The sequence below is a fragment of the Orrella dioscoreae genome (genome assembly GCF_900089455.2).
Taxonomy (GTDB): domain Bacteria; phylum Pseudomonadota; class Gammaproteobacteria; order Burkholderiales; family Burkholderiaceae_B; genus Orrella; species Orrella dioscoreae.
This window is the reverse complement of sequence record NZ_LT907988.1, coordinates 2,994,742-3,443,241: the sequence shown is the minus strand read 5'-3', so window position 1 is coordinate 3,443,241 and position 448,500 is coordinate 2,994,742. Positions and strand designations below refer to the sequence as shown.

The following is a 448,500-nucleotide window of genomic DNA, read 5'->3' as shown; positions in this document are numbered from 1 at the left end:
ACTTCAACCAGGCGCAAACCGAACTCGCCGGCCTGAACCAGACCGCCAGCCGCCAGGTCATGCCCTTGGTGCGCGAAGGCAAGATCCCGGGCACCATGGACATCGACCTGAAGGTCGAGGACAAGAGTCCCTGGACGGCCAGCTTCGGGCTGAACAACGACTACAGCGCCGACACCGAGCGCCTGCGCGCCACCGGCACGCTGGGCTACGACAACCTGTGGCAGCGCGGCCATGCCTTCTCGCTGACCTTCTTCACGGCGCCCCAGGACACCGACAACGCCAAGGTCTGGTCGGCGTCGTACACGCTGCCGCTCGCAGCGCGCTGGAGCCTGATGTTCTCGGGCTACCAGTCCGACAGCAACGTCGCCACCATCGGCGGGACCAACGTGCTGGGCAAGGGCCATTCCTTCGGCGCCACGGTCACCTACACGCTGCCCCCCCAGGGCGCCTGGCACAACGCGTTCTCCTTCGGCGTCGACTACAAGGACTTCGACGAAGCCCTGGAGTTCGGTGGCACCAGCGACACCGTGCCGCTCAAGTACGTGCCGTTCACCTTCGGCTACAACGGCTACCGCTACACCGAGGACGCGCAGAGCTCGGTCGGCCTCTCGGTCGTCACGGCCACGCGCAGCTTCTTCGACATCGGCAGCGGCAGCAACGAGTTCGACTACAAGCGTTACCGCGCCAACCCCAGCTTCGCGGTCTTCAAGGGCGATGCCACGCACCTGCACAGCCTGCCGCGTGACTGGCAGCTGTTTGGCCGCACGGGCTTCCAGATCGCCTCGGGTCCGCTGGTGTCCAACGAACAGTTCTCTGCCGGCGGCGCCAGCAGTATCCGCGGCTACCTGGCCGCCGAGCGCTCCGCCGACGACGGCCTGATGGCCTCGATCGAGTTGCGCACCCCGTCCTTCGCCCAGTGGCTCGGCCCCAAGGTCAATGAGTGGCGTGCCTACACCTTCGCGGAGTGGGCAACGCTGCGCCTGCGTGACCCGCTGCCCGAGCAGGACAGCAGTTTCGACCTCGCCAGCGTCGGCTTCGGCACTCGCCTGCAGATGCTCGACTGGCTGACCGGCAGCCTGGACTGGGGCTATCCCCTCAAGGAGGGGGCCAACACCAAACGCCACGACCCGCGTCTCTATTTCAACCTTCGCGCCAGTTTCTAAACCTGAACGGATTGACGGATTTTCGGAGTACGACAATCATGCAACGCCTTTTCATGCTACTGCTGACCGTCATGGTCAGCGCCCTGCCGGCAGTCGCCAATGCCTGGTGGCAAGCCGACTGGAAGTTCCGCAAGCAAATCTCCATCGACACCACGCCCGCCGGCGCGGCCATCAATGACGACATCGGCCGTGTGCCGCTGCTGGTGCGCCTGCACACCGGCAACTTCGTGTTCGACGGCGTGGCCGAGAACGGGTCGGACGTGCGCTTCGTCTCGTCCGACGACAAGACGGTCCTGAACCACCAGATCGAAAGCTTCGACCCCCTGCTGGGCATGGCCGTGATCTGGGTCGACGTGCCCGCCGTCAGCGGCGGCCAACGCCAGGACATCTGGATGTACTACGGCAACGAAAAAGCGCCGAGCACCGCCAATGGCCAGGTCACCTTCGATCCGAACTACACGCTGGTCTATCACTTCAACGGCGCCGCTGATGCGCCGCCCCGTGACAGCACCGGCTACAGCAACCATGCCCAGACCCCGCTCGCCGGCGTGGTCGATGGCGTGGTCGGCCGTGCCGCCCAGTTCGCCGGTGGCGCGCCGCTGATGCTGCCCGCCAGCCCCTCGTTGAACCTGCCCGCCGCCAGCGCCTTCACGTTCAGCGCCTGGGTCCGCGCCGACCAGCCCGCCGGCGATCAATTGGTGTACGCCCGTCGCGACACCGGCAACGCGCTGCTGATCGGCCTGTCCAACGGCGTGCCCTTCGTCGAGGTCAACGGCCAGCGTTCGGCGCCGGGCCAGCCCCTGTCGCCCGCCGCCTGGCAACACCTGGCCGTGACGGCCGACGGGTCGCAAATCGTCCTCTACGTGAATGGCCGTTCCGCCGCCACGCTGGCTGCCGCGCTGCCGCCGCTGAACACCGTCGCCGCCATCGGTGGCGACGTTCCCGGCCAGGCGGCGCCGGCCGCCCCGGCTGCCGATGCCGCCGCAGCCCCGGCCGACGCCGCCGCCGCGCCTGCCGCAGCGGTCGTGACCTACGCGCCGTTCATTGGCGCCATCGACGAAATCCGCCTGTCCAAGATCGCCCGCCCCGCCGCGCTGATCCTGGCCGACGCCACCGCCCAGGGCGCCGAATCGCGCCTGATCGCCTACGGCGCCGACGAAGAGGCCTCGGGCTTCGGTTTCGGCGCGCTGGGCTTCCTGCTGGCCGCCGTGCCCTTCGATGCCTGGATCGTGCTGGCGGTGCTGGCCATCATGATGATCCAGTCCTGGCACATCATGATCTCCAAGAGCCGCAACGCCGGCCGCCTGGAAAAGAGCAACGACGCCTTCCGCCTGGCCTTTTCGAAGGTGGGCAAGCGCCTGGAAATGCTGGCTGACGATCCGCGCGCCGCTGGCCAGCTGAAGGATTCCTCGCTCTGGCGCCTGTACGAAGTGGCCGTCAACGAACTGCGTGTCCGTCGTGAGCAAGGCGCCGATACGCGCATCATCTCCTCGGCCACCATCGAAGCCATCCGCGTCTCCATGGATGCCGTGCGCACCAAGGAACAACAGAAGCTGGGCGCGCGTCTGGGTTCGCTGTCGAACGCCATTGCCGGCGGCCCCTATATCGGTCTGCTGGGTACGGTGCTGGGCATCATGGTGGTGTTCCTGGCCACCGCCATGGCCGGTGACGTGAACATCAACGCCATCGCGCCCGGCATGGCCGCGGCGCTGCTGGCCACCGCCGCTGGCCTGTTCGTCGCCATCCCCGCCCTGTTTGGCTACAACCGCCTGGTTGGCCGCAACAAGGAAATCAACGCCGACATGCGCGTGTTCGTGGACGAGTTCGTTGCCCGCCTGGCTGAAGCCCATGGCGAGACCGACTACCAGGAAACCGTGCACAAGGCCGACACCGCCCGCGCGGTCGCTGGCCAGGCTTAAGGAGCGCATCCATGGCATCCGTATCGAACATGGATGACGACGACGCCACCGTCGATGGCATCAACGTCACCCCGCTGGTTGACGTGCTGATGGTGGTGCTGGTCATGTTCATCCTGACGGCGACGGCACAGATCTCCGGCATCCAGGTGAACCTGCCCAAGGCCAGTTCCAGCGTGTCTTTGTCGCAGCCCAAGACCAAGGCGATCTCCATCAACGAGGCCGGACAGGTGTTCCTGGATGCCTATCCGGTGACGCTGCCCGAACTGGAAGACCGCCTGCGCACCGAGAAAGCGCTCAACCCCGACTTCCCGGTCATCGTGCGTGGCGACGCCATCGTGCAGTACCAGAAAGTCGTCGAGGTGCTGGACTTGATGCGCCGCCTGGAACTGTCGCAAGTCGGTCTCGTGACTGGCAAGGCGAACTGAGTAGGCCTGGATCGAACCCGCTATGTCGTCGAATATTCCCGAACCGCCCAACAAGCACGATCCGTCGCGTTCGCCGCTGTCCGACCTGCTTGACGAGCAGCCCGCCAAGCCGTCGCCCAAGCGCTTCATCGCGCCGGCGGTGGGCGTGGTGCTGCTCGCCGTGGGGGGCTACTTCATCTGGCAGTGGGCCAACGATATGGCTGGCATCAAGCGCGAAGCGCCCAAGCTCCAGGCCATCATCCCGCTGCCGCCGCCCCCGCCGCCGCCGCCCGAGCCTGAAAAGCCGCCCGAGCCGGAGGAGCCCAAGGAAGAGAAGGTCGTCGAGCCCGAACCCGAGCCCACGCCCGTCGAAGAGCCCAAGCCCGCCGACGAGGCGCCGCCTTCCCCGGCCGATGACCTCGCCAATCCGATGCAGATCGACGGCGAGGCCCAGGCCGGCAGCGACGCCTTCAATATCGGTGCGGGCAGTGGCGGCGGCATGGCGGGTTCTGGTGGAGGCCGAGGCGGCAACGCCACGTACAGCCAGTACATGTCGTATGCGCTTGGCAAGATCCTGCGCGAAAACGATGAAACCAGGAACCTGGCTTTCCGCGTGCAAGTGCGGATCTGGCTGACGGCATCCGGACAGATTTCGCGCGTCGAGCTGGATCGTTCCAGCGGCAACGCCGAGGTCGACGCCAAGGTGGTCGCTGCCTTGCGTGCACACCCTGCCGTCGATGAGCGTCCGCCCGCGTCCCTGGCCATGCCGGTCCGTGCTTCCCTCAGTGGTCGCCGGCCCTCCTGACACCTGATCGCCGTAACCGACATCCTTACCGGAGTTCCTGTCATGCAATTTCAACCGACCCGAGTGGCTGCCGCGGTAGCCGTCGTCATGGCGCTCTCGACGGGCCAGGCTGCCGCGCAGTCGCCGGCTCCGTCGGACAACGCCACCATCAACCTGATCCGCCTGCTGGTTCAGCAAGGCGTGATCAAGCAGGACCAGGCCGACGCGCTGCTCAAGCAGGCCGAGGCCGATGCCGTCCGTGCCCGCAGCTCGGCTGCCCCCGCGGCTGCCGCTGGCGGTGCCGGCGCCGCCATCGCCCAGCCCGGCGACGTGCGCGTGCCCTACATCCCCGAGACCGTGCGGGCGGAAATCCGCGACGAGGTCAAGAACGACGTCATGGCCCAGGCCAAGGCCGAGAACTGGGCGCAGCCCAACACCTTCCCGGACTGGGTCTCGCGCATCACCATCGAGGGCGATGTGCGCGTGCGCAACGAGTCGCGCTTCTTTGACGACAACAACGTTCCCGGCGCGCTGAACTTCAACCGCTGGAACGACAACGGCCCTATGCTGATCGTGGCCGGCAACCAGAACTACTTCGAGGACCGCCGCTTCACGAACACGCGTGAAGACCGCCGCAACCTGTGGCGCATCCGCGCCCGCCTGGGCGTGAAGGCCCAGCTGTCGGACGCCTGGACGGCGGGCGTGCGCCTGGCCACCGGCAGCGACGACAATCCCGTGTCGACGTCCGATACGCTCGGCAACAGCATGGGCAAGAAGAATCTGTGGCTGGACCAGGCCTACCTGACGTATCGCGCCACCGACTGGATGACCGCCACGGCGGGCCGCGCGGGCAACCCCTTCGCGTCCACCGACCTGCTGTACTCCGGCGACCTGAACTTCGACGGGATCTCCGCTGCGTTCAAGAAGCCGCTGTCGGGCCGTCCGGTCACGCTGTTCGGCACGATCGGCGCCTTCGTGCTCGACTACGGGAACAATGCCAGCAGCGCCTGGAGCTATGAAGGCAAGAGCGAGAACAAATGGCTGCTCGGCGCCCAGGTCGGCGCGGACTGGAAGATCAACAGCGACAACTCGCTGCGCGGCAGCCTGGCCTACTACCAGTTCGAGAACATCTCGGGCAAGCGCTCGTCGCAGTGCTCGGTGCTGTCCAGCGCCGACGTCTGCGACACCGACTGGTCGCGCCCGTCGTTCATGCAGAAGGGCAACACGCTGTTCCTGCTGCGTGACATCGTCTACACCTCGGCCAACCCGGACGACTGGAACCAGTGGCAGTACGTCGGCCTGGCCTCCAGGTTCAACCTGCTGGACGTGAACATGCGCTGGGATACGCGCGTGTTCGACGGCATGGGCCTGCGCCTTGCGGGTAACTACGTGCGCAACCTGGCCTACAAGGACAGCAAGATCATCCGCCGTGCCGGTGGCGCGAACAACCTGGCCACGAACCAGGAATTCGCCAGCGACGACAGCGCGATCGGCGTGAAGAGCGGCCCCAACGCCTGGATGCTGCAGGCCACGCTGGGCAATGGCTTCGGCCTGCAAAGCAAGGGTGACTGGATGGCCTTCGTTGGCTACAAGTACATCCAGCCGGATGCCATGCCCGATGCCTACAACGATTCGACGTTCCATCTTGGCGGCACCAACGCACAGGGTTACTACGTCGGTGCGGGCTACGCGGTCGACAAGAACGTCTTCGCCCAGCTGCGCTGGACCAGCTCGAAGGAGATCTACGGCGCACCGCTGGCGATCGACATCCTGCAGCTCGAACTCAACGCACGGTTCTGATGATCATGACGACGCGACACTCCAATCCGGTGTCCGGGGCGCAAGCCCCGGCGCTGAAGCGCGCCACGCCCGCGTTGCGGCAGGTGGCGTGGGCGCTGAAGGCCACCACCGCCGCCATGGCTGTCATCCTGTCCGTCCAGCCCGCGCACGCGCAAAGCATGGAAGAGCGCCTGCGCACGCAACTGCGCAGCGCCACCCAGCAGCTGCAGCAGCTGCAAAGCCAGCAGGCTCAGGTGAATGCGGCCAAGGTCGCCGCCGAAACGCAGCGTGACGCGGCCCAGAAGGAAATCGAGCAACTGCGTGCGCAACTGGGCAAGGCCCAGGGCGCCGCCGAGCAGTTGGCCGGCCAGCAGGATGCGATGCGCGCCAGCGCGAATTCGCAGATCGCCGCGGCCAACACGCAGCTGGGCAAGTTCAAGGATGCCTACGACGAGCTGCTGACGCTGGCTCGTGCCAAGGAGGCCGAACGCGCCACGCTGAGCGCGAACCTGCAGCAGCGCGATGCGCAGTTGAAGACCTGCGAAATCAAGAACGACGAACTGTATGCCGCGGGCAAGGAAATCCTGGCGGCCTACGAATCGTTCAGCACCGGCGACATGCTGGCCATGCGCCAGCCGTTCTCGCAGAAGGCCCGCGTGGCCTTCGACGAGAAAGCGCAGGGCTATGGTGACAAGCTATATGACGGCAAGTACGATCCCAGGATGGTGCCGCAGCCCGAAGCAAAGTCTGCGCAGTAACGATGGCAGGCAGGGGCAGGGCGAGTGCCTTGCCCACCCTTTTTATTATGGAATTGTGAAATGACTGAATCCACGCTGATCCAATCCCTCAACGCTGCGCGCCTGCAAGAGATCCTGCAGGAAATGGGTTACCGCGTCACCCTGTCCGAACAGAACGGCCTGGTGCAACTGCTGAGCGCCACCCAGGGCATTGGCTTCGCTGTCCGTTTCGGCAACCCTGCCGCCCAGGCAGGCGACTTCGTCGACTACACCCTGAGCTGCGCGCTACGCGTGCAGGGCGAACTGCCCGCCGGCCTGGCCGACAGCTGGAACATCGGCAAGCGCTTTGCCCGCCTGACCCACCAGGGCGCGTTCCTGGTGCTGGAAAAGGACGTGATCCTGGCTGGCGGCGTCAGCGAGAACCACGTGCGCGCCACGACCGAGCTGTGGGATCGCCTGCTGCAGGAGTTCGTGCTGTTCCTGCGGCAGTACGCTGCGCAAGCCGCCCAAGGCGCTGAAGGCCAGCCCGTCGCCGAGCTTGCTGAAGAAGCCGCCGACAAGGCCTGAGCAGACTGAGGCTCTACCAGCCCGCGGCGCTTGCTGTCGTGGGTGCAGTGGGTGCCGCGCATGGGCATTGTCCTGCCGTGCGCGGCGCTTCCCAAGTAGTTTCCCGGAGTTGATGTGAACGTGTCCGATAAAACCATGCCGCGTGTGCTGCGCGTCGTCGGCGCCTTGGGCGTGGTGCTTGCCGCGGCCGCTTGCGGCGACAAGGGCAGCGCCCAGAACGATGCCCCCGCGAAGCCTGCCGCCAGCAGCAGTGCGCCGGCGCCGTCCAAGCCCGCTGCCCAGTCGACGGCTGCGCCGGCTGACGGCCCCGCCATTGCGACCTTGGGCGCGGTCAGCGTCCCCCGCAGTGAAATCGAAAACCTGCTGCGCACGCTGCCGGCTGCGCAACGCGAGCAGTTGAAGGCAGACCGCAGCGAGCTCGATCGCGTGATCCGCGCGCGTCTTGCCGAGAGGGCGCTGGTGGCGGAAGCCAACGCGCAAGGCTGGACCGAGCGCGAGGAAATCCGCCTTGCGGTACAGGCCGCCCAGGAGCAGGTCGTGATGCGTGCCTACCTGGATTCCGTCAGCCAGCCTGCCGACGACTACCCCTCGGAAGCCGAGCTGCAAGCCGCCTACGACCAGAACAAGGACCGCTTCACCCAGCCGGCCAGCTACCGTGTCAGCCAGATCTACCTGGCCGCTCCCTATGGTGACGCCGATGCCGTGGCGGCCGCCCGCAAGCAGGCCGCCGACCTGGTCAAGCGGGCGAACGCGCCCAAGGCCGATTTCGCCGCGCTTGCCAAGGAATTCTCGCAGGATGCCAATTCGGCAGCACGTGGCGGCGACAACGGTTTCGTGCCCTTGCCGCAACTGGTGCCCGAGCTGCGCGGTGTCGTGCAAGGCCTGAAGAAAGGCCAGGTCAGCGCCCCCGTGCAGATGCCCGGTGGCATTCACATCCTGAAGCTGGTGGACGTCCGCGACGCACGCACCCCGCCCCTGGTCGAGGTGCAAGTGCAATTGCGCAATGCATTGCGCGCGCAGCGCCAGGAACAGGCAGCGCGTGCTTATCTGGAGGGACTCGTCAATGCCGGTACAGTCAGTATCGATGGCAAGGCGGTCAACGAAGCGTTCGAGGCAGTCAAGTAATCCTGCCAGCGCGGGCCTGGCCGGCCCGCGCAATGTCCGCGACGACCTGAATGGCCGGGTGCGGAGGATGCTTGGCCGAGCGCGCACGCCGCGCTCCGTGGAGGCGGTCCCGGTCTTGCTGGACGCGATCAGGCAAAGCCTGCCGCGCCAGTCGGCGCTGGACATGCTGGTGCCGGAACTTCGTCTGTACCCGCCTGCCGCGGTGGCAAGCCAGGGCGCAAGCGTCTATCAGCGTGAACACGCGGCAACCTTGTATCGCCTGTTGCGCATGATCTGGCTGGCCGAGATGGTCTTCGGCGACAAGATGCTTGCCATGGATTGGCTCAGCGAGCCGAAGGCGCGCCTGTATGGTCATCCGCCAGCATTGCAAATGCGCGACGCTCGTGACACAGGGGCGGTGGAACGTTGGCTGCTGGATATCGAGGAAGGTAACGGGCCGTGATGACCCTTTGGCGCCTGAGTAATGGCCATACGCTGCAAAGCGGCAGTCAACCCGGCGGCCGCTGGGTGGCTGCCGGCGCGAATGCCATTCTGCTGGACAGCTCACCGCTGGCGGCCATTTGCGCGCGGCTTGCGCTGGTCGAGGCCGAGCATCCTCGCCGCTTGCCGCGAGGGTATGTCCTGCTTGAGGTGCGCGCGCCCCAAGGCGGCGTCTTGCGCGGTGCCGCGCCGCGGAATTGGCGATCGGATGTCTCGGTGTCGCGCGGTTTCGGCCAGGCGTGGCTGGAGGCCGGCGAGTCCCTGTTGCTCGAGGTGCCCAGCCTGTCCGGCGCGCCTCAGTATCTGCTCAATTGCTCCCATCCCGACGCCAGCCGCTGTCGCGTGGCGTCTCGGAGTGAAGCGCCTTTCGCGGAGCACCTGGACGCCGTGGACGGCATTTTTGGCGACAAGGATTGGCTGGCCAAGGTCCCCGTGGCCGACCGGGCTTAATCCTGAGTCCGCACAGTGGCACGAGGCCGCATCGCGCCATCCAGCGCATCCTTGCCAGGCGCCAGCTGCACCTTGCCAGAAAGATGGATCGCGCGTCCCAGGACGTGGCCGGCGACGGGCACCGTAAAGACCAGGAAAAGCACCGTCAACGCGCCGATGGCCAAGGTCAAGCCGTCCCCGCTCGCCAGGGCAGCGCCCGCCACCGTGAGACCGGCCCCGACGGTGCCGGCCTTGGTGGAGGCGTGCATCCGTTGCAAGGGATCCTTGAAGCGCAGCAGGCCCAGGGCGGCGGCGAAAAGAAACATCATGCCCACGATCTTCAGCGCCAGGGCGAGGATGAACAAGGCGAGGCTCATTCGCGGTCTCCTTTCTGGTGTTCGAGGAATGCCGCAAGCGCGCAGGTTCCCACGAAGCCGAACACCGCCACCCCGAGCCCGACATCCATGTATTCGCGACGGCCGGTGACGACGGCGGCCAGGGCCGCGGCAGTGACCGCAACCCCCGTCAGCATGTCCAGCGCGACATAGCGATCCGCATCGTCCGGTCCACGCAGCATCCGTACCAGGGTCATGCCCAGCGGCACGGCTACCAGCACCAGCAGCAGGCGAGCGATCTGGCTGACGGCCAGATCGATGTCTTGCAGGGTCTCGATCATCCTTCGATCTCCAGGAGAGGGTCCTCGAACGCGCGGCGGATGCCCTCGATCACCTGTTCGGGCGTCTCCGCATTCAGGCAGTGCATGTACAGGGTGGCGCGATCCTCGCTGACGTGCAGCGAGGTCGTGCCGGGCGTCAGCGACACCAGGTTGGCCAGCGTCGCGATGGCGAGATCGGATTGCAGGCGCAGTGGCATGGCGATGACGGCGGGCGCCAGCCGCGGCTGGCGCGCGAAGGCTGCCGCGGCGACGGACCAGGACGACAGCAGGAGCTCGCGCAGGAAGACGACGCACAGCACGAGGCAGGCGCGCAAGCGCCGCGGGAGGGATGGCGCCTGGGTCATGGCGTGGCTCCTTCGGCGGCAGGAAGCGCGCTCTGCGCGAAGCCCGCTGCATGGTATGCCTCGGGGGCCATCAGCGGGGTGGTTGCGGCCTGTGAGAACGCCAGCAGCGTCTCCGGCTGCAGCCCGATCCAGGCGGTGATCAGCGCCAGCGCGCCGATCCCGAGCATCATCGGCATGGGCACGCGGCGGACCCGGCTGCGCGGGACGGGTGGCGTCTTCCAGAACGCCTCGATCCAGATCTTGCTCATCGAGAACAGCGTCAGCAGGCCAACGAACAGGCCCGTCGCGGCCAGCCAGGCGGCATCGGCCCGGAACGAGGCATCGATGACCATGAACTTGGCCCAGAAGCCTGATAGCGGCGGAATGCCTGCCAGCGACAGCGCGGGGATGGCGAAGGCCAGCGCCAGCAAGGGCTGGCTACGCATCAGGCCACCGCTGCGGCGCAGGTCATAGGTGCCACTGGCCCGGTGCATGGCGCCCGCGATCAGGAACAGGTTGGCCTTCACGATGATGTGGTGCAGGATGTAGAAGATGGCGCCCGCGAAGGCGGCTGCCGTGCCCAGGGCCAGCCCCAGCAGGATGTAGCCGATCTGGCTGATGATGTGGAACGACAGGATCCGGCGCACGTCCCATTGCACCGCCGCGCCGAACACGCCGAACAGCATGGTGCCGGCCGCCATCAAGGCGATCAGCTCGCGCAGCGTCTCCCCGCCCATGAACAGCAGCGTGAATACCCGGAAGCACGCGTAGACCCCGACCTTGGTCAGCAGCCCGGCAAACAGGGCAAGCAGGCCGATCGGCAGGGTGTGGTAGGACGCCGGCAGCCAGAAGAACATGGGGAAATAGCCCGCCTTGATGCCGAACCCGACCAGGAAGAGCGCCGCACTGACCGCCAGCGCGGTGCTGGGTTCGGTATCGGGCAGGACCCGCGCGAGATCGGCCATGTTGAGCGTGCCGGCAAGGCCATACAGGATGGCGATGGCCAGCAGGAAGAGCAGGGTGCTCAACAGGTTCATGGCGGCGTACTTCAACGCACCGTCCAGCTGCGCCCGGCGCTTGTCGATGACGAGCAGGCCCATGGCGGTGATCAGCATGATCTCGAACCAGACGTACAGGTTGAAGATGTCGCCGGTCAGGAAGGCGCCGTTGACGGCCGCCAGCATGCCCTGCAGCAGCGGATAGACCCCGTTGTGGACGTGCCGCTGGCGGGTGGTGGACAGGCTGAAGATGCCGGTGGCCAATGCCAGGACGGCAGCCACGGCCACCATCGCCGCGCCCAGGCGATCAGCCACGAAGCTGATGCCGAAAGGCGGCGCCCAGCCGCCGAAGGTCATGGCCACCACGGCGCCGGCCCGCACCTCGCGCAGCAGCAGCCAGGCCGCCAGCAGCATCAGCGTCAGCGAGGCCAGGTGCGTCGCGCGCTGCGCGGATGGCGAGCGCCAGAGCACCATGCACAGCGCGGAGGCGGCGATGGGAATGAGCACCGGCCACAGGACGGCGTAGTGGATGAGTGCTGACATCACGGGCGAGCCTCCTTGCCGGCGGCAGGGGTCGGGGAGGCATCGGAAAAGGGGGAGCCCAGGGCTTCCGCCTGGTCCAGTTGCCGGTGGTCCAGCGTCCCCAATCGGCGATGGGTCTTGAGGGCCAGCGCCACGAGGAAGGCGACCAGCGAGAAACCGATCACGATGGCGGTCAGCACGAGCGCCTGGGGCAGGGGGTTGGCCGCGCCCGTTCCCAATGCGGTTTCGCCCGCCGACATGATGGGGGGCGGATTGTCGCCGATGCGCCCCGCGAGGAAGATGCAGAGGTTCACGGTCGCCGACACCAGCATGACGCCGTAGGCGATTCGCATGACGTGCCGGGAAAGCAATAGATAAAGGCCCAGCGCCATGATGGCGGAAATGGCCGCTGCGTAGATCAGGTTCATGCTGCCTCCTCGCTCGTCTCATAGAGACGGAATACCAGGCACAGCATGCCGCCCATCACGGCGCAATAGACCCCGATATCGAACAGCAGTGTCGTGCCGAGCTTGAACCCGTTGTCGAAGATCAGCCACTGATGCGTCAGGAATCCGTCGCCCGCGGCGATGCCGGCCAGGCCGCTGATGACCGCGCAGGCTACCCCGAAGCCGGCCAATGCGACGGGGTGGACGCGCAGCAGGTGCCTGGCATGGGCGACGCCGTTGGAAAGCGCCACGACGCCGATCGCCATGGCCGCCACCAGGCCGCCGACGAATCCGCCGCCAGGCTGGTTGTGGCCCCGCCACAGGATTGCCAGCGAGATCGCCAGCATGGCCCAGCAAAGCAGGCGGGCGGAGGTGGAAAAGATGACGGAGTTCATGGCGTTCCTCGCTTGCCGGCATCCGCGGGGTGGCGCAAGCCGGACGGGGCTGCGCGCGGCCTGCGTCGGCGCAGCAGCGCCCACGCGCCCAGCGTGGCGAAAGCCACGACGGCGATTTCCCCAAGGGTGTCGAGCGCGCGGTAGTCGACGATGATGACGTTGACCACGTTCTGGCCATGGGCGTCGGGATAGCTGGTCGCGGCGAAGAAGTCCGACAGCCGTGTGTCGAACGGCTCAGCCAGCATGCTTGCCAGCGTCACGAAGATCAGCAGGCCGAAGGCGATGGCCACCACGGCATCGACGCGGCGCTCGCCGGGATCGCGGGTGGCGCTGGCCGTCGCGGGCAGGCGTCTCAGCACCGCCATCATCACGACCAGGACGAGCGTTTCCACCGCGAACTGCGTCAGGGCGAGATCGGGCGCGCCATGCAGCAGGAAGAGCAGGGCCGAGCCATAGCCGACCACGCCGACCCCGATCAGGCCCGTGACCAGCGCGCGTGTCCGGACCGCAACGACCGCGCCGATCACGCCGAATGCCAGCAAGGCGGCCGGCAGCGGAAGAATGGTGCCGCCCAGCGCCAGCTCGGTGATGCCGCCGTTGCGGGCGATGGACCATGCGATGGTGATGATGAGCGCGATGCAGGTCAGTAGCGTATAGCGCCGCATGTCGCCATTCTGCAGCTGCCGGGTGCTCCAGCGCGCGAGTCCCAGCAGCGCGTCGACCACGGCCTGATAGCTGCGGTTGGCATCCAGCCGGTTCAACAGGCTGATGCGGTGCAGCGCGCGATGGAAGGGATCCCATTGCCAGGCCAGCAAGGCGCCCAGCGTGACGACCAGCCCGCTGAGCGCCAGCATCGGCGTGAGACCGTGCCACAGCGAGAACGAGACGTCGATGGGCTGGCCGGCAAGGACGCCCGCCGCGGGCGTGATGAGGTAATACGAGAAGAAGCCGGGAGCGATACCGGCTGCCACGCCCAGCAGGCCCAGGGTCAGGGGCCCGGCGAGCAGCCCGGGGGTTTCGCCGTGGGCGATGTGACTGATCTTGTGCTTGCTCAGGAAGAAGGGCCGCAGCGACACCACGCCCGCCGTGGCGACCATGATGGCGTTGACCAGCACCGCCACGCCCACGGGCAGCAGGCTCCACGAGCTTTCCAACTGCGCCTCGAACAGGAACTCCTTGGCGATGAAACCCACGAAAGGCGGCAGGCCCGCCATCGAGAGGCTGGCCAGCACGATGGCCGTCGCGGTGAAGGGCAGCAAGCGGGCGAGTCCGCCAAGGCGCCGCAACTCGGTGATGTGTGTGGCGTGGATGGCGGTGCCGGCACAGAAGAACAGCGCCGCCTTGTAGAAGGCGTGGGCAACGATGAAGCCGCTGACGGCCACCGCCGATTGCGGGCTGTCCAGGCCGATCAGCATGACCAGGATGCCCAGCGAGGCGACCGTGGACTGCGCCAGGACGGCCTTGTAGCCGCTGGCGCGGATGGCGCCGAGCGCGGCGACCAGCATCGTCGCCGACCCGATGATGACCAGCGTGGCACCGAACCAGGGAATGTCCCGGAACACGACCTCGAAGCGCGCCAGGAGATAGACGCCAAGCTTCACCATGGTCGCCGAGTGCAGATAGGCAGAGGCGGGCGTCGGCGCAGCCATCGCCTGGGGCAGCCAGAAATGGAAAGGGAACTGTGCCGACTTGGTGAAGGCGCCGATCATCAGCAGGATCGCGGCCGGCTTCATCCAGGGACTGGCCAGCAGCGTTTCCGGCTGGTCCATCAAGGCCGAGATCGAGAAGGTGCCGGCGGCCATGCCGATCAGCAGGATGCCGCCGAACAGCACCAGGCCGCCCGCGCCGGTGATCAGCAGCGATTGCAGCGCGGCTTTGCGGGCGTCGGCCTTGTGGGCCTCGAAACCGATCAGCAGGAAAGAGAGCAGGCTCGTGGCTTCCCAGAACACGAACATCGCGACGAGGTTGTCCGACAGCACCGTGCCCAGCATGGCCGCCATGAAGGCGAGGATGAGGAAGATGAAACGGGCGCGCTCGGAGGGCGCGGCATCCGAGAAGTATGCCGTCGCATAGGTGACGACCAGCGTGCCGATGCCGGTGATGAGCAAGGAGAAGAGGAGCGAGAAGCCGTCAAGGCGCAAGGCGAGCTGCACGCCCAGCGATGGCGCCCAGGACCAGGCATGATCGATCGTGCCGCCGCTGGCGATGAGGGGGGCCAGGGAGGCGAGGCCGGCGAAGAGTCCGAGCGGAAGCAGCGCTGGCAGATAGCGGGCCAGCGCGCCGCGAAGATGCGCGAGCCGCCAGCCCAGCAGCGCGGCGCACCCTGCTGCCAGCAGGAGGGAGGTCAGGGTCATGGGTCGATTCCAGGCGCGGCCAGACTGGCGCGATGCGCGGCACTGCGCACGCGCGGCGGCGCGGCGGGGGGCGAGAAGGGGGAAGCCGCCAGCAGGCCGCGAGGCGGGCATGGAGGGGACGGCGAAGAAAATGGAAAGCCCGTCAGCGCGGGCCAGAAGGCGTGCTGGGTCATCAGGAGATTGCATAAGCCCGCGTTGGCGGCCCGACCAACGCAATCACCTCTTGGCCTCATGGCGAGACCAAAACCCGCGACCATTCTAGCAAACGATGTCGCGGGAGATGCAATCTTTTTTAATGGAGTACGGCGCATCATCGCGTGCGTACTGCCGAGGATCGCCCGTACCAAGGGGCGCGATGACGCACAAAAAAAAGCGGGGAAGCGCCAAGGCTTCCCCGCTTTATTGCGTGCTGCGTGCCCTGACCGATCAGGCGATCGGCGAGAGCGGTGCAGCGATCGCTTTCAGGAGCGATTACTTCCAGATGGCCTGGCCGTTGGCGTCCTTGATTTCAGCAGCCCAGACCTTGCGGATCTGGTTGGTGACTTCGTCGGGCAGCGCGACGTAGTCCAGATCGGCAGCCGACTTGGCGCCGTTCTTGAAGGCCCAGTCGAAGAACTCGAGCACGGCCTTGCCTTGCTCGGGCTTGCCTTGGGTCTTCTGCATCAGGATGAACGTAGCGGCGGTGATGGGCCACGATTGAGCGCCCGGCTCGTTCGTCAGCACCACGCCCATGCCGGGAGCGCTGTTCCAGTCGGCGTTGGCGGCAGCAGCGGCGAAGGCGGCGGCATCCGGCTGGATGGTCTTGCCGTCCTTGTTCTGCAGTTGCGTCCAGGCCAGCTTGTTTTGCTTGGCGTAGGCGTATTCGACGTAGCCGATCGAGTTGGCCAGCTGACCCACGTAGGCGGCGACGCCTTCGTTGCCCTTGCCGCCTTGACCCACGGGCCACTTCACGGCCTTGCCTTCGCCAACCGAGCTCTTCCAGTCAGCCGAGACCTTCGACAGGTAGTTGGTCCACAGGAACGTGGTGCCCGAACCGTCCGAACGGTGGACGACGACGATGTCGGCGTCCGGCAGCTTCACGCCGCTGTTCAGGTCGGTGATGGCCTTGTCGTTCCACTTCTTGATCTTGCCCAGGTAGATGTTGGCCAGCACTTCGCCGGTCAGCTTCAGTTCGCCCGGCTTCACGCCCTGGACGTTGATGACGGGCACGGCGCCGCCGATCACGGCCGGGAACTGGACCAGGTTGTTGCTCGACAGCTTCTCAGCGTTCAGGGGATCGTCCGAAGCGCCGAAGTCGACGGTCTTCGCGATGATTTGTTGTTGACCACCACCCGAACCGATAGATTGGTAGTTGACGGCGTTGCCCGTGGCAGCCTTGTAGTCGGCAGCCCACTTGGCGTAGATGGGGTAGGGGAACGAAGCGCCAGCGCCGGTGATATTGGCGGCTTGCACGGAGAAGGAGGCTGCGACGCCGAACGCAGCGGCGATCGAGACCTGCTTGAACAATTTCAACATGAGATGATCCTCTCGTCTGGTGGGTAGACGAAGCGCAGATTACGCAGCTAATGTGACATGAATGTGACGGACATATAGGTAACAGGATATGCGCTCTCCTGGGAAGAAATTGCCTGCAGGATGCATCCGGTAATGGGGCGTAACGTTTCTGTCATGGGGTCTCACTACCATCTTGCGGGACAGTACCGGCGCCGCTTCGCGCCTTGTCTCCAAGGCTGTCCGCCTCCCTCCCGCTCCATGTTTTCCTTCCCCTGCGTGTCCTGGTGAGGCTGCTTCCGCGCTCATTCCGCCAGCGGGCTCGGCCTGCTCGCCGCTTGAACGGTGCCATGCCGCCAGTCCTGGCTTTCCTGTTGTCAGGGCTCGTGGCGACAGCAGCCTGGGCCGAGCCTGCCGGATCGGCGCATGCCGCCATTGCGGGGCATCCAGGAAAGCAAGCGGGTCGAGGCGCCACCGTGCCGCCAGGCATGCACCGCTATGTGCTGCCCCGGTTGCGCCTGCACGACGCGTTGCAGCAATACAGCCAGATCACTGGCCGTTCCGTGCTTTACGACGCACGGCAGGTGGCAGGCCTGTACTCAGCGCCGGTCCACGGTGTCCTGGATCCGGACGAGGCGTTGCGCAAGTTGATTTCCCTCAGTGGGCTATCTCCCCATTTCTCCGGGGCGGATGCGTTCATGTTGAAGGCGCGTCCCCAAGGAAGCGGCGAGCTATCGCCGCTGGTTGCGCAGGCCTTTCATGCGCAGGTTCAGTCTCGCGTGACGCAAGCGTTATGCGACGAGCCTGCCTTGCAGGACAGGACCTATCACCTGACCTTGCTGTTCACGGTGGGGCCGGATCGCCGGATCGAAGGCTTGCGTGTGCATGCGCAGGGGCGTCCGGCGCTGGAGGCGCCTGTCCACGCGCGTCTGGATGGCTTGCCCATCGGCATGACGGCGCCCACGGACCTGCCTCAACCGTTGACATTGCAGTTGAGTGGGCGGGACGCGCGCGTGCGCCAGGAGTGCGCGCCATGACGGAGAAAACCTTGACGAGACTTTCCGTCACGGAGCGTCTGGCGCGGCTGCGCGAGTGCATGGAACCCGCGGATGGCCGGGGGCGCGAGGATGCCGACTGCGGCGATCTGTCCTGGCTGGCGCGGCAAGTTGAATCCCTCCCGCCCCGCTTGCGCCATATTCTTTACTCGGTGTGCATGGAGCGCGCCGCCAGCCAGGTCCTGGCGCAACGCTGGGGAATTTCGACCCGGCTCGTCGCCAGGGAATTGCAGGCAGCGCATGAGTCCTGCGTACAGGGCCTGGCCGGGCCAGGCCTGCGGGCCGTCGCCAAAGGGGCCGAGGAGGCGGGCGCGGGCGCTGCCGTCCTGGCGGAAGCGCGTGCCTGGGTTCGTGTCCTTTCCATGGGGCAGCCCACGGATGAACGCCTGGACGCGTTCACGCAGTGGCATGCGCAAAGCCGTGGGCACGCGCAGCGCTGGCATCAGGCCACCCGGGAGTGGAAAATCCTGGGGCGGGCCCTGCATGCAGCGCCGGCTGATCCCGAGCCAGGGACGCCAGGCCTTCGTGCGCCGCTGCCGCGGCTGACCCGGCGGGGATTCCTGGGCGCGGCAATCGCTGGCGCAACGGCGCTCGGGGCGTTGGCCATCGCTCGGCCGCCGCTGGGCCTATGGCCGTCCTGGCAGGTGTTGCGGGCGGATTTCCGTACCGCCACGGGTGAGCGACGGCGCATAGGCCTGGGTGAGGGCGCCTATGTCGAATTGAATACCCAGACCAGCCTGTCCTTGCGTACCGACGCCAGCGGCGTGCTCATCGCGCTGTTTGCTGGCGAGATTGCCGTGGACAACGGCCGCGCCATCCCCTTGCGTATCCGCGCGGGCGGGGGACGGGTCGACGTGGGGCAGGGGGGCGTGGCGCTGCGCACCTTGGAAGGGAGGCGTGTCGTGGTTCGCGCGACCGAAGGCGCGGCGCGGGTTTTCCATTCGCAGCGCGAGGTGTCTTTGGTGGCGGGCCAGCAGGTCTCCTATGGCAGCAGCGGCATGGACGCTGTCCGGCGGGTCACCAGCGGCACGTCCGATGACGCATGGCGTCGTGGCATGGTGGTTTTCCAGGACACGCCGCTGGCGGAGGCCGTGGCCGAGATCAACCGTTACCGGCCAGGGCGGGTCGTGCTCATGGACAGCGCGCTGGGGCGCCAGCGCATCAGTGGCCGTTTCCGGGTCGACGCGCTGGACCGCGCCATCATCCTGATCGAGCAGTTGTACCGGGCCCGCGTGCGCCGGCTTGGTGACGTGGTCATCCTCAGTTGACGTGGCGCTTCCAAGGTTTCCCACGTGGCGAGAACCGTCTGGGGCATACCCTCGGCATCGCCAAGGTGTAATAGTTTGCTAGAGACGTGCATTGTCGGGCGCGCTCAAACGTCTAGTAGATAGGCAGGCAATTTGACCGATCGGGCGCCGCCCCTTTCAGCCTCGCTCCGGCCAGTCCGCAAAGGGCGCCGGCCATGCCATCCAGCCATGTGGCCCCAGCGCCATTTCCCCATCCGTCAGCAAACAGGCATCCAGCCGCGCGCGCAGCGCCGCTTCATCCATGTCGATGCCGATCAGCACCAGCTCCTGGCGCGCGTCGCCCACGCCGTCCATCCATTTCGACTGGATCAGCTTCAGGGTCTCGGGATCTTCCGGCCACTGGTCCCTGGCCATCGCCGCCCACCAGTAACCCGCCACGCCATGCCGGGCCACGGCGCCGGCTTGCGACCACGAGCCCGCCAGCGACGGATGCGTGGCCAGCCAGAAGAAACCCTTGGAACGCACCACGCCCGGCCATTCCGAATTCACCAAGGCCGCGAAGCGCTGCGGATGGAAAGGACGCCGTGCCTGGTAGACGAAACTGCCGATGCCGTATTCCTCGCTTTCGGGCACGTGCTCGCCGCGCAATTCCTTCAACCAGCCCGGCGCTTGCGAAGCCTCGGCGAAATCGAACAGGCCCGTCTGCAGCACGCGATCCAGCGGCACCTTGCCGAATTCGGCGAACACGATCCTGGCGCGTGGATTCAACTGGCGCAGGATGGCCACCAGCTTTTCACGGTCCGCGTCGCTGACCAGGTCGAGCTTGTTCAGCACGATGACGTCGCAAAACTCCACCTGCTCCACCAGCAGGTCCACCACCGTGCGGTCGTCTTCCTCGCCCAGCGATTCGCCGCGCGCGGCGAGGTTGTCGCGAGAGCCGTAGTCGCGCAGGAAGTTGAAGGCATCCACCACCGTCACCATCGTGTCCAGCTGCGCCACGTCGCCCAGGCAACGGCCATCCTCGCCTTCGAAGGTGAAGGTCTCCGCCACCGGCAGCGGTTCCGAGATGCCGGTGGATTCGATCACCAACTGGTCGAAGCGGCCCTCGCGCGCCAGGCGCTCGACCTCCAGCAGCAGGTCCTCGCGCAAGGTACAGCAGATACAGCCGTTGCTCATCTCCACCAGTTTTTCATCGGTGCGGGAGAGCTGCGCGCCACCGTCACGCACCAGCATCGCGTCGATGTTCACCTCCGACATATCGTTCACGATCACGGCCACGCGTCGGCCTTCCCGGTTGTTCAGGATGTGGTTCAGCAGGGTGGTCTTGCCCGCGCCGAGGAAGCCGGACAGGACCGTGACGGGGAGGCGGGAAGCGGAGAGAGGCATGGACGCACCTGCGGGAAGCCAGAAAATAGGATGTTATAACATAGCAAAATAATATGTCATGACGCGCCATGCCACGCATTTCCCCAGCGATTTTCCCATTGCAGTACGATTGCCCGCGGCGTGGAGGGGCCTCGCGTCGAGGCCATGCGCCGCCATGCGGACGGCGCTGAGGGGACGGCCGCGCGAGGACTCGCCAGGGGAGAGAAGCAGGATGCGTGATGAAAGCAAACTAACGGTCGCGCTCGATCGGCGACGCTGCGTGGGTCTTGTCGCGGGGCTTGCTGCGTGGGCGGCCTGCCCCGCGCTTGCCGCGGCGCCAGCTTTCGACCGGGTTGCCGCGCAGGGACGCTACCGTGCCTGGTTTTCCGCCTTCCAGGACGATCACCGCCTGGATGCGGGTTCCAGCGCGCGCAGCGTGGTGCCGGATTCGCGTGCCAGCGTCCTGCTTGCGACCCTGGCCACCGAGCCCCAGGCACGTCGCCTGTTCCTGGCATTGCTGCGCGATGCGGTCGTGGCCGGCGACGGAGGGCGTTTTCCCGAGCCAGACCCGGCATACGCCGCCACGCCCGTGCGCGCGTGGTATGTCCATGTCGATGGCGGGGGGCAACTGGAATCCTACTTCAACGATGCGGCGCGCTTCCGGCCCTACCATCTGCCGCCCACGGGTGTGCTCACGCGCGATGCCTATCCCTTTCTGCTCTTCGAGGACGCGCCGGGGCCGTTGCGCTTCGCGGGCGTGTCCAGGGAGTTCTGGGGAATCATCGATTATTTGGGGAATCTTCCTTATGCGTAAGCGTTTCGTCCGCCTTGCACTGCTGTGTGGGGCCGTGCTGCCTGGCGCCGGGACCGCGGCGTGTCCTTCGCCTGCCGCCGGTTTCGAGGCGGTCCCAGGCCTCGACGTGCATGGCGTGGCCGTGGAACTGTCAGGTGTGCGTGTCCTGCTCGGCCAGGATGGCAGCCGGGTGGATACCGCTGGCGCGCCCATCACGGTCAGGCCCGATGGCGATCTGCAGTTGGCCGGTTGGGCGGCGCGGGTCGACTGGCGCGCCTATGCGTCGCCGGACATCGACACCGCGCCCACGCTTGCGTACCGTGACGCGGACGGCACGCTGTGTCGCCTGGCGCGGTGGACTTGGGTGCGCGGCGAGCGGCTGCGCGATGGCGGCTGGGCGTTTTTTTACGACGCCGCCGGGCGTCCCTCCGGCTATGCCGCCTACGACGCCCGGTTTGGAAAGGGCAGGCAGGCACCGCTGCAACGGAGCGACGCCGCCTGCCTGCTGCGCGATGCGGCGGGACATGTGACGCGATTCGTGCCCGCCGTTTGCGGCGAGGCCGCGGATGGGGACGTGCGCTATGTGCGCGACGAGGCAGGCACCTTGCTGCGCGCCATCGATCACCGTCCCACGGGGCAAGCGCATACCGTGGTCGAGTTCGGTTCGGACGGCAAGCAGAAACGCCGGCTCACGCTGGCGTCGGTGCGCGGCGTGATGGTTTCCGGGCAGGGCAATCCCGCTTTCGTGATGCCCGGGCAGACCCGCGAGCGGGTGATGGTATGGCAGGAAGAAGGCGGCAATGCCGTGGAAACCGGCATTCCCCAGGAGCCTTGGCGGATCGTGCGCCTGGATGCGGGTTTTGCGCAGGATGATCCTGGCGCCCAGTCCTGGGATCCGGCATGGCAGACCGTCATCGTGAGCGGTGCCAGTGATGCCACGGGTCGCATCAAGCCCGATCCTGTCGCGTCGCGCCAGGTGTCGGATGCCTTGCGGGAACATCCAGGCCGGGTCTTCTGGTATGTGGATGGAAGCACGCGCTTCCTGTTGGTGCCCAGCCTTGCGCCGCAAGTCTGGGCGGCGTGCGTGGATGCGGAGAATGTGGCACCGGGCGCCTGCGCGCCAGCGGGACGGAGGTAAGGTACAATCCGCCCCGTTGCCGAAGGAAGCACTCCCTTTGGCAGCCCGTCGGGGCGTAGCGCAGCCTGGTAGCGCATCTGCTTTGGGAGCAGAGGGTCGTGAGTTCGAATCCCACCGCCCCGACCACAGGAATTCAAAGGCCTTGCAGAGGTTTCTCTGCAAGGTCTTTTGTTTTTGTCTTAGGGGCTGAGCCGAATCTCGCGCGTTTCGGGTATCTCGCCGCTCCACTTGGGGCGGCCCGCGCACGGCGGGGCATCACGCCCCACCGTCTATCCACTGCCGTATCGTCTTTGCCATGGCCCGCTTCCTGCCGCAGGCGATCCTGCCCTGGTCGAAATCGAAGTCCAGTCCATGGCTGGCCTTGACCTGCGCCAGCCATTGCGGCACATCCGCCAGCTTTGCCAGAGGAGGCAGCTTGCCGTCGTTCTGCAGCGTGTCGCCGCTGTTGACCGAGTAGCGCTGTTTGCCGGTATCGAGCAGCAGGCGCCAGTCGAAGTCAGGGTCGGGCTGCATGACCAGTTGCATGTATGGCGGTGAATACCAGCGGTCGTGGCCGCGCAGCGGCGCGTTGATGGTGATGTTCCAGGCTTCGTTTTCTCCGAAGGGAAGCTGCAACTGCCTTGCCAGCGCCGCCGATTCCGTTTGCGCGGCACGGCTGCGCTGGTGTTCGTCCAGCTTGGCAGCCAGGGCAAGAAAGCCGGTTTCCTCGGCAGCGCAGTTGGGCAGGACGGCCTGGACGAATTCGTTCAGGATGCCCAGCACCTCATCGCGCCGCGGCAGCTCTGGATGGCCGTTCATCAGATCGGCAAGCAGGGTTTCCCGAAGCGCGGGCGTCATCAGCACGATGTAGACCATGCCCCAGAAGCGTAAGTCGGTGAACGCATGGTAGGGGGCGTCGACGCTTGCAGAGTCTTGCCGGTAGGACGTGTGCTGCAGCACCTGCAGGATGTGCCCGGCCAAGGGCAGGAAGGGCTGGAATCCCTTGGGCTTGGCCCGCATGCCGGGCAGGTGGGAAAAATTGCCCAGGTGGGTCAGCAGTTTCCTGCGCGCTTGCAGGGTTTTCTGGTCTTTCTGCGCGCCGGGCAAGACGCCGCGAGCATCGAAACCCAGCAGGAATGCCAGCACATGGGGCTTGGCGCCCGCGTCGCCCTGTTGTGCGCGTGGCAACCACTGGCGGTAGGTGTCGAGCACGCGGGGCAAGGCAGCATCGCTCATCGCCGGCGGCACATGCGTACGGCGCAGGTAATGCAGGCAGAACCGTTCGTGCGCGGCGGCATCGAGCAAGCTTTCCGCCTTGCCTTCCAAGGGGGTGATGCGATGCCAGTTCGACGGCCAGAACGACCCGCCGCCGCGACCGGCCAGGTCGGCCTCCTCATCGGCGATGAATTGCTGCAGTATCGACAGGGCTTCTTGCTGGCTGGACATCGTTTCCTCTGGGTTCAGGTGATCACGGGGAGGCGTGGGATGGGGCAACTGCAGCAAGGCCGTCCTGCTTGGACCGCCAGACTGCCCAGCGGGCCAGAGGCACTATACCTTGCGGAAAAATGCCGTCTCGACGCCGGAGGCGGTAAGCTGGCAACGGGTCGCACCCACAAGGAGACACGATGTCAGTCCTGACGGATATCCTGCTTGCCCCGGTCAGTGAGGCGCCTCGAGTCCTGTCCGATTGGCCACGCGATAAGCGGTGGCCCGCTGTCGCAACACCAGGCTTGGACACGCTGGTGCTTGAAGACCTGGCCGTGGCGATGGGGCGGGAGCAACTGGCGCAAGCCATCCAGGAGCTGGACCCTTCGTGCTTCGATGACGAGGCGCAAGGCCCGTGGATCTATGTGTTGCCGGTCGCGCTGCGCGATGCACTCGCCACCCTTGCGCCGCAAGAGGTCGGCAAGTTGGCCAAGGCCTGGTCCGCGGGGGAAGAGGCTGGCGCAAGAGGCCTTACACCGCTGGTCGCCGAAGGCCTGCTGCATGCCTTGCAGGCGTTGGCGGTGCGTGCGCGTGGCGAGGGCCTGCCGATGCTGCTGTGGATGTCGCTGTAGCGCGCGTCACGCCGCCGCCGCGGCATCCAGCGGCGGCTCGGCGTGGACGACAAAATAGCGCTGTAACGGTTGCAGGCAATCCACCGTGTCGGACTGGTTCTGGATGGCGCGTGGCATCGAGTATCCCTTGATGTGGACGCTCGCGGCCCTGGCCGTCGCCTTGCTGGCCCACACTCATTTGAAAGAGGAGAGGGGAGCCTTGAGTGCCTTGTTCTGCGCGTCGATCGTGACGGTACGCAGGTGCCGGTTGCAGATGAACCAGACCTCATCGCGGTCATTCGACAGGATGAAGAAGGCGTCCGAGCTTTCGGACGCGTTGAAGACACCGAGTGCGCGGTATGCCGTGCCGGCGTTGAAGCCGTTGCGCAGGGGAAAAGGCAGCGGGCCACCTTCCAACTCCTGTACGCGTAGATAAAGGCCTGTCTCCAGCGTCAACATGGGTGTCCTGCTTCGTTTGCCGTTGAACGTTTCTGGATGATGCTACGCCAGGGATGTTAGCGATCTACGCCACAGGTGTGGCGGCTTGTAAATAGTTTGTCGGTTGCTGAAGACGAGAGCGCCCGCCCACTTCGTGAGCGCGGGCGGGCTGACGCAGGTCAGGCGCGGGAACGTTTTTCCGCAACCGCGCAGGCCTTGGCGAATTCCTTGTCTTCGGTCTGCTCGATCTGCGCGATGCGCGCCTCGAACTTCGTGACCAGCTCGCCAAGCAATTCTTCCTTCTGGCGGGTGCGCTCGTTGGCATTGCCCTTGGTGCCGGCCTTGCTGCCCACTTCGGCCCGCAGCGCCAGGCGCTGGCGGCGGAAAAGGTCGCGGTACTTGTCGCGCAGCTTGCGGCTGCGTTCAAGCTTGCTGCGCAATTGCGGTTTGGTCAGCGTCTTGATTCCTGCTGGCGTGGCGGCATCGAACACTTCCAGTTCGGTTGCGGTGAGAAGCTTCTTCGCCGTGGTTCTTGTATAGGCCATCGGGTTTTCTCCGTCAGAGCGGTCGTTGTGCTCCCCGCGAGGACAGCACGCCTACCTGGTTTGAACCTGTGTTCCTGGCATGAGAAACACAAGTGCCATCATAAGGACCCATGACGTAAGAGGGGGTCACGAAGCGTGACCCGCGCCAGCCTTGGCTCCGCTTGCGAGCCAGGCAAATGGCGCTGCTCAGGGCAGGCGCTGGAACATGACGCGGCGAGGATTGACGAACCGAGGGTGCATGCGATCCCGCCAGGGGGTGTCGATGGCGGCGCGCCAGATGGGGCTGCCCTGCGTGTCGCGGGTCTTCAGGTCGTAGCTGGCCAGGTAGCGTGGCGATCCGTCGGTGCGATAGCGGCAGGCATGCACCGTGCCGTCGAGCCCGGCCAGGGCTGGCAGGTGCTCTTCATCGAACCATCGGTTGAACTCCGCTTCCGTGTCGGCAGGGATGTCGGTCTGGGAGGTGTAGTGCCAGGGCTGGGCCCTGCCGTCGGCGGCATTGCCCAGTGTCGTCAGGGCTTGCAATGTGCGGTGCCTGATTGCGTGGCCCGGCGACACCTGGGCGATGGCGGCCCGCAATGCCGACAGCAAGGGTTCGGGCGCCTTGCTGTCGAGCGCGGTGTATATCCACGTCTCGTCGACGTCGACAGCCGTCAGGATATCCAGCACGACACCGGCCGCCTGTTGGCGGACGGTTCGCGCCTGGTCGCTGGACCAGCGCAAGCCGGGGATCTCGATGAGGAGCGTGCGGGGTGTCGTGTCGGTCTGCATGGATGCGCTCTTTCAGGATGCCAGCTTCCTGGCCGTCCCGGCGGATGAAAAAGCCCGTCTGCGGGGTCGTCCCCGCGGGCAATGGAAAGATTGCGAGATAGTAAGGTGAGCCGGGCGATGCAGGAGGAGCGGGAGAGAACCCAGGAGTAATGAAGAGATAAACGTCTTCAGGCCGGGATGGCGTGAAAGCGGATCCCCAAGGCTTTCAGGACTTTCAGCACCGTGGAAAAGTCGGGTTCGCGCTCTCCGGACAATGATTTGTAGAGGCTCTCTCGCGATAAGCCTGTTTCCCGCGCCACCTTGCTCATGCCCTGCGCACGTGCAACATCTCCCAACGCCTTGGCAATGAAGGCAGCATCGCCATCGCTTTCCTCGATGCAGGCATCCAGATACAGCGCCATTTCTCTTGGCGTGCGTAGATGTTCGGCGACGTCGTATGGGCGGGTGGATGTCTTGGGCATGTTGTGTTCCTTCGTTGACGCCAAATCGGGGATGTGAGCGAAATGGTCTTTCGTGGTCACAGGCTTGTTGCCAGCAGATAGGCCAGCGCGATATCTGCCTGCTGCGTCGATTTGTCCCCGCCCGCAAGCAGAACCACGAGGGTGTTGGTATCGCGCTCGGTGTAATAGACGCGATATCCAGGTCCGACATGGATGCGCAACTCTTTCACACCGTGCTGCAGTCCGCGATGGTCGCCTGGATTGCCAAGGGCCAGGCGCTGGACCCGCGCCTGGTTCAGCCGGCGTACGCCAGCTTTTCCGTGCCGTGCTGGCTGTTCCCGAGCGTGGCGCCGCCAAGCTCTATCACTTCCCCTTCGCTGACGGTGAACGCGGACACGGCCTGCTGCAGTTGCCGTGCCTGGGCCTCCAGCGATGCCGCGGCGGCGGCGGCCTGTTCGACCAGCGCGGCGTTGCGCTGGGTGTTGACGTCCATCTGCGAGACGGCGATGTTCACCTGCTCGATGCCGCTGGTCTGCTCGGCCGAGGCGGCGCTGATTTCGCCGACGACGCCGCTGACCTGGTGCACCGAGGCCAGCAGTTGCTGCATGGTCTGGCCGGCCTGCTCGACCTCCTGGGAGCCGGCTTGCACGCTGTCGTTGGAGGACTCGATCAGTGTCTTGATCTCCTTGGCGGCGATGGCGCTGCGCTGTGCCAGCGCGCGCACCTCGGTCGCCACCACGGCGAATCCGCGGCCCTGCTGGCCGGCGCGGGCGGCTTCCACGGCGGCATTCAAGGCCAGGATGTTGGTCTGGAACGCGATGCTGTCGATGACGCCGACGATGTCGGTGATGCGGCGCGCGCCGTCGGAAATCTGCTGCATCGAGGCGACGACCCGTTCCATCGTGTCGCCGCCGGCCCGCGCCACCTCGGAGGCCCGGCGGGCCAGCTGGTCGGCCTGCGCGGCGTTGTCGGCGTTCTGGCGCACGGTGGCCGCCTGTTGTTCCATGCTGGCGGCCGTCTCTTCCAGCGCGGCAGCCTGCTCTTCGGTGCGGCGCGACAGGTCGTTGTTGCCTGCGGTGATCTCGGCGGCGCCGACATGGATCTCGTCAACGCCATGGCGGATCTGGCCGACGGTGCGGGCCAGGCTGGCCTGCATGTCGCGCAGGGGCGGCATCAGCTGGCCGACGCAGTTGTCGCCGAAAGGCGTGATGCGTGCGGTGAGATCGCCCGCAGCGATGCGCTGGAAGTGGCCGCGCACGACCTCCAGGGGGCGGCGCACGTAATGCACGATGTAGCGGTCGGCCAGGAACAGCACGGCCAGGCAGATGGCGAGGATCGCGGCGATGGCCGTGATGGCGGCGCCGCGGCTGGCGCTGGACTCGTCGATGAGCGCGGACTCGTGGCGGTCGGCATAGTTTTCATAGGCCGCCATCGCTTCGCCGAAACCACGGCTCAGTCCCACCACGGCCTGCAGGTTGTGCTGGCGGTAGCCGCGCGCGTCGTTGTTGGCCAGGTACTGGCGCAAGGGCGCCAACCCTTGCGTCAACAAGGCGTCGAAAGCGCGGTCCAGCGGTTGCGCCACGCCGTCGGCGTCGTGCTGGGCAACGTAGTCGCGGTATCGGTCGAAATGCTGGCGGGCGAGTGCCAGCGCCTGCTCGACGGACGCGCCTTCGCTGGCGGCCTCGTTGGCGGCGCCTGCCTCGAGGTATTCCATCTGCCTGCCCAGGCGCAGGCGCGCGCGCATGATCTGGTCATTGGCCTTGGAGAGTTCGGTTATCTCGCGTACCAGCAGGTGGCTGGTATCGAGCGAAGTGCCTGCGGTCCGCAGGGCCTGGATGCTGAGCGCCGACAGGCCCGCGATCAGCAGGCTGATGAGAAGCAGGACGCCCAGCACGATCTTGCGGATGGTGATGTTGCGTAGCCAGGGGAAAGGAGGAAGCCGGTTGGTCATAGCTGCGTGCCCCGTTTGCTCGTCGCCGTTATGCGGGACGATGTCTATTGGATGGGTGGGACGGCGCCGGTGGTTCCATCGCCTTTCGTGGAGAGGTGGAACAGCGAGGCAGCCGCCCGGGCATTGTGCGGACCTGCCAGGTAAGAGTCATGTATCGAAAGGTACGCTTAACCAAACAATGGTATCAAGTTGTTAAAACCTCCCGAATCCGTGAAATAAATGCGTGATGTTTTGTGATGAGCGGAGATATGGGGCAGATCGGTACGGTTGTATGGGTCGGCCGACGTGGCTTTTTCCGTCCCCGGGCAGGGAAAAGGCGGGGTGAAAATCCCGCTTTTCCCTGCCCGATGCGGCGACTGCGAGGGCTCACACCACCTGCGTGACCAGGCGCTTTTCGCCGAACCAGGCGTGCAGGTTCTCGATGAACAGGTCCGCCATGGCCTGGCGGGTTTCGTGCGTGCCGCTGCCGATGTGCGGCAGCAGCACGACCTGGTCCAGCTCGCGCAGCGCGGCGGGCACCTCGGGTTCGTGCTCGAACACGTCCAGGCCGGCGCCGGCGATCGTGCCGGCCTGCAAGGCCTGGATCAGCGCCTGCTCGTCGACCACGGTGCCGCGGGCCACGTTGATCAGGTAGCCATCGGCCCCCAGCGCCTGCAGCACTTCCGCGTTGACGAGGTGCTTCGTGGCATTGCCGCCGGGGATCGCCAGCACCAGGTAGTCGCTGTCGCGCGCCAGGTCCGGCACGCTGGCGGCGTAGTCATAGCGTGCAGGCACGTCGTTGCGGGCGCGGCGGTTGTGATACGAGATCGTCATGCCGAAGGCTTCGGCGCGGCTGGCGATCTGCAGGCCGATGCCGCCCAGGCCGACGATGCCGCAGCGCTTGCCCTTCATGCTGTGGCCCAGCGCGAAATTGCCTTTCAGCGGCCAGTGGCCGCCGCGCACGTAGCGGTCGGCTTCGCAGATGCGGCGCGACACCGACAGCAGCAGGGCCAGCGCCGTGTCTGCCACGCAGGCGTCCAGCACGCCCGGCGTATTGCTGACCACCACGCCGCGTTCGCGCGCGGCGTCGATGTCGATGGGGTCGTAGCCCACGCCATAGCTGATGATGGCTTCCAGCGCGGGCAGCGATTCGATGAGGTCGCGGCGCGCGCCGAAGCGGCCGCTGGTGGCGATGCCGCGGATGCCCGCGCCGTGCTCGCGCAGGTAGGCGGGCACATCCTTGATTTCCCAGCCGCGATGGATCTGGTACTGGGGTTCGATCCTGGCCACGAGATCCGGGGCCAGGGGGCCGGCCATCCACAGGCCGGGAAGTGACTGCTGCGACATGCTTGCTCCAGGAAACGAGGCGGGCCGCCTGGTGGCGGCCCGCCGGGGGACTGCTTTGGGGGGTGTCTTGCCGGGTGTCGTTATTCGACCTTCAGGTTGCGGGCCTTGATGATGTCGCCGTAGCGCGCACGGTCTTCGCTGGCAATGCGCGAGAGATCCTGTGGCGTGGAGCCGTGGGCCACGGCGCCCTGCGCCTGCAGGGTTTCCCGCACGTCGGGGGCGTCGGCGGCTTCGCGCACCCAGGCGGCCAGCTTCTCGACGACTTCCTTGGGGGTGCCCGCCGGGGCCAGCACGGCGGTCCAGGACTGGGTCTGCGCGTTCTTCAGGCCCAGCTCGTCCAGCGTCGGCACGTCGGGCAGCGTGGGCGAGCGCTGCGCGCCGGTCACGGCCAGGGCGCGCAGCTTGCCGGATTTCACATGGGAGACGGTTTCCAGCACCGAGGCGAACAGCATGTCCACGTGGCCCGCCATCAGGTCGGTCATGGCCGGGCCGCCACCCTTGTAGGGCACGTGCATCAATTGCACGCCAGCGGCCTCCTGGAAGATCTCGCCGGCCAGGTGCGGCGCGCCGCCCGAGCCCGAGCTGGCGAAGGTCAGCGTGCTGGGCTCGGCCTTGGCCTGGGCGATGAGTTCGGCGACGGTCTTGGCCTTGACGTTGGGCGAGACCACCAGCACGAAGGGCAGGTCCGAGAACATCGAGACCGGCGCGTAGGCCTTCTCCGGGTCGCTCGTCAGCTTGTAGAGCCAGGGGTTGATGGCCAGCATGCCCGAGTTGGCGAACAGCAGCGTGTAGCCGTCGGGCTTGGCGCGCGCGACTGCGTCGGCCGCGATCTGGCCGGCGGCGCCGGGCCGGTTCTCGACGATGAAGGACTGGCCGGTGGTCTGGCTCAGCTTGGTGGCCAGCAACCGTGCCGAGATGTCAGTGCCGCCGCCGGGCGAGAAGGGCACGAGCACGGAGACGGGGCGGTTGGGGAAGTCCGAGGCGGCTTGGCCCGGCGCGGCGAATAAGGCACACATGGTCAGGGCCGCGCCCAGCAGGCGGCGGCGGAAGCAGGTTGAATGGCTTGTCTCCATCATTGTCTCTCTTATAAGGAAGGAACGCGCCGCCTGGGGCGGCTGTTGTCTCGGAGACCGGTGCTGCGCGCCGGTCCGCGGCCCGTCTCCATGGCGCGCGGGCCAGGGCGGGGGTGAAAAAAAGTATAGGGAGAGACGTTCCGGCATTCCGCATTGGAGCTATAAATAACATCAACCAATATAAAAATTGAATCGCCGGGCGCCATGGACCTGGCGATGAGGGGACAGGCGATGGAGTTGAGGCAACTGGCGTGTTTCGCGGTGGTGGCGGAGGAACTGCACTTCGGCCGCGCCGCGAAACGGCTGGGCATGACGCAGCCGCCGCTCAGCCGCCAGATCCAGTTGCTGGAGCAGCAACTGGGCACGCTGCTGCTGGAGCGCAACAGCCGGCAGGTCAGCCTGACCACGGCGGGCCGCAGCTTCCTGCGCGACGCGCGTTATCTGCTGGAATATTCCCAGCGCGCCGCGCGCAATGCCCGACGGGCGTCCTCCGGCGGGGCGGGCCGCATCACCCTGGGCTTCACCGCGGTGGCCAGCTACCGGTTGATGCCTGACCTGGTGGTGCGCTCGCGCCAACTGCTGCCCGACGTGGAAGTGCTGCTGCGCGAGATGGTGACGCCCGAGCTGGCCCGCCACCTGGTGGCGGGCGAACTGGATGCGGTGCTGACCCGCGCGTTGCCGCAGCAATCAGGCCTGAACAAATACCTCATGCAGCGCGAGCCTTTGCTGGTGGCGCTGGCCGACACGCATCCGATGGCGGTGTTGAACCAGATTCCGCTGCAAGGCCTGCACCGGCAGCCGTTCGTGCTGTATTCCCCGACCGAGGGCAAGTACTTCCATGACCGCGTGGTGGGGGCACTGGAACTGGCCGACGTGCAGCCGGCCTTCGTGCAGAGCGCGGGGCAGACGCATACCGTGCTGGCGCTGGTGCGTGCCGGGCTGGGCATGGCCATCGTCCCGGCCTCGGCGCGCGAGTTGCGGCTGGAGGGCGTGGTGTTCCGCCCCCTGGCCGACAAGGACCTGCATGCCGACATCTACCTGGCGTGGCGCAGCCGGCACGACAATCCGGCGCTCGACGCCTTCCTGGGCCGCGTGGCGGGGATCGAGTCCGCTGCGATCGACTGATTGTGCGGGCAGGCATGGCGATGGAGCGGTCGTTGTGCGAGAGGAAATCCCGCCTCTGCGGGTCTTTCCTGATAAGCGGAATCTTTCAATTGGCGGGCTATTTTTGATTACGTGAGCCGAAAGCCTGCGTGCTAATTTTTCCTTGCTTTTCAAAGACCAATCGATAAATCAAGGGAATCCAGCCATGCATGCAGCACGCAGTCCGCGCCATCCGGCGCACGTCGTTTCCTCGCGTTTTTCCACCTTGCGCCGCGCGGTGATCAAGGCTGTGCTGCCCGCGCTGTGCGCGGGCCTGCTGGCGGCGGGCCCTGCCATTGCCGCCCCCGTGTATCCGGCAGGCAAGCCGATCAGCCTGGTGGTGCCGTTCCCTGCCGGTGGGGGCACGGACTTCATCGGCCGCATGCTGGCGGAGGAACTGGGCAAGATCCTGGAGACCACGGTCGTGGTCGAGAACAAAGGCGGGGCCAACAGCAATATCGGCACCGCCTATGTCACGAATGCGCGGCCCGACGGCTACACGCTGCTGGTCTCGGGCGTGGGTATCGCCACCAACCCGGCGCTCTACAGCAAGCTGCCCTATCGGCTGGAGCAGTTGGAGCAGATCGCCATCCTGGCTTTCGGCTCGGATGTGCTGGTGACTTCGCCGACATTCGCGGCCAAGGATTTCGAGGCGTTCCAGGATATGGTACGCAAGTCGCCGGGCAAGTATTCGCACGCGTCGTCGGGCAATGGCACGTCCGGCCACCTGGGCATGGAGATGCTGAAGATGCGCGCCAAGCTGGACCTGATGCACGTGCCCTACAACGGCGGCGCGGCCGCCATCAACGATGTGCTGGCAGGCCGGGTGGATACCCTGTTCCTGAACCAGGATACGGTGCTGCCGCACGTGCGCGCCGGCAAGCTCAAGGCCCTGGCCATCGGGAGCGCCGAGCGCAATCCGGCCTTCCCCGACACGCCCACCGTGGCGGAAAGCGGTTATCCCGGTTTCTCGTCCGAATACTGGTTCGGCCTGAGCGCGCCGGCGGGCTTGCCGGAGGACGTGGCGCAGAGACTTTTCGACGCCACGCGCACGGCGATGCAGTCACCGCGTATCCAGGAGCGCCTGACCGCCGTGGGGCTAGTCATTCCCACGCTCACCGACAGGAAGCAATACAGCCAACTGGTGGAGAGCGAAGTGAAGAAATGGGGCGAGGTCGTGCGCGCCTCCGGCGCCCGGATCGATTGATTGCCTTGGCATGCACAAGGAAAGGCCGCCGCTTGAACTGACCCCCGAAAGTTGGACGAAATCCAATCTTCGGGGGTTTTTGCATGGCGAAGTACGACGAGCAGTTCAAGCTCAGGGTAGTCAGGCGGTATTTATCGGGCTCGGCGGGAGCCAAGACGGTCGGTGCTGAGCAGGGTCTTGGCCATGCGACGGTCAGACGCTGGGTGCAGAGCTACCGGGAGCATGGCCTGTCCGGGTTGCGCCGCAAGGGGGCAAGCTATGACGCAGCCTTCAAGCTGCAGGTGCTCAGGCGAATGCGGCAGGAGCACTGGTCGCAGGCCCAGACGGCGGCCGCGTTCAACATTCGCTGTGCGACTCACATTGGCAAGTGGGCACGCCAGTATGATGCGGGAGGACTGGGCGCATTGGCGCCCAAACGTAGAGGTCGACCTCCGATGCCCCACAAGCACCCGCCCGCGCCAATTCCCACGGACATGACTGCCGAGCAGATGCGCGAGGAGCTGGCCTATCTGCGCGCGGAGAATGATTATCTAAAAAAATTGAAGGCCTTGATCGAAGCGGAACGGACCGAAGCGCTGGTGAAAAAGCGCAAATTGTCCAAGGATTGAGGCCGACACATCCGCTGTCGCTATTGCTGCGGGCGGCCAAGCTCTCGCGCAGCACGTTCTACTACCATCTGAAGGCGCAGGGTGCGGTCGATCAGTACGCCGCGCTCAAGGCCAAGATCCGTGCTATCTACACACGTCACAAGGGCCGCTACGGCTACCGGCGCATCACGGCCGCGCTGCGCCAGGCCGGCCAGTGCGTGAACCACAAGACGGTGCAGAAGCTGATGCGGGCGTTGGGACTGAAGTCCTTGGTGCGGCCGAAGAGGTATCGCTCGTACCGAGGCGAGGTAGGCCGCGTGGCGCCGAACGTGCTGGCGCGCCAGTTCGAGGCCGACCGTCCGAACCAGAAGTGGGTCACCGACGTGACGGAGTTCAACGTGCGCGGCCAGAAGCTGTATCTGTCGCCGGTGATGGACCTGTACAACGGTGAGATCGTGGCCTACGAGACCAGCGAACGCCCGCTGTTCGGGCTGGTGGGCAACATGCTCAAGAAGGCGATGCGCCGCCTGTCGCCGGGCGACCAACCGCTGCTGCACTCGGACCAGGGCTGGCAGTACCAGCAGCCCAGCTACCGGCGCATGCTGGCCGATCGTGGCCTCACGCAAAGCATGTCGCGCAAGGGCAACTGCCTGGACAACGCCGCCATGGAGAGCTGGTTCGCCACGCTCAAGACCGAGTGCTTCTACCTGCGCCGCTACGACAGCATCGAGCAGCTTCAAAAGGCCATCGGCCAGTTCATCCACTACTACAACCACCAGCGTATCCGGCTCAAACTAAAAGGCCTGAGCCCGGTGCAATACCGAACTCAGGCCTTGGCCGCCTGATCTTTTAAACTGTCCAACTTCTGGGGGTCAGTTCAGCTTGCGGCCTTTCTTTTCCGGGGCTGCGCTCGTGCTCAGGCAGAGGCGTCGTCGACCGGCGTGAGGAAGTTCAGCCGCGTCAAGGTGTGGCGTGCGATATCCACGATGGCATCGATGTGCGCGCCGTGCGAGGCGGTCAGGTAGGAAATGTGGAAGCGCGCGGGGGCGATGGGCGGCTCGCAGGGCAGGGCCCGCAGTGCCCCCATGGACAGCATGTCCTGCAGCAGCGGCACCGGCAGCACGCCGATGGCGTGCCCTGATGCCACCAGGCGCGCAATGAGGGCCAGCGAGTTGGTCGTGCTGAGGCCCGTCATCTCGACGCCGCCGGAGGCCAGCCATTGCTCCACCACGGTGTGCAGCGTGGAGGGTGGGGAGTGCGTGGCGATGTGCTGCCCGCGCGCGTGCTCGGGCCGGAATGGGTCGGCCGTGATGCGCAGCGACGGCGCGGCTACCCAGTGGAACGGCATCCAGCCGATGAAGATGTCGGTGACTTCGTCGCTGGTGGAAGGATTGGTGAACAGCGCCATGTCCAGGTCGCCCGCGTTGAGCTTCTGGTTCAGCACCGCGCCGACATCCACCGTGATTTCCAGCGCCAGCGTGGGGTAGTGTTCCTTGATCTGCGCGATGACGGCGCTCAGGCTGACATTGGCCGAGCACTCATCGGCGCCCAGGCGCAGCTTGCCGCCAAGTTTGCGGTCCTTGCCGTAGTGTTCCAGTTGCCGGCTGCTGTGTAGCGCTGCTTCGGCGTGGCGCAAGGCCGACTGGCCGGTGTCGGTCAGCGTGGCGCGTTGCCGCGAGCGATCGAACAACTGCACGTCCAGCGTGCTTTCCAGTTCGCGGATGCGGGCCGAGACGGCGGGTTGGGTCACGTGCAGGTGGCGCGCGGCGGCGTGGATGCTGCCCAGTTTGGCGGCCCAGTAAAAGGCCTCGAGCTGGCTTAGGGTGATCCGCATGATAAGTAGGGTTTATCAAAGCAGGCCGAAATTTTGATTATTTGGCCAAATTCCCCCCATGATACCTTTTTGATCATCGGGCCTTGCCCCTTTTTCACAGTGGTGTCACGCAGCGATGTATCAGATCCATTCCCTGCCCGACCAGTTGCCGCCGGAAGACCTGGCGCTGCTGGCGCGTGCCGAGCCGGCGACGATCGGCCACTTCCAGACCACCGGTTTCATGCGCGCCGATATCCGCGCCCACAGCCAGGACGTGCGTGTCGCGGGCACGGCGGTGACCGTGCGCATGCCGGGCACCGACGGCGGCATCCTGCATTACGCAATGGGCTGCGTGCGGCCGGGTGACGTGCTGGTAATCGACCGTTGCGGCGAGGCGGTGACGGCTGCGCTCGGTGGCGCCATGGCCTATGCGGCGCTGCAGGCAGGCGTGGCGGCGATCATCGTGGACGGTCTGGTGACCGACCTGGGCGAGCTGCGTGCCTACGGCGTGCCGGTCTGGTCACGGGGCCCGTCGGTCGTCACGACGCGCGTGCTGGGCCAGGAAGGCGAGTTCTGCGGCACCATCGCTTGCGGCGGTATCGCGGTGCGCCCGGGCGATGCGGTGCTGGCCGACGAGAACGGCGTGCTGGTGCTGGGGCCAGGCGCGGTGCGCGCGGCAGCGCAGGCCGCCATCGATTTCCAACTGCATGAGAAGGAGACGCTGGCGCGGCTGCGTGCTGGCGAGAAATTTCCCGACATCGTCGGCTCCCGCGCCGTCATCGATCGCGCCATCGAGGCTGCCCGTGTGGCCAGCCAGGGAGGCCGGGCATGATCACCGACCTGGCACTGGCCGAGCTGGCCGACCGCCTGCGCCGGCGGGAACTCCAAGCCGAGGAAGCCGTGCGCGCCTATCTGTCGCGCATCGATGCGCTGGACGGCTGGCTGCACGCCTATGTGGCGGTCTATGCGGAGGAGGCGCTCGACGCCGCGCGCGCCGTGGACCTGCAGCGCGCGGCGGGCGTGGACCTGGGCCCGCTGCACGGCGTGCCGATTGCCTTGAAGGACATCATCGATATCGCAGGCAAGCCGACGTCCATCGGGTCGCCCATCCACGCGAACACCGTGGCCCACCGCTCGGCTGACCTGGTGGTGCGCCTGCGCCGCGCCGGCGCCATCATCCTGGGCAAGACGCACATGGTGCAGTTCGCCATGGGGGCCTGGGGACCGAACGAGCACATGGGCACGCCGCGCAATCCGTGGGACGACGCCGTGCACCGCATTCCGGGCGGCTCCAGCAGCGGCTCTGCCGTGGCGGTGGCCGGGCGGCTGGCGCCCGTTGCCATCGGCACCGATACCGGCGGCTCCGTGCGCGTGCCTGCCAGCTATTGCGGCATTACCGGGCTGAAGCCGACGGTGGGTCGGATCGATGCCACGGGCGTGGTCACGCTGAGCCAGACCCTGGACAGCGTGGGCATCTTCGCGCACAGCGCCGCGGATACGCGCATCGTGTTCGACGCCCTGGCGCCCGCGGCCTTGGGCGAGTGGGCCGAATCCATCGATGCGCCGCGCTTCAGCGCAAGCGGTTTGACGCTGGGGCGCCTGCCCGACGCGTACCTGGAGAACGTGCAGCCCGAGATGCTGTCGGCCTACGCGGACAGCCTGGCGCTGTTCCGGGAATTGGGCGCGCGCATCGTGACGGTGGCGCCGCCGGTTTCCCTGGATGCGTTCAAGGCCGTGACCGGCGACATCATGATGACCGAAGGCGTGGCGTCGTTCGAGCGCGAGATGACGGACCTGAGCCTGCCGGTGGACGGCTCCGTGCGGCCCCGCCTGCTGGCGGCGCTGGATGTGCCGGCGCGGCGCTATCTTGCCGCCTTGCGCGACCGCGACCGCCTGCAGGCCGAGATGGAGGCGCGCCTGCGCGGCATCGCGGGCCTTCTGACGCCCACCACGCTGACCACGGCGCTGCCGCTGACCGAGGTCGACCACGGCAATGCGCCGGTGCAATACACGCGCATCGGCAACCTGCTGCAGATGTGCGGGGTGTCTCTGCCGAATGGCCGCGACGCCGCCGGCCTGCCCACCGGCCTGCAGATCCTGTGCCCGGGCGGCGATGACCGGCTGGCCCTGTTCCTGGCCGAACTCTTCCAGCGCCACAGCGACCATCACAAGGGGCGTGCCGACCCGCGCCCACGTTAGCGCGGCTGACTGCATTCCGACATAGAACACACCCTCACAGGGGGAGACATGAAAAGACTGATCCTGGCGGCCTGCCTGGCCGCCACGGCGACGCTCGCCTGGGCGCAACTGCCCGCCACGCACCTGCGTGTCGTGGGCGGCGGCAGCCACAACTACACCTTCTCGGCCGTGGAGCAACCATTCTGGCGCGACACGCTGCCCGGAGCCTCCGGCGGCCGGGTCACGGCTGAACTGGTCGGCTTGTCCGAGAGCGGGCTGAAAGGGCCGGAGGTGGTGCGCCTGCTGCGCGCCGAGGCGCTCGACGTTGCGATGGGCGTCTTCGCCTTCGTGAGCGGCGACGACGCCGGCTTCGAGGGCGTGGACCTGCCCGGCATGGCGCCCGACATCGAGACCGCGCACAAGATGGTGCGGGCCTACCGGCCGGTACTGGCAGCGCGCATGCGCGAGCGGCACGGCGTGCGCCTGCTGGCGACGGTGCCCTACACCGCGCAGGTGTTCTTCTGCCGCGAACCCGTCACGCGGCTGGAAGACCTGAAGGGCCGCAAGGTTCGTACGCGTGGACGGAACATGTCCGATTTCGTCAGCGCACTGGGGGCTTCGCCCGTGACCATCGCGTTTGCCGAAGTGATTCCCGCGCTGCAGACCGGCGTGGTGGATTGCGCCGTGTCGGGCATCGGCTCGGGCAACGCGGCCAAATGGTACGACGTGGCCAAGCACCTCTATAACCTGCCCACCGATTGGTCCATCGGCTTCTACGCCATGAGCGAGGCGCGCTGGCGCGAGCTTGAGCCTGCCGTGCAGCAGTTCCTGCAGGCCCAGGCCCAGGTACTGGAAAACCGGTTGTGGGACGAGACCGCGCGCGAGAACGCCTATGCCCTGGCCTGCAACACCGGCCAGGGCGAATGTCGCATCCACACGCCGGCGGACATGCAGGCGCGTACACCCGAAGGGGCGGACCGCGAGGCGGTGCGCGCAGTGGCCGCCAAGGTCGCGGCCGCCTGGGGCGAGCGCTGCGGCCAGGAATGCAAGGCGGCCTGGAACGGCTCGGCGGGCAAGGCGCTTGGCGTCACGCTGCCCTGATCGCAAGGAGAACCCTCATGTCCACCTCTACACAACAGCCGGTACGGATGCTGGAGCGCGTCGCGCGCGGCGGCGCCTGGATCGGCGGGCTCGGCCTGCTGGCCGCTTCCTGGCTCATCGTCATCGACCTGCTGGCGCGCAAGGTGCTGGGCCTGTCGCTGGGCGGCGCCGACGAAATCGCGGGCTATGTGCTGGCGGTCTCCAGCGCCTGGGCCTTCCCCATCACGCTGCTGCGGCGTTCGCACATCCGCGTGGACGTGGTCTATACCCACATGGCGCCCAAGGCGCGCGTGGTGCTGGATTGCTTCGCCCTGATCTGCCTGGGCGTGTTCGTCGGCACCTTGACCTATCACGCCTGGCACGTGCTGGCCGAGTCGATTGCCTTCCGCTCGGTGTCCAACACGCCGCTGCAGATCCCGCAGTGGATTCCGCAGTCGCTGTGGTTCGCGGGCTATGCCTTTTTCCTGTTGACCGTGGTGGTGCTGGGCGCCTGCGCGCTGGCGCGTGTCACTGCGGGCCGCTGGCAGGCCGTGGGCGCGCTGATCGGCATCCATTCCGTCGAGGAGGAGATCGTGGCCGAGACGCAGTCCGCCGGCACGCCCATCGACACCTCCCCGGCCGCGCCAGGCGCAGCCGCGCGGCCGCAACGCTAGGAGCGCATGATGTTGACCTTGACCTTATCCATGCTGCTCGGCCTGCTGGCACTGAGCGTGACCGCCGCCGCCACGGTCGGCCTGCTGGGCCTGACGCTGGCCGAGTTCCATTCGCCCTTGTCGCTCGCCAACGCCATGGGCGAACTGGCCTGGGGCACCAGCGCGGAGTTCCTGCTGGTCGCCATTCCGCTATATGTGCTGATGGGCGAACTGCTGGTCAGCTCGGGGGTGGCGGGCCGTATGTATGGGGCGGTTTCCAAATGGGTGTCGTGGCTGCCGGGCGGTTTGCTGAACGCGAACATCGGCGCATCCGCCTTGTTCTCGGCCACCAGCGGCTCCAGCGTGGCAACCGCCGCCACCATCTCGACGCTGGCGCTGCCCGAGCAGAAGAAGGGCGGCTACCATGCGCCGCTGTTCCTGGGGTCGATTGCCGCCGGCGGCACCCTGGGCATCCTGCTCCCGCCGTCGATCAACATGATCGTCTATGCGTTGATCGCCAACGTGTCGGTGCCCAAGCTCTATCTGGCCGCAACCTTGCCGGGGCTGCTGCTCACGGGTCTCTTCATGGGGTTGATCGTGGGCATATGCCTGCGTCGGCCCAGCCTGGCGGGCCAGCGCCCCTCGGTGAGCTGGTCCGAACGCATCGGCGTGTTGCCGGACCTGTTGCCGCCGCTGGCCATTTTCGTGCTGGTCATCGGCGTGATCTATGGCGGCATCGCCACGGCCAGTGAGTCGGCTGCGCTGGGGGTGGTGGCGGCCATGCTGCTGTGCCTGTGGAACGGCGCCCTCAGCTGGGAAATGCTGGGCCGTGCCTTCGAAGCCACCCTGCGCACCACAGGCATGATCATCCTCATCACCCTGGCGGCGTTCTTCCTGAATTTCGTGCTGTCGTCCATCGGCTTGACGACCAGGCTGGTGTCGTCGGTCTCGGCCCTGGACTTGCCGCCCCTGGGAATGATGCTTGCCATCATCCTGTTCTACATCATCCTGGGGTGCTTCATGGATACGCTGGCGATGCTGGTGACCACGGCGCCCCTGACCGTGCCCATCGTGGTGTCGCTGGGCTATGACCCGGTGTGGTTCGGCGTCATGCTGATCGTGCTGTGCGAGATGGGGCAACTGACGCCGCCTTTCGGCATGAACCTCTTCGTCGTGCACAGCGTGCGCGGCGAGGGCAGGTTCATGGACGTGGTGGTGGGCGTCCTGCCGTTCCTGGCGGTGCTGCTGCTGATGATCGTCCTGTTGCTGGCCGTGCCGCAACTGGCGTTGTGGCTGCCAGGCTGGATGAGCAAGTGAATGGCGCGCCGGGCCGGCATGTCTTCCGGCCGGCGCGTCCCGCCTCACGCGGCGGCCCGGCGCCGCCTGGCGTTGTCCAGGTCGGCGATCGGCGACAGCAGGCCGCGGTCGAAGTCCTCGATGGGCAGACCTGCGCGCACGCGCGCCGGCCAGTCAGGGTGCGTCAAGGCGCCGCGTCCCAGCGTGACGGCATCGGCTTCCTTGCGCGCCAGCATCCCGGCGGCTGCGGCGGGGTCATGCAGCGAGCCATTGGCCAGCACGGGCAGCGCCCCCGCGTGCAGTTTGGCCAGGGCGGCCAGGCTGGCACCGTTGCCGAAAGCCGGTTGCCATGCCTCGAATTCCGTGGTGTGCAGGTAATCCAGCGGCAGCTTTCCCACTGCCTGGAACAGCAATGCCGCGCCGGCCTCGCCTTCGGGCCACTTGTGGGTGAAGTCGTTGACCTTGCCTTGCGAGAGGCGCAGGCCCACCGGGAAGGCGGCTCCCACGGCCGCGCGCACGGCGTGCACGACCTCCGTGGCCAGGCGCAGGCGCGCGGGCAACATGCCGCCGTAGGCGTCGTCACGGAGGTTGGTGTGCGCGGCCAGGAACTGATCCAGCAGGTAGCCATTGGCGCCGTGGATCTCCACGCCGTCGAAGCCGGCTTCCCTGGCCGCCATCGCGGCGTCGGCGAAGCCCCGTACCGCCTCGTCGATATCGGCCTGGCTCATGGCGCGCGGCAACGCATACGGGCCCTGCCCGCGATAGAAGCCCATCTGCGCACCGGCGGGTTGCACCGCGGAAGGCGCGAGGGTGCCGCTGCGCCACGGGTTGCCTTGCGACAGCGCTCCGGCATGCATGAGCTGGGCGACGATGCGCCCGCCTTGCGCATGCACGCCATGGATCACCGCTCGCCAGGATTCCCGTTGCGCGGCCGTGGCCATGCCCGGCTGGTGCAGATAGCCCTGGGCGTGCGCGGTATCGGTGTAGAGCCCTTCGGTGATGATGAGGCCGAAGCCGCCTTGCGCGAAGGCCGCGTAGTACGCGGCGATGGCGGGCGTGGCCAGCCCGTCGGCGGTGGCGCTCACGCGGGTCATGGGGGCCACCGCCAGCCTGTTGCGCAGGGTCAGGCCGCCCAGGTTCAGCGGCTGGAAAAGCGGGGCGATGCCGTCGGGCAGCGTGGTGTCGCGCTGCATCACGCGTCTCCCAGCGCGGCGATGGCTTCGATCTCGATCAGGGCGGCCGGGTCGTACAGGGCCTTGATCTCGGCGATGGTGTCGGCGGGGTAGGGGGGCGAGAAGAACTGGCGGCGCAAGGCCACGACATCCTGGAAGTGGTTCATGTCGGTGACGAAGATCGTCACCTTGATGACCTTGTCCAGGCTGCTGCCGCCAGCTTCCAGCGCGCGGCGCAGGTTGGCGAATGCCTGTTCGCCCTGGGCGCGGAAGCCGCCCGCCACGATGCGGCCATCTTCGCCGGCGCCGGCCTGGCCGGAGATGAACAACAGGTTTCCGAACTTGATGCCTTGCGACAGCAGGTAGGGTTCGTAGGGATCGGGATGGGTGATGACGCGTTCCAGCATGAGAATCTCCGTTGAGTCGAGGTGTCAGGAGGGGATGAAATGAAATCAGCTATCCGTTCCCGGTGTGACGTCATGATGTGCATTGACGGGCGCAACGACAAATGGTCAATAATCAGCTATAAGATGATTTTTTCTCATCTGATTGAGCTTGCATGCGACGCCTGCCGCCGTTGTCCGCGCTGCGCGCCTTCGAGGCGGCTGCGCGCCTGGGCAGTTTCAAGCGGGCCGCTGACGAACTGGCCGTGACTCCCACCGCCATCAGTCACCAGATCCGCGCGCTGGAGGCCCATACCGGACTCGTGCTGTTCGCGCGCCAGGTGCGCAAGGTTGCGCTGACCGAGGCCGGGCTGGCGCTTTATCCGGTGCTGCGCGATGGCTTCGATGCCTTCGAGGCGGCATTCGACCGCCTGTTGCAGGCACGCAGGCGCATCCGCGTGACGATCTCCGCCACCAACGCCTTCACCGCGAAATGGCTGGTGCCGCGCGTGGCCAGCTTCCATCAGCTGCATCCCGGCATCGACCTGCAACTGCATGCCTCGGATGCGCCGGTGGATATGGTCCACAGCGATGTCGACATCGCGATCCGCTATGGGCGTGGCCCGTATCCGGGCTTGCGGGCCGAGCCGATGTTTGCCGATCACTATGCGCCCGTGGTCAATCCCAGGTTGGGCATCACCTCGCCCGAGGCGCTGGCGCATGCGCCGCTCATCCATTTTTCCTGGCAGGCCAGCCTGTCTTTCAATCCCACCTGGGACAACTGGTTTGCGCAGGCGGGCTTGCCGCCGCCCGCCGAGCGGGGCCATCTTCACCTGTCGGACGAAGGGCATGCCATCCAGGCCGCCGTGGCCGGACAGGGCGTCGCTCTGCTGAGCCTGGCGCTGGTCGCGGGCGAACTGGCCGCGGGCCATCTCGTCCAGCCTTTCGGCCCGACCATCGCCGGGCATACCTATCACCTGGTGCTGCGCGCCGGGCCGGATGCATCCGTGCTGGCGGCGGCCGACTGGCTGCGCGCGCAGTTGGGGGCGGGCGGCGCACTGCCTTGTTGAGCCCTGGCTGGCAAAGGCGGGCGGATCTTCACGCGCATCAAATACCCTTAATCCGGTAGATTCCGCGTGCGAGGGCGCGGCTAGAATGACTCGCCGCAAGCCTGCCGCCGGCCCGGGTTTCTGCCGGGCCTTACCCTTATGCATCGAGCGCAATGACTGATCCCATTTCCATCGTCGTCGTCGAAGATGACACCGGCCTGCGCGAGGATTTCGAGCGGATGGCGCGCGCCCAGCCCAGCCTGCGCTGGCTGGGCGGCGCAGGTTCGCTGGCCGAGGCGCGCGCGCTGGTGGCCAGGGAGCGGCCGGCCGTGGCCGTGATCGACCTGGGCCTGCCCGATGGCGATGGTTCGGAACTGATCGCGGAATGGAGCCAGTCCGATCCGCCCGTCGCCGCGTTGGTCGCCACCATGTTCGGCGACGAAGCGCACGTGATCCGGGCCATCGAGGCCGGCGCGCGCGGCTATCTGTTGAAGGACAGCGTGCCCGAAGAGTTCGTGCGCGCCATCGGCCTGGTGCATGAGGGCGGCGCGCCCCTGTCCCCGCAGATCGCCAAGCACCTGCTGGCGCGCTTCGTGCCGGCGGCAGCGCCGGCCACCACGCCGCTGCGCGAGTCCGACACGCTGACCTCGCGCGAAACCCACATCCTCAGCCTGATCGCCCGTGGCTTCACCGTATCGGAGACGGCCGAGCAGCTCTTCATCTCCTCGCACACGGCGGCCACGCACATCAAGAACATCTACGGCAAGCTGGCCGTGCGCAACCGCATGGAGGCGGTCAACCAGGCGCGGCTGCGTGGCCTGATCCGCTGATGCGCACCCTGGCCATCGCGCTGGCCCTGCTGCTGGCGGAAATGGTTTTTCTCGTCTGGGATCCCGTGCTGCCGCCCGAGTCGGTGCCGGGGGTGCTGACGCTGACGCAGGGCGAGTTCGTGCGCAGCGACGCGGCCGAGCCGCCTCGTGATGGCTGGGAGCCCGTGCCCTTGCCGGACAGCTGGCGCAAGCGCCGGCCCGATGCAAGCGGGCTGGCGTGGTACCGCGTTGATTTCGTGCTGCCGGCCTTGCCGGCCGAGCCGCTGGCGCTGTATTTGCCGCGCCTGGCCGTGGCGGGCGAGATCAGCTTGAACGGGGCGCTGCTGAACGCGCGCCTGCGTGACGAACGGCCCGAGGGCAGGGAAGTGCAGTACCTGGATGCGCCCTTGTACTTCGTGCTGCCGTCCACGGCTTTCCTGGTTGGCCGCAACGAGCTGCTGGTGCGGATGCTGGGCGACCAGGACATGCGCAGCGGCCTGTCGGCGCCTCGCCTGGGGCCCGTGCCGGTCATGGCGGCGATGCTGGCGCCCCAGCGCCTGCTCAGCACGGCCATGCCCTATGCGCTGGTCATCCTGATGTTGTCCGCCATGGCGCTGGCCTGCGCCTATGCCTATCGGCGCAAGCAGTACGCCGGCATCCAGGTCACCTTGGCGCTGGGGGCGGTGTCGCTGGCGCTGGATCTGATTCCCGAGCTGCCCTTGTCGCGGGGCGACCGCTATGCGGTGCGCGCGGTGGTGTTTGCCGCCATGGTGTGGCTGCTGTGCTTGGCCGCCTATCGGCTGTCGGCCGTGCGCAAGCGCCATTTGCCGTGGGTCATCCACCTGGTGTCGCTGGCCGTCATGCTTGCTTCGGCCGCGACGATCGTGCTGGGGACGGCAAGCGACAAGGTCTGGCTGTATGCCACGCCGTTCTACCCCTTGATCGCGTATGTGCTGGCGTTGCTGTTGGAAACCGCCTGGTTGCAGCGATCGATGCGCTTGGGCCTGCTTGTGGGGGTGGCCGTCATCTGGACGGCAGCGGTCCTGCATTCCAATATGCTGCCTTTCGGCTGGCTGCCCTGGGACAGTTTCCGCTACAACACGGCGGCGGCCGTGCCGCTGTGCGCGATGCTGGTGCTCGTGCTGGCCGAGCGCTTCGTCCAGGACCGCGAAGAAGCCGTGCGCAATCACCGCGCGGCGGTGGGCACGGAGCGGGCCCGCATCCTGCAGGACATGCACGACGGCATGGGCGCGCAACTGATCACCGCCAAGCGCCTGGCCCTGCGAGAAGAGGTGGATCGCAAGGAGCTGGCGCTCGTCATCGACGAGTCCCTGCAGGACTTGCGGCTCATCATCGATTCGCTGGACGTGGCCGAAGGCGACGTGCTGCCCTTGCTGGGCAATCTGCGCTTTCGCCTGGCGCCGCGCCTTGCCGCGCTGGGCATCCACCTGGGCTGGCATGCCGAGGCCGTGCCGCCGCTGGCGGGCCTGAACGCGACAGGGGCACTGTCGATCCTGCGCATCGTGCAGGAGTCGATCAACAATGCGCTCAAGCATGCGCGGCCCACGCACCTGCATATCGAGATCGCCGCCGAAGGCAAGGGCCTGTGCATCCAGGTGAGGGACGATGGGCAGGGCTTCGAGGCCGGGCAGCCGAATGCCGGGCGCGGGCTGGCCGGGATGCGCATGCGCGCGCAACGCCTGGGCGCCTCGCTGTCCGTGGACAGCGAGGCGGGCAAGGGCACGAGGGTGACCTTGCGGGTGCCGCCCCAGCTTGACGGGGCCTAGACGATCCCGCCGTTGGCGAAGACGGTCTGGCCGCTGACCCACCAGCCATCCGTTGCGCACAGCGCCGCGATGGTGTTGGCGATGTCCTCTGGTTCGCCCAGGCGGCGGTGCGGCGTGCGCTGCGCGAAGCCCGCGATCTGCTCGGGTGTCTTGCCGTCGGTGAAAAGCGGCGTGTTCACCACGCCCGGCGCGATCGCGTTGACCGACACCATGCGGCCCGCCAGCTCCTTGGCCAGCACGCTGGCGTACAGGTCCTGCGCGCCCTTGCTGGCGGCATACGGGCCATACGTGGGCGTGCGCATCCGCGTGATGCTGGACGACAGCGCGATGATGCGGCCGTGATCGCGCACGCGCCGCGCCGCCTCGCGCAGCACGTTGAAGCTGCCTTTCACATTGACGGCCATCATCTCGTCGAAGTCCGTGTCGCTCATGTCGCCGAAAGGCGCCAGGCGCATGATCCCGGCATTGCTCACCACCACGTCCACGCCCCCGTGGGCCTTCTCCGTGGCGTCGAAGAGCCGGCGCACGGCGGCCGGGTCGCTCACGTCCGCCTGCACGACGATGGCCCGGCCGCCCGCGGCGCGGATGTCGGCGGCGACGCGCTCGGCGAGATCGCGGCTGCGGAGGTAGTTGACGGTGACGGCATAGCCGTCCTGGGCCAGGCGGCGGACCGTGGCCGCACCGATGCCGCGCGACGAGCCGGTGACAAGCGCGGCCTTGCCCGCGCCCGGCGCTTGTTTGCCTGCCTGCGCAGTGGCGGCCAGTGCCGGGGCGGCCGCGCCGGTGGCGACGGCGGCGGTGGCGACGGCGGCGGTGGTAAGGCTGGCGGCGGCCAGTAGTTGCCGACGGGCCGGCGAGGGAAGGGTGGGGTGAGGCATGCGAGCTCCTTGTCTTGTGTGAGCTGGCAGGATAAAAATGACACTCTCTTTTGGGAAGTAGGCACCGAAAAGTGCTATACATACCTGGAAGTCAGTATGAAAAGATAAGGGTGAACGCATGTCCATCGACCTCGCCAGGCACCACGACATCCAGCGCAAGCTGTCCCAGGCAGATAAACCCGATCCGCGCGTGGAAGCCCTGGTCACGGGGGTGATCGCCCGCGTGGCCGACAAGTGGACCATGATCATCCTGGATGTACTGGCCACGCAGGGGGAACTGCGCTTCACGCAGCTTGCCCGCCAGGTGGACGGTATCAGCCAGAAAATGCTGACGCAGACCTTGCGCGAGATGGAGCGCGAAGGCCTGGTGCTGCGCACGGTGCATCCGGTCGTGCCGCCCCACGTGGAATACCGGCTGACTGACCTGGGCCTGAGCCTGGGCGCGGCGTTCTGCGGGGTGTGGGTGTGGGCCGAGAAGAACCTCGAGACCATCGAGGCGGCGCGCGAGCGCTTCGATGCGCGGCAGCCCGCCAAAGCCTGATCCGGTGGCGGCAAAAAAAACCGCCCGGAAAACCGGGCGGCATCAAGGGGTGTTTCCTGTTGCCTGATCAAGGCGAGAACACCCGCGCTGGCAACCAGGTTGCCAGTTCCGGAATGACGACGACCAGGCCCAGGACGAAGAGCAGCGCGCCCACGAAGGGCCAGCTGGCCCGCACCGTATCCATGAACGTGGTCTTGGCAATGCTTGTCGTGATGAAGAGCAGGATGGCCACTGGTGGCGTCAGGCCCGCGATCTGCGTGATCATGATCATCAGGATGCCCAGCTGCATCGGTTCGAGCGCGAAGGCTTCGCCGATGTAGACGATGGTGGGCACCAGCACCACGACCACCGCCAGGCCGTCCAGCAGCATGGTCAGCAGCAGCATCAACGCCAGCAGGATGAGCAGCATCAGCATCGGGCTCGTGGTGAGGCCGCGCAGGTTGTCCAGCATCAGGTCGTTGAAGTTCAGGTAGCTCAGCATCCAGCCGAGCGCACCCGCCATGCCGATGACGCCCGCCACCATTGCCGTGGTGACCGCGGCATCCACCAGGATCGCGAACATGTCCTTGAGCTTCAGCGCGCGATACCAGAACACGCTGACTGCCAGGCTGTAGACGCAGGCCACCACGCCTGCCTCGGTCGCGGTGAAGATGCCGCCCAGGATGCCCCCCAGGATCACGAAGGGCGCGAGCAGCGCAGGCCACACCTCCACGGTCGAGCGCAGCACCTCCTTCAACGAGGCGCGCGGCAGCACGGCGCGCAGTTCGGGGTAGGCGGGCAGGTAGGACATGCCGTAGATCACCCCCATCAGGCTGACGGCGATCAGGATGCCCGGCAGGATGCCGGCCAGGAACAGCCCGCCGATCGACACGCCGGTCATCGAGCCGTAGATGATCATCGTCATGCTGGGCGGGATGATGGGGCCGATGGTGGCGGAGGCGGCCACGATGGAGGCGGCCATGCCGGGCTGATAGCCCTGCTTCTTCATGGCGGGGATCATGATCGATCCCACGGCCGCCGCTTCCGCCGTGGACGAGCCCGAGACGTTGGCCATGGCCGTGCAGGAAAGCACCGCGGTGTGGCCCAGGCTGCCGCGGATGTGGCCGACGATCTTCTGCGAGAAGCTGATCAGGCCTTCGCTGAGGCCGCCGCGCGCCATGATGGCGCCCGCCAGGATGAAGTAGGGCAGGGCCAGCAGGCTGAAGGAGTCCAGCATCGAAAAGGTTTTCTGCGGCATCAGCGCCGGCACCAGGCCGTCCAGCAGGCTGACGCCGGCCAGGCTGACGCTGGCGATGGCCAGGATGATGGGCACGCCCAGCATGACCAGCACGAGCAGGCCGCCAAAGATGAGTATCAAGGTCACTGTTGCTGCTCCTCGATGTGCTGGGCAGGCGTGGTGGTGTCCGCCGGGCCGTCACGCGACACCAGCTTGATGCAGGCGCACAGGACCAGGTAGGCCCCGCCCGCCAGCATGCCGCTGTACACCCAGGCCATGCTCAGCCCCAAACCGGCGCTTTGCTGGTAGCGCGCCACGCTCATCAGCTTCCAGGTCAGGAAGACGAAGGCGAGGCCCAGCACCAGCCACATCACGTCCACCACCTTGGCCAGCGCGGCGCGCGCGCGGTTCGGGAAGAGATTGGTGATGGCGTCCACGCACAGGTGCGAGCCGCGCTGGTAGGCCACGGGGATGGCGAAGAAGACCAGCCAGATGAAGCTGAACTTCTGCAGCTCCTCGCTCCAGCTGAGCGAGTTGTTCAGCAGGAAGCGGTTGAACACCTGCATGGCGCCCACGACGACCATGACGGCGAAGAGCGCGGCCAGCAGCAGGTGCACCGCAAAATGTATATGTCGCATGACGGACTCCGGCTTGCAGTGACGCTTACTTGGCCTGGCCGTTGGCCTGGTTGCCGGCGTCGCGGATCAGCGTGAGCAGGTCCTCGGCCTTGCGGTCGGCGGCGAACTTGTCCTGGATCTTCACGGCGTTCTGCTGGAACGAGGTCGTGTCGATCTCGTGGACCTGCATGCCGCGGGCGCGCAGTTGATCCAGCGCCTGGGCCTCACGCACGGGCGCCAGCGAGCGGTTGATGTCGGAGGCGAGCTTCACGCCTTGGGCCAGCACGTCGCGTTCCTTGTCCGTGAGCTGCTTCCACTCGTTCAGCGAGCAGGCGAAGATGGCCGGCCCCAGGAAGTGGCGCGTCAGCGCGACGTGCTTGGTGACCTCGTAGTACTTGCCGGTCAGCACCACGGCGGGGCCGTGTTCGAAGCCGTCCAGCACGCCGGTCTGCATGGCCGAGTAGACCTCGCCGAAGGACATCGGCGTGGCGTTCGCGCCCATGGCGTTCAGCGCCTCGATATACACCGGGCTCTGGATGGTGCGGATCTTCAGGCCCTTCAGGTCTTCAGGCTTGGTGACCGGCTTGTTGGCGGTGATGACGTTGCGAAAGCCCCAGTTGGTGAGCCAGCCCACCGTCTTCAGGCCCGACTTCTCCAGCTCGGCCGACAGCTGTTTGCCCACATCGCCGTCCAGCGAACGATTCATGTGCTCGTAGTCCTTCCACAGGAAGGGCAGGTCGACCACGCCCAGGCGGGGCGAGAACGTGTTCAGGATGGCAGTGCCCCCCAGGGCGCAGGTGGCGCCGCCGCCCAATTGCATGCCTTCATAGACCGAGCGCTCGTCGCCCAGGGCATTGTTCGGGAAGATCCGCACGTTCAGCGTGTCGGAATTTTCATTGACGTAGTTGCGGAAGATCCAGGCCGCGATCTGCAGCTCGGAATCCAGCGTGGCCTGCTGGGCGTGCGAGACCTTGATCTCGCGCTTCTTCTGCTGCGCGTGCGCGGGCAGGGTGGACAGGGCCAGGGCCGACAGGGCGGCGGCCAGGGCGAGGCGTTTGAAGGGGGCGCTGCGAGGCATGGCAAGTCTCCTTATTGGCGGGCCGGGCCGGGGATCCTTGCGGTCGTCTTCCCTGGCAACCCTGTTTTTTGGATGCATCGATTAAAACGTTTTAGTAAAACGTTGTAGTGACGAAATCTAGCATGCGTATAAACCGCGAAACAACCAATAATAACTAGGGGAAAACGCTAGAATTGTTCGTCCTTCAGGTGCGTGATACATTCGTCGAGATATAACGATTTACTAGAACGATTCATATGATCCAGCTTCATCATGCCGGTCAGGTGCCGGCGGGGCCGCAAAGGAGACCGGCATGGCCACGATCCAGGACGTAGCCAGGCTCGCCAAGGTATCGATCAGTTCCGTGTCCAACGTCTTGAATGGTCGGACGGAACGCCTGCGCCCCGATACCGCCGAGCGGATCCAGCAGGCCATCCAGTTGCTCGGCTACCGTCCCAACCAGGCCGCCCGCCAATTGAAGACCGGCAAGATGCCCGTCATCGGCCTGCTGGTCCCGTCCACGGCCAACCCTTTCTATGGACAGATCGCCGCGGCGCTCGAGTCCTATGCGCAGACCCGCCACGGCTATCGCGTCATGCTGTGCAACACGCATCGCGACCGTGCGCTGGAAGCCCGCATGCTGGAAGACCTGAGCGGCTTCGGGGTGGCCGCGGCCATCCTGCTGTCGTCCTTCGATGACGAGCGCCATGTCGAGGATGCCGTCGCGCGCGGGCTGGCCGTCATCAGCTATGACCGCGCGCCGGGTACCGCGGGCAACCGGGGCATCGACCATGTCTATGCCGACAATGTCGAGGCCGGACGCCTGGCCGCGCAGCATCTCATCGATCACGGCCACCGCCGCTTGGCCTTCGTGATGCCGGCGGGCCGCACCAACAGCCGCGACCGCAAGATCCAGGGCTTCCTGCGCGCAGCGGGCCAGGCCGCCGAGCCGGTGTCCGCGCAGGTCTATGAAGGCCGCGCCATCACGGCCTATGGGGATTCCGAGCTGGCCGACATCGGTTATGAACTCGGCCAGCGGCTGGCCGCCGAAACCGCCGCGCCCACGGGCGTGGTCACGGTCAACGACACGCTTGCCATGGGCCTCATGGCCGGCCTGCGCGCCGCCGGCAAGCGCGTGCCGGAAGACGTCTCGGTGGTGGGCATGGACAACATGGTGCTGGCGGCCTTCACGTCGCCGCCGCTCACGTCCATCGCCATGCCGGTCGAGCCCATGGCGCAGGCCATGGTCGATCGCGCCGTGCTGCGCATCACCGAGCCTGACGCGCCGGCCGAGCAACTTCGTTTCGATCCCGCGCTGGTGCCGCGGGAATCCGTCAGTCCGCCGCCCGCGGCGCAGCCTTCCGGGAGCAGGGCATGATCCGAGTATTCCTGAACCACAGCCCGCGCATGCGGGAAAACTATTACGGCGAGCAGGCCCTGTCCGGCCTGCGCGCGCTTGCCGACGTGCGGCTCAACGCGCAGGACGCGCCGCTCTCGCCGCGCGAGATGATCGACGCGGCGCAGGGCTGCCAGGTCATCATCGGCGCGCGCGTGCCGGCAGTGCCAGCCGAAGTCTTCGCCAGCCTGCCCGAGCTCGTGGCGTTCTGCCGCGTGGCCGTGGATGTCAGCAATATCGACCTGGCCGCCGCCAGCCAGCACGGCGTGCTGGTCACGCGCGCCTCGCCGGGCTTCGGCCCTTCCGTGGCCGAATGGATCGTCGGCGCCATGATCGACCTGGACCGCGGCATCTCGGATGGCGTGGGCGACTATCGCGCGGGCCGTGCGCCGCGGCCGCGCATGGGACGGCAACTGGCCGGCGCCACGCTGGGCATCGTGGGCTACGGCACCATCGGCCGCTATCTGGCGCGCCTGGGTCTGGCGCTGGGCATGGACGTGGTCGTGCACGATCCCTTCCAGGCCGATGTGGCGCCGTGCCGCCGCGCCGACACGTTGGCGGCCCTGTTGGCGCAATCGGACCACGTGGTCTGTCTGGCCGCGTCGGTGCCGCAGACCGCCAATCTGTTCAATGACGCCGCCTTCGCGGCCATGAAGCCGGAGGCCTGCTTCATCAATGCGTCGCGCGGCGAGCTGGTGGATGACGCGGCGCTGTTGCGCGCGCTGGATGCCGGCCGCCTGGCGGGCTGCGCGCTGGACGTGGGCAGGGCGCCGGACCAGATGCCCAGCCCGACGCTGGCTGCGCACCCGAAGGTCATCGCCTCGCCCCATGTCGGCGGTCTCACGCCGCAAGCCGTGGCGCACCAGGCGCTGGACACGGTCGCGCAGGTGGGGGCGATGCTGCGCGGCGAAGCGCCGGCGGGCGCCCTGAACCTCGACCACGCCACGCGTTTCCGTGAGCGTTTCATGGCGGCGGGCGCGAACCATGCCTGAGGTCCTGGCGCTTCCATCCGGCGCCTGCGACACGCATCTGCATGTCTATGCCCCCGACCGCTACCCCATGCCCGCGCCCGCTGTCGCGCCGGAGGGTGCGCGCTGGGAGGATTACCTGGCGCTGCGCGCCCGCCTGGGCCTGTCGCGCGCGGTCATCGTGCAGCCCGTGGGCTATGGCTTGGACAATCGCTGCACGCTGGATGCCTTGCGGCAGGGCGGCGACGCGGCGCGCGCCATCCTGACCTTCGCCACCGATACCGCCGAGGAACAACTGGCGCAGTGGGATCGTGCCGGCGTGCGCGGCGTGCGCTTCATGATGATCCCTGGCGCGCAATCCTTGCTGGGCTGGCACGACCTGCCGGTGATGGCCGCGCGTATCGCGCCGTGGCGCTGGATCATCAACCTGCAGCTTGATGGCCGTGAATTGCCGGCCTACGAGCCTCTGCTTTCCGCCTTGCCCACGCCGCTGGTCATCGATCACACGGGCAAGTTCCTGGCGCCCGTGGGGCTGGATCACCCCGGCTGGCACAGCCTGTGCCGCCTGCTGGACGCGGGCAATACCTGGGTGAAGCTGTCTGCGCCGTATGAGACTTCCCGCATCGGTGCGCCGGGCTATGACGACGTGGGCCGCCTGGCGGCGGAACTGGCGCGCCGCTATCCCGAGCGCTGCCTCTGGGCCAGCAACTGGCCGCATCCGGGGCAGGCGCGGCGTCCCGACGAGGCGAATCTGCTGGCATTGCTCGGCGTATGGGCGGGGAATGCCCAGGTCCTGCAGCGCATCCTGGTCGACAATCCGGCGGGCTTGTACCGCTACGGGTGACACCGCTCGCCAAGTGTGACGCCCCGCAAGGCTGCGTAACGGACTTTTTCCTGTCATGAAAGGGGTCGCACGCGCCCGATAAGGTTCCCGGCACCATCAACCGGCAAGCAGGGGAATCATGGCGCAGCGACCCAATTTCAACCTGGCCTGGGCGGCCTTCTCGCGAGTCGCCGGCTCGGTCGCCCACGTGGGCCAGGTCATCGGCGGCAAGGTGAAGCGCAATATCGATGGGGGCATCTTCACCAATGCCTGCGCCATCCGCATGAGCTACGTGCTGAACCAGACGGGTTTCCCCATCACGGCCAATGCCGGAGCGGTGTCCTCGGGTGACGGCGGGGCCCGCTATCTGTACCGCGTCAAGGATCTGGTGCCTCACCTCGACGCGCTGTTCGGCAAGCCCGAGCACACCTGCGAGAAGCCGACGGCGGCGAACTTCGCGGGAAAGAAGGGCATCCTGGTCTTTGACGTGTCCATCTGGAGCGATGCCTCCGGCCACGCCACGCTGTGGAACGGCACCATGTGCTCGGACTCGTGCTATTTTGCCGAGTCGACGCGAGCGAGCCTGTGGGAGTTGAAATGAATCGTCGATGGATCATGGCCAGCGTACTGGCCTGGCCGCTGGTGGCCTGCGGGGCGCCCGCCACGCGGGAAGCGCCCCAACAATCCGAGGCGCAGCGCCTGGAAAAATTCGCGGTCAGCCAATGCCTGCAGCGCGCCTTCCCCGATACGTCCTTCGGCGCCGATGCGCGCCGTGCGTCCGGCGCCTATGTCGAACTGGGCTCGGCTGACGCCGACGTCTATGGCGAGATCGCGGCCCTGGTCGGCACGCATCTTGCCAAGCCCTATCAAAGCAAGAGCGGCGAGCCGCTGCACGTCATGCAGTGCCTCGACCTGCTGCAGTCGCCGGCCCTGGCGACGCTGGTCAAACCCTACCGCTAAGCCGTGCGGGGCGCTTCCCGTTACGGTTTTGCTGGCGGATCCGCTTTATGCTGCCTGCATGGATACTCGCACCGACACCGCCACTCCCTTGACCTTGCGCTGGGAGGGGCTGGCCTCCCCCAGCCTGGAACACCTGCACGTGCAGACCCTGGCTGGCGGCACGATCTTCGATGCCGTTGTCGTGATGCAGGCCGACTCGGGCCAGCGCGGCGCCTTGCGGTATCGCCTGCATGTCGACGCGGCCTGGCGCACGCGCCGTCTGTTCATCCAGGAGGTGGGCAGCGCCTGTTCCATCCAGCTGCAGTCCGATGGACACGGGCGCTGGACCGCTGAAGGGGGCGCGCCCTTGCCTGAACTGGCGGGCGCCATCGATGTCGACCTGAGCGTGTCGCCCGCCACCAATACATTGCCCATCCGTCGCCTGGACCTGGCAGAGGGCGCGTCGGCCGAGATCCATGTCGTCCACGTCGGCTGGCCCGGCCTGGCACTGTCGAAGGCGCCGCAGCGTTATACGCGGCTGGCCGGCGGACGGCATCGCTTCGAATCGCTGGACGCCGACTTCCGGCGCGACATCTCGGTGGATGCCGACGGCTTCGTGCTGGACTATCCCGATCTGTTCCGCCGCGCCTGACACGCGCAGCGCCGTCCCCCTACCTGGAGACCCCGCCATGGCCACGCGCACGCCCCCGGCCCGACTTGCCCTGCCAACCGTCCTGGCCGAGCTGCCTGACTGGAGGCAGGTGCCTGGCCGCGACGCCATCGCGCGCCATTTCCGCTTCAAGGATTTCAACGCGGCCTTTGGCTTCATGACACGCGTGGCGATGCAGGCCGAGGCACTGGCTCATCACCCGGAGTGGCGCAATGTGTATGCCGACGTCGAGGTGGTGCTGGCCACGCACGAGATCCAGGGCCTGAGCCAGCGCGACGTGAACCTGGCCCGATGGATGGATGCGGCTTTCCTGCAGATGCGCAACCCTGGCTGATCGGGGGCACGCGTTTCTGGGGGCGCTGCCAGGCCGGGACCGCGGAGGGGTCAGTACACGTCGCGCAGATAGCGCTTGTCGCGCGCCAGTCCCGTCACAAACTCGCCGGCGGCTTCGTCGGACATTGCGCCCTGCCGGGCGACGATCTCGCGCAGCGCGGTGTCCACGTCCCTGGCCATGCGGGACGCATCGCCGCAGACATAGAAGTGCGCGCCATCCTGCAGCCAGGACCAGAGCTGCGCGCCTTGCTCGCGCATGCGGTCCTGGACATAGGTCTTCCGGGCCTGGTCGCGCGAGAAGGCGAGGTCCAGGCGGCTCAGCAGCCCGTCCTGGCGCATGGTGTCCAGTTCGTCCCGGTAATAGAAGCCGCTGTCCGCGTGCTGTTCGCCGAAGAACAGCCAGTTGCGCCCGCGCGCGCCGGTGGCGCGGCGGTCATGCAGGAAGCCGCGGAAAGGCGCGATGCCGGTGCCCGGGCCAACCATGATGATGGGCACGTCGCCTTGCGCCGGCGGATGGAAATGGGCCGACTTCTGCACGAAGACCGGCACGTGGCCGTCCCCGGCGCGATCGGCCAGGAAGGTCGAGGCCACGCCTTTCCGTGCGCGCCGGCCATTGTGATAACGCACGGCCGACACGGTCAGGTGGATTTCCCCGGCATGCGCGCGGGGACTGGAAGCGATGGAGTACAGGCGCGGCTGCATGCGCTTGAGCAGGCCCACAAGTTCCTGGGCGGTCAAGGTCATGGGGGACTCATGCAGCACGTCGGCCAGCTGGCGGCCCCACAGCCAGTGCTTCAGCTCGGCCTTGCGCGGCGCCTCCAGCAGCGCCGCCAACGCGGTGTTGCCGGTGCGCGCGGCGATGCTTGCCAGCGCCTCGGGCGTCGGGCGCGTGATGTCGAAATGGCAGGCCAGCGCCTCGCCCAGCGCCAGTTCGCCCAGCCCGCCGACAGTGACGGGCGCATCCGCGGGCAAGTGCACCAGGTGCAGGATTTCCTCGACCAGTTCAGGACAGTTGCGGGCCCAGACACCCAGGGCGTCGCCCGCTTCGTAGTCCAGGCCGCCCGCTTCCTGCGAGAGTGCGACGCAGCGCGTGTCCTTCGCCGCGCCGGGCCCGCTCAGGCGCGTGTTGCCCAGCAGGCGCGCAGGCGCGGGACTTGCCTTGGTGGCGGCGGTGCCGGACGTCGGCGCGCGCGGGGTGGCGGCATGACGCTCGGCATCGTCCGCCTTGATGCAGGCGATCTGCTGCGTGAGCCAGTTGTCGGCCTGGGGCTGGAAGTCGACGTCGCACTCCACGCGTGGCGCCAGGCGGATGGCGCCCAGCTCGGCCAGGCGCGCATCCAGCCGTCGGCCGTGTCCGCAGAAGCTGTCGTAGTTGCGGTCGCCGAAGGCCAGCACGCCGACGCGCAGGCCGTCCAGGCGCGGCGCGTCATCCGCCTGCAAGGCCTGCCACAGCGCCTGGCCGTTGTCGGGCGGATCACCGTCGCCGAAGGTGCTGGTCAGGCATAGCGCGTACTGGACCTTGGCGAAGTGGGCCACCGGGAAGTCCGCCATGCAGGCGACACGGATATCGAACCCGGCCTCCATGAGCAGGGTGGCGTAGTGTTCGGTCAGCGATTCGATGTTGCCGGTCTGCGAGGCCCACAGCAGTGCCACTTTCGGGCGGCTGCCCACGATGCGCAAAGGTGCCGGGGCCGGGGCGGCGGTGTCGTTGGCCGGCAGGGCGACACGGCTGTAGAGGCCGGCCAGCATGCCGTCCAGCCACACTCGTGCCGAGGGATTGAGCGGCGCCTGGGGCGGCACGACGGGCACGCCTTGCGGGTCGCCGGACAGGGTCTCCGCCGCCCGCAGGCCTGCCAGCAGGCCGCTCACATACAGACGCTCCTGCTCGTCGAGTGGCGGCGGCGCCGCGGGGCCCAGGCCCAGGGCAGCAGAAAGGGCATCCAGCGCAAGCACGGGCGCGCCTGCCGTCGCCGTGGGGGCCGGCAGGGGGGCGGCCCTGCCTGCGTCGTCGGGCACGGCTTGCGGCGCGGCCACGGGGGCCAGCGCCACCGCGCAGAACTTCAATTCGGGCTGCAAGGAGACGGGGTCCACGGCCGTGCTGGTGACGGCGTTCACGGACAGCGCGTCGCCCTGGACATCGTTCCAGTGCATCGGCGCGAAACAGCTGCCCGGCTGCACGCGATCGCTGATGACGGCGGGCAGCACGGCGCGGCCACGCCGCGAACGTATCTCCACCGGGGTCTGGGGCGCGATGCCCAGCGCCGCGGCATCCTGCGGATGGATTTCCACGAAGGGCTTGGGGTTCAGCTTGTTCAGCATGGCCACCTTGCCCGTCTTGGTCATGGTGTGCCATTGGTGCTGCAGCCTGCCGGTGTTCAGCACCAGCGGGTAGTCGGCGTCGGGCAGCTCGGCGGGCGGCGCGTAGGGCCGCGCGTGGAAGCGCGCCCGGCCGTTGGCGGTGGGGAAGCGCAGCGTCCGTTGGCCGTCGGCGTGGCGCACGTAGCGGATCGGATGGCGCAGCCGCGCCTCGCCCGGCGCACAGGGCCACTGGATCGGCGCTTCGCGCAGTGCCGCGTGGCTGGCCCCGCGCAGGTCATAGCCGGTGCGCGGGTTGGCGTGGCGGGTGATTTCCGCGAAGACGTCGGCGGCGGTGTCGTAGCGGAACGCATCGCCATAGCCCAACCCGGTGGCCACGGCGGCAATGATGCGCCAGTCGGGCCAGGCTTCGCCAGGCGGGTCGACGGCGCGCGGCGTCAGCGTCAGGTTGCGCTCGGAGTTGATGAGCACGCCGTCGGCCTCGGCCCACAGCGCGCCGGGCAGCAGGATGTCGGCGTGCCGGTTGGTTTCCGTGTCGAGAAAGGCATCCTGCGTGATGACCAGCTCGGCCGCGCGCAGGCCGGCCGCCACCGTGTCGCGGTCGGGCACGCTGGCGGCCGGATTGGTACAGATGACCCAGCAGGCCTTGATCTCGCCTTGCGCCATGCGTGCGAAGAGATCCACGGTGCCATTGCCTGCGTCCGTGCGCAGCGTGCCGGGCGCCAGCCCCCACGACGCTTCCACTTCCTCGCGGTCGCGCGGATCCAGCGCGCTGCGCTGGCCGGGCAGGCCGGGGCCCATGTAGCCCATCTCGCGCCCGCCCATGGCATTGGGTTGCCCGGTCAGCGAGAACGGGCCGCTGCCTGGCCGGCAGATCTTGCCGGTGGCCAGGTGCAGGTTGCACAGCGCGTTGGTGTGCCAGGTGCCGTGCGTGCTCTGGTTCAGGCCCATGGTCCAGCAGCTCATCCACTCGCCGGCCTCGCCGATCCAGTCGGCGGCCTGGCGGATGTCCTGCTCGGACAGGCCGGTGATGCCAGCGACATGCGCGGGCGCATAGCCGGCCAGGAAGGCGGGCATGTCGTCCCAGCCGTCGGTGTGCGCGGCGATGAAGGCCGGGTCCACGCGGCCTTCGGCGTGCAGAAGGTGCAGCAGGCCGTTGAGCAGCGCCAGGTCCGTGCCTGGCCGGGGCGCCAGGTGCAGGCCGGCCTTCTCGGCCGTGGCGGTGCGGCGCGGGTCGACGACGATGAGACGCGCACCGGCCTTCACCCTGTCCATCATGCGCAGGTACAGGATGGGATGGCAGTCGGCCATGTTCGCGCCGATCACGAAGAACAGGTCGCTGCGGTCGAAGTCCTCGTATGAGCCAGGCGGCCCGTCGGCGCCCAGCGAGAGCTTGTAGCCGCTGGCCGCGCTGGCCATGCACAGCCGCGAATTCGATTCGATGTGTGCGGTGCGCAGGTATCCCTTGGCCAGCTTGTTGGCCAGGTATTGCGCCTCCAGCGACATCTGGCCCGACACATACAGGGCGATCGCGTCCGGGCCATGCGCATCGCGGATGCCGCCCAGCCTGCGCGCCGTCTCGGCGATGGCGTCCTGCATGGGCGTGGGCACGGGGTCCTGGCCGCGCGCGCGGCGCACGTAGGCCTGGCGCAGCCGTCCGGCATCGCTGATCGGCACGTGCGCCGACAGGCCCTTGGTGCACAGCCGGCCCATGTTGCTGGGATGTTCCGGATCGCCTGACACCTTGGCGACCCGACCGTCCTCGACGTGCAGGATCATGCCGCAGCCCACGCCGCAATACGGACAGGCAGTCTTGACTTGGCCGGCAGGCATCGCGGGCTCCTTATCGCGCGAGGCCGCCGGCGGCCAGCGCGCGGTCGCGCAGCGCGGCTTCATTTGCCTTGTGTTCGGCCGAGAAACGCACGGCCAGCGCGCACAGCGAAGACACCGCCACGAAGGCGCCGAGCCACAGCAGCGTGCCTTGCATGTCGCCCACTTCCTTCATCAGGAAGCCCGCCGCCACCGCGCCGACGTTGCCGCCCGCGCCCACGATGCCGGCCACGCCGCCCAGGGCCTTGCGGTCCACGAAGGGCACCAGCGCATAGGTGGCGCCGCAGGCCATGTGGGTGAAGAGGCCGAAGACCAGCATGGCAAGGATCGCCATGACGGCGCCGGACGCCTGCGAGAACCACAGCAGTCCCAGGCCTTCGCCGATGATGAGCAGGCACAGGAGGCTGGCGCGCACATCCAGGCCCCAGCGGGCGGCGGCCTTGTCCGAGAGCCAGCCGCCCAGCGCGCGGGCGAAGAGGGCAAGCAGGCCGAAGGTGCCGGCGGCCAGGCCTGCGTCGCGCAGCGAGAAGTCGAAATGCATGACGTAGTAGATGGCGGCGATGTTGTGCATGAAGACTTCCACGCCGAAGCAGGCCGCGTAGGTCAGGAACAGCATCCACACCCGGTAGTTGCCACAGGCCTGGCGGAAGCTGGCCCAGCCTCCCTTGCGCGGCGGCAGCCTGGCGGCGTCGCGGCGCAGCGTCGCGTAGTCGCCCTGCGGGCAGTCCTGGGTGTAGCGCCAGTACAGCCAGGCCATGGCCAGCAGCGCGGCGCCGGGCACCAGCATGGCGCCGCGCCACGCCTGGGCCGTGTCCACGCCCAGGAAAAGGATGGCGGAGAAGAGCAGCGGCACCAGGGCCTGGGCGGCGCCGGCGCCCGCATTGCCCCAGCCGGCGGTCGTGGCGTTGGCCGTGCCCACCACGTTGGGCGCGAACATGACCGAGGTGTGGTACTGCGTGATGACGAAGCTGGCGCCGATGGCGCCGATGCCCAGGCGGCAGAGCAGGAAGGTCAGGTAATCGTCCGCGAAGGCCAGCGCGAAGACGGGCAGCGCGCCCAGCGTCATGAGCCCCGTGTAGATGCGGCGCGGGCCGTAGCGGTCGCACAGGGGGCCGACCAGCATGCGCACCAGGATGGTCACCGCCACCGCGGCGATGTTGATGTTGGCCACCTGTTCGGGCGTCAGCGAGAACGCCTGCACGATCACCGGCATCAGCGGCGCGCACGCGAACCAGGCGAAGAAGCAGACGAAAAAGGCCAGCCAGGTCAGGTGGAAGGCGCGCATCGGCGCGCTGCGCAGGCTGAACAGGGTGATACGGGTGGCTTTGTCTTCCAGCATGTTTGCTCGGCTCCAACGACAACGGCGTCCTGTCCCTGCCGCCATGAGGACGGAAGGAAGAGGACGCCGTTGCCCAATTCGGCCCTCGCGGGCCTGTCTGATCGTTGCGCGTGGCCCATGAGGCAGGCCGCGCAGGATCAATCAAGCAAGAGGCGTGCCAGCGCTGCCGTCTCCGCGCCCTGGCAGGGCGCAGACGCTCAGGCGGCGTTGGGGGCTGGTGCGGTGCGGCACGAGGCTGGTGCGCGCTTGCACCGCGGCAGTGCGCGGTCTCAGGCGTGGGGAGCTGGGGGGCGGTGATGCAGGCGCGACTGCTGGTAGAAAGCGAGGAACTCGTCGAGCGGCATGGCCTTGGCATAGTGCCAGCCCTGGGCCAGGGCCACGCCATGTTCGCGCAGGTAGTCGGCCTGCGCCTGGGTTTCCACGCCCTCGGCCACGATCAGCAGGTCCAGGGTCCGGGCCATGTCGATGATGTGGGACACCACGGCCCTCGAGGCAGACTCCTTGCCGATGGTGTCCACGAAGGACTTGTCGATCTTCAGCGCGTCCAGTTGCAGCCCTTGCAGGAATTGCAGGCTGGAATAACCGGTGCCGAAGTCGTCCAGTGCCGCGCAGTGGCCCATGGCGCGCGCCTTGGCAACGGTGGCCCGCGCCGAGGCGATGTCCATGAAGCCGCGCTCGGTCGCTTCCAGCCAGACCTGCTGGTTCTGTATGCCCGAGTGCTCCAGCGCTTTCGACAGCACCGGCAGCACGCGGCCGGTGCGCACGTCCTCGGCGCTCAGATTGATGGCAACGTGCATGGCGCGGTCTTGCGCAAGCATGCCGCCCAGGTCGCGCACCACCGTGTCGATGACCTGGTCCGTGATGGGCAGGATGAGGCCGCTTTCCTCGGCCAGGGGAATGAACATGTCCGGGTGAACCATCGTGCCATCGGGCCGGCGCCAGCGCACCAGCGCCTCGGCGCCCACGCAGGCGCCGTTGCACAGGTCGACCATCGGCTGGTAATGCACCACGAACTCGCGTTTCTTGACGGCGATCTGCAGTTCGGCCAGCGGCGACAGCCGCTCGCGCGACAGGCGGAAGACGAGTGCGACGATGAACAGGCTGATGAAGGCGCCGATCGGAATCAGCATGCTCTGTTCGCGGCGCAGGTTCTCCTGCATGGCGCTGCGGGGCTGGATCGCCAGCGCGGTCCAGCCACCGTGGCTGGCCCAGGCATAGAGGTGCGTGGGGGTGACGCCGCTGGCGCGGCCGCGCAGCATGTCGCGCACCGTGGCCGGGGCAGGGCCGTTCAGGTCAGCGATGGGCGTGCCGTCGTTGCGGGTGATCGCGAGCTGGATGACATCGTCGATGATCAGGTCCGTGAAGCGGGCCGTGTTCACCAGGGCGTTATGCGCGCCGACCTGGATGGCCATCATGGGATCGCCACGGGTGACCGAGGGACGCAGGGAGATCGTGACCTCGATGCCGTCGGGCGTCACGTAATCGACCCGAGCGCGCGAGATGTCTTTTTCCGTCACGCCCCAGGACGTGCAGCGCAGCAGGTTGTCGTTGAAATAGCCGATTTCCTCGATCGGCCGGACGTTCATGGTCAGGCGGCGCATGGCATCGATGTGCGCGCGCGAGCAGGGCAGCAGGCCCAGGCCTTCCATCTGGCGCAGGGCGCTGACGGCCTGGTCAAACGAGAGCTTGGCCCGCCGGATCGTCCGGTCGGCCAGTTCCGTCAGGTGCTTCTGTTCCGCACCGACTGCCTGCGTCCACGAGAACTGGGCCATGAGCGCAATGGGAAGAATGGCGCCGATGATGGCCATCACGATCCCATAGGCTATGACTCGAGTGCGGTTCATCCATTTATCCTGGCATGAGCGGGTATGTCTTCCCCCGATGGGCATGCCGGCTCGCTAGCAGGCAAAGATAACTGATGGAATTGCGGTTCGTCGGGAAAAGAAAGGCCGCGTTTCTGCCTTAAATAGGCGTCCGGCGCGGAAAAAATTGCGGTCCTTGGCGTTTTCGCACCGATCCTTGCGACGGTGAAAATCATGCTGCACTGCGGAACTTTCCCTGTGCGGGAAGCTCTTTCCCTGGTTGGCCAGCTGGATATCCCCATGCGCACTTCCTGTTTCGACACCCCTGAACGTTATGGCCGCGTCAGCCGCGTGCTGCATGGCGCAATGGCGCTGCTGCTGACCGTCCAGTTGCTGGGCGCGTTGCTGCACGTTTTCGCGCGCGGCGTTTCCCTGGAGCGCCTGCTCTGGTCCAACCACGGCAGCCTGGGCTTCCTGCTGCTGCTCCTGGCCGTGTTGCGGGGCACATGGGGCCTGGTCAATATCGGCCGCCGCCCGCTGCACACGGGTGTCCTGGGCCGGCTGGCAGGTGTCAGCCATCTGCTGATGCATGCGCTGATGATCCTCGTGCCCTTCCTGGCAGTGCTGCGGGCCTATGGCCGAGGCCGCGGCTTTTCCCCTTTCGGCATGCCGCTCTTCGAAGCGAGCGGGCAGGAGATTCCGGCGCTCATCACGCCGGCCAGCACGTTCCACGGCCTGCTGGCCTGGGTGCTGCTTGCGCTTATCGTGGGGCACGTCGCTGCGGCGGTCTATCACCGAGTGGTGCTGAAGGACGGCGTCTTTTCCCGCATGTGGGGCAGGGCGTACTAGGAATGTAAGCAGCGTGGCAGGACCGTTGCGCCTGGTTGCGCAATGCATCCTGACTGTAAGCTGAATGAAGTTGACAGGCCGGGCCGGGATTGATTTAATCGCGGCTCGCTCTCTCGGGGAGTAGCCGGAGCCCGCAGTTTGGCTCCTGCAGTGTCGTCAGCACGGAAGCCGGGTGGCCACTATGCGCCGCCGCGGAATCCCGGCACTGTGGTCCGCGTCACAAGCGCGGCTGGCGAGACCGGCATGGGTTTTTTCCTCTTCCCATCCCGTTACAAAGGGTCTCGCCATGGTATCTGTCGGTACGCCAATGTTGTGGACGCTGTTCACGGTTTTCGTGATCGTTGCGTTGCTTCTCGATTTCTTCGCCCTCAATCGTCAGGGCGCCCAAAAAGTTTCCATACGCGCTGCCGCCATCTGGTCATTGATCTGGGTGGCTGCCAGCTTCGTGTTCGTCGGCCTCGTCTGGTGGGGCCTGGGCGGCATGGGGCCTGATGCGGCCGAACGCGCGATCGCCAATGACAAGGCGCTGGAGTTCATCACCGGCTACCTGGTTGAAAAGGCGCTGGCGGTCGACAACATCTTCGTCTTCCTGCTGCTGTTCACGTATTTCGCGGTGCCGCCCGAATTCCAGAAGCGCGTGCTCATGATCGGCATCCTTGCGGCGCTGGTGTTGCGCGGCGTGCTGATCCTGGTTGGCGCCTGGCTCATCAGCGAGTTCCATTGGATCCTGTACGTCTTCGGCGCCTTCCTGGTGTTCACCGGCATCAAGATGTGGTGGGCGGCGGGCCAGGAGCCCGACCTGGACAACAATCCCGCGCTGAAGTGGGTGCGCCGCAAGCTGACGATCGCGCCCGACTACGACGGCGAACGCTTCTTCACCAAGATCGACGGCAAGAAGGTCGCCACGCCCATGCTGGTCGTGGTGCTGCTGATCGGTATCGTGGACGTGGTCTTCGCGGTCGATTCGATCCCGGCGATCTTCGCCATCACGACCGACCCCTTCATCGTGCTGACGTCCAACGTCTTCGCGATCCTGGGCCTGCGCGCCATGTACTTCCTGCTGGCCGGCATGCACGAGCGTTTCCACCTGCTGCCTTATGGCCTGGCGCTGGTGCTGGTGCTGATCGGCACGAAGATGCTGCTCATCGACATCTACAAGATCCCGGTGATGTGGTCGCTGCTGGGCACGGCGACGATCCTTGCCGCGACGATGATCCTGTCGCTGGTCATTCCGCCCAAGCCGGGCGAGCCCACGGGCGGCGCCTATCCCTTCGGTGGCAAGGACAAGGACGGCGCAAAGAAAGCCTCCTGATCAGGATTGCCTGAATGAAGAACGCGCCCCTCGGGGCGCGTTTTTTTTGCTCAGGGAATGAGGGCCGCGCAGGCATCCGCGCGGGTGCCTGCCTTCCGGACCTACGCTGCGGCGGGTTCGGTTCCATGCAGCAGATGGTCGATCAGCTCCCGCACCGGCCGGATGGCCTTGCCGAAAGGCAGCTTGGTGGCGCCGCGGAAGAACAGGCCCTTGTCGACCTCCCCGCGCAGCGCCGCGGCCAGCTTCAGGTCGATGCAGAACTGCCCGAATTTCGCCAGGCCGTCGCGCAGGCCGCACTGGCTCAGGCAGTCCAGGCGCTGGCTGCAGCGGCGCGGGTCGGCCTTGGTGCGTGACTGCAGCGTGGTTTCCTGGCGCAGGTAACGCACCAGCCACGGCGTGCCGACCGCGCGCGCGGGCAAGCCGGCCACGCTGACGAATTCCTTGAGCGCGTCGGTGTCCGCGTCGATCAGCACGCGCTTGAAGTTCTCATGCGCGTCGCCTTCCTCGGTGACGGCAAATGCCGTGCCCACCTGGATGCCGTCGGCGCCGTTCGCCAGCCAATGACGCACGTCGGCATGCGAGCCCACGCCGCCTGCCAGCACCAGCTTGGGGGCGTCGCGCCCCAGGCCCAGTTCGTCGAACAGGGCGCGGCATTCTTCCAGCACGCGGGCGAAGCCGAAGCGCTCATGGCGCACGTCATCCAGCCTGGAGGCGCCCAGATGGCCGCCTGCGTACGCGGGGTGCTCGATCACCACGGCGCTGGCCATGCGGCCCTTTTTCATCCACTTCTTCAGCACCACGGCTACGCCGCGCGATTCGGACAGGATGGGGATGAGCGCCGTGCGGGGGTGGTCGGCCGTCATCTCGGGCAGGTCGACCGGCAGGCCGGCGCCCATCACGATGGCGTCGGCGCCGCTTTCGCAGGCCTGGCGCACGAGCGAGGCGTGGTCACGCACGGCCTTCATGACATTCACGGCGATCAGGCCGCGTCCTTCGGCATGCGCGCGCGCGGCCTGGATCTCGCGGTCCAGCGCGATGCGGTTGGCCTGGTCGAGCCGCTCACGGTCGTGGCAGTCCTCGGTCTGTTCGAGCAGGTCGGGGTGATGGTGGCGCAAGTCCACGCTGGCAATGGTGCCGACGGCATTTTCGCGTGCGACGGCGCCCGCCAGGCGGTGAGCCGAGACGCCGACGCCCATACCGCCTTGCACGATGGGCAGAAGGCTGTGTCCGGCGATCTCGAGAGGGGAATACTGCATGGGTTAAATGGCCTAGTGGTAGCAGATACCGCACAGGCTAGGGCAGGGCGGCGTCAGGTGCCTTGCGCCAGATCAAGACGGGGCGGCCGGGGGGCTTTCATACTGCATCGCATGGATACCCTGGCCAGCCCCCCTCCTTCCCCGACTCCCGCGCCCCTGTTCTCGCCCGAGCTGCTGCGACGGCTGGACAAGAACGGCCCGCGCTATACCTCCTATCCCACCGCGGACCGCTACGGCAAGGAGTTTGGCGACATGCAGTACCGCCAGGCCCTGTCCGCGCGGGCCGCCGAGTCGGCTGCCGGGCTCGCCCGGCCATTGTCGCTGTACGTGCACGTGCCGTTCTGCCAGTCCGTCTGCTACTACTGCGCCTGTAACAAGGTGGTGACGCGGCACCACGAGCGCGCCGAGCCTTACCTGGACGCGCTGGAGCGCGAGATCGCCATGCACGTGCGGCTGATGGGCGGCGGCGCTGCCTCGCAACTGCACTTCGGCGGGGGCACGCCCACCTTCCTCGACGACGACGAGCTTGCGCGGCTGATGCGCGCCCTGCGCACGGCATTTCCCTTGACGCCCGATGCCGAGGTCTCGATCGAAGTGGATCCGCGCACGGCCACGCCGGCGCGGCTGGCGCGCCTGGCCGAAATGGGCTTCAACCGACTGAGCCTGGGCGTGCAGGATTTCGACGCCGACGTGCAGCGCGCCGTGCACCGCATCCAGTCCTTCGAAAGCGTGCAGCGCCTGACGGAAAGCGCCCGCGCGCTGGGCTTCCAGTCCGTCAACATGGATCTCATCTACGGCCTGCCCAAGCAGAGCCGCGAATCCTTCGCGCACACCATTGCGCAGGTCGCCTCGCTGCGGCCGGACCGCATCGCGCTGTATGGCTATGCGCACCTGCCGCAGCGTTTCAAGCCGCAACGCCGCATCCTGGACGCCGACCTGCCCGATGGCGAAACCCGCATCGGCCTGCTGGGTTCGGCGATCGAAGGTTTCCTTGCCGCCGGCTACACCTATATCGGCATGGACCATTTCGCGCTGCCCGAGGATTCCCTGGCCATCGCCAAGCGCGAGGGCCGCATGCAGCGCAATTTCCAGGGCTACAGCACACACCCGGACTGCGACATCATCGCGCTGGGCGTCTCGGCCATCGGCCGCGTGGGCGACACCTACAGCCAGAACGCCAAGACGCTGGAGGAGTACTACGCCAGGCTGGACCGCGGCCGTTTCCCGGTGGTGCAGGGCATGGTCCTGGGCGTGGACGACCTGCTGCGTCGCGAGGTCATCATGCAGATCATGTGCCAGGGCCGCATCGACATTCCCGCCTTCGAGCGCGAGCATGGCCTGCGTTTCTGGCAGTATTTCGCCACCGAACGCGAGGCCTTGCAGGGCCTGTCCGAGATGGGACTGGTCAGCGCCGGCGAGCAGGTCCTTCAGGTCAGTCCGCAGGGCTGGTTCTTCGTGCGTGCCGTGGCGATGGTGTTCGACCGCTACCTGCAGGCGGGTCGTGCCTCGGGCGCGACCTACTCGCGCATCGTCTGATGCCTTGATCGTGATGCGCGGGCGCCATGCCCGCGCCGATCAAAGCGCCGAGTTCGCCAGCACCCGGTTGCGTCCGGCCCGCTTGGCGCCATACAGCGCCGTGTCGGCTGCGCTCAGCAGCCGTTGATAGTCGGGGTGGCCGTCGTGCGTGGCCACGCCGATGCTCAATGTCACCGACAGCGTCTGGCCATCCCGCAGCGCGATGCGTTCAAGCTCGGCGCGGCGGCGCAGCTTCTCGCCGATGGCAATGGCCTGGGCTTCATTGGCGTCGACCAGCACGATCAGGAATTCCTCGCCCCCCAGGCGGAACAGATAGTCGCCGCTGCGCACGCTTTGCGTCAGGAAAAGCGCCAGGTGCTGCAGCACCGCGTCGCCCCCATCGTGGCCATACTGGTCGTTGATGCCCTTGAAGTGGTCGATGTCGATGGACAGCACGGACAGGTGCGAGGCTTTCTGCCGCACATAGTTGATCTCGCGCGCCATCACCACCTGCAGGTACTTGCGATTGAGCAGGCGCGTCAGCGTGTCCCGGCCTGACTCCAGGTGGGCCGCCTGGGCGAACAGGCTCTCCAGCAGGAAGCGGATGGCCGCGCATTGCTCGCGCACGGTCTTGAGCACGGGGATGGCAGCTTGGGCGGGCGTGTCGGCCAGGCCTGCGACGGCCTCGTCGACCTGCGTGATCTGCGCCAGGATGTTCTCGACGTCCTTGGAGCCTTCGAACGCATGGGCGGCCTTGTGCAGGAACCACATGCCGAACTCGGACTTGCCCAGCCGCGGCAGCGACGGACCGGCGCCGTTCACGGCGATTTCATAGACGAAAGTGTTTTCCCAGTCCAGCAGGGCGGCGCGCTGCTTTTCCTTCTCGGACACGATGTCCTGCGACACCACGAACAGGCGGTACGACTCTTCCGCGCGGGTGTTGCGCTCGTGGAAGGTGTCGTAGGCATGGCACATGATCTCGGTGGCCTGGCCGATGGTGTCCACGGCACAGGCCAGGGCCTGCGCGCGCTCGGCGACGGGCGCATCGCCCAGCAGCGCGTGCAGGTCCATCATCAGCGCGCGCGCGCCTTGCATGACCAGGTGGGACGGAATGCCGATGCGCGCATGGACCTCGCCAATGTGCCGCTGGAAGGCCACGGCCTCGTCGTAGCGCGCGTTGAAGGCGATGTCGAACACGGTGTCGAGCCAACGCTGCAGCGCGGCGTGCAGACGTGTCTGGACGAGCTGGTGCGACAGGAAGCGTGAAGCCGATGGCGATTCCAGCATCGCTTCGTAGAAGCGCGTGGCAAGCGTGGTTCTGTGCTCGGCCACCAGGTCACGCAGGCGGGCGTGGGTGCCGGGCTCATGGCGCGCTTGCGCGCGCCGCCAGGTGGTGGCGAGGAGTTCGGTGGGCGCACTCTGGTAAGGCATGGACGGCAGGTGTGTTCCAGTGGCCGCGATATCCGCCACGTGGGCGGGGCGCGAAAAAGCCGCTAGCTTACCGCCTTGCCGGGCGCCACGCGTCCGCGCGGCACCGGGCCGTGTGTGACCTCAGTGGATGGCGGGCGGGGTTGCCGTCGCCGCGGGCTGGCTGCCTTCGGGCGACGCGGCGGCGGCACTGGGCGCTGCCTCGGCAGGCCGGTTGGGCGGGGTGATTTCCATCACCAGTTCCACGCGGCGATTGGCGGCGCGGCCGGCGGTGGTGTCGTTGGGCGACAACGGCCGCGTGTCGGCGAAGCCCACGGCGCGCAGGCGCGCGGGCGGCACGCCGTCACGGACCAGTTCACGCAGGACGCTGGTGGCGCGGCTGGAGGAAAGCTCCCAGTTGGACGGGAACTGGCGCGTCTGGATGGGCACGTTGTCGCTGTGCCCTTCCACCGACAGGGGATAGTCGTTGCGCTTCACGACCTCGGCCAGCTTGCGGATCAGGTCGGGGCCGGAGGCGCTGAGGGTAGCCTGGCCCGAGCCGAAGAGCAGCTCGTTGCTGATGCGGAAACTGACGGACTGTTCGTTGATGACGACGTCGATGGCGTTGCCCAGGTCGCCCAGGCCGAGCTCCTCGGCCGACGGCGCGCGCAGCGCCGGGACGCTGGCCGTGACGGGGCCGGGCGGCTCGGTCGATGCCGTGCCGGCGTGGACGGCATCGGAAGTTTCCGGCGCGGGCATGTCCGCGTGCGCCACGTCTTGCGGCGATTGCGGCGCCGCGGCGGTTTCCGCCAGCGCCGGCAGCACGGGCAGCAGGGCGGGATCCAGCGCGGCGGGTGTCCAGGCGGCATGGGCGGCCAGGGCGCCGCGGATGCCGGTGGCGCTTTCCTTGCCGTCATCGGGGGTCAGCGATCCCACCAGCGCCACGGCCGCGACGGGTGCCGGCGTGGACGTGGTCTTCAGCGCGTCGACGCGCGACAGCGCGAAGAGGGCCAGGACCAGCGCCAGCAACAGCGTGATCAGGTCCTGGTAGATCAGTTGCCAGCCTTCCGTGTCGTTGTCCGGCGAGTCGGGAATGTGCCAGCGCGACTGGCGGTCGCGGGCGCGGCGGCGTTTGCGCGTGTCGCGCTGCTGGGCCGCGTGGGCGGCCTTGTGCCGCTCGACGAGGTCGGCCAGGGTCAGTGCGGGGGGGCTCATCGGCGGGTGAGGGCGGCGGCCAGCGCGTCATGCGCGGCTTGGGCCGCCTTGGCGGCGACGATGCTGTTGGGTTTGCCGTCGGGATTGGGCCGCGGCGTGAGCAACGGGGCGCTGGCGCCACGCGCGGGGGCCGGGGCGGCAGCGGCAGGCGCAGGGGCCTGCGCGGGCGCCGGCGCGCGCGTGGCCGTGGCGGGCCGGGCCGGCGCCTTGGCGGCTGCCTGGCCGGCGGAAGCCCGGGAGGACGCACGCGCGGCGGGGGCGGTCCTGGCAATCGGACCGGCGTCGGGGCCGGTGACGGTGTCGCCACCGTCGTAGATCTCGTCCTCGACGTGCGCCATGAACGAATGCAGGGTTTCGCGGACCATGGCCGGGCCCCGCTTCTCGCACATCATGGCGATGCCCTGCATGACCATGTTCATGACGACCAGGCGCTGCTCGGTGCGGCGCTCCAGCTTCACGGCGATGGGCTTGCAGATCAGGTTGGCCAGCAACAGGCCGTAGAAGGTCGCCATGAGGGCGATGGCCATCTGCTGGCCGATGGCGTCGACGCTGCCCGCGCCCAGCAGCGTCATGAGGTTGATCAGGCCGACCAGGGTGCCCAGCATCCCGAAGGCGGGCGCGAAGCCTGCCATCACGCGGAACATCTGGGCCTCGGCGTGCTCGCGGGCGCGCAGGCGGGCGATGCGCCACTGCATCAGCTCGATGATCTGGTCTTCGGGCGTGTTGTCGATGAGCAACTGCACGCCGGTGCGCAGGAAGGGGTTCGACACCTTCTTCAGCTCGCGTTCGGCGGTGTGGATGTCTTCGTTCATCCACAGTTGCGACATGGCGACCAGTTCATCGATGTCGCGTTGCGTGTCGGCGCGGTCGCCGCGCAGCACCGTGCGCAACAGCACCGGCAGGCGGCGGACTTCACGCCAGGGATAGCCGATCAGCACGGCGGCGGCGGTGCCGCCCAGGACGATGGCCAGGCCGTGCAGGTTGAGGTAGGCCAGCGCGTTCAGCGACGACGTGGCGACCACGACCGCCAGCATGATGACGCCGACGACCAGGCCGATAAGGGTGGAGGAATTCATGGCAGGGACCCGCAGAAAGATCGCGAACAGGCGGCCGTGCCGCGGCCGGAGCGATTCGATGCGAGGATTCTAGTGACAGGATGCGCCGGGCAATTGGCCGGACAGCGGGGGGAAATCCGCGCTCACCCTTGGCTTTGCGCGGCGTCGTGTTGCAGATTTGCGACGTTTCTCAGATCAGGACGCGCCGGATCCGGTTCGACAGCCATTCGGCGAAGAACACCGTGAGCAGGATGGCGGCGAAGATCACCGTGACCTGGGGCCAGGCCAGCGTGTCCACCGAGGCGGCCAGCGGCAGCCCGATGCCGCCCGCGCCGACGATGCCCAGCACGGTCGATTCGCGGATGTTGATGTCCCAGCGATAGACGGTGGTGCCGACCAGGCTGGGCAGGATCTGCGGGACGATGGCGTAGCTGACCACCTGGGCGGTGGTGGCGCCCGTGGCCGTGACGGCCTCGACCTGGCGCGTGTCGATTTCCTCGATGGCTTCATAGAGCAGCTTGCCGATGAAGCCGATGGAGCGCAGCGCAATGGCGATGATGCCGGCCAGCACGCCGGGGCCCACCACGGTGACCAGCAGCAGCGCCCAGATGAGCGAGTTGATGGAGCGCGAAGCCACGATGATGCCGAGCGCGAGCGGACGCAGCAGCCAGGGGACGGGAGACGTGTTGCGTGCCGCCAGGAATGCCACCGGCACGGCGATGACGGTGCCCAGCGCCGTGCCCAGCGTGGCGATGTTCAGCGTGTCCCAGAGCGGCTGCAGTATGGCGGAGGCGTAGTGCCAGCGGGGCGGCCACATGCGGGAGATCATGTCCCAGCCCGCGGCGGGCGCGTCGGCGGCAAAGGCCCAGATGGTGTTGTCGCTGACGAGCTTCCAGGCGGCGGCGAAGAGCAGGGCGCCGACCAGCCAGCCCAGCCAGATATAGCGTTCGGCGCTGGGGGGGCGGCGGCGCCAGGTTTGGGTGGCATCGCTCACATGAACCTCCTGCGCACGAAACCGGAGAGATATTCGCAGGCCATCACGATGGCGATGATGAGCAGCAGGATGGCCGCCGCGGTTTCGAATTCATAGCGGTCGAAGGAGGTGTTCAGCGTGGCGCCGATGCCGCCCGCGCCCACGATGCCGATGATGGCCGATTCGCGGAAATTGATGTCCAGGCGGTACAGCGACAGGCCGATGAGCCGCGGCATGACCTGCGGCTGCACGGCGTAGACGATCCAGGCCGGCCACGAGGCGCCGGTGGCGCGCACGGCCTCGAGCTGCGCCGGGTCGGTGGCCTCGATTTCCTCGGCCAGCAGCTTGCCGAGGAAGCCCATCGAGGCGATCACCAGCGTCACCATGCCGGCCAGCGGGCCGAAGCCGAACATCTTGACCAGCAGGATCGCGATGATGAGTTCGGGGAAGGCGCGGGAAATCGCGATGAAGCCGCGGCACACCGCATAGACGACGGGCGTGCTGAGATTGCGCGCGCCACCCAGGCCGATGGGGATGCTGAGCACCACGCCCAGGGCGGTGGCGGTCAGGGTCATGGCCAGGCTTTCCAGCAGGCCTTCGCTGATTTCACGCCAGCGTGTCACCCAGTCGGGCGAGGCGAAGGCGGCGACGAAGCGCCAGCCGCGCACCAGCCCCTCGGCCACGCGCGACCAGTTGACGTCGATGGAGGAGAGCGCGGCTGCCAGGTAGGCCAGCGTGCCCAGCAGGATCAGCCAGCGCCAGCGCGGCGAGGCGATGAGGCTGGGGCGGCGCCAGGTGGTGGGCAGGTCGGCCGAGGCGATGGCAGCGGGCCGGGCAGTGCCGGCGCCAGAAGGATCCGAAAGGCTCATGCGCGTGCCGTCGCCAGGGTCAGCGTGTCGGGCACGGCGGGCGTCTCGGGCTCGACCTTGTCCGCCTGGCCGGTGTCGCCGTGGCCGGCGGCGCCCCAGTCTTCCTCGCCATAGATGGCGGTGAGCGCGGTGGTGTCCAGGCCCTGGGGGGCGCCGTCATAGACGATGGCGCCCTTGCGCAGGCCGACGATGCGATCGGCGAACTGGCTGGCCAGCGCGACGTCGTGGATATTGACGATGGCCGACAGGCCGCGCTCGCGGCACAGTTCGCACAGCAGGCGCATGATCTGGCGTGCGGTTTTCGGGTCCAGGCTGGCGGTGGGTTCGTCCACCAGCAGCAGCACCGGGGCCTGCATCAGGGCGCGGGCAATGCCCACGCGCTGGCGCTGGCCGCCGGAAAGGGCGTCGGCGCGTTTGTTCTCGAAGCCGGCCAGTCCGACGCGGGCCAGGAAGCCATAGGCCTGCTGGATGTCCTGCGCGGGATAGCGGCGTGTCCAGCTGCGCCAGAAGCTGGTGTAGCCCAGCCGGCCGGACAGCACGTTTTCCATGACCGTCAGGCGCTCGACCAGCGCGTACTCCTGGAAGATCATGCCCAGCTGGCGGCGGGCCAGGCGCAAGCCGTGGCGCCCGAGGGCGCCAAGGTCCTGGCCATTGAGCAGGATCTGTCCGCCCGAGGGCTGCACGAGCCGGTTCACGCAACGGATCAGCGTGCTCTTGCCCGCTCCCGAAGGGCCGATCAGGGCCATCACCTGGCCCTGCGGCACGTCGAGGTCGACGTGATCCAGCGCCAGGTCGCCGGTCGGATAGCGCTTGACCAGCTGGCGCAGCGCCAGCAGCGGGCCGCTGGCGCCGGGACCGGGCCTGAAATGGTTGCTTGCCGGTGTCGACATTACTTGCAGGCGTACGACACGTTCATGGCCTTGTCGATGTCACGCACCACCGCCCAGTGCTGCTTGTAGGTGATGGGCATGAAGGCTTCCTGCGCCGGTTCGGCCTTGCCGAATTCCTTCAGCAGTTCCGAGCCTTCCCAGTTGAACGTGAAGAACGCTTCCTTGACCTTGGCGGCCAGCTCGGGCTTCAGGTTGTAGACGTAGCCGTAGCCGGTGGTGGGGAAGGATTCCGACTTGTAGATGCTGCGGATCTTCTTGGCGTCGACCGCGTTGCGGGCGAACATGCGCTTCATGACCGAGTTGGCCACGGCGGCGCCGTCGTAGTCCTTGTTGGCCACGCCGATCACCGAGTTGTCATGCTTGCCCGAGAACGCCGGCTTGTAGTCCTTGTCGGCCTGCATGCCATAGGCGCTGGCCAGCAGGGCCGAGGGCGCCTTGTAGCCGGAGTTCGAGGTCTGCGAGGTGAAGGCGATGGTCTTGCCCTTCAGCTCTTCGATCTTCTGGACGCTGCTGTCGGCGGGCACGATGATTTCCATCTCGTAGCCGTAGGCGCCCTGCTTGTCGGCCATCATCGTGAACGGCACGAAACCCGCGCAGTTCACGGCCAGCGGGTTGCTGCCGGTGTTGAAGCCGGCGACGTGCAGGCGGCCGGCGCGCATGGCTTCCAGCTGGGCGGCGTTGGACTGCACCGGGAAGAACTGGACCTTCCTGCCGGTGACCTTTTCCATGTGCTTCAGGAAGCCGTCCCACACGCCACGATAGACCTCCGGGTCTTCCACGGGGGTGTAGGCGAACACCAGGGTCGAGGGGTCGACAAACTGCTTGGGATCGGTCGGGGCGTCCGCGACCATGTCACCGTCGGCGTCGCAATAGCGGGCATCCAGCTCGCCACGGGGGCATTCAGCGGATTTGGCGGGCGCGGCGCCGGCAAGTGCGCAGGACAGGCCCATCAGGGAAAGACCAAGCAGTTTTTTCATGTCGCGTACCGGAAACGAGGTGGGTGAAGCCCCTCATTTTGTGGTCGTGTCATGACAGTCACATGACGATCTCGTCACATGACAGGGGGGCGACCGTTACCTGTCCGCTTGTTGTTGGCCTGGTGTCCCTGGTTGTCTTCTTCCTGCGTCTGGCCAGGCCCCAGGATGCCGCGCAACCGCCGGGCCAGGTCATCCTGTCCGTACGGTTTTTCCAGCAGGGCGACCCCGGAGGCCAGGGCATTGCCGCCGGGCAGGGCGTTGGCCGTGAAGCCGGAGGTGAAGAGCACCTTCAGATCGGGCAGCATCGCCTGTGCCTGCTCGGCCAGTTCGGCGCTGGTCAATCGTCCGGGCATGAGCACGTCCGAGAACAGCAACTGGGGGCGGGCACCCTGTTGCAGCAGGGTCAGCGCCTCGTCGGGATTCTCCGCTTCCAGGGCTGCATACCCCAGGTAGCGGACCAGGGCCAGGACGGTCTCGCGCACGGAGGCGTCGTCCTCGACCACCAGGATGAGCGGGCGTTCGGTCGACGTGTCCTGCCTTGCCGGGTGATGGATGGCCAGGTCCATCGTGTGTTTGTTGACCGCGGGATTGCGCATCGGCGCCACCACGGCCTCTGGCGTGCAGGGCAGGTACAGGCGCACGCGCGTGCCTTGGCCGGGCACGCTGTCGAGCTCCACGGCGCCACCGCTCTGGCCGACGAAGCCGTGCACCATGCTCAGGCCCAGGCCTGTGCCGGGGCCGCCAGGACGCGTCGTGAAGAACGGGTCGAAGACTTGCCGCACGATCTCGGGCGCCATGCCGGCGCCGGTGTCCGACACTTCGATCACGGCATAGTGGCCGGATGGCAGTGTTGCGGGCCGTGGCGGGCTGTCGGCGCCGTCGGCGAGGGGCGTCGCGGTAACGCGGATGGCACCCGAGTCGCCCAGCGCCTGGCGGGCGTTGTCCAGCAGTTGCACCAGCATGCGCTCAAGCTGGACGCCATCGACCTGCACGGCGGACAACTGCGGGGAGACGGAGATGTCCAGGGTGGCATGTTCGCCAGCCGCGTGGCGCAGCGTTTGCTGGCTGGCCGAGAACAGGGCATTCAGGTCGGTGGCGGCGGGGCGCAGCGCCTGGCGCTGGCCGAAGGCAAGCAGCCTGGCGGCCAATTGCGCGCCGCGTTCGACGGCACTCAGCGCGGCGCTCACGCGCTTTTCCGTCTTCTCGTTGCCCTTGGCTTCGAGCCGCAACAGATGCAGATTGCCGCTGATGGTCTGCAGCACGTTGTTGAAATCGTGCGCGACGCCGCCCGTCAATTTGCCGATGGCTTCCAGCTTCTCGGCTTGCTGCCCAACATGGCGCGACGGCGCGTCTGCGCTGAGGTCCCCGGCCTGGCCTGACGGCGTGTCGGCATCGTTGCCGTGGTCGGGGAGGTCGGTCTCGGATACGAACTGGTATCTGGACATAGGAACCCCTGGTCTGGCTGGCGGCTGCCGGGCTGCCGCCAACCGCAATCTTTTGTTTGGCGGCACCGATGCCGCGTGAAGCAATTAACCCATGCCGCCCGGAAGGCGGCAAGGTGGCGGCAGGTAAAAGAAGGCAAGCGCTGTGTCAGCGTGCTCCACGCCCGGGTCAGGGCACCAGCGCCAGGCCGATCCGGAACTGCGAGTCGTTGCGCTGGTTGTAGCCGAGCAAGGTCTCGCCATAGCCATTGAAGTACTGGGCGTACAGGTAGCCGTTCATGCGCAGGAAGGTGCGCTGCAAGGGCCAGGCGGCGTCGAACTGCTTGGTGCTGTGGCCCGCGCTGCCCTGGCGGTAGAGTGCCGAGAGGACGAGGCCATTGTCCTGGGCCCAGCGGACCTTCCAGTCCACGATGCCGGCATAGTCGCGGAAGTCCTTGTTGTCCTCGGAGACGCCGAAGTAGCCGATCTTGACCTTGGGGTGGAAGCTGAGCGTGCTGCCCGAGCCGTAGCGGTAGTTGAAGGAGGGTTCGACGAAGGCGTCGTTATAGGACCGCGAATCGTCACCATCCTTACCGTTGGAAGCATGTTCCACACCGGCAGTCATGCCCAGCGACCAGCGCGCGCTGTCGCTTTCCCACACCTTGTCCGACCGCCAGAAGAGGCTGGGGTTGTAGGTGGTGTCGACGAAGGGCCGGGAGTCGCCCTCCAGGTCCCACAGCGCGGTCTGCGTGTAACCCAGATAGAGATTCTCGGCGAAGGTCGGATTGGCGGGGTCGTCGGGCGTGAACAGCCGGTATTTCAGGCTGATCTGGAAGCGGGCATCGGTCTCGTTGCGTCCGCCGACGATGAAATAGGTGGGCTCGTGGGCCGAAATCGCGTTGCGGAAATTGTCGAAGGCGGCATTGCCCGACGTGCCGGCCGGCATGCCGTGGGCCACCTGCGTGGGGGCGGGCCCCACCGCTTGTACCGGCCTGCCGGTGTCCGCCAGCGCCGTCTCGGGTAACGGTTGGCCGGTGCCGGCACGCCCGCCTGGCACCCCGGCATCGGTAATGGGGACATCCGCGGGACGGGCGGCAATGGAAGCGCCCGTGATCGTGCTGGTATCCAGCGCCATCATCACCGGTTCGCCTTCGACCGACACGGCCTGCAGGCCGCTCACGCCCGGCGGCACCACGGCCTTCCATTGCGCGCTGGCGAAATTGTTGACCGGCACCGTGAACTGGGCCGTGCCGCCGTCCAGATATGCCAGCGTGCGCTGGATGTCGCCTTGCGGCCCCCGCCATTGCAGCACCAGCCGCGACGCAGCCGTCCAATTCGCTTCATTCGGGGTGTTGTTGACGTAGACGCCCCGCACGCTGATGGTTTCACCCGGGCCCGCCTGGGCGCGAGCCAGCTTGTAGCTCACTTCGGCGTTCGCGGCGCCGCCAGCCAATGCCCCGGCAAGGAGCAGGGCCAGGGCGGTCGGGCGCGGGCAAGCGCGGGTCGGGCAGGGGGCGGTCGCGGGCATCGTGTCGTTCTCGTTGGCAAAAATGGCGTGCCCGCGACTCTATCACCGCCGTTCCCGGGGTTGGCAACCGAGTGTAAACAGGCGTCCGCTTCCCATGCGCTGACGCAAGTCGCGCTAGAATTCGGCTTCCCCGCGCCGGCCGTGGGTTCCTGCCAACACCCGGCGGCCCGGAACCCGGCCTGCCGCGGGTATGTCCATCACGTTGGCGCCGCTTCCGCCCTTAGCTCAGTTGGATAGAGCACTCGCCTTCTAAGCGAGCGGCCACAGGTTCGAATCCTGTAGGGCGGGCCACCTTTCTTCCCCTTACTTTTTCTTCCCCTTACTTCGCCACGCCGCAGACGATGCGCGCGCCGCCGCCGCCCAGTTTTTCCGGATGGTCGCTGTGGTTGTCGCCCCCTGCGTGCACCATCAACGCATGTCCCGAGATGTCCGAGGCTTTCAGCCTGGGCGCCAACACGGGGTAGTGCGCCTCGCCCTGGGCATCGACGTACAAGGCGGGGAGGTCGCCCTTGTGGCCGCTGGCATCGTAGGGGCCCTTGTGGGCGCCGGTCTTGTCCGGATCCCAGTGGCCGCCCGCGGCGCCCGCGGGCGTGGGCTTGCCGTCGACATCGCCGACCTCGCATGACGGGTTCGCGTGCACGTGGAAGCCGTGGATGCCGGGCGGCAGTCCCTTGAGCGACGGTGTGAGCAGCGCGCCGTACTCCGTCTGTTCGATCTTCACGGTGCCGGCGGTTTGCTCGACGCCCTTGGGACCGACAAACGACATGTCCACCGTGCCCTGCGCCATGGCCGTGCCCACGCTTGCGCCCAGCAACAGGCCGCCCAACAGGAATCGCTTCATAACCACCTCCAGGTTTCATGCCGGCGGAAAAGCCGCCGCGCGCGGGTGCGGTGTGCGCGCCCGTTTCCTGTTGTTGTACCGTGCCGGCGTCGCGGCGCGTTGTTTCCGATGCTGCCGTTTTGTATGCAATCCCACCCCGGCGGACGGCCCAGGTTCAGCCAAGGCGCCGGCGCAGCGCCTCGAAGAAAAGCGTCGATTGCAGCCTTTCGGATTGCACCTGCGCCGCAACCGTGGCGGCCAGGTCCCTGGCCACCGGCCGCAGCGCCTGGCCCGTGCTGGCGGCCAGCACCTGGGCTTGGCAGGCTCGCTCCAGGAAATACAGGTCGTCATAGGCATAGTCGACGCGTTCGCCGCACACCACGACGCCGTGATTGCCCAGGAAGGCCACATCGGCGCCGTCCATGGTGCGCGCGATGCGTTCGCCTTCACCGGTATCCAGCGCCAGTCCGTTGTAGTGTTCATCCACGGCGATCCTGCCGTGAAAACGCATGGCGTTCTGCGACAGCGTGGTGTCCAGCGCGCGGTCCGTCACCAGCGTCAGGGCCGTGGCATAGGGCATGTGCGTGTGCAGCACACAGGTCTTTCCCGCAATGCGATGGATGGCGGCATGGATGAACATGGCGGTGGGTTCGACCTCGTGGCGTCCCGCCAGCACCTGCCCCTCGGCATCGACGAGCACGATGTCCGTGGCATGGATTTCTTCCCACATCAGGCCGCGGGGGTTCAGCAGGAAGAGGCCGTCCTCATCCGGCAGCGCCACGCTGAAGTGATTGCACACGCCTTCGCCCAGGCCGTGGTGCGCCGCCGCGCGCAAGGCCAGCGCCAGGTCTTCGCGCAGGGCGGCAACGCCGGCCGAGTCGTAAAGGGAGGCGCCGCGATGCGTCGCAATGCCTGCGTTCGTCTGGGGGCGGTCCGACAGTAGGGAATGCATGCAAGGCTCCTTGGTGGGTGAGGGCACTGCGTGTCAGGAATTGCGTGTGCCGAGCATCGCCGTTTACAGATAGGGCGAGGCCAGCCAGATGACCTTGTTGCGCAGCCGGCGCGCGAAGGACTGGGCGCGCAGTGTGGCCAGTGTTTCCCGGCTTGCGGTGGCAATCAGCGCATCGATGCGCTGCTCGATCCACGCGGCCGTCGCGGCGTCGTAGAGTTCCATGTCCAGCTCGAAATTCAGCCGCAGGCTGCGCGGATCCAGGTTCGAGGAGCCAATGTACGACCAGGTGCCGTCGACTGTCATGAGTTTCGAGTGATCGAAGGCGCCGGCCGCCACCCAGACCCGGCAACCCGTGCGCACGACCTGGTCCAGCTGGGCATACATGGCGTAATTGACCAGCCGCAGGTTGTTCTTGCCTGGAATGACGATATCCACCTGTACGCCGCGGCGCGCGGCCGTGGCCAGCGCGGCGATGAGCGGCAGGTCGGGCAGGAAGTAGGGCGACTGGATGCGGATGTTGCGTTGCGCCACCGCCAGCGCTCCCAGCAGCATGTCGTGCGTGCTGGCGATGGTGCGGTCGGGGCCGGACTGCACGCAGCGCGCCGGCACGGTGCCGGCGATGCGCGGCGTGGGGCGCCACAGCTCCCCCTCCAGGCGCTCGCGGGTCGTGAAAGCCCAGTCATGCGCAAAGCTGGCAAGCAGTTGGGCCACCACGGGGCCTTCCACCTGGAAGTGGGTGTCGCGGGAGGTTTCGCGGCCGGGGCGGGTCGTGAAGCTGGCCCGGATGTTCATGCCGCCGGTGAACCCGACCTGGCCGTCCACCACCAGGATCTTCCGGTGGCTGCGCAGGTTCGTGTACGCCACGCGCAGGCCCAGGCCGCTGCTCAGGAACAGCGCCGTGCGCACCTTGCCGCGCGAGAGCATGCCGGTGATGGGAGGCTGGGAATACTTGGCGCCCACCGCGTCCACCAGCACCCGCACCTTGACGCCGCGCTCGCGGGCCGCGATCAACGCCTGCGCCATGGCGCGTCCGGCATCGTCGCGGTCGAAGATGTAGGTCTGCAGCGCAATGCTCTCCTGCGCGGACTCGATGGCCCGGATCATCGCCGGATAGGCTTCGTCTCCGCCCGCCAGCGGCTGGACGCGGTTGCCGTCCACGAGCGGAAAGGCGCTGACCCGGTCGCCCAGCACCTTCATCGATGCGAACTGCGGTCCGGCGGCAAGGGAAATGTCGAGGCGGTCGGGCTGGCGCGCGCCGTCGGGCTCGGGGGTCTCCCCGAGTTCGGGCGTGCCGCGGTGCTGGCGGATCCGATTGATGCCCGCCACGAAATACAGCAGGGCGCCCAGCAGGGGCGAAAACAGCACGACGCCGACCCAGCCGATGGCCGCCCGCACGTCATGCTTGGTCATGGCGGCATGGATGACGGCGGCCGTGCTGGCAGCCACGCTGATCAGGAACACGAGGTGCGGCCAGTATTCGGCCAGCAGGAGTTGCAGGCGAGCCATTCGTCTTGGAGCCTCCGGCCTAGGGGGAGCAAGGCGCTTTGAAGGCATTGTCCCCGAATTCCGCCTGGCTTGGCGCAAGCGGGCGCGTGGGGATGTGACGGGATGCTTGGGGGAGGGCGGTGGCAGGTGGCGCCCGGCGGGCGGCACCCCAAAGCGAAACGGGCACTTGAATGAATTCAAGTGCCCGTTCGGGAATTCTTGGGGTGGCTGATGGGGCTCGAACCCACGACAACTGGAATCACAATCCAGGGCTCTACCAACTGAGCTACAGCCACCACGGTACAGCGAAGAAGCGAGACTATAGCACGATTTTTTGATTTGTGTGTCTATTTCATGACCCTTCATGCAGCGTCCGCGAAGGCAGCCAAAGCGGTGGCGGCTGCTTCAATGGAAGTCACTGCAAACACCTTGATATGAAGGAGGTCGGCCTCGGCTTGCAATTGGGTCAGCCGACGAGCAAGGTTCTGCGCAGTCTTGCCGCTGCGGGGCAATTGCGCGGCGTCGGGCTCGACAACGATCAGCGCGCCTCGCCTGCCGGATTGACTCATCACTGTCATCAGTTCCCACATGCGCAGGCGGGCGCTGGATGAACCTTGCGAAATCAATCCTTTTCGAAAAACAGTGATCTGGACGGCGGCGAATTCAGAGAGGAATGCGTAGCGGATGGGATGGCCGCCAGTCACGGGTGTGGCGGATTGGAAGAAATGTCTCGCCAGCCTCGGGTGACGCTGGCTTACCGCGTGTTCCAGCGCTTTTCCGACATGGAGGAGTGTGGCGTGGTCGTAGGTGGCGTCGGGCTGCGCGTCGGAGTCTTCTCCGCTTGGAGTGGTGGGGGTTGCCAACGAACAAAACAAGGCGGCTGCTTGCTTCGCGGCGATTTTCCCCGATTCGGCTCGGGTGCTGCGTATGGGATCAAGGAAAAATCCCTCCATGCATGGGTCTGCCTGGGCGAGGCCACAGCGCTGGGCCAGCGCCAGGGCGTTCTGGGTGGCTGATTTCACGAGCGATAGTGCAGCATCGCCTTGCTCTCCGTACAGGAATTGCAAGACGCCTGGGCGCAACATCATATGACTTTGCAGGCCGTCGGCTGCTTGCACGATCACGGCGATGGAAAGGCGTTCACCACTGCCCAGCAGTGGCTCCCAACGCAGGACACGCCAGTCGGCGGTGGTCGACGGCAAGATTGGTACTTGGTTCATAGTGCAAGATTGGTTTGTCCGCCCGAAATGCGATTCTCGATGCGTTGGGCTATCTCGGGATGGCGCGATTGCAACCACTGACGTAGCGCGGCTGGCTTGCCGAGTTTGATGGGTAGGGCGGTCAGTGCATCCTGCACCATCCTGGGCCAATCTGCCGAGAACGTCATCGTCGCACGTACAGCACCTCGCTTGATCTGCATCTGCGCAGCTGGCGCCAAGGTAGCGTTGACGAGTTGTGCCAACTTATTGACGTCGGTGTAGTCCTCGTCATGGCAGTCAAAGGCCTGTTGGTGATCCGCCGGCGCGCAATCGTCCCCGTCGATCAAGAGATTCTGGATGCCACGATCGCGATTGTTGATCCATTCGTCCCAGGCCAGCATGGCGGGGAACTGGCGGCGCGACGTGATCCATGCGGCAACCGTTGCAAACGCGGCTTGCTTGGCAGCGGGGGGGATCTTCTCGATGTTGAAGCGCCTGGAAAGATCGGGCATGCCCGTGGGCAGGCTGGTGAGCCACCAAAGGCCCGTAGCGGGATCGTTTGCGAGCCCGGGCTTGGGAGCCTTCAATCCAGCAGCGCTAGCGAACAAGGCACCAAACAATTCTGGCGCCAGACGATCGGCCGAGGCATGACGAGCCAGGACGCGCTGATCTGCCTTGCCAAAACGCGCCAGCGCGACGCGCGGTGCGCCGCTGGGCGAAGCGTCGTCGATGAAAAGCTGGATGGTTCCAATGTCGAGGGTAAGTGTCGTAGTCACGCCGGCTTTCTTCAGGCTTACGGGAGGGCGCTGATTAGAACAAGAAATCCGGATCAATGGGAGCGCAGCGCTGCTGAGGCGAATGGCGTCGTACGGTAAACATTGCATCCAATTGCCACCCAGGACGCCGCGGGACGCGCAGGCAGGGGGAACGACTACGCCTTGATACGTCCTGACAAGGCTTGGGCGGCCGGTTGGGCCACAGTGATGCAAGGTGCCGCGCGCGCCCCAAGATAACGATGCATCAAGGAGACCATCATGTTTTCACTGTTCCTGCCTACGCCTGTGATGGCCCCGGAAAACGAGGGCCGTGCCTTGCCCGGCTATGGGCCGAGCGACTCCACGGATTCCGCCAGCGACCTGCCGCGCGAGCAGGCGAACACCGATAGCGATGCGCAAGGCTCGGGCGAGCGCAAGTCCGTGAACCGCCGTGATCGCGACGGCGACGCCAGCGACATCGATGTCGATGCGGTGGTCGACGAAGAGCAGGCGGGCGTTTCGCACCGCCAGCCGTCCCCCACGCGTAACGGGACCGTGGACCGCTGAGCCCGGCAGCGTCCCATGCCGCAGCCCGCGTCCCTGGACCAGCTCGGCGACGACTGCGGCCTGCGCTATGTCGAGGACACGCAACCTGGCTACAGCCGGGTGCGCGTGAATGGCAAGACCTTCCATTACCTGGACACGCGCGGCAAGCGCATCCAGGATCCGCGCACCATCGCGCGCATCAATGCCCTGGCCATCCCGCCGGCCTATGAGGATGTGTGGATATGCCCGGCCGCGAGCGGCCACATCCAGGCCACGGGCCGCGATGCGCGGGGCCGCAAGCAGTACCGCTATCACCCCACCTGGACCGAGGTGCGGGGCGCCAACAAATACGACCAGTTGCTGGCCTTCGGCAACGCACTGCCGGCCTTGCGCCGACAGGTGTCGCGCGACCTGCGCGCGCCGGGCTTGACGCAGGACAAGGTCCTGGCGGCGGTGGTCAGCCTGCTGGAGCTCACCTTGATCCGCGTGGGATCGAAGCGCTATGCGGTCGACAACAAGTCCTATGGCCTGACCACGCTGACGCGCCGCCACACGGAGGTCCTGGGCAGCCAGATCCGCTTGCGCTTCCGTGGCAAGAGCGGCATCTCGCATGACGTGAAGGTGAAGGACGCGCGCATTGCGCGGCTGGTGAAGCGCTGCCTGGAGTTGCCGGGCCAGCAGCTCTTCCATTTCCTGGATGACGAAGGCGAGCCTCATGCCGTCGATTCCGGCATGGTCAATGCCTATCTGAAGCGGGTCATGGGCGAGGACTTCACCGCCAAGCATTGCCGCACCTGGGCTGGCTCGGTGATGGCCTGCGCGGCCCTGCAGCGCACGCCCTGGGAGGATGCCCGCCAGGCCGGCAAGCGCATCGTCGAGGTCGTGAAGCAGGTATCCGGCCGCCTGGGCAACACGCCCACGGTCTGCCGTGCCTGCTACATTCATCCCGGCTTGCTCGATGCCTATGAGGCCGGGAATCTGCCGGCCTTCGCGCCTGCGCCTGGCAGCCCCCGCGCGCTGTCCGCCGACGAGCGCCGTCTGCTGGCGGTACTGGCGAAAATCTGACCCTATTTTCTCGATTCATACCAAAACTGCATGAACGACATGCGGTTTTTCCGTTTTTTCCGTAGAGGCCAGGCCCCTAGAATTGCGTTTTACGCATGAAGCGTCAGCCCTGGGTGGTCTGGCAGGGCGTCCGGCAGGGGCGTGGCCATTCCATCCGAATTCTCGGAGACACGGATGGATTTCAAGATTCAGGACAAGACGGCACTGGTGCTGGGCGGCGGTGGCGGCCTGGGCGGCGCGATCGCGGCCTCGCTGGCTGGTGAAGGCGCCAAGGTTGCCGTGGCCGATATCAGCCTGGAAGCCGCGCAAGCCACGGTCGACACGCTGAAGAAGGCCGGCCACGACGCCATCGCCTTGCAGTGGGACCTGGCGCAGCTGGACGTGATCGAAGCCCGCATCGCCGAGATCGAATCGAAGCTGGGCCCGGTCGACATCCTGGTCAACAACACCGGCGGTCCTCCTCCCACCACCGCCCACAGCCAGGACGCCGCGCTGTGGAGCAAGCATTTCGACAGCATGGTGCTGTCGGTCATCAAGATCACCGACCGCGTCCTGCCCGGCATGCGTGAGCGCAAGTGGGGCCGCGTCATCACCAGCACCTCGTCCGGCGTCGTGTCGCCCATCCCCAACCTGGGCATCTCGAACGCCCTGCGCCTGACGCTGGTGGGCTGGTCCAAGACCCTGTCGCGCGAAGTGGGCCGCGATGGCATCACGGTCAACATCGTGCTGCCCGGCCGCATCGCCACCGACCGCATCACCTTCCTGGATGAAGCCCGCGCGAAGCGCGAAGGCCGCCCGGTGGCCGACGTCAGCGCCGAAAGCCAGGCGTCGATCGCCGTGGGCCGCTATGGCAAGCCCAGCGAATACGGCGACGTGGTGGCCTTCCTGGCCAGCGAGCAAGCCGCCTACCTGACCGGTTCGACGCTGCGCATCGACGGCGGTCTCATCACCAGCATCTGATCGACCTGATTCCCGAAGGATTACGGAAATGCCTCTTCTTACCGCTGACGCCAAGGGCGTCTTCCCCATCGCGCCCACGCCGTTCCTGGCCGATGGCTCGGTCGACAACGCCTCCATCGACAGCATGATGGACTTCTACGCCACGTGCTCCACCGGCCTGACGGTGCTGGGCCAGCTGGGCGAAGCCCCCAAGCTGGATCACGCCGAGTCGCTGTCGATTGCCGAACGCGTCATCAAGCGCGCGGGCAATCTGCCCGTCATCGTGGGCGTGTCGGCACCGGGCTTTGCCTCGATGCGCGCGCTGACCCGCGACGTCATGGACCTGGGCGCCGCCGGCGTCATGATCGCGCCGCCCAACACGCTGCGCACCGATGACCAGATCGTCAACTACTACCGTCAGGCGGTGGAGGCCATCGGCGCCGACGTGCCGTTCGTGCTGCAGGACTATCCGCTGACCTTCTCGGTGCAGATGACGCCGGGCGTGATCCGCCGCATCGTCAACGACCTGCCCAGCTGCGTCATGCTCAAGCACGAAGACTGGCCCGGCCTGGAGAAGATCTCCACGCTGCGCAAGTTCGAGCAGGAAGGCATGCGCCGCATCTCCATCCTGTGCGGCAACAACGGCCTGTTCCTGGACTACGAGATGCAGCGCGGCGCCGATGGCGCGAACACCGGCTACTGCTTCCCCGACATGCTGGCCGACGTGGTCAACCTGTCGCAGGCAGGCAAGTGGGACGAGGCGCATGACCTCTTCGACGCCCACCTGCCGCTGCTGCGCTACGAGCAGCAGCCGGGCGCCGGCCTGGCAGTGCGCAAGTACATCATGATGCGTCGCGGTATCATCGCGTGCGATGCGCAACGTCGTCCGGCAGCTCCGCTGAGCGAGAAGGCGCGCGCCGAAGTCGACAACCTGCTGCGGCGTCTGGCCAAGCGTGACCCGAGGGCCGCCGCCGCCATTCGCTGAAAAGGCACTGGCACGGCCCCATGAATCCCCGCACGCTGAATCCTTCCATGTCGTCGCTCGTGGCCTTCGAGGCCTCGGCGCGGCATGGCAGCTTCACGCGCGCGGCGGAGGAACTCAGCCTGTCCCAAAGCGCGGTCAGCCGCCAGGTGCAGGCGCTGGAAGACCTGCTGGGCGTGGCGCTCTTCGAGCGCGTGGGGCGCCACATCGAGCTCACCGAGGTGGGCCGGGTGTATGCCACCGAGCTGTCCGCGTCGCTGGCCCGCATCCGCGATGCCACCGTCAAGGCCATCGCGCATCGCAGCGGCGGCGGCTCCATCCACTTGGCGGTGTTGCCCGCCTTCGGCACCAAGTGGCTGCTGCCACGGCTGCCCGACTTCTATGCCAAGTATCCCGAGATCCTCATCCACCTGCATTCGCGCGTGGGCACGGTCGACCTGTCCGGCAACAACCTGGACGCGGCCATCTGCGTGGGCGACGGGCGCTGGCACGGGCTGAATGCCGACAAGCTGTTGACCGAGGAGCTGGTGCCGGTGGTGGGCGCGCGCAACGTGGTCAAGCACTGCTTCCGCTCGGCCGATGACTTGCGTTCCGTGCAGTTGCTGCAGGTGGCGGCCCGTCCCAACCTGTGGCTGGACTGGTTCAAGGAGCAGGGCCTGTCGGTGGATCGCCTGCGATTGGGGCCGCAATTCGAGCTGACCTCGCACCTGATCCAGGCCGTGTCGTCCGGCATCGGCGTCGGCTTGCTGCCGCGTTTCCTGGTCGAGGACGAGCTGGCCACCGGCACCCTGCGCATTCCTTTCGATGCGCCGTCGCCCGACGGTACCGGCTATTACCTGCTGATTCCCCCCCACAAGGCCAACAACCGGCCGATGAAGGTGTTCCGCGACTGGCTGCTGGCCCAGCTGGAAAGCGGCACGCACGGCTGATTCCGGCGCGCCCAAGCCCTGGCGGATACCCGGGCGGAGACAAGGGGGGATTAGCCCAGCTAATGGCTGGCCCCCGTAAATCTGATTTGCGCGCGCTTGCTGCACCGCAGTAGGCTACCCCAAGCCGAGGACGGAAATGGTCGCGCGGCGCCAGTACAGGCGCAGGCGGCGAAGGACTGCCCGGCGGATCACAACAGATCAAGGGGAATGACGATGCAAGACCATCACGACGTGCCTTCGCGGGCGCGCCGGCTGCGCCGCTGCGCGGCCGCCAGCCTGGCAGCCGCGGCCGCCTTCACCTTCGCCGGCGCCGCGCACGCGGCCTATCCCGAGCGGGCCATCACCGTCGTCGTGCCGTTCCCGGCCGGCGGCATCAACGACACCATCGCGCGTCCCGTGCTGCAGCGCCTGGCGGAAAGCCTGGGCCAGTCCGTGGTCATCGAGAACCGTCCGGGCGCCAGCGGCACCATCGGCAGCGGCCTGGTGGCGCGCGCCAAGCCGGACGGCTACACCTTGCTGCTGGGCGCGGCCAGCACGCTGGCCGTCGTGCCGCAACTGAATACCAACACCGGCTATGACCCCTTGGGCGACTTCGTGCCGGTGGGCGGCCTGGCCTCGGTCGCGAGCGTGCTGGTCACAGGCAAGCGCGAGGCCTATGGCGCCTTGCCCGCCGTGCACGAGGCCGCGCGCAAGCAGCCCGGCACGCTTACATATGGGTCGGCGGGGGCGGGCACGTCGCAGCACATGCAGATGGCGCAATACAACCTGGCCCAGGGCCTGGAGATGCTGCACGTGCCGTATCGCGGCGGCGCGCCGGCCATGACCGACCTCATCGGCGGGCAGATCGACCTCCTGATGGAGCCCGTGGCCACCGCCTTGCCGCACATCCGTGGCGGCAAGGTCGTGCCGCTGGCGATTTCGCTGCCCGACCGCTCGCCGCTGCTGCCCGACGTGCCGACCTTCGCGCAGGCCGGCGTGCCGGACTACCAGGTCAGCACCTGGTTCTCTTTGATGGCGCCCGCGGGCATGGATGCGGCGGACGTGAAGCTGCTGAGCGACAAGCTGGTGGAGGTGCTGGCCGACCCGGGCATCGTGAAGGCGCTGGGCGAGCGTGGCGTGCAGACCATGCCCCTGCCATCGGCCGACATGAAGGCCTACCTGGTCAAGGAGCATACGTTGTGGGGCAAGGTCATCAAGGATGCCGGCATTCCCCCGCAGTAGAATCCCCGCAGACCTTTCATTGCCGGGAACACGATGCGCAGACGACTGCCGCCCCTGGCCACGCTGCGTCCTTTCGAGGCGACCGCGCGGCTGGGGTCCTTCACGCTGGCCGCCCAGGAACTCTCGCTGACCCAGGGCGCGGTCAGCCAGCAGGTGCGCAACCTGGAGGACTTCCTGGGCCTGAAGCTCTTCGAACGCCAGGCGCGCCGGCTGGACCTGACCGACGAGGGGCGCCAGCTCTTCGCGTCCGTGCAGCGGGCGCTGGATGACCTGGAGCGCACGGTTGGGCGGCTCGTGGTGCGCGGCGAGCGCGTCGTGCTGAACGTCACCGCCATGCCCACGCTGGCGACCGTCTGGCTGATGCCGCGGCTGGCGGCCTTCGCGGCCCTGCATCCCGACATCGAGTTGCGCCTGGCCACGTCCATCGAGCCCGCCGACCTGCATGGCGGCAATGTCGATGTCGCCATCCGCGTCGGCAAGCTGCCTGGCCGGGCTTATCCGCGTGAACACGCGAACATCGATCTCGTCATGACCGAGCGCTGGGACGGCGTCATTGCCGACAGCCTCTTTCCCGATGCCATCGTGCCGGTCGCGTCGCGCGCGCTGCTGGCCGAAGGCGCGCCCATCGAGGGGCCGTCGGACCTGCAGGCCTATCCGCTGATCCACACCGTCAGCCGCCAGCGCGCCTGGCCGGACTGGTTCCGCGCGCAAGGCGTGCGCTTCCATCCGCGCCTGGCGGACCCGGAGTGCGGCCACTTCTTCATTTCGCTGCAGGCGGCGCGTGAAGGGCGCGGCATTGCGATGGTGCCCGAGCTGATCTTCCACCACGCGCGCGCGCAGTCGGAAGACCTGGTGGCGGCGTGGCTGCCGGCCGCGCGCAGCGCGGGCGAGTATTACGTGTTGACCCACGAAACGCAGGAGACTTCGCGTGCCGTGCAGGCTTTCCGCCAGTGGCTGGTGGAAGAAGGCGCGCGCACGCGAACACTGTACGGCATGGCCGACGCGCCGGTGGCGTGACGCCAGCCCGGGTGTCTGGCATTACCGCAGCTAATGCCAGATGCCAGAAAGAATTCTTTGTCAGCGGCGCAGGCCTTCCGTAGGCTGTCGTCCTTTATTCCTTGTGCAGTCCGGAGTCCATCATGAGCCAGCAAGCATCTCCCATCCGTATCGGTATCGCCGGTTTCGGCGCCATCGGCAAGGCCATCGCCCGCCGCCTGGATGACGGCATTCCGGGCCTGAAACTCACCGCCCTGGGCGTGCGCGACGCCGACAAGGCGCGTGCGGCCTATACGTTCAAGGAGCCCGTGGCCTATGTGCCGGCTGATACGCTGGTCGAGCACTGCGACGTGGTGGTCGAGTGCGCGCCTGCCGCGTTGCTGCCCGAGATCGCCACGCCGGTGCTGAAGGCGGGCAAGCGCCTGCTGGTGCTGAGCTCGGGGGCGCTGCTGCAGCATAACGGGCTGATCGACGTGGCGCGTGCCCACGGCGGGCAGATCATCGTTGCCACCGGCGCGCTGCTGGGCCTGGATGCGGTGACCGCCGCGGCCGAAGGCACGATCAAGGAAATCCGCATGGTCAGCCGCAAGCCGCCCATCGGCTTCGCGGGCGCGCCCTATGTCGTGCGCAACAACATCGACCTGCACGCCATCAAGGAACCCACGCTGATCTACAGCGGCACCGCGCGCGAGGCGGCGACGGGTTTCCCGGCCAACCTCAACGTGGCCGTGTCGCTGTCCCTGGCCGGCATCGGTCCCGACCAGACCCGCCTGGAAATCTGGGCCGATCCCACCATCAGCCGCAATATCCATCGCATCGAGGTGGATGCCGAGGAGGCGCGCCTGTCGATGGAGATCCAGAACGTGCCCAGCGAGAATCCCAAGACCGGCCGCATCACCGCGCTGAGCGCGGTTGCCGCCTTGCGCAAGCTGGCCGCGCCGCTGCGCGTCGGTACCTGATCCCTGATTGCCCGCCTGCCGCCCGCCACCCCTCGTGGGTGTCGGGCGCTTTTCTTTTTACGGAGCCGTGCATGCCTCTCTGCCTGATTGCCCAACCCATCCATGACGCCGGCGTCACTGCGCTGCGCGATGCCGGACTGACCGTCAAGCTGGCCAGCGCGCCAGACCTGGACACGCTGGCCGCCGAGATTCCCGATGCCGATGCGGTGTTGATCCGTGATTCCCTGCCGGACTGGGTCATCGATCGCGCGCCCAGGCTCAAGGTCATCGCCAACCACGGCACCGGCACGGATGCGGTGGCCGTGGACCACGCCACGCAACGCGGCATTCCCGTCGTCTACACGCCGACCGCCAATGTGCAGGCGGTGGCCGAGCACGCCTTGATGCTGATGATGGGCGTGGCGCGCCAGGCGCAGGCCGCGGATGCCGCGGCGCGCAAGGGCGAATGGGGCTTCAAGTACACGCGGCCCGTCTATGGCCTGGCAGGCAAGCGCCTGGCCGTGCTGGGCTTCGGCCACACGGGCCGCTGGCTGGCGCGCATGGCGCACGGCGGTTTCGGCATGGATGTGCAGGTGTGGTCGCCCAGCGCGGATCCGGCCGAGATAGTGTCGGCCGGCGCGTCTGCCGCGCCGTCGCTGGAAGCTGCCCTGCGCGGCGCCGACTTCGTGTCGCTGCACCGTCCCCTGCGGGCCGATACGCGCCACACGCTGGATGCGCGCGCGCTGGCCTGGCTGCCGGCGCATGCCATCGTGGTGAACACCTCGCGCGGCGGCCTGATCGACGAGGATGCGCTGGTCGACGCCCTGCGTGGCGGCCGGCTGGCAGGCGCGGGACTGGATGTATTCGCGGCTGAGCCGTTGATGCAGGGCCATCCGCTGGCCCAACTGGACAATGTGCTGCTGACGCCGCACATGGCAGGCTCGACCCAGGAGGCGCTGGAAGAGACGGCCAGGCAGTGCGCGGATGGCATCGTGGACGTGCTGGCGGGCCGCCGGCCCCGGTACTTGAAGAACACAGATGTCAAGTCCGCGCTGTTTTCGTCGTAGCCGGCCAACTGTCCAGCTCCCGCCTGTCGGCGCGGCGTACGGCTGCTGGACGGCTGCGTTTCAATCCGTCTTGGCCGGGGCGGGGGCAGGCGGCATGCGACGCCGCGCGGTGGCTGCGCAGCCGGCGGATGCGGCAACGATGGCGCCGATGGCCAGCCACTGCGGCACGGCCAGGTGTTCGCCCAGCACGATGACGCCCGCCACGGCGCCCATGGCGGGTTCCAGGCTGAGCAGCACGCCGAAGGTCTTCTTCGTCAGGCCCTTGAGCGCCACCATTTCCAGCGAATAGGGCAGGGCGCTCGACAGCACGCCCACCACCAGGCCGGCCAGGATCAGCGAGGGATCGAAAAGCGCCGCGCCGGCATGGGCGACGCCGATGGGCAGCGTGATGAGTGCCGCCACCGTCATGCCCAGCGCCGTGGCCTGGCCGCCATGCAGGCTGCCCGCGCGCTGGCCGAAGATGATGTACAGCGCCCAGAAAACGCCCGCGGCAGCGGCATAGGCCAGGCCGGTCGGGTCCAGTTGGTGGGCGGAAACGCCCGAGGGCATGAGCAGCAGCAGGCCTGCCGCGGCCAGCGCGATCCAGATGAAATCGAGCACGCGGCGTGACAGCACCAGCGCCAGCGTGAGGGGGCCGGTGAATTCGATGGCGATGGCCACGCCCAGCGGCAGCGTACGCAGCGCCATGTAGAAGCACAGGTTCAGGCAGGCCAGCGTGGTGCCGTACAGCACCACCGTGCGCGCCTGGCTGCGTGTCAGCGGAAAACGCCAGGGCCGCCAGATGGCCAGCAGGATGAGCGCGCCGACGGTAATGCGATACGCCGTCGTGCCCTGGGCGCCCACGGCGGGAAAGAGTGTTTTCGCGAACGAGGTCCCCAGGCAAAGCGACGCCATGGCGCCGATGAGGGCAAGCGTGGGCAGCGGCGAAGGAGAGGAGGACGGATGCATGAAAGGGTCGTCTGCGTAGTGAGTCGTCCAGGCGGCGGGCAACGGCGAGGGACGGGCGCCATCCTAACACCGCCGATTTTTTCCACATGTCCGCACTCCGCTAAGCGCTTTTTTGCGGAGGAGGCGCATAAGCCGGCGTGGCACGACGCCGTGGCTTCTATCATTCGGAACGATTCTGCCCGCAAGGCCGGATCGGCAACCCGACTGACTTCCTCCGCGCCCGCCGGGGCGCCGGCTTACCTTGCCTATGTCTTCCCTGATTTCCCCCGCGCGCGCCATGGGCGCGACACACCGGACCTTGCGCGTGTTGTGGTGCGGCGTCGTGCTGGCCCTGGTATCGGCCTGCGTGGCCGGCCTCGGCATGTTGCTGCGCGCGGCGGAGGCGGCCGATGCCGTGCTGCGCGTGTATGCCTTGTGCCTGTTCGGCCTGGGCGTCTGCTGCGCGGCCAGCCTGGCCTGGGTGCGTCATCTGCTGCGCATGCGCATGCACGACGCCTTGGGCCTGGCGCGCGCCGCCCACGAGCTGCGCTCCCCGCTTGCGGCGCTGTCCGTGCAGTTGCAGGCCGGCCTGCGCGGCGATGCGCCTGGCGCGCACGTGCTGCGCGACATGCAGCGCACGGTATCCAGAACGTTGTACCTGGCGGACCAACTGCTGATGCCGCCCGAGGCATTGCCCGTCCCTGGCGGCGAGGCCGCATGCCGTCTGGATGAAAGCCTGCGTGAGCTGGTGCTGGCATTGGCGCCCCTGGCGCTGGACAAGGATCTGCGCCTGCGGTGCAGGCTGGCGCCCGCCGCCCTGCGCACGCCGGCATGGCGCGCCTGGGAGGTGTTCGGCAACCTGCTCGCCAACGCCATCCGGCACGCCCGGCCGGGCACCGTGCTGGGCGTGGCCCTGCGGAAGCGGGCGGGATACGCCGAGGTGCTCATCTGGAACGCGGGGGAGGGGCTTGCGCCCCACGCGTTGCCACGGCTATGGCTGCCGTTTCAGGCGGGACCGGGCGGCACGGGCACCGGCCTGGGCCTGGCCGTGTGCCGGGAGGGCGTGGCGGCCATGGGCGGGTCGCTGTGGCTGCGCAACCGCAAGCGCAATGGCCGCGTGCTTGGCGTGGTGGCCCATGTGCGCCTGCCGCTGGCCTGAGGCGGCTTGCCTGGCCGCGGCCTTGATCTGTTGCAGGTGCAGCAGCATCAGCAGGCTCAGGGTGGTTTCGGCCCGCCGGTGCAGCAAGGCGGGCGTGAGGCCGCGCGCGAGCGTATTCGCCCCTTGCGGTGAACGGGGGGCGGTGGGGACGAGGGAGGTGGGCTGGGGCATGAGCAGGACGCGAAGCGTTGCATGGGCGGGGCGGCGGTCCACAAAGGTAGCCTTTCCCTGGCAGGTCTCCCAGAGGCAGCTTTCACGGTCCTGATGTCTCCCTGGCGTTACGCTGATGCAGGGGGAGAGGGCCGACCCCGGCGGCGGGCAGGGAAGGGCGGTGGTAGGATAGGCCGATGGCGCAATTTCTTTCCGTTCATCCGCAGAATCCTCAGGTCCGTTTGCTCAAGCAGGCTGCGCAATGCCTGCAGTCAGGCGGCCTGGTCGCCCTGCCCACCGATTCCAGCTATGCCGTCGCGGCTCGCCTGGACGACAAACAGGCGGCGGACGCCTTGCGCCGCCTGCGCGGGCTGGACGAACGTCATCACCTGACCCTGCTGTGCCGGGACCTGGCCGAGATCGGCCATTTCGCCCGCGTCGACAATGCCCAGTACCGCCTGCTGAAGGCCGCGACGCCCGGACCCTGGACATTCATCCTGGAAGCCACGCGCGAAGTGCCGCGCCGCGTCTCCCATCCTTCGCGCAAGACCATCGGCATCCGCGTGCCGGGTCATCCCGTCTGCCTGGGCCTGCTGGAGCAGGCTGGCGCGCCGCTCATCTCGACCACCTTGATTCCCGATGGCGAGACAGACCCCTTGAACGACGCCGAGCTCATCCGCGCCCGCTACGAGCATCAATTGGGCGCCGTGATCGATGCCGGGCCTTGCCGCCTGTCGCCGACCACCGTCATCGACCTGACGGGCGATACGCCCCAAGTGCTGCGCGTCGGGGCGGGCGATCCGTCTGAACTGGGCCTGGTGACCTGAGCCGTCTTGCCAGCGCGCTCCCTTTTGTCCGCAGGATGACGCTTTCTTGACAGCCGACCCCGTTACAATCGCGCGATGAACGATCTGATCCAGACTATCGCCCTCTACGCCTTGCCGGTGGTGTTCGCCATCACGCTGCACGAGGCGGCGCACGGCTATGTCGCGCGCGCCTTCGGCGATCCCACCGCCGCGCAGGCCGGACGCATCACGCTCAACCCCATCCGGCATATCGATCCCGTGGGCACCATCCTGGTGCCGCTGGGCATCCTGCTGATGTCCAAGCTTTTCGGCGGGCCCGCCATGCTGTTCGGCTGGGCCAAGCCGGTGCCGGTGGATTGGGGGCGCCTGCGCCGTCCCAAGCGCGACATGCTGTGGGTCGCCGCCGCGGGGCCTGCCGCCAACCTGTTCATGGCGATCCTGTGGGCGATCAGCCTGCGGCTCATCCATGAAGGAGGCGGGCAGGGCGGTTTCTGGTTTGACATGGCGCTGGTCGGCATACAGATCAACCTGGTGTTGATGGCGCTCAATCTCCTGCCCTTGCCGCCGCTGGATGGCGGGCGCATCGTGTTCAGCCTGCTGCCCAGCCGCCTGGCCTGGCAGTATCAGCGGATCGAGCCTTACGGCCTCATGATCGTGATCGTGCTGCTGGCCACCGGCGTGTTGTGGACATTGATGCAACCGGTCATGGCGCTGGGCCGGGCCGTGGTCAGTTGGTTTCTTTGAGCAACCGGGCCCGTATCCGCTAAAATTCCCGGTTTATTCAATTCATTATCCTGGGCGCGCTGCGTCCGGTTGCGCGGCTGACGCACACCTGCCCCGTGCGGCGGCCACTCTGGAGTCCTGTCATGGCAACATCCGACATTGCATCGCAATCTCCCGCCTTCAGTGGCAGCATGGTGGCGCTCGTCACCCCCATGCAGCCCGACGGCAGCCTTGACTACGAGACCTATCGGAAACTGATCGACTGGCACGTGGCCGAGGGCACCGATGCCCTGGTCGTGGTGGGCACCAGCGGCGAATCGCCGACGGTGGACATGGATGAACACGCCGAGCTCATCCGCGTGGCCGTCGAGCACGCGGCGGGCCGCTTGCCCGTCATCGCGGGCGTGGGGGCCAACTCGACGGCCGAGGCCATCGAACTCTCGCGCTACGCGCAGCGCGTGGGCGCGCAAGCCGGCCTGTCCGTCGTGCCTTACTACAACCGTCCCAGCCAGGAAGGCATGTACCGCCACTTCAAGGCCGTGGCCGAAGCGGTGGATCTGCCCTCGCTGCTCTATAACGTGCCCGGCCGCACCGTGGCCGACATGTCCAACGAGACCGTCCTGCGCCTGGCGCAGGTGCCGAACATCATCGGCATCAAGGATGCGACGGGCGACATCGGCCGTGGCGCGCTGCTGCTGCGCGACGCGCCCGAGCACTTCCTGGTCGTGAGCGGCGATGACGCCACCGCCGCCGCCCTGATCCTGCTGGGCGCGCGCGGCAACATCTCGGTCACCGCCAACGTGGCGCCGCGCCTCATGCACGAGCTGTGCGCCGCCGCGCTGGCGGGCGACGTTGCACGGGTGCGCGAACTTAATGGACGGCTTGCGCTTCTAAACAAGGTGCTCTTCGTCGAAGGAAACCCGGTGCCCGTGAAGTGGGCGCTGGCTCAAATGGGGCGCATCTCCCTGGGCTACCGGCTGCCGCTGGTCGAACTGGGTGAGTCGCACCATGCGCTGGTCCGCAATGCCTTGCAGGAAGCGGGCCTGCTCTGAAAAACATCATGAGGATGTGTATGAACAAACGTCATGCAGGCGCGGCCGCGCTGGTCGCCTTGCTGCTGTCTGGCTGCAGCAATGTCAACGAAATGCTGGGCCGTGAAGAGTCCGTCAACTACAAGGGCGCGGTGCGTGGCGAACGCCTCAGCATTCCGCCGGACCTGACCCAGGCCGCCAGCGATCCGCGCTACAGCGCGCCCGCTTCCGGCACGACGACCTTCAGCGAGTTCCAGCAGCAGGGCGAGCAGGCCAGCCAGCAGGCTGCCTCGGCCAACCGCCAGTCGACCGTGCTGCCCGAGCAGAGCGGCATGCGCGTCGAGCGTGACGGCAATCTGCGCTGGCTGTCGGTCGATCGCACGCCCGAAGACATCTATCCCCGCATCGTCGAGTTCTGGGGCCAGCAGGGCTTTGTCGTCACCGTCAGCGACCCCAAGGCCGGCCTGATCCAGACCGAATGGACCGAGAACCGCGCCAAGGTGCCGGAAGGCTGGATCCGCAGCGCCCTGGGTTCCATCATCGACCAGGCTTGGGACAGCGGCGAGCGTGAGCGTTTCCGCACGCGCATCGAGCGCGTGAACGGCCGCACCGAGGTCTATGTCTCGCACGAGCAGATGCTGGAAAAGCGCATCGGCGGCTATGACAGCTCCCAGGTGGCCTGGGAGCACGGCAAGGAAGACCCGGGCCTGAACGCCGCCATGCTGGCGCGCATGCTCGTCTTCCTCGGCACCGACGTCGAGCGTGCCCGCACACTGGTCGCGCAGGCCGAGAGCCAGCCGCAGCGCCCGCAAGTCGAGCAGAGCGAAGCCACGGGCGACGCCACGCTGCGCGTGGTCGAGCCTTTCGATCGCGCCTGGCGGCGTGTCGGGATTGCGCTGGACTCGGCCGGCTTCACGGTGGATGACCGCAACCGCAGCACCGGCGAGTACTACGTGCGTTACCTGGATACGGACACCGGCCAGAAGCGCGAAGACCCGAACTTCTTCAGCCGCCTGTTCGGCACGGGCTCCAGCGCCCAGGCCGCGCAATACCGCCTGCAACTGCGCGAGGAGGGCGGCACGACGTTCGTGACGGTGCTCGACGCCAAGGGTGAGCGCGACGCGTCCCCCACGGCACGCCGCCTGCTGGGCGTGCTGGCGGATCGCCTCTGATCCGTGTCAGTCCAAAAAGCGGCGGCCTCGGTCGCCGTTTTTTTTTGCCTGGATCAGAAGCTTTCCCAGTCGTCGTTGGCCTGGGAGGGGACGGGCGAGGCCGGGCGCGGCGTGGCCCGCGCAGGTTCGGCATCCTGGGCAGGAGCCCGTTTGCGCAAGGCGGCGGGGCGATGCGGCGTGGGGGTGATCACGGTCTTGTCCACCGGGCGGGCAACGACCGGGGCGGCCTTGATCGTTGCGGGCGTGGGAGCAGCAGGCTTGGCGGGGGCCGGCGCGGGCGCCGCGGCGGGTGGCGGGGCTGGCGGCGTCTGCGTGGGCGCAGTGTTCGTCATGGGCGCCTTGACCGTTTCCTTGCCCAACTGGAACACACTGACGAGATTCACCAGCTTGGCGGCCTGTTCGTCCAGGCTGCCCGCCGCCGCGGCGGCTTCCTCCACCAGCGCCGCGTTTTCCTGGGTCACGCGATCCAGCTGGTTCACGGCATCGCTCACCTGCGAGATGCCCTGGCCCTGCTCCTGCGCGGCGGCCCCGATCTCGCTGATGAGGTCGGCCACGCGGCGCACCTCGGCCACGATGTCGTTCATGGCCGATCCGGCGTCGCTCACCAGGCGGCTGCCTGCCTCGACCTTGCCGGCGCTCTGGCTGATCAACTGCTTGATCTCCTTGGCGGCTTCGGCGCTGCGTTGCGCCAGCGCGCGCACTTCACCCGCCACCACGGCAAAGCCGCGGCCCTGCTCGCCGGCGCGGGCGGCTTCCACCGCCGCATTGAGCGCCAGGATATTGGTCTGGAAAGCGATCGAGTCGATGACACCGATGATGTCGCCGATGCGTTGCGAGCTGGCGTTGATATCGTCCATGGTGCTGACGACATTGCCGACCACATCCCCGCCGCGGGCGGCGGCGTTGCGCGCGGAAATGGCGAGCTCGGACGCGGTGCGCACGGCGTCCAGGTTCTGCTGGGTGGTGGCGTTCATCTCCTCCATCGACGCCGCGGTTTCCTCCAGGCTGGATGCCTGTTCCTCCGTGCGTTGGCTCAGGTCCGTATTGCCCGACGAAATCTGCCCCGCACCCGTGGCGATCGCCTCGCTGGCCTGGCGGACCTGCCTGACGATCCCGGCGAGGTTCGCCCGCATGCTGTCCATGTTGGCCAGCACGCTGGTCTGGTCTCCGTCTCGCAGCATCACCCGCAGGCCCAGATTGCCCTTGGCGACCTCCTGGGCGACCTGGGCTGCATAGGCGGGCTCGCCGCCCAGCTGGCGCATGACCGAGCGCACCAGGCCCAGCCCGAGGATGCTGCTGACCAGTGCGCCGAGCAGCATGAGACCCGTCAGCAGCCAGAAAGTGTGTTCGACGGAGGCAGCGGATGCGTCGGTGTCCAGGCGTGCCAGTTCTTCCTGGCGCTTGGCGGCGTCCAGCAGCACCGTGCGCACCGCGATATGCAGGCCGGCGGCGGTGTTGTGCATTTCATCCATGACTGCCGGATCGCCGCGGTCCGCCATGGCTTGCACGGTGTTGACGGAAGCCTTGTAGCGGCTCCAGGCATCGGCGAGCTTGGTGCTCGCGTCGCGCAGGGCAGGATCGGATTCCCCCTGGAGCATGCGGGCGGTGTCCAGCACGGCCTGCTCGGACTGCGCGTTGAAGCGCAGTTCGGCGTCGCGTTCCTTGCGATCCGGCGTCAGGATGTATTTGTACAGGCGGCGATAGTGCGTGGCGCCCTCGCGCGCGGCATCCACCACGACACGCAGCGGCTGGACCGTGTCGGTATACATGGCGCGCTGGTGCTGGCTGACGGACCACAGTTCCTGCATGGCGATGGCGCCAAGGGCAAGCAAGGTGGCGATGAAGAAGAGGACGAGCCCGGTGAGTTTCTTCTTGAGGGAAAGATTCTGGAGCGAAAGCATGGCGTGAGCCTGGACAAACCTGAACTGCGGCGGAAATGGTTTTCAGGTCTGCCTAATGAATCACGAAATGATGCGACGCAATATGTGAATCTCCGGGATAAAACTTGAATTTGTAGCTGTCTGGAAGCTGAATGATTCCCGCATGGCGCGATAGCACCCGCCATGAAAAAGCCTGGGCAGGCTTCGCATCGGAAGTCCTGCCCAGGCCTTGGTCTCCATCGCCGGGCGGGGGTTCACCCGGCGGGGAAAGGCGTGCGACGCGATTACTGCGTCGTCGTGCCGGTGCCACCGGTGCCGCCGGGAGCGGGCGGGGTGGGCGCAGCGGGATCGGTGGGAGCCGGCGTAGCGGGGGCGGGGGTCGACGGGGTCGATTCCGGCGCCGGCGTCGGTGCGGGAGCCGTGGGGGCGGGGGCGCTAGGCGAAGCCGGGGCTGCCGGTTCGTTCTTGTCACCGCAACCAACCAGGGCAAGCGCCAGGGTCGAAGCTACGAGCACGCTCTTGATCATTGTGGACTCCATCATTGTGGTTAATGCTTACTTGTGGCCCCGCCTTGAAAGCGGGGAGACAAGTTCAGGCTACCGGAGTCCCACTGTGACATGGGTGTGGAAATTAAAGCGTCGGTAGCCCAGGCGAAACATTGTTTGCGAAAGTGTGTCCGCAATGACGGGGTGTATCGGGGTTAACCCTGAATGATCGGATCCTGGGCAAGGCGTGCCCAGGGAGGCGAAGACAGGCGCTCCCCGACCGTTGCGTTTTACCTCTCGAAATGCAGCCAGCCTGCGTCCAGCCAGTCATCCAGGCAATCGCGCGCCGCCGGGCTCAGGCGTTTGGCGACGGCGGCCGAGACGTCGAGTTCGCGTGCATCGGCCAGGGCCCGCAGGCCGGCTTCCGCGGCGACCGGCGCGCACTCGCCGTTGATGAAGAGCTGCCTGCCCCGATACAGCATGCGCGAGCGGCGATCCAGGCGCAGCCGTCCGCTTGCCGGCCATGCTTCCGCCAGCATCGGCAGGTCGTCCGGCGCGTCGTCAAAGACGGCACGGGCGTTGGGCTCGCTCAGCCAGCAGCCGAGGAAACGCGTGGCCAGGCTGGCATCGAGCTTGACGGCGTTCGCGGCGCTGACGGCCGCCTCGACCAGGGCTTCGGGCAGGGCTGCCGGCTTACCGGTCGCGGCCTGTCCCGGGTCGCGGTAGCGCGCGGACAGGTCGGGGCCAGGCAGCGGCGGCTCGCCATAAGGGCCGGTGGGCATGCCGCTGCGCGCGGCCAACTGCTCGGCCGCGGCTTCCAGCATGCCGCGCGCAAGCGTTGCGCGATCCGCCGAACGGAAGCCGATGGAGAGCGTCATGCAATCGTCGCCCACGGCGATGCCGTCGTGGGCGGCCTGCGGCGGCAGGTACAGCATGTCGCCGGCCTCCAGCACGAATTCCTCTTCGGGGTGGAAGTTCTGCAGGATATTCAGGGGCAGGTCGGGGACCAGCGTCAGGTCCTTCTGCTGGCTGATGCGCCAGCGCCGCTTGCCGCGTGCCTGCAGCAGGAAGACGTCGTAGCTGTCGAAATGCGGGCCCACGCCGCCGCCATCGCTGGCCACGCTGACCATGATGTCGTCCAGGCGGGCATCCGGGATGAAGCGGAATTGCGCCATCAACGCCGCAGCCCAGTCCAGGTGCTGCTCCAGGCTCTGCACCAGCAGCGTCCAGCCAGGTTCGGCGGGCTTGGGCAGGCGGGCGAAGGGGCCGGGCTCCATCTGCCAGGCATCGTCCTCGCGCCAGATGAGGCGGGATTCGGCATCGTCGCTGCGCGACAGCTTGCGCACGTCGTTGGTGCTCAGCGGGCAACGGAAGCCAGGAATGGCCTGGCGGATCAGCAGCGGCTTGCGCTGCCAGATCTTGCGCATGAACGCGTCGGGCGTCAGGCCGCCCAGCAGGGCGAGGGGGAGGGTCGGATTCATGGCAGGGCGTGCTTCAGGCGATAAAGGGCGTCCAGCGCGTCGCGCGGGGTGAGGCTGTCGGGATCGATCTGCTCGAGCGATTCGCGCAGGGCGCGCAGCGCGTCGAGTTCGGCGGGGTCCACGTCCGCCGCGGCAGAGGGGGCAGGCTCGCCGCCGAACAGGCCGAGCTGCGGCGAGGGCGCGCCCTGCGATTCCAGGCGTTCCAGTTCGCGGCTGGCCTGGCGGATGACGGCGGCGGGCACGCCGGCCCGCTGCGCCACCTCGATGCCGTAGCTGCGGCTTGCCGGGCCTTCGCGGACCTCGTGCAGGAACACGATGCCGGAGGGCGACTGCGCCGCGGCCAGGTGCACGTTGGCGGCTTGCGGCAGCTCGGACGGCAGGCGGGTCAATTCGAAATAATGCGTGGCGAAGAGCGTAAGCGCGCGGTTGTGCGTGAGCAGGCGGTGGGCGATCGCCCAGGCCAGCGACAGGCCGTCATAGGTCGACGTGCCGCGCCCGATCTCGTCCATCAGCACCAGGCTGTGCGCGGTGCTGGCCGACAGGATGGCGGCCGCCTCGGTCATCTCCATCATGAAGGTCGAGCGCCCGCCCGCCAGGTCGTCCGCGGCGCCGATACGCGTGAAGATGCGGTCGATGCGGCCGATGCGCGCCCGCGCGGCCGGCACGAAGCTGCCCGTGCGCGCCAGCAGCACGATGAGCGCGACCTGGCGCATGTAGGTCGATTTACCGCCCATGTTGGGGCCGGTGATGAGCTGCATGGCGCGGGTGGCGTCCAGCCGGCAGCCGTTGGGCGTGAAGCGCTCGATGCTGCGCTCCACCACGGGGTGGCGGCCCGCGTCGATGTCGATCTCGGCCTGTTCGCCGAGGTCCGGCGCCACCCAGTCGTGGCGGCGCGCGTGGTCGGCCAGGGCGCCCAGCGTATCCAGCTCGGCCAGCGCCTGCGCGCAGGCGGTCAGCGCGGGGACATGGGGCGCCAACTGGTCCAGCACCTGCTCATACAGCCATTTCTCGCGCGCCAGCGAACGGTCCTGCGCGGACAGCACCTTGTCTTCCCAGGACTTCAGTTCCGGGGTGATGTAGCGCTCGACGTTCTTCAGCGTCTGGCGGCGGCGGTAATCGTCGGGCACCTTGTCGGTCTGGCCGCGCGACACCTCGATGTAGAAGCCGTGGACGCGGTTGAACTCCACGCGCAGGTTGGCGATGCCGGTGCGCTCGCGCTCACGGGTCTCCAGTTGCAGCAGGAAATCGCCCCCCTCGGTGGACAGCATGCGCAGTTCGTCGAGGTCGGCGTCGAAGCCCGTCGCGATGACCCCGCCGTCGCGCACGGCGACCGCAGGCTCCTCGGCAATGGCGCGCGCCAACAGCGCACCCAGCGCCGCGTCGCAGTCCAGCGACTGCGCCAGCTCCGCCAGGCGCGGCGCGGGAGCCTCGCCATCGAGCAGCGCGCGCACGCCGGGCAGGGCGCCCAGCGCGTCGCGCAAGGCGGCCAGTTCGCGCGGACGGACCGAGCGCAATGCCACGCGGGCCGCGATGCGCTCGATGTCCGGCAGCTTGTGCAGCGCGGTCCGCAGGGATTCCAGCAAGGGAGCGGGCGCATACGGGTTGCCGGCCAGGTGTTCGGGCGTGCGCGCCGACAGCAGCGCGGTGATGGCGTGCTGGCGTGCCAGCACCGGCGCGTTGTCGCGCAGCGGATGGTGTAGCCAGCGGCGCAGCAGGCGGCTGCCCATGGGCGTGCGGCAGTTGTCCAGGATGGAGAAGAGCGTTGGGGATTCCTCGCCCGACAGCGTGCGCGTCAGCTCCAGGTTGCGCCGCGTGAAGGGATCCAGCAGCACATACTGGCTGGCCCGGTCGGCCTGCAGCGACTGGACGTGCGCCAGCGCCTGCGACTGCGTGCGCGAGGCATAGCGCAGCAGGGCGCCGGCGGCGCAGATGGCGGCGGGCATGTCCTCGACGTCGAAGCCCGCCAGCGTATCGGTGCGGAAATGGGCCAGCAGCTGTTCGCGGGCGCTGTCGGTGGTGTAGTGCCAATCGGGCACGCGCGCCGTGGCGCCATCGAAGGCGGAGAGCGCCGGTGCGTGCTCGGGCAACACCACTTCGGCGGGCGCGACACGCGCCAGTTCGGACTCCAACTGGTCCGCGCTGCACTCGGTCAGGCGGAAGTGGCCGCTGGCCAGGTTCAGCCAGGCAATGCCCAGCAAGCCGTGGCGGGTCGCCTTGATGGGCACGTGCACGGCGGCCAGCGCGCGGTCGGCCTTGGCGGGCAGCAGGGCTTCGTCGGTCAGCGTGCCCGGCGTGACGATGCGCACGATGCGCCGTTCCACCGGTCCCTTGCTGGTGGCGGGGTCGCCGATCTGTTCGCAGATGGCGACGGATTCGCCCAGCGCCACCAGGCGCGCCAGGTATTGTTCAATGGCATGCACCGGCACGCCGGCCATGGGAATAGGCACGCCATTGCTGGTGCCGCGCTTGGTCAGCGTGACGTTCAGGAGGCGCGCGGCGCGTTCGGCGTCCTCATAGAACATCTCGTAGAAATCGCCCATGCGATAAAGCAGCAGCAGCGAGCCGGCTTCGGCCTTCAGCTTCTGGTATTGCTGCATCATCGGCGTGAGGCCGGAGGTGTCGGTGGTTTTGCTCATCGAATCCAATGGGTTGCCATGCTTGCGGGGGCGGACTCACCCGCGATCAAGGCGTCATTCTAAACAGCGGGCTCCGGTTACGCTCAGGGGCGTCGCCCCTTGCCCCAGGGGGCATCACGCGTACGCAGCATCGCGTTTCGACATCGCGGCTGGACATCGCTTATCTGGCGTGGAACCCGGGTGCTGCACGCACCGCGGTGCGCATGCATGGCTGGCCGGACAGCGTGCCGTTGCTGGTGCTGCACGGCGCCGCCGACACCTGCAACCATCCAGCCAGTTCACGCGGCAGGGAAGGCCGCTTCAGCGGTCGTTATGAAAGGCAGGGGCTGGAGGGCGTGGGGCACTTTCCGCAGCGGGAGGCGCCGGCGCGGGTGGCCGAGACGACCCTGGCATTTTGCCGCAAGGGCTGGCAGGGCCGTTGCGGGCAGCTCTGGTGCCAGAGCCAGGTCAGGCCTGGCGCTATTCGCGCGGCCCGCGTTTCGTCACCGAAAGCAGCAAGGCGAGGATGATGCCCGCCACGATGCCGACGACGATGTTGTTCAGGATGACGCCCAGGGCAGCACCCAGGGCGGTGCCGATGACGAGATGCATGGTGTTCATGGCGGCAAGGATACCTCGCGGGACAAGAAGCGAATCGGAATCGGGTCATCTTTAGATACAATTGATGCTCTTTTCCTGCAATGCCCTCTTTCCAGATGCACAATAAAAATCTTCGATATCGACCGGATATAGACGGCTTGCGGGCCATCGCCGTCTCCGTCGTCGTGTTGTTCCACGCCTTCCCTGCATTGCTGCCAGGGGGATTCATAGGCGTCGACATCTTCTTTGTCATTTCAGGCTATCTGATTTCCTCCATTCTCTATAAAAGCATGGAGGCGGGAACGTTCAGTCTGGCTGATTTCTACGCGAGGCGCATCAAGCGGATTTTTCCTGCGTTGCTGCTGGTTCTTGTCAGCAGCTTGGTCGCGGGCTGGTTCCTTCTGTTCCCCGATGAGTACAAGGAACTTGGCAAGCACGTTGCTGGGGGAGCCGCGTTTGTTTCGAATCTCGTGCTCTGGAATGAGGCAGGCTATTTCGATGTAACCGCTGAAAAGAAACCCCTTCTGCATCTTTGGTCCCTCGGCATAGAAGAGCAGTTCTACTTCTTTTGGCCTTTGGCGCTTTGGTTGGCATGGAAGCTTCGATTGAATTTCCTGCTCCTGGCCGTAGCTGCAATGGCGGTTTCTTTTTTCCTCAATATCCAGAATATTGGTACGGATCCGGTTTCCGTCTTCTACCTGCCGCAGATGCGGATGTGGGAGTTGCTGATCGGTGCGTCAATCGCATACCTGCAGTGGAGGGGACGCAGGTTGTCCATGCCGGCACTGGCCATGGCAGCCAGCAACCTGCTTTCAGTTGCAGGCGCAGCATTGATTGCCTACGGGCTCTATACGATTACCAAGGAGACGCCGTTCCCAGGCACTGCTGCTGTCGCGCCAGCGATGGGCGCGGCGTTGCTGATTGCCTGTGGGCCCAATGCGTATCTCAACCGGTGGATACTGTCATCGCGTCTGTTCGTCTGGATTGGCTTGATCAGCTACCCTTTGTATCTTTGGCATTGGCCATTGCTTTCGTTCGCTCACATCATTATTGGCGAGGCGCTTCCACTGAGGGTGGCGCAGTTAGCGGTAGGCGTTTCCGTGGTTTTGGCCATTCTGACGTATTTTCTGGTCGAGAAGCCGTTGCGCCATGCGGAGTCCCGTTGGATCGTGCCGGGGCTGGCAGGCGTGATGCTTCTGTTGGGTATTGCTGGCTACGATATATTCAAGAAGGATGGCCTGACTGAACGAGCGCTGATCAAGGAAAGCGCGCTCCGAAACAGTCAGTTCGTGGGGCCGCTTTGGAAATACACCAAGAATGACACCTGCCTGAAGCGTTATCCCTTTCCTGATGCTTCGGACTATGGCTGGTGGTTCTGCGTGGCCAGCAAGGATGCACCGCCCACTCTGTTGTTGTTGGGCAGCAGTTTCGCCAATCACCACTATGCCGGTTTTCTTACGGTGAAGCCCTTTTCCGTTGAAAGCATCCTGTCGATTGGCGCCTGTCCAGTGGACGTGAGATACATCACGGATCCGGAAGCCCCCAAGACGTACAGTCCTTGCTCTGGCGATCGTGCACACAAGCAGCGGCTTCTGATCGATGGTGTCATTGAAGCATCCGCCGGTACGCTGAGGCTCGTCGTGATTGACGGCCTTAGTCAGGCACAGAACTCCGCGACGATCCAGGCGGTTCAGGAGCGTCTGGATTTTCTGGTGGGGCACGGCGCAAAGGTCGTTATCTTCAAGCCTCATCTCACGCGGGATGGAGACCTGAAAGGTTGCTTTGCACGGCCGCTGAAGACGCCGCAACAAAGCTGCGAGTTGCCTTTGGGCGCGCGCAAGGAGTTGGATGCCAAGTTCCAGCCGCTTGTTGATGCGCTGGCCGCCAGTCACCCCGATATTCCCTTCTTCGACCAGAACGACATGCTTTGTGATGGGGACAGGTGTTCGTTGATCGTGGATGGCATGCCGGCCTTCCGGGACGAATACAGCCACTATTCAGAGTACGCCAGTGAGGTACTCGTCAAGCGCTTTGCCGAGTGGGCTGCGGAGCGAGGTCTGCCCTTGCAGTAAGCATGTTGCCGCGGTTCCACGCCCTCGCTGTCTTGCAGTCGAGGGCGTTTTTCTATGCCGAATTGGTAATACCAAACTATTGTTTTATTGGCCACTTAGACTAATTTCTTAAGGATAAACCCTAGCTGCTCTGCGGATTTTGCGCTCCCTATAATCACCCCTTCTTCGAAACAAGGTCGAATTGGACAGACCAATTTGGAGAGAGACACCCACCGCGTCCTGTCGGACATGGCGCACAGAGGGCGGTTTTCGCACGGGGAGCGAGGCCGCCCAGTCATGATCCGGGACAGGCCGCGGCGGCATTCCAATCCGCAGGAGACATAGGCCCATGCAAGCCTGGCAACAACTCTACGACCCCGCTGGCAACATCTGGCTATCCAGCCTCATCGCTTCGCTTCCCATCCTGTTCTTCTTCCTGGCGCTGACCACGCTGCGCATGAAGGGCTACGTGGCTGGCACCATCACCGTGCTGATCGCACTGGCTGTCGCGCTGTTCTTCTACGGCATGCCTGCCGACCGCGCACTGGCTTCTGCCGTCTACGGTTTCTTCTATGGCCTGTGGCCGATCGCCTGGATCATCATCGGCGCGGTCTTCCTTTATAAGGTGTCGGTCCGCACCGGACAGTTCGATGTGATCCGCTCCTCGATCCTGTCGGTCACCGAAGACCAGCGGCTGCAGATGCTGATGGTCGGCTTCTCCTTTGGCGCGTTCCTGGAGGGCGCGGCGGGCTTCGGCGCGCCGGTGGCCATCACGGCCGCGCTGCTGGTCGGCCTGGGCTTCCGCCCGCTCTATGCCGCCGGCCTGTGCCTGATCGTGAACACCGCGCCCGTGGCCTTCGGCGCCATGGGCATTCCCATCATCGTGGCCGGGCAGGTCACGGGCCTGGATCCCTTCGCCATCGGCCAGATGGCGGGGCGCCAGCTGCCTTTCCTCACCCTCATCGTGCTGTTCTGGATCATGGCGATCATGGACGGCTGGCGTGGCGTGAAGGAAACCTGGCCCGCCGTGCTGGTGGCCGGTGGCTCGTTCGCCATCGTCCAGTACCTGACCTCCAACTTCCTCGGCCCGGAACTGCCGGACATCACGTCCTCGCTGGCGTCGCTGCTCAGCCTGACGCTGTTCCTGCGCGTCTGGAAGCCCGTGCGCATCTTCCGCTTCGAGAACGAGGACGGCGGTGGCGAGCGGGGTGCCGCGGCGGCACCCAGCAACCCGGCGTCCGCGGAGGCCGCCGCTGCCGCCGCCGCGCCGCGCAAGCATTACTCCGCCGGCCAGATCACGCGCGCCTGGATGCCCTTCCTCTTCCTGACCGCCATGGTCACGGTCTGGAGCATCCCGCCGTTCAAGGCGCTGTTCGCCAAGGGCGGCGCGCTGGCCAACTGGGTGCTGAGCCTGCCCGTGCCCGGCCTGCACCACCTGGTGGACAAGATGCCGCCCATCGTGGCCCAGGCCACGCCCTACGACGCCATCTACAAGTTCGACTGGCTGTCGGCCACCGGCACGGCCATCCTGTTCGCGGCGATCATCTCTATCGCCTTCCTGAAGATGAAGCCGCGTGCCGCGGTCGAGACCTTCGGCGCCACGCTGAAGGAACTGGCCCTGCCGATCTATTCCATCGGCATGGTGCTGGCCTTCGCCTTCATCGCCAACTACTCGGGCCTGTCGGCCACGTTGGCGCTGGCCCTGTCGCACACGGGCCATGCCTTCACGTTCTTCTCGCCCTTCCTGGGGTGGCTGGGCGTGTTCCTGACCGGTTCGGACACCTCGTCCAATGCGCTGTTCGCGGCGTTGCAGGCGACCACCGCGCAACAGATCGGCGTGCCCGAGGTGTTGCTGGTGGCTGCCAACACCACGGGCGGCGTGACCGGCAAGATGATCTCGCCGCAATCGATCGCCATTGCGTGCGCGGCCGTCGGCCTGGTGGGCCGAGAGTCGGACCTGTTCCGCTTCACGGTCAAGCACAGTCTCATTTTCACGGTTATCGTCGGCATCATCACCACCTTGCAGGCTTACGTCCTGCCGTGGATGATTCCGTGATCGCAGCCCCTGCCTGACCCTTGCCGACGTCATTGCCGCCATTGCCCATGCGCCTCGTAGACCAGATCGCCGACCAGCTCCAGACCCTGATCCGTGAACAGGGCCTGAAGCCTGGCGAGCGCCTGACGGCCGAGCGCAAGCTGGCCGAGGAGCTGGGCGTGTCGCGGCCCTCCCTGCGCGAGGCGATCCAGAAGCTCGCCAGCAAGGGCTTGCTGGTCAGTCGGCGTGGCGGCGGCACCTATCTGCAGGCGCCACCGGCGGCGCCGACGGCCGCCTGGTCCGAGAACAGCCTGGTGACTCCCCTGGCCACGCTGTTCGTCGACGATCCCGAATACCGTTATGACGTCCTCGAGGCGCGCCATGCCATCGAGGGCGCCTGTGCGTGGCATGCCGCCCTGCGAGCCACGGACGAGGACAAGGTGCGCGTGCGCGATGCCTTCGACGCCACGCTGCAGTTCAACGAAAGCGAGAACCCGGATCTGGCCGCGCAGGCCGACGCCCGTTTCCACCTGGCGGTGGCCGAGGCCTCGCACAACCTGGTGCTCATGCAGACCATGCGCGGGCTCTTCGACCTGCTGCAGTCCACCGTGACGCGCAACCGCAAGGAGATCTACACGGTGCCGCACAACTTCGCCCTGTTGACGGGGCAGCATCGCGCGCTGATGCAGGCGGTGCTGGACGGCGACGCCGATGCCGCCCGCGACGCCGTGACCTCGCACCTGGACTTCGTGCGCACCACCGTCCGCACGCTGGACGAGGACGACGCCCGGCGCGCACGCGCCATGCGCCTGTTCACGCCCTCATGATTCCGACAGTCCTGTTTTCCCCGCCCGTAAAACAACGAGACGAGACGCCATGATCATTTCCGCTTCCACCGACTACCGGGCCGCCGCCCAGCGCAGGATTCCGCCTTTCCTGTTCCACTACGCCGATGGCGGCGCCTATGCCGAGCGCACCTTGCGGCGCAACGTCGAGGACCTGGCCGACGTGGCGCTGCGCCAGCGCGTGCTGAAGAACGTGTCGGCGCTCAGCCTGGAAACCCAGTTGTTCGGCGAGACCCTGTCCATGCCGGTGGCGCTGGCGCCGGTGGGCCTGTGCGGCATGTATGCGCGCCGCGGCGAGGTACAGGCCGCGCGCGCGGCCGACCGCAAGGGCATCCCCTTCACGCTGTCGACGGTGTCGCTGTGCCCCATCGAGGAAGTCGCGCCCGTCATGCAGCGGCCCATGTGGTTCCAGCTTTACGTGCTGAAGGATCGCGGCTTCATGAAGAACGCGCTGGAGCGCGCGCAGGCGGCGGGCTGCAAGACGCTGGTGTTCACGGTGGACATGCCCACGCCGGGTGCGCGCTACCGCGACCTGCATTCGGGCATGAGCGGCCCCAACGGCCCGATGCGCCGCTACCTGCAGGCCATGGTGCATCCGCGCTGGGCCTGGGACGTGGGCGTGAACGGCCGCCCGCATGACCTCGGCAACGTCTCGGCCTACCTGGGCAAGCCCACCGGCCTGGCCGACTACATCGCGTGGCTGGCCAACAATTTCGACCCCTCCATTTCCTGGAAGGACCTGGAGTGGATCCGCGATTTCTGGAAGGGCCCCATGATCATCAAGGGCATCCTCGATCCCGAGGACGCGCGCGACGCCGTGCGTTTCGGCGCGGACGGCATCGTCGTGTCCAACCACGGCGGACGCCAGCTGGACGGCGTGCTGTCTTCGGCGCGCGCCTTGCCGGCCATCGCCGACGCGGTCAAGGGCGACCTCACCATCCTGGCGGATGGCGGCGTGCGCAGCGGCCTGGACGTCGTGCGCATGATCGCGCTGGGCGCGGATACCGTGCTGCTGGGCCGCGCCTTCATCTATGCGCTGGCGGTAGCGGGCGAGGCCGGCGTCACGCACCTGCTCGACCTGATCGAGAAGGAAATCCGCGTGGCCATGACGCTGACGGGCGTGAAGTCCATCTCCGAGATCACGCGCGACTCGCTGGTGCAGGCATGACCGCCGTTGCGGGGACGCAGGCGCAGGCACGGAGCCGGACTGACAGCCCGGCCTTGCTGGCGCGGCTGCGCGAGGTGGTCGGCGCCACCCATGTGCTGACCCAGGACGCCGACACGCGCCGCTTCCGCAAGGGGCATCGCACCGGCGAAGGCGGCGTGCTCGCCGTGGTGCGGCCCGGCACGCTGCTGGAGCAGTGGCAGGCCATGCAGGCGGCGGTCGAGGCCGGCTGCATCGTCATCATGCAGGCGGCCAACACGGGGCTGACCGGCGGCTCCACGCCAGATGGCAACGACTACGACCGCGACATCGTGCTGATCAGCACGCTGCGCCTGCAAGGTGTGCAGGTCATCAACGACGGCGCGCAGGTGGTCTGCCTGCCGGGCGCCACGCTCGACCGGCTGGAGCAGACGCTGGCGCCCCTGGGCCGCGAGCCGCATTCCGTCATCGGCTCCTCGTGCATCGGCGCCTCGGTGCTGGGTGGCGTCTGCAACAACTCGGGCGGGGCGCTGGTGCGCCGCGGCCCGGCCTATACCGAGATGGCGTTGTACGCCGCGGTCGATGACAGCGGCACGCTGCGCCTGGTGAACCACCTGGGCATCGCGCTGGGCGACTCGCCCGAGGAAATCCTGACGCGCCTGCAGGCGGGCCAGTATGGCCCGGCTGACGTGGACAACAGCGGCGAGCGCGCGGCATCCGATCCCCGCTACGGCGAGCACGTGCGCGACGTGGACGCCGCGACCCCCGCGCGTTTCAACGCGGATCCGTCACGGCTCTTCGAGGCGTCGGGATCGGCGGGCAAGGTGGGTGTGTTCGCGGTGCGGCTGGACACCTTCCCGCGCGAAGCCAGCGACGTCTTCTACATCGGCAGCAACGATCCGGACGACCTGACGGCGGTGCGCCGCCACCTGCTCACCTCCCTGCCCAGCCTGCCCATCGCGGGCGAGTACATCCATCGCGTGGCCTTCGACATCGGCGCGCGTTATGGCAAGGACACCTTCCTGCTCATCGACAAGCTGGGCACGGCCAAGGTGCCGGCGGCCTTCGCGTTGAAGAGCCGCATCGACGGGTTCTTTGAAAAACTGGGCCTGCGCAACGTCACGGATCACGTCATCCAGGCGGTCATGGCGCTGTTGCCCAGCCACCTGCCGCCGCGCATGCGTGACTATCGCAACCGCTATGCGCATCACCTGCTGTTGCGGGTGGCGAAAGATTCCACCGATGCCACGCGGGCCTTCCTGGACGCGCACTTCCAGGGCAGGGAGGGGGGCTATTTCCACTGCGAGCCGGACGAAGGCCGCAAGGCCTTCCTGCATCGCTTCGCCGTGGCGGGCGCGGCCATCCGCTATCGCGACACGCACCGCGGCTCGGTCGAGGATATCGTCGCGCTGGATATCGCCTTGCGGCGCAATGACCGCGAATGGGTCGAGACCCTGCCGCGCGACATGGACGAGGTGATGGTCCACAAGCTGTACTACGGCCACTTCTTCTGCCACGTGTTCCACCAGGACTACATCGTGAAGAAGGGCGTGGATCCGCTGGCGATGGAGCATCGCATGTGGACGCTGCTGGATGCGCGCCAGGCCGAGTATCCGGCCGAGCACAATGTCGGGCACCTGTACGAGGCCAAGCCCGCGCTGTCCTCGCACTATCGCAAGCTGGATCCCTGCAATGTGTTCAATCCCGGCATCGGCCACACTTCCAAGCTGTTCGGCTGGGGCGCCTGCTGCGACCAGGGCAAGCCGGGCTTCCCGGCGGCCTACGGCTACGACGCCAGCCAGGATGCCGGCTGAGGCACGCGGCGGACCGCGGTCCGCCATGCAAGGACAGGCTCAATAGCCGACGGTAAAGCGCTTGCGCGAGTGCGCGGGCGCCTCCAGTTCGTTGATCAACGCGATCGCGAAATCGGCGAAGCTGATCCAGCTGCGGCCGGCGGCATCGCTCAGCAGCGTGTCCTGGCCCAGGCGGAAGGCGCCGGTGCGTTCGCCTTCCACGAATTCCGCCGACGGCGACAGGAAGGTCCAGTCCAGCCCGGGCTCCTTGCGCAGGGCGTCCAGGAACGCCGCGCCAGCCGTGGCTTCGGCCTTGTACTCGGCGGGAAAGTCGGGCAGGTCCAGCACGCGCTTGCCGGGCGCGACTTCCAGGCTGCCCGCGCCGCCTACGACCAACAGGCGCGGAACGCCCGCTTCCTTCACCGGTCCGATGACAGCTTGCGGCGGTACCGTCGAGAAGTGCGTCGCACTCAGGACGGCGTCATGGCCTGCCAGCGCGCGGGCCAGGGCCTGCGCATCCAGCACGTCCAGCGACACCGCCTTCACCCCGGCGCGGCCTTGCAGCGCGGAGGCGTTGCGGGCAATGGCGGTGACGGTGTGGCCGCGGCGCAGGGCCTCTTCCAGCAGTTGGCTGCCGGCACGGCCGGTGGCGCCCAGGATTGCGATATTGCTCATGGCATTCTCCGTAGTCGGTTCAAGGCTGGCATCGCCAGCGGTGAAACAAGCTTAGTTCCGGAAAACCGCGCAAAATAGCCGGCAATTGACATTTATTTGTTCCGATATCAAAAACAATAGGGCGCCCCATGGATCGTCTTACCGCCATGCAAGTCTTTGTCGCCGTGGTCGATGGCGGCAGCCAATCCGCCGCCGCCGACAGGCTGGGACTGTCCCGTCCGGTGGTGTCGCGCCACCTGGCCGACCTGGAGGGCTGGGTGGGTGCCAGGCTGCTGCACCGCACGACCCGCAAGCTGAGCCTGACCGCCGCGGGCGCGGAGGCCTTGCCGCGCTGCCGCCAGGTGCTGGCCCTGGGCGGAGAGATCCGGGCTGCCGGCGCCAGCCGGGAGGACGCGCCGCGCGGGCTGCTGCGCATCACCGCCAGCAATTCCCTGGGCTACGCCCGCCTGTCCCGGGCGGTCGCCCTGTATCAGCGCCAGCATCCGGCGGTCTCGGTCGAGTTGCTGCTGGTGGACCGCAAGGTCGACCTGGTGCAGGAGCGCATCGACCTGGCCTTGCGCATCAGCCGCGAGATCGATCCGAACCTGATCGCCCGCAAGCTGGCGGTCTGCGAGTCCGTGGTGTGCGCGGCGCCGGCCTACCTGCGGGAGCATGGCACGCCCGTCCAGCCGCAGGACCTCGCTGGGCACAACTGCCTGACCCACGCGTATTACGGCAGCAGCGTCTGGGAGTTCCTGCGCGAGGGTGAGCCCTTGCAGGTGGCGGTGCGTGGCAATTTCAGCGCCAACGATGCGCTGTCCGTGTGCGCCTCGGCGGTGGCGGGGGCAGGTGTGGCGATGTTGCCCGCCTATCTGGCCCAGGCGCGGCTGGACGATGGCGCGCTGGTGGCGCTGCTGCCGGCGCACCGGCCAGTGGACACCTATTTCCATGCGGTCTATGCATCGCGCCGGCACATGCCCGCCACCCTGCGTTCCATGCTGGATTTCCTGGCGATACATTTCGCCCAGGGCATGGTGGCCACGCCCGCGGCATGACGTATCGTGGCAAAGGAGCGGTCACCGGCCCGTGCCTATAATGATCCAGCCCCAAAGCAACCCGAGGCGGACACACTGGATATGCATGCGTTTACGAGACGTCCCGAGGTCATACTGAGCCCGGCGCCCGCGCCCTTCCAATCCTATCGGGATCCGCAGCAGGCGGTGGAAAGGCTGGTCGAGTTGTATGGCCGCAGCGCCGCTTTCCTGCGGCAGGCCTTCCAGGATTACGTGCAGGGCAAGGCGCCGGCCGAAGGGCGCGTCAGGGCCTGCTATCCGGCCATCCGGTTCGAGGTCCAGACCTACGACCCCATCGACAGCCGCCTGTCCTACGGCCATGTGGACGATCCCGGACGGTTCCAAACCACCGTCACGCAGCCCACGCTGTTCTTCGAATACCTGAAGGAACAGATCGGCCAGCTCATCCACCATCATGGCGTGCCGGTCGAGATCGGCGAGTCCGATACGCCGATGCCGCTGCACTTTGCCTTCTCCGAAGGGACGTTCGTGGAGGGGGTGCGCATCGAGACGCTGTCGCGGCCCTTGCGCGACGTGTTCGACGTGCCGGACCTGACCGTGACGGACGATGCCATCGTCAACGGGACCTGGCGCGGGCGTGAAGACGAGCCCCGGCCGCTGGCGCCCTTCACCGCGCCGCGTGTGGATTATTCGCTGCACCGCCTGCAGCACTACACCGCCACGGCGCCGGCGCATTTCCAGAACTTCGTCCTCTTCACCAACTACCAGTTCTATGTCGATGAGTTCTGCGCTCGCGCCCGCGCCCAGATGGCGACGGGCGAGGGCCCGTACGAGGCGCTGATCGAGCCCGGCAATCTCGTCACGCGCCGCGGCGACAGCCAGCCCTCGCAAGGCCAGCCGCTGGCGCGCCTGCCGCAGATGCCGGCCTACCACCTGGTGCGCCCCGGCCATTCGGGCATCACCGTCATCAACATCGGCGTGGGGCCCTCCAACGCCAAGACCATCACCGATCACGTGGCCGTGCTGCGCCCGCACGCCTGGCTGATGCTGGGGCATTGCGCGGGGCTACGCACCTCCCAGCGCCTGGGCGACTATGTGCTGGCACATGGCTATGTGCGGGAAGACCACGTGCTGGACGCCGACCTTCCCACCTGGGTGCCGCTGCCGCCGCTGGCGGAAGTGCAGGTTGCGCTGGAACAGGCGGTCGAAGAGGTGGCGGGGCTGTCGGGCTGGGACCTGAAGCGAATCATGCGCACCGGCACGGTTGCCACCATCGACAACCGCAACTGGGAACTGCGCGATCACCTCGAGCCCGTGCAGCGTTTCTCGCAGTCACGCGCCATTGCCCTGGACATGGAGTCGGCCACCATCGCGGCTAACGGTTTCCGCTTCCGGGTGCCTTACGGTACCTTGCTGTGCGTGTCCGACAAGCCGCTGCATGGAGAGCTGAAACTGCCCGGCATGGCGACGGCGTTCTACCAGCGCCAGGTGTCGCAGCATCTGGAAATCGGCATGCGGGCCCTGGAGCTGCTGCGCGAGATGCCGCCCGAGCGCCTGCACTCGCGCAAGCTGCGCAGTTTCATGGAGACCGCCTTCCAATAGGAACGGGTCTTGACTGCGCAAGGATTGGGCACACTGTCACACGTGTGCCCTTTTTTTGCGCTGTCTAAGCAAGGCGTTGAAACTTAACGAAAAATGACAACTGCTCTGAACATGTCCAAAGGGTTGTCCACATTTTTCAGGGATAACCCTAGCATTTCCCGCAAGGGAGGGTTTCATCCGAGGATAATCCCGTCCATTGGGACGACGGCTGGGGAAAAGTGCCGGAACCAGGGAGAAAGGCGGTCAAAAAGCGGCGATGAGCCGTTTTTGACCGCAGGTTTCAAATACTTGTCGCATAAGGGGATTTCCGGGCTGCCCAAAGGCTGTCCATAGGCTTTTCCACAGTCGCTGTGGACAAGCCTGTCGGCGACGACGTGGACATCAAGCGGACAACTTCCGCACCCATTCCAGGTAGCGGTTCAGCCAGCCTTGGACGAAATCGCGCGTACCGGCATTGGTGAAGGCATGCTGGTCATCGATGAGGTCTTCCTTGAATTGCAGGAAGGCTTCCGGCGTGGTCAACGTAGGGGAGCCCTGGCCTGCCAGGATATTGCGCAGGTGCTGTTGGGCCATGGCCGTGCCGGTGGCGCCGGGCGAAGTGCCGATCACCGCCGAGGGCCTGCCAGCCCAGGAGCTCTTGCCGTAAGGACGAGAGCCCCAGTCGATGGCGTTCTTCAACACGCCCGGAATGGAGCGGTTGTATTCGGGCGTGACGAACAGCACGCCGTGGGCGGCGTTGACCAGCGCCTTGAAGTCGGCCACGGGCTCAGGCAAAGGTTGCTCGTCATCCTGGTTGTAGAGGGGAAGGGCGCCGATGTCCGCGTACTGGAAGGAGACGTCCTTGGGCGCGAGTCGTTCGATCGCGCGGGCGAGCTTCTTGTTGGACGAGTCGGCGCGCAGGCTGCCGACCAGGACGGCGATGCTATGGTTGCTCATGCGTTTCTTCCTCTTGCTGGGTGAAGGGGGAGCGCGCCGCCACGCCAGGCACGCGGCGACGGTCAACCGAGTGTAGAGCGTGGCACGGCCTTCAGGGATGACAAAACCATTCATGTCTGGCCGCGTGACCGTGGCCGCCTGTTTGCGCTCGCGCAAAAACGGCAACTGACTTGCAGCTGAAAAAGAAAACGAAAACTGTTTACAATTACGCCCGATCAAGGCGCCCCGGTTTCGAAACCACAAGGCGCGACCATCCGGCTGCGGGGAGGGGAGCGTGCACTGCGTGGACGCCGGGCGTGATGCCTATCGCCGACAGCCGCCACGGCCATTCCGTCACGACAGGAGAAAGTCCCATGCGCAATACCGTCCTCGCCGCCGCCCTGGCTGCCATGCTGGCCGCGACGCCAGCCATGTCGGCCCCCGCACCCAAAGCGGTCGTCACCACCTATGCGGACATTGCGCTGGCCACCTATGAAGACGCCTTGTCCACCGCGCAGACGCTGGACAAGGCCATCGACGCCCTGATCGCCAAGCCCAGCGAAACCACGCTGACCGAGGCGCGCCGCGCCTGGCTGGCCGCGCGCGTGCCCTACCAGCAAAGCGAAGCCTTCCGTTTCGGCAACCCGGTGGTCGATGACTGGGAAGGCAAGGTCAATGCCTGGCCGCTGGACGAAGGCATGATCGACTACGTCGATGCCTCGTATGGCAAGGAGTCCGACGCCAACGCCTATTACGTCGTGAACGTCATCGCGAACCCGAAGATCTCGGTGGGCGGCAAGCAGATCGACGCCAGCCGCATCACCCCTGAACTGCTGCGCGAGACCCTGCATGAAGCCGATGGCAATGAGGCCAACGTGGCGACGGGTTACCACGCCATCGAATTCCTGCTGTGGGGCCAGGACCTGAACGGCACGGGCCCGGCGCCCAAGGACCGCAAGGGCACGCCGCAGGAGCGTCACGCGGGCAATCGTCCCTACACCGATTTCGATGCCAAGCAGTGCACCGGCGGCAACTGCGAGCGCCGCGCCGAGTTCCTGAAGGCCGTGAGTTCGCTGCTGCTGTCCGACCTGAAGGACATCGTGGCCGCATGGCAGAAGAACGGCGAGGCCCGCAAGGGCGTCGAGCCGGATCCCAAGGCGGGCCTGGTGGCCATGCTGACCGGCCTGGGCAGCCTGTCCTATGGCGAGCTGGCCGGCGAGCGCATGAAGCTCGGCCTGATGCTGAACGACCCCGAGGAAGAGCACGACTGCTTCTCGGACAACACGCACAACTCGCACTTCTACAACCAGATCGGCATGATCAACGTGTACGAAGGCCGCTACAAGCGTGTCGATGGCAAGGAAGTGAAGGGCGCAAGCCTGTCCGAACTGGTGAAGGCGGCCGATCCGGCGCTGGACAAGGAAATGCGCGGCAAGCTGGAAGCCACGCGCCGCGCCATGCAGGCCATGAAGACCCGCGCCGAGACGGTCGAGACCTATGACCAGATGATTGCCCAGGGCAATGCCGAGGGCAATGCCACGGTGCAGGCCGCCATCGACGCGCTGGTCGAGCAGACCCGCAGCATCGAGCGCGTCATCGCCAAGCTGGACCTGGGCGACATCGAGCTGGAGGGCTCCGACAGCCTGGACAACCCGTCTGCCGTGTTCGAGTAAATGCCGCAATCCAGCCGTTTTCGCTCGCCCGCGTCCGCGCGGGTGGCAGGCCTGCTGCTTGCGGGCCTGCTGTGGACCGGGACGAGCGCCGGCGCCGAGCGCGCCGATCTCAGCAAGGCGGACCGTGCGCGCGTGCGCACGGTCACCGCACCCGCCAAGGACTTCTCGGCGCCCGAGCGCTTCGAGGTCATGCAGGCGGGGGCGGGCACCATCAACAACAAGCTGCTCAATCCGGACATCTTTTCCCATCCGGCGGGCAACCTGGATTTCGAAGGGCGCCAGGCCTTCCTGATCGGCAATGGCCTGTTCCGCAAGGACTGGGTGTCCTCGCCGTCGTCGACGCAGGCGTCGGACGGCCTGGGGCCGCTGTTCAATGCGCGGTCCTGTCAGGCCTGTCATGTGAAGGACGGCCGCGGCACCGCGCCGGCCTTCTCCACGCCTGAACGCAGCGACACCGTCGGCCTGCTGCTGCGCCTGTCCATTCCCAGCTCGACGACCACGCGCACCGGTCCCGGCGTGAATGAACTGGCCTCGCTGCCCGACCCGGTCTATGGCCATCAGCTGCAGACCCTGGCCGTGCCCGGCCTGCCGGCCGAGGGTAGCATCGCCATCCGCTACACCCCCATCGAGGTGGCGCTGAACGGCGGCGAAAGCGTGACGCTGATGCGCCCGGCATACAGCGTGACCGACCTGGCGTATGGGCCGCTGCATCCGCAGACGGGCCTGTCGCCGCGCATGGCGCCGCCCATGATCGGGCTGGGCCTGCTGGGCGCCATCCACGAAGACGACATCCTGGCGAACGTGGCCGCGAATCGCGGCGACGGCGTGTCGGGACGGGCCAATTGGGTGAAGGACCTGAAGACGGGCCGGCAGGTGCTGGGCCGCTTCAACTGGAAGGCCGGCCAGCCCACCGTCATGCAGCAAAGCGCGGTGGCGTTCTCCCACGACATGGGGCTGTCCACGCCGCTGGTGCCTGATCATTATGGCGATTGCACCCAGGCCCAGGCGGATTGCCGCGCCATGCCGCACGGCGCCCAAGCCCATCTGGGCGAGCACGAGGTGCCGGGCGAACTGCTGGATTTCGTCGATATCTATTCCAGCAACCTGGGCGTGCCCCAGCGCCGCGATGCCGATGATGCGCGCGTGCTGGCCGGCAAGAAGCTGTTCTATGAAAGCAATTGCGTGGCCTGCCACGTGCCCAAGTACGTCACGCGCCGCGACGCGGAGCGCCCGGAGCACCGTTTCCAGCTGATCTGGCCCTATACCGACCTGCTGCTGCACGACATGGGCGAAGGCCTGGCGGATCACCAGGGGGAAGGCGCGGCGGATGGCCGCGAGTGGCGCACGCCACCGCTATGGGGCATAGGCTTGACGCGCATGGTGAACCCGGCGGCAGGCTGGCTGCACGATGGCCGCGCGCGCACGCTGCTGGAGGCCGTGCTGTGGCACGGCGGCGAAGCGCAGGCGGCGCGTGATCGCGTGGTGAAGATGACGCCGGACGAACGCGCGGACCTGATCCGGTTCCTGGAGTCGCTGTAGTCATGGTTTCCGTGGATGTGTTGTCGTGAAGGAAGGAGTGAGCATGCGGCGTAGTCTTTCCCTGGTCTTGCTGGTGATGAGTCTCTCCGGTGCCGGCGCGGCGTCGGCGGCCCAGCAGGATGCGGTCCCCGCGGACTTGGGGCAGCGGCTCGTCACGACGTATGCCGCACCCGCCACGCAACGCCTGGATGCCGATGCCCGCGCGCTGGCGCAGGCCTTGGATGCCCTGTGCAAGCAGCCGGCGGCGAAGGCGGCAGAGTCGGTACAGGCGCGCTTCCGGTCCGTCGTGCTGGCCTGGTCGGGTGTCGAGTTCCTGCGCTTCGGCCCCCTGGTCGAAGGCAATCGCTACGAGCGCATCGCGTTCTGGCCCGACCCGCGCGGCGTCATGTCGCGCCAGGTGCAGGGCTTGCTGGCGGACCCGGCCGTGACGGCGCTGGATGCGCAGGCGCTGTCCGCGCGCAGCGTGGCGCAGCAGGGCCTGCCCGCGCTGGAGTTCCTGCTGTATCGCGATGGCGGCGTGCTGGAAGCCGCTAGGCAGGGCAGGGCCGAAGCGCCTGACTGCGCCTATGCGCAGGCCGCCGCGGGCGCGCTGGCGCTGCAGACCGGCGCCCTGGCGCAAGCCTGGTCGGCGCAGGGCGAGTACGCCAGGCAGTTTTCCCGGCCGGCGGCCGACAATCCGCTGTATCGCACGCCGAGGGAAGTGGCGGCCGAGGCCATCAAGGCCTTGTCCACGGGCCTGCAGTTCGCACGCGACGTGAAGCTGGTGCCGGTGCTGGCGGAGCCCTACCAGGACAGCCGTGCGCGTCGCGCGCCCTATTGGCGCAGCGGCCTGACGGCGCCCGCCCTGGCGGCCTCGGTGGCAAGCATGCTGCGCTTCCACGACGCCGCGGGCTGGGCGTTGCCTGCCGAGGAGGCATGGCGGGTCGAGGGGCTGAGGCGCGAGCTGGTGCAACTGCGGGACGTGCTGGGCAGCCTGAAGGCGCCGGTGCGCGATCTCCTGCAGGACCCGGAAGGACGCCGGCAACTGACCCTGGCCACGCTGCTGCTGAAGAACGCCAAGGACCTGCTGGACCAGGACCTCGCGCCGCAACTGGGGGTGACCATCGGTTTCAACGCGCTCGATGGCGATTGACCGCAGGCAGCTCCTGAAGGCTGGCGCCATGCTGGGTCTGCCGGGCCAGGTCCGGGCCCGCCCCGAAAGCGCCGTGGCTCACCATTACGTGACCTCGCGCCGGCGCGACGGCCAATACGAGGCCGTGCTGCTGGATGCAATGGGCCGCGACGCGCACGCCGTGGCGCTTCCCGAGCGCGGCCATAGTTTCGCCATCGACGCGGCGCGTGGGCGCGCCGTGATCTTCGGGCGGCAGCCGGGTTTCTATGCGCTGGCCTTCGACCTGCGCGGGCGCCAGGCGCCCCGGTCCTTGCCCTTGCCCGAAGGGCGGCACTTCTTCGGCCATGGCGTGTTCTCGCCCGACGGCAGCCGCCTGTTTTCCACCGAGAACGACTACGAAGGCGGGCGCAGCGTCGTGGGCGTCTATGACGCGAGTCCTGGCGGGCAGTGGCGCCGCCTGGGCGAATTCGATGGCGGCGGCATCGGCGCCCACGAGATCATCCTGATGCCCGACGGCCGCACGCTGTGCCTGGCCAATGGCGGCATCCTGACGCATCCCGACTACGGCAAGCTGGAACTCAATCTGGCCGACATGCGGCCCTCGCTGGCCTATCTGGACACGGCCCACGGGGAGATCGTCGGGAAGGCCGAGCTCGAGCCGGCCTTGCACCAGCTCTCCCTGCGGCACCTGGCGCTGGCGGGCGATGGCGCGGTGTGGTTCGGCTGCCAATACGTCGGTCCCGCGGCCGAGCGGCCGGCGCTGGTCGGGCGGCACCGGCGCGGCAGGGCGCCCGAGCTGTTCGAGGGGGATCCGCAAGGCTTGCGCGGCATGGAGAACTATGTGGGCACCGTGGCCGCGGATGCCAGCGGGACGATCATGGCCACGTCCAGCCCTGTCGGCGGCAGGGTGCTGTATTGGGACGCCGCCACCGGGCGGCAACTGGGCGAGACGCTGCTGCCCGACGGCTGCGGCGCGGCCCAGGACGGCATCGGCGGTTTCCTGCTCAGCAGCGGCCACGGCGATCTGTTGCGCACGGGGCCGGGCCGCGACCGCAAGCCGGTGCTGGCGCCCTCCCGCAGCCTGGCCTGGGACAACCATCTGCGGCACTTGAGCCTGGACAAGGCCTGAGCGGCGTTCCGCCTCGGATACGCTTGGACAAGGGTTTTGCGCCCGGCTTCTGATACATTCGCCCGGTCATCCGCCGGGCCGCCGCCCGGTACATCGTATTCGTAGCAAGGAGTGGACTCGTGGATGAGTTGCTGAAAGACGTGAATGCCTGGACCCCGTTGGCGATTGCGTGGGGATCGAACCTGCTGGCCGCGACCATCATTCTCATCGTCGGGTGGTGGGTGTCCGCCGCCGTCGGACGCGCCGTGGGCAAGGCGGCATCGAGGTCGCCCCGCATCGACCCCACCATCGTGCCGATGGTCCGGTCGGTGGCTGTCTGGGCGATCCGCATCTTCACCCTGATCGCCGTGCTGGCGCGCTTCGGCGTGCAGACGGCCAGCCTGATCGCGGTGCTGGGCGCCGCCGGCCTGGCCATCGGCCTGGCCTTGCAGGGCACGCTGCAGAACATCTCGGCCGGCATCATGCTGCTGGCGCTGCGCCCCTTGCGCGCGGGTGAGTACATTGCCATCGGCAGTAGTCAGGAAGGCACGGTGCAAGAGGTCGGATTGTTCCTGACTCGCCTGACCCAGGCCGACGGCATCAACATCTCCCTGCCGAACAGCACTGTGTGGAACGCCACCATCATCAACTACAGTCGCCATGTGCGCCGCCGCCTGGATGTGGCGTCTGTGGTGCGCTATGGCGACGACATCGATTTGGCAATCAATACGTTGAAGGCGTTGGTGGCGAAGCATCCGCTGGTCTTGCAGGATCCTGCGCCCGCCGTGCTGGTAACCGAGTACCGGGACAATGGCGTCGTGGTCGTGGCCCGTGTCTGGGCCGAGGCATCCAAGCATTGGGAACTGACCTGCTCGTTGCGCTATGAGGTGCGCAAGGCCCTGGAGTCAGCGGGCATGCGGGCGCCGGTGCCTGTGCGTGGTGTGGAGGATGAGGAGGTGTCGTCTGGCGCCGCGAAGGCTCCGGCGCAGTCCGGCGACCTCACGTCCTGAGTGGAAAAACACGGCGGGGCAAAAGCCCCGCTCGCTGGCTTATCAGCGTCGGCGAGCGGTGTCGATCATCGCGGTGCAGACGCCGCGCAGCATGTCGACTTCGTCCTGCGTCAGCGCGCTGCGTCCCAGCAGGTGGCGCATGCGCGGCATGAGTTTCTTCGGGTGTTGCGGATCCAGGAAGCGCACGGCCACCAGGGCCTCTTCCCAATGCGTCAGCAGGGCCTGCACCTTGTCGCTGGCCGCGGGGCGGCTGCCCGAAGGCAGGGCGTCGGCCGCGGCGGGGCGCCAGGTGGCGTCCCCGGGCGAGAGCAGGGCATAGCGCATTTCCCAGACGGCCAATTGCAAGGCCTGCGCCACGTTCAGCGAGCTGTACTCCGGGTTGGCCGGAATGTGGCAGATGCGATGGCACAGCGCGATGTGGGCGTTGGTGAGGCCGCTTTTCTCGGTGCCCATCACCACGGCGACACGGCCATGGGGCGTGTCGGCCAGGTGCTGGCGCGCCTGGCCGGCCGCCTGGCGGATGTCGCAGACGGGGGGGCCGAGTTCCCGCGGGCGGGCCGTCATGGCGAAGGCCAGCGTCACTGGCGCCAGCGCCTCTTCCAGCGTCTCGACCACCTGCGCGCGTTCGAGGACGTCGGCCGCGCCGCTGGAAAGCGCGATGGCTTCCGGATGGGTGGTGATGTCGGGCAGGCGGGGGGCCACCAGCACCAGGTCTCCGAAGCCCATCGTCTTGATCGCCCGTGCCGCCGAGCCCACATTTCCGGGGTGGCTGGGGTGGGTCATGATGGTCCGAAGACGAGAAAATTCTGCAGTCATTTAAAATAGTGGGTTGAGGCGCTTTTCGCCTATCCGGTCCAAGGTGGTTTTCCCAGGGAAAACCGGGCCTGGAACAGAACTGCATCCATACGGAATTCTATGCATCCCATGCTCAATACCGCCATCAAGGCGGCCCGTCGCGCCGGCGCGATCATCAATCGCGCCAGCCTCGACATCGATCGTATCCAGGTCTCCCGCAAGGGACCGCGGGATTATGTCACGGATGCCGATCGCGCCGCCGAAGAGGCGATCGTCGAGATATTGAGCACCGCCTATCCCTCGCACGCCTTCCTGTGCGAGGAATCGGGCCTGCGCGCAGCCGGCGACGGCAGCCAGGTCGAAGACCAGTGGATCATCGATCCGCTGGACGGCACGACCAACTTCATCCACGGTTTTCCCACCTACGCGGTGTCCATCGCGCTGGTGCAGCGCGGCCAGGTGACCCAGGCGGTCATCTACGATCCGGCCCGCAATGAAATGTTCACCGCCAGCCGTGGCGGCGGCGCTTTCCTGAATGACCGCCGCGTGCGCGTCTCGGGCCGTATCCGCTATCACGACGCGCTGCTGGCCGCCCGCTGGCCGGGCGCCGTGCCCGACGCGGCCGCCGTGCCCCGTTACTCGGACCTGGCCGAAACCTGCGCCGGGATGCGCCGCACGGGTTCCACCGTGCTCGACATGGCCTACGTGGCCGCTGGCCGCCTGGACGGCTTCGTCGGCATCGGCCTGAAGCCCTGGGACATGGCCGCGGCCAGCCTGCTGGTGCTCGAGGCCGGCGGCCTGATCGGCGACTTCCAGGGCGAACAGACCTGGTTCGACAGCGGCAGCGTGGTCGCGGGCACGCCCAAGGTCTTCACGCAGCTCCTGGGATTCCTGCAGCCGCCGGCAGCCTGATCCCGTCGACATCTCCGGCGCAAATGCGTCGGAAAGCTTTGCAACGCCTCGTCCGGGCCGGACGAGGCGTTTGTTTTTCAGGTTTTTTTTAAGCTTGTTGGCCTGGAAGGGCCGAGGCTGCGAGCCCGCTAACCCGCCGTCACCGCTTTGTCGCAGACGGCAGCCGCGAATCGGGTACCATGTCCGATCGCAAATTCTTGGAGTTCCTGATGGAGTTGCTGCTGGACCCCGCTGTGTGGGTCGGCCTGCTGACCCTGGTCGTTCTTGAAATCGTACTGGGGATCGACAACCTCATCTTCATCGCCATCCTGGCGGACAAGCTGCCACCCGCGCAGCGCGACAAGGCACGCATCATCGGCCTGTCGCTGGCGCTCTTCATGCGCCTGGGCCTGCTGTCGGTCATGTCCTGGCTGGTCACGTTGACCGCGCCGCTCTTCTCCGTCGGGCCGCTCACGTTCTCCGGGCGAGACCTGATCCTCATGATCGGGGGCTTCTTCCTGCTGTTCAAGGGCACCATGGAGCTGCACGAACGCGTCGAGGGCAAGCGCCACGACACGGGCGGCGGCCCGCGCGTCTATGCCAGCTTCTGGGTCATCGTCACCCAGATCGTGGTGCTGGACGCCGTGTTCTCGCTGGACGCCGTCATCACGGCGGTGGGCATGGTCGACCACCTGCCGGTCATGATGGCGGCCGTCGTCATCGCCATGGTGGTGATGCTGCTGGCCTCCAAGCCGCTCACCCGCTTCGTCAACGCGCATCCCACCGTGGTGGTGCTGTGCCTGGGCTTCCTGCTGATGATCGGCTTCTCGCTGGTGGCGGAAGGCTTTGGCTTCAAGGTGCCCAAGGGCTACCTGTATGCCGCCATCGGCTTCTCGGTGGTCATCGAGGCGCTCAACCAGGTGGCGCGCCGCAACCTCGTCAAGATGGAGGCGCGCCCCATGCGTGAACGTACCGCCGAAGCGGTGCTGCGCATGCTGGGCAAGCGCCCGCCCGAGGAGGTCGCCGCGCCCCAGGCCGAACCGGCCACGCCCGAAACCCCGGCCCTGCCGACTTTCGGCATCGAAGAGCGCAACATGGTCAGCGGCGTGCTGACCCTGGCCGAGCGCACCATCCACTCCATCATGACGCCGCGCATCGACGTCACCTGGATCAACCTGGACGACGAGCCAGCAGAAATCCGCCGCATCCTGGCCGAGTCGCCGCACACCTTCTTCCCGGTGTGCCGCGGCTCGCTGGACGAGGTGGTGGGCGTGGGCCGCGCCAAGGACCTGGTGGCCGACCTCATCACGGATGGCCGCATCAGCCGCGCCAAGCTGCGCGAGCCCATCATCGTCCATGACTCCACCAACATCATCCGCCTGATGGACACGCTCAAGCGCTCGCGCGGCCAGCTGGTCCTGGTGGCCGACGAGTTCGGCGCCATCGAGGGCCTGGTGACGCCCATCGACGTCTTCGAGGCCATTGCCGGCGAGTTCCCGGACGAGGACGAGACGCCCGACATCGTGCCGGACGGGGACAACCGCTGGAAGGTGGACGGCGCAGCCGACCTGCACCATGTCGAGCAGGTGCTGGAAACCGAAGGGCTGGTGGACGAAGACCAGGAATACACGACCCTGGCGGGTTACCTGCTCGAGCGTTTCGGCCAGTTGCCCCAACCCGGCGATGCTTGCGAGTACGATGCGCATCACCACCGTTACCGCTTCGAGGTGCTGAAGCTGGAAGGCCGCCGGATTGCGTCGGTGCTGGTCGATCGCCTGCCGCCGCTCGACGAGGACGCCGAGGCGCAGGCCCAGCAGCCCGACTGAGCCCGTGCAGGCTGATGCGGGGGGCGCCGGCAGGCGCCCCTGCGGACACCCCTGCCGGTTTCCTCGACAACCCCGAATTTCTTGAATCAAGCCGGACTGATGACCGACAACACCCTCTATCTCCTCAAGGCCTTTTTCCTCGGCATTATCGAGGGGCTGACCGAATTCCTGCCGATCTCCAGCACGGGCCACCTGATCCTGGTCGGCGACCTGATCAACTTCCAGTCCAGCCAGGGCAAGGTGTTCGAAGTGGTCATCCAGTTCGGTGCCATCCTGGCGGTCATGTGGATCTTCCGCCAGCGCCTGGGCCGGCTGATCCACGGCACGCTCACGGGCGATCGCCAGGAAATGCTGTTCACCCGCAACCTGCTGATCGCCTTCTTCCCGGCGGCCATCATCGGCGCGCTGTTCATTTCCTTCATCAAGTCGGTCTTCTATCACCCGTCCGTGGTGGCGATCACCCTGGTGCTGGGCGGCCTCATCATGCTGTGGGTCGAGCGCCGTCCGCGCGAAGGCGGCGAGACCTGGGCGGGCAACCGTGCCACCGCCCACACGCTGGAAGAGATCACCTGGAAGCAATCGTTGGCCGTGGGCTGCGCGCAGTGCCTGGCCATGATCCCGGGCACGTCGCGGTCCGGCGCCACCATCATCGGCGGCATGGTTGCCGGCATCCAGCGCAAGACCGCGACCGAGTTCTCGTTCTTCCTGGCCATGCCCACCATGCTGGGCGCCGCGGTCTATGACACCTATCGGAACTATGGCCTGCTGACCAGCCAGGAAGCCTGGGCCATCGTGGCGGGCTTCATCGGCGCGTTCCTCAGCGCCTTGCTCATCGTCCGTGCCGTGCTGGCCTTCGTGGCGCGCCACACCTACCGCGTGTTCGCCTGGTATCGCATCGCCCTGGGCTTCGTGGTGGCCCTGTGGCTGTGGTTGCGATGACTTGAGTCAGGCTGTTCCCGCGCCGCCAAGAAGCTTCGGGCGGCCCGGCGGAAAAAAAGCCCCTCGGCCGTCAGGCCCGGGGCTTTTTCACTTTCCAGGGCAGGCTTGTCAGTCTGCTTCCGGCGAGACGTCGTAGATGACCGGGCCGTCCTGGTCCAGCACCATCCAGCCGCCGCGTGGCGGCTGCGCATGATCCAGGTCCCAGTCGGGCAGCACCCAGCGTTCGGCGCGCTTGCCGTCGACTTCCAGCACGTGGCGTGCCGGGCGGTGCGTGTGGCCGTGCACCATCAGGGGCGCAGCGCTGTCGCGCAGGGCGGTCAGCACGGCCTGCGGGTTCACGTCCATGATCTCGGCCGACTTGGTCTGGTTGGCCGACATGCTTTCGCCGCGGGCCTGGGCGGCCATGGCAAGGCGTTGCGGGATGGGCTGCGCCAGGAATTGGGCCTGCCATTGCGGGTTCCGGACCATGGTCCGGAACTGCTGGTAGGCCGCGTCGTCCGTACAGTATTCGTCCCCGTGCGAGAGCAGGACGCGACCGTAGTCGGTCTCCAGCAGCACCTGGTCGGGCAGCAGTTGCGCGCCCACCGCCGTGGCAAGCTCCGCGCCCATCAGGAAGTCGCGGTTGCCGCGGCCCAGCCAGAGGGGAATGCGGGCGCCGGCCTGGGCGAGGCCGGCAACGACCGATGCCAGCCAGGGCGGCGCCGCGCGGATGACGTCGTCGCCGATCCAGGCGTCGAAGATGTCGCCCGGCAGCAGCAGGGCATCTGCCTCTTGGGCCGCCGCATCCAGGAACGCCAGGAAGGCTTCGGCCGTGGCCGGCGTCTGCGGACTGAGGTGCAGGTCCGACGCCAGCCACAGGCGGCCGGGCAGAGCCAGTTTATTCAAGGACTTCCGCCTTCTCGATGACCACGTCCTCGGCCGGGACGTTCTGGTGGAAGCCGCGGTTGCCGGTCTTCACGCCCTTGATCTTGTCGACGACCTCGGTGCCTTCGACGACCTTGGCGAACACCGCGTAGCCCCAGCCGTTGGCCGTGGGGGCGGAGAAGTTCAGGAAGTCGTTGTCCGAGACGTTGATGAAGAACTGGGCGGTGGCCGAGTGGGGGTCGCTGGTGCGGGCCATGGCCAGCGTGTAGCGGTCGTTCTTCAGGCCGTTGTTGGCCTCGTTCTCGATGGGGGCGTGGGTCTGCTTCTGCTTCAGGCCGGGTTCGAAGCCGCCGCCCTGGATCATGAAGCCGTCGATGACGCGATGGAACACCGTGCCGTTGTAGAAGCCTTCCTTGGCGTAGGTCAGGAAGTTCTCGACCGACTTGGGGGCCTTTTCGGCATTCAGTTCGATGACGATGTCGCCGGCGCTGGTTTGCAGTTTGACGCGGGGGGAGGTGCTCATGGATGCGGTACCTTGGGTGGAGGAGGAAGAGGGAGTGGACTGTGCGCCGGCGCTCAGGGGCGCGGCGAGGCAGGCCATGGCGATGCCGCAGGCGCTCAGGCGCAGCAGTCGGTTCTGAATGGAGGAGATCATTTCTGGTCGGGGCCTTGTATCACGGGCTGGAGGGCTTTCGCCTTCGCGGCGGCGCCGGGGACGCCCTGGCTGGCCGCGGTCTGGAAGGCGCGCTGCGCGAGCAGCAACTGGATCTCGCCCAGGTTGGCGCGGGCCGTGGCATAGCCCGGATTGGCGAGCAGTGCCATTTCCAGCGCCTTCTGGGCCTGGTCGAGATCGCCGCTTTGGACGTAGAGCGCCGCCAGATTGTTCCACGGTTCGGGAAGCTCAGGATAGCGCGTGGTCATTTCAAGGTAGATGGCGCGGGCCTCGTCGGCGCGGCCCACCGCCGCCAGCGCGCGCGCATGCTGGAATTGCAGCTGCACGTCGGTGCCCGGCACGTGGCGGTTCTGTTCTTCGGCCTGGCGCTCGGCGATGGCGCGCAAGGCTTCCTCGTTGCGGCCTTCGTTCAGGAGGCGCTCGATCCTGTCGGTGATTTCCGACGGGGTGGGCGGAATCTCGGTGTCGACGCCGGGTTTCAGGGCCTCGAGCAGCCGGGCGACCGTCTCGGAGCCGCCTTCGGGTTGTTTCTCGTCGCCGCGCGAGCCCGCGGCGGGCGGGGGGGCATTGGGGTTGACCGGCTGCGCCAGGGCGGCGCCCGTGCCCAGGCTGGCCAGCAGCGCGAGCATCAGGGAAAAGCGTGAACGCGGCATGGGGCGTCTCGGTTGCAGTAAGTGGAACTGTGGACAGCGGGCCACGCGCGATTGGGTCGCAAAGTGGCCTGCTTGCTATACTTGCCGATCGCCATTTTAGCCCCGGTTCAGGTTCGCGGCCCAGACGCGTGTCCGCGACAGGCCGTCAGCAAGCGCTGACGCAGCCACCAGCGGCGTGCTTGCCGCCTGGCTCGGTCCTGGCCGCAAGCCCTGATCCCCGACCTTTCCACGTCAGCCCACACGACGCCCCGACTCGCCATGCTGCACATCCACAATACGCTGTCGCGCACCAAGGAACCGTTGAAGACGGCCGAACCGGGCCGGGTGCGCATGTATGTCTGCGGCATGACTGTCTATGACTACTGTCATCTGGGCCATGCCCGCATGCTGGTGGGCTTCGACGTGGTGCAGCGCTGGTTGCGTGCCAGCGGCTACGACGTCGACTATGTGCGCAACATCACCGACATCGACGACAAGATCATTCGCCGCGCGGTCGAAACCGGCAAGCGCATGGGCGAGGTCACGTCCTTCTTCATCGACGCCATGCATGCCGACGAGCGCGCGCTGCGCGTGCAGACGCCGACGGCCGAGCCGCGCGCGACCGAGCACGTGGGCGACATGCTGGACCTGATCGGCCAGCTCGAGCGCAAGGGCCTGGCGTACCAGGCGGACGATGGCGATGTGAACTACGCCGTTCGCGCCTTCCCCGGCTACGGCAAGCTGTCCGGCAAGAGCCTGGACGACCTGCGCGCCGGCGAGCGCGTGGCGGTGGGTTCCAGCAAGCGTGATCCGCTCGACTTCGTGCTGTGGAAATCGGCCAAGGCCGAGGAGCCCGAGGAGTCCAAGTGGACGTCGCCCTATGGCATGGGCCGGCCGGGCTGGCACATCGAGTGCTCGGCCATGAGCAAGGCCCTGCTGGGCCTGCCCCTGGACATCCACGGCGGCGGTCCCGACCTGAAGTTCCCGCACCACGAAAACGAGATCGCGCAGACCGAAGGCGCCTATGGCGGCCAGCTGGCGTCCATCTGGATGCATTGCGGCCCGCTGATGGTGGATGCCGACAAGATGTCCAAGTCGCTGGGCAACTTCCGCACCATCCGCCAGACCATCGGCCGTGGCGCCGCGGTCGAAGGCTACGACCCTGCCCAGGGCGATGACTGGTTCAATCCGCGCGAAGCCGAGATGCTGCGATTCTTCATCGTGCGCAATCATTACCGCAGCAGCCTGAACTACGCGCCCGACAATCTCTTCGATGCGCAGAACGCGCTCGACCGCCTGTACCAGACGCTCAGCAACGTTCCCCCCGCCAGCGTCACGCTCGACTGGCGCAGCCCCGCCGCCCAGGCCTTCAAGGCCGCCATGGACGACGACTTCAACACGTCCGGCGCCGTGGCCGCGCTGTTCGAGTTGGCGGGCGAGGTCAATCGCACCCGCAATGCCGAGACTGCCGGGCAGTTGCGCGCGCTGGCCGGCGTGCTGGGCCTGCTGGAGCAGGAACCCGCTGTTTACCTGCAGTCCGACACGCGTTATCGCCGCCGCGAGGAGGGCGAATCCGAGGGCGGCACGCTGGATGCGGACGCCATCGATGCCCAGATTGCCGCCCGCGCCGCGGCCAAGCAGGCCCGCAATTTCGCCGAGGCCGACCGCATCCGCGAGGCGCTGCGAGCGGCCGGCGTGGAGCTCGAAGACAAACCGGGCGGCACGACCCAGTGGCGCCGCGCCTGAGCGGCCCGGCCTTCCTTTTCTGAAGAACAAGAACATGCCCAGCGTTGATACGCCCGCCGCCAAGCCCGAATACTGGGATGCGGCCGTCGCCCACCTCATGAAGCGCGATCGCATCCTGAAGAAGCTGATCCCGCAGCATGCCGAGGTCTGGCTGACGGTGGCCGACACGCCTTTCGTCACGCTGGCGCGCGCCATCGTCGGCAAGCAGCTGTCGGTGCCCGCCGCCGAAGCCCTGTGGGATCGCTTCACGCAGGCTTGCGGCAAGCGTCCCACGCCTGCCTCCATCGACAAGGCCGGCCTGCAGGGCCTGCGCGACGCGGGCCTGCCGCAGCGCAAGGCCGATTACATCCTCGACCTCGCCGCCCATTTCGGCGACAAGCGCGTGCGCCCCGAAAGCTGGGCCGACATGGAAGACGAGGCCGTGATCACCGAATTGACGGCCATCCGCGGCATCGGCCGCTGGACCGCCGAGCTCTTCCTGATTTTCAACATGCAGCGGCCGGACATCCTGCCGCTGGACGATCCGGGCTTGCTCAAGGCAATCTCGCTACACTATTTCAGCGGCGAGCCTGTGTCGCGCTTCGAGGCGCGCGAGGTATCGCAGGCCTGGCAGCCCTGGCGCACCGTCGCGACCTGGTACCTGTGGCGCAGCCTGGATCCGGCGCCCGCGCAAGACTGAACGCGGCGCGCCCGCCCCTACGATTGCTACCCCGACAACGGAAACCGACACGAGATGCGCAATACCTTTCTCGAATTTGAACAGCCCATGGCCGAGCTCGAAAACAAGATCGAGCAACTCCGGTTCGTGCAGGCGGATTCCGCCGTGGACATCTCCGAGGAAATCAGCCGGCTGCAGCAAAAGAGCCAGACGCTGGCCAAGGATATCTACGCCAAGCTGACGCCCTGGCAGACCGCCCTGGTTGCCCGCCACCCCCAGCGTCCCTACACGCTGGACTACGTGCGCGAGATCTTCACGGACTTCCACGAGCTGCACGGCGACCGCATGTTCGCCGACGACCAGTCCATCGTGGGCGGCCTGGCTCGCTTCAACGGCAAGCCCTGCATGGTCATCGGCCACCAGAAGGGCCGCGACACGAAGGAGCGTGCCATGCGCAACTTCGGCATGCCGCGTCCCGAGGGCTATCGCAAGGCCCTGCGCCTGATGCGCCTGGCGGAAAAATTCAACATTCCGGTCTTCACCTTCGTCGACACGCCGGGCGCCTATCCCGGCGTGGGCGCGGAAGAGCGCGGCCAGTCCGAGGCCATCGGCCACAATCTGTACGCCATGGCGGAACTGAAGGTGCCGCTCATCGCCACCATCATCGGTGAAGGCGGTTCGGGCGGCGCGCTGGCCATCGCGGTGGGCAACGCCGTGCTGATGCTGCAGTACTCCACCTATTCGGTGATCTCTCCCGAGGGCTGCGCCTCCATCCTTTGGCGCAGCGCCGACAAGGCGCCGGACGCCGCCGCCGCGCTGGGCATCACCGCGCCGCGCCTGAAGGAGCTGGGCCTCATCGATCGCATCGTGAACGAGCCCGTGGGCGGCGCGCATCGCGACCCCCGCGTCATGGCCCGCCTGCTGCGCCGTTCGCTGACCGACGCCCTGCGCCAGCTCAGCGACATGAGCGCCGACGAATTGATCGCGCATCGCCTCGCGCGCGTTCGCGCCTACGGCAAGGTGCAGGAAGTCCGGGCCTGAGCGCCCAGTGAACCCGCCGCTGCGCGCGCCGGGCCACGTGTGCGCCAAGCACACCGGCCAGGCCGCCAGCGGCAACAGAGTGACCGTGAACGATATCGATCCGACGCTTCAACTGCGCACCGCGCTGGAAGCCGCCTTCGCCCGCGACAGTGGCGACGCTCCCTGGGCCGTCGCCGTCAGTGGCGGCGTGGACTCCGCGATGCTGGCGGTGCTTGCCTCGCACGCCGCGGGCAATCGCCCTCTCTACCTTTTCCACGTGCACCACGGCCTCTTCGGCCAGGCCGATCTCTGGGCCGAGCAGGTCGAGCAGCTCGGTCAGGCGCTGAAGCTGCCGGTGCGCGTGGCGCATACCGTCGTGGATACCACTGCCGGTCAAGGCACCGAGGCCGCCGCACGGCAGGCGCGCTATGCCGCGCTGGAGAAGCTGGCGGGCGAGCTGGGCGTCACCACCATCCTGCTGGCACACCACCTGGGCGACCAGGCGGAAACCGTGCTGCTGCGCCTCTTGCGCGGCACCGGCCCCACGGGCCTGGCGGCCATGGCGGCGGAAACCCGCCGCAACGGCATCCGCTACGTCCGCCCCTGGCTGGAGGCCGATCGCGCGCTCATCATCGACGCCGCGCGCCGCTATGGCGATGCCACCGGCTGGCGCGCCGCGACCGACCCCAGCAATGCCGACCCGCGCTACACCCGCGCGGCCGTGCGCACCTTGCTGGCGCCTTCGCTGGACACCCGCTGGCCGGGCTGGCGCGCCATCCTGGCCCGCCATGCCCGCCTGACGGCGCAGGCGTCGGTGCTGCTCGACGAGGTGGCCCGCGCCGACTTCGCCAAGCTGGACCCCTCGGAAGATGCCAGCAGCTTCTCGCTGGCCGCCTGGCGTGAGCTGGATGCGGTGCACCAGGCGCATGTGCTGCGTCACTGGTTCGACCGCAACGGCCTGCGCATGCCCACCGAGGCGCGCCTGGAGGCGCTGGTGCGCCAGCTGCGCCAACTGCACCAACTGGGCCATGACCGCCAGATGCTGTTCGACCATGCCCAGGCGCGCGTGCGTTGCGTGCAGGGCAGGGTGCTGCTGGAGCCCCGTCCCGCGGGCCGGTCTGGCGGAGCTGGACGGCGTTCGCCCGCAACACGTTAAACTACCCGACTTTGCCTGCCGCTTGCCGCGGGGGGCGCAACCCGAGTCCAAGATGTCTTTGATCGTTCACAAGTACGGCGGTACCTCGATGGGTTCCATCGAGCGAATCAGGAATGTGGCGCGCCGCGTCGCCAAATGGCACGCGGCCGGCCACCAGGTCGTGGTGGTGCCCTCTGCCATGTCCGGCGAAACGAACCGGCTGCTGGGCCTGGCCCGCGAAATCGCGGCCGACCCCGATGGCCGCGAGCTCGACATGCTGGCCGCGACCGGCGAGCAGGCCAGCAGCGCGCTGCTGGCCATGGCCCTGCAAGCGGAAGGCGTGAAGGCCCGCAGCTATACGGGCTGGCAGGTGCCGGTGCGCACCGACTCGTCCTACACCAAGGCCCGCATCTCTTCCATCGACGACGCGCGCATCCGCGGCGACCTGGACGCCGGCCGCGTGGTCGTGGTCACGGGCTTCCAGGGCATCGATGAAGAAGGCCACATCACCACGCTGGGCCGTGGCGGCTCCGACACCTCGGCGGTGGCCGTGGCGGCGGCGCTGAAGGCCGACGAATGCCTGATCTACACCGACGTGGACGGCGTCTACACCACCGACCCGCGCGTCGTGCCGGAAGCCCGCCGCCTGTCCGTCATTTCCTTCGAGGAAATGCTGGAAATGGCCTCGCTGGGTTCGAAGGTGCTGCAGATCCGCTCGGTCGAGTTCGCCGGCAAGTACCGTGTTCCCGTGCGCGTGCTGTCCTCGCTCACCGACCCCCTTATGTCGCTCGACGAAGAAATGCGCTCGGGCACGCTGATCACTTTTGAGGAAGACGAAAAAATGGAAGCCGCCGTTGTCTCGGGCATCGCGTTCAGCCGCGACGAAGCCAAGATCACCTTGCTGGGCGTGCCTGACAAGCCCGGCATCGCCTTTTCCATCCTGGGCCCCATCGCCGAGCGCAATATCGACGTGGACATGATCGTGCAGAACCAGTCCGTGGCCGGCACCACCGACTTCTCGTTCACGGTCAACCGCAACGAATTCAGCCGCGCCGTCGACGTGCTGCAGAATGTCGTGGCCCCCGCCGTGGGCGCCGGCGAGATCGCCAAGGACGACAAGGTCGCCAAGGTCTCCATCGTCGGCATCGGCATGCGCTCGCACGTGGGCGTGGCCAGCCTGATGTTCCGCACGCTGTCGGAAGAGGGCATCAACATCCGCATGATCAGCACCAGCGAGATCAAGACCTCGGTGCTGATCGACGACAAGTACATGGAACTGGCCGTCCGCGCCCTGCACAAGGCTTTCGGCCTGGACCAGGCGCCCGGCGCCGCGGCCTGATCCGCCGCGGGGCGCGTATTCCTTAACGATGCGCGTTGAAATGCCCGCATGAGCCGCCCCAGGGCGGCTCATCTCGTGCTAGAATCCCGCTTCTTTCCCGGAGACGTGGCCGAGTGGTTGAAGGTACTCCCCTGCTAAGGGAGCATGTGGCTAAAAACTGCATCGAGGGTTCGAATCCCTCCGTCTCCGCCAAGAATTTGCACCTGGTTGTCCCAGGTTGCTCCAAAACCCGCAGCAGCTAACGCTCTGCGGGTTTTTTCTTGTCCCGCGTTGTCCCACGTTGTCCCCGGACAGCCCACGTTTTTTGCTGGTATTTTTGCTGGTACATTCGCGCCATTCGCGGCTACCAGCAAAAAATACCAGCAGGAGGGCAGGAACATGGGCGCATTCGCCAAGCTGACGGACGTTGCGCTGCGCAACGCCAAGCCTCAAGACAAGCAGGTCAAGCTGTCCGATGGCGGTGGCCTCTATCTGGCAGTGATGCCGAGCGGTGCGAAGTATTGGCGCTATGACTATCGCTACAACGGCAAGCAAGCCACGCTCGCCCTGGGCGTCTATCCAGCCGTGTCGGCGCGCGAGGCGCGACAAGAACACCAGGCTGCCCGCGCGCAGCTCGTTGCCGGTCTTGACCCTGCCGCCGAGCGCAAGAAAGCCAAACTGCTGAAGGCCAACGCCATGGCCGACGACTTCGAGACTATCGCCCGTGCGCTGTGGCAATCGAAGCGGCGCGCCGGGCGCAGCGAAGGCTACGTGAAGTCCATCATCGAGAAGCTGGAAAAGGACGTGTTCCCATGGATCGGCACACGGCCCATCTCGGACATCATCCCGCCCGAGATACTGGCGATCCTGAACCGCGTCGAAGCGCGCGCGCCCGAGACCGCGCGCCGGCTGCGGGGCATCATGGGCGAGGTGTTCCGCTGGGCCATGGCGCGCGGCAAGGTTGCCAGCGATCCGACCGTGGCCATGAAGGGCGCGGTGCTGACGCCGAAGGCTGGACACTTTGCCGCCATCACCAGCCCGCAGCGCTTCGGTGATTTGCTGGTGGCGCTGTCAGGCTATGAGAACGGCGAGATGGTCACGCGCTGCCTGCTGCAGCTCTCGCCGCTGGTGTTTCAGCGCCCCAGCGAGCTGCGAGAAGCCCGGTGGGAAGAGTTCGACCTCGACGGCAAGGGGTGGGGTGCACCGATGTGGGATATCTCGCCAGAGCGTGCAGGCGCGACCGGAGACACCAAGATCACGCGCACCGGCTGGGAAAGCCATTTGGTGCCGCTGCCCACGCAGGCCGTGGCCATCCTGCAGGCGCTGCGCCCGCTCACCGGGCACACACCCTATGTGTTCCATTCATCGCGCAACCGTGGGCACCCGCTATCCGATGGCGCCATACGCGCAGCACTGCTGCGCCTGGGCTTCCATGGGGAAATGACGGCTCACGGCTTTCGCGCATCCACGCGGACGCTGGCCGAAGAGCGCTTGAAGACGCCGCCCGAACTGCTGGACTTGCAGATCAGCCACAAGGTGGTGGACCCGCTGGGCCGCTCCTACAACCGCACGGCGTTTCTGGATGAGCGCATCGCCTTCATGCAGCGGTGGGCAGACTACCTGGACGGGCTGCGAGAAGAGGCGCGGAAGCGTGCGCGGCAACGCTCCCAGGGGGTGGGGTAGCAAAAACACCGTGGGACCGTGTGAAACCGTGGGACGCGTCGGCGTCCCTTTTCTTTTCAAGGACTTACGGAATCAGCCCAAGCGTGGGAGTCCCACGGTTTCGGCGTTTTTCGCTGTCGAAACCGTGGATACAAGTTATCCACAATATTACAAACCGTGGGACCTGCCGATTCCTTTCTTTCACCGCATTCTTTCTTCTTTCTTCTTGTTTTTAAAGAGAAAAGAAGAAAGAAGAGGGGCAGAAAGGGCGCAAATGGTCCCACGGTGGATAAGTCGAAACCGTGGGACTTTAGGGGGTAAACCGTGGGACTTTTGAAGGGAAGCGAACACGGGTTTCTGCTCCACGATCAATGACTTAGGTTGATTGTATCAATTGTATCCACGGTGTTTTTCTCTCCTATGCCCGGCTCCGAAAGGAAAACGGCTCCGCGCGGCGGTCGCCTGCCTCTTGACGCCGCCGGCCGGTCGCGGTAGGCGCGGCGGCCGTCATAGGGGAATGTTGATATGGAAGTAGGGTTATTCCGACGAAGAAAAACCCGCGCGCGGCGGGTTTGGCGGGATGCTGGCCAGCGGGTCACTGGTCGTTCGGGATCTCGCCGGGGATGAACGGGGTGGCGTACAGGCCGAGGGCTTCGAGCTGGGACAACCGGATGCCCGTCAGGCGCGCCGTGCGCTGGCCACGGATGATCTTGTCGGCGTTGTCGATCGGCTTGCCGCCGGCGGTGGCCACGACGCCCGAGGCCATGAGCTGCTGCTTGAAGATGCGGCCGGTCTTGACCGGCAGCGCGTCGAACTTCGCGCGCAGGTGCGACGACGTGGACAGGTGGTCCATGACGTGGTTCGGTCGCAGGTACAGGATGGTTTCCACGCCGGTGTCGGTCTTCACGTTGTCCCAGGCGTGGGGGTACTCGTAGCGCTTGGCTTCCAGCTCGGACAGCAGGATTTCCATGATCCACACCCAGGGCAGGCGCGTGCCATTGGTGTCGGAGATATGCACGTTCATTTCCGTCAGCAAGTCCTCGATGAAGTCGCCCTGGCCAACGTCGATGCCGGCGAACTTGGCCAGCAGCTCCCAGGCCGTCAGGATGGCCGCGTAGTTCTCCTTCATGCGGTTGGCGGTGGCGTCCCGTGGATCCGCGCGGCCGCGCTTCTGGCACACGGCCAGGTACTTGGCGTGCAGCTCGCGGATGTCGGCCGGCGCCTGGCCAGCGATGAAGCGCAGCCAGTCCCACATAGGGAACTGCGGCAGATCATGCGGCAGCATCGGGCCTTGCTTGGCCACGGCCAGCGACGTGCGGCAAATCTTGGATTGCAGGCTCTCCACGTCAACCTCTTCGCCGGCGAGCAGCACAGGCGCGCACATGAGGTACGGCGTCAGCGAGGCCCCCACGCGCGTGAACTCGAATCGGTAGGTGGATTGCAACAGGCCGTCGATGTCGGACAGCACTTGTTTCGGTAGCTTGGAGAACTCGTCCCAGCCCACTGGATGCGTGGTGTACGAGACGCTGGCCCGCCGGCGGTGGTCGGTCTTGAGCATCTGACCAGAAAGCACCTGGAACGCAAGCGAGCCCTGCATTGATTCCAGCAACTTGGACTTGCCTGACCCCTTCTCGGCCTGCATCTGCAAGTGCGGATAGAAGCCCAGCACGGCTTTCAGGTGTGCGCCCAGCGCCCACACCACACCGATGGCGGCCGCGTTGCCCTGGAACGTGGATTGATAGGCCTTGATGACGCGGGCGGCGTCGGTCTGGTGGCCACGTGGGAATGCCATGTTGTAGTACAGGCACTGCTTCTGCGGCTCGGTGAAATAGCAGTCCGCGCCTTCAAGCGCCGCCAGCTCGCCGCCGCGCCAAGCCAGGCCGACGAAATTCACGACATCCCGCGCGCCCAGGTGGGCGGTGCGTTCCAAGATGTTGACCATGCGGGCGAACTCGGCCGGCTTCCATATGTGGCCGAACTTGCCCTTCCACCATTCGAGGTTGTACAGACGGTCATCGTTCACGACTTCGCGCTGCAGGACGTTGCCATGGCGCGGAACCTGGGCGCTCACGCCGAAGACCGTTTCAGGCTGCGAGTCTGCGCCGCCGTTGATGGTGGCAAGGTGGCTTTGAATGCGAAGGCGGGAGAAGCCTGCGACACGGAACGAACATAGGTCGCCCATGGTTTCGGATCGGCTCTTGTCGCCCTCGTCGTCGGCGTCGTCTTTCCATTTTTCGACGTACTGCGTGAAGTCATCCTTCACCCGATAGCGCCAATACACGCCGAAGTCATGGCCGGGCAGGAACACGCGGCGCGCACCGTCCTGGCGCTCACCCGCGCCGGGCATACCTGGAATAAGCCACGGCTCCAATACCTTGAGCTGGCGCAGCAGCATGTCCGGCCCCTCGGCCTGCAGTACATCATTGATGTCCTGGCCTTCCTCCCAATCAAGCATGTCCACCATCATGGACCCGATGTCCATGGCGGTAAGGATTTCCGACAGCGCCCAGGCTGCGGCGAGGCCTGGCCGCAGGTTAGTACGCGGGTTCACCTTATCGTTATGGTCCAGCGCGATGATGACGCGCTTGCCGCGCAGAAATGACCAGTCGATATGATGGACGTTGCCTGTGCCGCGAATGGCAATTACAGCGGTGCCCGCAGGCAAGCCGCACGACTCCACGGAGAGGGCATTGATGGGGCTTTCGACCACGTAGACCGTATGGGCCTTGCGCAGCGCGCGCATGTCGCTGCACCAGTAGTGTCCTTGCTTGTCGCCCTGGCATTGCGTCTTCACATCCCCATTGAGCGCCGCGTCTTGATAGCGGAGGTCCACCGCCACCACGCGCATGGTGCGTTCATCCCGCACGATGAATGCGGCCGCTGGCCCGCCGTGGCCAGCAGTGCCCGGTGCCACCGTGCCGCTTGTCCACACGTTCCAGCCCAGCATGCGATTGCGGATCGCCATTTCTATGACTGCTTCCGCGATACCGCGCCCCTTGAGGTATGCCAACGCCGGCAGCGTGCTGTGCATGCTCTTGTCGGCGATATGGTCCACCATGCTCTTGCGTTCGGGCTCAGCGCGCTCCACAGGCGCTTTCTCGGGCGGGGGCATGCCAAACCATTGCCCCAGCAACTTGGCGGCCTCCATCGGGCTGTGTGCGGCTTCGGGCATGACGTACTGCACGAGGTCGATGCAGCTACCGCCTTTGCCTTCGTCGGACCAGTCCTTCCAGCCGCGTCCATTGTCGAAAATGCTTAGCGAAGCGCTTTTGTCGTCGTGGTGAGGGCTGTGATAGTTGCCCTTTGCCCCGTTGCGACGCAGCCCCATCCGCTCGGCCAGGTCGTGCAGATCGATATCGTTCTTGAGACGCGAGAACCATGCGCGCATCGCCGGATTGCTGGTGTTGTTCTGTGATGCCTGCATGTCAATTCACTTCGGTTTCGGGTGCGCGGTAGGAGGAGGGTGCCTTGACCCAGGCCAGCACGTCGCTGCCCTTGTAGCGGGTGCAGCGCGTACCAAGGCGCACGGGTTGGGGCGCAGTCTTGGCCAGGACGTAGCGCATCCATGTGGACCGCCCCACGCCAACCACTGGCGCTATCTCGGACCACGAATAGAGCGCGTCTGCGCATAACTGCTTGGGCGCGTCATTCCGCTTCATCGTGATTTCCTTTGTTCTTCACGCGTGCCGCCACCCAGCCGGCCGAGAACCCGATAATGAGCGCGGCCCAAGCCAGAACTACAAGAGTTAAATGGGGGGATTGCATTTCAATCGTCCTTGTCGCCCGCGCTGGTTCGCTTCACGTCGTGGCGCGGGGATGTTGTCGATACGGCTCGTACGGACGCAGTAGATGTGCGCGACTGCGAGCGATGAGAGGTGTGTATGGGCATGGTGGCCAGGGCCTCGGCCGTGATGGCCAGGCAGCGCGCAAGGAGCGGCGATTGCAGCGCATCGTCCAGGGTGCCGCGCAGATTGGCGGCGGCGTGCGCCTTGGACAGCTCGGCCAGGCTGGTCGAGGATGGATGGGCTTTCATCGCCGGGCCTCGCGTTACTGGAACCGCCGCAACGTCGCGGTGGCGTTGGCGATCGTGCTTTCCAGCTCGTACAGCCAGACGGGAAAGCCCAGCCCCACAGCGATGGCGCGCTCGATCTTCGCGCCCCGCGAGTCCTGCCACCCGGGCAGAAGCACCAGCGCCTCGCAGTTCACCAACGCCGGTATGTCTTGGCGCATGCAGGACAACCAGTCGGCGTCAATGTCTTTAACGATCTCGGCAGGGTTGACGACATCAAGCCCGTTGGCCCGCAGATGCGCGGCGGCAGCGTGGAAAGCGGGGTGGTTCAGGTGGGGAAGGCCTGACATGGGGCCGGCGAGATAGACCCTCATGCTGTCCCCCTGGCTGCACGTCTCGCCTGAATATCTTGGACGCGGGCGTCGATCTCTTGATCGGACGGCATGTAGTTCATGGCGCGTTCCAAGGCTGAGGCGGCGTTGCCGCAACCGTTCTCAAGCAGGAAATTGCGCAGCAGCGCCTGAACCCCGCCAGCCAAGTAGGCATAGCGGGAGATATGGCGGGCTTCTTCATCCATGCTGGCCAGTGCGTGCGAGCTGACCACAGCCTTCTGCAGGTCCTCGACCAGCTTCATAGCAGCGCATTTGCTGAGTGTGCTCATCACGCAGCCTCCGGCATGTCACGTTCGCGCATGGCGCGGCGGGTGGCGACGTGCGCCAGGCACACCGCCTCTCGCATATCGTGGGCAAGGTCGTGTTCACCATCAGCAGCGATCACGAACAGTTCGCTGCCCTGCTCGAAGTGCTGAACCAGCAAGTAGTCCAACAGTTTGCTCAGCGCAATCAGTTGCGTATCGCTCATGTGGGCTTCAAGCCGGGCCATTACGGCTATTGCGGGGCTCATAAGGATTCCTTAGGCAAAAGCGGTCCCTACCTCGCCGGAATGGCAAGGCATCGAAACCTTGAAACGGGGGAAGAAAAGAGGGGTGTTAGCTGCTGGCGAGCTGGGCGCGGTTCATCAGGAAGCGCATCAGCTCTTCCGTCGTAATGACCACGGACTTGGGATGCCCGCGCACCTGCAGGAACAGGGCAAACGTGGTGCTGCGGTCGGTGTCGATGGTCACAGGACTGGCATGCAACGCTTCCGCCACGGCCTGGGCGGAATGCGTTTCTGCAGTGTTGGGCGAGCAGTTGCAGAGCGCCTGCAGGTGGGCGGTGCAGCGCTCGGTCAGCAGCTGCATGCCACGCGTCGTAGTGGGCTTGCGGGACACGCTGATGTCATGGCGTACGAACGCCATTGCTTGATCCGAAATGAAGTCGCGCGAGAAGTCGGGCGCGGCAAAGCCGGGAACGGGGCAGTTCATAGGAGGCTCGCTTGTCGAGGGTCGGAGATTGCCGCCACCGCGATGCGCAGCGTTTCACTGAGCGGCGACAACGGCAGGTTGATACCCGGCCGGGGGATGGCCGAGGGGGAAATAGTGGCGACCACTTCGATATGCGCCTTCCAGGTGTGGCCACACGCAATGTTCTTGCACTGGAAATATGCGATGCGCATGGTGGCCGATACCGCCTCGCTGGTGCGGACGGTGGCCCAGGTGTCGCAGTGCGGGCAGCTGATGCCGAGTTTGGAACTCATTTGTCTTCCCTTGGTGACGAGCCGTACAGGTCGGCGAGGGTCACACGCTTGCCCTTCTTTTTGCCCAGCGCAACAAGGGCTTTCGCCACGTCGGTCGGAACGTTCAGGCGGCCTGTCTCGTAGTGGGAAATGTTGGACTGACCCTTGCCGACTTCACTGGCGATTTCGGCTTGCGTCAGGCCCAGGCGGATGCGGATGCGTTTGAAAGGGTTCATACGGTGAAATATTAGACCGTGTATTACATTCGGTCAATATTCGGTGTATTTGCAAATTTATTAGACGTTGTAATACCGTCACGCCCATGCCTGCCAAGCCACTCACCCAAGAGCAATTGCAAGACGCCGCCCGCCTGAAAGCGATATTCAACGCGCGTAAGAGCGAACTCGACCTTACGCAGGAAAAGCTTGCGGAGGACCTGGGCTATGCGAATCAGAGCGCAGTGGGCAACTACTTCAACGGCAAGGCTCCGATGGGTGTGGAGGTCGCTATAGCGTTCGCCAGTCGGCTCGGTTGTCGGGTGTCGGACTTCAGCGAAGCGCTGCAGGCTCGCATAGACAACATCGCTGTTCACAGGTCTGAGGTTGGGCGCATGCCGGTGTCAGCGCCTGTTTCTTCTCAGCGCGAAGAATGGCCGTTCTCAGTCTCTCGCCAGTTGTACGACGCGCTGCCGGCGAAGGAAAAGAAGCGTCTTGACATGATGGTCCGCAGCTTTATCGATGGCTTTGGACTGGAAAAAAAACGAGGACATGCAGCCGCATGAAGAAGAGCCTGAGCCCGTCGCGCTCTACCGCGCTGTGGGCAACGTTCTGTTCATCCGGCGGTGGGAAAAAAATTTCCCTTTCACGTAACCGGAGGTATCTAAAAAAGACGTATTGTTATTCGATTCCGTCAGCGTCGCCATCGTCGTCAGCATCGCCTTCTTCATCATCTGCAGCATCTGTGTCTTCCGGCTCGCGTGGCTCGGCGTCTTCGCCCGCGTCGGCAGTCTCGCCTTCAATGCTGGTCGTCAGGCCGTTGTCGCCGAGCTTATGCACCAGGCGCTTGATGAGCCACACATAGCCGTCGAGCGGCTTCTTCAGGTCGGGCACCTGCAGGCGTCCTTGCGGTGACAGATCGGGCCTGCCGAACACCAGTTCCATGTCGAAGGTGGCCGCGCCGCGCTGGATGCGTTCCCACTCGGCACGCGCGGCGTCCATGGCGTCCTTCTCGCTGCCGTACAGGCTTTTCAGGCGCTTCGCTCTGCCCTTGGCACCCAGCACCACGGTGCGGCGCTTCGTCTCGCCCTTGCCCTGCCATTGCGCCGACACGCCGGTGTAGGAGTTCCGGTCGGCCATCTGGAAGCGCGCGTTGTCGCCAGCATTGGCGTGCAGCGCGATGACCGTCAGGGGCGTGTCCTGGCCGCTGGCTGTCTCGCCGCGCGCCACGGGCAGGAACAGCAGCCGGCCATCCTTCACGGTGGCCACCGCGTCGTAGCGCTTGCCGATGCGGTTCAGAAACGCCACGTCGCTTTCGTTGGTCTGGTCGATGTGCGCGATTTTTTCGTTGGCGAAGGCGCGGCCGACGACGGGCTGCAGGCCGTGGTCTTTCGCCACCGTGGCCACGATGTGGCCGATGGCCTTGCCGTGAAAGCTGCGCTCATTGCGCGTGCGCAGCGGGCTCGTCAGGTCGGCGCTGCGAGCGCGCAGCGTGATGCGCCCGGGCGAGTATTGGTACTGCACCTCGTCCACCGTGAAAGTGCCTTTGTCGACCAGCGCCTGTCCCTTCCAGCCCAGGGCCACGCGCAGCACGACGCCGCGCGCGGGCAGCTCCATGGCGCCATCGTGGTCATCGATGTCTATGTCGAGCTGGTCGGCCTCTTCACCGCGTGCCTCGGTGATGGACAGCGATATGAGGCGCGGCTTGATGTTGCCTGTGATATCGCGCCCGTCGAGCGTGACGCGATAGGCGGGGATGCGGTGGGCTTCGGTCATGCCACCGCCCAATCGTCCGCGGCCTCGGGCTGCGTGCCGGGTACGTCCAGCTCGGCCATCTCGGTGCGGTCGGCTTGATCGTCCACGCACTGCAGCGTGAGCGTGAATTCGTACCGCTGCGGCGTGCCGTTGGCCAGGAACTGCGATTGCCCTTCGTCCATCGATTCGATGATGTACGCGCCGTACACGTTGCCCGCGCCGTCCACCAGGGCATAGCCCAAGCCGGTGTTGCCCATGCGGCGCAGCATCTCCATGGCGTCCGCCTTGCCCGCGATCTGCGGCAACAGCACGCCGGACAGGGTGATGGTGTCCTCGCCGGGGCCGACGTATTGACGCGCGGGGCGCGCGCCCATGCGGCTGTTGCTGGCGTGCCGCCAGTCGGTGCGGCGCTTCAGCTCGCTGTAGGAAGCCGTCGTCAGGCCGAACACGAAATTGCCCAGGCCCATCATCTTGTCTGCGGCCATGTCGGTTTCTCCTAGTCGTAGTCACGCAGGGAAGAGCGCACGCGCGCCGACTTCTCTGCATCGCGCTGGCGTAGCGCGTCGGCCACCGCACGGGCGATAGCCTGCGGGTCGCCCTGCGTGACGTTGATGTTGATGGTGATGTTGTCGCCCTGCACCGTGATGGTGGGGCTCGATGTCGGCGCGGCCATCGGCGGGCGCATGTCGAAGCGCGATTCAGGCGCGGCGCTGTACAGCGTTGTATCCACGCCGGACATCGCCGGCAGCGCGCCCATGGGGCCGTCAGCGACCGCCAGCGGGGTAGCCCCCAGGGCCACCGACGTGGCGAGCGCCTGGGCCGCTTTGATGGCTGCTGGCTGCTGGTTCTTGATGCCCAGGGCGGTGCCCTCGGAGACATACCCGCCCATCTCCATCATGACGCGGCTGGGCGAGCGGATGCCGAGCTTTTCCTTAAACCAGCCCACCACGTTGCTGCCGAGCGTGGATATCGTCTCCTGGATCGCCGTACCCATGCTGGTGATGCCGCCGATCAGGCCTTGCACCAGCATGCCGCCGAACTCGGAAAACTTCGCCGGCATCTCGATGCCGAGCGCGGCCAGGCCCGCCGTGATCGCCTTGTAGACCAGCGCGAGCGGATGCCACTCTTCCAGCAGCGCGCCGATGTTCGTGATGCCGCCGGAGAAGGCCTCTTTCACCCGATCCCACAGGCCCGTGAAAAATTCCGTGATGGGCTCCCAATACGTGTAGATCGCAAACGCGGCCAGGCCGATAGCCGTCACGGCCAGGCCGATAGGGTTCATGAGGAAGAGGCGACCGACCCACTTGATGAGCGTGCCCAGGAAGCGAATGGGCGCGGTGAGCAAGCCGAAGGCCTTGGCGACCAGCGGCATGCGCGCGCCGAACAACGTCATGCCATAGCGCACCACGGCAAACGGGCCGATGAGGGTGGCCAGCGCCAGGGTGAGGCCGCCCATGGCTGCCATCACGACGGCGACGGCCGCCGCGACGCGCACGATGGCGCTGGTGAGCGCGGGATTCTCGCGGGTCCACTTGGCGATGCTGTTGATGACGCCGGTAATGTCGCGCACCAGGCCGCGCAGCGCGCCGTCCTCGCCTTCCTGGATGCCGATGCCCAGGTCTTCCCAAGCCGACTTCATTTCGTCCAAGTCGCCCTTGAGGTTGTCGGCCATGACGCCGGCCGTCTTGCCGGCCTCGCCCTGGGCCTGGCGCAGAGTGCCGATGAGCTTCTGCAGCTCGCCGCTGCCGGCCTGGCCGACCAGCACCTGCAGCGCGGAGAAGGCTTCTTCGCCCGCGATGGCCTTGAAGAAGCCCGCGCGCTTGGCATTGCCCATCTTGGCGGTCTTCTTGTCCAGCTCTTCCAGGATCGCGGGTAGATCCCGGAGTTGGCCTTTCGCATCCTTGGTGCGGATGCCCAGCTTACGCAGGGCGTCGGCGGCCATCTTGGGCGGCGCGGCCAGACGGCTGATGACGGCGCGCAGCGCGGTGCCGCCCATGCTGCCCTGAATGCCGGCGTCGCCCAGCTTGCCCGCCATCGCGGACACGGTTTCCAGGTCCTGGCCGAGCCCGGCGGCCACGGGCGCGACGTATTTCATCGTGTCGCCCAGGCCGTCCATGGTCGTGTTGGAGCGCGTGAATACCGCCACCATCACATCGGAAATGCGGCCCATCTGGTCCGCCTGCAGGCCGAAGCCGGTCAGGATGTTGGACGAGATGTCGGCGGTGCGGGCCAGCTCGGTGCCGCCGGCCTTGGCCAGCGACAGCAGGCCGGGCATGCTGGCCAGGATGGCGTCCGGGCTGAAGCCCGCCATGGCGAAGAAGCCCTGCGCGTCTGCGGCCTCGCCGGCGGTGTACTGCGTCGATGCGCCCAGCTCGCGCGCCTGGGTGCGCAGCGCCTGCTGCTGCGGGCTGTCCTTGTCGAGCCGGGCCAGCGCCTGCACGCGGCTCATGCTGGCGTCGAAGTCCAGGCCTGGCGCCATGAATCGCGCGCCCAGGTAGATGCCTGCGCCGCCCATGGCCAGCGCGCCCGCGCCGCCGCCGGCCATCGCGCCGGCTGCGCTGCGCGTGCGTTCGTATTTGTCCTTGGCGGTGGCGAGGCGCTGCTGCGCCGCTGCGGCCGCGCGCAGGCGTTCCGTCTGCTTGGTCAGCGCGGCATTCGTCTGGGTGATGCGGTCGCGCAGCTGGCGTTCATGGCGTCCCAGGTTGCTGGTGGACACGCCGGCGGCCGTCAGCGAGTTGCGCACGCGCTGCAGCTCGACGGCCGGCTGCTGGGTGGAGGTCTTCAGGCGACCCGCCGCGCGCACCGCCGTGTCGTATTCCTGGCGTAGCTTGCGGGTGGGGTTCTCGGTGGCCTTCAGCTCGCGGGCGAGCTGGGCGACGCGGGCCTGCGTGGCGGTCAGGTTGCTGCGACTCTCGGCCAGGTTGCGGGCGAGGGTGGGGAAGCCCTGCGCCTGGCGCTGCGTGGCTTCCAGCGCCTTCAGGTTGTTGCGCAGCGCGTTGATGTCCTTGGCGGACGCCGTGCCGCTGCGGCCGATTTTGGTCAAAGGCCCTGACAGCTTGTCGCGCAGTGCTGCGAGGACGCGGAGCTGTAGGGCTTTGTCCATGTGCGGTTACTCCGGTTGGTGCCGAACGCGCGCCCTCTCGCGCCATTCGGCCAGTTCATCGATGTGCATGGCGTCCATCGTGGCGGGCGGCCAGTGAAAGACCATTGCGATGTCCGCCATCGCGTCTTCTACGCGCCCAGGAATCCCAGGTCGTTCAGTCCCTTCTTCTGGACGAAAAAACTGCCCAGCGTCGCTCCCACGGCCAGCAGGTCGGCGGGATCCAGGTTGGCGACTTCCTGGGGCGTCAGGATGGGCTCGCACACGCGCGGGATGATGGCCTGCAGGGCGGCGACATCGAGGTTCACCAGCGCGATGAGGCTCACGCCGCGCAGCGCGCCGCTGGTGGGCTTGCGGATGGCCAGCTGCTCGAAGCGCTGTTCGCCGCGCACGATGGGGACATCCAGGTCCACCATGCGCGTGCTGGCGTTGAGAACGGACACGGTGCTGGTGGTGGCTGCGGTGTCGGCGGTATCGGTCTTGGGGGGCATGGTTGCTCCTGAAAGGGGAAAGGGGTTACAGCAGGCCCAGGGCCATGCGGATGCCTTCGTTGATGTCGTTGCCGTCCACCTTGTAGACCGCGTTCATGATGTCGATTTCCAGGACCGTGATGCCGTTGAACGTCTCCTTGTAGTAAACGCACTCGGTCGTGATGTTCCACTCGGTGTCTTCGCCGGCCTTGGCTTCGCCGCGGTCGATTTCGGAATGGCGGCCACGCAGCACGATTTCCACGTTGTCAACGCTGTTGGTCGCGTCGTTCTGGTAGGCCTGCGCGAAGCGGAGCTGAGTCGCGTCCAGGGTTCGCGCACCGAACTGCGCGAGGACCTGGCGCACGTAACCGCCAATCTTCCACTGCGCTTGCATGGCGTCGTCGTCCATGCCGAAGTCGACTTTGGCCGCCCCGATCATGCCGCCGCCACGCCACGCTTCCGTCTTGCGTGCGAGCGATGGCGGCGTGAACGACGACACCACGCCCAGGTAACTGCTGCCGTTGTTGTAGAGGTTGAGGTTTTTGAGCTTGGAAGGCATGCCCATGGCGGTTTGCTCCGGTATTCAGTGTGAGAGGTAGCGAGCGCGCCGCACACGCGGCGCAGCCCGGTCAGCCGTTGATGCGGGACGAGAAGTCCAGCAGGTAGCGGTCGGTGATGTGCTGGAGGAAGGTCAGGTCTTCCAGCGGCGGCACCGGCGTGTAGTCGTAGTCGATGAAGGCCTTGCCGGACTTCAACGATTCCTTGGTGTTGGGCTCGTCGTCGTACCAGCATTCGCCGCCAAGGATGTAGCCCAGGGAGGTGAGCTGGCGGAACTTCGCGTTGATGCCTTCGATGATGTCGCGCACCAGGCCGGGCGAAAGCGGTTGATCGACGGCCCAGAAATGCGCTTCCGCCATCGTGTCCGCGATCACTTGTGCGGTGCGGGTGTAGTTCTCGAACGGGAAGAGGCTGGCCGGACCCATGCAGGTGCGCGAGCCCCAGAAGCGGAAGCCCTCGCGGTTGATGAGCGTGGTGATGTCCTTCTCGTTCAGGTAGCCTGCATCCGTGGCGGGCTCTTGCAGGTCCCAATACACATCGCGGGAAATGCCAGTTGCGCCGTTGACCACGACATTGGAGAGGGTCTTGTGCCAGCCCGTCTCCCGGTCGATCTTGGCGCGCAAGCCCAGGGCCACGGCGACCGCGCTCAGATCGGCTTCGGCGTTGGTGCGACGGTCCCAGCCCCGGAAGTCCGGCCACATCAGCATCAGCTCGCGCTGGCCGAAGTCGGTGCGGTATGCGGCGGCGTCTTCTTTCGTGTCGCCGTGGCAGGTCGCATAGGCGAAGCCGCGCAGCTTCTGCGCCACGCTGACCATGGCATTGGTCACGGGCTGGCTGTCCAGGCCGGGCGCGCCGATGATGCGGGGTGTCACCAGCGGGCCGCTGGTCTTCGCCGCAAGCAGCGCTTGCAGGCCGGTATAGCGGCCATTGCTTTCGACGCCGCCGATGACATTGCTGGTGGTCTCCGCCTCGTTGGCGCCCTTGGGCACGCGCACGATGACCGTGGCGGGGTTGGTCTGGCTGGCGATGGCCTCCAGCGTGCGCGCCAGCGTGCCGGTGTCGCCTGCCTTGCCGGCGGCGGCCATGATGTTCGTGGCCAGGACAGGGCGGTTCAGGGGGAAGACCGTTTCGTCGGCGTCGTCAGCGATAGCGACGAAACCCACCACGGCGGTGGAGACAGTGCGGATGGGGCGCGTACCGTCGTTGACTTCGACGACGCGGACCCCGTGATGGTATTGATCGGTTGCCATGTGGAACCCTCGCGGTGGGTGTTGGAAGATGCAGATCAGTTTGAGGTTTCGCGCGCGCGCGGGCACGTCGTTGCGGTTGTCGTGGCGAGCACAACAAAAAGCCCGCGCGAGGCGGGCTAAGGAATGCTTAGGGCGTTGGCATCATGCCGGCGGCGTGGGCCATCCAATGGTGCGGGGATAACCGTCCTGCTGCTCGATGCGGTTCAGCTCGACCCTGTAGCGTTTCCAGGCCAGCAACTTCGCCGTCTCCTCCTCCGTGGCCGTGCCTAGGTCCACCGCATCCTGCAACGGCGCGATGCGAAGAGCGGCGTCGGCAAGGAGTGCCTGACGGTCAGCGTCGGCCACCATTGCGAGGCTGTCATTGGAAGGAGGCGGAAGCGGCACTTTGGTGATTCTGCCGTCCGCGCCCAGCATCCAGGTTCCGTCAGTTTCGGCGATGGTCTGCCGGAAAAGTTCGTCGGCTACCTCCACGGCATGGGGCGGCACGGCCTCTCCGTGAATGGCGGTGGTGTATCGGCCGCATAGACGGCCGCTGGCGTCGAATTCGATATAAAACATTTGAAAGTTCTCCTATGTCTAGACGCCGAGCGAGCGCCACCAGACGGTTGCGTGACCCGCTTGATTGCTGAGAACCACGTCCGCCCAGGCAAGCGAGAATTCAGGCCAGCCGGCAAATCGGTCGGCATACCCGGAAGTCGTGCCGGCGGGGTTGACCAGTTGGAAATTGAGTAGCGCGTTCGGGTGGGTAATGGGGAACGTGACGCGTGAACGCGTGCCCGGGACGACGTCGATGCGGCCCCATTGCTCGATCAGCCCGCTTGGATACCGGAAAAACCCCTGGGGGCCCGCGTTCAAGTTCGGACCCATGAAGGCCGCCTTCAGCATGGCAGGTGTCAAGAATCGGTCGTTACGGGTCATGGCCTGGGCCTCGGCTTCGGTAGCGATGCCGCCCAATTCATTGAGCAATTGGGCCATGGTGCGCCGGACCAGCGTATTACCTGCGCCGCCCATCAGCACTTCCCCGGCTGCAATTTCTGCTACGCCGGTGCCGCCACGGGGCACAGTGAGTACGCCGGTCGTCGCCTTGCTCACATCGATGGCAGACACTTCCAGGTCGAGGTCCGCGCGTCCGTCGAACATCTTCGCGCTAGCCGTCACGCCGCCGCTGATTCCAATGCGGCGGGCGGTTTCCAGCTTGACGGCCGCCACGGCAGTGCCGTCCTTGTCCAGCTTCCTGGCCAGGCCGGCGTCCACGTAGCTGCGCGGTGCCAGCACGACGCTGGGATCAATGCGCAGCTCGAAGTTAGCCGGGCTGCCCACCGCCATCACCATGCGGATGACCTGAGTGCGCGCGCTGCCTTCGCTCAACTGCGGCTTGTAGGTGGGCGGGCAGTTGGCGACATAGAACAGGTCGCCGTCGCTGTCATAGAGGCCCAGGCCTCGGATGTACTGCCCGCCGACACTCTCTGGGATGATCTGTTCGGCGACGAGATAGGCCGGGTTCTGCGGATCGATGGACAGCTGATTGAGCGGTGCGCGCCGCCATTCGCCAATCAGGCCATTGACGAGCTGGGGCGGCGTGAGGTCCGCGCCATTGCCGTGGCACACGGCCATATGGGTCAGCAGGATAGGGATGCCCAGCGCTTTGGCATTGGCTTCCTTCGCGGCCCCGATAGGGGTAAGCAGTCCGTAATAGCTCATTGGGGATATACCGTGATGGTGTCGATGGTGTGGTGAGTCGCGGCCGCTTTCGCGGACACGGTGATTTCGATGGGGCCAGGCTGGTAGGGGTAGACGGTCATCTCGTCGCCGTCGTAGCTGGCCACCGCCACGCGGCGGTCGGCGCGCGCTTCCATGTGGACTTCCAGGCCCGTGCGGTGGATGCTCAGGCGCCACGCGTCATCAATGAGGCGCACCAGCTCGGCATACATCGCATCGGTGATGCCGTGTTCCAGCACGCCAATGGCCACGCGTGCCGTGCCCCGTGGGCCGGGCGGGGTCGTTTCCCACCACTCGATCACGTCCAGCAGGTAGCCCAGCGGCTCCACGGCGCGACGCACCGCGCCCACGGTGCCCTTGAGCTGGTGGACGCGGTGCGAGTCGGCCAGCACCTTGCGCTTGGTGGCCTCGGGCCAGCTGTCATCCCAGCGGTCCACGGATCGTTCCCAGGCCAGCCAGGGCATGAGGTGGGCGGGCACAGTCGCGGCGCGTCGCACGTCGCGCACCGGGATAGGCACGTCCTCGATGTCGGCCATGGCGACCGACAGATTGCGCTCCAGCGCGGTCGAGCCGGGCGGCAGGAGTGTGCGGCGGTCAGGCATCGGGCGTGGGCTCCACGTCGCGCACTTCCAGCGTGATGCCCGTGCAGGTGCCGGCCTGCGTCTTGCTCAGCACGAGGTTTTCGGCAGGCTCCTGCAGGTCCAGGTGATTGATGCCCTCGACGTGCAGCGCGGCATTGATGGCCGAGCGCCACACGGATACGCCCTGGCGGCGGTCGCGGTAGACGTACAGCTCGCAGGCGCGGCGCGCGGCGGCAAGGGCTTGCTCACGGCCCGGGCCCTGGCCCTTCATGTACAGGACCGCCCGCACCTCGTAGGGCTCGATCTGCGAGGCCTGCACCGTCACCCGATCGCCGAGAGGGCGTACGTCTTCCTCGCTCAGCGCCAGGCGCACGGCCTGCAGCAGCTCGCCGGCGGCCGTGCCGTCGCCGTCGCGCGAGAGAACCGACACCAGGATGTCGCAGGGCTCGGGGCTTATCGCGCTGGCATCGGCAATGCGACCGTGTGCGGATCGCGCGTGGAACTCGTAGGCCTGGCGCGGCCCGGCGGTGGACAGGCCTTCCCACGCTTCCTGTGCGCGCAGCATCAGGCTGTGGTCGTCTTCCATGACGGCCGGCGTCGGTGGTGTGGTGCTGGTGTCCTCGGGCGTGATGACCAGGCGCGCGACGTGGTACTCAGCCGCGATGTTTTCCAGGTCCTTGCCGCGTGCGTGTGCCAGCAGCACCGCGCGCACGGCTTCATTGACGCGCTGGCGCAGCATCAGCTCGCGCTCGGCGTTCTCCTGCAGCAGGATCGTCATGGGCTCGGATTCGAGCGCCAGGGTGCGGCGCACGGCGTCTTGATCCTCCGACGCAAAGAGCGCGATCGCACGCGCCTGGCGCTGCTGCAGAATCTCTTCGTAGTCCAGCAGCTCCACCGCGTCGGGCGGCGGCAACTGCGACAGGTCAATGGTGGTTGACGTGGCCATGTCAGTAGCTCAGGGGAACGGTGGTGGTGAACGGCTGGGAGGACAGGCCCGCGATGCGCTCACCGTAGACGTACAGCGTGGCGCGCCCCGCGCGGGCGCTGTCGATGTCCAGCACGACGCGGCGGACCTTGATACGCGGCTCCCAGCGCATGAGGGCGGTGGCGGCGGCGGTGTACAGCTGCAGGATGGCCACGCCGTTCAGCGGGGCGTCGATGAGGTCAGCGGCGCGCGCCCCGAACGCCCGGCGACGCAGGCGCGTACCGATGGCCGTGCCCAACACCTTGCCCACTGATTGCGACAGGTGGTCCACGTCGGTGAGGCGGCGGCCGCTGGCGGCGTCCATGCCGAGATAGGCGGGCATCAGTTCGGCCCCTGGGTGTTGTCGCCGCCGCCCTGCACACCGCCATGCGTGTGCGTGTGCAGCACGACGCCGTTGCTGGATAGCTTGCCGGTGTGGTGCGTGATGTCGCCCGTGATGGCGGTGCTGTTGCCCTTGCCGTTGGTGCCGCTCATGCCGGCCTGATAGCTCAGCAGGTCCGTCACCGTGGCGCGGCCATCCAGCAGGATGTCCGGGGCCTTGAGGGTGATGCGCTCGCTGGCTTCGACGTTGCAGGTCTTGATGCCGGTGGCCTGCAGGTGGCCGCTGGTGTGGTCATAGCTGATACGTGCGCCATCGGGGAACTGGCGCACATGCTCATCCGCGCTGGTGGACGGCGGGCGGATCGTGCTGGAGTAGATCCCGCGCAGAAACACGCCTTGCTCGGGCTCGCCGCCAGGGCTGAAGATGATTCCTTGCTCGCCGATGGTGGGCGCGCTCCACGTCGTTGTCTCGCCCGCGCGGTTTTCAACCCACGGCATCCAGTCCGATTCCATCGCGCCCGACGACACGCGCACGCACGGCGGCGTGGCGGTCAGGTCCACCGCCATGACGGTGCCGCGTCGGATCAGGTTGGCGATGAGCCGGTGGAGGTCTTCGGTATCCATGCCGCCCATCTTGAAGGGCGGGCCTCGCGCGCGCACGTATCCGCGCTTGTGTTGCGCGGCTCTACAGCCCTTCGCCGCTCAGGTGGTGGGCGTAGGCATCCAGGATCAGCGCGCGGTCTTGACGTGAGAAACCCAGCAGCTGGCGTACCGCGTACCGCACTGCGCGGGTGTTGGGACGGGGCTTGTCCTGCAGGCCCAATTGGTGGACGCGGGCCACGCGGGCAGACGCTGCGGTGAATGCAACGACCGCGGAATCCCCATAGCCCTGGGCCCGCAAGTGCCGGGCCTGGCGCAGCTTCGTGAACATCTTGCGGCGGATGGTGCCTTTCTTGCCGCGCAGGTTCTTGGCGCGGCGCGGCTCGTAGGGCGAGCCGTCAGGGTTGCGCTGCGAGGCAATGCGGTTGACCTGGCTGGCGCGCAGCTCTTGGGCAACACGTTTGTTCAGGCGGCTGCGCTGGGCTGGGGCCAGGCGCGCCATGAGCGCGGCCGCCCATTCCTGGATGTCCTCGAAGCCGTCAGCGGTCACGGCCATTGATCGGCTTCGCCCAGCTCGGGATGCGGCGGTTCGCCGGGATAGTCGGTGTGCAGCGTGCCGTCGTCGGCCTTGGTCACAATCGCGCGCTCAGTGAGCTGCAGCTTGATTTCCACATCTGCCGTGGACTCGCTCAGCAGCTCCACCTCGATGGCAAACATGCGCTCGCGCAGGTCCTTGTTCTCGAACTGCTCGGGCTGGGAGAGGCGCAGCCAGGCCAGCAGCGGGACGACGAGGTTGTGCAGGTCGCCGGAATAGTCCTGGACGATGATGGTCAGGGTGTACCGGTACTCATGGGAAAGGGACACGCGGCCATCACAATGCACTGTGCCTTCATCCACGAACACCGATAGCTTGGTGGGGTCGGCGGCGAACGCAGGGCAGGCCTGGCGCAGCATATTGCGGACCTCGATGGGCTTCTTCATGGCTGGGGTACCTGGCCAGCGGTCAGCGAGTCGGCACCGCGCTCACAGGTCATTCCATAGATGCGGGCTCGGTCAGCTTCCGCAGCGTAGATGCCCGCCATTTCGTCAAGTTCTCCAAGCAGGACGGCAAGCATGCCGATGGCGTCGGCTGCTGGCGCGCCTGGCTGGGCAGGGGCGGAATTGCTGCGGGCTCGATGGCGGGCGGCGTAGTCGGCAAGGGCGTCGCGCAGGCGCACAGCGCCAGCATCACGCTCACGCTGCACAGCAGCCGCCAGGGCAAGGTCTGCTTCATGTCGTAGGGTCTCCATCGCGGCAAAGCGCCGCTTCTCTTCAACGCGTTCGCGCCGCTGCGCGGACTCGGCGGCAGCGGCATGCACGGCGAGGGTGAGGGCATGCAGCCGTTGTTCTTCGGCCAGCGCCTCGCCCATGCGCCAGCCCTGCACCGTCCAGGCCAGGTATGCCGCCAGCAGCACGGCAGCGGCCAGGGCGATGAGCTGCGTGCGGCGGGTAATCATTGGAGGCCTCGCAGGCACATGCTCCGGCGCGACAGGGCGCGGTTGTACAGGCCGCGATAGAAGGTCGTGCCGACGTAGGACCAGACCGGGCGACCGCTCGGGGCATGCGCCAGCGCATCGCAGCCAGCGCGAACCTGGCCAGCGTTGATGAGGCCCACGGCGCGGCTGGCGCAGACGCTGGGATTGCCGAAGTGGTGGCCGAAGTCAGAGAGCGCGTCGAAGATAGGCTGCGTGATGTACACGTTCAGGCACTCGGCCAGCTCCAACTGCCCGTGCTCCACGACCATCTTTTCCACCCAGGCACAGCGCTCGTCAGACCAGTAGTCGCCGACGATGACGGGGTCCGGGCTTGTCCACTTGGTGATGCCCTTGCAGACGGTCGGCAGGCCGCCCGCCAGCTTGTCGGCATAGACGACGTTCTGCCCCTCGCCCTCCCAGCGGCCGAGATGCGATTGCAGTTCGTCGCTGTTGAGCGTGAGCGCGCCGGCAGTGATGAGACCCAGCACGCCGCCGATGATCTTCTGTCCCAGCTTCATGCTTCTTCCCCTTCGCGCTTGCCGCGCAGGCGTCGCCACAGCTTGGGCAGTTCCTGGCTGTAGCGGATGCACAGGAGGCCGATTTGCAGCACGAAATAGAGGGCCGTGAGCGCGGCAACGAGCTGGGTAAGGGTCAGCCCCCACACCATCGGCCCATCGTGCGTAGGCAGGCCCGCCAGGTGCGTCTGCGCCGAGGCGGTGGGCAGGGATGCCGCGCCCGCGCCTGCCACGGTGTTCAGCACCAGCGCCTTGCCAGCGCTGCGCATGCCGGGCGGCAGGGATTCCAGCAGGCCGGGGGTTTTGTCGAGATCGGGCGGCATGTCTCAGTCCCACAGGTTGACGGTCGGGGCCGTCGTCGGTTCGGTAGTCGGCTCGGGCAGCTCCACCAGCGTGCCGCTGGGCAGGATGGGGCCGATGTCAGCCAAGCCGGGATTCATTTCAAGGGCGCGCTCCACCACGCCGCGCGTGGTGCGCAGGACACGCCAGCACAGGGCGTCCAGCGTCTCGCCTTGGATGGAGCGCGCTTGCATCAGATCAGCTCCACCGTGGCGCGCGAGCGGCCTTTGATGCGCGAGATAGCCCACAAGGCATCGCGGCGAAGGTCGGCCGGCGCTTCTTCCAGCTGCTCGGGCTTGCGCTGGCCGGCGGCCGTCACGTCGTAGTCGCGCATGCGCTCGATGATCGACGCCTTGGCGTAGCTGTAGACCGCCTGCAGGTACGAGTGCAGCACCATCGGCTTGCCGTCTATGGCCGTGCGGCTGGGAACCAGGGCATGTGTCGTGTATCCCTTCGCACGCTGCGCATCCACCCAATCCGCCACGTCAGCGCCCACCTCGATCATCGCGGTGACGAGGGCATGGCGCAGGCGGCCGGGCGTGACGGTGCCGGTGTCCAGCCGCATCGCGGCGCGTGCGTCGGTCGGGCTCACGTCGGGCCAGAAGCCATCATTTGTGATGACGCTTTCGGCTGCTGGCTTGGGGTCGGTGGCAATGAAGCTCATGGCGGCTTGTCGGTGGCCGGCGGTGGGCGGGGCGTCCGGTAGGGCAATGCCCACCTTCAGCCCCGCGCCGCCGTGTGCGTTGGGGGCACTCGGTTATGCCTGAGGCGGCGGGTTCCTGTCCTTGGGGGGCTCGGTCGGCGTGTCGCCTTCCTTGCCACCGCTGGGCGGGGCGCTGCCTTCGGCCTTCTTGATCTTGCGTTCCAGTTGCTCGATGAGCTTCACCACGCCGACCGCGGAGTCCAGCTGCTTGGCGCGGTTCAGGTGCTGAAGCGCACCAGCCGCCATGCGCTGGGCGTCCTCGTCGGCCAGGTCGCCGGCCAGGGCGGTAAGGGTTTCGCCCATCACGCGGTGCAGCTTGGCGCGCGCCTGGTCGGGTGCGTCCTTGCCTTCCGTGAGCGCCTGGGCAAGCGTCAGCTCGCCCAGCAGTTTGGCGTCGAGCGGGACCAGCTTCTGCAGCGCAGCGTCCGAAATCTCGTCCAGCAGCAGCGTGGGCACGTCGCGGTTGTACTTGGGAGGTAGCGTCAGGCCATGGCGAAGCACATATTCCGCCAGCACCAGCGCGTCGCTGAAGTTGAGCGTGTCCAGCAGCCACACCATGATGGTGGTGACCACCTCGTCCTGACCGCCTTTGTCCGCCGTCAGAACGCTTTCGATGTAGTCGCGGTACTTGTCCAGCATCTCGCGCTTGAGGGCGATCTTGCGCTCGATGGACTGCACATCCTTGAGCGTGCGCAGGTCGTTCACCAGCGCGTGCATCATCAGCTGGTAAGGGCCGGAATCCGGGGCGGCGGCATCCACCGGCGCGGCAGCGGCGGCCATCGCCACCGCCACGCGCATTTGGTGCCGTTTGACCAGGCCGGCCATTACTCGCCACCCTCGCCAATGGGGTTGCCTTCCGCGTCCAACAGCTGGATGTTTTCCAGCAGCGCGCCGCAGCCGTAGTCCTCGATGGCGTAATCCTCGTTGGACGATTCGTAGAACTCCACGCGGTCGCGCTCGGGCGCGTCCTTGATGTGGCGGCGGCGGCTACCTTCCTGCACGTAGATGGACAGGTTGTCCAGGCGCGTGAGGAACACCGTGCCCGCCGGGAAGTAGGGCACCACGACGGCGCGCTGACCGCCCACGCGCTTCTGGCTCATGATGATGTCGGTGGCCACCTTCTCGGTGGCGGCTTCGCTGTTGTTGACCAGCGGGAAATACTTGTCGTGCAGCAGGCCGCGCCCGACGATGGCCACCAGTTCCGTGTCATCCTGGAACCAGGGTTCCAGCGCCGTGACCAGATCGAACACAGCCGCGTCGATGTTGGCGAAATCGCCGCCCTTACCAATGCGGACCTTGCTGCCCGCTGCGGCACCTTCGCGGATCACGCGCAGGGCGGCGCGCTCGCGCATCTTCTGCAGCCAACCCACGTTGACATCTTGCAGCAGCGGATTTTGCTGCAGATTGGTTTGCACGGCGGCGCTCGTACCGTTCCAGCCCACCATGATGCGGTCCAGGCCTTGGCGCTTGAGCACCGCGTCGCGGACCATGTTCTGGAAGGCCTTTTGACGTGCCCAGGCGTCCAGCTTGGCATAGCTCAGGTGCGTGTCGAAGTTCGTCTTCACGCAGTGGTAGCCGTTCGGGTCCATCGCGGTGATGTCGCGCGTCTCGCGGCTCTTGGCCGTGGTGTCGGTGCGGCTGGCCGCCGGGCCGGACACGCCCAGGCCGATTTTCTGGCCGACCTGGTCAACGACGATGGGCATGTTGATGGAGGTCAGGAACGCGGAGCTTTCCTGGATTTTCTGCTCCATCGTCTGCTGGATGGCGGGCTCGACAGAAAAGGATGTCGACGTGTCGCTCACGCGGTTGAGCTGGGCGACGCGCGCGCGGTACTGGTCGAAAAGAACGCGGGTGGGGTTACGCATGGAAATTGCTCCGGGATGTGGAATCGGGATTAGCAGTCGGTCTGAATGGCACCGCTGCCACCAGTCGCCGGCGGGCGCTGGGTGTGGTTGCGGTCGGTGGTGTCGAGCTGGTTGCGCAGCGCGTCGAACTCTTCGCGCGTGACGGCGGTTTTCTGGAACGCCGCGAACTCGTCACGCACCGTCTTGAGCTGCGCGTCCTTTTCCGTGGCGAACGTTTCCAGGGCGGTGCGCAGATCGGTGGAGAATCCGGCCAGGCCGGGGGGCAGGGCAGCGGGCGGGGAGGGCGGGGCCACGGTCGCGGTGGGTGCCGCCTGACCGCTGAAGACGCCGAATGCCTTGCTCAGCATGCCCATGAACTTGGTCGTCACTTCGTCGGGCGCGGTGGCCACCGGCTCGGCGCTGAACTCCATGACGACGGGCAGGCCGGTGCTGAAGAGGTTGTTGGGCTTCTGCTTCTTGCTCGCCAGCGGATTGGCGGTCTGGTCCTTCATGCCAGCGCAGAAGGCCAGGTACTCCGTGCCCATGCTGGCGGGCGAGTCCGTGACAGCGAGGCCAACCAAGCCGCATTTGCCGGTGTCGCCGAAGTTGGTGTCGATCTCCATCGACGTGTAGACCTTCTGGCGCGCCTTCACCATCGCAATGAGTTCCGGCGTGGGGTCGAGCTGGGCGAAGAGTTCGGCCTTGCCTTCGGCGTTGTCCACAACCTTCACCGCCACCACATCGCCGTAGGCCTTGAAAGGACTGTCCGGCAGCAGGCCGCGAATGTGTTCGAGGTTGATACGCGCGCCGTACTTCTTCGGGTCGTAGGTTTCGGCGATTTCGTGAAGCCACTTGCGTTCGATGACGCGGCCATCGGTGGTCTGGCCTTCCTGGGCAATGCGGAAATATTTCATCGGGGTATCTCGCTCGGTAGTTGGTGTGCGTGGTGGCGGTCTATGAGTGTTGCCATGGTGGCCGCTGCGCCGCCGCCGCGCCACGATGTAAGGGTGTGCATCCGCCTGCTACAAGCGCGCTCTTCACGCGCGCGCGAGGATTACCGGCAGCATGGCGTCCATGTTGCAAATCACCGAACCTCTGGACCCTCGCCGCCGCGCGCGTCACCTCTACTGGATGGGGTGGCGCGTGTCGTCCATTGCGCGCGAGCTGGGCGAGAAGCGCACGACGGTGCACAGCTGGAAGACCCGCGACAAATGGGATGAAGCGAGCGCAGCGGAGAAGATCGAAAGCAGCCTGGAAACGCGCCTGGCCACGCTCATTGCGAAGGAGAAAAAGGAAGGGATCGACTTCAAGGAGATCGATCTTCTAGGGCGCCAGCTTGAGCGCACCACACGCGTGCGGCGGTATGAAAGCGGGGGCAGGGAATCCGACCTGAACCCGAACATCGAGCGGCGCAATGCGGCTCCCAAGCAGAAGCCCGAGCGCAACGCGATCAGCGAGGAACAGGCGGCGGCGCTGCTGCTGGCCTTCGAGCGCGAAATCTTCGGCTATCAAAAGGTCTGGCATCGCAACTCGAATCAGCGCACGCGCATGATTCTGAAGTCGCGCCAGATCGGCGCGACGTGGTATTTCGCCCGTGAGGCCTTGCTCGATGCCATCGCCACCGGGCGCAATCAAATCTTCCTGTCCGCGTCGAAGGCGCAGGCGCACGTCTTCAAGCAGTACATCATCGCCTTCGCCCGCGAGCATGCCGACGTTGACCTGAAGGGCGACCCCATCGTGTTGCCCAACGGGGCGCAGCTCATTTTCCTGGGCACCAACGCGCGCACGGCGCAGGGCCACCATGGGAATTTCTATTTCGATGAATTCTTCTGGGTGCCGCGCTTCACCGAGCTGAACAAGGTCGCCAGCGCGATGGCGCTGCACAAGCAGTACCGCAAGACCTACTTCAGCACGCCGTCCGCGATGTCGCATGAGGCCTTCCCGCACTGGAACGGCGATCAGTTCAACAAGCGCCGCCCGAAGGCCGAGCGCGCGACCATCGATGTCAGCCATGCCGCGCTGAAGGACGGCATGCTGGCAGCGGATCGACGGTGGCGGCAGATCGTCACGATCCTGGACGCGGAGGCCGGCGGCTGCAACCTCTTCGACATCGATGAGCTGCGCATCGAGTACAGCCCCGACGAGTTCGCCAACCTGCTCATGTGCGAATTCATCGACGACACGGCCAGCGTGTTCCCGCTCAAGGTCATGCAGTCCTGCATGGTCGATGCCATGGTGGATTGGACCGACGTTAATTGGTTCGGCCTGCGTCGCTACGGCCATCACCCTGTCTCCATCGGTTACGACCCATCGCTGAATGGTGACTCCGCGGGCTTGGTGGTCATGGCCCTGCCGAACAAGCCGGGCGCTGCTTTCCGCGTGTTGGAGCGCTACCAGCTGCGCGGTGAAGACTTCGAGGCGCAGGCCGAGAAAATCCAGAAGCTCATGCAGGATTACAACGTCGTGGACATCGCCATCGATGCCACGGGCCTGGGGCAGGGCGTCTATCAGCTGGTGAAGAAGTTCTTCCCGCGTGTGCGCAAGATCGTCTACAGCCCGGAGGTGAAGACGCGCATGGTGCTGAAGGCGCAGGAGCTGATACGCGCCGGGCGCTTCCTCTTCGACGCCGGCATGAACGACATCGCGGCGGCGTTCATGGCGATACGCAAGACCATCACCGCCAGCGGCAACGCCATCACCTACACCGCAGGACGCGCCAAGGAAACCAGCCATGCTGACCTTGCGTGGGCCTGCATGCATTCACTGGACTATGAATCCCTGGCGGGCGAGAGCGCCGGCCGGGCTTCTATGGAGATCATTTCATGACCATGCTTGTCGATCATCGTGGCGCGCCGATGCAGGCGCACGCAGCACCCACCGGCCGCGTGACGGCGGAGGCCTTTTCGTTCGATGACGCCGAACCCGTGATGAACCGGCGCGACATCCTGGATTACCTGGAATGTCTGGACAATGGCCGGTGGTATGAGCCGCCTATCAGCTTTGAAGGCCTGGCCAAGTCCTTCCGCGCCAGTACGCACCACAGCAGCGCGATTTACTTCAAGGCTGGCGTGCTGGCCAGCACCTACATTCCGCACCCGCTGTTGCCCGTGGCCACGGTGAAGGAGCTGGCCGTCAACTTCCTGACGTTCGGCAACGCCTACATCGAGCGGCGCACCAGCCGGACGGGCAGGGTCTTGTCGTTGCGCCATTCGCTGGCGAAGTTCACGCGGCCAGGCGTCAAGCCGGGCACCTACTTCTTCGTGCCGCAGTCACGCATAGAGCATGAGTTCGAACCGGATAGCGTCTGGCACTTGCGCGAGGCCGATATCAATCAGGAGGTGTACGGCCTGCCGGAATATCTCAGCACGCTGCAAAGCGCCTGGCTTAACGAGTCGGCCACGCTGTTCCGGCGGCGCTACTACAACAACGGCAGTCACGCCGGATTCATTCTGTACCTGTCCGACACGCAGACCAACGTGGAGGACGTGGACAAAATCCGCGACGCGATGCGCAGCGCGAAGGGACCGGGCAATTTCCGCAACCTGTTCCTGCACTCGCCTGGCGGCGGGAAGGATGGCGTGCAGGTGATCCCGCTCAGCGAGGTGGCCGCCAAAGACGAGTTTTTCAGCATCAAGAATGTGACGCGTGACGACGTGCTGGCCGCGCATCGCGTGCCGCCGCAGCTCATGGGCATTGTGCCAAGCAACACGGGCGGGTTCGGGGCGGTGATGCCTGCCGCCCAGGTGTTCGCGCGCAACGAGATCAAGCCGCTGCAGGACCGATTCACCGAGCTGAATGAATGGCTGGGAATGGAGGTCATGCGCTTCGAGCCGTACACCGTCGAGGTGGCCGACGTGGAAAGCCAGGGGGCTGGCACGCGACGGCAGGCGTGACGGCCGGTCCACAGTTCTGGTTAGGGTTCAAGACTGTTGACGAATACGCCGATTCGGCGCATTATGTGTTTCATGGTGATCGACGCCACACGCTGAGCCTCGGGCTGTCAGAGGTAGGAAGACGACATGAAGCGCTACGCATACATTGACAATTGTTCGGGCTTTGTCTGGGGTCTTCAAGACGCCACCACGCCTCAGCAGGGCGCCAAGCAAATGGACGAGGAGCTGGGCGCGAGCGGACGCCAGTACGACCTGACCGACGGGCCGGCGTTCAGCAACGAGACTGGCTATCACGTTCACGTCGTGCCGATGGACCTGGACATTGCAGATGGCCAGGACGAGGACGTAATTGAGGTCGTGTCGGCGCTTCCCTATGTCGGCTATCTGCGTGTGACTGCCAGTGCCTAACAGCCCGAACCGCAGCACCACGGGGGCATGGCCGAGCCCCACCGCCGAGCAATGGCGAGCGTTGCGGGACGCTCACGGCCTGACCCAAACGCAGGCCGGCGAGCTGGTGCTGACCCCGTTGAGCACGGTGCAGAAATGGGAGAAGGGCACCAACCGCATCCCCCCAATGGCGTGGGACCTGTTTCGTATCCGGCTCGGTGTGATGCCGGCCAGCACCTCACGGTGAACCCTTCTCAACCCCGCTCGCGGGGTTTTTTTTCGTCCTTCAGCCGCCGGCCGCGTCGCGTTCCTTCTTGAGCTGCGCCTGATGCCTGCGCGCATAGTCACCGGGCTGGATGCCGTCTTGCCGGCGCTTCTTCATATCGACGTATCGGCTTTCCGGTATGCACGGCTCTTGATCCAAGCGCGCCACGGCGCGGTCGATGGCGTCCTGCAGGCTGCCCGGGCGGCTGGATGTCAGGATGGCTCGGATCGTGCGCGCCAGGTTGCGCAGCCGGTACGCCTCCCACAGTGCCAGAGATAGCGACTCGGGCGTGGCCGGGCCCAGGGCGGCCGCCCGCAGCTCGGCTGCGGTCCGGCGGGGCAGCGGGTGCAGGGGGTCGTCGCGGTCCGGGGGGTAGGAACTCATAACTGTATAAACATACAGCATTTCAGGCAGGCCCGCCGACGCGCGTAGAGCCCGCAGGAGGCGCTCACGCCTGAGCGCGCACGCAGACGCCCAGGGGCGCGCCAGGACGCGCCTGGAGGCCGTGGACGCGCCCCAGGGGCACCGATGGCCAGGCGGTCGGCCGGACGGGTGCGCCCGCGAATCCTCGGGCCGGCGCGCGCAGTTCTCCCCCCGCCGCGCCTGGGCGCTTCATCTACAAGAAAAGACTCGATTTTCGGGACATCTCACATCCAGGCTTGGCGCGGCTCGGCGGCGAGAACGGGGGGCTTGTCAGGTGACGCAAAACGACGCAGCAGCGACGCACTATTTCTTATCCTGGTCTTGTGCTTTATGTAGGGCTTCCTGGCGTTCATACGCGGCCTTCTCCCAGGTTGGGATAGGGCTCTTGCTGTCTTGTTTGTAATGGTGGAAAAGCCGTTTCAATTGGAACTCGCAGTTGCGTATCAACCGCGCGTGGGATGCTTCGCGGTTGGTGTGGAAGTTCATCATCCGCTCGTATGCAGCGTACTGGTCTTCCGTGACTTCCTCACCGTTCAACAGGTAGGTAATACCTTCCGGGCGCACTTTGACTTGAGCGACTTTAGACCGGTTATTGATGACCCAAACGTCAGCTGCGCGCTGGAGGATTGCAGTGTCCAGTTCTTCTGTCAGCACGTATTTTTCCACGTACCAGTTGAGAGCTTTGTCCCGAAGCACGAAGAGAAGGGGCTGAAGGAAATAGACGCCCACCCACACTGCGACTGCTTTTAGGATGAAGCCCCAGGTTAGAAATTCGTCCATATCATTGCTTCAAATTGTTAGCATGGGTTGGTACTGTAGATTGGAATGATGACCCTTGATAAGGTTTTTTGCTTTTCAGCTGGTATATCTGCTGGTATTTTTAAATTCCGAACAAAACAATATATTATTTATCAAGTAGTTGCTGGATTTATTTTGATGACTCCGTCTCCGCCAGAATGCAAGCAGCCTGCTTGCCAGGCAGCTCTGAAAACCCATGATCGCGCAAGCGTCATGGGTTTTCTTTTTGTGCGGTCGCCCATGCCGGGTCTGCTATGGCGTTGGGAAATGCCGGTTTCCCGGCCTTGGCAATCCCAGGTGCTCACGCAGCGTCGTGCCCTCGTAGTCCTTGCGGAAAATGCCGCGCCGCTGCAGTTCCGGCACGACCTTGTGGACGAAGTCCTCCAGTCCGCCTGGTAGCCACGGGAACATCACATTGAAGCCGTCCGAGCCCTCGGTTTCCAGCCAGGCCTGCATCTGGTCCGCGATGGTGCGGACCGATCCCACGAATGCCAGGCCGGAATACCCGCCCAGGCGCAGGGCCAGTTGCCGAACCGTCAGGCCTTCGCGTCGGGCCAACTGGATCGCGCGCTCCCGCCCGCTCTTGCTGCCGTTGGTCTCCGGGACGTCGGGCAGGGGCTGGTCCAGCTCGAACGCGGAGGCGTCGGTGCCCAAGGCGATCGACAGCGAGGCGATCGCGCTGTCGAGGTGCACGAGGCTGTCCAGGTGCGCGCGGATGGCGTGCGCTTCGGCGTCCGTTTCGCCCACCACGACGAAGGCGCCGGGCAGGATTTTGAGGTGGTCGCGTGCGCGCCCCAGACGGTCCATGCGGCCTTTCACGTCCGAATAGAAGGCTTGGCCGTCGGCTAGCGAGGACTGCGCCGTGAAGACCACCTCGGCGGTTTCGGCGGCCAGTTGCCGGCCGGCTTCCGAGGCGCCTGCCTGCACGATGACAGGCCAGCCCTGCACGGGGCGGGCAATGTGCAGCGGCCCGCGCACGGTCAGGTATTTGCCGCGATGATCCAGGGTATGCAGGCGTGCGGGATCGAAGTAGATCCCGGATGACGCATCACGCACGAAAGCGTCGTCGGCCCAACTGTCCCACAAGCCCGTTACTACGTCGTAGAACTCGCGGGCACGGGCGTAGCGCTCGGCATGGTCCAGGTGTTCCTCGAGGCCGAAGTTCAGCGCCGCATCCGGGTTGGATGTCGTGACGATGTTCCAGCCTGCCCGCCCATTGCTCAGGTGGTCCAGCGATGCGAAGCGGCGGGCGATGTGGAAAGGCTCGTCGAAGGTCGTCGAGGCCGTGGCGACCAGACCGAGGCGTTCCGTGGCCTGGCTGAGTGCCGACAGCAGGGTGAAGGGCTCGAACGAGGTGGCGGTGTGGCTGCGCTTGAGCGCTTCGCGCGGCATGTTCAGAAGCGCCAGGTGGTCAGCCATGAAGAAGGCGTCGAACTTGGCGTGTTCCAGCAACTGGGCGAAGCGTTTCAGGTGCGCGAAGTTGAAGTTGGCGTCGCGGTAGGCGCCAGGATAGCGCCAGGCGCCGGTGTGGATGCTGACGGGGCGCATGAATGCGCCCAACTTGAGTTGGCGTGGGGAGGTCATGAGGCGAGGCGGGCTGTGGCTGAACACTTCACCCTATCCCATCGGGCAGGCGGCAGGGAAAGACAGGACGGCTATAAGGCTATAACACCGCGCGTCTCGCCGCCGGCGCCGCCGGCAGACTAGCGCTGCTGCGACTTCCCGTAAGCATGCATCGCCGTCATCAACTGTTCGCGCACGAAATGCTCATGCATGCGCGCGCCCATGCCGCGCATGCCGGTCTGCTGCACGCTGGTGGTGGACAAGCCCAGGATGCTGCCGGGCAACGCGGCGAAGAAACCCAGGGCATCCCGCTCGGGGCCTTCACCGTCAGGCATCAGGCGCTCTTCGAAGAAGGCATTCAGCGCGGCCACGTCCTGGAAGCCCGGCGCGGTGTAAGGCATCTCGACCCGTTCGCGCTGGTACTTCAGCCCGGGCTTGAAGCTGCGCAGCAGCAGGTCGGAGGTGTCGACGACCGCCTGGTCCACGGCTTCGGGCGAGGTCTCCTGCATGACACTCGTGGGCACCGCGAACACGCCTACAGCGCGTTCGCCCTCGGGATAGGTGCTGTCCTCGAACATGACGGCGGGAAAGCCGGCCTTGACCGGCTTGACGGGTTTCCACCCTGGCGGCATCAGGAAGGGCATGACCTGGCCTGACGGCAGCGTCATCTCGTGCCGTTCCATCGACGCTTCCAGGGCGTCGCCCAGCGTCTCGTTCACGAAGACCATGGATTTCTGCAGCATCTCCTCCAGCCTTGGGATCCAGACAGCGGCGTGCGCGTCGTCGATTTCGGCGCGCACGACGACGATCGCCAGCCCGCGCCGCCACACGTTGATCATCATGCGCTTGGTCTGGCCGTTGACCTCGCGGCTGGCCATGATGCCTGCGCCGCCTTCGTCGAACAGGCGATCGACGCTGTCGACCCGATTGGCCCACACCGAGGCGAACAGCATGCCGTAGCCGATCTCCAGCGCGGCCCGCTCGGGCGGGATTTCGGCGGCATAGACGGCCAGCGTGGGCAGGCCGGGCTTGTCGCTCTCTGCCACGAAGAGCTGGCGCATGTCGCGGACGGTGCCCGATTCATCGAAGCGGTTTTCCTCGGCTTGCGTGCGCACCCACGTCAAGTCGCTGGGGACCAGGATGCGGAAGTCCAGCGAGCGTTCATCCTGGACCTCGATGGTGAGTTCGGTGGCATCCACCACGTCCTTGCCGGCGGCGGCCGTGCCGGAAGCCGCCTGCGCCAGGGCGGGGGCGCCAGGGGCCGCGGCCAGCAGCAGTCCCGTCAGCAGGGCTGCCAGCGCCAGGCGCCGCATGTCGTATCGCTGTCTTGTTCGTGTCTTCATGAGTGCGTGCATCTTGTTCCGGCCCCGTTATCGCGTGCAAACGTAGCACGGCCGCGCGCCCCGGGGATGGGATCGACACCAATGGATACGCCTTCATTGCCGGTGCTTGCCGCCTCAGTCCATCCTGGCCTGCCGCAGTACCGAGCAAGGCACCCAGCCGCTGCGTTCGTCGGCGGCGCGCAGGCACCAGACCCAGCCGTTGAGCATGCGGTTGCCTTGCAGGATGTCGCCCGGCAGCACATCCAGTTCCCGAGCCGTGTAGTCTTCCAGCGCCGTCCCGAGGCCGTCGCCATCGCGGACGATGATCTGTCCCGGTACCCAGCCGCCAGCGTGGGTGTCGGTCTGGCAGAAATGCCAGTTGTCCCATCCTTCGGGGCCCTCATGGGTTTCACCCACGCGCAGTTGCGTGCCCGCCGTGAACGCGATGGGATCGGGATGGTCACTGCGGTGGGGGCGGAGCACGAGAAAAAGCACGGGGGCGAAGCTTGGTGAATTGGGAAAAATGTGGGAGACAAGGAGGGTCGGGGAGCTTGGGTAACGGCTTTTAACTGTATAAATATACAGTTGTCCGGATCGGATTTGCCATCTTGTGGCGGCATTGAAACAAAAAGTAAAACCGCGGATTAAGTCCGCGCTTCGTGCGTTCCTATCCTCATGGACGACCCTCCTCCTCGACACATCAAGGATCACCTTCCCCTCCTGCGCCGCTATGCCTTGACCCTGGCGCGCAACCCCCACGACGCCGAAGACCTGGTCCAGGAAGGCCTGGCGCGCGCCTATGCGCAGCGCGGCAAGATCGGCAAAGTGGAAAACGTGCGCGGGTGGCTCATGGCGATCCTGCACCACACCTTCATCAGCGACTGGCGCCGGCGCCAGCATCCGGCGCGCCAGGCCGTGAGCCTGGACGAGGTTGCCGATATCGCAACCCCGCCCGCGCAAGAGCACGCGGTGCGCCTGCGGCAGCTGCAGCAGGCGTTCCTGCGCCTGTCGGCGGACCAGCGCGAGGCGCTGCACCTGGTGGCCATCGAAGGCTTGTCCTACCAGGCGGCCGCCGACGTCCTCGATGTTCCCATTGGCACGCTCATGTCCAGGCTGGGCCGCGCACGCGCGGCCTTGCGGGCCATGGAGGCACCCGTGCGTCCGCGCGGGCAGGCAGCCGAGTCCAAGCATCTCAAACTAGTTGGAGGCGATGATGGCTGAATCCGACCACGACACCGACGCGATCACCGAGTTCGATATCGACGCGTACCTGGACGAACAACTCGACCTGGAGCGCCGCATCGTGGTGCAGGGGTATCTGGCGCGCACGCCCGAGGCAGCCACGCGTGTCATGGCCGACCTGGAAATCCGCGATGCCCTGCGCCTGGCCGCCACCCGGGAAGCGGCCTGCGCCGGCCCGGGCGCGGCGCGCCATGGCGGCGCGTCGGCCGACATGCTGGCCGGGCGGCTGCAACGGGCCCACACGCGGGCGCGCTGGTCGCGCCGCCTGCGGCCCGCGGCCGTGGCCATGGTCATGCTGACGGCGGGCTGGACTGGCCACGCGGGTTACGCGGCGTGGCAGGGGCAGGGCGCCACGCCCGCCCTGCATGCGCATCCCAGTGTCGTGGACGATGCGGTACGCGCGCACCGCACGGCGGTGGCCCGCGCCGCCATGGTCTCGCAGCCAGACGTGCCGGTGCTGGACACCGACGAGATCCTGCGCAGCCTGGGCATCCAGATGCCCGCGCTGCCCGCCGATTGGCTGATCCGCGACGTGCAGGTCTTCCCGGCCAGCAATGGCCCTGGCGTCGAGGTGACGCTCGACGTGGTTCCCGACGCGGGGCCGGACTGGGCGCTCGAGGCCGTGCCCGCGCGCATGGTGTCGGTCTTCGCCGCGCGCGCGCCGCAGCCCGGCGCGGCGGCTGCCCTGGAGCAGGGACGCTCCCGCGCCGAGGACACCAGCGTCGTGTACTGGCGCAAGGGGCAATGGGTCTATGCGCTGGCAGGCAACCTGCCCGAGCCCGAATTGAGCGTGATGGCACAGCGGCTGGCGCCCGCCGTCCCCGCCGTGCACTGATGACCACAATAACAACGCAAGGAAAACCGCAACATGCTGTTTGACTGGATGTCCGACCCCACTGCGTGGCTCGGCCTGGCAACCCTGATTGTCCTGGAAATCGTCCTGGGGATCGACAACCTCGTCTTCATCGCCATCCTGGCGGAGAAACTCCCCGAACACCAACGCGACCGCGCGCGCCTGATCGGCCTGTCGCTGGCGCTGATCATGCGCCTGGGCTTGCTGGCCAGTATTGCCTGGATCGTCACGCTGACCGCGCCGCTCTTCTCGGTGTTCGGGCATTCGTTCTCGGGACGGGATCTCATCCTGTTCTTCGGGGGCGCCTTCCTGCTCTACAAGGCCACGACCGAACTGCACGAGCGGGTCGAGGGCGCGACGCATGGCAAGAGCGGCTCGGCGCAATACGCCTCCTTCTTCCAGGTGATCGCCCAGATCGTCGTGCTGGACGCGGTGTTTTCGCTGGACTCGGTGATCACCGCCGTGGGCATGGTCGACGAGCTCAGCATCATGATGACCGCCGTCATCGTGGCCATGATCGTCATGGTGGCCGCCAGCAAGCCGCTGGTGCGCTTCGTGGGCCGCCATCCCACGGTGATCGTGCTGTGCCTGGGCCTGCTGCTGATGATCGGCTTCAGCCTCGTGGCCGAAGGCCTGGGCTTCCATGTGCCCAAGGGCTATCTGTACGCCGCGATCGGCTTCGCGATCCTGATCGAATGCTTCAACCAGCTGGCGCAGCGCAACCGCCTGCGCCGCGTCAGCGCCATGGGCCGGCGCGAGCGCACGGCCCACGCCGTGCTGGCGCTGCTGGGCGGACGCCGCTCGCGCCGCGCCAAGCAGGATGAACTGGACGACAGCGTCGTGGCGCTGCCCGAGGACGATCTGCCGGTCTTCGCGCCCGAGGAAAGCACCATGGTCGAACGCGTGCTGGAGATGGGCGCGCGCAGCGTCGACGCCATCATGGTGCCGCGCCGCGACATGGTCTGGCTGGGCGTGCGCGATACGTCCGAGGACGTGTTGCGCAAGTTCGCCTCGGGCCATTCGCGGCTGCCGCTGTGCGATGGCGATGCCTCGAACGTGATCGGCGTGCTGCACTTCAAGGACGCGATGCAGGCCATCACGCAGCCCGGTGCGCTCGACCTGGTGGCACTGGCGCGTCCGCCACGCTTCGTGACGGATGCGATGCCGGTGATCAGGCTGGTGGAGGAAGTGCGCCAAAGCCGCGAGCACATGCTGATCGTGGTGGACGAGCACGGTGGCTGCGCGGGCCTGGTCACGCCCATGGACATCCTGGAGGCCGTGGCCGGAGACCTGCCCGAGCACGATGCCGACGGCGCCGACAGCACGGCGCAGCCCGATGGGTCGTGGCTGCTGTCAGGCAGGTTGTCGGTGGATGAAGCCGCGCGCCTGCTGGATGCCCCCGAGCTGCGTGACGACTTCCCGGACGACACGACGCTGGCGGGATGCCTGCTGCGCCTGGGTGGCCGCATTCCCGAGGAAGGGGAAGTGCTGGCCTGGCGAGAATGGGAATTCCAGGTCAGCCGCCGCAGCCACCTGCGCATCGAGCAGGTGACCGCCAGGCAGGCGGCGCGGCCTCAACACTGATCGGGCGGAACGTGGAAAGGGCGGCAACCTGTCGGTGCCGCCCTTTTTTTTGCCGATCCGCCCTGCTTGGGTCCCGCTTGCGCGGGGCAGCCGCAGGGCTGGCGCACTACAGCACGCTCAACACCCCGCCTCCCGTTCCCAGCGCCGCGGCGGTGCCGGCCAGCAGCCAGGCATCGCGCCTTTCCGCGCCGACCCGTGGGGCGGCCCAGGCGGCGTAGGCGCAACTCAGCGCGATCAGCAGCATCCCGATTGCGTAGACATCCATGACTTCCTCATGCAGACATGGCCGTCCGAGGGGACGGCCTGTATGCGTGACGCTTGGCGGGGAGGTTTCATCCCTCGCGGCTTGCCCGCGGCGCGTTATTTCCCACGCAGCGCCACCGCCATGCCCGCGGTGACCACGGCGACACCCGTCCACGCGGTGGTCGATGGCATTTCCCCCAGCACGGCCACGGCCAGCACCGTGGTCAGGCAAGGTACGGCGGCGGCATGCGCGGGCGCCAGTCCCAGGCGCCGCGCGGTCACGGCATAGAAAGACCAGCACAGCGATGCGCAGACCAGCGCCGCGTCCCCCAGCAACTGTCGCGACGAGGCGCCGAGCAGGCTGTCCCAGGCCATGGCCGCGACGCCGATGCCGATCAGGGCGAGTCCCAGGCGCTTGGCGGCACCGGCCTTGGCGCCCGTGAGCAGCATGGCCGCCAGGAAGGTGGTGAGGGGCAGGGTGCCGTGCAGGAGCGCCGCGCCGTGGCTGGCGGGGGCCATCAGGAAACCGGCGTACGCGAAGAGCGCGAAACCCAGGCCGCCCAGGAAAGCCAGCAGGATCGCGCGACGAAGGGCGAGCCCGCGCAGCCCGTAATGCCAGAGCACGGGCAGCATCAGGAGGCCGGCCACGCCGAAGCGCAACGCGGCAATGTCGGGCAGGGTGAGCGGCGAACGGGTGAAGCCCAGGCGGGACACGAGCGTAAAGCCGGAGAAGAGTGCCACGACCAGCAGGGCGCAAGCGATGCCCATGCCTTTGCCGGGCTGGACCACGGCGCGTGGCTGATGGGGGGGGGCGTGGCGCAGGAGGGCATTGTGGGCATTGCGGCAAGGGACGGCAGGCTGACGGGCCCCAGCATGCCCAGGATGATGTCCAGACTCAATTGAGTTTTTCGCAGGATTGGGATGTGCGGGGCACATGCAAGTCCGGCGCCTCGGGCCTTGCCTGCCGGACCCAGGCTGCTTCCCGGACGGCGACGATCATGGCCTCGGCCAGGGCTGGCAGGCCCGCCTCCCGGCGCGTGGCGATGCCCAGCGTGCGTTCGGGCGCGCCGCGCAGCGGCGTGATGGCCAGCGTCTCGTCCAGGATGAGTTCGGCGCCCGACAGGGGCAGCAGCGAATGGCCGCAACCTGCCTTGACGAACTTGCCGATGGCGTTGAGGTTGCGCAACTCCATGACGGGGCGGAAAGCCACGCCTTTCTTCAGGAAGGCGGTTTCCACCACGCGTCGCGTGCCCGTGCCTTGCGGCATGGCGATGAGCGGCAAGGCATCCAGCGCCGGCACCGACCACGCGTCCAGGCCGCCCGGCCGGGCATCCTCGCGGCGCGAGAGCAGCACGAAGCGCTCCTGCAGGATTTCCTCATAGGCGAGGTCCTTGTGGATGACGTCCAGGCCCGTCAGCGCCAGGTCGGCCTGCCGCGTGCGCAGCAGGTCCAGCGCCGTATCGGTGAAGACGTCGTGCACGCGGATGAAGGCGTTGGGCGTCTGCTCGCGCAGCTTGCGCACCAGGGGCGGCAGCAGCATGGCCGCCAGGGTGGGCAGGGCGGCGACCGACAGGCGTTGCGCATGATTGCGCGCCACTTCCTCCAGTTCCGTGATGCCTTGCTCGAAGGCATTGCTCACGCGCGTGGCCACCTCCAGCAAGGCGTCGCCTTCCGGCGTGAGCTGCACGCTGCGTGTCGTCCGCTCGAAGAGCCGCGCGCCGACTTCCTCCTCGATCTCGCGGATCAGCTTGCTCATGGTGGGTTGCGTCACGCAGAAGGCGTCGGCCGTCTGGCTGAAATTCAACGAGTGCGCGAGCGAGACGAAGATCTTCAATTGGCGCGGCGAAAGATTCATGCCTATCCCCCATCAATGCGGTCGCAAAATGAATTTCCGCCTGCGCGGACCGCCTCCTACTATAGGTGCACACATTCGATCGCGATGAGGGCGCCCATGCTGCGCCGCAAAATCAACAGGCTGAACAGGCAGGAGACAGGATGCTGAGGCTGGATGGGAAAGTGGCGCTGGTGACCGGTTGCGGCACGCGCGGGGAAGGGTGGGGCAATGGCCGCACGATCGCGGTGCTGCTGGCGCGTCAGGGGGCGACGGTGTTCGGCAGCGACATGGACCTGGCGGCGGCGGAAGCGACGCGGGATCTCATCCGGAAAGAGGGTGGACACGCCGAGGTGGTGCAGGCGGACGCCACACGCCACGAGGATGTGGAACGCATGGTGGCCGCGTGCATGGCCGCGCATGGCCGCATCGACATCCTGGTGAACAACGTGGGCCGTTCCGAGCCTGGCGGACCGGTGGAGATGGACGAGGCCACCTGGGACGAACAGTTCGACGTCAACGTGAAGTCCGCCTACCTGGCATGCAAGGCCGTGCTGCCCATCATGGAAAAGCAGGCGCAGGGTTCGGTCGTCAACATCTCGTCGGTGGCTGGCCTGCGGTATGTCGGCAAGCCCCAGGTGGCCTATGCGGCGGGCAAGGCGGCGTTGATGCAGATGACCCGGACCACCGCGGTCATGTATGCCCCGCGCGGCGTGCGGCTGAACAGCGTGGTGCCGGGCCTGGTGTTCACGCCGCTGGTGCAGCGCCTGGCCGATAAATACGCGGGCGGCGATTTCGAGGGCTTCGTCGCCCACCGCCACAACCAGGTGCCGATGGGACGCATGGGGGATGCCTGGGACGTCGCGCACGCCGTGCTGTTCCTGGCCGCGGACGAAAGCCGCTACATCACCGGGCAGGAGATCGTGGTGGATGGCGGGCTGGTGCAGGCCACCCGTTGACGCAGGTCAGGACCAGGGAGACAGCCATGGCGCAGGCAGGCCGTTTGCAGGGCAAGGTGGCGATCGTGACGGGCGCGGGTTGCGTCGGGCCTGGGTGGGGCAACGGCCGCGCGATTGCGCACCGTTTCGCGCAGGAAGGCGCGCGCGTTTTCGCGGTGGATCGCGACCTGGCCGCCATGGAGGAAACGCTGGCGCGCATCCGCGAGGCGGGCGGCGACGCACGGCCCTATCGCTGCGATGTGATGGACAGCGAGGCGCTGGCCGGCATGGTGCGGGATTGCGTGGCGGCTTTCGGCGGTATCGACATCCTTGTGAACAACGTGGGCGCGCCTGTTCCAGGAGGCCCCGTCCAGCTGTCCGAGGCGGACTGGGACCGCCAGATCGACCTGAATCTCAAGACCGTGTTCATGAGCTGCAAGCACGTGATGCCGGTCATGGAGGCAAGGGGGGGCGGCGCCATCGTCAATATCGCGTCCACCTCCGGCATCCGCTGGACCGGCGCGGCGCAGGTCGGCTATGCGGCGGCCAAGGCCGGCGTCATCCAGTTCGCCCGTGTCGTGGCCGTGGAGTATGCGGCCAGGCGCATCCGCATCAATGCCGTGGTGCCGGGCCAGATGCACACGCCGCTGGTCGAGGCCAATCTTGCGCGCATGCAAAGCGGCGGCGACGTCGAGGCCTTGCTGGCCCGCCGCCAGAAACGCATTCCGCTGCCTTTCATGGGAGATGGGCGCGACACCGCCAACGCGGCGCTGTTCCTGGCGTCGGACGAAGCGCGTTTCATCACCGGTACCGAGTTGGTGGTGGACGGCGGCATGAGCGCGCGCTGCGACTGAGGACGCACGCGCGCATCGTTGTTTCGGGCCTTGGGGCCAGCCCGGCAGTCAGTACCACAGAGCCCCGCCGTGCGGCGCGCCGGATGGGTTGCGCTTGCGGCAACCCATTAGGAGACAAGCGATGAAGTGGAGCAGACAGGCCCGGGCGGCGTGCGCCGCAGTGATCCTAGGCGCGGCAGTTCCCGCGGCAAGCGTGGCGGCGCAGACCTTCCCGGCCAAGCCCATCCAGTTGGTGATTCCCTTCCAGCCCGGCGATACCGACAACATGCTGCGTCCCTTCGTGGACCGCATGCAGGAGTTCCTGGGCCAGCCCGTGGTGCTGAACTACAAGCCGGGCGCGGGCGGCGGCATCGGCGCGGGGTCGGTTGCGGCCAGCCCGCCCGATGGCTACACGCTGGTGGGCAGTTCGCCGGGGTCGCTGGTGGTCGTGCCGCTGGCCAACAAGGAGGTGAAGTACCGATTCGACGACTTCGCGCCCGTCGCCGCGCTGGCCGAGGGCGGCCTGATGCTGGTGGTGCCCGCCTCGTCGCCGTGGAAGACCGCCAGGGACCTGGTGGAGGCGTCGCGCAGGAAGCCCGGCGATGTCACGTTCACGAGTTCGGGGGCGCTGGGCATCACGCACCTGCTGGCCGAGGCCTTCGCCAGGGAAGCGGGCGTGAAGTGGACGCACATTCCCTTCCAGGGCAGCGGGCCCGCCATCACGGCCCTGCTGGGCGGACACGTGCAGATGGCGTCGACCGCCATTGCGCCGGCGCAGGCGCATCTGCAGGCGGGCACGCTGCGCGCGCTGGCCGTCTTCGGCGACCAGCGGCTCAAGGCCTATCCCGACGTGCCCACCTTGCGCGAGCTGGGCTACAGGATCGGCAGCCCCACCTTGTATGGCATCGCCGCGCCGAAGGGCACGCCGCCCGAGGTCGTGGACAGGCTCTATCAGGCTGCCCGGCAAGCCAGCGAGAAATATGCGGGCAAGATCGGCGAGACGCTGACGACCTTCGGCGCGCAGGCGCATGTGCTGGGGCCAAGGGAGTACGCCGAGTACCTGAAAGGGCAGCATGCGCTCTTCGCGGAGGCGGTGAAGGGCCTGGAGTGAGGCGGGCGCCGCGCGGCCGTTACGACACAGGATCGGACTCGCCGACGTAGCGGCCGCCGTCCACGATGAACTCCACGCCGGTACTGAAGCGGGATTCCTCGCTGGCCAGGAAGGCGACGAGATTGCTGATGTCGGCGGGGCGACCGGGTTCCTTGATGAGCTGATTCGGCCGGATCGGACTGTTCAGCCCGGCGGTCAGCTCGGTGACGATTCGTCCAGGGTGGATGGAATTGACCCGGATGCCGTGCGGGGCGAGCTCCAGGGCGGCAGCCTTGGTGAAGCCCCGCACGGCCCATTTTGCCGCGACGTAGCCGGCTGTGTTGGGCAGGCCGATGAGGCCGGCGATGGACGATACGTTGATGATGCTGCCGCCGCCTGCCTGGATCAGCGAGGGGCCGATCACCTTGGTGCCCAGGAAGGTGCCATGCACGTTCACCTGGATGACGGCATCGAAATCCTCCAGGGACGTGTCGATGATCGGCCCCAGTTTCTGGATGCCTGCGTTGTTGACCAGGATGGAGACCGGGCCGAACGCGGCTTCGGCCGCCGCCCGGGCGGCCACCCAGGACGACTCCTCGGTCACGTCCAGGTGCACATAACGCGCGTTTTCCGCGCCGAGTTCGGCCGCCAGGGCCTCTCCTTCGCTGTCCAGCAGGTCGCCGATCACCACGCGGGCGCCTTCCTGGACGAAGCGGCGCGCGTGCGAGGCGCCCAGTCCGCGCGCGCCTCCCGAGATGAAGGCTGTCTTGCCGAGCAGGCGTTGGGTCATGTCGTTTCCTTTGTGTGAAAGTGGGAAGGGAGGGCGCAGGCAGGCAGGCCGAGGCGTTCGCGCAGGGTGCCTGGTTGCGATTGCTGTGCCGGTATCAGGCCCGCGCGCCGCAGCAGCGGTGAAACCTCCTCCACGAAGAACGCGAGGTCATCGGGGAAGGCGTGGGGCATCAGCATGAAACCGTCGGCGGCGCCGGCGTCGAACCATTGCGTCATGTACGCGGCCAGGGCCCGCGGCGTGCCTGTGAACGAGGCGTGGCCCCGGCTGCCTGCCAGCAGGTGGAGCAGGGCACGGATACTGGCTGGGCGGTGCTGCTTGATGAGTTCAGTGATGACGCCGTAGCGGCTCTTGATGCCTTCGAAGGCTGACAGGTCGCCGAGGAAGGCGGGCAGGGGCCCATCGAGGGAATGGCCGGACAGGTCGATGCCGAAACCCGCCAGCCACCCCAGGGACGCCTCCGGGGATATCAAGGCGTCCAGCCGTTGCTTGCGTGCCGCGGCCGCGCCGTCGGTGTGGGCGAGGGAGGGGCTGATGCCGGGAATGACCTTGATGCTGTCGGGAGACCTGCCATGCGCCTGGGCGCGCTGCCGCAGGTCCGCGCGAAAGGCCTGGCCGGCTGCCAGCGTGGGCTGCGCGGTGAAGACGACGTCGGCATGGCGGGCAGCAAAGTCGCGCCCTTGTTCGGAAGAGCCTGCCTGCACCAGCACGGGACGTGGCTGGACAGGAGGGGGCATGCCGTTGCCGGCGTGGGCATTGCGCCAATGCGCAAGCACGCTTCGCACCACGACATCGCCCCGGGCATAGCGTTCGCCGTGCGGAATGGGTGTGTCCTGTCCGTAATTGGCCGCGGCTTGCGGCTCGCCGTTGGTCACGATGTTCCAGGCGGCACGGCCGCGGCTCAATTGGTCCAGGGTGGCGAAGCTGCGCGCCAGTTCGCCGGCCTCGCCGAAGGTCGCCGATGCCGTCGCGATGAGGCCGAGGTGCCGCGTGGCCTGCGCCACGCCGGCCAGCAAGGTCAACGGGTCCAGCTCCCAGCGCGGGCTGTGCGCCACGCCTGGGTAAAAGACGAAGAAATCCGCCACGAACATGGCATCGAAGCCCCCCTCTTCGGCGGTACGCGCCAGGGATTGGTAGTAGCGCAAATCACGCAGGCGTTCGGGCTCGGCGGAGGGCAGGCGCCATGCCGCCTCGTGATGGCCGGTCACGAGTGCATTGACGAAGAGGATCAGTTTGCGTGGACGTGTCGCGGTCATGGCGTTGCCTGCTGGAGAGACGTGCCGGTGGGCACGGCGGGGAGCGGGCGAGGCAAGCCCAGGCCGTCGCGCAGGCTGGGGGTGGCAGGACGGGGCAGGGTGTGCGCCGTCAGGATTTCCTGCCAATGCGGCGAGCCGATGGGCAGGCTGAAGACTCTTCCCCTTCCTTGTCTGCCCTGCGCATTGCCGGGCGTGTCCTGGCGCAGCAGCACCGGACCTGGCGGAACTTGCGCGAAGCTGGGCGAATCCAGCAGCGTGACCTCCGCGTTCTCGTGCGGGCCCCCGTAGCGCACGGGGTGGCCCTGCGGCGGGCGCGGGATGTCGAGCGGACCGGCGGATCGCCAATGCAGGCTGCTTGCATGAGCGGGGCGCACGCGCGCCAGGTTCACGTAGTGGCCGCTTGCCTTGTCGCACACCCGGGCATCGTCGTCCCAGGTGTCCCACAGCGCGGCCAGCATGTGGGCGTAGCCCGCGGCGAGCGGCGGCTCGAGTCCGGCAGGCAACTGCCAGCCCGCGCGGCCGCCACTGACGTGGTCGAGCGCGGCCAGCCGGCGGGCGGCATCATAGGGATGGGTTCGGGCGGGATCGATGCCTGCGACAAGCCCGATGTGACGGGTCTGCGCGGCAAGGGCCGCAAGCAGGGTCAGTGTGTCGAAGCTTGCATCGCCCGGCATCAAGGCCAGCGACGTCCACCCCGCCGCCTCGGCTTGCAGGGCCAGGGCCAGCACGTCGTCGAAGCGCGCGCCCGGGGAGGGAAGAAGTTCGGCGTGCAGCCAGTCGCGTGGCCCGGTTTGCTGGCGATCAGCAGGCAAGGAAACCTCCGTCGCAGGGAATCAGTGCGCCCGTCACATAGTCCGAGGCCGCGGAGGAGAGAAAGACCGCCAGGCCCTGCAGGTCATCGGGCCTGCCCCAGCGACCTGCCGGGACGCGCGACAAGGCGCTGGCGCTGGCGGTGGCGTCGCCAGACAGCGCCGCCGTCAGGGCCGTCTGCATGTAGCCGGGAGCGATGGCATTGACCTGCACGCCTGCCGGGGCCAGGGCCACCGCGAGGGAGCGGGTCAACTGGGCCAGGCCGGCCTTGCTGACGCCGTAGCCCAGCGCTGCCGGGGAGGCGGCGATACTGCGTATGGATGCGATGTTGATGATCTTGCCTGCGCCCCGTTGGGCCATCGCGGCGCCCAGCTGCTGCGACAGCACGAAGGCGGCGCGCAGGTTCACGTCCAGCTGGATGTCCCAGTCGGCCTGCGTGTGCTGGTCCCAGTTCACGCGCCGTTGCAGCCCCGCGTTGTTGACGAGGATGTCAGCGCGGCCCTCGCTGGCTTCCAGGACTCGCCGTGCCGTCTCCGCCAGCCCGGCGGCGTCGGCCAGGTCAGCCTGCAGGCTGCGCACGCGCACGCCCAGCGAGGACAGTTCGCTTTCGGCCTCTTTCGAGGCTGTCCGGTCGAGCAGCACGAGGTCCGCGCCGGCCCGGGCCAGGCCACGCGCGATGCCCAGCCCCAGGCCGCGTGCCCCGCCCGTCACGACCGCAAGCTTGCCTTGCAGGCCGAACAGGGTGTCCAGGCTCATGGCTTGGGCGCGGCCGACAGATCGATGAAGGCGTCGACATCGAACGTGTTGCGCACGAGGCGGTTTTCCAGCAGGAAGCCCACTGAACGCTTCAGCTCGGCGCGCACATCGTCGTTGACGGGCGGCAGCCATTGCGACCGGCTGAATGCGATGAGCGTTTGCTCGGGCGTGAGGCCGAACGTGGGCGCCAGGGCCTTGGCGGAACCGTCGGGATCGTCCTGCAAGGCCTGTGCACCGCGTGCGATGGCGCGCAGGTACGCCTGCAGATAGGCGGGATGCTTTTCCACGAGCGTCTGGCTGGCCACGATGGGGTTGAGGTTGTTCTTCAACCCCTTGCCGTCGCGCAGGACCCGCGCCTGCCCTTCGCTTTCCAGGCGCGTGAACACCGGATCCCAGGCAAGGGCGGCCTCGATGTCTCCCTTGAGCAGCGCGGTGCCCATGTCCTGCAGCGACAGGTTGATGAACGCCACGTCGGAAAGCTTCAAGCCGGCCTCCTGGAGGATGAGCACCAGCAGCTCGTGCACGTTTCCACCGCGCAGTGTGGCGACTTTCTTGCCTTTGAGTTCCGCGACCTGCTTGTACGGGGCATCCTTGCGCACGAGCAGCGCCTGTGCCTGCCCGCCTTGGTAGGCCAGGCCCACCAGGCGGGTGGGAATGCCCGAGGCATGGCCGACCAGCGCTGGCGTGTCGCCCAGCGCTGCGACGTCAAGATTGCCGGAGGCGAAGGCCTCGTTCACGGGCGGCCCCCCCGCGAACTGCGTCCAGGTGACCTTGACGTCGCCGTGGCCGGCCTTCTTGAGTTCTTCCTCGACCCAGCCGTTCTGCTTGGCCAGCAAGCTGGCCGAGTAGGGGACGAAGGTCATGAAACCGATACGCAAGGTGTCTGCCGCGCGAGCGGGCGTGGTGGCGGCCAGTGCCAGGGTGGCGGCGGCCAGCAGGGTGGAGATGCGGGCAAGCATGGGATCCTCGATCAGGAAAAGGCGACGCACGGGGCGTCAGGAGTGGAAGTAGTTGTCGTAGAGAGCGAGCCGCAACGCCGCAAGCCGTGGGTCGTTGCGGGCCCGGGGGTGGGGCAGGTCCACGTCGATCGTCTCGGCGACGCGGCCGGGACGGCTCGACAGCACGACGACGCGGTCGCCCAGGTACAGCGCTTCTTCGATGTCGTGTGTGACCAGCACCGTGGTGACGCGCTCGCGGGCCCGGATGGCAAGCAGCTCGTCCTGCAGTTGCATGCGCGTCAGCGCATCCAGCGCGCCGAAGGGTTCGTCCAGCAGCAGCATGCGTGGCCGATGGGCCAACGCGCGGGCAATCGCCACGCGTTGCGCCATGCCTCCGGACAATTGGGCCGGATAGGCGCTGGAAAAGGCGGAAAGCCCCACCAGCGAGAGCGTGGCGGCCACGCGTGCCTGGCGCTCGTCGGCGGTGAGCCGATGCAGGGCCAGGCCGATGTTCTCGTCGACGGACATCCACGGAATGAGACGGTGGTCCTGGAAGACGATGCCGCGGGCCAGGCCAGGGCCTTGCACGGGGGCGCCGGCCACCTCCACATCGCCCTGGTAGGCGGTCTCCAGGCCGGCCAGGATGCGCAGCAGGGTGCTTTTGCCGCAGCCGCTGGCGCCGATGATGGCTGTCACGCCTCCTTCGGGGAAGCGCAGGTCGATGCCGTCCAGCGCGTGGACGGCGCGGCCGTCCCTGTCCGTGTAGGTCATCGACAGCGAGCGCAACTGCGCGCCTGGGGAGGTCGTGGGTATCGTCATGATCACAGCCCCGCGAACCGGGTACGCCAGCGGATCAGCCGCTGTTCGGCCAGGCGGAGCAGGTCGTCGCTGAACTTTCCCAGCACCCCCATGCAGAGCATGCCTGCCAGCACGAGGTCCGCCTGCGACATGGCGCGTCCGTCCATGATGAGGAAGCCCACGCCGCTCGAGGCCGCGATGAGTTCGGCCGCGACCACGCACATCCACGCCATTGCCAGGCCCAGCCTCAGGCCGCTCATGATCTGGGGCAACGAGCCGGGCAGCATGATTCGCCTGATGAACAGGCCGCGCGGCAGTTCCAGCACCTTCGCCAACTCCACATAACGGCCATCGGTTTGCCGGACTGCGTCCACCGTGCTGGTCAGGATGGGAAAGAACGCACCCAGCACGATGATGAATATCTTGGCGCCTTCGTCGATGCCGAACCACAGGATGGAGAGAGGAATCCAGGCGATGGGGGGGACCGGCTTGAGTACCTGCAGTAGCAGATCGATGAGGTGATCCAGTTGCCGGAAGACCCCCATGCCGATCCCGAGCGCCAGTGCGAGCGCCGCGGCGATGCCGAAGCCTTGCAGGACGCGCAGGCTGCTGGCGCTCACATGCCGCCACAGGTCTCCGCTGGTGGCCAGCCACCACACGGTGTCTGCCACGTCGCTGGGAGCGGGCAGCAAGGTGCGCGACACCAGTCCGGCGTTGCTGGCGAGTTGCCACAGCAGGATCAGTGCGATCGGCAACCCGAGCCTGGACGCCCGGTGGGCCAGGGCGGCAGGCCACATCGCGGACACGCGTTGCATCAAGGTTGCACGCCGCTGCGCAGGCGGGGCCCCAGTTCCGTCTTCAGGCGGGACTGCATGGCGTTCAGAAATCGGCATAGATATCGGCGCGTATCGCGCGGGTCAATGATGTCCTCGACACCGAAAGCCTGCGCCGTCGCCCAGGGCGAGGCGAGCGAGCGCAGTTCGTCCTCGATCTCGGCGCGGCGCGCGGCAGGGTCCGGCGCAGCGTCGATCTCGCGTTTGAAGGCGACCTCCACGCCGCCTTCGATGGGCATGGAGCCCCACTCGGCCGAGGGCCAGGCCAGCTTCAGGCCAAGGCCGTTCTTTTCCGTGGTGGCCATTCCTCCCATGCCGTAGCACTTGCGGATGACCACGGTGATCTTCGGCACGCGGGCCTGCACGCCGGCATAGACCGCGCGCATGCCTTCCCTGAGCGTGCCTTCCCGCTCGGCCTGCACGCCCACCATGAAACCGGGCATGTCCACCAGGAAGATCAAGGGGATGTGGAAGGTGTCGCATAGCTCGATGAAGCGAACCTGCTTGCGTGCGGCGCGGACATCCATGGCGCCGCCGTTGCGTTGCGGATTGTTGGCCACCAGCCCCACGGCATGGCCGTCCATCCTCGCCAGGGCGCAGATGAGGGAAGGCGCATGGCTGGGCTGGATCTCGAACACGGAATCCTGGTCGACCAGCATGCCGATCAGGGCGCGCATGTCGTAGCCGCGGCGGCGGTCGCGTGGCACGATGCCCAGCAGGCCTTCCTCGCGGCGACCGGCAGGGTCGCCAGTCGGGCGCCTGGGCGGCAGTTCCCAGACATTGGCGGGGAGGTAGCCCAGAAAGCGCCGAACGAGCGCCAGGGCTTCGGATTCCGTGTCCACGACGTTGTCGATGTTCCCGGAGTCTTCCACCGCCACGCGGCTTCCGCCCAAGGTCTCCTTGTCGACTGCCTGGCCCAGCGCCCGGCGCACCACCGCCGGTCCCGTGCAGAACACCTGGCTTTGTCCGCGCACCATCACGGACCAATGCGAGAGCACGGCGCGCCCCGCCGGTCCGCCCGCCGCGGCGCCGAGGACGGCGCTGACCACCGGGACCTGGCCCAGCAAGGCCACCGATGTCTCGAAACCGTGCACGCCGGGGAAGACGCTGTGGCCGCGCTTGCGCGTGCCGGCCACGGAACCGCCGGCGCCGTCGATGAGATTGACGAGGGGGATGCGGTAGCTGAGCGCCAGGTCTTCCACGAAGCCGCCCTGGCCGCCCTTCTTGCGGTCGCCAGACCAGCTCATGCCTCCGCGCACGGTGAAGTCTTCGCCGCCGACCGCGACCTCCTGCCCATCGATGCGCGCCAATCCCATGACGTAAGGGGCGGGCGTCACGCCGCGGCCATCGGGACCCCGCTGGTCGAGAGGCACGGATTGTCCCGTCAGCTTGCCCACCTCATGAAAACTGTCTGCGTCAACCAGGGTGTCGATGCGTTCGCGGATGGTCAGCCGCGCAGCGGCATGGTGGCGCGCGACGTTGGCATCGCCGCCCAGCGACTCGGCCCAGCGCTGCCGGCGCTGGAGCTCCTCGACTTCCGGCTGCCAGTCCTTGGCTTGCGGGTTCATGCGCCTGCCTCCATCTGTCCCAGCACGCCCTGTTGCGCCAGGGCATCGAGACGCGCGGCGTCGAGGTTCAGCCAGCGCGACAACACGTCGCGCGTGTCCCTGCCGGCAGCGCCGCCGGCCTGCGTGATGCAGCCGGGCGTGCCGCTCAGTTGCGGCACCACGCCGGCCACGGTGACGTCTCCGAGCACGTCGTGGGGAACGCGTTGCAACATGCGGCGGGCGCGGTAGTGCGGGTCGTCGAAGATGTCGGCAAGCGTATAGGCACGCGCCGCGGGGACGCTGGCCGCGGCCAGCGCCCGTTCGATGGCGGCCTGCTCACGCGCCGACGTCCACGCCGCGATTCGCGCGTCCAGCGCCTCCTCGTTGGCGCGCCGCAGGGCAGCCGTGGCATAGCGTGCATCCTCACCCAGCCCGGCATCCTCCATGGCGGCGGCCAGGCGGCGGAAGACGGCATCCGACATCGCGGCGATGTGCACGTGCCCGCCGTCCCGGGTTGGATAGAGGTTGTTGGGCGTGCTGCCAGGCAGCCGCGATCCGGTGCGAGCGGGTACCGTGCCCAGCTTGTCGTAGGCGGGAACGAAAGGTTCCATCATGCTGAAGGCGCCTTCGTAAAGCGCCGCATCCACGACCTGGCCTTTGCCCGTGGCCTGGCGGGCATGCACGGCCATCATGGCGCCGAAGGCGCCATACAGGCCGGTCAGGTAGTCCGTCATCGATACCGCCACCCGCGCGGGCGGGCGGTCCGGATCGCCCGTCATGTGGCGCACGCCGCTGACCGCCTCGCCGATCACGCCATAGCCAGGCCGGTCGCGATACGGACCGTCCTGCCCATAGCCGCTGATGCGCACCAGGATCACGCCCGGGTTGCCTGAAGACAGCACGTCATAGCCCATGTTCCACTTCTCGAGCGTGCCAGGGCGGAAGTTCTCGATGACGATGTCGCTTCGCAACGCCAGTTCGCGCGCGAGCGCCTGGCCCTCTGCCTGACGCAGGTCCAGCGTGACCAGGGATTTATTGCGCAGCAGGCTGGCTGCGTAAAGCGAGACGCCGTCCTGGTGTTCACCCATGGTGCGCAAGGGGTCGCCCTCGGGCGCCTCGATCTTGATGACCTCGGCGCCGAAATCGGCCAGCAGGCGTCCGCAGAAGGGGCCCGCGACGGTGGAGCCCATTTCCAGCACGCGCAGCCCTGCCAGCGCGCCGGAAGGCGGTAGTGTCTTCATGCCATGCCCTACAGAATGAAATTGCGATAGCGGGCGAACCATTCCCACCCGCTGCGCATGTTGGCCTTGCGCAGCGCCTCGGCGGCATCCGCATCTCCGCGGTGCAGCGCCTGCAGGACTGCCTTGTGTTCCTTCAACGCCTGCTCGCCACGGCCGGGCAGGATGATGATCCGGCGCGACAGCGCCATGATCTTTTCGCTGATGCTGTCGAGCATGGCGCTGAGCGTGCGGTGATCGGCCGCGACGATGATGCTGCGGCGGAAGGATTCGTAGCCCGACAGGAAGGCCTCGAAGTCCTCGTCCTTCAGATAGCGCACCATCGGACCATTGAAGAGTTCCAGGAAGGGCTCCCAGTCCTGTGGACGTGAGCGCTCTGCTGCCAGGCGCGCGCTCATGCCTTCCAGGACTTCGCGCACGGAGAAAATCTCCGCCACCTGTTCATAGTCGAGCCGGAAGACGACCGCGCCGCGATTCGGGACGCGTTCGATGAGGCCCCTCAGGGCCAGCCCGGCGAACGCCTCCCGCACTTGTGCGCGCGATACCTTGTATTCCTGCGCCAGGTCGGTTTCGCGCAGCTTGCTGCCGGGCGCGATGCTCTGGCGGGCGATGCGGTCGCGCAGCGTCAACTCGAGTGTCTGCGCGCCGGGCGCCGCGCGGGACGAGGAGGCGCTGGCGCGCCGCCTGCGCTGGGTGGTCTCAGGCATACCGCTGCACCACCGTCTTGGCGAGACTCATTTCCTCGAGCGCAAGCAAGCCCTTTTCACGTCCGTGGCCGCTGCGGCCCACCCCGCCGAACGGCAGCTCCACGCCGCCGCCGGCGCCATAGCAGTTCAGGAAGACCTGGCCGCAGCGCAATGCCCGGGACAGCCGGGCCTGGCGCGATGCATCCTGCGTCCATACGCCGGCCACCAGCCCATAGTCCGTGCCGTTGGCCAGGGCGACCGCATCGGCCTCGTCCTCGAAAGGCAGCACCGACAGGACGGGCCCGAACACTTCCTCTCGTGCCAGCGCGTGATCGCGAGGCACTGGGCCGAACAGCGCGGGCCTGACGAAGTACCCCTGTGCCGCCAGTGAGGCATCGAGCTGGCCCTCGGCCAGCAGGGGGATGCCATCTTCGACGGCGCGTTGCAGGAACTTGCGCACACGGGCGTGCTGCGTGGCATTGATGAGCGGCCCGCAGTCTGCATTTTCCGAAGGCAGGCCGGCGCGGGTGGCGCGGAACGCGTCGGCCAGCCTGGGCGCCCAGTCGTCATAGCGGCTGCTGGCGATCAATACGCGGCTGCCGGCCGAGCAGGTCTGGCCGGCATTCTGCAGGATCGCACGGACTATCACGGGCAGGGCCTGCTCGATGTCGGCGTCCTCGAAGAGGATCTGCGGGGACTTGCCACCCAGCTCGAGCACGCAGCGCACAGGTGTCGCGGCCGCGGCCTGCTGCACGAGGGTGCCGACGCGTGGCGAACCGGTGAATGTAATGAAGTCGATCCCGGGGTGTGCGCTCAGCGCAGCGCCGGCCTCTTCGCCGAGGCCGGTGACGATGTTCAGCGCGCCATCCGGCAGGCCCGCGTCGGCCAGGATATCGGCCAGGCGCAGGATAGTGAGACAGGCGTCTTCGGAGGGTTTGAGCACCGCGGCGTTGCCAACCGCCAGCGCGGGCGCGATCGTGCGTCCGAACATGACGGCGGGGTAGTTCCAGGGAATGATGTGCGCAGTGACGCCCAAGGGTTCCCGGGTAACGATGGCCTGGTGCCCGGACAGGAAGGGAATGACCTGGCCCGCGTGCTTGTCGGCTGCGCCGCCATAGAACTCGAAGTAACGCGCGGCGACGTCGATTTCGGCGCGTGCCTGCGCGCGAGGTTTGCCTGTATCGCGGGATTCGATGTCGGCAATTTCTTCCGCATGCGCAAGGATGCCCAGGGCCGCGCGCGTCAGGATGCGGCCGCGGTCCGTCGCGCTGAGGGCGGCCCAGGGGCCTTGCAGGGCCCGGCGCGCCGCGCAGACGGCAAGGTCCACGTCGCCAGCGCCACCGCGGGCGATGGTGGCGTAGGTCGTTCCCGTGCAAGGGTCGATGACGGGCAGGAATTCGCCTGCGAGCGGGGCTACCCAGCGGCCGGCGATGAAAAGCGAAGACATGTGGATTCCAGGTGTTCTGCGCCGCGTGCGAGACGCGGCAAGTCCTGAACACTTTATCGATGGCCGCCCGCTTTGTGAAAAACCGATGCGCTATATCCAAAGCCGCAATTCGAGGGGTGTGTCGACGAGTCTGTCTTGCATGATGCAGACAATAATGTCGACAGAAAAAAACGCGCGGAACGGCTTGGAAGGAATATGTTCATTCCTTGGAAAGGACGGCCTGTCGCGGCTTTGCGGTTATAGGGTTATGGCAATTGCGTCGTTCCATCGGCGTGGGTATCCGGCCTATGCTGACAGCCATCGAATCGCTTGCATGCCCGTTCGCACCCGGGCCGGAACACCGCCATGCCTCTCTCTCTTTCCCTGCCTTCGTTGTCCTTGCCGCAACCCTTTGCATCCGCCTGGTTGCGACGCCGGACGGTTCCCCGTCGTGTCATTGCCAGTGTCAGCATGGCGGCTTCGGCCGAGCGGATGCTGGACGTCTCGGCCCGCTATTTCGCCGAGCCGGCCGAGTCCCTGGTACAGGGCGGTGCCTTCGCCCGCCAGCGTGCCCGGGCGGGCAAGGCTGACTGAGCGGCGGCACGTGCTTGCTTTCGCGCGTTTACCCCTGCGTTTACCCCTTTCGCGCGTTTACTGTGGCGGCGCCTCGCCCAGCGACAAGGCCAGCTCCTCCAGCATCCACCGCTTGAACACCTCGATGGCATGACGCCGCCGCGTGGCGGTGGCATAGGTCAGAAAGTGGCCCACATAGCGGATCTCCTTTTCCTTGCCTGCCAGCGGCCTCACCAGCCGGCCGCTGCGGATCTCCCGCTCGGCCAGCAGCGTCGACTCCAGCGCGACGCCCAGTCCATCGGCTGCCGCCGCAATCACCATGAAGCTTCGATCCAGCCGCGCGCCGTGCAAGGGCGGCGTCGGCAGGCCGTTCAGGTCGAACCAAGCCGGCCAGCGAATCTTCTTCACGTCGCTCTGGATGAGCGGCATGTGCAGCAGGTCGGCAGGCGTGCGGATGCGTGCGGCCATGGCCGGCGAACACAGCGGCGTCAGCAGTTCCTGTCCCAGCGGCACCACCACCTGGCCTTCGCTGCGCGGCTGGCCGTAGATCACGTCCAGGTCGAACTCGTTGTATTCGAAACGCGCGTAATCGGTGTTGGCCGCCAGCCGCAGGTCGATCTGCGGGTGCGCGGACAAAAAGCTGGAGAGGCGCGGCAGCAGCCATTGCGCGGCGAAGCTGGGCGCCGAATGCAGGCGCAGCATGGCGGGGCCGTGGCTGCTGACCAGTTCCATGCCGATGCGCAGTTCATCCATGCCGCGCGCCACGTGGCCGAAGAGCGTTTCGCCATTGGGCGTGAGCGTGATGGCGCGGCCGGTGCGCAGGAACAGCTGGGTGCCGAGCGCCTCCTCCAGGCCGCGGATGGCGTGGCTGATGGCGCTGGGCGACAGGCAGAGCTCGTTGGCCGCTGCGCGAAAGGAGCCGGTGCGCGCCGCGGCCTCGAAGGTCCGCAGCATGGCCAGCGGCAGTGTCCGCAAGGCGTCGGGCGCCTTGTCCTTCGAGGCTGTCATGCGGGTAATCCCCCTGTTTTTCGGTGAGTTGAATTCACCTGAAGGTGCAATATTACCGTTTGTTTGCCTGTTTTCACGTGGTTAGGATTCACCTTCATGCCCACGATGCATGACGCATTTCCCCAAACACGAGAGGACAGGAGACAGCATGCTGTTGGACAGCAAAGTTGCCGTGATTTCCGGCGCCGCCGGTGTGCGCGGTATCGGTTACGCCACCGCCAAACTATTCGCCGAGCAAGGCGCCAAGGTCGTCATTCTTGACCTGGACGAGGCCGCCAGCCAGGCTGCCGCCGCCACCTTGCCGGGCGCGGGCCATCTGGGCCTGGCCTGCGACGTGACCGACGCCGCCGCCTGCCGGCGCGCCGCCGATGCCGTGCTGGCCCGGCATGGCCGCATCGATGTCCTGATCAACAACGCAGGCATCACCCAGCCGGTCAAGACCATGGAGATCGACGCGGCCAGCTGGGACCGCATCCTGGACGTGAACCTGCGCGGCGTGCTGCAGCTCAGCCAGGCCTTCATTCCCCAGTTCCGCAAGCAGGGTGGCGGCGCCATCGCCTGCATGTCCTCGGTGTCCGCGCAACGCGGGGGCGGCATCTTCGGCGGCCCGCACTACTCGGCCGCGAAGGCCGGCGTGCTGGGCCTGGCCAAGGCCATGGCACGCGAGCTGGGGCCGGACAACGTGCGCGTGAACTGCGTCACGCCCGGCCTCATCGAGACCGACATCACCGGCGGCAAGCTCACCGACGCCATGCGCGCCGACATACTGAAGGGCATTCCGCTGAACCGCCTGGGGCAGGCCCGCGACGTCGCCAGCGCCTATCTCTTCCTTGCGTCCGACCTGTCGTCCTACATCACGGGCGGCGTCATCGACGTCAACGGCGGCATGCTGATCCACGGCTAAGGAACGACGATGACTGACACGCTTGCATCCTCCGCGCCGGTTCGCACGCTGCCCGCCGACGCGCCGCGCGCCGACAGGCTGGCCCATCTGCGCGACGTGGCCTATCGCATCCGCCGCTACGCCTTGCGCATGGGCGAGGTCCAGGGCCAGGGCTACATCGGCCAGGCGCTGGGCATGGCCGAAATCCTTGCGGTGGCCTATGGCCATGCGCTCACGCTGCGTCCGGAAGAGCCCGAATGGGAAGGCCGCGACCGCTACCTGCTGTCCCATGGCCACTACGCCATCGCCTTGTATGCCGCCCTGATCGAAGCCGGTGTCATCCCCGAGGGCGAGCTCGAAAGCTATGGCAGCGACGACAGCCGCCTGCCGATGTCCGGCATGGCCGCCTATACGCCCGGCATGGAAATCTCCGGCGGCTCGCTGGGCCAGGGCCTGACGATCGCCGTCGGCATGGCACTGGGCCTGCGGCTGAAGCGTAGCGATGCCTTCGTCTACAACTCGATGTCCGATGGCGAGCTGGATGAAGGCGCCGTCTGGGAGGCCGTGCTGTCGGCAGCCCATTACAAGCTGGACAAGTTGATCTGCCTGGTCGACATCAACAACCAGCAGGCCGACGGCCGCTCCAGCGACGTGCTGGGCTTCGAACCGCTGGCCGACAAGTGGGCCGCCTTCGGCTGGCACGTCCAGCGCGTGAAGGGCAATGACCTGGAAGCCGTGCTGGATGCCTTCGACCGTGCCCGCACGCACGAGGGCGCGCAGCCTCGCGTGATCCTGTTCGACACCCTGATGGGACGCGGCGTGCCTTTCCTGGAGGCACGCGAGAAGAACCATTTCATCCGCGTCGAGGAAGCGGAGTGGCAGCAGGCCATCGACATCCTGGACCGCCAGCACGCAGGAGAACGCGCATGAGCCAGCCCGCCCCCAACAAGCCCAAGCTCACCACCTCGGCCATGATCGCCTCGATCGCGGCCGAAGGACAACCCACCCGCAGTGCGCCTTTCGGCGAGGCGCTGGTGAAAGTGGCGGCCGAGCGGCCCGACATCATCGGCATGACGGCCGACCTGGCCAAGTACACCGACCTGCACATCTTCGCGCGCGAATACCCCGAGCGCTTCTTCCAGATGGGCATGGCCGAGCAGCTCCTGATGGGCGCGGCCGGCGGCCTGGCCAAGGAAGGCTACGTGCCTTTCGTCACGACCTATGCGGTGTTCGCCGCGCGTCGGGCCTATGACTTCATCCACCAGATCATCGCCGAGGAAGACCTGAACGTGAAGATCGCCTGCGCGCTGCCGGGGCTGACCACGGGCTATGGCCCCAGCCACCAGGCCACCGAGGACATCTCGATCCTGCGCGGCATCCCGGGCCTGACCATCGTCGATCCTTGCGATGCGCTGGACATCGAACAGGCCGTGCCCGCCATCGCGGCGCATCGCGGTCCGGTCTACATGCGTCTGCTGCGCGGCAAAGTGCCGCTGGTGCTGGACGAATACGACTACCAGTTCGAGCTGGGCCGCGCCAAGCTGCTGCGCGACGGCAAGGACGCGCTCATCATCTCCAGCGGCCTGCTGACGATGCGCGCGCTGGAGGCCGCGCAGGAACTGGCCGGCGGCGCGGCGGACGTGGCGGTGCTGCATTCGCCGACCATCAAGCCGCTGGACGAAGAGACCATCCTGCGCGAAGTGCGGCGGCGCGGCGACCGCCTGGTCATCGTGGCCGAGAACCACTCCGTGGTGGGTGGCCTGGGCGAAGCCATCGCGGGACTGTTGCTGCGCAAGGGCGTCGCGCCCACGCGCTTCAAGCAGATCGCCTTGCCCGATGCCTTCCTGGATGCGGGCGCCTTGCCCACGCTGCATGACCGCTACGGCATCTCGACCTCGGCCATCGTGGCCTCGATCAAGTCGTGGTTGTAAGACGGAGCGTTTTTCAAGACTGAATAGCCAAGACTGAATCGTCCACATGACCCTCCGCGTGCAGGGCACGCGGGTACATTCCCATAACTGAAACAAGAGACAGGAGACAACATGTCCAGGATTAGCAGAAGAGCCTTCGTGGCCAGCGCGGGCGTCCTTGCCACCGCGCCGTTCTTTCCGGCCATCATCCGGCCCGCGCAGGCGGCCGTGACCCTCACGCTGGGCCATGGCGCCGCGCCGGGCAATCCGCGCGCCGTCGCCGCGGAGAAGTTCGCCGAGCTGGTCGCGGCCAAGAGCCAGGGCAAGGTCCGTGTGAACATCGCCGGCGCCGAGCAGCTGGGCAGCGATGCCGCCATGCTGACCAGCCTGCGCACCGGCGCGCTGGACTTCTCGATCAACAGCCAGGGCCCCGTGGGCAACGTCGTGCCCGAGATCAACGTCCTGGGCCTGCCTTTCCTGTTCCAGTCCGCCGACCAGGCCGTGAAGGTGTTGTCCGGCGATGTGGGCAAGGACCTGGCGCAGCGCCTGGAGCCTGCCGGCCTGTCCCTGCTCAGCTGGTGGGACAACGGCATCCGCCACGTCACCAACAGCAAGCGCGCGGTGCAGACGCCCGCTGACCTGAAGGGCCTGAAGCTGCGCGTGCCGTCCGACGTCATGTTGATGGATGTGTTCAAGTCGCTGGGTGCCAGCACCGAGCAGATCGCCTTCGGCGAGCTGTACATCGCCCTGCAGCAGGGCGTGGTCGATGGCCAGGAGAATCCATTGGCCAACATCGAAAGCTCCAAGCTCTACGAGGTCAATCGATTCATCAGCCTCACCGGCCACGTGTGGCAGAGCAATCCCTTCCTGATGTCGCGCATCGCGCGCGCCAAGGTGGGCGAGCCCGAGCTCAAGGCCATCCAGGAAGCGGCCGAAGAAGCCGGCGCGCTGCAGCGCCAGTTGATGCGCGACGCCGACACGCAGCTGCTGGCGAAGTACCGTGCCGACGGCAAGCTGCAGGTCAATGAAGTGGATCCCGCACCGTTCCGCGAGGCAACGGCGCCGGTCATCGACGCCTGGCGCAAGAAAAGCAAGGTCGGCCCTTTCGTCGAGCGTCTGGTGGACGCGGCGAAGTCCTGATTTTCTGAACAGGTTTCCATGATGACAACACCCTTCAAGCAATCGCTTGTGGGGGCCACGCAGCGGATAGACCGGCTCATTGCCGGTTTTTCCGCATTCGTGGTCCTTGCTTCCACCCTGGTGCTGCTGGTCTGCCTGGCCATCAATGTGTTCGTCCGCTATTTCAATGACGCGGGCGGCCTGTCGTGGGTCGGCGAACTCTCCGCCTTTCTCTTCCCCTGGATGATCGCCGGCGGCATCGTGCTGGGCGTGCAGCGCGGCGCGCACATCGCGGTCGATGTGTTGACGGCGCTGCTGCCTGAACGCATCCGGCTGGTCTGGGCCATCGCGATCAACCTGCTGGTGGTGGCCACCTATAGCTGGCTCTTCCATGCGGTGGTGGGCATGATGGACATCGTCGCCATCGAGATCAGCCCCATGCTGAACCTGTCGGCCAGCTGGGCCTATGCCGCGCTGGCCTATGCGGCCCTGGGCACGGCGGCGTGCAGCCTCTTCATCGCCCTGCGTGTGATGGTGCAGGGCGCGGCCGCCTTGCCGCAGCCCGAGCCCGAGGAGAGCGGCCTATGATGCCCGTCCTGATCGTCACCTTCCTCGCGTTGCTCCTGCTGGCGGTGCCGGTGGGACACGTGCTGGTCATCGCTTCCGGCGCCGCCATCAGCACCAGCGAGTTCCTGCCCTACAACATCATCATCCAGCAGCTCTTCGGGCCGTCGCAGTCCTTCCCGATGCTGGCCCTGCCGTTCTTCATCCTGGCTGGCGGCCTGATGATGAGCGGCACGCTGGGCCAGCACCTGGTGGATTTCGCCACGGTGCTGGTGCAGCGCTACCGGGGAGGCCTGGCCTCGGTGTCCGTGCTGGGCTCGGCCACCATCGGCGGCGTGTCGGGGTCGGCGGTGGCGGACGCCACGTCCATGGGGTCCATCCTGATTCCCTGGCAGAAGCGCGAGGGTTATCCGGCGGGCTTCGTGGCGGCCAACAACGCGGCCACCTCGATGATCGCGGTGCTGATCCCGCCGTCCATCCCGATGATCCTGTACTCGCTGGTCTCGGGCGTGTCCATCGGCGGGCTGTTCCTGGCGGGCGTGTTGCCCGGGCTCATGATCACCGCCGTGTTCATCCTGGTCTGCAACCTGTCGGCGCGCTTGCGCAACTTCCCGTACAACCGCGTACCGTTCGACTGGGCCCGGTTCTGGCCGTTGCTGGCCAAGGCGATGCCTGCCCTGCTGTTGCCTGCGTTCATCCTCGTGCTGTTGCGATTCGGGATTGCGACGCCCACCGAGGTGTCCGTGCTGGCGACGCTTTACGCGCTGGCCATGGGGCTCCTTGTGTACCGGGACCTGACCCTGTCGGCCTTCGTGAAGGCTGTCCTGGCTGCTGGCGTTTCCACCGGCGTCGTGATGCTGGTCATCATGGGGTCGACCGTCGTGTCCTGGCTCGTCACGTTTGCCCAGGTGCCGCAAGCCTTCGCCGCGTGGGCGCTGGAAACGCTGCAGGATCCGTGGGCCATCATCCTGGTGCTCAACGGCATCATGCTCCTGGTGGGCATGTTCATCGATCTGCCGGCCGCGATCCTGCTGCTTGGGCCGATTTTCGTGCCATTGGCGAAAGAGATCGGCCTGGACCCCATGCAACTGGGCATCATGATGGTGCTGAATCTAAGCATCGGCCTTTTCACGCCACCCGTCGGGACGACGCTCTTCATCTCGAGCACCATCGCCAAGGTGCCCGTGTTGAAGGTCGTCAAGGAGCTGTGGCCGTTCTACCTGGGCGCACTGATCGTGCTGGCGTTGTTCAGCTATGTGCCGGCGTTGACCTTGAAGTTCTAATCCCGTGTCCGTGCCTTTCTGTTCGCCACGCTATTGAGCAGAAGGGCGCGGCTGGCGTGATCAGTTCTCACCCAGCGCATCGAAGCGCCGGGCCAGATCGTCCAGCAACGCGCGTACCGCCGGCAGCAGCCCGCGGCGCGAGGCAAAGACGGCATGCACGATCTCGCGCCGCGGCGCCCAGCCCGGTATCACCTGTACCAACTCGCCGCGCGCGAGCTGTTCGCGCACCAGCATCGACGGCAACTGCACGACGCCCACGCCGGCCAGCGCCGCCACGCGCAAGGCCAGCATGCCGCGCGTGACCAGCCGTGGACGGTGATGGAGGGAGGCGCGGGCGCCGTCCGGGCCGATCAGGTCCCACAGGTGCTCATGCTGCGGCAGACCCACGGCCATGCTGGGCAGGTCGGACAGGTCCGCGGGCACGGCCGGCACGCTGCCTGCCAGCAAAGCGGGGCTGGCCACTAGGCATTGCCCGCGTTCGGCCAGCACGCGCAGCACCAGGTCGCTGTCCTCCAGCGGAGGCGGCCGCACGCGGATGGCGATGTCGATGCCTTCGCCGACGACGTCCACCACGCGGTTGGTCTCTTCCAGGTGGATCGTGACCAGCGGGTGTTCGACCATGAAGGCGCCCAGCATGTCGGCCACCTGGGCATCGAGCAGGGCGATGGGGCAGGTCATGCGGATGGTGCCGCGCGGCTCGGCATGCGTCATGGCGATGGCGTCGTCGGCGGCATCGGCTTCCACCAGCATGGCCTTGCAGTGGGCGTAGTACGACTGCCCGATTTCCGTGACGGCGAAACGCCGCGTGGAGCGCTGGATCAGCCGCGTGCCCAGGCGGTCTTCCAGCAAGGCGATGCGGCGGCTCAGCTTGGATTTCGGGATGCCCAGCGCGCGTCCGGCGGGCGCGAAACCGGCGTGGTCCACCACCTGGACGTAGTAATAGAGATCGTTGAGGTCGCGCATCGCATCCAGAGGAAAAATCCGTTGATCGTTCCTATTCTAGGACGCTGAAGGCGGATTTTCCCATCTACCGAGGAATTCGTTCTCTTTCTATAGTGGTTCCCTATCCACGCAGCCAGTGGCTGCACAGAACGGAGAACGCATCATGAAGAAGATCCTCGGCGTCTACAGCGCACCCCGGCCCCACTGGGTCGGGGACGGCTTTCCCGTGCGCTCGCTCTTCGGCTATGACGGCCTGGGCAAGCACCTGAGCCCCTTCCTGCTGCTGGACCATGCTGCGCCCACCCATTTCGAGCCTGCCACGCAACCCCGTGGCGTGGGCCAGCATCCGCACCGCGGCTTCGAAACCGTGACCATCGTCTACCAGGGCGAACTGGCGCATCGCGACTCGACCGGCGCGGGCGGCCTGATCGGCCCGGGTGACGTGCAGTGGATGACGGCTGCCCGTGGCATCCTGCATGAGGAGTTTCATTCGAAGGCCTTCACGCAGCGGGGCGGCACCATCGAAATGGTCCAGTTGTGGGTGAACCTGCCCGCGAAGGACAAGCTGGCTGCGGCGGGATACCAGACCCTGCTGGCGGGTGACATTCCGACGGTGGCCTTGCCCGATGGCGCGGGTAGCGTGCGCGTCATTGCCGGCGAGTACGCGGGCAGCCAGGGGCCGGCACGCACGTTCACGGCCATGGATGTCCGCGACATCAAGCTGGGGCAGGGCGGTGTGGCGCGTTTCGATACCCGCGACGGACACACGCTGGCGCTGGTGGTGCTGCATGGCACGGTGCTGGTCAACGGCAATGCGGTGGCGCGCGAAGGCCAGCTGGTGCATCTGGATCGCGACGGCAGCGGCGTGGAAATCGAGGCCAACAACGATGCCGTGGTGTTGTGGTTGTCGGGCGAACCCATCGACGAGCCCGTGGTGGGCTACGGCCCGTTCGTGATGAACAGCGAGGCCGAAATCCGCCAGGCTGTCGATGACTTCAACCGCGGCCGCTTTGGCGCCATGGTTGCCTGAGCGCAGTGGTGGGCGGCCTCCCTCGGGAGGCCGCCTTGCTTTCAGCGTGCCACCAGCCGCTGGCTGCCGTCGGGCAGCACCTGCGCCGTGATGGGGGCCAGCGCGGCCAGCGCCGCAGGCAGGCCGCGCGGATCGTTCAGGTCCACGGTGCCGCTGACCGGGAATTGCCGCAGGCGCGGCGCATCCAGTCGCGTGGGCTCGGACAGATAGCGGTTGATTTCATCGACCGCCAGCCACAAGGGCGTGGCGCGGAAATCCAGCCGTCCCCGCTGCCAGGCAACGAAGGGGCCGACGTCCACCCGATCCAGGTGGCCCAGGCCCGACGCGGACACGGCGATCATGTCGCCGGTTTCCATCGGCGTGGTCTTGCGCTGCCACCACGCGCCGCTGCGCAGGCTGACGGGGCCGGTTTCCACGCTGATGCGTGTTTCGTCAGGCAGTTGCCGCACATTCACCCGGCCACGCGTCATGAGGACCTGCGCGGGGCCGGCTGCCACGGTCCACGCGGGCGCATTGTCGGCGCGCAGGCCCAGATACAGCTCGCCGGCGTGCAGCGTGATGCGACGCGCATCGGCGTGGATTTCCACGCTGGCGCGGCTGTCGGTGTTCAGGAACAGTTCTCCACCATCGGGCAGCGATTCGCGATGCCGTTCGCCGCGCGCCGTGGCCAGTTGCGCGGCATGCAGCGGCTGCTGCCAGAGATGGGGCCGGGCGGCGAGGCCCGCGCCCAACACGGCGAGGGACAGGCCGGCGCCGCCCAACAGCACGCGGCGCCGGTTCAGGCGTAGCGGGCTGGCGCCGCTTGCCGCGATCCGGGCGCCACTCGGCCGGGCAACGCCGCCTGGGTGTTCCGCGCCGTCCCACAGGCGGTCCAGGCGTCCATATTGCAAGGCGTGGCGGGGGTCGGCCATGCGCCAGAGCTCGAATGCGCGGATCTCCATCGGCGACGCATCGCCCGAACGCATGCGCGCATACCAGTACGCGGCCTGGTCGCGGGGATCGTCGGGAATGGCGGTGTCGCTGGGGCGCATGGAAGACGGCGGCGAAGAACCGGGAACGAGCCAAATTATTGCAAATGGTTATCGTTACTGCAATTGCGTCCCGGCATGAATGTGGCGTCGCGTGTACGCTGGCAAGCTTCCGTCCTTCATCCAGATTGCCGTCCATGACCCAGCCGCGACCCGACGACGCCATCCTGTGCCGGCCCATCGGCATCATCCGCAGTCCTTACGCACAGCCTGAAGGCACGCCGATCCAGAGCGCGGGAGCGCCTGCCGAGGCGGCCACGCTGGCAGTGCATGAGGCGTACGCCGCGGGCTTGAAGGACATCGAAGGCTTCGACTATCTCATCCTGTTGACGCACCTGCATCTGTGCCAGCAGGAGAAGCTCGAGGTCGTGCCTTTCCTGGACACGGTTCCGCATGGCGTCTTCGCCACCCGCGCGCCGGCGCGTCCGAATCGCATTGGCCTGAGCATCGTGAAACTCGACAAGGTAGAGGGAAGCGTGCTGCATTTCCTGGGCAATGACATGGTCGACGGCACGCCCGTGCTGGACATCAAGCCCTATGTGCCGCGTTTCGACGCGCGCGAGACCGAGCGCGTGGGCTGGTTTGGCCCGCAGCTCGCACGTCTTGCGCAGACGCGCGCCGATGACCGCATGCGTTAACCTCCGCTGGCGGAAGATTCGCCAGACAGTTTTCTTGTTGCTCCAAGGAGTCCATCCATGAAGATCAGCGCCCGTAATGTCCTGCCCGGCAAGGTCGTCGCCATCGTGCGCGGCCCCGTCACCACGGAAGTCACGCTGGAGATCGCGCCTGGCGTGCAGATCGTCTCGACGATCACCAGCACCTCGGCCGAGTCCCTGAAGCTGGGCGAGGGCGCCAAGGTCTACGGCGTCATCAAGGCATCCAGCGTGATGATCGCGACGGATTGATCACACGGCCGCGTCACCCGCGCACAACATCTTTTTTTGCGTGGGTATGACAAGTGTCGTGGAGTCATGCTATAGTCGCGGACTTGGCACTACGAGGCGTGGAGCTGGAGTTTTTGAAGTGCGTGGGCCGGGAAGTTCGGCCCGTGAGAGGCGCACTTCCAGCCGCTTGATGGATTGCCCGAAGAAATTCAGCGCCAGCAAGACAGTGAAAAAAATTCCTGATATACTCTCGCCTCTTTGCGAAACATCGATGATTCGCAAATAAGTTGAATCAGTACCAAGTTGGATCAGTACCAATCGCAGTACAGCAGTAGTAGTACAGCAGTACCAAGCGCCCGTAGCTCAGCTGGATAGAGTACCTGGCTACGAACCAGGGGGTCGTAGGTTCGAATCCTGCCGGGCGCGCCAATTCTGAAGGGTCTCCACGAAAGTGGAGGCCCTTTTCTTTTGCGCGATTCAAACCGCATTGCGCGATGACGGTTGGCGCCAGCCCTCGCCGTGTGCGCTGGCGCTTCTTGCGGCATATCCGTGCAAGGCAGGCCTAGGGGCCGTGCCTGGCGCTGGCCAGGCACGGCTCAGGCTGCCGCGCCAGAGAGATAGCCAAACCGGGCAGACAAGGGCGCCGAGATATTGCACACGATTCCCGCAGGAAGGTATTGCACCTGCGCGTGTCCATCGAAAGCGCTGCGAACGCTGCTGCTGACAGTGCGGCTGCCGAATCCTCTCCTGGAGGGGGGACTCACGGCAGGCCCGCCCGATTCGCTCCAGCTCAGATTGAACACTTCGCCACCGCCATCGTCCGGGCTGAGGGCGATGGACCATAGCACCTCGATGTTCCCGCCGGTAACAGATAGGGCGCCATATTTCCGGGCGTTGGTGGCCAACTCGTGAATCGTCAACGCCAGCGCGGCTGCCGCCTCCTTGGCCAGGGTGATATCCGGGCCGACACAACGAATCTGGAAGTCCGAGGAGTACGGCGCCAGGGCCTCGGAAAGCAGCACGTCGAGGCTGGTTTCGACGGGAGAGACGGCGAGGGCATGGGCGCGTGCCATGATCACGAGGCGGCTGCCCAGCACCCGTTGGAAGTCGAGAGGGTCCGGGTGACCGCGCAACGTCAGGTTGGCGACGGCACCGACTGAAGAAAACAGATTCCGGATGCGATGATCCAGTTCGCCCAGGAGCAGCTCGCGTGCCTCGCGGGAGCGGCTGTATCTTGCAAGTTGCGCGCAGAGGCTGGCTGCTTCGCCTATGGCGGATCTCTGCTCGTCGCCAAGATCGATGGCGCCACGGAAACTGGCGGAGATGGCGCCGTGCGGCAAACCGTCGGCGCCTATGGCGGGCGTGGACAGCACGGACTGGAGCCCGTGCGCCTGCATCAGCTTGCGCCACTCCGGCTTCATGCGCTGGTCGGTGGCGATGTCGGTGACCTCGTAGGCTGTCCCGTGAAGAACAGCCAGGCCGCAAGAGCCGCGTCTCGCCCCATCAAACGGTTTGTTTGCAATGAGATCAGAGAAGGATGCGGGCAGGCTGGGAAAGATGGCGTGCCGGAAGCTGAGGCCAGGCTTGTCCAGCACCGTGATTCCGACCACCGCATGGGGAAGGGCGGCCTGCAACCGCTCTGCGAACTCGTGCAGCAGTCCGGCGACAGGTTCGTCGGCGCAAATCACATCGAGTGCCTTGCGCCGAAAATATTCAATCAAATCGCGCATTTGCACCGCCGACTGTGAGGACTGAGGATTGGCCCCCACGGTACCATATGTGCGATATCATCGCGCCCAGCCCCTTTAAACATCAAAGGCTTACAATGGCTGCCAGGAATCACGCATGGCGCGCCTGGGCTGCAGGATTGCCTTTTGGATCAGTGTGTCAGGCGCCAGACGCGCCGTTGGCGACGGCCCTGGCTACATTTCGCGCGAGTTTCGTGCGTCTGGAAGCCTTTTCCAGATGACGCGCGTGGTTCAATCTTTTCGTTAGTCAACGCAGTCCCTCCGACGATTTGGGCATGAAGTCCGTCTCAGCGAGCGATGCAGTGATGGAATCGTCGTCAGGGGCGTAAGGCCCTGGCGGTTGAAATTTGGCCTGGGCGGATCATGGAAGAACAAACACAACAGCATCGCCAGGGAGTTCGCGGCCTGAACGGCGTGCCCCTGCCCGCCGAGGAGAACCTCTTCTTTGCCGCGGTCAGATCGGCACCCATGCCGATGCTGATCACGGATCCCCGGTTGCCAGACCATCCCATCATTGCAGCCAACAATGCGTTCTGCGAATTGACCGGCTATGCGATGGAAGACATCGTCGGCAGGAACTGCCGTTTCCTGCAAGGCGCCGACACGGATGCCAACGCGATCGCCCAGGTGCGCGACGCGATTGCCGAGCAGCGGGAAATCTCGATCGAACTGATCAATTACCGCAAGGACGGTTCTCCGTTCTGGAATGCCTTGTACATTTCCCCGGTATCCAACGACGCGGGCGAGGTCATCTATTTCTTTGCCTCCCAGTTGGATGTCAGCCGTCGTCGCACTGCGGAAGACGGCTTGCGCCAGGCACAGAAAATGGAGGCGCTGGGTCAATTGACGGGCGGCATCGCCCATGACTTCAACAACCTGCTGCAGGTCATGACGGGCTACCTGGACCTGATCCGCATGAGCGCGTCCAAGGGCGAGCTCGATCCTGAGCAGATACTCAGCTATACCTCCCGGGCGCGTTCGGCGACCGAGCGCGCTTCGACCCTGACCCAGCAACTGCTGGCCTTTTCACGCAAGCAGAAGCTTGAAGGGCGGGTACTCAATCTCAACAGCCTGATTGCGTCCAGCAATGCGGTGTCGCAGCGTACCTTGCCGGACGTGGCGTTGATCGTGCGCCAGGACGACGCGCTCTGGAATTGCCGCGTCGACGCGACTCAGGTTGAGGTGGCGCTGCTCAATGTCCTGCTGAACGCTCGCGACGCCTTGGCCGGGCGCGACCAGCCCGCCGTCACCGTGGAGACCAAGAATATCTCGGTCTCCGCGTTGCAGGGTGTCTCGTTCGACGGCCTGGCGCCGGGGCGCTACGTCAGCGTCGCCATATCGGATAACGGCGCCGGAATCCCCAGTGCGATCCGTGATCGCGTCATGGACCCCTTTTTCACGACCAAGGAAGAGGGGCGCGGCACCGGTCTTGGCCTGTCCATGGTGTATGGCTTCGTCAAGCAGTCCGGCGGCGCGCTGCGGGTCTATTCGGAGGAGGGCATCGGCACGACGATCCGCATGTACTTCCCTGCCATCGACGCGCCAGCCGAGGAAAGCGAAGCCGCTTCCGTCGATCCGGCCCAGCGGGGCTGCGAGACGGTCCTGATCGTGGAAGACAGGCCGGAAGTCGCGGACCTCGCGCGCGTGGTGCTGGAAGGATACGGCTACCGTTGCGCGGTGAGCCACAACGCGGCGGACGCGCTGGATGCGTTGTCCTCGGCCTCCTACGACCTGCTCTTCACCGATCTCATCATGCCTGGCGGCATGAACGGCGTGATGCTTGCCCGCGAGGCGAAGCAGCGTCATCCGGGCATCCGGGTGTTGTTGACCACGGGTTATGCGGAAAGCGCCATCGAGCGGACCGACGCGGGCGGGTCGGCGCTGGATGTGATCTCCAAGCCTTATCTTCCCGCTGAATTGGCGAGAAAAGTACGCGGCGTGCTGGGGAGCGCGCCACGCGCGGCGAGCGGCCTGTAACCCACAACTGGCCAGACGGTACGCTGGCGGTCAATGCGGGCGGACTGACGGGGTCGTTCCAGGCTTGCTGAAAGTGAAGCGGGAAGCGCCCTGCGGCGCGGCATCCAGCAGCGTCCAGGCAATGGCAACACTGCCAGCCTCTACCAGATCGCCTCCACGACCGCCCACGCCGCGAACAGGCTCAAGCCCAGCGACAGCGTGGCCACCAGGCCGTCCCGTGTCGTCAAGGACAGGCCGAACAAGGCCAGCGCCGCGCCGCACGCTGAGTTGGCAAAGGGGATGACCTCCAGCGGCGGCATGGCGATGCAGATGGTGAGGCACAGGGCGGCGATGAGCCGCGTGCCGATGTCGCCGGTCATCCATCGCAGCCGCGACCGGCAGAAGGCATCGCTCAGGCGCCCGAGCGGGCGCAGGAAGCGCACCGAATGATGCAGCCACCGCGGCTGCACGCAACGCCGCAGGATTAGTTGCGGCAGCCAGATGGCGCAGCGCCCGCCGATGATCTGCAGCGCCGCCAGCCCCACCAGGAGGGCGACGGTCGTGGGAATGCCCGGCATGCCGCCCACCGGCGACAGCACGATCAACCCGGGAATGAGCAGCAGCGGCCCGAAGCTGCTGCGGCCCACGGCATCCAGCATGCGTCCGACCGAAACCGGATCCTGGCGGCGTGACAGCTTCTCCAGCCTGTCCAGCATGGTGGTCAGCGTAGGGGCGGCCCGCCAGGCCCTGCCTCTGAAGCGCGCGCCGCGCCGTTCACCGGCGTCGGCGTGGGCGGTGACGACGCGGGCGCGGGCGGGCCGGCGGGCGGCCGGACGGCCCCCGTTCAACGGGGTCCTGCTGGCGTGGCGCCGGCGCCGGCGACGGGACCCCTATCAGGGTAAGCGTCGACGGCGCGATGCGTATCGGGTGGCATGGGTGCGCCTCCTTTTTGGTGGATGCACCCAGACTAGGGCCAGTCGCAGCCCTGAGAGGATTCAAAAGTTTGTCAGTTGCAAGCGGTAGGCTTGTCCTGCGGGTGGCGGACGGGGGCGCTGCAAAGATCAGAGACGAAGTCGTCCCGCGCGCGCCAGGTCCGGCCTCCCGCGATCAGCGCTTGCGCTGGCCCACCAGCAGCCGTATTCCCATTCCTATTGCCATGGGAAGGATGAAGTAGACGCTGATCGGCCGATCGCGCAGCTGGGTCAGCATGAGGATGATGAACCCCACGCCCGCCAGGATGGCGACGCCCAGCAGGCGCGCGACGGGCGAACCATAGAAATACGCGCGCTCGGGAACGGCCTGGCCCGGCGGCTGGCGCTGTTTCCACGCCCCGATCGCCGCCAGCAGGGCGTCGCGGAACTTCGGATATTCCGCTTGCAGCTTGCCCTGGCCCATGATGAGCAGGGTGGGGCCGCTGCTGCGGCGCAGCTTCAGGTAGTCGTCGGTGTTGTACGACACCAGCGAGGCATAGGGCACGTCGCCCAGGCCCGAGAAATGCACGCCGTCGGCGTGTATCGTCGCTGTCCGCTTGCTGGGAAAGCGGCGGTAGGTCAGCAGGCCGGGCAGCGCGCCCAGCGCGGCGGCCGCCAGGGCGCAGGGGATGGCGAGCGCCAGGTCGACCTCGGCGATCAGCAGGCCGATCAAGCTGCCGGCGAAGAGCGTGCAGACCAGCAGCAGCGAGGTGATGGCGGCCGCCTGGTGCCAGCGCGTGATCAGCATCACGGGATACGTGGCGGGCGGGGCGGGGAAGGCGGGGGCGTCGGGCGTCGTGGTCATGTGCGCTGCCTATTTCAGCGCCATCTTCGCCGCCACGTCCCGGCTCATCAAGCCCCGGATGTGGCGCGAGATCTGTTCCGCGTGGCCGATGGCCAGGCGGTCGGCGCGGTCGGTGTCGCGCGCCGCGATGGCCAGGATCATTTCCTCGTGCTCGCGCACGTATTCGTCCGGCAGGCGGTCGTCGAAAGAGGAGTAGTACATGCGCAGGATGCGCTGGCCTTCGTCCAGCAGCTTGCTGAACAGGCCGACGTAATAGGGGTTGTCGGCGGCTTCGGCGATGGCAATGTGGAAGTCGCGGTTGGTGACGATCATCGCCAGCGCGTCCTGGTTGCGCACGGCCACCGCGAATTCGTCCTGGCGGGCCCGGATATGTTCGAGTTGATGGGGGCGGTGGTGCACGGCCGCCCCGCGGGTCGTCACGCGGTACATCAGCGTCAGGGCGTCCAGGTAGCCGCCGATCTGGCGGAAGTCGATGACGGAAACGATGGTGTTGCGATTGGGCAGGCTGGTCACCAGGCCCTCGGCAGCCAGGCGCACGAGGGCTTCGCGCACCGGCGTGCGCGACATCTGGAACTGGTTGGAGAGATTGATCTCGTCGAGCGGCACGCCGGGCGGCAGGACCAGTTCGATGATGTCCCGGCGCAAGCGGTCGTAGATGCTTTGCGCGCCCAAGCCGCGCTTTTTCTTTTCAGTGATATCGGTCTTCTTCATGGTCCCGATTTTATCCAGGCCCCGGCCTGATCCGGATGGCGGCGGCGCACCGTGCCCGAGGCCCCGGATTGGGGACGGATCGGCACCGTCACCGACTATAACGCAGGAATGTCCGGACAGGCGCATGACGCATGGCTGTCTCGGCAGGGGCCTAGAATCGGCGTTTCGCCGCCTTGCGGGCGGCGCGTTCCGCCTTTCCTTGCCCCATGAAGACGTTCCTTCTTTTCCTGTTGTGGCTGGTCAGCGCGACGCTGGCCTACGCCCTGGCCTGCTCCTTCAGCGGTGAAGGCCCGCCTGCCGTGCCCGACTGGTTCGCCGCCCGCGCCGGCGGCGCATCCGTCGATGCCGAGGCCTTGGCGCTGCGTTATCTGCTGTGTGTCTCTTTCGGCCGTGCGCTGCTGCTGACGGTGGCGGCATTCCTGGCCTGGCGCTTCCTGCGCAAGCGCCAGGCGCAGGAACGCAAGCGCCATCCCGATCACAGCCTGTAACGCTGTCTGACGCCCGGGCCGCGTTGCGTGACGGGGCCTCCCCGTGGTTTCCCCTAGTCCCCTGGCGTCCCTCGGGGGTGCGCGTGTTGGACTACGACGAAGGTCGTGTATGACGCGCAGATCGTGCGTCCTATAGTGAATCGACCAGGCCAGAGACCCGCGCAAAGCGAGGCTCCAGGCCACGTTCGCGGGCCTCCCCGGCCTTCGGATGCCACTATTCCAACATGGGGAGACAACCCGTCATGACGACGCCCGACACCGTGGAGGCCGTCCTCCGCAATCCGAAATACCACGAACTGGTACGCCGCCGCACGCGCACGAGCCTTGGGTTCTTCGCCGTGACGCTGGTGGTCTATGCCGGTTTCCTGCTGACACTGGCTTTTGACCCGACGCTGTTCGCCCGGCCCATCGCCGAGGGCTACACCATCAGCGTGGGGGTGCTGAGCGCCTTCCTGGTGGCGGTCAGCGCCGTGGTGCTGATCGCACTCTACGTCTACATCTCCAACAAGGTCTTCGACCCCTTGGTCGCGGCCGTCCGGGGAGAACGTGAATGACGCAGCGCCTTCCTCGCATCGCCGCCTTGCTGGCGGCCTGCTGTGCCAGCCCCGCCTTCGCCGCGGCGCCCGGCCAGGCCAATACCTCGGCCATCGTGATGTTCCTCGTGTTCATCGCGGGCACCATGGGCATCACCTGGTGGGCCGCGCGCCGCACGCGCACCACGGCAGATTTCTACACCGCGGGCGGCGGCATCTCCGGTTTCCAGAACGGCCTGGCCATCGCGGGTGACTACCTGTCGGCCGCGTCCTTCCTGGGCATCGCCGGCATGGTCTACGTGAGCGGCTTCGACGGCATGATCTATGCCATCGGCTTCATGTTCGGCTGGCCCGTGGTGATGTTCCTGGTGGCCGAGCGCCTGCGCAACCTGGGCCGCTACAACTTCGCGGACGTGACGTCCTTCCGTCTGGCCCAGACGCCCATGCGCGTGCTGGCGGCCAGCGCCTCGCTCTTCATCATCGCGCTGTACCTGATCGCGCAGATGGTGGGGGCGGGCAAGCTCATCGAGCTGCTCTTCGGCCTGAACTACCGCACGGCCGTGGTGATCGTGGGCGCGCTCATGATGATCTACGTGGCCTTCGGCGGCATGACGGCAACGACCTGGGTGCAGATCATCAAGGCCGTGTTGATGCTGTTCGGCGCGACGCTGCTGGCGGTGCTGGTGCTGGCGCTCTTCAACTACAACCCCGACACCCTGCTGGCCGAATCGGTGCGCGTGCATCCCAGCGGGCTGGATATCGTGGCGCCGGGAGCGCAGGTCAGCAGCAACCCGCTGAACGCCTTGTCATTGGGGCTGGCGCTGGCTTTCGGCACGGCTGGCCTGCCCCACATCCTGATGCGCTTCTTCACCGTGGCCAATGCCCGCGAGGCGCGCAAGTCGGTGATCTACGCCAGCACCTTCATCGGCTACTTCTACCTGCTCACCTTCATCATCGGCTTCGGCGCCATCGCGCTGCTGGTGCGTCATCCCGAGCTCTTCCGCACGGGCGCCAATGGCGAGATCGACGTCATCAACGGCCTCATCGGCGGCACCAACATGGTGGCGGTGCACCTGTCGAACGCGGTCGGCGGCAGCCTGCTGCTGGGCTTCCTGGCGGCGGTGACCTTCGCGACGATCGTGGCGGTGGTGGCGGGCCTGGCCCTGGCCGGCGCGGCAGCCATCGCACATGACCTGTACGCCAATGTGCTGGCCCGTGGCCGCGCCACCGAGCGCAACGAAATGCGCATCTCGCGGATTTCCACCATCGCGCTGGGCGTGCTGGCCATCCTGCTGGGCATCGTGTTCGAGAACCAGAACGTCGCATTCATGGTGGGCCTGGCCTTCGCGGTGGCCGCCAGCTCCAACTTCCCGGTGCTGGTGCTGTCGATCTCGTGGCGTGGCTGCACGACGCGCGGCGCCACGATCGGCGGCTTCATCGGCCTGGTGTCGGCCACGCTGTGGGTCGTTTTCAGCAAGACGGTGTGGGTGGATGTCTTCGGCTACGCCACGCCCATCTCGCCGTTCCCGAATCCCGGCATCGTGACGATCCCGCTGGCCTTCGCCTCGATCTGGCTCTTCTCCGTGCTGGACCGCAGCAAGCGCGCAGCCACCGAGCGCGACGCGTTCACCGCGCTGACGGTGCGCAGCCAGACCGGCCTGGGGGCCGCGGCGGCCAGCCAGCACTGATCGCAACGCGCCACCGGCGGCTTGCCGGTGGCGCGGGACAGACCAGGGCGCTATGCTCGTGGCGGTGTCTCGGCAACGAGGCGCCGCCATTCTCTTTTCGCAGAGGTTGACGCCCACGATGACCGAATTGCTGATTGCCGACGACCATCCCCTGTTTCGTGAAGCCCTGCGCGGTGTCGTGGCGCGAGCCTTTCCCGAGGCCGTGATCCACGAAGCGGACAGCGCGGAGCACCTGTATCCGCTGGTCGATGCGCATCCCGATGCGGACCTGCTGCTGCTGGACCTCAACATGCCCGGCGTCGAGGGTTTCAGCGCCCTGGTGCACCTGCGCGCGCAGCATCCGCAATTGCCGGTGGTGATCGTGTCGGCGCGTGAGGAACCCACGGTGATGCGGCGCGCGCTGGATCATGGGGCGATGGGCTTCATCCCGAAGTCGGCCCAGGCCGAGGCGCTGGGCTCGGCGCTGCGCCAGATCCTGGACGGCGGGCGCTGGGCGCCGCGCGCGGCCCTGGATGCGCCTGCGGTCGATCCGGACGAGCAGCGCGCCGCCGCTGGCGTGCGTGAGCTCACGCCGCAGCAGTTCAAGGTGCTGCAGATGCTGGGCGCGGGCCACCTGAACAAGCAGATCGCCTATGACCTGGGGGTGTCCGAAGCCACCATCAAGGCACACATGACCGCCATCCTGCGCAAGCTGGGCGCCACGAACCGCACGCAGGCCGTGCTGATCGCAGGCAGGCTGGGGCTGGGAGCAGCCTGAGCACTGCCGCTAATCGGCGCCGGCTGGGGCGGGCAGCGGCAGGCCGAGGTGGCTGCGCAAGGTCGTGCCGGTGTAATGGCTGCGGGCGCGCTGCCGTGCCTGCAGGCGCGGTACGACTTCCTCCACGAAGTCGTCCAGCCCGCCCGGGAATGAAGCTGGCATGATGTTGAATCCGTCGGCCGCGCCCGCGTCCACCCAGTCGATCATGTGCCGGACCACTTGCTCCGGCGTCCCCACCACGACTTGGTGGCCACGCGCGGCCGCGACGAGCTGCGCCAGCTCCCGGACACTCAAGCCGCGCTTGCGGGCCGTATCGAGCAGTACGTCGCGCCGGCTCATCGCCTGATGCTCCTTTGGGATGTCGGGCAAGGGACCGTCAGGCGGCAAGGCGCTGACATCGAACGCCAGTTGCTCGGACAGGACTGCGATCGCGTGCGCCGGGTCGGTGTGGGCCTCCAGTGCCGCCAGCTTGTCGCGCGCCTCCCGTTCCGTCCTGCCGATGATGGGCATCAGGCCCGGCATGACCCGGCATGCATCGATGGGCCGGCCTGCCTTGCGCAGCGCGCCGCGCAGGCTGTCATAGAAAGCCAGGCCGTCAGCCAGGGTCTGCTGCGCGGTGAAGACGACCTCGGCATATTTGGCTGCCAGGGCCTGGCCGGCGCCGGACGAGCCTGCCTGGATGAGTACGGGGTGGCCTTGTTCGCTGGGGGTGACGTTCAACGGACCCTGTACCTGAAAATGCGTGCCGCGGTGATCGATACGATGCATCCTGGCCGTGTCCACGTAGATGCCGTTCGTCTTGTCCAGCACGTAGGCATCGGGCTCCCAGGAGTGCCACAGTGCCTTGACCACGTGCACGAACTCATCGGCGATGGCATAGCGTTCGGCGTGGTCGGGGTGACGGTCGCGGCTGAAGTTCACCGAGCCGTCGGCGAAGGTGGTGACGATATTCCAGGCGGCGCGTCCGCGCGAAAGCTTGTCCACGGTGGCGAACATGCGTGCCAGGTTGTACGGCTCGTGATACGTGGTGGAGGCCGTGGCCGCCAATCCGATGTGCCGCGTGACCAATGACAGGGCGGCGATCACGTTCACCGGATCGGGTCGGGTGATCATCGAGGGCGAGGCGTCCGGCGTGGTAAGCAGGCGATCGCCGAAAAACACGAGGTCGAAGCAGGCGGCCTCGGCACGCTGCGCCATGCGCACGATGAGGTCGATGTTCTCGGTGCCGGACTCGGCACCCGGCAGCCGCCAGCCAGCGGTGTGGTGGCCAGCGGCCAACAGGAAGAGCCCCAGATGGATGGGGCGGGCGGGCTGTGTCATGCGCGCGTCAGTCCTTCGTCTTGCCGTCCAGGATCTGGGCGGCAAGGTCGTGCACGTTGCGGATGATGCGGCGGGTGTCGTCGGCAGGCAGGGGCCGGGCCGACACCTGCACGCTTTCCAGCGCGGCGATGGTCTCGGGCTCGCGCAGGATATCGGCCAGCAGCGCCGAGAGCCGCGCCTGCACGTCGGCCGGCGCCTTGCTGGACACGGACACGAAGAACGAGCCGCCCAGCGCGTCCTCCCAATTGGGCAGGCCTGCCTGCCGGATGTGCGGGACGCCGGGCAGGTTGGGGGCCCGATCGCCGCCGAAAAAGGCGAGGGCTCGCAGCTTGCCGCTTTGTACCTGTGGCGTGCTGAGCGGGTCGAAGGCCATGTCGACGTGTCCCGCCACCGCATCAGCCACGGCGGGCGCGCTGCCCTTGTAGGGAATATGGCGGATGTCGATGCCGGCTTCCCGCTTGAGGAACTCTCCCGCCAGGTGGCCCGGCGTGCCGGTGCCCGAGCTGCCATAGGTGAGCTTGCCCGGGTTGGCGCGCGCGTAGGCGATGAGTTCGGGCAAGGTTCTGAAAGGCAATGCGGGGTTGACGGCGACCGTCGCCAGCGCGTTGCCGACGTAGTGCACGGGGGCGATGTCCTCGAAGGGGTCGAAGGAGGCCTTGAGCAGTTGCGGTGCGATGGCGAGATTGCCGATGGAGGTATTCAGGAGGGTATGGCCATCGGGCTTGGCGTGCGCCACATGGGCGGCGCCGATGGTGCCGCCAGCGCCGGCCTTGTATTCGATGATGAAGGGCTGCCCCGTCTTTTCCGCCAGGCGCTTGCCCAGGATACGCGCGACATTGTCATTGGTGCCTCCGGGCGGGTAGGGCACCACGTAGGACACGGGCGCATCGGGATAGGCGGCCTGGGCGGGCGCCGCACCCACCCCCAGGGAGGTCAGGGCGGCGAGCAGCAGGGCGGGGAGTCGGTTGTGCATGGTGGCTTCGACGTGGCGCGCCAGGCGCGCCCGCTTGATGTTTCAAGGAAGCCGAAGCGTATTTCTTATTTATTATTTGAAGAAGAAATAATTAATAATTTGCATATTTTTGGTCGCGCGGCACGCCCTGGGCACAGCGGCTGGGCAGCCGTCTTGCGGCCTCGCCGGTCCTTAGCTTGCGGGGTGGATCTCTGCGGCATCCTCGTCCGGCCAGCCCTCGCGGGATTGCGCGGCCAGGAAGGCGCGCAACGAGGCCGGTTTCACCGGCTTGGTCAGCACGCGATACCCCCGTGCACGGGCGCCTTGCTTCAGGGCGTCGCTGCCGTCGGCGGTGAGCAATGCGCCCGCCACCCAGGGCGCGCGCGTGCGCAGCGCATCCAGCGTGCCCAGGCCATCCAGCCGGTCGTGCAGGTGGTAGTCCACCAGCAGCACATGCGGGCGCGCGCCCAGGCTGGCCAGGGCATCGTCCACCGTGGCCGCGCAATGCACCTGCACCTGCCAGCGGCTCAGCAGCGCGCGCATGCCGGCCAGGATGTCGGGGTCGTTGTCCACGCACAGCACGCGCAGGCCGGCCAGCGTGCTGTCCAGGTCGACGATGGGGGCGGCGGGCTGTTCAGACAGGGCGGCGTCCGCTTGCGCGCGCGGCACGGACACCGAGAACATGCTGCCCCGCCCGACCTGCGAGCGTGCGTCCAGGTTCAGTTCCAGCAGCCGCGAGATGCGCTGGCAGATCGACAGGCCCAGCCCGAGGCCACGGCCATCCCAATCGAAGGGCTGCTCATAGCGGTGGAACTCGTCGTAGATCTGGCGCAGGTGATGCGCGGGAATGCCGGGGCCGGTGTCCCACACCTGCAGGTGCAGGCCCGCGCCGCGCGCGCGCAAGGCCAGCACGATGCGGCCCGAGCGGGTGTAGCGCAGTGCATTGGCCAGGAAATTCTGCACGACGCGGCGCAGCAGGCGCCTGTCGGTGCGCACCAGGGCCGGGCGCACATGCACGCGCAGGTCCAGCCCGCGCGCGGCCGCCATCGGGCCGTATTGCTCGGCCAGTTGGCGCAGCAGCTCCGCGGCATCGAAGACCTCGGGTTCGGGGCGCAGCACGCCGGCATCCAGCCGCGAGACATCGAGCAGGCCGTCCAGCAGTTCCTCGGCTGCGCGCAGGGAGGTGTCGACGCGTTCGGCCAGGCGGGTCTGTTCGGCGGGCGAGTCGCTGACCCGCAGCGCCGAGGCGAAGAGGCGGGCGGCGTTGATGGGCTGCAGCACGTCATGGCTGACGGCGGTCAGGAAGCGGGTGCGGGACTCCTGTGCCTGTTCGGCCTCGTGCGTGCGTTCGGTGACGCGTTGTTCCAGCGTCTCGTTCATGTCGCGCAGTTCGCGTTCGGCGCGCTTGTGCGCGGTCACGTCGGTGTAGCTGGTGACGTAGCCGCCACCGGGCAAGGGGCGCCCGCGCAGCTCGATGACCTGGCCGCTGCGCAATAGCCGCTCCGAGATGTGCGGCGTGCCGGCCCGCATGTGGCCGATGCGCTTGCCGATCTCGTGTTCGATGTCCAGGCGCCGGCCCTCGCCCAGCTCGCCGCGCTCGGCGTTGTAGCGGATGAGGTCGGCGACGGGACGGCCCACATAGAGCATATCGTCGGGATAGCGGAAGATCTGCTGGTAGCGATGGTTCCACGCCACCAGCCGCATGCCGCCATCGACCACGGCCACGCCCTGGTCGATGTTGTCCAGGGTGGTCAGCAGCACATCGCGGTTGAAGCGCAGCTCCTGCCCGGCTTCGTCCAGCACGGCCACGACGGCGGCCAGCTCCATGCCCGAGCCGCGCAGCGCGTGGGTGATGACCAGGCGCGCGGATGCCGCGCCCACCGCGGCGGCCAGCACGCGTTCGGTGAACTGCACCCACAGGCGGTCGGCGCGTGCTTGCGGATCCAGGGGCTGCTGGAGCTCGGCGGCGTGCTCCTCGAAGGCGCGGCGGGCGGTGCGTTCGCCCACGATGCGGGCAGCCAGCGTCAGAAGGTCCCGCAACTGCAGCTTGCCATGCCAGGGACCGGGCACCGGGTTGGCCGGCCGGGCATAGGGATTCAGGAAAGGCTCGGCGCGCAGGCGCTCATCCAGGCCCGGCCGCCAGCGCGCCGACACGATGAGCAAGGTGCCCACGTTCAGCAGCAAGGACCAGAACGTGCCGTGCGTGAGCGGGTCCCAGCCATCCAGGCCGAAAAGCGCCTGCGGGCGCAGCCAGCCCACGCCCAGCGGCCCCTGGGCGAGCCAGGCGCCGTCCAGCCAGCCGGCGCTGGTGAAGCTGGGCAGCAGCAGCGTGTAGCACCAGGTGGCGAAGCCGGCCAGCAGGCCTGCCTCGACGCCGCGCCGGCTGGCGCCGCGCCAATACAGGCCGCCGATGAGCGCTGGCGCGAATTGCGCCACCGCCGCGAAAGACATGAGGCCGAACGAAGCCAGCGCGGTCTCGCTGCCGCTGACGCGGTAGTAGCCATAGGCGAGCGCGGCCAAGACGACGATGGCCGCGCGGCGGATCCACAGCACCAGCCAGGCCACGCTGCCGTCGCGCTTGACGGCCCAGCCGCGCCGCAGCAGCAGGGGCATGACGAGATCGTTGCTGACCATGGTGGCCAGCGCCACGCTGGACACCACGACCATGCCGGTGGCGGCCGAGAAGCCGCCCAGGTAGGCGATGAGGGCGATCGTTTCGTTGTTCAGCGACAGCGGCAGCGCCAGCACGAAGCTGTCGGGGGCGATGTGACCGTTGCTGCCGAAGAGGGCGACGCCCGCGCTGGCGATGGGCAGCACCATGACGCTGATGATGACGAGATAGCCGCCGAACAGCCAGCGCGCGCGGCGGATGTCGGCCACGTTCACGCACTCCACCACCGCGACGTGGAACTGGCGCGGCAGGCAGAGCAGGGCGGTGAAGGCCAGCAGCGTCTGGGCCACCATGCCCACGGGCGGATTGCTGTCGAGCAGCGCGTGGGTGGCGGCGACGACATTCAGTTCGTTGCCGCTGAACCAGTCGATGGCGAAGATGCCGACCACGACGAGCGCCACCAGCTTGACCAGGGATTCCAGCGCCACGGCCAGCATGAGGCCGGGCCGGTGTTCGGTGGCGTCGATCTGGCGGGTGCCGAAGAGGACCGCGAAGAGCGCCATCAGCGCGGCTACGTAGAACGCCGGGTCGCCGTAGCGCTGCGCGTCGATGTCGGGGCCGCCCAGGACGGCCACGCTGATGGCCACGGCCTTGTATTGCAGGGCCAGGTAGGGAATGACGGCGAGCAGCGCGATGACGGCGACCAGCGCGGCCAGGTACTGCGAGCGGCCGTAGCGCGAGGCGATGAAGTCCGAGATGGAGACCGTGCTCTGCGATTGCGAGATGAGGGCCAGGCGTTCCAGGATGCGCCAGCCGAAGAGCAGCAGCAGGAAGGGACCGAGATAGATGGGGAGGTAGCCGATGCCGTGTCGCACGGCGGAGCCGACCGCGCCGTAGAAGGTCCACGAGGAGCAATAGACGGCCAGCGCGAGGCTGTAGATGGCGGGACGCAGCCATGGGCGCTGCGCATAGAGACGGTGCCGGTCGCCCAGCCAGGCGACCGCGAAGAGGCACGCCGCGTAGCTCAGCGAGACCAGCAGCACCCAGCCTGGCGACATCCGTCCTCCTCCTGCAAGTCTCGTCCGCGGTGTGAGGGCGGGCGGGCAAGCGTCACGGCTTGATGGCTGCCGTCTCGCGCGTTCGTGTGATCGGGGAGGCCCGGCAGGCGCGCAAGCCGCGCCACGACTGGGCCGCAGGCACTATACCTCAAAGCCTGCGAGGGCCCGCGCGGTGACATCGCTGGTAAGACCACCTGTGGCGCGTGCGTGCCGCAGGGGCGAAAAAAATCCCGCGCAAAGCGGGATTTTCTTCTTCATGCACGGGCTCTGGTCAGCGCGTCATCACACGCCGTACTTCGACAGGTCGGGACGGTTCTTCAAGCCGGTCTCGACGATGGCGCGCACGGCCTTCTCTTCCTCGCCGGCCAGGGCCAGGCGCGGGGCGCGGACCACGGGCGAGGTGCCGCGCACGATGTGTTCGGCCAGCTTGATCTTCTGGACGAACTTGGCGCCGATGTCCAGCGACAGCAGGGGCAGGAACCAGCGGTAGATTTCCAGGGCCTCGTTGATGCGGCCGGCGCGCACCAGCTTGTAGATGGCGATGGTTTCCTTGGGGAAAGCCACGACCAGGCCGGCGATCCAGCCTTCGCAGCCCAGCACCAGGCTTTCCAGCGCCAGATCGTCCACGCCGGTCAGGATCTGGTAGCGCTCGCCCACGGTGCGCAGGATGTCGTTGATGCGGCGCGTGTTGGCCGAGGATTCCTTGATGGCGACGAACTTGGGCTCGTCGGCCAGCGCGGCGAAGTCGGCCGACTGCAGGTCGATCGTGTAGGCGACGGGGTTGTTGTAGACGATGATCGGCAGGTCCGAGGCGGCGGCCACGGCGCGGAAGTGCGTGTGCGTTTCGCGGGTGTCGGACAGGTAGCGCATGGCCGGCAGGACCATCAGGCCGCCGATGCCGTCTTCCTGCGAGGCAGCGGCCAACTGGGCGCCCACGCGGGTGGCGTCTTCGGCGATGGTGGCGATGATGGGCTTGCGGCCGGCGGCGGCCTCGATGGCGGCGCGGCCAATGGCGCGCTTCTCGTCGAAGCTGAGGCTGCTGGCTTCACCCAGCGAACCGCAGACGATGATGCCGTCGGCGCCCGCGTCGATCTGGAAATTGACGTCGTCCTTCACGCCCTGCAGGTCGACTTCCTGGTTGGCGGTCATCTTGGTGGTGATGGCGGGGAAGACGCCCTGGAAATCGGCTTTCTTCATCATGATTCGAGGCTCCTGGTGGCACGCGGGCGCGCCGGCTTGGGTGGGGTGGCTGAGAGGAAATGACAGGGGTTGGAACTATCTTACTGTTTTGTATTCATTGTGTCGACAATTGATGGAAGGCCAAATGAACCGGCGTGGCGAAAAGGTCGCGACGCCGGTTCGGGGCCTTGGCGGCACGGGCCTAGAGCGTTGCGCCAACCTTGCGCAACTCGGCCAGCGACGGGGCCTTGGGCGACCAGATCTTGTCGTAGTCGGCGATCAGTTTCTGGATTTCGTTGCCGCCCACGTCGTGGAAGGGTCGTTCGGCGCGGAACTTCTCGATCAGGCCCGGCTCGGTGCTGGCCAGGCTGTTGATCTGCTGGTCCAGCGCTTCCTTGACCAGGCCGCTGATGAGTTCGCGGTCTTCCTTTGTCACGGTCTGCCAATAGCGGCCGGACACCAGTGCGCCGAAGGGCATGAACACGGCGTTCATGGCCAGGATGACCTTCGAGACGCGGTCGAACCGCTGGTTCCACGAGAACTCGATGTCCGCTTCCAGGCCGTCGACCTGGCCGTTGGACATGGCGTCGAACACCTGCGGGGTGGGGATCGGCGTGGGCGACACGCCCAGCAGCTGGTAGAAGTCGCGGAAGGCCGGCGTGGGGTTGATGCGCAGCTTCAGGCCTTTCAGGCCGTCCAGGCTGTTGATGTCGCGGTTGCAGAACACGGCGCGCATGCCGGTGATGCCCCAGCCCAGGCCGATGGTGCCGGTTTCGCGCGGCAGCGCTTCGAACAGCTTCAGCGCTTCGGGCGTGCGCACCAGCTTGGCGACCTTCTCGGTGGAGCGCACCAGGTAGGGGGCGTTGATGGCGGCGATGTTCGAGACGCGCGAGCCCAGCTCGGCGGCCTGGATCCAGCCCATGTCCAGCGCGCCGGACTGCATCTGCTGCATCATCACCGACTCGTTGCCCAACTGGCCGGAGTGGAAGACGGTCAGCTTCAGGCGGCCGTCGGTGGCCTTTTCCAGGCGCTCGCCGAACAGCACGGCGTGGTTGTTCCAGGAATGGCCGGGCGGCGTGATGATGCCAAGGCGCAGTTCGCGCGGCTTGGCCTGCGCGAAGACGGGCGCGCTGATCGGCAGGGAGGCGACGCCGGCTCCGGCGGCCGCGGTGGCGAGGAACTTCCGGCGGGTAATCGTGGACATGGAAACGCTCCAGGAAGAAAGACTCAGAACAAGCCCAGGGAAAGGGAGGGGAAGATGGAAAGCAGGACCAGCAGGATGCAGGTGACGAAGAAATAGGGCAGCGTGCGCATGAATATCTTGCCCACGTTGGCCCCCGTGACCGCCGACGCGATGAACAGGCACAGGCCGACGGGCGGCGAGAGCAGGCCCAGCACCAGGTTGACCGTGACCACCACGCCGAAGTGGCGGGGATCGATGCCGTAGATGTCGGTGGCGATGGGCAGCAGGATGGGCACGGTCATGATCAGGCCGGGAATGCCGTCGATCACGGTGCCGATGAGCAGCAGCAACAGGTTGGTCAGCAGCATGAAGCTGATGGGGCCCGTGGCGACTTGCTGCAGCCAGGTGGCCACCAGGTGAGGCACCTTGCCGAAGATCAGCACCCACGAGAACACGCCGGCCGCGGCCACCAGGAACAGGATGATCCCGGAGAAGATGCCCGCGCGCGTCAGCATCTGCGGCAGCATCGAGAACTTGAGCTCGCGGGTCCAGAAGCGTCCGATCAGGATGGCGATGACGGCGCCCACGGCCGCGGCCTCGGTGGGGTTGGCCACGCCGGTGATGATGGAGCCGACGATGACGATGGGGATGATCAGCGTGGGGATGCTGCCCAGGATGATGCGCACGCGTTCACGCCAGGGCAGCTTGTCGCCCATGGGGTACTGGTGCACGAAACCCAGCAGCGCGGTCAGGATGCAGAACAGCACCACCAGCGCGAGGCCGGGCAGCAGGCCGGCCAGCATCATGTCGCTGACGGCGACCTGGGCCAGCACGCTGTAGACGATCAGCATGATGGAAGGCGGCGTGATGGAGCCCAGCATGCCCGCATAGGCCGTGAGACCGGCCGCGAAGGGCAGGTCGTAGCCCTTGCGGTGCATCTGCGGCGTCATGATCTGCGACATCACCGCGACCTGCGCGGTGGCCGAGCCCAGGATCGAGGCCACGAACATGTTGGCGAGGATGTTCACGTAGGCCAGGCCGCCGCGCATGGCGCCCACGAAGGCCATGGCCATGGCCACGATGCGGTGCGTGATGCCGCCGCCGTTCATGACTTCGCCGATCAGGATGAAGAGCGGAATGGCGATCAGGCCGTAGCTGTCGACCGCGGTGAACATCTGCACCGGGAAGGTCTGGAACAGGACGGGGCTGTCGATGGCGAGGATGTAGATGACGCCGGCCAGGCACAGGCACAGGCCGATGGGCACGCCCACGAACATCAGGAGGAGGAAACCTGCCGCGGTAATCATGATCAGGCGATTCCTTCTGCCGAGTCGTTGCTGCTGAAGTCCTTGCGCGTGACGGGGGCGATGAGGCCGGCGTTCTCGAGCAGGTTGGCGATGCCGTGGATGGTGAGGAACACGGAGAAGATCGGCAGGATCAGGTAGAAGATCCAGGTCGGCCAGTTCAGCGTCTGCGTGCGCTCGGTATAGAGGAAGTTGAAGGTGGTGGCGCCGAGTTCGGCGGCGTCGAAGCCGACCCGGGCCAGGCCGATCGGATCCATCCACGAGAAGCACATGGCCGCCAGCGCCACGCCGAAGCCGACCACGATGGTGGCCGACAGGGTCTTCATGCGCTGGGCCCAGGCGGCCGACAGCTTGTCGGTCAGCAGGGTCACCGCGAAGTCCAGGCGCAGGCGGGTCATGGCCGATGCGCCGATGAAGGTCAGCCACACGATGCTGTAGACCGACGCTTCGTCCACCCAATAGATGGGCGTGCCGGCGTAGCGGGTGGTGATGTTCAGGAGGATGAGCGCCAGCAGCAGCGTCATCAGCGCCAGGATCAGCCGGCGCTCCAGCACCAGCAGTTTTTCCGACAGCGCCACGAGGCCACGCACCAGCGGATTCGCCGAGGTGGGGGAGGAGGGAGCATGCATCGTGAGATAAGCCCTTGATTGATTGTTTCGCCCAGTCTTTTCCGCCGGGTTTGCATGACGTCGAGCGCAGTTTGATCCCCTGCTTTTGAAAAATCAATACTGTCGACATAGTGCATTCAGCGCGGTCCATATTGGTGCAAACCCTTGCGCACACTGAAAAAATGCCGCCGTATCAAAGCATTACAGGGTGCTGTCGGAGCGGGGTCTGCTTGCGCGCCGCAGGCGTGATCCAGATAAACCCTGAGGAAAAAATGTCGCGGTTGCACTGATTTGGCGCCTGCCGGGGGGCGTGGGAATCGGGCGCGTCACGCGCGTGTGACGGGAAGTAGGGATTGGCAAACGCCGTGGGCGTGGCGGCGTCTCGCTGATAGAGTGAAACGTCACCCTAGACAGGAGACCGCCATGAGCAAACAGGACGAGCAGGTCAGGCCCGCGCCGGGCAAGTCGACGAATGCAGAAGGCGTACCGCAGGACGAGGCAGACACGCAGGACGGCGTGGCCGTGCCGCTGAGCGAACGTCGCGCGGTGGATGCAGCCGGCCGTGGCGCGAAGGTGCCCGCCGCCACGCCGCGCGCGCGTTCCCTGAACGAGCGTCCCGAGGACCCGAATGCGGCGCCCGCGAAGATCAAACTGCCGCCAGGCGTCGAACCCGAGGAAGTGCGGGACCCGGGCCGGCAGACGCCGGAAGCGCCGCCCGTGGACAATCGCACGGGCGGGCGCGACAGGAAACAATGAGGGAAAGACGAGGGCGCCTGCTTCAGACGCCCTTGTCCTCCTTGCCATGGCGGCGAGGGGCCTCGTGTCCGGGGGATCGGATAATGCTGATCTTGCCGTCCGACTCGACGTAGGCCTCCTTGACCTGCTCCACCCGCTCCAGGCCGGCCAGGCGCAACTCTGCCATCAGCTCGGCTTCGGTGATGAACTCCCGGCGCATGCCGCGGCGCTGCAGCACGCCCCGATGGATCAGCCGGACCCGGCCGGGTTCAAGATAACGACGGGTGGCGGGGAAAAAGAATCCGATGCGATCGATGGCGACGCTCCAGAAGATGAGTGCCGCCACGACGAGCATGCCGTCCGTGATGGACGTGGATTGGCCGGCCATGGCGCTGCCGGCGGCATCCGCCACCAGCAGCAGGACCAGCAGGTCGGCCACGCCCAGCGAGCCGATGTCTCGTCGGCCCGCCAGGCGCAGCAGCACGAAGATGAACCAGTAGATCGCCGTGCCCCGGATGAACATCTCGGCGGGGCCGGCCTGCAGTCCGAACAACGCACTCCAGTCGATACTCATGGTTCAACCCACCGTCATGCCACCTTGCGCGCCTGCGCGTTGAGGTCCTGTTCCGCGTTCGCGATCTCCGATAGCGCATGGATGAACAGGTCTTCCAAAGCCTTTCGTTGCATCGTCGATCTCCTTGGGGGCATGGTGGCGCGCTGCATCGGGACCATCCCGGCGCTGCTCGCCACCATGAACCCCAGCATGACAGGGCGTAGGTGGGCCTGCCTGCCGCAGGTGTGTCGAATTCTTCTGGGGACGGTGCAGCAAGGTCCCGGGACGAGCCCGGGCGCAAACCGGGCTTGAGTGGAAACGCCTCGTTGCCGTATCGAGTAATTCCTTGCGGGGCAGGGCTGCCTGCTGCGTTACCTTGGATTGGGGCAGTCGGCGTCCGCGCGTGCCGACTGATTCCTCCGTTCAAGCGCGTGAGGATGGGAGACCACCATGCCAGCAAAATCCAAGGCACAGCAGATGGCCGCCGGCGCCGCTTTGTCGGCCAAACGCGGCGAGAAGAAGGTATCTTCGTTGCAAGGCGCATCGAAGAGCATGTACGAGTCGATGAGCGAACGCGAACTCGAGGACTTCGCGGGAACCTCCCGCAAGGGCAAGCCCGAGCACAAGTCCTAGGGCCGGGCAGGGCGCGCGTGTTGCGCGCGCCCCAGGCTTCAAGGCTGCGTTGCCGGCGCCAGGTAGAGTTCGACGCTGTTGCCGTCTGGCGGAATCCGCAGGCCCTCCACAGGAAACTCGCGCGTCTCCAGATAGCCGCGTGCGTCGAAGCGCACCAGGGCGGGAGGGGTGGTCAGTGCGCGCACGGCACCGACATCCGCTCCAAGCAATATCAATAGCGGCAGGGCTTCCTGTTGGGCGCGCTCCCCGCTCACGTCGCTGGCGGGGCGCCATTGCACCTGCGCGCAGCGGATGGGGACGGCGGCGTCGGGGCGGTCCAGATCGGCTTCGGCCAGGAAGTCCACGTGCGTTACATCCCAGGTTTCCATCATCGGCCTCCCTGTTTCCGCTGGGGGAGCCTGTCGGGATTGGATTCTCCCAGCAGAAGGCTCAGCAGGTCGTCTTCGCGGCGGGGCTCGTCGTCCGCGCGCGCGGAAGCGAGGCCTTGCGAGGACGGCGCGCGCGCGGGGCCGGGGCCTTGCCGTTCCCTGGATTGGGTCTTGCGTTGGGTCTGTGCCATGGGTCCTCCTCGGCAAGGGGTGCGCCTGATGGCGCACCCTTGTCAACAGGCTATCGCAAGGTCGCGCAGCAAGCCGTTGGCGCACGCTCCCAAACGTTACCGGCGGTTGCGGGTGAGGCGTGCGCCGGCGCGGCCCCAGGGCTACATCGTGTAGTTGCCGCTGGCCTCGGGCTGGAAGCGCAGCGAACGGATGCGCAGGCTGGCCTGGGTGCCATCCGGATTGGTCCAGGCCGCGGTTTCGCCCACGCGGCGGCCGAGCAGGCCCGCGCCGATGGGGGACATGACCGAATAGCGGCCCTGGGTGGGATCCGCGTCGGGCGGATAGCACAAGGCCACTTCCACCTTGTTGCCCTGGGCGTCGTCGGCCACGACCTGCGTATACATCGTCACGACGTCTGCCGGCATGTCGCGCGGCGCGAGCAGTTCGCCTTCGTCGAAGATGTCGAGGATGACGGGCGGGGTGCCGTCGGGCGCCACGTGCTGGCGCGCCAGGCGCGAAATGCGGGCGTGGTCGAGTTCGGAAAAGATGCGGTCTTGCAAGCTTGCGGGGGCGTTCATGATCGGCTCCTGGATAGGCCTTCGGCGGATGTGCCGGGGTGGGGCGGCGCGTGGGAGAGGCCCGACGGCGTGGTGGCGCCAAGGGTGACGGATAGGGGCCGTCGGGCTCAGGACTCTGCGTCTCGGTCAGGCCTGAGCACGTAGTGCTCGCGCACGCGAGGCCCGGCCGCCTGGTCAGGGGCGGCGCGCAGGCTGGAGCAGGCGAACGGCGCGGTCACGATCATGATGGGGGTGATCGTATCACCGCCAGGCCCGCATGCCATAATCGGCTGGACCGGCAATGCGGCGTCAGACCAAACGACCGGCCCACCCACAAGGAGACAGGCAGGCACGCCCCTGCGGCGCGTCGGCCGCCATTGCCCGATGCGAGCCGCACTCTTGACCGTCCTGGTCGCGCCGCCCCTGTTCTGGGGCGGCAATGCCATCGTGGGCCGCATGGCCGTCGGCGTCGTTCCCCCGCTCACCCTGAACCTGCTGCGCTGGATCGTGGCGCTGCTGATCCTGCTGCCCTTCGCCTGGCGGGCATGCCTCGCGCACAAGGCCCTCCTGCGCCAGCACCTGGGCTTTCTCTGTCTGACCGCGCTGCTGAGCGTCGCGTCCTACAACGCCTTGCAGTACCTGGCCCTGACCACGTCCAGTCCGCTCAACACCTCGCTGATCGGCGCCTCCACGCCGGTGTGGATCCTGCTGACCGGGTTCGTGCTGTTCCGCGTGCCGGTGGGCGGCCTGTCGGTGCTGGGGGCGGCGTTGTCGCTGCTGGGGGTGGGAACGATCCTGGTCCGCGGCAACCCTGGCAATCTCGCCTTGCTGCAGTTCGTGCCGGGAGATCTCTACATGCTGGCCGGCACCTTCATGTGGAGCCTGTACACCTGGCTGCTGCTACGCCGCCAGACCGGCCTGCCCGGCCACGCCGCGCTGGCCGCGCAGATGTTCCTGGGCATCCTCTTCGCCCTGCCCATGGCCGCGCTGGAGTTGCGCTATGGCGGCTATGCGCCGGTCGTCTGGGAATGGCGCACGGCGGGCATCATCGCCTATGTCGGGCTCTTTCCTTCGCTGCTGGCCTATGTGTGCTGGCAGCGCGCCGTGGCCCAGGCGGGGGCGCAGTTGCCGGTGTTCTTCATGAATCTCGCGCCCATCTTCACGCTGCTGCTGTCCATGCTGCTGCTGGGCGAGCCCCCGCAGGGGTATCACGTGGTGGCGCTGGCACTCATCCTGCTGGGAATCTGGCTGGCGCAACGGCAGTCCGCGCGGGGCGCGGCGAACGCCGTCAGTGCAAGGGGCTCTGGATGATCAGGTCCATCAACGCACGGCCTGGCTGCGAGAGCCCGGGCGCACTCAAGGCGATGAACTCCACGGCAGGCAGACCCGGCAGCCCGCCCTGCGTGAGCGGGGCGAGGCCTGCGCCGGCAATGGCGCCTGGCTGCACCGTGATGCCCAGTCCCGCGCGCGCCGCGGCATAGCAGCCGGCATAGCTGCTGCTGGTGCAGACGATCTGCCAACTGCGCCCGGCGCGGGCCAGCGTGGCCAGCACCATGTCCCGCGTGACACTGGGCGCGCGCAGCAGGATGAGCGGCAGCGGGACGTCCGTCGGCACCGTGATGCCCTCTCGCGCGCACCAGACCAGCGGTTCCCTGTACAGGCGCTGGCCGCGCCGGTCGCCGCGCCGGCGCTTGCCGATCATCAGGTCCAGTTCCCCGTTGTCCATGAAGCGATACAGCTCCGCGGTGGGGCCGATGGCGAGATCCAGCTCCACTTCGGGATGCAGGCGGCGAAACGAGGCCAGCACATCGGGCAGGCGTCCCAGCGCGAGATCGTCGGCCGTGCCCAGGCGCACGCGCCCGCGCAGGCGCGGCGCGGTGAAGAGCGTCTCGGCGTTGGCGTGGGCGTCCAGGATGATCTGCGCGTGCACCAGCAGGCTGCGGCCATCGGTGGTCAGGGCCAGGCTGTGCGTGTCGCGCACGAAGAGACGCCGGTTGACGGCCTTTTCCAGCTGGCGGATGTGTTCGCTGACGGTGGGTTGGGCAAGTTCCAGCCGGCGCGCCGCCTCGGTGAAGCTGGGCGCGGCGGCGGCGGTGGCGAAGGTGCGCAGCCAGAGCGGATTGAGCATGGCGTTGTCATCGGAATTTGTGATGACAGTCACAGTAGCAAGCGCTCTTCCCGATGACAAGGCGCAGGCCTATAGTTCCTCCGTGCGCCGGCCTGTCCGGCAGCCCCGATGCCCAGGCGATCACCCCTGTCTGCGCCTGTCCGGGACACCCCGCCCGTGTTGCTGCCACGGGCGGGGGTTTTTTTATCGCATTCCCATTCCTTTCCCTGTCGTTGATTTCCCCCATGTCCCGCTTCCTTCCCGACCGCTACACCCTGCTGCTGATCGCCGTGGTCGCCGCGTCCAGTCTCTTCCCCGCCACCGGCCAGGCCGGCGACGTGCTGAAGATCGCCACCATCGCCGCCATTTCCCTGCTGTTCTTCCTGCATGGCGCGCGGCTGTCCACCGCCGCCATCGTGGCAGGCGCCAAGCACGTGAAGCTGCATGCAGCCATCCTGGCCTGCACCTTCCTGCTCTTTCCCCTGCTGGGGCTGGGCATGCAGGCAGCCTTTCCGGGCCTGTTGTCGCCCGCATTGTGGATGGGCGTGATCTTCCTGTGCCTGCTACCTTCCACGGTGCAGTCGTCCATCGCCTTCACGTCCATGGCGCGGGGCAACGTGCCGGGCGCGATCTGCGCGGCCACCGCGTCCAACCTTTTGGGCACGCTGGTGACGCCCGTGCTGGTGGCCTTCGTGCTGCACAAGCAGGGCGGGGGCAGCGGCCTGGCCGACGCAGGCCGCGTCATGTTGCAGCTGCTGCTGCCCTTCGCGCTGGGCAGCCTGATGCGTCCGTGGATCGGCGAATGGGCGCGGCGCAACAACAAGCTGCTGGGCAAGGTCGATCGTGGATCCATCCTGCTGGCGGTCTATGCCGCCTTCAGTGCCGCGGCCGCGCAAGGCGTCTGGCACTCCTTCCCGCCGCAGGACATGGCGGTGCTGGTGGGCATCAATGCCGTGCTGCTGGGCGTGGTGCTGTTCGTCACCGCAAGGGGGGCGCGCCTGCTGGGATTCTCGAAGGAAGACGAGATCACCCTGGTGTTCTGCGGGTCCAAGAAATCACTGATGTCCGGCATTCCGCTGGCCACGGTGCTGTTCGGCCCGGCCGACATGGGCGTGATCGTGCTGCCGGTGATGCTCTTCCACCAGATGCAGCTGATGGTCTGCGCGGTGATGGCGCGCCGCTATGCCCAGCGCGAGGATGCCGCCGGCGATGCGCCTGCGGCGGCGAGCCCGCGCGGCGCGTGAGGGATGACGTTGCGCGGGCGGGCCGCCCGCGCAATATCATGGGTGACTCGCGACGTCTATAATTCACCATATGGTTAATAATCCCCCGCCCGACAGCCGTTCCCGTGACGCCGACCGCTCCCAGCAGGTCATCCTGGCCGCCGCGCTCCAGGAGTTCTCCGAGCATGGCCTGGGCGGTGCCCGCATGGAACGCATCGCCCAGCGGGCAGCGCTGAACAAACGCCTGATCTACTACTACTTCCAGAGCAAGGACGACCTGTTCCTGGCCGTGCTGGAGGAGGCGTATCGCAGCATCCGCCAGGCCGAGCAGGCGCTGCGCCTGGGTGATATGCCCGCGGCCTCCGCCATCCGGCGCCTGACGGAATTCACGTGGGAGTACTACATTGCCCATCCGGAGTTCCTGACGTTGCTCAACAGCGAAAACCTGCATCAGGGCAAGCACTTGGCCCGTTCCGTGCATATCCGGAAGATGAACTCCCCGCTGATCGAGTCGCTGGGGGAAATCCTCGAGCGCGGCCGCCGGGAAGGCGTGTTCCGGGGCGGCGTCGACCCCCTGCAACTCTATGTCTCCATTGCCGGCATGGCGTATTTCTACCTGTCCAACCACTACACGCTCTCGTCCGTGTTCGGGCTGGACCTCATGACCCCCAAGGCGCACCAGGAGCGCCTGTCGCACATCTGCGACGTCGTCCTCGGGTATGTCCTGAAGAACTGAACGCGCGCGGGCATTGACAAGCCTGCGCCTGACTCCCTACCATTGTCCTTAATTCACCAAATGGTGAATTAAAAAGGAGGTGGCGGCACACTCGACCGCTGCCCCGGAAAAAAAATGGCAGGAGACTCCTCATGTTTTTGCGACATCTCGCTGTTGCAGGACCCGCAATGCTGGCCGCGGCCATCGCCGTGCCTGCGTCAGCCGCCGACGACAAGGGCTATCCGAACCGCCCCATCCGTGTCGTCGTGCCCTTCGCGGCAGGCAGCACCGCCGACATCATTGCCCGCTCGGTGGGCGACAAGGTGGGCGAGCAACTGGGCCAGCCCCTCGTCATCGAGAACCGGGGCGGCGCCAGCGGCACCATCGGCCAGCAGGCCGTGGCCACGGCGGCGCCGGACGGCTACACGATCATGATCCATTCGTCGTCCCACACCGTCAGCCCCTCCACCTTCAGGAAACTGCCCTTCGACACGCTCGCGGATTTCGCCGGCATCTCGCCGATCGCCTCGCTGCCCAATGTGCTCGTGGTCTCGCCGCAGAAGAACTGGCGCTCGGTGCAAGACCTGCTGGCAGCCGCGCGGGCGAATCCCGACGGCCTGAATTTCGCCTCGGCGGGGCAGGGCAGCGCCACGCACCTGAATGCCGAGAAGTTCAAGCAGGCCGCGGGGATCACGGCCACGAACATCCCGTTCAAGGGATCGGGCGAGGCGGTCACCGAGATCATGGCGGGTCGGGTGGATTACTACTTTTCGCCCATCGCGCCCGTGATCGGCCAGATCAAGGATGGGCGACTGCTGCCGCTGGCCGTGGGATCGGCCCAGCGCGCACCGGCGCTTCCCCAGGTGCCGACCGTGGCGCAGGCCGGGGTGCCGGGCGCGGAGTTCAACTTCTGGATCGGCATGATGGCGCCCGCCAAGACGCCGCGCCCCGTGGTGCAAAAACTGCACGACGCGCTAGCCAAGGCGCTCGAGACCCCGCAGGTCAAGGCCAGGCTGCTGGAGTTGGGCGCCCAGCCCTGGACCCTGCAACCCGAGGCGTTCGACGCGCACATCAAGGAAGAGATCAGCAGCAACGCCGAGCTCGTGAAGGCGGCGGGCATTTCCTCGCAGTGACGGCGGCCGCAGGCCCCGGAACCAGGCGTCGACCGCCGGGGCTGCCAGCGCCGTTTTTCCCCAGCATCTTCCAGGAAGCACACACGACATGGCAACACATCGACTTGGCATCATCATGCACGGCGTGACGGGCCGCATGGGCAAGAACCAGCACCTCATCCGTTCCATCGTGGCGATCCGCGCGCAAGGCGGCGTCACGCTCTCCAACGGCGACCGGGTCATGCCCGACCCGATCCTGATCGGCCGCAACGCCGAGAAGATCGAGGCGCTGGCGCGTGAGCACGGCATTGCGCGCTGGGGCACCGACCTGACGCAGGCGCTGGCCAATCCCGACGATACGGTGTTCTTCGACGCGGGCACGACGCAGATGCGTCCGGTGCTGCTCGCGCAGGCGATCCAGGCCGGCAAGCATGTCTATTGCGAGAAGCCCATCGCCACCAACCTGAACCAGGCGGTGGAGATCGCCCGCCTGGCGGAGCAGGCCGGCCGCGAGCGCGGCATCAAGCACGGCGCGGTGCAGGACAAGCTGTTCCTGCCGGGCCTGCGCAAGCTGGACATGCTGCGGCGCGCGGGCTTCTTCGGCCGCATGCTGTCGGTGCGGCTGGAGTTCGGCTACTGGGTGTTCGAAGGTGATCTGCAGCCCATCCAGCGTCCCAGCTGGAACTACCGCGCGGAAGATGGCGGCGGCATGATCCTGGACATGATGTGCCACTGGCGCTATGTGCTGGACAACCTCTTTGGCGAAGTGCAGTCCATCTCGTGCCTGGGCGCCACGCACATCCCCACGCGCTGGGACGAGGCGGGCAAGCCCTACGCCTGCACGGCCGACGATTCGGCCTATGCCACGGCAGAGCTCAAGGGCCACGGGGGCGAGCGCGTGATCGCGCAACTGAACATGAGCTGGGTCACGCGTGTGCGGCGCGACGACCTGGTGACGTTCCACGTGGACGGCACGCACGGCTCCGCCGTGGCTGGCCTGTCGGAATGCCGCGCGCAATCGCGCGTCGCCACGCCGCGTCCGGTGTGGAATCCCGACCAGAAGCAGACGATGAATTTCTTCGACCAGTGGCAGGAAGTGCCCGATTCGGAGACTTTCGACAACGGCTTCAAGATCCAGTGGGAGCATTTCATCCGCCACGTGGCCGAGGACGCGCCGTATCGCTGGACGCTGCTCGAGGGCGCGAAGGGCGTGCAGCTCGTCGAGGCAGCCCTGCAAAGCTGGCAGGAGCGCCGCTGGATCGATGTGCCCGCGCTTTCGCTCCAGGCCTAGCGCGCCAGGCCGCCTTGCGCGGCCTGGGCCCCTTGCCTGATTCCTTTCGACGCTCATCCAGGAGCCACCATGTCGCTTTCCTTGAGCCTGCCCGCAAGGGACGGCAGGACGCTTGCGTCCTACACCTTGACCGGCACGCCGCCGCCAGACCCCGCGCCCGCGGCCTTCACGCGCATCGCCTATTCGGCGGCCCACGTGGTGGCCGATCCGCTTGCCCCTGTGGATCCGTGGCAGACCGCAGCCGTGGACTGGGACACCACGCTCGCCTACCGCCGTTACCTGTGGTCCTTGGGCCTGGGGGTGGCCGAGGCCATGGACACGGCCCAGCGTGGCATGGGCCTCGATTGGCCGACCTCGCTGGCGCTGATCACCCGCACCCTGGAGATGGCGCGCGACGTGCCGGGGGCGCAGGTGGCCAGCGGTTGCGGCACGGACCACCTGGACCCCGCCGATGCGCGCAGCGTGGATGATGTGATCCGCGCCTACGAAACGCAGATGGAGGCAATCGAGCGCCTGGGCGGCAAGCTGATCCTGATGGCGAGCCGCGCGCTGGCTCGTGTCGCGAAAGGCCCCGAGGATTACGTGCGGGTGTACACGCGGCTGCTGCGGCAGGCGCGCCAGCCCGTCATCCTGCATTGGCTGGGCGACATGTTCGATCCGGCCCTGGCCGGTTACTGGGGCACCGCCGACCTGGATCGCGCCACGGCGACGGCACTGGAGATCATCGCGGCCGAGGCCGGCAAGGTGGACGGCATCAAGATCTCATTGCTGGACAAGGACCGCGAGATCGCGATGCGCCGCCAGCTGCCCGTCACCGGCGGCAACGACGGCCAGGGCGTGCGGATGTACACGGGGGACGATTTCAACTACGCCGAACTGATCGCGGGCGACGGGCAGGGGGCACAGGCGCGCCATGGCCAGAGCGATGCACTGCTGGGCATCTTCGACGCCATCGCGCCCGTGGCGAGCGCGGCGCTGGGCGAGCTGGCGCAAGGCCGCATCGACCGATTCCATGCCTTGCTGGGGCCGACCGTGCCCCTGTCGCGCCACATCTTCCAGGCGCCCACGCGCTATTACAAGACCGGCGTGGTGTTCATGGCCTGGCTCAATGGCCATCAGAAGCACTTCTCGATGGTGGGCGGCCAGCAAAGCAGCCGTTCGCTGGTCCACCTGGCCGAGCTGTTCCGGCTGGCCGACCAGGCCAACCTGCTGGCCTGGCCCGACCTTGCCACGCATCGCATGCGCACGCTGCTGGCGTTGCACGGCGTGGAGTAGGCCATGCGCGATTTCTCGAACGATCACGACTGGCTGTCCATCAACACCGCCACCGTGCGCCGGCAGGGCGGCGCCGAGGTGCCGCTTGCCCGCATCATCGACCAGTGCGCGCGACATGGCATCCAGGCCATCAGCCCGTGGCGCGACCAGGTTGCCGCGGCCGGCCTGGCGCAGGTGTGCAGCCAACTGCGCGCGCATGGCATCGGCCTGTCCGGCTATTGCCGGGGCGGCTTCTTCACGGCGGCCGACGAGGCGGGGCGCCGCGCCGCGCTGGATGACAACCGTCGCGCCATCGACGAGGCCCTCGCGCTGGACGCGCCTTGCGTGGTGCTGGTGGTGGGGTCCTTGCCAGGCGCACTGGAAGGCAAGGCGTTGCACAAGGACATCGGCGGCGCGCGCGCGCAGGTGCGCGACGGCATCGCTGAAACGCTGGCCTATGCCCGCGAGGCCGGGATGCCGCTCGCCATCGAACCCTTGCACCCGATGCAAGCCGCCGAGCGTGCCTGCATCAATACGCTGGCCCAGGCGCTGGACCTGTGCGAGACGCTGGACCCGCTGGCGCAAGGCGGCCGCGCCATGCTGGGCGTGGCGCTGGACGTCTATCACGTCTGGTGGGATCCCGAGCTGGAACGCCAGATCGCCCGCGCCGGCCGGGATCGCCTGTTCGCCTATCACGTGTGCGATTGGCGCCTGCCCACCCGTGACCTGCTGTCGGACCGCGCCATGATGGGCGACGGCGTCATCGACCTGCCCAGGATCCGGGGCTGGGTGGAGGCCGCGGGTTACGCGGGCTACAGCGAAGTCGAGATCTTCTCGGAAGCAGACTGGTGGCAGCGCAGCGGCGAAGACATTCTGCAGACCTGCATCACGCGGCACCGGACAGTGGTGTAGCCGTGCCTCTCCCGCCGCTGGCCGGTCCGGCGGACGCGCGGCGGAAAAAACATAAATCACAACAACGCCCAATCACGGGGTGGGAGACAACTCATGCAAAAACTTTGCGTATCCATGGCGCTGTGCACGGCATCCGGCCTGGCGTTTGCGCAAGCGGGCACGTCGGTGACGCTGTACGGCACGGTCGATGGCGGCGTGCAATACCAGTCGATCAAGATCCCGAACGTCGGCAGCCAGTCGCGCACGGGCGCGCACTCAGGAGGACAGACGGGGGACCGCTGGGGCCTGCGCGGTTCGGAAGACCTGGGCGATGGCTGGCGTGCGCTCTTCACGCTGGAGGCGGGCTACACGCTGCAGACCGGCCAGCATGCGGATACGCAGCGCACGGCCTTCAACAGGCAGGCCTTCCTGGGCCTGGGCAGCAAGGACTGGGGTACCTTGACGCTGGGGCGCCAGTACGGCCAGGGCTTCCTGTACTTCAGCGGCATCGGTCCTTTCGGCAACGGCTTCGGCCTGGGCTCGCAATCGGTGGCTTTCGGTTCGTCGCTGGTGCGCTACGACGGCATGGCCAAGTACGAGACACCGAACATCGGCGGCTTCACCGGCGCGATCGGCTACTCGAACGAAGCGGGCTTCGGCGCGGGCACCGCGTGGGACGACACGTCGGCGACCGCGCTGGCCATCGGCTTGCGCTATGCCGGCGGTCCCCTGAGCGCCATCGCCACGTTCGACCGCCTGGCCCGCGTGCAGACGCCGGCCAACGATGGAACGGGCACCCTGAAGGCGTGGATCGTGGGCGCGGCCTATGACTTCGAGATCCTCAAGCTGTCGCTGGCCTATGGCCAGGACATCGATGGGCGGATCGCGGCGGGCAACACCCTGCTGGGCAGCCTGGGCGCCGCCTTGCCGGCGCCCAACGGCCGCTACCTGGAGGGCTTCAAGGCGCACAACTATCTGGTGGGCGCGACGGTGCCGGTGGGCAGGGCGGGCAAGCTGCTGGGGGCGTGGTCGGCATCGGACTCCAACCTGGACGTGCCGGCGCCGGGCGGCAACGGCATTGCCACGCAGCATGGCTTCAGCCTGGGCTATACCTACGAGCTGTCCAAGCGCACCAACCTGTATGCCATCGGCACGTATCTGCGCAATGCCGCCTATATCGACGATGCGCGCAGCCAGGAATACCGCGTCGGCCTCCTGCACCGGTTCTAGGCGGCGGCAGCGGCGCGGCGTCTGCACACCGCGCCGCATGGGCGAGACAGGTCAAGCCTGGCGGTCGTCCGTGGCGATGCGCAAGGCCAGCAGCGCCAGGACGCCGCCCATCAGGTAACGCTGCGCGCGCTGCCAGCCTTCGTGGCGCGACAGCAGTTGGGCAATGCGTGCGGCGCCCAGCACCAGCAGCAAGTTGACCACGCCGCTGACCGTGATCTGCACGGCGCCCAGGCTGACGCTCTGCCACAGGATCGAGCCGCGTTCGGGATGCAGGAACTGCGGGAAGAAGGACAGGTAGAACAACGCGACCTTGGGATTCAGCACGTTGGTCAGGAAGCCCATGCGGAACAGCTTCGCGGGCGGGTCCAGGGGCAAGGCGCGCGCGGCGAAGAGCGGCTGGCCGCCGGGCTTGACCGACTGCCAGGCGAGCCACAGCAGATAGGCCGCGCCCAGCAGCCGGATGGCCTCGAAGGCATAGGGGACGGCGGCCAGCAGCGCCGTGAGGCCGACCGAGGCCGCCACCAGATGCACCAGGAAACCCAGCAACACGCCGGCCAGCGAAATCACGCCCGCCTGCCGGCCCTGGCACAAGGCGCGCGAGATGCAATAGATCATGTTGGGACCGGGCGTCAGCACCAGGACCAGGGCGGCCAGGGCGAACCAGGCCAATTCGGTGAGGGTCAGCATGGGGGCTCGCGAAGAAGGGGGGACTGCCTGCGGCTGATTCTATGCCTGGCGCCGTGGCCAGGCGAGGGATGGACGCAGGAATAAAAAATCGCTTGCGTTTAAATAGCGCGCTATATAAACTGCGACGCATGGACACCCGCCAACCCGCCGACTCCCTGCTCCAGCTCGATGGCCAGCTTTGCTTTGCGCTGTACTCCGCAACGCTGGCCATGAACAAGGTGTATCGCAAGCTGTTGCGCGAGCTGGGCCTGACTTATCCGCAATACCTGGTAATGCTGGTGTTGTGGGAGGGCGACGCCCTGACCGTGACGGATATCGGCGAACGCCTGTACCTGGACTCGGCCACGCTGACGCCCTTGCTCAAGCGCCTGGAAGCGGCAGGACTGGTCAGCCGGGCGCGCAGCGCCAGCGATGAGCGCCAGGTGATCATCAGCCTGACCAGCCAGGGCAAGGCCTTGCGCCGCAAGGCGCAGGCCGTGCCCGAGCAGGTGGGGTGCGCGGTGCAGTGCTCGCCCGGGCAGTTGCAGGCCTTGCACCAGGAGCTCAGCACCTTGCGTGAGCGGCTGGCGGCCTACGCGGACTGACGAGGCGGCGCGGTGTCATCGGTTTGTGATGTGCGATTTTTATAGTGTGCGATTTAATCGTGTATTAATCTGATGCCAGTCCGGCATCGTTCTTCTCTTCCTCTCAGGAGTCTTGCCATGTCGATCGAAAAAGTTCTCTACCGCGCCGAAGCCACCGCCACGGGCGGCCGTGAAGGCCGTGCCGTCTCGTCGGACGGCGCCCTGGACGTCACCCTGAGCACCCCGCGCGAATTGGGCGGCGCCGGGGGCGCCGGCACCAACCCGGAACAGCTCTTCGCCGCCGGCTACTCGGCCTGCTTCCTGGGCGCGCTGAAGTTCGTCGCCGGCCGCGAAAAAGTGGCGCTGCCCGCCGACGTCAGCATCACGGGCAAGGTCGGCATCGGCCAGATCCCGACGGGTTTCGGCATCGAGGCCGAGCTGATCATCTCGCTGCCCGGCCTGGACCGTGACCAGGCCCAGGCGCTGATCGAGAAGGCGCACGTGGTCTGCCCGTATTCGAACGCCACGCGCGGCAACATCGACGTCACGTTGACGCTGGCCTGAGGCAGGTGCGCGGCGAGGGAAATATCCCGGCGCCGCGCACTGCGCATAGCATCCGGCTCGCCAGGCATAGGAAAGCGGGCCGTGTTGCTATAAAGTAGCGAGGATTAGGCTGGCCCGTCCCGGGTCGGCCGCTTGGCGCTGCGCAAGGCGGCGCCCTGCGCCATTCCCCGGAGCCAAGCATGAACACCGAAACCCTGGAGCTACGCAGCAGCGGCCTGAAGGTGACGTTCCCGCGCATGAAGATCCTGGACGTGTTTCGCAACAGCGACCAGCGCCATCTGAGTGCCGAAGACGTCTATCGCCTGCTGGTCACCGACGGCATCGAAATGGGCCTGGCCACCGTGTACCGCGTGCTGACGCAGTTCGAGCAGGCCGGCCTGCTGCAGCGCAGCCAGCTGGGCGGCAACAAGGCGGTCTATGAACTGAACGACGGCGAGCGCCATCACGGCCACCTGGTGTGCGCCCAGACGGGTGAAGTGAAGGAGTTCTTCGACCCGCAGATCGAGAAGCGCCTGAACAAGATCGCCGACGAAATGGGCTACACCCTGTCCGAATACACCATCACGATCTTCGCCGCCCCGAAGTAAACAAGCCGCCCCACGGGGCGGCTTTTTGCTTCGGGCCTTGCATGCTGCATGCTCAGAATCGCGACGAGACCTGCACGCCGAAGATGTTGCCGTTGCTGGTGTATTCGCCCGACACGCGGCCTTTCTGGGCAAGGCTTTCACCCGTGTTGTTGATGCGGGTCTTGTCCAGGTACAGATAGGTGTAGCCCACGTCCACGGTGGTGTTCTTGCCGGCCTGGAATTGCACGCCGGTCGAGAACCACCAGCGGTCGTTGTCGGGCAGCGAGGTGGGACGGTCGGCCGCCTCGTGGACCGGCGACTGGTCCCAGGCCACGCCGAACTTCAGCTTCCAGGCCTCGTTCACCTTGTAATTCGCGCCCAGCGCCACCCGCCACGTATCCCGGAAATCCAGGTGCAGCGTGTCGCCGGGGATGCCGGTGTTGTTGATCTTCAGTTCCGGAATGCTGCTCCAGCCGGTCCAGGAGACGTCGCCCAGCAGTTCCCAGCGGCTGTTCAACTGGTGATAGGCGCTCAGGATGGCGGAATCGGGCAGGTCCACGCTGGCCTGGGCATCGAAGCTGCCGATGCCTGCCAGGTCCGTGTGGCCGTCGACGTCGTGCTTGACCTTGGAGCGATAGGACAGGCCGATGCGGGTGGCAGGCGTCGGTTGGAACATGACGCCGGCATTCCAGCCCCAGGCATCTCCATCCATCTTGACCGTCGCTTCGCGTGACAGGCCCGGCGCCACGACCGCGGTGCGCGTGTACTCGGCGTCGATGCGCTGGTAGTTCACGCCCACGCCCAGCGCCCACTGTTCGTTGACCTTGTACGAGACAGAGGGGTTGACGTTGATGGTCTGGATCTCGAACTTGCGGGAGTGGTATTGGCCCACCCAGTCGCCCTGATAGTGCGTCATCAGGCCGAAGGGGGCGCCCAGGCCCACGCCGACATTCCAGCGGTTGTCGATCTGCCAGGCCAGGTAGGCGTTGGGCACCACGCCCCATTTGCCGGCGTCGCCGCCGTTGCCGCCCAATGCGCCGGGCGCCGCCAGCGGGCGCGTGCTGTTGCCGTCATCCTTGAACTTGAAGCTCGGCTTGATGGCAGTGACGCCGCCCGAGACCGAGAGCCCTGACAGGTAGGCCATGCCGGCGGGGTTGAAGTAGATCGTGCTGGCGTTCTCGGCGACGGCCGCGGAGCCGGCATAGGCGTTGCCCAGGCCACTGGCATTCTGCTCCAGCAACTGGAAGCCCGCGCCCTGCGCGGCCCCCGTGGCCAGACCCAGCGTTGCGGCCGACAACGCGACCACAATGGGGGAGTGCTTCATCATGTTTTGGTCTCCTTGGTGGAAGGGTCGTGCATTGTGCCGGGTTCGGCCGGCTTGTGGGTATGTTCGTTGCGGGGTGTGGCGGGAGCCGTTGTGCCGGTGCTTGCAGGCGCGGCTGCCGGTGCCGCGGCGCCGGCCTGGCCGGCGTGCTGCTCCCAATGCAGCGGCCCCCCCGTGAAGGGCGCGAAGCCGGTGCCGAAGATGATGCCGGCGTCGGCCAGTTCCGCGCTGGCCACCACGCCGTCGTCGACCTGTTTGTGCGTGCGTGCCAGCAGGGGCGCCAGCAGGCGCGAGGCCAGACCCGGGGGCGCGCCGGGCGCGGCGTCTTTCTGCGGCTTGCCGTCTTCCCAGATGTAGAAGCCCTTGCCGCTCTTGCGGCCGAGCTTGCCGCCGTCGACCAGGCGCACGAGGCAGGCGGGCGGTTGCTCGCCGTCGGACAACTGCTTGCCGGCTGCCATCGCGATATCGAGCCCCACGGTGTCGGCAAGCTCCAGCGGCCCCATCGGCATGCCGAAGGCTTCCATCGCGGCGTCCACGCTGGACGGCGCCAGGCCTTCGTCCACGCAGCGCATGGCTTCCAGCATGTAGGGCGCAAGCACCGCATTCACGAGGAAGCCCGGCGCGCTGCGCACCGGCAGGGCCAGCTTGTCGAGCTGTCCGACGAATGCCGCTGCGCGCGCGCGCAGTGCCGGCGGGGTCGCGTCGGTGTGCACCACTTCCACCAGCGGCATGCTCGCGACGGGGTTGAAGAAGTGGATGCCGACCAGCTGCCTGCCGCCGGGCAGGCCCTGGGACAGGTCTTCCAGCCGCAGGCTGGAGGTGTTGGTGGCAAGGATCGCGTCCGCCTTCATGCGGGGGGCGATCTCGCGGTACAGGCCCAGCTTGGCCTCCAGGTTCTCGCTGATGGCCTCGATGACGATGTCCGCGTGCGCGACGCCCGCGCCTTGCGGGTCGGGAATGAGGCGGTCCGCCGCGGCCCGCGCGCCGCGCAGGTCGCGGCGGAACTTGCGCGCATAGAGTTGCTGGGCCCGGCCGATGGCCGTGGCGAGGCGCCCGCCGTCCTGGTCCTGCAGGCTGACGGTGAGGCCCTTGTAGGCGCACCAGGCCGCGATGTCGCCGCCCATGACGCCCGCGCCGATCACATGCACGCGCTTGGCCGGCGTGCCGGTCTGCTTGCCTTGCGCCTTCAACTGCTCGCGCAGGCGGAAGACGCGCAGCAGGTTGCGCGCGGTGGGTGAGCCGATGACTGAGGCCAGTTGGCCGGGCGCATTCAGTGCATTGCCGCCGTGGTTGGCCCAGATGTCGATGATGGCGCGCGGCGCGGGATAGTGGCCGCGCGGGTCGCGGGCCTCGACGGTCTTCAGCGCGCGCCGGGCCACCAGGCGCTTCACGGGCCAGAGGTCCAGCAGGCGCTGCATGCGGCGGGCCAGCGGCGTGCGGCGCTTGGGGCCGCCTTGCAGCACGACGAGGCGGGCGGTGGCCTCCATGACGCGCGGCGGCACGGCGAGATCGGCCAGGCCCAGCGACAGCGCGCGGCGGGCATCGACGGTCTTGCCGGTCAGCATGAGATCAAGCGCGGCAGGCGGGCCGATGAGCGCGGGCAGGCGGCGCATGCCGCCCCAGCCGGGGAAGATGCCCAGCATGACCTCGGGCAGGCCGAGGGAGGTGGCGGGCTCGTCCACCACGATGCGCCAGCGGCAGGCCAGCGCCAGTTCGGTGCCGCCGCCCAGGCAGTGGCCGCGCACGAGCGCCAGCGTCGGATAGCGCACGGCGGCAAGTGTGTTGAAGAGGTGCCAGCCGCGCGCGACCAGTTCGCGCGCTTTCTCGGGCGTGTCCAGGCCGCCGAATTCGTTGATGTCGGCACCGACGATGAAGTTGCCCGGCTTGCCCGAGCGGATGATCAGGGCGCGCGGCGGCATGGTTTCGAAACGGGCCAGCACGGCGCCCAGTTCGGCCATGACCTCGCGGGTCAGCACGTTGACGGCGGTGCCGGGGCTGTCCAGCGTCAGCCAGGCGATATCGTGTTCGTCCTGCGCAACGTGCCAGTGCGACGCGGGCAGGGTGTTGTCGGCTTGCGGGGCGTGAGTGGCCGGGTTCATCGCGTGCCCTCCGTGTCCAGGGTTTCAACGAGCATGGCGCCGCCTTGGCCGCCGCCGATGCAGATGGCCGCCATGCCGCGCTTCAAGCCGCGCGCCTGCAGGGCCTTGAGCAGGTGCAGCACGATGCGCGCACCGGAGGCGCCCACCGGGTGCCCCAGCGCGATGGCACCGCCGTCGACGTTCAGGCGCGCCTGGTCCAGCGTGCCCCAGGCCGGCGTGCCCAGTTGCTCGCGGCAATAGTCTTCCTCTTCCCAGGCAGCGAGGCAACCCAGCACCTGCGCGGCGAAGGCCTCGTTGATCTCCCACAGGTCCAGGTCGTTCAGCCCGAGCCCATGGCGTTGCAGGATGGGCGTGGCGGCATGCACCGGGCCCAGGCCCATCTGGGCCGGATCCAGCCCCGCCCATTGCGCATCCACGATACGGCCGATGGGCGTGAGTCCCCAGCGGCGCACGGCCTCCTCGGATGCCAGCAGCAGCATGGCCGCGCCGTCGGTGACCTGGGAACTGTTGCCCGCGGTGATGCTGCCGGCAGGCTTGTCGAAGACGGGCTTCAAGGTGGCGAGCTTGGCAGGATCGGAGTCGTCGCGGATGCCGTCGTCCTGCGGCTGGCGCGTGCCCTGCGCATCGACCAGCGGCACGATCTCGGCGTCGTACCGGCCGGCATCGCGCGCATCACGCGCGCGCAGGTGGCTGCGGCTGGCGTAGAAGTCCATCGCCTGGCGGCTGATGCCGAAGCGCCACGCGAGATTCTCGGCGGTCTGCCCCATCGAGAGGCCCACGACGGGGTCGGTGAGTCCCTTCAGCAGCCCGATGACCGGCGCCAGCATGCCTGGGCGCAGGCGCTTGAGTGCGTCGAATTTCTGGCCCGCGCCGCGCGCCTTGCTCCAGCGCGCCAGCCACTTGACCATGCTGTCGGAGAACAGCACCGGCGCGCGCGACAGCGCATCGGTGCCGCCCGCAAGCGCCAGGTGGGTTTGCCCGCGCTGGATATTGCCCAGCGCGCTGTCCAGCGCCTGCATGCCGGAGGCGCAGTTGCGCATGACGGTCCATCCCGGCACCCGATGCCCGCAGCCGGCGCGCAAGGCAAGCACGCGGCCGATATTGGTTTCATCAGGGGAGGGCGCGGCGCAACCGAGCACGACCTCGTCGAGATCGGAAGGCAGGAAGGGCTGGCGCAGCAGCAGGTCGCGGCTGGCCTGCAAGGCAAGATCGGCGGCCGAATACCGGCCGGGTTCACCGCGCGCCTTCAGAAAGGGGGTGCGGGTGCCGTCGATCACATAGACGGGTTGGAATGCCATGACGTCTGACCTCATGCTGCACGGCTTGTGGCCGTCGGGTTGGGGCGGGAGTCGGGCAGGCAGCCGGATTCCGTCCGATTCTAGGCACGGCGTGGGGATACACAGAAGTGGTGTTGTCCCTAGTGGTGGGGCAGCCTGCGTTGGGGATTGTAGTGGCGGGAGGTGCGCTGGATTGAGAAAGAACCGGGGGGGCTTGATGCGTGTCTTGTGAGGCTGCTGGATTGATATGTGATGAGTCTTCTGGGGTAGGGGCTCTGCTGAGTTGGTTGGTTGGTTGGGAGATGTACTGCTGGGTTGACGGCTTGTGCACTGCTAGGTTGACGGTTTTTGCACCGCTGGGTTGACGGCCGCCGAGTGTGGTCGTGCCGTCGGTCGCCTGCCGCGTGGTGGGGCACCCACAGCGCCCCGCCCCCCGCAGAAGGCGCCCGCCGTCCCGCCCACCCTCGACGTCCTGCAGTGGAGTGGTGTGTACCGGAGTCAGCCGCCGGAGTCCTGCTCGCATTCTTGCCGCCTGCTCGCTGCTTGCCCGAAGATCTCGGCTTGCCGCTCAGCAATGGGCGCCCACAGCGCCCATTGCTGAGCATTCGGAAAAGCAAAAGGGGCAGCTTTTGGGAGAGGGGGGAAGGGGAGTGGAGGTGGGGGGCATCGCACTTCGGGCGGGTGCCCCCGGCAGGCTGCGTTGTCTGCTTGGAGGCGTTGTTCCGTCATCGTGACTGAATGGCGGGAGTCTTGCGCGGGCAGAGGCGTCGAGACTTATTGACGAGCCTGGCGGCTTCGGCAAATTGGTGGCGGTGGTGGAGCAGCCTCCCCAAGCAGGCAACACGGCCAAGCGGCGCCCGTAGCCCGAAGCGCGCTGCCTCCCCCCTCCAACTCCCGCCCCCACTCTCCCAAAAGCTGCCCTATTGCTTTTCCGAATGCTGACCGGTGGGCGCTGTGGGCGCCCTCCGGTCAGCGGCAAGCCAAGATCTTCGGGCAGGCAGCGAGCGGCAGGCAAGAATGCGAGCAGGACCAAGGTGGCTGCCCAAGGTCCAGAACACAACATTGCAGGACGTCGAGGGTGGGCGGGACGGCGGGCGCCTTCTGCGGGGGGCGGGGCGCTGTGGGCGCCCCACCACGCGGCAGGCGACCGACGGCACGACCACCCTCGGCGGCCGTCAACGAAGCGGTGCACAAACCGTCAAAACCCAGCAGTGCACAAGCCATCAACCCAGCGCTCCACAACCCACAACACACACCACCGCACTGCACCAACCCTCGCAGCCCCCTAACCCCCCCGCTCCCGCCGCAGCAAATACCCCAACCCCCGCAACGTCAAGATCTCCACCCCGCAGCCACTCACCTTGCGGCGCAACCGATGCACCAAGACTTCGACGAAGTCCTGTCGCTCCGGCACCTGTTCCGGATACGCCAGGCGATACAGCGCCTCTTTCGCCACCGCATGCCCAGGCTGCGCCAGCAACGCCCGCAGCACGCAGGCCTCGCGGGGTCCAAGCGCCATCGGCATGTCGGCCGCGAAGATCGCGCCGCTGTCCAGGTCCAGCCGCAGCGCGCCGCATTCGATGCGGCGTACGGGCGCCGCCTGGCGGCGGCCCAGCGCGCGCAGGCGGGCTTCCAGTTCGCCCAGGTCGAAGGGTTTGCTCAGGTAGTCGTCCGCGCCAGCGTTCAAGCCTGCGATGCGGTCGCCCACGCTGTTGCGGCCGGTCAGGATCAGCACGGGTGTCAGGATGCCTTGGGAACGGGTTCGGTGCAGCAGGTGCAGGCCGTCCAGGCCGGGGATGGCGAGGTCCAGCACGACGGCGTCGTTGCTGCCCTCGCGCATCTGCCGCAAGGCGGTGTTGCCATCCAGGCACAAGGTGACATGAAAGCCGCGGCGGCTCAGTGCCCGGGACAGGGCGGTCGACATGTCGAGATCGTCCTCGACCAGCAGAATGCGCATGGGGCTCCCGCGAGTGGGCGCGGGCGGGCAAGCGATGCCCGACCCGCCGGATGGGCCGCTGAGTGTAGGAAATGGCGATAGGGTTCGCCAGGCCGCGGCATCCGTGCCAGGCAAGGCAGGGAAAGCCCCTTGTATCAAGGGCTTGAGGATGTGCGCCCGTTGCGCTTGGCAACGCGGATCGGGCAAGTTTTCCTTGGTGTTGTGCGGGCATTGTTTTGGCCTGGTCACCGCGCGCATACCTAAATAAAAGAAGTGTCGTTGGAATTCGAGAACCAGACCCATAGGATGTAAGGCCTGCGGGTGTTGATGCCCCTGCCGTGCCGCTTGAGGCACGGGTCACTTTTCTTGCAGCCCTCATGACCATCCTGACGATTGCCGGCAGTCCCTCGCTGTCCTCGCGCTCCTCCATCCTGCTGCGTCACGCAGCCGACCGCCTGCTGCAGCGCGGCTATGCCAGCCACGAGCTCGGCTTGCGCGACCTGCCTGCCGAAGACTTGATCGAAGGGATCTATACCGGCTCCGCCGCCACGGCCCTGCGCACCCGGGTGGCCAAGGCACGCGCGGTGCTCATCGCCACGCCTGTCTACAAGGCGTCTTTTTCCGGCGGCTTGAAGGCCTTGCTGGACCTGCTGGACGAGCGGGCGCTGGCCGACAAGCTGGTGTTGCCCATTGCCACGGGCGGCAGTACGGCGCACCTGCTGGCGCTGGAATACAGCCTGAAGCCCGTGCTGTCCGCGCTGGGCGCACGTCACATCCTGGCTGGCGTCTATGCCACCGAGACGCAAGTCACGCGCAATGCCCAAGGCGTGGTCGAGATCGACCACGGCGTGGTGGCGCGGCTGGAGGATTCCGTGGATCGCGTTGCGCGCTACCTGGATACGGCAAGGCCCGCGCACACCGAGGCCTATGACCTGGGCAAGCTGGCCGCGCGCGCGCGCCTGAGCGTGTGAGGCGCGTCATGCTGGTCCGCCACGACCAACCGTCCGCGTCGACATGGCGCGCTCGCGCCGCGCGAACCTGGCGGCGTGCGAAGCGCCTGGCGGCCGTCCTGGGGTGGCGTGCCTGGGGCCCGCCTTTGCGTGCTGATGCGCCGCGCGCCAGGTAGTGACGCCGAGCGATGCTGCCTGGCAAGGCACCTGATGCCGGGCGCCTGATCGCGCGGCGCTTTCCTGTCGCCGCGCACCGTGTTTTCCGTGGACGCATCCCGCGCCGTGCCGGGATGGTCATCTTTCCTCGTGCTTTTCCCTTACCCGCAGGAGTTTTCCCATGAGCATCCAGTCCATCAATGCCCGCAACCAGTTCCGCGGCAAGATCAAGGAAATCGTTACCGGACCGGTGGTGTCCGAGGTCGATATCGAAACCCCCGCCGGCATCGTGACGTCCGTCATCACGACGCGCTCGGTGCAGGAGCTGGACCTGCAGGTCGGCACCAGCGTGCTGGCCTTCGTTAAGGCAACCGAGGTGTCGGTGGCGAAGCTTTGACCCCCCCCCGAGGCGCTTGCGCGCCTCCCCCCCAGGGGGGCGGCACCTGCGGACCGGCAGAGCCGGCTCCGCGATGCCCCTGCTTGCTGAGCTTCTTCTCTGTGTGAGCTTCTTCTGCGGCTAGGTCCTGGCTTGTCGTGCGCCCAGCTTGCGCAGTGCCAGGCCGGCCAGGATGCCCGGGATGCAGAAGAGGGCGAAGACCCAGCCGGAGACGGCGCCGGCCATGATGCCGGAGAGCAGGGTGCCGACGGTGCAGCCCAGGGCGATCATGCCGCCCCAGCCCATCAGGATGCCGCCCGCCAGGTTGCGGCCGACCTCGGAGAGCGTGGGGCGTCGGGGCCGGAAGTCACCGGCGAGCAGGGCGGATGCCCAGGCGCCCGCGACGAGCGCCAGCACGAAGACGCCGTTGCGCGACCAGAGCGTTTCCTTGATGACGGTGGCGCAGCCCGCGAAGGCGTCCAGGCCTTGCAGGCGGCTGGGCAGCCAGCCTTGCGAGGCGGCGGCCGTGCGGGCCAGGCTGCCCAGTTCGGCGGTCACGCCCAGCGGTGCGGCGCGAAGATAGGCGATGACAGCAACGGAACCCACCAGGATGCCACCCACATAGGTGGGCCACCGTGCCCGCAGGACGGCGTGCCAGATGTCGCCTTGTTCCGCCGGAGACGACGCCTGCGCAGGCAGCGCCGCGCCATGCCGCTTGCGTTGCGCGCGTATCAGCCAGATGGCAATGGCCGCCAGCAAGCCCAGTTGCAGCAGCAGCGAACCGCCATAACCCAGGTGGTGCGGCAGCCACAGCACGGGCGCCTGCTGCACCGCGGCGAGATACAGCGTGTTCCACGACGCGAAGCCCAGCACGAAGCCGATGGCCGCGCCCAGCAGCGCGAAGGGCGAGGCCAGCGCGCCTTCGCCCAGGCGGTACAGGTGGGCGCTGATGCACGACCCCGAGATGCCCATGCCGACGCCGAAGACCAGCGCGCCCAGCGCCAGCACCCAGCTGACCGGGCCGATGTGCGCGCCAGGCGGCAGCCGCGGTTCGGCGGGCACGGGCAGGAAGGCGCCGAAGAGCGCGTGATAGCCCGCGGTGCCCACCGCCAGTGCAACCACCAGTCCCAGCAGGCCACGCGCGTCGCGCTGATCGATGAAGTCGCGCGTGATGCACAGGAAGCAGAAGCGCGAGCGTTGCAGCACGATGCCGAAGGCAGCGCCTGCGAGCAGGGAAAAGGCCAGCACGCGGCCGTCGCCGGGCAGGCCTGAGAGATGGGCGCCAAACGCAAAAACGGCCGCCACGATCAGGGCGGCCGCCAGTTGCGGCGCAAGAGGGATTGCGCCTGCCACTTAGGTCTTGCCCCACACGGTGCCGGCCGGGTTGCTGATGGGCGCGCCCACGCTGTTGCCGTATTCGGTCCAGGAGCCGTCGTAGTTGCGCACGTCGTAGCCCAGCAGCTTCTTCAGCGCGAACCAAGAATGGCTGGAGCGTTCGCCGATGCGGCAGTAGGTGATGACCGGCTTGCTGCCGTCAACGCCCACGGCCTGGTAGATAGCCTTGAGTTCATCGACCGACTTGAAGGTGCCGTCTTCGGCGACCAGCTTGCTCCAGGTCACGTTGACCGCGCCCGGGACGTGGCCGGCGCGCACCGCCAGTTCCGGCACGCCGTTGGGCGCGAACACCTTGCCGTTGTATTCATCGGCCGAGCGGATGTCCACCAGCACGGCGTCCTTTTCCTTGCGGGCCACGGCCAGCACGTCGGGCAGCTTGGCGCGCAGCGCGGCGTTGGCGGTCTTGACCTGCGCGTTGCCGGCGGCATGGATCTTGGCCACGGGCGAGAGCGGGCGGTTCTCGGCTTCCCACTTCTTGCGGCCGCCGTCCAGCAGCTTCACGTTCTCGATGCCGTAGATGTCGAAGATCCACGCTCCCCAGGCGGCGAACCAGTTGTTGTTGTCGCCGTACAGGACGGTGGTGGTGTCCTGGTTGATGCCGGCGTTCTTCAGCAACGCCTGGAATTGCGGGGGCGGGGCGATGTCGCGGCTGACGACGTCGACCAGGTCGGTGTGCCAGTTCACGTTGACGGCGCCCGGGATGTGGCCGCGCTCGAAGAGGCCGGGATTGACGCTGACTTCGACGACGCGGACCTTGGCATTGTCGAGGTTCTTCTCGAGCCAGTCGGTCGAGACCAGGAACGCGCTCGATTGCGCGGAAGCGGCGCCAGCCGACAGGGTGACGGCGGCGGTGGCCAGCGCGGCAAGCAGTCTGCGTAGGGACATGGACATCTCCGGTGAAAGTAAACCGGCGGCAGGCTGCCACGCGGCGGTAACGCCAAGATATCGACAGGCAGGCCCGCGGCGAACGATTTTGTAAGCTTATGCAAATTACCCATTCAGCTTTTGGTCAGCTTTTGCCCAGCCCGCGCCAGCCGGGGATTTGCGCGGATAGCGGGTGCTATCATCCCCGGCAGGCCGCGAGCTGCCGAGATTGGCGCGGCAGGAGACACGCATGGCTGCGAAGCCCCGAACAGAATCCCTGCGCGACGCCGCCGCGAACGCGCTGTCCGAGCCCGACGCCGACACGATGGCGCCTCCGGTGCCCGCCCCGGGGCCTGAAGTCATCGCCTCGGCCGCCTACACCCAGGGCCGCGACAAGGTCGAGGTGCCGCTCGCCGAACTCGGCGCCCACCTGGGCAGGCGCGACGGCCTGCTGTGGGTCGGGCTGAAGGATCCCACTCCCGAGACCCTGGCGCTGGCCGCCGGCCAGCTTGGCCTGGCGCCCCAGGTCATCGAGGAACTGCAGGCGCCGCACCGGCGTCCCAAGATTCTGGATTTCGGCTCCGAGGTGCTGGTCGTGGCCATCACTGTCGAAGTGGCGGGAGACCGCCCGGCCTTCGGCGAGACACAGCTCCTCATTGGCAATGATTTCCTCCTGACCGTGCGCCGTGGCGCCACGGCCAACCACCACGAAGTGCGCAGCCGGCTGGAGAAGCTGCCGGCCCAGCTGGCGCGTGGCGCCGATTTCGTGGCGTCCGAATTGCTGGACCTGCTGATCGACCGTTATGTGGCGGCGGCGCGGCAATTCGAGGCGGGCGTCGAGGCCGTCGAGCAGAAGCTGATGCTGCGCGGCCTGAACAACACGGAAATCCGCAAGCTCTACCGCCTGCGCCGTGACCTGCTGCGCACGCACACCCTGGTCGCGCCGCTGGCCGAGATCTGCCGCCGCCTGTCGCGCGTCGAGATGCATCCCATCGACGCGCAGTCGCGGCCTTATTACGGTGAAGTGGCCGACCGCGTGCTGCGCGTGGACGAACTCTTCAACTCCCTGCGCGAGGCGCTGGCTTTCGCCTTCGAGGCCGGGCTGATGATCGGCCAGGCCCAGCAGACCGACACGACCCGCCGCCTGGCGGCCTGGGCCGCCATCCTGGCCGTGCCCACGGCCATCGCCGGCGTCTATGGCATGAACTTCAAGGTCATGCCGGAGCTGGAATGGACCTTCGGCTATCCGGTGGTCATGGCGGTGATGTTCGGCATCTGCGGTGCGCTCTACCGCGGCTTTCGCAAGGCGGGTTGGCTGTGATGCGGCGGCGCCCTCGCGGCGCTCGCGGTCCGCAGCCTTTCCACCTGTCCCGCATCCTGCGCGCGCCGCGCCGCGCGCTGGTCGGCCTGCTGAGCGCGCTGGCCCTGGCGGGCCTGGCCTGGCTGCTGCCGCCGGGCTGGCTGCCCGAATCGGGCGCACGCGCGCCGGCCGGGCAGGATCGCCCGGCCACCACGACGCCCGCGGGCGAGTATGTCCTGCAAGGCAAGGTCAGCACTGTCGCGGACGGCGATACCGTCACGCTGCAGGTGGGCGGGGCACGGCATCGCGTCCGCCTGGCCAGCATCGACGCGCCCGAGACGGGCAAGGACGGCAAGGCTGGCCAGCCTTATGCCCAGGCGTCCCGGCGTGCCTTGTCGGACATGGTGGCAGGCCGCGACGTGCGCGCCCGCTGCTTCGAGAAAGACCAATACGATCGCGATATCTGCGACCTGGAACTGCCAGGCGGCCCGACGGTCAATCGGCGCATGGTGGAAAGCGGCATGGCCTGGGCCAACCGGCAGGGCCGTGACCAGCACCTGCGCGATCGCGCGCTGATCGGCCTGGAGCAATCGGCGCGCGACGCGCGGCGGGGACTGTGGGCCGATGCCAAGCCCGAGCAGCCCTGGGCGTGGCGTTACGCGTGCCGGCAACGGGGCGATTGCTGAACCTGCGGGGCAGGACAGCGTGTTAGGGTTCGATATGCTTGCCCCGCCGGGGCGATTGACGGGACGAGGAATCTGGATGCGGCGGTGGACGCAAGCAATGTATGCGGGGCTTGGGGCGGCAGTGCTGGCATTGGCCGGCTGCTCGCCGGATACCCCCATCAACAGCCCTTATCCGAGCGGCGCCGAAAGCGAGAACACGCTTTATTCGGCCTTCACGCAGCGCTCGCCCAAGTATCTCGATCCGGCCAGCTCCTATTCCTCCGACGAGACGCCCTATACCTACAACATCTACGAGCCGCTGTATGGGTACCACTACCTGAAGCGGCCCTATGAACTGGTGCCGCGCGCGGCGGCGGCGCTGGCCACGCCGCGCTACGTCGATGCGCAAGGCAACCCCTTGCCCGACGATGCGCCGGGCGAGCAGATCGCCGAAAGCGTCTACGACATTCCCATCCGGCCCGGCATCCAGTTCCAGCCGCATCCCGTGTTCGCGCGCGACGAGCAGGGCGGCCATGTCTATTACCCCTTGCCGCCCGATGGCCTGGAGGGCCGCTACGACATTCCCGATTTCGAGCGCACCGGCACGCGTGAACTGACCGCTCACGACTATGTCTATGCGATCCGCCGCCTGGCCAGCCCGCGCGTGGTGTCGCCCATCTATGGCGTCATGGCCGAGCACATCGTGGGCATGGGCGATTACGGCAAGGCGCTGCGCACCCGCGATGCGGCACTGCGCAAGGGCGTGCCGGCGGGCCAGCGCGACCTGCCGTGGCTGGACCTGCGCGAAGGCGGGTTCGATGGCGTCAGCGCCCTGGACGACCACACCTTGCGCATCCGCGTGATCGGGAAGTATCCGCAGTTCAAGTATTGGCTGGCCATGACCTTCATGGCGCCCATTCCCTGGGAGGCCGACCGCTTCTACAGCCAGCCCGGCATGGCCGAACGCAATCTGTCGCTGAACACCTGGCCCGTGGGCACGGGGCCGTTCATGCTGGCCGAGTCGCGCCAGAACGAAAGGCACGTGCTGGCGCGCAACCCCAATTTCCGCGGCGAACCGTATCCCTGCGAAGGCGAACCGGGCGACCGCGAGGCGGGCCTGCTGGACGATTGCGGCAAGCCCATGCCTTTCCTGGACCGCGTGGTCTTCAGCATCGAGAAGGAAGCCATTCCCTTGCAGGGCAAGTTCCTGCAGGGCTATTACGACATTCCCCAGGTCGAGCGTGGCGAGTACGGCGTGGCTTTCCTGGTGGCCTCGGGCGATTCGGCTGAAAAGGCCGAGCTCTATGCCCAGCGCGGCCTGCAACTGCCGACCACGGTGGCGACGGCAAGCTGGTACATGGGCTTCAACTGGAAGGACCCGGTGGTGGGGCAGGGCGACACGCCCGAGCAGCAGGAACGCAACCGCAAGCTGCGCCAGGCCATCAGCATCGCCTTCGACTGGGAAGAATACGTCGCCATCTTCGAGAACAGCCAGGGCCAGGTGGCCCAGGGGCCGGTGCCGCCCGGCGTGCTGGGCTACCAGGGCGGCCCGGAGGGTGTGAACCGCCAGGTCTACGACCTGAAGGGCGGCCAGCCGGTACGCAAGTCCATCGATGAGGCCAAGCGCCTGCTGGCCGAGGCGGGCTATCCGGGCGGGCGCGACGAGAAGACCGGCGCGCCGCTGGTGCTGCACTACGATGCGATGGGCGGCATGGGCGCCAGCCCGCAGTTCGACTGGATGCGGCGCAAGCTGGCGCAGATGGGCGTGCAGCTGGACGTGCGCTCCACCGACTACAACCGTTTCCAGGACAAGATGCGCCGCGGCGTGGCGCAGATCTTCCTGTGGGGCTGGGGCGCCGACTATCCCGACGCGGAGAACTTCCTGTTCCTGCTCTACGGCCCCAACGCCAAGGCAGACGGCGGCGGCGAAAACGCCGCCAACTATCGCAGTCCCGAGTTCGATGCGCTGTTCGAGCAGATGCGCTTCCTGGACGATGGCCCCGAGAAAGAGGCCGTGATCCACAAGATGGTCGCCATCACCCAGCGCGATGCGCCGTGGATGTTCGGCTACTTCCCGAAGTCCGGCGGGGCGTATCACCAGTGGGTGGGCAACGCCAAGCCGACGCAGATGGTGCGCAATACCTTGCAGTTCATGAAGGTGGACCCGGCCCTGCGGGCCCAGCGCACGGCCGAATGGAATTCCCCCGTGTGGTGGCCCCTGCCGCTGCTGGCGCTGTTGCTGGCGCTGGCCATCTGGCCGGCCTGGCGCACCCTGAAACGCCGTGAGCGCCAGACCGCGTTTGGCGATGCCGCCGGGCGGCAACAATCCGGAGCCGACAAAGCATGAGCGCCTACATCATTCGCCGCCTGCTGTACGGCGTGCTGATCCTCATCGGCGTGAACCTCTTCACGTTCCTGCTGTTCTTCGCCGTCAACACGCCGGACGACATGGCGCGCCTGTCCATCGGGGGCCAGCGCATCAGCCAGGATGCCATCGACAAGTGGAAGGTCGAGCGCGGCTACGACAAGCCGCTCTTCTTCAATACCCAGGCCGAGGGCAGCGCGCGCCTGACCGACACCATCTTCGCCACGCGCTCGCTGCCGCTTCTGCGCGGCGACTTCGGCGCCTCGGATGGCGGGCGCGACATCGGCCGCGAGATCCGCTCCCGCATCGGACCCAGCCTGGCGCTGGCCCTGCCCAGCTTCGCCCTGGGGCTGTTCGCCAGCGTGGTGTTCGCGCTGACGCTGGTGTTCTTCCGCGCCACGCGCCTGGATTTCTGGGGCGTGGTGCTGTGCGTGATCCTGCTGTCCATTTCCGGGCTGTTCTACATCATCGCGGGCCAGTGGATGTTCGCCAAGCTGTTGCGGCTGGTGCCGTATTCGGGCTTCGCGGGCGGGCTGGACATGGTGAAGTTCCTGGCCCTGCCCGTGCTCATCGCCATCATTTCCCGGCTTGGGCCCGAGGCGCGCTTCTATCGCGCGCTGTTCCTGGAGGAGAGCGGCAAGGACTACGTGCGCACGGCGCGCGCCAAGGGCCTGGCCGAGCGCGTGGTGCTGTTCCGGCACGTCATGCGCAATGCCATGCTGCCCATCCTGACCGGCACGGTGTCGGCCATTCCGCTGCTCTTCATGGGCAGCCTCATCGCCGAGTCCTTCTTCGGCATTCCGGGCTTGGGCAGCTACACCATCGACGCCATCAACGCGCAGGATTTCTCGATCGTGCGCGCCATGGTGTTCCTGGGCTCCGGCCTGTACATCGTGGGGCTGATCCTGGCCGACATTTCCTACACGCTCGCGGATCCGCGCGTGCGCTTCGAGTAACGCGCCATGCCCATGTTCATCCTGCTCTGGACCGATGCCGCGCTGTTCCTGCTGTTGGCGGGGGTGTTGTGCTATGCCTGGCGCGTGCGCCGCTCGCCCAACCTGCGCGCCAGCTGGGCACGTGTCGCGCGCGACGTGCCCGCCATGTGCGCCGCCGTCGTGCTGGCGGCCTTCGCCAGCGTGGCGTTGCTGGACTCCATCCATTACCGGCCCGTGCTGCCGCCGGCTGCCGATGCGCCGGCCGGCGCGCCGCGCGCCTACGCGCCCATCGTGAAGTCGGCGCTGGATGCCGTGCTGGAATACACCACCTTGCAGCGCGCGGAGAAAACCTATTCCGCCCCGCTGGCCACGCGCCAGTTCACCAAGGAAACCCTTCAGGGTGACGGTCCGCCCGTGCGGGACTTCCCGCGCCTGCGTTTCGGCGGCGCGCACCTGGGCGATGACCAGGACGGCTGGGCGCGCGACGTATCGATGCGCTTGGCCTGCGGGCTGGCGGGGGGCGCGGCGCTGGCGCTGGCTGGCGGCCTGGTGCTGCTGGCCGGGCTGTCGCGCCGCGATGGCTGGCGCGGCGCCTGGACCCGGCTGCGCACGGGCGATACGGCGATGCCCTGGCGCGCCATGTGGCTGACCTTCGCCATCCTGTGCCTGCTGGCGGGGGCGGTGGCGGGACTGTCCTCGGGCTATCACGTGCTGGGCACCGACCGCACCGGCAACGACGTGCTGTGGCAGGCCTTGAAGAGCATCCGCACGGCGCTCATCATCGGCAGCCTCACGACGCTGGCCATGCTGCCGCCCGCGTTGGTCTTCGGCATTGCGGCGGGCTATTTCAAGGGCCGCGTAGACGACGTCATCCAATACATCTATACGACCTTGACCTCCATCCCTGGCGTGCTGCTGGTGGCGGCCTGCGTGCTCATGATGCAGGTCTACATCGACAACAACCCGGGCCAGTTCCCGACCTCGGCCGAGCGGGCGGACCTGCGGCTGTTCCTGCTGTGCGCCATCCTGGGCCTGACGGGCTGGGCAGGGTTGTGCCGGCTGCTGCGCGCCGAGGCGCTGAAATTGCGCGAGCTGGAATATGTCCAGGCCGCGCGTGCCTTCGGCGTGTCGCACACCCGCATCATGCTGCGGCACCTCTTGCCCAACGTCATGCACATCGTGCTCATCACCGCCGTGCTTGAATTCTCGGGCCTGGTGCTGTACGAAGCCGTGCTGTCCTACCTGGGGATCGGGGTGGATCCAACGATGAATTCCTTTGGTTCGATGATCGACATGGCGCGCCTGGAAATGTCGCGTGACCCGATGATCTGGTGGAACCTGCTGACTGCCTTCGTCTTCATGGTGGCGCTGGTGCTGTCGGCCAACCTGTTCGCCGATGCCGTGCGTGACGCCTTCGATCCGCGCAGCCGGCGCTTCCGTGCCGGCCGCCCGGGCCGGGGCCTGCCGGGCGCGCCGGTGGCCGCCCTGCCGGCGCAAGGCGTGACCGCGCCGGCCTCCGCCGCCACGGGAGCGCCGCGATGAGTGCCGTGAAGACAGCCGAAGTGAAGGCAGCCGCAGTGAATGCAGCCGCAGTGCGCACAGAACACACAAGCCCCGACACGCTGCTTCGCGTCGATGACCTGGGCGTGGAGATTGCCGGTGAACAAGGCATCACCCGCGCGGTGAAGTCCCTTGCGCTGGCCATTGCGCACGGCCGCACCTTTGCCCTGGTGGGCGAATCGGGTTGCGGCAAGAGCATCACCGCGCTGGCGCTGCTGCGCCTGCTGCCGGACGCCGGGCGCATCGCACAGGGCCGCATCGCGCTGGAAGGCGAAGACCTGAACGGCCTGTCCGAGCGCGCCATGCGGCGCGTGCGTGGCGGGCGCATCGGCATCATCTTCCAGGAGCCGTCCACCAGCCTGAATCCGGTGCTGCGCGTGGGCGACCAGATCATCGAGACCATCGTCACGCACACGCCGCTGCGCGGCGCGGCGGCGCGGGAAAAAGCCATCGGCTGGTTGCAGCGCGTGGGTATCCCCGAGCCCGGGCGCCGCATCGATGACTATCCCTTCCAGTTTTCGGGTGGGCAGAAGCAGCGCGTCATGATCGCCATCGCCTTGGCCGCCGAGCCCGCGCTGCTGATCGCGGACGAGCCGACCACCGCGCTGGACGTGACGGTGCAGGCGCAGGTGCTCGATCTGCTGGCGGACATCCAGCGTGAGTTGGGCATGGGCATCCTGTTGATCACCCACGACCTGGCGGTCGTGCGCAACGTGGCGCACGACGTGGCCCTGATGCGCGCCGGTGAAATCGTCGAAACCGCGCCCGCCGAACAGTTCTTCGCCGCGCCGCGCCACGCCTACGCCCGCGAGCTGTTCGACGCCATTCCCACCTATGCCAAGCGCGGGCAGCCTTTGTCCGTCCAGGGCAAGGCGCGCGGCGGCGCCACGCCGCCGGCGGTGGCGGCCGACACGGCGCCGGTGCTGTCGGTGCGCGGCCTGAAAGTGCACTACCCCATCCGCAAGGGACTGCTGCGCCGCACGGTCGATCACGTGCGGGCCGTGGACGGCCTGGACTTCGACCTGCGCGCCGGCGAGACGCTTGCCTTGCTGGGCGAATCGGGCTGCGGCAAGACCACCACCGGCCGCGCCCTGCTGCGCCTGCTGGACGGCGCGGCCCGCATCGAAGGCCGTGCGGCGCTGGACGGACGCGACCTGCTGGGCGCCAGCGGCCATGCCTTGCGTGAGATGCGCCGCGCGGTGCAGATCGTGTTCCAGGACCCTTACGCATCGCTCGATCCGCGCATGCGTGTGGGTGACATCCTGGAGGAGGGCATGGCGGCGCTGCGTCCCGAGTGGAAGGCGGCCGACCGGGCCGCGCGTGCGGCCAGGCTGCTGGACCGCGTCGGCCTGCCCGCCGATGCGGCCACCCGCTGGCCCCACGAGTTCTCGGGCGGCCAGCGCCAGCGCATCGCCATCGCGCGCGCGCTGGCCGTGGAGCCGCGCGTGCTTGTGCTGGACGAGCCCACTTCCGCGTTGGACGTGTCGGTCCAGGCGCAGATCCTGGACCTGCTGCGCGACCTGCAGGCGGACACGGGCATCGCCTATCTTTTCATCACGCACAACTTCGGCGTGGTGGAATACCTGGCCGACCGCATCGCGGTGATGGATGGCGGGCGCATCGTCGAGACAGGCAGCGCCGACGCGGTACTGCATGCGCCGCAGTCCGACATCGCGCGGCGATTGCTGGCGGCGGTTCCTCGGCTGGTGTTCGGCTGATGGCCCCCGTGCCGGATCCGAGCGTCCGGCACGGCTGCGGTGGCCTCGGCCGCCAGCCTGCGCGTCAGCGCAACGCCGCCTCCTGGCGGTGTCCCACATGGACGAAGGCGGCGGGAAACTCCCGGGCCGCCAATCCCATTTCCGTTCGCAAGGTGGTGTCCATGCACCAGGGGCCCGCCTGCACGGCCGTGTCATATCCCAATTGATGGGACGCGATGAGCAGATCCGTCAGCGCGGCACCGGCCTGCTTGGCCTGCTCTTTCGGCGAGACGTCGCTTAGATAGTCGATGGTGGCCATCAGGGCGAGCAGCATCGGCGCATGCCTCTCGGACGTCGAGGGGGGGCTGTGCACGGGAAAATGGTGGCCGCGCAAGGCGTGCCGAGCCAGCACGATGTCCAGGACGGCGCGCAGATGCGCGTCGCACTCCACCAGCCGCAGCGTCGTGGCAGCGGCACGTTGCGCCACGCTTGCCTGGAGCTGGGCGAACTGGAGCGCTGAGGGCGCAGGGCCGCTCAGGTAGCTGAGCGGCGCGTGACGGCGTTCCAGCAGGCTATTGAGGGAGGCTTCGGCGGCGCAGTCGCGGGGCATGGCGCGAATGGCGCGCGGGGACGCCTTGCGGCCACTGTTGCCACGTGGTTTGGCGCGCGGCGGGGCAGGGGGCGAAGGAGTCTGGGTCGGGGCGTCAACATCGACAGAAGGCCTCCCATTTGTCAAAGTCCTTGCAGCCCGGACCAGGGGGACGGGCGTCAGAGAGCGGGGGAGGAAGCGCAAGGAATGTTTCATTTATTGACAAAAAGGAGGCATTTTGTCAACATTCGTCACTTGGTTGGCTTCATCTGCAAGGCGCATGCCCTCACTCGGTAAAAATAGCGCCGCCCGCCTGTAACGCCCATGATGCGCGCCTTGCGGCAACCTCCGTGTCGCGGCAGTGATGGGCATGTCTCGTTTGGTTTCCTCTCCATCTGCGTACCGGATCCCTTTTCAAGGAAGATCGCTTCCTGCCCGCGCCCGCCATGCGCGGCAGGCAATCCGCAGAGGACACCATGGCACGCAAGTACGGTTACGCGCGCGTTTCCACCGATGATCAAAACCTGGATTTGCAGACTGCCGCGCTGCGTCGCGCCTGCTGCAAGCCCATCTACACCGACAAAGGAATTTCGGGCGCCACGCGTAGCCGCCCAGGCCTGGATGCCGTCATGGATGCGCTCAAGCCAGGCGACACGTTGGTCGTGTGGCGGCTGGACCGCCTGGGCCGGTCATTGCGCTATCTGGTCGACATCATCGACACGCTGGGGCAGAAAGGCGTGCACTTCGTGTCGCTGCAGGAAAACATCGACACGACGACGTCGGGCGGCATGCTGCTTTTCCACATGATGGCCGCACTGGCGCAGTTCGAGCGCTCGCTGATCAGCGAGCGCACCAAGGCGGGCATGGCGGTGGCGCGTGCCAATGGCAAGCACCTTGGCCGCCGCCGGAGCCTGACGCGCGACCAGTGCCGCAAGGCCTGGGAGGCCATGCGCGATGGCAAGCATGAGCTTTCCGAGCTGGCTGAGTCCTATGCCGTCCATCCGCGCACGCTGCGCCGTGCGCTCGATGACTATGCGCGCGAGGGCGCAAGCGCCTGAGTAGAAAAAACCACGCCGCGCCTTCGGCTTGACGACAGCTTGTCGTCCTTGAGAGACAGCGTTGCGCCAGATGCGAGCAGGCGCCGCGTGTTCTCAAGTTCTTTTTGCAGCAACTCGGCATCCGGCAACACCGTCCGGTAGTTCGCCGCCATTACCTTGGTCGGCAAGCCATCCAGGGCATACCGCGCCAGGGCATGGCCCTTGTCTGCGCACAGGATCAAGCCCACCGGCGGATTCTCATCCGGGTAGGCCCAATGCTCCTTGGCATCGTTGCAGTGCCTATGCATCTGCCCCACATCAGCATGGGTCAGGCTGCCCAGCTTCAGGTCGATGATGACCAGGCAACGCAGGTTGTCCGGGCTGAACCCACGCCCAAATCGTGCAGTCAGGTCGGCGGACAAGCGCGCCATCAACTGCTCGCCGTAACCGGCCCGTCGCCTGCCTTTCTGCTCGGCTTCGACGATCCGGCGGCCAATCTCCCAATAGCTGGCCGTCATTGATGAACCTGCCGTAGCGGACTTGGGCGCAGTGCAGCGAGGTACCGGGCTGGGCTCATCGCCAGACAAAAAAAAGCCCCGGATCTCTCCGGGGCCGACGCAGCGGGCCGGCAAGGTGCCGACCCTGGTTTCACGCCGTCAGTTACCGTGGCGTTCAGGCCGCCCTTCCAGCCAGCGTTGCGTGTCCTGCTTGAACATGCGCACGCAGTCGGCCATGAAGCGGCGGGCGGTTTCCAGTTCCGGCGTGTCGTAGCGCACCGACATGATCGCCAGCTCATCCGACACCGACTGGACCACTTCCAGCACCGCCTCGCGTGCTTGCGCTTCGGGCCGGATCACGATGATGCGGCGGTCCAGGGGATGGCGGTCACGTACCACCAGGCCCCGTTGCTCCAGCCGGTTGATGAGTGCCGTGGCGCCGCCGGAGCTGATGCCAAGCATGTGGGCCAGTTGTCCCGTTGCCAGCGTTTCGCATTCGATCACCAGCTTCAGGGCACGGAAATCGTCCATCGGCAGGTCCAGGCGCTCTGCCATCGCCGCGTGCTTCACGGCGGTGTAGACGACGACCTGGCGCGTCAGCATCTGCGCCAGGTCGTCGAACAGGTCGGCGCGGGAGGGTTCCTGCACCGACCTGCCCACCTGGGACGGGCCGGACGTGTATTCGGTTTTATCCAGTCCGAGCATGATTTTCTCCGTCCTTTTCCTGTCGTTCACCGGGCTTGCGCGCCACCCAGGCCGCCCAGCAAGCCGCCGAGCAGGCCGGTCACGGGAGCCAGCAGGCCGCCCGAGGCGCCGCCGCCCACCGCGCCGCCCGTGCTGGCTCCGCCTGCACTGACGCCCGCCGACACGCTGCCTGCCGGCGTGGAACCGGCCACCGTGACGCCGCCCACGGCGCCAGTGACACCACCCAGCAAGCCCGTGACCGGGGCCAGCAGGCCGCCGTTGGCGCCGCCCGCCACACCGCCGGTCACGCCGCCGAGCAGGCCGGTCACCGGTGCAAGCAGGCCGCCATTCGCACCGCCCGCGGCACCGCCAACGCTGCCCGTCACCCCTGCCAGCACGCCGGTGATGGGGGAAAGCAGGCCGCCGTTGGCCGCGCCTGTGCCGCCCAGGCCGCCGGTGAGGCCGCCCACCAGTCCCGTGACGGGCGAAAGCAGTCCTCCCGAGGCGTTGCCACCGCCCAAGCCGCCCAGCAGCCCGGTGACGGGGGAGAGCAGGCCGCCCTGTTGCCCGGCCCCAGGCAGCACGCCGGTTCCAAGGCCTGCCGTCAGCGAGGCGACGCCGCCCGTCGCATGGCCCAGCGCCGCGCCCAGCGGATTGGGGTTGGCGGGGTTGGGGTTGACCAGGCCTCCCGTGCTGGTCAGCGCGTTGCCCAGGCCAGCCACCAGTCCGCCCACGCCCAGCGGGAGACCGGTGCCGTCCAGGGTGCCGCCCGCATTGGCGAGGGTGCCGCCCACCGAACTGAGCAGGTTGTCCACGGGCACGCCCAGGCCGGTGTTGGTCCCCAGCCCTTGGGTGACGTTGGTGACCGTGCCGACCAAGGGGCTCGCGATCGGGTCGACGGCCGCGCCCACGCCGCCCAGCGTGGCGTTCAGGCCCAACGGCGCAAGGTTGTCGACCGCCTGTCCCGTGTTGGAAAGCGCAGGTTGCAGGATGGGTTGGCCCTCGCCCGCCAGCAGCCCGCCAGTCACGCCGCTGAGTACCGACGTCACCGGATGCAGCAGGCCTCCTTCGCTGCCCAGCGCGTCCGTCAATGCACCGACGCCATTCGTGGCATGGCCCAGGACCGTGGTCAGCGGCGTGAGGTCGTTCGCGCCCACATGGAGGACGCCGCCCGCGCTGCCCACGGCATTGCCCAGGCCGCTCACCAGCCCGCCCACTCCCGAAGTCAGCGTGCCCGGCAGGCCTGCCTGCCCGAGAGTGTCGCCCGCGTCCGCCACCGCGCCGCCGACCTGTGCCAGCAGGCCGTGGACAGGCGCGCCCAGGCCCGTGGCGCCGCCCAGCGTATGGGTCGTGTCAATCAGGGTCGACACCAGAGGTTCGACGGTGGTGTCGAGCGCCGCGCCCACCGTGCCCAAGGCCTCGCCCGCGCCGGTGTTGATCAGGTTGTCCACCGCGCTGCCCGTATTGCCGAGCGTGGTCTCGAGCATGCCCAGCACCTGAGCAGTCGGAGGCGTGATGGGCCCCACCCCGTTGTCTCCACCGCCACCGCCACCACCACCGCCGCCGCCGCCGTTATCGCCGCCGCCGCCGGGACCACCGGCGAGACCGCCGCGGCCGCCGGAACTGCTGCCGCAGGCCGAAAGGCTCAGCATGGCGGCCAGGATGAGGCTGGTGATCAGTGTGCGATGCAGCGTCGAACTTTGGATCGTTTTCATGATGTGCTCCAGATCTGTTTGGGTCGGTAGGCCAGGCGATGCGCCTGATGACCTTCCCTACGCATAAAGCGTGCCAACGCAAAAATGCGGATCATCCTGAACACGAAACGAAGCGCTTGATCGGCCGGAGAGCCTTGTTTAACAAGGGTTTCAAGGCATCTTGCGGACTGCGATGGCCCCGGGTCTGCGACCATGCGAAGACTGCGAAAGTTACATATGGGCGGGTGATTCCGGCCGACGTTACGTGGGCGCGTTACGTAACGTGGGAGGGCGGGGTTCGCGTTTTCCCTGATCCTGAGGGGGGCGCGGAACATCGTTGGGAGGCCGTGCAGCGTCATGAAAAACGCGGCCCATGGGGCCGCGTGATGGCGTCATGCAGGAGGGCCGAGCTCAGAACGCGTCGTAGAAAACCGAATAGTTGGCGTTGAAACGCCAGTCGCGATCATTGCCGTTGACCGTACGCTCCCCCATGGGCTTGGCCGCGTTGAAGTCGAACAGGTAGTAGCGGTCGTCCGTCACGCGAAACCCCAGGCCGGCCGAGACGAGTTGCCTATCGTTGAAGACGCGCAGCGACTGCGCGTTGTACCAGGTGCGGGCGTAGTCGGCCATGATGTAGGGCTGCACGACGCTCAGATACGTGGCGCCGATGGCGAAGCGCCGGTTCAGTTCCAGCGATACGCCAAACCCCTTGTCGCCGCTTTGTTCGCCTTGCGGATAGCCCATGGCATAGCGCCAACTGCCGAAGGAGATCTGTTCCGTGTTGGGCAGCACGTCGCTGCTGTGCTGCGCGGCGCCCGACAGCGTGACGCCGAACTGGGCGGGCAGCATGACGGATTGCTTGGCCTCCAGGTTCCAGCGGGTGAAGTCCAGGTCGACGTTGGGCGAGCCCGTGAAGCCGAAGTTCGAGGTGATGCCCTGGCGCGCGCCCGCGGCGTCGAAGCCGCGTGACACCGATAGCGAGATGTCGCGCGACTGCCGTTGTCCGGTTTCCACGTAGTGCAGTTGCGTGGTGGCGGCGCGCACGCGCACGTCCTGCTCGAACTGCGCCCCGTCGATGTCGCGGTTGTATATGTCGCGCGACTGCGTGGCGTAGACCCCGCCGCTCACGGTCAGGGAGCGTGTGTTGTTGAGCAGCAGCGGATAGCTCAGGCCCACGCCGATCCGCTGGTTGCGTACCTTGCGGTCGAAGCCCAGGTACTCCAGCGCCTGGTCATCGGGCCGCGCGCGATAGGTGTAGCCGTCCACCTTGACCGCCAGGCCATCGCTGCCCACCGGCACCCGGATGTCGCCCGCGAAATAGCGCACGTCGTCCTGGTTCACGGGCACCGCCGCGGTCAGGCGAACCTGCTCTCCAAGCGGCGTGAGGCTGTTGGCGCTCATATTCACCAAGCCTTGCACGCCCGTGCCCAGGTCGGACACGCCGCCATTGACGCCAAAGGGCTTGTGCGTGCCCGTCAGGACGAGTTCGCTGGCCCCATCCGCCCGGCGGGGCAGGTCGAGCGCGGGCGTGAACGTGACGCCAGGCACACCGCGCATCAGATTCAACTGGCGCTCCAGCAGTTCGCGTGTCAGCGGCTTCTGGTCGACCAGGGGCTGCGCCAACGTGCGCAACCGGTCTTCAGCGCTGCCCAGGTCGCCCTCGATGCGCACCGAGCCAACGTGGCCTTCCACCACCGTCACCACGACCAGGCCGTTGGCGAACGTCTGGTCCTGCAGCAGGGCGAAGGACAGGGGGTACCCGGCTTCCTGGTACAGCGCGGTGATCTTGTTCACCTCCTGCGCCAGTTGGCCGATGGTGGTCTCCTTGCCCGCCTGCGGTTGCAGGATGGCCTGCACCTGGTCGAAGGGAAGGGTGCGCACACCCGTCACGTCGAAGTGCCGCGGAACCAGGCGTTGCGCCAGACGCTGGCGGATGGCCTCCTCCTCGGGGCTGGGCACCGCGATGACGGGACTGGTGGCGGGTTGTGTCGGGGCGGGTCTTTCGAGGGGGGGCAATGCGTCCACCGGATTGCCGCGCAGGGCGCCTTGACCCCAGGCCGGCAACGCGCTTGCCAGCCAGGCCGCACCGGCCAGGGATGTTGCGAGGGCAGGGCGGGTGATGCGGAAAAACATCATGGGCGGCAACTCGTTCAGGAAGGCGCGCAGGAAGAGGGAGGGCGGGTTCGCCCAAGGTCTAGATAATAAAATCCTGCTGAAAGTTATGTATCAATATATTTCCATCTCTGTTTCATCAGTAAGTATCCTGGGCTGCCCCTGAAACTGTCAACCGGACTATCCCCAAGTCTGCCAATTTTTTATAAGGCTATGAAACGCATAGGAAAATTTTAAGTTCAATATTCTTGTTGCAGCGAATTTGACAAAAGTGGAGGTAATTGATTTATCTCTTGTCGCTGTAAATAGTTGATACTAGTATGGGAGATATTCAATGCGATGAAGCCTTGAAAGTAACAAATGTATCTTCGCCGGAATCAAGGGTCCTGCTGGCCTGAACTGGGGCTGCATCACAGAGGAGAAGATATGAACCCTGGGGACATCGTGCCGCTGGCCTTCAACGCCGGCTTGGTGGGGTTGTCGTTTGTGATCGCTGCACTGGGCTCCTACGTCGCCCTGCTGGCGGCGGCGCGTATCCGGCGTCCGGGCATCGGGGGCGGCGCCGGCACCGTCAGCATGGGCTACGTCCTGGTCGCCGCGCTGGCCTTGGGTGGCATCGGGATCTGGGGCATGCATTTCATCGGCATGCTGGCCCAACGCATTCCGTTCGCGGTGGGCTACGACATCAGCCTCACCATCCTCAGTTTCCTGGTCGCCGTGTTCTTCGCGGGCGCCGCGCTCTGGTATGTCGGCCATGGCCGCTATGGCACCCAACGGTGCCTGGCGGGGGGCGTGCTGGCGGGTGTCGGCGTGGCCGGCATGCACTACATCGGCATGTCCGCCATGCGCATGCCCGCGGTCTTTGCCTGGAGCGAACCGCTGGTGATTGCCTCGGTCGTGATCGCGGTGGCTGCTGCCAGCGCCGCCTTGTGGCTGGCCTTCAGCGTGCAGCGGGAATGGCATCGCGTGGTCGCCGCGCTGGTGATGGCGGGTGCGGTGTGCGGCATGCACTACACCGGCGCCGCTGCCGGCTCGATCATCTGCACGACGCCCACCACTACGCAGGCTTCCTGGCTGCTGGGGGGCACGTCGCTTCCTTATGTCGTGTTCGTCCTGTCCGCGCTCACGCTCGTCGTGATGCGCTGGCTGCTTCACCGCACCTCCACCGAATATCGCGAGCAGGTTGCGGCTCGCATGGATGCCCTGCTTGACACGAAATCAAGCAAGCAGGGGTCCTGAGTGCGCCTGCCGGCGCTTGCCGGCAGGTGTTTTGTGTCCGCAGTACCGGCCCGACGCGCATGCCGACGGCCACACACAATCCTTCGGGAGGTAATCATGAAAGCGCAATTGCTGAAATTCTGGCGCGACGAGGAAGGCGCCACCGCCATCGAATACGGCCTGATCGCGGGGCTGGTCGCCGTGGCCATCATCGCGGCCCTGGGCGTGCTTTCCGGCGGCCTGAACGACATCTTCTCCGGCATCGGCGAGAAGCTTTCCGACGTGGGCGACCAGGTCAAGACCGAGACCCCGACCACGCCGCCCGCGGGCGGTGGCGGCGGCGGCTGATCGCTTTCGCCGGATGTGAGCGCGGTTGCCGCGGTGCCGCAAGGCACCGCCGGTGGCGCCGCGCGTCCTTCCCCGAGTCCCCGACGTGAACGGAGCAAGCCTGTGGTACCTGCTGTTCCTCTGCCTGGGCCTGGCGCTTGGCTGGCGCGACTGGCGCGAAAGAAAGGTCTCCAACAAGGTGTTGTTGGCGGCCCTGCTCGCGCAGTCGGCGTGGCTGGCGACCTGGGCCATGCGCCAGGCTGCCGCGCCCACGGGGGCGGCGGACTTCGCGCAGGCGGGACTGGGGTTCGCCTTGGGCATGCTGACCTATCCGCTCTGGCGCATGGGAAAGATGGGCGCGGGCGACGTGAAGGCGCTGGCGGCGCTGGGCTTCCTGCTGGGACCCTTGGGGCTGGCGGCCACCTGGGTGTTGGGCACGTTGCTGGCACTGGCGCATGCCTTGTCGGCCGTGTTGAGGGGGGCGCACCGCGCACCGGGCCGCCGCGTCCATCCCTATGTGGCGCACCTCGTATGCGGCGCACTGCTCTGGCTATGGTTCTCGGCGACGGGACGGGCGTGAAGGGAGGGCAGCGCGGCGCATATGCGGTGGAATTCGGCCTGGTTTTCCTGGCCTTTTTCTTCGTGTTGTACGCCGTGCTGACCTACGGCCTGATCTTCACCGCGCAGCAGGCGCTGAACATCGCCGCGCAGGATGGCGCGCGTGGCGCGCTGCGCTGGCAGCAGGGCGACGCCGCCATGGTGCAGCGCGCGCGGCTCGCGCATGCCTTGGCGCTGGATCACGCGAAGTGGATCCGAGACATGGCTGGCCAGGAGGGCGTGCGGATCGCCGTCTGCGGCAATGCCGGCCTCCTTGCGGGCGAGGGGGCTTGCGGCGCGGACTTGCCCGCCCGCGACGAAATCGAGGTCAGGGTCTCCTATGCCTACCGGCAGGCGCCGCTCGTGCCGGACATCAGCCTCGGTCTCATGGGCGCGCTGTTCCTGCCCGAGCAGCTTGCCGCTCAGGCCAAGGTGCGGCTGGGGGCCGATGTCATGCCCGTGGAGGGCGCGACATGAGCGCGAATGCCTTGTCCCGTTTCCACCAGCGTGGCGTTGCCGCGCTCGAGTTCGGCTTGACGATGATGGTGCTCTTCATTGTTTTCTTCGCCGTCGTCAGCTACGGCGCCTTGTTCTGGGCCAAGCAGCGCGTGTCCTTTGCCGCGGGCGAGGGTGCGCGTGCCGTGTTCGAAGGCAGCCTGGCCGGACCGGTCAGCCCCTTGGTGGGCTGCGTGCGGGCCACGCAGGCCGCGGGTTTCCTGGTGGTGTCCTGCGAGCCGCGCCGCCAGTCCTGCGGCTGGTCCGGGGCATCGCTGGACTGCGTGGCGATCGTGGTCAGTTTCGATATTGCGCGCTGGCCGATGGTCGGCGCCTTGCAGCAGGTTGGCGCCCTGGTGGGCGGTGATGAGTCGCGATGGATGCCTGATGCCGTCTGGGGCAGGGCCGTCGTGCAGGTGAAACCGGAAGCCCTTCTATGAGCAGCATGACACGCATCCTTGCCATTCTTCTCGTCGTCTTCGCGGTGTTGCTGGGCGGCTTCGCCTGGTTCCTGGCCAGCCGGCCGGCGACCACGCCCCAGCCGGTGGCGCCGACGCCGGTTGCGCAGACGCAACCCGACACCGCGCGCGTGCCGGTGGTCGTGGCGAAGAAGGCCTTGGAGGCCGGTGCGCCGATCCCCGCCGATGCCATCGAGGTCGTGCAGTGGCCTGTCGCGCCCGCCACGGGGTTCGCGGATCCCGGGCAGGTAAGGGGCCAGTTCCTGCGGTTGGACGTGGCGCCGGGCGAGCCAGTCCTGGCCAGCTCGTTGTTGCGCGGCCTGCAGGAGCAATTGCATGAAGGCGAGCGCGCGGTGACGGTGCCGATCGATGAGGTGACGGGCGCCGCCGGGCGTGTGCGGCCGGGAGATTGGGTGGATGTCTTCATGACCTTCAACCAGGGCGGCGAAGTCGAGCAGACCCAGTCGCGCCTGCTGCAGCCGCGCGTGCGCGTGCTGGCCTATGGCGAGCGCGTGCTGGGCGGCGCCGAGCCGCAGGCTGCCGGCCGGCAGGCGGCGCAACAGGCTAATGCCGCGCCGCGCACTGCCCTGCTGGCCGTGCCGCTGGTCGACGTGAATGATCTGATCCTGGCAAGCCGCAACGGCCGGTTGCAGCTGGTGCTGCGCCCGGCGGGCGATGCCGACGGCACGGACCCCACCTTGTTCGTGGAGCCGGCCGCGGTGTTGTCGGCACGCTCCGGCTTGGACGCCAGCGCACGGGAGCGCCTGAGCGAGCCTGCCAACCGCGCCTATGCCGGCACGGGCCTGGGCGGGATCGCCGGTGCCGCGCCCGTTGCGGCGAGGCCGGCCGGCGCACCCCGGCCGGTGGGCCGCTCCGTCGAGGTGTTGCGCGGCAATCGTTCCGAGAACGTGCCGTACTGATGCCTTCGCGCCACCCATGATGTCCTGACGCTCCGGATTCCTCAACATGCTGAACCGATACGCCGCGATGAAGAAAACAACCGCCACCCTGATCGCCAGTTCGGCCGTTCTGATCCTGCTGAGTACCGTCGCCCCGGCCGCGCTGGCGCAGGCGGGCGCGGCAGCGGCGCCCGCCGAACGGGAAATCGTGTTGCCTGTGCGTGGCCAGCAGACCTTGCCGGTGCAAGGCCTGCCGCAGCGCGTCGCCGTGGGCGACGAAACCGTGGCCGATGTCCGGGTGCTGCCGGCACGGGGCGAGGCGCCCGCGCAAGTCCTCATCATCGGCAACAAGCCTGGCGCGACGCGTGTCCAGGTCTGGGCCCAGGGCAGCGCCCGGCCCACGGTCTGGCGGGTGAGGGTGGCGGGCCGTGTCCACGACGCCCTGCGCGAGCGCGGGGCGGTGGACGCCATCGACGTGGGCCATGCCGCGGACCACGCGATCATCAGCGGGAGCGCGGCGTCGATGGTCGAGCATCGCGCGGCAGTGGGCGCGGCACGGGCCGCCGCTGGCGAGGAGAAAATCGTCGACACGTCCACGGTGAGCCCTGGCGGCGTGGTGCAGGTCGAAGTGCGCGTGGTGGAGGTTTCGCAAAGCGTGGCCAAGGACGTGGGCCTGAGCTTTCTCGCCGGGCGCGCGTCGGACGGCACGGGCAGTTGGGGCGCGGCCTCGCCCACGCTGAGCGGCGCCATCGCCGATGGCTTCAGGGCCACCTTCGACAGCAGCAATTTCTCGGCCCGCCTGGGACTGCTGCAAAGCAACGGCCTTGCGCGCATTCTTGCCGAACCGACGCTGGTGGCGCTTTCCGGGCAGAGCGCAAGCTTCCTGGCAGGCGGCGAGATACCCATTCCACAAGCGGGCGGCCTGGGCACGCAGAACGTGACCTACAAGCCTTTCGGCATCGGACTCACGGTGACGCCCACGGTGCTGTCGCGTGAACGCATTGCGCTGAAGGTGGCGCCCGAGGCGAGCGAGCTCGATCCGACCAACGGCATCCAGATATTCAACGGCGACAACAACGTCACGCTGATTCCCGCGATCCGGACGCGCCGCGCGGACACCACGGTGGAGCTGGGCGACGGCGAGAGCTTCATCATCAGCGGCCTGGTCTCGCGCCAGACCATCGCCAACGTCAACAAGCTGCCGTTCCTGGGCGACCTGCCCATCATCGGCGCGTTCTTTCGCAGCATGCGCTACTCGCAAGAGGAGCGTGAACTCGTGATCGTCGTCACGCCTCGTCTCATCAGGCCGATCGCGCGCGGCGTGAACCTGCCCATGCCGGGGGCGAGACAAGAGGTGGCCGACACGCCGACCAATGCCTGGGGTAGCTATCTGCTCGGTCCGCTGAGCGGCCAGCAGATGCCTGGATTTTCACGGTGATGGAATGATCATGAAACCCCATTTGAAAGAGGGCGTGGCCCTGCAGAAATCGACGATGTTTCTCTTTTGCTCCAAGGACAGCCGCGTGGCTGCCCAGCTTGGCGAGGCCGTGGGAGAACTGGGCCTTCTGACGCAGGAGTTGCCTGCCATCGACAGGCTGGCGCCTCGGCTGGTGGAGTTGTCGCCACGGCTGGTCTTCCTGGACTTCACGCCGGATGAGGACGAGCCCGGCAAGCTGCTGCGTTCCGCCGACTTGGCGCGCATGCTGGCACGCATCGCGCCGCAACTTCCCTGCATCGCCGTGGGCAGCCTGGCCCAGGCCGAAGGGCCGGTGGCGGCCCTGCGCGCGGGCGTGACGGATTTCATCGATCCTGGCTCGGCGCCGTACGAGATCCGCGATGTGGTGCAGCGCGTACTGGGCGCGGGCAGCCGCGAGTCCAGCCGCCAGGGCGGCCATCGGGGCATCGTGCTGCTGGGCGCGCGTCCTGGCGTGGGCACCAGCACGCTGGCCGTGCATCTGGCGGGCCTGGTGCAGGAGCGTCTGACGCTGGCCGCGAACGTCGCGCGTGGCGGCCGCATGCCGCGCACGCCGGCCGAGACCCGTCTGTCCGACCGCGTGGCGATGCTGGACCTGGGCTGGCCGGCGGGTGATTGCCTGTTGTACCTGAACGTGGATAGCGAGTTCGATTTCGCCGAGGCCGTGCGCAACCTGCGCCGCCTGGACCCCACGTTGCTGGGGACCGCGCTGGCGCACACCACCGGCGGCATCAGCGTGCTGGGCCTGCCGCGCGACATGGATGCCATGCGGTCCATCAGCCTGTCCGATTCCCTGTTGCTGTTCGAGCGCCTGCGGCAGCATTTCGGCGCGCTCATCACCGACGCGGGCGGCTTGTCCAACCCCGAGTTCGTGGCCGGCCTGGCGCGTACCGCGCAGGAGGTCTGGGTGGTGACCGACCAGAGCGTGGGCGCGCTGGTGTCGCTGGCCAGCCTGTTGCGCGAACTCGAGTCCCAGCATGTCGACCCGGGCTGTCTGCAACTGGTGGTGAACCGCTACGACGAGCGTTACGGCATGACCGCGACGCAGATCGCCGAACGTTTCAACCTGCCGCTGGCGGGGACCTTGCCCGACCGCACGCTGCAGCTCATGGTGTGCACCAACCAGGGCCGCCTGCTGCACGAGGACGCCGAGCGCGATGCCTATGTGCGCGCGGTCCAGGCCCTGGGCAACCGGGTGCTGGCCGAGGAAACGTCGGGCAGCAGCGGGCGCGGCAGCTGGATGGCGACGTGGCTGCCCGGCGTGCACAAGCGCATGAACATCATCTGAGCGGCGCGCCAAGCGCCAGACGACCATGACTCCTCCCGCAACCTTGCAGTTCGGCGATTCACGCGAAGGCGATGCCTTCGTCCACTCCGATCGTTTCCAGTCGGTCAAGACCGCCGCCTATGAACACCTGTTGTCGCGTATCGAGGAGCTGGGCGCGGAGTTCGGCCGCTGGACGCGCGCGGCCATCCAGGAGTTCGTCGACATCGAGGTGGCGGGTTTCGTGCGCTTGCGCCGGGTGGCCATCAACGAGGCCGAGATGCGGCTCGTGTCGGAGTCGCTCACCAAGGAACTGGCGGGCCTGGGGCCATTGGAAGACCTGCTGTCGGATCCCGCGGTGGAGGACGTACTGATCAATGGCTACGACAATGTCTTCGTGTCGCGCGCGGGCGTGCTGGCGCGCGAGCAACTGCGCTTCAGCGACAACCAGCACGTGCTGCGCATCGTGCGCCGCATCCTGGCGCCGCTGGGGCGCCGGCTGGACGAGTCCTGCCCGATGGTGGACGCGCGCCTGCCTGATGGGGGCCGCCTGAATGTCGTGATCGAACCGCTGGCGGTGGACGGGCCGATGGTGTCCATCCGCAAGTTCCGCCAGGATCCGCTCAAGCCCGCCGACCTGCTGACCCTGGGCACCTTCGACGAGAGCATCTATGCGCTGCTGGGGGCGGCCGTGCGTGCGCGCTGCAACATCCTGGTGTCGGGCGGCACCAGCTCGGGCAAGACCTCGCTGCTGAATGCCCTGGCTTTCTTCGTGCCCGAGCGCGAACGTGTCGTCACCATCGAGGATACGGCCGAGCTGTCGCTGAACCATCCGCACGTGGTGCGGCTGGAGTCGCGCCAGGGCGGCTTCGATGGCGGCGGCGCGGTCACCATCCGCGAGCTCATCCGCAACAGCCTGCGCATGCGCCCCGACCGGGTGGTGGTGGGCGAGGTGCGGGGCGCCGAAGTCATGGACATGATGCAGGCGATGAACACGGGCCATGAGGGCTCGATGGCCACCATCCACGCCAACTCGGCGCGCGAATGCCTGTATCGCATCGAGATGCTGGCGGGCTTCGCGGGCTACCAGGGCAGCGAGGACAGCCTGCGCCGGCAGATCGCCAGCGCGCTGGATTTCATCGTGCAGGTGGGACGGCTGTCGAATGGCAAGCGGCGCGTGCTGTCCATCACGGAGGTCACCGGCATGGGCGACAACGTGATTGCCACGCAGGAGCTGTACCGCCACGAGACGGTGAGCACGCCCGAGGGCGAGGAACGGGATCGCTGGGTCAGCCTGGGCATCCATCCACATACCCCGAAACTGGCGAAGTTCCGTGACGAGATGCGGGCCAGCAATGCCGGGGCGCCGTCCGATGACGGCGGCGGCGGTGGCGGGTTCTGGGGCAGGAGGCGCTGATGGTCCTGCCGCTGCTGCTTGCCAGCGCCGCGCTGCTTCTGCTGGCGGGGGCGCTGCTGCTCTGGCGCCACGCGCGCCAACGCTCGCGCATGGCGGCAACGGAGAGGTTCATCAGCTCGCGCCTGGTCGATCCCGCGGCACGCGATGCCTCGGGCGTGCCGCGCATTCCCGCCTTCCACAATCGGCGCGCACGGGGCGGCTATTGGTCCAGCCTGTTCCTGCGCGCGGGCGTGAGCCCATCGGCGGCCTATTTCATCGCCTGGTTCCTGTGGGGATTGCTGCCCGCCGCGTTCGTGTGGTTGCTGGCGGGGCCCGTGGCCGCGGTCGCACTGGCGTTCTTTGCCTGGGCCTTCCGGTTCTTCCTGCTGTGGCTGAAGGCCGAGCGCAGGCATCGGCGCATGGTCATGCAGATGCCGGGTTTCCTGGATGCGATGGTGCGCATGATCACCATCGGCAACAGCCTGGGCGCGGCGTTCCAGTCCGCTACCGGCCACACCGACCTGCCTTTGCGCGAAGTGCTGGAACGCGCCGACGGCATGACGCGCTCGGGCAAGGACCTGGATGCGTCGTTACGCCAGGTGTCGCAGCAATACGGCCTGCACGAGCTCTACCTGGTGGCGGCGGTGGTCAGCGTGGCGATGCGTTTCGGCGGGCGCAGCGATCAGGTGCTGGAACGCATGGCGGGGTTCATGCGCGACCTGGAGCAGGCGCGCCAGGAGCTGGTGGCCCTGTCGGCGGAGGTGCGCCTGTCCGCGTGGATCCTGGCGCTGCTGCCTGCGGGTATCGCGGTGTTCATCGTGCTGTTCCATGAGTCCTTGTTGGTCAACATGTGGCGGGATCCCGTCGGCGCCTACATGCTGATGGCGGCGGCGGTGTTGCAGGCGGGCGGCTCGTACTGGCTGTACCGCATGGCCAGGTCGATATAGGACGGGGCACATGGATTACGTCGCCAACCTGGGCCTGTGGGCCGACCTCGATCCTCGCAATGTCGCGGCGGCGGCGCTGGTGGCGCTGGCCCTGGCGGTGCTCGCCGCGGGCGCGTCGTTGTGGCTGAAGGTCTCGCGGCAGGATCGCAACCGCCAGGTCATCGACCGCCTGCTGGCGGGGCGCGGCGGCCAATCGGCGCCGACGCAGGCCGAGCCGCAAGGCACCCTGGGCAGCGCCGTGCACCGGGCGGAGCAATTGGGCCGGCACTGGGGCGAGGGCAGGTCGGGCAACGTGCTGCTGCCGCCCGAGGACAGGCAGGTCGTCGACCTGTGCGGTTTCGAGGACGTGGGCCGGGCGCGTTCGCTGTTCATGTTTGCGCGCGTGCTGCTGACGGCCGGCCTGCCGTTCCTCGCGGGTTTCCTGCTGCAAGGCCGCCTGTTGCCCGCCAATCCCGCGATCGAATGGACGGCCGCGGCCTTCGTGGGCCTTGCGCTGGGGTGGATGCTGCCCAAGTGGATGTTGCTGCGCCGCGCCGCGCGCAGGCGCCGGGCGGCCTACCAGGAGTTGCCTTTGCTGATCGACCTGTTGCGCCTGCTGCAAGGCGTGGGCCTGTCGATCGATCAGAGCCTGCACGTGGTGGTCACGGAGTTCCGCCAGGTCATGCCGGTGCTGGCGCGCGAGTTGCAATATGCCGTGGATCTCTATGCGCGGGGCCGCACGCGCGAGCAGTCGCTGATGCGGTTGGCCACGGGTTTCGACAATGACGACCTGTCGGCGATCTGCCGCCTGATCTCGCAGGTGGACCGGCACGGCGGCGCCGTGCAGGATCCCTTGAACCGGTTTGGCGAGCGGGTGCGAGAGCGCCGCCGCATGGAGTTGAAGGAGCGGGTCGGCAAGCTCACCGTCAAGATGACGGGCGTCATGGTGCTGACTCTCTTGCCCGCCTTGCTCATCGTCACGGGTGGCGCGGGTTTCTTGGCAGTCATCCGCGGCTTGTCGCGGGTAGCGGGGGGATCATGAGGAACGATCAGCGTGCCGGACTGCGTGTCCTGGCGCTCGGCGCGGTGGTGCTGGTGTCGGGATGCGCGGCGACCAGCCAGGAGTCGGCCTGGAAGGTGGTCCAGCAACAGCAGGAGGCGCAGATGGCCATGCGGCAGCACGAGGCCGACGAGGCACGGCGCCAGGCACCCACGCAGCCGCAATTGCTGATGTCGCTGGTGCGCGAGGCGCAGTCGCAAGGCCGCTATTTCGCCTCGCTGGCCTATATCGATGCCTATGTGCAGGCCGCGGGCAGCAACCCCGAGATCGAGGCCTTGCGCGCGGAAGCGCTGCGCCTGACCGGGCAGCCCACGCAAAGCGAAGCTGCCTATCGGGCGCTGCTGGGCACGCCGCAGGCTGCCCGCGCCTGGCATGGGCTGGGCTTGCTGGCCGGGGCACGCGGCGACCTCGATCGCGCGGCAGCGGACCTGGGCCGCGCAGCCGCGCTGGCGCCCACCGATGCACAGGTGCTGAACGACCTGGGCTATGCGCACCTGCTTGCCGGCCGTCCCGGCGATGCGCGCCTGCCGCTGGGCAAGGCGGCGGAGCTTGCGCCTGGCAACGCGAAAGTGCTCAGCAACCTGGCCTTGCTGCTGCTGGTGCAGGGCGATGAGGGTGGCGCGGGGCGCGTCATGGACGATGCAGGCCTGCCGGATCCCGTGCGGGAAGAAGTGCGCCGCCTGGCCGCCGAACTGAAGCCCCTGGCGAGCCAGGCTTCCGAGCCGTCCTATTCCGCCGCGCGCATTGCGCGTGATGACCCGGCGGCGATGGCCGCGCGTCCGATCGTGCAGGACGTGAGCGGCGCGCCGGCGACGGCCCCCGCGCCATCGGCGCCGGTGCCGCGCGAGTCCGCCGCCGCCTTGCGCGCCTCGGCTGAACAACCCTATGACCATCGTCCCGTGGTGCGGCAATGACACGCGCCACCCTTGTCTGCAACGTGGAGCCCGCCATGCGTCCTTGCCGCCATGTCTTCGTCGCCACCCTTCTGGCGTTGTCCTGCACGAGCGCCTGGTCTCAAGGCAATGCGCCGCTGACGCAGCCACCCGCCGCGGCGGCCGTGCCGGCACCTGCACCGGCGGCGACCACGGTTGCACCAACCCCAACCCCAGCCCGTGCACCCGCCGCCGCAACGCGCCCCGTGGTGCAGGCCGTTGCCGCGCCTGCGCCCGCGCCCGCGCAGTCTCCCGCGGCCGAGCCTGCCTTCGGCGACACCACGCGCCTGTTGATCGCCGCGCAAGGCGACGGGCGCCGCGCGGGCACGGACCTGCCGATGGTGGGCGAGGCCGCCACGCGGGCCTGGGAGCGCTACATGGACAGTTTCTCGCAGCCCATCCCGGAGTGGTTCAATGACCAGCGCGGCGTCACCGAGCAATAGGCGCCGGCACGCCTGGCGCTTGCGCCACGAGGCGCCCGCCTGCCGGCAACGCGGCTCGATCGTCGTGCCCGTGGTCGCGGCGCTGTTGGTGGGCCTGTCGCTGCTGGGCGCATCGCAGATCGGCTACCTGTACTACATGAAGCGCGAGCTGCAGAACATGGCCGATTTCGCCGCCTTGGCGGGCGCGCAGGTGCTGGCCGACGGGGGCAGCTGCCCCGCCGCGCAGACGGCTGCCTGGGCCAGCGCCCGCATGAATTTCCAGCAGCACGGGGCGTTGGCCGATGAGGAAATGACGGTGGTGTGCGGCGAGTGGGCGCCTGACGACATCCCGGGCGATGGGCGCCACTTCGCGGTCTCGCTGGATCCTGCGCGGATGAATGCAGTGTGGGTCACGGTGGAAAAAAACGTGACCAGCATCGCGCCTTTCGTGCCGGGGCAGATCGTGCTTAGTGAAGCGGGAGCCGCCACGTCGCAGCCCGCGGCGGCCTTCTCCGTGGGATCGCGCCTGCTGCGCGTGGGCGGGCAGGGACTGGTCGGGCAACTGCTCGCGGCCATCGGGCTGACCCCCAGCCAGCTGGATGTCCTGAGTGCATCGGGCCTGGTCAATACAAAGCTGACGCCGTCGGGTTTGTTGCAGGCCCTGGGCCTGCCCGCCAGCGTGGCGGCCGGGGTGGGAACGCCGCAGGAACTGCTGGCCTTGCAGCAACTCACGCTGGGGCAGGTGCTGGATGCTTCCGCGCAGGTGCTGTCCAAGACGGATGGCGTGGCGCAGGCCTCGCTGTCGGCGCTCAATGGCCTGATCTCGCAGCTGAATCTCGCGGTCATCGACGGCCGCAGCCCGCTGACGCTGCCGGTGCGCCTGTTCGGCGATGGCGGCGTCTTCGCGCTGGTGGCTACCGGCGATCCCGCCTCGGCGCTGCGCGCCGAGGTGAATGTCCTGGACCTCGTCAGCACGTCGTTGCTGGCTGCCAACGGCAGCCGCCTGTTGTCCATTCCCTCGCTCGATGTGGCCGGCCTGGTCCAGGCGCGGGTGCGTGTCATCGATCCGCCGCAGATCGCGATCGGCGGCCCGGGCGTGTCCGCCGTGACGCCGCAGATCCGCGTCTATGCGCGCGTGGGCACCACGGGCGTGCCGCTGTTGGGCGGCCTGCTCGACACGCTGGGCACGCGCATCGATCTCCCGGTGATCATCGAAGTGGGGCGTTCCGAGGCCACGCTGGCGCGCGTGTGCGAGGCACCGCTGGCGCGCGACCAGGCCGAGATCCGCGTGCAGTCCAGCGCCGCCAGCATCTGCCTGGGCGGCTTCCCGCGCATGGCGGCGGGCTTCGGGCCGGACAGCTTCTTTTCAGACCAGAACACCTGCGATGGCACGGTGGCGCGCCATCCGGTCGCAAGCGTGCTGGGCTTGCTGACCGTGCGCAGCCACCTGAACCTGCCGGTCCTGCAGTCGGGCGAGGAGACCGTGACGCTGACCGCGCCCGCCCCGGGCCAGCCGCCGACGGTGGTGACCGTGACGCCCAACGACAACCTGGACCTGAACCGCCTGGGGCAGACCCTGGCGGAACAGGTGGGCGGCGGATTGCTGGGCGACCTGCTGGGCGACCCCGCCAACACCGGGCTGCAGGGCGGCACGCTGGAAGAGCGGGTCAATCGCCTGCTGGGCCCCACGCCAGTGGGCCGCAGCCTGACCGAGATCGCCGCCGAGATGCGCTATTCCAACGAGGCGCTGGCGGCCCGGGCGAAACAGTGGGCAAGCGGCAATGTGCTCAATGGCTTGCTGGGTGACGTCAGCGCCTTGCTGGAGGTGTTGCTCGTCGCGCCGCTCGGCGACGTGACCTGCGGCCTGCTCGGCGGGCTGGGCGGCGCGAAGGGCGTGCGCAATTGCAAGACCCCCTACGTGCAGAACATGGTCCAGGGCAACAACGGCGTGACGGCCGTGCTGGGCCTGGTGGTGAAGGTGCTCGAGCCCGTGCTGGGCGCGCTGGGCGGCCTTCTGCAGAAACTGGTCAACGACACCCTGGGCATCGGCCTGGGCCAGAGCGACGTGTCGCTGTTGTCCGTGCGTTGCGGCGACGTGCGGCTGGTGTATTGATGCAAGAAGACGATGATGGAAGCTGACAACAACAGGGGATGGGCCGCGAGCCTCGGGAGCGCGGGATGACGGCAGGCATCAGCGAAGAAATCGACCTCTACGTGTGGGAGGGCGCGTCCGACATCGCCGTGCGCGCCGAGCGCAGCCTTGCGGGCTATGACGTCAACGTCATGCGTGCCGAGCTGGGCATGGCGCCGCCCGGCGGGCGCGATCCCAACCGGCCGATGGTAGCGATGGTGTCGGTCACGGTGATGAGCGATGCGCGCTTCGGCGGCGGCGAATGGCTGGCCGCGCAAGGCACGCCGGTCATCTGGGTGGCAGCGGAAGAGCGGGGACGCGATCCGCGTTTCTATCCGCCCGCGTATTCGCACACCTTGCCGCTGAGCTTCACGGGCGCGGAGCTGCGGGCCCTGCTGTTCCGCCTGGCCGGCGCGGCCCAGCAGGCCGCGCATACGTCCGCCCATGCGCCCAAGCCCCTGGTGGCCGTGTCCGCGCCCATGCGTGAACTGCTGTCCGAAGCCGAGATGTTCGCGGACTGCCGCACCAGCGTGCTCATCCACGGCGAAACCGGCGTGGGCAAGGAGCGGATCGCGCGCCTCCTGCACGACCGTGCGACCTGGTCCGCGGGGCCTTTCGTGGCGGTGAACTGCGGCGCCGTCCCGGAGGGCCTGTTCGAGGCGCACTTCTTCGGACATGCGAAGGGGGCCTTTACCGGCGCCGTTGGCGCGCACAAGGGATACTTCGAGCAAGCCAGCGGCGGCACCCTGTTCCTCGACGAAATCGGCGATCTTCCGCTTTATCAGCAGGTCAAGCTCCTGCGCGTGCTGGAGCAGAACGTCATCACCCGGCTGGGCGCCACCACCGAGGTGGCGGTGGACTTCCGCCTGGTCGCGGCCACCAACCGCGACCTGCGCAAGCGCGTGGCCAGCGGTGATTTCCGGGCCGATCTCTACTACCGGCTGGCCGTGATCGAGCTGTATGTGCCGACCCTGGAAGAGCGGGGTCCGGAAGACAAGGCGGCAATCTTCAAGGCCCTGCTGGAACGCGAGCTGCCGGACGTGTCCGACCTGCCGCAGTGGCTGGTCGAGCGCGTCGCCGCGACGCGTTTTGCCGGCAATGTGCGGGAGCTTTCCAACGTGGTGGAGTGGGTCGCCATCGTGCGCCGCCAATGCGGCAACTGGAATCGCGAGCGTATCGAGCGCGTGTTCGAACGCCTGGCCGACTGCTCGCGCATCCTGGGCGTCCCGGCGTCCGCCGCGCCCGCCCCTGCTGCCGCCCAGCACCCCGTCCTGAGCGAGGCTGAACAGGCCGAACGCGCCCGTGTGATGGTGGCGCTGGAGGCCAATGGCTGGCGGCGTCAGGATACGGCGGCCTACCTGGGTATCAGCCGCAAGGTGCTGTGGGAGAAGATGCGCAAGCTGCAGATTGCGGGCGGGCAGGGCGAGTCGGCCGACATGCTGGGTCCCGGAGACGGGGGCGCGTATTCCTGAACAGATGGGTCTCGCGGACCCGTCTGCCTGGCGCAAGCCGCGAAGGCCGCAAGACTGCGAAGGACGCGGGTTTGCCTGTGCGTCATTTCTCTACTGAAAGTTGCTATAGTTTGTTCAAAATCTCATCCTTGGGGAAGGCATGGAACTCCGCTCTCTGCACCTGGCCGTGCGCACCGCATTGGCCGGCCTGACGCTGGTTGGCCTGACGGCATGCGCCGCCACGCAACAACCCAGCGCACCCGAATCGGCCGTCACGCAATCCGACGCGCCGAAAACCGCCGAGGCCGGCGCGCAGCCGGTCACGCCGCCGCCGGCGCCGGCTGTCATCCAGCCCGAACCCAGGCCCGCTGCAAGCGGCCCGGTCGCGGAAGTGCAGCAGCTGATCCAGTCGCGTCAGGTCAATGAACTGCGCACGACCTACAACGGCAGCTATGGCGCCAGCATGCTGTTCAAGCCCGACGAGCTGGTCTACTACGTGGCGCTGTTCCGCCAGAAGGAGTTCCTGCGCGTCAGCAAGACCCGCGTGGCTGCCGAGGCCGAGCAGACTTATCGCCGCTATGCCGCGCAGACCAGCGAATTGGCCGAAGTCGATATCCGCCGCATCACGCTGCAGGCCGAGCAGGCCCGCACCGACAAGCTGCTGAGCGAGCGCACGAGCCAGCTCGAAGGCTTGCAGGCGGATGTGGACCGCCAGCGCCAGCAGGCAGCCCAGATTGCCGCCAACCAGAAGCAGGCGCGTGAAGAGGCGGCCCAGTTGTCGGCCCAGCAGAAGGATGCCGCGGCCGAGTTGCGCCGCCTGCAGGCACGCATCCGCGAACTGGAGCGCCAGCAGGCCAACGTGGGCGCCCAGGCCGAGCCGCGCGCCAAGAGCGGCGCGAAGAAGCTGCCGCCCAAGTAAACGGCGCCTGCCCGCGCGGCCTTGCCGGGCCAGCGCATCCCGAGACCCGCCCGTATGCCATACTGGCGGGTCTTGTTTTTCCGGCCTCTGGCCGCCATCTGCCAGTCATGGCTATCAAGGTTTTCGATCTCGAGTGCGATCAGGGCCACCTTTTCGAAGGCTGGTTCTCCTCGCACGACGACTACGCCCACCAGCAGGCGAGCGGTTTGCTCACCTGTCCGGTCTGCGCCAGCGCAACCGTTGCCAAGCGCCTGTCGGCACCGCGCCTGAATGTCGGCCATGCGGAGGCGTCCGCCGCGCAGCCGCCCGCCACGCCGGAAAATATCCAGGCCTCCTTGCTGCGTCATCTGCGCACCATCGTGCGCGGCACCGAGAACGTGGGGGATCGTTTCGCCGCCGAGGCGCGCCGTATCCACGAGGGCGAGGCCGACGAACGTCCGATCCGCGGCGTCGCCACGCCAGCCGAGCGCGAAGCGCTGGCAGCGGACGGCATTGCCGTCATGGCCTTGCCTGATATCCTCGACGACGAGCGCATGCAGTAAGCGCAAGGCACGTCCCTCACGGAACGAGGGCCTTTTTTTCATTGCCCCGCGCGTACACGGATGCCGGCGTGCAGCATGCCCAGCGCCGCTTCGAAGACAGCGCCGCTGTCCAGGCTGGCGAAGCGCGGCATGAAGCGCTTGAGCAGCGGATAGTCCGCATCGGGCAGCGCTGCCACTTCGTCCTGTTCGGCCTGCGTGGCCGGGCGGATCATGCCGCCCGTTTCGCCGGCAGCCAGGCCGTAGACGGCGGCGTACCAGCTCAGCACGACAGCGGGCACCTCGGCCTCCGGCACGCCGGCATCGCAGATGGCGCCATACACCGCCTCGATGTGCGCGAAATCGGAGACGCCGGTATTCACGAAGCGCAGCATCAGCCCGAAGGTGCCACGGTATTGCAGCGCCAGTTGGCGATACTGCATGGCCAGGGCGCGCAGTCGCGCGTCCCAGGGCAGGGCGGCGGGCACGGGCCGCAATTGCGCCGTGAGCCAGTCCGCCATGGCGCGGTGCAGGCCTTCCTTCGATTTGAAGTGATACAGGATGGCCATCGGGTCGCAGCCCATCTCGGCGCCCACCTTGCGCACGCTGAAGCCGGTTTCGCCCGTGGCTTCCATGACCCTGACGGCGGTGGCGACCATCACTTCCCTGGACAGGCCGCGTGGCCCTGGCTGTATCTTTTCGCTGCGTGGTGGCATGCATTTCCCTTGCCGTCTCCGGACGGTGCCGAAGGTGGGACATCGCTCCTGGTTTGACGAATCAAATTCTACACCATAGAATTTATATTTCTACAATGAAGAAATAAAGCGCGAGCAGTGGCCTGCACCGGGCCGCCACGCAGCGCCTTGTCCAAAAGGTATCCACCATGGCATCCGACACTCCGATCAAGCTGCGCCCGCTCGAGCGCGAAGACCTGCGCTATGTCCATGCGCTCGACAACAATGCCAGCGTGATGCGCTACTGGTTCGAGGAGCCCTACGAAACCTTCGCCGAGTTGTCGGCCCTGTATGACGAGCACATCCATGACCAGCGCGAACGCCGCTTCGTCATGGAGGCGGGCGCCGACCGGGTGGGCCTGGTCGAACTGGTCGAGATCGACCACGTCCACCGCCGTGCCGAGTTCCAGATCATCGTGGCGCCGGAACACCAGGGCAAGGGGTATGCCTCCCGCGCCACGCGCCTGGCAATGGAGTATGGCTTCAGCGTGCTGAATCTCTACAAGATCTACCTGCACGTCGACCGCGAGAACCACAAGGCCGCGCACATCTACCAGCGGCAGGGTTTCCAGGAAGAGGGCGTGCTCAAGCACGAGTTCTTCGTGCAGGGCCAGTATCGCGACGTGATCCGCATGTGCCTGTTCCAGCACGAGTTCCTGGCCATGCATCCGCCCGCGCCAGCCATGGTGACGCCCACGGCGCAGTAGCCGCCGCGGCGCGGTGGGTATGGGCGCAAGCGCGTCCTGCCTGCTGCAGGCAGGAAAGGCGAGGCAAGGAAAGGGGGAAGGCTTCCCCGCGCCCCGCGAACGGCCAGGCGCTCGCGCAGGGCGGGAAAGGACGCCACGCAACCCGAAGGCGCGTGGCGTGGGGGCTTACATCACGCGGCTGCGGTATTCGCCGGTGCGGGTGTCGATTTCGATCTTGTCGCCGATGGCGCAGAACAGCGGCACGGGCAGTTCCCAGCCGGTGTTGATCTTGGCGGGCTTCATGACCTTGCCCGAGGTGTCGCCACGCACGGCAGGTTCCGTGTAGATGATCTCGCGCACGATCATCGTGGGCAGTTCGATCGAGATGGCGCGGCCGTCATAGAAGACGACTTCGACGGCCATGTTCTCTTCGAGGTAGTGCAGGGCGTCGCCCATGCTGTCGGCCTCGACTTCGTACTGGTTGTATTCCTGGTCCATGAAGACGTACATGGGGTCGGCGAAGTAGGAGTAGGTGCACTCCTTGCGGTCCAGCACGACGACTTCGAACTTTTCGTCAGCCTTGTAGACCGATTCGCTGCCCGAGCCGGTCAGCAGGTTCTTGAACTTCAGCTTGACGACGGCAGCGTTGCGGCCCGACTTGTTGTATTCGGCCTTCTGGACCACGAGGGGCTCGCTGCCCACCATGACCACGTTGCCCACGCGCAGTTCCTGTGCGGTTTTCATGAATCAAAACTCCGGTATTTCAAGATCGCGTCTGGTGAGCGATGAAGGTAAGAAAGAGGTGTGAACCAAGCGGTGAACCGATAGGCAAGGCCATCGGTGATGCCATCCGTCGCGCGAAACCCCCTGGCGGCAGCGGATTGCAAAGCCTCTTATTCTAGCCTGTTTGGGCTGGACGCAAGCAAAAGCGGACCAGGGCGTCCGCCAGGTCTTGCTGGCGGGCCAGGGCCTGGCAGGCCTGCCAGGCGTGCGCCTGCCAGGATTGCCAGGCGGGGGGCGACAGCGCGGCGTGTAGCGCCTCTGCCACAGCCCGCGCCCCCGCGGCAATCCCCTCCGCGGTCTGGCCAGGCAGCGTCGTGTTCCAGGCCTCGTTCAGGCGGCGGGCCTCGGCCGGACCGCCATGGCGATCCTGCCAGGCGGCCAGCTTGTCCAGGTGCGCATTTTCATCCTGGGGGTAGATCTGCCAGACCAGCGGCCGGCCGGCCCACAGCGCCCGCACGAAAGAGTCTTCCCCCCGGATGATGTTGAGGTCGGCGCTCCACAGCAGGCGGTCGAAATCGGGTTGCCGCACGAAGGGGATGCGCGCCACGTGCAGTGGCGTACCTTGCGCGGCGTCATCCAGTCCCGGCGCGACGCCTTGCGGGACCAGCAGCACCGTCCGGCCGGCCTGCGCCAGGCCCTGCAGCAGGCCGGCCCAGGGGGCGTGCGGGTAACAGAAGAGCGTTGCCAGCCGTGCGCCCTCTTGCCAGGCGCCCAGGGCTGCCTCGGTGACGCCCAGGGTGCGCAGCATTGCGGTGGCCGGCTCGCGGCTGGCCTGCCAGGCGTCGCGCTGGGCCAGCAGATCGGGTTCGCGCAGCAAGCCGCCGGTCTCGGGGGTGAAGCCGGGGAAGAAGAAGGCTTTCTTCAGGCCGTTGGACTGGGGAGAGGGCAGGCCGTGGCAAGCGCCGACCCAGTCCTCGGCGCTGAGATACTCGAGGTTGATCCAGGTCGTCCGTTGCGTCGGCTCGGCGGCCATGCGGGCGACATAGGCCGCGGGCGGATCACAGGCGAAGGCCTCGATGGCGACCTCGCCCGGCTCCAGGTCGGGAGCGGGCTGCGACCAATGGATGACCTCCACGCCCTGCACGACCTGTCGCGCGGCGTGGAGGTCGACAGCGGGTTCCAGGCGGGCGAACGAGGCGAGGTCGTCGACCCACAAGCGCAAGGGCCAGCCGTGGCCTTGCGCCAGGCGGCGGGCCAGGCGCCAGCACACGCCGATGTCGCCGTAGTTGTCGACGACCCGGCAGAACAGATCGGTGCGCATGCGGACGCGACGTCAGTGGAAATGCGCGGGCGCCGTGTTCGCGTCCTCGGGCAGCTCTGGGTGCGTCATTTCGCCCAGGGGATTGGGGAAGTAGGGCGTGCCGCAATCCTCGCAGTAGTCAGGCGGCAGGATGCCCGGCAGGCGGCGGATGTCGGCCACGCCTTGCTCCTTCAGCAGCGCGGCGATTTCCTCGATGGCATCGGGGCCGGTGGGTTCGGCGTCCTCGGGCAAGGGCTCTTCCTCGCGGCCATAGACGGGCCAGACGCAACCGTAGATCACGTCGTTGCGGTTGCGCGGGGTGAAGCTGATGCGGTATTCGTCCACGCGGGTTTCGCCGCAGCCGCCGATGACGGCGCGCAGCTGGTCGGGCGCGAGTCCGGCGGCGCCCTCGAGCCAGGCCACGGCGGCCTTCAGCGCCAGCGGGCGCACGCGCCGGTCGGCGTCGCGATTGCTGACGTAATAAGCATCCGGCAGCAGGCATTCCACGCCGCAGCCGGGCAGGAGGCCCGCCAGCGTGGGCTGGGCCTGGGCAATCCATTGCGCCAGTGCATCGGCGCGGCTGCCGCCGCTGGCTTCCTGCCAACGGAAGAGGGGGGCGCCCTCGGGCACCACGACGCCCGCGACCACGTAACGCGTGTCCGCCAGCATGGGCGGCGCATCCGCGCCGGGGCCGGGTTGCAGCGTCGGGCGGGGGGCTTCCAGGCCAAGCGCCTGGCTGCCCAGGCGATGCAGCCATTGCCAGGTGTCGGAGAAGGTGCGAGGCATCTGGTCCAGGCTGACCAGGGTGGGCAGCAAGGCCAGTTGCGCGCCTTCGGCCAGCACGTGGCCATGCAGCTGCGCGCGCAGGGTGTCCTGCGCCGCCTGCGGGATGGGACCGTTGGCAATGCTGTAGCGGGTCCAGGCCACCACCGGCGCCACCAGCAGCAGGACGTCATGGCGCTGGCCGTCTTTCTCCAGCACCAGCGACTCCGAAGCGGTCTCGGCCTGTTCGATCAGGACTTCGTAGCCGCCGGCATGATGGTGCGACAGGTGGTCCAGCGCGGCTTCCAGCGTGGCGTCATTGCTGGCGCGCAGCAGCTTGGCCAGCAGGCGGCCGAGTTCCGCTTCCCAATAGCGGTCCTCGACCCGGCTGCCCGACTCGTCCAGCGCCGTCGCGAGCGCGACCAGGCGGCTGGCGTCGCGATTCAAGCGGGAGGGGGAAGATCTGCGGGTGCGGGCCATTGTCGGTAAACCAGGAAAAGGAAGCTGAACTTGCTAGTTTACCGCTCCGACCCGGGGGATGACGCCAAACGCAGGCGGGCGCCCGCGCAGGAGCGGTGCGCCGCCGCCGTCGGTTCATTGTGCTGAAAAATGAAATAGACAAAACAAAGCTGCCCGGTTTATTGCGATAAGGAAAACTCGGACAATCTCTTCATCAGGGCGAGTCCGGCGCCATGCGCCAAGCCCGCCGCTATCCGATATGGAGTCCGCCATGCGTTTCCCCGTTCTCTTCGTTTCCCACGGTTCGCCCATGCTGGCGGTCGAGCCGGGCCGTACCGGCGCGGCCCTGGCGGCCTGGGTGCAGACCCTGCCAGAGAGGCCGCGCGCCATTCTCGTCGTGTCGCCGCATTGGCGCGGCGCGGGCCTGGCCGTGTCCACCCGGGGCCAGCAGGAAGCCTGGCATGATTTCGGCGGCTTTCCGCCCGAGCTCTATACCCTTGAGTACGGCGCGCCCGGCTCGCCCGAGCTGGCGGCACGGATCCGCCGCCTGCTGGCCGAGTCGGACCTGCCCGTGCAGGACGATCCGGCCCGTCCGCTGGATCACGGTGCATGGGTGCCCCTGCGCTATCTCTATCCGCAGGCGGACATCCCCGTCGTGCAACTGGCGCTGGACGCCCGGCTCGATGCCCGCGGCCAGTATGCGCTGGGCCGGCTGCTGGCGCCCTTGCGCGACGAGGGCGTGCTGATCATCGGCTCGGGCTCGCTGACGCACAACCTGCGCCACGTCCAGCCGCCGGGTTCTGCGCCCTTGCCCTATGTGGGTCCCTTCCAGGACTGGTACGCCCGCCATCTGGCCGAGGGCAACCTCGAGACGTTGATGGACTGGCAGCGCGAGGCGCCTGGCGCGATGCAGGCACATCCGCATGACGATCACCTCATGCCTTTGTACGTGGCGCTGGGCGCCGGCGGCCTGCCCGCGTTGCGGCTCAATGACGAGGTGAGCTACGGCGCCCTTGCGATGGACGCCTATCAGTTCGGGTGAGCCGGACGGCGCGGCGCGCTCGCCGTCCGCTCAGCGTGAACCGTTGATCTGCGCCTGCAGCGCTTCCACGCGTTCGGGCGTCGGCGGATGCGTGGATAGCCAGCCGGGCGTGTCGCCGCGATCGCGGCCGTCTTCCAGCTTGCGCAGCATCCTGGCCAAGGCGTGGGGATCGCGACCCGCGGCCTGCAGCAAGGCGACGGCACGCGCATCGGCATCCCGTTCGAAATCCCGCGAATACGACATGTCGAGCAGGCTGGTGCCAGTGACAATGGCCTGGTTCAGGAACTCGCTGGCGTCTCCGCTGATCAGCATGACGGCCGCCGCCAGGCCCAGGGCGCGCGACAGCCGGCGCATGCCATGACGCGCGTCGATGTGCCCGATTTCATGGGCGATGACGCCGTCCAGTTCCTGCGGCGAGCCGGCCAGCTTCAGCAACTGGTCCGTCACGACGATGGTGCCGCCGGGCAGGGCCAGCGCATTGGCGCCCAGCCGGCCGCCGTCCCGCAGCGCCAGTTTGAGGGGGATGGCGTCGGAGTCGCCTCGGCTGCGGCCCAGCTCGTCGACGATCGCCTGCAAGGTCTCTTTTTGCTCGGGCGTGGCTTTGCTGGGCGACATGAAGGTGTCCAGCGAGTGCATCACGCCCTGGCCGATGAAGGCTTCCACCGAGTGCGGGACCAGCAGCGCGACGCGGTCGGCCGCGAAAGGCACGCCCCAGCGGATCATTCCGAAACACAGCAGCAGCGCCACGACGACAAAGCCGATGAGGCGCGGCCGCATGCGTTCCCAGCCATGGACGTAGGCGCCGCGCGAGCCTTGCAACCGGCGGCGCAGCGTGTCTGCCTGCGACTGGTCCCGGGTCTCGAAGACGCTGCCGTCTTCCAGCGTGATGCGCTGCGAAGGGCCGTCGAGCCGCGCGGGCCAGGTCAGGGTGCCGGGCGCCACGAGGCGGGATTCGTCGCCATGCTGCAGCCACAGCCGGCCATCGGGATGCAGCGTCAGCCTTGCCGGCTGGTGGGCCGCGGCGCGCGGGGCGAAGAGCCGCCCCGCGACCGTCAGCACGCTGTGCGTGCCGTCCAGCGTGTCAGTGCTCATGTCGACAGCAGCACGTCCTGGTTTACAGCGGCGCCAGGCCGCTGAGGCCTTCCATCTCGCCGTATTCGCTGGCGAAGCTGCCCGGGCGATCCTGGTGCGAGGAAACGAAGGCATCCAGGCCAGGCGCGGCATGCAGCGTGATGCTTTGCGTCACGTAGCGGTGGCGGCGCACCAGTGCCCACGGATACAGCAGGCCCAGCGAGAACGCCGTGGCGAAGAGGCCCGACACGACGATCCACAGGTGGCGCCACGGCGAGAGATCGGTGCGCAGCGTGTGGCCGCCCTCGATGCTCAGGTCGTTGACGCACAGCTTCAGGACGTGGCCGGCGTAATAGGCCGTGCCCACCAGGAAGCCCAGGTAGACGCCCATGATGAGGAAGTGCCAGATGGACATCTGGACCACCGTGCCCAACAGCAGCAGCACGGCGCCGATGGCCAGCGCGGGCAGCAGCGCGATGCCTGCCGCGCGGTAGAACTGGCCCAGCGAGGGGTTGACGTTGAAGCGGGCGCCGCCCCACGAGTGGCCGTTGACGGTGTAGCGCACGGCCATGCGCGTGGCCATCGGCATCAGCAGGCCCAGCGTCAGCATGCCGACGAAGGGCATCACCAGGAAGACCAGCGCGGCCTTGCCGTAGCTGCCCTGGAAGTCGAAGCGCACGTTGCGCCAGCTGGTGACGCGGGCGCGGAAGCGCATGGCCGAGTTCATCAGCCAGGGCACCGCCACCAGGAGGCCCAGCAGCACGACCAGTTGGATGAAGGGGTGGATCACGCCGGCGACTGCCGTCGCGATGATGACGCCCAGCGCCATCAGGCGGCCCTTGAAGATCTGCATGCCGGTGGCGTGGTATTCGAAGACGTGGCCATCGACTTCCGTGTTGCCGTAGAACCAGCGGTGCTTGCGGACCTTGGCCCAGGCGGAATAGATGCCCAGGGTGACGATGGTGAGCAGCAGGTTCACGATCCAGATGCCGAAGTATGTGCCGGCGTCGCCATGAAAGCGCATCGGCGCCGAGCGCGGCGCATCGGGCTGGACGGCAGGGGCGGAGGGGCTGAAGGCATTGCCGGCCGGGAAGGACGAGGCCTCCGGCTGCTGGCTGGGGTCGGGAAAGTTCACGATGGTTCTCGCTGAAGGTTTTGCGTTGTTCGATGAGCGATGGTGCGGCCGCGGGCTTCAATCGCGGCACGCGGAGAAAGTTAGCAGCATTCGGTTTCAGGAGGACGAAAGGAAGCCGTTCAAACTCGAAATAAATTGTGTAAGAGCTTAAGAAAACATGGCGACCAGGCAAGAAAAAACCGGGCGCGAGGCCCGGTTTTTCCTGCCGCGTATCCTGCCGGACCCGCGGAATTGCTGGGTTTACGCTGCTTCCAGCAACTGGCGCAGCACGAAGGGCAGGATGCCGCCGTGCTTGTAGTAGTCCACCTCGATCGGCGTGTCGATGCGCAGCAGCACGGTCACCTGCTGCGTGCTGCCATCCTTGCGGTGGATGGTCAGCGTCACGTCCTGCATGGGCTTGATGCCGTTTTCCAGGCCCGAGATGTCGTAGGTTTCCTCGCCCGTGATGCCCAGCGATTGCACGCTGTCGTCGCCCTTGAACTGCAGCGGCAGCACGCCCATGCCCACCAGGTTGCTGCGGTGGATGCGCTCGAAGCTGCGCGTGATGACGGCCTTCACGCCCAAGAGCTGCGTGCCCTTGGCCGCCCAGTCGCGCGACGAACCGGTGCCGTATTCCTCGCCGCCGAAGACGACGGTGGGCGTATCCTGCGCCACGTACTTCATGGCGGCATCGTAGATCGACATCTGTTCACCGGTAGGCTGGAACAGCGTGTCGCCGCCTTCGTAGCGGCTGCCGTCCGCCAGCGGCGGGATCATCAGGTTCTTGATGCGCACGTTGGCGAAGGTGCCGCGCATCATGATCTCGTGGTTGCCGCGGCGCGAGCCGTAGCTGTTGAAATCGGCCTTCATGACGCCGTTTTCCTTCAGCCAGCGGCCAGCGGGCGAGCTTTCCTTGATCGAGCCCGCGGGCGAGATGTGGTCGGTGGTGACCGAGTCCCCGAACACGCCCAGCGCGCGAGCGCCCTTGATGACAGGCATGGCGCCCGGGGTCATGCCGAAGTCGCCGAAGAAGGGCGGCTCGGCGATGTAGGTCGAGTCAGGCCAGTTGTAGACGTCGCCCGTCACGCCCTGGATCTTCTCCCACAGTTCGCCCGGCTTGCTCTTGACCTGGCCATAGTTGGCCCGGAAGGCCGCGGGATTCAGCGCGAACTTCACGAGCTCGTTCACTTCCTCGGTGCTGGGCCAGATGTCGCCCAGCCACACGTCGCCGTTCTTGCCGCGGCCCACCGGCTCGGTCATCAGGTCGCGCGTGATGGTGCCGGCCAGCGCATAGGCCACGACCAGCGGGGGCGAGGCCAGGAAATTGGCCTTGATGTTCGGATGGATGCGGGCTTCGAAGTTGCGGTTGCCCGAGAGCACGGCCGAGCAGATCAGGTCGTTGCCGGTGATGGCTTCGTTCAGGTCCGGCGTCAGGTCGCCGGCGTTGCCGATGCAGGTGGTGCAGCCATAGGCGGCCACGTCGAAGCCCAGCTTTTCCAGGTAGGGCAGCAAGCCCGTCTTGGTCAGGTATTCGGTCACCACGCGCGAGCCAGGGGCCAGCGAGGTCTTGATGTGCTTGGGCACGGTCAGGCCGGCTTCCACGGCCTTCTTGGCCAGCAGGCCGGCGGCCAGCAGCACGCTGGGGTTGGACGTGTTGGTGCAGGAGGTGATGGCGGCGATCAGGATGTCGCCGTTCTTCACCTGCGTGCCCGCGCTGGTGGTGTAGGTCCTGGCCAGCTTGTCGGCGGGCTGGTTGAAGCCGTTTTCCGAGACCGGCTTGGAGAACAGGTCGATGAAGGTGTTCTTCACGTTGCCGATCTCGATGCGGTCCTGCGGGCGCTTGGGGCCGGCCAGCGAGGGCGCGACCGTGGACAGGTCCAGCGTCAGCAGCTTGGTGTAGTCGATGTCGCGCGCGGCGGGCACGCCGAACATCTTCTGTGCCTTGAAATAGGCTTCGAACGCGGCGATTTCCTCGGCGGTGCGGCCCGTGCCCTCGAAGTAGTCGATGGTGCGGGAATCGACGGGGAAGAAGCCCATGGTCGCGCCGTATTCGGGCGCCATGTTGCCGATGGTGGCACGGTCGGTCACCGACAGGCTGGCCGTGCCTTCGCCACAGAATTCCACGAACTTGCCGACGACCTTTTCGCGGCGCAGCAGTTCGGTCAGCGTCAGCACCAGGTCGGTGGCGGTCACGCCGCCGCGCAGCTTGCCCTTCAGTTCCACGCCCACCACGTCGGGGGTCAGGAAATAGACCGGCTGGCCCAGCATGCCGGCTTCCGCCTCGATGCCGCCCACGCCCCAGCCCACCACGCCGATGCCGTTGATCATGGTGGTGTGGCTGTCGGTGCCGACCAGCGAGTCGGGGTAATAGACGCCCGTCTGCTTGTCCTTGTGCACGCCGCGCGCCAGGTATTCCAGGTTCACCTGGTGCACGATGCCGAAGCCCGGGGGCACCACGCCGAAGGTGTCGAAGGCCTGCATGCCCCACTTCATGAACTGGTAGCGCTCCTTGTTTCGCTGGAACTCCAGTTTCATGTTCAGGTCCAGCGCGTCCTTCGTGCCGAAGTAGTCGATCATGACCGAGTGGTCCACCACCAGGTCCACCGGCACCAGCGGTTCGATCAGCTTGGGCGTCTTGCCCATCTTGTCGGCCACCGCGCGCATGGCGGCGATGTCGGCGAGCAGCGGCACGCCGGTGAAGTCCTGCAGCACCACGCGGGCCACGACGAAGGGGATTTCATCTTCGCGCTTGGCGTTGGGCAGCCAGCTGGCCAGCTGGCGCACGTGCGCTTCGGTGACTTTCTTGCCATCGCAATTGCGCAGCACCGACTCCAGCACGACGCGGATCGAGACGGGCAGCCGCTGCACGTCGATCCCCAAGGCCTTGCCCAGCGCCGGCAAGGAATAGTACTGACAGGACTGCTTGCCGATCTTGAAATTCTTGAGGGTGTCGAACGTGTTGTGCGGCATGATGGACTCCGTGGGGTTGACCTTCGGTTCCGCCGCGAGGCGCGGCGTGTTCGTCGCCTTTGATTGTAAGTGAGGGACAGGGTGATTTGAACTCTTGTGTCTTATATAAGAGTTACCAAATTTACCCACCCGCCCCGCTGCTTCAGCGGGCGGTTTTCAGGGGCGGGGCAGGGACGCGCGCAGCCGGCTGGCGTAGATGTTCAGCGCCAGCCCGCCGATGACCAGGCCTGCAGCCGACAGCTTCCAGGCGGGCAAGGATTCATCCAGCAACAAGGCCGAGGACAGCATGCCGAACACCGGCACCAGCAGGGCCATGGGCGTGACCGTGGCGGCGGGGTGGCGAGACAGCAGCCAGTTCCAGGCGCCGAAGCCATAGATCGTGTTGCCGACGGCCTGCCACAGCACGGAGGCCCAGCCGCCCAGGCTGGCGTGGCTCAGCGCCGCGCCGATGGCCGTGGGGCCTTCCGCGACGACGGTGATGAGGCTGAGCGGCGCCACCGCGTAAAGGCTGCTCCAGACCGTGAAGGACACCATGTTGACGCGTCCGGCGCGCCGCACGACGGTGTTGGCGCAGGCCCAGCAGAAGGCCGCGGACAGCACCAGTCCCAGGCCGACCAGCGTGACCGCCGCGCCCGCGTCCGTCACGCTGCGCCAGCCCACCAGGGCGAGGCCTGCCACGGCCAGCGCCAGCGCCACGATCTGAGGGCGCGCAGGACGTTCGCCTGCCAGCGCCATGGCCATCAGGATGGTGAAGAACACCTGCGACTGGACCACCAGCGAGGCCAGTCCGGGCGTGATGTCGCTTTGCATGGCCCAGTACAGCAGGCCGAACTGCCCGGCGCCCAGCAGCGTGCCGAAGCCCGCCAGCGTCGTCCACGGCACGGCCGGCCGCCGGATGAAGAACACCCAGGGCAGGGCCGACAGCAGGAACCGCAGCGTGGAAAGCAGGAAGGGCGGGAAGTCGACCAGGCCCCACTTGATCACCACGAAGTTGGTGCCCCAGATGAGCACCACGGACAGGGCGAGCAGCAGATGAAGTGGGGGCATGATGACGGGGGCGGGCAGGGCAAGCTGCCAGTGTAGCGAGCGCGGGCTGACAGGCGGCTGGCTGGCGCCAGTCTCACAGGCCGTATCAACGATGACGTTACTATGACATGCAGCCGCAAGCGCATTGCATCCGGCCTTTCCTGACCCTGCTTCCTCATGTCGTTGTCCGCCTTGTTGTTGGTCGTGCTGGCCGCCTGCATCCATGCGACCTGGAATCTGCTTGCCAAGCGGGCGGCGTCGGCCGGGCCGTCCTTCGTATTCGCCTATGCGCTGTGCGCCACGGTGATCTACCTGCCGCTGGCGCTCTGGGACGTGTGGCGCGGCGGCATGGTCTGGAGCCTGCCGGCGGTGCTCGTGCTGGTGGCCAGCGCCGCCATCCACCTGGCCTACAGCCTGTGCCTGCAGCGCGGCTACCAGGTGGCCGATCTTTCCGTCGTCTATCCGGTGGCGCGTGGCACCGGCCCGCTGCTGTCCTCGATCGGGGCGTTCGTGCTGCTGGCCGAGCCGCCGCACACGACGGCGGTCATGGGCATGCTGTGCGTGGTCATCGGCATCTTCTGCATCGCCACGCAAGGCCGCTGGGCGCGTTTTCGCCAGCCCGATGCCTGGGTGGGGGTGCGCTGGGGCGCCTATACGGGCGCGCTCATCGCCTGCTACACCGTCGTGGATGCCTATGGCGTCAAGGTGCTGCTGGTGTCGCCCATCGTGCTGGACTGGTTCTCCAACTCGCTGCGCACCTGCATGCTGACGCCCTATGTGCTGCGCCGCCGACAGTCCGCCTGGACCGCCATGCGCGGGCACTGGGGCCTGGCGCTGGCCGTCGGCGCGCTCTCGCCCCTGTCCTACATCCTGGTGCTGCAGGCCCTGAGCGACGGCGCGCCGCTCAGCCTCGTGGCGCCCGCGCGCGAGATGTCCATGATGGTGGGCGCCGTGCTGGGCATGGTGCTGCTGAAGGAAGCCGCCGGTGTCTGGCGGATCGCGGGGTGCGCGGTGCTGGTGGTGGGGGTGGTGTTGCTGGGGATGACGTAGCGGGGAGACCCGCTACCTGCATCTGTGGTGATGCCGTCGTGTCTGTGCTCGCAAGCACGATGATGATCAGAGTGCCAGTGTGCCTTGCTGCCAAGCTGCGAGCATGGCAGCGGCTACCCGCTACTGCCCATCTGCGGCCAGCTTTTGCAATAGCGCTGGCGCAGTGGGATTTGAGCGCAATGATTGGCGAAATGCGCTGAATGCCGCTCCCACTGCACTTGGTTGCTGCTGGAAGGGTGCCAGTAGAAACGCATCCGGCCTTTGGATTGCGATGCCGATAGTGACAAGCTTCTGTACGCCAAAATCCTTGACGTTCTTGGTCACCAGGCTGACTACCTGTGTGCCTGGATAGTACGGATTCGCCAGGATGGCATATGCGCAAGCCGCAACGTGAGTGTCCTTCATCGACCGCATGCCGAAGGCCACGGCTTGGAATTGCGCCTGAACGTCCGGGGTAGAGACTTCGGCAGTGGGCAGCGACTGGCGCATCAGTGTCTCATTGAGCTGTGCGGCCGCTTGGTCGATCTTGCGTCCCGTTGTGACCAAGGCGCGGCTCATTTCTTCAAGGATGAGCGGGCTCCAGTGCAGATGGATCAGCTTTTGGTAGTCCAGATAAATGAGAAAACCTCGGGTGGTCCCTCCAAAAAGCGTATCGGCATCTGCGATGACGGGTATCGGCATTCAGCGGTTCAACTGGAGAATATTTCGTCGTCGAGTAGCGCGCCCAACTTTTGCATTGCGCGCTGCTTGCCTGCCTGCTCTTTTTGTTGCCATGCGAGGACGGAGGATGTCAGCACTCTCCGTTGATTGCCAACCCATCGATGCAATGCCACGTCGCCCGCATCGATACGCGCGACCATATACGGGCGAGACACCCCTACCAGATCCGCCGCTTCTTGGCTGGTAAGCACAGGGTCGGAGGTGTTTTGCGACATCGCTTGGTCTGATGTCCTTGCTTGTGCAGGCAGTGCCAACTGGAAAATCTGGACGAACTCCTCTCGGATGGCTCGTTCCTTGGCTTGGGTCAGTGTGCGCACGTGTTTGCGCACGATATCCAGCAAGGGAGCGACCTCGACGGAGACATGCAGGGCACCGCCGTGTAGCGCGGTCACCGACGCAGTCTTCGGCGCGGGTCTGTCCGCAACAGGGGGGAGGACCGCTGTTTTCGGGGACTTGGACTTGGTCAGGTTGGCACGAGGAGTCTGGATGGTCTTGGGCATGATGCAGAAACTATATCATCGAAATATTCGAATTATTCGAATTATTCGAAAAAAACTCGAGTGGATCGAATTGCATGACGTCGGTGCATTTCGTCATCCAAACAAAAAAACGCCCCAAGCCGTGTCCGGCCTTGGGGCGTATGTCTTTCTTGAGCCAGGGAGACGGCTGCAAACTTGCGGCCGCCTCTCTATATCAGACCTCGATTACGTCGGCCACGTCCTTGTAGTCGGGGATCTTGTCGAAGTTCAGGTACTGGTAGATCTGGTCGCCGCTCTTGTTGATGACGCCCATGTCGGCCATGTACTCGTCCTTGGTCGGGATGCGGCCCAGCTTCGAGCAGATGGCGGCCAGTTCGGCCGAGCCCAGGTAGACGTTGGTGTTCTTGCCCAGGCGGTTCGGGAAGTTGCGGGTGCTGGTCGACATGACCGTGGCGCCTTCGCGGACCTGGGCCTGGTTGCCCATGCACAGCGAGCAGCCCGGCATTTCGGTGCGCGCGCCGGCCGTGCCGAAGACGCCGTAGTGGCCTTCCTCGGTGAGCTGCGTGGCGTCCATCTTGGTGGGCGGGGCCACCCAGAGCTTGACCGGGATGTCGCGCTTGCCTTCCAGCAGCTTGGAGGCTGCGCGGAAGTGGCCGATGTTGGTCATGCAGCTGCCGATGAACACTTCGTCGATCTTGGCGCCGGCCACGTCCGACAGCGTCTTCACGTCGTCGGGGTCGTTCGGGCAGGCCACGATGGGCTCGTGCACGTCGGCCAGGTCGATCTCGATGATGGCGGCGTATTCGGCGTCGGCATCGGGTTCCAGCAGCTGCGGGTTGGCCAGCCAGGCTTCCATGGCCTTGATGCGGCGGCCCAGCGTGCGCTCGTCTTCATAGCCGTTGGCGATCATCCACTTCAACATCACGATGTTGCTGTTGATGTACTCGATGATCGGTTCCTTGTTCAGGCGCACCGAGCAGCCGGCGGCCGACCGTTCAGCCGAGGCGTCCGACAGTTCGAAGGCTTGTTCCACCTTCAGGTCCGGCAGGCCTTCGATTTCCAGGATGCGGCCCGAGAAGATGTTCTTCTTGCCTTGCTTGGCCACGGTCAGCAGGCCTTGCTTGATGGCGTACAGCGGAATGGCGTTGACCAGGTCGCGCAGCGTGACGCCGGGCTGCAGCTTGCCCTTGAAGCGCACCAGCACCGATTCCGGCATGTCCAGCGGCATGACGCCCGTGGCGGCGGCGAAGGCCACCAGGCCCGAGCCGGCGGGGAAGGAGATGCCGATGGGGAAACGCGTGTGCGAATCGCCGCCGGTGCCGACGGTGTCGGGCAGCAACATGCGGTTCAGCCAGGAGTGGATGACGCCGTCGCCCGGACGCAGCGAGACGCCGCCGCGGGTGCTGATGAACTCGGGCAGCGTGTGGTGCGTCTTGACGTCCACGGGCTTGGGATAGGCGGCGGTGTGGCAGAACGACTGCATCACCAGGTCGGCCGAGAAGCCCAGGCAGGCCAGGTCCTTCAGCTCGTCGCGGGTCATGGGGCCGGTGGTGTCCTGGCTGCCCACCGAGGTCATGCGCGGTTCGCAATAGGTGTCGGGGCGGATGCCCTGGCCTTCCGGCAGGCCGCAGGCGCGGCCGACCATCTTCTGGGCCAGGGTGTAGCCGCGGCCGGTGTCGACCGGGTTCTTGGGCAGGCGGAACAGCGTCGAGGGCGCAAGGCCCAGGGCTTCGCGGGCCTTGGCGGTCAGGCCACGGCCGATGATCAGCGGAATGCGGCCGCCGGCGCGCACTTCGTCGAACAGCACGTCCGACTTCACTTCGAATTCGGCGATGACCTGGCCGTCCTTGAGGGCCTTGCCGTCATAAGGGCGCAGCTCGACCACGTCGCCCATCTCCATGCTGGAGACGTCCAGCTCGATCGGCAGGGCGCCCGCGTCTTCCATGGTGTTGTAGAAGATCGGGGCAATCTTGCTGCCCAGGCACACGCCGCCGAAACGCTTGTTCGGCACGAAGGGGATGTCTTCGCCGGTGAACCACAGCACCGAGTTGGTGGCCGACTTGCGCGAGGAACCGGTGCCGACCACGTCGCCGACGTAGGCGACCAGGTGGCCCTTTTCCTTCAGGCTGGTGATGAACTCGACCGGGCCGCGCTTGCCATCTTCCTCGGGCTGGAACACGGCGCCGTCGCGCTTGTTCTTCAGCATCGCCAGGGCGTGCATGGGGATGTCGGGACGCGTGGTGGCGTCGGGGGCGGGCGACAGGTCGTCGGTGTTGGTTTCGCCGGGCACCTTGAAGACGGTGATCGTCAGGCTTTCAGGCACTTCGGGACGGCTGGTGAACCACTCGGCATCGGCCCAGCTTTGCAGCACGGCCTTGGCGTTGGCGTTGCCGGCGTCGGCCTTTTCCTTCACGTCGTGGAAGGCGTCGAACATCAGCAGCGTCTTCTTCAGCGCGTCGGCGGCGATGGCGCCGACGTCGGCGTCGTCCAGCAATTGGACCAGGGGTCCGATGTTGTAGCCGCCCAGCATCGTGCCCAGCAGTTCAGTTGCCTTGGCACGGCTGAGCAGCGCACACGATTCGCTGCCCAGGGCCACGGCGGCCAGGTAGGAGGCCTTGACCTTGGCGGCATCGTCCACGCCGGCAGGCACGCGATGGGTCAGCAGGTCCACCAGATTCTGCGCCTCGCCTTCGGGCGGGTTCTTGATCAGTTCGATCAGTTCGGCGGTCTGCTTGGCGGACAGCGGCAGCGGCGGGATGCCCAGGGCGGCGCGCTCGGCGACGTGTTGACGGTAGGTTTCCAGCATGGATGACAGGCCTGCTTAGTCGGGTTGGAAAAGGGGTATGGGACGGAATTGTAGAACCATCCCAAAGGGTGGGCAATGGTCTTGTATCTTATATAAGACATATGGGAACCAGCCGGGTTCCCGCCCCCCCCTGCGGCGTCAGGCGATGTCGCCGTCCACATAGAACCAGCGGCCGTCCTGGCGCACGAAGCGGCTGGTCTCGTGCAGGCGCGAGGCGCGGCCTTGCAGGCGGCTGCGGGCAACGAACTCCACCGTGGCGTGGTCCGCGTCCTGCTGCGCATGGCCGCGCACGTCCAGGCCCAGCCATTTCAGGCCGGGCGGGTTCGGTTCGAGTCCGCTGGGCCGGGTGTCGGGATGCCAGGTCTCGAGCAGGTAGTCCAGGCGGTCCAGCACGAAGGCGCTGTAGCGCGAGCGCATGAGGCTGGCGGCATCGGGCGCCAGCAGGCGCCGCGGGCCTTCGTGCCAGCGTTGGCAGCAGGCGGCATAGGAGTGGCCGGAGGCGCAGGGACAGGGAGGGGAGGCGGGCATGGCAGGTGTCGAAGAAAAACGCTCAGGGTAAGTCCGGAGTCGCTGCCGGCCTGGCCTGGATCGTTATGATTTAAAATAATTTGCTTATACCAATATGGAATATATACGCCGTGCCCGCTGCTGTGCCCCGTCCAGTGCCCCCTTCGTTGCGCCGCGCATGACCCTGCTGGAACACGTCTTCTTCCTGCTCTGCGTGGCATTGGCGGCCGGCGCCCAGACCCTTTCCGGATTCGCCTTCGGCCTGTTGCTGCTGAGCCTGACCAGCCTGCTGGACATCGCGCCCATGCAGGATGTCGCCATCGTCATCAGCATGATGACCCTGGCCAATTTCCTGACCGTCTTCGGCTGGCGCTGGCCCGACCTGGACTGGAAACGCCTGATGCCCGTGCTGGGCAGCAGCCTGGTGGGCGTGACCGGCGGCCTGTGGCTGCTGCACACCCTGAGCGGCAGCATGAACGTGCTGCTGCGGATTCTCCTGGGCCTGACCATCATCGTCTGCGCCTTCATCCTCGTGCATGGCGGCGCCATGCGCAAGACGGTGTCCGGCCCGGGCGCCTTCGCGTCGGCCGGGCTGGTCTCCGGGGTGCTGAGCGGGCTTTTCTCGGCGTCGGGGCCACCGCTGGTCTACCTGCTGTACCGGCAGCCCTTGCCCCTGCCCACCGTGCGCAATTTCCTGGTGATTGCGCTGGCCTGCAATGCCTTCTTCCGCTTGGTGATGGTGGCAGGCACGGGCGAGCTTACCTGGGGCATCATGGCGCTCAGCCTGGAGGCGCTGCCGGTGGTGGTGGGGGTGACGTGGCTGGTGCGCCGCTACGGCATGGGCCGTTCGGTCGAGGCCATCCGCAGGCTGGTCTGCGTGCTGCTGGTGCTGTCTGGCCTGAGCCTGCTGGTGCCCGGCCTGGCGACGCTGGTTCGCTGACCTGTCCGGCGGGCCGGCGGCCCGCCAGTCCTCAACTCGCCAGCAGGTCCCTGTCTTCGCCATGGCGCTGGAAATACGCCGCGGCGTAGCTGCAGGCCGGGCGCACCTTCCAGCCTTGCGCGCGTGCCGTGTCCAGCGCCTTGCGCGTGAGGGCGCCGGCGATGCCGCGGCCGCCCACGGCGTCAGGCACGCCCGTATGGGTGATGGTCATGACCTTGTCCTGCAGCAGGTATTCCAGCACGCACAACTGGCCGTCGACGGTCACGTCGAAGCGCGATTGCGCGGGGCTGTGCTGGACGTCTTGCGCGGTGATGCCACTCATGGAAAACCTCTGGATTCGTCGTCGGAGGTTTTCAACTTAGCCCACCCGGCACCTAGCAGGCAAGCCGACGCGCGCCAGTGGCGGCGCTCAGCGTGCGCCAGCGCCCATGAACAACAGCACCCAGACGCAGGCCATGGCCACCAGTCCGACCCAGCAGCCGCCCCACATGCCGATCAGGGGCCATTTCACGTCGGTGGGCACGGTCTTGGGGTCGATGTGCGCCAGTTGCCGGTTGGCATGGCCGATCAGCGAGAACTGCGTGTGCGGGAAGGACAGGCGGAAGAAGTAATCCAGCAGCATGCCGAATTGCAGCGCCTTGGGATAACGCCGGAAGGGCTGGTGCGCCAGGTAGGGGTGCTTCATCACCGCGTTGACGCGGTCGATCTTGAAGAACAGCAGGTAGGCGCCCGAGATCAGGAAGACGCTGGCGCAGGCCACGAACAGGCTGAACGCGAAGGGAAGAAGGGGAAACAGGTAAGCCGACATGATGCGAGGAAAGTAGGCGCGCGGGACGGGCGCCGCAGCAAAACCGCCATGCTACAAAACTCCCGGCCCGGGCGCGACCCGAAAGCCCCAGGGTTTCCACGGGGGCAGCGCAGGATGGAACCGCCTCAGATCACGTACAGATCCACGTATTCCTGCACCGCCATGGCTTCCAGCCCCGCCTGCTCCAGCGATGCCGCCAGGATGCGTTGCTGCTGCCGGGGCGGGAAGCGCCGCGCCAGGTTGCGGCGGAATTTCTCTTCCAGCAGCGGAATGCCTTCCTCGCGCCGGCGCTTGTGGCCGATGGGATAGTCGCAGGCCACTTCCTCCAGCACCGTACCGTCCTGGAGCGTGACGGTCAGCGCGTTGGCGATGGAACGCTTGTCCGGGTCGTGATAATCCCGCGTATAGGCCGGGTCTTCCACGCAGGTGATCTTCTCGCGCAGGGCGTCGATGCGCGGGTCGGCAGCCACGTCGTCCTCGTAGTCCGCCGCCGTCAGCCGGCCGAACAGCAGCGGCACGGCCACCATGTACTGCACGCAGTGGTCGCGGTCGGCAGGGTTGGCCAGCGGGCCGGTCTTGTCGATGATGCGCAGGCACGCGGCATGGGTGCGCAGCGTGATGCTGGCAATGTCCTCGGCGCGCCGGCCCGCTGCGTGCAGTTGGGCATGCAGCGCCATCGCGCACTCCACGGCGGTCTGGGCGTGGAACTCGGCGGGATAGGAAATCTTGAACAGCACGTTCTCCATCACGTAGCTGCCGTAAGACCGCTGGAAGGTGAACGGCTTGCCCTTGAACGAGACGTCGTAGAAGCCCCAGGTGGGGGCGGAGAGCGCCGAGGGGTAGCCCATTTCGCCCGTGCGCGCCATCAGCGCCAGGCGCACGGCGCGGCTGGTCGCGTCGCCGGCCGCCCAGCTCTTGCGGCTGCCGGCGTTGGGGGCGTGGCGATAGGTGCGCAGGCTCTGGCCGTCGACCCAGGCCAGGGACACCGCCGCGATGATTTCCTCGCGGGACAGTCCCAGCAGGCGCGCCACGACCGCGGTGGATGCCACCTTCACCAGCACCACGTGATCGAGGCCGACCTGGTTGAAGGAGTTCTCCAGCGCCAGGCATCCCTGGATCTCGTGTGCCTGGATCATGGCGGTCAGCACGTCACGCATCGTGAGCGGGGGCCTGCCCGCGGCCACGGCCTGGCGCGAGAGCCAGTCGGCGGTGGCCAGGATGCCGCCCAGGTTGTCGGAGGGGTGGCCCCATTCCGCGGCCAGCCAGGTGTCGTTGAAGTCCAGCCAGCGGATCATCGCGCCGATGTTGAAGGCGGCCTGCACCGGATCGAGCTGGAACGAGGTGCCGGGCACCCGTGCGCCGTGAGGCACGATCGTGCCGGGCACGACAGGGCCCAGCAGCTTGGTGCAGGCGGGGTATTCCAGGGCTTCCAGGCCGCAGCCCAGGGTGTCGATCAGGCAGTGGCGCGCGGTGGCATAGGCCGGCGGGCTGCGGAGGGTGCCGGTGTCGAGGACATAGTCGGCAATGTCGACCATGACGGCATCGGGGGCGGGGCGGGCGGCGGAGACGGCGTGAGACATGGAGGGCTCCTGCGGTCTGGCGGGCGTGGCGGCACGCCCGGCGCCGTCCCTGCCGCGGGGCGCGGCAAGGCGGCTTGCGGCCGGCAGGGCGCCGGCCACGGGGGACATCACTTACGCTTGTCGATGGGCACGAACTTCAGGTTTTCCGGCCCGGTGTAGTTGGCGGTGGGGCGGATGATCTTGTTGTCGACGCGCTGCTCGATGATGTGGGCGGACCAGCCGGCGGTGCGCGCGATCACGAAGAGCGGGGTGAACATCGCGGTGGGCACGCCCATCATGTGGTACGACACGGCCGAGAACCAGTCCAGGTTGGGGAACATCTTCTTGGCGTCCCACATGACCGTTTCCAGGCGCTCGGCAATATTGAACATCTTGGTGTTGCCCGCCGTCTTCGACAGCTTGCGGGCGACTTCCTTGATGACCTTGTTGCGGGGGTCCGAGACGGTGTAGACCGGATGGCCGAAGCCGATCACGACCTCTTTGTTCTCGACGCGGCGGCGGATGTCGGCCTCGGCTTCGTCGGCGGTGTCGTAGCGTTTCTGCACTTCGAAGGCGACCTCGTTGGCACCGCCATGCTTGGGGCCGCGCAGCGCGCCGATGCCGCCGGCGATGGCCGAGTACATGTCCGAGCCCGTGCCCGCGATCACGCGGCAGGTGAAGGTAGAGGCGTTGAATTCGTGCTCGGCGTACAGCACCAGCGAGGTGTGCATGGCCTTGACCCATTCGTCGCTGGGCTTCCTGTCGTGCAGCAGGTGCAGGAAGTGGCCGCCGATGCTGTCGTCATCGGTCTGCACGTCGATGACGTGGCCGTTGTGGCTGTAGTGGTACCAGTACAGCAGCGCCGAGCCCAGGTTGGCCATCAGGCGGTCGGCGATGTCGCGCGCGCCCGGCGTGTTGTGGTCGTCCTTCTCGGGCAGCACGCAGCCCAGCACCGACACGGCGGTGCGCATCACGTCCATCGGGTGCGACGAGGCGGGCAGGGCTTCCAGCGCGGTCTGCAGGGCGGCGGGCAGGCCGCGCAGCGCGCGCAGCTTTTCCTTGTAGGCCTTCAGTTCGGCGCGGGTGGGCAGCTTGCCGTGCACCAGCAGGTGGGCGATTTCCTCGAACTCCGAGGTCTCCGCCACGTCCAGGATGTCGTAGCCGCGGTAGTGCAGGTCGTTGCCGCTGCGGCCGACCGTGCAGAGCGCGGTGTTGCCGGCGACCACGCCCGACAGGGCGACGGATTTCTTGGGCTTGAAGCCCGGCTTGTCTTCGGCGGGCGCGGCGGCGGGTGCCGGGGCAGCGGCGTCGGGGGTCTTCTTGGCGCGGGTGGTGCTCATTGTCTCAGTGCTCCTGTTTTCCTTCTGGGGTTATCCGGGAAATCCGCGGGCCTGCGCGTCAATGGCTGACGTCAGGCCTTGCTCTGCGCGAACAGCGCGTCGAGCTTGCTTTCGAAGTCGTGATAGCCGATACGGTCGTACAGCTCGTCGCGTGTCTGCATGAGGTCGACGACGTTCTTCTGGTGGCCGTCGCGGCGCACGCTCTGGTAGACCATTTCCGCGGCCTTGTTCATGGCGCGGAAGGCCGACAGGGGATACAGCACCATGCCCACGCCCACGCCGCGCAGTTCGTCCACCGTGAAAAGCGGTGTCTTGCCGAACTCGGTGATGTTGGCCAGCACCGGCACGTTCACGGCACTGGTGAAGCGCTGATAGGTGGGCAGGTCATAGGCGGCTTCGGCGAAGATCGCGTCGGCGCCTGCCTCCACACACGCCAGGGCGCGTTCGATGGCGGCGTCCACGCCTTGCACGGCGATCGCGTCGGTGCGCGCGATCACGAAGAAGTCCGAGTCGGTGCGGGCATCCACGGCGGCGCGCACGCGGTCGGCCATTTCCTGCGTGGTGACGATTTCCTTGCCCGGGCGATGGCCGCAGCGCTTGGCGCCGACCTGGTCCTCGATGTGGCAGGCCGCCGCGCCGAACTTGATCAGGCTTTTCACCGTGCGGCCGATGTTGAAGGCCGAGGGGCCGAAGCCGGTGTCGATGTCCACCAGCAGCGGCAGGTCGCATACGTCGGTGATGCGGCGCACGTCGGTCAGGACGTCATCGAGGGTGTTGATGCCGAGGTCGGGCAGGCCCAGCGACCCGGCGGCCACGCCGCCACCCGACAGGTAGATGGCCCGGAAGCCCGCGCGTTTCGCCAGCAGGGCATGGTTGGCATTGATGGCGCCGATGATCTGCAGCGGCTGCTCGGCGGCCAGGGCGGCGCGGAACAGGGCGCCGGGGGAGTCGGGTCGTGACATGGCGGGTCTCCAGGTGTTGGTGTTCTTTATTGACTGCCTACCCTGTGCTGCACCTTTCACGAGGGCAGTGACCAAATTCTTCCCAATTGCCGCGCCCGCAACCACAGGCTCGGCTAGCCGGGGTGCAGTGGAGCCGGCTTTGCCGGTCCACCAGCACCGCCCCCCTGGGGGGGAGGCGCGCAAGCGCCTCGGGGGGGTTACTTCAACAAATCCTTGACGCCGTCGCGCTCTTCGAGGAGCTCCTTCAGCGTGAAGTCCAGGCGCTCGCGCGAGAAGGCGTCGATTTCCAGGCCTTCGACACGCTTGTACTCGCCGTTCTCGGTCGTGACGGGCACGCCGTAGATGATGCCTTCGGGGATGCCGTAGGAGCCGTCCGAGGGAACACCCATGGTGACCCACTTGCCGTTGCTGCCCAGCACCCAGTCACGCACGTGGTCGATGGCGGCGTTGGCGGCCGAGGCGGCCGACGACAGGCCACGGGCCTCGATGATGGCGGCGCCGCGCTTGCCCACGGTGGGGATGAAGGTGTCGCGGTTCCACTGGTCGTCGTTGACCAGGTCCTTCAGGCTCTTGCCCTTGACGGTCGCGAAGCGGAAGTCGGGGTACATCGTGGGCGAGTGGTTGCCCCACACGACCAGTTTCTCGATGTCGGCCACGGCGATGTTGGCCTTGGCGGCCAGTTGCGACAGGGCACGGTTGTGGTCCAGGCGCAGCATGGCGGTGAAGTTCTTGGCGGGCAGGTCGGGCGCCGACTGCTGGGCGATGTAGGCGTTGGTGTTGGCGGGGTTGCCGACGACCAGGACCTTGACGTCGCGGCTGGCGACTTCATTCAGTGCCTTGCCTTGGGCCGTGAAGATCTGGGCGTTGACGCTCAGCAGGTCCTTGCGCTCCATGCCGGGGCCGCGGGGGCGGGCGCCGACCAGCAGGGCCACGTCGGCATCCTTGAAGGCGGTGCGGGGGTCGCTGTGGGCGGTCACTTCCTGCAGCAGCGGGAAGGCGCAGTCGTCCAGCTCCATGATCACGCCCTTGAGCGCCTTCTGGGCCTTCTCGTCGGGGATTTCGAGCAGTTGCAGGATGACGGGCTGATCCTTGCCCAGCATTTCGCCCGAGGCGATGCGGAACAAGAGGGCGTAACCGATTTGGCCGGCGGCGCCGGTGACGGCAACGCGCATGGCAGGCTTGGACATGAAACGATCTCCGTGATGAAAATGGCAGTGAGGTCAGTGATCCCACCCGCCAGTGTACCGATTTAGCCGGGCTCGCAAACCCGTGTTCTGGCTGGCGCCGTCGCGCCGGTATTCCCTGCCGCCGGCGTGCTCTCCGCCTCTGCGGGGCCCTCTCCAACGGTGCTGCGATGGTAGTGCGGAGCGGACATGCAGTCAAATGTCTTATGTCTTATATAAGACAAAAGAGCATCTGCCAAGGATGCCGTGATGTGCGACAATGGCGGGATATCAATAATCCGCAATTCCCGTCGCCGCGGTCCATCCCGCGACCATCCTTCCCATGAGCGAAACCCGGCCCGAGCAGGAAATTCCCGCGCGCAGCCCCGGCAGGCCGCCGGCTGCGGCCGCGGCGTTCAGCCCGCTCTATCGGCAGATCAAGTCGCTGATCGTCGAAAGCCTGGAGCGCGGCGAATGGAAGGCCGGCGAGTCGATCCCCAGCGAGTTCGATCTGGCTGCCCGTTTCCAGGTCAGCCAGGGCACCGTGCGCAAGGCCATCGACGAACTGGCGGCCGAGCACCTGCTGCTGCGCCGCCAGGGCAAGGGCACCTTCGTCGCCACCCACCACGAACCGCGCACCCGTTACCGCTTCCTGCGCCTGGCGCCCGATGACGACGGCGAGGGCGAACGCGCCGAAAGCCGCATCGTCGACTGCCGCCGCCTGCGCGCGCCGGCCGACGTGTCGCGGGCGCTGGAGTTGCGCTCGGGCGATGCGGTCGTCTGTATCCGGCGGGTGCTGTCCTTCGGGGGCGTGCCCACCGTCATCGACGACATCTGGCTGCCGGGCAACCTGTTCAAGGGCCTGACGGCGGAGTCGCTGGCGGGCTACCGGGGGCCGCTGTACGGCTTCTTCGAAAGCGAATTCGGCATCAACATGGTCCGCGCGGACGAGAAGTTGCGCGCCGTCGCGGCCAGTCCCGAGACGGCCGAGCTGCTGGGCGCCGCGCCAGGCGCGCCCCTGCTGCAGGTCGAGCGGGTGTCCTACACCTACGGCGACCGGCCGGTGGAGTGGCGCCGGGGTCAGTACCTGACCGAGCGATACCACTACCGGAATCGGCTCACGTGATAGTAGAGGTTTGAATCGACAGGTTTTTTTGTGACGATTTGAACCTGTTTGCCACATCGGTGAAAATAGAGTGTTTGCCCGTTTGAATTTTTTAGTTCCTTGAATCGAGGCCGTTCCATGTCAGACTCAGCCGCCAAGCCGCGTCCGCAGTTTCGCAACATCAGCGTTCTGCAGCTTATGAATTACCGCCTGCCGCTTGCCGGCAAGGTGTCGATCCTGCACCGCGTCAGCGGCGCGCTCCTGTTCCTCTGTCTGCCGCTGGTGATCCTGCCTCTGTTCGCCATGAGCGTTTCTTCCGAGGCCGGCTTCGCCGCATTGTCCAACGTTTTCGGCAATCCGATCGTCAAGCTGATCGCACTGGCCTTGATCTGGGGCTACCTCCATCACTTCTGTGCCGGCATCCGCTACCTGGTTCTCGACCTGCACATCGGCGTGAACAAGGAGTCGGCCCAGAAAAGCGCCGGTATCGTGCTGGGCTGCAGCCTGGCCCTGACTTTCGTCTTCGCCCTCAAACTGTTCGGAGTCTGGTAAATGTCGACGACCAAGAATTACGGCCCGACCCGACTGGTGGTCGGCGCGCGCTACGGCCTGAAGGACTTCATCGTCCAGCGCATCACCGCGGTCATCCTGGCCGTCTACACCCTGGTCCTGCTGGTCGGCGTGCTGGCCATGCCCGGCTTCACCTATGAAAGCTGGAAGGGCCTCTTCTCGTTCACGGTTTTCATGCTGCCCGTCGGCCAGATCCTGGCCACGCTGGCATTCATCTCGCTGGCCTGGCATGCCTGGATCGGCGTGCGCGACATCTGGATGGACTACGTCAGGAACGTCGGCGTGCGCCTGCTGCTGCAGGTGCTGACGATTCTGTGGCTGGTCGGTTCGACCGTGTATTTCGCGCAAATCATCTGGAGGCTCTAAGCCGTGGTCGCTGTCAAGAAATCTTTGCCGCGTCGCCAATTCGACGTGGTCGTGGTCGGTGCCGGTGGCGCCGGCATGCGCTGCTCCCTGCAACTGGCCCAGGCCGGCCTGTCGGTGGCGGTGCTCTCCAAGGTCTTCCCCACCCGTTCGCACACCGTGGCTGCCCAGGGCGGCATCGGCGCCTCGCTCGGCAACATGAGCGAAGACAGCTGGTACTGGCACATGTACGACACAGTCAAGGGTTCGGACTGGCTGGGTGACCAGGACGCCATCGAGTTCATGTGTCGCGAAGCCCCCAACGCGGTCTACGAGCTCGAGCACTTCGGCATGCCGTTCGACCGCAATGCCAACGGCACCATCTATCAGCGCCCGTTCGGCGGCCACACCGCCAACTTCGGCGAGAAGCCCGTCCAGCGCGCCTGTGCCGCGGCCGACCGTACCGGCCACGCACTGCTGCACACGCTGTACCAGCGCAACGTTGCCGCCCGCACCCAGTTCTTCGTCGAATGGATGGCGCTGGACCTGCTGCGCAATGAAGCGGGTGACGTCCTGGGCGTGACCGCCCTGGAAATGGAAACCGGTGAAATCTACGTCCTCGAAGCCAAGACCACGGTGCTGGCCACCGGCGGCGCCGGCCGTATCTGGGCCGCGTCCACCAACGCCTTCATCAACACCGGCGACGGCCTGGGCATGGCCGCGCGTGCCGGCCTGGCGCTGCAGGACATGGAGTTCTGGCAGTTCCACCCCACCGGCGTGGCCGGCGCGGGCGTGCTGATCACCGAAGGCGTGCGTGGCGAAGGCGGCATCCTGCTGAACAAGGATGGCGAACGCTTCATGGAGCGCTATGCGCCCACGCTGAAGGACCTGGCCCCGCGTGACTTCGTGTCGCGCTCGATGGACCAGGAAATCAAGGAAGGCCGCGGCTGCGGTCCGGACGGCAGCTACGTGGTCCTGAAGCTCGACCACCTGGGCGCCGAAACGATCCAGAAGCGCCTGCCCTCGATCCGCGAAATCGCGATCAAGTTCGGCAACGTCGACCCGATCAAGGAACCGATCCCGGTCGTGCCCACCATCCACTATCAGATGGGCGGCATCCCGGCGAATTACCACGGCCAGGTCGTGGACTGGAAGAACGGCCAGAACAACGTCGTCAAGGGCCTGTACGCCATCGGCGAATGCGCCGCGGTGTCGGTGCACGGCGCCAACCGCCTGGGCACGAACTCGCTGCTCGACCTGGTGGTGTTCGGCCGCGCTGCCGGCAACCACATCGTCAACCTGCACCTGGAAAAGCAGCGCGCGCACGAAGCCGTGCCCGCCGAGTCGCTCGACTTCTCCATCGGCCGCGTCGCCAAGCTGGAAGACAGCAAGGGCACCGAGAAAGTGCAGGATGTCGGCAATGCCATCCGCACCTCCATGCAGCGTCACTGCGGCGTGTTCCGCACGATCAACCTGCTGGAAGAGGGCGTGGGCCAGATCGAGGAACTCGCCCAGCAGGCCCAGCACGTGGCCTTCAAGGACAAGTCCAAGGTCTTCAACACCGCCCGCATCGAAGCGCTGGAACTGGCCAACATGACCGAAGTGGCCCGCGCCACGATCCTGTCGGCGTCCAAGCGCACCGAAAGCCGTGGCGCCCACGCCCTGGACGATCATCCCAACCGCGACGACGAGAACTGGCTCAAGCACACCCTCTGGTACTCCGAGGGCAGCCGCCTGGATTACAAGCCGGTCCAGATGAAGCCGCTTACCGTCGATACCTTCCCGCCCAAGGCGCGGACTTTCTGAGCAGGATGCTGCAATGAGCACCAAACGAATCGTGAAGTTCGAGATCTACCGCTACGACCCGGACAAGGACGAGCGTCCCTACATGCAGAAACTGGACGTGGAGCTTCAGCCCACCGACAAGATGCTGCTGGACGCGCTGGTCCGCATCAAGAACGACGTGGACGACAGCCTGGCCATCCGCCGTTCCTGCCGCGAAGGCGTGTGCGGGTCGGACGCCATGAACATCAACGGGAAGAACGGGCTTGCCTGTACCACTAACCTGCGCGAGCTGAAGGAACCCATCGTCCTGCGTCCGCTGCCCGGCCTGCCGGTCATCCGCGACCTGATCGTGGACATGACGCACTTCTTCAACCAGTACCACTCGATCAAGCCGTACCTGATCAACGATACGCCGCCGCCCGAAAAGGAACGCCTGCAGACGCCCGAGGCGCGCGAAGAGCTCGACGGCCTCTACGAGTGCATCCTGTGCGCCTGCTGCTCCACGTCCTGCCCGTCGTTCTGGTGGAACCCGGACAAGTTCGTCGGCCCGGCCGGCCTGCTGCAAGCCTACCGTTTCATCGCCGACAGCCGCGACCAGGCCACCGGCGCCCGCCTCGACAACCTCGAGGACCCGTACCGCCTGTTCCGCTGCCACACCATCATGAACTGCGTCGACGTCTGTCCCAAGGGCCTGAACCCCACGAAGGCAATCGGCAAGATCAAGGAATTGATGGTGCGGCGTGCCGTCTAAAAGCGCCACGCCAGAGGCGCTTCGCGCTTCCCCCTCAAGGGGGCGGCACTGGCGGACCGGCAAAGCCGGCTCCGCCGTGCCCTGGGTGGTGCCATTACCCTGTATTTTTGGGCTGTGCTTGAGCAAGGATCTGCCATGACGCAACTTTCGGAACTGGATCGCACGCGCTTGCGCTGGCGCGCCCGCCGGGGGCTGCTCGAGAATGACCTGATCATCACGCGCTTCCTGGACGCGCACGAAACGACGCTGTCCGGCGAAGACGTGGCCGCGCTCACGCAGCTGTTCGAAGAGGGCGACAACGACCTCCTCGACCTGCTGCTGGGCCGGACCGAGCCTGAAGGCGCCTTGGACACGCCTGCCGTGCGCGACATTCTTCGTCGTTTGCGCGAGATCTGATTTTTTCTAGAAGGAATTTCCATGAAATTGTCCGACAAGAAAGCAACCCTGAGCTTTTCAGACAACTCTGCCTCGATCGAATTTCCGGTCTACCAGGGCACCGTGGGCCCGGATGTTATCGACATCCGCAAGCTGTACGGCCAGACCGGCATGTTCACCTTCGATCCGGGTTTCATGTCGACCGCTGCTTGCGAGTCGGGCATCACGTACATCGACGGCGACAAGGGCGAGCTGCTGTATCGCGGCTATCCCATCGAGCAACTGGCCGTCAATTGCGACTTCCTGGATATCTGCTATCTCATCCTGAACGGCGAGCTGCCCAACGGTGAAGAGAAGAAGGACTTCGACGATCAGGTCACGCACCACACGATGGTGAACGAGCAGCTGCACTTCTTCCTGCGCGGCTTCCGTCGTGACGCCCACCCCATGGCCGTGCTGACCGGCCTGGTGGGCGCGCTGTCGGCCTTCTATCACGACTCGACCGACATCACGAACCCGCACCACCGTCACGTCTCGGCCATCCGCCTGATCGCCAAGATGCCGACGCTGGTCGCCATGGCATACAAGTACTCGCAAGGCCAGCCCTTCATCTACCCGCAGAACAACCTGTCCTACACGGGCAACTTCCTGCGCATGATGTTCGCCACGCCGTGCGAAGACTACAAGGTCAACGAAGTGGTCGAGCGCGCGCTGGACCGCATCTTCATCCTGCACGCCGACCACGAGCAGAACGCCTCGACCTCGACCGTGCGCCTGTGCGGCTCGTCGGGCACCAATCCCTTCGCCGCCATCGCTGCTGGCGTGGGCTGCCTGTGGGGCCCGGCACACGGTGGCGCCAACGAGGCGTGCCTGCAGATGCTGGAAGAGCTGCAAGCCAACGGCGGCGTGGCCAAGGTCGGCGAGTTCATGGAGAAGGTCAAGGACAAGAATTCGGGCGTGCGCCTGATGGGCTTTGGCCACCGCGTCTACAAGAACTACGACCCCCGCGCCAAGCTGATGCAGCAGACCTGCAAGGAAGTGCTGCATTCGCTGGGCCTGGAAAACGATCCGCTGTTCAAGCTGGCCATGGAACTCGAGCGCATCGCGCTGGAAGACCCGTACTTCGTGGACCGCAAGCTGTACCCGAACGTCGACTTCTACTCGGGCATCGTGCAACGCGCCATCGGCATCCCCACCTCGCTGTTCACGGCCATCTTCGCGCTGGCCCGCACGGTGGGCTGGATCGCCCAGTGGAACGAAATGCTGTCGGACCCCGACTACAAGATCGGCCGTCCGCGCCAGCTGTTCTCGGGTCACACGACCCGCGACGTGCCCAAGCGCTGAGCCTGGCCGTCGCGTGGCGCGCTCTGGTGGCGCGCCAGCAAAAAAGCCCCGCCACGGCGGGGCTTTTTCATGGGCGCAGCACAGAGGCATCTACATGCCCACGCCACGCGCCATCAGCACGGCGCACAGCGGCAGCAGCACCAGCATGTGCACCTCGATCATCACCCAGCGGCGGGCGCGTGCGATCTCCTCGTTGGGCGGCATGTAGGCGGGCACGGTGCGCGACTGCTTGCGCCAGCGCAGGAAGGCCAGCGTGGGAATGATCGAACAGAGGCCGGTGAGGACGAAGAGCGTCATCTTGGCGTGGAACCAGGGGTTCGAGGCATAGAAGGCCATGCCCTTGGCGCCCAGCGACAGGCGCAGCATGCCCGTGGCCAGCACCATCACGGCACTCAGCAGGTAGAGCCGGTCGTAGATGGCCAGCCGGCGCACGATCTCTTCGCCCAGGCCCGGGCGCAGCAGCACCGCCTGCGCGGTCAGGATGACGATGAGAAAGAAGATGGCCAGGTAGTGCAGCCAGGCATAGAGGGCGTCTTGCAGCATGGCGGGGCTCCGACGAAGGGGGGCAGGGGGGCTTGGGGTGTTGCGGTCTTTGTACCAAAGCCTGGCGGCATCTGTCCTTGCGGCCTCGCAATGAAAAACGGCTCTCCGAAGAGAGCCGTCGTCATGCCTGCGGCGGACGCGGTGTGTCCACCGTGTCCGCGCGCCGTCCGGATCAGGCGGGCGCCTGTCCGCATTCCTGCTGCGCGTCGACCACCGCCAGCGCGGTCATGTTGACGATGCGGCGCACGGTGGCCGAGGTCGTCAGGATGTGCACGGGACGGGCTGCGCCCAGCAGGATCGGGCCCATCGCGATGCCGTTGCTGCCGGTCATCTTCAGCATGTTGTACGTGATGTTGCCGGTGTCCAGGTTGGGCGTGATCAGCAGGTTGGCGCGGCCGGTCAGCGTGCTGTCCGGATAGGCCGCCAGGCGGATCTTTTCCGACAGGGCCGAGTCGGCGTGCATTTCGCCGTCCACTTCCAGGTCGGGCGCGCGTTCGACGATGAGCTTGCGGGCCTGCGCCATCTTGCGCGACGAGGCCGTCGAGCGGCTGCCGAAGTTCGAGTGCGACAGCAGCGCGATCTTGGGCGCGACGCCGAAACGGCGGACTTCCTCGGCGGCCTGGATGGTCAGGTCGGCGATTTCTTCCGCGCTCGGGTCTTCGTTGACGTGCGTGTCGCAGACGAACAGGGTCTGGTCGGGCAGCATCAGCACGTTCATGGCGGCATAGGTCTGCGCGCCCGCCTTGCGGCCGATGACTTCGTCCACGTACTTCAGCTGGTTGTCGTAGCCGCTGCTCACGCCGCAGATCAGCGCGTCGCCGTCGCCGCGCTGCAGCAGCAGGGCGCCGATCAGCGTGTTGTGCTTGCGCACCATCGCCTTGGCGATGGTGGGCGTGACGCCCTCGCGGCCACGCAGCTGGTAGTACGCGTTCCATGCCTCGTTGTAGCGGGTGTCGTCCTCGGGATCGACGATCTCGATGTTCTTGCCGGCGGCCAGGCGCAGGCCCGCCTTCTTCACGCGCATCTCGATCACGCCGGGACGGCCGATCAGGATGGGCTGCGCCAGCTTCTCGTCGACGATGGTCTGCACGGCGCGCAGCACGCGCTCGTCTTCGCCGTCGGCGTAGATGACGCGCTTGGGCGCCTGGCGGGCCTGCTGGAACAGCGGGCGCATCGTCTGGCCGGAGTGGTAGACGAAGGCGGTCAGCTGGTGGCGGTAGGCCTCGATGTCCTCGATGGGACGGGTGGCCACGCCTGAATCGGCGGCGGCCTGCGCCACGGCAGGCGCGATCTGCACGATGAGGCGCGGATCGAAGGGCTTGGGAATGATGTAGTCGGGGCCGAAGCTCAGCTCCTGGCCGGCGTAGGCGCGGGCCACTTCATCGTTCTGCTCGGCTTCCGCAAGCTCGGCGATGGCCTTCACGCAGGCCAGCTTCATCTCTTCGGTGATGCGGGTGGCGCCGGCATCCATGGCGCCACGGAAGATGAAGGGGAAGCACAGCACGTTGTTCACCTGGTTCGGATAGTCCGAACGGCCGGTGGCGATGATGCAGTCGGGGCGCGCGGCCTTGGCGACTTCGGGGCGGATCTCGGGCTCGGGGTTGGCCAGGGCCAGGATCAGCGGCTGGCGGGCCATGGTCTTGACCATGTCGCCGGTCAGCACGCCCGCCGTCGAGCAGCCCAGGAAGACGTCCGCGCCGTCGACGATGTCGGCCAGCGTGCGGGCTTGCGTTTGCTGCGCGTAGCGCTTCTTGTTGGGCTCCATGTTCTCTTCACGGCCTTCCCAGATCACGCCGCGCGAGTCGGTCACGAAGATGTTCTCGCGGCGCACGCCCAGGTGCACCAGCAGGTCCAGGCAGGCGATGGCCGCCGCGCCGGCGCCCGAGCACACCAGCTTCACGTCGCCGATGGCCTTGCCCACGACCTTCAGGCCGTTCAGGATGGCGGCGGACGAGATGATGGCGGTGCCGTGCTGGTCGTCGTGGAAGACCGGGATCTTCATGCGCTCGCGCAGCTTCTTCTCGATGTAGAAGCACTCGGGCGCCTTGATGTCTTCCAGGTTGACGCCGCCCAGCGTGGGCTCCAGCGCCGCGATGATCTCGACCAGCTTGTCGGGGTCGTTCTCGGCCAGCTCGATGTCGAACACGTCGATGCCGGCGAATTTCTTGAAGAGGCAGCCCTTGCCCTCCATGACGGGCTTGGCGGCCAGCGGGCCGATGTTGCCCAGGCCCAGCACGGCGGTGCCGTTGGTGATCACGCCCACCAGGTTCGAGCGCGAGGTGTACTTGGCGGCGGCGGGATCGCCTTCGGCATGGATGGCCATGCAGGCCACCGCCACGCCGGGGGAATAGGCCAGGGACAGGTCGTCCTGGTTGGCCAGCGGCTTGGTGGGGGTGACGGAAATCTTGCCGGGGGTGGGATAGGCGTGGTAGTCCAGTGCCAACTTCGAGAAGTTTTGGTCCATGAGGCTTGGTCAGGCTCGTGTCGTTGCGAAAATCGGTGCTTCGCGCCAAGGCAGGATTGCCCGCGCACAGCGAAGCCGCTTATTTGAACAGAAAAGAATTTGAAGTTCGTGCTTGTTTGTGCTGCAGGGCAGCAATATGGCTTGTCCTTGTTAATGTGCGTCGCGCCAGGCTTGCCTGAGCAGCGATGCGGCGGTACAACGAAAATAACGTGGCGGAAGTGGGCCATTGCCCGGAAAGGCCCGGAATTGCTTGCGCCAGCGCAAGGAAGCAGGGCAAGCCCCCTGGGTTGGGGGTATACTGCGCGGATAGGCTTTCAAGGCTTGTAAACCGCCTTCTGCCCCGCTATCCGCTTAACGGTTGGACCGTGTCGCGGAAGGTTTTCCTGCACTGCATCGGGTGAAGCACCCGGATAGGTGAAGCGTCTCATGTCATCGGAAAAAGAAAGTTCGTCCACATCGTATTTGTTCGGCGGTAATGCGCCCTACGTAGAAGAACTCTACGAGGCTTACCTCGACAATCCAGGGTCCGTTCCGGACAACTGGCGCGATTATTTCGACCAGCTCCAGCATCAGCCTGCCGTCGACGGCCAGGAGTCCACCCGCGACCAGGCTCACGCGCCGATCGTCGAATCGTTTGCGCAGCGCGCCCGCGCCAATGCCTTCGTGCAGCGCGTCGCCGAGCCCGACCTGACGGTCGCCAGCAAGCAGATCGTCGTCCAGTCCCTCATCGCCGCCTACCGTTCGCTGGGTTCGCGCTGGGCCGACCTCGATCCGCTCAAGCGCCAGGACCGTCCGCCGATCCCCGAGCTCGATCCCGCCTTCTACGGCCTGACGGAAGCCGACCTGGACCAGGTCTACGCCGCCACCAACACGTATTTCACGACCGCGACGTCGATGACGCTGCGCGACATCCTGAAGTCGCTGCGCGATACGTACTGCCGTTCGATCGGCGCCGAATTCATGCACGTCTCCGACCCGGCCGTGAAGCGCTGGCTGCAGGAGCGCCTGGAAACGACGCTGTCGGCCCCGGCCGTCACGCCCGAGCAGAAGCGCCACATCCTGCAGCAGCTGACCGAGTCCGAAGGCCTGGAACGCTTCCTGCACACCAAGTACGTCGGCCAGAAGCGTTTCTCGCTCGAGGGCGGTGAAAGCTTCATCGCCGCGATGGACGAACTGATCAACCACGCCAGCGAAAACGGCGTGCAGGAAATCGTGGTCGGCATGGCCCACCGCGGCCGCCTGAACATGCTCGTGAACATCATGGGCAAGATGCCCGGCGACCTGTTCGCCGAGTTCGAAGGCAAGCACACGCAAGGCCTGTCCGACGGCGACGTGAAGTACCACAACGGTTTCTCGAGCGACCTGTCGGCGCGCGGCGGCCCCGTGCACCTGTCGCTGGCCTTCAACCCGTCCCACCTGGAAATCGTCAACCCCGTCGTCGAGGGCAGCGTTCGCGCCCGCCAGGAACGCCGCGCCGACGCGCAGGGCAGCCAGGTGCTGCCGGTGCTGGTGCACGGTGACGCGGCCTTCGCCGGCCAGGGCGTGGTCATGGAAACGCTGAACCTCGCCCAGACGCGCGGTTACGGCACGGGCGGCACGATCCACCTGGTCATCAACAACCAGATCGGTTTCACCACGTCCGACCCCCGCGACTCGCGTTCGACGCTGTATTGCACCGACGTCGTGAAGATGATCGAGGCGCCGGTCCTGCACGTGAACGGCGACGATCCCGAAGCGGTCGTGTTCGCCATCCGCCTGGCCCTGGACTACCGCCAGCAGTTCCATCATGACGTGGTCGTGGACATCGTCTGCTTCCGCAAGCTGGGCCACAACGAGCAGGACACCCCCTCGCTGACCCAGCCGCTGATGTACAAGCGCATCGGCCATCATCCCGGCACCCGCAAGGTCTATGCCGACCGCCTGGTCGCCCAGGGCGTGCTGGCCGAAGGCGATGCCGAGCAGTTGGTGAAGGACTACCGCCAACTGATGGAAGACGGCCAGCGCACCATCGAACCGGTGCTGACCGACTACAAGAGCAAGTACGCCATCGACTGGTCGCCCTTCCTGGGCGCCAAGTGGACCGACCAGGCCGACACCGCCGTGCCGCTGGCCGAATTGAAGCGCATCGGCGAGCGCATCACCACGGTGCCGGAAGGCTTCACGGTGCATCCGCTGGTCGCCAAGCTGCTGAACGACCGCCGCGCCATGGCGCGCGGCGACGTGAACCTGGACTGGGGCATGGGTGAACACCTGGCCTTCGCCACGCTGGTTGCCTCGGGCTACCCGATCCGCATCACCGGCCAGGATTCGGGCCGCGGCACGTTCACGCACCGCCACGCCGTGCTGCACGACCAGAACCGCGAACGCTGGAACGACGGCACCTACATTCCGCTGCAGAACGTCTCCGACGCGCAGGCGCCTTTCGTCGTCATCGACTCGGTGCTGTCGGAAGAGGCCGTGCTGGGCTTCGAATACGGCTACTCCTCGGCCGAGCCCAACACGCTGACCATCTGGGAAGCGCAGTTCGGCGACTTCGTGAACGGTGCGCAGGTCGTGATCGACCAGTTCATCGTGTCGGGCGAAGCCAAGTGGGGCCGCCAGTCGGGCCTGACCATGATGCTGCCGCACGGCTACGAGGGCCAGGGCCCCGAGCACTCGTCGGCTCGCATGGAGCGCTTCCTGCAACTGGGCGCCGACAACAACATCCAGGTGGTGCAGCCGACCTCGGCTTCGCAGATATTCCACCTGCTGCGCCGCCAGATGATCCGCCCGCTGCGCAAGCCGCTGATCATCATGACGCCGAAGTCGCTGCTGCGTAACAAGGACGCGGGTTCGCCCCTGTCGGATCTGGCTGGCGGCAGCTTCCGTCCGGTCATCGGCGAGGTGGATGATTCCATCAAGGCCGAAGCCGTCAAGCGCGTGCTGGTGTGCTCGGGCAAGGTCTACTACGACCTGGTCAACGCCCGCCGCGAACGTGAAGCCAAGGACGTGGCCATCATCCGTGTCGAGCAGCTGTATCCCTTCGCGCACAAGACTTTCGAAGCCGAACTCGCCAAGTATCCGAAGGCCACCGACGTGGTCTGGGTGCAGGACGAGCCGCAGAACCAGGGCCCGTGGTACTACGTCCAGCATCACCTGGTCGAGTACGTGAACAACGGCCAGAAGCTCGGCTATGCCGGCCGCCAGGCCTCGGCGTCGCCCGCCGTCGGCTACCTGGCCAAGCACCAGGAACAGCAGAAGGCGCTGATCGAGCAGGCTTTCGGCAAGTACAAGCAGTACTCGGTGACCAAGTAAGCCGCCCGGCACCCGAACAGACATCACACTCAACGGAAACAGATCATCATGGCTCTTATTGACGTACTCGTTCCCCAGCTGTCCGAATCGATCGCCGAGGCGACGCTGCTGACCTGGAAGAAACAACCCGGCGCCGCTGTCGAGGCCGACGAAATCCTGATCGAAATCGAGACCGACAAGGTCGTGCTCGAAGTGCCCGCGCCCAAGGCTGGCGTGCTGGCCGAAATCGTCAAGGGTGACGGCAGCACCGTGACCTCGGACGAAATCATCGCCCGCATCGACACCGCCGCCAAGGCTGCCGCCGCGCCGGCTGCCGCCCCCGCCGCCGAAGCCCCCAAGGCTGCCGAGCAGGCCGCCGCCGCCGCGCCCGCCGCCAAGTCGTCCTCGTCGTCGGCCGTGGCCTCGCCCGCTGCCGCCAAGATCCTCGCCGACAAGGGCGTGTCCGCTGAAGGCATCGAAGGCTCCGGCCGCGGTGGCCGCATCACCAAGGGCGACGCCCTGGCTGCCGACGGCTCGAAGCCCGCCGCCAAGGCCGCTGCCGCCATCCCGGCCCCGACGCAATCGCTGGACGGCCGTCCCGAGCAGCGCGTGGCCATGAGCCGCCTGCGTGCCCGCGTGGCCGAGCGCCTGCTGCAATCGCAACAGGAAAACGCCATCCTGACGACCTTCAACGAGGTCAACATGCAGGCTGTCATCAACCTGCGCAACAAGTACAAGGAAAAGTTCGAGAAGGATCACGGCGTGAAGCTGGGCTTCATGTCCTTCTTCGTGAAGGCTGCTGTTGCCGCCCTGAAGAAGTACCCCCTGATCAACGCCTCGGTCGACGGCAAGGACATCATCTACCACGGCTACTTCGACATCGGTATCGCTGTCGGCAGCCCGCGTGGCCTGGTGGTGCCGATCCTGCGCAACGCCGACCAACTGTCGATCGCCGACATCGAAAAGCAGATCGCCGACTTCGGCAAGCGTGCTGCCGATGGCAAGCTGGGTCTGGAAGAACTGACCGGCGGCACGTTCTCGATCTCGAACGGCGGTGTCTTTGGCTCGATGCTGTCCACCCCCATCATCAACCCGCCGCAATCGGCCATCCTGGGCGTGCACGCCACCAAGGAACGCCCCGTGGTGGAGAACGGCCAGATCGTGATCCGTCCGATCAACTACCTGGCGCTCTCCTACGACCACCGCATCATCGACGGCCGCGAAGCCGTCCTGGGCTTGGTCGCCATGAAGGAAGCCCTGGAAGATCCGCAGCGCCTGCTGCTGGACCTGTAAGCACCGCGTCATGCCGCGCCCTGATCCTGTCAGGGTGCGGCATTCATCCCGCCAGGCCGCCCGCCGGCCCGGCGCGGTTGAGCCCTCATCCTTCACTCTTCTCGTCCGGTACGCGGCCCCGTCGTGGCGCCCGACCCCTCACCTGAGAGAACATCCATGTCCAAGCAATTCGACCTCGTCGTGATCGGCGCCGGCCCCGGCGGCTACATCGCCGCCATTCGCGCTGCCCAACTCGGCATGTCCGTGGCGTGCATCGACGCCTGGCAGAACGGCCAAGGCGGCCCCGCTCCCGGCGGCACCTGCACCAACGTGGGTTGCATCCCCTCCAAGGCACTGCTGCAGTCGTCCGAGCACTACGAGCAGGCCAACCACCACTTCGCCGAGCACGGCATCGAAGTCAAGGGCGTGAGCCTGAAGCTCGACACGCTGATCGGCCGCAAGAACTCGGTGGTCAAGCAGAACAACGACGGCATCCTGTACCTGTTCAAGAAGAACAAGGTCACCTTCTTCCACGGCAAGGGCTCGTTCGTGGGCCAGACCGAAGGCGGCTGGTCGATCAAGGTCACCGGCACCGCCGAGGAAGACCTGGTTGCCAAGCACGTGGTCATCGCCACCGGTTCGTCGGCGCGTGAACTGCCCGGCCTGCCTTTCGACGAGAAGCAGGTGCTGTCGAACGACGGCGCGCTGAGCATCGGCGCCGTGCCGAAGAAGCTGGGCGTGATCGGTGCCGGCGTGATCGGCCTGGAAATGGGCAGCGTGTGGCGCCGCCTGGGCGCCGAAGTCACCGTCCTGGAATCCATGCCCGAATTCCTGGCCGCCGCCGACCAGCAGGTCGCCAAGGAAGCGCTGAAGGCCTTCACGAAGCAAGGCCTGGATATCCAGCTGGGCGTGAAGATCGGCGAGATCAAGGCGACCGCCAAGCAGGTCACCGTGCCGTACACCGACGCCGCCGGCGCCGAGCAGAAGCTGGTGGTGGACAAGCTGATCGTCTCGATCGGCCGCGTGCCCTACACCGGCGGCCTGAACGCCGACGCCGTGGGCCTGAAGCTCGACGAGCGTGGCTTCATCGTCGTCGACGACGATTGCAAGACCAGCCTGGCCAACGTGTGGGCCGTGGGTGACGTCGTGCGCGGCCCGATGCTGGCCCACAAGGCCGAGGAAGAGGGCGTTGCCGTCGCCGAGCGTATCGCCGGCCAGCACGGTCACGTCAACTTCGCCACCGTGCCGTGGGTCATCTACACCTCGCCCGAGATCGCCTGGGTGGGCCAGACCGAGCAGCAGCTGAAGAAGGACGGCCGCGAATACAAGGCTGGCAGCTTCCCCTTCCTGGCCAACGGCCGCGCCCGTGCGCTGGGCGACACGACCGGCTTCGTGAAGATCCTGGCCGATGCCAAGACCGACGAAGTCCTGGGCGTGCACATCGTGGGCCCGATGGCCTCGGAGCTGATCTCGGAAGCCGTGACCATCATGGAATTCCGCGGCGCCGCCGAAGACATCGCCCGCATCTGCCACGCGCACCCGACGCTGTCGGAAGCCGTGAAGGAAGCCGCGCTGGCCGTGGACAAGCGTGCCCTGAACTTCTGATCGTGATCCCATCCCCGAGGCGCTGAGGCGCCTCCCCCTCAAAGGGGGCGCACCAGCGGACCGGCAGAGCCGGCGCCGCGGTGCCCGGCCTACAGACACCGGGCTTCGCGCCCGGTGTTTTTTTTCTCGGTTTTCCGAGATATGGCGTAGACGCATGAACGTCCTTGAATACTACGAATCCGCGCTGGCTGAACGCGGCTACAAGCCCGACACCGCGCAGCGCACCGCCATCGAGCGCCTGCAGCGCTATTTCGATGACTGGGTGGCGTTCAAGGCCATGCGTTCCAGCGCGCTCAAGCGCCTGCTCAAGCGTCCCGACGTGCCGCGTGGCGTCTATATGTGGGGCGGGGTCGGGCGGGGCAAGAGCTTCCTGATGGACTCGTTCTATTCGACGGTGCCGGTCAAGCGCAAGGCGCGGCTGCACTTCCACGAGTTCATGCGCGGCGTGCACCGCGAGCTCGACGAGGTCAAGGGCATGTCGGACCCGCTGGACGAGGTGGCGCGCCGCATCGCCAAGCGCTACCGGCTGATCTGTTTCGACGAATTCCACGTCTCGGACGTCGCGGACGCGATGATCCTGTACCGCCTGCTGCTGAAGCTGTTCGAGTACGGCACGTCCTTCGTGATGACGTCGAACTACGAACCTTCCACGCTGTATCCCGATGGCCTGCACCGTGACCGCATCGTGCCCGCCATCAAGCTGATCCAGGAGCGCATGGACGTGCTGAACGTGGATGCCGGCACGGACTACCGCCGCCGTTCGCTGGAGCAGGTGCAGAGCTATCACCATCCGCTCGACGATGCGGCCGACCAGGCGTTGAACGAGGCGTTCGACCGCCTGGCCGACACGCCGCCACAGACGCCGGCCGTGCTGCATATCGAGCATCGCGAGATCAAGGCGCTGAAACTCTCGGGCAGCGTGGTGTGGTTCGATTTCGCGACGCTCTGCGGCGGGCCGCGTTCGCAGAACGATTATCTTGAGCTGGCCAGCCGCTTCCATGGCGTGATCCTGTCGGGCGTGCCGCGCATGGGGCCGCGCCAGGCCTCCGAGGCGCGCCGTTTCACGTGGCTGATCGACGTGTTCTACGACCATCGCGTGAAGCTCATCATGTCGGCCGAGTGCCCGCCCGAGGAGATCTACACCGAAGGGACGCTGGCCAACGAGTTCCACCGGACCGTCTCGCGCATCCTGGAAATGCAGTCGCGCGAGTACCTCGAGTCCGATCGGCGCGACGCGGCGACGCTGTAGCACGGGGCGGATTTCCGTCCGCGCGGCAGGGCAGGGCGCACGCCGGGCAGCCTGATTTGGTAATGAAATTGGTTATCAATTAACATTCGGCTCGTTTCGTCTTCGCGCATTTGCCGTGAAACCTGCCGCCGCTACGTCCGCCGTGTCCAAATCCCGCCTGCCGGCCCGCTATCGCTGGGCCGTGGCATCGCGCACCGCTGCCGCCGTGCTGGGCGGCTACGCCTTCGCGTCGGCCGCCGCCGCGGCGCTGGCCGTCGGCCTGCCGCTCGCCCGCATCGAGGCCGTGTTCACGGCCAATCTGCTCATCTTCCTGTTCTACGCGGCCGCGATCATCTGGGTGTTCGCCACGCGCAGCGCCGGGCGTGCCTGGGTGGGCATGTTCGTTGGAACCGCCGTGTGCTACCTGGCCTACCTGGTGTTGCGAGGCACGGCATGAGGCCGGACGACAATCCGGAGGGACTGCGGCAGTCGATGTCCTGGCTGCACACCTGGACAGGCCTGCTGTTGGGCTGGATCCTGTTCGCGATGTTCCTGACAGGCACGCTGGCCTTCTTCAAGCCCGAGATCACGCGCTGGATGCAGCCCGAACTGCGGGCGAACGCCGCCACGCCCGAACAGGCCCTGGCCACCGCCGAGCGGGTGCTGCGCGAGCGTGGCGCCGAGGCATCGCGCTGGACCATCACCTTGCCGGACGTGCGCCAGCCGACGCTGCAGGTCGTCTGGACCTCGCAGCAGGCGGGCGAGGGGGGCGGGCCTGTCCGCCGCGGTTTCCAGCGCCTGCTGCTGGACCCGCTGACGGGCGAAACCTTGCAGGCGCGCGAGACGCGCGGCGGCGATTTCTTCTATCGCTTCCATTTCGAGCTGGAGCTGCCTCGTCCCTGGGGCCGCTGGCTGGCCTGCATCGCGGGCATGTTCATGTTGGTGGCGATCATCAGCGGCGTCATCACGCACAAGAAGATATTCACCGACTTCTTCACCTTCCGCCCCGCCAAGGGCGGGCAGCGGGCATGGATGGACGGGCACAACGCGCTGTCGGTGCTGGGCTTGCCCTTCCATTTCATGATCACCTTGAGTGGCGTGGTGATCTTCGTGGCGATGGTCATGCCGGCCGGCATCGATGCCGCCTACGGCAACGACACGCGCGCCTATACCGAAGAGGCGTATCCCGGCGCGGGGGTTGCCGCGCCGCGCAGCACGGGCCAACCAGGCGTCTTGGCGCCCCTGGGGCCGATGCTGGCCCAGGCGCGCGCGCACTGGCCGGATGGACAGGTCGGCCGCATCGCCGTGAACGGACCGGCATCCGCGGATGCCACCGTGTATGTTTCCCGGCACATGGGCGACCGCATCGCCTATGGCCGCGCCACGCCCGCGCTGGTCTTCGAGGGCGGCACCGGACGCCTGGCGAAGGAGATGGGCCAGTCCGGCCCCGCCGCCCAGACCCTGGGCGTGCTGATCGGCCTGCACCTGGGACTGTTCGCCGAGCCTTTCCTGCGCTGGGTGTACTTCCTGGTGAGCCTGGCCGGCACGGCGATGGTGGGAACGGGCCTGGTGCTGTGGGTGAAGAAACGCCGCCAGAAGCACGCCAAGGCTGCCGTGACGCCGTTCTCGCTGAAGCTGGTGGAAGGCCTGAACGTGGCCAGCATTGCCGGCCTGTGCGCGGCGGTGGGAGCGTTCTTCTGGGCCAACCGGCTGCTGCCGGTGGACCTGCCGCAGCATGGCCTGTGGGAGGGGCGCGTGTTCCTGGGCGTGTGGGGCGTGGCGCTCGTGCACGCGTATCTGCGACCGCGCCGCGCCTGGCGGGAGCAGCTGTGGCTGGGGGCGATCCTGCTGGGTGGCGTGCCCTTGCTCAATGCCCTGACCTCGGATCGCCACCTGGGGGTATCGTTGCCGGCAGGCGACTGGGTCATGGCGGGCTTCGACCTGACGGCGCTGGCCTCGGGCGTGTTCCTGGCCTGGCTGGCCGGGCGCACGGGCCGCCCGGCCGCCGCGCCCGTGCCCAAGGCCGGGCTTGCGGCCACGGCGCTGGCCACGGCGCAGGAGGGACGCCCATGATGACCGCGATCGCCAGCCTGCTTGTCTTCGGCGGCTTCACGGCCATGAGCCTGGGCATGGCGCGTCATCACGAAGCTGCCTTCGGCGGCGAGCCCGGACACCTGCGTGCCTGGGGCTTGCGCGGGACTGGCTGGGTGGCGCTGGCGCTGGCCCTGTGGGCGATGGTGCGGGCCGATGGCGGGTCCGAGGGGCTGACGACCTGGTTTGGCATCCTGACCGTGGCGGGTCTCGCGCTGATCGGCCTGATGCCCTACGCGCCACGGCTGGCGGCGAAGCTGGGCGCGGCCAGCCTGGCGTTGGCGCTGCTGCTGGCCTTGTTGAACGCCTGACACCCAGGTCCGGTGTGCGATGCGCCGCGCCCAGGCGCAGGCGCTTTGCCGCGCAGTCCCTCGCGTTACACTGCTGCGTCGTGTTTTCCTACTCGCGCCCGCGCGCAGCCTGTCCATGCAAACCCGCGTCCTTACTGGCATTACCACCACCGGCACCCCCCACCTGGGCAACTATGCCGGCGCGATCCGCCCCGCCGTGGCGGCCAGCACGCAGCCAGGCGTCGATGCCTTCTTCTTCCTGGCCGACTATCACGCGCTGATCAAGTGCGACGACCCCGCGCGCATCGCGCGGTCGCGCCTGGAGCTGGCCGTGACGTGGCTGGCCGCGGGCCTGGACCCGGAACGGGTGACCTTCTATCGCCAGTCCGACATTCCGGAGATTCCCGAGCTGTCCTGGCTGCTGACCTGCGTCACGGGCAAGGGCCTGATGAACCGCGCGCACGCCTACAAGGCCTCGCTCGACCAGAACGAAGCCAAGGGCGTGGAGCCGGACGACGGCGTGACCATGGGGCTGTTTTCCTATCCGGTGCTGATGGCCGCCGACATCCTGATGTTCAACGCGCACCGCGTGCCCGTGGGGCGCGACCAGGTGCAGCACCTGGAAATGGCGCGCGACATCGCCCAGCGCTTCAACCACCTGTACGGCCAGGGCCGCGAGTTCTTCGTGTTGCCCGAGGCGGTCGTGGAGGAGGACGTGGCCACGCTGCCGGGCCTGGATGGACGCAAGATGTCCAAGAGCTACAACAACACCATCCCGCTGTTCGAGGGCGGCGCCAAGGCCCTGAAGGCGGCGGTGATGCGCATCGTGACCGATTCGCGCCAGCCCGGCGAAGCCAAGGATGCCGAAGGCTCGCATCTTTACTCGCTGTACAAGGCCTTCGCCACGCCGGACGAAACGAAGGCCTTCCGCGCCGCGCTCGAAGGCGGCCTGGGCTGGGGCGAGGCCAAGCAGGCCCTGTGCGACCGGCTCGAGCGCGACCTGGCGCCCATGCGCGCGCGCTACGACGAACTGATCGCGCGTCCCGATCGCCTGGAGGAAATCCTGCAGGCGGGGGCTGCCCGCGCACGCCGCATCGCGCAGCCCATGATGGCCGAGCTGCGTGACGCGGTGGGCTTGCGCAGCCTGCGCAGCAGCGCCGTGTCCGCCAGTGCCGCGGGCGCGAAGAAGAACGCCAAGACCGCGCGCTTCGTCAGTTTCCGCGACGAGGACGGCCAGTTCCGTTTCCGCCTGCTGGCGGCGGACGGCACGGAATTGCTGAATTCGGTGGCCTATGCCAACCCCAAGGAGGCGGGCCAGGTGCAGAAGCGCCTGCAGGATGCCGCGCAGGCGCCCGAGTGGGCGGCGGAGGGCGACGCAAGCTTCGTGTTGCGGCTGGACGGCACGGTCATCGGCCACGGCCCGGCACAGCCCGATGCGGTGGCGCGTGATGCGCTCCTGGCACGCGCAGCCGAGGCACTGGCGGCGTTGTCCGCGGCGGAATGAGCGGGTTTTCCTGCCAACCCCATCCCGTCCTTTAACCGGGGACGGGGTGTTGTTGGCAGTCCGTGCATGGCTTATGGTGGTTGGGTGCGGCACCCGAAAAATGCCCCCACGCTGCGCCTTCGGCTTGCTGCCCCCCAAGGGGGCAGCGTTTTACCTTGGGAGCGGCCCGGCGGCAAAACCCACCAAGGAGACAGGCCATGCACGCAAGAACCCAAGCGGCGGACTCGCCGGCGCTCGATCTGGGCGGACGGGAATCCATCTACCAGCCCGAGCAGGCTGGGCGCATCTTTCCCCACGTTCCTGATTTCGACGATGCCCAGGCAGCCCGCAGGCACCTGAAGCAGCGGCTGGCGGGCGCCTGTCGGGCCTTCGCCCAGCACGGGCTGGACTACGGCTTCGCGGGCCACCTGACCGTGCGCGATCCCGAGCATCCACATTTCTACTGGACCAATCCCATGGCGGTCCATTTTTCACAGGTGTGCGTGTCCAACCTCATCCTGGTGGACCACCAGGGCACGGTGGTGGAAGGGGAGCATGCGGTGAACCGGGCAGGGTTCGTGCTGCACGCGGCCGTGCACGAGGCGCACCCCGACATCGTGGCCATGTGCCATGCGCACACGGTCTATGGCACGGCCTATGCCGCGCTGGGCCGGCCGCTGGCACCCATTTCGCAGGATGCCGCGGCGTTCTTCGAGGACCACGTGGTGATCCGTGCCGAGGCGGGCGCGGTGGCGGTCGAGGAAAAGGCGGGGCAGTCCATTTGCGAACACTTCCGTGGCGTGAAGGCCGCCATCCACCAGAACCATGGCCTGCTGACCGTCAGCCGCCACAGCATCGATGCCGCGGCCTTCTGGTTCATCGCCCTGGAGCGCTGCTGCAGGCAGCAGTTGATCCTGGATGCCAGCGGGCATGCGCCGACGCTGGTGCCGCCGGATCGCTCCCGCTACAGCCGCGAGCACGTGGGCAGCGAATACATCGGCTGGCTGCATTTCCAGCCGGTGTATGCGCAACTGGCGGCGTCTCAACCCGATCTGCTGGCGTGAAATGAAAACGGCGCCGCGCGACGTGCCGCGCGGCGCCATCGATGGCGATCGGGAGGATCGCCGCGGCCTAGCGCTTGAGGCGCGCGAAGGCCTCGGCCATGGCGCCGCCCGGGGGCGGGGCGGACTGGCCGGGGCGCTTGCCGCCGCCGGCAGGACGGTTGCCGCGGCTGTCGTTGCCAGCGGCGGGGCCGCTGCGGCGCGCGGGCAGGGCGTCGTCGTCCAGGCGCATGGTCAGCGCAATGCGCTTGCGGGCGGCGTCGACTTCCTGGACCTTCACCTTGACGGTCTGGCCCACGCGCACCACGTCGCGCGCTTCCTTGATGAACTTGTCCGACAGCGCCGAGATGTGCACCAGGCCGTCCTGGTGCACCCCGATGTCCACGAAGGCACCGAAGGCGGCGACGTTGGTCACGACGCCTTCCAGGATCATGCCGGGCAGCAGGTCGTTCAGCGTTTCGACGCCCTCCTTGAAGGTGGCGGTCTTGAACTCGGGACGCGGGTCGCGGCCGGGCTTTTCCAGTTCGGAGAAGATGTCCTTGACCGTGGGCAGGCCGAAGCGCTCATCGGTGAATTCGGACGGCGACAGGCCCTTGAGCGCATCGCGGTTGCCGACCACCTGGCGCGCGTCGGCCTGGATGCGGGCCAGGATGCGCTCGACGACGGGATAGGCCTCGGGGTGGACCGAGGACGCGTCCAGCGGATTGTCGCCTTGCGGAATGCGAAGGAATCCCGCGGCCTGTTCGAACGCCTTGTCGCCGAAGCGGGACACGTCGAGCAGCGCGCGGCGCGAGGCGAAGGCGCCGTGGCTGTCGCGGTGCGCCACGATGTTGCGCGCCAGGGTGCTGTTCAGGCCCGACACGCGGGTGAGCAGCGGCGCCGAGGCGGTGTTCACGTCCACGCCCACGGCGTTCACGCAATCCTCGATCACGGCATCCAGCGAGCGCGCCAGCTCGCGCTGGTTGACGTCGTGCTGGTACTGGCCCACGCCGATGGCCTTGGGTTCGATCTTGACCAGCTCGGCCAGCGGATCCTGCAGGCGGCGGGCGATGGACACGGCGCCGCGCAGGCTCACGTCCAGGTCGGGGAATTCGGCCGCGGCCAGTTCCGACGCCGAATAGACCGAAGCGCCGGCTTCCGACACCACGATGCGGTTCATGTTGAGTTCGGGCAGCGCGCTGCTGAGTTCGGCGGCGAGCTTCTCGGTTTCACGCGAAGCGGTGCCGTTGCCGATGGCGATGAGCTCGACCTTGTGGCGCTTGGCCAGCGCGGCCAGCGTGGCCAGCGAGCCCGTGCGGTCGCGGCGCGGCTCGAAGGGATAGACGGTCGCGGTGTCCACCAGCTTGCCGGTGGGGTCGATGACCGCCACCTTCACGCCAGTGCGGATGCCAGGGTCCAGGCCCAGCACGGTCTTGGGGCCCGCGGGCGCGGCCAGCAGCAGGTCTTTCAGGTTCTCGGCGAACACATGGATGGCCTGCGTTTCGGCGGTCTCGCGCAGCTTGCCGATGAGCTCGGTCTCGAACGCCGTCAGGAGCTTCACGCGCCAGGTCCAGCGGCAGACCTCGCCCAGCCAGCGCGCGCGCGGCGTGGCGTCGGTGGCGAAGAGGTCGCGGCCCAGCTTCAGGAAGTCGGCCACGCGCGCCACGCAGGGGTGCGGGACCAGGGCTTCGCGCTCGGGCTCCAGGCCCACGCGCAGTTCCAGCACGCCCTGCTGGCGGCCGCGCAGCAGCGCCAGGATGCGGTGCGAGGGCAGGCTGCGCAGCGCTTCGCTGAAGTCGAACCAGTCGCGGAAGTTGTCGCCTTCGGCTTCCTTGCCTTCCGCCACCTTGGAGACCAGCAGGCCCGTGGACCAGAGGTGCTCGCGCAGGTTGGCGATGAGGTCGGCATTCTCGGCATAGCGCTCGGCCAGGATGTCACGCGCGCCGTCCAGCGCCGCCTTGGCGTCCGCCACGCCCGCGTCGGGCTTCACATAGCCCTCGGCCAGCGCCTGCGGATCGCAGGCGGCGTCGGCCAGGATGGCGTCCGCCAGCGGCTCCAGGCCGGCTTCCCGCGCGATCTGGGCGCGGGTGCGGCGCTTGGGCTTGTAGGGCGCGTACAGGTCTTCCAGGCGTTGCTTGGTGTCGGCGTCGCGCAATTCCTTGTCCAGGGCGGCGGTCAGCTTGCCTTGTTGCGCCACCGATTCCAGGATGGCGCCGCGGCGCTCTTCCAGTTCACGCAAATAGACCAGGCGCACGTCGAGGTTGCGCAGGACGGTGTCGTCCAGGCCGCCAGTGGCTTCCTTGCGGTAGCGGGCGATGAAGGGCACGGTCGCTCCGTCATCCAGCAGGTCCAGCGTGGCCGCGACCTGCGCGGCGCGCACGCCGAGCTCGTTGGCCAGTTGCGCCACGATGCGCGCCTTGACGGCCTCGGGCGGTTCGGCGACGAAGGAAAGGGTGGTGTCGGACATCAGGCAAACCCGGAAAAAAGGAAAAACAAGCGCAGGATTTTGCCACAGCATGCTGCAGCGCTGGCGCGGCCGGGGAGGACGCAAGGGTCCGGCGGCAAAAAGCGCCTGCCATCCCGGCGGGGCGAGCGTCGAGGCAGTATCATCGGCCTCCTCGATGCCTCGCCCTTGTCCCTAACCCGATGCCCGACACCGAAATCGCCGGTCTTTTCGCCCTGGATGGCCCGTTGGCCGCCACCTCGGCGAGCTACCGCGTGCGCGCGTCCCAGGTCGAACTGGCCGAGGCCATCTCCGACACCATTTCCCGCCGGGCCACGCTGGTGGCCGAGGCCGGCACGGGCACCGGCAAGACCTGGGCTTACCTGGTGCCGGCCTTTCTGCGCGGCGGCAAGGTGCTGGTTTCCACCGGCACCCGCACCTTGCAGGACCAGCTGTTCCTGCGCGACCTGCCGCGCCTGCGTGACGCGCTGGCCATTCCGGTCACGGCCGCGTTGCTGAAAGGCCGGGCCAATTACGTCTGCCACTACCACCTGGAGCGCCTGGAGGGCGAAGAGGGCGGATTGCGCTCGCGCGCCGAGATCGGCCAGTACCGGCGCATCCAGGTTTTCGCCAGCCAGTCGCGCACCGGCGATCGCGCCGATCTCTCGGAAGTGCCAGAAGAGGCGGAAATCTGGCAGCGCGTGACCTCCACCCGCGAGAATTGCCTGGGCCAGGAGTGTCCCCGGGTGCGTGACTGCTTCGTGCTGAAGGCGCGCCGCCAGGCGCAGGAGGCCGACGTCGTGGTGGTGAACCACGCGCTCTTCCTGGCCGACCTGATGCTGCGCGAAGAGGGCGTGACGGACCTGCTGCCGCAGGCGGACACGGTGATCTTCGACGAAGCGCACCAGTTGCCCGACACCGCCACGCGCTTCCTGGGCACCAGCGTGTCCACCCACCAGCTGCTGGACCTGTCGCGCGACGCCCAGGCCGCGGGCCTGGCCCATGCCCGCGAGCGCTGCAACTGGGGAGAGGTGGCGGGCAAGCTGGAAACCGCCGCGCGTGCGTTGCGGCTGGCCTGTGCGCCGCTCGAGAAGGTGCCGGGCCGCAAGGCCACCTTCGAGTCGCTGGCCAACCTGGACCTGCCGGATTTCGACGCGGCCGTGGACGGGCTGAAGACGGCGCTTTTCCATCTGGAGGAAGCGCTGGCCGGCGTGGCCGAGAGCCATCCCGACCTGATGGCGGCCTCCAGGGTTGCCGCGCAGCTGGCCTTGCGGGTGCAGCGCTGGGCGCGCAAGGCGGGCGAGCCTCCGGTGCAGGCGCCGCGCGCCTCGCAGGTGCTGGCGCCTGCGCCCCTGGCCACGGCTGTCGTGGCCGGACCGCCGCCCGCCTGGGAAGACCTGGTGGCGGAGGTCGTGTCCGGCAAGGTGACACCCGCCGCGGCGCTGGATGTGCAAGACGATGCGCCCGCGCGTCCCTCGGCCGCCGAGCGCCTGGCCGAGGCCGCGGCCCAGGTGCCGCTGGCCTTGCCCGCCGATACGCAGGCGGTGCGCTGGGTGGAAATGGGCATGCACCACGTGCGCCTGCATGCGGCGCCGCTGTCCGTGGCGGAAGCCTTCTCGCGGCTGCGGCCGGCGGGGCAGGCCTGGATCATGACCTCGGCCACCCTGTCGGTGCATGGGGATTTTTCGCATTTCACCTCCCAACTGGGGCTGCGCGACGCGCAGATCGCGCGTTGGGAGTCGCCCTTCGACTACGTCAGCCAGGGCCTGCTGTTCGTGCCGCGTGACTTGCCGCTGCCGCAGTCGCCGCAATTCACCGAGCGTTTCGTGCAGACCTTGCTGCCCTTGCTGGAAGCCAGTCCGGGCGGTGCGCTGGTGCTCTGCACGACCTTGCGTGCGGTGGAGCGGGTGGCCGAGCTGCTGGGCAAGGCATTCGAGGAACGTGGCTGGAACTGGCCCTTGCTGCGCCAGGGGCAGGCGCCGCGGCGCGAGCTGCTGGAGCGTTTTCGCACGCTGCTGCACCCCGTGCTGGTCGGCAGCGCAAGCTTCTGGGAAGGGATCGACATCCCGGGCGACGCCCTGACGCTGGTGGCCATCGACAAGCTGCCCTTCGCGCCGCCGGACGACCCGGTCATCGAGGCGCGGCTGCGCGCCTGCAAGGCGAGGGGCGGCAATCCTTTTGCCGAATACCAGCTGCCCGAGGCGGCCATCGCCTTGAAGCAGGGGGCAGGGCGCCTGATCCGTACCGAGCGGGACTGGGGCGTGCTGCTGGTGGGTGACACGCGTCTGGTCGACAAGCCCTACGGCAAGCGGCTGTGGCGCGGCCTGCCGCCGTTCTCGCGCACCCGCGACATGGAAGAGGCCCTGGCCTTCTACCAGCGCCAGGGCAAGGCCGACGGGACCGAGGAAACCTCCTAGCCGGCCCCGCGGCGTGCGCCAGGGGTCTCAGTCGACCTTGGCGTTGGAGCGCTTCACCACGTCTTCCCAACGCGGCACTTCCGCCTGCACGAAGCCGGCGAAATCCTGCGCGCTGCCGCCCGCCACCTTGGCGGATCCCAGCTCGGCCAGCTTGGCCGACACCTGCGGCGAAGCCAGCGCGGTGTTGATCGCCGCGTTCAGGCGCGTGGTGAGCGCATCCGGCAGGCCTGCCGGCGCGAAGACGCCATACCAGTTGGTCACCTCGAAGTCCTTGAAACCCGCTTCCATCAGGGTGGGAAGTTCGGGGAAGGCATCCGCGCGCGTGCTGCCGGTCGTGGCCAGCGGCTTCACGCGTCCGGCCTGGGCCTGGGGCAGCAGGGCGGCGGTGGTCTCGAAGGCGATCTGCACCTGGCCGGCGATCACGTCGGTCATGGCCGGACCTTGTCCCTTGTAGGGGATGTGCAGCATTTCCACATTGCCCTGCAGCTTCAGCAGTTCGCCGGCCAGGTGCTGCGGGCTGCCGCTGCCGCCCGAGGCGAAGTTGTAGGTGCCGGGCTTGCGCTTCACGAGGTCGAGCAGCTCGCGCACGTCGCCGGCCGGCACCTTGGGATTCACATACAGCACCAGAGGCATCGCCGCGACGTAGGCGACGGGACGCAGGTCCTTCACCGGGTCGATGCGCAAGGCATAGAGGTTGCGGTTGATCACCACGCCCGTGTTGTTGCCCAGGAGCAGCGTGCAGCCGTCGGCCTGCGCGCGGGCGACGAACTCGGTGCCGATGTTGCTGCTGGCGCCGGCCTTGTTGTCGACGATCACGGGCACGCCCAGCGTCTGTTGCATGGAGGGCGAGATCAGGCGGGCCAGGATGTCGGTGGTGCCGCCGGGCGGATACGGCGAGACGAGGCGCAGGTTGGCGCAGGGGTAGGGCTCGGCGGCCAGCGCGACGGCGGGCGCGCCGAAGGTGGCGGCCAGGACGAACGCGGCGAGGCGGGTCGCGGGTTGGAAGGGCTGCATGGGATGTCTCCTCGTTGTTGTGGGTGAAATGGCGTCAGGCGTCGTCGCCGCGCTGAAGCGTGTGATAGCCGTGGCGGCGGCGCGCGTCGGCGATGGTGCTGCCGGCCAGCACGTCGGCCAGGATGCGCGCCTCGGCGGCCTGGGTCGCCAACGCCTTGCGCAGCACGTCGCCCGCACGGGCCTGGGGCACCACCACGACGCCATCGGCATCCGCGGTGATCAGGTCGCCGGGGCAGACGCGGACGTGGCCCAGGCTGACCGGCACCTGCACGGCCTCGACCTGGACGCGGTCCTTGCCGGTGCGCATGGTGTGGCCGCGGCTGTAGAGCGGATAGCCGCAGGCCTCGGCCTCGGCGATGTCGCGGCAGACGCCGTGGATCACGGTGCCGGCGATGCGCTTGTGGCGGGCCAGGCGGCTCAGGATGCCGCCCCAGACGGTGCAGTCGGGCAGGCCGGCGTTGTCCAGCACGATGACGGCGCCCTCGGGCACCTCGTCGATGTAGTCGCCCACGGTGCCTTTGCGGTCGGGGTCCACGGGCGCGAAGCGCACGGTGTAGGCGGGACCGACGATGGCGGCGGGGCCGGCCACGCGATGCACGCCCAGTGCGCAGCCGGGCAGGCGGAGGAAGTCCAGGGCATCGGAGATTTCTGCGGTGGCGAGCGTGGCCCAGGCGGGGTCGGACAGGAGGTTGGACATGAAGCGGCGTTCCATCTTGAGTGAGACAATGTGGAAAATATTGTCTGACAATTATTGATGAATAGCCTATCAACGTTTACCCGGAGGCGGCTACGACGGTATAGTGGCGCGACCTCGCCGAACCCGATACGCGTTCCATGCCGCCCGAACTCCTCACACCGGACACCGCCACGCCCGCCGCGCCTTCGAAGCGCACGCAGGTGGCCGAGCAATTGCGCCAGGCCATGCTGTCCGGCACGCTGCTGCCGGGCACGCGCCTCATCGAACGCGAAATCTGTGCCCTGACCCAGGCCAGCCGTCCGCTGGTGCGGGAGGCGATCCTGCAGCTGGAGATGGAGGGATTCGTCTACAGCACGCCCAACCGGGGCTCGGTGGTGGCGACGCTGACCGCCGAGGAAGCGGCCAACATCTACCAGGTGCGCGGCGTGCTGGAAGGCCTGGCGGCCAGGAACTTCATCGTGCTGGCGAGCGCCGCCGAGCGCGCGGCGCTGCGCGAAGCCATGGACCTCCTGCGCGCGCGCATCGAGGCGGCGGACGTGCCCGGCCAACTGGCCGCGATCAACCTGTTCTACGACCGCCTGCTGGCGGGCTGTGGCAATGCCACCCTGGCCGAGACGCTGCGGCTCATGCACGGGCGGATTTCACGCCTGCGCGCGACGTCCATCAAGAGCCCCGGGCGCATCCACCAGTCGCACCAGGAGATGCTGGCCATCGTGGCCGCCATCGAGGCGAACGACGAGGAGGCCGCCTGGCGGGCCTGCGTGCGCCACATGGAAATCACCGCGTCGGTCGCGCTGAAGGTGATCAGCCGCATGCAGCCGCAGGCGGCATCGGGCGCGCGCCGCTGACGACTCGCCTGTCGCGGCCAAGGAAAAACCCGGCGCAAGGCCGGGTTTTCTTTGCTGAAACCGCCCTTACGCGACGGCTGGGCGGGACATCAGAAGATGCCGAAGGGATTCCACCACGCCGGAGGCGCGGCGTAGCCATTGGCGACGAACTTGCTGTTCGGGTAGTTGGCCTCGAGCACGCGGCGCGCATCGTCGCGCAGGTCCGTCATGCCGAGCTTGTCGTAGGACATGACCAGCAGGTACAGGGCTTCCTCGGCGGCAGGGGCGCCTTCGAAGTCGGTGATGACGGTCTGGGCGCGGTTGGCCGCGGCGACGTAGGCATCGCGCTGGTAGTAGTAGCGCGCGACGTGCACCTCGTTCATGGCGATGGTGTTCACCAGCCAGGTCAGGCGTTCCTTGGCGTCAGGCGCGTACTTGCTGTCGGGGAAGCGCTTGAGCAGTTCCTCGAAGGCTTCATACGACTGGCGCAGGCCCTTGGGGTCGCGCTCGGCCGAGTCCTGGCGGGTGATGCCGGCCATGAAGGCGCTGGGCGGCGTGAAGCTGACCAGACCTTTCAGGTACAGGATGTAGTCCGTGCCAGGATGGTTGGGATATTGCTGCTGGAAACGGGCGATGGTGGCCAGGGCCTGTTCGGGCTCGTTGTCACGCCAGTTGACGTAGGCGAGATCGACCAGCGCCTGCTGGGCGTAGACGCCGAACGGATAGCGGGCCTCGACGGCGGTCAGGCGGGTGCGGGCCTGGTTCCAGTTGCCGGAGGCGATTTCGGCCTTGGCATCCTGGTACAGGCGCTCGGCCGTCCAGTTGGCCGTTTCGTCGTACTCGGCGTTCTTGGTGCCGCAGGCAGCCAGCATCAGGCTGAGCAGCATGACGAGCAGCACGCGCAGGGCCGATCCGCCAGCAAGGGCGAACGGGACGGTAGCAAAGGGCTGGCGCATTGGCGGGGGTTCCTTGGTCCTAGGTGTTAGCATGCCAGGCTGAATTATATGAGTTGTCTCCATGCACCACCTAGCCGACCCTGACACCACGGGTTCCGACGACGAACCGCAGGTGTTCAGCGTGCCTGCCGGCACCAGGGCAGACCGCCTAGACAAGATCCTCGCCGGCCTGCTGCCGGCGCATTCCCGCAATCGCCTGCAGGGCTGGATCGAGGGCGGCCACGTGCTGGTCGACGGCAAACCGGGCAAGGTGCGCCAGCCTGTCGGACCGGGCAGCGTCCTGACCGTCTGGGCGCAGTCGGCCCCGGAAGAGGCCGCCTTCGCGCCCGAGCCGGTCGCGTTCGACGTGCTGGCAGACAGCCCCGACTGGATCGTGGTGAACAAGCCCGCGGGCCTGGTGACGCATCCCGGCGCGGGCAACTGGCATGGCACGCTGCTCAACGGCCTGCTGCACCGCTATCCCGAACTGGCTCAGGTTGCCCGGGCGGGCATCGTGCACCGGCTGGACAAGGACACCTCGGGCCTGCTGGTGGTGGCGCGCCATGAGCGCGCCCAGACGCACCTGGTGCGCCAACTGCAGGCGCGCACGATGGGCCGGCGCTATCTGGCCCTGGCCCATGGCTGGGCGGGCGATGGCACGGTCGACCGTGCCATCGGTCGCGACGCCAAGGTGCCCGTGCGCATGAGCGTGGAGCGTCCCGTCGCCGCCAAGCCCGCCGTCACGCACTACACCCGCCTGCGCATCGGCGATGCCGACGGCGCCCGGGTGTCCGAAGTCGAGTGTCGCCTGGAAACCGGCCGTACCCACCAGATCCGCGTGCACCTGGCCAGCCTGGGACACCCGCTGCTGGCCGACACGCTCTATGGCGGCAAGCTGCTGGCCGACGCGGCAAGGCAGATGCTGCATGCGCGCGCGCTGCGCTTCGACGATCCGGGCGGCGCGGGCGAATGCGCGTTCGAGGCGGATCCGCCGCCAGACATGCAACACGTGAGGGAGACGATCACATGGCAGCCGTGAACGAGCAGGCGGAAGCCTTGGCCGCGCTGGCGGTCATCGAAGGACCGGCCTGGCCGGGCGTCCGCAGTTTCTGTACCACCCGCGCGGGCGGCGTGGGCACCGGCCCCTACGCGAGCCTGAACCTGGGCCTGAAGGCGGGAGACGATGCGCAGGTCGTGCACGAGAACCGTCGCCGTCTGCGCCTGGCACTGCCGGACGATCCGCTCTGGCTGGCGCAGGTGCATGGCACGCGCGTGCTGGATGCCGATGCGCCCATCGATTCCAACGAGGCCGACGCCAGCGTCACGGCGCGGCCTGGCCGGGTGCTGGCCGCGATGGCGGCCGACTGCCTGCCCGTCGTGATCACCGATACGCGGTCGCGCGTGCTGGGCGTGGCCCATGCCGGTTGGCGCGGCCTGGCGGGAGGCGTGCTGGAAGCCACGCTGGCCGCCTTGCGCGAGCGCGCGCCCGATGCGCGGGGCTGGCGCGCCTGGGTGGGGCCCGGTATCGGCCCCACGGCCTTCGAGGTCGGCGAGGAGGTGCGCGAGGCATTCGTCGCGTCCGACCCAGAAGCCGGGCTGGCCTTCTTTCCCCACGACACGGATGCCAGCAAGTGGTGGGCCGACCTGTTCGCCCTGGCGCAACGCCGCCTGGCGCGCGCGGGTGTCGAGGAGATCGTGGTCAGCGGCCGTTGCACGGCCAGCGAACCGGAGACCTTCTTCTCGCATCGCCGCGACCAGGGCGTGACGGGCCGCCAGGCGGTCTTCGCCTGGCTGGCGCCGCAGGCCTGAGGGTAAGCCCTGAACCCGGCGGATTGACAGGGGTATCGTCGCAATGCACCATCTTTTCGTCACGATCGCATGACGCATGACAAACGCGGAGCGTCTCGCCAGTTGACCCCTGGCATTGCGCCATGCACCATCGTCCGGTTCTCGCGCGTGCGCATAACAAGGTGTCGCAAGGTGTCGTTGTGAAAGCCCAGAATCCTCCCGCCTGGCCCTTGCCGGTCAGCGTCGCCCCCGATGCGCTCTCGGGCATCCAGGCAGACTTCTCCCAGGAATGGCGCCGCGTGGTCGATGCCGCGGGCAAGGGCGAGCTGACGCCGCTGTCCGACCGCCGCTTCGGCTCCGCCGCCTGGGCCGGCAGCCCGCAACACCTGCTGATGGCCCACCTGTATCTGCTGTCGGCGCGCGCCCTGTCGCGCATGGTCGACGCGGTCGATGCCACCGAGCCGCTGCGCGAGCGGCTGCGTTTCTCGGTCATGCAGTGGGTCGACGCCATGGCGCCTTCCAACTTCCTGGCCTTCAATCCCGACGCCCAGCAGAAGCTCGTCGAGTCCAGCGGCGAGGTCCTGCGCAACGGCATCGACAACCTGATGCGCGACCTGAAGCGCGGGCGCATCCAGCAATCCGACGAGACGCGTTTCGAGGTGGGGGTGAACGTCGCCGTCACGCCTGGCGGCGTGGTCTACGAGAACGACCTGCTGCAGCTCATCCAGTACACGCCCGCCACGTCCACCGTGCATGCGCGCCCGCTGCTGATCGTGCCGCCTTGCATCAACAAGTTCTATATCCTCGACCTGCAGCCCGAGAACTCCTTCGTGCGGCATGCGGTCGAGGCCGGCCACACCGTCTTCCTGGTCTCGTGGCGCAATCCTCTGGCTTCGGACACCGACGGCATCGACCAGGCCACCTGGGACGACTACATCGAGCGCGGCGTCCTGCAGGCCATCGCGGTCGTGCGCGACATCTCGGCCCAGGACCAGATCAACACCCTGGGCTTCTGCGTGGGCGGCACCATGCTGGGCGCCGCGCTGGCGCTGGCCGCCGCGCGGGGCGAACAGCCCTCGGCTTCGCTGACCTTGCTCACCACCATGCTCGATTTCCGCGAAACCGGCATCCTGGATGTCTTCGTGGACGAGAACCATGCCGCGCTGCGCGACCAGCAACTGGGCGCGGGCGGCCTGATGTCGGCCCTGGAGCTGGCCAACACCTTCGCCTTCCTGCGTCCCAACGAGCTGGTCTGGAACTACGTGGTCGGCAACTACCTGAAGGGCGAGACGCCGCCGCCCTTCGACCTGCTGTACTGGAATGCGGACAGCACCAACCTGCCGGGCCCGTTCTTCGCCTGGTACTTCCGCAACACCTACCTGGAAAACAACCTGAAGGTGCCTGGCCGCGTGAAGACCTGCGGCGTGCCGCTGGACCTGACGCAGCTCGACATGCCGGCCTATCTGTTCGGGTCCCGCGAGGACCACATCGTGCCCTGGATCTCGGCCTATGCCACCACGGCGCTGCTGCGCGGCCAGGCCCGCTTCGTGCTGGGCGCCGCGGGGCACGTCGCCGGCGTCATCAACCCGCCGGCCAAGAACAAGCGCAGCTATTGGGCGCGTGACAGCGACGCGCGCCTGCCCGGCGACCCCCACGCCTGGCTGGCCGGCGCGCAGGAACATGCGGGCAGCTGGTGGCCGGATTGGGCCGACTGGCTGTCGGGGCACGCGGGCCCCAAGGTCAAGAAAAAAGCACGGCTGGGCAATGCGCGCTATCCGGTGATCGAACCGGCGCCCGGCCGTTATGTGCGTGTGCGCGCCGTATGATCATGGCGCCGTGTCACGCGGGTGCAAGACGGGTTGATGGTCCGGGCCGCCTGCCGGCGGGACGGACAGCGAACCGACAACAGGAGACGGACGTATGAGTGGCAAACTGGCATATGTAACCGGCGGCATGGGCGGGATCGGCACCACGATCTGCCAGCGGCTGGCCAAGGAAGGTCATCGGGTGGTCGCGGGTTGCGGCCCCAGCCGCAACTTCAAGCAATGGCTCGACGAGCAGTCGGCGCTGGGCTACGAGTTCCATGCCTCGGTGGGCAATGTGTCCGACTGGGACTCCACCAAGGAAGCCTTCGAGAAGATCCGTCGCGAGCACGGCGAGATCGACGTGCTGGTCAACAACGCCGGCATCACCCGCGACGGCGTGTTCCGCAAGATGACGCTGGACGACTGGCGCGTCGTCATGGACACCAACCTGAATTCGCTGTTCAACGTCACCAAGCAGGTCATCGACGGCATGGTCGACCGCCAATGGGGACGCATCATCAACATCAGCTCGGTCAACGGCCAGAAGGGCCAGTTCGGGCAGACCAACTATTCGACGGCCAAGGCCGGCATCCATGGCTTCACCATGGCGCTGGCGCAAGAGGTCGCGAGCAAGGGAGTGACGGTCAACACCGTCTCGCCGGGCTATATCGGCACCGACATGGTGCGTGCGATCCGTCCCGACGTGCTGGAGAAGATCGTCAACACGATACCGGTCAAGCGGCTGGGCACCCCGGAGGAAATCGCCTCCATGGTGGCCTGGCTTGCCTCTGACGACGCGGGCTTCGCCACGGGGGCGGATTTCTCGCTCAACGGCGGCCTGCACATGGGATGACGGAGGGGAAACCATGACACAAAGCCAAGCTGGCGACGGCACGCGCCTGATAAAAAAATATCCCAATCGCCGGCTGTATGACACGCAGACCAGCACCTACATCACCTTGGCGGACGTCAAGCTGCTGGTGCTGGACAACGAGGTCTTCAAGGTGGTGGACGCCAAGACGTCCGAGGACCTGACGCGCAGCATCCTGCTGCAGATCATCCTGGAGGAAGAGAGCGGCGGCCTGCCGATGTTCTCCTCCACCATGCTGGCCCAGATCATCCGGTTCTATGGCCATGCCATGCAGGGCATCATGGGTTCCTATCTTGAAAAGAACCTGCAGGCCTTCATGGAGATCCAGGAGCGCGTCACCGAACAGTCCAAGGGCCTCTACGGCAACCAGTTCGGCCCGGAGGCGTGGACCCAGTTCATGAACACGCAGACGCCGATGATGCAGAACATGATGAACAGCTACATCGAGCAGAGCAAGAACCTCTTCGTGCAGATGCAGGACCAGATGCAGGACCAGACCCGCAGCATGTTCTCCAACTTCCCGTTCCCGCCCGGGCAGGGCGGCGGCCGGAGCAAGTAACCGGGCAAGCGCGGTCGGCGATGCGCCGCGCGCGCCGGGCCATGCCCGGCGCGCTGCCCACCTCTCGTTTTCCTGTCAGTTGCCCTTCGGACAGGGGCCCGGGTCGTGCCCGGCACAACCCTGGGTTTCCCCCAAATGCAAATTTCTGCGCGATGCTGCACTGCAGCGTGCGGATTCCGGCAAATCGTCTGGTAAAGTAGGGTAATAGACAGACGTTATCGGGTCGTTCCAGGGCGATCACAGCGTCTGTTCGACCTCCGCAGACCATCCAAAACATAACAGTTCTTCCCTTGCGAACCCGCCATTCGGGATCGCGGGATTTGCTTTGTCTTTTGGTGGCAAAAGGGGGCAGATGTCCAGTCAAAAACACATGATGACGCATGCGGCGGGTCCTCGCGGGGCCGTTGCCAGTGTCCAGGGAGAATAGTGATCAGCCGAGTCGCAGCGCCTCGACGCCGTTCCTCGCACCTGCGGGTGCGATGGAGCGCCATTCCGCCCACCTGCCATTTCGGGCGACTTCCCCACGCCGGCACGCCGGCCCGGGAAGCCGCCCCGCAGGTTTTCCAGCGTATTGATGGAGGGACGGCATGACAGCCTGGTCCCTGCTACTGATCCTTGTCCTGCCCTTCGCGGGCAGTCTCTGTGCCGCGGTGCTCAAGCCCAGCGCGCGCAATGCCGAAGCCTGGCTGGCGGGTCTCATCGCCGTGTCCGGGGTCGTGCAACTCATCCTTCTCTATCCCCAGGTGTCCAACGGGCAGGTGCTTGCCCTGTCGCTGCCGTGGGTCCCCGCGCTGGGACTCACGTTCTCGCTGCGCCTGGACGGTTTCGCGTGGATGTTCTCGATGCTGATCACCGGCATCGGCGCCCTGGTGGTGATCTACGCGCGCTACTACATGTCGCCGCAGGATCCGGTGCCGCGCTTCTTCTCGTTCTTCCTCGCCTTCATGGGCTCGATGATGGGCGTGGTGCTGTCGGGCAACCTGATCCAGCTGGCGCTCTTCTGGGAACTGACGAGCCTGGCGTCGTTCATGCTCATCGCCTACTGGCACCATCGCGTGGACGCCCGCCAGGGCGCGCGCATGGCGCTGACGGTCACCGGCGCCGGCGGCCTGTGCCTGCTGGCAGGCGTCCTGCTCATCGGCCACATCGTCGGCAGCTATGACCTGGACCGCGTGCTGGCCTCGGGCGACGTGATCCGCGCGCACCCTGGCTACGCCGTCGCGCTGGTGCTGGTGGCGCTGGGTGCGCTCACCAAGAGCGCGCAATTCCCCTTCCATTTCTGGCTGCCGCACGCCATGGCCGCACCCACGCCGGTGTCGTCCTACCTGCACTCGGCCACCATGGTGAAGGCCGGCGTGTTCCTGCTGGTGCGCCTGTCGCCCGCGCTGGGTGGCACCGACCTGTGGTTCTGGCTGATCGGCGGGGCAGGGCTGTGCACGCTGGTGCTGGGCGCCTATGCCGCCATGTTCCAGCAAGACCTGAAGGGCGTGCTGGCGTACTCCACCATCAGCCACCTGGGCCTCATCACCCTGCTGCTGGGCCTGAACAGCCCCTTGGCCACCGTCGCCGCCATCTTCCACATCATGAACCACGCCATCTTCAAGGCGTCGCTGTTCATGGCGGCCGGCATCATCGACCACGAGACCGGCACGCGCGACATCCGGCGCCTCAGCGGCCTGTACAAGGTCATGCCCATCACCGCCACGCTGGCCATGGTGGCCAGCGCGTCGATGGCGGGCGTACCGCTGCTCAACGGGTTCCTGTCCAAGGAGATGTTCTTCGCCGAGACGGTCTACATCGAAGGCGCCACCTGGGTGCAGGTCGGCCTGCCGGTGGCAGCCACCATCGCGGCCGCCTTCAGCGTGATCTATTCGCTGCGCTTCATCCACCAGGTCTTCTTCGGCCCGACGGCCACCGACCTGCCGCGCGAGCCTCACGAAGCGCCGCGCCTCATGCGCCTGCCGGTGGAGTTCCTGGTGCTGGCCTGCCTGGTGGTCGGCATCCTGCCCGCCATCACCGTGGGCGGCATCCTCGACTCGGCGGCGCGCTCGGTGCTGGGCGCGAACCTGCCCCAATACAGCCTGGCCGTCTGGCACGGCCTGAACCTGCCGCTCATCATGAGCGTGCTGGCCCTGGCGGGCGGCATCGCCGGCTACATCGCCCTGCAACGCAATCTGCGCATGGGCGAGATCGACGGCACGCCGCTCATCTATCGCTTCGACGGCAAGCGCAGCTTCGAGCGCGTCCAGGAGGGCCTGACCACTTTCGCCGAGAGGGTCACGCGGCGGCTCACGTCCGAGCGCCTGCAGGTGCAGATGCTGTGGATCCTGGGCGTCTCGCTCGCCGCGGGGCTGATCGCCCTGTGGGCGCAAGGCGCCAGCGGCCCGTCGGGCCTGTCCACGCCCATGGATCCGCTGTTTGCCCTGTTGTGGCTGCTGGGGGGCGCCTGCGCCATCGCCACGGCCTACCAGGCCAAGTATCACCGCCTGGCCGCGCTCATCCTGATGGGGGGCGCGGGCCTGGTCACCTGCCTGACCTTCGCCTGGCTTTCCGCCCCTGACCTCGCGCTCACGCAGCTGGGCGTCGAGGTGGTCACCATGGTGCTCATCCTGTTGGGCCTGCGCTGGCTGCCCAAGCGTCTGCCGTCGGCGGAGACCGCCTTGTCGGCGCGCCTGCGCCGCGGGCGCGACCTTGCGTTGGCGGTGGGCGCGGGCGCCGGCCTGAGCTGGATCGCCTACGCGATGATGACGCGCCCCAGGGCCGACAGCATTTCGCCGTTCTTCCTGGAAAAGGCGCTGCCCGAAGGGGGCGGGACCAACGTGGTCAACGTCATCCTGGTGGATTTCCGCGGTTTCGATACGCTGGGTGAAATCGCCGTGCTGGGCATCGTGGCGCTGTCCGTCTACGCGCTGCTGCGCCGCTTCCGGCCCGCACCGGAAAGCATGGACCTGCCGGAACAGCAGCAGGATCCGGAAGCCTACGGCAATGCCTCGGGCCGCCCGGCGGGCGACCTGCCCGAGGGCTACCTGATGGTCCCGGCCGTGCTCATCCGCCTGCTGCTGCCGGTGGCCGCGCTGGTCTCCATCTTCCTGCTGCTGCGCGGACACAACCAGCCCGGCGGCGGCTTCGTCGGCGGACTGGTCATGGCCATGGCCGTCATCCTGCAATACATGGTGGGCGGCACGTCGTGGGTGGAATCGCGCTCGCGCCTGCACCCGCAGCACTGGGTCGGCCTGGGCATCCTCATCGCCGCCCTGACGGGCGCCTGGTCCTGGCTGTTCGGCCTGCCATTCCTGGATGGCATGTCCTGGAAGACCTACGTCCCGCTGCTGGGCGAGATCTACATCGGTACCGCGCTCTTCTTCGACATCGGCGTCTACATGCTGGTGGTGGGCGCCACGGTGCTCGTGCTGGTGGCGCTGGCCCACCAATCCGCGCGCAGCCTGCATCGCGCCAACAAGGCACAGGCCGAGGAGAAGCACTGATGGAAATCGTCCTGTCCCTGGCCATCGGCGTGCTCGCCGGTTCCGGCGTGTGGCTGCTGCTGCGCCCACGCACCTTCCAGTTCATCATGGGGCTTTCGCTGGTGTCGTATGCGGTCAACCTCTTCATCTTCAGCATGGGCCGCCTGCAGGTCGACCGCGCGCCGGTCATCGATCCCGACCTGCCGAGCGATCTGCTGAACTATGCCGATCCGCTGCCGCAGGCGCTGGTGCTGACCGCCATCGTCATCGGCTTCGCCATGACCGCGCTCTTCCTGGTGGTCCTGCTGGCCTCTCGCGGCCTGACGGGCACTGACCACGTCGATGGGAAGGAGTCCGACTCGTGAGCGACTGGTTGACGCATCTCCCCATTCTTCCCATCGTCCTGCCCATGCTGGCAGGGTCGGCCATGCTGTTGCTCAGCGACAGCCACCGCAACACACGCATCGCCATCGGTCTCGTGTCGGCGGTCCTGCTGGCCGTCGTCGCGGTGGCGCTGTTCTTCTCGGTCGACGCCGAGGGGGGCACGCGCCTGCTCACCTATCGTCCCGCCAACTGGCCGCCGCCTTTCGGCATCGTGCTGGTGGTGGACCGCCTGGCCGTGCTGATGCTGCTGCTGACCGCTGCCGTGGGCATCGCGACGCTGGTGGCCTCGATCTCGCGCTGGGAAAAGGTCGGCGTGCATTTCCAGCCGCTGCTGCAGTTCCAGCTCATGGGGCTGAACGGCGCGTTCCTCACGGGCGACCTGTTCAACCTGTTCGTGTTCTTCGAGATCCTGCTGGCAGCCTCCTACGGCCTGCTGCTGCATGGCTCGGGTGTCGGACGCGTGCGCGCCGGGCTGCACTATATCGCCGTGAACCTGGTGGGTTCCTTCCTGTTCCTGGTGGGCGTGAGCCTCATCTATGGCGCGGTCGGCACGCTCAACATGGCCGACCTGGCGCAGCGCCTGCCCGACGTGATCGGCGAGGAGCGTGCGCTCTTCAATGCCGGCGCCGCCGTGCTGGGTTGCGCCTTCCTGATCAAGGCCGCGGCCTGGCCCCTGAACTTCTGGCTCGTGGGCGCCTATTCCGCGGCCACGCCGCCGGTGGCCGCGCTGTTCGCGCTCATGACCAAGGTCGGCATCTACTCGATCCTGCGCATGACGGCGGTACTGTCGGCCTCGGGCGAGGCGGGGAGGGTGCTGGCCAGCGACTGGCTGTTCTACGGCGGCCTCGTCACGCTGGCGCTGGGGGCTGCCGGCCTGCTGGCGTCGCAGGAACTGCGGCGCCAGGCGGCCTACAGCATCCTGGTGTCGTCCGGGACCTTGCTGGCCGCCATCGGCCTGTCCAGCACGGACGCCCTGGGGCCGGCCCTGTACTACCTCGTCAGCTCCTCGCTTGCAGTGTCGGCCTTCTTCCTGCTGATCGAGCTCATCGAGCGCAACCGGCCCTTCGGCGCGGACATGCTGGCCATCAGCCTGGAAGCCTTCGGCCTGGATGATCCGGTCGATCCGGATGCGCCCGACGAGGTCGTGGGCGTGGCGTTGCCGGCCGTCATGGCCGTGCTGGGCGCGGGCTTCGTCATGTGCGCCTTGCTTATCACGGGCTTGCCGCCGCTGTCGGGCTTCATCGCCAAGTTCGCCCTGCTGGCCGCGTCGCTGGAGGATCCGGACATGGCAGGGTCGGCGCACGTGCCGCTGGCAGGCTGGCTGATGCTGGCCACCATCCTGCTGTCCGGCCTGGCCGGCGTGATCGCGCTGGCGCGTTCGGGCATCCGCACCTTCTGGTCGGTCGAGCGCAACGTGCTGCGCCTGCGCCTGCTCGATGCCGCGCCGGTCTTCGCCTTGCTTGCACTGTGCGTCGCGCTGACGTTGTGGGCCGACCCTGCGTTGCGCTACATGGACGCCACGGCGCAGGCCCTGCACGCGCCGCGCGACTACATCGAGGCGGTGCTGCCCGCGGCACCCGCCACCCACATGGAGGCGCAATGATGAAAAGGTGGTTCCCTTCGTTGCCCCTGTCGGGCTTCCTGCTGGTGTTGTGGCTGCTGATGAACCAGTCCTTGTCGGCAGGCCAGATCGCCATGGGCCTGTTCCTGGCGTGGTTCGGGCCGGTGGCCGCCGACAGCCTGCGCCCGGTCAAGGCCTCGGCCCGCGTGGTGCCGGCGCTCTTCACGCTGCTGGCGCACATCCTGGTGGACATCTGCCGCTCGAATTTCGATGTCGCCGTCGTGATCCTGGGGGCCAAGGAGCGCCGCGAGCGCTCCGGATTCATCCGCGTGCCCCTGGACCTGGCCGACCCGCACGCGCTGGCGGTGCTGGCCGCCATCGTCACCTCGATTCCCGGCACCGTCTTCGCGGGCCTGAGCAAGGATCGCTGCGAGCTGCTGCTGCACGTGCTCAGCCTCGATGACGAGGCCAAGTGGATCGAGCTGGTCAAGACGCGCTACGAGCGTCCGCTGATGGAGATATACGAATGAACGAGATTCTTCCCTGGGCGGCCAATTTCGCCAGCCTGTGCTTCCTGCTGGCGATGACTTTCGCCACGATCCGCATGCAGCGCGGCCCGACGGCGCAGGACCGCGTGCTGGCGCTGGACAACTTCTACGTCAACGGCATGCTGCTGCTGGTGACGCAGGGCATCCGTGCCGGCACGGCCGTGTATTTCGAAATCGCGCTCCTGATCGCGCTTTTCGGTTTCGTGGGCTCCGTGGCCATGGCCAAGTTCCTGCTGCGCGGCGAGGTGATCGAGCCATGAATGCGGAAACCGTCAGCCTCTGGTTCGCGATCCCCGCGGCCATCCTGCTCGTGCTGGGCGGCATTCTTGCGCTCATCGGTTCCTTCGGCCTTCTCCGGCTGTCCAACTTCTATCAGCGCATCCATGCGCCCACGCTGGGCGCCACCCTGGGTTGCGGCTGCGTGCTGATCGCTTCCATGCTGTACTTCACCGGCCTGTCGGGCCGTCCCGTGATCCACGAGGTGCTCATCACCATCTTCGTCGTGATGACCGCGCCACTGAGCGCCATGATGCTCATCAAGGTGGGGCTGTATCGCTCGGGCCGCGAAGAACGCCTGGAAGCCAAGTCGCCCGCGGCGCACCGCACGGGCTACGACGACTCGGCCACCGGCGACAAGGCCGAGGAGCCCGGGGAACGCATTGGCTGATTACGCCTTCTCGCTGGTCAATGTCTTCGGCCAGACGGCGTTTGGCGGCAATCCGCTGTGCGTCTTCGAAGATGCCCGGGGGCTCACCGACGAGAACATGCAGGCGCTGGCCGTGCAGTTCAACCTGTCCGAGACGGCTTTCATCCTGCCGCCCACGGGGGATGCGACGGCGCGCGTACGCATTTTCACGCCCATGACCGAATTGCCTTTCGCAGGACATCCTGCCTTGGGCACGGCCCATGTGTTGCGGGATCTGCTGGCTTGCGGCGACACGATCAAGCTGGAAATGCGGGCCGGCATGGTCGCGCTGGAGGCGCGCCAGGACGATTGGGTATTCACCGCCCCCATGCCGCAAGGGGGGCCGCGCACGGCGCGCCCGCTGGCGGGCAAGGCCGATATCGCGGCCATGCTGGGCTTGTCGGTGGACGATCTGCTGGACGAGCCGCTGTGGGTCAACACGGGTTCCGAGCAGTTGCTGGTGCCGGTCAAGACGCCTGACATCGTGCGCCGTGTGCAGCCCGATCCCTCGCAGATGGCGCGCTGGCCGGTCAGCGCGGCCGGCCGGCGCAACGCCTATGTCTTCGCCCCGGTGGAATCCGCCGGGCCGACGCGTTTCGGCCAGCGTGCGCTGGCGCGCTATTTCATGGCCAAGCCCGGCAGCGGCGTCGACGAAGACCCGGGCACGGGCTCCGCCTGCGCCAATCTGGGCGGCTGGCTCATTGCCACGGGCCGCGAACTGCCCACGCACGTCAAGGTGGAGCAGGGCGCCTCCATCGGCCGGCCCTGTCTCCTGCAACTCGAGGTCAAGCGCGACCAGACCATCCGCGTCGGCGGCCGCGTCATGACCCTGGGCCGCGGCACCATCAGCCTGCAGCCCTGACACGAAAAAGGCCGAGGCAAACGCCTCGGCCCGTATCTGGAGCAAACGACGCTGGCGTCTCTTCCAGCCCCGCAGGCCCGAAGCCCGCTCCAAATTCAAAACCCCACCCTCAATTTGCAGCGATCTCCCCAGATCAGGGACGCCGCGGAGCCGGCTCCGCCGGTCCGCCAGCGTCGCCCCCCTGGGGGGGAGGCGCGAAGCGCCTCGGGGGGGGGATTTACTTCTTCACCTTGAGGTCGTTGTTGACCTGGCGCACGCCGTCGACGCCGCCAACCACGCGGCCGGCGAGGTCCTTGTGCGCGGTGGTGTCGACGTCGCCCGTCAGCGTCGTCACGCCTTCAATGGTTTCCACCGAGATGTCCAGGGCGCTCAGTTCCTTTTCGGCGACGAGGGCGGCCTTGACCTTGGTGGTGACCACGGCGTCGGAGGCGTATTCACCCGCGCTTTGCTTGGGTTGGCCATCGGCGGCCAGGACGAGCGGGGTGGTGGCGAACGTGGCGGCACCAATGAGAGCGGCGGCGATGTGTTTGCGAGCGATCATGGTGTTTCTCCTTAAGCCGGCCTGCGGTTCAGCGCGGCGCGACGGATAGTGAACGATGTAGCGAGTCTTTCAGGCCGGCCCGGTTCAGGCCGGCCACCTTCATTTCTTGCGCAAAGCGCCGCTCAGCAGCGACAGGACCGCCAGCACGAGGAAGATGAAGAACAGGACCTTGGCGATCGATGCTGCGCCGGCGGCAATGCCACCAAAGCCGAGCACGGCAGCGATCAGCGCGATCACGAAGAAAATAACGGCATAGTGCAGCATGATGCTTCTCCTCGGCAGATACGCGGCTTAGCGGTGTTGGTCGAAGAAGTCGCGGGCTTCCTTGTCGGCCTGCTCGCGGGTCTTGCCATAACGCTCCTGGATCACGCCAGCCAGGCGCTCGGCATTGCCATTGACCTTGGTAATGTCGTCGTCGGTCAGGTCGCCCCATTTGGCTTTGACCTTGCCGGCGATCTGCTTCCACTTGCCTTCCAGGATGTCTTGGTTGATAGCCATGGTTCACCTCACTTTTAATGAATCCGGATCATGTGGAGTTCCTTGGGAAATTCCGGTCCGGTTCGGGTTGGTGAAGACAAGGTAATGCCGTCCAAAAGGGCAGTCAAAACACGGTTGTCGACAAATGTAAGGCGTGGCGCACGTGCTTTTGCGCGGGTGCTTGCGCAGCAAAGCATTGCGCCTCATTGGTGGACGGCAGGATGCGGCGTGCACGCGCATGTGCCATTGGCACGGGGCGGTGGGGTTACATTTGAATAATGCTTGCGCTGCTTTGATCTGCTGGCGTTACAGGTGTAGCGCGCCTGGGCGTGCCGGCGGGCATTTTCAGGCGCAAAACCGGGCAGAAAAAAGGGCGCCAGACCGGCGGGTCGGGCGCCCTTGCCTTGCACGCGCCGTGCTGGGGCAGGCTTCATGCGATGCGGGTCAACGCGGCTCGGCGATCCGCTTGGCGATGTGCGCCAGGGCTTCCTCCACCTGGTCGATAAGCACCAGGCAGAGGTCGCCGGGTTGCAGGCGCTTGAGTGCCGTGTCGGTGGCCAGGAATTCGCCCCGGATTTCCTCGACGTGGCGCGCGCGGCGCGCGTCCTTCAGGCCCTCGCGCAGCAGCGCCAGCACTTCGCCATCCTCGCGTCCGCGCTGGCACTGGTCTTCATAGAGAATCAAGTCATCGAAGGAATCGCCCAGGATGGCGGTCTGCTGGCGGATGTCTTCGTCGCGGCGGTCGCCCGCGCCGCTGATCACCACGACGCGCTTGCGCGCGGGCATGGCTTCCACGGCCGAGACCAGCGCCTGGATGGCGTCGGGGTTGTGGCCGTAGTCGGCGATGAGCGTGGCGCCGTGATAGTCGAACACGTTGAAGCGGCCGGGTGCCGATTGCGCGTCGTTCACGAAGCTGGCCAGGCCTGCTTCGATCACCTGCCAGTCCAGGCCCAGGGCCCACGCGGCAGCGGTGGCGGCCATGGCGTTCTGCACCTGGAAGGCGATGGTGCCGCCGCGCGTCAGCGTGATCGCGTTCAGCGCAATGCGATGCGCGAAACCGCCTTCGGCGGCCACCAGGTGCCCGTCCTCGACGAACACCACGCGCTTGCCTTGTGCGCGGTGCGTGGTCAGCACGGGGTGATGACGGTCGTCGGAGAAGAAGATGACCGAGCCGGGGCAGGAGGCGGCCATGGGCGCGACCATGGGGTCGGCGGCGTTCAGGACGGCGGTGCCGGTGGGGGCGACGTTCTGCACGATGACGCGCTTGACCACGGCCAGGTCTTCCACGGTACTGATGTAGTTCAGCCCCAGGTGGTCGCCCATGCCGATGTTGGTGACGATGGCCACGTCGCAACGGTCGAAGGCCAGGCCTTCGCGCAGGATGCCGCCACGCGCGGTTTCGAAGACGGCGGCGTCGACATCCGGGTGTCCCAGGATGTTGCGCGCGCTGCGCGGGCCGCTGCAGTCGCCGGTGTCGATGCAACGTCCTTCGACATAGACGCCATCGGAGTTGGTCATGCCCACGCGCTTGCCGCTGGCGCCCAGCAGGTGCGCGGTCAGCCGTACCGTGGTCGTCTTGCCGTTGGTGCCGGCCACGGCCACGACCGGGATGCGGCCGTTCTCGCCCGGCCCGAACAGCGTGCCGATCATGGCTTCGCCCACCTGGCGGGGTTTGCCGTAGGAGGGGTTCAGGTGCATGCGCAGGCCGGGGGCCGCGTTCACCTCGACGATGCCGCCGCGCTGGTCTTCCATCGACTGCGCCACGGTTTCGCACACGACGTCCACGCCGCAGATGTCCAGGCCGACCATCTGTGCCGCCGCGACGGCGCGCGCCGCGAGCTCGGGGTGGACTTCGTCGGTCACGTCGGTGGCGGTGCCGCCGGTGCTCAGGTTGGCGTTGTTGCGCAGCACGACGCGCAGGCCGGCGGTGGGCACGCTTTCGGGCGTCAGGTTCTGCTTGCCGAGCGTGGCCACCGCCAGCTCGTCGAGCCGGATCTTGGTGAGCGAGGTGGCATGGCCATCGCCACGCAGCGGGTCCAGGTTGACCTCGGCCACCAGCTCGCGCACGGTGCGCCTGCCGTCGCCGATCACGCTGGGCGGGTCACGGCGCGCGGCGGCGATCATCTGTCCGCCGACGATCAGCACGCGGAAATCATGGCCCGGAATGTAGCGCTCGACGATCACGTCGCGGCTGATGTCCGAGGCCACGGCGAAGGCCGTCGCCAGTTGCTCGCGCGTCTCCAGGTTCACGGCCACGCCCTTGCCCTGGTTGCCGTCGCGCGGTTTGATGACAACGGGCACGCCCACCTCGCAGGCGGCGGCCCAGGCCTCGTCTTCCGTGCGCACGACGCGGCCGACGGGCACCGGCACGCCCGCGGCCTCCAGCAGCAGCTTGGTCAGGTCCTTGTCCTGCGCGATCGACTCCGCGATCGCGCTGGTCATGTCGGTTTCGGCGGCCTGGATGCGGCGCTGGCGGCTACCCCAGCCGAATTGCACCATGCTGCCTTCCGTCAGCCGGCGATAGGGCACTTCGCGGGCCAGGCCGGCCTGCACGATGGCGCCGGTGCTGGGGCCCAGGCGCATGTCCTCGTCCAGCTCGCGCAGGCGGCCCACGGCGGCCTGCAGATCGAAGGGGGTGTCATCCAGCGCTGCCTTGCAGAGTTCCTGGGCCAGTTCGAAGGCCAGGCGGCCGACGGCTTCCTCGGTGTACTGCACCACCACCTGGTACACGCCGGGTTCGACGGTGGGCGTGGTGCGGCCGAAAGCCACGGGACAGCCGGCCACGGCCTGCAGGCCCAGCGCGCAGGCTTCGAGCGCATGCGCCAGCGACACGGGCGCTTCGTGCCCGGCGGGCTTGAGCGCGCGCATGTCGGGAAAGCGGGCGCGCATCCGGGTATAGAAACCCGGCACGTTCTCCAGGTCGCATTGCGGGTCGGCGCACGACACGATGGCTTCGATGGCGGTCAGGCGGCTCCAGATGTTGGGGCCACGCAAGGCGCGAAGACGGGAGACTTCCATGGGGAATTCCTTGACGGATCGTAGGACGTGGGCCGGGTTCAGGCGGTTTGGGTGCAGGACTGGCTGATCCACTGGCGGACACGGTCCACCGTGGCGGCGGCGCTGGCTTCCTCGCATTGCAGCACCAGCAGATGGCCGGCCTGCAGGGCCGACAGCGCGCTGTCCACGGTGGCGCCGTGGTCGGCGGCATCGGTGACCGCGGGCCGGCGAGCGGCCCGCGCAATGCCGTCGCGCAGCAGCGCGCGGGCTTCGCCGTGCACGCGTTCGCTGCGCACGGAGGCGTCGTCGTAGAGCGTGATGTGGTCGAAGGTTTCCCCCAGCAAGCGGCCCATCTGTATCAGCGCGTCATCGCGGCGGTCCGTGCCCGCGCCAAAGATGATGCTGCGGTGACCGGCCGAGAACTGTGCCTGCGCCTCCACCAGGGCGGCCACGCCGGCTTCGTTCTGGGCATCGTCCACGATGACGGTGGCGCCTTGCCATTCGAAGACGGTGTAGCGGCCGGGAATGTCCGAGAAGTCGCGGTCGAAGGCTTCCAGTCCGGCGCGGATCAGTTCCGGCGTCAGGCCCAGCGCCCAGCCGGCCGCCGCGGCGGCCAGCACGTTGGCGACCTGGAAGCGCACGCGCGCGCCGTAGGTGATGGGGATGGCCGACAGGCGCGTGAGCGGCTGTTCCGATTCGCCATCCAGCAGCACCAGCCAGCCGTCGCGCGCCACGACCGCGCGGCCGCCTGCCGCGCGATGCGCGGCCAGCAAGGGCGCCTGCGCGTCGGTGGAGAAGAAGTAGGTCTTGCCGTCGCAGAGTTCGGCCAGTTCTTCCGAGGCCGGGTCCAGGGCGTCCAGGATGGCGGCGCCTTCGGGCAGGACCACGTCGACCTGGCAGCGGTAGACCTTCAGCATCTGCTCGGCGTCGAGGATGTCATGCCGGCCCAGGTGGTCGGGATGCTGCGTGCCGGTCACGATGCCGACCTGGCAACGGTCGTAGGCCATGCCCTGGGTCAGGATGACGTTGCTGTCGTTCTCGATCACGGCCGCCTGGACCGCGCGGTTCAGCAGCACGCGCAGGCCATCGGTCCAGTTGCCGGCGTCGCCGGCCTTCACGCGGCGATTGTCCAGGTACATGCCATCGCTGCAGGCCAGGCCCGTCAGCAGACCATTCAGGTGCAGCAGGCGGGCCACGATCTTGGCCACCACGGTCTTGCCGTTGGTGCCGGTGATGCCCACGACCGGGATGCGTCCGGTGTCGTCCTGCGGGAACAGGTGATCGACGATGGCGCGGCCGACAGGCTGCGCTTCGCCTTGCGCGGGCTTGATGTGCATGAGCAGGCCGGGGCCGGCGTTGACCTCGACGATGGCGCCGCGTTGGTCGGCGAGCGGACGGGAGATGTCCTGCGCCACGAGATCGATGCCGGCGATGTCCAGGCCGACCACGCGCGCGGCCAACGCGGCGATGCGCGCGACTTCGGGGTGGACCTGCGCGGTGACGTCGAACGCGACGTTGCCGTTGCGCTGGATCAGCACCGCGCGGCCTGCGGCCGGCACGCTGTCGGGCGTGAGGCGTTGGCGGCCCAGCTCCAGCATGGCGGCGGAGTCCAGGCGGATCAGGTTCAGCGGCTGGTCTTCGTTGCGGCCACGGCGAGGGTCCGTATTGATCTGGCTTTCCACGAGCTGGCGCACGGTTGAGACGCCGTCGCCCACCACCTCGGCGCTTTCGCCACGGGCGGCCGCGACCAGCTTGTCGCCCACGACCAGCAGGCGATGCTCGATGCCGGGAATGAAGCGTTCGACGATGACGCCGCTGCCCTCGTCGACCGCGATGGCATAGGCGGCATCGATTTCCTCGCGCGTGGTCAGGTTGGTGAAGACGCCGCGGCCATGGTTGCCGTCGCTGGGCTTGAGCACCACGGGCAGGCCGATGGATTCCGCGGTGTCCCAGGCATCTGCGGCGCTCTCGACCAGGCAGCCTTCGGGCACCGGCACGCCGCAATTGCCCAGCAGCTGCTTGGTGAGGTCCTTGTCGCGCGAAATGCTCTCGGCGATGGCGCTGGTGTTGTCGGTCTCGGCGGTCCAGATGCGGCGCTGGCGCGCGCCATAGCCCAGTTGCACCAGGTTGCCGGTGCTCAGGCGCACGGCGGGAATGTCGCGGTCATCCGCGCCATCCACGATGCAGGCGGTGCTCGGGCCCAGGCACAGCGAATCCGTCATTTCGCGCAGGCGCTCGATGGCGGCGTTCACGTCATAGGGGCGGTCTTCGATGGCCGCCATGACGAGGTCGCGCGCGGCATACAGCGCGGCGCGCGTCACCTCTTCGTGCCAGGCGCGCACGATCACCTTGTAGACGCCGCGTTCGGACGTTTCGCGTGCCTTGCCGAAGCCGCCGGGCAGGCCGGCCAGGTTCTGCAGTTCCAGCGTGACGTGTTCGAGGATATGGCCGGGCCAGGTACCTTCGTGCAGGCGTTGCAGGAAGCCGCCGCGCACGCCGGGGCTGCAGCGGTGTTCGATCAGGGTGGGGAGCCAGGCTTCCAGGCGTTGCGGGAAACCGGGCAGCAGGTTGGAAGGGCAGTCCTCCAGCAGTCCGATGTCGACCCAGGCCTCGAGCACCGGCCGGTAGGTCCAGATATTCGGCCCACGCAAGGTCACGATGCGCAGGATTTCAATATCGCGTTTTTTCATCTGTCGCTGTCCCGCCGGCATGACCGGCATCTGAAGGGGAAACTTGGAGGGAGAATCGGCGCGATCTTAGCGCCGCGGCAGGTGAGCACGCGCACTGTGGCCCGAATTAATTATGTTGCGGTGCAATAGTGTTGCGAAATTGTCATTACACCTTCCTGAAAAGCCCAGGGGGCGGGCGTTTCGGGCCGCCAAGCCGGTACTCGGTGGCTATACTCGCAGGCGCAGTGCGTGGCTTTCCGAAGGCCCCGCGCTTGCCCCCAAGGCGACATGCCCTCCGCGGGAGAGGCCGGCCCGCCGGGCGCTGCCAGCGCCAGGGGGATTCTTGCTCCTTGCCCATGAATCTTGCCCCATCCTCCGCCTCCGACGTATTGCCGGCACTGACCGGCCCCTGGCGTGGTGTCGTCGACGCCGCGTTGCAACATGACGAGACGCCGCAGGCGCATGCCTGGATAGACCTCGACGATCAATTGCGGTTCCGTCAGCGCCTGCTGATCCTGACGGCGCGCCGCCTGGTGCTGGTCGAGGCACCCGAGGCGGGCGGCACGCCGGCCGTGGCGCGTGAATGGCCGCTGTCGCCCTCCCTGTCGCTGCGCTGCCGCGACCATGCGGGCGTGGGCACGCTGGAGCTCTTCGACGGCGAACGCCGGGTGGCGGCCTGGCGTCACACCATGGGGGGCGCGCCCATCGCGCGGCTCATGGCCGACCGCCTGGCGCGGCTGAACTCCGCCGAGCGCCGTGCCGCCGCCGAGGCGCATTGCGACCAATGCGGCGCGGCCTTGCCGCCCGACCAGGAAGAGTGTCCTTATTGCGCGCAGGCGCCCGAGGAGCCGCCGTCGACCTGGGCGCTGCTGCGGCTCTGGCGCTTTGCGCGGCCTTATCGCGGCGCGCTGCTGCTGGGCTTCGTGCTGACGGTGGCCTCGACTGCCGCGACGCTGGTGGCGCCGTACCTGACCATGCCGCTGATGGACGACGTGCTGATCCCGTACCAGAACGGCGCGCCCATCGACTATGAACTGGTGTCGCTGTATCTCGGCGGCCTGCTGGCATCCGCGCTGCTCGCGTGGGGCCTGGGCTGGGCGCGCACCTATCTGCTGGCCTGGGTCAGCGAGCGCATCGGCGCCGACCTGCGTACGTCCACCTTCGAGCACCTGCAGAAGCTCTCGCTGCAGTACTTCGGCGGCAAGCGCACGGGCGACCTGATCGCCCGCATCGGCAGCGAGACCGACAGGCTGTGCGTGTTCCTGTCGCTGCACCTGCTGGACTTCGCCACCGACGTGCTGATGATCGTGATGACGGCCGTCATCCTGATTTCCATCAACCCGTGGCTGGCGCTGGTGACCTTGCTGCCGCTGCCTTTCATCATCTGGCTCATCCACCTGGTGCGTGACCGCCTGCGCCACGGTTTCGAGAAGGTCGACCGCATCTGGTCCGAGATCACCAACGTGCTGGCCGACACCATTCCCGGCATCCGCGTGGTGAAGGCCTTCGCGCAGGAGCGCCGCGAGGTGGCGCGTTTCCGCGAGGCCAACGACCGCAACCTGGCCGTCAACGACCGCGTCAACCGCATCTGGGCGCTGTTCTCGCCCACGGTCACGCTGCTCACCGAGATCGGCCTGCTGATCGTCTGGATGTTCGGCATCTGGCAGGTGTCCAACGACCACATCACCGTGGGCGTGCTGGCCGCGTTCCTCGCCTACATCAGCCGCTTCTACACGCGCCTGGATTCCATGAGCCGCATCGTGTCCTTCACGCAGAAGGCCGCGGCGGGCGCCAAGCGCATCTTCGACATCCTGGACCACGTCAGCAGCGTGCCCGAGCCCGCGCGCCCGGTGCCCGCGGGCCGGCTGGAGGGCCGCATCGAATTGCGCCGCGTGGGCTTCCGTTATGGCAGCCGCACGGTGCTCGACGGCGTGAGTCTCGATATCGCGCCCGGCGAGATGATCGGCCTGGTGGGCCATAGCGGTTCCGGCAAGAGCACGCTGGTCAATCTCATCTGCCGTTTCTACGATCCTTCCACCGGCGCCATCCGTGTCGACGGCACCGACCTGCGCGCCTTTGCCGTCGAGGACTATCGCCGCAACGTGGGCCTGGTGCTGCAGGAGCCGTTCCTGTTCTTCGGCACCGTGGCGGAGAACATCGCCTACGGCAAGCCCGAGGCCACGCGCGCCGAGATCGTCGCCGCTGCCCGCGCTGCCCGCGCGCACGAATTCATCCTGCGCCTGCCGCAAGGCTACGATTCGCTGGTCGGCGAGCGCGGCCAGGGCCTGTCGGGCGGTGAGCGCCAGCGCATTTCGATCGCGCGCGCGCTGCTCATCGACCCGCGCATCCTGATCCTGGACGAGGCGACCTCGTCGGTGGACACCACGACCGAGCTGGAGATCCAGGCCGCGCTGGACAACCTGATCCAGGGACGCACGACCATCGCGATCGCGCACCGCTTGAGCACGCTGCGCAAGGCGGACCGCCTGGTGGTGATGGATCGTGGCGAGATCGTCGAGATCGGGCAGCACGAGGCGCTGCTGGCGCGCGAGGGCGCCTACTATCGCCTCTACCAGGCGCAGTTGCGCAACGAAGAGGCCGCGGCAGGCCTGGCCGCCGAGGGAGAGGACGATGACCGTTGATTTCACGCTGGTCCGCGACGAGGCAGGCCAGTTGCTGTTGACCGATGCCGGCGGCCGCGCCTGGCCGGGCGTGATCCCCGTGCGGGCATTCCCGATCCAGGCGCCCGACGAGGCCATCGCGCTGCTGGACCAGGATGGCAAGGAGCTGCGCTGGCTGGATGGCCTGGCGGACGTGCCGCAGGATATCCGGGCGCTGATCCTGGAGGAGCTGGCCGTGCGCGAATTCACCCCGCGCATCGAACGTATCGAGCGCGTGTCGTCGTATGCCACGCCGTCCACCTGGGATGTCATCACCGACCGCGGGCCGACCAAGCTGGTCCTGAAGGGCGAGGAAGACATCCGCCGCCTGCATGACGGCCGCCTGCAGGTCAGCGATTCGCACGGCATGCACTATCTCATCGCCAGCGTGCGTGACCTGGACAAGACCAGCCGCCGCTACCTGGACCGCTTCCTGTAACGATGACGGCGCCTGTCGGAAGGGAGTTGCGCGCGCATGCCCTGCATGCGTTGGCGGCGAAGGATTGGGCGGCCAAGCTGCTGGCCGTCGAGGCGCTGGATACGGGTGCGCGCCTGGACACCGAGGCCGTGCTGGAACCGCCGGCCGTCCTGCCTGGCCGCCCCGAGCGGCCCGAGCTCGTGGCGCACACCAAGATCCGCACGCGTTCGGTGCGCACCACGCAGGGCAGGGCCATCCTGATCCATGCGCTGGCGCATATCGAGTTCAATGCGATCAACCTGGCGCTCGACATCGTCTGGCGCTTTCCCGGCATGCCCGATCCCTTCTATCGCGAATGGCTCGTCGTGGCGCGCGAAGAGGCCTATCACTTCGACCTGCTGCGCCAGCACCTGGAAAGCCTGGGGCATGCCTATGGGGATTTCCCGGCACACCCGGGCCTGTGGAACATGGCCGAAAAGACGCGTGGCGACGTGCTGGCGCGCCTGGCGCTGGTGCCGCGCACGCTGGAGGCGCGGGGGCTGGATGCTTCTCCGCTCGTGCGCGAGAAGCTGGCCCAGGCCGGCGACGCCCATGGGGCTGGCATCCTGGACATCATCCTGCGCGACGAGATCGGACACGTGGCCGTGGGGAACCGCTGGTATCGCCACGTCTGCCGCGAGCGCGGGCTGGAGCCCGTGGCGACCTATGCCGACTTGCAGGCGCGCCACGAAGCGCCGCGGCTGAAAGGCCCGTTCAACCTGGCTGCGCGCCGCGCGGCGGGTTTCGACGAGGCCGAGATCGAAGCGTTGCTGGCGGGCTGAATCCCACTGGCGGCGGGTCGCGGACAGGCCCGTTATTGCGTTCATCGCAGTTGTAGGACCATCGGTTTTCCCGTGCCGGGCTTCTCGATACACTGGGACGCATCGTGGCCCTTGCGGTCACCCCTGCCTGGGAGCCGCCAGCCATGCATGGTCCCGCTTTGCCGTTTTGGCCCGAACCGATATTGGCGTTGAGCGAGGCCTGGGAGGCCTCGCCTTTCGGGCTTTTCGTGTGCGACGAGGAAGGGCACCTCCTGGCGGTGAACGCGGCCTATGAGCGGCTGAGCGGCTACTCGCGCGAGGACCTGCTGGCAGGCATGCGGCATACCGAACTGCTGGATGCGGCCGAGGCGCAGCGCCGTAACGCCGAACTGACCCTGTTGCATCGCGCTGGCGCGGGCATGGGGCAGCATCGCCACGATGCGTCCTGGCACTATCGCCGCCCGGATGGAGAGCGCCTGGCAGTGCGCCTGGGCCTGGCGCCGGTGCCGGGGCGACAGGCGCTTGCCGGGGCGGTCATCGATCTGCAGGCGGGCCCGCCTCGGAATTACGCGCAGCTTTGGTACGTTTCCCATCACGATGCCCGCACGCGCCTGCCCAACCGGGCCTGGGCGCTGGAGCGGCTGGCGCTGCGGATCCAGCGGGCCCGCCTGAGCGACGACACGTTCAGCGTGATCGTGGTGGAGGCCGACAACCTGGAGCGCCTGCGCAGTTCGCTGGGCAACACCGTGCTGGAGCGGGTACTGCAAGTCATGGCCGCTCGCCTGCGCGGCGCGTTGCGCGCAGGCGAGAGCCTGGCCTGCCTGGACGGCACCCGATTCCTGGTGCTGACCGACGCGTCGCGCCCGGAGGTCGAGGGACGGGTGGTCCAGTGGCTGGACATGCTGGCACAGCCGGTGGTGGCCCTGGATCGCCCGGTGCGCCTGGGGGCCAGTGCGGGGCTGGCACCGGGTGATGGAGCGACCGACGCCGATAGCCTCATACGCCGGGCGGACCTGGCCCTGGATGCGGCGAGGGCAGGCGAGTCAGCCAACTGGCGCTGGTTCGAGCGAGGCATGCAGGCCGAGGCCGTCGGCGAGCTCGAGCTGGAGCAGCTCCTGCGCGAGGCGCTGCACCAGGACCAGTTCCACCTGGTCTTTCAACCCCAGGTGAACCTGGCCTCCGGCGAGATTGCATTGATGGAGTCGCTGTTGCGGTGGCGGCACCCGGTGCGCGGGCTCATCAGCGCGGCGGAGTTCATCCCGGTTGCAGAGCGCTGCGGCCTCATCGTGGCGCTGGGGGCGTGGGTGATGGACCAGGCGTGCAAGGAAGCCGCCCGCCTGCTGCGCAAGCTGGGCCGCGTGCCGGTCGTCACGGTCAACGTGTCGCCGCCGCAGATCCAGAGCGGCCTGTTGGTGCCCATGATCCAGCGCTGCCTGGCAGCCCACGGCCTGCCGGCGCACTGCCTGGAAGTGGAGGTCACGGAAGGCGTGGTGCTGGGCGATACCGAGGCCGCGATGGCGACGCTTGGCGGCCTGCGCGAGATGGGGGTGAAGGTGGCGCTCGATGATTTCGGCACGGGCTATTCCAGCCTGGCCTACCTGACCCGCATGCCGGTCGATCGGCTGAAGGTCGACCGCGCGTTCGTCCAGGCCATGCTGCAGGATGACCGCAGCCGGGCGGTGGTCGGCGCCATCATCGCCATGGCGCATGCGCTGGGCCTGCGTGTCACCGCCGAGGGGGTCGAGACGCAGGCCCAGGCCGACGCCTTGCGGGCCCTGGATTGCGACGAGATCCAGGGGTACTGGTTCTCGCGGCCCCTGGCCGTGCCAGCGCTGGAGGCCGCGCTCGTGCCCTTGTAGGCGAGGCATGCGGGCGCCAGGGTTATCGCAGGCCGCGGCGGCGCCTGGCGCTACTATGCGGCCTGTGACGCGGCATTCGCCGTGTCGGGCTGAAGGATCCCGTTCCAAACATGAAAAAGATAGTCGTGGGCCTGGCGGCGATGCTTGCCGCCTTCATGGTGCAAGCCGCCGCGCCAGTCGGGGCCTTGCGCCTGGGCGTCATCCCCAGCGTGGCCAATGAAGCCACCGAGATCGCCATCGCGCAGGCGCGCGAACAGGGCTTGCGGGTGGAACTCATCGAGTTCAACGATTGGGTATTGCCCAATATCGCGGTGGCGGATGGCTCCGTCGACGCCAATTTCTTCCAGCATGCCCCGTTCCTGGCGCAATTCAACCGCAATCGCGGCGCCAATCTCGTGCCGGTCGCCTACGGATACTCCACCACCATCGGTCTTTTCTCGAAGAAGCTCAAGCGCGGCGACGCCATTCCCGACGGCGCGACGATCGCGATCCCGTCGGACCCCGTCAACACGGGCCGCGCCTTGCTGTTGCTGCAGACCATGGGTCTCATCACCTTGAAGCCCGGCGTGGCGCACGAGGCCACGCAGGCCGACATCACCGCCAACCCGCGCCGCATCAAGCTCGTCGCCATCGAAGGCGCGCAGGCCGCGCGCACGTTCGACGACGTGACGGCATCGGTGACGTACACGACGTTCGCCAAGCATGGCGGGCTGGACGAGAAGGACGGCCTGGCGTTCGACAACACCGATACCGACAGCCTGAAGCGATATGCCATCCGCTGGGTGGCGCGCGAGGACAAGGCCCAGGATCCCCGGCTGCTGCGTTTCATCGAGATCTACCAGGGCTCGCCCGAGGTCAAGGCGACGTTGAAGCGCCTGTATGGCGACCTGATCGACTTCCCCTGGTAAACCGGCGAGCAGGCGGGGTCCCGCCTGCCCGGCGCGTCAGCCGCGCAGCTGTCCGTCGCCTTCCAGCACCCATTTGTAGGTGGTCAGGCCTTCCAGGCCAACCGGGCCGCGGGCATGCAGCCGGTTGGTGGAAATGCCGATTTCCGCGCCCAGGCCGTATTCATAGCCGTCGGCGAAGCAGGTGGGCAGGTTCACATAGACCGAGCTTGCATCCACTTCGCGCTGGAAGCGGCGGGCGGTGCCGAGCTTCTCGGTCACGATCGATTCGGTATGGCCCGAGCTCCAGCGCGCGATGTGATCCATGGCTTGCTCCAGGCTGTCGACCACACGCACGGCGAGAACGGGGCCAAGGTATTCACTGCCCCAGTCTTCGTCGGTGGCGGGCTCGGCCTGGCGCAGCAACAGGCGGGTGCGTTCGCATCCGCGCAGCGTCACCCCGTGGTCCGTGAAGGCCTGGCCCAGGCCGGGCAGCAGGCTGGCGGCGACGTCCTGGTGGACCAGCAGCGTTTCCATCGCGCCGCAGACGCCATAGCGATAGGTCTTGGCGTTGAAGGCCACGCGGTGCGCCTTTTCCAGGTCTGCGTCGGCATCGACATAGACGTGGCAATTGCCATCCAGGTGCTTGATGAGCGGGACGCGCGCCTGGGCCGACAGGCGCTGGATCAGGCCCTTGCCGCCTCGCGGCACGATGACGTCGATGTAGTCCGTCATGGTGATGAGGTGGCCGACGGCGTCGCGGTCGGGCGTGTCGACCACCTGGACGGCGGTCTCGGGCAGGCCGGCGGCCAGCAGGCCTTCGCGAACGACCGCGCCCAGCGCCACGTTCGATTGCAGGGCTTCCTTGCCGCCACGCAGGATCGTGGCGTTGCCTGATTTCAGGCACAGGGCGGCCGCGTCGATGGTCACATTGGGACGCGACTCATAGATGATGCCGATGACGCCCAGCGGGACGCGCATCTGGGCGACGCGCATGCCGTTGGGACGCAGGCTGGAATTGGACAGGCTGCCCACGGGATCGGGCATGGCCGCAATCTGCGCCAGTCCTGCCGCCATGGTGTCCAGCGCCTTGTCCGAGAGCGTCAGGCGGTCGAGCAGCGCGGCCTCCAGGCCATTTGCCCTGGCGGTCTCCAGGTCGGCGCGATTGGCGGCCTGCAGGGCCGCGCGGCGATCCTGCAGGGCTTGTGCCATGGCGCGCAGCGCGGCCGACTTGGCCTGGTCCGTCGCGCCCATCATGACGCGGGAGGCCTGCCGGGCGTTGCGGCCCAGCGTGAGCATGGAGAGTTCCAGATTATCGGAGGACATGGCGGGGCAGGGGGGCGAAAGCGGGGAAAGCCGCATTCTACCCAGCGCGCCGCTTGCCTGCCGCCGCCACGCGCAGCGCCAGGCGCAGCATTTCTTCCCAGGGGTCCGACAGCCGGCCAGGAACGTGCAGGCCCTTCACGAGGCGGTCCACTTCGTGGGCGTGTTGCACCGCCGCAGGCCAGGCCGCCGGCGGCACGCGCGAGAGCGCCTGCTGCGCCAGCCTTTCGTGATTGCCGAACACGCGCAGGCGGCGCATCAGGCCATTCATGTCCTGCCCGTTCGCGCGGGCATCGGCCAGGCGCGCCAGGGTGCGGATTTCCTCGCCCACGGCCCACAGCACCAGCACCAGGGCCTCGCCTTCGGCGCGCAGGCCGTCCAGCATGCGCACGACACGCGCCGAGTCACCCGCCAGCATGGCGTCGCGCAGGCCGAAGACGTCGTAGCGCGCCACGTTCATCACGGCGCGCTCCACCTCTTGCGCCGAGATGAGGCCTTCGGGGTGCAGCAGGCCGAGCTTCATGATTTCCTGGTGGGCGGCCAGCAGGTTGCCTTCCACCATGTCGGCCATCCACTGGCGCGTGGCGTCATCGACCTGCTGGTTCTGGCGGGCCAGCCTTGCGCCGATCCAGCCGGGCAGCCGCTGGCGGTCGACGTCAGGCACCTCGACGACGGTGCCGTGACGCGTCAGCGCCGTCATCCATTTGCCTTCCCGGGTGGCGCGGTCCAGCTTGGGCAGGGCCACCACGATGACGGTGTCCGGGTCGGTCTGGCCGGCGCTCAGCTCCGCCAGCCGTGCCAGCGTGTCGCCGCCCGCCTTGCCGGGCTTGCCGGTGGCGAGTTTCAGTTCGAGCAGCTTGCGGTCGCCGAACAGGGACACGCTTTGCGTGGCGGCCAGGACGGCGCTCCAGTCGCTGCGCGCGTCCATGACCAGCGTCGTGCGTTCGGTGTAGCCCTTGTCGCGCGCGGCGGCGCGCAAGGCGTCCAGCGCCTCGGTGACGAGCAGCGGCTCGTCGCCCGTGACGCAATAAAGCGGAGCAAGGCGATCTTCGCGGGCGAGTGTCTGCGCGAGACGATCGGCATCCATGGCCACTGCCATCGGTGCGTTCCTCAGCGCCGGTTGGCCGGGTTGGTGTCCAGGCGCGGATTGGTCCAGACCGACGGCTGTGCGGGCTCCTCGGAAGGCTCTGGCAGAGGCGGCGCCACGGGCAGGCTGTTGTCATCCGGCGAATTGCGGGCGATCTCGAAGGCCTCCGCCACGTCGGGTGCGGTCAGTCTGCGCATCAGACGAGACACCAGCGCCTTCTCCATGTCGCGGTAGAGGGTTTCCGTTTCACCCTGCTTGGCCTGGACGACATTGTCGTCATACGGCATGTCGCGCGTGTCGGTGAAGGTCGTGTCGGGCAGCAGCAGGTTGCCGCGCGCGTCGATCAATCGGAAGGTGTATTGCACCCTCAGTTCGTATTCCTCGACGCGGCCTTGGGGATTGAGCGAGGTCTCGCGCTGGGAGCGGGACTGGCTGACAGCGATCAGCGTGGCCTGCGCGTTCTTGCGATCGGTGACAAGCTGGGTGTCGGGCGATGCCGCGCGCAAGGCGCGCGCCACGTCTCCGCCGAAGCGGGTGTTGTCCGACAGGCCCATGAGATACAGCGAGTCGAAGGGCAGCGGCGTGACCCCGCGCATCGTGAAGCCGCAGGCGGTCAGCATGCCGACCAGCACGAGCAACGAGGCGCGCGCGAGCCAGGCACGCGGCCTGGCGGGCGAAGAGGCCTTGCGGAAAAGACGAGCGGACGTGACCATGCGTATGCCTACCTTGCGTTGCCTGTCGGCCCTTAGCCGACCACGTTGACCAGTTTGCCCGGCACCACGATAACCCGTTTCGGGGCACGGCCTTCCAGGAACTTCTCGACGGCTTCGTGGGCCACGGCCAGCGCTTCGATGGTTTCCCGCGCGGCGCCATTCGCCACGCGCACCGAGCCGCGCAGCTTGCCGTTGATCTGCAGCATCAGTTCCAGTTCGTCGGCGATGAGTGCGGCGGCGTCGATGGCGGGCCAGGGCGCGTCGAGCAGGTCGCCATACGTCTGGACATAGCCCAGGTCGCGCCACAGTTGCCACGTGACGTGCGGCACGACCGGATACAGCACGCGCAGCAGCACGCCCAGCGTCTCGGCCAGCGCGGCGTCGGCTTGCGGGCCTTCGGGCAGCTTGGCGTTCTCGATCGCGTTGAGCATCTTCATGCAGGCCGACACCACGGTGTTGTACTGGATGCGCTCGTAGTCGTAGTCGGCCTGCTTGAGCAAGGTGTAGACCTCGCGGCGCAGGTCCTTGATCTCGTTGGCGGCGCCTGCCCAGTCGGCCTGGCCGCCGGCCAGACCGCGCAGAACGGCGTCGCGGCGCGCATGGCAGGTGGACCACAGTCGGCGAAGATAGCGGTTCGAGCCGTCCACGCCCGAGTCGGACCATTCCAGCGTCTGCTCGGGCGGGCTGGCGAACATGACGAAGAGGCGCGCGGTGTCGGCGCCCTGGGTGTCGATCAGCGATTGCGGATCCACGCCGTTGTTCTTCGACTTGGACATCGTGCCCACGCCACCGTAGTCGATCTCGCTGCCGTCGGCCTTCAGGCGCGCGCCGACGATGGCGCCGCGCGCGTCGTAGGTGTTCTCGACTTCCTCGGGCCAGTAATACTCGATGCCGCCCTGCGGCGTGCGGCGCGAGTAGATGTGGTTCAGCACCATGCCCTGGCACAGCAGGCGGGTGAAGGGCTCGTCGAATTTCACCAGGCCGATGTCGCGCATGGCGCGGGTCCAGAAGCGGGCATACAGCAGATGCAGCACCGCATGCTCGATCCCGCCGATGTACTGGTCCATGGGCATCCAGTAATCGTTGCGGGCGTCGACCATGGCAGTGTTGTTGCCCGCCGAGGCGTAGCGCATGAAGTACCACGACGAGTCCACGAAGGTGTCCATCGTGTCGGTTTCGCGGCGCGCGGGCTTGCCGCAGCTGGGGCAGCTGCACGACAGGAAGCCTTCGTGCTTGGCCAGCGGATTGCCGCTGCCGTCGGGGATGAGATCGTCGGGCAGGACCACCGGCAGGTCCTGCTCGGGGACGGGCACGGGGCCGCAATCCGGGCAATGGATGATGGGGATGGGCGTGCCCCAGTAACGCTGGCGCGAAATGCCCCAGTCGCGCAGGCGGAAGGTCGTCTGCTTCTCGCCCAGGCCCTGGGCCGCCAGGTCGGCGGCCACGGCATCCACGGCCTGCGCATGGGCCAGGCCGTCGTACTTGCCGGAGTTCACGGTGCGCGCGATCTGCTTGTCGCCATACCACTCCTGCCAGGCATCCAGCGAGAACTCGCGGCCTTCGGCGGCGATGACCTGGCGGATGTCGAGCTGGTATTTCTTGGCGAAGGCGAAATCACGCTCGTCATGCGCAGGCACGCCCATGACCGCGCCGTCGCCATAGCTCATCAGGACGTAGTTGCCGACCCAGACTTCCACTGGCTTGCCGTTGAGCGGGTGCGTGACCGTGAGGCCGGTGGGCATGCCTTCCTTCTCGCGCGTGGCGATCTCGGCCTCGGTGGTGCCGCCCTTGCGGCACGCTTCGATGAAGGCGGACAGCTCGGGTTTGTCGCGCGCGGCCAGCGTGGCCAGCGGGTGTTCAGGCGCCACGGCGCAGAAGGTCACGCCCATGATGGTGTCGGCGCGGGTCGTGAAGACGTACAGGCGGCCGTCCTGCACCAGCGTGCCGTCCTGGTCGCGGATGTCATGCGGGAAGGCGAAGCGCACGCCTTCGCTCTTGCCGATCCAGTTCTCCTGCATGACGCGCACGCGCTCGGGCCAGCCGGGCAGGCCGTTCTGCACGGGGTCCAGCAGTTCCTGCGCGTAACGGGTGATGGCCAGGTAGTAACCCGGGATCTCGCGCTTTTCCACGGGGGCGCCCGAGCGCCAGCCACGTCCATCGATCACCTGTTCGTTGGCCAGCACGGTCTGGTCTACCGGATCCCAGTTGACGGTCTGGGTCTTGCGGTACGCAATGCCCTTTTCCAGCATCTTCAGGAAGAACCACTGGTTCCACTTGTAGTACTCGGGATCGCAGGCGCACATCTCGCGCGACCAGTCGATCGCCAGGCCCATCGCCTTCATCTGCTTCTTCATGTAGGCGATGTTGTCGTAGGTCCACTTCGCGGGCGGCACCTTGGACTTGATGGCGGCGTTCTCGGCCGGCATGCCGAAGGCGTCCCAGCCCATGGGCATGAGCACGTTGTAGCCGCGCATGCGCAGCTGGCGCGCCATCATGTCGTTGATGGTGTAGTTGCGCACGTGGCCCATGTGCAGCTTGCCGCTGGGGTAGGGCAGCATCGAGCAGGCGTAGAACTTGGGCTTGGCCGAGCCGTCGGCGGCGGTGGCGTTCTCGGCGACGAGATAGGCGTCGCGCGCCTGCCAGTCTGCCTGGGCGGCGGCTTCGACGGCGTTGGGTTGGTAGCGTTCCTGCATGGCGATGTATGAGCTGGCTGGTCGCGGCGCCTGGACGGCGCGCGGGATGAATGGGGGGCCGCCCGTGCGCGGACGTTCGGCCAAAGCCCTCGATTATAGGAGGTGCAGGAGAATCTAGTTGGCGGCGGCGGGCAGGTCGGGCACGTGCGCGCCTGGCGTGCGCCATTCATAGGCCAGCGCGGCCAGGGCGAGGACCGTGCCCGCGGCGCACACGCCATGCCAGCCGGCCATGCCATAGGCCGTGGCGGACACGAGCGAGCCCAGCGCGCCGCCGATGAAATAGGCCGTCATGTAGCCGGCCGTCAGGCGGCTGCGGGCCTCGGGCCGGATACGGTAGATGGCGCTCTGGTTGGTGACGTGCACAGCCTGGATGGAGAGATCCAGCACCAGGATGCCCACGATGAGCGCCGTCAGGGAAACAGGCGCGAAGGCCAGGGGGAGCCAGGAAGCCAGGAGCAGCAGCAGGCCCACCCGCGTCGACCGGTTGGCCAGGCCGCGGTCGGCCAGTCGCCCGACCCGGCTGGCTGCCAGCGCGCCGGCGGCGCCGGCCAGGCCGAGCAGGCCGATGGTGGTGTCGGAATAGCCATAGTCGGGGCCTGCGAGCAGGAAGGTCAGCGAGGTCCACAGCACGCTGAACATGGCAAAGGACAGGGCGCCCAGCACCGCGCGCGCCCGGAAGAGCGGTTCGTCGCGGAAGAGTTCGCCAATGGAGCGCAGCAACTGGGGATAGGACAGTTGCGTGGGGTTGCGGGACGCGGGGAGCGCTCGCCAGAGCGCCGCCGCGCACAGCACCAGCAGGATGGCCGCCACCCAGTAGATGGTGCGCCAGCTGCCCAGGTCCGCCAGCGCGCCGGCGGCCGTGCGGGCCAGCAGGATGCCCAGGAGCAGGCCGCTCATGATCGTGCCCACCACCTTGCCGCGCGTTTCCGGCTCGGCCAGCGTGGCGGCGTAGGGCACCAGCACCTGTGCTACCACCGACAGCACGGCGGTCAGGGCGGTGCCCAGGAACACCATGCCGATGCTGGTGGCGAAGGCCGTCACCAGCAACCCTGCCGCGGAGCAGAGCGTCATCAGCACGATCAGGCGCCGGCGTTCGAGGAGGTCGCCCAGCGGCACCAGGAAGAGCAGGCCGGCCGCGTAGCTGACCTGCGCGGTCGTGACGATGGCGCCCGCGGCGGTCGTGGACAGGCCGAACTGCTGGCCGATGGTGTGCAGCAGCGGCTGCGCGTAATAGTTGCTGGCCACGGTGAGGCCCGTGGCGATGGACATCAGCAGGATGATCGGCGCGGTGAGGCGCGGCGTGGCGGCGTGGGTGGTGGTCATGGCGGCAGAGGCAGGCATTCGGAAGTCAGGGGCGCAGGGCGCCGGGGCTGTGCTGGTCGTGGGCGGCCAGGAGTTGGCGCAACAGGGCAGCCAGCGTCTGGCGGTCGCCGTCCGAGAGCGGGGAGATCAATTGCTCGAGGACGGGCAGGTAATCACCCATCGCGGCCTGGATGCGTGCCAGCCCTTGCTCTGTCAGGGCGACACGCACGCCGCGCCGATCCTCCGGATTCGGGCTGCGTGTCACGAGCCCGGCGGTTTCCAGCCGGTCCAGGCGGTTGGTCATGGCGCCGGAAGACAGCAGCAGGGCGTCGATCAGTTGCTGCGGGCTGAGCGTGTGGGGAGGCCCGCCGCGGTAGAGCGTCGCCAGCAGGTCGAATTCGCCCTGTTGCAGGCCATGCGCACGGAAGGCCTGCTCCGCGTCGCGCGTGGCCAGGGTTGCATACCGGAAGATGCGGCTGACGATCTGCATGGCGGCCACGTCGTGTTGCGGGCAATGCTGGCGCCACTGGGAGACGACGAAATCGACGTGATCGGTGGTGGGAACGGGGGAGGGATCAGGCATTTGTCTTTACATGAAGTATTTCGACGTAAAGATAAATGTGTCGCGAGAGCCCGTCAAGCGATGGCATGGCAGGAAAAGCAAAAGCCCCGCGCGAGGCGGGGCTTTTGTCAGGTCGTGGCGGGCCCCGGAGGGCCTGCGCGCTGAATTACTTCAGCTTCACTTCCTTGTAGTCAACGTGCTTGCGGGCGACGGGATCAAACTTCTTGATCAGCATCTTTTCCGGCATGTTGCGCTTGTTCTTGGTGGTGGTGTAGAAGTGGCCCGTGCCGGCGGTCGACTCGAGCTTGATCTTTTCACGGATACCTTTGGCCATGTCTTGCTCCTGGTGATGTCAGTGGGCGATTGGCTTAAGCCAGTTCGCCGCGGGCGCGCAAGTCGGCCAGGACTGCGTCGATGCCGTTCTTGTCGATGGTGCGGATGGCCTTGGCGGAAACGCGCAGGCGCACCCAGCGGTTTTCGCTTTCAACCCAGAACCGGCGCGATTGCAGGTTGGGCAGGAAGCGACGCTTGGTCTTGTTGTTGGCGTGGGAAACGTTGTTGCCCACCATCGGGCCTTTGCCGGTAACTTGGCATACGCGTGCCATGGTTGCACCTTCTTTTTCAGGGTGCCGGGCATCGGTGGGGATCAGCGGGTGGTAGAAGCCGCCGGCCTGGAGATGCGCACGGTGTCGTGCGGGCCGGCCGACCACCCAAATGCTTGGATGGAGCAGGTTTGCCGTGGTGGCCGCTTCGTGGTGCTTGCCGCTGAAGCTGCCTGGCAGAACGCGCTGTGCTTATACCCCGCTGACGCCCGGGCGATGCGCTGGCGGGGTCAGAGCACCCTGGCTGCAAAGCATAGCCGCCAAGGCACGGGAAATCACGGTTGAAATCCGCGAAGACAGCGATTCTATCCTGGAATCCGTAAAAAAATCAAGCTGCTGTTGTTTTTGCCGCCGAGGCCCGCAGGGCGATGCGTCCGCTGAGCCAGGCCAGGCAGCCGCACAGCGCCAGCAGGCAGGTCAGCGGCAGCGGGCCGGGGGTGCCCCAGGCGCTGATCAGCAGGCCGGACAGGACGCCGCAGCCGATCTGCAGCATGCCCATGAGCGCGGATGCCGCGCCCAGCCGTTTGCCCTGGTCGGCCAGGGCGAGGGCGGCGGCGTTCGGGTTCACGAAACCCTGGCTGCTCATGTAGCCGACCAGGCAGGCCATCAGCAGTGGCAGCGTGATGAGGCCCAGCAGCGTCAGGGCGAGTCCGGCCAGGGGAATCAGCGCCAGCGCCGGCAGTGCGCGGCCCAGCAGCGTGCCGGGAACATGGCGCCGGAGCAGTCGCGCGCTGACCTGCGAGCCCGCGATCAGGCCGGCGGCATTCAGGCCGAACAGCAGGCCGTACCACTCGGCGGGTACGTCGTAGAAATCGATGAAGACGCGTGGCGATGCGGCAATGTAGGCGAACATGCCGGCCGAGCCGAAGCCGCCCGCCAGTGCATAGGCGACGAAAGGTCGGTGGCGCAGCAGTTCGGCGTAATTGCGCGTGATGACTGCTGGGGTCAGGGGCAGCCGCCTGTCGGCCGGCAGCGACTCCCGCATGGTGCGCAGGACGAAGACCAGCAGCACCAGGCCCATGGCCGACATCAGCCAGAAGATGCCCCGCCAGCCGGTGATGCCCAGCAACTGGCCGCCGACCAGCGGCGCCAGGATGGGCGCCAGGCCCATGATCAGCATCAGCGAGGACATCGCCCGGGCGGAATCCTGCACGCCCAGGTTGTCCCGGATCACGGCCCGGGGAATGACCACGCCAGCCGCGCCGCCGATGGCCTGCACCACGCGCCAGGCGGTCAGGCTGTGTACATCGGGGGCCAGCGCCGCCGCCGCGGAGGCCACGATGTAGAGGATCAGCGCGCCGCACAGGGGCAGCTTGCGGCCATAGCGGTCGGACAGCGGGCCGTAGGCCAGCTGCGCGAGCGCCATGCCGGCCAGGTAGGCGGCAAGGGTGCGCTCGACCTCGCCGGGGCTGGCGCCCAGCGCCTGCGCGATGGCGGGGAAGGCGGGGAGGTACATGTCGATCGACAAGGGGCCGATCGCGGTCAGCGCGCCCATCAGGATCAACCAGCCTGGGAACGAACGCGTGAGGGGAGACGGGGGCATTGCTACGGGGGGACGGATAGGACGGCGGGCCGCAAGGCGTGTGCCCAGGGGAGGCATTCACTGTAGCACGCTGCCCGCCGCGATTGCCTCTCCTGTAACTTCCGGGACATACTAGGCAAATCCATGTCGGACAGTCTGTCAGGGGAGAGGTCGGTCGTGAATCCTTTGCTTTCTACCGTGGCGCGCAAGCTGGAATCCATCGACACGCGCGTTCGTCTCGTCATGCCGGATGGCGAGCAGGTCGGCGCCGAGTATCCGGAAGTCGTTTTCCATGCCCGCGACAAGGCTGCGCTGCTCCACCTGGCGGCCGGAGATGTCGGGGTCCTGGGTCAGGACTATGTCGAAGGGCGTGTGGAGATCGAGGGCAGCATGCGCAAGCTGATGGCCGCGGCTGCCCAGTTGTTGCCCGGCACGCCCATCGATGCCGCCCGTGGCGGCTGGTTCACCGAGCTGGCGCGACGCCTGCTGTCCGTCTGGCGCCATTCCGTCGAGCGCGACGCCAAGCAGATCGAGTTCCACTACGACCTGTCGGATGACTTCTACGCCTTGTGGCTGGATCCCCGCCGGGTCTATTCCTGCGCCTATTTCGAGACGCCGCAGCAATCCCTGGCAGGCGCCCAGGAGGCCAAGCTGGATCTCATCTGCCGCAAGCTGCGCCTGATGCCCGGCGAGCGGTTCCTGGACGTGGGGGCGGGTTGGGGCGGCCTGCTGCTTTGGGCGGCGGAGCATTATGGCGTGGACGCCACGGGGATCACGCTGTCTCGCAACCAGCATGCCCACGTCACCCGTCTCATCGAAGAGAAGGGGCTGTCGGCCCGCGTGCGGATGGAACTGCTGGACTATCGCAAGCTGGATGCCTCCCAGCCCTTCGACAAGATTGCCTCGGTGGGCATGTTCGAACATGTGGGGCGGGCCAATCTGCAGGCGTACTTCGCGGTGTTGCAGGGCCTGCTGCGGCCGGGTGGGCTCGTCCTGAACCACGGCATCACCGCTGGCGGCGTCTACAACGCCGAGCTGGGTAACGGGATGGGCGAGTTCATCGAGAAGTACATCTTCCCGGGCGGGGAGCTGACGCATATCAGCCATGTGCTGGAAAACGTCGCCAACGGCGGGCTGGAGACGTTGGACGTGGAGAACCTGCGACCGCATTATGCGCGGACGTTATGGGCTTGGAGCGATGCGTTGGAGGCTCGGCTGGAGGAGGCTGGGCGGGTGTTGTCGGGTGAGCAGGGCGCCCGGGCGCTGCGGGCTTACCGACTCTACCTGGCGGGTTGCGCGATGGGGTTCGAGCACGGCTGGATTGCCCTGCACCAGGTGTTGGCGCAGGGGCTGCCGAGCGGACGAGCGGATGAGCTGGATGATCCGTCGGATCTGAGTTATCCGTGGCGGCGTGGGTATATGTATCCGACTACCGAATGACGGAAAGCCGGACGCCTGGCAAGCTGGGCGAAAAGGATCTGGCCGGCTTGAAAGCGTTGAAAATAGGCGAACAGAATATTACGACGAGAATAATCGTGGGAAGCCCGTCGCAAGGCGCTTCTGGAATGGGGGTGCCGCGAGTTCGTGATGGCCTTGGGGATCGGAAACTGTTTCATGTGATGACGATCCGTCACGGGGTGAGATCCTCCATGGGAGGCCTGCCTCCAAGCTATTTTTCGCCCCGGGCGGTGTGATATCATCGCCGCCGTTCAGTGAGTGAACGGAATCCTCGGGATCCATCCCGATGCCTTTTTCTTATGAGGCCGATTATCGTGGATGACCTTCTGCAACTGGAGGCTCACCTGAAAGTTCTGCGATTGTTGGAGAACAATCCGGAGTTGAGTCAAAGGGAAATGGCCGAGGCATTGGGCGTGAGCGTGGGCAAGGCCAATTATTGCGTGCGAGCCTTGCTGGATAAAGGGCTCATCAAAATGAAGAACTTTCGCAATAGCCGCAACAAGTTGGCATACGCTTACTTGCTGACGCCAGCTGGCTTTACCGCGAAGGCCGATCTGTCCGCGCGTTTTCTCAAAGTCAAGATGGCCGAGTATGAAGCGCTGCAGCGGGAGATATCCTTGCTGCGCAAGGACAGTGTGTTGGTCAAGGATAGCGAAAGACGATTTGGATGATCACGATGGGTATGCTCATCCTCTTGGTTAAATGACTCTATGAAAAGCGATAATATGAAGAATTTTGCGCTTATCGGGGCGGCGGGATATATCGCGCCGCGCCACATGATCGCGATCAAGGAAACCGGCAATCATCTGGTGGCTGCCCTGGATCCCAATGATTCGGTAGGCATCATCGACAGTCATTTTCCGGATGCGGAGTTCTTCACGGAGTTCGAGCGATTTGATCGGCATATCGACAAATTGCGCCGTACGGGAAAGTCCAGCCAGATTGACTACGTCTCGATCTGCTCGCCGAATTACCTGCACGATTCCCATATGCGTTTCGCGTTGCGCTCGGGTGCCGACGCGATCTGCGAAAAGCCGCTGGTGCTGAACCCCTGGAATATCGATGGCCTCCAGGAGATCGAGCGCGACACCGGCCGCAAGGTCAATACCATTCTGCAGTTGCGCGTGCACCCCGCGATTGTTGCCCTGCGCGAGAAAGTGCGGTCGCAAGCCCTCGATCGCAAGCATGAGGTCGACCTGACCTACATCACTTCGCGAGGTCATTGGTACCAGCAGTCCTGGAAGGGCGATATCAAGAAGGCGGGCGGCATCGCCACCAACATCGGTGTCCATTTCTTCGACATGCTGCATTTCATTTTCGGTGACCTGCAAGACAACAGCGTCCATCTGTCCGGAGACAGCAAGGCTGCGGGTTACCTGGAGTACGAGCGTGCCCGTGTGCGCTGGTTCCTGTCCGTCGATTTCCAGGACGTGCCTGCACAGCAACGCGAGAAGGGGCAGCGGACGTTCCGCTCCATCACGGTCGATGGCGAGGAGATCGAGTTCTCGGGCGGCTTTACCGATCTGCACACGCGCAGCTACCAGGAAATCCTGGCTGGCCGCGGCTTCGGTCTTGAAGAAAATCGTGTCGCTATTTCCACCGTTGCCGCCATCCGCAAGGCGGAAGTTCGCGGCGACGCCGGCGAGCGCCATCCTTTCTTGCAGAAATAATGAGCCACTATCAGCAGCACCCCAGCGCGATCGTTGATGAGGGCGCGCAAATCGGAGAGGGCAGCAGGGTCTGGCACTTTGCGCATGTGTGCGCGGGCGCCCGGATCGGCAAAGAGGTCTCTCTCGGGCAGAACGTATTCGTCGGGAACAAGGTGGTCATCGGCGACCGCTGCAAGGTTCAGAACAACGTGTCGGTCTACGACAACGTGACGCTGGAAGAAGGCGTTTTCTGCGGGCCTAGCATGGTGTTCACGAATGTCTACAACCCGCGCTCACTGATCGAGCGCAAGAGCGAGTATCGCGACACCCTGGTTCGCCGGGGAGCCACGTTGGGCGCCAATTGCACGGTAGTTTGCGGCGTGACGATAGGCGCCTACGCCTTCATAGGCGCGGGCGCTGTCGTGAACAAGGACGTGCCTGCCTATGCCTTGGTGGTGGGCGTGCCGTCACGCCAGATCGGTTGGATGAGCGAATATGGCGAGCAGCTCGATCTTCCCCTGAGCGGCTCTGGCCGGGTGGCGTGCGCGCATACCGGCGACATCTATGAGCTGGCCGGCAACGTCGTCAAGAAGCTGGAGGGCACTCAATGATCGATTTCATTGACCTCAAGACGCAACAGGCACGGATCAAGTCGCGCATCGACGAAGGTATTCGCAAGGTGCTTGAACACGGGCAATACATTCTCGGCCCGGAAGTTGCGGCGCTGGAAGAGCGTTTGGCCGATTACGTCGGGGCAAGGCATTGCATCAGCTGTGCGAACGGGACCGACGCTTTGCAAATCGCCTTGATGGCTTATGGCATCCAGCCTGGAGATGAGGTGATCACGCCGGGCTTCACCTATATCGCCACGGCTGAAACGGTGGCGCTGCTTGGTGGCACGCCGGTCTACGTCGACATTGACCCGCGTACCTACAATCTGGACGCGGCGCTGCTGGAGGCCGCCATAACACCGCGCACGAAGGCGATCATTCCAGTGTCCCTCTACGGACAGTGTGCCGAATTCGATGAGATCAACGCGGTTGCGGCCAGGCATGGCATTCCCGTGATCGAGGATGCGGCACAGAGTTTTGGCGCCACCTACAAAGGCCGGGCATCCGGCAACCTGACCGATGTGTCCTGCACCAGCTTTTTCCCGAGCAAGCCGCTGGGCTGCTATGGCGATGGCGGTGCCATGTTCACGAATTCGGATGAGCTGGCCGTAGTCTTGCGTCAGATCGCGCGCCATGGTCAGTCGCGCCGCTACTACCATACGCGGGTGGGCGTGAATAGCCGGCTAGATACCCTCCAAGCTGCCGTGTTGCTTGCGAAACTCGAGATTTTCGACGAAGAAGTCTCCTTGCGCAATGACGTAGCCGTGCGCTACGCCGACAAGCTTGGCGCCATTCCGGGCCTGGTGTTGCCAGAGGTGTTGCCTCACAACCGCAGTGTCTGGGCGCAATATACCGTCCAGGTGGCGGCGCGTGAAAACGTCCAGGCGAAGTTGAAGGAGCGGGGTATTCCGACTGTCGTGCATTATCCATTGCCCCTGAACAAACAACCTGCGGTCAGCGATACGGCGGCCAGCCTGCCTGTCGGCGATGCGTTGTCGGACAGGGTCATGAGCCTGCCGTTCCATCCGTATCTGAGTGAGCCTGTAATGGACCAGATCGTCCGAGCCCTGGCAAACGTCCTGGATACGACGGAGACTTGATCGGTGTTGCGGCAGGTATTCACCGGTGCGTGTCGCATCGCCAAGACGAAACAGGGCCGGTCCGCGTCCTTGCGGCGTGCCGAGTCGGAGTAACGGGGATGCGACTGGCTCGATTGCTTGCAATGTATGCCTTGCCTCTAGGCATATTCGTTTTCATGATTCCCCAAGCCCTCGGGGCGGCGTGGCTGTTCGGGGATTGGCTGGCCATGGAGTTGTTGCTCCTCGCCGTGCTGGCGATCGTCTCGTATTTCGTCGCACTCAAAATATCGTTGCGCATCGGGGGGAGGAGAGAGCTCGCCCTGAATGGATTCCGGGGGGGGCTGTTCAATTTTTGCTGGATGGTTTATTTCGGCAGCTATCTGGGTCTGTGCGCACATCTGGGCTACGTGCCCTTGCTCGAATTCATGTTGCACGGCGGAGACGCCTCGGCCATGCGGGCAGATTTCTACAAGGTCACGGAGATGCCTTGGATCTTCTTTGCCTACGTGCAGTCGATCTTCAACAAAGGATTCGTGCCCTTCGCGATCGTTGCCGTGTTTCTTATCAAGAGCCGTTTCCAGGCTTTTGTGCGGCTGGCCATCATTTCGTTCCTGCTCGTGTCGGCCTTCGAGAAGGCGTTGATTACTTGGGCTTATATCCCCTTGTTCATCTACTTTCTCTCGGCGAAGCGGTTCCGCGACTTCTGGTACGCGGTCATGATGTTCGTCGGTGCCTTCGTCTTCGTTTCGCTGGTGTCCCTGAAAAGCGATCTGACCCTGTCGGATGCCAGCAATACTGCCATGCCGGCCACCGCCCAACGCTCCGAGCATTCCGCCACGCGCATGCTTGATACTGTCAGGCGAGAGCTCGTTGGCGTGCCTCCCGTCCAGGTCGCATCGCTTGCTGACCAGCATTCCTACCAATTCATGTTCTATGACTTGGACCGGCCCGACGGGGTGGCGTACATGGTCAACCGCCTGGTGTGGATTCCGTTCGTGACTGCCTACGATACCTTGCTGTACTGGCAACTGAGCAGCAGCGGCTCGATGCTTCATTTCTCGACAAACAGGCATCTGTCGAGGATCTTTGGCCTGGATTTCGCCAACCTCGAGAAGCAAGTGTTCATGTTCCAGTTCAAATCGGGTGAAGAGACGACGGGCAATTCAAATGCCTTCTATGTCGCGGAAGCCTATGTGGCATTTGGTCTCGTGGGCGTGGTGCTCTTCTCGATCCTGATTGGCCTGATGTTTGGCCAGATCATCAGGGGAGGCGTTGCGCCCTTCGTGTGCGCGATTCCCATCGTGGCGCTGGGCTTGATCAGCGTTTCCCTGATCTCGACACTGTTCAGTGGTGGGTTGTTTTTGTTGGTGATGCTTGCATTCATGTTGACGAGGCCGCTGGGACGGGCACGTGCAAGGGTGCCTGCGCTGGCGGATTGGCGTCTCCAGGCAGAGGGAAGGCCGGGACTTCCACGCGCGGCGCCTTCCAGTGGCAGGTGCTAGTTCCATGTCCCTGGCGCAAAGGTGGCATGAAATAGCGGGGAACCGCCTGGTGCGCTCCGTGGGTCTTCTCGCGGGCGGGACGGCTTTCGCCCAGGCGTTGATGTTGCTTGCGTTGCCTTTGTTGACTCGGCTCTACACGCCTGACGATTTTTCCCTGTTGGCCATTTATTCCTCGATCGTCGGGACGATTTTCGTCGCTGCGGGCCTGAGGTTCGATATCGCCATCCCTCTTGCCGAGGAGGAAGAGGATGCGCTGGGTCTGCTTGCCCTGGCCTTGCTCTTTTCCACCCTGAGCGCGGTGCTGGCCCTGGTGGTGTTCATGCTGGGGCGCGAGCAAATCGCCTCATGGCTAGGGCGTGGAACCCTGGGCGGGCTGGAATGGTTCATTCCGGCTGGAATCTTCTGCGCGAGCACCTACAATGCGATGCAGATGTGGGCGACGAGACGGAAGGCGTTCGGACTCATCGCGCGCACGCGACTGACCCAGTCGGTGTCCGCAGTGTCGGTCCAGGCCGGAGTGGGGTGGTGGAGTGGGTCACCCCTCGGCCTGATGGCGGGGCAGTTGCTCAACCATGGCGCCGGCTCTTTGTTGCTGGCTCGTGGCTTGGTGGCGGATTGCCGTCGGGAGCGCCTGTCGCCGAGCGTGACGAACATGAGGGCCATGTTCGTCCGCTACCAGCGTTTCCCCAAGTTCTCGACCTTCGAGGCGCTTGCGAACAATGCTGCGCTACAGCTTCCTGTGTTGCTGATCGCCGCAATCGTAGCCGGGCCGGAGGCGGGGTTTCTCGTGCTGGCCATGCAGGTGATGCAAGCGCCCGTCGCGCTGATCAGCAGTGCGGTGGGCCAGGTCTACCTTGCCCACGCGGCGAAGGAGGAACGTGAGGGCAGGCTCGCCGCCTACACCGCGGACACCCTCGCAATGCTGACCAAAGTGGGTGTGGGCCCGCTATGTTTCGCAGGAATCGTGGCACCTGTCGCTTTTCCGTTCGTTTTTGGGGCGGCTTGGGAGCGATCGGGGGTTCTCGTCGCCTGGTTGACGCCATCGTTTTTATTGCAGTTTTTGACTTCTCCGCTCTCCATGAGTTTGCATGTCCTGCAAAAGCAGCGCGAAGCGCTGATGTTGCAGGTCGCCGGACTGGTCATTCGCATCGGTCTGGTGGTCGGGGCGTGGCATGCGATGGGGGGATACATTCCCGAGACATATGCGGTATCGGGTGGGGTCTTCTACGCGCTGTATCTGGTTGTCATCCTGCGCTGCGTGCGGTTGTCGGCAACGGACCTGGGGCGGTTGCTTGGCAAGCTCAGCGTCCCTGTCTGCGCCTGGATCGTTGCGGGAGTGGTGGTCAACGGCGTCATGCGTTGGGCTGTGGGATGAGTCCTGCCGGCGTGGCCGTGTTCGCGAAGGACAGCTGGTGGCGGAGTAGCGGTAAGGCAGACAAAAATATTCATCAGGTGAATTGAATGGCGAATACTGTTCCAGAACAACATGATATTGAAGTCAGTGTTGTCATAGCAGTGAAAAATGAAGCCTTGCACGTCGAAGAGGCTGTGCGGAGCGTTTTGGAGCAGACCGGGCTCGAGTTCGAATGCATCGTGGTCAATGACGGCTCTACCGATACAACGGGGGATATCCTGGCCGGGCTGGCTCTGCAATATCCTCGGCTGAAAGTCCTCGTCAACCCGAAGAAGGGCAAGAACTCGGCATTCAATTATGGAATGAGCCATGCGCGTGGCCAGTTTGCGACCCTGTTCGCCGGGGATGACATCATGCCCCAAGGCAGCTTGAAGGCGCGCCTTGACGCGGTGGCCCCGGCAGGCGAAGAGAAATATGTCGTCGGGCTCTGCAAGCTGGAGACCATGTCGGAAGACCCGAAGTTCAACGGTCATGTCGTTCCCAAGGGCAAGGATCGAGGCGGGTTCACCGGTGTGTCCTATTTGATGAGCCGGGCAGTCCAGGCGAAGATATTTCCGGTGCCGGAGAGCCTGCCGAACGAGGACACATGGATGGAGCTGGCCGTGGTCGGCTTCACCGAGTGGAAACAGGTTCACTGTGGCGTCATCGGGTGCCGCTGGCGCGTCCATGCGGGCAACAGCATCAATATGCATTTGCCATTCCCCGAGTACAACCGAAAGTACACGCTGCGCATGACCGCGATCTCCATGTTCTATGAGCAGCACAAGCATGAGCTCAACAGTGCCTCACAGGAAAACCTGCGTCGCCGCATCAAGTGCGAGGAAGCCCGCGCGCGTGGCAGCATCATCGGCGTGCTCTTCAATCGAGCGCCGCTCATAGAGCGGCTACGGGCGCTCTCGACCACCAACGCATTTTTCTACAACCTGCGCCGCGCGCTGTTCGGCCTGCTGTCGGGCTTCTGAGCGAATCCGACCCTCACGATTCAAGCCACCAATGAATAGACCCTACCAAATCTGCACCCGCACCATCATGGATACGAGCGACCCTCGCATCGTCTTCGATGCCAGGGGCGAATCGGACTATTGCGCCAACTTCGACGCGCAGATCAAGCCCAACTGGCATACCGACGCGCGCGGCGAGGCCGAGCTCATGCGCGTGGCGGAAAAGATCAAGGAACAAGGCAAGGGCAAGGACTTCGATTGCATCATCGGGCTGAGCGGTGGCCTGGACAGTTCCTACACCGCCTACATCGCCAAGGAAAAGATGGGGCTGCGGCCCTTGCTGTTCCATGTCGATGCCGGCTGGAACACCGACCAGGCGGTGGGCAACGTCGAAAAGCTGGTCGACGGCCTGGGACTGGAGCTCTTCACCGAGGTGATCAACTGGGAGGAGATGAAGGATCTCCAGGTGGCGTTCCTGAAGTCGCAGATTCCCGATCAGGACCTGCCGCAGGACGTCGCTTTTTTCTCGGGACTGTACAAGTTCGCCCGCCAGCACAAGCTGAAGTATGTGCTGACCGGCGGCAACTTCTCGACTGAATGCTGCCGCGAGCCCGAAGAGTGGGGTGGCTATCCCGGCATCGACAAGACGCTGATGCTCGACATCCATCGCCGTTTCGGCAAGCGACCGCTCAAGAGCTTCCCGATTGTCGACATCCTGGTCTACAAGCTCTACTACCGCTACGTGCTGGGCATGCAGGTGTTCAAGCCGCTCAATCTGGTGCCCTACATAAAGAAGGATGCCGAGCGCCTGCTGCAGGAGCGTTTTGGCTGGGAGCCGTTCCAGCACAAGCACCATGAGTCCCGGTTCACCCGGTTCTACGAAGACTACTGGATGCCGCGCAAGTTCGGCTACGAGAAGCGGCGCGCGCATTTCTCCAGTCTCATCCTGACCGGCCAGATGACGCGCGAGGAGGCTCTCGCGCGTATCGCGAAGCCCGAGATGGACGAGCATTTCTCGCGCCAGGAGTTCCGTTACGTGGCTCACAAGCTCGACCTGAGCGAAGAGGAACTGCAGGCCATCTTCGAAGGCGAGAACAAGACCTACAAGGACTACGCCAACAAGAAGTTCCTGATCGGCCTTGGCGCCAACGTCATGCAGAAACTGGGTCTTGAAAAGCGGCTGTTCCGATGATCACCATCATTGATTACGGGCTGGGCAATGTCCTGGCCTTCGCCAACATGTACCGCCGCATGGATGTGCAGGTGGGCATCGGTCGGACGCCGGAGGATATTGCGCGGGCCACCAAGCTGATCCTGCCCGGCGTGGGAGCCTTCGACTATGCGATGGACTCCTTCCGGCAATCGGGCATGCATGACGTCGCCGTCGAGCGGGTGGTGCGCGATGGCGTGCCCGTGCTGGGTATCTGCGTCGGCATGCAGATGATGGCGCAGGGCAGCGACGAGGGTGAGCGCGAGGGCCTGGGCTGGGTGCCTGGCAGGGTGCGCAAGTTCGACGTCGACAAGTTGGCGCAGCGCACGCACCTGCCGCACATGGGTTGGAACGACGTCACGCCCTCAAGGCCATCGACGCTGTTTCAAGGCCTGGAATCAGAGGCGCGATTCTATTTCCTGCATTCCTATTACTTTGATTGTCAGGACGAGGCCGATGCCATTGCCACTGCAGAATACGGCGCCCGCTTTGCCTGCTCGGTCAACCACGCGAACGTCTACGGCGTGCAATTCCACCCGGAGAAGAGCCACGATTTCGGTGCGCGTCTCCTGAAAAATTTCGCGGATATCTAAAGCGTGCTTCGTCCCAGAATCATTCCCTGCCTGCTGGTCCGCGACAAGGGCCTGGTCAAGACCGTCAAGTTCGATGCCGGCAAGTACGTCGGTGATCCCATCAATGCCGTCCGCATCTTCAATGAGAAGGAAGTGGACGAACTCATCGTCCTCGACATCGACGCTACCACCCAGGGAGTCGGCCCCGACCTGAAGATGATCGAGCGGCTGGCGGCCGAGTGCCGCATGCCTTTCTGCTACGGTGGCGGCGTCAAGACGGTGGAGCAGGCCAGCGCCATCATCAGCCTGGGCGTCGAGAAGGTGGCCATCAGCTCCGCCCTGGTCGAGGAGCCCATGCTTGCCACGCGCATCGCCGAGAAAATCGGCCGCCAGAGCGTGGTGGGGGTGATGGACGTGAAGAAAAAGCGTTTCAGCTCCCGCCATGAAGTGTGGACGCACAACGCCAAAACCAATACCCATCTTTCGCCCGTCGAGTTCGCCCAGACGCTGGAAAAGCACGGCGTGGGCGAAATCGTGGTTAACGCCATCGACCATGACGGCGTCATGAAGGGCTACGACCTGGATCTCATCGAGCAGATTCGCAACGTCACGACCGTGCCCATGTCGGTGCTGGGCGGAGCCGGCTCGCTGGCCGACATCAGCGCCCTGATCCGCCGTTTCGGCATCATCGGTGCAGGGGCCGGCAGCCTCTTCGTCTTCAAGGGGTCGTACAAGGCCGTGTTGATAAACTACCCGACCCCCAAGGAGCGCGAGGCGCTGGTGCGCGCCGCACGCACCTGACCCGTCCGCCATCCTACCGATCTCCATCATGCTCACTCCCAACGCAAAACTCCTCATCACCGGCGGCACGGGTTCGTTCGGCAACGCCGTGCTCAAGCGCTTTCTCGACTCGGACATCGGCGAGATCCGTGTCTTCAGCCGTGACGAGAAGAAGCAGGACGACATGCGCAAGCATTACGCGCATCCGAAACTCAAGTTCTACATCGGCGACGTGCGTGACCGGCAGAGCCTGGTCAATGCCACGCGCGGCGTGGATTACATCTTCCATGCCGCGGCGCTCAAGCAGGTGCCTTCCTGCGAGTTTCACCCCATGGAAGCCGTGCACACCAATATCCTGGGCACCGAGAACGTGCTCGAGGCCGCCATCCAGAACAAGGTGCGCAAGGTTGTCTGCCTGAGCACGGACAAGGCGGTCTATCCCATCAACGCGATGGGCATTTCCAAGGCCATGATGGAAAAGGTCATGGTCGCCAAGTCGCGCAACCTGGAGGCCACCGGCACGGTGGTCTGCGGCACGCGCTACGGTAATGTCATGGCGTCGCGTGGTTCGGTGATCCCCCTTTTCATCGAGCAACTGCGCAGCGGCAAGCCGATGACGGTGACGGACCCCGACATGACGCGTTTCATGATGACGCTGGCCGATGCCGTGGATCTCGTGCTGTATGCCTTCGAGCATGGCAACAATGGCGACCTGTTCGTGCAGAAGGCACCGGCCGCCACGGTCGAAGTGCTGGCCCGGACGCTGGCGCGCATGCTGGGCAAGCCCGAGCATGCCCTGCAGGTGATCGGCACCCGTCACGGCGAGAAGCTTTATGAAGTGCTGCTCAGCCGCGAGGAAATGGCCTGCGCGGAAGACATGGGCGACTATTACCGCATTCCGCCGGACCTGCGCGACTTGAATTATGCGAAGTTCGTCGAGCAAGGCGAGGAGAAGATATCCCGCTCCGAAGACTACAACTCCCACAACACCGAGCGGCTGGACAGCGCCGGCATGGAGCGCCTGCTGTTGAAGCTGGACTTCATGCGTGCCATCCAGCGCGGTGAAGCCGCCACGCCCGAGGAGTGAGCATGAAAGTCCTGATCACCGGCGCGAACGGCTTCGTCGCGCAGAACCTGATCGCGGTGCTGGGCGAGCGCAACGACGTGGAAGTGCTGCGCTTCACCCGTGATGAAAAGCCGGAGGTGCTGGACGCCCTGGTCGCGCAGGCCGACGTCATCTTTCACCTTGCGGGCGTAAATCGTCCCAAGGATCCGGCCGAATTCACCACGGGCAATGCAGACCTGACGCGCCTGCTGTGCGATAGCGTGGCGCGCCATGGCCGGCGCGTGCCGGTGGTCTACAGCTCGTCGACGCAGGCGGCCCAGGACAATCCCTATGGCCGCAGCAAGCGCGAGGCTGAGGCGGCCCTGGAAGCGCTGCAGGCGTCCCACGGCGTGCCGGTGCATGTCTATCGCCTGCCGAACGTGTTCGGGAAATGGGCGCGGCCCAACTACAACTCGGCCGTCGCGACCTTCTGCCACAACATCACGCGCGGCCTGCCCATCCAGATCAACGACCCGTCGGCGGAAATCACGCTGGTCTATGTGGATGACGTGGTGACGCATTTCATGGCCCTGCTGGATGCCGCCAGGCAAGGACGCACGGTGGACAGTTCCGCTGGCGTCCAGCCGCAATATCGCATCAGCGTGGGCGAGTTGGCCCGGCTGCTGGAAGCGTTCCGCGACAGCCGCGAGACGCTGGTGACGGAAAAGGTGGGAACCGGGCTGACGCGCGCCCTGTATGCGACCTACGTCAGCTACCTGCCGCCCGAGCGTTTCACTTATGAAGTGCCCAAGCACGGCGATCCGCGCGGCGTGTTCGTGGAAATGCTGAAGACCCCGGATGCCGGCCAGTTCTCGTTTTTCACGGCCCACCCCGGCATCACGCGTGGCGGCCACTATCACCACAGCAAGACCGAGAAGTTCCTCGTCATCAGGGGGCGCGCGCGTTTTCGCTTCCGCCACATCGTCACCGGCGACTACCACGAATGCGAGACTGACGGCGAGACGCCGGAGATCGTCGAGACCGTGCCGGGCTGGACGCATGACATCACCAACATCGGCGGCGACGAGATGATCGTCATGCTCTGGGCCAACGAGATCTTCGACCGCCAGCGCCCCGATACCTTTGCCCGTCCGCTATGACCATGAAGAAACTGAAAGTCGCCACCGTCGTGGGCACGCGCCCCGAGATCATCCGCCTGTCGCGCGTGATGGCCGCGCTGGACCGCCATTGCGACCACGTGCTGATCCACACGGGCCAGAACTACGACTACGAACTCAACGAGATCTTTTTCCAGGATCTGGGCATCCGCAAGCCGGACTACTTTCTGAATGCGGCGGGCGCCAGCGGCGCAGAGACCATCGGCAAGGTGATCATCGGGACGGACCAGGCGCTTGCCGAGATCCAACCCGAAGCCTTGCTGGTCCTGGGCGACACCAATAGCTGCATGGCAGTCCTGCCGGCGAAGCGGCGCAAGATCCCGACCTTCCACATGGAAGCCGGCAACCGCTGCTTCGACCAGCGCGTGCCCGAGGAGATCAATCGACGCATCGTGGACCACACCGCCGACATCAACCTGACCTACAGCAGCATCGCCCGCGAATACCTGCTGCGCGAAGGCCTGCTGCCGGACCGCGTCATCAAGACCGGCAGTCCGATGTTCGAGGTGCTCAACCATTATCGCGAAGGTATCGAGGCTTCCGACATCCTGTCGCGGCTTGGCCTGGAGGCGGGCAAGTTCTTCGTCGTCAGCGCGCACCGCGAAGAGAACATCGATTCGGATGTGAACTTCGGCAAGCTGGTCGATGTGCTGAATACCGTGGCCGTCACATTCGGCCTGCCTGTCATCGTGTCCACGCATCCGCGCACGCAGAAGCGGGTCGACGCGATGGGTGCGCGCTTCCATGAGAACGTGCGCCTGCTGAAGCCGCTGGGTTTCAGGGACTACAACCACCTCCAGATGATGTCGCGCGCGGTGCTGTCCGACAGTGGCACGATCACCGAGGAGTCTTCCATCCTGAACTTCCCGGCCCTCAATATCCGCGAGGCGCACGAGCGTCCCGAAGGCATGGAAGAGGCCTCGGTCATGATGGTGGGCCTGGAAACCGAACGCGTGCTGCAGGGCTTGACGCTGATCGCGGACCAGCCGCGCGGCGATGAGCGGTCCCTGCGCCTGGTGGCGGACTATTCGATGCCCAACGTGTCGGACAAGGTCGTTCGCCTGATCCACAGCTACACCGATTACGTGAACCGCGTCGTCTGGAAGAAGTGACGTGAGGATCGCGCTGGTTTCCCAATACTTCTGGCCGGAGTCGTTCTCGATCAACGATCTGGTCGAGGCCTTGGTGGCGCAGGGCCACAGTGTCGAGGTCTTCACCGGCAAGCCGAACTACCCGGATGGCGAGGTGTTTCCAGGGTATTCGGCGCAGGGTTGCCAGGAGGAGGTGTTCGCGGGCCAGGTGCCGGTACATCGTGTGCCGTTGCGGCCGCGCGGGAAGGGTGGCGCGGCGAACCTCGCGCGCAACTACCTCTCCTTCGTCTGGCATGGCCTGCGGCATTTTCCCCGCCAGGCGCGCGGCAAGCAGTTCGACGTGGTCTTCGTGTTTTCGCTGTCGCCCATCACCGCAGCCATCCCGGCCATCTACCTGAAATGGCGCCTGCGCACGCCCATGGTGATGTGGGTGCTGGACCTCTGGCCCGATAGCCTCAGCGCGACGGGTTTCGTGCGCAACAAGGCGGTGCTTGCGGGCGTGGGCCTGATGGTGCGAGCGATCTACGCCTGCGCGGATCGGGTGTTGGTGCAATCCCGGGCGTTCATCGATGCCGTCGCGCGCCATGCCGATCCGTCCAAGATCATCTACTATCCGAATTGCGCACGGGAAATGCCCTTGACGCCTGCGGCGCAGACCGAGGTCAGCCCGACGTTGCTGGAAGAGATCCAGCGCCATTTCAGTATCGTTTTTACCGGCAACCTGGGAACCGCCCAGGCCGTGGAGACCCTGCTGGATGCCGCCGAGCGGCTGCAGCACCTGCCGGACGTGCGCCTGGTGCTGGTCGGAAGCGGCAGCATGTCGGCCTGGTTGGCCGAGCAGAAGGCCGCTCGCGGGCTGGACAACGTCATACTCGCCGGGCGATATCCCGCGGACGAGATGCCGCAGTTCCTCAGCCGTGCCCGAGGCCTGCTGGTTTCGCTCAAGCGCAGCGAGATATATGCCCAGACCGTCCCGGCGAAAGTGCAGTCCTACCTCTCCGCAGGCAAGCCGATCATTGCTTCCCTGGATGGAGAGGGCGCGCGGGTGGTGATCGAGGCAGGGGCCGGACTCGCCTGTGCGGCAGAGGATGCCGTTGCGCTGGCTGACTGCATCGCGCGCCTGCATGGCATGAGTGACCCGCAGCGTGCCGAGCTCGGCGCGGCGGGCCGCGCCTATTTCCTCGCGCATTTCGAGCTGACGGGCCAGGCGACGCGTCTGGCGGCCCTTTTGCGTAGCCAAGTCCAAGGAGATTCCGTATGAGCGTTACGGTGGGTGTGGTGGGCGCGACGTCGCCCGCGGGCCAGCAGGTCGTTGCCCAACTGCTTGCCCAAGGGCATCGCGTGGTTGCGTATTCCCGCAATCCTCCCGTCGTTGCGGAACAGCCTGGCCTGCGCTGGGCATCGCTGGACACCGCTGGGCAAGAGGCGGGTGCCGAGCAGATTCCCGTGTGGATCGCGCTGTGCCATATCTGGGCGGTGCCTGCGCATCTCGGTCGGATGGCCGGGCTGGGTGCGCAGCGCGTGGTCTGCCTGTCGTCGACAAGCCGGTACACCAAGACGGCGTCGTCCAATTCCTACGAGGAGGCGCTGGTCGGCCGCCTCGTGCAGGGCGAGGAGGCCGTCGCCCGAGAGGCCGCCGCGGCAGGGATCGGCTGGACCATCCTGCGGCCCACCTTGATCTATGGCCGCAACACGGACCGCAATCTGTCGGAGATCGTCCGGCTGATCCGGCGGCTGCATGTCTTTCCGCTTTTTGGCAGGGCAGCCGGCCTGCGCCAGCCCATCTACGTGGATGATGTGGCAAAAGCGGCCGTGCTGGCGGCCTTCACGCCAGCGGCGCGCGATCAGGCTTACAACATTTCCGGGGCGGAAGTGCTGAGCTATCGCGAGATGGTTACCCGCATCTTCATCGCGATGGGCTTGCGCCCTAAGCTGCTGACGGTGCCGATCTGGCTCTTCAATGGGGCGCTGGCCTGCCTGCGTCTCGTGCCGCGTTATCGCGGCTGGAACGCCGACATGGTGCAGCGCATGAATCGCGACATGGTCTTTGGGCACGAGGAAGCCCGGCGCGATTTTGGTTTTGACCCGCAGCCGTTCGTGCTGCGTGGTGTCGACGTTGGCCGCTGAGCCGCGCCTGCGTCGTTTCCGACTCTTTCCCGTCATTCCGGAATCTAGATGGATCTGTCTTCCTGGCCCTGGTGGCTGTTCGTGGCCGGTGCCGGCCTTGGCTGGTTCCTGACCGGCGTATTGCGCCGTTATGCGCTCGCGCGCAACGTGTTGGATGTGCCGAATGCGCGCAGCTCGCATCAGCAACCCACGCCCCGCGGTGGTGGGCTTGCCTTTGTCATCGGTTTCCTGCTGGGCCTCGTGGCCCTGTGGCTGTCGGGAGGCGTGGCCACGGACGTCGCATGCGCCTTGGGCGGAGCGGGGGCGTGGATCGCATTGGTCGGCTTCCTGGACGATCATGGCCATATCCAGGCGCGCTGGCGCCTGCTGGCCCACTTTGCGGCGGCCGCCTGGATCCTAGCCTGGCAGGGAGGGGCACCGCCTCTGGCGGTGGGATCGGCCACCTTCCAGCTTGGCGCCGTGGGCAGCGTGCTTGCGGCGCTCTATCTGGTGTGGTTGTTGAATCTCTACAACTTCATGGACGGCATCGACGGCATCGCGAGTGTCGAGGCGATCTGCGCCACCGTCGGGGCCGCCGTGCTGTACGTCCTGGTGGGACAGCCCGGCCTGCTGGGGACGAGCCTGCTGCTGGGGGCGACGGTTGCTGGTTTTCTGGTGTGGAACTTCCCTCCCGCGCGCATTTTCATGGGCGATGGCGGCAGCGGTTTCCTGGGGATCGTGCTGGGCGGGTTATCCCTGCAGGCTGGCTGGGACGCGCCAGCGCTGCTGTGGGGGTGGCTCATACTGCTCGGCGTCTTCGTGGTGGACGCGACCACGACGCTGTTGCGGCGGCTGTTGCGCGGAGAAAAAGTCTATGAAGCGCACCGCACCCATGCCTATCAATATGCCGCGCGACGATGGAAAAGCCACAAAGTGGTGACTTTGTCGGTTTTGGTCATCAACATTTTCTGGCTGTTGCCTTGGGCCATGCTGGTGGCCGTCGAGTGGCTCCCTGGCTGGCTCGGTGCCCTGGTCGCCTATGCGCCGTTGCTTGCCTTGGCCTTGAGCCTGGGGGCGGGCCGTGCCGAAAGTACCACAGTATGAGGCGCCCCGATCGTGCTTCTTCAGTAGAATCGCGTCTTCATTACTGACATAGTTCCAAAGACCCATGCAAAAACGCGGCGTTTTGTTGATTGTCGGCGCTGGAGGCCACGGACGCGCGGTCGCAGAGGCGGCGGAGTTGTCCGGCACATGGGCGGATGTCGTCTTTGCCGACGACGGTTTCCCGGGCGTGCGCCAGTCCGGCTCCTGGCAGGTGGTAGCCCATGCGAGCGCGCTGGCAGAACTGGCCGGGCGCTGTGATGCCGCGATCGTCGCCATCGGCAACCAGGGTGTCCGCGAGCGTCTCTCGACAGCGTTGGAAGCGCAGGGTATCCCCCTGGCCACCGTGGTGCATCCCCGAGCCTGGGTCAGCGGGCACGCAATCGTGGGCGAGGGCACGGCCGTGATGGCAGGTGCCGTGGTCGGGGCGTGCGCGCGGATCGGGCGAGGTGCGATCGTGAACGCCAACGCCACGGTCGACCACGATGCCGAGTTGGGAGATTTCGCGCATCTGGGGGTGGGCGTGCAACTGGCTGGGGGGGTCCGCATCGGGGCCCGCGCCTGGTTGCAGGCAGGGACCTGTGCGGGCTACCGTGTCCAGGTGGCGGAAGAGGCGGTAGTGCCGCCCGGCGAAAGACTGATCGCCAGCTAAAGACAACATTATTTCTTGCAGGCCATGATCATTCCGACCCGATTTCGCACCGCGCTGGTGTTCTTGTTTGACGTGGGCGCGATATTCGTCGCCTGGCTGGGCGCGTTCTTCATCCGCTTCAATTTTGAATGGCCGGTCGGATGGGACAAGACCATCATTGCGGGCCTTCCGTTGCTGCTGCTGGTGCAGATCGTGGCCTGTCGATGGGCTGGCCTGTATCGCGGCATGTGGATGTTCGCGAGCCTGCCCGACCTGAAGCGGGTGCTCACGGCCGTCCTCGCTTCCACCGTCGCGCTGTTGGTGTTCGCTTTCCTGGAGCGGGAATACGCAGCGTTGCCGCGCTCGATTCTGCTGCTCTATCCGCTGTTGCTGCTGCTCATCATGGGTGGCGGACGAGCGGCCTGGCGCATGTGGAAAGAGCATCGACTTTATGGTGGTGGCACGGGCCGAGGCACCCCGGTGGTCGTCGTCGGTGCCGGCACGGCCGGCGCGATGCTGGTCCGGGAGCTGGGACGCAGCACCGAATGGCATGTGGTGGCGCTGGTGGATGACGATCCTGCGAAGTGGGGGCTCGAGCTCTCGGGCTGCCGGGTCGAGGGCGGATCAGACAAGCTGGTGGAGGTGCTGGGCACCTGGGGCGCTCGCCACGTCATATTGGCCATTCCCTCGGCGAAAGCCGATGTGCTGCGCCGCATCTCCGAGACCGCGAGCAAGGCGGGTGCGGCACTGTTCACTGTGCCGGGACTGAGCGAGCTGATGAGCGGGCGCGTCGCGGTGAACATGATGCGCCCCGTCAAGATCGAGGACTTGCTTGGCCGCGAGTCGGTCCGCATCGACAACCAGAATATCCAGTCCATGCTGACCGGCAAGCATATCCTCGTGACCGGGGCGGGGGGCTCGATCGGGAGCGAGCTTTGCCGCCAGCTGGCGCGTTTTTCGCCTGCCCGTCTGATCCTGGTCGAGTCCAGTGAGTTCGCGCTGTACAGCATCGAGCAGTGGTTTTCTGAGAATCGTCCCGAGATCGCCATCGTTCCCTTGGCGGGTGACGTGAAGGATGCCATTCGCATGAATGAGATATTCTCGTCGTGGCGGCCGAGCGTGGTCTTTCACGCGGCGGCGTACAAGCATGTGCCGCTGATGGAAGTGGGAAATGCCTGGCAGGCGGTACGCAACAATGTTCTTGGCACGTTGAATGTGGCTCAGGCGGCTGCGCACCATGGCGTGGAGCGGTTCGTGTTGATCTCGACCGACAAGGCCGTCAATCCGACCAATGTGATGGGGGCGACCAAGCGCATGGCCGAGATGATGTGCGAGGTACTGCATTGCCAGGGCGGCGAGACGCGCTTCCAGATGGTTCGGTTTGGCAATGTGCTGGGCAGCACGGGAAGCGTTATTCCCAAGTTCCATGCGCAGATTGCGCGCGGCGGCCCGGTCACGGTGACGCATCCGGACATTACGCGGTACTTCATGTCGATACCCGAGGCTGCCCAGTTGGTGCTGCAGGCAGCGGCCATGGGCAAGGGGGGAGAGGTCTTTGTGCTGGACATGGGCGAGCCTGTTCGCATAGCAGACCTGGCGCGCAACATGATCCGTCTATCCGGCTTCTCCGAGGAGGAGATCCCCGTGGAGTTCACCGGCTTGCGGCCGGGCGAGAAACTCTACGAGGAACTGCTGGCCGATTCGGAAGAGACGCTTGAGACACCGCACGCCAAGTTGCGCATCGCGCGCTCGCGTCCGGTTCCTGAAGGCTTCTTTGAAGAAAACCAGGCATGGCTCGCACAAACCGGCCCGGTTTCCGACGGCGATGTGCGAGCACATCTTCAGCGGTGGATGCCCGAATACCTGCCATTCAAGTGCTGATGTAGAGAACGGCGCGTGCCCGGCTTGCCACCGGAGCCCTGCAGGCCGTTCCAGGAGGGAGGGGCGCGCACGCGCCTGCGGCGTACCCCGCCCCGCCTGGATCAGGGGCGGCGGATGCCCGCATGCAGCAATACGCCCAACACACTGATCACCAGGCCTAAAACCAGGCCCAGCAGGAGGATGAGAGCCTTCTGGGGGCGTACGGGGCTGACAGGAACGCCGGCTGCGCGATCGACGATGGCCACGGACAGGCGTTCCGCACTCAGGTCGATACCGCTCAGCAACGCATCCACGCGCAGCAGGTTGTTGAGCTCGGGAATGTAGGGGTCGTCGTTTTCCCGCTGCTTGAGCCGCTCCAGTTCCGCGCGCAGGGCTTTCGCGCCACGCAGGTACATGGTTTCATCCTTGTAATCAATAATCAGATTGCCGGACGCCGAGGCGTTTTCCAGCCCGATGGATTCGGCGATCGTCAGCGCGTCTTCAACGCGCTTGATCTGGTTCGCTCGCGTTTCCGAGGCCACCTTGCGCAGCGCCGTCAACTGGCCCTTGTTGCTCTGGAGGCGAACCTCGACGAACGCTGCGAGGTCGCCCATGAGTTCCTCGCGGGCCGCGACGATCGCGGTCTGGGTGTAGTCGTTCGCCCACTTGCTGATCGTCTGGGGACTGGTGCCTTCAAAGGAAAGCTGCGCGGCGTCTCCTTCCCGCGAGGGAAGCGTGACCTTCATATTCCTGTTCAACTGAAGCCAGAGTTGCTCGCGCTCGCCTTCCGAAATTTCCCGGCCTTGGGCAGGCAGGTAGACCTCCGAGAAAAACGTCTGGCGCAATGCATCGGATGTCAGGTGGCGCAGGAAGACCCGGTACGCCTCCTGGGGCGTCAGGGGCGTGATGCCTCGCTGCCCTTTTCTGTCCTGGTCGTTGCCGCTGGGGAGCGTTTCGCCCATCAATTGGGTGACGAGGTTGTAGTGGGCGACTCCGCTTGCGGAAGGGGGCAGGATGGCAACCGCGGTCTGGTACACCGGCCGTGCCAGGAAAGCATACAGGGCAGCCAGCAGCAAGGTGATTACCGTGACCCCCAGGATGATGCGCCAGTTGCGCCATACCGCACAGGCCATGTCATAGAGGTCGAGTTCACGCGGTGGATGCGTCGAGTTTTGAGAATTGTCCAAAAGGAGGGGCTCCGGCGCGGTCGGGGGAGGAATGGAGACGCAATGGCACGATTTTTGTCGCACCGCGTAAAACCCGCCGATTTTAGCGGATAGTGCCCCAATTTCACGGCGGTACTCCCGATGAAAGAGGAGGTAACGGTGCTTAAGCTGGCGTATCCTTTTATTTTCCGTTAAAATGCCCTCTTCTTCGTTCAGATTTCATCAATTGTGGTCTGTGTTCAGCGCCTCGTCAGAGCGCTGGAAATCAGCCCCGTCTTTGGATGCCTTAACAGCATCCGTCAAGCAGTGTCGGTTTGTATTGGCGGCCTGGCCCGTCTTCCGCACAACCCCTTTTAGCTAAATGGCGCGTTTCGCCAGCCTGGCATCCAGGTTGTCGGAGACGCCGTGACCCAAAGGAGGCGAATGCCCATGAGTACCAAGCAACTGTCCAGCGCGCGCACGGATGCGTCCCGTCGCGCCGTCATGCCTTTTTCCAGCCGCTTGCGTCACGCCGCCCTGGCTGGCGCCATCGCGGCCACCCTTGGTGGCGTGTCGGGCGTGGCCCAGGCTGCGGAAACCCCGCAGTGCGAACTCAAGCGTCCCGTGAATTTCGGCGGCATGAACTGGGAGTCCAACCTGATCCTGGTCGAGGTGCAACGCACCATCCTGGAGAAGGGCTATGGCTGCAAGTCGGAAGTCCTGCCCACCGAGACCCTGCCGGCCCTGGCCGCGCTGGAGCGCGGTGACCTCGACATCAACAGCGAGATCTGGCTGAACAGCGTCGCCGAACCGTGGGCCCAGGCCGAGAAGCGCGGCAAGGTCAAGCGCGTCGGCGAACTCTTCATGGGCGGCGAAGGCTGGTTCATTCCCCGCTATACCGCCGAGCGTTTCCCCGAACTGAAGTCGGCGGCCGACCTGCCGAAGTTCAAGGACGAGTTCACCGACCCCGAAGAGCCCAACAAGGGCCGCTTCTATGGCTGCCCGGCAGGCTGGGGCTGCGAGGTGGTGTCCACCAACCTGTACAAGGCGCTCAAGCTCGAGGATTCCTACACGCTGTATTCGCCCGGCACGGGCGCCGCGCAGAAGGCCGCGCTGACTTCCGCCTACAAGCGCAAGCAGAACGTGGTCTTCTACTACTGGTATCCGACCCCGCTGGTCGGCGCGCTGGACCTGGTCAAGCTGGACCTGCCGGCCTATGACGCGGCCAAGCACGAGTGCCTGACCGATCCCAAGTGCTCGGATCCGCAACCCAGCGCCTACCCCGAAAACCCTGTCTTCACGGCCTTGAACGTCGATTTCATGAAGCAGGCGCCCAAGCTCACCGAGTTCTTCTCCAAGATCAAGCTCGAACAGGCCGACCTGGACGAGACCTTGGCCAACATGGAAGAAACGGGTGACGACGCGGCCGAGATGGCCCAGTGGTTCCTGAAGAACAAGTCCGCGGCCTGGACCCAGTGGGTCCCCAAGGACGTCGCCGAGCGCGTGCAAGCCTCTCTCTGAGCCTAGCCTGAGCCTGTAGCCGGGTCCGCCCGGCGGCCAGGCAAGGGCCCGGGACGCAGTGCTGATGTGCCTCCCGGGCGCCTGGCCGCCCGACGGACCTCCCGGTGTCTGTTCGCAGGCGCGGAATCTCCGCGCCTGCGAACAGACATCTCTAGCCGGAGATCCTGTCCATGTTTCCCGAAATCATTCCCGCGCGCGAGGTACGGCGCGCGATCGACGGTTTCGTCGATCACCTCGTCACAAACTACGCCGAGACGCTCGAGACGCTCTCGCGTCCCATCCTCAACATGTTGGTCTGGCTGGAGCAACTGCTGCGCGGCGCGCCCTGGTGGTCCGTCGTGCTCGTCGTGGTCGTGCTGGCCTGGCTGGTCAGCCGCCGCGTGGTCTTCAGCGTGGCCATGGGCGGCCTGCTGTGCGTGCTTGGCCTGCTGGGCCTGTGGGACGCCGGCATGCAGACCCTGTCGCTGATGCTGATGGCCGCGGGCCTGTCGGTGGTCATCGGCATTCCGCTCGGCATCCTCATGGCGCGCGCCGACTGGCTGCGCTCCATCCTGCTGCCGGTGCTGGACGTCATGCAGACCATGCCCAGCTTCGTCTACCTGATTCCCGTGGTGATGCTGTTCGGCCTGGGCAAGATTCCTGCGCTGATCGCAACCGTGATCTATGCCGTGCCGCCGCTCATCCGCCTGACCGACCTGGGCATCCGGCTGGTCGACCGCGAAGTGCTCGAGGCTTCCCGCGCCTTTGGCGCGAACTCGCGCCAGCAGCTCTTCGGCGTGCAATTGCCCTTGGCCCTGCCCAACATCATGGCTGGCCTGAACCAGACCACGATGATGGCGCTGTCGATGGTGGTGATCGCCTCGATGATCGGCGCGCGCGGCCTGGGCTATGAAGTGCTGCTGGGCATCAACCGCCTGGAGGTGGGCCGCGGCGTGGTGGCGGGCCTGGGCATCGTCGTGCTGGCGGTGCTGTTCGACCGCATCACGCAATCCTATGGGCAACGCATGCGCAAGGGAGGCACGCGATGAGCAAGATCGAAGTCAAGAACATCTACAAGATCTTCGGCGCGCACCCGAAGAAGTGGCTGGAAGCCGCCCAGCAGGGCATCAGCAAGGACGAGCTGCTGGCGCGCAGCGGCCACACGCTGGGCCTGCGCGACATCAGCCTGTCCATCGACGAAGGCAGCATCTACGTCATCATGGGCCTGTCGGGCTCGGGCAAGTCGACGCTGATCCGCCATTTCAACCGCCTCATCGAGCCGAGCGCCGGCCAGATCCTGGTCGACGGCGTCGATGTCGTCACGCTGGGCAAGCGCGAGCTGGAGGCTTTCCGCCAACGCAAGATGAGCATGGTGTTCCAGCGCTTTGGCCTGATGCCGCACCGCACGGTGCTGGAGAACGCGGCCTATGGCCTGGCGATCCAGGGCGTGGGCAAGGAGGAGCGCGAGCAGCGCGCGCGCCAGTGGCTGGAGCAGGTGGGGCTGTCGGGGTTCGAGAAGCAGTATCCGCATCAGTTGTCCGGCGGCATGCAGCAGCGCGTGGGCCTGGCCCGGGCACTGGCCACCGATGCCGAGATCCTGCTGATGGATGAAGCCTTCTCGGCGCTGGATCCGTTGATCCGCCGCGAGATGCAGGATCACCTGCTGCAGTTGCAGGCCAAGCTGAACAAGACCATCGTCTTCATCACGCATGACCTGGACGAGGCCTTGCGCCTGGGCAACCGCATCGCCATCCTGAAGGACGGCGAACTGGTGCAGGAGGGCACGCCCGAGGACATCCTGCTGAATCCGGCCAATGACTATGTCCAGGCCTTCCTGCAGGACGTGAACCGGGGCAAGGTGCTGAACGCGACGCACGCCGTCAATCCGCCCCGGCTGACGCTGACCATGCGTTCGCGTCCGGCGCACGCGCTGGAGCGCATGCAGGCCCTGCGCTACGAATACGCGCCGGTGCTGGATGGCAAGCGCCTGGCCGGCATGCTGACCGTGGATGCCGCCCGCCAGGCGGCGGGCAGCGGCGATCGGGACGTGTCGGGCTACATCGACGAGATTTCGTCGGTGCCCGCCGCCACGGGGCTCGATGAAATCCTGGCGCGCCTGCTGCACAGCGACCAGCCGCTGGCGGTGACGGGCGAGAACGACGAGTTCATCGGCATGCTGTCGCGCCGCAAGGTGGTGGAGCTGGTGACGCCGCCGGCGATCGAGCCCTCGGCGGACAGTGCGGCGGGCCAGAGTGGTCCGGCCGCCGCCGAACCTGCAAGCGTCGAATTCGCAGAGCCGCCGGCAAAGGCGTCGTGAGCTAAGGGCGAGGCTTGCGGCAAGCGCTGCTGTCAAGCGCTTGCGGCAACACAAAGGCCCCCGTCGCGGGACGGGGGCCTTGTCGTTCGCGCGGCCTCAGGCGTGCAGCGCGTCGCGCGCCTGCGCGGCCAGTTCGAAGGAGCGCATGCGCGAGGCGTGGTCGTAGATCTGCGCGGTGATCATCAGTTCGTCGACGCCGGTGCGTTCGATGAATGCCCGCAATCCTTCGCGAACGGTGTCCGGGCCGCCCACGACGGCACAGGCGAGCGACTGCTGCACACTGGCCTTTTCATGCGGCGCCCACAGTTCCTCGATGTCCGGCACCGGCGGCGGCAACTGGCCGCGCCGGTTGCGGCGCATGTTCAGGAACTGCTGCTGCAGCGAGGTGAAGAGCACGGCGGCCTCGCTGTCGGTGGCGGCGGCGATGACGTTCACGCCCGCCATGACGTGCGGCTTCTGCAGCGCGGCCGAGGGGCGGAAGTGCTGGCGATAGATGTTGATGGCGGGCAGCAACTGATCGGGCGCGAAGTGCGAGGCGAACGCATACGGCAGCCCCAGGTGCGCGGCCAGCTGGGCGCCGAAGAGGCTGGAACCCAGGATCCAGATGGGCACGTTCAGGCCCATGCCCGGCACGGCCTTGACGGCGGGCGCGGGGTCGACGGGCTGGAAGTAGTGCTGCAGCTCGATCACGTCCTGCGGGAAATCGTCCGACGTTTCCATGCGTTCGCGGCGCAGGGCGCGCGCGGTGAGCTGGTCCGTGCCCGGCGCGCGGCCCAGGCCCAGGTCGATGCGGCCCGGATACAGCGATTCCAGCGTGCCGAACTGCTCGGCGATGACCAGCGGTGAATGGTTGGGCAGCATGATGCCGCCCGCGCCCACGCGGATGCTGCGGGTGGCACCGGCCACGTGGCCGATGACCACCGCCGTGGCGGCGCTGGCGATGCCGGTCATGTTGTGGTGTTCGGCCAGCCAGTAGCGCTGGTAGCCCAGTGCTTCGGCCTGGCGCGCCAGGTCCACGGTGTTGCGAAAGGCGGTGGCGGCGTCGCTGCCCAGCACGATGGGTGACAGGTCGAGGACGGAAAACGCGACGTTCGGCATGGCGGGTCCATTTCGGAGTGTTCGTTCTGAAATTATAGGCAGGCCTGATGCCCGTCATCCGGAACGACCCCGCATGCCACTGGGGTATACGCCGGTTCGGTATCATGGCTGCATCGTGCCGCGGGCCGGAAATGGCGCCGGCACACACCGACGATGCCGCGCTGCCTGCGCGGCCTTGCCACCAGACAGGAGACAGCTGTGAAAGACGTGGTCATCGTAAGCGCCGCCCGCACCGCCGTGGGCGATTTCGGCGGCGCGCTCAAGGACGTGGCGCCTTGCGACCTGGGCGCCACCGTCATCCAGGCGGTGCTGGCGCGCGCGGGCGTGGGCGGCGCCGAAGTGGGTCACGTGGCGGTGGGTCACGTCATCAATACCGAGCCGCGCGACATGTACCTGTCGCGGGTGGCCGCGCTGAACGCCGGGGTGTCGCAGGAAACGCCCGCCTTCAACGTGAACCGGCTGTGCGGCTCCGGCCTGCAGGCCATCGTGTCGGCGGCGCAGACGATCCTGCTCGGCGATGCCGAGGTGGCCGTGGCCGCCGGCGCGGAAAGCATGAGCCGCGCGCCGTACATCGTGCCGACGCAGCGCTGGGGCGCGCGCATGGGCGATGCCGCCATGCTGGACATGATGACGGGCGCCTTGTCGGATCCCTTCGATCGCGTGCACATGGGCGTGACCGCGGAGAACGTCGCGGCGCGCTACCAGGTCTCGCGCGATGCGCAGGATGCGCTGGCGGTCGAGTCGCATCGCCGGGCCGCCGCCGCCATCGATGCGGGCCATTTCAAGGACCAGATCGTGCCTGTCACGATCAAGAGCCGCAAGGGCGACATCGTGTTCGATACCGACGAACACGTGCGCCGCGACATCAGCGTGCAAGGCCTGGCCGGCCTGCGGCCGGTGTTCCAGAAGGAGAACGGCACGGTCACCGCCGGCAATGCCTCGGGCCTGAACGATGGCGCCGCGGCGGTGCTGCTCATGACCCGCGCACAGGCCGAGCGGCGCGGCCTGAAGCCGCTGGCGCGCCTGGTGTCCTATGCCCACGCGGGCGTGGATCCGAAATACATGGGCATCGGCCCGGTGCCTGCCACGCGCGCCGCCCTGGCGCGCGCCGGGCTCACGGTCGACCAGCTCGACGTGGTCGAGGCCAACGAGGCCTTTGCCGCGCAGGCCTGCGCCGTCACCCGCGAGCTGACGCTGGATCCCACGCGCGTCAATCCCAACGGCAGCGGCATCGCGCTGGGCCATCCCATCGGCGCCACCGGCGCCATCATCACGGTCAAGGCCCTGTACGAGCTGCAGCGTGTCGGCGGGCGCTACGCGCTGGTCACCATGTGCATAGGCGGAGGGCAGGGCATTGCCGCGGTTTTCGAACGAGTCTGATATGTCGACGAAAGGACGCGCGGCACAAGCGCGCGAGCATGACGAGGTGACGCTGTCCGAAGGCGATGGCATCCGTTACCTGCATTTCGCCACCGAGTGGGTGCAGGGCGCGATGCGCATCGCCAAGCCGGACGAGCTGGTGCTGGAGTACACGCGCCAGATGATGGCCTGGCTGCTTTTTCTCGAGCCGCCGCGCGAGGCCAGTATCGGGCAGCTGGGCCTGGGGGCGGGCGCGCTCACGCGCTTCTGCCTGAAGCACACCGCCAGCCCGCTGGCCGTGGTGGAGTGGAATCCGCAGGTCACCATGGCCTGCCACCTGTTCTTCAAGCTGCCCGCGCCCTTGCGGCTGGTCATCGACCACGGCGATGCCGCGGCGTGGGTGGCCGATCCGGTCCGCTACGGGCACTGCCCGGTGCTGATGGTCGATCTCTATGACGCCCAGGCACAGGGACCCGTGCGTGATTCGGTCGAGTTCTATGCCAATTGCCGCCGCGTGCTGGGCGACGTGGGCGTCATGACCGTGAACCTGTTCGGCAAGCACGAGAGCTTTCCGCACAACATCGCCAACCTGCGCGAGGCCTTCGACGGCCGGGTGGCCTTGCTGCCGCAGATCGACGCGGGCAACCAGATCGTGCTCGCGTTCTCGGGGCCCTCGCTGGAGGTGGAGGCCGCCACGCTGCTGGCACGCGCCGAGGATGTCGAGGCGCGCTATGGCTTGCCGGCCAGGCGCTGGGCGCGTGCGCTCATCGGGGGCAAGCGCGGGGAGCCGCTGCGGTTCTAGCCCCGGTGGCCTCACCCGGAAAATACTTCAAGGGAAGGGTAATTCCGTAGCTGGCAGGCGGCTGAAAGCCTTGCGGCCTGCTGGCGCGCTCACCATAATCCCTGGACAGTGGGATGGAGGACAGGCGGTGGCCTGGAATTCGTCCTGGGACTATCCGAATCCGGGAGACACCCGCCGAACGCCTGCGCCGGGCGGCCGGCGCGTCGCAGGCCCGTCAGCCAGGAGACCTTCATGAGTCAGGCGCAACAGGCAGGGCAGGTCCTGCTTGAAACCAAGGCCCATATCGCATGGGTGACCTTGAGCCACCCGGGCAAGCTCAACGCCCTCAGCGCCGGGATGTGGCGCCAGATCCAGGACATCTTCACGACGCTGTCGCAGGACACGGACCTGCGTGCCGTGGTGCTGCGCGGCGAGGGCGGCAACTTCGCCGCCGGCGCAGACATCAGCGAGTTCCCGCGCCTGCGCGCCGATTTCGAGGGCGTCTTCAACTATCACACGCGCATCATCGCGCCGGCCTTGCGTGCCGTGGCCGAGTGCCCGCACCCGGTGCTGGCGCAGATCGAGGGCGTGTGCGTGGGGGGCGGCCTGGAAGTGGCCAGCCAGTGCGACCTGCGCATCGCGGGCGCCTCGGCGCGCTTCGGCGTGCCCATCAGCCGCCTGGGCTTCTCGATGGCGCCGCACGAAATGCGCGGCCTGCTTGCCTTGGCAGGCCGCTCCGTGACGCTGGAGATCCTCTACGAAGGACGGATCTTCGAGGCCGCGGAAGCGAAGGACAAAGGCCTGCTGAACCGCGTGGTGCCCGATGAACAGGTGCACGAGGAAGTGGCCCGCAGCCTTGCCCGCATCACGCGGGGCGCGCCGCTGGCCGCGCGGTTGAACAAACAGACGGCGCGCCTGCTGTCGCCCGAGCCGGCGGCCTTGTCCGAAGCGGAGTTGCGGGCGGCGTTCGCGTACGCCGACAGCCGTGACCACCAAGAAGGGGTGCGCGCGTTTCTTGCAGGCGAGGAGCCTGTTTTCAAGGGAGTGTGAGTTGGGCAGCAACGAGAACCTGTACGCCGTCCTGGAGCGCGGCTTTCCAAAAGACCGCAGCAGCGTGGCCATCGAGACGCCGACGCTGCACTACACCTGGGACGACATCGACCGCGCCAGTGCCTGCCTGGCGAATTTCCTGGCCGCGCTGGACCTGCCGCCCGGCGCGCGGGTGGCCGTGCAGGTTGAAAAATCGCCGGAAGCGCTGTTGCTGTACCTGGCGACCTTGCGCGCGGGCCTGGTGTATCTGCCGCTGAACACGGCCTATCGCGAAGCCGAAGTGGCTTATTTCCTGGAGAACGCGGCGCCAGGCCTGGTGGTCTGCGCCAGCAAGAACCTCGATTGGGTCAGCGAAGCCGCGCGCCGCGCCGGCACGCGTTATGTGCACACGCTGGACGACGACCGGACGGGCAGCCTGCTGGAGGCAGCCGGATCGTTGCCGCAGACCTTCCACACGGTGCCGCGCCGCCCTGAAGACCTGGCCGCCATCCTGTACACCTCGGGCACCACGGGACGCAGCAAGGGCGCCATGCTGAGCCATGGCAATCTTTCGTCCAACGCCCGCGTGCTGCACCAATACTGGGGCTGGTCGCAGGACGACGTGCTGCTGCACATGCTGCCCATCTTCCACGTGCATGGCCTGTTCGTCGCCTCGCACGGCGCGCTGCTGGCCGGCGCAAGGATGCTCTGGGCGCCGAAGCTGGACGCCGACCTGGCCTTGAAGTGGCTGCCGCGCGCCACGGTGATGATGGGCGTGCCCACCTACTACGTGCGCCTGCTGTCCGACCCGCGCTTCGGCCGCGAGCATTGCGCCAACATGCGGCTGTTCATCTCGGGCTCGGCGCCGCTGCTGCGCGAGACCTTCGACGATTTCCGCGCGCGCAGCGGCCACACGATCCTGGAACGCTACGGCATGAGCGAGACCATCATGCTGACTTCCAATCCCTATCGGCCCGAGTCGGCCCGACTGGGCGGCACCGTGGGCAAGCCCTTGCCCGGTGTGTCCTTGCGCATCACCGATGACCAGGACCAGCCGCTGGGGCCGGACGCCATCGGCCACGTGCAGGTCAAGGGCGATGGCGTGTTCTCGGGCTATTGGTGCATGCCCGAGAAGAATCGCGAGGAATTCACGCTGGATGGCTGGTTCCGCACGGGCGACATGGGGCGCTGGGGCGGCGAGGCGGGCGGGGCGGTGGTGCCCGACGATTACCTCTCCATCGTCGGGCGCAACAAGGACCTCATCATCTCGGGCGGCTACAACGTCTATCCCAAGGAGATCGAGGGCGTGCTGGATGACCTGCCGGGCGTGGACGAGTCCGCGGTGATCGGCGTTCCGCATCCCGATTTCGGCGAGGCCGTGGTGGCCGTCGTCGTGGCCAAGCCCGGCGCCGCACTGGATGCGCAGGCGCTGGCCGATACCCTGCGCGGGCGCATCGCGAATTTCAAGGTGCCCAAGCAGATCCACCTGGTGGAGACCTTGCCGCGCAATGCCATGGGCAAGGTCCAGAAGAACGTCCTGCGGGACACCTACCGGTAGACAGGCCGGCAGGATCCCGTCCCATCTTCACCCGACAAGGAGGACACGCGACACGATGGCGCGCCGGATCAGCGGCGCGAGCAGGAACGATGCAGCACTGAAGTGGATTTCCTAGAACAAAGATGCCCCGGTGTGCCGCGGGCCATGCTGACACTGCCCGGCGAGGCAGGCGGCCAGCCCGAGGACCCCGATGGCCAGAACATCACCCTCGAGGAGACAACGATGAAGACAGGAATCTTGACTGCAGCGATCGCCCTGACAGGCATGGTGGGGGGCATCGCGCCCGCCGCCGCGGCCTGGCCGGAGCGCCCCATCACCATCGTCGTGCCCTTTCCGGCAGGCGGCGGCACGGACACCTATGCGCGGCCCCTGGCGCAGCAGCTCACGGCTCAGCTGGGGCAGGCCGTCGTGGTCGACAACAAGGGCGGCGCGGGCGGCACCGTGGGCGCCTCCGTGGCCGCCAAGGCCCAGCCCGACGGCTATACCTTCTTCATGGGCGGGGCGCACCACGCGGTGGCGCCGGCGCTCTACAAGAACTTGACCTACGACATCAAGAAAAGCTTCGTGCCGGTGGCGCTGCTGGCCGAGCCGCCGCAGGTGATCGTCGTCAACGAGAAGAAGCTGCCGGTGAAGACGCTGAAGGAGCTGGTCGATTACGCGAAGGCCAATCCGGGCAAGATCAACTACGGCTCGGCGGGCAAGGGCAGCACCCACCACCTGGCGGGAGAACTCTTCCTCATCCAGAGCAAGGTCGAGATGGTGGATGTGCCCTTCCAGGGAGCGGGGCCGATGCTGACGGCGCTCATCGGCGGACAGGTCGACATGGCCTACGATGGGCTGGGTTCCTCCGCGGGACATATCCGCGCCGGTTCCATCAAGCCGCTCGCCGTGGCATCCAAGACCCGTTCGCCGACGCTGCCCGACGTGCCGACCGCGGCCGAGGCAGGTTATCCGGATTACGTGGTGTCGACCTGGTATGCGATGTGGGCGCCTGCCGGCACGCCGCCAGCCGTGGTGGAAAAGATGTCGGCCGAACTCGTCAAGGCGCTCAATAGCGACAAAGTGAAGGAAATCTGGAAGAGCAACGGTTCAGAGACCCCGAACATGACGGGCGCCGCTTTCGGTTCCTTCGTCGACAGCGAGATCCAGCGCTGGGCCAAGGTGGTGAGCGATTCCGGCGTCAAGCTGGACTGAGTCCGCCTCATGGCGCACGGCCGTCCGGTGCCCGCCCGGGCGGTCCGTGCGGCCGTATCCGGCTCAGGGTTAACCCCCGTTAATCCCTGATTAATTTCATCCGGGCATCATTGCGTCTTTCGTCCCGCCGCCGTGCCAGGCTTCGCTGCCTGCGCGGCGCATTCGGTGCTGGTCGGCAACCTTGTCGCATGGCAAGGGTGTTTCAGGTGTAAACCTTTGGTGGAACAGGTTTTTCGCCGATTTTGCGCTGGACGTCATCTATACTCTTCCGGGTTTTCCCCATGCCGATTTCCCTGGCGTCTCGTCCCGACGTTTCCCAGTCACTGCACGGCGCTTCGCGTCCTGATCAGAGAGTCTCCATGCGCTTCCTTTCTTCGTTCACACCGAGAACCACCACCCTTGCTCTGGCACTTGCCGCGTCCCTGGCGCTGGCGGGTTGCAAGGAGCAGCCGCAGATGAACCCGGGCATGCCCGAGGTCAGCGTGGTGACGGTGCAGCCCCAACGCGCGCCCGTGGTGACCGAACTCCCGGGCCGCATCGACGCCGTGCGCAATGCCGAAGTCCGCGCACGCGTGACCGGCATCGTGCAGAAGATCGAATTCGAGCAGGGCGGCGACGTCAAGAAGGGCCAGCGTCTTTTCAAGATCGATCCGGCGCCCATGAAGGCCGCCTATGACCAGGCTGCCGCGCAGTTGAAGCAGGCGCAGGCTGATCTGTACACGGCCCGCCAGCTGGCCAACCGCTACGAGCCGCTGGTGAAGGCCAACGCCGTCAGCAAGCAGGAATACGACAACGCCGTGGGGTCCGCCCGCCAGGCCGATGCGGCGGTCGCCGCCGCGCGCGCCGCGCTGGACAATGCCAAGATCAACCTGAACTACACCGACGTCGATTCGCCCATCGATGGCCGCATCGGCAAGCCGCTGGTGACCGAAGGCGCGCTGGTCGAGGCTGGCACTGCCACGCAGATGGCGCTGGTGCAGCAGCTGAACCCGGTCTATGTCGACTTCAACCAGTCGACCGCCGATCTCGCGCAACTGCGCCGCGCGTTCGCCGAAGGCCAGTTGCAGAAGATCGGCGCGGACGCCGCGCGCGTGACGGTGGTGCTGGACGACGGCACCGAGTACGCGCATCCGGGCAAGCTGCTTTTCACCGGCATGTCGGTGGACCCTGGCACCGGCCAGGTCAATGTGCGTGCCGAGGTCGAGAACCCCGACGATATCCTGCTGCCCGGCATGTTCGTGCGCGTGCGCTTCGAGCAGGGCGTGAACGAGAAAGCGTTGCTGGTGCCGCAACAGGCGCTGCAGCGCACGCCTGACGGCCGCCAGAGCCTGATGGTGCTGCGTGACGGCAAGGTGGCGCAGATTTCGGTGGTGACGGGTCCCGTCGTGGGCGCGCGCACCATCATCTCGCAGGGGCTGAATCCTGGCGACCAGGTCGTCGTGGAGGGTTTCCAGAAGATCCGTCCCGGCGCGCCTGCCAAACCCACCGAATGGCAGCCGAAAGGCGAGCAGCAAGGCCAACAACCCGGCCAGCAACCTGGCCAGGCGCCCGGCGCGCAGCCGAGCCAGGCCGAGCAGCCGCCCAAGCAGTCGTCGTAAGCCTTGGGGGCGGATCGCCCCCGGGTTTCGTGAGCCTCTCTATCCGAGTCCGCCCTCATGCCGCAATTTTTCATCGATAGACCAATCTTTGCCTGGGTGGTCGCCCTGTTCATCACGCTGGCTGGCCTGCTGGCGATACCGAACATGCCGGTCGCCCAGTATCCGGACGTGGCGCCGCCCGCGATCCAGATCACGGCCACCTATCCGGGCGCGTCCGCCGAGGACGTGGCCGAGCAGGTCACCAGCATCATCGAGAACGAGCTGAACGGCGCCAAGGGCCTGCTGTACTACGAATCGGTCAGCGATTCGAATGGCCAGGCGCAGATCACCGTGACCTTCCGTCCCGGCACCGATCCCGACATGGCGCAGGTCGACGTGCAGAACCGCGTGTCGAACATCTCCGCGCAACTGCCTACCGCGGTCACCCAGCAGGGCCTGACTTTCGAGCAGACCAGCGCGGGCTTCCTGATGATCGGGGCGGTGTCGTCGGTCGATGGGTCCATGGACCAGATCGCGCTGGCCGACTACATCACCCGCAATATCAAGAACCCGGTGTCCCGGGTGCCCGGCGTGGGCCGGTTCCAGCTGTTCGCCGCGCCACGCGCGATGCGCATCTGGGTCGATCCGAACAAGCTGGTGGCCTACAACCTCAGCATGGCCGACGTGAACCAGGCCATCTCGCAGCAGAACGCCCAGATTCCGGCCGGCCAATTGGGCGCGCCGCCCAACCTGGACGCCACGCGCACGACTGCCACGGTCATGGTCAACGGCCAGCTGAGTTCCGTCGACGCCTTCGGCGCCGTGGTGCTGCGCGCCAACCAGGATGGCTCGATGGTGCGGCTGCGCGATGTCGCGCGCGTCGAGGTCGGCGCCGACAACTACCAGTTCGGCGCGCGCCTGAACGGCCAGCCGACCGCGGCGTTCGCCATCGTGCTGGCGCCCAACGCCAACGCACTGGCCACGGCGCAAGGGGTGCGCGACCAGATGGAGGAGCTGTCCGCGTTCTTCCCGGGCGGCGTCGAGTACAGCATTCCCTATGACACCGCGCCTTACGTGCAGGTGTCCATCGAGCAGGTGCTCCACACGCTGGCGGAGGCCATGGTGCTGGTGTTCCTGGTGATGTACCTGTTCCTGCAGAACGTGCGCTACACGATCATTCCCACGCTGGTGGTGCCGGTGGCGCTGCTGGGCGCGCTGGGGGTCATGCTGGCGCTGGGCTTCTCCATCAACGTGCTGACCATGTTCGCCATGGTGCTGGCCATCGGGATCCTGGTGGACGACGCCATCGTGGTGGTGGAGAACGTCGAGCGGATCATGGTGGAGGATGGCCTTTCCCCACGGGAAGCCACGGCCAAGGCGATGCCGCAGATCAGCGGCGCCATCGTCGGCATCACGCTGGTGCTGACCTCGGTGTTCCTGCCGCTGGCCTTCATGGGGGGCTCCGTGGGCGTGATCTATCGCCAGTTTTCGGTGGCGATGGCCGTGTCCATCATGTTCTCCGGCTTCCTGGCGCTGACGTTCACGCCCGCGCTGTGCGTGACGCTGCTCAAGGCCATCCCGAAGGGGCACCATGAGCAGAAGAAGGGCTTCTTCGGCTGGTTCAACCGCAAGTTCGAGGCGGGCACGAATCGCTACCAGAACGTGGTGTCCCGTCTCGTGCACCGGTCCGGCCGCATGATGATCATCTATCTGATCCTGGTGATCGCGCTGGGCTGGCTGTATTTCCGCCTGCCCACCTCGTTCCTGCCGGAGGAAGACCAGGGCTACACCATCACCAACATCGAATTGCCGTCGGGCTCGTCGGCGAACCGCACGATGGAGGTGATCGAGGATGTCGAGAAGTACTTCATGGACCTTCCGACCACCGAGAACGTGATCTCGGTGCGGGGGTTCAGCTTCAACGGCAGCGGCCTGAACGCGGCGCTGATCTTCGCGCCGATGAAGGATTTCTCCGAGCGCAAGGGCGAGGGTGGCTCGGCGCAGGCCGTCTCCTTCGGCGCCATGCAGAAGCTGCTGATGGGCACCCGCGACGCCATGGTGATCACGGTGATCCCGCCCGCCATCTCGTCGCTGGGCAACGCGTCGGGCTTCGACTTCCGCCTGCAGGATCGGGGCGGCGCGGGCGCCGAGGCGCTGGCGCAGGCCACGGCCGACCTGATGGGCCTGGCGATGAAGAGCGACGTGCTGGGCGATATCCGCATCACCGGCCTGGGACCGGGCCAGCAGCTGAGCCTGACGATCGACCGCGAGAAGGCTGCCGCGCTGGGCGTGGACTTCAACGAGGCCGCCACGCTGCTGTCGACCTCGGTGGGTTCGGCCTTCCTGGGCAAGTTCCCCAACCTGGGGTGGATGCAGAACGTCTGGGTGCAGGCCGACGCGGCCTACCGCATGGACCTGAAGGACGTGCTGCGCCTGAACGCCCGCAATGCGCAGGGCAACATGGTTCCCCTGTCTTCCTTCGTCAGCTACGAGTGGGGCGAGGGTCCGTCGCAGGTGGTGCGCTACAACAGCTATCCCTCGATGCGCCTGGAAGGCGGCGCCGCGCCGGGTTATTCCTCGGGTGCCGCCATGGCCGAGATGGAACGCCTGATGCAGCAGATGCCCCCGGGCTTCGGCTACGAGTGGAACGGCCTGTCCTACCAGGAAAAGCAGGCGGGCGACCAGGCGCTGATCCTGATGGGGCTGGCGATGCTGGTGGTGTTCATGGTGCTGGCCGCGCTGTACGAGAGCTGGGCCATTCCGCTGTCGGTGATGCTGGTGGTGCCGCTGGGCATGCTGGGCGCCGTGGGCCTGGTGACCCTCACGGGCATGAGCAACGACGTGTACTTCCAGGTGGGGATGGTGACCGTGATCGGCCTGGCGGCCAAGAACGCGATCCTGATCATCGAGTTCGCGAAGGATGCCTATGCGCGTGGCGCCGGTCTGTATGAAGCCGCCATCGAGGCAGCACGCCTGCGCCTGCGTCCCATCCTGATGACCTCGCTGGCGTTCATCCTGGGCGTGGTGCCGCTGGTCCTGGCCAGCGGCGCGGGCGCCGCCAGCCAGAACGCCGTGGGAGTGGGCGTGATTGGCGGGATGCTGGCCGCCACGCCGTTTTCGGTTATCTTTGTGCCGGTGTTTTTCGTCGCGGTGCTGGGTCTCTTCAAGACCAAGCCCCGCCTGCTGGGCGCCGAGGCCAAGGCCCACGCGCAGGAGCAGGCAGAGAAGCAACGCTTGGAAGCGGCCCAGCAGGGCGGCGACCAGAAGAATCATCCTGATCATGAGGGCAAGGCATGAAAAGCCTGACCATTTCCCGCCTCTGGGTGTCCGTGGTGGCGGCAGCGACGCTGGCCGGCTGCTCGCTGGCGCCCGACTACAAGCGCCCCGACGCGCCCATTGCAGCCAACTGGCCCGACCAGCCCTTGCTGGACGAGGACGCAGCCAGCGGCAAGACCGGCACGCAGGCCGCCACGGCGGTGGCGCCCGAGCAGGGCATCCCGGCCGCGGACATCGGCTGGCGCGAGTTCTTCCACGACCAGCGTCTGCAGAAGCTGATCGAACTGTCGCTGGTGAACAACCGCGACATGCGGATTGCCGTCCAGCGTATCGAAGAAGCGCGTGCGCTTTATGGCCAACAGCGCGGCGAGCAATTCCCGAGCATCGGCGTGGGTGTCCAGGGCACGCGCCAGCGCCTGCCCGAGGCGCTGCGCCAGCCCGGACAGGACGCCGTCACGGCCCAGTACCAGGGCGGCCTGGCCCTCACCGCGTTCGAGATCGATCTGTTCGGCCGCCTGCGCAACCTGTCGGAAGCCGCGCGCCAGCAATACCTCCAAAGCGAGCAGGCACGCCGTTCGGTGCAGATCAACCTGGTGGGCCAGGTCGCGCAGGCGTATTTCTCGCTGCGCGCGGCCGATACCCAGCTGGACCTGGTGCGCCGCACCCTGGAATCGCGCCAGTCGTCTTTCGACCTGGTCAACAGCCGCTTTGAAGGCGGCGTGGCGTCCGAGCTGGAGCTCAACCAGTCGCGCACGCTGCTGAACACGGCCACCTCCAACCTGGCACAGTTCACGCGTGAACGTGCCCAGGCGGTCAACCTGCTGGTGGTGCTGATCGGCCAGCAACTGCCCAGCGACCTGCCCGAAGCCCTGCCTTTCGGCAGCGAGCAGCTGGTGGCCACGGTGCCTGCCGGTTTGCCGTCCGACTTGCTGGCGCGCCGCCCCGACATTCTCGGCGCTGAAAACGCGCTGCAGGCCGCCAATGCGAATATCGGCGCGGCGCGTGCGGCGTTCTTCCCCACGATCTCGCTGACGGGCCAACTGGGCAGCGCCAGTGGCTCGCTGTCGAACCTGTTCGAAGGTGGCACCGGTTTCTGGAGCTTCTCGCCCCAGATCGCCGCGCCGCTTTTCGCCGGCGGCAGCCTGCGCGCGGGCGTGGACCTGGCGCGCGCACGCGAGAACATCGCCGTGTCGCAATACGAACAGGCGATCCAGCAAGCCTTCCGTGAAGTGTCCGACGCGCTGGCCGGCGAGGCCACCTATGGTGCGCAGCTGACGGCGCTGCGCGCGCTGGAGGCGTCGTCGGCGCGCACGGTGGAGCTCTCCAACCTGCGTTACGAAGGCGGCATCGACGACTTCCTGCAGGTGCAGACTGCCCAGGTCGAGTACTTCAATGCCCAGCAGTCGCTGGTGCAGACCGGCCTGCAGTCGCTGATCAACCGCACCGAGCTGTACAAGGCGCTGGGCGGCGGCTGGGTCGAGACCTCGATCCCGCAGGCCCAAGCGCAGCCGGGCATCCCGGTGGCCAACGCCAGCGGACAGGGTGGCACGTCCGCCCAGTAAGCCGGCCGGATACTGCTACCATGCGCAATGGCGCACACGGCAACGTGTGCGCCATTCCTCTTTTTGCCGCAACAACAGTATCCATAAAGACAAGACCATGATCGATCTGGGCGTGAACATCGACCACGTGGCCACGCTGCGCCAGCAGCGCCACACCGCGTATCCCGACCCCATCCAGGCTGCGTTGCGCGCCGAGGAAGCCGGCGCGGACCTCATCACGCTGCACCTGCGCGAAGACCGGCGCCACATCCAGGACGCCGACGTGCACGCCTTGCGCCCCCTGCTGCGCACCCGCATGAACCTGGAGTGCGCGGTCACGCCCGAGATGCTGGATATCGCCTGCCAGGTGCGTCCGCAGGACGTCTGCCTGGTGCCTGAAAAACGCAGCGAACTCACCACCGAGGGCGGCCTGGACGTGCTGGGCGCGCAGGCCGCGGTGAACGATGCCGTGGCCCGCCTGCATGACGCGGGCATCCGGGTGTCGCTCTTCATCGACCCCGAGCCCGCGCAACTGGAAGCCGCCGCACGCACGGGCGCCCAGGTGGTGGAGTTGCACACGGGCGCCTATGCGGAGGCCACCGATGTGGCGGCCGCCCAGGCGGAAATCGAACGCGTGCGCCGGGCCGTCGCCGCGGGCATTTCCTTGGGTCTGCGGGTGAATGCCGGCCATGGCCTGCACTACGGCAACGTCCAGGCCATCGCGGCGCTGGACGGCCTGGCGGAACTGAACATCGGGCACGCCATCGTCGCCCAGGCCATCTTCGATGGCTGGGAGAAGGCCGTGCGCGACATGAAGGCGCTGATGGTCACCGCCCGCGTGGGGCAGGGCGCCGGCCGCTGAGCGGCTGTCGTCCGAACCCAGCCCCAACCCGAACCGACCTCGCCATGACGACACCCGCCGCCACGCCGGACCTGCCCACGCCGCCGAATGCCATCGCCGGCATCGGCCTGGACCTCCTGAAGACCGAGCGCGTCGTGCGCGCGCTGTCGCGCCACGGCGACCGCTTTGCGCGCAAGATCCTGGGCGAAGACGAGTTGCGCGTCTTCGAGGCACGCCGTCAGCGTGACCCCGCGCGCGGCGTGCGCTACCTGGCGACGCGCTTCTGCGCCAAGGAGGCGTTCTCCAAGGCCATCGGCCTGGGCATGCATCACCCCATGTGGTGGACGCGCATGCAGACGCTGAACGCGCCCGGCGGGCGCCCCGTGGTGGTGCTGTCGGGCGAGTTGAAGGCCTGGTACGAGGCGCGTTACGGCGCGGCCCATGTTTCCCTGACCGATGAGTCCGACCTGGCCGCCGCGTACGTCGTGGTGGAAACACTGAAACGAGAGTGATGCCCATGCCCCGCCACACCCGCTCCGACGCCTCCGCCACCCGCCTGCCGCCCGGTCCGGTCATGGTCGACGTGGCCGGCCCCACGCTCACGCGCGAGGAAGCGCGCCGCCTGCGCCATCCGCTGGTGGGCGGGGTGATTCTCTTTGCCCGCAACTTCACCGACCGCAAGACGCTGCGCGCCTTGTGCGCGGACATCCATGCCGCGCGCGACGAACCGCTGCTCATCGGCGTGGATCATGAGGGCGGACGGGTGCAGCGTTTTCGCACCGATGGCTTCACGCATCTGCCGCCGATGCGGGCGCTGGGCGAGGCCTGGGACCGCGATCCGCTGGACGCCATGCGTCTGGCGACCGACGCGGGCTACGTGCTGGCCGCCGAGTTGCGCGCCTGCGGCGTGGACCTGAGTTTCACGCCGGTGCTGGACCTGGACGTCGGCGTGAGCGGCGTGATCGGCACCCGGTCGCTGCATCGCGATCCACGCGTGGTGGCCATGCTGGCCCGCGCGCTGGCCCAGGGGCTGGCGCAAGCCGGCATGGCGGCTTGCGGCAAGCATTTTCCCGGCCATGGCCATGTGGCGGCCGACTCCCATCATGCGGTGCCGGTGGACCGGCGCAGCCTGAAAACCATCCTGGCCGAAGACGCCGCGCCTTACGGCTGGCTGGGCGATGCCGTGCTGCCGGCCGTCATGCCGGCCCACGTCATCTATCCCAAGGTCGATGCTCGCCCGGCGGGCTTTTCGCCGCGCTGGGTCGGCGAGATCCTGCGCGGCCAGTTGGGCTACCAGGGCGTGGTGTTCTCGGACGACCTGACGATGGAAGGCGCTGCGGTCGCCGGCGACATCACGGCGCGCGCCATCGCGGCCTTGCAGGCGGGCTGCGACATGGTGCTGGTCTGCAACCGGCCCGACCTGGCCGACACGGTGCTGGCCACCTTGTCGCATGCGCAGGATGCCGAGTCCGTCGCCCGCATCCGCCGCCTGATGCCGCAGGTGCCGGCCCTGCGCTGGAAGGCCTTGCAGGCTGAAGGCCGCTACCAGCGCGCCCGTGCCGCGCTGTCCCCCATCCTGCCGCAACCGGCCTGATCCTGGCGTGCCGGGCGGCATGCGCCGCCCGGCTACACTTGCGGCATGTCCGACACGCCTTTCGACATCAAGGATTTCCTGTCCCGCCTGCCGCACCTGCCGGGCGTGTATCGTCACATCGACGCGGCCGGCGAGGTGCTGTACGTCGGCAAGGCGCGGGACCTGAAAAAGCGGGTCTCCTCGTATTTCCAGAAGACGTCCAGCAGTCCCCGCATCGCGCACATGGTGGCGCGCGTGGTCCGGCTGGAGGTCACGGTCACGCGTTCCGAGGCCGAGGCGCTGATCCTCGAGAACAACCTCATCAAGAGCCTGCGTCCGCGCTACAACATCCTGTTCCGCGACGACAAGTCCTATCCCTATCTGCAGATCACGGCGCACGCTACGCCGCGCATCGCCTATTACCGTGGCTCGACCAGCCGGCCCGGCCAGTTCTTCGGCCCTTACCCCAACGCCTGGGCGGTGCGCGAAACGATCCAGATCCTGCAGAAGGTGTTCCGCCTGCGCACCTGCGAAGACACGGTGTTCGCCAACCGCTCGCGTCCCTGTCTGCTGTTCCAGATCGGGCGCTGCTCGGGTCCTTGCGTGGGCGAGATCGACCCCGAGGACTATGCACGCGACGTCGACCGCGCCTCGCGTTTCCTGAACGGGCAGACCCGGGAGGTCATGGGCGACATCGAGACGCGCATGCTGCAGGCCTCGACCGAATTGCGCTTCGAGGAGGCCGCCGCCCTGCGTGACCAGATGGGCGCCTTGTCACGGGTCTTGCACCAGCAGACCATGGAAGAGACCGATGGCGAGGACACCGACGTGATCGCGGTGGCCAGCGCCGGCGGCAAGGTCTGCGTGAACCTGGCGATGGTGCGTGGCGGACGCCACCTGGGCGACAAGCCTTTCTTCCCGACGCACACCGATGGCGACCAGCCGGCCGACGTGCTGGCGGCCTTCATGGCACAGCACTACCTGGACAGCGCCCTGCCCAGTGTGGTGGTCTGTTCGCATGCCTTGCCCGACCCGGCGCTCATCGACCTGCTGGCCGAGCACGCCGGCACCCGCTCGCGGGTGCTGACGCGTCCCCAAGGCGTGCGCCGGGCATGGCTGGACCAGGCGCTCAGCAACGCCGAACTGGCGTTGACCCGCGCGCTGTCGGAGTCCGGTGCGCGCGCCGCACGCACCCTGGCCCTGGCCGAGACCCTTGAGCTGGACGTGGATGAAGCGGCGCTGGATGCCCTGCGCATCGAGTGCTTCGACATCAGCCACACGGCGGGCGAGGCCACGCAGGCTTCCTGTGTGATCTACGAGCACCACGACATGCAGCCGTCGCTCTATCGCCGCTACAACATCGCCGGCATCACGCCGGGCGATGACTACGCGGCCATGCGGCAGGTGCTGACGCGCCGTTTCGGCCGCGTGGCCGATGGCGAGGCCGTCATGCCCGGCCTCGTGCTGATCGACGGCGGCAAGGGGCAAGTGGAAATTGCCCGCCAGGTGTTCGCCGAACTGGGGCTGGACATCGGCACGCTGGTGGGCGTGGCCAAGGGGGAGGGGCGCAAGGTGGGCCTCGAAACGCTGATCTTTGCCGACGGACGCCCGCCGCGGGCCCTGGGGGGCGAGTCGGCCGCGCTCATGCTGATCGCGCAGATCCGCGACGAGGCGCACCGTTTCGCCATCACCGGCATGCGGGCGCGCCGCGCCAAGGCGCGCAACGTCTCGCGCCTGGAGGAGATCGAGGGCATCGGCGCCCGCCGCCGCCAGCGGCTGCTGACGCGTTTCGGCGGTTTTTCGGGCGTGGCGTCGGCCAGCGTGGCGGACCTGGCGTCCGTGGACGGGATCTCCGACGAGCTGGCCCAGCGCATCCACGACGCCCTGCGAGGCTGAGGAATTTGCGCCACGCCGGGCGCGCGGGCGGCTTCCCGGCGCAACGGGGGGGCAAAGCTGAGGTAGCATACGCCTCACTATGCCGCTGAATATTCCCATCGTCCTGACCTGGCTGCGAATCGCCCTGATTCCGCTGGTGGTCGGGCTGTTTTATCTGCCTGACACGTGGATGGCGCCCGCCACCCGCGACACGCTGGCTGCCATCTGCTTCATCGGTGCCGCGTTGACCGACTGGTTCGATGGCTGGCTGGCCCGGCGCTGGAACCAGACCTCCGCCTTCGGCGCCTTCCTGGATCCCGTCGCCGACAAGCTCATGGTATGCGCCGCGCTGCTGGTGCTGCTGAACCTGGGCCGGGTGGACGCCTTCATCGCGCTCATCATCATCGGCCGCGAAATCACCATTTCCGCCTTGCGCGAGTGGATGGCGCAGATCGGCGCCAGCGCCAGCGTGGCCGTGCACCGCCTGGGCAAGTTCAAGACCGCCGCACAGATGGTCGCGATTCCCTGCCTGCTGTATGACCGACCGATCCTGGGCGTGGATGCGGCCTGGGCCGGCACCCTCCTGATCTGGGTGGCGGGCGTGCTGACGGTGTGGTCGATGCTGTACTACCTGCAACGCGCCTGGCCTGCCATCCGCGACAAGTCGCTCTGATGCCATGACCGCGGCCGCCCTGGACAACACGCTCACCCGCCGCCGCGACTGGCTGACCATCCTGGTCGTCGGCATCGCCCACGCGGGATCGCATTTCTTCCAGCTGGTCATCCCCTCGCTCTACCTGCCGCTGGGCAGGGAGTTCGGCCTGGATTTCGCCCAGCTGGGCCTGCTGGTGTCGGCCTTCTTCGTGACGTCCGGCCTGGGGCAGGCCTCTTCGGGCTTCGTGGTCGACCGCGTGGGCGCCCGTCCCGTGCTGTGGTTCGGCCTGGCCTGTTTCGTGCTCTCCGGCATCCTGCTCGGCACGGCCAATGGCTACACCATGCTGTTCGTGGCCGCCGTCATTGCCGGCGTGGGCAACGCCGTCTTCCATCCCGTCGATTTTTCCATCCTGAACCGCCGCGTCAGCGCGCCGCGCCTGGGCCATGCCTTCAGCGCCCATGGCCTGACCGGCAGCCTGGGCTGGGCGCTGACGCCCGTGTTCATGATCACGCTGACGCAACTGTATGGCTGGCGCGTGGCGGCGTTCGGCGCATCGGCGGTGGTGGGCGCCGTCCTGGTGCTGACCCTCGTCGCGCGCAAGCTGCTGGACGGCGAGATCGCCGAGCAGGACGGCGCCAAGGCGGGCGCGCCCGTGGCCCCGGCCGTGGGGCCGACGACGGTGGCGGGCACGCTCGCCGCCTTGCTGGCCAAGCCGGCCTTGTGGGGCGCCTTCCTGTTCTTCGCCATGAGCTCGATCGCCTTCTCGGCGGTGCAGAACTACACCATTCCCCTGCTGGGCAGCCTGTACGCGCTGTCGGCCGTTGCCGCCAGCTCTGCCTTGTCGGGCTATATGGTGGCGTCGGCCACGGGGATCCTGGCCGGTGGCTTTCTCGTGTCCACGACGCCGCGCACCGAGCGCATCGTGGCCGCGTCCCTGTGCCTGGCGGGCCTCATGCTGGTGCTGCTGGCGCTGGGCGGCGTGCCCGCCTGGCTGGCGGCGCCTGCCGTGGCCTTGGCGGGCTTCTTCTCGGGCCTGGCAGGCCCGTCGCGCGACATGCTGATCCGCCGCGTCACGCCGCGCGGTTCGCTGGGCTCGGTCTACGGCCTGGTGTATTCCGGCATGGATGTCGGCGCGGCCCTGGGCCCGCTGGTGTTCGGCCTGATGCTGGATGCCGGGTGGCGGCACGGCCCGTGGCTGGGCGCGGCGCTGGCCTTCGCGGCGGCGGCGGGCCTGGCGGCGCTGATTGCACGCGCGGCCCGTAGCCAGGAAGCCTCCTCGGCGGCAAGTGCCGCGGCGCCACGGCCAGCCGCTTAGCGTCCGGGCCTCGCAGCGGGCTTTCTCATTGCTGGGGCGTGCGCAGGTCCGCGGGCGGCAGGTGGTCGGCGGTGCCGCGCCAGGGATTGATGTCCAGGCCGCCGCGGCGCGTGTAGCGGGCATACACGCTCAAGGACGTGGGCTGGCAGCGCGCCAGGATGTCCAGGAACATGCGCTCCACGCACTGCTCGTGGAAGCCGCTGTGCTGGCGAAAGCCCACGACGTAGCGCAGCAGGCTTTCCCGGTCGATGGCCGGGCCTTCATAGGACACCTGCACCGTTGCCCAGTCCGGCTGGCCGGTGACGGGACAATTCGATTTCAGCAGGCGCGACAGCAGGGTCTCGCGCACGACGCCGCGCGCCGCGTCCACCGCCAGCAGCTCGGCTGACGGTGCGTACTGGTCGATTTCGACATCCAGGCCGTCCACGCACTCGCCCTCGGGCTCGCCCAGCGTCAGTTCGCCATAGGCGGCCGGCAGGATCAACTCGACCGCGACGGGGGCGCCAGCCGCAGCCGACAGGTCGGCGGCGATGCGCGCGCGCACCGTATCCGCGTCCGCCATGCGGGTCTGGTTGTAGGAGTTCAGGTAGAGCTTGAACGACTTGGACTCGATCAGGTTCGGGCTCTCGGCCGGCACGACGCAGCGGGCCAGGGCGACCTCGGGCTTGCCGCGCGCATTCAGCCAGGACACTTCATAGGCATTCCAGAGGTCCACGCCGGCAAACGGCAGCGGCGCGTCGGCGGGCAGGCCCAGTTCGCCTCGTGCGCCCGCGCGGGCAATCGGGAAGAGCAGGGCGGGATCGTATTGGCTGGGGTAGCCCACGGTCTGGCCCAGCGGGGCGTGTTGCAAATCAAGCGTCATGGTGAGGGTCGCGGCAAAAGCGTGTGAGGCCATTGTACCGGCAGCCCCTCGTTTTCCACATCGTGAAAGCTGTGATCCGACAGGTGAAAATGGATGATGCGCCGCAGCGCAATGGCATTTCATGGCAGGAAAATGCTTTTCACAATACGGTTAATTTTTTTCAAGTGTTTGTTTTCAATGGAATAAATTTTTCGTCTTGTAGATGACTTGCTGCATTTGCGCAACGCAACACAGGAATAGACTTTCTCCCATGCCCGCTGCACCGGGGCGACGGTTTTCAACCCTCACCGCAACAGGAGAAAGACCATGAGCAACCGTGAAAGCGACATCCGTGCCCTGCAGCAATCCTGGGCCGAGAATCCCCGCTGGCAAGGCATCAAGCGCGACTACGCCGCCGCCGAAGTGGTGCGCCTGCGCGGCTCCTTGCAGCCCGAGCACACGCTGGCCCGCCGTGGCGCCGAGCGCCTCTGGGCATCGCTGCACAGCGAGCCCTTCGTGAACTCCCTTGGGGCGCTGACCGGCAACCAGGCCATGCAGCAGGTCAAGGCGGGCCTGAAGGCCATCTACCTGTCGGGCTGGCAGGTGGCCGGCGACGCCAACCTGGCCGGCGAGATGTATCCCGACCAGTCGCTGTATCCCGCCAATTCCGTGCCGCAGGTCGTGCGCCGCATCAACAATGCGCTGCAACGCTGCGACCAGATCCAGTGGATGGATGGCAAGAACCCGGGCGACCCGGACTACATCGACTACTTCGCGCCCATCGTGGCCGACGCCGAGGCCGGCTTCGGCGGCGTGCTGAACGCCTATGAACTGATGAAGGCCATGATCGACGCGGGCGCCGCGGGCGTGCACTTCGAAGACCAGTTGGCCTCGGTGAAGAAGTGCGGCCACATGGGCGGCAAGGTGCTGGTGCCCACGCGTGAAGCCGTGTCGAAACTGGCCGCCGCACGCCTGGCCGCCGATGTGTCGGGCGTGCCCACCGTGTTGCTGGCTCGCACCGATGCCGACGCCGCCGACCTCGTGACCAGCGACGTGGACGACAACGACCAGCCCTTCCTGACCGGTGAGCGCACCGCCGAAGGCTTCTTCCGCACGCGTGCCGGCATCGAGCAGGCGATCTCGCGTGGCCTGGCCTACGCGCCGTATGCCGACCTGATCTGGTGCGAGACGTCCACGCCGAACCTGGAGTACGCCCGCAAGTTCGCCGACGCGATCCATCGCCAGTTCCCGGGCAAGCTGCTGGCCTACAACTGCTCGCCCTCGTTCAACTGGAAGAAGAACCTGGACGACGACGTGATCGCCAAGTTCCAGCGCGAGCTGGGCGCCATGGGCTACAAGTTCCAGTTCATCACGCTGGCGGGCTTCCACGCGCTGAACTACGGCATGTTCGAGCTGGCCCACGGCTATGCCCGCCGCCAGATGAGCGCCTTCGTCGAACTGCAGCAGAAGGAGTTCGCCGCGGTCGACAAGGGTTTCACCGCGGTGAAGCACCAGCGCGAGGTGGGCACGGGTTATTTCGATGCCGTGACGCAGACCATCGAGGGCGGCAAGTCCTCGACCACGGCGCTGACCGGCTCGACCGAGGAAGCCCAGTTCGAGCACGGTGAACCGCGCACGCCGGCGCGCCTGATCGCCTGACGGCGTCGCGTCTCGCAAGACCGCAGGGCCGCCCGGGCATGTCGGCGGCCCTGCCGCATGCAGGCTGCAGGTCGGGCTGCTCGCGGGGCTTGGCACTCGCCTCTTGAAAATACGAAATGGCTCCATTTTTTCATTCTTGAGCCTCATTCCGGTAGTCCGTGAATAGGATCAGGCAATGATGAAGAGTCTTCGGTCTGTTGCGTCCAGGCCACTCTCCCCACGAGGCGGCCCCCCGCATCCAAGGGTTAGCGATAGCTCGCCGCTCAAAAAGAGGGCTCTTATACTGCCAGCGTCCAAAAAGTCATACGACAACATACAACACACTGAGGAGATGTCATGACCCTGGATCGTCGCCAATTCCTGGCCAGTTCGGCCGCGCTGGCCCTGAGCGGCCTGAGTCTTCCGCTGCATGCCCAGAACTGGCCGACCCGGCCCATCCGCCTGGTCGTGCCCTATCCGCCGGGCGGGTCGTCTGACATCATTGCCCGCCTCATCAGCGAGCCGCTGGCGGCCGAACTGAAGCAGACCGTGGTGGTCGAGAACAAGCCCGGCGCCAATGGCAACCTGGGCGCGGGCCTGGTGGTGCAGTCCGCCAGCGAAGGCCACAGCCTGCTGCTGTGCGATGTCGGCGCGCTGGCCATCAGTCCCTCCGTCTATACCAAGCTCACCTTCGATCCTTCCAAGGACCTGCGCGGCGTCAGCATGCTGGCCTATTCGCCGCACGTGCTGGCGGTGCATCCCGACTTCCCGGCCAAGACCCTGGCCGAGATCGTCGAGCTGTCGAAGACCCGCCGCGTGAACTTTGCCGTGACCGCCATCGGCAGCGCGCCCCACCTGGCCGCCGTCGCCGTCGAGCAGGCCACCGGCGCCAAGTGGGAATACGTGCCCTACAAGGGCGGTTCGCAAGCCCTGACCGATACGGTGGGCGGCCAGACCGACCTCATCATGAACGGCCTGCTGGCCACGCTGCCGCACATCAAGAGCGGCAAGCTGCGCGCCATCGCCATTTCCAAGGCCGAGCGCATGGAACTCGTGCCCGAGATTCCCACGATCTCGGAGCAGGGCGTGAAGGGCTTCGAGTCGGGTACCTGGCAGGGCATCATGGCGCCGTCGAACATGAGCGACGCCACTGCCAAGCTGGTGTCCGAGAAGCTGGGCGAGATCATCAATCGCCCCGACATCAAGCGCAAGCTGGGCGAGCAGGGCGCCGAAGTCGTGGTGCGCCCGACCAAGGAGCTGGACGCCTTCTTCGTGAAGGAACGCGACCGCTGGGCCACCATCGTCAAGAGCGCCGACATCCGCCTGGATTGACCGGCGCGCCTCGCGCGCGGGGCGCGGGGCGTACGATACGCAGGGAAGCACGGCCGGGCGCATGCCCGGCCGTGCTGCTTTCCGCCGCGCACTTGACCTGCATCAAGGCGTGCGCAGGCTGGCACTTCTACGATGCCAGTCATGCTGCTATCTCTCTCTATCCCGCACGCGCAACTGCCGCAGGCCGAGCGCCTCGCGCGCCGCCGTCTGCTGGTCCAGCTGGGCCTCGCCTGGCTGGTGATGATGCAGGTGATGATGCTGGCCTTCCCGGCCTACCTGCGCCATGACGGAATGGAGCCCGAAGGGCTGGCCGTGCTGGACTGGGCCATCTTCCTGATGAACTGGGCCAGCCTCGTGCTGACCGCGCCCGTCATCGTGTACTGCGCGCTGCCCATCTGGCAGGGCGCCTGGGCATCCTTGCGGCGCGGCCGCATCGCCATGGACGTGCCTGTGGCGCTCAGCATCGTCGCGTCCTTCGTGCCCAGCGTGCATGCCACTTTCGCGGGCCGCGGCGAAGTCTATTTCGAATCCGTCTCGATGTTCGTCGCCTTCCTGCTGACGGCGCGCTACCTGGCGCTGCGCGCCCAGCAGACGAGCCGTCTGCTGGGCGAGGGCGGCTGGAAGGACGCGGAACGCGTCCGCATGAGCGCGCGCGCCGACCACGTGGCCACGCTCTTCGTCGCGGTCCAGGTGCTGGCCGCGCTGGCGGTAGGGGCGCTGTGGTGGCATCTGGATCCCGCGCATGCCCTGCCGGTCACGGTGTCGCTGCTGGTCATGAGCTGTCCCTGTGCGCTGGCGATCTCGGTGCCCACGGCGCTGGCGGTGGGTGACGCGGCACGGTTGCGCGCGGGCCTGCCGGTGTCGCAGGCCGATGGCTATTTCGCCGCGGTGCGCCGCGTGGCCGCGCAGAACGTCTACGGTTCCCTGGCCTGGCACGTGCTGGCCTTTCCGATCGCCGCGATGGGCTGGGTCACGCCCTGGCTGGCGGCGCTTGCCATGCTGCTGTCGTCGCTTGCGGTGGCGGCCAATGCATGGCGTCTCTCGCGCCATCCCGCGCTGGCCAGCCCCGTGCCCGCGCTTGCCGTCCTGCGCGCGGGCTCCTCTGCCTGACCGCGCCATGGAAATCCTTTATCTGCTCCTGCCCGTGTCACTGGTCTTCGTGCTGGTGATCGGCGGCTTCTTCTGGTGGGCGGTTTTCTCGGGCCAATACGACGACCCCGAAGCCGCCGGCAAGGCCATCCTGCTTGACGACGATGACGCGCACGCAACGCCGCGCGGCGAGGTTCCCGGCAAAGAATCCCCTGATGGGATCAAGGTTGATTCTTGTCAATGCGGCCAGCGTTGCGCACGCGCATCATCATCGACGTAAGCATTCGTATCTATCGTGTTTTCCTGGGAAAGGGGATGACCATGAGCGTCCGCGCGGCAAGCGCGAACAGTGCCGAGACCTTCAATTACGGGGTCGTTCGGCAATTCGCCATCATGACAGTGGTCTGGGGCATAGTCGGCATGGCGGTGGGCGTTCTGATCGCCGCGCAGCTGATGTGGCCCCAGCTCAATTTCGACACGGCCTGGCTGAGCTACGGCCGCCTGCGCCCGTTGCACACCAATGCGGTGATCTTCGCCTTCGGCGGCAGCGCGCTGTTCGCGACGTCCTACTATGTCGTGCAGCGCACCTGTCAGGCACGGCTCTTCTGTGGCCCGCTGGCCGCCTTCACGTTCTGGGGCTGGCAGATCGTCATCGTCGCGGCCGCCATCTCGCTGCCGCTGGGCTTCACCAGCGGCAAGGAATACGCCGAGCTGGAATGGCCCATCGACATCCTGATCACCCTGGTCTGGGTGGCCTATGCCATCGTGTTCTTCGGCACGATCATGAAGCGCCGTTCGGCCCACATCTACGTGGCCAACTGGTTCTTCGGCGCCTACATCCTGACCATCGCCGTGCTGCACATCTTCAACAACCTGGAGGTTCCCTTCGGCTGGATGAAGTCGTACTCGGCCTATGCCGGCGTGCAGGACGCCATGGTGCAGTGGTGGTACGGGCACAACGCGGTGGGCTTCTTCCTGACCACCAGCTTCCTGGGCATGATGTATTACTTCATCCCGAAGCAGGCCGGCCGCCCGATCTTCTCGTACCGCCTGTCCATCGTCCACTTCTGGGCGCTGATCTTCACGTACATGTGGGCCGGTCCCCACCACCTGCTGTACACCTCGCTGCCTGACTGGACCCAGTCGCTGGGCATGACGTTCTCGCTGATCCTGCTGGCGCCTTCGTGGGGCGGCATGGTCAACGGCATCATGACCCTGTCGGGCGCCTGGCACAAGCTGCGCACCGATCCCATCCTGAAGTTCCTCGTGGTGGCGCTGTCGTTCTACGGCATGGCGACCTTCGAGGGCTCGATGATGTCGATCCGCACGGTCAACGCGCTGTCGCACTACACCGACTGGACCATCGGCCACGTGCACTCCGGCGCGCTGGGCTGGGTCGCGATGATCAGCTTCGGCTCGCTGTACTACCTGATCCCGCGCCTCTATGGCCGCCAGTCCATGTACAGCACCCGCGCCATCGAACTGCATTTCTGGGTCGCGACCCTGGGCGTGGTGCTCTACATCGCCGCGATGTGGATCGCCGGCGTCATGCAGGGCCTGATGTGGCGCGCCACCGAAGCCGACGGCACGCTGACCTACAGCTTCGTCGAAGCCGTGAAGGCCACCTATCCGTTCTATGGCATCCGCCTGCTGGGTGGCGCCATGTTCCTGGGCGGCGTCTTCATCATGGCCTGGAACACCTGGATGACCGTGCGGCGCGCAACGCCCGTCGACCCGCCTATCGGCGCCGATGTCCCGGCCCCGGCCCCGGCCCCCGCGCCGCAACCCGCCCTGGCGCAGGCTTGAGAAGGAGGCGAACATGGCTGACCATCAGCAACACCAACAACACGGTTTCTTCTCGCACGCCACGCTGGAGAAGAACATCGGCTGGATGATCATCTGCGTGATCATCGTGATCTCCTTCGCGGGCCTGGTGCAGATCGTCCCGCTGTTCTTCCAGCACTCGACTACCCAGCCGACCCCCGGCGTCACGCCTTACTCGCCGCTGCAATTGATGGGCCGCGACATCTACATCCGCGAAGGTTGCGTGGGCTGTCATTCGCAGCAGATCCGCATGCTGCGTGCCGAAGTGCAACGCTACGGCCCGTACTCGCTGGCTGGCGAGACGGTGTTCGACCATCCCTTCCAGTGGGGCTCGAAGCGCACCGGGCCGGACCTGGCCCGCGTGGGCGGCCGCTACTCGGATGACTGGCACCGCATCCACCTGCGCGATCCGCGCGCCGTGGTGCCCGAGTCGAACATGCCGGGTTACCCGTGGCTGGCCAGGACCCCGCTGCAGCCGCAGTCCGTCGTACCGCGCCTGAATGCGCTGCGCACCCTGGGCGTGCCTTATTCGCAGGAAGAGATCGATGCCGCGCCGCAGGCCCTCGAGGGCAAGAACGAGGAAGACGCGCTGGTCGCCTATCTCCAGAACCTGGGCGTGGGCGTGCGCGAAGCCAGCCAAGGAGTGCAGAAATGATCGGCGTCATCAACGGCTTCATGACGGCGCTGGGCTTCCTCACCTTCATCGGGATCGTGTGGTGGGCCTTCTCGCGGGGCCGTCAGGGCGCCAACCGCGAATCGGCCATGTTGCCGTTCGCCTTGCCCGACGAGTTCGCCGACCAGGTCGGCGTGGAAAAGCGTAACGAGGAAAAGCAGTCATGAGCGATTTCGTCAACGGCTTCCTGGGCTATTACATTGCGGTGATCGCACTGGGCGGCATTGCCTGGTGCCTGTGGCTGCTGTTCTCGCAGCGCGCCTGGCTGGCGCGCCGCCCTCCCGGCCAGGACGGGGAGGAAATGGGCCACGTGTGGGACGGCGACCTGCGCGAGCTGAACAATCCGGTGCCGCGCTGGTGGACCTGGATGTACCTGCTGCTGTGCCTGGTCGGCCTGGGCTACCTGGCGCTGTATCCGGGCCTGGGCACCTACCAGGGCCTGCTGGGCTACACCACGGCGCAGGAAGTGCAGAAGGACGCCGAGGCCCACGCGGCCAAGGTGGCGCCGCTGTACGCCCGCTATGCCTCGATGGACGTGCCGGCGATCGCCGCCGACGCGGGCGCCATCGACATGGGCCAGCGGCTGTTCCTGAACACCTGTGCCCAATGCCACGGTTCCGACGCCAAGGGCAGCCCCAGCTTCCCCAACCTGACCGATCGCGACTGGCTGTACGGCGGCGAGCCCGACACGATCATCGCCAGCATCACGAACGGCCGTCATGGCATGATGCCGCCGCACAAGGAAATGCTGTCGGCCAGCGACGCGACGGACATCGCGCACTACGTCCGTTCGCTGTCGGGCCTGGCGCATGACCAGATCCGCGTGATCCGCGGCAAGCGTGGCTACGAAGGCACGTGCGCGGCCTGCCACGGCGCCGACGGCAAGGGCAACCCGATGCTGGGCGCGCCCAACCTGACCGACGACGTGTGGCTGTATGGCAGCTCCGAGCGCACCATCGTGCAGACCATCATGGAAGGCCGCGAGAACCGCATGCCGGCCCATGACAAGGTGCTGACGCCCGAGCAGATCCGCATCGTGGCCGCCTGGGTCTGGCGCCAGTCGAATGACCCGTCCACCGCACAAGCTGCCACGCCGTCCGCCGTGGAGTCCAAGCAGTGAGCAACGCCAGCGCATCCGACTCAGCGAGCCGTCCCGCTCCTGCCGCCATCGCGCGCAAGAGGCGGGGCGGCGAAGCCACCCTCAGCGCCGACTCGCTCGAGCAGACGCTGGCCGACGTACGGCGCAAGATCTATCCGCGCTCGGTCAGCGGCTTGTACGCACGTTGGCGGATCGCGCTGGTGTTCCTGACGCAGTTCCTGTACTACGGCCTGCCCTGGGTGAACTGGAACGGCCGCCAGGCCGTGCTGTTCGACCTGGGCGCGCGCAAGTTCTACATCTTTGGCATGGTGTTGTGGCCGCAGGATGTCATTTATCTTGCGGTGCTGCTGGTGATCTCGGCGCTGGCGCTGTTTCTCTTCACCGCCGTCGCCGGCCGCCTGTTCTGCGGCTACGCCTGTCCGCAGACCGTCTACACCGAAATCTTCATGTGGATCGAGCGGCGCATCGAAGGCGATCGCGTCGCGCGCATCCGCCTCGATGGCGACCCCTGGTCCGTGCGCAAGGTACGCATCAAGGCGACCAAGCACGCCGCCTGGCTGCTGGTGGCGGGGTGGACGGGCTTCACTTTCATCGGCTATTTCGCGCCCATGCGCGAGCTGGGCAGCGCCCTGGCGGCGTTTTCCCTGGGGCCCTGGCAGTGGTTCTGGATGGTGTTCTACGCTTTCTGTACCTGGGGCAACGCAGGCTTCCTGCGCGAACAGGTCTGCAAGTACATGTGCCCCTATGCGCGCTTCCAGAGCGTGATGGTCGACCCGAACACCTGGGTCGTCACCTATGACCAGCAGCGCGGCGATCCGCGCGGCGGGCGCTCGCGCAAGATCGACCACCACGCGCAGGGCCTGGGCGATTGCGTCGACTGCAGCCTGTGCGTGCAGGTTTGCCCCACCGGCATCGATATCCGCGACGGCCTGCAATACATGTGCATCGGCTGTGGCGCCTGTGCGGATGCCTGTGATGCGGTCATGGAGAAGATGCAATACCCGCAAGGCCTGATCCGCTATGCGTCGGAACGTTCGGTGCAGGACAAGCTGACGCCCGCGCAGGCGCGCCGCCAGTTGTTCCGTCCGCGCGTGCTGATCTATTCAGCTTTGATCCTGGTGCTGGTGGCCATCTTCCTGGGATCGCTGGCAACCCGCACGCCCTTGCGCATCGACGTGATCCGCGACCGGGCGTCGCTGGGCCGCGAAGTGGCGGGCGGGCTCATCGAGAACGTCTACCGCCTGCAGCTCATCAACGTGTCGGAAGGCGACATGACGCTCACGTTGCGCGCCGAAGGCCTGCCTGGCCTGACCGTGCAGAACGGCGGCGCCATCCATCTCGACCCGGCATCGAACCGCCTCCTGCCCGTGGTGCTGCAGGTGCCCGCGCAGAATCTCGAACCCGGTCCCCATACCGTGCATTTCCGCGCGCAAGCGCAAGACGCCGACGGGCGCACCATCGAGCTGGAAGAAAAGGCCAGCTTCATCGTGCCGCGCTGAATCCGCTGACTCGATACTCCTGGAGAACCCTCATGGCCCATGCCAATTCCGCGACGTCCTCTTCCAACCCCTGGTGGCGCGAGCCCTGGCCCTGGCTTCTGATGGCAGGTCCGTTCCTTGCCATCGTGGGGTGCGCCATCACGATCTTCCTGGCCTTCCAGTCCTACGGCGACCAGGCGATCTATGACGGGGGCGTCAAGCGCGGCCTGAAGGTCGAGAAGGCCGCCGAGGCGCAGGTCCCCGTGCCGGCACGTCCGGCCGGCGCGCAGTAAGCGCCCGATCAGGCAAGCACGCAGTCGCGATCACGACGACAGGAGAAGAACATGGGATGGCGTTCGCTGATGTGGATCGTATGGCCCTCGTTCATGGCCGCGGCGGCCACCACCGCGGTGGTGTTCGCGCTGGTGGATCCGCTGGATATCGTGGTGTTCGGCTATGTGCCGGTGTCGCGCCAGGCAGGCTATTCGGCCGGCTTCTTCCTGTTCTGGGGCATGGCCACGTTCTCCAGCGCGCTGTCCCTGTTCCTGTCGCGCGGCAAGCTGGCGGACGAGGACGACGAAGGGGATTGTTGAGTCGTTGAAAGCGCCGATGAAAGAAGGGACCACGTGGTCCCTTTTTTTGTCATGGCAACACGCGGCCCCCTGGCCGCGCGGGCTTCAGCACTCCTGGCCGAAGACCTGCTGCAGCGCGGCCATGTCGAGGATGCGCACTTCACGAAGATGGATGTGGATGATGCCTTCGCGGGCAAAGCGCGACAGCAGGCGGCTGACGGTTTCCAGCGTCAGGCCCAGGTAATTGCCGATTTCCTCGCGGCTCATGCGCAGGATGAACTCGGTGGACGAATAGCCCAGCGTGGAGAGCCGCTGCGACAGGTTCAGCAGGAAGCCCGCCACGCGCTGTTCCGAGCGCATCGAACCCAGCGTCAGCAGCATCTGTTGCGAGCGGCTGATTTCCTGGCTCATCAGGCGGCGGATCTGGCTTTGCAGCGAGGGCAGCAGGCGGCCGACGCGGTCGATGTCATCGATGCGGATCACACAGACCTCGGAGTCTTCCATGGCGATCGCGCTGGAGACGTGGCGGTGCTGGCCGATGCTGTCCATGCCGACGATCTCGCCGGGCAGATGGAAGCCCGTGATCTGCAGGTCGCCTTCGGATTGTTCGAGCTGCGTGCGCAGCGAGCCGAAGCGCACGGCATAGACGGCGTCGAGTTCGCTGCCCAGCGTGAAAAGCGGACGGCCTTTTTCGACGCGGACGCGATCCTTGACGAGGTCGTCGAGCTTGCCGAGATCGGTGGCCGGCATGCCGATGGGCAGGCACAGATGGCTCAGCATGCAGGAAGAACAGCGGGGGGAATCAGCGGGAACGGGGACTCGAATATGCATGGCGGAAAGCACTACGGTATCAGGTCAGGCAAGGCGCCGGGGGATGGCGCAGGAAGTGACACATGTCCCACGTCAAGCTTGATGCAATTGTAATGCCGCGGACGAGGGCTGTCTTGACGAATAGGCCTGGTTTCTGGACCTTTGGCGTCGGTTCGCAACAGCTTAAAAGAAACTCGGGACACAGCGCGACCCTGGACCCGTGCATGGGCGTTCAAACACGCGATGAAACGCGCGGCGACGGCCCTTGGACGGTCTGGTGGAATCGGGAGGGGGGCGGGCAGGAAAAAAGGTCAGGTCCACCCCGCTTGCGTGGCATAGGCGTCTTTCAGCCAATCGACGAAAACACGCACGCGCGAAGGCAGGTGCTTGCGTTCGGGCAGGATGGCGAAGATGCCGTTGGGGGGCGCGTGGTAATCGTCCAGCACGGTGACGAGGCGGCCGGCTTCGAGGTCTTCGCGCACTTCCCACACTGAGCGCCACGACAGGCCTTCGCCTTCGAGCGTCCACGCGTGCAGCACGCTGCCGTCGTTGCACTCCATGCCGCCGCCGCCACGCAGGGCGATGTTGCGGCCATCCAGGTTGAACAGCCAGCCGCGCGATTGATTGCCGCGCGTGCCGAAGGACAGGCAACGGTGTCGCGCCAGGTCGTCGGGATGTTCGGGCGTGCCGTGGCGCGCCAGGTAGGCGGGCGAGGCCACCACGACGCGGCGGTTGTCCGCCAGCCGGATGCCCACGAGGCCCGAGTCCACCAGGTCGCCGATGCGGACCGCGCAGTCGACGCGCTCTTCGATGAGATCCACCAGGCGGTCCGTCAGGTCCAGCGTGATGTGCAGATCGGGATAGGCGCGCGCGAAACCCGGCAGCAAGGGCGCGACGTGGCGGCGCCCGAAGCCGGCGGGGGCGGAGATGCGCAGGGGACCGCTGGGCTGGCGGCTGCCTTGCGAGATGAGCGCTTCGGTGTCTTCCACGTCGCGCAGCAGGCGGCGCGCTTCCTCGAGATAGGCCGTGCCTTCGGGCGTGATGGACAGGCGGCGGGTGGAGCGCGCGAGCAGCTTCACGCCCAGGCGGGCTTCCAGCGCGTCGATGCGCCGGCCGATCATGGCCGGGGCTACGCCTTCCGCGCGGGCGGCAGCGGAGAGGCTGCCCAGCGTGGCGACGGCCACGAAGGTGCCCATCTGCTTGTAGCGGTCCATGCGCCTGTTTTTATAAAAAGTAAAAGATGAAGCTATCTTTATAACCTTTTTCTCTGCATTCATGGCTCGTACACTGCCTGCAGCGGGCGGGATTTCCGCCCTCATTCCAACTGATAGGAGCGCCACCATGTCCGCACGCAACAACCGCCATGGCCTGCAAGTCGCCGAGGTTCTCGACCGCTACGTGGAGGAGGAGGCCCTGCCGGGCACCGGCGTGGACAGCGCGGCGTTCTGGCAAGGCTTCTCGGCGCTGGTGCACGATCTGGCGCCGCGCAACCGCCAGCTGCTGGCCGAGCGCGACCGCCTGCAGGCCGAACTGGATGGCTGGCATCGCGCGAATCCTGGCCCGGTCCGGGACATGCCGGCCTATCGCGCCTTCCTGACGAAGATCGGCTATCTGCGTCCCCAGCCCGGCAGCGTGTCGGCGGGCAGCACGCAGGTCGACGAGGAAATCGCCGTGCAGGCCGGTCCCCAGCTGGTGGTGCCCGTGTCCAACCAGCGCTACGCCCTGAATGCCGCCAATGCGCGCTGGGGCAGCCTGTATGACGCGCTGTACGGTACCGACGCCATCCCCGACAGCGAGGGCGCGCGCGGCGGCGACTACAACCCGGCGCGTGGCCGCGCCGTCATCGCGCGCGCGCGTGCGTTCCTGGATCTGGCCGCGCCCTTGGCCAAGGGCTCGCACGCCGATGCCACGGGCTATCGCGTGGAGAGCGGCAAGCTGCTCGTGGCGACCGCCGCCGGCGACACCGGCCTGGCGCGCCCCGAGCAGTTCCGCGGCCATCAGGGGGATGCCGCTGCGCCCACGGCGGTGCTGTTGCGCAACAACGGCCTGCATGCCGAGATCCAGTTCGACGCCAAGCACCCCATCGGCAAGACCGATGCCGCAAGCATCAAGGACGTGGTGCTGGAAGCCGCGCTGTCGACCATCATGGACTGCGAGGACTCGGTCGCGGCCGTGGACGCCGACGACAAGACGCATGTCTATCGCAACTGGCTGGGCCTGATGAAGGGCGACCTGACGGAAGAAATGTCCAAGGGTGGCAAGACCTTCACGCGCCGCCTGAACCCCGACCGCGAATATATCGGCGCCGATGGCGGCAAGCTCGTGCTGCACGGCCGTTCGCTGCTCTTCGTGCGCAACGTGGGGCACCTGATGAGCAATCCCGCCGTGCTGGACCGCGATGGCAACGACATCCCGGAAGGCATCCTGGATGCGGTGATGACCACGCTGGCGGCCATGCATGACCTGAAGCGCAAGGGCAACTCGCGCACCGGCTCGGTCTACATCGTGAAGCCCAAGATGCACGGCCCGGACGAGGTGGCGTTCGCCGACGAGATCTTCACGCGCGTGGAAGACCTGCTGGGCCTGCCGCGCAACACCGTGAAGCTGGGCATCATGGACGAGGAGCGCCGCACCAGCGTGAACCTGAAGGCCTGCATCCAGGCCGCGGGCGCGCGCGTGGCGTTCATCAACACGGGCTTCCTGGACCGCACAGGCGATGAAATGCACTCGGTGATGGAAGGCGGCGCCGTGCTGCGCAAGGGCGACATGAAGACCACGCCCTGGATCACGGCTTATGAACGCAGCAATGTGCTGGTGGGGCTGGACGCGGGCCTGCGTGGCCGCGCGCAGATCGGCAAGGGCATGTGGGCCATGCCCGACCTGATGGCCGCGATGCTGGAACAGAAGATCGGCCATCCGAAGGCAGGCGCCAACACCGCCTGGGTGCCGTCGCCCACTGCCGCCACGCTGCACGCCTTGCACTACCACCAGATCAACGTGCAGTCGGTGCAGCAGGAACTGGAGAAGACCCGCCTGGCCGACGTCAGCGATGAACTGCTGGACGGCCTGCTGACCATCCCGGTGGCGCCCGAGGCCAAATGGGCGCCCGAGGACATCCGCCGCGAGCTGGACAACAACGCGCAGGGCATCCTGGGCTATGTGGTGCGCTGGGTGGAGCAGGGCGTGGGCTGCTCGAAGGTGCCCGACATCAACGACGTGGGCCTGATGGAAGACCGCGCGACGCTGCGCATTTCCAGCCAGCACATCGCCAACTGGCTGCGCCACGGCGTGGTCACCGAAGACCAGGTGCGCGAGACCTTCGCGCGCATGGCCAAGGTGGTCGACGGCCAGAATGCAGGCGACCCGGCGTACACGCAGATGGATGGCCGCCACGAGGCGTCGTTCGCCTATCGCGCCGCCACGGCATTGGTGTTCGAAGGGTTGGCGCAGCCCAATGGCTATACCGAGCCGCTGCTGCACAAGTTCCGGCTGGCGTACAAGGCGGCGCAGGGCTGATCGGCACGCGAAGCCGTCTGGCAAGCAGGGCAAGCGGCGACAAGCCGTTTGCCCTTTTTTTGTCCTGGCATTCACGCCCGGAAACTTGAGCGTGCAACGCGATTGCAGCACAATGACTGGATGAAGACCGCCATCATTCCTCAAGTCCGTGTCGAGCCCGCCCTGCGGACGGAGCTCGAGTCCGTCCTTCGCGAAGGCGAGACGCTCTCGGAGTTTGTTGAAAGCACGGTGCGGGATGCCGTGGCGTTCCGGCGTGACGAGGCCTTGTTCCATGCTCGCGGCGAAGCTGCGTGGCGGGCGTATCAAGAGACGGGCGTCTCCGTTCCTGCAGGACAGGTCCTGCAGGAACTTCATGACATGCTCGACGCCAAGCGGCGGGTGCTGTTGCAGAAACACGACGGCGCATGAGTTATGCGGTGGCATTCGCCCCGAGCGCGCGGGCGGATATCAAGCGCCTGTATGTCCACCTCCTTGAGCGCGCTGACACCCTGGAGGACCTGGCTCTTGCGGAGCGTGCACTGGCGGCAATCGAGACGGCGGTGCAGGTTCATCTGTCGCGCACGCCGTTCATCTATCGGCCAGCCCCGGGGCGCCAGGCTTTGCGCAGGGAGCTGATCATTCCTTTCGGCGCGACAGGCTATGTGGCGCTCTACGAGATCGCTCGGCCCGGCTTCGTACTGGTGCTGGCCGTCCGGCACCAGCGGGAGCAGGATTATGGCGCGGCCTCAAGGTAGGGGGCACGGGGGGGAGCCCGAGGTGTGGTGAGCAAACCACGTCAAGGACATCGATTTTGACCACTGGCAGTTGAAATCCAGCCAAGGCGCCCGCATGTTGAATGCATCGGGACATCCGTCCCCCCTTTACTGATATCCGCCATGCGATTCGACAAACTGACGACCAAATTCCAGCAGGCGCTGGCTGACGCGCAGAGCCTGGCCGCCCGCAACGACCATCCCTATATTGAACCCGTCCATGTGCTGGCGGCGCTGCTGGCCGACGCCGACAGCGGCGCGGCCGCCTTGCTGGCACGCGCTGGCGTGGCCGTGAACCGGCTGCAGCCCGCGCTGGAAGCCGCCCTGAAAGGCCTGCCGCAAGTGCAGACCGACGAAGGCAACGTCCAGGTCAGCCGCGAGCTGCAAGGTGTGCTCACGCGCACCGACAAGGAGGCCGCGCGCCGTGGCGATGCCTATATCGCCAGCGAGCTGTTCCTGCTGGCCCTGGCCGACGACAAGGGCGAGGCCGGCCGCATCCTGAAGGATGCCGGCCTGCAGAAGAAGGCCCTGGAAGCCGCCGTGGACGCCGTGCGCGGCGGCTCCGCCGTCAGCGACCAGGCGGGCGAATCGAACCGCCAGGCGCTCTCCAAGTACACGCTGGACCTGACCGAGCGTGCCCGCGAAGGCAAGCTCGACCCGGTGATCGGCCGCGACGACGAAATCCGCCGCACCATCCAGATCCTGCAGCGCCGCACCAAGAACAACCCCGTGCTGATCGGCGAACCCGGCGTGGGCAAGACCGCCATCGTCGAAGGCCTGGCGCAGCGCATCGTCAACGACGAGGTGCCGGAATCCTTGCGCGGCAAGCGCGTGCTGTCGCTGGACCTGGCCGCGCTGCTGGCGGGCGCCAAGTTCCGCGGCGAGTTCGAGGAACGCCTGAAGGCCGTGCTGAAGGAGCTGGCGCAGGACGACGGCAGCAACATCGTCTTCATCGACGAGCTGCATACCATGGTGGGCGCGGGCAAGGCCGAAGGCGCGATGGATGCGGGCAACATGCTCAAGCCGGCGCTGGCGCGCGGCGAGCTGCACTGCATCGGCGCGACCACGCTGGACGAATACCGCAAGTACATCGAGAAGGATGCCGCGCTGGAGCGCCGCTTCCAGAAGGTGCTGGTGGGCGAGCCCGACGTCGAGTCCACCATCGCCATCCTGCGCGGCCTGCAGGAGCGCTATGAACTGCACCACGGCGTGGACATCACCGACCCGGCCATCGTGGCCGCGGCCGAGCTGTCGAACCGCTACATCACCGACCGCTTCCTGCCCGACAAGGCCATCGACCTGATCGACGAGGCGGCCGCGCGCATCCGCATGGAGATCGACTCCAAGCCCGAGGTCATGGACCGGCTGGACCGCCGCATCATCCAGTTGAAGATCGAGCGCGAAGCGGTCAAGAAGGAAACCGACGATGCCTCGCTGCGCCGCCTGGGCGTCATCGAGGAAGAGCTGGAGAAGCTGCAGCGCGAGTACAACGACTTCGAGGAAATCTGGAAGGCCGAGAAGGCCGCCGTGCAAGGCACGCAGGCCATCAAGGAAGAGATCGACCGCGCGCGCGCCGAGATGGCCGAGCTGCAGCGCAAGGGCCAGTTCGACAAGCTGGCCGAGCTGCAATACGGCAAGCTGCCCGAGCTGGAAGCGCGCCTGAAATCGGCGGAAGCCAGCGACGCGCAACCGGACAAGGCCGATGCCAAGGATCGTCCGCGTCTCTTGCGCACGCAGGTGGGCGCCGAGGAAATCGCCGAGGTCGTGTCGCGCGCCACGGGCATTCCGGTGTCCAAGATGATGCAGGGCGAGCGCGACAAGCTGCTGAAGATGGAAGACTTCCTGCATCGCCGCGTGGTGGGCCAGGACGAGGCCGTGACGCTGGTGGCCGATGCCATCCGCCGTTCACGCGCCGGCCTGGCGGACCCGTCGCGTCCCTATGGTTCCTTCCTGTTCCTGGGCCCCACGGGCGTGGGCAAGACCGAGCTGACGCGTGCGCTGGCCGACTTCCTGTTCGACTCGGAAGACCACTTGGTGCGCATCGACATGAGCGAGTTCATGGAGAAGCATTCGGTGGCGCGGCTGATCGGCGCGCCGCCCGGGTACGTGGGCTACGAGGAGGGCGGCTACCTGACCGAGGCCGTGCGCCGCAAGCCCTACAGTGTGCTGCTGCTGGACGAGGTCGAGAAGGCGCATCCGGATGTCTTCAACGTGCTGCTGCAGGTGCTGGACGATGGCCGCCTGACCGACGGCCAGGGCCGCACGGTGGACTTCCGCAACACCGTCATCGTGATGACCTCCAACCTGGGCTCGCAACAGATCCAGAGCATGACGGGCAAGCCCTACGAAGTGATCAAGGATGTGGTGTGGGAAGAGGTGAAGCTGCACTTCCGCCCGGAATTCCTGAACCGCATCGACGAGGTGGTGGTGTTCCACGGACTGGACAGCCAGCACATCGAGTCCATCGCCCGCATCCAGCTGCAGCGCCTGGCGCAGCGCCTGGAGAAGCAGGAGATGCGCCTGGAGGTGTCGGATGCCGCGCTGGCCGAAGTGGCGCGCGCGGGCTTCGATCCGGTGTTTGGTGCGCGGCCCCTGAAGCGCGCGATCCAGCAGTTGATCGAGAACCCGGTGGCCAAGCTGATCCTGGAGGGCAGGTTCGGCCCGAGGGACGTGGTGCCGGTGGACGTGCAGGACGGCAAGCTGGTGTTCTCGCGGACCTTGCAGTAAAGCCGGCCCTCAGGTCGCGTGAACGAAAAAGCCTGCCCGGGCGACCGGGCAGGCTTTTTTCCGTGAGCCGTCAGGCTTAGAACCCCCAACGCAGGTTGACCATGCCGGTGTGGTCGCGCGATCCGCTGGCGTATTGGCCGGCATAGGACAGGGCGACTGCCGCGTTGCGGCCCATGGCAAGCGCCGTGCCCAGTTCGACCAGCGCCGCGTCGCGTCCGATCGGCGCACCCGCGACGGTGAACGATTGGCTACCCTGGAACGCCACGCGTGATTCGCCCTCGTCGTCGCCGAACAGGTGCCGCCAACCCAGCGTGCCGTAGACGCGGCCGGGGCGACCGGCAAGCTCGAATGCCTGGGCGGCGCGCAGTCCCAGCGTGGTGGTGGTCTGCTGGCTGCTGTCCGACTCGCCCGACAGCGCGGCCGGACCACCGGTTTCCGAGAAGGCGCGCGTGCGCAGATTGGCCCAGGCCACGCCCACGAAGGGTTCCAGGGTAGTGGACGCGCGCACCTGCCAGGCGTGGGACAGCTCGGCGAACAGCTGGGTGGTGCTGGCGCCGTAATCGGCGGTCAGCGGCGCGGCCTGGCTCATGGCCTGGCGGCGCGTGGACAGGTCGTGCCAGGTGTAGCCGCCGCCCAATAGCAGGTTGGCGCGGCCCCAGTCGGTGTCGAAGGCGCGGCCGGCGTAAAGCAGCGCGCTGTAGCTGGAGACGTCGCTGCGCGAGGCGCGGCCGTCGGCGCGCACATTGCTGTCGGTGTAGCCCAGCGCCGCGCCCAGCCGCCAGCCGGCGCCGACGGCATGGTCGGCGCCCACGAACAGGCCACCGGTGTGCTGGCGTACGCGGCCGGCATTGCCGTCGCCGTCGAGGGTCTGCCAGTTGCCGACGATCTGCGCCCAGGCGGGCATTGCGGTCGAGCCAGGCAGGCTGCTTGCCGAGGGAGGCAGGTCGGAGGCACCTGCCGCCGCCGTGGGCGCGCCCGGCAGGTTGCGGGCCTGCAGGTTGTTGCGCAACTGGCTCAGCAGCAGCGTGCGCGCCTGGATGCCGCCTTGCAGCAGCGTGGTCTTGGCGCTGGCGTGGGCCTCGCCGGACAGGCTGTCGAAGACCGCTGGCGGCGCGCCTTCAGGCAACGTGAGCACGTAGTCGTGCAGGGCGTTGCCGGGCGCCATGCTGTCGACGGCATCGGCCACGGCGCGCTGGTTGCCGGTGGTGGCCGCATCCGAGAACCGGATGGTGCCGTTGGGCGGCGGAGGCGGTTCGGGCGTGGTGGGGGGTGTCGTGGGCGGTTCGGGCTTGCGCACCAGTTCCAGCGTGACGTCTTTGTCGGTGTAGTCCAGCTTCGAGTCGAGGAAGGCGAAGTTCGAGGTCGCGCCTTCGAAAGTGCCGACCACGCTGTTCGCGCTCAGGATCGTGTAGGTGCGCTGGGGCGCGAACCCGCCATCCGGCCCGACATGCACGACAGAACCCGCCAGCCGCGCAGTGCCGTCGACGACGACGCGATCGCTGGCGTCGCTGTCGGGGTCGGCCTGCACGCGATAGGTGGCGCCCGTATCGAAGTTCAGGTTGCCCGCCACGCGCAGTGCGCCAGCGGGATTGCCGGGGGCGAGGGTCGCGCCGTTGCCCAGGGTGGTGGTGCCCACTGTTCCCGAGCCGCCCAGCACGCCGCCCGCGCCGACGTTCACGTTGCCATTCAGCGTGCCGTTCACTTTCAGCGAGCCGCCGCTGACGGTGGTCAGGACGTTGCCCGCTGCCGTGCCCGTCAGGGTCAGGTCTCCGGCCAGCAGATTTATGGCGCCGGTGCCGGTGACGTTGCCACCATAGGTGATGGGGGCACCGGAAAAGTTGAAGAGGAGTTGGCCGGTGCCTTGGCCGAGAGAGATCGTGCCGACGTCCAGGATGCCCGCCGCGGCCGGACTGCCGGATGCGTTGGCAGGCGACCCGATGATGACCGAGGCCACGCCGGTGGCGTTTTGGGCCACCACCAAACGCGCAGCGCTCATCTTGCCGCCGTCCGACAGGACGAGTGTGGCATCGCCCCAGCCGCCTATGATGACGAAGGGATCTTGCGCCTGCCAGACTGAGCCTGCCCCGGTGATGGAGACACCGCCCCGCGTGTTCTGCAATCCGGCGATCGATGTACGGTTGTTGACGTCTGGATTCGTGCCGGTGACTACCTTGCCCTGGTCCGAGATGGTCATGGTGACATCGGAGCCATTTTCCCCCGCGATGCCCAGCGTCCGTCTGGCCTGGAGCAGGCTGTCCTGACCGGACACCGTGATGCTTCCGCCGTCGAGATACACCCGCGAGGCTTCCAGGCGCGCCCCATCGCTGAGGGTGACCTGGGCAGTGCCCCCGACGCCGGGTCCGCCGCCGCTGCCCAGGTAGACGGAATTGCTCAGCAGCAGGCGAGCATTGGGACCGGAGACAGACAGATTGCCCGATGCCCCGGCGTCATTGCCGACTGACAGGACGACGAGACCATTGAAGGCGGAGTTCCCCACCATGTTCAGGGTGCCGCTGCCGTTGGTGATCGCGCCGATGCTGATGAATCCGATATCGGCCGTCCCCTCGTAGTTCACGACGCCACCGTTGTTCACATCGGCGTAATCCGTGGGAACCGAACCGCCGTCCCAATTGATGCCATCGAACCAGGAGCCTGGGGCGGTCGCCAGCCATTCGGCAGCCTGAGCGGGCTGGCACGCCACGCCAATGACGCTGGCCAGCAGCAGGGCGCGGAACAGCGGCGTCGGGGTGATACGAGCAGGCCGGAAGGAGGGGCTGCGTAAGGGTTTCATGGCTTTCTGGGTCCAGGTTGTTTCAAAGCGGGGGGGATGTGCCGTCACGGCAGGCGGGGGCGTTGTCCAACAGCATTCGCCAGCGCTGGGCCCAATCACCGCCGTGATCCAGGCCCGGAATGGTTTGCGTGGCCGCGCAACGCGTACCGGTTGCGGCGATGAAGTGCCGAGCGACGCGGGGCGGCACGATGGCATCGTTCGCGCCGCTGAAGTGGCGCTGGGGAATGTTTGCCACGCGCGGCGCGTCCGTGATCGGGTTGAGCGACTCGGGCATGGCCGAGACCTGATGCAAGGCATTTACGAACTCGGTATCCAGGTTGCCGGCCACGGTGCGGATCGTCGCGACGTCCTGCCTGCGGGCCGCCAGCAACACCGCCAGCGCGCCGCCGCCGGAATAGCCGACGAGTTCCAGCGGCTGGCCCGGCGTGCGGGCGCGCAACTGTTCCAGGGCGGCATTCAAAGAAGCGACGATGGGCGGCGCGAAGCGCTTGCCGGTCCACCAGGCCGAGCGGCACTGCGGATTGTCGGCCATGGGCGTGTACTGACAGGGGCGCGCCAGATAGGCCACGTTGGGGCTGGGATCCTGCGCGGCCAGCATCAGGCCGACCGGATTGCGTGGCGTGGGGTCGAGCGAGGGCTGGTTGCGGGACACCCAAGCGTAGCCATCGCCCTCCAGATAGACCCGCAGGGGCTGGTCTGCCCGGGTGATCCGGGTGTAGGCGGTCAAGACGAAGGCATCTGCCCGAAGGCGTTCATGCTGCAGATGGCCTGCCGCGGCCAGCGCATCGGCGTGCGCCTGGCGGTCGACGCTGGCGCAGCCGGCCGATAGCGTCATCACCAGGGCGAGCGCAAGCAGGAAGGACTTGCTGGGCAACATAGGGGACAGTCGGGAAGAGGGGCCTGGCAGCCGCCAGGCGGTGCCGAAGAAGAGTCGACTGAGTGTATGTGGCGGGGGGGCCGTCCCATATACCTTAAGAAAGGTATATTGCGCCCGCAATTTGGCTGGCGACAGGCGGTCGAATCCGTGCTTCGGCGGATCCGACCGCGACAATGCCTCAACCCTGCTTGCGCAGGGGCATGCCTCCGGCGTGAGAGATGAGGCCGCCTGCCGCCTGCCGCCTGTCGGCATGGCGGGCGGGAGGCTGAGGGTGTCGACGCGACGTCGCGCGTCAGGCCATTGCTGCGTGAGGGCGCCGGCCAGGCTTACTTCTTCCGCGCGGCGATATCCTTCTCGGCCTGGTTCACCAGCGCCTCGCCGATCGTCTTCTTCCACTTGTCGTACACGGGCTTGGTGGCCGCGACGAACTGGGCATGCTGTTCGGGCGTGAGCTCGGTGATCTCCACGCCCAGGCCGCGCATTTCCTGCAGCAGGGCAGGGTCTTGCGGGGTCACGCCCTTGCGTGCGATCTGGATCTGTTCACGCGCGGCGTCCTGGGCGGCCTGGCGCACGATCTCGCGGTCCTTCTCGGTCCACGATTGCCATACGTCGCGGTTGACCACGAAGAGCAGCGGGTCGGCCACGTAGTTCCACAGCGTCATGTGCTTCTGGCCCACGGTGTGCAGCTTGGCGGCCATGATCAGCGCCAGCGGGTTCTCTTGCCCGTCCACCGCGCCGCTGGCCAGCGCGGGTTGCGCGTCGGCCCAGCTCATCTGCGTGGGGTTGGCGCCCAGCGCGGTGAAGATGTCGATGAAGAGCGGCGAGCCCACCACGCGCAGCTTCAGGCCCTTCATGTCGGCGGGGGTGCTGACCTTGTGGCGCGAGTTCGTCAGCTGGCGAAAACCGTTCTCGCCCCAGGCCAGCGGCACCACGCCGGCCTTGTCGACCAGGCCGAACAGCTGCTTGCCGACTTCGCCTTGCGTCAGCGCGTCGATGGCGGCGTGGTCGGGCATCATGAAGGGCAGCGCGAAGATGTTCAGCGCGCGCACTTGCGGCGACCAGTTGATGGGCGAGCCCACGGCCATGTCGATCACGCCCTGGCGGATGGCGGTGAATTCGCGCGTCTGGTCGCCCTGCACCAGCGATGTGCCCGGGTAGACCTTGATATTGATGCGGCCGTCGGTGCGCTCCTTCACCAGGCGCGACCAGATCTCGGCACCCTGGCCCCACGGGAACTGGGTGCCCACGACGATGGACAGCTTGTATTCGGACTTGTAGTTCTGTGCGTGGGCCGGGCCCACCGTTGCCAGCAGGGCGGCGCCGGCGCACAGCGTGGCGCCCAGCAGGGATCGCAATGTCGTCATGGTCTTCTCCTCGGTGTTTATTGTCTTGTCGTCGTTGTGCTGCAAAGGTAACGGTCGGTGCTTCAGGGCCAATGGCCCACGGGTCGATAGCCCACGGGTCAATAGCCCAATTTCTGCGGCAGCCACAGCGCCAGCTGCGGGAACATGATCACGGCGATCAGCACCAGCATCATGGCGCCCAGCAGCCACACCACCCAGCGCACGGTCGACTCCATCGGTACCTGCGCGATGCGGCAGGACACCATCAGGTTGACCGCCAGCGGCGGCGTGAACTGGCCCAGCGCCACCTTCAGCGTCAGGATCACGCCGAACCACACCGGGTCCCAGCCATAGACGTTGGCGATGGGCATGATGAGCGGCACGAAGATCAGGAAGATCGAGATGCCGTCCAGGAACATGCCCACGGTCATGAGCAGCAGGATCAACAGGATCAGCACGCCGGTCTCGCCCAGGCCTGAGTTCACGATGGCGTGGGTGATGGGATCGATGAGGCTGAGGGTGGACAGCGACCAGGCGAACACGCCGGCCAGCGCCACCACCATCAGGATCACGGCCGACAATTCGGCGGATTCGCGCAGGATGACGAAGAGGTCGCGCGGCTTGATGCTGCGATAGACCACCATGCCCACGAACAGGCCGTAGAACACGGCGACCACGGCGGCTTCGGTGGGCGTGAACCAGCCCATGCGCATGCCGCCCAGGATCAGCACGGGCGCGGCCAGCCCCCAGGATGCCGCCTTCAGGCTGGGCCAGAAGGCGGGGCGCGGCAGATTGCGTTCCAGCGCGCCCATGCCGTGGCGGCGCGACAGCCACACGGCGGGAATGATCAGCGCAAGGCCCGCCAGGATGCCGGGCACCATACCGGCGGCGAACAGCGCCGGCACGGAGGCTTGCGGCACCAGCACGGAATAGATGATGAAGGCGACCGACGGCGGGATCAGGATGTCGGTGGCCGCGCCCGCCGCCACCACGCTGGCCGAGAAGGGCGACGGATAGCCCGCGCGCCGCATGGCCGCGATCATGACGCCGCCCACCGCCGCCGCGCAGGCCGGGCCCGAGCCCGAGATGCCGCCCAGGAACATGGCGACCGCAACGGAAATGAGCGGCAGCATGCCGGGGCCGCGCCCCACGATGGCGGTGGCGAAATCCACCAGCCGGCGCGCCACGCCCGAGCGGTCGAAGATGGAGCCGACCAGCACGAACATCGGGATGGCGAGCAGCGGATACTTCGCGATGCCGGCGTAGAAATTCTGCGGCACGGCCAGCAGGCCGAACCATTGCACATCGACGTTCGCGATGGCGATGGCCAGGGTGCCAGCCACGCCCAGCGCCACGCCCACCGGCACGCCGATGACCATGAGGCCGATGAAGACGATGAAGAGCAGCGCGCCGATCATGGCCGTGCCGCCAGCAGGCGCCGCAGCGAGCCCAGCGTGCGCAGGGCGATGGCGATGGAGAGCGCCGGCAGCCAGATCGAGTACCACCAGGTGGGTACGCCGATGGCCGGACTGGTTTCCTCGTAGACGTACTCGTCCCAGACCAGCCGCGCCGACAGCACGGCCAGCAGGATGAAGAACGCCAGCACCACGGTCTGGCTGATCACTGCCAGGCGGCGCTGGCGCTGGGTGGAGCCGCCGTCGGCCAGCGCCTCGATGCGGATATGGTGGTTGCGCACGAAGGCGGAGCAGCCGCCCACCATGGTCACCACGATCATCAGGAAGACGGAGATTTCCTCCGTCCAGGCGAAGGACTGGTCGCTGAAGTAGCGCACCAGCACGTTGGCGAAGGTGATGAGCGCGAGTGCCGCCATGACCAGGACGGCCAGCCAGTCTTCGATGGCGAGGGGGACTTTGACGGTGGGGTCGGGCGGAGGCGGGGCCAGGTCGTAGCTGGGTTCCGGCGGGGCGGGGGGCTGGGACATCGGGGAGGGTGCTGCGCTTGTCTCGTTTCTGTTGCCGGCGTCTTTTGACGCGCCGGGCTGCGATCGATGCTAGCGCGAAGCGGACGAACTGTTACCCCGTGTTTTCCCGTGGATGCAGGCTGTGGACTGCAAGTTCCAGCGCATTGCCCGCCGCATGTTGCAGCGCGGCAACGCGCGCTACACCCCCTGCGCGTGCTCCACCACCAACTGCACCGACACCCGCCCGTTCCACTCGTTCTGGTCCAGCCGATACGCCACCTGCACCTGTTCCGGCACCATGTCGGCATGGCCAAACCAGATGGCGTCGAAGCGCTGGTGGCCGCGCTCCAGTTGCAGCTTCAGGTGCTTTTCGCCCACCAGCCGCTGGCCGCGCACGAAGAACTCGTCCAGGAAGACCGGCGCGGCAAAGCCCGCGCCCCAGACCTGCTGTTGCAGCAGGTGGGCGACCTCGACGTTGGCGTAGCCGGTCTCCAATGAGCCATCGGTCTCCAGCACCGGCTCGAAGCTGCTGCGGCCGGTCAGCTCGCGCACCGCGGCATCGAAGGCAGGCGCAAAGGCGTCGAAGTCCTGGCGGCCCAAGGTCAGGCCCGCGGCCATGGCGTGGCCGCCGAATTTGCGGATCAGGCCCGGATAGCGCTTGGACACGAGATCCAGCGCGTCGCGCAGATGCACGTCGGGAATCGACCGGCCCGAGCCGCGGATCTCGTCGTCGCCCGCTGGCGCGAAGGCCAGCGTGGGACGCCAGAATTTTTCCTTCAGGCGCGAGGCCACCAGGCCCACCACGCCCTGGTGCCAGGTGTCGTCGAAGACACAGACTGTGGCGCCCGGCGATGAACTTGCGGCCTCCATGCTGTTCATGGCCTGCTCGCGCATCACGCTTTCGATGTTGCGGCGCTCGCGGTTGATGGTGTCCAGCTCGCGCGCCATGTTCAGCGCTTCGCCTTCGTCATCGGTGGTCAGGCAGGCGATGCCCAGGCTCATGTCGGCCAGGCGGCCCGCCGCGTTGATGCGCGGACCCAGCGCGAAGCCCAGGTCGAAGGCGCTGGCGTTGCGCGGTTCGCGCTGCGCCACGGCAAACAGCGCGCGCAGGCCGGGCTGCATGCGGCCGCTGCGCATGCGCGCCAGGCCTTGCGTGACCAGCAGGCGGTTGTTGGCGTCCAGCTTCACGACGTCGGCCACCGTGCCCAGCGCTACCAGGTCGGCCAGCGCGTCCAGGCGCGGGCCGCCGTCGGGCGGATAGACGCCGCGGCGGCGCAGCTCGGCGCGCAGCGCCAGCATCATGTAGAAGATCACGCCCACGCCGGCCAGGTTCTTGGACGGGAAGCCGCAGCCGGGTTGGTTGGGGTTCACGATGGCCAGCGCGTCGGGCAGCACGTCGCCCGGCAAGTGGTGATCGGTGACGACCACGCCGATGTCGGCTTCGGCGGCGGCGTTCACGCCATCGACGCTGGCGATGCCGTTGTCGACCGTGACGATGATGTCGGGCTTGCCTGCCGGGTGGCGCACGGCCAGTTCGACCACCGCGGGCGACAGGCCGTAGCCGGTCTCGAAGCGGTTGGGGACCAGGTAGTCGACCACGGCGCCCATGGCGCGCAGGCCGCGCAGGCCCACCGCGCAGGCGGTCGCGCCGTCGCAGTCGTAGTCGGCCACGATCAGCAGGCGTTGGCCATCCTGGATGGCGTCGGCCAGGATGCTGGCCGCGTCTTCGGCATGGGTCAGGCCCTTGGGCGGCAGCATGCCGCGCCAGTCCAGGCGCGTGTGCGCCGGGTCGTTCAGGCCGCGCGCGGCCCACAGGCGGGCCAGCAGGGGATGGACGCCGGAGGACACGAGCTTGGCGCAGGCGTCGAGGTCGGCGGGACGGACAGTCAGACGGGGAGAGACCACCAGGTATTCCAGTTCTTCTTGGGACGGGGCAGCCAGGCCAGCAGCGGGCTGCGCGGATTGCGGGTAAGGGTGACCAGCCGGTCGGCGCCGGCCAGGGTCAGTTCGGTGGCATCGCCAGCGGCTTGCAGCGCGCGGTCCAGCGCGGGCAGGGCGTCCAGCCAGGCCGCCCAGTCAGCGGCGCGATGCGCCGCGTCCAGTTGCGCCAGCACCTGCGCCTGATCGGCCTGCGGTGTCCAGGGGCGCGCGCCGCCATACAGCCACAGGCCGTTCAGGGGCAGCGCGCCACGGGCGGCGCGGGCGTCATTGACGGGGTGTTCGTGCCAGGCCATTTGCACGCTGTTCAACAGGCGGCGCCAGGGCCGGCTGGCGGCGTCCTGCGGCCACCAGTCGTGCAGCGCGTGGGACGCCACGGCAGCCGGACTGGCCGAGCGCGGCGACAGCCCGTCGGGCAGCGTCATGCGCCAGCGGCCCGGCGTCAGCGCCACGGCGTCGAAGCCGTCTTCGCGCAGCCAGGGCAGGGCGGCGTCGAACAAGGCCAGGCCTTCCTCGGCGCGCACATCCAGTTGCAGCGGATCAGCCAGGGTGGCGCGGTCGGTGCCGACGGAAAGATGGGTCAGATCGGCCAGCCACACAGGCGTCGTGCCGGTTTCCGGTGCGCCAGCCTGCGCGGCCAGCCAGGGGCCAAGCCCCGCGCCGAGCGTCTGGCCGGCGTCGGGCGTGCAGCCCGCGCGCCGCAATTGCCAGGCCTCGGCGGGCGTACAGCCCAGCGCATGGACGTCTTGCGGGTCGGTGTGGGCAGCGGCTGCTTGCAACCAGGCCAGCAGCGCGGGCGCCAGCGCGGGCAGGCGCTCGGCCAGCGCGGCGGCGACCGGCGCGGGGGGCAGGGCCCCGGGAATCAGGAGAGACATGCCGGGATTGTAGTGTGCCCGGCAGCAGGGTCCTGTTCGTCTGTCCGGGTCCTCAGCCGGCCACCTGCCAATCCCGCTTCAGCATGGCGAGCTGCCATTCCTGCACCAGCGCCGCCACCAGCTCGGCCGCGGGCAGGGCGCGGGCCAGGGGCGCGCCCTGCCCGGCCCAGAACGGTGCGAACTCCTGGCTGCCCTGGGCACTGGCGGCGGCATGCAGCGCCTTGCCGGCGTCATACACGATGGCGTAGTCGGGCAGCGCGGGCGCGCCGGCCACGTCCACTTCCTGGTGGATGCGGTTCACCAGGCCGCGCGCGGGCCGTCCGGAAATGGCGGCGGTGATGCCCGTGTGGCGCGTGCGCGGGCTTTGCAGCTCGGCGCGATAGGCGGCGTTGGCCAGGCTTTCCGGGCACAGCACGAAGGCCGTGCCCATTTGCACGGCGCTGGCGCCCAGGGCCAGCGCGGCGGCAATACCCTGGCCGTCCATGATGCCGCCGGCCGCGATCACCGGCAGCCCGGTGCGGGCGCGCAACAGGCGCGTCAGCGCGAAGGTGCCTATGCCCGGGTCGCCCTGTGCCGGATCGAAGATGCCACGATGGCCGCCAGCTTCCACGCCTTGGGCCACCACCATGTCCACGCCCGCGGCTTCGACGCGCTCGGCCTCGTCCAGCGAGGTCGCGCAGGCCAGCGTCACGATGCCGGCGTCGCGCAGCGCGCGGATCCAGTCCGCATCCGGCAGGCCGAAATGGAAGCTGGCGACCGCCGGCCGCGCACGCAGCAGGGCTTCCAGCATGGCCTCGTCGCCGATGAAACTGCCATACAGATTCTTGATGGTGGGGGGCGGCTCGGCGCCGAACTCCTGGAACCAGGGGCGCAGCCAGTCCAGCCAGGCGGTTTCGCGGGCGGCGTCGGCCATCGGGGCGCGATGGCAGAACAGGTTCACGTTGAAGGGCTTGTCTGTCAGCGCCCGCGTGGCCGCGATCATGTCCTCGGCCTGCTGGGGCGTGCTGGCGCTGAGCGCGATGGAGCCCAGTGCGCCGGCGTTGGACACCGCGGCCGCCAGTTGCGGCGAGGAGGTGCCCAGCATGGGCGCCTGGATGATGGGGTGGGCGACCTTCAGCAGGCGCTGGGCGGGATGATCGGGCGGCATGGTCGGATCCTTCGTGGCTGGGTCTTGAACGGATGGATATGATGGTATCTCCATTCAAGATGAAATTTAAGTGATAATTCTCAAACAAAGAATTCATTGCCGTGAACAGGCCGCTCCAGGCCTGCCGCGACGAGGAGCCCGCATGGATCTCGCCACCCTGGAAATCTTCCGCACCGTTGCCGACGAGGGCAGCGTCACGCGCGCCGCCCGTCGCCTGGGCCGCGTGCAGTCGAACGTGACGACCCGCGTGCAGCAGCTGGAGGAAGAGTTGGGGGCGCCGTTGTTTGCGCGTGACGGCAAGGGCATGGCGCTTACGCCCGCGGGCGAACGCTTCCTGGATTACGCCCAGCGCCTGCTGGCCCTGGCGCAGGAGGCGCGCCAGGTGATGCATCCCGACACGCCACAAGGCAGCCTGCGGGTGGGCAGCATGGAAAGCACCGCGGCCAGCCGCCTGCCGGGGCCCCTGGCCGCCTATCGCCGCCGCTGGCCGCAAGTGACGCTGCGCCTGCGCACCGCGCCTTCGCGCCAGTTGATGCAGGCCGTGCAGGACCGCGAACTGGATTGCGCCTTGCTGGCGCTGCCGCAGGCCGCCGGGCCGGATGTCGCGACGCAGTTGCCTGCGCTGGGTCTGGACGGGGTCGTGGTGTGCCGCGAATCGCTGGTGCTGCTGCTGCCGCCGGAACATCCGCCGGTGGCAAGCCTGGCGGAGGTCCAGGTCCGGACGCTGGTGGCTTTCGAGTCCGGCTGCTCGTACCGGATCCTGGCGGAAGATGGCCTGGCGGCCCCGGCGGGCACTGGCGTGCCGCGCCTGCCCGTGGCGCTGGACATCCATGAGGTCGGTTCGTATCACGCCATGGTGGCCTGCGTGGCGGCCGGCGGCTGCGCGGGCGTGCTGCCGCGCAGCCTGCTGGCGCTGCTGCGCGAGCCGCCCGATCTGCGCGAAGTGCCGCTGGCCGAGGTCGACACGCTGCTGGTCTGGCGCGCGGGCTACGCCACCCCCGCACTGTCGGCGCTGCGCGAGGCGCTGTCCGATCTGGCGGGCCCTGCAAAACACCTGTCGCAAGCCGTTGCAAAGCCGCGCCGTGGGCGTGCCGGTTAGTGCCATAATGCGCCGGTGCTGAAAATACCCTACGAATTCTGGATCGGAGCCCGATACTCGGACCTGCTCCGCATCGTCCAACTGCTGCTGCGCATCACCGGCCTGCTCTGGCTGCTGCGCGTGGCCGCGCGTCGCATCCCTTTCCTGCGCCGGCGCGGCCTGGCCGACTGGCTGGAAAGCCTGCACACCGCGCAGTTGGCCCGCCGTCAGCGCGACGGCTTCGTTTCGTTCATCGCGGTCAGCTCCATGGCGGGCATCGGCCTGGGCGTCGCGGCGCTCATCGTCGTGCTGTCGGTCATGAACGGCTTCCAGCGCGACGTGCGCGACCGGATGCTGTCGGTGCTGCCGCACATCGAGCTCTACGTGCCGGGCGCCACGCCCGAGCGCATCCTGGACCAGTGGCAGACCCTGGCCGACTACGGCAGGCAGAATCCTGAAGTCCGCGGCGCCGCGCCTTTCGTGGCGGCCCAGGCCATGATCGTGCGCGGCCAGGCGCTGCGCGGCGTGCAGGTGCGCGGCATCGATCCGGCAGAGGAAGACGGCGTGTCCGACGTCGGCCGCCAGATGGTGCAGGGCAAGCTGGAGGCGCTGACGCCCGGCGGCTTCGGCATCGTCATCGGCGAAGAGCTGGCCGAAGGCCTGGGCGTGAAGCCCGGCGACACGCTGATGATGCTGGCGCCGCAAGGCTCGGTCAGCCCGGCGGGCTTCGCGCCGCGCATGCGCCAGTTCACGATCACCGGCGTCTTCTCGTCCGGCCATTACGAATACGACTCCAGCCTGGTCTTCGTGCAGGTGCAGGACGCGGCGCGCATGTTCCGCGACTCGGGCACCTCGGGCGTGCGCCTGCGCATCGCCGACATGCAGCGCGCGCCCCAGGTGGCCGCCGAGCTGGGCGCCATCCTGCCGCAAGGCGTCTTCGCCAGCGACTGGTCGCGCAACAACCGCACGTGGTTCGCCGCCGTGCAGACCGAAAAGCGCATGATGTTCCTGATCCTGGCGCTGATCGTGGCCGTGGCCGCCTTCAACCTGCTGTCCTCGCTGGTCATGGCCGTCAAGGACAAGCAGTCCGACATCGCCATCCTGCGCACCTACGGCGCCACCCCCGCCGAGATCGCCCGCATCTTCCTGGTGCAGGGCGCCACCATCGGCGTGGTCGGCACGCTGCTGGGCGTGCTGGGCGGCATGGCCATCGCCTACAACATCGACGTCATCGTGCCCACCATCGAACGCATCCTGGGCGTGCATTTCCTGCCGCGCGAAATCTATTTCATCAGCGCGCTGCCGTCCGATCCGCGCAGTGCCGACATCATTACCATCGGCGTCACTTCGCTGGTGCTGTCGCTGCTGGCCACGCTTTATCCCAGCTGGCGTGCTTCGCGCCTGCAACCTTCGCAGGTGCTGCGTTATGACTGAGGCCGCCATGCAAACGTCCCAATCCGCCGCGTCCGTGGTGCTGGAAGCCACGGGCATCCACAAGGTCTACGACGAAGGCGTGTCGCAGTTGCACGTGCTGCAGGACATCAGCCTGTCGGTGCGCGCGGGCGAGATGGTCGCCATCGTGGGCGCTTCCGGCTCGGGCAAGAGCACGCTGCTGCAGGTGCTGGGCCTGCTGGACACGCCCACGCAAGGCACCGTGTCGGTGGCTGGCGTGGGCACCGAAGGCCTGTCGGAAGCCAGGAAGAGCGAGCTGCGCAACCGCAAGCTGGGCTTCGTCTACCAGTTCCACCACCTGCTGTCCGAGTTCACCGCGCTGGACAACGTCGCCATGCCCCTCATCGTGCGCCGCATGGCGCGCAACGAGGCCCGTGAGCATGCGCGCGAGAAGCTGGCCCAGGTGGGCCTGGCCGCGCGTGCCTTGCATGCGCCTGGGCAGTTGTCGGGCGGCGAGCGCCAGCGCGTCGCGCTGGCCCGCTCGCTGGTGGGCGGCCCCGCCTGCGTGCTGGCCGACGAGCCCACCGGCAACCTGGACCGCCACACGGCGCAGGACATGTTCTCCTTGCTGACCCACGTGAACCGGTCCTTGGGCACCGCCTTCATCATCGTCACGCACGACCTGGAACTGGCCGCGCGAGCCGACCGCCGGCTGGTCATGGCCGATGGACGGCTGGTGCGGGAAGACGAGGCCGCGGCGCATCTCGCCGGGCATTGATCGGCCGCGCCCCGTTGCGGCGCGCCTTGCCGGCTTGCCGCCCACCGCCCGGTCACGGTAGCCTGACCGCATGTTGATCGACACGCACTGCCACCTGGACGCGCCGGAGTTCGACGCGGACCGTCCCGAGGTCGCCCGCCAGGCCTGGGACGCGGGCGTGCGCGCCATCGTCATCCCGGCCATCGAGGTCGCCAATTTCTCCATCGTGCGCGACCTGGCGCATGCCACGCCCGGCGGCACCTATGCCCTGGGCATCCATCCCCTGTATGTGTCGCGCGCGGCCGATGCCGACCTGGACATCCTTCGGGATGCCGTGCGCGCCGCCCTGGACGATCCGCGTTTCATCGCCATCGGCGAGACCGGCCTGGATTTCTTCGTACCGGAGATCTCCAGCGGCCCGGCGCGGGACCGGCAGGAGCATTTCTATGTGCAGCAGTTGAAATTGGCGGCCGAGTTCGGCCTGCCCGTGCTGCTGCACGTGCGCCGCTCGCAGGACATCCTGCTCAAGCACCTGCGCCGCATCGACGCCGCGGGCGGCATCGCGCATGCCTTCAACGGCAGTGCGCAGCAGGCCGAAGGCTTTCTGGCGCACGGCTTCGCCTTGGGCATGGGCGGCGCCATGACCTATCCGCGTTCGCTGCAGATTCGCCGCCACGCCACGGACGTGGCCTTGTCCAGCCTGGTGCTGGAAACGGATGCGCCCGACATTCCGCCGGCCTGGCTGCACGGCGATGCGCGGCGCAACACACCGGCCCAGGTGTCGGGCGTGGCCGATGCGCTGGCCGAGGCGCGTGGCGTCAGCCGCGGCGAGATCATCGACACCACCGGCCTGGCCGCGCGGCGGGTGTTGCCGCGCCTGGATGCCTGGCTGTCACGGGAGCACGCTGCATGAGTGATCGACCCGTTGCGCGCACGCGCGACGACTTCGCCCATTTCCGTCCCATCGCCACGCGCTGGATGGACAACGATGTGTACGGGCACGTCAACAACGTGACCTATTACGCCTATTTCGACACGGTGGTGAATGGCTACCTGATCGAGCAGGGCGTGCTGGACATCGCGCGCAGCCCCGTCATCGGCCTGGTGGTGGAGACGGGCTGCCAATACCTGTCCTCCGTCGCGTTCCCCGACGCGCTGGAGGCGGGCCTGCGCGTCACGCGCCTGGGCAATGCCAGCGTGCGCTATGAAGTGGGCATCTTCCGCGCGGGCGCATCCACGGCCAGCGCGCAGGGACACTTCGTGCACGTGTACGTGGACCGCGAGACACGGCGGCCGGTCAGCTTGCCGCCGCCCATGCGCCAAGCGCTGGCGGCGTTGCTGCGGCAGTAGCGGGCCTTTTTCTCCGGACCTCGATCAAGTCTTCAGTGCCGGTTTCGGCATCGGTCCCTGTGCGGCCGTCAGCGCGGCGTCGATCGCTTCGGCCCAGGCCAGCAGCTGCGCATCGCCGCCGCGCGGCCCCACCAACTGGATGCCCACGGGCAGCCCGATGTCCCCCAGCCCTGTCGGGACCGCCAGGCAGGGCGCGTGCAGCAACGTCCAGAGGCTGTTGCACAAGGGGCTGCCGGTGTCTTCCAGACCCGCAGGCGCCTGGCCGAAACTGGGCGGCGTCAGCACCAGATCCACGCGCTGTGTCAGCAGGGCGTCGAAGTCGCGCCGGGCCGCGCCGGCCTGGTCCTGTGCGCGCAGCAGGTCCGGCACGCGATAGCCCGCCGCGTTCTCGGCCGTCGCGCGGATGTTCGGATTCAATTGATCGGGATGCGCCAGCAGTTCCGACAGGAAGGTGCGCCGGCCTTCCGCGCGGATGATGACTTGCTGTGCCTGGGGCAGCGTATCGAAGCTGGCGGGCAATGACAGGTCCACCAGCGTCGCGCCCGCGTCGGCCAACGCGTGCGCGCTGCGCAGCAGCGCTTGCTGGCCGGATGCGTCCACGCGATCCCAGTGCGGACCTTTGTACACGCCGATGCGCAGGCCGGCGAGCGTCGCGGGCGCTTGCGGCCATGCATCCGCCAGCTGGAAAGCACGCGCCATCAATGCCAGGTCAGCCACGCCGCGGGCGAACCAGCCGATGGTGTCCAGGCTGGGCGCATAGACCTTGGCGCCTTCCGCACACACCAGTCCGTGGGTTGGCTTGAACGCATGCACGCCGTTATAGGCGGCAGGGCGGATGATGGAACCGCCCGTCTGCGTGCCGAATGCGATCTGCGCCATGCCGCTGGCCACCGCCGCGGCCGAACCCGAGGACGATCCCCCTGGCGTGTGCGCGGGGGCATAGGCGTTGCCGGTGGCGGCCGAACGCCCGTTGGCGCCGAATTCCACGGTGTCCGTCTTGCCCAGGATCACCGCGCCCAGCGCGCGCGCCGTCGCCACGCAGGCGGCGTCACGGCCAGGACGGTGTCCGGCGTAGGCCGGGGTGTTGAAGGTGGTGGGCATGCCCGCCACGTCGATCACGTCCTTCACGGCTATCGTGACGCCGTGCAGCGCGCCTTGCGCAGGGGCCTGGTCCAATGTGCGGGCCTGTTGCAAGGCCTCATCGGCGGCCAGGTGCGCATAGGCGCGCACTTGCGGTTCCAGCGCGTCGATGCGCGTCAGCGTGGCGCGGGTGATGGCCTCGCAGGACAGCGCGCCGGATTGCAGGCGGGTTGCGGCATCGCTCGCGGTGAGATCGTGGAGGGGTGTCATGGCGAAACGCCTGGGTGGGCGGGAAATGTCGCGGCCCGGGCGTGCGCAAGGCACGGCGCCAGGCCGCGGGCGATCAGGGCATGCCTGGCAGGGATCCGCCAGGCACCGGCGTCAAGCTTACTCCGCCGTGATGTTGGCTTGCCTGGCCACCTCGCGCAGGCGCGGCAGTTCTTCGGCAATCAGCTTGGCCACGGCATTGGCGTCGCCATCGCGGATTTCGAAACCCGACGCCGTCAGCTTCTCGCGCACCGTCGCGTCGGCCATCGTGGCCTTGAAGGCGGCCTGCAGGCGCGTGCTCACGTCGGCGGGCAGGCCGCGCGGGGCCACCACCGCCACCCAGGTCGAGATGGGCGCGGCGTCGAAGCCCGCTTCCTTCAGCGTGGGGACGTCGGGCAACTGCGGCGAGCGCACGGCGCTCGTCACCACCAGCGGCTTGATGCGGCCTTCCTTGATGTGCGGCAGCGCGGCCGGCACGGTGTCGATGTTCAATTGCACCTGGCCGCCCAGCAGGTCGTTCATGGCGGGGGCGCTGCCCTTGTAGGGCACGTGCATCATCGAGATGCCGGTGGCGCGCTTCAGCATCTCGCCGGCGAAGTGCGCCGTGCTGCCGTTGCCGAAAGACGCATAGTTATAGGCATCGGGCCGCGCCTTGGCGGCGGCGGCCAGTTCCTGGAGCGTGTTCACCGGCACCTGCTTGCCCGCCACCAGCACCAGCGTGTTGCCGCCGACCATGCCGATGGGCTCGAAGCTCTTGATCGGGTCGTAGGACACATTGGGCATCACCACGGGGCCGGACGTGAACGTCGAGCCCGAGCTGATCAGCAGCGTGTAGCCGTCCGCGGCAGCCTTGGCCACATAGGACGCGCCGATGGTCGTGCCGCCGCCGCTGCGGTTCTCGATCACGATGGAGGTGCCCAGCTTCTCGCCCAGCACCGGCGCCAGCAGGCGCGCGACATAGTCGGTGTTGCCGCCGGCCGGGAAGGGCACGACCAGCTGGATGGGGCGGGCGGGATAGGCGGTCTGCGCCTGGAGCGGCGCGGCGGCCAGGAGGCTGGCGCCCACCAGCGCGGTGGCCAGGAAATGACGGTTGCTGCGATTCGACATGCTTTCCCCTTGCTTTTGATCTGGGTATGAGAGAGTGGCGGGTGTTGCAGTGTGGCGTGACAGCGCATCGAAAAGTCTGATGCCTGCCTGAATGTCTGCCGCCGTTGCCAGTCTGCATTTCTAATGGGAATGGATGCTATGTGACGAGCGTCACTGCGCACAATCGAATCTTTTTTGAATCGGCATCGAAAAAATTTATGATCGATCCGATCCGGTGTCGTGCCTGAGGCCAGGCCGGCAGCCAACGGCAAGAGGGAGAGGCATGATGCAGGTGCGCGACATGACGATGGCAGACCATTGCGCCGTGATGGCGCTTTGGCGCGAGGTGCCGGGATTGACGCTGCGCGACGCGGACGGCCCCGAAGCCGTGGCGCGCTATCTGGCGCGCAATCCCGGCCTGAGCGCCGTGGCGGTGCTGGATGGCAGCCTGGTCGGCTGCATCCTGTGCGGGCACGACGGGCGCCGCGGGTATCTGCAGCATCTGGCCGTGCATCCGGATCATCGCCGGCAAGGCATTGCAAAGGCCTTGATCCAGCGTTGCCTGGCGCGGCTGCAGGAGGTGGGCATCTACAAGTCCCACGTCGACGTGCTGGTGGATAACGCCGCCGGGATGCAGTATTGGGAAGGGCTGGGGTGGCAGCGGCGCTCGGACATCCTGCGGTATTCCTTCGTGAGCGGGGGCGGGGAGAACGCCTAGCGTCTTGTTGCGCGGCAGGCAGGACATCGCGACCCATCGGAACTAGCCCCGACTGTCCTGGCGTCGCGGTGATGCCGCTGGCCGGCCGATGCCTGAGTAGCCTGTGCAGCCCACCGCTACACAGGAATTCTCATGTCAGGACGGCTGGCCTTGCTGGCCTTCGTGGGCGGCTGCGCGCTGGTGCAGACGCTGCCGCGCTTGCCTTGGTTCTGGGAAGTCGCTGCGCCGGGTGTCGCGTTGCTCGTGTGCTCGCTGGTCGTGCGTTGGCACGCCAGGCACCGGCTGGCCGCCGATACGCCGTTTCCGGAGGCATCCCGTCAAGGCAGCGTGCAAGGCCTGATCGCCATTGCCGGGGCCGCCTGCCTGGGCATCGCCTGGGCCAGCTTCTGCGCCCAGCACCGCCTGGACGACGCCCTGGCCGAAGGCAACATCAACCACGTCACCCGCGTCACCTTCCAGGTCGTCGGCCTGCCCCAAGGCGACGCCTCGGGCCGCGGCGCAGAGGTGCGCGTGCTGCACGCGCAACCCGAGGGCGTGCCCTCGCGCATCCAGGTGAACTGGTTCGCGCCGGGCATGGCCAGGCTGCCCGGCGCCACCTCATCGGAAGATCCTGTCGGTGTCGCCAGGCAGCCGGCAGGCGAACCCGCGCAGCCCGTGCCCGAACTCATTCCCGGCCAG

Annotated in this window: 420 protein-coding genes, 5 tRNA genes and 5 pseudogenes (2 of these 430 cut by a window edge); 240 read left to right on the top strand and 190 right to left on the bottom strand. The window is 66.9% G+C overall.

Features of this window, described 5'->3' with window-relative positions:
- The 10 genes from ODI_RS16050 to ODI_RS16005 form a co-directional block, all read left to right on the top strand.
- Positions 1 to 1,163, top strand: the 3' portion of a protein-coding gene (locus tag ODI_RS16050) for a ShlB/FhaC/HecB family hemolysin secretion/activation protein (RefSeq protein WP_067752027.1). It extends 457 nt beyond the left edge of the window; 1,163 of the gene's 1,620 nt are visible here — the last part of the coding sequence; its start codon lies off the left edge, out of view; the stop codon is at positions 1,161 to 1,163.
- 38 nt (positions 1,164 to 1,201) lie between these two features.
- The gene (locus ODI_RS16045) at positions 1,202 to 3,082 is read left to right on the top strand and encodes a DUF2341 domain-containing protein (protein WP_067752024.1); all 1,881 of its coding nucleotides are present in this window, start codon (positions 1,202 to 1,204) and stop codon (positions 3,080 to 3,082) included.
- Positions 3,083 to 3,093: 11 nt separating this feature from the next.
- Entirely contained in the window at positions 3,094 to 3,507 is a 414-nt protein-coding gene (locus ODI_RS16040; protein ID WP_067752021.1) for an ExbD/TolR family protein, read from the top strand.
- 22 nt (positions 3,508 to 3,529) lie between these two features.
- A complete protein-coding gene (locus tag ODI_RS16035; protein ID WP_098020926.1) occupies positions 3,530 to 4,291 on the top strand; it encodes a TonB family protein in 762 nt (253 codons plus the stop codon).
- Between the two features lie 42 nt (positions 4,292 to 4,333).
- Positions 4,334 to 6,070 (top strand): putative porin, encoded by a 1,737-nt coding sequence (locus ODI_RS16030; protein ID WP_067755633.1) that lies wholly within the window; start codon positions 4,334 to 4,336, stop codon positions 6,068 to 6,070.
- 5 nt (positions 6,071 to 6,075) lie between these two features.
- Positions 6,076 to 6,807, top strand: coding sequence for a DNA repair protein (locus tag ODI_RS16025; RefSeq protein WP_231968074.1), 732 nt, complete (start codon positions 6,076 to 6,078; stop codon positions 6,805 to 6,807).
- A gap of 60 nt (positions 6,808 to 6,867) precedes the next feature.
- Positions 6,868 to 7,353 (top strand): YbjN domain-containing protein, encoded by a 486-nt coding sequence (locus ODI_RS16020; RefSeq protein ID WP_067755636.1) that lies wholly within the window; start codon positions 6,868 to 6,870, stop codon positions 7,351 to 7,353.
- A 120-nt stretch (positions 7,354 to 7,473) separates the two neighbouring features.
- Entirely contained in the window at positions 7,474 to 8,478 is a 1,005-nt protein-coding gene (locus ODI_RS16015) for a peptidylprolyl isomerase (RefSeq protein WP_067755698.1), read from the top strand.
- 115 nt (positions 8,479 to 8,593) lie between these two features.
- Positions 8,594 to 8,920 carry an MbcA/ParS/Xre antitoxin family protein gene (locus ODI_RS22335; RefSeq protein WP_157929779.1) on the top strand — a complete coding sequence of 109 codons (327 nt, stop codon included), beginning with the start codon at positions 8,594 to 8,596 and terminating at the stop codon, positions 8,918 to 8,920.
- Positions 8,920 to 9,408: an RES family NAD+ phosphorylase gene (locus ODI_RS16005; RefSeq protein ID WP_067755641.1), complete on the top strand. Its 489-nt coding sequence runs from the start codon at positions 8,920 to 8,922 to the stop codon at positions 9,406 to 9,408. Before ODI_RS22335 ends, ODI_RS16005 begins: the two co-directional genes overlap by 1 nt.
- Here ODI_RS16005 and mnhG (ODI_RS16000) read toward each other — a convergent pair.
- The 8 genes from mnhG (ODI_RS16000) to pstS all read right to left on the bottom strand — a co-directional run bounded on the left by mnhG (ODI_RS16000) (position 9,405) and on the right by pstS (position 16,616).
- Positions 9,405 to 9,764, bottom strand: coding sequence for a monovalent cation/H(+) antiporter subunit G (mnhG, locus tag ODI_RS16000; RefSeq protein WP_082985366.1), 360 nt, complete (start codon positions 9,762 to 9,764; stop codon positions 9,405 to 9,407). The genes ODI_RS16005 and mnhG (ODI_RS16000) overlap by 4 nt on opposite strands.
- Positions 9,761 to 10,063: a monovalent cation/H+ antiporter complex subunit F gene (locus ODI_RS15995; RefSeq protein WP_067755644.1), complete on the bottom strand. Its 303-nt coding sequence runs from the start codon at positions 10,061 to 10,063 to the stop codon at positions 9,761 to 9,763. Before ODI_RS15995 ends, mnhG (ODI_RS16000) begins: the two co-directional genes overlap by 4 nt.
- Positions 10,060 to 10,407 (bottom strand): Na+/H+ antiporter subunit E, encoded by a 348-nt coding sequence (locus ODI_RS15990; protein ID WP_067755646.1) that lies wholly within the window; start codon positions 10,405 to 10,407, stop codon positions 10,060 to 10,062. Before ODI_RS15990 ends, ODI_RS15995 begins: the two co-directional genes overlap by 4 nt.
- A complete protein-coding gene (locus ODI_RS15985) occupies positions 10,404 to 11,927 on the bottom strand; it encodes a proton-conducting transporter transmembrane domain-containing protein (protein WP_067755648.1) in 1,524 nt (507 codons plus the stop codon). The genes ODI_RS15990 and ODI_RS15985 overlap by 4 nt, the downstream gene beginning before the upstream one ends.
- Positions 11,927 to 12,334 (bottom strand): sodium:proton antiporter, encoded by a 408-nt coding sequence (locus ODI_RS15980; RefSeq protein ID WP_067755650.1) that lies wholly within the window; start codon positions 12,332 to 12,334, stop codon positions 11,927 to 11,929. Before ODI_RS15980 ends, ODI_RS15985 begins: the two co-directional genes overlap by 1 nt.
- Positions 12,331 to 12,747, bottom strand: coding sequence for an MnhB domain-containing protein (locus ODI_RS15975; protein WP_067755653.1), 417 nt, complete (start codon positions 12,745 to 12,747; stop codon positions 12,331 to 12,333). Before ODI_RS15975 ends, ODI_RS15980 begins: the two co-directional genes overlap by 4 nt.
- A complete protein-coding gene (mbhE, locus tag ODI_RS15970; RefSeq protein ID WP_098020923.1) occupies positions 12,744 to 15,101 on the bottom strand; it encodes a hydrogen gas-evolving membrane-bound hydrogenase subunit E in 2,358 nt (785 codons plus the stop codon). The genes ODI_RS15975 and mbhE overlap by 4 nt, the downstream gene beginning before the upstream one ends.
- A gap of 471 nt (positions 15,102 to 15,572) precedes the next feature.
- Entirely contained in the window at positions 15,573 to 16,616 is a 1,044-nt protein-coding gene (pstS, locus tag ODI_RS15965) for a phosphate ABC transporter substrate-binding protein PstS (RefSeq protein ID WP_067755655.1), read from the bottom strand.
- Positions 16,617 to 16,942: 326 nt separating this feature from the next.
- On the opposite strand from pstS, the gene ODI_RS15960 reads away from it, so the two are divergent.
- Together ODI_RS15960 and ODI_RS15955 are read left to right on the top strand one after the other, a co-directional pair.
- Complete coding sequence (locus ODI_RS15960) at positions 16,943 to 17,629, top strand: STN domain-containing protein (RefSeq protein WP_157929778.1); 687 nt, start codon at positions 16,943 to 16,945, stop codon at positions 17,627 to 17,629.
- Positions 17,626 to 18,915 carry a FecR family protein gene (locus tag ODI_RS15955; protein ID WP_231968073.1) on the top strand — a complete coding sequence of 430 codons (1,290 nt, stop codon included), beginning with the start codon at positions 17,626 to 17,628 and terminating at the stop codon, positions 18,913 to 18,915. The genes ODI_RS15960 and ODI_RS15955 overlap by 4 nt, the downstream gene beginning before the upstream one ends.
- A gap of 156 nt (positions 18,916 to 19,071) precedes the next feature.
- Here the strand turns inward: ODI_RS15955 and zigA are convergent, their stop codons facing one another.
- Complete coding sequence (gene zigA, locus ODI_RS15950; RefSeq protein ID WP_067755661.1) at positions 19,072 to 20,280, bottom strand: zinc metallochaperone GTPase ZigA; 1,209 nt, start codon at positions 20,278 to 20,280, stop codon at positions 19,072 to 19,074.
- A 211-nt stretch (positions 20,281 to 20,491) separates the two neighbouring features.
- On the opposite strand from zigA, the gene ODI_RS15945 reads away from it, so the two are divergent.
- From ODI_RS15945 to ODI_RS15935, 3 genes are all read left to right on the top strand, one after another.
- The gene (locus tag ODI_RS15945) at positions 20,492 to 21,073 is read left to right on the top strand and encodes a hypothetical protein (RefSeq protein WP_157929777.1); all 582 of its coding nucleotides are present in this window, start codon (positions 20,492 to 20,494) and stop codon (positions 21,071 to 21,073) included.
- Complete coding sequence (locus tag ODI_RS15940; protein ID WP_067755667.1) at positions 21,066 to 22,190, top strand: hypothetical protein; 1,125 nt, start codon at positions 21,066 to 21,068, stop codon at positions 22,188 to 22,190. Before ODI_RS15945 ends, ODI_RS15940 begins: the two co-directional genes overlap by 8 nt.
- A gap of 49 nt (positions 22,191 to 22,239) precedes the next feature.
- Positions 22,240 to 22,316: transfer RNA gene (locus ODI_RS15935), tRNA-Pro, on the top strand.
- A 129-nt stretch (positions 22,317 to 22,445) separates the two neighbouring features.
- Here the strand turns inward: ODI_RS15935 and ODI_RS15930 are convergent.
- A complete protein-coding gene (locus ODI_RS15930; protein ID WP_067755670.1) occupies positions 22,446 to 23,615 on the bottom strand; it encodes a hypothetical protein in 1,170 nt (389 codons plus the stop codon).
- 296 nt (positions 23,616 to 23,911) lie between these two features.
- Between ODI_RS15930 and ODI_RS15925 the strand changes: the two genes are divergently transcribed.
- Positions 23,912 to 24,226 carry a hypothetical protein gene (locus tag ODI_RS15925; protein ID WP_157929776.1) on the top strand — a complete coding sequence of 105 codons (315 nt, stop codon included), beginning with the start codon at positions 23,912 to 23,914 and terminating at the stop codon, positions 24,224 to 24,226.
- 174 nt (positions 24,227 to 24,400) lie between these two features.
- Here ODI_RS15925 and ODI_RS15920 read toward each other — a convergent pair whose 3' ends face one another.
- The 8 genes from ODI_RS15920 to ODI_RS15885 form a co-directional block, all read right to left on the bottom strand.
- The gene (locus tag ODI_RS15920; protein WP_067755675.1) at positions 24,401 to 24,664 is read right to left on the bottom strand and encodes a nitroreductase family protein; all 264 of its coding nucleotides are present in this window, start codon (positions 24,662 to 24,664) and stop codon (positions 24,401 to 24,403) included.
- A 158-nt stretch (positions 24,665 to 24,822) separates the two neighbouring features.
- Positions 24,823 to 25,188 (bottom strand): hypothetical protein, encoded by a 366-nt coding sequence (locus ODI_RS15915; protein ID WP_067755678.1) that lies wholly within the window; start codon positions 25,186 to 25,188, stop codon positions 24,823 to 24,825.
- 186 nt (positions 25,189 to 25,374) lie between these two features.
- Positions 25,375 to 25,956 carry a DUF4286 family protein gene (locus tag ODI_RS15910; RefSeq protein ID WP_067755681.1) on the bottom strand — a complete coding sequence of 194 codons (582 nt, stop codon included), beginning with the start codon at positions 25,954 to 25,956 and terminating at the stop codon, positions 25,375 to 25,377.
- A 167-nt stretch (positions 25,957 to 26,123) separates the two neighbouring features.
- The gene (locus ODI_RS15905) at positions 26,124 to 26,417 is read right to left on the bottom strand and encodes an addiction module antidote protein (RefSeq protein ID WP_067755710.1); all 294 of its coding nucleotides are present in this window, start codon (positions 26,415 to 26,417) and stop codon (positions 26,124 to 26,126) included.
- Positions 26,418 to 26,473: 56 nt separating this feature from the next.
- Positions 26,474 to 26,638: a type II toxin-antitoxin system RelE/ParE family toxin gene (locus ODI_RS15900; protein WP_231968269.1), complete on the bottom strand. Its 165-nt coding sequence runs from the start codon at positions 26,636 to 26,638 to the stop codon at positions 26,474 to 26,476.
- Between the two features lie 53 nt (positions 26,639 to 26,691).
- Positions 26,692 to 28,347 carry a methyl-accepting chemotaxis protein gene (locus ODI_RS22635; protein ID WP_067755686.1) on the bottom strand — a complete coding sequence of 552 codons (1,656 nt, stop codon included), beginning with the start codon at positions 28,345 to 28,347 and terminating at the stop codon, positions 26,692 to 26,694.
- Positions 28,348 to 28,713: 366 nt separating this feature from the next.
- Positions 28,714 to 29,673 carry a 2-hydroxyacid dehydrogenase gene (locus tag ODI_RS15890; protein WP_067755689.1) on the bottom strand — a complete coding sequence of 320 codons (960 nt, stop codon included), beginning with the start codon at positions 29,671 to 29,673 and terminating at the stop codon, positions 28,714 to 28,716.
- 80 nt (positions 29,674 to 29,753) lie between these two features.
- Positions 29,754 to 30,746 carry a Bug family tripartite tricarboxylate transporter substrate binding protein gene (locus ODI_RS15885; protein WP_067755713.1) on the bottom strand — a complete coding sequence of 331 codons (993 nt, stop codon included), beginning with the start codon at positions 30,744 to 30,746 and terminating at the stop codon, positions 29,754 to 29,756.
- Positions 30,747 to 30,977: 231 nt separating this feature from the next.
- Between ODI_RS15885 and ODI_RS15880 the strand changes: the two genes are divergently transcribed.
- The 3 genes from ODI_RS15880 (at position 30,978) to ODI_RS15870 (ending at position 34,528) form a co-directional block, all read left to right on the top strand.
- Positions 30,978 to 31,871: a LysR family transcriptional regulator gene (locus ODI_RS15880; protein WP_067755692.1), complete on the top strand. Its 894-nt coding sequence runs from the start codon at positions 30,978 to 30,980 to the stop codon at positions 31,869 to 31,871.
- A 184-nt stretch (positions 31,872 to 32,055) separates the two neighbouring features.
- Positions 32,056 to 33,096: a Bug family tripartite tricarboxylate transporter substrate binding protein gene (locus ODI_RS15875; protein ID WP_082985367.1), complete on the top strand. Its 1,041-nt coding sequence runs from the start codon at positions 32,056 to 32,058 to the stop codon at positions 33,094 to 33,096.
- Between the two features lie 83 nt (positions 33,097 to 33,179).
- Positions 33,180 to 34,528 (top strand): IS3 family transposase gene (locus tag ODI_RS15870; RefSeq protein WP_098020833.1). Its coding sequence is split into 2 segments (ribosomal slippage): positions 33,180 to 33,666 and positions 33,666 to 34,528, totalling 1,350 coding nucleotides; the frame shifts between segments, so codons are not numbered across the junction.
- A 71-nt stretch (positions 34,529 to 34,599) separates the two neighbouring features.
- Here the strand turns inward: ODI_RS15870 and ODI_RS15865 are convergent.
- Positions 34,600 to 35,517, bottom strand: coding sequence for a LysR family transcriptional regulator (locus ODI_RS15865; RefSeq protein WP_067753802.1), 918 nt, complete (start codon positions 35,515 to 35,517; stop codon positions 34,600 to 34,602).
- Positions 35,518 to 35,632: 115 nt separating this feature from the next.
- Here ODI_RS15865 and ODI_RS15860 point away from each other — a divergent pair, with 115 nt between their 5' ends.
- The 5 genes from ODI_RS15860 to ODI_RS15840 are packed head-to-tail and all read left to right on the top strand — an operon-like array spanning position 35,633 to position 40,724.
- Complete coding sequence (locus ODI_RS15860) at positions 35,633 to 36,328, top strand: RraA family protein (protein ID WP_067753799.1); 696 nt, start codon at positions 35,633 to 35,635, stop codon at positions 36,326 to 36,328.
- Entirely contained in the window at positions 36,325 to 37,695 is a 1,371-nt protein-coding gene (locus ODI_RS15855) for an amidase (RefSeq protein WP_067753796.1), read from the top strand. The genes ODI_RS15860 and ODI_RS15855 overlap by 4 nt, the downstream gene beginning before the upstream one ends.
- 48 nt (positions 37,696 to 37,743) lie before the next feature.
- Positions 37,744 to 38,775, top strand: coding sequence for a TRAP transporter substrate-binding protein (locus ODI_RS15850; RefSeq protein WP_082985307.1), 1,032 nt, complete (start codon positions 37,744 to 37,746; stop codon positions 38,773 to 38,775).
- A 17-nt stretch (positions 38,776 to 38,792) separates the two neighbouring features.
- Complete coding sequence (locus tag ODI_RS15845; protein WP_067753790.1) at positions 38,793 to 39,428, top strand: TRAP transporter small permease subunit; 636 nt, start codon at positions 38,793 to 38,795, stop codon at positions 39,426 to 39,428.
- Positions 39,429 to 39,437: 9 nt separating this feature from the next.
- Positions 39,438 to 40,724: a TRAP transporter large permease gene (locus tag ODI_RS15840; protein WP_067753787.1), complete on the top strand. Its 1,287-nt coding sequence runs from the start codon at positions 39,438 to 39,440 to the stop codon at positions 40,722 to 40,724.
- A gap of 44 nt (positions 40,725 to 40,768) precedes the next feature.
- On the opposite strand, the gene ODI_RS15835 is transcribed toward ODI_RS15840, so the two are convergent.
- On the bottom strand, positions 40,769 to 41,896 hold the full coding sequence (locus tag ODI_RS15835) for an oxidoreductase (RefSeq protein WP_067753782.1): 1,128 nt from the start codon (positions 41,894 to 41,896) through the stop codon (positions 40,769 to 40,771).
- Positions 41,896 to 42,282, bottom strand: a complete 387-nt coding sequence (locus ODI_RS15830; RefSeq protein WP_067753779.1) for a RidA family protein — start codon at positions 42,280 to 42,282, stop codon at positions 41,896 to 41,898. Before ODI_RS15830 ends, ODI_RS15835 begins: the two co-directional genes overlap by 1 nt.
- A 152-nt stretch (positions 42,283 to 42,434) precedes the next feature.
- On the opposite strand from ODI_RS15830, the gene ODI_RS15825 reads away from it, so the two are divergent.
- From ODI_RS15825 to ODI_RS15815, 3 genes are all read left to right on the top strand, one after another.
- On the top strand, positions 42,435 to 43,328 hold the full coding sequence (locus ODI_RS15825) for a LysR substrate-binding domain-containing protein (protein WP_067753777.1): 894 nt from the start codon (positions 42,435 to 42,437) through the stop codon (positions 43,326 to 43,328).
- A gap of 152 nt (positions 43,329 to 43,480) precedes the next feature.
- Positions 43,481 to 44,137 carry a response regulator transcription factor gene (locus ODI_RS15820; protein ID WP_067753774.1) on the top strand — a complete coding sequence of 219 codons (657 nt, stop codon included), beginning with the start codon at positions 43,481 to 43,483 and terminating at the stop codon, positions 44,135 to 44,137.
- On the top strand, positions 44,137 to 45,903 hold the full coding sequence (locus ODI_RS15815) for a sensor histidine kinase (RefSeq protein ID WP_067753771.1): 1,767 nt from the start codon (positions 44,137 to 44,139) through the stop codon (positions 45,901 to 45,903). Before ODI_RS15820 ends, ODI_RS15815 begins: the two co-directional genes overlap by 1 nt.
- On the opposite strand, the gene ODI_RS15810 is transcribed toward ODI_RS15815, so the two are convergent.
- Complete coding sequence (locus ODI_RS15810; protein ID WP_067753767.1) at positions 45,900 to 46,781, bottom strand: SDR family oxidoreductase; 882 nt, start codon at positions 46,779 to 46,781, stop codon at positions 45,900 to 45,902. The two genes, ODI_RS15815 and ODI_RS15810, sit on opposite strands and share 4 nt — an antisense overlap.
- 118 nt (positions 46,782 to 46,899) lie before the next feature.
- On the opposite strand from ODI_RS15810, the gene ODI_RS15805 reads away from it, so the two are divergent.
- Positions 46,900 to 47,322 carry a winged helix-turn-helix transcriptional regulator gene (locus tag ODI_RS15805; RefSeq protein WP_067753764.1) on the top strand — a complete coding sequence of 141 codons (423 nt, stop codon included), beginning with the start codon at positions 46,900 to 46,902 and terminating at the stop codon, positions 47,320 to 47,322.
- 67 nt (positions 47,323 to 47,389) lie between these two features.
- Here the strand turns inward: ODI_RS15805 and ODI_RS15800 are convergent, their stop codons facing one another.
- Genes ODI_RS15800 through ODI_RS15790 form a run of 3 tightly spaced genes read right to left on the bottom strand, consistent with a single transcriptional unit; the run spans position 47,390 to position 50,233 of the window.
- Positions 47,390 to 48,685 carry a TRAP transporter large permease gene (locus ODI_RS15800; protein WP_067753762.1) on the bottom strand — a complete coding sequence of 432 codons (1,296 nt, stop codon included), beginning with the start codon at positions 48,683 to 48,685 and terminating at the stop codon, positions 47,390 to 47,392.
- Positions 48,682 to 49,176: a TRAP transporter small permease gene (locus tag ODI_RS15795; RefSeq protein ID WP_082985306.1), complete on the bottom strand. Its 495-nt coding sequence runs from the start codon at positions 49,174 to 49,176 to the stop codon at positions 48,682 to 48,684. The genes ODI_RS15800 and ODI_RS15795 overlap by 4 nt, the downstream gene beginning before the upstream one ends.
- 25 nt (positions 49,177 to 49,201) lie before the next feature.
- Complete coding sequence (locus tag ODI_RS15790; protein WP_067753756.1) at positions 49,202 to 50,233, bottom strand: TRAP transporter substrate-binding protein; 1,032 nt, start codon at positions 50,231 to 50,233, stop codon at positions 49,202 to 49,204.
- Positions 50,234 to 50,525: 292 nt separating this feature from the next.
- On the opposite strand from ODI_RS15790, the gene ODI_RS15785 reads away from it, so the two are divergent.
- The 7 genes from ODI_RS15785 (at position 50,526) to ODI_RS15755 (ending at position 55,342) form a co-directional block, all read left to right on the top strand.
- Positions 50,526 to 51,590: a LacI family DNA-binding transcriptional regulator gene (locus tag ODI_RS15785; RefSeq protein ID WP_067753753.1), complete on the top strand. Its 1,065-nt coding sequence runs from the start codon at positions 50,526 to 50,528 to the stop codon at positions 51,588 to 51,590.
- Positions 51,587 to 52,600 carry an NAD(P)-dependent oxidoreductase gene (locus ODI_RS15780; RefSeq protein ID WP_067753750.1) on the top strand — a complete coding sequence of 338 codons (1,014 nt, stop codon included), beginning with the start codon at positions 51,587 to 51,589 and terminating at the stop codon, positions 52,598 to 52,600. Before ODI_RS15785 ends, ODI_RS15780 begins: the two co-directional genes overlap by 4 nt.
- Positions 52,593 to 53,420 carry an amidohydrolase family protein gene (locus ODI_RS15775; RefSeq protein WP_173719665.1) on the top strand — a complete coding sequence of 276 codons (828 nt, stop codon included), beginning with the start codon at positions 52,593 to 52,595 and terminating at the stop codon, positions 53,418 to 53,420. Before ODI_RS15780 ends, ODI_RS15775 begins: the two co-directional genes overlap by 8 nt.
- Positions 53,421 to 53,538: 118 nt before the next feature.
- Positions 53,539 to 54,000 (top strand): type VI secretion system amidase effector protein Tae4, encoded by a 462-nt coding sequence (locus tag ODI_RS15770; RefSeq protein ID WP_067753747.1) that lies wholly within the window; start codon positions 53,539 to 53,541, stop codon positions 53,998 to 54,000.
- The gene (locus ODI_RS15765) at positions 53,997 to 54,359 is read left to right on the top strand and encodes a T6SS amidase immunity protein Tai4 family protein (protein WP_082985304.1); all 363 of its coding nucleotides are present in this window, start codon (positions 53,997 to 53,999) and stop codon (positions 54,357 to 54,359) included. Before ODI_RS15770 ends, ODI_RS15765 begins: the two co-directional genes overlap by 4 nt.
- A gap of 58 nt (positions 54,360 to 54,417) precedes the next feature.
- Positions 54,418 to 54,990, top strand: coding sequence for a putative glycolipid-binding domain-containing protein (locus tag ODI_RS15760; RefSeq protein WP_067753817.1), 573 nt, complete (start codon positions 54,418 to 54,420; stop codon positions 54,988 to 54,990).
- A 37-nt stretch (positions 54,991 to 55,027) separates the two neighbouring features.
- Complete coding sequence (locus ODI_RS15755) at positions 55,028 to 55,342, top strand: 4a-hydroxytetrahydrobiopterin dehydratase (protein WP_067753741.1); 315 nt, start codon at positions 55,028 to 55,030, stop codon at positions 55,340 to 55,342.
- 50 nt (positions 55,343 to 55,392) lie between these two features.
- On the opposite strand, the gene ODI_RS15750 is transcribed toward ODI_RS15755, so the two are convergent.
- From ODI_RS15750 to ODI_RS15740, 3 genes are all read right to left on the bottom strand, one after another.
- Positions 55,393 to 59,490 (bottom strand): bifunctional nitrate reductase/sulfite reductase flavoprotein subunit alpha, encoded by a 4,098-nt coding sequence (locus ODI_RS15750; RefSeq protein WP_067753815.1) that lies wholly within the window; start codon positions 59,488 to 59,490, stop codon positions 55,393 to 55,395.
- Positions 59,491 to 59,500: 10 nt separating this feature from the next.
- Positions 59,501 to 60,823: an MFS transporter gene (locus ODI_RS15745; RefSeq protein ID WP_067753814.1), complete on the bottom strand. Its 1,323-nt coding sequence runs from the start codon at positions 60,821 to 60,823 to the stop codon at positions 59,501 to 59,503.
- 272 nt (positions 60,824 to 61,095) lie between these two features.
- Positions 61,096 to 62,670, bottom strand: coding sequence for an EAL domain-containing protein (locus ODI_RS15740; protein ID WP_067753739.1), 1,575 nt, complete (start codon positions 62,668 to 62,670; stop codon positions 61,096 to 61,098).
- Positions 62,671 to 62,928: 258 nt separating this feature from the next.
- On the opposite strand from ODI_RS15740, the gene ODI_RS15735 reads away from it, so the two are divergent.
- Together ODI_RS15735 and ODI_RS15730 are read left to right on the top strand one after the other, a co-directional pair.
- Positions 62,929 to 63,477, top strand: a complete 549-nt coding sequence (locus ODI_RS15735) for a cytochrome b (RefSeq protein ID WP_067753736.1) — start codon at positions 62,929 to 62,931, stop codon at positions 63,475 to 63,477.
- 286 nt (positions 63,478 to 63,763) lie between these two features.
- Positions 63,764 to 64,789, top strand: coding sequence for a TerC family protein (locus ODI_RS15730; RefSeq protein ID WP_067753734.1), 1,026 nt, complete (start codon positions 63,764 to 63,766; stop codon positions 64,787 to 64,789).
- Positions 64,790 to 64,890: 101 nt separating this feature from the next.
- Here ODI_RS15730 and ODI_RS15725 read toward each other — a convergent pair whose 3' ends face one another.
- On the bottom strand, positions 64,891 to 66,045 hold the full coding sequence (locus tag ODI_RS15725) for an NAD(P)H-dependent flavin oxidoreductase (RefSeq protein WP_067753731.1): 1,155 nt from the start codon (positions 66,043 to 66,045) through the stop codon (positions 64,891 to 64,893).
- Between the two features lie 111 nt (positions 66,046 to 66,156).
- On the opposite strand from ODI_RS15725, the gene hemN reads away from it, so the two are divergent.
- Entirely contained in the window at positions 66,157 to 67,581 is a 1,425-nt protein-coding gene (hemN, locus tag ODI_RS15720; protein WP_067753728.1) for an oxygen-independent coproporphyrinogen III oxidase, read from the top strand.
- 39 nt (positions 67,582 to 67,620) lie between these two features.
- Here the strand turns inward: hemN and ODI_RS15715 are convergent, their stop codons facing one another.
- The 9 genes from ODI_RS15715 to ODI_RS15675 form a co-directional block, all read right to left on the bottom strand.
- Positions 67,621 to 68,991, bottom strand: a complete 1,371-nt coding sequence (locus ODI_RS15715) for a diguanylate cyclase (RefSeq protein ID WP_067753725.1) — start codon at positions 68,989 to 68,991, stop codon at positions 67,621 to 67,623.
- Between the two features lie 120 nt (positions 68,992 to 69,111).
- A complete protein-coding gene (locus tag ODI_RS15710; RefSeq protein WP_067753723.1) occupies positions 69,112 to 70,182 on the bottom strand; it encodes an OmpA/MotB family protein in 1,071 nt (356 codons plus the stop codon).
- The gene (locus ODI_RS15705) at positions 70,179 to 71,258 is read right to left on the bottom strand and encodes a motility protein A (RefSeq protein ID WP_082985302.1); all 1,080 of its coding nucleotides are present in this window, start codon (positions 71,256 to 71,258) and stop codon (positions 70,179 to 70,181) included. The genes ODI_RS15710 and ODI_RS15705 overlap by 4 nt, the downstream gene beginning before the upstream one ends.
- Positions 71,259 to 71,427: 169 nt before the next feature.
- Positions 71,428 to 72,231: a phosphonate ABC transporter, permease protein PhnE gene (gene phnE, locus ODI_RS15700; protein ID WP_082985301.1), complete on the bottom strand. Its 804-nt coding sequence runs from the start codon at positions 72,229 to 72,231 to the stop codon at positions 71,428 to 71,430.
- A complete protein-coding gene (gene phnE / locus ODI_RS15695) occupies positions 72,228 to 73,079 on the bottom strand; it encodes a phosphonate ABC transporter, permease protein PhnE (protein WP_082985300.1) in 852 nt (283 codons plus the stop codon). The genes phnE (ODI_RS15700) and phnE (ODI_RS15695) overlap by 4 nt, the downstream gene beginning before the upstream one ends.
- Positions 73,076 to 73,969: a phosphonate ABC transporter ATP-binding protein gene (gene phnC / locus ODI_RS15690; protein WP_197707102.1), complete on the bottom strand. Its 894-nt coding sequence runs from the start codon at positions 73,967 to 73,969 to the stop codon at positions 73,076 to 73,078. The genes phnE (ODI_RS15695) and phnC overlap by 4 nt, the downstream gene beginning before the upstream one ends.
- Positions 73,969 to 74,946 (bottom strand): phosphate/phosphite/phosphonate ABC transporter substrate-binding protein, encoded by a 978-nt coding sequence (gene phnD, locus ODI_RS15685; protein ID WP_067753719.1) that lies wholly within the window; start codon positions 74,944 to 74,946, stop codon positions 73,969 to 73,971. Before phnD ends, phnC begins: the two co-directional genes overlap by 1 nt.
- Before the next feature lie 74 nt (positions 74,947 to 75,020).
- Positions 75,021 to 76,391 carry an ATP-binding protein gene (locus tag ODI_RS15680; protein WP_067753717.1) on the bottom strand — a complete coding sequence of 457 codons (1,371 nt, stop codon included), beginning with the start codon at positions 76,389 to 76,391 and terminating at the stop codon, positions 75,021 to 75,023.
- Positions 76,392 to 76,557: 166 nt separating this feature from the next.
- Positions 76,558 to 77,895: a phospholipase A gene (locus tag ODI_RS15675; protein WP_067753714.1), complete on the bottom strand. Its 1,338-nt coding sequence runs from the start codon at positions 77,893 to 77,895 to the stop codon at positions 76,558 to 76,560.
- A 214-nt stretch (positions 77,896 to 78,109) separates the two neighbouring features.
- Between ODI_RS15675 and ODI_RS15670 the strand changes: the two genes are divergently transcribed.
- A tRNA-Arg gene (locus ODI_RS15670) sits at positions 78,110 to 78,186 on the top strand.
- 28 nt (positions 78,187 to 78,214) lie between these two features.
- On the opposite strand, the gene sodC is transcribed toward ODI_RS15670, so the two are convergent.
- The 6 genes from sodC to ODI_RS15640 all read right to left on the bottom strand — a co-directional run bounded on the left by sodC (position 78,215) and on the right by ODI_RS15640 (position 83,127).
- Positions 78,215 to 78,736 carry a superoxide dismutase family protein gene (gene sodC / locus ODI_RS15665; protein WP_067753711.1) on the bottom strand — a complete coding sequence of 174 codons (522 nt, stop codon included), beginning with the start codon at positions 78,734 to 78,736 and terminating at the stop codon, positions 78,215 to 78,217.
- Positions 78,737 to 78,890: 154 nt separating this feature from the next.
- The gene (locus tag ODI_RS15660) at positions 78,891 to 79,667 is read right to left on the bottom strand and encodes an aldolase (RefSeq protein WP_082985299.1); all 777 of its coding nucleotides are present in this window, start codon (positions 79,665 to 79,667) and stop codon (positions 78,891 to 78,893) included.
- Positions 79,668 to 79,730: 63 nt separating this feature from the next.
- The gene (locus tag ODI_RS15655) at positions 79,731 to 81,173 is read right to left on the bottom strand and encodes a phospholipase D-like domain-containing protein (protein WP_067753708.1); all 1,443 of its coding nucleotides are present in this window, start codon (positions 81,171 to 81,173) and stop codon (positions 79,731 to 79,733) included.
- A gap of 199 nt (positions 81,174 to 81,372) precedes the next feature.
- Positions 81,373 to 81,448, bottom strand: a tRNA-His gene (locus ODI_RS15650).
- Positions 81,449 to 81,514: 66 nt separating this feature from the next.
- Positions 81,515 to 82,372, bottom strand: a complete 858-nt coding sequence (locus ODI_RS15645) for a hypothetical protein (RefSeq protein ID WP_067753705.1) — start codon at positions 82,370 to 82,372, stop codon at positions 81,515 to 81,517.
- Positions 82,369 to 83,127, bottom strand: a complete 759-nt coding sequence (locus tag ODI_RS15640; RefSeq protein ID WP_067753701.1) for a hypothetical protein — start codon at positions 83,125 to 83,127, stop codon at positions 82,369 to 82,371. Before ODI_RS15640 ends, ODI_RS15645 begins: the two co-directional genes overlap by 4 nt.
- 258 nt (positions 83,128 to 83,385) lie before the next feature.
- Between ODI_RS15640 and ODI_RS15635 the strand changes: the two genes are divergently transcribed.
- The 9 genes from ODI_RS15635 to ODI_RS15595 all read left to right on the top strand — a co-directional run bounded on the left by ODI_RS15635 (position 83,386) and on the right by ODI_RS15595 (position 91,789).
- The gene (locus ODI_RS15635; protein WP_231968072.1) at positions 83,386 to 83,673 is read left to right on the top strand and encodes a MatE family transporter; all 288 of its coding nucleotides are present in this window, start codon (positions 83,386 to 83,388) and stop codon (positions 83,671 to 83,673) included.
- Positions 83,674 to 83,688: 15 nt separating this feature from the next.
- Entirely contained in the window at positions 83,689 to 84,717 is a 1,029-nt protein-coding gene (locus ODI_RS15630; RefSeq protein ID WP_067753698.1) for a DNA topoisomerase IB, read from the top strand.
- 174 nt (positions 84,718 to 84,891) lie between these two features.
- Positions 84,892 to 85,677 carry an SDR family oxidoreductase gene (locus ODI_RS15625; RefSeq protein ID WP_067753695.1) on the top strand — a complete coding sequence of 262 codons (786 nt, stop codon included), beginning with the start codon at positions 84,892 to 84,894 and terminating at the stop codon, positions 85,675 to 85,677.
- Between the two features lie 28 nt (positions 85,678 to 85,705).
- On the top strand, positions 85,706 to 86,641 hold the full coding sequence (locus tag ODI_RS15620) for a dihydrodipicolinate synthase family protein (protein ID WP_067753692.1): 936 nt from the start codon (positions 85,706 to 85,708) through the stop codon (positions 86,639 to 86,641).
- Between the two features lie 20 nt (positions 86,642 to 86,661).
- Positions 86,662 to 87,567, top strand: a complete 906-nt coding sequence (locus tag ODI_RS15615; protein ID WP_067753689.1) for a LysR substrate-binding domain-containing protein — start codon at positions 86,662 to 86,664, stop codon at positions 87,565 to 87,567.
- A 213-nt stretch (positions 87,568 to 87,780) separates the two neighbouring features.
- Positions 87,781 to 88,788 (top strand): Bug family tripartite tricarboxylate transporter substrate binding protein, encoded by a 1,008-nt coding sequence (locus ODI_RS15610; RefSeq protein WP_067753685.1) that lies wholly within the window; start codon positions 87,781 to 87,783, stop codon positions 88,786 to 88,788.
- Between the two features lie 33 nt (positions 88,789 to 88,821).
- Positions 88,822 to 89,805, top strand: a complete 984-nt coding sequence (locus tag ODI_RS15605; RefSeq protein WP_067753682.1) for a LysR substrate-binding domain-containing protein — start codon at positions 88,822 to 88,824, stop codon at positions 89,803 to 89,805.
- 122 nt (positions 89,806 to 89,927) lie between these two features.
- Positions 89,928 to 90,743, top strand: coding sequence for an aspartate dehydrogenase (locus tag ODI_RS15600; protein ID WP_067753679.1), 816 nt, complete (start codon positions 89,928 to 89,930; stop codon positions 90,741 to 90,743).
- A gap of 71 nt (positions 90,744 to 90,814) precedes the next feature.
- Entirely contained in the window at positions 90,815 to 91,789 is a 975-nt protein-coding gene (locus ODI_RS15595; RefSeq protein ID WP_067753676.1) for a hydroxyacid dehydrogenase, read from the top strand.
- 60 nt (positions 91,790 to 91,849) lie between these two features.
- On the opposite strand, the gene ODI_RS15590 is transcribed toward ODI_RS15595, so the two are convergent.
- A complete protein-coding gene (locus ODI_RS15590) occupies positions 91,850 to 92,737 on the bottom strand; it encodes an EamA family transporter (RefSeq protein ID WP_067753673.1) in 888 nt (295 codons plus the stop codon).
- A gap of 247 nt (positions 92,738 to 92,984) precedes the next feature.
- On the opposite strand from ODI_RS15590, the gene ODI_RS15585 reads away from it, so the two are divergent.
- From ODI_RS15585 to bamC, 5 genes are all read left to right on the top strand, one after another.
- Positions 92,985 to 93,875, top strand: coding sequence for a sensor histidine kinase (locus ODI_RS15585; RefSeq protein ID WP_067753670.1), 891 nt, complete (start codon positions 92,985 to 92,987; stop codon positions 93,873 to 93,875).
- A 347-nt stretch (positions 93,876 to 94,222) separates the two neighbouring features.
- Positions 94,223 to 94,852, top strand: a complete 630-nt coding sequence (locus ODI_RS15580; protein ID WP_067753667.1) for an L-threonylcarbamoyladenylate synthase — start codon at positions 94,223 to 94,225, stop codon at positions 94,850 to 94,852.
- 75 nt (positions 94,853 to 94,927) lie between these two features.
- Positions 94,928 to 95,575: a site-2 protease family protein gene (locus ODI_RS15575; RefSeq protein WP_067753664.1), complete on the top strand. Its 648-nt coding sequence runs from the start codon at positions 94,928 to 94,930 to the stop codon at positions 95,573 to 95,575.
- Between the two features lie 122 nt (positions 95,576 to 95,697).
- Entirely contained in the window at positions 95,698 to 96,606 is a 909-nt protein-coding gene (gene dapA, locus ODI_RS15570; RefSeq protein ID WP_067753662.1) for a 4-hydroxy-tetrahydrodipicolinate synthase, read from the top strand.
- A gap of 14 nt (positions 96,607 to 96,620) precedes the next feature.
- Positions 96,621 to 97,757, top strand: a complete 1,137-nt coding sequence (gene bamC / locus ODI_RS15565) for an outer membrane protein assembly factor BamC (protein WP_098020922.1) — start codon at positions 96,621 to 96,623, stop codon at positions 97,755 to 97,757.
- A 53-nt stretch (positions 97,758 to 97,810) separates the two neighbouring features.
- Here the strand turns inward: bamC and ODI_RS15560 are convergent, their stop codons facing one another.
- The 3 genes from ODI_RS15560 to mutS form a co-directional block, all read right to left on the bottom strand.
- Positions 97,811 to 99,658 carry a methyl-accepting chemotaxis protein gene (locus ODI_RS15560; RefSeq protein ID WP_067753656.1) on the bottom strand — a complete coding sequence of 616 codons (1,848 nt, stop codon included), beginning with the start codon at positions 99,656 to 99,658 and terminating at the stop codon, positions 97,811 to 97,813.
- 754 nt (positions 99,659 to 100,412) lie between these two features.
- On the bottom strand, positions 100,413 to 101,603 hold the full coding sequence (locus ODI_RS15550) for a JmjC domain-containing protein (RefSeq protein ID WP_067754789.1): 1,191 nt from the start codon (positions 101,601 to 101,603) through the stop codon (positions 100,413 to 100,415).
- The gene (mutS, locus tag ODI_RS15545; RefSeq protein WP_408635833.1) at positions 101,600 to 104,239 is read right to left on the bottom strand and encodes a DNA mismatch repair protein MutS; all 2,640 of its coding nucleotides are present in this window, start codon (positions 104,237 to 104,239) and stop codon (positions 101,600 to 101,602) included. Before mutS ends, ODI_RS15550 begins: the two co-directional genes overlap by 4 nt.
- Before the next feature lie 221 nt (positions 104,240 to 104,460).
- Here mutS and ODI_RS22550 point away from each other — a divergent pair.
- Positions 104,461 to 104,637 (top strand): annotated as a pseudogene (locus ODI_RS22550) (alpha/beta fold hydrolase); the annotation flags it as partial.
- 61 nt (positions 104,638 to 104,698) lie between these two features.
- Here ODI_RS22550 and ODI_RS22330 read toward each other — a convergent pair.
- Positions 104,699 to 104,839, bottom strand: coding sequence for a hypothetical protein (locus ODI_RS22330; protein WP_157929775.1), 141 nt, complete (start codon positions 104,837 to 104,839; stop codon positions 104,699 to 104,701).
- An 80-nt stretch (positions 104,840 to 104,919) separates the two neighbouring features.
- On the opposite strand from ODI_RS22330, the gene ODI_RS15535 reads away from it, so the two are divergent.
- From ODI_RS15535 to dld, 5 genes are all read left to right on the top strand, one after another.
- Complete coding sequence (locus ODI_RS15535) at positions 104,920 to 106,890, top strand: acyltransferase family protein (protein ID WP_067754791.1); 1,971 nt, start codon at positions 104,920 to 104,922, stop codon at positions 106,888 to 106,890.
- A gap of 328 nt (positions 106,891 to 107,218) precedes the next feature.
- Positions 107,219 to 108,925 (top strand): L-lactate permease, encoded by a 1,707-nt coding sequence (gene lldP / locus ODI_RS15530; RefSeq protein ID WP_067754793.1) that lies wholly within the window; start codon positions 107,219 to 107,221, stop codon positions 108,923 to 108,925.
- A 47-nt stretch (positions 108,926 to 108,972) separates the two neighbouring features.
- Positions 108,973 to 109,731 carry a transcriptional regulator LldR gene (lldR, locus tag ODI_RS15525; RefSeq protein ID WP_098020920.1) on the top strand — a complete coding sequence of 253 codons (759 nt, stop codon included), beginning with the start codon at positions 108,973 to 108,975 and terminating at the stop codon, positions 109,729 to 109,731.
- A 49-nt stretch (positions 109,732 to 109,780) separates the two neighbouring features.
- Positions 109,781 to 110,917, top strand: a complete 1,137-nt coding sequence (gene lldD, locus ODI_RS15520; RefSeq protein ID WP_067754799.1) for an FMN-dependent L-lactate dehydrogenase LldD — start codon at positions 109,781 to 109,783, stop codon at positions 110,915 to 110,917.
- Positions 110,914 to 112,707, top strand: a complete 1,794-nt coding sequence (gene dld, locus ODI_RS15515) for a D-lactate dehydrogenase (RefSeq protein WP_067754802.1) — start codon at positions 110,914 to 110,916, stop codon at positions 112,705 to 112,707. The genes lldD and dld overlap by 4 nt, the downstream gene beginning before the upstream one ends.
- 39 nt (positions 112,708 to 112,746) lie before the next feature.
- On the opposite strand, the gene ODI_RS15510 is transcribed toward dld, so the two are convergent.
- Complete coding sequence (locus ODI_RS15510) at positions 112,747 to 113,361, bottom strand: NAD(P)-dependent oxidoreductase (protein ID WP_067754805.1); 615 nt, start codon at positions 113,359 to 113,361, stop codon at positions 112,747 to 112,749.
- Between the two features lie 128 nt (positions 113,362 to 113,489).
- Between ODI_RS15510 and ODI_RS15505 the strand changes: the two genes are divergently transcribed.
- Positions 113,490 to 114,395 (top strand): LysR family transcriptional regulator, encoded by a 906-nt coding sequence (locus ODI_RS15505; protein ID WP_067754808.1) that lies wholly within the window; start codon positions 113,490 to 113,492, stop codon positions 114,393 to 114,395.
- An 81-nt stretch (positions 114,396 to 114,476) separates the two neighbouring features.
- A complete protein-coding gene (locus tag ODI_RS15500) occupies positions 114,477 to 115,976 on the top strand; it encodes an AMP nucleosidase (RefSeq protein WP_067754810.1) in 1,500 nt (499 codons plus the stop codon).
- 381 nt (positions 115,977 to 116,357) lie between these two features.
- Here ODI_RS15500 and ODI_RS15495 read toward each other — a convergent pair whose 3' ends face one another.
- Positions 116,358 to 116,912 carry an NADPH-dependent FMN reductase gene (locus ODI_RS15495; protein ID WP_067754813.1) on the bottom strand — a complete coding sequence of 185 codons (555 nt, stop codon included), beginning with the start codon at positions 116,910 to 116,912 and terminating at the stop codon, positions 116,358 to 116,360.
- Between the two features lie 353 nt (positions 116,913 to 117,265).
- Between ODI_RS15495 and ODI_RS15490 the strand changes: the two genes are divergently transcribed.
- The 5 genes from ODI_RS15490 to ODI_RS15470 all read left to right on the top strand — a co-directional run bounded on the left by ODI_RS15490 (position 117,266) and on the right by ODI_RS15470 (position 123,332).
- Entirely contained in the window at positions 117,266 to 118,564 is a 1,299-nt protein-coding gene (locus tag ODI_RS15490) for an imelysin family protein (protein ID WP_067754816.1), read from the top strand.
- A complete protein-coding gene (locus ODI_RS15485; protein WP_082985345.1) occupies positions 118,565 to 120,103 on the top strand; it encodes a di-heme oxidoreductase family protein in 1,539 nt (512 codons plus the stop codon).
- Between the two features lie 43 nt (positions 120,104 to 120,146).
- On the top strand, positions 120,147 to 121,235 hold the full coding sequence (locus ODI_RS15480) for an imelysin family protein (RefSeq protein WP_067754819.1): 1,089 nt from the start codon (positions 120,147 to 120,149) through the stop codon (positions 121,233 to 121,235).
- Positions 121,225 to 122,343 carry a DUF1513 domain-containing protein gene (locus ODI_RS15475; RefSeq protein ID WP_067754822.1) on the top strand — a complete coding sequence of 373 codons (1,119 nt, stop codon included), beginning with the start codon at positions 121,225 to 121,227 and terminating at the stop codon, positions 122,341 to 122,343. Before ODI_RS15480 ends, ODI_RS15475 begins: the two co-directional genes overlap by 11 nt.
- A gap of 119 nt (positions 122,344 to 122,462) precedes the next feature.
- Positions 122,463 to 123,332, top strand: coding sequence for a mechanosensitive ion channel family protein (locus tag ODI_RS15470; protein WP_067754824.1), 870 nt, complete (start codon positions 122,463 to 122,465; stop codon positions 123,330 to 123,332).
- Positions 123,333 to 123,374: 42 nt separating this feature from the next.
- Here the strand turns inward: ODI_RS15470 and ODI_RS15465 are convergent, their stop codons facing one another.
- Positions 123,375 to 124,148, bottom strand: coding sequence for an RNA methyltransferase (locus ODI_RS15465; protein ID WP_074046809.1), 774 nt, complete (start codon positions 124,146 to 124,148; stop codon positions 123,375 to 123,377).
- A gap of 99 nt (positions 124,149 to 124,247) precedes the next feature.
- Here ODI_RS15465 and ODI_RS15460 point away from each other — a divergent pair, with 99 nt between their 5' ends.
- The 3 genes from ODI_RS15460 to ODI_RS15450 all read left to right on the top strand — a co-directional run bounded on the left by ODI_RS15460 (position 124,248) and on the right by ODI_RS15450 (position 127,783).
- On the top strand, positions 124,248 to 125,039 hold the full coding sequence (locus ODI_RS15460) for an inositol monophosphatase family protein (protein WP_067754830.1): 792 nt from the start codon (positions 124,248 to 124,250) through the stop codon (positions 125,037 to 125,039).
- Positions 125,040 to 125,248: 209 nt separating this feature from the next.
- Complete coding sequence (locus ODI_RS15455) at positions 125,249 to 126,844, top strand: TerC family protein (protein ID WP_067754948.1); 1,596 nt, start codon at positions 125,249 to 125,251, stop codon at positions 126,842 to 126,844.
- A gap of 99 nt (positions 126,845 to 126,943) precedes the next feature.
- Entirely contained in the window at positions 126,944 to 127,783 is an 840-nt protein-coding gene (locus ODI_RS15450; protein WP_067754833.1) for an undecaprenyl-diphosphate phosphatase, read from the top strand.
- A gap of 108 nt (positions 127,784 to 127,891) precedes the next feature.
- Here the strand turns inward: ODI_RS15450 and ODI_RS15445 are convergent, their stop codons facing one another.
- The 3 genes from ODI_RS15445 to ODI_RS15435 all read right to left on the bottom strand — a co-directional run bounded on the left by ODI_RS15445 (position 127,892) and on the right by ODI_RS15435 (position 129,973).
- Positions 127,892 to 128,668, bottom strand: a complete 777-nt coding sequence (locus ODI_RS15445) for a UDP-2,3-diacylglucosamine diphosphatase (RefSeq protein WP_067754836.1) — start codon at positions 128,666 to 128,668, stop codon at positions 127,892 to 127,894.
- Positions 128,661 to 129,170: a peptidylprolyl isomerase gene (locus tag ODI_RS15440; RefSeq protein ID WP_067754951.1), complete on the bottom strand. Its 510-nt coding sequence runs from the start codon at positions 129,168 to 129,170 to the stop codon at positions 128,661 to 128,663. Before ODI_RS15440 ends, ODI_RS15445 begins: the two co-directional genes overlap by 8 nt.
- A 128-nt stretch (positions 129,171 to 129,298) precedes the next feature.
- The gene (locus ODI_RS15435) at positions 129,299 to 129,973 is read right to left on the bottom strand and encodes a tetratricopeptide repeat protein (RefSeq protein ID WP_067754839.1); all 675 of its coding nucleotides are present in this window, start codon (positions 129,971 to 129,973) and stop codon (positions 129,299 to 129,301) included.
- Between the two features lie 258 nt (positions 129,974 to 130,231).
- Between ODI_RS15435 and cysS the strand changes: the two genes are divergently transcribed.
- The 7 genes from cysS to ODI_RS15400 all read left to right on the top strand — a co-directional run bounded on the left by cysS (position 130,232) and on the right by ODI_RS15400 (position 137,512).
- Positions 130,232 to 131,698 carry a cysteine--tRNA ligase gene (gene cysS, locus ODI_RS15430; RefSeq protein WP_067754841.1) on the top strand — a complete coding sequence of 489 codons (1,467 nt, stop codon included), beginning with the start codon at positions 130,232 to 130,234 and terminating at the stop codon, positions 131,696 to 131,698.
- Positions 131,699 to 131,732: 34 nt separating this feature from the next.
- Positions 131,733 to 132,377 carry a DNA-3-methyladenine glycosylase family protein gene (locus tag ODI_RS15425; RefSeq protein ID WP_067754844.1) on the top strand — a complete coding sequence of 215 codons (645 nt, stop codon included), beginning with the start codon at positions 131,733 to 131,735 and terminating at the stop codon, positions 132,375 to 132,377.
- A gap of 54 nt (positions 132,378 to 132,431) precedes the next feature.
- On the top strand, positions 132,432 to 133,397 hold the full coding sequence (locus tag ODI_RS15420) for an acetyl-CoA carboxylase carboxyltransferase subunit alpha (protein WP_067754848.1): 966 nt from the start codon (positions 132,432 to 132,434) through the stop codon (positions 133,395 to 133,397).
- Between the two features lie 124 nt (positions 133,398 to 133,521).
- Positions 133,522 to 134,532 (top strand): tRNA lysidine(34) synthetase TilS, encoded by a 1,011-nt coding sequence (gene tilS, locus ODI_RS15415; protein WP_067754954.1) that lies wholly within the window; start codon positions 133,522 to 133,524, stop codon positions 134,530 to 134,532.
- Positions 134,533 to 134,584: 52 nt separating this feature from the next.
- The gene (locus tag ODI_RS15410) at positions 134,585 to 135,850 is read left to right on the top strand and encodes an aspartate kinase (protein WP_067754851.1); all 1,266 of its coding nucleotides are present in this window, start codon (positions 134,585 to 134,587) and stop codon (positions 135,848 to 135,850) included.
- A 99-nt stretch (positions 135,851 to 135,949) separates the two neighbouring features.
- Positions 135,950 to 136,042 (top strand) — tRNA-Ser (locus ODI_RS15405).
- A 186-nt stretch (positions 136,043 to 136,228) separates the two neighbouring features.
- The gene (locus ODI_RS15400; protein ID WP_067754854.1) at positions 136,229 to 137,512 is read left to right on the top strand and encodes a tyrosine-type recombinase/integrase; all 1,284 of its coding nucleotides are present in this window, start codon (positions 136,229 to 136,231) and stop codon (positions 137,510 to 137,512) included.
- A 574-nt stretch (positions 137,513 to 138,086) separates the two neighbouring features.
- On the opposite strand, the gene ODI_RS15395 is transcribed toward ODI_RS15400, so the two are convergent.
- The 9 genes from ODI_RS15395 to ODI_RS15355 form a co-directional block, all read right to left on the bottom strand.
- Positions 138,087 to 140,879, bottom strand: a complete 2,793-nt coding sequence (locus tag ODI_RS15395) for a toprim domain-containing protein (protein ID WP_082985348.1) — start codon at positions 140,877 to 140,879, stop codon at positions 138,087 to 138,089.
- A gap of 37 nt (positions 140,880 to 140,916) precedes the next feature.
- Positions 140,917 to 141,150 (bottom strand): helix-turn-helix transcriptional regulator, encoded by a 234-nt coding sequence (locus ODI_RS15390; protein ID WP_074046810.1) that lies wholly within the window; start codon positions 141,148 to 141,150, stop codon positions 140,917 to 140,919.
- Positions 141,151 to 141,257: 107 nt separating this feature from the next.
- A complete protein-coding gene (locus ODI_RS15385) occupies positions 141,258 to 141,524 on the bottom strand; it encodes a hypothetical protein (RefSeq protein WP_067754862.1) in 267 nt (88 codons plus the stop codon).
- Positions 141,525 to 141,538: 14 nt separating this feature from the next.
- Complete coding sequence (locus ODI_RS15380) at positions 141,539 to 141,874, bottom strand: DUF4406 domain-containing protein (protein ID WP_067754865.1); 336 nt, start codon at positions 141,872 to 141,874, stop codon at positions 141,539 to 141,541.
- A complete protein-coding gene (locus tag ODI_RS15375; RefSeq protein WP_067754868.1) occupies positions 141,871 to 142,161 on the bottom strand; it encodes a hypothetical protein in 291 nt (96 codons plus the stop codon). The genes ODI_RS15380 and ODI_RS15375 overlap by 4 nt, the downstream gene beginning before the upstream one ends.
- Entirely contained in the window at positions 142,161 to 142,361 is a 201-nt protein-coding gene (locus ODI_RS15370) for a hypothetical protein (protein WP_157929774.1), read from the bottom strand. Before ODI_RS15370 ends, ODI_RS15375 begins: the two co-directional genes overlap by 1 nt.
- A gap of 127 nt (positions 142,362 to 142,488) precedes the next feature.
- A complete protein-coding gene (locus tag ODI_RS15365; protein WP_157929773.1) occupies positions 142,489 to 142,797 on the bottom strand; it encodes a hypothetical protein in 309 nt (102 codons plus the stop codon).
- Positions 142,798 to 142,859: 62 nt separating this feature from the next.
- On the bottom strand, positions 142,860 to 143,135 hold the full coding sequence (locus ODI_RS15360; protein WP_067754879.1) for an ogr/Delta-like zinc finger family protein: 276 nt from the start codon (positions 143,133 to 143,135) through the stop codon (positions 142,860 to 142,862).
- Positions 143,132 to 143,350, bottom strand: coding sequence for a helix-turn-helix domain-containing protein (locus tag ODI_RS15355; RefSeq protein ID WP_067754881.1), 219 nt, complete (start codon positions 143,348 to 143,350; stop codon positions 143,132 to 143,134). The genes ODI_RS15360 and ODI_RS15355 overlap by 4 nt, the downstream gene beginning before the upstream one ends.
- An 86-nt stretch (positions 143,351 to 143,436) precedes the next feature.
- On the opposite strand from ODI_RS15355, the gene ODI_RS15350 reads away from it, so the two are divergent.
- Positions 143,437 to 143,895, top strand: coding sequence for a helix-turn-helix domain-containing protein (locus ODI_RS15350; RefSeq protein WP_067754883.1), 459 nt, complete (start codon positions 143,437 to 143,439; stop codon positions 143,893 to 143,895).
- Between the two features lie 115 nt (positions 143,896 to 144,010).
- Here the strand turns inward: ODI_RS15350 and ODI_RS15345 are convergent, their stop codons facing one another.
- From ODI_RS15345 to ODI_RS15235, 23 genes are all read right to left on the bottom strand, one after another.
- The gene (locus ODI_RS15345) at positions 144,011 to 145,105 is read right to left on the bottom strand and encodes a contractile injection system protein, VgrG/Pvc8 family (RefSeq protein WP_067754884.1); all 1,095 of its coding nucleotides are present in this window, start codon (positions 145,103 to 145,105) and stop codon (positions 144,011 to 144,013) included.
- On the bottom strand, positions 145,102 to 145,569 hold the full coding sequence (locus ODI_RS15340; RefSeq protein WP_231968069.1) for a phage tail protein: 468 nt from the start codon (positions 145,567 to 145,569) through the stop codon (positions 145,102 to 145,104). Before ODI_RS15340 ends, ODI_RS15345 begins: the two co-directional genes overlap by 4 nt.
- Before the next feature lie 11 nt (positions 145,570 to 145,580).
- Positions 145,581 to 148,187 carry a phage tail tape measure protein gene (locus ODI_RS15335; RefSeq protein ID WP_067754886.1) on the bottom strand — a complete coding sequence of 869 codons (2,607 nt, stop codon included), beginning with the start codon at positions 148,185 to 148,187 and terminating at the stop codon, positions 145,581 to 145,583.
- Between the two features lie 6 nt (positions 148,188 to 148,193).
- Positions 148,194 to 148,307, bottom strand: coding sequence for a GpE family phage tail protein (locus ODI_RS15330; RefSeq protein ID WP_074046811.1), 114 nt, complete (start codon positions 148,305 to 148,307; stop codon positions 148,194 to 148,196).
- A gap of 8 nt (positions 148,308 to 148,315) precedes the next feature.
- Positions 148,316 to 148,675 (bottom strand): phage tail assembly protein, encoded by a 360-nt coding sequence (locus ODI_RS15325; RefSeq protein WP_067754889.1) that lies wholly within the window; start codon positions 148,673 to 148,675, stop codon positions 148,316 to 148,318.
- A gap of 25 nt (positions 148,676 to 148,700) precedes the next feature.
- Positions 148,701 to 149,219, bottom strand: a complete 519-nt coding sequence (locus tag ODI_RS15320; RefSeq protein WP_067754891.1) for a phage major tail tube protein — start codon at positions 149,217 to 149,219, stop codon at positions 148,701 to 148,703.
- 64 nt (positions 149,220 to 149,283) lie between these two features.
- A complete protein-coding gene (locus ODI_RS15315) occupies positions 149,284 to 150,462 on the bottom strand; it encodes a phage tail sheath protein (RefSeq protein ID WP_067754894.1) in 1,179 nt (392 codons plus the stop codon).
- Positions 150,463 to 150,603: 141 nt separating this feature from the next.
- A complete protein-coding gene (locus ODI_RS15310) occupies positions 150,604 to 151,020 on the bottom strand; it encodes a tail fiber assembly protein (protein WP_067754897.1) in 417 nt (138 codons plus the stop codon).
- Positions 151,021 to 151,038: 18 nt separating this feature from the next.
- Complete coding sequence (locus tag ODI_RS15305; RefSeq protein WP_067754899.1) at positions 151,039 to 152,163, bottom strand: phage tail protein; 1,125 nt, start codon at positions 152,161 to 152,163, stop codon at positions 151,039 to 151,041.
- Positions 152,160 to 152,783: a phage tail protein I gene (locus tag ODI_RS15300; protein ID WP_067754902.1), complete on the bottom strand. Its 624-nt coding sequence runs from the start codon at positions 152,781 to 152,783 to the stop codon at positions 152,160 to 152,162. The genes ODI_RS15305 and ODI_RS15300 overlap by 4 nt, the downstream gene beginning before the upstream one ends.
- A complete protein-coding gene (locus ODI_RS15295) occupies positions 152,776 to 153,708 on the bottom strand; it encodes a baseplate assembly protein (protein WP_067754906.1) in 933 nt (310 codons plus the stop codon). The genes ODI_RS15300 and ODI_RS15295 overlap by 8 nt, the downstream gene beginning before the upstream one ends.
- 1 nt (position 153,709) lies before the next feature.
- Positions 153,710 to 154,069 (bottom strand): GPW/gp25 family protein, encoded by a 360-nt coding sequence (locus ODI_RS15290; RefSeq protein WP_067754910.1) that lies wholly within the window; start codon positions 154,067 to 154,069, stop codon positions 153,710 to 153,712.
- Positions 154,069 to 154,692, bottom strand: a complete 624-nt coding sequence (locus ODI_RS15285; protein ID WP_067754959.1) for a phage baseplate assembly protein V — start codon at positions 154,690 to 154,692, stop codon at positions 154,069 to 154,071. Before ODI_RS15285 ends, ODI_RS15290 begins: the two co-directional genes overlap by 1 nt.
- A 61-nt stretch (positions 154,693 to 154,753) precedes the next feature.
- Positions 154,754 to 155,224 (bottom strand): phage virion morphogenesis protein, encoded by a 471-nt coding sequence (locus tag ODI_RS15280; protein ID WP_067754913.1) that lies wholly within the window; start codon positions 155,222 to 155,224, stop codon positions 154,754 to 154,756.
- The gene (locus ODI_RS15275) at positions 155,215 to 155,649 is read right to left on the bottom strand and encodes a phage tail protein (RefSeq protein WP_067754916.1); all 435 of its coding nucleotides are present in this window, start codon (positions 155,647 to 155,649) and stop codon (positions 155,215 to 155,217) included. The genes ODI_RS15280 and ODI_RS15275 overlap by 10 nt, the downstream gene beginning before the upstream one ends.
- Positions 155,646 to 156,164, bottom strand: coding sequence for a DUF2514 family protein (locus tag ODI_RS15270; protein ID WP_067754919.1), 519 nt, complete (start codon positions 156,162 to 156,164; stop codon positions 155,646 to 155,648). Before ODI_RS15270 ends, ODI_RS15275 begins: the two co-directional genes overlap by 4 nt.
- On the bottom strand, positions 156,161 to 156,700 hold the full coding sequence (locus ODI_RS15265) for a lysozyme (RefSeq protein ID WP_067754923.1): 540 nt from the start codon (positions 156,698 to 156,700) through the stop codon (positions 156,161 to 156,163). The genes ODI_RS15270 and ODI_RS15265 overlap by 4 nt, the downstream gene beginning before the upstream one ends.
- A complete protein-coding gene (locus tag ODI_RS15260) occupies positions 156,697 to 157,020 on the bottom strand; it encodes a hypothetical protein (RefSeq protein ID WP_067754926.1) in 324 nt (107 codons plus the stop codon). Before ODI_RS15260 ends, ODI_RS15265 begins: the two co-directional genes overlap by 4 nt.
- 3 nt (positions 157,021 to 157,023) lie before the next feature.
- Positions 157,024 to 157,230 (bottom strand): tail protein X, encoded by a 207-nt coding sequence (locus ODI_RS15255; protein WP_067754929.1) that lies wholly within the window; start codon positions 157,228 to 157,230, stop codon positions 157,024 to 157,026.
- Positions 157,230 to 157,700 (bottom strand): head completion/stabilization protein, encoded by a 471-nt coding sequence (locus ODI_RS15250; RefSeq protein WP_067754932.1) that lies wholly within the window; start codon positions 157,698 to 157,700, stop codon positions 157,230 to 157,232. The genes ODI_RS15255 and ODI_RS15250 overlap by 1 nt, the downstream gene beginning before the upstream one ends.
- A gap of 93 nt (positions 157,701 to 157,793) precedes the next feature.
- Positions 157,794 to 158,564: a phage terminase small subunit gene (gene gpM / locus ODI_RS15245; protein WP_067754936.1), complete on the bottom strand. Its 771-nt coding sequence runs from the start codon at positions 158,562 to 158,564 to the stop codon at positions 157,794 to 157,796.
- Complete coding sequence (locus ODI_RS15240; RefSeq protein WP_067754939.1) at positions 158,564 to 159,604, bottom strand: phage major capsid protein, P2 family; 1,041 nt, start codon at positions 159,602 to 159,604, stop codon at positions 158,564 to 158,566. Before ODI_RS15240 ends, gpM begins: the two co-directional genes overlap by 1 nt.
- 29 nt (positions 159,605 to 159,633) lie before the next feature.
- Positions 159,634 to 160,497 (bottom strand): GPO family capsid scaffolding protein, encoded by an 864-nt coding sequence (locus ODI_RS15235; RefSeq protein WP_098020919.1) that lies wholly within the window; start codon positions 160,495 to 160,497, stop codon positions 159,634 to 159,636.
- Positions 160,498 to 160,657: 160 nt separating this feature from the next.
- On the opposite strand from ODI_RS15235, the gene ODI_RS15230 reads away from it, so the two are divergent.
- The 4 genes from ODI_RS15230 (at position 160,658) to ODI_RS22720 (ending at position 164,110) form a co-directional block, all read left to right on the top strand.
- Positions 160,658 to 162,409 carry a terminase large subunit domain-containing protein gene (locus ODI_RS15230; protein WP_067752585.1) on the top strand — a complete coding sequence of 584 codons (1,752 nt, stop codon included), beginning with the start codon at positions 160,658 to 160,660 and terminating at the stop codon, positions 162,407 to 162,409.
- Positions 162,406 to 163,476: a phage portal protein gene (locus ODI_RS15225; RefSeq protein WP_082985261.1), complete on the top strand. Its 1,071-nt coding sequence runs from the start codon at positions 162,406 to 162,408 to the stop codon at positions 163,474 to 163,476. The genes ODI_RS15230 and ODI_RS15225 overlap by 4 nt, the downstream gene beginning before the upstream one ends.
- A gap of 126 nt (positions 163,477 to 163,602) precedes the next feature.
- Positions 163,603 to 163,884 (top strand): hypothetical protein, encoded by a 282-nt coding sequence (locus ODI_RS15220; protein ID WP_067752377.1) that lies wholly within the window; start codon positions 163,603 to 163,605, stop codon positions 163,882 to 163,884.
- Positions 163,877 to 164,110, top strand: a complete 234-nt coding sequence (locus ODI_RS22720) for a helix-turn-helix domain-containing protein (RefSeq protein WP_408635832.1) — start codon at positions 163,877 to 163,879, stop codon at positions 164,108 to 164,110. The genes ODI_RS15220 and ODI_RS22720 overlap by 8 nt, the downstream gene beginning before the upstream one ends.
- 39 nt (positions 164,111 to 164,149) lie before the next feature.
- Here ODI_RS22720 and ODI_RS15210 read toward each other — a convergent pair whose 3' ends face one another.
- From ODI_RS15210 to ODI_RS15190, 5 genes are all read right to left on the bottom strand, one after another.
- Positions 164,150 to 164,512, bottom strand: coding sequence for a hypothetical protein (locus ODI_RS15210; protein WP_067752380.1), 363 nt, complete (start codon positions 164,510 to 164,512; stop codon positions 164,150 to 164,152).
- Between the two features lie 342 nt (positions 164,513 to 164,854).
- A complete protein-coding gene (locus ODI_RS15205) occupies positions 164,855 to 165,331 on the bottom strand; it encodes a hypothetical protein (RefSeq protein WP_067752383.1) in 477 nt (158 codons plus the stop codon).
- A gap of 270 nt (positions 165,332 to 165,601) precedes the next feature.
- Complete coding sequence (locus ODI_RS15200) at positions 165,602 to 166,933, bottom strand: LLM class flavin-dependent oxidoreductase (RefSeq protein WP_067752386.1); 1,332 nt, start codon at positions 166,931 to 166,933, stop codon at positions 165,602 to 165,604.
- A 119-nt stretch (positions 166,934 to 167,052) separates the two neighbouring features.
- On the bottom strand, positions 167,053 to 168,255 hold the full coding sequence (locus ODI_RS15195) for a hypothetical protein (RefSeq protein WP_157929771.1): 1,203 nt from the start codon (positions 168,253 to 168,255) through the stop codon (positions 167,053 to 167,055).
- Between the two features lie 114 nt (positions 168,256 to 168,369).
- Entirely contained in the window at positions 168,370 to 168,717 is a 348-nt protein-coding gene (locus tag ODI_RS15190; RefSeq protein ID WP_231968068.1) for an SH3 domain-containing protein, read from the bottom strand.
- Positions 168,718 to 168,909: 192 nt separating this feature from the next.
- Here ODI_RS15190 and ODI_RS15185 point away from each other — a divergent pair, with 192 nt between their 5' ends.
- Genes ODI_RS15185 through ODI_RS15175 form a run of 3 tightly spaced genes read left to right on the top strand, consistent with a single transcriptional unit; the run spans position 168,910 to position 171,913 of the window.
- Positions 168,910 to 169,455 carry a sigma-70 family RNA polymerase sigma factor gene (locus tag ODI_RS15185; RefSeq protein ID WP_067752395.1) on the top strand — a complete coding sequence of 182 codons (546 nt, stop codon included), beginning with the start codon at positions 168,910 to 168,912 and terminating at the stop codon, positions 169,453 to 169,455.
- Positions 169,445 to 170,311 (top strand): anti-sigma factor family protein, encoded by an 867-nt coding sequence (locus tag ODI_RS15180; RefSeq protein WP_157929770.1) that lies wholly within the window; start codon positions 169,445 to 169,447, stop codon positions 170,309 to 170,311. Before ODI_RS15185 ends, ODI_RS15180 begins: the two co-directional genes overlap by 11 nt.
- Positions 170,312 to 170,344: 33 nt before the next feature.
- Positions 170,345 to 171,913, top strand: a complete 1,569-nt coding sequence (locus tag ODI_RS15175; protein WP_067752398.1) for a TerC family protein — start codon at positions 170,345 to 170,347, stop codon at positions 171,911 to 171,913.
- 106 nt (positions 171,914 to 172,019) lie between these two features.
- On the opposite strand, the gene ODI_RS22325 is transcribed toward ODI_RS15175, so the two are convergent.
- The 3 genes from ODI_RS22325 to ODI_RS15165 all read right to left on the bottom strand — a co-directional run bounded on the left by ODI_RS22325 (position 172,020) and on the right by ODI_RS15165 (position 174,011).
- Entirely contained in the window at positions 172,020 to 172,178 is a 159-nt protein-coding gene (locus tag ODI_RS22325; protein ID WP_157929769.1) for a hypothetical protein, read from the bottom strand.
- 95 nt (positions 172,179 to 172,273) lie between these two features.
- On the bottom strand, positions 172,274 to 172,924 hold the full coding sequence (locus ODI_RS15170; protein ID WP_067752401.1) for a DMT family transporter: 651 nt from the start codon (positions 172,922 to 172,924) through the stop codon (positions 172,274 to 172,276).
- Between the two features lie 127 nt (positions 172,925 to 173,051).
- A complete protein-coding gene (locus tag ODI_RS15165) occupies positions 173,052 to 174,011 on the bottom strand; it encodes a LysR family transcriptional regulator (protein WP_067752404.1) in 960 nt (319 codons plus the stop codon).
- A gap of 140 nt (positions 174,012 to 174,151) precedes the next feature.
- On the opposite strand from ODI_RS15165, the gene ODI_RS15160 reads away from it, so the two are divergent.
- From ODI_RS15160 to ODI_RS15150, 3 genes are all read left to right on the top strand, one after another.
- Entirely contained in the window at positions 174,152 to 174,946 is a 795-nt protein-coding gene (locus ODI_RS15160) for an SDR family NAD(P)-dependent oxidoreductase (RefSeq protein WP_067752407.1), read from the top strand.
- Between the two features lie 26 nt (positions 174,947 to 174,972).
- Positions 174,973 to 175,779: an SDR family NAD(P)-dependent oxidoreductase gene (locus ODI_RS15155; RefSeq protein WP_067752415.1), complete on the top strand. Its 807-nt coding sequence runs from the start codon at positions 174,973 to 174,975 to the stop codon at positions 175,777 to 175,779.
- 121 nt (positions 175,780 to 175,900) lie between these two features.
- A complete protein-coding gene (locus ODI_RS15150; protein WP_067752418.1) occupies positions 175,901 to 176,869 on the top strand; it encodes a tripartite tricarboxylate transporter substrate binding protein in 969 nt (322 codons plus the stop codon).
- 19 nt (positions 176,870 to 176,888) lie between these two features.
- On the opposite strand, the gene ODI_RS15145 is transcribed toward ODI_RS15150, so the two are convergent.
- The 11 genes from ODI_RS15145 to ODI_RS15095 are packed head-to-tail and all read right to left on the bottom strand — an operon-like array spanning position 176,889 to position 187,950.
- Entirely contained in the window at positions 176,889 to 177,638 is a 750-nt protein-coding gene (locus tag ODI_RS15145; protein ID WP_067752421.1) for an SDR family oxidoreductase, read from the bottom strand.
- Positions 177,635 to 178,891: an LLM class flavin-dependent oxidoreductase gene (locus ODI_RS15140; RefSeq protein WP_067752424.1), complete on the bottom strand. Its 1,257-nt coding sequence runs from the start codon at positions 178,889 to 178,891 to the stop codon at positions 177,635 to 177,637. The genes ODI_RS15145 and ODI_RS15140 overlap by 4 nt, the downstream gene beginning before the upstream one ends.
- On the bottom strand, positions 178,888 to 179,703 hold the full coding sequence (locus ODI_RS15135) for an LLM class flavin-dependent oxidoreductase (RefSeq protein ID WP_067752427.1): 816 nt from the start codon (positions 179,701 to 179,703) through the stop codon (positions 178,888 to 178,890). Before ODI_RS15135 ends, ODI_RS15140 begins: the two co-directional genes overlap by 4 nt.
- Positions 179,693 to 180,457 (bottom strand): SDR family oxidoreductase, encoded by a 765-nt coding sequence (locus ODI_RS15130; protein WP_067752430.1) that lies wholly within the window; start codon positions 180,455 to 180,457, stop codon positions 179,693 to 179,695. Before ODI_RS15130 ends, ODI_RS15135 begins: the two co-directional genes overlap by 11 nt.
- Positions 180,454 to 181,446, bottom strand: a complete 993-nt coding sequence (locus ODI_RS15125) for an aliphatic sulfonate ABC transporter substrate-binding protein (protein WP_231968067.1) — start codon at positions 181,444 to 181,446, stop codon at positions 180,454 to 180,456. The genes ODI_RS15130 and ODI_RS15125 overlap by 4 nt, the downstream gene beginning before the upstream one ends.
- Before the next feature lie 6 nt (positions 181,447 to 181,452).
- Positions 181,453 to 182,214: an ABC transporter ATP-binding protein gene (locus ODI_RS15120; protein WP_067752433.1), complete on the bottom strand. Its 762-nt coding sequence runs from the start codon at positions 182,212 to 182,214 to the stop codon at positions 181,453 to 181,455.
- 2 nt (positions 182,215 to 182,216) lie between these two features.
- Positions 182,217 to 183,008, bottom strand: a complete 792-nt coding sequence (locus ODI_RS15115) for an ABC transporter permease (RefSeq protein WP_074046789.1) — start codon at positions 183,006 to 183,008, stop codon at positions 182,217 to 182,219.
- Entirely contained in the window at positions 183,008 to 184,594 is a 1,587-nt protein-coding gene (locus ODI_RS15110) for an acyl-CoA carboxylase subunit beta (protein WP_067752436.1), read from the bottom strand. The genes ODI_RS15115 and ODI_RS15110 overlap by 1 nt, the downstream gene beginning before the upstream one ends.
- Positions 184,591 to 185,814 carry a CaiB/BaiF CoA transferase family protein gene (locus ODI_RS15105; RefSeq protein WP_067752439.1) on the bottom strand — a complete coding sequence of 408 codons (1,224 nt, stop codon included), beginning with the start codon at positions 185,812 to 185,814 and terminating at the stop codon, positions 184,591 to 184,593. Before ODI_RS15105 ends, ODI_RS15110 begins: the two co-directional genes overlap by 4 nt.
- Before the next feature lie 8 nt (positions 185,815 to 185,822).
- Positions 185,823 to 186,518 carry a GntR family transcriptional regulator gene (locus tag ODI_RS15100; RefSeq protein ID WP_067752442.1) on the bottom strand — a complete coding sequence of 232 codons (696 nt, stop codon included), beginning with the start codon at positions 186,516 to 186,518 and terminating at the stop codon, positions 185,823 to 185,825.
- Entirely contained in the window at positions 186,511 to 187,950 is a 1,440-nt protein-coding gene (locus tag ODI_RS15095; RefSeq protein WP_408635947.1) for an aldehyde dehydrogenase family protein, read from the bottom strand. Before ODI_RS15095 ends, ODI_RS15100 begins: the two co-directional genes overlap by 8 nt.
- 339 nt (positions 187,951 to 188,289) lie before the next feature.
- Here ODI_RS15095 and ODI_RS22320 point away from each other — a divergent pair, with 339 nt between their 5' ends.
- A complete protein-coding gene (locus ODI_RS22320; RefSeq protein WP_157929768.1) occupies positions 188,290 to 188,517 on the top strand; it encodes a hypothetical protein in 228 nt (75 codons plus the stop codon).
- A gap of 57 nt (positions 188,518 to 188,574) precedes the next feature.
- Here the strand turns inward: ODI_RS22320 and ODI_RS15090 are convergent, their stop codons facing one another.
- Positions 188,575 to 189,504: a LysR substrate-binding domain-containing protein gene (locus ODI_RS15090; protein ID WP_067752447.1), complete on the bottom strand. Its 930-nt coding sequence runs from the start codon at positions 189,502 to 189,504 to the stop codon at positions 188,575 to 188,577.
- 148 nt (positions 189,505 to 189,652) lie between these two features.
- Between ODI_RS15090 and ODI_RS15085 the strand changes: the two genes are divergently transcribed.
- The 6 genes from ODI_RS15085 to ODI_RS15060 all read left to right on the top strand — a co-directional run bounded on the left by ODI_RS15085 (position 189,653) and on the right by ODI_RS15060 (position 195,263).
- Positions 189,653 to 190,408, top strand: a complete 756-nt coding sequence (locus ODI_RS15085) for an SDR family NAD(P)-dependent oxidoreductase (protein WP_067752450.1) — start codon at positions 189,653 to 189,655, stop codon at positions 190,406 to 190,408.
- A gap of 9 nt (positions 190,409 to 190,417) precedes the next feature.
- A complete protein-coding gene (locus ODI_RS15080; RefSeq protein ID WP_082985265.1) occupies positions 190,418 to 191,317 on the top strand; it encodes a transketolase in 900 nt (299 codons plus the stop codon).
- On the top strand, positions 191,314 to 192,318 hold the full coding sequence (locus ODI_RS15075) for a transketolase family protein (protein WP_067752452.1): 1,005 nt from the start codon (positions 191,314 to 191,316) through the stop codon (positions 192,316 to 192,318). The genes ODI_RS15080 and ODI_RS15075 overlap by 4 nt, the downstream gene beginning before the upstream one ends.
- 111 nt (positions 192,319 to 192,429) lie before the next feature.
- Positions 192,430 to 193,437: a TRAP transporter substrate-binding protein gene (locus ODI_RS15070; protein ID WP_067752454.1), complete on the top strand. Its 1,008-nt coding sequence runs from the start codon at positions 192,430 to 192,432 to the stop codon at positions 193,435 to 193,437.
- Between the two features lie 18 nt (positions 193,438 to 193,455).
- Positions 193,456 to 194,004, top strand: a complete 549-nt coding sequence (locus ODI_RS15065; protein ID WP_082985266.1) for a TRAP transporter small permease — start codon at positions 193,456 to 193,458, stop codon at positions 194,002 to 194,004.
- The gene (locus ODI_RS15060) at positions 194,001 to 195,263 is read left to right on the top strand and encodes a TRAP transporter large permease (RefSeq protein ID WP_067752460.1); all 1,263 of its coding nucleotides are present in this window, start codon (positions 194,001 to 194,003) and stop codon (positions 195,261 to 195,263) included. The genes ODI_RS15065 and ODI_RS15060 overlap by 4 nt, the downstream gene beginning before the upstream one ends.
- A 60-nt stretch (positions 195,264 to 195,323) precedes the next feature.
- On the opposite strand, the gene ODI_RS15055 is transcribed toward ODI_RS15060, so the two are convergent.
- Positions 195,324 to 196,226, bottom strand: coding sequence for a LysR family transcriptional regulator (locus ODI_RS15055; protein WP_067752463.1), 903 nt, complete (start codon positions 196,224 to 196,226; stop codon positions 195,324 to 195,326).
- Positions 196,227 to 196,368: 142 nt separating this feature from the next.
- Here ODI_RS15055 and ODI_RS15050 point away from each other — a divergent pair, with 142 nt between their 5' ends.
- Complete coding sequence (locus tag ODI_RS15050) at positions 196,369 to 197,235, top strand: pirin family protein (RefSeq protein ID WP_067752466.1); 867 nt, start codon at positions 196,369 to 196,371, stop codon at positions 197,233 to 197,235.
- Between the two features lie 41 nt (positions 197,236 to 197,276).
- Here the strand turns inward: ODI_RS15050 and ODI_RS15045 are convergent, their stop codons facing one another.
- Positions 197,277 to 198,266, bottom strand: coding sequence for a FecR family protein (locus ODI_RS15045; protein WP_067752469.1), 990 nt, complete (start codon positions 198,264 to 198,266; stop codon positions 197,277 to 197,279).
- Between the two features lie 134 nt (positions 198,267 to 198,400).
- Here ODI_RS15045 and tsaA point away from each other — a divergent pair, with 134 nt between their 5' ends.
- From tsaA to ODI_RS15030, 3 genes are all read left to right on the top strand, one after another.
- Positions 198,401 to 198,901: a tRNA (N6-threonylcarbamoyladenosine(37)-N6)-methyltransferase TrmO gene (gene tsaA / locus ODI_RS15040; RefSeq protein ID WP_067752472.1), complete on the top strand. Its 501-nt coding sequence runs from the start codon at positions 198,401 to 198,403 to the stop codon at positions 198,899 to 198,901.
- 57 nt (positions 198,902 to 198,958) lie between these two features.
- Complete coding sequence (locus tag ODI_RS15035) at positions 198,959 to 199,168, top strand: TOBE domain-containing protein (protein WP_067752475.1); 210 nt, start codon at positions 198,959 to 198,961, stop codon at positions 199,166 to 199,168.
- A gap of 331 nt (positions 199,169 to 199,499) precedes the next feature.
- Positions 199,500 to 199,576, top strand: a tRNA-Arg gene (locus ODI_RS15030).
- A gap of 167 nt (positions 199,577 to 199,743) precedes the next feature.
- Here the strand turns inward: ODI_RS15030 and ODI_RS15025 are convergent.
- Positions 199,744 to 200,877: an HWE histidine kinase domain-containing protein gene (locus tag ODI_RS15025; RefSeq protein ID WP_067752478.1), complete on the bottom strand. Its 1,134-nt coding sequence runs from the start codon at positions 200,875 to 200,877 to the stop codon at positions 199,744 to 199,746.
- Between the two features lie 432 nt (positions 200,878 to 201,309).
- Between ODI_RS15025 and ODI_RS15020 the strand changes: the two genes are divergently transcribed.
- Positions 201,310 to 202,872 carry a histidine kinase famiy protein gene (locus ODI_RS15020; protein WP_231968066.1) on the top strand — a complete coding sequence of 521 codons (1,563 nt, stop codon included), beginning with the start codon at positions 201,310 to 201,312 and terminating at the stop codon, positions 202,870 to 202,872.
- Between the two features lie 140 nt (positions 202,873 to 203,012).
- Here the strand turns inward: ODI_RS15020 and ODI_RS15015 are convergent, their stop codons facing one another.
- From ODI_RS15015 to ODI_RS15005, 3 genes are all read right to left on the bottom strand, one after another.
- Positions 203,013 to 203,567, bottom strand: a complete 555-nt coding sequence (locus ODI_RS15015) for an exopolysaccharide biosynthesis protein (RefSeq protein WP_067752605.1) — start codon at positions 203,565 to 203,567, stop codon at positions 203,013 to 203,015.
- Between the two features lie 391 nt (positions 203,568 to 203,958).
- Entirely contained in the window at positions 203,959 to 204,627 is a 669-nt protein-coding gene (locus tag ODI_RS15010; RefSeq protein WP_067752481.1) for a hypothetical protein, read from the bottom strand.
- Positions 204,628 to 204,636: 9 nt separating this feature from the next.
- On the bottom strand, positions 204,637 to 205,338 hold the full coding sequence (locus ODI_RS15005) for a GntR family transcriptional regulator (protein WP_067752488.1): 702 nt from the start codon (positions 205,336 to 205,338) through the stop codon (positions 204,637 to 204,639).
- A gap of 206 nt (positions 205,339 to 205,544) precedes the next feature.
- Between ODI_RS15005 and ODI_RS15000 the strand changes: the two genes are divergently transcribed.
- The 4 genes from ODI_RS15000 to ODI_RS14985 all read left to right on the top strand — a co-directional run bounded on the left by ODI_RS15000 (position 205,545) and on the right by ODI_RS14985 (position 208,804).
- Positions 205,545 to 205,826, top strand: a complete 282-nt coding sequence (locus ODI_RS15000) for a hypothetical protein (RefSeq protein ID WP_067752489.1) — start codon at positions 205,545 to 205,547, stop codon at positions 205,824 to 205,826.
- Positions 205,827 to 206,068: 242 nt separating this feature from the next.
- Positions 206,069 to 206,380, top strand: coding sequence for a DUF485 domain-containing protein (locus ODI_RS14995; RefSeq protein ID WP_067752491.1), 312 nt, complete (start codon positions 206,069 to 206,071; stop codon positions 206,378 to 206,380).
- Positions 206,377 to 208,047 (top strand): cation/acetate symporter ActP, encoded by a 1,671-nt coding sequence (gene actP / locus ODI_RS14990; RefSeq protein ID WP_067752494.1) that lies wholly within the window; start codon positions 206,377 to 206,379, stop codon positions 208,045 to 208,047. Before ODI_RS14995 ends, actP begins: the two co-directional genes overlap by 4 nt.
- A gap of 118 nt (positions 208,048 to 208,165) precedes the next feature.
- A complete protein-coding gene (locus tag ODI_RS14985) occupies positions 208,166 to 208,804 on the top strand; it encodes a response regulator transcription factor (RefSeq protein ID WP_067752500.1) in 639 nt (212 codons plus the stop codon).
- A 9-nt stretch (positions 208,805 to 208,813) separates the two neighbouring features.
- Here ODI_RS14985 and ODI_RS14980 read toward each other — a convergent pair whose 3' ends face one another.
- The 7 genes from ODI_RS14980 to ODI_RS14950 all read right to left on the bottom strand — a co-directional run bounded on the left by ODI_RS14980 (position 208,814) and on the right by ODI_RS14950 (position 219,040).
- A complete protein-coding gene (locus ODI_RS14980) occupies positions 208,814 to 210,124 on the bottom strand; it encodes an LLM class flavin-dependent oxidoreductase (RefSeq protein ID WP_067752502.1) in 1,311 nt (436 codons plus the stop codon).
- Positions 210,125 to 210,131: 7 nt separating this feature from the next.
- Complete coding sequence (locus ODI_RS14975; RefSeq protein WP_067752504.1) at positions 210,132 to 211,097, bottom strand: Bug family tripartite tricarboxylate transporter substrate binding protein; 966 nt, start codon at positions 211,095 to 211,097, stop codon at positions 210,132 to 210,134.
- A gap of 171 nt (positions 211,098 to 211,268) precedes the next feature.
- Entirely contained in the window at positions 211,269 to 214,745 is a 3,477-nt protein-coding gene (locus ODI_RS14970) for a PAS domain-containing hybrid sensor histidine kinase/response regulator (protein WP_067752506.1), read from the bottom strand.
- 282 nt (positions 214,746 to 215,027) lie between these two features.
- Positions 215,028 to 215,945, bottom strand: a complete 918-nt coding sequence (locus tag ODI_RS14965; RefSeq protein WP_231968065.1) for a dihydrodipicolinate synthase family protein — start codon at positions 215,943 to 215,945, stop codon at positions 215,028 to 215,030.
- A gap of 181 nt (positions 215,946 to 216,126) precedes the next feature.
- Positions 216,127 to 217,128, bottom strand: coding sequence for a TRAP transporter substrate-binding protein (locus ODI_RS14960; protein ID WP_067752509.1), 1,002 nt, complete (start codon positions 217,126 to 217,128; stop codon positions 216,127 to 216,129).
- Between the two features lie 23 nt (positions 217,129 to 217,151).
- Positions 217,152 to 218,414, bottom strand: a complete 1,263-nt coding sequence (locus ODI_RS14955) for a TRAP transporter large permease (protein WP_067752511.1) — start codon at positions 218,412 to 218,414, stop codon at positions 217,152 to 217,154.
- A gap of 2 nt (positions 218,415 to 218,416) precedes the next feature.
- Positions 218,417 to 219,040, bottom strand: coding sequence for a TRAP transporter small permease (locus tag ODI_RS14950; protein WP_067752512.1), 624 nt, complete (start codon positions 219,038 to 219,040; stop codon positions 218,417 to 218,419).
- Positions 219,041 to 219,442: 402 nt separating this feature from the next.
- Here ODI_RS14950 and ODI_RS14945 point away from each other — a divergent pair, with 402 nt between their 5' ends.
- The gene (locus ODI_RS14945; protein ID WP_067752520.1) at positions 219,443 to 219,775 is read left to right on the top strand and encodes a hypothetical protein; all 333 of its coding nucleotides are present in this window, start codon (positions 219,443 to 219,445) and stop codon (positions 219,773 to 219,775) included.
- A 22-nt stretch (positions 219,776 to 219,797) separates the two neighbouring features.
- Here ODI_RS14945 and ODI_RS14940 read toward each other — a convergent pair whose 3' ends face one another.
- Positions 219,798 to 220,328 carry a DUF421 domain-containing protein gene (locus tag ODI_RS14940; RefSeq protein WP_067752522.1) on the bottom strand — a complete coding sequence of 177 codons (531 nt, stop codon included), beginning with the start codon at positions 220,326 to 220,328 and terminating at the stop codon, positions 219,798 to 219,800.
- A gap of 429 nt (positions 220,329 to 220,757) precedes the next feature.
- On the opposite strand from ODI_RS14940, the gene ODI_RS14935 reads away from it, so the two are divergent.
- Positions 220,758 to 220,940 (top strand): DUF3008 family protein, encoded by a 183-nt coding sequence (locus ODI_RS14935; protein ID WP_067752525.1) that lies wholly within the window; start codon positions 220,758 to 220,760, stop codon positions 220,938 to 220,940.
- Between the two features lie 38 nt (positions 220,941 to 220,978).
- Here the strand turns inward: ODI_RS14935 and ODI_RS14930 are convergent, their stop codons facing one another.
- Both ODI_RS14930 and ODI_RS14925 read right to left on the bottom strand, forming a co-directional pair.
- A complete protein-coding gene (locus ODI_RS14930; protein ID WP_067752528.1) occupies positions 220,979 to 221,311 on the bottom strand; it encodes a hypothetical protein in 333 nt (110 codons plus the stop codon).
- 329 nt (positions 221,312 to 221,640) lie between these two features.
- The gene (locus ODI_RS14925; protein ID WP_067752530.1) at positions 221,641 to 222,057 is read right to left on the bottom strand and encodes a GreA/GreB family elongation factor; all 417 of its coding nucleotides are present in this window, start codon (positions 222,055 to 222,057) and stop codon (positions 221,641 to 221,643) included.
- 378 nt (positions 222,058 to 222,435) lie between these two features.
- Here ODI_RS14925 and ODI_RS14920 point away from each other — a divergent pair, with 378 nt between their 5' ends.
- Positions 222,436 to 223,347: a DMT family transporter gene (locus tag ODI_RS14920; protein ID WP_231968064.1), complete on the top strand. Its 912-nt coding sequence runs from the start codon at positions 222,436 to 222,438 to the stop codon at positions 223,345 to 223,347.
- On the opposite strand, the gene ODI_RS14915 is transcribed toward ODI_RS14920, so the two are convergent.
- The gene (locus ODI_RS14915) at positions 223,325 to 224,164 is read right to left on the bottom strand and encodes a LysR family transcriptional regulator (RefSeq protein ID WP_067752545.1); all 840 of its coding nucleotides are present in this window, start codon (positions 224,162 to 224,164) and stop codon (positions 223,325 to 223,327) included. The two genes, ODI_RS14920 and ODI_RS14915, sit on opposite strands and share 23 nt — an antisense overlap.
- Before the next feature lie 224 nt (positions 224,165 to 224,388).
- On the opposite strand from ODI_RS14915, the gene ODI_RS14910 reads away from it, so the two are divergent.
- From ODI_RS14910 to ODI_RS14880, 7 genes are all read left to right on the top strand, one after another.
- Positions 224,389 to 225,387 carry a bile acid:sodium symporter family protein gene (locus ODI_RS14910; protein ID WP_067752548.1) on the top strand — a complete coding sequence of 333 codons (999 nt, stop codon included), beginning with the start codon at positions 224,389 to 224,391 and terminating at the stop codon, positions 225,385 to 225,387.
- Positions 225,388 to 225,457: 70 nt separating this feature from the next.
- Positions 225,458 to 226,102, top strand: coding sequence for a TetR/AcrR family transcriptional regulator (locus ODI_RS14905; RefSeq protein WP_067752549.1), 645 nt, complete (start codon positions 225,458 to 225,460; stop codon positions 226,100 to 226,102).
- 167 nt (positions 226,103 to 226,269) lie between these two features.
- A complete protein-coding gene (locus ODI_RS14900; RefSeq protein WP_231968063.1) occupies positions 226,270 to 227,214 on the top strand; it encodes a tripartite tricarboxylate transporter substrate binding protein in 945 nt (314 codons plus the stop codon).
- 88 nt (positions 227,215 to 227,302) lie between these two features.
- A complete protein-coding gene (locus ODI_RS14895; protein ID WP_067752554.1) occupies positions 227,303 to 228,484 on the top strand; it encodes a Gfo/Idh/MocA family protein in 1,182 nt (393 codons plus the stop codon).
- A 69-nt stretch (positions 228,485 to 228,553) separates the two neighbouring features.
- Complete coding sequence (locus tag ODI_RS14890) at positions 228,554 to 229,759, top strand: dihydrodipicolinate synthase family protein (protein WP_067752557.1); 1,206 nt, start codon at positions 228,554 to 228,556, stop codon at positions 229,757 to 229,759.
- A gap of 3 nt (positions 229,760 to 229,762) precedes the next feature.
- Positions 229,763 to 230,650 (top strand): sugar phosphate isomerase/epimerase family protein, encoded by an 888-nt coding sequence (locus ODI_RS14885; protein ID WP_067752560.1) that lies wholly within the window; start codon positions 229,763 to 229,765, stop codon positions 230,648 to 230,650.
- A 93-nt stretch (positions 230,651 to 230,743) separates the two neighbouring features.
- Positions 230,744 to 231,859, top strand: a complete 1,116-nt coding sequence (locus tag ODI_RS14880) for a porin (protein WP_067752562.1) — start codon at positions 230,744 to 230,746, stop codon at positions 231,857 to 231,859.
- Positions 231,860 to 231,910: 51 nt separating this feature from the next.
- Here the strand turns inward: ODI_RS14880 and ODI_RS14875 are convergent, their stop codons facing one another.
- A complete protein-coding gene (locus tag ODI_RS14875; RefSeq protein ID WP_067752564.1) occupies positions 231,911 to 232,546 on the bottom strand; it encodes a LysE family translocator in 636 nt (211 codons plus the stop codon).
- Between the two features lie 128 nt (positions 232,547 to 232,674).
- Between ODI_RS14875 and ODI_RS14870 the strand changes: the two genes are divergently transcribed.
- The 3 genes from ODI_RS14870 (at position 232,675) to ODI_RS14860 (ending at position 234,260) form a co-directional block, all read left to right on the top strand.
- On the top strand, positions 232,675 to 233,130 hold the full coding sequence (locus ODI_RS14870) for a MarR family winged helix-turn-helix transcriptional regulator (RefSeq protein ID WP_067752566.1): 456 nt from the start codon (positions 232,675 to 232,677) through the stop codon (positions 233,128 to 233,130).
- 117 nt (positions 233,131 to 233,247) lie between these two features.
- Positions 233,248 to 233,673, top strand: coding sequence for an organic hydroperoxide resistance protein (locus tag ODI_RS14865; RefSeq protein WP_067752568.1), 426 nt, complete (start codon positions 233,248 to 233,250; stop codon positions 233,671 to 233,673).
- A 179-nt stretch (positions 233,674 to 233,852) separates the two neighbouring features.
- Positions 233,853 to 234,260 (top strand): transcriptional repressor, encoded by a 408-nt coding sequence (locus ODI_RS14860; RefSeq protein WP_067752573.1) that lies wholly within the window; start codon positions 233,853 to 233,855, stop codon positions 234,258 to 234,260.
- Positions 234,261 to 234,312: 52 nt separating this feature from the next.
- Here ODI_RS14860 and ODI_RS14855 read toward each other — a convergent pair whose 3' ends face one another.
- The 4 genes from ODI_RS14855 to ODI_RS14840 all read right to left on the bottom strand — a co-directional run bounded on the left by ODI_RS14855 (position 234,313) and on the right by ODI_RS14840 (position 240,896).
- Positions 234,313 to 235,566, bottom strand: a complete 1,254-nt coding sequence (locus ODI_RS14855; protein ID WP_067752576.1) for an OmpP1/FadL family transporter — start codon at positions 235,564 to 235,566, stop codon at positions 234,313 to 234,315.
- Positions 235,563 to 237,662 carry a 3-hydroxyacyl-CoA dehydrogenase NAD-binding domain-containing protein gene (locus ODI_RS14850; protein WP_067752579.1) on the bottom strand — a complete coding sequence of 700 codons (2,100 nt, stop codon included), beginning with the start codon at positions 237,660 to 237,662 and terminating at the stop codon, positions 235,563 to 235,565. The genes ODI_RS14855 and ODI_RS14850 overlap by 4 nt, the downstream gene beginning before the upstream one ends.
- A complete protein-coding gene (locus ODI_RS14845) occupies positions 237,659 to 238,960 on the bottom strand; it encodes an acetyl-CoA C-acetyltransferase (protein WP_067752582.1) in 1,302 nt (433 codons plus the stop codon). The genes ODI_RS14850 and ODI_RS14845 overlap by 4 nt, the downstream gene beginning before the upstream one ends.
- 1,264 nt (positions 238,961 to 240,224) lie before the next feature.
- On the bottom strand, positions 240,225 to 240,896 hold the full coding sequence (locus ODI_RS14840; protein WP_098020917.1) for a response regulator transcription factor: 672 nt from the start codon (positions 240,894 to 240,896) through the stop codon (positions 240,225 to 240,227).
- 356 nt (positions 240,897 to 241,252) lie between these two features.
- Here ODI_RS14840 and ssuE point away from each other — a divergent pair, with 356 nt between their 5' ends.
- Positions 241,253 to 241,846, top strand: a complete 594-nt coding sequence (gene ssuE / locus ODI_RS14835; RefSeq protein WP_067751875.1) for an NADPH-dependent FMN reductase — start codon at positions 241,253 to 241,255, stop codon at positions 241,844 to 241,846.
- Positions 241,847 to 242,162: 316 nt separating this feature from the next.
- Entirely contained in the window at positions 242,163 to 242,378 is a 216-nt protein-coding gene (locus ODI_RS14830) for a TOBE domain-containing protein (protein ID WP_067751872.1), read from the top strand.
- A 120-nt stretch (positions 242,379 to 242,498) separates the two neighbouring features.
- Here the strand turns inward: ODI_RS14830 and ODI_RS14825 are convergent, their stop codons facing one another.
- Both ODI_RS14825 and ODI_RS14820 read right to left on the bottom strand, forming a co-directional pair.
- The gene (locus ODI_RS14825) at positions 242,499 to 243,710 is read right to left on the bottom strand and encodes a YeeE/YedE family protein (protein ID WP_067751869.1); all 1,212 of its coding nucleotides are present in this window, start codon (positions 243,708 to 243,710) and stop codon (positions 242,499 to 242,501) included.
- Entirely contained in the window at positions 243,711 to 244,637 is a 927-nt protein-coding gene (locus ODI_RS14820) for a sulfurtransferase (RefSeq protein WP_067751866.1), read from the bottom strand.
- 304 nt (positions 244,638 to 244,941) lie between these two features.
- Between ODI_RS14820 and ODI_RS14815 the strand changes: the two genes are divergently transcribed.
- The 6 genes from ODI_RS14815 (at position 244,942) to ODI_RS14790 (ending at position 253,159) form a co-directional block, all read left to right on the top strand.
- Positions 244,942 to 245,937, top strand: a complete 996-nt coding sequence (locus ODI_RS14815) for a magnesium and cobalt transport protein CorA (RefSeq protein WP_067752017.1) — start codon at positions 244,942 to 244,944, stop codon at positions 245,935 to 245,937.
- Positions 245,937 to 246,602, top strand: a complete 666-nt coding sequence (locus ODI_RS14810) for a thermonuclease family protein (RefSeq protein ID WP_082985237.1) — start codon at positions 245,937 to 245,939, stop codon at positions 246,600 to 246,602. Before ODI_RS14815 ends, ODI_RS14810 begins: the two co-directional genes overlap by 1 nt.
- 76 nt (positions 246,603 to 246,678) lie before the next feature.
- On the top strand, positions 246,679 to 248,928 hold the full coding sequence (locus ODI_RS14805) for an ABC transporter substrate-binding protein (RefSeq protein WP_067751863.1): 2,250 nt from the start codon (positions 246,679 to 246,681) through the stop codon (positions 248,926 to 248,928).
- Positions 248,925 to 249,902, top strand: a complete 978-nt coding sequence (locus tag ODI_RS14800; RefSeq protein WP_067751860.1) for an ABC transporter permease — start codon at positions 248,925 to 248,927, stop codon at positions 249,900 to 249,902. Before ODI_RS14805 ends, ODI_RS14800 begins: the two co-directional genes overlap by 4 nt.
- Positions 249,903 to 249,908: 6 nt before the next feature.
- On the top strand, positions 249,909 to 251,423 hold the full coding sequence (locus tag ODI_RS14795; protein ID WP_067751856.1) for an ABC transporter permease: 1,515 nt from the start codon (positions 249,909 to 249,911) through the stop codon (positions 251,421 to 251,423).
- A gap of 50 nt (positions 251,424 to 251,473) precedes the next feature.
- Positions 251,474 to 253,159, top strand: coding sequence for an ABC transporter ATP-binding protein (locus tag ODI_RS14790; protein WP_067752011.1), 1,686 nt, complete (start codon positions 251,474 to 251,476; stop codon positions 253,157 to 253,159).
- A gap of 64 nt (positions 253,160 to 253,223) precedes the next feature.
- Here the strand turns inward: ODI_RS14790 and ODI_RS14785 are convergent, their stop codons facing one another.
- Positions 253,224 to 253,748, bottom strand: a complete 525-nt coding sequence (locus ODI_RS14785) for a nitroreductase family protein (protein ID WP_067751853.1) — start codon at positions 253,746 to 253,748, stop codon at positions 253,224 to 253,226.
- 455 nt (positions 253,749 to 254,203) lie between these two features.
- On the opposite strand from ODI_RS14785, the gene ODI_RS14780 reads away from it, so the two are divergent.
- Complete coding sequence (locus tag ODI_RS14780; protein WP_067752010.1) at positions 254,204 to 254,785, top strand: recombinase family protein; 582 nt, start codon at positions 254,204 to 254,206, stop codon at positions 254,783 to 254,785.
- On the opposite strand, the pseudogene ODI_RS14775 reads toward ODI_RS14780, so the two are convergent.
- The 5 genes and pseudogenes from ODI_RS14775 to ODI_RS14760 all read right to left on the bottom strand — a co-directional run.
- Positions 254,758 to 255,135, bottom strand: a pseudogene (locus ODI_RS14775) (PDDEXK nuclease domain-containing protein); the annotation flags it as partial. The gene ODI_RS14780 and the pseudogene ODI_RS14775 sit on opposite strands and share 28 nt — an antisense overlap.
- 3 nt (positions 255,136 to 255,138) lie before the next feature.
- Positions 255,139 to 255,282: pseudogene (locus ODI_RS22745) on the bottom strand (DUF1016 N-terminal domain-containing protein); the annotation flags it as partial.
- Positions 255,283 to 255,420: 138 nt separating this feature from the next.
- Positions 255,421 to 255,966 carry a MarR family winged helix-turn-helix transcriptional regulator gene (locus tag ODI_RS14770; RefSeq protein WP_067751847.1) on the bottom strand — a complete coding sequence of 182 codons (546 nt, stop codon included), beginning with the start codon at positions 255,964 to 255,966 and terminating at the stop codon, positions 255,421 to 255,423.
- A 26-nt stretch (positions 255,967 to 255,992) separates the two neighbouring features.
- Positions 255,993 to 257,660, bottom strand: coding sequence for a collagen-like triple helix repeat-containing protein (locus tag ODI_RS14765; RefSeq protein ID WP_067751844.1), 1,668 nt, complete (start codon positions 257,658 to 257,660; stop codon positions 255,993 to 255,995).
- A 390-nt stretch (positions 257,661 to 258,050) separates the two neighbouring features.
- Positions 258,051 to 259,775, bottom strand: a complete 1,725-nt coding sequence (locus ODI_RS14760; RefSeq protein WP_231968062.1) for a ShlB/FhaC/HecB family hemolysin secretion/activation protein — start codon at positions 259,773 to 259,775, stop codon at positions 258,051 to 258,053.
- A gap of 402 nt (positions 259,776 to 260,177) precedes the next feature.
- On the opposite strand from ODI_RS14760, the gene ODI_RS14755 reads away from it, so the two are divergent.
- From ODI_RS14755 to ODI_RS14675, 17 genes are all read left to right on the top strand, one after another.
- Positions 260,178 to 260,990 (top strand): MHYT domain-containing protein, encoded by an 813-nt coding sequence (locus ODI_RS14755; RefSeq protein ID WP_067751841.1) that lies wholly within the window; start codon positions 260,178 to 260,180, stop codon positions 260,988 to 260,990.
- A 96-nt stretch (positions 260,991 to 261,086) separates the two neighbouring features.
- A complete protein-coding gene (locus ODI_RS14750) occupies positions 261,087 to 261,317 on the top strand; it encodes a Flp family type IVb pilin (protein ID WP_067751838.1) in 231 nt (76 codons plus the stop codon).
- An 85-nt stretch (positions 261,318 to 261,402) separates the two neighbouring features.
- Complete coding sequence (locus ODI_RS14745) at positions 261,403 to 261,876, top strand: prepilin peptidase (protein ID WP_067751835.1); 474 nt, start codon at positions 261,403 to 261,405, stop codon at positions 261,874 to 261,876.
- Positions 261,849 to 262,370, top strand: coding sequence for a TadE/TadG family type IV pilus assembly protein (locus tag ODI_RS14740; RefSeq protein WP_082985234.1), 522 nt, complete (start codon positions 261,849 to 261,851; stop codon positions 262,368 to 262,370). The genes ODI_RS14745 and ODI_RS14740 overlap by 28 nt, the downstream gene beginning before the upstream one ends.
- Positions 262,367 to 262,828 (top strand): TadE/TadG family type IV pilus assembly protein, encoded by a 462-nt coding sequence (locus ODI_RS14735; protein ID WP_067751832.1) that lies wholly within the window; start codon positions 262,367 to 262,369, stop codon positions 262,826 to 262,828. Before ODI_RS14740 ends, ODI_RS14735 begins: the two co-directional genes overlap by 4 nt.
- Before the next feature lie 5 nt (positions 262,829 to 262,833).
- The gene (gene cpaB / locus ODI_RS14730) at positions 262,834 to 263,766 is read left to right on the top strand and encodes a Flp pilus assembly protein CpaB (RefSeq protein ID WP_157929766.1); all 933 of its coding nucleotides are present in this window, start codon (positions 262,834 to 262,836) and stop codon (positions 263,764 to 263,766) included.
- A 67-nt stretch (positions 263,767 to 263,833) separates the two neighbouring features.
- Complete coding sequence (locus ODI_RS14725) at positions 263,834 to 265,183, top strand: type II and III secretion system protein family protein (RefSeq protein WP_082985246.1); 1,350 nt, start codon at positions 263,834 to 263,836, stop codon at positions 265,181 to 265,183.
- A gap of 10 nt (positions 265,184 to 265,193) precedes the next feature.
- On the top strand, positions 265,194 to 266,507 hold the full coding sequence (locus ODI_RS14720) for a pilus assembly protein CpaE (protein WP_067751993.1): 1,314 nt from the start codon (positions 265,194 to 265,196) through the stop codon (positions 266,505 to 266,507).
- 25 nt (positions 266,508 to 266,532) lie between these two features.
- On the top strand, positions 266,533 to 267,900 hold the full coding sequence (locus tag ODI_RS14715; protein WP_067751826.1) for a CpaF family protein: 1,368 nt from the start codon (positions 266,533 to 266,535) through the stop codon (positions 267,898 to 267,900).
- On the top strand, positions 267,897 to 268,826 hold the full coding sequence (locus ODI_RS14710) for a type II secretion system F family protein (RefSeq protein ID WP_098020915.1): 930 nt from the start codon (positions 267,897 to 267,899) through the stop codon (positions 268,824 to 268,826). Before ODI_RS14715 ends, ODI_RS14710 begins: the two co-directional genes overlap by 4 nt.
- Positions 268,827 to 268,836: 10 nt before the next feature.
- Entirely contained in the window at positions 268,837 to 269,847 is a 1,011-nt protein-coding gene (locus ODI_RS14705) for a type II secretion system F family protein (protein WP_067751821.1), read from the top strand.
- Complete coding sequence (locus ODI_RS14700) at positions 269,844 to 270,779, top strand: tetratricopeptide repeat protein (protein WP_067751818.1); 936 nt, start codon at positions 269,844 to 269,846, stop codon at positions 270,777 to 270,779. The genes ODI_RS14705 and ODI_RS14700 overlap by 4 nt, the downstream gene beginning before the upstream one ends.
- Entirely contained in the window at positions 270,776 to 271,240 is a 465-nt protein-coding gene (locus ODI_RS14695; RefSeq protein WP_098020914.1) for a DUF3613 domain-containing protein, read from the top strand. The genes ODI_RS14700 and ODI_RS14695 overlap by 4 nt, the downstream gene beginning before the upstream one ends.
- Complete coding sequence (locus ODI_RS14690) at positions 271,212 to 273,332, top strand: TadG family pilus assembly protein (protein ID WP_082985232.1); 2,121 nt, start codon at positions 271,212 to 271,214, stop codon at positions 273,330 to 273,332. The genes ODI_RS14695 and ODI_RS14690 overlap by 29 nt, the downstream gene beginning before the upstream one ends.
- A gap of 65 nt (positions 273,333 to 273,397) precedes the next feature.
- Positions 273,398 to 274,822 carry a sigma 54-interacting transcriptional regulator gene (locus ODI_RS14685; protein ID WP_067751815.1) on the top strand — a complete coding sequence of 475 codons (1,425 nt, stop codon included), beginning with the start codon at positions 273,398 to 273,400 and terminating at the stop codon, positions 274,820 to 274,822.
- Positions 274,823 to 274,961: 139 nt separating this feature from the next.
- On the top strand, positions 274,962 to 275,720 hold the full coding sequence (locus tag ODI_RS14680) for a DUF2968 domain-containing protein (protein ID WP_067751813.1): 759 nt from the start codon (positions 274,962 to 274,964) through the stop codon (positions 275,718 to 275,720).
- A gap of 107 nt (positions 275,721 to 275,827) precedes the next feature.
- Complete coding sequence (locus tag ODI_RS14675; protein WP_067751811.1) at positions 275,828 to 276,262, top strand: DUF1178 family protein; 435 nt, start codon at positions 275,828 to 275,830, stop codon at positions 276,260 to 276,262.
- A gap of 38 nt (positions 276,263 to 276,300) precedes the next feature.
- Here the strand turns inward: ODI_RS14675 and ODI_RS14670 are convergent, their stop codons facing one another.
- The gene (locus tag ODI_RS14670; protein ID WP_067751808.1) at positions 276,301 to 276,954 is read right to left on the bottom strand and encodes a TetR/AcrR family transcriptional regulator; all 654 of its coding nucleotides are present in this window, start codon (positions 276,952 to 276,954) and stop codon (positions 276,301 to 276,303) included.
- Positions 276,955 to 277,121: 167 nt separating this feature from the next.
- On the opposite strand from ODI_RS14670, the gene speG reads away from it, so the two are divergent.
- Entirely contained in the window at positions 277,122 to 277,679 is a 558-nt protein-coding gene (speG, locus tag ODI_RS14665) for a spermidine N1-acetyltransferase (RefSeq protein ID WP_067751805.1), read from the top strand.
- Between the two features lie 165 nt (positions 277,680 to 277,844).
- On the opposite strand, the gene efp is transcribed toward speG, so the two are convergent.
- The 3 genes from efp to ODI_RS14650 form a co-directional block, all read right to left on the bottom strand.
- Positions 277,845 to 278,402 carry an elongation factor P gene (efp, locus tag ODI_RS14660; protein ID WP_067751802.1) on the bottom strand — a complete coding sequence of 186 codons (558 nt, stop codon included), beginning with the start codon at positions 278,400 to 278,402 and terminating at the stop codon, positions 277,845 to 277,847.
- A 154-nt stretch (positions 278,403 to 278,556) separates the two neighbouring features.
- A complete protein-coding gene (gene earP / locus ODI_RS14655) occupies positions 278,557 to 279,702 on the bottom strand; it encodes an elongation factor P maturation arginine rhamnosyltransferase EarP (RefSeq protein ID WP_067751799.1) in 1,146 nt (381 codons plus the stop codon).
- 12 nt (positions 279,703 to 279,714) lie between these two features.
- Complete coding sequence (locus tag ODI_RS14650; RefSeq protein WP_067751796.1) at positions 279,715 to 280,923, bottom strand: DUF2863 family protein; 1,209 nt, start codon at positions 280,921 to 280,923, stop codon at positions 279,715 to 279,717.
- Between the two features lie 250 nt (positions 280,924 to 281,173).
- Here ODI_RS14650 and ODI_RS14645 point away from each other — a divergent pair, with 250 nt between their 5' ends.
- The gene (locus ODI_RS14645) at positions 281,174 to 281,944 is read left to right on the top strand and encodes a DODA-type extradiol aromatic ring-opening family dioxygenase (RefSeq protein ID WP_082985231.1); all 771 of its coding nucleotides are present in this window, start codon (positions 281,174 to 281,176) and stop codon (positions 281,942 to 281,944) included.
- Positions 281,945 to 281,974: 30 nt separating this feature from the next.
- Here the strand turns inward: ODI_RS14645 and ODI_RS14640 are convergent, their stop codons facing one another.
- The 4 genes from ODI_RS14640 to ODI_RS14625 form a co-directional block, all read right to left on the bottom strand.
- Complete coding sequence (locus tag ODI_RS14640) at positions 281,975 to 283,036, bottom strand: M48 family metallopeptidase (protein ID WP_067751791.1); 1,062 nt, start codon at positions 283,034 to 283,036, stop codon at positions 281,975 to 281,977.
- Positions 283,037 to 283,058: 22 nt separating this feature from the next.
- Entirely contained in the window at positions 283,059 to 284,150 is a 1,092-nt protein-coding gene (locus ODI_RS14635) for a YjgN family protein (protein ID WP_082985229.1), read from the bottom strand.
- 240 nt (positions 284,151 to 284,390) lie between these two features.
- Positions 284,391 to 287,099: an aconitate hydratase AcnA gene (acnA, locus tag ODI_RS14630; RefSeq protein WP_067751788.1), complete on the bottom strand. Its 2,709-nt coding sequence runs from the start codon at positions 287,097 to 287,099 to the stop codon at positions 284,391 to 284,393.
- Between the two features lie 156 nt (positions 287,100 to 287,255).
- On the bottom strand, positions 287,256 to 288,146 hold the full coding sequence (locus ODI_RS14625; RefSeq protein WP_067751786.1) for an EamA family transporter: 891 nt from the start codon (positions 288,144 to 288,146) through the stop codon (positions 287,256 to 287,258).
- 156 nt (positions 288,147 to 288,302) lie between these two features.
- Between ODI_RS14625 and ODI_RS14620 the strand changes: the two genes are divergently transcribed.
- Positions 288,303 to 289,175 carry an EamA family transporter gene (locus ODI_RS14620; protein WP_067751784.1) on the top strand — a complete coding sequence of 291 codons (873 nt, stop codon included), beginning with the start codon at positions 288,303 to 288,305 and terminating at the stop codon, positions 289,173 to 289,175.
- 120 nt (positions 289,176 to 289,295) lie between these two features.
- Here the strand turns inward: ODI_RS14620 and ODI_RS14615 are convergent, their stop codons facing one another.
- From ODI_RS14615 to ODI_RS14600, 4 genes are all read right to left on the bottom strand, one after another.
- Positions 289,296 to 289,856, bottom strand: a complete 561-nt coding sequence (locus ODI_RS14615; protein WP_067751782.1) for a PIN domain-containing protein — start codon at positions 289,854 to 289,856, stop codon at positions 289,296 to 289,298.
- Positions 289,857 to 289,864: 8 nt separating this feature from the next.
- Positions 289,865 to 290,395 carry a helix-turn-helix domain-containing protein gene (locus ODI_RS14610; RefSeq protein WP_082985228.1) on the bottom strand — a complete coding sequence of 177 codons (531 nt, stop codon included), beginning with the start codon at positions 290,393 to 290,395 and terminating at the stop codon, positions 289,865 to 289,867.
- 193 nt (positions 290,396 to 290,588) lie between these two features.
- Entirely contained in the window at positions 290,589 to 293,180 is a 2,592-nt protein-coding gene (acnB, locus tag ODI_RS14605; protein WP_067751779.1) for a bifunctional aconitate hydratase 2/2-methylisocitrate dehydratase, read from the bottom strand.
- 138 nt (positions 293,181 to 293,318) lie between these two features.
- Positions 293,319 to 293,708, bottom strand: coding sequence for a YchJ family protein (locus tag ODI_RS14600; protein ID WP_067751776.1), 390 nt, complete (start codon positions 293,706 to 293,708; stop codon positions 293,319 to 293,321).
- A gap of 157 nt (positions 293,709 to 293,865) precedes the next feature.
- Here ODI_RS14600 and ODI_RS14595 point away from each other — a divergent pair, with 157 nt between their 5' ends.
- A complete protein-coding gene (locus ODI_RS14595) occupies positions 293,866 to 294,627 on the top strand; it encodes a TSUP family transporter (RefSeq protein WP_067751774.1) in 762 nt (253 codons plus the stop codon).
- A gap of 31 nt (positions 294,628 to 294,658) precedes the next feature.
- Here ODI_RS14595 and ODI_RS14590 read toward each other — a convergent pair whose 3' ends face one another.
- From ODI_RS14590 to ODI_RS14565, 6 genes are all read right to left on the bottom strand, one after another.
- On the bottom strand, positions 294,659 to 294,949 hold the full coding sequence (locus tag ODI_RS14590; RefSeq protein ID WP_067751771.1) for a GNAT family N-acetyltransferase: 291 nt from the start codon (positions 294,947 to 294,949) through the stop codon (positions 294,659 to 294,661).
- Between the two features lie 87 nt (positions 294,950 to 295,036).
- Positions 295,037 to 295,435, bottom strand: a complete 399-nt coding sequence (locus ODI_RS14585; RefSeq protein ID WP_067751768.1) for a hypothetical protein — start codon at positions 295,433 to 295,435, stop codon at positions 295,037 to 295,039.
- Positions 295,436 to 295,560: 125 nt separating this feature from the next.
- Positions 295,561 to 297,015 (bottom strand): bifunctional 2-methylcitrate dehydratase/aconitate hydratase, encoded by a 1,455-nt coding sequence (locus ODI_RS14580; protein WP_067751979.1) that lies wholly within the window; start codon positions 297,013 to 297,015, stop codon positions 295,561 to 295,563.
- A gap of 107 nt (positions 297,016 to 297,122) precedes the next feature.
- Positions 297,123 to 298,334 (bottom strand): bifunctional 2-methylcitrate synthase/citrate synthase, encoded by a 1,212-nt coding sequence (gene prpC, locus ODI_RS14575; protein WP_067751765.1) that lies wholly within the window; start codon positions 298,332 to 298,334, stop codon positions 297,123 to 297,125.
- Between the two features lie 71 nt (positions 298,335 to 298,405).
- Entirely contained in the window at positions 298,406 to 299,296 is an 891-nt protein-coding gene (prpB, locus tag ODI_RS14570; protein WP_067751762.1) for a methylisocitrate lyase, read from the bottom strand.
- A 197-nt stretch (positions 299,297 to 299,493) separates the two neighbouring features.
- Positions 299,494 to 300,483: a malate dehydrogenase gene (locus ODI_RS14565; RefSeq protein WP_067751759.1), complete on the bottom strand. Its 990-nt coding sequence runs from the start codon at positions 300,481 to 300,483 to the stop codon at positions 299,494 to 299,496.
- Positions 300,484 to 300,802: 319 nt separating this feature from the next.
- Between ODI_RS14565 and ODI_RS14560 the strand changes: the two genes are divergently transcribed.
- From ODI_RS14560 to gltA, 7 genes are all read left to right on the top strand, one after another.
- Positions 300,803 to 301,585: a GntR family transcriptional regulator gene (locus ODI_RS14560; protein ID WP_067751749.1), complete on the top strand. Its 783-nt coding sequence runs from the start codon at positions 300,803 to 300,805 to the stop codon at positions 301,583 to 301,585.
- Between the two features lie 117 nt (positions 301,586 to 301,702).
- Complete coding sequence (sdhC, locus tag ODI_RS14555) at positions 301,703 to 302,116, top strand: succinate dehydrogenase, cytochrome b556 subunit (RefSeq protein ID WP_067751746.1); 414 nt, start codon at positions 301,703 to 301,705, stop codon at positions 302,114 to 302,116.
- Positions 302,117 to 302,500 carry a succinate dehydrogenase, hydrophobic membrane anchor protein gene (gene sdhD, locus ODI_RS14550; protein ID WP_067751743.1) on the top strand — a complete coding sequence of 128 codons (384 nt, stop codon included), beginning with the start codon at positions 302,117 to 302,119 and terminating at the stop codon, positions 302,498 to 302,500.
- Positions 302,501 to 302,503: 3 nt separating this feature from the next.
- The gene (sdhA, locus tag ODI_RS14545; RefSeq protein ID WP_067751740.1) at positions 302,504 to 304,282 is read left to right on the top strand and encodes a succinate dehydrogenase flavoprotein subunit; all 1,779 of its coding nucleotides are present in this window, start codon (positions 302,504 to 302,506) and stop codon (positions 304,280 to 304,282) included.
- A 13-nt stretch (positions 304,283 to 304,295) separates the two neighbouring features.
- Complete coding sequence (locus tag ODI_RS14540) at positions 304,296 to 305,012, top strand: succinate dehydrogenase iron-sulfur subunit (protein WP_067751737.1); 717 nt, start codon at positions 304,296 to 304,298, stop codon at positions 305,010 to 305,012.
- Positions 305,013 to 305,147: 135 nt separating this feature from the next.
- Complete coding sequence (locus ODI_RS14535) at positions 305,148 to 305,408, top strand: FAD assembly factor SdhE (RefSeq protein WP_067751735.1); 261 nt, start codon at positions 305,148 to 305,150, stop codon at positions 305,406 to 305,408.
- Positions 305,409 to 305,429: 21 nt separating this feature from the next.
- Positions 305,430 to 306,731, top strand: a complete 1,302-nt coding sequence (gene gltA / locus ODI_RS14530; RefSeq protein ID WP_067751733.1) for a citrate synthase — start codon at positions 305,430 to 305,432, stop codon at positions 306,729 to 306,731.
- Between the two features lie 90 nt (positions 306,732 to 306,821).
- Here gltA and ODI_RS14525 read toward each other — a convergent pair whose 3' ends face one another.
- The gene (locus ODI_RS14525; protein WP_067751730.1) at positions 306,822 to 307,274 is read right to left on the bottom strand and encodes a DUF2214 family protein; all 453 of its coding nucleotides are present in this window, start codon (positions 307,272 to 307,274) and stop codon (positions 306,822 to 306,824) included.
- 172 nt (positions 307,275 to 307,446) lie between these two features.
- On the bottom strand, positions 307,447 to 309,738 hold the full coding sequence (locus ODI_RS14520) for an NADP-dependent malic enzyme (protein WP_067751727.1): 2,292 nt from the start codon (positions 309,736 to 309,738) through the stop codon (positions 307,447 to 307,449).
- 426 nt (positions 309,739 to 310,164) lie between these two features.
- Here ODI_RS14520 and ODI_RS14515 point away from each other — a divergent pair, with 426 nt between their 5' ends.
- The 9 genes from ODI_RS14515 to ODI_RS14475 all read left to right on the top strand — a co-directional run bounded on the left by ODI_RS14515 (position 310,165) and on the right by ODI_RS14475 (position 322,044).
- Complete coding sequence (locus tag ODI_RS14515; protein ID WP_067751724.1) at positions 310,165 to 313,032, top strand: 2-oxoglutarate dehydrogenase E1 component; 2,868 nt, start codon at positions 310,165 to 310,167, stop codon at positions 313,030 to 313,032.
- Positions 313,033 to 313,080: 48 nt separating this feature from the next.
- Positions 313,081 to 314,304, top strand: a complete 1,224-nt coding sequence (odhB, locus tag ODI_RS14510) for a 2-oxoglutarate dehydrogenase complex dihydrolipoyllysine-residue succinyltransferase (protein WP_067751721.1) — start codon at positions 313,081 to 313,083, stop codon at positions 314,302 to 314,304.
- 156 nt (positions 314,305 to 314,460) lie between these two features.
- Positions 314,461 to 315,888, top strand: coding sequence for a dihydrolipoyl dehydrogenase (gene lpdA, locus ODI_RS14505; protein WP_067751718.1), 1,428 nt, complete (start codon positions 314,461 to 314,463; stop codon positions 315,886 to 315,888).
- A 154-nt stretch (positions 315,889 to 316,042) separates the two neighbouring features.
- A complete protein-coding gene (gene zapE, locus ODI_RS14500) occupies positions 316,043 to 317,137 on the top strand; it encodes a cell division protein ZapE (protein WP_067751715.1) in 1,095 nt (364 codons plus the stop codon).
- Between the two features lie 115 nt (positions 317,138 to 317,252).
- Positions 317,253 to 317,573: a DUF3649 domain-containing protein gene (locus ODI_RS14495; protein ID WP_231968061.1), complete on the top strand. Its 321-nt coding sequence runs from the start codon at positions 317,253 to 317,255 to the stop codon at positions 317,571 to 317,573.
- Positions 317,570 to 319,189 carry a PepSY-associated TM helix domain-containing protein gene (locus tag ODI_RS14490; protein ID WP_067751709.1) on the top strand — a complete coding sequence of 540 codons (1,620 nt, stop codon included), beginning with the start codon at positions 317,570 to 317,572 and terminating at the stop codon, positions 319,187 to 319,189. Before ODI_RS14495 ends, ODI_RS14490 begins: the two co-directional genes overlap by 4 nt.
- Positions 319,186 to 319,518 carry a DUF3325 domain-containing protein gene (locus tag ODI_RS14485; protein ID WP_067751706.1) on the top strand — a complete coding sequence of 111 codons (333 nt, stop codon included), beginning with the start codon at positions 319,186 to 319,188 and terminating at the stop codon, positions 319,516 to 319,518. Before ODI_RS14490 ends, ODI_RS14485 begins: the two co-directional genes overlap by 4 nt.
- Positions 319,519 to 319,633: 115 nt before the next feature.
- Complete coding sequence (locus ODI_RS14480; protein WP_067751703.1) at positions 319,634 to 321,001, top strand: tryptophan--tRNA ligase; 1,368 nt, start codon at positions 319,634 to 319,636, stop codon at positions 320,999 to 321,001.
- Positions 321,002 to 321,198: 197 nt separating this feature from the next.
- Positions 321,199 to 322,044, top strand: coding sequence for a class II aldolase/adducin family protein (locus ODI_RS14475; RefSeq protein ID WP_067751700.1), 846 nt, complete (start codon positions 321,199 to 321,201; stop codon positions 322,042 to 322,044).
- 67 nt (positions 322,045 to 322,111) lie between these two features.
- On the opposite strand, the gene ODI_RS14470 is transcribed toward ODI_RS14475, so the two are convergent.
- Positions 322,112 to 324,487: a Tex family protein gene (locus ODI_RS14470; protein WP_067751697.1), complete on the bottom strand. Its 2,376-nt coding sequence runs from the start codon at positions 324,485 to 324,487 to the stop codon at positions 322,112 to 322,114.
- Between the two features lie 179 nt (positions 324,488 to 324,666).
- Here ODI_RS14470 and ODI_RS14465 point away from each other — a divergent pair, with 179 nt between their 5' ends.
- On the top strand, positions 324,667 to 326,880 hold the full coding sequence (locus tag ODI_RS14465; RefSeq protein WP_067751694.1) for an ATP-dependent DNA helicase: 2,214 nt from the start codon (positions 324,667 to 324,669) through the stop codon (positions 326,878 to 326,880).
- A gap of 27 nt (positions 326,881 to 326,907) precedes the next feature.
- Here ODI_RS14465 and ODI_RS14460 read toward each other — a convergent pair whose 3' ends face one another.
- Together ODI_RS14460 and ODI_RS14455 are read right to left on the bottom strand one after the other, a co-directional pair.
- Positions 326,908 to 327,894, bottom strand: a complete 987-nt coding sequence (locus tag ODI_RS14460; RefSeq protein WP_067751691.1) for a Bug family tripartite tricarboxylate transporter substrate binding protein — start codon at positions 327,892 to 327,894, stop codon at positions 326,908 to 326,910.
- Positions 327,895 to 327,928: 34 nt separating this feature from the next.
- Positions 327,929 to 328,591 carry an RraA family protein gene (locus ODI_RS14455; protein ID WP_067751976.1) on the bottom strand — a complete coding sequence of 221 codons (663 nt, stop codon included), beginning with the start codon at positions 328,589 to 328,591 and terminating at the stop codon, positions 327,929 to 327,931.
- A 137-nt stretch (positions 328,592 to 328,728) separates the two neighbouring features.
- Between ODI_RS14455 and ODI_RS14450 the strand changes: the two genes are divergently transcribed.
- A complete protein-coding gene (locus tag ODI_RS14450; RefSeq protein ID WP_067751688.1) occupies positions 328,729 to 329,439 on the top strand; it encodes a GntR family transcriptional regulator in 711 nt (236 codons plus the stop codon).
- Positions 329,440 to 329,528: 89 nt separating this feature from the next.
- Here ODI_RS14450 and ODI_RS14445 read toward each other — a convergent pair whose 3' ends face one another.
- Positions 329,529 to 330,305, bottom strand: coding sequence for an outer membrane protein assembly factor BamD (locus ODI_RS14445; protein ID WP_098021014.1), 777 nt, complete (start codon positions 330,303 to 330,305; stop codon positions 329,529 to 329,531).
- Positions 330,306 to 330,435: 130 nt separating this feature from the next.
- Between ODI_RS14445 and ODI_RS14440 the strand changes: the two genes are divergently transcribed.
- From ODI_RS14440 to ODI_RS14385, 12 genes are all read left to right on the top strand, one after another.
- Positions 330,436 to 331,392, top strand: coding sequence for an RluA family pseudouridine synthase (locus tag ODI_RS14440; RefSeq protein ID WP_067751685.1), 957 nt, complete (start codon positions 330,436 to 330,438; stop codon positions 331,390 to 331,392).
- Entirely contained in the window at positions 331,380 to 332,162 is a 783-nt protein-coding gene (gene pgeF / locus ODI_RS14435) for a peptidoglycan editing factor PgeF (protein WP_067751682.1), read from the top strand. The genes ODI_RS14440 and pgeF overlap by 13 nt, the downstream gene beginning before the upstream one ends.
- 179 nt (positions 332,163 to 332,341) lie before the next feature.
- A complete protein-coding gene (phaC, locus tag ODI_RS14430; protein ID WP_067751970.1) occupies positions 332,342 to 333,967 on the top strand; it encodes a class I poly(R)-hydroxyalkanoic acid synthase in 1,626 nt (541 codons plus the stop codon).
- Between the two features lie 94 nt (positions 333,968 to 334,061).
- The gene (locus ODI_RS14425) at positions 334,062 to 334,799 is read left to right on the top strand and encodes a 3-ketoacyl-ACP reductase (protein WP_067751679.1); all 738 of its coding nucleotides are present in this window, start codon (positions 334,062 to 334,064) and stop codon (positions 334,797 to 334,799) included.
- 13 nt (positions 334,800 to 334,812) lie between these two features.
- A complete protein-coding gene (phaR, locus tag ODI_RS14420; RefSeq protein WP_067751676.1) occupies positions 334,813 to 335,376 on the top strand; it encodes a polyhydroxyalkanoate synthesis repressor PhaR in 564 nt (187 codons plus the stop codon).
- A gap of 587 nt (positions 335,377 to 335,963) precedes the next feature.
- Positions 335,964 to 338,861, top strand: coding sequence for a monovalent cation/H+ antiporter subunit A (locus tag ODI_RS14415; RefSeq protein WP_067751673.1), 2,898 nt, complete (start codon positions 335,964 to 335,966; stop codon positions 338,859 to 338,861).
- On the top strand, positions 338,861 to 339,205 hold the full coding sequence (locus tag ODI_RS14410; RefSeq protein ID WP_067751670.1) for a Na+/H+ antiporter subunit C: 345 nt from the start codon (positions 338,861 to 338,863) through the stop codon (positions 339,203 to 339,205). The genes ODI_RS14415 and ODI_RS14410 overlap by 1 nt, the downstream gene beginning before the upstream one ends.
- Positions 339,202 to 340,827, top strand: coding sequence for a monovalent cation/H+ antiporter subunit D (locus ODI_RS14405; RefSeq protein ID WP_067751666.1), 1,626 nt, complete (start codon positions 339,202 to 339,204; stop codon positions 340,825 to 340,827). Before ODI_RS14410 ends, ODI_RS14405 begins: the two co-directional genes overlap by 4 nt.
- Positions 340,824 to 341,315: a Na+/H+ antiporter subunit E gene (locus tag ODI_RS14400; protein ID WP_067751663.1), complete on the top strand. Its 492-nt coding sequence runs from the start codon at positions 340,824 to 340,826 to the stop codon at positions 341,313 to 341,315. The genes ODI_RS14405 and ODI_RS14400 overlap by 4 nt, the downstream gene beginning before the upstream one ends.
- Positions 341,312 to 341,593: a K+/H+ antiporter subunit F gene (locus tag ODI_RS14395; RefSeq protein WP_067751660.1), complete on the top strand. Its 282-nt coding sequence runs from the start codon at positions 341,312 to 341,314 to the stop codon at positions 341,591 to 341,593. The genes ODI_RS14400 and ODI_RS14395 overlap by 4 nt, the downstream gene beginning before the upstream one ends.
- Positions 341,590 to 342,000, top strand: coding sequence for a monovalent cation/H(+) antiporter subunit G (gene mnhG / locus ODI_RS14390; RefSeq protein ID WP_067751657.1), 411 nt, complete (start codon positions 341,590 to 341,592; stop codon positions 341,998 to 342,000). Before ODI_RS14395 ends, mnhG (ODI_RS14390) begins: the two co-directional genes overlap by 4 nt.
- The gene (locus tag ODI_RS14385) at positions 341,993 to 342,880 is read left to right on the top strand and encodes a PhzF family phenazine biosynthesis protein (RefSeq protein WP_067751654.1); all 888 of its coding nucleotides are present in this window, start codon (positions 341,993 to 341,995) and stop codon (positions 342,878 to 342,880) included. The genes mnhG (ODI_RS14390) and ODI_RS14385 overlap by 8 nt, the downstream gene beginning before the upstream one ends.
- 217 nt (positions 342,881 to 343,097) lie before the next feature.
- Here the strand turns inward: ODI_RS14385 and ODI_RS14380 are convergent, their stop codons facing one another.
- The 5 genes from ODI_RS14380 to cphA (ODI_RS14360) form a co-directional block, all read right to left on the bottom strand.
- Positions 343,098 to 343,421 (bottom strand): BON domain-containing protein, encoded by a 324-nt coding sequence (locus ODI_RS14380; RefSeq protein ID WP_067751651.1) that lies wholly within the window; start codon positions 343,419 to 343,421, stop codon positions 343,098 to 343,100.
- Between the two features lie 99 nt (positions 343,422 to 343,520).
- On the bottom strand, positions 343,521 to 343,685 hold the full coding sequence (locus tag ODI_RS14375) for a DUF1328 family protein (protein ID WP_067751648.1): 165 nt from the start codon (positions 343,683 to 343,685) through the stop codon (positions 343,521 to 343,523).
- A 27-nt stretch (positions 343,686 to 343,712) separates the two neighbouring features.
- Positions 343,713 to 343,913: a CsbD family protein gene (locus ODI_RS14370; protein ID WP_067751967.1), complete on the bottom strand. Its 201-nt coding sequence runs from the start codon at positions 343,911 to 343,913 to the stop codon at positions 343,713 to 343,715.
- Positions 343,914 to 344,342: 429 nt separating this feature from the next.
- Positions 344,343 to 346,916, bottom strand: a complete 2,574-nt coding sequence (gene cphA, locus ODI_RS14365) for a cyanophycin synthetase (RefSeq protein ID WP_067751645.1) — start codon at positions 346,914 to 346,916, stop codon at positions 344,343 to 344,345.
- A 38-nt stretch (positions 346,917 to 346,954) separates the two neighbouring features.
- Complete coding sequence (gene cphA / locus ODI_RS14360; protein ID WP_067751642.1) at positions 346,955 to 349,585, bottom strand: cyanophycin synthetase; 2,631 nt, start codon at positions 349,583 to 349,585, stop codon at positions 346,955 to 346,957.
- Positions 349,586 to 349,920: 335 nt separating this feature from the next.
- Here cphA (ODI_RS14360) and ODI_RS14355 point away from each other — a divergent pair, with 335 nt between their 5' ends.
- The 5 genes from ODI_RS14355 (at position 349,921) to ODI_RS14335 (ending at position 356,209) form a co-directional block, all read left to right on the top strand.
- On the top strand, positions 349,921 to 352,206 hold the full coding sequence (locus tag ODI_RS14355) for a cyanophycin metabolism-associated ABC transporter (protein ID WP_067751639.1): 2,286 nt from the start codon (positions 349,921 to 349,923) through the stop codon (positions 352,204 to 352,206).
- Positions 352,196 to 352,663, top strand: coding sequence for a cyanophycin metabolism-associated DUF1854 family protein (locus ODI_RS14350; protein WP_067751636.1), 468 nt, complete (start codon positions 352,196 to 352,198; stop codon positions 352,661 to 352,663). Before ODI_RS14355 ends, ODI_RS14350 begins: the two co-directional genes overlap by 11 nt.
- Positions 352,664 to 352,665: 2 nt before the next feature.
- Positions 352,666 to 353,463 carry a ferritin-like domain-containing protein gene (locus tag ODI_RS14345; protein ID WP_067751633.1) on the top strand — a complete coding sequence of 266 codons (798 nt, stop codon included), beginning with the start codon at positions 352,666 to 352,668 and terminating at the stop codon, positions 353,461 to 353,463.
- A 143-nt stretch (positions 353,464 to 353,606) separates the two neighbouring features.
- Positions 353,607 to 355,301: a putative bifunctional diguanylate cyclase/phosphodiesterase gene (locus ODI_RS14340; protein WP_082985225.1), complete on the top strand. Its 1,695-nt coding sequence runs from the start codon at positions 353,607 to 353,609 to the stop codon at positions 355,299 to 355,301.
- A 140-nt stretch (positions 355,302 to 355,441) separates the two neighbouring features.
- Positions 355,442 to 356,209, top strand: a complete 768-nt coding sequence (locus tag ODI_RS14335; RefSeq protein WP_231968267.1) for a MetQ/NlpA family ABC transporter substrate-binding protein — start codon at positions 355,442 to 355,444, stop codon at positions 356,207 to 356,209.
- Positions 356,210 to 356,245: 36 nt separating this feature from the next.
- Here ODI_RS14335 and ODI_RS14330 read toward each other — a convergent pair whose 3' ends face one another.
- The 9 genes from ODI_RS14330 to ODI_RS14290 all read right to left on the bottom strand — a co-directional run bounded on the left by ODI_RS14330 (position 356,246) and on the right by ODI_RS14290 (position 366,010).
- The gene (locus ODI_RS14330) at positions 356,246 to 357,511 is read right to left on the bottom strand and encodes a glutamate-5-semialdehyde dehydrogenase (protein WP_067751627.1); all 1,266 of its coding nucleotides are present in this window, start codon (positions 357,509 to 357,511) and stop codon (positions 356,246 to 356,248) included.
- Positions 357,512 to 357,548: 37 nt separating this feature from the next.
- Positions 357,549 to 358,607, bottom strand: a complete 1,059-nt coding sequence (gene holA / locus ODI_RS14325) for a DNA polymerase III subunit delta (RefSeq protein ID WP_067751624.1) — start codon at positions 358,605 to 358,607, stop codon at positions 357,549 to 357,551.
- 11 nt (positions 358,608 to 358,618) lie between these two features.
- Positions 358,619 to 359,308 (bottom strand): LPS-assembly lipoprotein LptE, encoded by a 690-nt coding sequence (locus ODI_RS14320; RefSeq protein ID WP_067751621.1) that lies wholly within the window; start codon positions 359,306 to 359,308, stop codon positions 358,619 to 358,621.
- Positions 359,309 to 359,340: 32 nt separating this feature from the next.
- Positions 359,341 to 362,001 carry a leucine--tRNA ligase gene (gene leuS, locus ODI_RS14315; RefSeq protein WP_067751619.1) on the bottom strand — a complete coding sequence of 887 codons (2,661 nt, stop codon included), beginning with the start codon at positions 361,999 to 362,001 and terminating at the stop codon, positions 359,341 to 359,343.
- 114 nt (positions 362,002 to 362,115) lie between these two features.
- Positions 362,116 to 363,342 carry an MFS transporter gene (locus ODI_RS14310; protein ID WP_231968060.1) on the bottom strand — a complete coding sequence of 409 codons (1,227 nt, stop codon included), beginning with the start codon at positions 363,340 to 363,342 and terminating at the stop codon, positions 362,116 to 362,118.
- Between the two features lie 7 nt (positions 363,343 to 363,349).
- Entirely contained in the window at positions 363,350 to 363,886 is a 537-nt protein-coding gene (locus ODI_RS14305) for a MarR family winged helix-turn-helix transcriptional regulator (RefSeq protein ID WP_067751616.1), read from the bottom strand.
- A 145-nt stretch (positions 363,887 to 364,031) separates the two neighbouring features.
- On the bottom strand, positions 364,032 to 364,199 hold the full coding sequence (gene rpmG, locus ODI_RS14300) for a 50S ribosomal protein L33 (RefSeq protein WP_067751613.1): 168 nt from the start codon (positions 364,197 to 364,199) through the stop codon (positions 364,032 to 364,034).
- A 34-nt stretch (positions 364,200 to 364,233) separates the two neighbouring features.
- Complete coding sequence (gene rpmB, locus ODI_RS14295; protein ID WP_054503255.1) at positions 364,234 to 364,470, bottom strand: 50S ribosomal protein L28; 237 nt, start codon at positions 364,468 to 364,470, stop codon at positions 364,234 to 364,236.
- A gap of 325 nt (positions 364,471 to 364,795) precedes the next feature.
- A complete protein-coding gene (locus tag ODI_RS14290; RefSeq protein ID WP_098020912.1) occupies positions 364,796 to 366,010 on the bottom strand; it encodes a multidrug effflux MFS transporter in 1,215 nt (404 codons plus the stop codon).
- 156 nt (positions 366,011 to 366,166) lie between these two features.
- On the opposite strand from ODI_RS14290, the gene ODI_RS14285 reads away from it, so the two are divergent.
- The 20 genes and pseudogenes from ODI_RS14285 (at position 366,167) to ODI_RS14195 (ending at position 386,238) form a co-directional block, all read left to right on the top strand.
- On the top strand, positions 366,167 to 367,429 hold the full coding sequence (locus ODI_RS14285; protein ID WP_098020911.1) for a class I SAM-dependent methyltransferase: 1,263 nt from the start codon (positions 366,167 to 366,169) through the stop codon (positions 367,427 to 367,429).
- Between the two features lie 332 nt (positions 367,430 to 367,761).
- On the top strand, positions 367,762 to 368,118 hold the full coding sequence (locus tag ODI_RS14280; protein ID WP_067751955.1) for a MarR family EPS-associated transcriptional regulator: 357 nt from the start codon (positions 367,762 to 367,764) through the stop codon (positions 368,116 to 368,118).
- A gap of 54 nt (positions 368,119 to 368,172) precedes the next feature.
- Positions 368,173 to 369,117, top strand: coding sequence for a Gfo/Idh/MocA family oxidoreductase (locus ODI_RS14275; protein ID WP_067751607.1), 945 nt, complete (start codon positions 368,173 to 368,175; stop codon positions 369,115 to 369,117).
- Complete coding sequence (locus tag ODI_RS14270; RefSeq protein ID WP_067751604.1) at positions 369,117 to 369,707, top strand: acyltransferase; 591 nt, start codon at positions 369,117 to 369,119, stop codon at positions 369,705 to 369,707. The genes ODI_RS14275 and ODI_RS14270 overlap by 1 nt, the downstream gene beginning before the upstream one ends.
- The gene (locus ODI_RS14265) at positions 369,704 to 370,807 is read left to right on the top strand and encodes a DegT/DnrJ/EryC1/StrS family aminotransferase (RefSeq protein ID WP_067751602.1); all 1,104 of its coding nucleotides are present in this window, start codon (positions 369,704 to 369,706) and stop codon (positions 370,805 to 370,807) included. The genes ODI_RS14270 and ODI_RS14265 overlap by 4 nt, the downstream gene beginning before the upstream one ends.
- Before the next feature lie 155 nt (positions 370,808 to 370,962).
- On the top strand, positions 370,963 to 372,288 hold the full coding sequence (locus ODI_RS14260; protein ID WP_157929764.1) for a hypothetical protein: 1,326 nt from the start codon (positions 370,963 to 370,965) through the stop codon (positions 372,286 to 372,288).
- Positions 372,289 to 372,292: 4 nt separating this feature from the next.
- On the top strand, positions 372,293 to 373,663 hold the full coding sequence (locus tag ODI_RS14255; RefSeq protein ID WP_067751597.1) for a lipopolysaccharide biosynthesis protein: 1,371 nt from the start codon (positions 372,293 to 372,295) through the stop codon (positions 373,661 to 373,663).
- Between the two features lie 86 nt (positions 373,664 to 373,749).
- Entirely contained in the window at positions 373,750 to 374,664 is a 915-nt protein-coding gene (locus tag ODI_RS14250) for a glycosyltransferase family 2 protein (protein WP_067751594.1), read from the top strand.
- Positions 374,665 to 374,695: 31 nt separating this feature from the next.
- Positions 374,696 to 375,835, top strand: coding sequence for an N-acetyl sugar amidotransferase (locus tag ODI_RS14245; protein ID WP_067751590.1), 1,140 nt, complete (start codon positions 374,696 to 374,698; stop codon positions 375,833 to 375,835).
- Complete coding sequence (hisH, locus tag ODI_RS14240) at positions 375,832 to 376,446, top strand: imidazole glycerol phosphate synthase subunit HisH (RefSeq protein ID WP_067751588.1); 615 nt, start codon at positions 375,832 to 375,834, stop codon at positions 376,444 to 376,446. The genes ODI_RS14245 and hisH overlap by 4 nt, the downstream gene beginning before the upstream one ends.
- 3 nt (positions 376,447 to 376,449) lie before the next feature.
- Positions 376,450 to 377,226 (top strand): AglZ/HisF2 family acetamidino modification protein, encoded by a 777-nt coding sequence (locus ODI_RS14235; protein ID WP_067751585.1) that lies wholly within the window; start codon positions 376,450 to 376,452, stop codon positions 377,224 to 377,226.
- Positions 377,227 to 377,254: 28 nt separating this feature from the next.
- Positions 377,255 to 378,292: a polysaccharide biosynthesis protein gene (locus ODI_RS14230; RefSeq protein ID WP_067751582.1), complete on the top strand. Its 1,038-nt coding sequence runs from the start codon at positions 377,255 to 377,257 to the stop codon at positions 378,290 to 378,292.
- 2 nt (positions 378,293 to 378,294) lie between these two features.
- The gene (gene wbjC, locus ODI_RS14225; RefSeq protein WP_067751579.1) at positions 378,295 to 379,410 is read left to right on the top strand and encodes a UDP-2-acetamido-2,6-beta-L-arabino-hexul-4-ose reductase; all 1,116 of its coding nucleotides are present in this window, start codon (positions 378,295 to 378,297) and stop codon (positions 379,408 to 379,410) included.
- A gap of 2 nt (positions 379,411 to 379,412) precedes the next feature.
- A complete protein-coding gene (wecB, locus tag ODI_RS14220; RefSeq protein ID WP_067751952.1) occupies positions 379,413 to 380,540 on the top strand; it encodes a non-hydrolyzing UDP-N-acetylglucosamine 2-epimerase in 1,128 nt (375 codons plus the stop codon).
- 1 nt (position 380,541) lies between these two features.
- Positions 380,542 to 381,078, top strand: a pseudogene (locus ODI_RS22715) (glycosyltransferase); the annotation flags it as partial.
- Between the two features lie 72 nt (positions 381,079 to 381,150).
- Positions 381,151 to 381,780: a glycosyltransferase family 4 protein gene (locus ODI_RS22710; protein WP_408635946.1), complete on the top strand. Its 630-nt coding sequence runs from the start codon at positions 381,151 to 381,153 to the stop codon at positions 381,778 to 381,780.
- Positions 381,777 to 382,646, top strand: a complete 870-nt coding sequence (locus ODI_RS14210) for an SDR family oxidoreductase (protein WP_067751572.1) — start codon at positions 381,777 to 381,779, stop codon at positions 382,644 to 382,646. The genes ODI_RS22710 and ODI_RS14210 overlap by 4 nt, the downstream gene beginning before the upstream one ends.
- Positions 382,647 to 382,694: 48 nt before the next feature.
- On the top strand, positions 382,695 to 383,729 hold the full coding sequence (locus tag ODI_RS14205) for an MraY family glycosyltransferase (protein WP_067751569.1): 1,035 nt from the start codon (positions 382,695 to 382,697) through the stop codon (positions 383,727 to 383,729).
- Positions 383,730 to 383,793: 64 nt separating this feature from the next.
- Complete coding sequence (locus ODI_RS14200; RefSeq protein ID WP_067751566.1) at positions 383,794 to 384,378, top strand: acetyltransferase; 585 nt, start codon at positions 383,794 to 383,796, stop codon at positions 384,376 to 384,378.
- A 24-nt stretch (positions 384,379 to 384,402) separates the two neighbouring features.
- Entirely contained in the window at positions 384,403 to 386,238 is a 1,836-nt protein-coding gene (locus ODI_RS14195) for a polysaccharide biosynthesis protein (protein WP_067751949.1), read from the top strand.
- Between the two features lie 101 nt (positions 386,239 to 386,339).
- Here the strand turns inward: ODI_RS14195 and ODI_RS14190 are convergent, their stop codons facing one another.
- Positions 386,340 to 387,404 carry a Wzz/FepE/Etk N-terminal domain-containing protein gene (locus tag ODI_RS14190; protein ID WP_157929763.1) on the bottom strand — a complete coding sequence of 355 codons (1,065 nt, stop codon included), beginning with the start codon at positions 387,402 to 387,404 and terminating at the stop codon, positions 386,340 to 386,342.
- A 462-nt stretch (positions 387,405 to 387,866) separates the two neighbouring features.
- Here ODI_RS14190 and ODI_RS14185 point away from each other — a divergent pair, with 462 nt between their 5' ends.
- From ODI_RS14185 to ODI_RS14175, 3 genes are all read left to right on the top strand, one after another.
- Positions 387,867 to 388,883, top strand: coding sequence for an ABC transporter substrate-binding protein (locus ODI_RS14185; protein WP_067751946.1), 1,017 nt, complete (start codon positions 387,867 to 387,869; stop codon positions 388,881 to 388,883).
- 170 nt (positions 388,884 to 389,053) lie between these two features.
- Complete coding sequence (locus ODI_RS14180; RefSeq protein ID WP_067751560.1) at positions 389,054 to 389,911, top strand: ABC transporter permease; 858 nt, start codon at positions 389,054 to 389,056, stop codon at positions 389,909 to 389,911.
- Positions 389,908 to 391,179: a quaternary amine ABC transporter ATP-binding protein gene (locus tag ODI_RS14175; protein ID WP_067751557.1), complete on the top strand. Its 1,272-nt coding sequence runs from the start codon at positions 389,908 to 389,910 to the stop codon at positions 391,177 to 391,179. Before ODI_RS14180 ends, ODI_RS14175 begins: the two co-directional genes overlap by 4 nt.
- A 96-nt stretch (positions 391,180 to 391,275) precedes the next feature.
- Here the strand turns inward: ODI_RS14175 and ODI_RS14170 are convergent, their stop codons facing one another.
- Positions 391,276 to 392,277, bottom strand: a complete 1,002-nt coding sequence (locus tag ODI_RS14170; protein WP_067751554.1) for an LLM class flavin-dependent oxidoreductase — start codon at positions 392,275 to 392,277, stop codon at positions 391,276 to 391,278.
- A 198-nt stretch (positions 392,278 to 392,475) separates the two neighbouring features.
- Between ODI_RS14170 and bktB the strand changes: the two genes are divergently transcribed.
- The 14 genes from bktB to ODI_RS14100 all read left to right on the top strand — a co-directional run bounded on the left by bktB (position 392,476) and on the right by ODI_RS14100 (position 410,851).
- Positions 392,476 to 393,657, top strand: coding sequence for a beta-ketothiolase BktB (gene bktB, locus ODI_RS14165; RefSeq protein ID WP_067751551.1), 1,182 nt, complete (start codon positions 392,476 to 392,478; stop codon positions 393,655 to 393,657).
- A 1-nt stretch (position 393,658) separates the two neighbouring features.
- A complete protein-coding gene (locus ODI_RS14160; protein ID WP_067751548.1) occupies positions 393,659 to 394,438 on the top strand; it encodes a class I SAM-dependent methyltransferase in 780 nt (259 codons plus the stop codon).
- Between the two features lie 231 nt (positions 394,439 to 394,669).
- Complete coding sequence (locus tag ODI_RS14155) at positions 394,670 to 395,467, top strand: enoyl-CoA hydratase/isomerase family protein (protein ID WP_067751545.1); 798 nt, start codon at positions 394,670 to 394,672, stop codon at positions 395,465 to 395,467.
- Between the two features lies 1 nt (position 395,468).
- Positions 395,469 to 397,004, top strand: a complete 1,536-nt coding sequence (locus ODI_RS14150) for a malonate--CoA ligase (protein ID WP_067751542.1) — start codon at positions 395,469 to 395,471, stop codon at positions 397,002 to 397,004.
- A 222-nt stretch (positions 397,005 to 397,226) separates the two neighbouring features.
- Positions 397,227 to 398,198, top strand: a complete 972-nt coding sequence (locus ODI_RS14145) for a Bug family tripartite tricarboxylate transporter substrate binding protein (RefSeq protein WP_067751943.1) — start codon at positions 397,227 to 397,229, stop codon at positions 398,196 to 398,198.
- Positions 398,199 to 398,557: 359 nt separating this feature from the next.
- Positions 398,558 to 399,796 (top strand): efflux RND transporter periplasmic adaptor subunit, encoded by a 1,239-nt coding sequence (locus ODI_RS14140; protein WP_067751539.1) that lies wholly within the window; start codon positions 398,558 to 398,560, stop codon positions 399,794 to 399,796.
- A gap of 57 nt (positions 399,797 to 399,853) precedes the next feature.
- Positions 399,854 to 403,072, top strand: a complete 3,219-nt coding sequence (locus ODI_RS14135) for an efflux RND transporter permease subunit (protein WP_067751536.1) — start codon at positions 399,854 to 399,856, stop codon at positions 403,070 to 403,072.
- Positions 403,069 to 404,613, top strand: coding sequence for an efflux transporter outer membrane subunit (locus ODI_RS14130; RefSeq protein ID WP_067751533.1), 1,545 nt, complete (start codon positions 403,069 to 403,071; stop codon positions 404,611 to 404,613). The genes ODI_RS14135 and ODI_RS14130 overlap by 4 nt, the downstream gene beginning before the upstream one ends.
- A 97-nt stretch (positions 404,614 to 404,710) precedes the next feature.
- A complete protein-coding gene (locus tag ODI_RS14125; RefSeq protein WP_067751530.1) occupies positions 404,711 to 405,454 on the top strand; it encodes a pyridoxine 5'-phosphate synthase in 744 nt (247 codons plus the stop codon).
- A gap of 44 nt (positions 405,455 to 405,498) precedes the next feature.
- Positions 405,499 to 405,945: a holo-ACP synthase gene (gene acpS, locus ODI_RS14120; protein ID WP_067751527.1), complete on the top strand. Its 447-nt coding sequence runs from the start codon at positions 405,499 to 405,501 to the stop codon at positions 405,943 to 405,945.
- 5 nt (positions 405,946 to 405,950) lie between these two features.
- A complete protein-coding gene (gene nagZ, locus ODI_RS14115) occupies positions 405,951 to 407,027 on the top strand; it encodes a beta-N-acetylhexosaminidase (protein ID WP_067751940.1) in 1,077 nt (358 codons plus the stop codon).
- Between the two features lie 45 nt (positions 407,028 to 407,072).
- Positions 407,073 to 408,902: an excinuclease ABC subunit UvrC gene (gene uvrC / locus ODI_RS14110; RefSeq protein ID WP_067751524.1), complete on the top strand. Its 1,830-nt coding sequence runs from the start codon at positions 407,073 to 407,075 to the stop codon at positions 408,900 to 408,902.
- Positions 408,903 to 408,981: 79 nt separating this feature from the next.
- Positions 408,982 to 409,554 (top strand): CDP-diacylglycerol--glycerol-3-phosphate 3-phosphatidyltransferase, encoded by a 573-nt coding sequence (pgsA, locus tag ODI_RS14105; RefSeq protein ID WP_067751521.1) that lies wholly within the window; start codon positions 408,982 to 408,984, stop codon positions 409,552 to 409,554.
- 4 nt (positions 409,555 to 409,558) lie between these two features.
- Positions 409,559 to 410,851 (top strand): MFS transporter, encoded by a 1,293-nt coding sequence (locus tag ODI_RS14100; RefSeq protein WP_067751518.1) that lies wholly within the window; start codon positions 409,559 to 409,561, stop codon positions 410,849 to 410,851.
- A 25-nt stretch (positions 410,852 to 410,876) separates the two neighbouring features.
- On the opposite strand, the gene queF is transcribed toward ODI_RS14100, so the two are convergent.
- The gene (gene queF, locus ODI_RS14095) at positions 410,877 to 411,713 is read right to left on the bottom strand and encodes an NADPH-dependent 7-cyano-7-deazaguanine reductase QueF (protein ID WP_082985242.1); all 837 of its coding nucleotides are present in this window, start codon (positions 411,711 to 411,713) and stop codon (positions 410,877 to 410,879) included.
- A gap of 306 nt (positions 411,714 to 412,019) precedes the next feature.
- Here queF and aceA point away from each other — a divergent pair, with 306 nt between their 5' ends.
- The 11 genes and pseudogenes from aceA (at position 412,020) to ODI_RS14040 (ending at position 421,418) form a co-directional block, all read left to right on the top strand.
- Complete coding sequence (gene aceA / locus ODI_RS14090) at positions 412,020 to 413,351, top strand: isocitrate lyase (protein ID WP_067751512.1); 1,332 nt, start codon at positions 412,020 to 412,022, stop codon at positions 413,349 to 413,351.
- A gap of 336 nt (positions 413,352 to 413,687) precedes the next feature.
- Positions 413,688 to 414,662, top strand: a complete 975-nt coding sequence (locus ODI_RS14085) for a Bug family tripartite tricarboxylate transporter substrate binding protein (RefSeq protein WP_067751510.1) — start codon at positions 413,688 to 413,690, stop codon at positions 414,660 to 414,662.
- A 141-nt stretch (positions 414,663 to 414,803) separates the two neighbouring features.
- Positions 414,804 to 415,772 carry a P-type ATPase gene (locus tag ODI_RS14080; RefSeq protein ID WP_231968059.1) on the top strand — a complete coding sequence of 323 codons (969 nt, stop codon included), beginning with the start codon at positions 414,804 to 414,806 and terminating at the stop codon, positions 415,770 to 415,772.
- A gap of 7 nt (positions 415,773 to 415,779) precedes the next feature.
- Positions 415,780 to 415,920: pseudogene (gene ccoS / locus ODI_RS22545) on the top strand (cbb3-type cytochrome oxidase assembly protein CcoS); the annotation flags it as partial.
- 152 nt (positions 415,921 to 416,072) lie between these two features.
- The gene (gene ccoN, locus ODI_RS14070; RefSeq protein WP_067751937.1) at positions 416,073 to 417,557 is read left to right on the top strand and encodes a cytochrome-c oxidase, cbb3-type subunit I; all 1,485 of its coding nucleotides are present in this window, start codon (positions 416,073 to 416,075) and stop codon (positions 417,555 to 417,557) included.
- A 13-nt stretch (positions 417,558 to 417,570) separates the two neighbouring features.
- Positions 417,571 to 418,230 carry a cytochrome-c oxidase, cbb3-type subunit II gene (ccoO, locus tag ODI_RS14065; protein WP_067751504.1) on the top strand — a complete coding sequence of 220 codons (660 nt, stop codon included), beginning with the start codon at positions 417,571 to 417,573 and terminating at the stop codon, positions 418,228 to 418,230.
- Complete coding sequence (locus tag ODI_RS14060) at positions 418,227 to 418,415, top strand: cbb3-type cytochrome oxidase subunit 3 (protein WP_067751501.1); 189 nt, start codon at positions 418,227 to 418,229, stop codon at positions 418,413 to 418,415. Before ccoO ends, ODI_RS14060 begins: the two co-directional genes overlap by 4 nt.
- Positions 418,412 to 419,368: a cytochrome-c oxidase, cbb3-type subunit III gene (gene ccoP / locus ODI_RS14055; protein ID WP_067751498.1), complete on the top strand. Its 957-nt coding sequence runs from the start codon at positions 418,412 to 418,414 to the stop codon at positions 419,366 to 419,368. The genes ODI_RS14060 and ccoP overlap by 4 nt, the downstream gene beginning before the upstream one ends.
- Positions 419,365 to 420,846 (top strand): cytochrome c oxidase accessory protein CcoG, encoded by a 1,482-nt coding sequence (ccoG, locus tag ODI_RS14050; protein WP_082985222.1) that lies wholly within the window; start codon positions 419,365 to 419,367, stop codon positions 420,844 to 420,846. Before ccoP ends, ccoG begins: the two co-directional genes overlap by 4 nt.
- 32 nt (positions 420,847 to 420,878) lie before the next feature.
- A complete protein-coding gene (locus ODI_RS14045; protein WP_067751496.1) occupies positions 420,879 to 421,118 on the top strand; it encodes a hypothetical protein in 240 nt (79 codons plus the stop codon).
- A 51-nt stretch (positions 421,119 to 421,169) separates the two neighbouring features.
- Positions 421,170 to 421,418, top strand: a complete 249-nt coding sequence (locus ODI_RS14040) for a hypothetical protein (protein WP_067751493.1) — start codon at positions 421,170 to 421,172, stop codon at positions 421,416 to 421,418.
- Positions 421,419 to 421,502: 84 nt separating this feature from the next.
- Here the strand turns inward: ODI_RS14040 and fnr are convergent, their stop codons facing one another.
- Together fnr and ODI_RS14030 are read right to left on the bottom strand one after the other, a co-directional pair.
- Complete coding sequence (gene fnr / locus ODI_RS14035; RefSeq protein WP_067751931.1) at positions 421,503 to 422,228, bottom strand: fumarate/nitrate reduction transcriptional regulator Fnr; 726 nt, start codon at positions 422,226 to 422,228, stop codon at positions 421,503 to 421,505.
- Positions 422,229 to 422,518: 290 nt separating this feature from the next.
- Positions 422,519 to 423,421, bottom strand: a complete 903-nt coding sequence (locus ODI_RS14030) for a LysR family transcriptional regulator (protein ID WP_067751490.1) — start codon at positions 423,419 to 423,421, stop codon at positions 422,519 to 422,521.
- A gap of 127 nt (positions 423,422 to 423,548) precedes the next feature.
- Here ODI_RS14030 and ODI_RS14025 point away from each other — a divergent pair, with 127 nt between their 5' ends.
- The 4 genes from ODI_RS14025 (at position 423,549) to clpB (ending at position 429,202) form a co-directional block, all read left to right on the top strand.
- The gene (locus tag ODI_RS14025) at positions 423,549 to 425,723 is read left to right on the top strand and encodes a malate synthase G (protein ID WP_067751487.1); all 2,175 of its coding nucleotides are present in this window, start codon (positions 423,549 to 423,551) and stop codon (positions 425,721 to 425,723) included.
- A gap of 120 nt (positions 425,724 to 425,843) precedes the next feature.
- The gene (locus tag ODI_RS14020; RefSeq protein WP_067751928.1) at positions 425,844 to 426,131 is read left to right on the top strand and encodes a YlcI/YnfO family protein; all 288 of its coding nucleotides are present in this window, start codon (positions 425,844 to 425,846) and stop codon (positions 426,129 to 426,131) included.
- The gene (locus ODI_RS14015) at positions 426,128 to 426,457 is read left to right on the top strand and encodes a type II toxin-antitoxin system RelE/ParE family toxin (protein ID WP_067751484.1); all 330 of its coding nucleotides are present in this window, start codon (positions 426,128 to 426,130) and stop codon (positions 426,455 to 426,457) included. Before ODI_RS14020 ends, ODI_RS14015 begins: the two co-directional genes overlap by 4 nt.
- Positions 426,458 to 426,598: 141 nt before the next feature.
- Positions 426,599 to 429,202 (top strand): ATP-dependent chaperone ClpB, encoded by a 2,604-nt coding sequence (clpB, locus tag ODI_RS14010; RefSeq protein ID WP_067751481.1) that lies wholly within the window; start codon positions 426,599 to 426,601, stop codon positions 429,200 to 429,202.
- 76 nt (positions 429,203 to 429,278) lie between these two features.
- Here the strand turns inward: clpB and ODI_RS14005 are convergent, their stop codons facing one another.
- The 8 genes from ODI_RS14005 to ODI_RS13970 form a co-directional block, all read right to left on the bottom strand.
- The gene (locus tag ODI_RS14005) at positions 429,279 to 431,993 is read right to left on the bottom strand and encodes an autotransporter family protein (protein ID WP_067751478.1); all 2,715 of its coding nucleotides are present in this window, start codon (positions 431,991 to 431,993) and stop codon (positions 429,279 to 429,281) included.
- Positions 431,994 to 432,015: 22 nt separating this feature from the next.
- A complete protein-coding gene (locus ODI_RS14000; RefSeq protein ID WP_067751475.1) occupies positions 432,016 to 432,870 on the bottom strand; it encodes an alpha/beta hydrolase in 855 nt (284 codons plus the stop codon).
- A 326-nt stretch (positions 432,871 to 433,196) separates the two neighbouring features.
- Positions 433,197 to 434,234 (bottom strand): DctP family TRAP transporter solute-binding subunit, encoded by a 1,038-nt coding sequence (locus tag ODI_RS13995; protein ID WP_067751473.1) that lies wholly within the window; start codon positions 434,232 to 434,234, stop codon positions 433,197 to 433,199.
- 98 nt (positions 434,235 to 434,332) lie between these two features.
- Positions 434,333 to 435,631: a TRAP transporter large permease gene (locus ODI_RS13990; RefSeq protein WP_067751470.1), complete on the bottom strand. Its 1,299-nt coding sequence runs from the start codon at positions 435,629 to 435,631 to the stop codon at positions 434,333 to 434,335.
- Positions 435,628 to 436,155 (bottom strand): TRAP transporter small permease, encoded by a 528-nt coding sequence (locus ODI_RS13985; protein ID WP_067751467.1) that lies wholly within the window; start codon positions 436,153 to 436,155, stop codon positions 435,628 to 435,630. The genes ODI_RS13990 and ODI_RS13985 overlap by 4 nt, the downstream gene beginning before the upstream one ends.
- A gap of 177 nt (positions 436,156 to 436,332) precedes the next feature.
- The gene (gene recJ, locus ODI_RS13980) at positions 436,333 to 438,039 is read right to left on the bottom strand and encodes a single-stranded-DNA-specific exonuclease RecJ (RefSeq protein ID WP_067751464.1); all 1,707 of its coding nucleotides are present in this window, start codon (positions 438,037 to 438,039) and stop codon (positions 436,333 to 436,335) included.
- Positions 438,021 to 438,947, bottom strand: coding sequence for a hypothetical protein (locus tag ODI_RS13975; RefSeq protein ID WP_067751461.1), 927 nt, complete (start codon positions 438,945 to 438,947; stop codon positions 438,021 to 438,023). The genes recJ and ODI_RS13975 overlap by 19 nt, the downstream gene beginning before the upstream one ends.
- A 52-nt stretch (positions 438,948 to 438,999) precedes the next feature.
- The gene (locus ODI_RS13970; RefSeq protein ID WP_067751458.1) at positions 439,000 to 440,094 is read right to left on the bottom strand and encodes an NAD(P)H-dependent flavin oxidoreductase; all 1,095 of its coding nucleotides are present in this window, start codon (positions 440,092 to 440,094) and stop codon (positions 439,000 to 439,002) included.
- Positions 440,095 to 440,236: 142 nt separating this feature from the next.
- On the opposite strand from ODI_RS13970, the gene ODI_RS13965 reads away from it, so the two are divergent.
- The 5 genes from ODI_RS13965 (at position 440,237) to ODI_RS13945 (ending at position 444,671) form a co-directional block, all read left to right on the top strand.
- A complete protein-coding gene (locus tag ODI_RS13965; protein ID WP_067751455.1) occupies positions 440,237 to 441,193 on the top strand; it encodes a LysR family transcriptional regulator in 957 nt (318 codons plus the stop codon).
- Positions 441,194 to 441,208: 15 nt separating this feature from the next.
- Positions 441,209 to 442,606, top strand: coding sequence for a lipoprotein-releasing ABC transporter permease subunit (locus ODI_RS13960; RefSeq protein WP_408635829.1), 1,398 nt, complete (start codon positions 441,209 to 441,211; stop codon positions 442,604 to 442,606).
- 7 nt (positions 442,607 to 442,613) lie between these two features.
- Positions 442,614 to 443,342, top strand: coding sequence for an ABC transporter ATP-binding protein (locus ODI_RS13955; protein WP_067751452.1), 729 nt, complete (start codon positions 442,614 to 442,616; stop codon positions 443,340 to 443,342).
- A 70-nt stretch (positions 443,343 to 443,412) separates the two neighbouring features.
- A complete protein-coding gene (locus ODI_RS13950) occupies positions 443,413 to 444,234 on the top strand; it encodes a TatD family hydrolase (protein WP_067751449.1) in 822 nt (273 codons plus the stop codon).
- Positions 444,231 to 444,671 carry an acyl-CoA thioesterase gene (locus tag ODI_RS13945; protein WP_067751446.1) on the top strand — a complete coding sequence of 147 codons (441 nt, stop codon included), beginning with the start codon at positions 444,231 to 444,233 and terminating at the stop codon, positions 444,669 to 444,671. The genes ODI_RS13950 and ODI_RS13945 overlap by 4 nt, the downstream gene beginning before the upstream one ends.
- 24 nt (positions 444,672 to 444,695) lie before the next feature.
- Here the strand turns inward: ODI_RS13945 and ODI_RS13940 are convergent, their stop codons facing one another.
- Together ODI_RS13940 and ODI_RS13935 are read right to left on the bottom strand one after the other, a co-directional pair.
- Positions 444,696 to 446,021, bottom strand: a complete 1,326-nt coding sequence (locus ODI_RS13940) for an amidase (protein WP_067751436.1) — start codon at positions 446,019 to 446,021, stop codon at positions 444,696 to 444,698.
- 117 nt (positions 446,022 to 446,138) lie between these two features.
- Positions 446,139 to 447,125 (bottom strand): Bug family tripartite tricarboxylate transporter substrate binding protein, encoded by a 987-nt coding sequence (locus ODI_RS13935; protein ID WP_067751433.1) that lies wholly within the window; start codon positions 447,123 to 447,125, stop codon positions 446,139 to 446,141.
- Positions 447,126 to 447,405: 280 nt separating this feature from the next.
- Here ODI_RS13935 and ODI_RS13930 point away from each other — a divergent pair, with 280 nt between their 5' ends.
- A complete protein-coding gene (locus tag ODI_RS13930; protein ID WP_231968058.1) occupies positions 447,406 to 447,822 on the top strand; it encodes a GNAT family N-acetyltransferase in 417 nt (138 codons plus the stop codon).
- 132 nt (positions 447,823 to 447,954) lie between these two features.
- A protein-coding gene (locus tag ODI_RS13925) for a DNA internalization-related competence protein ComEC/Rec2 (RefSeq protein ID WP_067751423.1) crosses the window boundary here: on the top strand, positions 447,955 to 448,500 show its start. The gene runs 2,022 nt beyond the window's last position; only the first 546 of its 2,568 coding nucleotides appear in the window; the start codon lies at positions 447,955 to 447,957; the stop codon falls past the right edge of the window.

Coding starts and splice junctions, on each gene's coding strand:
- ODI_RS16045 (WP_067752024.1), top strand. CDS start 1,202: ATGCAACGCCTTTTCATGCTACTGCTGACCGTCATGGTCAGCGCCCTG.
- ODI_RS16040 (WP_067752021.1), top strand. CDS start 3,094: ATGGCATCCGTATCGAACATGGATGACGACGACGCCACCGTCGATGGC.
- ODI_RS16035 (WP_098020926.1), top strand. CDS start 3,530: ATGTCGTCGAATATTCCCGAACCGCCCAACAAGCACGATCCGTCGCGT.
- ODI_RS16030 (WP_067755633.1), top strand. CDS start 4,334: ATGCAATTTCAACCGACCCGAGTGGCTGCCGCGGTAGCCGTCGTCATG.
- ODI_RS16025 (WP_231968074.1), top strand. CDS start 6,076: ATGACGACGCGACACTCCAATCCGGTGTCCGGGGCGCAAGCCCCGGCG.
- ODI_RS16020 (WP_067755636.1), top strand. CDS start 6,868: ATGACTGAATCCACGCTGATCCAATCCCTCAACGCTGCGCGCCTGCAA.
- ODI_RS16005 (WP_067755641.1), top strand. CDS start 8,920: ATGACCCTTTGGCGCCTGAGTAATGGCCATACGCTGCAAAGCGGCAGT.
- mnhG (WP_082985366.1), bottom strand. CDS start 9,764: ATGAGCCTCGCCTTGTTCATCCTCGCCCTGGCGCTGAAGATCGTGGGC.
- ODI_RS15995 (WP_067755644.1), bottom strand. CDS start 10,063: ATGATCGAGACCCTGCAAGACATCGATCTGGCCGTCAGCCAGATCGCT.
- ODI_RS15990 (WP_067755646.1), bottom strand. CDS start 10,407: ATGACCCAGGCGCCATCCCTCCCGCGGCGCTTGCGCGCCTGCCTCGTG.
- ODI_RS15985 (WP_067755648.1), bottom strand. CDS start 11,927: ATGTCAGCACTCATCCACTACGCCGTCCTGTGGCCGGTGCTCATTCCC.
- ODI_RS15980 (WP_067755650.1), bottom strand. CDS start 12,334: ATGAACCTGATCTACGCAGCGGCCATTTCCGCCATCATGGCGCTGGGC.
- ODI_RS15975 (WP_067755653.1), bottom strand. CDS start 12,747: ATGAACTCCGTCATCTTTTCCACCTCCGCCCGCCTGCTTTGCTGGGCC.
- mbhE (WP_098020923.1), bottom strand. CDS start 15,101: ATGACCCTGACCTCCCTCCTGCTGGCAGCAGGGTGCGCCGCGCTGCTG.
- pstS (WP_067755655.1), bottom strand. CDS start 16,616: ATGTTGAAATTGTTCAAGCAGGTCTCGATCGCCGCTGCGTTCGGCGTC.
- ODI_RS15960 (WP_157929778.1), top strand. CDS start 16,943: ATGCCGCCAGTCCTGGCTTTCCTGTTGTCAGGGCTCGTGGCGACAGCA.
- ODI_RS15955 (WP_231968073.1), top strand. CDS start 17,626: ATGACGGAGAAAACCTTGACGAGACTTTCCGTCACGGAGCGTCTGGCG.
- zigA (WP_067755661.1), bottom strand. CDS start 20,280: ATGCCTCTCTCCGCTTCCCGCCTCCCCGTCACGGTCCTGTCCGGCTTC.
- ODI_RS15945 (WP_157929777.1), top strand. CDS start 20,492: ATGCGTGATGAAAGCAAACTAACGGTCGCGCTCGATCGGCGACGCTGC.
- ODI_RS15940 (WP_067755667.1), top strand. CDS start 21,066: ATGCGTAAGCGTTTCGTCCGCCTTGCACTGCTGTGTGGGGCCGTGCTG.
- ODI_RS15930 (WP_067755670.1), bottom strand. CDS start 23,615: ATGTCCAGCCAGCAAGAAGCCCTGTCGATACTGCAGCAATTCATCGCC.
- ODI_RS15920 (WP_067755675.1), bottom strand. CDS start 24,664: ATGTTGACGCTGGAGACAGGCCTTTATCTACGCGTACAGGAGTTGGAA.
- ODI_RS15915 (WP_067755678.1), bottom strand. CDS start 25,188: ATGGCCTATACAAGAACCACGGCGAAGAAGCTTCTCACCGCAACCGAA.
- ODI_RS15910 (WP_067755681.1), bottom strand. CDS start 25,956: ATGCAGACCGACACGACACCCCGCACGCTCCTCATCGAGATCCCCGGC.
- ODI_RS15905 (WP_067755710.1), bottom strand. CDS start 26,417: ATGCCCAAGACATCCACCCGCCCATACGACGTCGCCGAACATCTACGC.
- ODI_RS22635 (WP_067755686.1), bottom strand. CDS start 28,347: ATGACCAACCGGCTTCCTCCTTTCCCCTGGCTACGCAACATCACCATC.
- ODI_RS15890 (WP_067755689.1), bottom strand. CDS start 29,673: ATGTCGCAGCAGTCACTTCCCGGCCTGTGGATGGCCGGCCCCCTGGCC.
- ODI_RS15885 (WP_067755713.1), bottom strand. CDS start 30,746: ATGGAGACAAGCCATTCAACCTGCTTCCGCCGCCGCCTGCTGGGCGCG.
- ODI_RS15880 (WP_067755692.1), top strand. CDS start 30,978: ATGGAGTTGAGGCAACTGGCGTGTTTCGCGGTGGTGGCGGAGGAACTG.
- ODI_RS15875 (WP_082985367.1), top strand. CDS start 32,056: ATGCATGCAGCACGCAGTCCGCGCCATCCGGCGCACGTCGTTTCCTCG.
- ODI_RS15865 (WP_067753802.1), bottom strand. CDS start 35,517: ATGCGGATCACCCTAAGCCAGCTCGAGGCCTTTTACTGGGCCGCCAAA.
- ODI_RS15860 (WP_067753799.1), top strand. CDS start 35,633: ATGTATCAGATCCATTCCCTGCCCGACCAGTTGCCGCCGGAAGACCTG.
- ODI_RS15855 (WP_067753796.1), top strand. CDS start 36,325: ATGATCACCGACCTGGCACTGGCCGAGCTGGCCGACCGCCTGCGCCGG.
- ODI_RS15850 (WP_082985307.1), top strand. CDS start 37,744: ATGAAAAGACTGATCCTGGCGGCCTGCCTGGCCGCCACGGCGACGCTC.
- ODI_RS15845 (WP_067753790.1), top strand. CDS start 38,793: ATGTCCACCTCTACACAACAGCCGGTACGGATGCTGGAGCGCGTCGCG.
- ODI_RS15840 (WP_067753787.1), top strand. CDS start 39,438: ATGTTGACCTTGACCTTATCCATGCTGCTCGGCCTGCTGGCACTGAGC.
- ODI_RS15835 (WP_067753782.1), bottom strand. CDS start 41,896: ATGCAGCGCGACACCACGCTGCCCGACGGCATCGCCCCGCTTTTCCAG.
- ODI_RS15830 (WP_067753779.1), bottom strand. CDS start 42,282: ATGCTGGAACGCGTCATCACCCATCCCGATCCCTACGAACCCTACCTG.
- ODI_RS15825 (WP_067753777.1), top strand. CDS start 42,435: ATGCGACGCCTGCCGCCGTTGTCCGCGCTGCGCGCCTTCGAGGCGGCT.
- ODI_RS15820 (WP_067753774.1), top strand. CDS start 43,481: ATGACTGATCCCATTTCCATCGTCGTCGTCGAAGATGACACCGGCCTG.
- ODI_RS15815 (WP_067753771.1), top strand. CDS start 44,137: ATGCGCACCCTGGCCATCGCGCTGGCCCTGCTGCTGGCGGAAATGGTT.
- ODI_RS15810 (WP_067753767.1), bottom strand. CDS start 46,781: ATGCCTCACCCCACCCTTCCCTCGCCGGCCCGTCGGCAACTACTGGCC.
- ODI_RS15805 (WP_067753764.1), top strand. CDS start 46,900: ATGTCCATCGACCTCGCCAGGCACCACGACATCCAGCGCAAGCTGTCC.
- ODI_RS15795 (WP_082985306.1), bottom strand. CDS start 49,176: ATGCGACATATACATTTTGCGGTGCACCTGCTGCTGGCCGCGCTCTTC.
- ODI_RS15790 (WP_067753756.1), bottom strand. CDS start 50,233: ATGCCTCGCAGCGCCCCCTTCAAACGCCTCGCCCTGGCCGCCGCCCTG.
- ODI_RS15785 (WP_067753753.1), top strand. CDS start 50,526: ATGGCCACGATCCAGGACGTAGCCAGGCTCGCCAAGGTATCGATCAGT.
- ODI_RS15780 (WP_067753750.1), top strand. CDS start 51,587: ATGATCCGAGTATTCCTGAACCACAGCCCGCGCATGCGGGAAAACTAT.
- ODI_RS15775 (WP_173719665.1), top strand. CDS start 52,593: ATGCCTGAGGTCCTGGCGCTTCCATCCGGCGCCTGCGACACGCATCTG.
- ODI_RS15770 (WP_067753747.1), top strand. CDS start 53,539: ATGGCGCAGCGACCCAATTTCAACCTGGCCTGGGCGGCCTTCTCGCGA.
- ODI_RS15765 (WP_082985304.1), top strand. CDS start 53,997: ATGAATCGTCGATGGATCATGGCCAGCGTACTGGCCTGGCCGCTGGTG.
- ODI_RS15760 (WP_067753817.1), top strand. CDS start 54,418: ATGGATACTCGCACCGACACCGCCACTCCCTTGACCTTGCGCTGGGAG.
- ODI_RS15755 (WP_067753741.1), top strand. CDS start 55,028: ATGGCCACGCGCACGCCCCCGGCCCGACTTGCCCTGCCAACCGTCCTG.
- ODI_RS15750 (WP_067753815.1), bottom strand. CDS start 59,490: ATGCCTGCCGGCCAAGTCAAGACTGCCTGTCCGTATTGCGGCGTGGGC.
- ODI_RS15740 (WP_067753739.1), bottom strand. CDS start 62,670: ATGAACCGCACTCGAGTCATAGCCTATGGGATCGTGATGGCCATCATC.
- ODI_RS15735 (WP_067753736.1), top strand. CDS start 62,929: ATGCGCACTTCCTGTTTCGACACCCCTGAACGTTATGGCCGCGTCAGC.
- ODI_RS15730 (WP_067753734.1), top strand. CDS start 63,764: ATGGTATCTGTCGGTACGCCAATGTTGTGGACGCTGTTCACGGTTTTC.
- ODI_RS15725 (WP_067753731.1), bottom strand. CDS start 66,045: ATGCAGTATTCCCCTCTCGAGATCGCCGGACACAGCCTTCTGCCCATC.
- hemN (WP_067753728.1), top strand. CDS start 66,157: ATGGATACCCTGGCCAGCCCCCCTCCTTCCCCGACTCCCGCGCCCCTG.
- ODI_RS15715 (WP_067753725.1), bottom strand. CDS start 68,991: ATGCCTTACCAGAGTGCGCCCACCGAACTCCTCGCCACCACCTGGCGG.
- ODI_RS15710 (WP_067753723.1), bottom strand. CDS start 70,182: ATGAGCCCCCCCGCACTGACCCTGGCCGACCTCGTCGAGCGGCACAAG.
- ODI_RS15705 (WP_082985302.1), bottom strand. CDS start 71,258: ATGAATTCCTCCACCCTTATCGGCCTGGTCGTCGGCGTCATCATGCTG.
- phnE (WP_082985300.1), bottom strand. CDS start 73,079: ATGAGCCTTTCGGATCCTTCTGGCGCCGGCACTGCCCGGCCCGCTGCC.
- phnC (WP_197707102.1), bottom strand. CDS start 73,969: ATGTCGACACCGGCAAGCAACCATTTCAGGCCCGGTCCCGGCGCCAGC.
- phnD (WP_067753719.1), bottom strand. CDS start 74,946: ATGAAAAAACTGCTTGGTCTTTCCCTGATGGGCCTGTCCTGCGCACTT.
- ODI_RS15680 (WP_067753717.1), bottom strand. CDS start 76,391: ATGTCCAGATACCAGTTCGTATCCGAGACCGACCTCCCCGACCACGGC.
- ODI_RS15675 (WP_067753714.1), bottom strand. CDS start 77,895: ATGCCCGCGACCGCCCCCTGCCCGACCCGCGCTTGCCCGCGCCCGACC.
- sodC (WP_067753711.1), bottom strand. CDS start 78,736: ATGAAGCGATTCCTGTTGGGCGGCCTGTTGCTGGGCGCAAGCGTGGGC.
- ODI_RS15660 (WP_082985299.1), bottom strand. CDS start 79,667: ATGCATTCCCTACTGTCGGACCGCCCCCAGACGAACGCAGGCATTGCG.
- ODI_RS15655 (WP_067753708.1), bottom strand. CDS start 81,173: ATGGCTCGCCTGCAACTCCTGCTGGCCGAATACTGGCCGCACCTCGTG.
- ODI_RS15645 (WP_067753705.1), bottom strand. CDS start 82,372: ATGAACCAAGTACCAATCTTGCCGTCGACCACCGCCGACTGGCGTGTC.
- ODI_RS15635 (WP_231968072.1), top strand. CDS start 83,386: ATGTTTTCACTGTTCCTGCCTACGCCTGTGATGGCCCCGGAAAACGAG.
- ODI_RS15630 (WP_067753698.1), top strand. CDS start 83,689: ATGCCGCAGCCCGCGTCCCTGGACCAGCTCGGCGACGACTGCGGCCTG.
- ODI_RS15625 (WP_067753695.1), top strand. CDS start 84,892: ATGGATTTCAAGATTCAGGACAAGACGGCACTGGTGCTGGGCGGCGGT.
- ODI_RS15620 (WP_067753692.1), top strand. CDS start 85,706: ATGCCTCTTCTTACCGCTGACGCCAAGGGCGTCTTCCCCATCGCGCCC.
- ODI_RS15615 (WP_067753689.1), top strand. CDS start 86,662: ATGAATCCCCGCACGCTGAATCCTTCCATGTCGTCGCTCGTGGCCTTC.
- ODI_RS15610 (WP_067753685.1), top strand. CDS start 87,781: ATGCAAGACCATCACGACGTGCCTTCGCGGGCGCGCCGGCTGCGCCGC.
- ODI_RS15605 (WP_067753682.1), top strand. CDS start 88,822: ATGCGCAGACGACTGCCGCCCCTGGCCACGCTGCGTCCTTTCGAGGCG.
- ODI_RS15600 (WP_067753679.1), top strand. CDS start 89,928: ATGAGCCAGCAAGCATCTCCCATCCGTATCGGTATCGCCGGTTTCGGC.
- ODI_RS15595 (WP_067753676.1), top strand. CDS start 90,815: ATGCCTCTCTGCCTGATTGCCCAACCCATCCATGACGCCGGCGTCACT.
- ODI_RS15590 (WP_067753673.1), bottom strand. CDS start 92,737: ATGCATCCGTCCTCCTCTCCTTCGCCGCTGCCCACGCTTGCCCTCATC.
- ODI_RS15585 (WP_067753670.1), top strand. CDS start 92,985: ATGTCTTCCCTGATTTCCCCCGCGCGCGCCATGGGCGCGACACACCGG.
- ODI_RS15580 (WP_067753667.1), top strand. CDS start 94,223: ATGGCGCAATTTCTTTCCGTTCATCCGCAGAATCCTCAGGTCCGTTTG.
- ODI_RS15575 (WP_067753664.1), top strand. CDS start 94,928: ATGAACGATCTGATCCAGACTATCGCCCTCTACGCCTTGCCGGTGGTG.
- dapA (WP_067753662.1), top strand. CDS start 95,698: ATGGCAACATCCGACATTGCATCGCAATCTCCCGCCTTCAGTGGCAGC.
- bamC (WP_098020922.1), top strand. CDS start 96,621: ATGTGTATGAACAAACGTCATGCAGGCGCGGCCGCGCTGGTCGCCTTG.
- ODI_RS15560 (WP_067753656.1), bottom strand. CDS start 99,658: ATGCTTTCGCTCCAGAATCTTTCCCTCAAGAAGAAACTCACCGGGCTC.
- ODI_RS15550 (WP_067754789.1), bottom strand. CDS start 101,603: ATGAATCCGACCCTCCCCCTCGCCCTGCTGGGCGGCCTGACGCCCGAC.
- mutS (WP_408635833.1), bottom strand. CDS start 104,239: ATGAGCAAAACCACCGACACCTCCGGCCTCACGCCGATGATGCAGCAA.
- ODI_RS22330 (WP_157929775.1), bottom strand. CDS start 104,839: ATGAACACCATGCATCTCGTCATCGGCACCGCCCTGGGTGCTGCCCTG.
- ODI_RS15535 (WP_067754791.1), top strand. CDS start 104,920: ATGCCCTCTTTCCAGATGCACAATAAAAATCTTCGATATCGACCGGAT.
- lldP (WP_067754793.1), top strand. CDS start 107,219: ATGCAAGCCTGGCAACAACTCTACGACCCCGCTGGCAACATCTGGCTA.
- lldR (WP_098020920.1), top strand. CDS start 108,973: ATGCGCCTCGTAGACCAGATCGCCGACCAGCTCCAGACCCTGATCCGT.
- lldD (WP_067754799.1), top strand. CDS start 109,781: ATGATCATTTCCGCTTCCACCGACTACCGGGCCGCCGCCCAGCGCAGG.
- dld (WP_067754802.1), top strand. CDS start 110,914: ATGACCGCCGTTGCGGGGACGCAGGCGCAGGCACGGAGCCGGACTGAC.
- ODI_RS15510 (WP_067754805.1), bottom strand. CDS start 113,361: ATGAGCAATATCGCAATCCTGGGCGCCACCGGCCGTGCCGGCAGCCAA.
- ODI_RS15505 (WP_067754808.1), top strand. CDS start 113,490: ATGGATCGTCTTACCGCCATGCAAGTCTTTGTCGCCGTGGTCGATGGC.
- ODI_RS15500 (WP_067754810.1), top strand. CDS start 114,477: ATGCATGCGTTTACGAGACGTCCCGAGGTCATACTGAGCCCGGCGCCC.
- ODI_RS15495 (WP_067754813.1), bottom strand. CDS start 116,912: ATGAGCAACCATAGCATCGCCGTCCTGGTCGGCAGCCTGCGCGCCGAC.
- ODI_RS15490 (WP_067754816.1), top strand. CDS start 117,266: ATGCGCAATACCGTCCTCGCCGCCGCCCTGGCTGCCATGCTGGCCGCG.
- ODI_RS15485 (WP_082985345.1), top strand. CDS start 118,565: ATGCCGCAATCCAGCCGTTTTCGCTCGCCCGCGTCCGCGCGGGTGGCA.
- ODI_RS15480 (WP_067754819.1), top strand. CDS start 120,147: ATGCGGCGTAGTCTTTCCCTGGTCTTGCTGGTGATGAGTCTCTCCGGT.
- ODI_RS15475 (WP_067754822.1), top strand. CDS start 121,225: ATGGCGATTGACCGCAGGCAGCTCCTGAAGGCTGGCGCCATGCTGGGT.
- ODI_RS15465 (WP_074046809.1), bottom strand. CDS start 124,148: ATGACTGCAGAATTTTCTCGTCTTCGGACCATCATGACCCACCCCAGC.
- ODI_RS15460 (WP_067754830.1), top strand. CDS start 124,248: ATGCATCCCATGCTCAATACCGCCATCAAGGCGGCCCGTCGCGCCGGC.
- ODI_RS15455 (WP_067754948.1), top strand. CDS start 125,249: ATGGAGTTGCTGCTGGACCCCGCTGTGTGGGTCGGCCTGCTGACCCTG.
- ODI_RS15450 (WP_067754833.1), top strand. CDS start 126,944: ATGACCGACAACACCCTCTATCTCCTCAAGGCCTTTTTCCTCGGCATT.
- ODI_RS15440 (WP_067754951.1), bottom strand. CDS start 129,170: ATGAGCACCTCCCCCCGCGTCAAACTGCAAACCAGCGCCGGCGACATC.
- ODI_RS15435 (WP_067754839.1), bottom strand. CDS start 129,973: ATGCCGCGTTCACGCTTTTCCCTGATGCTCGCGCTGCTGGCCAGCCTG.
- cysS (WP_067754841.1), top strand. CDS start 130,232: ATGCTGCACATCCACAATACGCTGTCGCGCACCAAGGAACCGTTGAAG.
- ODI_RS15425 (WP_067754844.1), top strand. CDS start 131,733: ATGCCCAGCGTTGATACGCCCGCCGCCAAGCCCGAATACTGGGATGCG.
- ODI_RS15420 (WP_067754848.1), top strand. CDS start 132,432: ATGCGCAATACCTTTCTCGAATTTGAACAGCCCATGGCCGAGCTCGAA.
- ODI_RS15410 (WP_067754851.1), top strand. CDS start 134,585: ATGTCTTTGATCGTTCACAAGTACGGCGGTACCTCGATGGGTTCCATC.
- ODI_RS15400 (WP_067754854.1), top strand. CDS start 136,229: ATGGGCGCATTCGCCAAGCTGACGGACGTTGCGCTGCGCAACGCCAAG.
- ODI_RS15395 (WP_082985348.1), bottom strand. CDS start 140,879: ATGCGCGCATGGTTCTCGCGTCTCAAGAACGATATCGATCTGCACGAC.
- ODI_RS15390 (WP_074046810.1), bottom strand. CDS start 141,150: ATGAAGCGGAATGACGCGCCCAAGCAGTTATGCGCAGACGCGCTCTAT.
- ODI_RS15385 (WP_067754862.1), bottom strand. CDS start 141,524: ATGAAAGCCCATCCATCCTCGACCAGCCTGGCCGAGCTGTCCAAGGCG.
- ODI_RS15380 (WP_067754865.1), bottom strand. CDS start 141,874: ATGAGGGTCTATCTCGCCGGCCCCATGTCAGGCCTTCCCCACCTGAAC.
- ODI_RS15375 (WP_067754868.1), bottom strand. CDS start 142,161: ATGAGCACACTCAGCAAATGCGCTGCTATGAAGCTGGTCGAGGACCTG.
- ODI_RS15370 (WP_157929774.1), bottom strand. CDS start 142,361: ATGAGCGATACGCAACTGATTGCGCTGAGCAAACTGTTGGACTACTTG.
- ODI_RS15365 (WP_157929773.1), bottom strand. CDS start 142,797: ATGGCGTTCGTACGCCATGACATCAGCGTGTCCCGCAAGCCCACTACG.
- ODI_RS15360 (WP_067754879.1), bottom strand. CDS start 143,135: ATGAGTTCCAAACTCGGCATCAGCTGCCCGCACTGCGACACCTGGGCC.
- ODI_RS15355 (WP_067754881.1), bottom strand. CDS start 143,350: ATGAACCCTTTCAAACGCATCCGCATCCGCCTGGGCCTGACGCAAGCC.
- ODI_RS15350 (WP_067754883.1), top strand. CDS start 143,437: ATGCCTGCCAAGCCACTCACCCAAGAGCAATTGCAAGACGCCGCCCGC.
- ODI_RS15345 (WP_067754884.1), bottom strand. CDS start 145,105: ATGACCGAAGCCCACCGCATCCCCGCCTATCGCGTCACGCTCGACGGG.
- ODI_RS15340 (WP_231968069.1), bottom strand. CDS start 145,569: ATGGCCGCAGACAAGATGATGGGCCTGGGCAATTTCGTGTTCGGCCTG.
- ODI_RS15335 (WP_067754886.1), bottom strand. CDS start 148,187: ATGGACAAAGCCCTACAGCTCCGCGTCCTCGCAGCACTGCGCGACAAG.
- ODI_RS15330 (WP_074046811.1), bottom strand. CDS start 148,307: ATGGCGGACATCGCAATGGTCTTTCACTGGCCGCCCGCCACGATGGAC.
- ODI_RS15325 (WP_067754889.1), bottom strand. CDS start 148,675: ATGCCCCCCAAGACCGATACCGCCGACACCGCAGCCACCACCAGCACC.
- ODI_RS15320 (WP_067754891.1), bottom strand. CDS start 149,219: ATGGGCATGCCTTCCAAGCTCAAAAACCTCAACCTCTACAACAACGGC.
- ODI_RS15315 (WP_067754894.1), bottom strand. CDS start 150,462: ATGGCAACCGATCAATACCATCACGGGGTCCGCGTCGTCGAAGTCAAC.
- ODI_RS15310 (WP_067754897.1), bottom strand. CDS start 151,020: ATGTTTTATATCGAATTCGACGCCAGCGGCCGTCTATGCGGCCGATAC.
- ODI_RS15305 (WP_067754899.1), bottom strand. CDS start 152,163: ATGAGCTATTACGGACTGCTTACCCCTATCGGGGCCGCGAAGGAAGCC.
- ODI_RS15300 (WP_067754902.1), bottom strand. CDS start 152,783: ATGCCTGACCGCCGCACACTCCTGCCGCCCGGCTCGACCGCGCTGGAG.
- ODI_RS15295 (WP_067754906.1), bottom strand. CDS start 153,708: ATGGCCACGTCAACCACCATTGACCTGTCGCAGTTGCCGCCGCCCGAC.
- ODI_RS15290 (WP_067754910.1), bottom strand. CDS start 154,069: ATGCCCGCCTATCTCGGCATGGACGCCGCCAGCGGCCGCCGCCTCACC.
- ODI_RS15285 (WP_067754959.1), bottom strand. CDS start 154,692: ATGGATACCGAAGACCTCCACCGGCTCATCGCCAACCTGATCCGACGC.
- ODI_RS15280 (WP_067754913.1), bottom strand. CDS start 155,224: ATGGCCGTGACCGCTGACGGCTTCGAGGACATCCAGGAATGGGCGGCC.
- ODI_RS15275 (WP_067754916.1), bottom strand. CDS start 155,649: ATGAAGAAGCCCATCGAGGTCCGCAATATGCTGCGCCAGGCCTGCCCT.
- ODI_RS15270 (WP_067754919.1), bottom strand. CDS start 156,164: ATGATTACCCGCCGCACGCAGCTCATCGCCCTGGCCGCTGCCGTGCTG.
- ODI_RS15265 (WP_067754923.1), bottom strand. CDS start 156,700: ATGAAGCTGGGACAGAAGATCATCGGCGGCGTGCTGGGTCTCATCACT.
- ODI_RS15260 (WP_067754926.1), bottom strand. CDS start 157,020: ATGCCGCCCGATCTCGACAAAACCCCCGGCCTGCTGGAATCCCTGCCG.
- ODI_RS15255 (WP_067754929.1), bottom strand. CDS start 157,230: ATGCAAGCGCGCTCCATCCAAGGCGAGACGCTGGACGCCCTGTGCTGG.
- ODI_RS15250 (WP_067754932.1), bottom strand. CDS start 157,700: ATGAGCTTCATTGCCACCGACCCCAAGCCAGCAGCCGAAAGCGTCATC.
- gpM (WP_067754936.1), bottom strand. CDS start 158,564: ATGGCCGGCCTGGTCAAACGGCACCAAATGCGCGTGGCGGTGGCGATG.
- ODI_RS15240 (WP_067754939.1), bottom strand. CDS start 159,604: ATGCGTAACCCCACCCGCGTTCTTTTCGACCAGTACCGCGCGCGCGTC.
- ODI_RS15235 (WP_098020919.1), bottom strand. CDS start 160,497: ATGAAATATTTCCGCATTGCCCAGGAAGGCCAGACCACCGATGGCCGC.
- ODI_RS15230 (WP_067752585.1), top strand. CDS start 160,658: ATGTTGCAAATCACCGAACCTCTGGACCCTCGCCGCCGCGCGCGTCAC.
- ODI_RS15225 (WP_082985261.1), top strand. CDS start 162,406: ATGACCATGCTTGTCGATCATCGTGGCGCGCCGATGCAGGCGCACGCA.
- ODI_RS15220 (WP_067752377.1), top strand. CDS start 163,603: ATGAAGCGCTACGCATACATTGACAATTGTTCGGGCTTTGTCTGGGGT.
- ODI_RS15210 (WP_067752380.1), bottom strand. CDS start 164,512: ATGAGTTCCTACCCCCCGGACCGCGACGACCCCCTGCACCCGCTGCCC.
- ODI_RS15205 (WP_067752383.1), bottom strand. CDS start 165,331: ATGGACGAATTTCTAACCTGGGGCTTCATCCTAAAAGCAGTCGCAGTG.
- ODI_RS15200 (WP_067752386.1), bottom strand. CDS start 166,933: ATGACCTCCCCACGCCAACTCAAGTTGGGCGCATTCATGCGCCCCGTC.
- ODI_RS15195 (WP_157929771.1), bottom strand. CDS start 168,255: ATGAAGACACGAACAAGACAGCGATACGACATGCGGCGCCTGGCGCTG.
- ODI_RS15185 (WP_067752395.1), top strand. CDS start 168,910: ATGGACGACCCTCCTCCTCGACACATCAAGGATCACCTTCCCCTCCTG.
- ODI_RS15180 (WP_157929770.1), top strand. CDS start 169,445: ATGATGGCTGAATCCGACCACGACACCGACGCGATCACCGAGTTCGAT.
- ODI_RS15175 (WP_067752398.1), top strand. CDS start 170,345: ATGCTGTTTGACTGGATGTCCGACCCCACTGCGTGGCTCGGCCTGGCA.
- ODI_RS22325 (WP_157929769.1), bottom strand. CDS start 172,178: ATGGATGTCTACGCAATCGGGATGCTGCTGATCGCGCTGAGTTGCGCC.
- ODI_RS15170 (WP_067752401.1), bottom strand. CDS start 172,924: ATGGGCATCGCTTGCGCCCTGCTGGTCGTGGCACTCTTCTCCGGCTTT.
- ODI_RS15165 (WP_067752404.1), bottom strand. CDS start 174,011: ATGAATCTTTCGCCGCGCCAATTGAAGATCTTCGTCTCGCTCGCGCAC.
- ODI_RS15160 (WP_067752407.1), top strand. CDS start 174,152: ATGCTGAGGCTGGATGGGAAAGTGGCGCTGGTGACCGGTTGCGGCACG.
- ODI_RS15155 (WP_067752415.1), top strand. CDS start 174,973: ATGGCGCAGGCAGGCCGTTTGCAGGGCAAGGTGGCGATCGTGACGGGC.
- ODI_RS15150 (WP_067752418.1), top strand. CDS start 175,901: ATGAAGTGGAGCAGACAGGCCCGGGCGGCGTGCGCCGCAGTGATCCTA.
- ODI_RS15145 (WP_067752421.1), bottom strand. CDS start 177,638: ATGACCCAACGCCTGCTCGGCAAGACAGCCTTCATCTCGGGAGGCGCG.
- ODI_RS15140 (WP_067752424.1), bottom strand. CDS start 178,891: ATGACCGCGACACGTCCACGCAAACTGATCCTCTTCGTCAATGCACTC.
- ODI_RS15130 (WP_067752430.1), bottom strand. CDS start 180,457: ATGAGCCTGGACACCCTGTTCGGCCTGCAAGGCAAGCTTGCGGTCGTG.
- ODI_RS15120 (WP_067752433.1), bottom strand. CDS start 182,214: ATGACGATACCCACGACCTCCCCAGGCGCGCAGTTGCGCTCGCTGTCG.
- ODI_RS15115 (WP_074046789.1), bottom strand. CDS start 183,008: ATGCAACGCGTGTCCGCGATGTGGCCTGCCGCCCTGGCCCACCGGGCG.
- ODI_RS15110 (WP_067752436.1), bottom strand. CDS start 184,594: ATGAACCCGCAAGCCAAGGACTGGCAGCCGGAAGTCGAGGAGCTCCAG.
- ODI_RS15105 (WP_067752439.1), bottom strand. CDS start 185,814: ATGAAGACACTACCGCCTTCCGGCGCGCTGGCAGGGCTGCGCGTGCTG.
- ODI_RS15100 (WP_067752442.1), bottom strand. CDS start 186,518: ATGCCTGAGACCACCCAGCGCAGGCGGCGCGCCAGCGCCTCCTCGTCC.
- ODI_RS22320 (WP_157929768.1), top strand. CDS start 188,290: ATGCCTCTCTCTCTTTCCCTGCCTTCGTTGTCCTTGCCGCAACCCTTT.
- ODI_RS15090 (WP_067752447.1), bottom strand. CDS start 189,504: ATGACAGCCTCGAAGGACAAGGCGCCCGACGCCTTGCGGACACTGCCG.
- ODI_RS15085 (WP_067752450.1), top strand. CDS start 189,653: ATGCTGTTGGACAGCAAAGTTGCCGTGATTTCCGGCGCCGCCGGTGTG.
- ODI_RS15080 (WP_082985265.1), top strand. CDS start 190,418: ATGACTGACACGCTTGCATCCTCCGCGCCGGTTCGCACGCTGCCCGCC.
- ODI_RS15075 (WP_067752452.1), top strand. CDS start 191,314: ATGAGCCAGCCCGCCCCCAACAAGCCCAAGCTCACCACCTCGGCCATG.
- ODI_RS15070 (WP_067752454.1), top strand. CDS start 192,430: ATGTCCAGGATTAGCAGAAGAGCCTTCGTGGCCAGCGCGGGCGTCCTT.
- ODI_RS15065 (WP_082985266.1), top strand. CDS start 193,456: ATGATGACAACACCCTTCAAGCAATCGCTTGTGGGGGCCACGCAGCGG.
- ODI_RS15060 (WP_067752460.1), top strand. CDS start 194,001: ATGATGCCCGTCCTGATCGTCACCTTCCTCGCGTTGCTCCTGCTGGCG.
- ODI_RS15055 (WP_067752463.1), bottom strand. CDS start 196,226: ATGCGCGACCTCAACGATCTCTATTACTACGTCCAGGTGGTGGACCAC.
- ODI_RS15050 (WP_067752466.1), top strand. CDS start 196,369: ATGAAGAAGATCCTCGGCGTCTACAGCGCACCCCGGCCCCACTGGGTC.
- ODI_RS15045 (WP_067752469.1), bottom strand. CDS start 198,266: ATGCGCCCCAGCGACACCGCCATTCCCGACGATCCCCGCGACCAGGCC.
- tsaA (WP_067752472.1), top strand. CDS start 198,401: ATGACCCAGCCGCGACCCGACGACGCCATCCTGTGCCGGCCCATCGGC.
- ODI_RS15035 (WP_067752475.1), top strand. CDS start 198,959: ATGAAGATCAGCGCCCGTAATGTCCTGCCCGGCAAGGTCGTCGCCATC.
- ODI_RS15025 (WP_067752478.1), bottom strand. CDS start 200,877: ATGCGCGATTTGATTGAATATTTTCGGCGCAAGGCACTCGATGTGATT.
- ODI_RS15015 (WP_067752605.1), bottom strand. CDS start 203,567: ATGCTGGACAGGCTGGAGAAGCTGTCACGCCGCCAGGATCCGGTTTCG.
- ODI_RS15010 (WP_067752481.1), bottom strand. CDS start 204,627: ATGACCACGACGCCCGACGCCCCCGCCTTCCCCGCCCCGCCCGCCACG.
- ODI_RS15005 (WP_067752488.1), bottom strand. CDS start 205,338: ATGAAGAAGACCGATATCACTGAAAAGAAAAAGCGCGGCTTGGGCGCG.
- ODI_RS15000 (WP_067752489.1), top strand. CDS start 205,545: ATGAAGACGTTCCTTCTTTTCCTGTTGTGGCTGGTCAGCGCGACGCTG.
- ODI_RS14995 (WP_067752491.1), top strand. CDS start 206,069: ATGACGACGCCCGACACCGTGGAGGCCGTCCTCCGCAATCCGAAATAC.
- actP (WP_067752494.1), top strand. CDS start 206,377: ATGACGCAGCGCCTTCCTCGCATCGCCGCCTTGCTGGCGGCCTGCTGT.
- ODI_RS14985 (WP_067752500.1), top strand. CDS start 208,166: ATGACCGAATTGCTGATTGCCGACGACCATCCCCTGTTTCGTGAAGCC.
- ODI_RS14980 (WP_067752502.1), bottom strand. CDS start 210,124: ATGACACAGCCCGCCCGCCCCATCCATCTGGGGCTCTTCCTGTTGGCC.
- ODI_RS14975 (WP_067752504.1), bottom strand. CDS start 211,097: ATGCACAACCGACTCCCCGCCCTGCTGCTCGCCGCCCTGACCTCCCTG.
- ODI_RS14970 (WP_067752506.1), bottom strand. CDS start 214,745: ATGTCGCCAGGCTGGGTGCTGCTGGTCTCGCTGAGCTACGCGGCGTGC.
- ODI_RS14965 (WP_231968065.1), bottom strand. CDS start 215,945: ATGATGAAGAAAGCCGATTTCCAGGGCGTCTTCCCCGCCATCACCACC.
- ODI_RS14960 (WP_067752509.1), bottom strand. CDS start 217,128: ATGTCCACGATTACCCGCCGGAAGTTCCTCGCCACCGCGGCCGCCGGA.
- ODI_RS14955 (WP_067752511.1), bottom strand. CDS start 218,414: ATGATTACCGCGGCAGGTTTCCTCCTCCTGATGTTCGTGGGCGTGCCC.
- ODI_RS14950 (WP_067752512.1), bottom strand. CDS start 219,040: ATGCATGCTCCCTCCTCCCCCACCTCGGCGAATCCGCTGGTGCGTGGC.
- ODI_RS14945 (WP_067752520.1), top strand. CDS start 219,443: ATGAGCAAACAGGACGAGCAGGTCAGGCCCGCGCCGGGCAAGTCGACG.
- ODI_RS14940 (WP_067752522.1), bottom strand. CDS start 220,328: ATGAGTATCGACTGGAGTGCGTTGTTCGGACTGCAGGCCGGCCCCGCC.
- ODI_RS14935 (WP_067752525.1), top strand. CDS start 220,758: ATGCCAGCAAAATCCAAGGCACAGCAGATGGCCGCCGGCGCCGCTTTG.
- ODI_RS14930 (WP_067752528.1), bottom strand. CDS start 221,311: ATGATGGAAACCTGGGATGTAACGCACGTGGACTTCCTGGCCGAAGCC.
- ODI_RS14925 (WP_067752530.1), bottom strand. CDS start 222,057: ATGAACGCCCCCGCAAGCTTGCAAGACCGCATCTTTTCCGAACTCGAC.
- ODI_RS14915 (WP_067752545.1), bottom strand. CDS start 224,164: ATGCTCAATCCGCTCTGGCTGCGCACCTTCGCCACCGCCGCCGCCGCG.
- ODI_RS14910 (WP_067752548.1), top strand. CDS start 224,389: ATGTCCCGCTTCCTTCCCGACCGCTACACCCTGCTGCTGATCGCCGTG.
- ODI_RS14905 (WP_067752549.1), top strand. CDS start 225,458: ATGGTTAATAATCCCCCGCCCGACAGCCGTTCCCGTGACGCCGACCGC.
- ODI_RS14900 (WP_231968063.1), top strand. CDS start 226,270: ATGCTGGCCGCGGCCATCGCCGTGCCTGCGTCAGCCGCCGACGACAAG.
- ODI_RS14895 (WP_067752554.1), top strand. CDS start 227,303: ATGGCAACACATCGACTTGGCATCATCATGCACGGCGTGACGGGCCGC.
- ODI_RS14890 (WP_067752557.1), top strand. CDS start 228,554: ATGTCGCTTTCCTTGAGCCTGCCCGCAAGGGACGGCAGGACGCTTGCG.
- ODI_RS14885 (WP_067752560.1), top strand. CDS start 229,763: ATGCGCGATTTCTCGAACGATCACGACTGGCTGTCCATCAACACCGCC.
- ODI_RS14880 (WP_067752562.1), top strand. CDS start 230,744: ATGCAAAAACTTTGCGTATCCATGGCGCTGTGCACGGCATCCGGCCTG.
- ODI_RS14875 (WP_067752564.1), bottom strand. CDS start 232,546: ATGCTGACCCTCACCGAATTGGCCTGGTTCGCCCTGGCCGCCCTGGTC.
- ODI_RS14870 (WP_067752566.1), top strand. CDS start 232,675: ATGGACACCCGCCAACCCGCCGACTCCCTGCTCCAGCTCGATGGCCAG.
- ODI_RS14865 (WP_067752568.1), top strand. CDS start 233,248: ATGTCGATCGAAAAAGTTCTCTACCGCGCCGAAGCCACCGCCACGGGC.
- ODI_RS14860 (WP_067752573.1), top strand. CDS start 233,853: ATGAACACCGAAACCCTGGAGCTACGCAGCAGCGGCCTGAAGGTGACG.
- ODI_RS14855 (WP_067752576.1), bottom strand. CDS start 235,566: ATGATGAAGCACTCCCCCATTGTGGTCGCGTTGTCGGCCGCAACGCTG.
- ODI_RS14850 (WP_067752579.1), bottom strand. CDS start 237,662: ATGAACCCGGCCACTCACGCCCCGCAAGCCGACAACACCCTGCCCGCG.
- ODI_RS14845 (WP_067752582.1), bottom strand. CDS start 238,960: ATGGCATTCCAACCCGTCTATGTGATCGACGGCACCCGCACCCCCTTT.
- ODI_RS14840 (WP_098020917.1), bottom strand. CDS start 240,896: ATGCGCATTCTGCTGGTCGAGGACGATCTCGACATGTCGACCGCCCTG.
- ssuE (WP_067751875.1), top strand. CDS start 241,253: ATGACCATCCTGACGATTGCCGGCAGTCCCTCGCTGTCCTCGCGCTCC.
- ODI_RS14830 (WP_067751872.1), top strand. CDS start 242,163: ATGAGCATCCAGTCCATCAATGCCCGCAACCAGTTCCGCGGCAAGATC.
- ODI_RS14820 (WP_067751866.1), bottom strand. CDS start 244,637: ATGTCCCTACGCAGACTGCTTGCCGCGCTGGCCACCGCCGCCGTCACC.
- ODI_RS14815 (WP_067752017.1), top strand. CDS start 244,942: ATGGCGCCTCCGGTGCCCGCCCCGGGGCCTGAAGTCATCGCCTCGGCC.
- ODI_RS14810 (WP_082985237.1), top strand. CDS start 245,937: ATGCGGCGGCGCCCTCGCGGCGCTCGCGGTCCGCAGCCTTTCCACCTG.
- ODI_RS14805 (WP_067751863.1), top strand. CDS start 246,679: ATGCGGCGGTGGACGCAAGCAATGTATGCGGGGCTTGGGGCGGCAGTG.
- ODI_RS14800 (WP_067751860.1), top strand. CDS start 248,925: ATGAGCGCCTACATCATTCGCCGCCTGCTGTACGGCGTGCTGATCCTC.
- ODI_RS14795 (WP_067751856.1), top strand. CDS start 249,909: ATGCCCATGTTCATCCTGCTCTGGACCGATGCCGCGCTGTTCCTGCTG.
- ODI_RS14785 (WP_067751853.1), bottom strand. CDS start 253,748: ATGCCCCGCGACTGCGCCGCCGAAGCCTCCCTCAATAGCCTGCTGGAA.
- ODI_RS14780 (WP_067752010.1), top strand. CDS start 254,204: ATGGCACGCAAGTACGGTTACGCGCGCGTTTCCACCGATGATCAAAAC.
- ODI_RS14770 (WP_067751847.1), bottom strand. CDS start 255,966: ATGCTCGGACTGGATAAAACCGAATACACGTCCGGCCCGTCCCAGGTG.
- ODI_RS14765 (WP_067751844.1), bottom strand. CDS start 257,660: ATGAAAACGATCCAAAGTTCGACGCTGCATCGCACACTGATCACCAGC.
- ODI_RS14760 (WP_231968062.1), bottom strand. CDS start 259,775: ATGATGTTTTTCCGCATCACCCGCCCTGCCCTCGCAACATCCCTGGCC.
- ODI_RS14755 (WP_067751841.1), top strand. CDS start 260,178: ATGAACCCTGGGGACATCGTGCCGCTGGCCTTCAACGCCGGCTTGGTG.
- ODI_RS14750 (WP_067751838.1), top strand. CDS start 261,087: ATGAAAGCGCAATTGCTGAAATTCTGGCGCGACGAGGAAGGCGCCACC.
- ODI_RS14740 (WP_082985234.1), top strand. CDS start 261,849: ATGGTTCTCGGCGACGGGACGGGCGTGAAGGGAGGGCAGCGCGGCGCA.
- ODI_RS14735 (WP_067751832.1), top strand. CDS start 262,367: ATGAGCGCGAATGCCTTGTCCCGTTTCCACCAGCGTGGCGTTGCCGCG.
- cpaB (WP_157929766.1), top strand. CDS start 262,834: ATGACACGCATCCTTGCCATTCTTCTCGTCGTCTTCGCGGTGTTGCTG.
- ODI_RS14725 (WP_082985246.1), top strand. CDS start 263,834: ATGAAGAAAACAACCGCCACCCTGATCGCCAGTTCGGCCGTTCTGATC.
- ODI_RS14720 (WP_067751993.1), top strand. CDS start 265,194: ATGAAACCCCATTTGAAAGAGGGCGTGGCCCTGCAGAAATCGACGATG.
- ODI_RS14715 (WP_067751826.1), top strand. CDS start 266,533: ATGACTCCTCCCGCAACCTTGCAGTTCGGCGATTCACGCGAAGGCGAT.
- ODI_RS14705 (WP_067751821.1), top strand. CDS start 268,837: ATGGATTACGTCGCCAACCTGGGCCTGTGGGCCGACCTCGATCCTCGC.
- ODI_RS14700 (WP_067751818.1), top strand. CDS start 269,844: ATGAGGAACGATCAGCGTGCCGGACTGCGTGTCCTGGCGCTCGGCGCG.
- ODI_RS14695 (WP_098020914.1), top strand. CDS start 270,776: ATGACACGCGCCACCCTTGTCTGCAACGTGGAGCCCGCCATGCGTCCT.
- ODI_RS14690 (WP_082985232.1), top strand. CDS start 271,212: ATGACCAGCGCGGCGTCACCGAGCAATAGGCGCCGGCACGCCTGGCGC.
- ODI_RS14685 (WP_067751815.1), top strand. CDS start 273,398: ATGACGGCAGGCATCAGCGAAGAAATCGACCTCTACGTGTGGGAGGGC.
- ODI_RS14680 (WP_067751813.1), top strand. CDS start 274,962: ATGGAACTCCGCTCTCTGCACCTGGCCGTGCGCACCGCATTGGCCGGC.
- ODI_RS14675 (WP_067751811.1), top strand. CDS start 275,828: ATGGCTATCAAGGTTTTCGATCTCGAGTGCGATCAGGGCCACCTTTTC.
- ODI_RS14670 (WP_067751808.1), bottom strand. CDS start 276,954: ATGCCACCACGCAGCGAAAAGATACAGCCAGGGCCACGCGGCCTGTCC.
- speG (WP_067751805.1), top strand. CDS start 277,122: ATGGCATCCGACACTCCGATCAAGCTGCGCCCGCTCGAGCGCGAAGAC.
- efp (WP_067751802.1), bottom strand. CDS start 278,402: ATGAAAACCGCACAGGAACTGCGCGTGGGCAACGTGGTCATGGTGGGC.
- earP (WP_067751799.1), bottom strand. CDS start 279,702: ATGCGCACCGATCTGTTCTGCCGGGTCGTCGACAACTACGGCGACATC.
- ODI_RS14650 (WP_067751796.1), bottom strand. CDS start 280,923: ATGGCCCGCACCCGCAGATCTTCCCCCTCCCGCTTGAATCGCGACGCC.
- ODI_RS14645 (WP_082985231.1), top strand. CDS start 281,174: ATGCGTTTCCCCGTTCTCTTCGTTTCCCACGGTTCGCCCATGCTGGCG.
- ODI_RS14640 (WP_067751791.1), bottom strand. CDS start 283,036: ATGAGCACTGACACGCTGGACGGCACGCACAGCGTGCTGACGGTCGCG.
- acnA (WP_067751788.1), bottom strand. CDS start 287,099: ATGCCGCACAACACGTTCGACACCCTCAAGAATTTCAAGATCGGCAAG.
- ODI_RS14625 (WP_067751786.1), bottom strand. CDS start 288,146: ATGCCCCCACTTCATCTGCTGCTCGCCCTGTCCGTGGTGCTCATCTGG.
- ODI_RS14620 (WP_067751784.1), top strand. CDS start 288,303: ATGTCGTTGTCCGCCTTGTTGTTGGTCGTGCTGGCCGCCTGCATCCAT.
- ODI_RS14615 (WP_067751782.1), bottom strand. CDS start 289,856: ATGCCGATACCCGTCATCGCAGATGCCGATACGCTTTTTGGAGGGACC.
- ODI_RS14610 (WP_082985228.1), bottom strand. CDS start 290,395: ATGCCCAAGACCATCCAGACTCCTCGTGCCAACCTGACCAAGTCCAAG.
- acnB (WP_067751779.1), bottom strand. CDS start 293,180: ATGCTGGAAACCTACCGTCAACACGTCGCCGAGCGCGCCGCCCTGGGC.
- ODI_RS14600 (WP_067751776.1), bottom strand. CDS start 293,708: ATGCCCGCCTCCCCTCCCTGTCCCTGCGCCTCCGGCCACTCCTATGCC.
- ODI_RS14595 (WP_067751774.1), top strand. CDS start 293,866: ATGACCCTGCTGGAACACGTCTTCTTCCTGCTCTGCGTGGCATTGGCG.
- ODI_RS14590 (WP_067751771.1), bottom strand. CDS start 294,949: ATGAGTGGCATCACCGCGCAAGACGTCCAGCACAGCCCCGCGCAATCG.
- ODI_RS14585 (WP_067751768.1), bottom strand. CDS start 295,435: ATGTCGGCTTACCTGTTTCCCCTTCTTCCCTTCGCGTTCAGCCTGTTC.
- ODI_RS14580 (WP_067751979.1), bottom strand. CDS start 297,015: ATGTCTCACGCCGTCTCCGCCGCCCGCCCCGCCCCCGATGCCGTCATG.
- prpC (WP_067751765.1), bottom strand. CDS start 298,334: ATGAGCACCACCCGCGCCAAGAAGACCCCCGACGCCGCTGCCCCGGCA.
- prpB (WP_067751762.1), bottom strand. CDS start 299,296: ATGTCACGACCCGACTCCCCCGGCGCCCTGTTCCGCGCCGCCCTGGCC.
- ODI_RS14565 (WP_067751759.1), bottom strand. CDS start 300,483: ATGTCCAAGCCTGCCATGCGCGTTGCCGTCACCGGCGCCGCCGGCCAA.
- ODI_RS14560 (WP_067751749.1), top strand. CDS start 300,803: ATGAGCGAAACCCGGCCCGAGCAGGAAATTCCCGCGCGCAGCCCCGGC.
- sdhC (WP_067751746.1), top strand. CDS start 301,703: ATGTCAGACTCAGCCGCCAAGCCGCGTCCGCAGTTTCGCAACATCAGC.
- sdhD (WP_067751743.1), top strand. CDS start 302,117: ATGTCGACGACCAAGAATTACGGCCCGACCCGACTGGTGGTCGGCGCG.
- ODI_RS14540 (WP_067751737.1), top strand. CDS start 304,296: ATGAGCACCAAACGAATCGTGAAGTTCGAGATCTACCGCTACGACCCG.
- ODI_RS14535 (WP_067751735.1), top strand. CDS start 305,148: ATGACGCAACTTTCGGAACTGGATCGCACGCGCTTGCGCTGGCGCGCC.
- gltA (WP_067751733.1), top strand. CDS start 305,430: ATGAAATTGTCCGACAAGAAAGCAACCCTGAGCTTTTCAGACAACTCT.
- ODI_RS14525 (WP_067751730.1), bottom strand. CDS start 307,274: ATGCTGCAAGACGCCCTCTATGCCTGGCTGCACTACCTGGCCATCTTC.
- ODI_RS14520 (WP_067751727.1), bottom strand. CDS start 309,738: ATGGACCAAAACTTCTCGAAGTTGGCACTGGACTACCACGCCTATCCC.
- ODI_RS14515 (WP_067751724.1), top strand. CDS start 310,165: ATGTCATCGGAAAAAGAAAGTTCGTCCACATCGTATTTGTTCGGCGGT.
- odhB (WP_067751721.1), top strand. CDS start 313,081: ATGGCTCTTATTGACGTACTCGTTCCCCAGCTGTCCGAATCGATCGCC.
- lpdA (WP_067751718.1), top strand. CDS start 314,461: ATGTCCAAGCAATTCGACCTCGTCGTGATCGGCGCCGGCCCCGGCGGC.
- zapE (WP_067751715.1), top strand. CDS start 316,043: ATGAACGTCCTTGAATACTACGAATCCGCGCTGGCTGAACGCGGCTAC.
- ODI_RS14490 (WP_067751709.1), top strand. CDS start 317,570: ATGAGGCCGGACGACAATCCGGAGGGACTGCGGCAGTCGATGTCCTGG.
- ODI_RS14485 (WP_067751706.1), top strand. CDS start 319,186: ATGATGACCGCGATCGCCAGCCTGCTTGTCTTCGGCGGCTTCACGGCC.
- ODI_RS14480 (WP_067751703.1), top strand. CDS start 319,634: ATGCAAACCCGCGTCCTTACTGGCATTACCACCACCGGCACCCCCCAC.
- ODI_RS14475 (WP_067751700.1), top strand. CDS start 321,199: ATGCACGCAAGAACCCAAGCGGCGGACTCGCCGGCGCTCGATCTGGGC.
- ODI_RS14470 (WP_067751697.1), bottom strand. CDS start 324,487: ATGTCCGACACCACCCTTTCCTTCGTCGCCGAACCGCCCGAGGCCGTC.
- ODI_RS14465 (WP_067751694.1), top strand. CDS start 324,667: ATGCCCGACACCGAAATCGCCGGTCTTTTCGCCCTGGATGGCCCGTTG.
- ODI_RS14460 (WP_067751691.1), bottom strand. CDS start 327,894: ATGCAGCCCTTCCAACCCGCGACCCGCCTCGCCGCGTTCGTCCTGGCC.
- ODI_RS14455 (WP_067751976.1), bottom strand. CDS start 328,591: ATGTCCAACCTCCTGTCCGACCCCGCCTGGGCCACGCTCGCCACCGCA.
- ODI_RS14450 (WP_067751688.1), top strand. CDS start 328,729: ATGCCGCCCGAACTCCTCACACCGGACACCGCCACGCCCGCCGCGCCT.
- ODI_RS14445 (WP_098021014.1), bottom strand. CDS start 330,305: ATGCTGCTCAGCCTGATGCTGGCTGCCTGCGGCACCAAGAACGCCGAG.
- ODI_RS14440 (WP_067751685.1), top strand. CDS start 330,436: ATGCACCACCTAGCCGACCCTGACACCACGGGTTCCGACGACGAACCG.
- pgeF (WP_067751682.1), top strand. CDS start 331,380: ATGGCAGCCGTGAACGAGCAGGCGGAAGCCTTGGCCGCGCTGGCGGTC.
- ODI_RS14425 (WP_067751679.1), top strand. CDS start 334,062: ATGAGTGGCAAACTGGCATATGTAACCGGCGGCATGGGCGGGATCGGC.
- phaR (WP_067751676.1), top strand. CDS start 334,813: ATGACACAAAGCCAAGCTGGCGACGGCACGCGCCTGATAAAAAAATAT.
- ODI_RS14415 (WP_067751673.1), top strand. CDS start 335,964: ATGACAGCCTGGTCCCTGCTACTGATCCTTGTCCTGCCCTTCGCGGGC.
- ODI_RS14410 (WP_067751670.1), top strand. CDS start 338,861: ATGGAAATCGTCCTGTCCCTGGCCATCGGCGTGCTCGCCGGTTCCGGC.
- ODI_RS14400 (WP_067751663.1), top strand. CDS start 340,824: ATGATGAAAAGGTGGTTCCCTTCGTTGCCCCTGTCGGGCTTCCTGCTG.
- ODI_RS14395 (WP_067751660.1), top strand. CDS start 341,312: ATGAACGAGATTCTTCCCTGGGCGGCCAATTTCGCCAGCCTGTGCTTC.
- mnhG (WP_067751657.1), top strand. CDS start 341,590: ATGAATGCGGAAACCGTCAGCCTCTGGTTCGCGATCCCCGCGGCCATC.
- ODI_RS14380 (WP_067751651.1), bottom strand. CDS start 343,421: ATGATCGCTCGCAAACACATCGCCGCCGCTCTCATTGGTGCCGCCACG.
- ODI_RS14375 (WP_067751648.1), bottom strand. CDS start 343,685: ATGCTGCACTATGCCGTTATTTTCTTCGTGATCGCGCTGATCGCTGCC.
- cphA (WP_067751645.1), bottom strand. CDS start 346,916: ATGGAAGTCTCCCGTCTTCGCGCCTTGCGTGGCCCCAACATCTGGAGC.
- cphA (WP_067751642.1), bottom strand. CDS start 349,585: ATGAAAAAACGCGATATTGAAATCCTGCGCATCGTGACCTTGCGTGGG.
- ODI_RS14355 (WP_067751639.1), top strand. CDS start 349,921: ATGAATCTTGCCCCATCCTCCGCCTCCGACGTATTGCCGGCACTGACC.
- ODI_RS14350 (WP_067751636.1), top strand. CDS start 352,196: ATGACCGTTGATTTCACGCTGGTCCGCGACGAGGCAGGCCAGTTGCTG.
- ODI_RS14345 (WP_067751633.1), top strand. CDS start 352,666: ATGACGGCGCCTGTCGGAAGGGAGTTGCGCGCGCATGCCCTGCATGCG.
- ODI_RS14340 (WP_082985225.1), top strand. CDS start 353,607: ATGCATGGTCCCGCTTTGCCGTTTTGGCCCGAACCGATATTGGCGTTG.
- ODI_RS14335 (WP_231968267.1), top strand. CDS start 355,442: ATGCTTGCCGCCTTCATGGTGCAAGCCGCCGCGCCAGTCGGGGCCTTG.
- ODI_RS14330 (WP_067751627.1), bottom strand. CDS start 357,511: ATGTCCTCCGATAATCTGGAACTCTCCATGCTCACGCTGGGCCGCAAC.
- holA (WP_067751624.1), bottom strand. CDS start 358,607: ATGGCAGTGGCCATGGATGCCGATCGTCTCGCGCAGACACTCGCCCGC.
- ODI_RS14320 (WP_067751621.1), bottom strand. CDS start 359,308: ATGGTCACGTCCGCTCGTCTTTTCCGCAAGGCCTCTTCGCCCGCCAGG.
- leuS (WP_067751619.1), bottom strand. CDS start 362,001: ATGCAGGAACGCTACCAACCCAACGCCGTCGAAGCCGCCGCCCAGGCA.
- ODI_RS14310 (WP_231968060.1), bottom strand. CDS start 363,342: ATGCCTGCCTCTGCCGCCATGACCACCACCCACGCCGCCACGCCGCGC.
- ODI_RS14305 (WP_067751616.1), bottom strand. CDS start 363,886: ATGCCTGATCCCTCCCCCGTTCCCACCACCGATCACGTCGATTTCGTC.
- rpmG (WP_067751613.1), bottom strand. CDS start 364,199: ATGGCCAAAGGTATCCGTGAAAAGATCAAGCTCGAGTCGACCGCCGGC.
- rpmB (WP_054503255.1), bottom strand. CDS start 364,470: ATGGCACGCGTATGCCAAGTTACCGGCAAAGGCCCGATGGTGGGCAAC.
- ODI_RS14290 (WP_098020912.1), bottom strand. CDS start 366,010: ATGCCCCCGTCTCCCCTCACGCGTTCGTTCCCAGGCTGGTTGATCCTG.
- ODI_RS14275 (WP_067751607.1), top strand. CDS start 368,173: ATGAAGAATTTTGCGCTTATCGGGGCGGCGGGATATATCGCGCCGCGC.
- ODI_RS14270 (WP_067751604.1), top strand. CDS start 369,117: ATGAGCCACTATCAGCAGCACCCCAGCGCGATCGTTGATGAGGGCGCG.
- ODI_RS14265 (WP_067751602.1), top strand. CDS start 369,704: ATGATCGATTTCATTGACCTCAAGACGCAACAGGCACGGATCAAGTCG.
- ODI_RS14260 (WP_157929764.1), top strand. CDS start 370,963: ATGATTCCCCAAGCCCTCGGGGCGGCGTGGCTGTTCGGGGATTGGCTG.
- ODI_RS14255 (WP_067751597.1), top strand. CDS start 372,293: ATGTCCCTGGCGCAAAGGTGGCATGAAATAGCGGGGAACCGCCTGGTG.
- ODI_RS14250 (WP_067751594.1), top strand. CDS start 373,750: ATGGCGAATACTGTTCCAGAACAACATGATATTGAAGTCAGTGTTGTC.
- ODI_RS14245 (WP_067751590.1), top strand. CDS start 374,696: ATGAATAGACCCTACCAAATCTGCACCCGCACCATCATGGATACGAGC.
- hisH (WP_067751588.1), top strand. CDS start 375,832: ATGATCACCATCATTGATTACGGGCTGGGCAATGTCCTGGCCTTCGCC.
- ODI_RS14230 (WP_067751582.1), top strand. CDS start 377,255: ATGCTCACTCCCAACGCAAAACTCCTCATCACCGGCGGCACGGGTTCG.
- wbjC (WP_067751579.1), top strand. CDS start 378,295: ATGAAAGTCCTGATCACCGGCGCGAACGGCTTCGTCGCGCAGAACCTG.
- wecB (WP_067751952.1), top strand. CDS start 379,413: ATGAAGAAACTGAAAGTCGCCACCGTCGTGGGCACGCGCCCCGAGATC.
- ODI_RS22710 (WP_408635946.1), top strand. CDS start 381,151: ATGCCCTTGACGCCTGCGGCGCAGACCGAGGTCAGCCCGACGTTGCTG.
- ODI_RS14210 (WP_067751572.1), top strand. CDS start 381,777: ATGAGCGTTACGGTGGGTGTGGTGGGCGCGACGTCGCCCGCGGGCCAG.
- ODI_RS14205 (WP_067751569.1), top strand. CDS start 382,695: ATGGATCTGTCTTCCTGGCCCTGGTGGCTGTTCGTGGCCGGTGCCGGC.
- ODI_RS14200 (WP_067751566.1), top strand. CDS start 383,794: ATGCAAAAACGCGGCGTTTTGTTGATTGTCGGCGCTGGAGGCCACGGA.
- ODI_RS14195 (WP_067751949.1), top strand. CDS start 384,403: ATGATCATTCCGACCCGATTTCGCACCGCGCTGGTGTTCTTGTTTGAC.
- ODI_RS14185 (WP_067751946.1), top strand. CDS start 387,867: ATGCCTTTTTCCAGCCGCTTGCGTCACGCCGCCCTGGCTGGCGCCATC.
- ODI_RS14180 (WP_067751560.1), top strand. CDS start 389,054: ATGTTTCCCGAAATCATTCCCGCGCGCGAGGTACGGCGCGCGATCGAC.
- ODI_RS14175 (WP_067751557.1), top strand. CDS start 389,908: ATGAGCAAGATCGAAGTCAAGAACATCTACAAGATCTTCGGCGCGCAC.
- ODI_RS14170 (WP_067751554.1), bottom strand. CDS start 392,277: ATGCCGAACGTCGCGTTTTCCGTCCTCGACCTGTCACCCATCGTGCTG.
- ODI_RS14160 (WP_067751548.1), top strand. CDS start 393,659: ATGTCGACGAAAGGACGCGCGGCACAAGCGCGCGAGCATGACGAGGTG.
- ODI_RS14155 (WP_067751545.1), top strand. CDS start 394,670: ATGAGTCAGGCGCAACAGGCAGGGCAGGTCCTGCTTGAAACCAAGGCC.
- ODI_RS14145 (WP_067751943.1), top strand. CDS start 397,227: ATGAAGACAGGAATCTTGACTGCAGCGATCGCCCTGACAGGCATGGTG.
- ODI_RS14140 (WP_067751539.1), top strand. CDS start 398,558: ATGCGCTTCCTTTCTTCGTTCACACCGAGAACCACCACCCTTGCTCTG.
- ODI_RS14135 (WP_067751536.1), top strand. CDS start 399,854: ATGCCGCAATTTTTCATCGATAGACCAATCTTTGCCTGGGTGGTCGCC.
- ODI_RS14130 (WP_067751533.1), top strand. CDS start 403,069: ATGAAAAGCCTGACCATTTCCCGCCTCTGGGTGTCCGTGGTGGCGGCA.
- ODI_RS14125 (WP_067751530.1), top strand. CDS start 404,711: ATGATCGATCTGGGCGTGAACATCGACCACGTGGCCACGCTGCGCCAG.
- acpS (WP_067751527.1), top strand. CDS start 405,499: ATGACGACACCCGCCGCCACGCCGGACCTGCCCACGCCGCCGAATGCC.
- nagZ (WP_067751940.1), top strand. CDS start 405,951: ATGCCCCGCCACACCCGCTCCGACGCCTCCGCCACCCGCCTGCCGCCC.
- uvrC (WP_067751524.1), top strand. CDS start 407,073: ATGTCCGACACGCCTTTCGACATCAAGGATTTCCTGTCCCGCCTGCCG.
- pgsA (WP_067751521.1), top strand. CDS start 408,982: ATGCCGCTGAATATTCCCATCGTCCTGACCTGGCTGCGAATCGCCCTG.
- ODI_RS14100 (WP_067751518.1), top strand. CDS start 409,559: ATGACCGCGGCCGCCCTGGACAACACGCTCACCCGCCGCCGCGACTGG.
- queF (WP_082985242.1), bottom strand. CDS start 411,713: ATGACGCTTGATTTGCAACACGCCCCGCTGGGCCAGACCGTGGGCTAC.
- aceA (WP_067751512.1), top strand. CDS start 412,020: ATGAGCAACCGTGAAAGCGACATCCGTGCCCTGCAGCAATCCTGGGCC.
- ODI_RS14085 (WP_067751510.1), top strand. CDS start 413,688: ATGACCCTGGATCGTCGCCAATTCCTGGCCAGTTCGGCCGCGCTGGCC.
- ODI_RS14080 (WP_231968059.1), top strand. CDS start 414,804: ATGCTGCTATCTCTCTCTATCCCGCACGCGCAACTGCCGCAGGCCGAG.
- ccoN (WP_067751937.1), top strand. CDS start 416,073: ATGAGCGTCCGCGCGGCAAGCGCGAACAGTGCCGAGACCTTCAATTAC.
- ccoO (WP_067751504.1), top strand. CDS start 417,571: ATGGCTGACCATCAGCAACACCAACAACACGGTTTCTTCTCGCACGCC.
- ODI_RS14060 (WP_067751501.1), top strand. CDS start 418,227: ATGATCGGCGTCATCAACGGCTTCATGACGGCGCTGGGCTTCCTCACC.
- ccoP (WP_067751498.1), top strand. CDS start 418,412: ATGAGCGATTTCGTCAACGGCTTCCTGGGCTATTACATTGCGGTGATC.
- ODI_RS14045 (WP_067751496.1), top strand. CDS start 420,879: ATGGCCCATGCCAATTCCGCGACGTCCTCTTCCAACCCCTGGTGGCGC.
- ODI_RS14040 (WP_067751493.1), top strand. CDS start 421,170: ATGGGATGGCGTTCGCTGATGTGGATCGTATGGCCCTCGTTCATGGCC.
- fnr (WP_067751931.1), bottom strand. CDS start 422,228: ATGCATATTCGAGTCCCCGTTCCCGCTGATTCCCCCCGCTGTTCTTCC.
- ODI_RS14030 (WP_067751490.1), bottom strand. CDS start 423,421: ATGGACCGCTACAAGCAGATGGGCACCTTCGTGGCCGTCGCCACGCTG.
- ODI_RS14025 (WP_067751487.1), top strand. CDS start 423,549: ATGTCCGCACGCAACAACCGCCATGGCCTGCAAGTCGCCGAGGTTCTC.
- ODI_RS14020 (WP_067751928.1), top strand. CDS start 425,844: ATGAAGACCGCCATCATTCCTCAAGTCCGTGTCGAGCCCGCCCTGCGG.
- ODI_RS14015 (WP_067751484.1), top strand. CDS start 426,128: ATGAGTTATGCGGTGGCATTCGCCCCGAGCGCGCGGGCGGATATCAAG.
- clpB (WP_067751481.1), top strand. CDS start 426,599: ATGCGATTCGACAAACTGACGACCAAATTCCAGCAGGCGCTGGCTGAC.
- ODI_RS14005 (WP_067751478.1), bottom strand. CDS start 431,993: ATGAAACCCTTACGCAGCCCCTCCTTCCGGCCTGCTCGTATCACCCCG.
- ODI_RS14000 (WP_067751475.1), bottom strand. CDS start 432,870: ATGTTGCCCAGCAAGTCCTTCCTGCTTGCGCTCGCCCTGGTGATGACG.
- ODI_RS13995 (WP_067751473.1), bottom strand. CDS start 434,234: ATGACGACATTGCGATCCCTGCTGGGCGCCACGCTGTGCGCCGGCGCC.
- ODI_RS13990 (WP_067751470.1), bottom strand. CDS start 435,631: ATGATCGGCGCGCTGCTCTTCATCGTCTTCATCGGCCTCATGGTCATC.
- ODI_RS13985 (WP_067751467.1), bottom strand. CDS start 436,155: ATGTCCCAGCCCCCCGCCCCGCCGGAACCCAGCTACGACCTGGCCCCG.
- ODI_RS13975 (WP_067751461.1), bottom strand. CDS start 438,947: ATGTCTCTCCTGATTCCCGGGGCCCTGCCCCCCGCGCCGGTCGCCGCC.
- ODI_RS13970 (WP_067751458.1), bottom strand. CDS start 440,094: ATGCCGCCCGATCATCCCGCCCAGCGCCTGCTGAAGGTCGCCCACCCC.
- ODI_RS13965 (WP_067751455.1), top strand. CDS start 440,237: ATGGATCTCGCCACCCTGGAAATCTTCCGCACCGTTGCCGACGAGGGC.
- ODI_RS13955 (WP_067751452.1), top strand. CDS start 442,614: ATGCAAACGTCCCAATCCGCCGCGTCCGTGGTGCTGGAAGCCACGGGC.
- ODI_RS13950 (WP_067751449.1), top strand. CDS start 443,413: ATGTTGATCGACACGCACTGCCACCTGGACGCGCCGGAGTTCGACGCG.
- ODI_RS13945 (WP_067751446.1), top strand. CDS start 444,231: ATGAGTGATCGACCCGTTGCGCGCACGCGCGACGACTTCGCCCATTTC.
- ODI_RS13940 (WP_067751436.1), bottom strand. CDS start 446,021: ATGACACCCCTCCACGATCTCACCGCGAGCGATGCCGCAACCCGCCTG.
- ODI_RS13935 (WP_067751433.1), bottom strand. CDS start 447,125: ATGTCGAATCGCAGCAACCGTCATTTCCTGGCCACCGCGCTGGTGGGC.
- ODI_RS13930 (WP_231968058.1), top strand. CDS start 447,406: ATGACGATGGCAGACCATTGCGCCGTGATGGCGCTTTGGCGCGAGGTG.